This window comes from Dactylosporangium cerinum (assembly GCF_042653625.1).
GTDB lineage: Bacteria > Actinomycetota > Actinomycetes > Mycobacteriales > Micromonosporaceae > Dactylosporangium > Dactylosporangium cerinum.
This window is the reverse complement of sequence record NZ_JBHSIU010000130.1, coordinates 305,067-762,504: the sequence shown is the minus strand read 5'-3', so window position 1 is coordinate 762,504 and position 457,438 is coordinate 305,067. Positions and strand designations below refer to the sequence as shown.

General features: G+C 72.5%; 389 protein-coding genes, 4 pseudogenes and 2 riboswitches (1 of these 395 running past the window's edge). Of the genes and pseudogenes, 174 read left to right on the top strand and 219 right to left on the bottom strand.

Annotation, left to right across the window (positions count from 1 at the left end; genetic code table 11):
• Positions 1-24 carry the final stretch of a FadR/GntR family transcriptional regulator gene (locus ACFPIJ_RS61380; protein ID WP_380128806.1) on the top strand. 663 nt of this gene lie to the left of the window's left edge, so only the last 24 of its 687 coding nucleotides appear in the window; the start codon falls outside the window, past its left edge; the stop codon is at positions 22-24.
• Positions 21-1,217 (top strand): MFS transporter, encoded by a 1,197-nt coding sequence (locus ACFPIJ_RS61375; protein WP_380128805.1) that lies wholly within the window; start codon positions 21-23, stop codon positions 1,215-1,217. The genes ACFPIJ_RS61380 and ACFPIJ_RS61375 overlap by 4 nt, the downstream gene beginning before the upstream one ends.
• Before the next feature lie 127 nt (positions 1,218-1,344).
• Here ACFPIJ_RS61375 and ACFPIJ_RS61370 read toward each other — a convergent pair whose 3' ends face one another.
• The 13 genes from ACFPIJ_RS61370 to ACFPIJ_RS61310 form a co-directional block, all read right to left on the bottom strand.
• Entirely contained in the window at positions 1,345-2,742 is a 1,398-nt protein-coding gene (locus ACFPIJ_RS61370) for a TY-Chap domain-containing protein (RefSeq protein WP_380128804.1), read from the bottom strand.
• Positions 2,743-2,746: 4 nt separating this feature from the next.
• Complete coding sequence (locus ACFPIJ_RS61365) at positions 2,747-3,172, bottom strand: hypothetical protein (RefSeq protein ID WP_380128803.1); 426 nt, start codon at positions 3,170-3,172, stop codon at positions 2,747-2,749.
• A gap of 215 nt (positions 3,173-3,387) precedes the next feature.
• The gene (locus ACFPIJ_RS61360; protein ID WP_380128802.1) at positions 3,388-4,956 is read right to left on the bottom strand and encodes a TerD family protein; all 1,569 of its coding nucleotides are present in this window, start codon (positions 4,954-4,956) and stop codon (positions 3,388-3,390) included.
• A gap of 138 nt (positions 4,957-5,094) precedes the next feature.
• Positions 5,095-6,021: a sortase domain-containing protein gene (locus tag ACFPIJ_RS61355; protein ID WP_380128801.1), complete on the bottom strand. Its 927-nt coding sequence runs from the start codon at positions 6,019-6,021 to the stop codon at positions 5,095-5,097.
• A complete protein-coding gene (locus ACFPIJ_RS61350; protein ID WP_380128800.1) occupies positions 6,018-8,780 on the bottom strand; it encodes a hypothetical protein in 2,763 nt (920 codons plus the stop codon). Before ACFPIJ_RS61350 ends, ACFPIJ_RS61355 begins: the two co-directional genes overlap by 4 nt.
• The gene (locus tag ACFPIJ_RS61345) at positions 8,777-10,417 is read right to left on the bottom strand and encodes a substrate-binding domain-containing protein (RefSeq protein WP_380128799.1); all 1,641 of its coding nucleotides are present in this window, start codon (positions 10,415-10,417) and stop codon (positions 8,777-8,779) included. The genes ACFPIJ_RS61350 and ACFPIJ_RS61345 overlap by 4 nt, the downstream gene beginning before the upstream one ends.
• A gap of 41 nt (positions 10,418-10,458) precedes the next feature.
• A complete protein-coding gene (gene pstA / locus ACFPIJ_RS61340; protein ID WP_380128798.1) occupies positions 10,459-11,553 on the bottom strand; it encodes a phosphate ABC transporter permease PstA in 1,095 nt (364 codons plus the stop codon).
• A gap of 21 nt (positions 11,554-11,574) precedes the next feature.
• Positions 11,575-12,636 carry a phosphate ABC transporter permease subunit PstC gene (gene pstC, locus ACFPIJ_RS61335; RefSeq protein ID WP_380128797.1) on the bottom strand — a complete coding sequence of 354 codons (1,062 nt, stop codon included), beginning with the start codon at positions 12,634-12,636 and terminating at the stop codon, positions 11,575-11,577.
• Complete coding sequence (locus tag ACFPIJ_RS61330; RefSeq protein WP_380128994.1) at positions 12,633-13,424, bottom strand: phosphate ABC transporter ATP-binding protein; 792 nt, start codon at positions 13,422-13,424, stop codon at positions 12,633-12,635. Before ACFPIJ_RS61330 ends, pstC begins: the two co-directional genes overlap by 4 nt.
• A 344-nt stretch (positions 13,425-13,768) precedes the next feature.
• Positions 13,769-14,581 (bottom strand): LPXTG cell wall anchor domain-containing protein, encoded by an 813-nt coding sequence (locus tag ACFPIJ_RS61325; protein WP_380128796.1) that lies wholly within the window; start codon positions 14,579-14,581, stop codon positions 13,769-13,771.
• The gene (locus ACFPIJ_RS61320) at positions 14,578-15,618 is read right to left on the bottom strand and encodes a WxL protein peptidoglycan domain-containing protein (protein WP_380128794.1); all 1,041 of its coding nucleotides are present in this window, start codon (positions 15,616-15,618) and stop codon (positions 14,578-14,580) included. The genes ACFPIJ_RS61325 and ACFPIJ_RS61320 overlap by 4 nt, the downstream gene beginning before the upstream one ends.
• 95 nt (positions 15,619-15,713) lie before the next feature.
• A complete protein-coding gene (locus ACFPIJ_RS61315) occupies positions 15,714-17,432 on the bottom strand; it encodes an Ig-like domain repeat protein (protein WP_380128793.1) in 1,719 nt (572 codons plus the stop codon).
• A 34-nt stretch (positions 17,433-17,466) separates the two neighbouring features.
• Complete coding sequence (locus tag ACFPIJ_RS61310; protein ID WP_380128792.1) at positions 17,467-18,519, bottom strand: PstS family phosphate ABC transporter substrate-binding protein; 1,053 nt, start codon at positions 18,517-18,519, stop codon at positions 17,467-17,469.
• 415 nt (positions 18,520-18,934) lie between these two features.
• On the opposite strand from ACFPIJ_RS61310, the gene ACFPIJ_RS61305 reads away from it, so the two are divergent.
• The 7 genes from ACFPIJ_RS61305 to ACFPIJ_RS61275 all read left to right on the top strand — a co-directional run bounded on the left by ACFPIJ_RS61305 (position 18,935) and on the right by ACFPIJ_RS61275 (position 27,160).
• Positions 18,935-20,752 (top strand): serine/threonine-protein kinase, encoded by a 1,818-nt coding sequence (locus ACFPIJ_RS61305; protein ID WP_380128791.1) that lies wholly within the window; start codon positions 18,935-18,937, stop codon positions 20,750-20,752.
• Between the two features lie 207 nt (positions 20,753-20,959).
• A complete protein-coding gene (locus tag ACFPIJ_RS61300) occupies positions 20,960-21,370 on the top strand; it encodes an RrF2 family transcriptional regulator (RefSeq protein WP_380128790.1) in 411 nt (136 codons plus the stop codon).
• Positions 21,371-21,433: 63 nt separating this feature from the next.
• Positions 21,434-22,471, top strand: a complete 1,038-nt coding sequence (locus ACFPIJ_RS61295; protein WP_380128789.1) for a sulfate ABC transporter substrate-binding protein — start codon at positions 21,434-21,436, stop codon at positions 22,469-22,471.
• The gene (gene cysT, locus ACFPIJ_RS61290; protein WP_380128788.1) at positions 22,468-23,325 is read left to right on the top strand and encodes a sulfate ABC transporter permease subunit CysT; all 858 of its coding nucleotides are present in this window, start codon (positions 22,468-22,470) and stop codon (positions 23,323-23,325) included. Before ACFPIJ_RS61295 ends, cysT begins: the two co-directional genes overlap by 4 nt.
• Complete coding sequence (locus ACFPIJ_RS61285) at positions 23,318-24,196, top strand: sulfate ABC transporter permease (protein WP_380128787.1); 879 nt, start codon at positions 23,318-23,320, stop codon at positions 24,194-24,196. The genes cysT and ACFPIJ_RS61285 overlap by 8 nt, the downstream gene beginning before the upstream one ends.
• Positions 24,193-25,203: a sulfate/molybdate ABC transporter ATP-binding protein gene (locus ACFPIJ_RS61280; RefSeq protein ID WP_380128786.1), complete on the top strand. Its 1,011-nt coding sequence runs from the start codon at positions 24,193-24,195 to the stop codon at positions 25,201-25,203. The genes ACFPIJ_RS61285 and ACFPIJ_RS61280 overlap by 4 nt, the downstream gene beginning before the upstream one ends.
• A gap of 118 nt (positions 25,204-25,321) precedes the next feature.
• Positions 25,322-27,160, top strand: coding sequence for an NACHT domain-containing protein (locus ACFPIJ_RS61275; RefSeq protein WP_380128785.1), 1,839 nt, complete (start codon positions 25,322-25,324; stop codon positions 27,158-27,160).
• A 55-nt stretch (positions 27,161-27,215) separates the two neighbouring features.
• Here ACFPIJ_RS61275 and ACFPIJ_RS61270 read toward each other — a convergent pair whose 3' ends face one another.
• The 5 genes from ACFPIJ_RS61270 to ACFPIJ_RS61250 all read right to left on the bottom strand — a co-directional run bounded on the left by ACFPIJ_RS61270 (position 27,216) and on the right by ACFPIJ_RS61250 (position 33,466).
• A complete protein-coding gene (locus ACFPIJ_RS61270) occupies positions 27,216-29,513 on the bottom strand; it encodes a fibronectin type III domain-containing protein (protein WP_380128784.1) in 2,298 nt (765 codons plus the stop codon).
• Positions 29,514-29,588: 75 nt separating this feature from the next.
• Positions 29,589-30,620: a hypothetical protein gene (locus tag ACFPIJ_RS61265; protein WP_380128783.1), complete on the bottom strand. Its 1,032-nt coding sequence runs from the start codon at positions 30,618-30,620 to the stop codon at positions 29,589-29,591.
• The gene (locus ACFPIJ_RS61260) at positions 30,617-31,123 is read right to left on the bottom strand and encodes a SigE family RNA polymerase sigma factor (protein ID WP_380128992.1); all 507 of its coding nucleotides are present in this window, start codon (positions 31,121-31,123) and stop codon (positions 30,617-30,619) included. Before ACFPIJ_RS61260 ends, ACFPIJ_RS61265 begins: the two co-directional genes overlap by 4 nt.
• Before the next feature lie 57 nt (positions 31,124-31,180).
• Entirely contained in the window at positions 31,181-33,037 is a 1,857-nt protein-coding gene (locus tag ACFPIJ_RS61255; protein WP_380128781.1) for a M14 family zinc carboxypeptidase, read from the bottom strand.
• Between the two features lie 96 nt (positions 33,038-33,133).
• Positions 33,134-33,466 (bottom strand): VOC family protein, encoded by a 333-nt coding sequence (locus ACFPIJ_RS61250; RefSeq protein ID WP_380128780.1) that lies wholly within the window; start codon positions 33,464-33,466, stop codon positions 33,134-33,136.
• Between the two features lie 127 nt (positions 33,467-33,593).
• Between ACFPIJ_RS61250 and ACFPIJ_RS61245 the strand changes: the two genes are divergently transcribed.
• From ACFPIJ_RS61245 to ACFPIJ_RS61235, 3 genes are all read left to right on the top strand, one after another.
• Complete coding sequence (locus ACFPIJ_RS61245) at positions 33,594-34,382, top strand: ceramidase domain-containing protein (protein ID WP_380128779.1); 789 nt, start codon at positions 33,594-33,596, stop codon at positions 34,380-34,382.
• A 75-nt stretch (positions 34,383-34,457) separates the two neighbouring features.
• Positions 34,458-35,852 (top strand): MFS transporter, encoded by a 1,395-nt coding sequence (locus tag ACFPIJ_RS61240; protein ID WP_380128778.1) that lies wholly within the window; start codon positions 34,458-34,460, stop codon positions 35,850-35,852.
• A 112-nt stretch (positions 35,853-35,964) separates the two neighbouring features.
• Positions 35,965-36,312, top strand: a complete 348-nt coding sequence (locus ACFPIJ_RS61235) for a hypothetical protein (protein WP_380128777.1) — start codon at positions 35,965-35,967, stop codon at positions 36,310-36,312.
• 94 nt (positions 36,313-36,406) lie between these two features.
• Here the strand turns inward: ACFPIJ_RS61235 and ACFPIJ_RS61230 are convergent, their stop codons facing one another.
• Together ACFPIJ_RS61230 and eda are read right to left on the bottom strand one after the other, a co-directional pair.
• The gene (locus ACFPIJ_RS61230) at positions 36,407-37,507 is read right to left on the bottom strand and encodes a sugar kinase (protein WP_380128776.1); all 1,101 of its coding nucleotides are present in this window, start codon (positions 37,505-37,507) and stop codon (positions 36,407-36,409) included.
• Positions 37,504-38,136 carry a bifunctional 4-hydroxy-2-oxoglutarate aldolase/2-dehydro-3-deoxy-phosphogluconate aldolase gene (gene eda, locus ACFPIJ_RS61225; protein ID WP_380128775.1) on the bottom strand — a complete coding sequence of 211 codons (633 nt, stop codon included), beginning with the start codon at positions 38,134-38,136 and terminating at the stop codon, positions 37,504-37,506. Before eda ends, ACFPIJ_RS61230 begins: the two co-directional genes overlap by 4 nt.
• 46 nt (positions 38,137-38,182) lie before the next feature.
• Here eda and ACFPIJ_RS61220 point away from each other — a divergent pair, with 46 nt between their 5' ends.
• Positions 38,183-38,959: an IclR family transcriptional regulator gene (locus ACFPIJ_RS61220; protein ID WP_380128774.1), complete on the top strand. Its 777-nt coding sequence runs from the start codon at positions 38,183-38,185 to the stop codon at positions 38,957-38,959.
• Positions 38,960-39,025: 66 nt separating this feature from the next.
• Positions 39,026-39,454: an ATP-binding protein gene (locus ACFPIJ_RS61215; protein ID WP_380128773.1), complete on the top strand. Its 429-nt coding sequence runs from the start codon at positions 39,026-39,028 to the stop codon at positions 39,452-39,454.
• A gap of 51 nt (positions 39,455-39,505) precedes the next feature.
• On the opposite strand, the gene ACFPIJ_RS61210 is transcribed toward ACFPIJ_RS61215, so the two are convergent.
• The 5 genes from ACFPIJ_RS61210 to pdhA all read right to left on the bottom strand — a co-directional run bounded on the left by ACFPIJ_RS61210 (position 39,506) and on the right by pdhA (position 44,057).
• Positions 39,506-39,847: an STAS domain-containing protein gene (locus ACFPIJ_RS61210; protein WP_380128772.1), complete on the bottom strand. Its 342-nt coding sequence runs from the start codon at positions 39,845-39,847 to the stop codon at positions 39,506-39,508.
• A 97-nt stretch (positions 39,848-39,944) separates the two neighbouring features.
• Complete coding sequence (locus ACFPIJ_RS61205) at positions 39,945-40,652, bottom strand: lipoyl protein ligase domain-containing protein (RefSeq protein ID WP_380128771.1); 708 nt, start codon at positions 40,650-40,652, stop codon at positions 39,945-39,947.
• Positions 40,649-41,875 carry a dihydrolipoamide acetyltransferase family protein gene (locus tag ACFPIJ_RS61200; protein WP_380128770.1) on the bottom strand — a complete coding sequence of 409 codons (1,227 nt, stop codon included), beginning with the start codon at positions 41,873-41,875 and terminating at the stop codon, positions 40,649-40,651. Before ACFPIJ_RS61200 ends, ACFPIJ_RS61205 begins: the two co-directional genes overlap by 4 nt.
• Positions 41,875-42,888: an alpha-ketoacid dehydrogenase subunit beta gene (locus tag ACFPIJ_RS61195; RefSeq protein ID WP_380128991.1), complete on the bottom strand. Its 1,014-nt coding sequence runs from the start codon at positions 42,886-42,888 to the stop codon at positions 41,875-41,877. The genes ACFPIJ_RS61200 and ACFPIJ_RS61195 overlap by 1 nt, the downstream gene beginning before the upstream one ends.
• 20 nt (positions 42,889-42,908) lie before the next feature.
• Positions 42,909-44,057: a pyruvate dehydrogenase (acetyl-transferring) E1 component subunit alpha gene (pdhA, locus tag ACFPIJ_RS61190; protein ID WP_380128769.1), complete on the bottom strand. Its 1,149-nt coding sequence runs from the start codon at positions 44,055-44,057 to the stop codon at positions 42,909-42,911.
• Positions 44,058-44,188: 131 nt separating this feature from the next.
• Here pdhA and ACFPIJ_RS61185 point away from each other — a divergent pair, with 131 nt between their 5' ends.
• A complete protein-coding gene (locus ACFPIJ_RS61185) occupies positions 44,189-44,656 on the top strand; it encodes an Lrp/AsnC family transcriptional regulator (protein ID WP_380128768.1) in 468 nt (155 codons plus the stop codon).
• 8 nt (positions 44,657-44,664) lie between these two features.
• On the opposite strand, the gene ACFPIJ_RS61180 is transcribed toward ACFPIJ_RS61185, so the two are convergent.
• A complete protein-coding gene (locus tag ACFPIJ_RS61180) occupies positions 44,665-45,462 on the bottom strand; it encodes a leucine-rich repeat domain-containing protein (protein ID WP_380128767.1) in 798 nt (265 codons plus the stop codon).
• 319 nt (positions 45,463-45,781) lie between these two features.
• On the opposite strand from ACFPIJ_RS61180, the gene ACFPIJ_RS61175 reads away from it, so the two are divergent.
• The 3 genes from ACFPIJ_RS61175 to ACFPIJ_RS61165 all read left to right on the top strand — a co-directional run bounded on the left by ACFPIJ_RS61175 (position 45,782) and on the right by ACFPIJ_RS61165 (position 53,701).
• Positions 45,782-46,435 (top strand): FMN-dependent NADH-azoreductase, encoded by a 654-nt coding sequence (locus ACFPIJ_RS61175; protein ID WP_380128766.1) that lies wholly within the window; start codon positions 45,782-45,784, stop codon positions 46,433-46,435.
• 250 nt (positions 46,436-46,685) lie between these two features.
• On the top strand, positions 46,686-52,157 hold the full coding sequence (locus tag ACFPIJ_RS61170; protein WP_380128765.1) for an ATP-binding protein: 5,472 nt from the start codon (positions 46,686-46,688) through the stop codon (positions 52,155-52,157).
• A 446-nt stretch (positions 52,158-52,603) separates the two neighbouring features.
• Entirely contained in the window at positions 52,604-53,701 is a 1,098-nt protein-coding gene (locus ACFPIJ_RS61165; protein WP_380128764.1) for a DNA glycosylase AlkZ-like family protein, read from the top strand.
• A gap of 147 nt (positions 53,702-53,848) precedes the next feature.
• Here the strand turns inward: ACFPIJ_RS61165 and ACFPIJ_RS61160 are convergent, their stop codons facing one another.
• On the bottom strand, positions 53,849-55,462 hold the full coding sequence (locus tag ACFPIJ_RS61160) for a TerD family protein (RefSeq protein WP_380128763.1): 1,614 nt from the start codon (positions 55,460-55,462) through the stop codon (positions 53,849-53,851).
• 130 nt (positions 55,463-55,592) lie between these two features.
• Positions 55,593-55,922: a putative quinol monooxygenase gene (locus ACFPIJ_RS61155; RefSeq protein ID WP_380128762.1), complete on the bottom strand. Its 330-nt coding sequence runs from the start codon at positions 55,920-55,922 to the stop codon at positions 55,593-55,595.
• A gap of 42 nt (positions 55,923-55,964) precedes the next feature.
• Here ACFPIJ_RS61155 and ACFPIJ_RS61150 point away from each other — a divergent pair, with 42 nt between their 5' ends.
• Together ACFPIJ_RS61150 and ACFPIJ_RS61145 are read left to right on the top strand one after the other, a co-directional pair.
• Positions 55,965-56,882 carry a hypothetical protein gene (locus ACFPIJ_RS61150; RefSeq protein ID WP_380128761.1) on the top strand — a complete coding sequence of 306 codons (918 nt, stop codon included), beginning with the start codon at positions 55,965-55,967 and terminating at the stop codon, positions 56,880-56,882.
• Positions 56,883-57,056: 174 nt separating this feature from the next.
• Positions 57,057-59,651, top strand: a complete 2,595-nt coding sequence (locus tag ACFPIJ_RS61145; RefSeq protein WP_380128760.1) for a chitinase C-terminal domain-containing protein — start codon at positions 57,057-57,059, stop codon at positions 59,649-59,651.
• Between the two features lie 51 nt (positions 59,652-59,702).
• On the opposite strand, the gene ACFPIJ_RS61140 is transcribed toward ACFPIJ_RS61145, so the two are convergent.
• The 5 genes from ACFPIJ_RS61140 to ACFPIJ_RS61120 form a co-directional block, all read right to left on the bottom strand.
• Positions 59,703-60,851 carry an oxalate decarboxylase family bicupin gene (locus tag ACFPIJ_RS61140; RefSeq protein ID WP_380128759.1) on the bottom strand — a complete coding sequence of 383 codons (1,149 nt, stop codon included), beginning with the start codon at positions 60,849-60,851 and terminating at the stop codon, positions 59,703-59,705.
• Positions 60,805-61,077 (bottom strand): hypothetical protein, encoded by a 273-nt coding sequence (locus ACFPIJ_RS61135; RefSeq protein ID WP_380128758.1) that lies wholly within the window; start codon positions 61,075-61,077, stop codon positions 60,805-60,807. Before ACFPIJ_RS61135 ends, ACFPIJ_RS61140 begins: the two co-directional genes overlap by 47 nt.
• Positions 61,078-61,081: 4 nt before the next feature.
• On the bottom strand, positions 61,082-62,338 hold the full coding sequence (locus tag ACFPIJ_RS61130) for an Nramp family divalent metal transporter (protein ID WP_380128757.1): 1,257 nt from the start codon (positions 62,336-62,338) through the stop codon (positions 61,082-61,084).
• Between the two features lie 146 nt (positions 62,339-62,484).
• On the bottom strand, positions 62,485-63,336 hold the full coding sequence (locus tag ACFPIJ_RS61125; RefSeq protein ID WP_380128756.1) for an alpha/beta fold hydrolase: 852 nt from the start codon (positions 63,334-63,336) through the stop codon (positions 62,485-62,487).
• A 64-nt stretch (positions 63,337-63,400) separates the two neighbouring features.
• A complete protein-coding gene (locus ACFPIJ_RS61120; protein WP_380128755.1) occupies positions 63,401-63,913 on the bottom strand; it encodes a hypothetical protein in 513 nt (170 codons plus the stop codon).
• 117 nt (positions 63,914-64,030) lie between these two features.
• On the opposite strand from ACFPIJ_RS61120, the gene ACFPIJ_RS61115 reads away from it, so the two are divergent.
• Complete coding sequence (locus tag ACFPIJ_RS61115; protein WP_380128754.1) at positions 64,031-64,648, top strand: hypothetical protein; 618 nt, start codon at positions 64,031-64,033, stop codon at positions 64,646-64,648.
• Here ACFPIJ_RS61115 and ACFPIJ_RS61110 read toward each other — a convergent pair.
• Positions 64,602-65,501: a glycosyltransferase family 2 protein gene (locus tag ACFPIJ_RS61110; RefSeq protein WP_380128753.1), complete on the bottom strand. Its 900-nt coding sequence runs from the start codon at positions 65,499-65,501 to the stop codon at positions 64,602-64,604. The two genes, ACFPIJ_RS61115 and ACFPIJ_RS61110, sit on opposite strands and share 47 nt — an antisense overlap.
• 46 nt (positions 65,502-65,547) lie before the next feature.
• Here ACFPIJ_RS61110 and ACFPIJ_RS61105 point away from each other — a divergent pair, with 46 nt between their 5' ends.
• Entirely contained in the window at positions 65,548-66,813 is a 1,266-nt protein-coding gene (locus ACFPIJ_RS61105) for an MFS transporter (RefSeq protein WP_380128752.1), read from the top strand.
• Here ACFPIJ_RS61105 and ACFPIJ_RS61100 read toward each other — a convergent pair.
• From ACFPIJ_RS61100 to ACFPIJ_RS61090, 3 genes are read right to left on the bottom strand one after another with little or no spacing between them, the layout of a single operon-like run.
• Positions 66,770-67,792 carry a glycosyltransferase family 2 protein gene (locus tag ACFPIJ_RS61100; RefSeq protein ID WP_380128751.1) on the bottom strand — a complete coding sequence of 341 codons (1,023 nt, stop codon included), beginning with the start codon at positions 67,790-67,792 and terminating at the stop codon, positions 66,770-66,772. The two genes, ACFPIJ_RS61105 and ACFPIJ_RS61100, sit on opposite strands and share 44 nt — an antisense overlap.
• A gap of 13 nt (positions 67,793-67,805) precedes the next feature.
• On the bottom strand, positions 67,806-68,906 hold the full coding sequence (locus tag ACFPIJ_RS61095) for a hypothetical protein (protein ID WP_380128750.1): 1,101 nt from the start codon (positions 68,904-68,906) through the stop codon (positions 67,806-67,808).
• Positions 68,907-68,966: 60 nt separating this feature from the next.
• Positions 68,967-70,553 (bottom strand): mucoidy inhibitor MuiA family protein, encoded by a 1,587-nt coding sequence (locus ACFPIJ_RS61090; protein WP_380128749.1) that lies wholly within the window; start codon positions 70,551-70,553, stop codon positions 68,967-68,969.
• Positions 70,554-70,686: 133 nt separating this feature from the next.
• Here ACFPIJ_RS61090 and ACFPIJ_RS61085 point away from each other — a divergent pair, with 133 nt between their 5' ends.
• The 3 genes from ACFPIJ_RS61085 (at position 70,687) to ACFPIJ_RS61075 (ending at position 73,775) form a co-directional block, all read left to right on the top strand.
• Positions 70,687-72,477, top strand: coding sequence for a TerD family protein (locus ACFPIJ_RS61085; protein ID WP_380128748.1), 1,791 nt, complete (start codon positions 70,687-70,689; stop codon positions 72,475-72,477).
• A gap of 98 nt (positions 72,478-72,575) precedes the next feature.
• Complete coding sequence (locus ACFPIJ_RS61080; RefSeq protein ID WP_380128989.1) at positions 72,576-73,361, top strand: sterol desaturase family protein; 786 nt, start codon at positions 72,576-72,578, stop codon at positions 73,359-73,361.
• A 54-nt stretch (positions 73,362-73,415) separates the two neighbouring features.
• On the top strand, positions 73,416-73,775 hold the full coding sequence (locus ACFPIJ_RS61075) for a hypothetical protein (RefSeq protein WP_380128747.1): 360 nt from the start codon (positions 73,416-73,418) through the stop codon (positions 73,773-73,775).
• On the opposite strand, the gene ACFPIJ_RS61070 is transcribed toward ACFPIJ_RS61075, so the two are convergent.
• From ACFPIJ_RS61070 to ACFPIJ_RS61045, 6 genes and pseudogenes are all read right to left on the bottom strand, one after another.
• Positions 73,765-74,928, bottom strand: coding sequence for an RNA ligase RtcB family protein (locus tag ACFPIJ_RS61070; protein WP_380128746.1), 1,164 nt, complete (start codon positions 74,926-74,928; stop codon positions 73,765-73,767). The genes ACFPIJ_RS61075 and ACFPIJ_RS61070 overlap by 11 nt on opposite strands.
• Before the next feature lie 107 nt (positions 74,929-75,035).
• A complete protein-coding gene (locus tag ACFPIJ_RS61065; protein ID WP_380128745.1) occupies positions 75,036-75,428 on the bottom strand; it encodes a potassium channel family protein in 393 nt (130 codons plus the stop codon).
• Positions 75,429-75,515: 87 nt separating this feature from the next.
• Positions 75,516-75,671, bottom strand: a complete 156-nt coding sequence (locus ACFPIJ_RS61060) for an AbfB domain-containing protein (protein ID WP_380128988.1) — start codon at positions 75,669-75,671, stop codon at positions 75,516-75,518.
• 48 nt (positions 75,672-75,719) lie between these two features.
• Positions 75,720-75,989 (bottom strand): annotated as a pseudogene (locus ACFPIJ_RS61055) (family 43 glycosylhydrolase); the annotation flags it as partial.
• 110 nt (positions 75,990-76,099) lie between these two features.
• Positions 76,100-76,507 (bottom strand): membrane protein insertion efficiency factor YidD, encoded by a 408-nt coding sequence (yidD, locus tag ACFPIJ_RS61050; RefSeq protein WP_380128744.1) that lies wholly within the window; start codon positions 76,505-76,507, stop codon positions 76,100-76,102.
• Between the two features lie 744 nt (positions 76,508-77,251).
• Positions 77,252-78,739: an MFS transporter gene (locus tag ACFPIJ_RS61045; RefSeq protein ID WP_380128743.1), complete on the bottom strand. Its 1,488-nt coding sequence runs from the start codon at positions 78,737-78,739 to the stop codon at positions 77,252-77,254.
• A gap of 101 nt (positions 78,740-78,840) precedes the next feature.
• Between ACFPIJ_RS61045 and ACFPIJ_RS61040 the strand changes: the two genes are divergently transcribed.
• Positions 78,841-79,437 carry a TetR/AcrR family transcriptional regulator gene (locus tag ACFPIJ_RS61040; RefSeq protein ID WP_380128742.1) on the top strand — a complete coding sequence of 199 codons (597 nt, stop codon included), beginning with the start codon at positions 78,841-78,843 and terminating at the stop codon, positions 79,435-79,437.
• Here ACFPIJ_RS61040 and ACFPIJ_RS61035 read toward each other — a convergent pair whose 3' ends face one another.
• From ACFPIJ_RS61035 to ACFPIJ_RS61025, 3 genes are read right to left on the bottom strand one after another with little or no spacing between them, the layout of a single operon-like run.
• Complete coding sequence (locus ACFPIJ_RS61035) at positions 79,438-80,277, bottom strand: SDR family NAD(P)-dependent oxidoreductase (protein WP_380128741.1); 840 nt, start codon at positions 80,275-80,277, stop codon at positions 79,438-79,440. It lies immediately after the preceding gene.
• Entirely contained in the window at positions 80,274-81,173 is a 900-nt protein-coding gene (locus ACFPIJ_RS61030) for an alpha/beta fold hydrolase (protein ID WP_380128740.1), read from the bottom strand. Before ACFPIJ_RS61030 ends, ACFPIJ_RS61035 begins: the two co-directional genes overlap by 4 nt.
• Positions 81,170-82,648, bottom strand: a complete 1,479-nt coding sequence (locus tag ACFPIJ_RS61025) for a flavin-containing monooxygenase (RefSeq protein WP_380128739.1) — start codon at positions 82,646-82,648, stop codon at positions 81,170-81,172. The genes ACFPIJ_RS61030 and ACFPIJ_RS61025 overlap by 4 nt, the downstream gene beginning before the upstream one ends.
• A 65-nt stretch (positions 82,649-82,713) precedes the next feature.
• Between ACFPIJ_RS61025 and ACFPIJ_RS61020 the strand changes: the two genes are divergently transcribed.
• Positions 82,714-83,943: a PucR family transcriptional regulator gene (locus ACFPIJ_RS61020; RefSeq protein ID WP_380128738.1), complete on the top strand. Its 1,230-nt coding sequence runs from the start codon at positions 82,714-82,716 to the stop codon at positions 83,941-83,943.
• Positions 83,944-83,967: 24 nt separating this feature from the next.
• On the opposite strand, the gene ACFPIJ_RS61015 is transcribed toward ACFPIJ_RS61020, so the two are convergent.
• From ACFPIJ_RS61015 to ACFPIJ_RS61000, 4 genes are all read right to left on the bottom strand, one after another.
• Positions 83,968-85,218, bottom strand: coding sequence for a ricin-type beta-trefoil lectin domain protein (locus ACFPIJ_RS61015; RefSeq protein WP_380128737.1), 1,251 nt, complete (start codon positions 85,216-85,218; stop codon positions 83,968-83,970).
• 111 nt (positions 85,219-85,329) lie between these two features.
• Positions 85,330-86,238, bottom strand: a complete 909-nt coding sequence (locus ACFPIJ_RS61010) for a hypothetical protein (RefSeq protein WP_380128736.1) — start codon at positions 86,236-86,238, stop codon at positions 85,330-85,332.
• Positions 86,228-86,575: a PadR family transcriptional regulator gene (locus ACFPIJ_RS61005; RefSeq protein ID WP_380128735.1), complete on the bottom strand. Its 348-nt coding sequence runs from the start codon at positions 86,573-86,575 to the stop codon at positions 86,228-86,230. Before ACFPIJ_RS61005 ends, ACFPIJ_RS61010 begins: the two co-directional genes overlap by 11 nt.
• Positions 86,576-86,675: 100 nt before the next feature.
• Positions 86,676-88,328 carry a methyl-accepting chemotaxis protein gene (locus tag ACFPIJ_RS61000; protein WP_380128734.1) on the bottom strand — a complete coding sequence of 551 codons (1,653 nt, stop codon included), beginning with the start codon at positions 88,326-88,328 and terminating at the stop codon, positions 86,676-86,678.
• 158 nt (positions 88,329-88,486) lie between these two features.
• On the opposite strand from ACFPIJ_RS61000, the gene ACFPIJ_RS60995 reads away from it, so the two are divergent.
• Positions 88,487-90,151 carry a hypothetical protein gene (locus ACFPIJ_RS60995; RefSeq protein WP_380128733.1) on the top strand — a complete coding sequence of 555 codons (1,665 nt, stop codon included), beginning with the start codon at positions 88,487-88,489 and terminating at the stop codon, positions 90,149-90,151.
• Between the two features lie 90 nt (positions 90,152-90,241).
• Positions 90,242-91,345: a LacI family DNA-binding transcriptional regulator gene (locus tag ACFPIJ_RS60990; protein WP_380128732.1), complete on the top strand. Its 1,104-nt coding sequence runs from the start codon at positions 90,242-90,244 to the stop codon at positions 91,343-91,345.
• Here the strand turns inward: ACFPIJ_RS60990 and yicI are convergent.
• Positions 91,296-93,632, bottom strand: a complete 2,337-nt coding sequence (gene yicI, locus ACFPIJ_RS60985) for an alpha-xylosidase (RefSeq protein WP_380128730.1) — start codon at positions 93,630-93,632, stop codon at positions 91,296-91,298. The genes ACFPIJ_RS60990 and yicI overlap by 50 nt on opposite strands.
• A 138-nt stretch (positions 93,633-93,770) precedes the next feature.
• On the opposite strand from yicI, the gene ACFPIJ_RS60980 reads away from it, so the two are divergent.
• Positions 93,771-94,115, top strand: coding sequence for an MmcQ/YjbR family DNA-binding protein (locus ACFPIJ_RS60980; RefSeq protein ID WP_380128729.1), 345 nt, complete (start codon positions 93,771-93,773; stop codon positions 94,113-94,115).
• Positions 94,116-94,124: 9 nt separating this feature from the next.
• A complete protein-coding gene (locus tag ACFPIJ_RS60975) occupies positions 94,125-94,379 on the top strand; it encodes an acyl-CoA-binding protein (RefSeq protein WP_380128728.1) in 255 nt (84 codons plus the stop codon).
• On the opposite strand, the gene ACFPIJ_RS60970 is transcribed toward ACFPIJ_RS60975, so the two are convergent.
• Positions 94,376-95,620, bottom strand: a complete 1,245-nt coding sequence (locus ACFPIJ_RS60970) for a serine hydrolase domain-containing protein (protein WP_380128727.1) — start codon at positions 95,618-95,620, stop codon at positions 94,376-94,378. The genes ACFPIJ_RS60975 and ACFPIJ_RS60970 overlap by 4 nt on opposite strands.
• A gap of 283 nt (positions 95,621-95,903) precedes the next feature.
• On the opposite strand from ACFPIJ_RS60970, the gene ACFPIJ_RS60965 reads away from it, so the two are divergent.
• Positions 95,904-96,662 (top strand): LPXTG cell wall anchor domain-containing protein, encoded by a 759-nt coding sequence (locus ACFPIJ_RS60965; protein ID WP_380128726.1) that lies wholly within the window; start codon positions 95,904-95,906, stop codon positions 96,660-96,662.
• 123 nt (positions 96,663-96,785) lie between these two features.
• Here the strand turns inward: ACFPIJ_RS60965 and ACFPIJ_RS60960 are convergent, their stop codons facing one another.
• Both ACFPIJ_RS60960 and ACFPIJ_RS60955 read right to left on the bottom strand, forming a co-directional pair.
• Positions 96,786-97,106 carry a hypothetical protein gene (locus ACFPIJ_RS60960; RefSeq protein WP_380128725.1) on the bottom strand — a complete coding sequence of 107 codons (321 nt, stop codon included), beginning with the start codon at positions 97,104-97,106 and terminating at the stop codon, positions 96,786-96,788.
• Between the two features lie 53 nt (positions 97,107-97,159).
• Entirely contained in the window at positions 97,160-97,888 is a 729-nt protein-coding gene (locus ACFPIJ_RS60955) for a hypothetical protein (protein ID WP_380128724.1), read from the bottom strand.
• A gap of 138 nt (positions 97,889-98,026) precedes the next feature.
• On the opposite strand from ACFPIJ_RS60955, the gene ACFPIJ_RS60950 reads away from it, so the two are divergent.
• On the top strand, positions 98,027-98,866 hold the full coding sequence (locus ACFPIJ_RS60950) for an alpha/beta hydrolase family protein (protein ID WP_380128723.1): 840 nt from the start codon (positions 98,027-98,029) through the stop codon (positions 98,864-98,866).
• 168 nt (positions 98,867-99,034) lie between these two features.
• Entirely contained in the window at positions 99,035-99,400 is a 366-nt protein-coding gene (locus ACFPIJ_RS60945; protein ID WP_380128722.1) for a DUF2267 domain-containing protein, read from the top strand.
• Between the two features lie 21 nt (positions 99,401-99,421).
• On the opposite strand, the gene ACFPIJ_RS60940 is transcribed toward ACFPIJ_RS60945, so the two are convergent.
• On the bottom strand, positions 99,422-100,402 hold the full coding sequence (locus tag ACFPIJ_RS60940; protein WP_380128721.1) for a hypothetical protein: 981 nt from the start codon (positions 100,400-100,402) through the stop codon (positions 99,422-99,424).
• A 212-nt stretch (positions 100,403-100,614) separates the two neighbouring features.
• On the opposite strand from ACFPIJ_RS60940, the gene ACFPIJ_RS60935 reads away from it, so the two are divergent.
• Positions 100,615-100,833 (top strand): hypothetical protein, encoded by a 219-nt coding sequence (locus ACFPIJ_RS60935; protein ID WP_380128720.1) that lies wholly within the window; start codon positions 100,615-100,617, stop codon positions 100,831-100,833.
• Positions 100,834-100,936: 103 nt separating this feature from the next.
• Here ACFPIJ_RS60935 and ACFPIJ_RS60930 read toward each other — a convergent pair whose 3' ends face one another.
• Positions 100,937-101,602, bottom strand: a complete 666-nt coding sequence (locus ACFPIJ_RS60930; protein WP_380128719.1) for an esterase/lipase family protein — start codon at positions 101,600-101,602, stop codon at positions 100,937-100,939.
• Positions 101,603-102,975: 1,373 nt separating this feature from the next.
• On the opposite strand from ACFPIJ_RS60930, the gene ACFPIJ_RS60925 reads away from it, so the two are divergent.
• The gene (locus ACFPIJ_RS60925; protein WP_380128718.1) at positions 102,976-103,725 is read left to right on the top strand and encodes a hypothetical protein; all 750 of its coding nucleotides are present in this window, start codon (positions 102,976-102,978) and stop codon (positions 103,723-103,725) included.
• A gap of 351 nt (positions 103,726-104,076) precedes the next feature.
• Positions 104,077-105,228: a serine hydrolase domain-containing protein gene (locus tag ACFPIJ_RS60920; RefSeq protein WP_380128717.1), complete on the top strand. Its 1,152-nt coding sequence runs from the start codon at positions 104,077-104,079 to the stop codon at positions 105,226-105,228.
• A gap of 138 nt (positions 105,229-105,366) precedes the next feature.
• Here ACFPIJ_RS60920 and ACFPIJ_RS60915 read toward each other — a convergent pair whose 3' ends face one another.
• The 3 genes from ACFPIJ_RS60915 to ACFPIJ_RS60905 all read right to left on the bottom strand — a co-directional run bounded on the left by ACFPIJ_RS60915 (position 105,367) and on the right by ACFPIJ_RS60905 (position 111,338).
• Entirely contained in the window at positions 105,367-108,543 is a 3,177-nt protein-coding gene (locus ACFPIJ_RS60915; protein ID WP_380128716.1) for a LuxR C-terminal-related transcriptional regulator, read from the bottom strand.
• A 10-nt stretch (positions 108,544-108,553) separates the two neighbouring features.
• Positions 108,554-110,077 carry a long-chain-fatty-acid--CoA ligase gene (locus ACFPIJ_RS60910; RefSeq protein WP_380128715.1) on the bottom strand — a complete coding sequence of 508 codons (1,524 nt, stop codon included), beginning with the start codon at positions 110,075-110,077 and terminating at the stop codon, positions 108,554-108,556.
• Positions 110,078-110,165: 88 nt separating this feature from the next.
• The gene (locus tag ACFPIJ_RS60905) at positions 110,166-111,338 is read right to left on the bottom strand and encodes an acyl-CoA dehydrogenase family protein (protein WP_380128714.1); all 1,173 of its coding nucleotides are present in this window, start codon (positions 111,336-111,338) and stop codon (positions 110,166-110,168) included.
• A 47-nt stretch (positions 111,339-111,385) separates the two neighbouring features.
• Here ACFPIJ_RS60905 and ACFPIJ_RS60900 point away from each other — a divergent pair, with 47 nt between their 5' ends.
• Positions 111,386-112,150 (top strand): alpha/beta fold hydrolase, encoded by a 765-nt coding sequence (locus ACFPIJ_RS60900; protein ID WP_380128713.1) that lies wholly within the window; start codon positions 111,386-111,388, stop codon positions 112,148-112,150.
• Here the strand turns inward: ACFPIJ_RS60900 and ACFPIJ_RS60895 are convergent.
• The 3 genes from ACFPIJ_RS60895 to ACFPIJ_RS60885 are packed head-to-tail and all read right to left on the bottom strand — an operon-like array spanning position 112,140 to position 114,858.
• Positions 112,140-113,306: an acyl-CoA dehydrogenase family protein gene (locus tag ACFPIJ_RS60895; RefSeq protein WP_380128712.1), complete on the bottom strand. Its 1,167-nt coding sequence runs from the start codon at positions 113,304-113,306 to the stop codon at positions 112,140-112,142. The two genes, ACFPIJ_RS60900 and ACFPIJ_RS60895, sit on opposite strands and share 11 nt — an antisense overlap.
• Complete coding sequence (locus ACFPIJ_RS60890) at positions 113,306-114,082, bottom strand: SDR family NAD(P)-dependent oxidoreductase (RefSeq protein ID WP_460494904.1); 777 nt, start codon at positions 114,080-114,082, stop codon at positions 113,306-113,308. Before ACFPIJ_RS60890 ends, ACFPIJ_RS60895 begins: the two co-directional genes overlap by 1 nt.
• 11 nt (positions 114,083-114,093) lie before the next feature.
• The gene (locus ACFPIJ_RS60885; protein WP_380128709.1) at positions 114,094-114,858 is read right to left on the bottom strand and encodes an SDR family oxidoreductase; all 765 of its coding nucleotides are present in this window, start codon (positions 114,856-114,858) and stop codon (positions 114,094-114,096) included.
• 83 nt (positions 114,859-114,941) lie between these two features.
• Between ACFPIJ_RS60885 and ACFPIJ_RS60880 the strand changes: the two genes are divergently transcribed.
• The 3 genes from ACFPIJ_RS60880 (at position 114,942) to ACFPIJ_RS60870 (ending at position 117,619) form a co-directional block, all read left to right on the top strand.
• The gene (locus ACFPIJ_RS60880; protein ID WP_380128708.1) at positions 114,942-115,931 is read left to right on the top strand and encodes a glycosyltransferase; all 990 of its coding nucleotides are present in this window, start codon (positions 114,942-114,944) and stop codon (positions 115,929-115,931) included.
• A gap of 157 nt (positions 115,932-116,088) precedes the next feature.
• On the top strand, positions 116,089-117,024 hold the full coding sequence (locus ACFPIJ_RS60875) for a S41 family peptidase (protein ID WP_380128706.1): 936 nt from the start codon (positions 116,089-116,091) through the stop codon (positions 117,022-117,024).
• Positions 117,025-117,130: 106 nt separating this feature from the next.
• Complete coding sequence (locus tag ACFPIJ_RS60870) at positions 117,131-117,619, top strand: hypothetical protein (protein ID WP_380128705.1); 489 nt, start codon at positions 117,131-117,133, stop codon at positions 117,617-117,619.
• A 59-nt stretch (positions 117,620-117,678) separates the two neighbouring features.
• Here the strand turns inward: ACFPIJ_RS60870 and ACFPIJ_RS60865 are convergent, their stop codons facing one another.
• Positions 117,679-119,085 (bottom strand): S28 family serine protease, encoded by a 1,407-nt coding sequence (locus ACFPIJ_RS60865; protein WP_380128704.1) that lies wholly within the window; start codon positions 119,083-119,085, stop codon positions 117,679-117,681.
• Between the two features lie 141 nt (positions 119,086-119,226).
• Between ACFPIJ_RS60865 and ACFPIJ_RS60860 the strand changes: the two genes are divergently transcribed.
• Positions 119,227-119,661 carry a hypothetical protein gene (locus ACFPIJ_RS60860; RefSeq protein ID WP_380128703.1) on the top strand — a complete coding sequence of 145 codons (435 nt, stop codon included), beginning with the start codon at positions 119,227-119,229 and terminating at the stop codon, positions 119,659-119,661.
• A gap of 45 nt (positions 119,662-119,706) precedes the next feature.
• Here the strand turns inward: ACFPIJ_RS60860 and ACFPIJ_RS60855 are convergent, their stop codons facing one another.
• The gene (locus ACFPIJ_RS60855; RefSeq protein WP_380128702.1) at positions 119,707-121,839 is read right to left on the bottom strand and encodes a carboxypeptidase regulatory-like domain-containing protein; all 2,133 of its coding nucleotides are present in this window, start codon (positions 121,837-121,839) and stop codon (positions 119,707-119,709) included.
• Between the two features lie 248 nt (positions 121,840-122,087).
• The gene (locus ACFPIJ_RS60850; RefSeq protein WP_380128701.1) at positions 122,088-122,279 is read right to left on the bottom strand and encodes a hypothetical protein; all 192 of its coding nucleotides are present in this window, start codon (positions 122,277-122,279) and stop codon (positions 122,088-122,090) included.
• Between the two features lie 59 nt (positions 122,280-122,338).
• On the opposite strand from ACFPIJ_RS60850, the gene ACFPIJ_RS60845 reads away from it, so the two are divergent.
• Positions 122,339-122,800 carry a MarR family winged helix-turn-helix transcriptional regulator gene (locus ACFPIJ_RS60845; protein WP_380128700.1) on the top strand — a complete coding sequence of 154 codons (462 nt, stop codon included), beginning with the start codon at positions 122,339-122,341 and terminating at the stop codon, positions 122,798-122,800.
• 32 nt (positions 122,801-122,832) lie between these two features.
• Here ACFPIJ_RS60845 and ACFPIJ_RS60840 read toward each other — a convergent pair whose 3' ends face one another.
• Genes ACFPIJ_RS60840 through ACFPIJ_RS60820 form a run of 5 tightly spaced genes read right to left on the bottom strand, consistent with a single transcriptional unit; the run spans position 122,833 to position 128,007 of the window.
• Entirely contained in the window at positions 122,833-124,665 is a 1,833-nt protein-coding gene (locus tag ACFPIJ_RS60840; RefSeq protein WP_380128699.1) for a carbohydrate-binding domain-containing protein, read from the bottom strand.
• Position 124,666: 1 nt separating this feature from the next.
• Entirely contained in the window at positions 124,667-125,407 is a 741-nt protein-coding gene (locus ACFPIJ_RS60835) for a polyphosphate polymerase domain-containing protein (RefSeq protein WP_380128698.1), read from the bottom strand.
• Positions 125,404-125,994, bottom strand: a complete 591-nt coding sequence (locus ACFPIJ_RS60830; RefSeq protein ID WP_380128697.1) for a DUF4956 domain-containing protein — start codon at positions 125,992-125,994, stop codon at positions 125,404-125,406. The genes ACFPIJ_RS60835 and ACFPIJ_RS60830 overlap by 4 nt, the downstream gene beginning before the upstream one ends.
• 10 nt (positions 125,995-126,004) lie before the next feature.
• Positions 126,005-127,063 (bottom strand): glycosyltransferase, encoded by a 1,059-nt coding sequence (locus ACFPIJ_RS60825; RefSeq protein ID WP_380128695.1) that lies wholly within the window; start codon positions 127,061-127,063, stop codon positions 126,005-126,007.
• The gene (locus tag ACFPIJ_RS60820; RefSeq protein WP_380128693.1) at positions 127,060-128,007 is read right to left on the bottom strand and encodes a phosphodiester glycosidase family protein; all 948 of its coding nucleotides are present in this window, start codon (positions 128,005-128,007) and stop codon (positions 127,060-127,062) included. Before ACFPIJ_RS60820 ends, ACFPIJ_RS60825 begins: the two co-directional genes overlap by 4 nt.
• 491 nt (positions 128,008-128,498) lie before the next feature.
• Here ACFPIJ_RS60820 and ACFPIJ_RS60815 point away from each other — a divergent pair, with 491 nt between their 5' ends.
• Positions 128,499-129,899, top strand: a complete 1,401-nt coding sequence (locus ACFPIJ_RS60815) for a DUF1996 domain-containing protein (protein ID WP_380128692.1) — start codon at positions 128,499-128,501, stop codon at positions 129,897-129,899.
• Between the two features lie 85 nt (positions 129,900-129,984).
• Here the strand turns inward: ACFPIJ_RS60815 and ACFPIJ_RS60810 are convergent, their stop codons facing one another.
• From ACFPIJ_RS60810 to ACFPIJ_RS60800, 3 genes are all read right to left on the bottom strand, one after another.
• On the bottom strand, positions 129,985-131,574 hold the full coding sequence (locus tag ACFPIJ_RS60810) for a beta-1,3-glucanase family protein (protein WP_380128691.1): 1,590 nt from the start codon (positions 131,572-131,574) through the stop codon (positions 129,985-129,987).
• Positions 131,575-131,760: 186 nt separating this feature from the next.
• Positions 131,761-132,813 (bottom strand): GGDEF domain-containing protein, encoded by a 1,053-nt coding sequence (locus ACFPIJ_RS60805; RefSeq protein WP_380128690.1) that lies wholly within the window; start codon positions 132,811-132,813, stop codon positions 131,761-131,763.
• 210 nt (positions 132,814-133,023) lie between these two features.
• On the bottom strand, positions 133,024-133,833 hold the full coding sequence (locus tag ACFPIJ_RS60800; protein WP_380128689.1) for a PIG-L deacetylase family protein: 810 nt from the start codon (positions 133,831-133,833) through the stop codon (positions 133,024-133,026).
• A gap of 59 nt (positions 133,834-133,892) precedes the next feature.
• Here ACFPIJ_RS60800 and ACFPIJ_RS60795 point away from each other — a divergent pair, with 59 nt between their 5' ends.
• Both ACFPIJ_RS60795 and ACFPIJ_RS60790 read left to right on the top strand, forming a co-directional pair.
• Positions 133,893-135,011: a glycosyltransferase family 4 protein gene (locus ACFPIJ_RS60795; RefSeq protein WP_380128688.1), complete on the top strand. Its 1,119-nt coding sequence runs from the start codon at positions 133,893-133,895 to the stop codon at positions 135,009-135,011.
• A pseudogene (locus tag ACFPIJ_RS60790) lies at positions 134,930-135,712 on the top strand (phosphatase PAP2 family protein); the annotation flags it as partial. The gene ACFPIJ_RS60795 and the pseudogene ACFPIJ_RS60790, both read left to right, overlap by 82 nt.
• 66 nt (positions 135,713-135,778) lie before the next feature.
• Here the strand turns inward: ACFPIJ_RS60790 and ACFPIJ_RS60785 are convergent.
• From ACFPIJ_RS60785 to ACFPIJ_RS60775, 3 genes are all read right to left on the bottom strand, one after another.
• A complete protein-coding gene (locus tag ACFPIJ_RS60785) occupies positions 135,779-136,819 on the bottom strand; it encodes a lysylphosphatidylglycerol synthase transmembrane domain-containing protein (RefSeq protein ID WP_380128687.1) in 1,041 nt (346 codons plus the stop codon).
• Positions 136,820-137,011: 192 nt separating this feature from the next.
• Positions 137,012-138,067 carry a serine hydrolase domain-containing protein gene (locus ACFPIJ_RS60780; RefSeq protein ID WP_380128686.1) on the bottom strand — a complete coding sequence of 352 codons (1,056 nt, stop codon included), beginning with the start codon at positions 138,065-138,067 and terminating at the stop codon, positions 137,012-137,014.
• A 46-nt stretch (positions 138,068-138,113) separates the two neighbouring features.
• Complete coding sequence (locus tag ACFPIJ_RS60775) at positions 138,114-139,382, bottom strand: FAD-dependent oxidoreductase (protein WP_380128685.1); 1,269 nt, start codon at positions 139,380-139,382, stop codon at positions 138,114-138,116.
• 73 nt (positions 139,383-139,455) lie between these two features.
• Here ACFPIJ_RS60775 and ACFPIJ_RS60770 point away from each other — a divergent pair, with 73 nt between their 5' ends.
• A complete protein-coding gene (locus ACFPIJ_RS60770; protein ID WP_380128684.1) occupies positions 139,456-139,917 on the top strand; it encodes a MarR family winged helix-turn-helix transcriptional regulator in 462 nt (153 codons plus the stop codon).
• A 64-nt stretch (positions 139,918-139,981) separates the two neighbouring features.
• Positions 139,982-140,821, top strand: coding sequence for an EcsC family protein (locus ACFPIJ_RS60765; RefSeq protein ID WP_380128683.1), 840 nt, complete (start codon positions 139,982-139,984; stop codon positions 140,819-140,821).
• Here the strand turns inward: ACFPIJ_RS60765 and ACFPIJ_RS60760 are convergent.
• From ACFPIJ_RS60760 to ACFPIJ_RS60745, 4 genes are all read right to left on the bottom strand, one after another.
• Positions 140,818-141,045, bottom strand: a complete 228-nt coding sequence (locus tag ACFPIJ_RS60760; protein ID WP_380128681.1) for a hypothetical protein — start codon at positions 141,043-141,045, stop codon at positions 140,818-140,820. The two genes, ACFPIJ_RS60765 and ACFPIJ_RS60760, sit on opposite strands and share 4 nt — an antisense overlap.
• Before the next feature lie 23 nt (positions 141,046-141,068).
• On the bottom strand, positions 141,069-141,815 hold the full coding sequence (locus tag ACFPIJ_RS60755) for a class F sortase (protein WP_380128680.1): 747 nt from the start codon (positions 141,813-141,815) through the stop codon (positions 141,069-141,071).
• A gap of 56 nt (positions 141,816-141,871) precedes the next feature.
• Entirely contained in the window at positions 141,872-142,474 is a 603-nt protein-coding gene (locus ACFPIJ_RS60750) for a hypothetical protein (protein ID WP_380128678.1), read from the bottom strand.
• Between the two features lie 277 nt (positions 142,475-142,751).
• A complete protein-coding gene (locus ACFPIJ_RS60745; protein ID WP_380128677.1) occupies positions 142,752-143,003 on the bottom strand; it encodes a DUF6343 family protein in 252 nt (83 codons plus the stop codon).
• Positions 143,004-143,121: 118 nt separating this feature from the next.
• Between ACFPIJ_RS60745 and ACFPIJ_RS60740 the strand changes: the two genes are divergently transcribed.
• Positions 143,122-143,928 (top strand): TIGR02452 family protein, encoded by an 807-nt coding sequence (locus ACFPIJ_RS60740; RefSeq protein WP_380128676.1) that lies wholly within the window; start codon positions 143,122-143,124, stop codon positions 143,926-143,928.
• Positions 143,929-143,932: 4 nt separating this feature from the next.
• Here the strand turns inward: ACFPIJ_RS60740 and ACFPIJ_RS60735 are convergent, their stop codons facing one another.
• Positions 143,933-144,505 carry a TetR/AcrR family transcriptional regulator gene (locus tag ACFPIJ_RS60735; RefSeq protein WP_380128675.1) on the bottom strand — a complete coding sequence of 191 codons (573 nt, stop codon included), beginning with the start codon at positions 144,503-144,505 and terminating at the stop codon, positions 143,933-143,935.
• A 73-nt stretch (positions 144,506-144,578) separates the two neighbouring features.
• Here ACFPIJ_RS60735 and ACFPIJ_RS60730 point away from each other — a divergent pair, with 73 nt between their 5' ends.
• The 3 genes from ACFPIJ_RS60730 to ACFPIJ_RS60720 are packed head-to-tail and all read left to right on the top strand — an operon-like array spanning position 144,579 to position 146,946.
• Positions 144,579-145,277: an SDR family oxidoreductase gene (locus tag ACFPIJ_RS60730; protein ID WP_380128674.1), complete on the top strand. Its 699-nt coding sequence runs from the start codon at positions 144,579-144,581 to the stop codon at positions 145,275-145,277.
• Positions 145,278-145,282: 5 nt separating this feature from the next.
• Entirely contained in the window at positions 145,283-146,212 is a 930-nt protein-coding gene (locus ACFPIJ_RS60725) for a glutathione S-transferase family protein (RefSeq protein WP_380128673.1), read from the top strand.
• 2 nt (positions 146,213-146,214) lie between these two features.
• Positions 146,215-146,946: an SDR family oxidoreductase gene (locus tag ACFPIJ_RS60720; RefSeq protein WP_380128672.1), complete on the top strand. Its 732-nt coding sequence runs from the start codon at positions 146,215-146,217 to the stop codon at positions 146,944-146,946.
• A gap of 35 nt (positions 146,947-146,981) precedes the next feature.
• Here ACFPIJ_RS60720 and ACFPIJ_RS60715 read toward each other — a convergent pair whose 3' ends face one another.
• Together ACFPIJ_RS60715 and ACFPIJ_RS60710 are read right to left on the bottom strand one after the other, a co-directional pair.
• On the bottom strand, positions 146,982-147,188 hold the full coding sequence (locus ACFPIJ_RS60715; RefSeq protein WP_380128671.1) for a hypothetical protein: 207 nt from the start codon (positions 147,186-147,188) through the stop codon (positions 146,982-146,984).
• A gap of 57 nt (positions 147,189-147,245) precedes the next feature.
• The gene (locus ACFPIJ_RS60710) at positions 147,246-148,136 is read right to left on the bottom strand and encodes an ROK family protein (RefSeq protein WP_380128670.1); all 891 of its coding nucleotides are present in this window, start codon (positions 148,134-148,136) and stop codon (positions 147,246-147,248) included.
• A 65-nt stretch (positions 148,137-148,201) separates the two neighbouring features.
• Here ACFPIJ_RS60710 and ACFPIJ_RS60705 point away from each other — a divergent pair, with 65 nt between their 5' ends.
• Positions 148,202-149,491 (top strand): enolase C-terminal domain-like protein, encoded by a 1,290-nt coding sequence (locus ACFPIJ_RS60705; RefSeq protein WP_380128669.1) that lies wholly within the window; start codon positions 148,202-148,204, stop codon positions 149,489-149,491.
• Positions 149,488-150,333, top strand: a complete 846-nt coding sequence (locus ACFPIJ_RS60700; protein WP_380128668.1) for an NAD-dependent epimerase/dehydratase family protein — start codon at positions 149,488-149,490, stop codon at positions 150,331-150,333. The genes ACFPIJ_RS60705 and ACFPIJ_RS60700 overlap by 4 nt, the downstream gene beginning before the upstream one ends.
• Here ACFPIJ_RS60700 and ACFPIJ_RS60695 read toward each other — a convergent pair.
• From ACFPIJ_RS60695 to ACFPIJ_RS60665, 7 genes are read right to left on the bottom strand one after another with little or no spacing between them, the layout of a single operon-like run.
• Positions 150,306-151,274, bottom strand: coding sequence for a BUD32 family EKC/KEOPS complex subunit (locus ACFPIJ_RS60695; RefSeq protein WP_380128666.1), 969 nt, complete (start codon positions 151,272-151,274; stop codon positions 150,306-150,308). The genes ACFPIJ_RS60700 and ACFPIJ_RS60695 overlap by 28 nt on opposite strands.
• Positions 151,271-152,335 carry a TFIIB-type zinc ribbon-containing protein gene (locus ACFPIJ_RS60690; RefSeq protein WP_380128664.1) on the bottom strand — a complete coding sequence of 355 codons (1,065 nt, stop codon included), beginning with the start codon at positions 152,333-152,335 and terminating at the stop codon, positions 151,271-151,273. Before ACFPIJ_RS60690 ends, ACFPIJ_RS60695 begins: the two co-directional genes overlap by 4 nt.
• Before the next feature lie 6 nt (positions 152,336-152,341).
• A complete protein-coding gene (locus ACFPIJ_RS60685; RefSeq protein WP_380128663.1) occupies positions 152,342-153,439 on the bottom strand; it encodes an SPFH domain-containing protein in 1,098 nt (365 codons plus the stop codon).
• A 21-nt stretch (positions 153,440-153,460) separates the two neighbouring features.
• Positions 153,461-154,378, bottom strand: coding sequence for an alpha/beta hydrolase (locus ACFPIJ_RS60680; protein WP_380128662.1), 918 nt, complete (start codon positions 154,376-154,378; stop codon positions 153,461-153,463).
• Complete coding sequence (locus tag ACFPIJ_RS60675; RefSeq protein WP_380128660.1) at positions 154,378-155,046, bottom strand: VOC family protein; 669 nt, start codon at positions 155,044-155,046, stop codon at positions 154,378-154,380. The genes ACFPIJ_RS60680 and ACFPIJ_RS60675 overlap by 1 nt, the downstream gene beginning before the upstream one ends.
• Positions 155,047-155,076: 30 nt before the next feature.
• A complete protein-coding gene (locus tag ACFPIJ_RS60670) occupies positions 155,077-155,268 on the bottom strand; it encodes a hypothetical protein (RefSeq protein ID WP_380128658.1) in 192 nt (63 codons plus the stop codon).
• A gap of 54 nt (positions 155,269-155,322) precedes the next feature.
• The gene (locus ACFPIJ_RS60665; RefSeq protein ID WP_380128657.1) at positions 155,323-156,525 is read right to left on the bottom strand and encodes an MFS transporter; all 1,203 of its coding nucleotides are present in this window, start codon (positions 156,523-156,525) and stop codon (positions 155,323-155,325) included.
• Positions 156,526-156,618: 93 nt separating this feature from the next.
• Between ACFPIJ_RS60665 and ACFPIJ_RS60660 the strand changes: the two genes are divergently transcribed.
• The 3 genes from ACFPIJ_RS60660 (at position 156,619) to ACFPIJ_RS60650 (ending at position 158,884) form a co-directional block, all read left to right on the top strand.
• Positions 156,619-157,173, top strand: a complete 555-nt coding sequence (locus ACFPIJ_RS60660; protein ID WP_380128656.1) for a TetR/AcrR family transcriptional regulator — start codon at positions 156,619-156,621, stop codon at positions 157,171-157,173.
• Positions 157,170-157,526 (top strand): DUF427 domain-containing protein, encoded by a 357-nt coding sequence (locus ACFPIJ_RS60655; RefSeq protein ID WP_380128655.1) that lies wholly within the window; start codon positions 157,170-157,172, stop codon positions 157,524-157,526. The genes ACFPIJ_RS60660 and ACFPIJ_RS60655 overlap by 4 nt, the downstream gene beginning before the upstream one ends.
• A gap of 119 nt (positions 157,527-157,645) precedes the next feature.
• Positions 157,646-158,884: a L,D-transpeptidase gene (locus ACFPIJ_RS60650; protein WP_380128653.1), complete on the top strand. Its 1,239-nt coding sequence runs from the start codon at positions 157,646-157,648 to the stop codon at positions 158,882-158,884.
• A gap of 124 nt (positions 158,885-159,008) precedes the next feature.
• Here ACFPIJ_RS60650 and ACFPIJ_RS60645 read toward each other — a convergent pair whose 3' ends face one another.
• Positions 159,009-159,494 carry a carboxymuconolactone decarboxylase family protein gene (locus ACFPIJ_RS60645; RefSeq protein WP_380128652.1) on the bottom strand — a complete coding sequence of 162 codons (486 nt, stop codon included), beginning with the start codon at positions 159,492-159,494 and terminating at the stop codon, positions 159,009-159,011.
• 167 nt (positions 159,495-159,661) lie between these two features.
• On the opposite strand from ACFPIJ_RS60645, the gene ACFPIJ_RS60640 reads away from it, so the two are divergent.
• The 4 genes from ACFPIJ_RS60640 to ACFPIJ_RS60625 all read left to right on the top strand — a co-directional run bounded on the left by ACFPIJ_RS60640 (position 159,662) and on the right by ACFPIJ_RS60625 (position 164,757).
• Positions 159,662-160,600 carry an RNA polymerase sigma-70 factor gene (locus ACFPIJ_RS60640; protein ID WP_380128651.1) on the top strand — a complete coding sequence of 313 codons (939 nt, stop codon included), beginning with the start codon at positions 159,662-159,664 and terminating at the stop codon, positions 160,598-160,600.
• Between the two features lie 105 nt (positions 160,601-160,705).
• Positions 160,706-161,311: an ArsR/SmtB family transcription factor gene (locus tag ACFPIJ_RS60635; RefSeq protein ID WP_380128987.1), complete on the top strand. Its 606-nt coding sequence runs from the start codon at positions 160,706-160,708 to the stop codon at positions 161,309-161,311.
• Between the two features lie 60 nt (positions 161,312-161,371).
• A complete protein-coding gene (locus tag ACFPIJ_RS60630) occupies positions 161,372-162,685 on the top strand; it encodes an MFS transporter (RefSeq protein ID WP_380128650.1) in 1,314 nt (437 codons plus the stop codon).
• Positions 162,664-164,757, top strand: coding sequence for an alpha-galactosidase (locus ACFPIJ_RS60625; protein ID WP_380128649.1), 2,094 nt, complete (start codon positions 162,664-162,666; stop codon positions 164,755-164,757). Before ACFPIJ_RS60630 ends, ACFPIJ_RS60625 begins: the two co-directional genes overlap by 22 nt.
• Here ACFPIJ_RS60625 and ACFPIJ_RS60620 read toward each other — a convergent pair.
• The 7 genes from ACFPIJ_RS60620 to ACFPIJ_RS60590 are packed head-to-tail and all read right to left on the bottom strand — an operon-like array spanning position 164,732 to position 171,319.
• Entirely contained in the window at positions 164,732-165,718 is a 987-nt protein-coding gene (locus ACFPIJ_RS60620) for a hypothetical protein (protein ID WP_380128648.1), read from the bottom strand. The two genes, ACFPIJ_RS60625 and ACFPIJ_RS60620, sit on opposite strands and share 26 nt — an antisense overlap.
• Complete coding sequence (locus ACFPIJ_RS60615) at positions 165,715-166,224, bottom strand: RNA polymerase sigma factor (RefSeq protein ID WP_380128647.1); 510 nt, start codon at positions 166,222-166,224, stop codon at positions 165,715-165,717. The genes ACFPIJ_RS60620 and ACFPIJ_RS60615 overlap by 4 nt, the downstream gene beginning before the upstream one ends.
• A gap of 31 nt (positions 166,225-166,255) precedes the next feature.
• Entirely contained in the window at positions 166,256-167,092 is an 837-nt protein-coding gene (locus tag ACFPIJ_RS60610) for a sugar phosphate isomerase/epimerase family protein (RefSeq protein ID WP_380128646.1), read from the bottom strand.
• Positions 167,089-168,207 (bottom strand): Gfo/Idh/MocA family protein, encoded by a 1,119-nt coding sequence (locus ACFPIJ_RS60605; RefSeq protein WP_380128645.1) that lies wholly within the window; start codon positions 168,205-168,207, stop codon positions 167,089-167,091. The genes ACFPIJ_RS60610 and ACFPIJ_RS60605 overlap by 4 nt, the downstream gene beginning before the upstream one ends.
• Positions 168,204-169,061, bottom strand: a complete 858-nt coding sequence (locus ACFPIJ_RS60600; protein WP_380128644.1) for a carbohydrate ABC transporter permease — start codon at positions 169,059-169,061, stop codon at positions 168,204-168,206. The genes ACFPIJ_RS60605 and ACFPIJ_RS60600 overlap by 4 nt, the downstream gene beginning before the upstream one ends.
• On the bottom strand, positions 169,051-169,974 hold the full coding sequence (locus ACFPIJ_RS60595; RefSeq protein ID WP_380128643.1) for a carbohydrate ABC transporter permease: 924 nt from the start codon (positions 169,972-169,974) through the stop codon (positions 169,051-169,053). Before ACFPIJ_RS60595 ends, ACFPIJ_RS60600 begins: the two co-directional genes overlap by 11 nt.
• Positions 169,975-169,978: 4 nt before the next feature.
• Positions 169,979-171,319, bottom strand: a complete 1,341-nt coding sequence (locus ACFPIJ_RS60590; protein ID WP_380128642.1) for an ABC transporter substrate-binding protein — start codon at positions 171,317-171,319, stop codon at positions 169,979-169,981.
• A 166-nt stretch (positions 171,320-171,485) separates the two neighbouring features.
• Here ACFPIJ_RS60590 and ACFPIJ_RS60585 point away from each other — a divergent pair, with 166 nt between their 5' ends.
• Positions 171,486-172,502, top strand: a complete 1,017-nt coding sequence (locus ACFPIJ_RS60585; protein WP_380128641.1) for a LacI family DNA-binding transcriptional regulator — start codon at positions 171,486-171,488, stop codon at positions 172,500-172,502.
• Between the two features lie 25 nt (positions 172,503-172,527).
• On the opposite strand, the gene ACFPIJ_RS60580 is transcribed toward ACFPIJ_RS60585, so the two are convergent.
• The 3 genes from ACFPIJ_RS60580 to ACFPIJ_RS60570 all read right to left on the bottom strand — a co-directional run bounded on the left by ACFPIJ_RS60580 (position 172,528) and on the right by ACFPIJ_RS60570 (position 174,485).
• Positions 172,528-173,322 (bottom strand): ABC transporter permease, encoded by a 795-nt coding sequence (locus ACFPIJ_RS60580; protein ID WP_380128640.1) that lies wholly within the window; start codon positions 173,320-173,322, stop codon positions 172,528-172,530.
• On the bottom strand, positions 173,294-174,088 hold the full coding sequence (locus ACFPIJ_RS60575) for an ABC transporter ATP-binding protein (RefSeq protein WP_380128639.1): 795 nt from the start codon (positions 174,086-174,088) through the stop codon (positions 173,294-173,296). The genes ACFPIJ_RS60580 and ACFPIJ_RS60575 overlap by 29 nt, the downstream gene beginning before the upstream one ends.
• Positions 174,089-174,158: 70 nt before the next feature.
• A complete protein-coding gene (locus ACFPIJ_RS60570; protein ID WP_380128638.1) occupies positions 174,159-174,485 on the bottom strand; it encodes a MazG nucleotide pyrophosphohydrolase domain-containing protein in 327 nt (108 codons plus the stop codon).
• A 25-nt stretch (positions 174,486-174,510) separates the two neighbouring features.
• On the opposite strand from ACFPIJ_RS60570, the gene ACFPIJ_RS60565 reads away from it, so the two are divergent.
• Entirely contained in the window at positions 174,511-175,086 is a 576-nt protein-coding gene (locus tag ACFPIJ_RS60565) for a DUF4291 domain-containing protein (protein WP_380128637.1), read from the top strand.
• Here ACFPIJ_RS60565 and ACFPIJ_RS60560 read toward each other — a convergent pair.
• From ACFPIJ_RS60560 to ACFPIJ_RS60550, 3 genes are all read right to left on the bottom strand, one after another.
• Positions 175,062-175,853 (bottom strand): class I SAM-dependent methyltransferase, encoded by a 792-nt coding sequence (locus ACFPIJ_RS60560; RefSeq protein WP_380128636.1) that lies wholly within the window; start codon positions 175,851-175,853, stop codon positions 175,062-175,064. The two genes, ACFPIJ_RS60565 and ACFPIJ_RS60560, sit on opposite strands and share 25 nt — an antisense overlap.
• A gap of 81 nt (positions 175,854-175,934) precedes the next feature.
• Positions 175,935-176,609, bottom strand: coding sequence for a copper homeostasis protein CutC (locus ACFPIJ_RS60555; RefSeq protein ID WP_380128635.1), 675 nt, complete (start codon positions 176,607-176,609; stop codon positions 175,935-175,937).
• A 94-nt stretch (positions 176,610-176,703) separates the two neighbouring features.
• The gene (locus ACFPIJ_RS60550) at positions 176,704-177,249 is read right to left on the bottom strand and encodes a CGNR zinc finger domain-containing protein (protein WP_380128633.1); all 546 of its coding nucleotides are present in this window, start codon (positions 177,247-177,249) and stop codon (positions 176,704-176,706) included.
• A 46-nt stretch (positions 177,250-177,295) separates the two neighbouring features.
• Here ACFPIJ_RS60550 and ACFPIJ_RS60545 point away from each other — a divergent pair, with 46 nt between their 5' ends.
• From ACFPIJ_RS60545 to ACFPIJ_RS60535, 3 genes are read left to right on the top strand one after another with little or no spacing between them, the layout of a single operon-like run.
• A complete protein-coding gene (locus ACFPIJ_RS60545) occupies positions 177,296-178,408 on the top strand; it encodes an epoxide hydrolase family protein (protein WP_380128632.1) in 1,113 nt (370 codons plus the stop codon).
• On the top strand, positions 178,408-179,397 hold the full coding sequence (locus tag ACFPIJ_RS60540) for a LacI family DNA-binding transcriptional regulator (RefSeq protein WP_380128631.1): 990 nt from the start codon (positions 178,408-178,410) through the stop codon (positions 179,395-179,397). Before ACFPIJ_RS60545 ends, ACFPIJ_RS60540 begins: the two co-directional genes overlap by 1 nt.
• Before the next feature lie 39 nt (positions 179,398-179,436).
• The gene (locus ACFPIJ_RS60535) at positions 179,437-180,369 is read left to right on the top strand and encodes a fatty acid desaturase (RefSeq protein ID WP_380128630.1); all 933 of its coding nucleotides are present in this window, start codon (positions 179,437-179,439) and stop codon (positions 180,367-180,369) included.
• Here the strand turns inward: ACFPIJ_RS60535 and ACFPIJ_RS60530 are convergent.
• Positions 180,353-180,613 carry a DUF7336 domain-containing protein gene (locus ACFPIJ_RS60530; RefSeq protein WP_380128629.1) on the bottom strand — a complete coding sequence of 87 codons (261 nt, stop codon included), beginning with the start codon at positions 180,611-180,613 and terminating at the stop codon, positions 180,353-180,355. The genes ACFPIJ_RS60535 and ACFPIJ_RS60530 overlap by 17 nt on opposite strands.
• 89 nt (positions 180,614-180,702) lie before the next feature.
• Complete coding sequence (locus tag ACFPIJ_RS60525) at positions 180,703-181,257, bottom strand: hypothetical protein (RefSeq protein WP_380128628.1); 555 nt, start codon at positions 181,255-181,257, stop codon at positions 180,703-180,705.
• A gap of 235 nt (positions 181,258-181,492) precedes the next feature.
• Here ACFPIJ_RS60525 and ACFPIJ_RS60520 point away from each other — a divergent pair, with 235 nt between their 5' ends.
• Together ACFPIJ_RS60520 and ACFPIJ_RS60515 are read left to right on the top strand one after the other, a co-directional pair.
• Positions 181,493-182,203, top strand: coding sequence for a peptidylprolyl isomerase (locus tag ACFPIJ_RS60520; protein WP_380128627.1), 711 nt, complete (start codon positions 181,493-181,495; stop codon positions 182,201-182,203).
• A 20-nt stretch (positions 182,204-182,223) separates the two neighbouring features.
• A complete protein-coding gene (locus ACFPIJ_RS60515; RefSeq protein WP_380128626.1) occupies positions 182,224-182,607 on the top strand; it encodes a VOC family protein in 384 nt (127 codons plus the stop codon).
• A gap of 164 nt (positions 182,608-182,771) precedes the next feature.
• Here ACFPIJ_RS60515 and zwf read toward each other — a convergent pair whose 3' ends face one another.
• Complete coding sequence (gene zwf / locus ACFPIJ_RS60510; RefSeq protein ID WP_380128625.1) at positions 182,772-184,298, bottom strand: glucose-6-phosphate dehydrogenase; 1,527 nt, start codon at positions 184,296-184,298, stop codon at positions 182,772-182,774.
• Positions 184,299-184,559: 261 nt separating this feature from the next.
• On the opposite strand from zwf, the gene ACFPIJ_RS60505 reads away from it, so the two are divergent.
• On the top strand, positions 184,560-185,006 hold the full coding sequence (locus ACFPIJ_RS60505; protein WP_380128624.1) for a hypothetical protein: 447 nt from the start codon (positions 184,560-184,562) through the stop codon (positions 185,004-185,006).
• Here ACFPIJ_RS60505 and ACFPIJ_RS60500 read toward each other — a convergent pair.
• From ACFPIJ_RS60500 to ACFPIJ_RS60490, 3 genes are all read right to left on the bottom strand, one after another.
• Positions 185,003-185,896 carry an acyl-CoA desaturase gene (locus ACFPIJ_RS60500; protein ID WP_380128986.1) on the bottom strand — a complete coding sequence of 298 codons (894 nt, stop codon included), beginning with the start codon at positions 185,894-185,896 and terminating at the stop codon, positions 185,003-185,005. The two genes, ACFPIJ_RS60505 and ACFPIJ_RS60500, sit on opposite strands and share 4 nt — an antisense overlap.
• Before the next feature lie 74 nt (positions 185,897-185,970).
• Positions 185,971-187,317 (bottom strand): FAD-binding oxidoreductase, encoded by a 1,347-nt coding sequence (locus tag ACFPIJ_RS60495; RefSeq protein ID WP_380128623.1) that lies wholly within the window; start codon positions 187,315-187,317, stop codon positions 185,971-185,973.
• Positions 187,318-187,368: 51 nt separating this feature from the next.
• The gene (locus ACFPIJ_RS60490; protein ID WP_380128621.1) at positions 187,369-191,049 is read right to left on the bottom strand and encodes a BTAD domain-containing putative transcriptional regulator; all 3,681 of its coding nucleotides are present in this window, start codon (positions 191,047-191,049) and stop codon (positions 187,369-187,371) included.
• Positions 191,050-191,186: 137 nt separating this feature from the next.
• On the opposite strand from ACFPIJ_RS60490, the gene ACFPIJ_RS60485 reads away from it, so the two are divergent.
• From ACFPIJ_RS60485 to ACFPIJ_RS60475, 3 genes are all read left to right on the top strand, one after another.
• Positions 191,187-191,555, top strand: coding sequence for an Mth938-like domain-containing protein (locus ACFPIJ_RS60485; protein ID WP_380128620.1), 369 nt, complete (start codon positions 191,187-191,189; stop codon positions 191,553-191,555).
• 38 nt (positions 191,556-191,593) lie between these two features.
• Entirely contained in the window at positions 191,594-192,106 is a 513-nt protein-coding gene (locus ACFPIJ_RS60480; RefSeq protein ID WP_380128619.1) for a shikimate kinase, read from the top strand.
• Positions 192,107-192,205: 99 nt separating this feature from the next.
• The gene (locus ACFPIJ_RS60475; protein WP_380128618.1) at positions 192,206-193,336 is read left to right on the top strand and encodes a glycoside hydrolase family 12 protein; all 1,131 of its coding nucleotides are present in this window, start codon (positions 192,206-192,208) and stop codon (positions 193,334-193,336) included.
• Between the two features lie 131 nt (positions 193,337-193,467).
• Here ACFPIJ_RS60475 and pdxR read toward each other — a convergent pair whose 3' ends face one another.
• The gene (gene pdxR, locus ACFPIJ_RS60470; protein ID WP_380128617.1) at positions 193,468-194,862 is read right to left on the bottom strand and encodes a MocR-like pyridoxine biosynthesis transcription factor PdxR; all 1,395 of its coding nucleotides are present in this window, start codon (positions 194,860-194,862) and stop codon (positions 193,468-193,470) included.
• Positions 194,863-194,909: 47 nt separating this feature from the next.
• Here pdxR and ACFPIJ_RS60465 point away from each other — a divergent pair, with 47 nt between their 5' ends.
• The 6 genes from ACFPIJ_RS60465 to ACFPIJ_RS60440 all read left to right on the top strand — a co-directional run bounded on the left by ACFPIJ_RS60465 (position 194,910) and on the right by ACFPIJ_RS60440 (position 200,704).
• The gene (locus ACFPIJ_RS60465; protein ID WP_380128616.1) at positions 194,910-196,199 is read left to right on the top strand and encodes an FAD-binding oxidoreductase; all 1,290 of its coding nucleotides are present in this window, start codon (positions 194,910-194,912) and stop codon (positions 196,197-196,199) included.
• A gap of 98 nt (positions 196,200-196,297) precedes the next feature.
• Positions 196,298-197,302, top strand: coding sequence for an ABC transporter ATP-binding protein (locus tag ACFPIJ_RS60460; RefSeq protein WP_380128615.1), 1,005 nt, complete (start codon positions 196,298-196,300; stop codon positions 197,300-197,302).
• Positions 197,299-198,084: an ABC transporter permease gene (locus tag ACFPIJ_RS60455; protein WP_380128614.1), complete on the top strand. Its 786-nt coding sequence runs from the start codon at positions 197,299-197,301 to the stop codon at positions 198,082-198,084. Before ACFPIJ_RS60460 ends, ACFPIJ_RS60455 begins: the two co-directional genes overlap by 4 nt.
• 1 nt (position 198,085) lies before the next feature.
• Positions 198,086-198,871, top strand: coding sequence for an ABC transporter permease (locus ACFPIJ_RS60450; protein WP_380128613.1), 786 nt, complete (start codon positions 198,086-198,088; stop codon positions 198,869-198,871).
• A gap of 121 nt (positions 198,872-198,992) precedes the next feature.
• A complete protein-coding gene (locus ACFPIJ_RS60445) occupies positions 198,993-200,081 on the top strand; it encodes an LLM class flavin-dependent oxidoreductase (protein WP_380128612.1) in 1,089 nt (362 codons plus the stop codon).
• Positions 200,078-200,704 carry an FMN reductase gene (locus ACFPIJ_RS60440; RefSeq protein ID WP_380128611.1) on the top strand — a complete coding sequence of 209 codons (627 nt, stop codon included), beginning with the start codon at positions 200,078-200,080 and terminating at the stop codon, positions 200,702-200,704. Before ACFPIJ_RS60445 ends, ACFPIJ_RS60440 begins: the two co-directional genes overlap by 4 nt.
• On the opposite strand, the gene ACFPIJ_RS60435 is transcribed toward ACFPIJ_RS60440, so the two are convergent.
• A complete protein-coding gene (locus ACFPIJ_RS60435; RefSeq protein ID WP_380128610.1) occupies positions 200,701-201,363 on the bottom strand; it encodes an NUDIX hydrolase in 663 nt (220 codons plus the stop codon). The two genes, ACFPIJ_RS60440 and ACFPIJ_RS60435, sit on opposite strands and share 4 nt — an antisense overlap.
• Before the next feature lie 77 nt (positions 201,364-201,440).
• Between ACFPIJ_RS60435 and ACFPIJ_RS60430 the strand changes: the two genes are divergently transcribed.
• From ACFPIJ_RS60430 to ACFPIJ_RS60420, 3 genes are all read left to right on the top strand, one after another.
• Positions 201,441-202,532, top strand: a complete 1,092-nt coding sequence (locus ACFPIJ_RS60430; protein WP_380128609.1) for an SPFH domain-containing protein — start codon at positions 201,441-201,443, stop codon at positions 202,530-202,532.
• 178 nt (positions 202,533-202,710) lie between these two features.
• Entirely contained in the window at positions 202,711-203,601 is an 891-nt protein-coding gene (locus tag ACFPIJ_RS60425) for an NAD(+)/NADH kinase (RefSeq protein ID WP_380128608.1), read from the top strand.
• Positions 203,602-203,627: 26 nt separating this feature from the next.
• Entirely contained in the window at positions 203,628-204,683 is a 1,056-nt protein-coding gene (locus tag ACFPIJ_RS60420; RefSeq protein WP_380128607.1) for a hypothetical protein, read from the top strand.
• A gap of 138 nt (positions 204,684-204,821) precedes the next feature.
• Here the strand turns inward: ACFPIJ_RS60420 and ACFPIJ_RS60415 are convergent, their stop codons facing one another.
• Entirely contained in the window at positions 204,822-205,169 is a 348-nt protein-coding gene (locus ACFPIJ_RS60415; protein ID WP_380128606.1) for a hypothetical protein, read from the bottom strand.
• A gap of 35 nt (positions 205,170-205,204) precedes the next feature.
• Here ACFPIJ_RS60415 and ACFPIJ_RS60410 point away from each other — a divergent pair, with 35 nt between their 5' ends.
• The gene (locus tag ACFPIJ_RS60410; RefSeq protein WP_380128605.1) at positions 205,205-207,463 is read left to right on the top strand and encodes a sensor histidine kinase; all 2,259 of its coding nucleotides are present in this window, start codon (positions 205,205-205,207) and stop codon (positions 207,461-207,463) included.
• On the top strand, positions 207,460-208,107 hold the full coding sequence (locus ACFPIJ_RS60405; protein WP_380128604.1) for a response regulator: 648 nt from the start codon (positions 207,460-207,462) through the stop codon (positions 208,105-208,107). The genes ACFPIJ_RS60410 and ACFPIJ_RS60405 overlap by 4 nt, the downstream gene beginning before the upstream one ends.
• A 7-nt stretch (positions 208,108-208,114) precedes the next feature.
• On the opposite strand, the gene ACFPIJ_RS60400 is transcribed toward ACFPIJ_RS60405, so the two are convergent.
• From ACFPIJ_RS60400 to ACFPIJ_RS60370, 7 genes are all read right to left on the bottom strand, one after another.
• The gene (locus tag ACFPIJ_RS60400) at positions 208,115-209,155 is read right to left on the bottom strand and encodes a LacI family DNA-binding transcriptional regulator (RefSeq protein WP_380128603.1); all 1,041 of its coding nucleotides are present in this window, start codon (positions 209,153-209,155) and stop codon (positions 208,115-208,117) included.
• Positions 209,156-209,252: 97 nt separating this feature from the next.
• Entirely contained in the window at positions 209,253-210,551 is a 1,299-nt protein-coding gene (locus ACFPIJ_RS60395; protein ID WP_380128602.1) for a DUF1996 domain-containing protein, read from the bottom strand.
• Positions 210,548-212,620, bottom strand: coding sequence for a discoidin domain-containing protein (locus ACFPIJ_RS60390; protein ID WP_380128601.1), 2,073 nt, complete (start codon positions 212,618-212,620; stop codon positions 210,548-210,550). The genes ACFPIJ_RS60395 and ACFPIJ_RS60390 overlap by 4 nt, the downstream gene beginning before the upstream one ends.
• Before the next feature lie 348 nt (positions 212,621-212,968).
• On the bottom strand, positions 212,969-213,523 hold the full coding sequence (locus ACFPIJ_RS60385; protein ID WP_380128600.1) for a GNAT family N-acetyltransferase: 555 nt from the start codon (positions 213,521-213,523) through the stop codon (positions 212,969-212,971).
• Positions 213,520-214,383, bottom strand: coding sequence for a hypothetical protein (locus ACFPIJ_RS60380; RefSeq protein WP_380128599.1), 864 nt, complete (start codon positions 214,381-214,383; stop codon positions 213,520-213,522). The genes ACFPIJ_RS60385 and ACFPIJ_RS60380 overlap by 4 nt, the downstream gene beginning before the upstream one ends.
• Positions 214,380-214,880, bottom strand: a complete 501-nt coding sequence (locus ACFPIJ_RS60375; RefSeq protein ID WP_380128597.1) for a SigE family RNA polymerase sigma factor — start codon at positions 214,878-214,880, stop codon at positions 214,380-214,382. Before ACFPIJ_RS60375 ends, ACFPIJ_RS60380 begins: the two co-directional genes overlap by 4 nt.
• Positions 214,881-214,929: 49 nt before the next feature.
• Positions 214,930-215,298 carry a MerR family transcriptional regulator gene (locus tag ACFPIJ_RS60370; RefSeq protein WP_203844729.1) on the bottom strand — a complete coding sequence of 123 codons (369 nt, stop codon included), beginning with the start codon at positions 215,296-215,298 and terminating at the stop codon, positions 214,930-214,932.
• A gap of 67 nt (positions 215,299-215,365) precedes the next feature.
• Here ACFPIJ_RS60370 and ACFPIJ_RS60365 point away from each other — a divergent pair, with 67 nt between their 5' ends.
• Positions 215,366-216,691, top strand: coding sequence for an MFS transporter (locus ACFPIJ_RS60365; protein WP_380128596.1), 1,326 nt, complete (start codon positions 215,366-215,368; stop codon positions 216,689-216,691).
• Positions 216,692-216,830: 139 nt separating this feature from the next.
• Here ACFPIJ_RS60365 and gndA read toward each other — a convergent pair whose 3' ends face one another.
• The gene (gene gndA / locus ACFPIJ_RS60360) at positions 216,831-218,267 is read right to left on the bottom strand and encodes an NADP-dependent phosphogluconate dehydrogenase (RefSeq protein ID WP_380128595.1); all 1,437 of its coding nucleotides are present in this window, start codon (positions 218,265-218,267) and stop codon (positions 216,831-216,833) included.
• 208 nt (positions 218,268-218,475) lie between these two features.
• On the opposite strand from gndA, the gene ACFPIJ_RS60355 reads away from it, so the two are divergent.
• From ACFPIJ_RS60355 to ACFPIJ_RS60345, 3 genes are all read left to right on the top strand, one after another.
• Positions 218,476-219,420 (top strand): sulfotransferase, encoded by a 945-nt coding sequence (locus ACFPIJ_RS60355; RefSeq protein WP_380128594.1) that lies wholly within the window; start codon positions 218,476-218,478, stop codon positions 219,418-219,420.
• 64 nt (positions 219,421-219,484) lie between these two features.
• Complete coding sequence (locus ACFPIJ_RS60350; protein WP_380128593.1) at positions 219,485-220,621, top strand: LCP family protein; 1,137 nt, start codon at positions 219,485-219,487, stop codon at positions 220,619-220,621.
• A 269-nt stretch (positions 220,622-220,890) separates the two neighbouring features.
• The gene (locus ACFPIJ_RS60345; RefSeq protein ID WP_380128592.1) at positions 220,891-222,204 is read left to right on the top strand and encodes a pectate lyase family protein; all 1,314 of its coding nucleotides are present in this window, start codon (positions 220,891-220,893) and stop codon (positions 222,202-222,204) included.
• Here the strand turns inward: ACFPIJ_RS60345 and ACFPIJ_RS60340 are convergent.
• Positions 222,201-222,998 (bottom strand): transglutaminase-like domain-containing protein, encoded by a 798-nt coding sequence (locus ACFPIJ_RS60340; RefSeq protein ID WP_380128591.1) that lies wholly within the window; start codon positions 222,996-222,998, stop codon positions 222,201-222,203. The genes ACFPIJ_RS60345 and ACFPIJ_RS60340 overlap by 4 nt on opposite strands.
• A gap of 201 nt (positions 222,999-223,199) precedes the next feature.
• Here ACFPIJ_RS60340 and ACFPIJ_RS60335 point away from each other — a divergent pair, with 201 nt between their 5' ends.
• From ACFPIJ_RS60335 to ACFPIJ_RS60270, 14 genes are all read left to right on the top strand, one after another.
• Entirely contained in the window at positions 223,200-223,637 is a 438-nt protein-coding gene (locus ACFPIJ_RS60335; protein WP_380128590.1) for a DUF3307 domain-containing protein, read from the top strand.
• 40 nt (positions 223,638-223,677) lie between these two features.
• A complete protein-coding gene (locus tag ACFPIJ_RS60330; RefSeq protein ID WP_380128589.1) occupies positions 223,678-224,169 on the top strand; it encodes an RNA polymerase sigma factor in 492 nt (163 codons plus the stop codon).
• Complete coding sequence (locus ACFPIJ_RS60325) at positions 224,162-225,343, top strand: hypothetical protein (RefSeq protein WP_380128588.1); 1,182 nt, start codon at positions 224,162-224,164, stop codon at positions 225,341-225,343. The genes ACFPIJ_RS60330 and ACFPIJ_RS60325 overlap by 8 nt, the downstream gene beginning before the upstream one ends.
• 80 nt (positions 225,344-225,423) lie before the next feature.
• Positions 225,424-225,927 (top strand): hypothetical protein, encoded by a 504-nt coding sequence (locus tag ACFPIJ_RS60320; protein ID WP_380128587.1) that lies wholly within the window; start codon positions 225,424-225,426, stop codon positions 225,925-225,927.
• Positions 225,924-226,358: a thiol-disulfide oxidoreductase DCC family protein gene (locus tag ACFPIJ_RS60315; RefSeq protein WP_380128586.1), complete on the top strand. Its 435-nt coding sequence runs from the start codon at positions 225,924-225,926 to the stop codon at positions 226,356-226,358. Before ACFPIJ_RS60320 ends, ACFPIJ_RS60315 begins: the two co-directional genes overlap by 4 nt.
• Positions 226,336-227,028 carry a TetR/AcrR family transcriptional regulator gene (locus ACFPIJ_RS60310; protein WP_380128585.1) on the top strand — a complete coding sequence of 231 codons (693 nt, stop codon included), beginning with the start codon at positions 226,336-226,338 and terminating at the stop codon, positions 227,026-227,028. The genes ACFPIJ_RS60315 and ACFPIJ_RS60310 overlap by 23 nt, the downstream gene beginning before the upstream one ends.
• Positions 227,029-227,184: 156 nt before the next feature.
• Positions 227,185-228,378, top strand: coding sequence for a glutamate-cysteine ligase family protein (locus ACFPIJ_RS60305; protein ID WP_380128584.1), 1,194 nt, complete (start codon positions 227,185-227,187; stop codon positions 228,376-228,378).
• On the top strand, positions 228,368-229,678 hold the full coding sequence (gene egtB / locus ACFPIJ_RS60300) for an ergothioneine biosynthesis protein EgtB (protein WP_380128583.1): 1,311 nt from the start codon (positions 228,368-228,370) through the stop codon (positions 229,676-229,678). Before ACFPIJ_RS60305 ends, egtB begins: the two co-directional genes overlap by 11 nt.
• A complete protein-coding gene (gene egtC, locus ACFPIJ_RS60295) occupies positions 229,678-230,415 on the top strand; it encodes an ergothioneine biosynthesis protein EgtC (protein ID WP_380128582.1) in 738 nt (245 codons plus the stop codon). Before egtB ends, egtC begins: the two co-directional genes overlap by 1 nt.
• A 2-nt stretch (positions 230,416-230,417) precedes the next feature.
• Positions 230,418-231,389 (top strand): L-histidine N(alpha)-methyltransferase, encoded by a 972-nt coding sequence (gene egtD, locus ACFPIJ_RS60290; protein WP_380128985.1) that lies wholly within the window; start codon positions 230,418-230,420, stop codon positions 231,387-231,389.
• A gap of 116 nt (positions 231,390-231,505) precedes the next feature.
• Positions 231,506-232,303 (top strand): hypothetical protein, encoded by a 798-nt coding sequence (locus ACFPIJ_RS60285; RefSeq protein WP_380128581.1) that lies wholly within the window; start codon positions 231,506-231,508, stop codon positions 232,301-232,303.
• Between the two features lie 20 nt (positions 232,304-232,323).
• A complete protein-coding gene (locus tag ACFPIJ_RS60280) occupies positions 232,324-232,485 on the top strand; it encodes a hypothetical protein (RefSeq protein ID WP_380128580.1) in 162 nt (53 codons plus the stop codon).
• Positions 232,482-232,955, top strand: coding sequence for a hypothetical protein (locus ACFPIJ_RS60275; RefSeq protein WP_380128579.1), 474 nt, complete (start codon positions 232,482-232,484; stop codon positions 232,953-232,955). Before ACFPIJ_RS60280 ends, ACFPIJ_RS60275 begins: the two co-directional genes overlap by 4 nt.
• Positions 232,956-232,997: 42 nt before the next feature.
• Positions 232,998-233,312 carry a hypothetical protein gene (locus ACFPIJ_RS60270; RefSeq protein ID WP_380128578.1) on the top strand — a complete coding sequence of 105 codons (315 nt, stop codon included), beginning with the start codon at positions 232,998-233,000 and terminating at the stop codon, positions 233,310-233,312.
• A 304-nt stretch (positions 233,313-233,616) separates the two neighbouring features.
• On the opposite strand, the gene ACFPIJ_RS60265 is transcribed toward ACFPIJ_RS60270, so the two are convergent.
• Entirely contained in the window at positions 233,617-234,915 is a 1,299-nt protein-coding gene (locus tag ACFPIJ_RS60265; RefSeq protein ID WP_380128577.1) for a collagen-like triple helix repeat-containing protein, read from the bottom strand.
• The gene (locus ACFPIJ_RS60260; RefSeq protein WP_380128576.1) at positions 234,912-235,496 is read right to left on the bottom strand and encodes a dihydrofolate reductase family protein; all 585 of its coding nucleotides are present in this window, start codon (positions 235,494-235,496) and stop codon (positions 234,912-234,914) included. Before ACFPIJ_RS60260 ends, ACFPIJ_RS60265 begins: the two co-directional genes overlap by 4 nt.
• A 101-nt stretch (positions 235,497-235,597) precedes the next feature.
• On the opposite strand from ACFPIJ_RS60260, the gene ACFPIJ_RS60255 reads away from it, so the two are divergent.
• The gene (locus tag ACFPIJ_RS60255; RefSeq protein WP_380128575.1) at positions 235,598-236,206 is read left to right on the top strand and encodes a TetR/AcrR family transcriptional regulator; all 609 of its coding nucleotides are present in this window, start codon (positions 235,598-235,600) and stop codon (positions 236,204-236,206) included.
• Positions 236,207-236,230: 24 nt separating this feature from the next.
• Here the strand turns inward: ACFPIJ_RS60255 and ACFPIJ_RS60250 are convergent, their stop codons facing one another.
• Positions 236,231-237,610 (bottom strand): hypothetical protein, encoded by a 1,380-nt coding sequence (locus tag ACFPIJ_RS60250; RefSeq protein WP_380128574.1) that lies wholly within the window; start codon positions 237,608-237,610, stop codon positions 236,231-236,233.
• Positions 237,611-237,814: 204 nt separating this feature from the next.
• Here ACFPIJ_RS60250 and ACFPIJ_RS60245 point away from each other — a divergent pair, with 204 nt between their 5' ends.
• Positions 237,815-240,130, top strand: a complete 2,316-nt coding sequence (locus ACFPIJ_RS60245; protein ID WP_380128573.1) for a serine/threonine-protein kinase — start codon at positions 237,815-237,817, stop codon at positions 240,128-240,130.
• Between the two features lie 28 nt (positions 240,131-240,158).
• The gene (locus tag ACFPIJ_RS60240; protein WP_380128572.1) at positions 240,159-240,587 is read left to right on the top strand and encodes a protein-tyrosine phosphatase family protein; all 429 of its coding nucleotides are present in this window, start codon (positions 240,159-240,161) and stop codon (positions 240,585-240,587) included.
• Here the strand turns inward: ACFPIJ_RS60240 and ACFPIJ_RS60235 are convergent.
• Positions 240,580-242,754, bottom strand: coding sequence for a glycoside hydrolase family 3 C-terminal domain-containing protein (locus tag ACFPIJ_RS60235; protein ID WP_380128571.1), 2,175 nt, complete (start codon positions 242,752-242,754; stop codon positions 240,580-240,582). The genes ACFPIJ_RS60240 and ACFPIJ_RS60235 overlap by 8 nt on opposite strands.
• 110 nt (positions 242,755-242,864) lie before the next feature.
• Between ACFPIJ_RS60235 and ACFPIJ_RS60230 the strand changes: the two genes are divergently transcribed.
• Positions 242,865-243,425, top strand: coding sequence for a TetR/AcrR family transcriptional regulator (locus tag ACFPIJ_RS60230; RefSeq protein WP_380128570.1), 561 nt, complete (start codon positions 242,865-242,867; stop codon positions 243,423-243,425).
• A 301-nt stretch (positions 243,426-243,726) separates the two neighbouring features.
• Here ACFPIJ_RS60230 and ACFPIJ_RS60225 read toward each other — a convergent pair whose 3' ends face one another.
• Entirely contained in the window at positions 243,727-245,187 is a 1,461-nt protein-coding gene (locus tag ACFPIJ_RS60225) for a bis-aminopropyl spermidine synthase family protein (protein ID WP_380128569.1), read from the bottom strand.
• Positions 245,188-245,768: 581 nt separating this feature from the next.
• On the opposite strand from ACFPIJ_RS60225, the gene ACFPIJ_RS60220 reads away from it, so the two are divergent.
• From ACFPIJ_RS60220 to ACFPIJ_RS60205, 4 genes are all read left to right on the top strand, one after another.
• A complete protein-coding gene (locus ACFPIJ_RS60220; RefSeq protein ID WP_380128568.1) occupies positions 245,769-247,841 on the top strand; it encodes a M4 family metallopeptidase in 2,073 nt (690 codons plus the stop codon).
• A 174-nt stretch (positions 247,842-248,015) separates the two neighbouring features.
• Entirely contained in the window at positions 248,016-248,528 is a 513-nt protein-coding gene (locus ACFPIJ_RS60215) for a hypothetical protein (protein ID WP_380128567.1), read from the top strand.
• A gap of 20 nt (positions 248,529-248,548) precedes the next feature.
• A complete protein-coding gene (locus ACFPIJ_RS60210) occupies positions 248,549-249,634 on the top strand; it encodes a sensor histidine kinase (protein WP_380128566.1) in 1,086 nt (361 codons plus the stop codon).
• On the top strand, positions 249,631-250,320 hold the full coding sequence (locus tag ACFPIJ_RS60205; protein ID WP_380128565.1) for a response regulator: 690 nt from the start codon (positions 249,631-249,633) through the stop codon (positions 250,318-250,320). The genes ACFPIJ_RS60210 and ACFPIJ_RS60205 overlap by 4 nt, the downstream gene beginning before the upstream one ends.
• 53 nt (positions 250,321-250,373) lie before the next feature.
• Here ACFPIJ_RS60205 and ACFPIJ_RS60200 read toward each other — a convergent pair whose 3' ends face one another.
• From ACFPIJ_RS60200 to ACFPIJ_RS60180, 5 genes are all read right to left on the bottom strand, one after another.
• Positions 250,374-251,057 carry a class I SAM-dependent methyltransferase gene (locus ACFPIJ_RS60200; protein ID WP_380128564.1) on the bottom strand — a complete coding sequence of 228 codons (684 nt, stop codon included), beginning with the start codon at positions 251,055-251,057 and terminating at the stop codon, positions 250,374-250,376.
• Positions 251,032-251,850, bottom strand: coding sequence for an alpha/beta hydrolase (locus ACFPIJ_RS60195; protein WP_380128562.1), 819 nt, complete (start codon positions 251,848-251,850; stop codon positions 251,032-251,034). The genes ACFPIJ_RS60200 and ACFPIJ_RS60195 overlap by 26 nt, the downstream gene beginning before the upstream one ends.
• Positions 251,851-251,924: 74 nt before the next feature.
• Entirely contained in the window at positions 251,925-252,590 is a 666-nt protein-coding gene (locus ACFPIJ_RS60190; RefSeq protein WP_203844694.1) for a response regulator, read from the bottom strand.
• Positions 252,587-253,771, bottom strand: a complete 1,185-nt coding sequence (locus tag ACFPIJ_RS60185) for a sensor histidine kinase (protein WP_380128984.1) — start codon at positions 253,769-253,771, stop codon at positions 252,587-252,589. The genes ACFPIJ_RS60190 and ACFPIJ_RS60185 overlap by 4 nt, the downstream gene beginning before the upstream one ends.
• Positions 253,772-253,802: 31 nt before the next feature.
• On the bottom strand, positions 253,803-258,068 hold the full coding sequence (locus ACFPIJ_RS60180; protein ID WP_380128561.1) for an ATP-binding protein: 4,266 nt from the start codon (positions 258,066-258,068) through the stop codon (positions 253,803-253,805).
• A gap of 105 nt (positions 258,069-258,173) precedes the next feature.
• On the opposite strand from ACFPIJ_RS60180, the gene ACFPIJ_RS60175 reads away from it, so the two are divergent.
• Positions 258,174-258,689 carry a GNAT family N-acetyltransferase gene (locus ACFPIJ_RS60175; protein ID WP_380128560.1) on the top strand — a complete coding sequence of 172 codons (516 nt, stop codon included), beginning with the start codon at positions 258,174-258,176 and terminating at the stop codon, positions 258,687-258,689.
• A gap of 41 nt (positions 258,690-258,730) precedes the next feature.
• Positions 258,731-261,388 carry an RNA repair domain-containing protein gene (locus ACFPIJ_RS60170; RefSeq protein WP_380128559.1) on the top strand — a complete coding sequence of 886 codons (2,658 nt, stop codon included), beginning with the start codon at positions 258,731-258,733 and terminating at the stop codon, positions 261,386-261,388.
• A 9-nt stretch (positions 261,389-261,397) separates the two neighbouring features.
• Here ACFPIJ_RS60170 and ACFPIJ_RS60165 read toward each other — a convergent pair whose 3' ends face one another.
• On the bottom strand, positions 261,398-262,411 hold the full coding sequence (locus ACFPIJ_RS60165; RefSeq protein WP_380128558.1) for a hypothetical protein: 1,014 nt from the start codon (positions 262,409-262,411) through the stop codon (positions 261,398-261,400).
• A gap of 132 nt (positions 262,412-262,543) precedes the next feature.
• Positions 262,544-263,575 carry a nitronate monooxygenase gene (locus tag ACFPIJ_RS60160; protein WP_380128557.1) on the bottom strand — a complete coding sequence of 344 codons (1,032 nt, stop codon included), beginning with the start codon at positions 263,573-263,575 and terminating at the stop codon, positions 262,544-262,546.
• 95 nt (positions 263,576-263,670) lie between these two features.
• Here ACFPIJ_RS60160 and ACFPIJ_RS60155 point away from each other — a divergent pair, with 95 nt between their 5' ends.
• From ACFPIJ_RS60155 to ACFPIJ_RS60125, 7 genes are all read left to right on the top strand, one after another.
• A complete protein-coding gene (locus ACFPIJ_RS60155) occupies positions 263,671-264,666 on the top strand; it encodes a LacI family DNA-binding transcriptional regulator (protein ID WP_380128556.1) in 996 nt (331 codons plus the stop codon).
• Between the two features lie 212 nt (positions 264,667-264,878).
• A complete protein-coding gene (locus ACFPIJ_RS60150) occupies positions 264,879-266,228 on the top strand; it encodes an ABC transporter substrate-binding protein (RefSeq protein WP_380128555.1) in 1,350 nt (449 codons plus the stop codon).
• A gap of 2 nt (positions 266,229-266,230) precedes the next feature.
• Complete coding sequence (locus ACFPIJ_RS60145) at positions 266,231-267,160, top strand: carbohydrate ABC transporter permease (protein ID WP_380128554.1); 930 nt, start codon at positions 266,231-266,233, stop codon at positions 267,158-267,160.
• Positions 267,157-268,032 (top strand): carbohydrate ABC transporter permease, encoded by an 876-nt coding sequence (locus ACFPIJ_RS60140; protein ID WP_380128553.1) that lies wholly within the window; start codon positions 267,157-267,159, stop codon positions 268,030-268,032. Before ACFPIJ_RS60145 ends, ACFPIJ_RS60140 begins: the two co-directional genes overlap by 4 nt.
• Positions 268,033-268,067: 35 nt before the next feature.
• Complete coding sequence (locus tag ACFPIJ_RS60135; protein WP_380128552.1) at positions 268,068-270,980, top strand: CBM35 domain-containing protein; 2,913 nt, start codon at positions 268,068-268,070, stop codon at positions 270,978-270,980.
• Positions 270,981-271,013: 33 nt separating this feature from the next.
• A complete protein-coding gene (locus tag ACFPIJ_RS60130; protein WP_380128551.1) occupies positions 271,014-272,600 on the top strand; it encodes a glycoside hydrolase family 13 protein in 1,587 nt (528 codons plus the stop codon).
• 299 nt (positions 272,601-272,899) lie between these two features.
• Positions 272,900-274,237: an FAD-dependent oxidoreductase gene (locus ACFPIJ_RS60125; RefSeq protein WP_380128550.1), complete on the top strand. Its 1,338-nt coding sequence runs from the start codon at positions 272,900-272,902 to the stop codon at positions 274,235-274,237.
• 56 nt (positions 274,238-274,293) lie between these two features.
• On the opposite strand, the gene ACFPIJ_RS60120 is transcribed toward ACFPIJ_RS60125, so the two are convergent.
• The 5 genes from ACFPIJ_RS60120 to ACFPIJ_RS60100 are packed head-to-tail and all read right to left on the bottom strand — an operon-like array spanning position 274,294 to position 278,983.
• Complete coding sequence (locus ACFPIJ_RS60120) at positions 274,294-274,878, bottom strand: hypothetical protein (RefSeq protein ID WP_380128549.1); 585 nt, start codon at positions 274,876-274,878, stop codon at positions 274,294-274,296.
• A gap of 7 nt (positions 274,879-274,885) precedes the next feature.
• Positions 274,886-275,716 (bottom strand): carbohydrate ABC transporter permease, encoded by an 831-nt coding sequence (locus ACFPIJ_RS60115; RefSeq protein ID WP_380128548.1) that lies wholly within the window; start codon positions 275,714-275,716, stop codon positions 274,886-274,888.
• Positions 275,713-276,672, bottom strand: coding sequence for a carbohydrate ABC transporter permease (locus tag ACFPIJ_RS60110; RefSeq protein WP_373318724.1), 960 nt, complete (start codon positions 276,670-276,672; stop codon positions 275,713-275,715). The genes ACFPIJ_RS60115 and ACFPIJ_RS60110 overlap by 4 nt, the downstream gene beginning before the upstream one ends.
• Before the next feature lie 10 nt (positions 276,673-276,682).
• Positions 276,683-277,978 (bottom strand): ABC transporter substrate-binding protein, encoded by a 1,296-nt coding sequence (locus tag ACFPIJ_RS60105; RefSeq protein WP_380128547.1) that lies wholly within the window; start codon positions 277,976-277,978, stop codon positions 276,683-276,685.
• A 24-nt stretch (positions 277,979-278,002) separates the two neighbouring features.
• The gene (locus ACFPIJ_RS60100; protein WP_380128546.1) at positions 278,003-278,983 is read right to left on the bottom strand and encodes a LacI family DNA-binding transcriptional regulator; all 981 of its coding nucleotides are present in this window, start codon (positions 278,981-278,983) and stop codon (positions 278,003-278,005) included.
• Positions 278,984-279,140: 157 nt separating this feature from the next.
• Between ACFPIJ_RS60100 and ACFPIJ_RS60095 the strand changes: the two genes are divergently transcribed.
• The 6 genes from ACFPIJ_RS60095 (at position 279,141) to ACFPIJ_RS60070 (ending at position 285,769) form a co-directional block, all read left to right on the top strand.
• Positions 279,141-280,349, top strand: a complete 1,209-nt coding sequence (locus tag ACFPIJ_RS60095; RefSeq protein ID WP_380128545.1) for a Gfo/Idh/MocA family protein — start codon at positions 279,141-279,143, stop codon at positions 280,347-280,349.
• On the top strand, positions 280,342-281,754 hold the full coding sequence (uxaC, locus tag ACFPIJ_RS60090; RefSeq protein ID WP_380128544.1) for a glucuronate isomerase: 1,413 nt from the start codon (positions 280,342-280,344) through the stop codon (positions 281,752-281,754). The genes ACFPIJ_RS60095 and uxaC overlap by 8 nt, the downstream gene beginning before the upstream one ends.
• Positions 281,751-283,043: an enolase C-terminal domain-like protein gene (locus ACFPIJ_RS60085; protein WP_380128543.1), complete on the top strand. Its 1,293-nt coding sequence runs from the start codon at positions 281,751-281,753 to the stop codon at positions 283,041-283,043. The genes uxaC and ACFPIJ_RS60085 overlap by 4 nt, the downstream gene beginning before the upstream one ends.
• Positions 283,031-284,338: a mannitol dehydrogenase family protein gene (locus tag ACFPIJ_RS60080; RefSeq protein WP_380128542.1), complete on the top strand. Its 1,308-nt coding sequence runs from the start codon at positions 283,031-283,033 to the stop codon at positions 284,336-284,338. The genes ACFPIJ_RS60085 and ACFPIJ_RS60080 overlap by 13 nt, the downstream gene beginning before the upstream one ends.
• Positions 284,339-284,426: 88 nt before the next feature.
• Positions 284,427-285,437, top strand: coding sequence for a Gfo/Idh/MocA family protein (locus ACFPIJ_RS60075; RefSeq protein ID WP_380128541.1), 1,011 nt, complete (start codon positions 284,427-284,429; stop codon positions 285,435-285,437).
• On the top strand, positions 285,425-285,769 hold the full coding sequence (locus ACFPIJ_RS60070) for a cupin domain-containing protein (protein ID WP_380128540.1): 345 nt from the start codon (positions 285,425-285,427) through the stop codon (positions 285,767-285,769). The genes ACFPIJ_RS60075 and ACFPIJ_RS60070 overlap by 13 nt, the downstream gene beginning before the upstream one ends.
• Before the next feature lie 102 nt (positions 285,770-285,871).
• Here ACFPIJ_RS60070 and ACFPIJ_RS60065 read toward each other — a convergent pair whose 3' ends face one another.
• The 4 genes from ACFPIJ_RS60065 to ACFPIJ_RS60050 are packed head-to-tail and all read right to left on the bottom strand — an operon-like array spanning position 285,872 to position 289,032.
• Positions 285,872-286,453, bottom strand: a complete 582-nt coding sequence (locus ACFPIJ_RS60065) for a TerD family protein (protein ID WP_380128539.1) — start codon at positions 286,451-286,453, stop codon at positions 285,872-285,874.
• Positions 286,454-286,484: 31 nt separating this feature from the next.
• The gene (locus ACFPIJ_RS60060; protein WP_203844669.1) at positions 286,485-287,120 is read right to left on the bottom strand and encodes a TerD family protein; all 636 of its coding nucleotides are present in this window, start codon (positions 287,118-287,120) and stop codon (positions 286,485-286,487) included.
• 44 nt (positions 287,121-287,164) lie between these two features.
• On the bottom strand, positions 287,165-288,328 hold the full coding sequence (locus ACFPIJ_RS60055) for a DUF475 domain-containing protein (protein WP_380128538.1): 1,164 nt from the start codon (positions 288,326-288,328) through the stop codon (positions 287,165-287,167).
• A gap of 50 nt (positions 288,329-288,378) precedes the next feature.
• A complete protein-coding gene (locus tag ACFPIJ_RS60050; RefSeq protein ID WP_460493482.1) occupies positions 288,379-289,032 on the bottom strand; it encodes a TerD family protein in 654 nt (217 codons plus the stop codon).
• 242 nt (positions 289,033-289,274) lie between these two features.
• Between ACFPIJ_RS60050 and ACFPIJ_RS60045 the strand changes: the two genes are divergently transcribed.
• From ACFPIJ_RS60045 to ACFPIJ_RS60025, 5 genes are all read left to right on the top strand, one after another.
• Positions 289,275-289,853 (top strand): TerD family protein, encoded by a 579-nt coding sequence (locus tag ACFPIJ_RS60045; protein ID WP_203844666.1) that lies wholly within the window; start codon positions 289,275-289,277, stop codon positions 289,851-289,853.
• 27 nt (positions 289,854-289,880) lie between these two features.
• Positions 289,881-291,077: a toxic anion resistance protein gene (locus tag ACFPIJ_RS60040; protein WP_380128537.1), complete on the top strand. Its 1,197-nt coding sequence runs from the start codon at positions 289,881-289,883 to the stop codon at positions 291,075-291,077.
• 7 nt (positions 291,078-291,084) lie between these two features.
• A complete protein-coding gene (locus ACFPIJ_RS60035; protein ID WP_380128536.1) occupies positions 291,085-291,567 on the top strand; it encodes a hypothetical protein in 483 nt (160 codons plus the stop codon).
• Entirely contained in the window at positions 291,564-292,136 is a 573-nt protein-coding gene (locus tag ACFPIJ_RS60030; RefSeq protein ID WP_380128534.1) for a TerD family protein, read from the top strand. The genes ACFPIJ_RS60035 and ACFPIJ_RS60030 overlap by 4 nt, the downstream gene beginning before the upstream one ends.
• A gap of 148 nt (positions 292,137-292,284) precedes the next feature.
• The gene (locus ACFPIJ_RS60025; RefSeq protein ID WP_380128533.1) at positions 292,285-293,388 is read left to right on the top strand and encodes a hypothetical protein; all 1,104 of its coding nucleotides are present in this window, start codon (positions 292,285-292,287) and stop codon (positions 293,386-293,388) included.
• On the opposite strand, the gene ACFPIJ_RS60020 is transcribed toward ACFPIJ_RS60025, so the two are convergent.
• Entirely contained in the window at positions 293,337-293,984 is a 648-nt protein-coding gene (locus tag ACFPIJ_RS60020) for a CGNR zinc finger domain-containing protein (protein ID WP_380128532.1), read from the bottom strand. The genes ACFPIJ_RS60025 and ACFPIJ_RS60020 overlap by 52 nt on opposite strands.
• A 79-nt stretch (positions 293,985-294,063) precedes the next feature.
• Between ACFPIJ_RS60020 and ACFPIJ_RS60015 the strand changes: the two genes are divergently transcribed.
• Positions 294,064-295,638 (top strand): aminotransferase class I/II-fold pyridoxal phosphate-dependent enzyme, encoded by a 1,575-nt coding sequence (locus tag ACFPIJ_RS60015; protein ID WP_380128531.1) that lies wholly within the window; start codon positions 294,064-294,066, stop codon positions 295,636-295,638.
• Here the strand turns inward: ACFPIJ_RS60015 and ACFPIJ_RS60010 are convergent.
• Positions 295,616-296,011 carry a hypothetical protein gene (locus ACFPIJ_RS60010; protein ID WP_380128529.1) on the bottom strand — a complete coding sequence of 132 codons (396 nt, stop codon included), beginning with the start codon at positions 296,009-296,011 and terminating at the stop codon, positions 295,616-295,618. The genes ACFPIJ_RS60015 and ACFPIJ_RS60010 overlap by 23 nt on opposite strands.
• Positions 296,012-296,040: 29 nt before the next feature.
• Here ACFPIJ_RS60010 and ACFPIJ_RS60005 point away from each other — a divergent pair, with 29 nt between their 5' ends.
• On the top strand, positions 296,041-296,898 hold the full coding sequence (locus tag ACFPIJ_RS60005) for an oxygenase MpaB family protein (protein WP_380128528.1): 858 nt from the start codon (positions 296,041-296,043) through the stop codon (positions 296,896-296,898).
• Here the strand turns inward: ACFPIJ_RS60005 and ACFPIJ_RS60000 are convergent.
• The 4 genes from ACFPIJ_RS60000 to ACFPIJ_RS59985 form a co-directional block, all read right to left on the bottom strand.
• Entirely contained in the window at positions 296,840-297,475 is a 636-nt protein-coding gene (locus tag ACFPIJ_RS60000) for a hypothetical protein (protein ID WP_380128527.1), read from the bottom strand. The two genes, ACFPIJ_RS60005 and ACFPIJ_RS60000, sit on opposite strands and share 59 nt — an antisense overlap.
• Positions 297,472-298,710 carry a sugar efflux transporter gene (locus tag ACFPIJ_RS59995; protein ID WP_380128526.1) on the bottom strand — a complete coding sequence of 413 codons (1,239 nt, stop codon included), beginning with the start codon at positions 298,708-298,710 and terminating at the stop codon, positions 297,472-297,474. Before ACFPIJ_RS59995 ends, ACFPIJ_RS60000 begins: the two co-directional genes overlap by 4 nt.
• Before the next feature lie 49 nt (positions 298,711-298,759).
• On the bottom strand, positions 298,760-299,968 hold the full coding sequence (locus tag ACFPIJ_RS59990) for an ROK family transcriptional regulator (protein WP_380128525.1): 1,209 nt from the start codon (positions 299,966-299,968) through the stop codon (positions 298,760-298,762).
• 126 nt (positions 299,969-300,094) lie between these two features.
• A complete protein-coding gene (locus ACFPIJ_RS59985) occupies positions 300,095-301,165 on the bottom strand; it encodes a hypothetical protein (protein WP_380128524.1) in 1,071 nt (356 codons plus the stop codon).
• Between the two features lie 146 nt (positions 301,166-301,311).
• Between ACFPIJ_RS59985 and ACFPIJ_RS59980 the strand changes: the two genes are divergently transcribed.
• From ACFPIJ_RS59980 to ACFPIJ_RS59955, 6 genes and pseudogenes are all read left to right on the top strand, one after another.
• Positions 301,312-302,196, top strand: a complete 885-nt coding sequence (locus tag ACFPIJ_RS59980; protein ID WP_380128523.1) for a DUF4132 domain-containing protein — start codon at positions 301,312-301,314, stop codon at positions 302,194-302,196.
• A gap of 85 nt (positions 302,197-302,281) precedes the next feature.
• Entirely contained in the window at positions 302,282-307,078 is a 4,797-nt protein-coding gene (locus tag ACFPIJ_RS59975; protein ID WP_380128521.1) for a hypothetical protein, read from the top strand.
• Entirely contained in the window at positions 307,075-308,262 is a 1,188-nt protein-coding gene (locus ACFPIJ_RS59970) for an ATP-binding protein (RefSeq protein WP_380128520.1), read from the top strand. Before ACFPIJ_RS59975 ends, ACFPIJ_RS59970 begins: the two co-directional genes overlap by 4 nt.
• Positions 308,246-308,995 (top strand): annotated as a pseudogene (locus tag ACFPIJ_RS59965) (DUF5682 family protein); the annotation flags it as partial. The gene ACFPIJ_RS59970 and the pseudogene ACFPIJ_RS59965, both read left to right, overlap by 17 nt.
• 693 nt (positions 308,996-309,688) lie before the next feature.
• Positions 309,689-312,790, top strand: coding sequence for a DUF5682 family protein (locus ACFPIJ_RS59960; RefSeq protein WP_380128982.1), 3,102 nt, complete (start codon positions 309,689-309,691; stop codon positions 312,788-312,790).
• Between the two features lie 31 nt (positions 312,791-312,821).
• Entirely contained in the window at positions 312,822-314,906 is a 2,085-nt protein-coding gene (locus ACFPIJ_RS59955) for a hypothetical protein (RefSeq protein ID WP_380128519.1), read from the top strand.
• Positions 314,907-315,204: 298 nt separating this feature from the next.
• On the opposite strand, the gene ACFPIJ_RS59950 is transcribed toward ACFPIJ_RS59955, so the two are convergent.
• The gene (locus ACFPIJ_RS59950) at positions 315,205-315,456 is read right to left on the bottom strand and encodes a hypothetical protein (protein WP_380128518.1); all 252 of its coding nucleotides are present in this window, start codon (positions 315,454-315,456) and stop codon (positions 315,205-315,207) included.
• Between the two features lie 54 nt (positions 315,457-315,510).
• Here ACFPIJ_RS59950 and ACFPIJ_RS59945 point away from each other — a divergent pair, with 54 nt between their 5' ends.
• Together ACFPIJ_RS59945 and ACFPIJ_RS59940 are read left to right on the top strand one after the other, a co-directional pair.
• Positions 315,511-316,005, top strand: coding sequence for a SigE family RNA polymerase sigma factor (locus ACFPIJ_RS59945; RefSeq protein ID WP_380128517.1), 495 nt, complete (start codon positions 315,511-315,513; stop codon positions 316,003-316,005).
• Entirely contained in the window at positions 315,998-316,876 is an 879-nt protein-coding gene (locus tag ACFPIJ_RS59940) for a hypothetical protein (protein ID WP_380128516.1), read from the top strand. The genes ACFPIJ_RS59945 and ACFPIJ_RS59940 overlap by 8 nt, the downstream gene beginning before the upstream one ends.
• Before the next feature lie 66 nt (positions 316,877-316,942).
• Here ACFPIJ_RS59940 and ACFPIJ_RS59935 read toward each other — a convergent pair whose 3' ends face one another.
• Entirely contained in the window at positions 316,943-320,509 is a 3,567-nt protein-coding gene (locus ACFPIJ_RS59935; protein ID WP_380128515.1) for a choice-of-anchor D domain-containing protein, read from the bottom strand.
• Positions 320,510-320,952: 443 nt separating this feature from the next.
• Here ACFPIJ_RS59935 and ACFPIJ_RS59930 point away from each other — a divergent pair, with 443 nt between their 5' ends.
• On the top strand, positions 320,953-322,062 hold the full coding sequence (locus tag ACFPIJ_RS59930; RefSeq protein ID WP_380128514.1) for an RICIN domain-containing protein: 1,110 nt from the start codon (positions 320,953-320,955) through the stop codon (positions 322,060-322,062).
• A 501-nt stretch (positions 322,063-322,563) separates the two neighbouring features.
• On the opposite strand, the gene ACFPIJ_RS59925 is transcribed toward ACFPIJ_RS59930, so the two are convergent.
• Genes ACFPIJ_RS59925 through ACFPIJ_RS59910 form a run of 4 tightly spaced genes read right to left on the bottom strand, consistent with a single transcriptional unit; the run spans position 322,564 to position 328,338 of the window.
• A complete protein-coding gene (locus tag ACFPIJ_RS59925) occupies positions 322,564-323,247 on the bottom strand; it encodes a response regulator (RefSeq protein WP_380128513.1) in 684 nt (227 codons plus the stop codon).
• Positions 323,244-325,085 carry a sensor histidine kinase gene (locus ACFPIJ_RS59920; RefSeq protein WP_380128512.1) on the bottom strand — a complete coding sequence of 614 codons (1,842 nt, stop codon included), beginning with the start codon at positions 325,083-325,085 and terminating at the stop codon, positions 323,244-323,246. Before ACFPIJ_RS59920 ends, ACFPIJ_RS59925 begins: the two co-directional genes overlap by 4 nt.
• A 9-nt stretch (positions 325,086-325,094) precedes the next feature.
• Complete coding sequence (locus tag ACFPIJ_RS59915; RefSeq protein WP_380128511.1) at positions 325,095-327,605, bottom strand: FtsX-like permease family protein; 2,511 nt, start codon at positions 327,603-327,605, stop codon at positions 325,095-325,097.
• Between the two features lies 1 nt (position 327,606).
• Positions 327,607-328,338 carry an ABC transporter ATP-binding protein gene (locus ACFPIJ_RS59910; RefSeq protein WP_380128510.1) on the bottom strand — a complete coding sequence of 244 codons (732 nt, stop codon included), beginning with the start codon at positions 328,336-328,338 and terminating at the stop codon, positions 327,607-327,609.
• A gap of 164 nt (positions 328,339-328,502) precedes the next feature.
• On the opposite strand from ACFPIJ_RS59910, the gene ACFPIJ_RS59905 reads away from it, so the two are divergent.
• On the top strand, positions 328,503-329,738 hold the full coding sequence (locus ACFPIJ_RS59905; RefSeq protein WP_380128509.1) for an alpha/beta hydrolase family protein: 1,236 nt from the start codon (positions 328,503-328,505) through the stop codon (positions 329,736-329,738).
• Entirely contained in the window at positions 329,735-330,625 is an 891-nt protein-coding gene (locus ACFPIJ_RS59900; RefSeq protein WP_380128508.1) for a hypothetical protein, read from the top strand. Before ACFPIJ_RS59905 ends, ACFPIJ_RS59900 begins: the two co-directional genes overlap by 4 nt.
• 531 nt (positions 330,626-331,156) lie before the next feature.
• Here the strand turns inward: ACFPIJ_RS59900 and ACFPIJ_RS59895 are convergent.
• The 12 genes from ACFPIJ_RS59895 to ACFPIJ_RS59840 all read right to left on the bottom strand — a co-directional run bounded on the left by ACFPIJ_RS59895 (position 331,157) and on the right by ACFPIJ_RS59840 (position 347,247).
• Positions 331,157-332,062 carry a carbohydrate ABC transporter permease gene (locus tag ACFPIJ_RS59895; RefSeq protein WP_380128506.1) on the bottom strand — a complete coding sequence of 302 codons (906 nt, stop codon included), beginning with the start codon at positions 332,060-332,062 and terminating at the stop codon, positions 331,157-331,159.
• 114 nt (positions 332,063-332,176) lie between these two features.
• Positions 332,177-333,145 carry a carbohydrate ABC transporter permease gene (locus ACFPIJ_RS59890; RefSeq protein WP_380128505.1) on the bottom strand — a complete coding sequence of 323 codons (969 nt, stop codon included), beginning with the start codon at positions 333,143-333,145 and terminating at the stop codon, positions 332,177-332,179.
• Entirely contained in the window at positions 333,142-334,404 is a 1,263-nt protein-coding gene (locus tag ACFPIJ_RS59885; protein ID WP_380128504.1) for an ABC transporter substrate-binding protein, read from the bottom strand. The genes ACFPIJ_RS59890 and ACFPIJ_RS59885 overlap by 4 nt, the downstream gene beginning before the upstream one ends.
• A 248-nt stretch (positions 334,405-334,652) precedes the next feature.
• Entirely contained in the window at positions 334,653-338,582 is a 3,930-nt protein-coding gene (locus ACFPIJ_RS59880; protein ID WP_380128503.1) for a choice-of-anchor D domain-containing protein, read from the bottom strand.
• A 102-nt stretch (positions 338,583-338,684) separates the two neighbouring features.
• A complete protein-coding gene (locus ACFPIJ_RS59875; protein ID WP_380128502.1) occupies positions 338,685-339,077 on the bottom strand; it encodes a hypothetical protein in 393 nt (130 codons plus the stop codon).
• A gap of 36 nt (positions 339,078-339,113) precedes the next feature.
• Positions 339,114-340,148, bottom strand: a complete 1,035-nt coding sequence (locus ACFPIJ_RS59870; RefSeq protein ID WP_380128501.1) for a hypothetical protein — start codon at positions 340,146-340,148, stop codon at positions 339,114-339,116.
• Between the two features lie 6 nt (positions 340,149-340,154).
• Positions 340,155-340,430 carry a DUF2277 domain-containing protein gene (locus tag ACFPIJ_RS59865; RefSeq protein ID WP_380128500.1) on the bottom strand — a complete coding sequence of 92 codons (276 nt, stop codon included), beginning with the start codon at positions 340,428-340,430 and terminating at the stop codon, positions 340,155-340,157.
• On the bottom strand, positions 340,406-341,506 hold the full coding sequence (locus tag ACFPIJ_RS59860) for a nucleotide disphospho-sugar-binding domain-containing protein (protein WP_380128499.1): 1,101 nt from the start codon (positions 341,504-341,506) through the stop codon (positions 340,406-340,408). Before ACFPIJ_RS59860 ends, ACFPIJ_RS59865 begins: the two co-directional genes overlap by 25 nt.
• Positions 341,493-341,621: a hypothetical protein gene (locus ACFPIJ_RS59855; protein ID WP_380128498.1), complete on the bottom strand. Its 129-nt coding sequence runs from the start codon at positions 341,619-341,621 to the stop codon at positions 341,493-341,495. The genes ACFPIJ_RS59860 and ACFPIJ_RS59855 overlap by 14 nt, the downstream gene beginning before the upstream one ends.
• 36 nt (positions 341,622-341,657) lie before the next feature.
• Positions 341,658-342,398, bottom strand: a complete 741-nt coding sequence (locus tag ACFPIJ_RS59850) for an ROK family protein (RefSeq protein WP_380128497.1) — start codon at positions 342,396-342,398, stop codon at positions 341,658-341,660.
• 44 nt (positions 342,399-342,442) lie between these two features.
• Positions 342,443-342,763, bottom strand: coding sequence for a hypothetical protein (locus ACFPIJ_RS59845; RefSeq protein ID WP_380128496.1), 321 nt, complete (start codon positions 342,761-342,763; stop codon positions 342,443-342,445).
• 11 nt (positions 342,764-342,774) lie between these two features.
• Positions 342,775-347,247, bottom strand: coding sequence for a protein kinase domain-containing protein (locus tag ACFPIJ_RS59840; protein WP_380128495.1), 4,473 nt, complete (start codon positions 347,245-347,247; stop codon positions 342,775-342,777).
• A gap of 71 nt (positions 347,248-347,318) precedes the next feature.
• On the opposite strand from ACFPIJ_RS59840, the gene ACFPIJ_RS59835 reads away from it, so the two are divergent.
• Positions 347,319-347,987, top strand: coding sequence for a hypothetical protein (locus tag ACFPIJ_RS59835; protein WP_380128494.1), 669 nt, complete (start codon positions 347,319-347,321; stop codon positions 347,985-347,987).
• A 57-nt stretch (positions 347,988-348,044) separates the two neighbouring features.
• Positions 348,045-348,326, top strand: a complete 282-nt coding sequence (locus tag ACFPIJ_RS59830) for a hypothetical protein (RefSeq protein WP_380128493.1) — start codon at positions 348,045-348,047, stop codon at positions 348,324-348,326.
• A 14-nt stretch (positions 348,327-348,340) separates the two neighbouring features.
• On the opposite strand, the gene ACFPIJ_RS59825 is transcribed toward ACFPIJ_RS59830, so the two are convergent.
• The 8 genes and pseudogenes from ACFPIJ_RS59825 to ACFPIJ_RS59790 all read right to left on the bottom strand — a co-directional run bounded on the left by ACFPIJ_RS59825 (position 348,341) and on the right by ACFPIJ_RS59790 (position 360,012).
• Positions 348,341-349,837, bottom strand: coding sequence for an IMP dehydrogenase (locus ACFPIJ_RS59825; RefSeq protein WP_380128492.1), 1,497 nt, complete (start codon positions 349,835-349,837; stop codon positions 348,341-348,343).
• Positions 349,838-349,948: 111 nt separating this feature from the next.
• The gene (locus tag ACFPIJ_RS59820) at positions 349,949-350,665 is read right to left on the bottom strand and encodes an aspartate/glutamate racemase family protein (RefSeq protein ID WP_380128490.1); all 717 of its coding nucleotides are present in this window, start codon (positions 350,663-350,665) and stop codon (positions 349,949-349,951) included.
• A 4-nt stretch (positions 350,666-350,669) separates the two neighbouring features.
• Positions 350,670-352,193, bottom strand: coding sequence for an NCS1 family nucleobase:cation symporter-1 (locus ACFPIJ_RS59815; protein WP_380128489.1), 1,524 nt, complete (start codon positions 352,191-352,193; stop codon positions 350,670-350,672).
• An 88-nt stretch (positions 352,194-352,281) separates the two neighbouring features.
• Positions 352,282-352,995 (bottom strand): GntR family transcriptional regulator, encoded by a 714-nt coding sequence (locus ACFPIJ_RS59810; RefSeq protein ID WP_380128488.1) that lies wholly within the window; start codon positions 352,993-352,995, stop codon positions 352,282-352,284.
• A gap of 136 nt (positions 352,996-353,131) precedes the next feature.
• Positions 353,132-354,223 carry a cellulose binding domain-containing protein gene (locus ACFPIJ_RS59805; protein ID WP_380128487.1) on the bottom strand — a complete coding sequence of 364 codons (1,092 nt, stop codon included), beginning with the start codon at positions 354,221-354,223 and terminating at the stop codon, positions 353,132-353,134.
• Positions 354,224-354,306: 83 nt separating this feature from the next.
• Positions 354,307-355,898 (bottom strand): annotated as a pseudogene (locus ACFPIJ_RS59800) (ThuA domain-containing protein).
• Entirely contained in the window at positions 355,895-359,146 is a 3,252-nt protein-coding gene (locus ACFPIJ_RS59795) for a carbohydrate-binding protein (protein ID WP_380128486.1), read from the bottom strand. Before ACFPIJ_RS59795 ends, ACFPIJ_RS59800 begins: the two are co-directional and overlap by 4 nt.
• Before the next feature lie 227 nt (positions 359,147-359,373).
• Positions 359,374-360,012, bottom strand: a complete 639-nt coding sequence (locus tag ACFPIJ_RS59790; RefSeq protein ID WP_380128485.1) for a DUF4328 domain-containing protein — start codon at positions 360,010-360,012, stop codon at positions 359,374-359,376.
• 97 nt (positions 360,013-360,109) lie between these two features.
• Here ACFPIJ_RS59790 and ACFPIJ_RS59785 point away from each other — a divergent pair, with 97 nt between their 5' ends.
• The 5 genes from ACFPIJ_RS59785 (at position 360,110) to ACFPIJ_RS59765 (ending at position 366,712) form a co-directional block, all read left to right on the top strand.
• The gene (locus ACFPIJ_RS59785) at positions 360,110-362,383 is read left to right on the top strand and encodes a glycosyl hydrolase family 18 protein (RefSeq protein ID WP_380128483.1); all 2,274 of its coding nucleotides are present in this window, start codon (positions 360,110-360,112) and stop codon (positions 362,381-362,383) included.
• A gap of 110 nt (positions 362,384-362,493) precedes the next feature.
• The gene (locus ACFPIJ_RS59780; protein WP_203844629.1) at positions 362,494-363,021 is read left to right on the top strand and encodes a hypothetical protein; all 528 of its coding nucleotides are present in this window, start codon (positions 362,494-362,496) and stop codon (positions 363,019-363,021) included.
• Positions 363,011-364,216, top strand: coding sequence for an MAB_1171c family putative transporter (locus ACFPIJ_RS59775; RefSeq protein ID WP_380128482.1), 1,206 nt, complete (start codon positions 363,011-363,013; stop codon positions 364,214-364,216). The genes ACFPIJ_RS59780 and ACFPIJ_RS59775 overlap by 11 nt, the downstream gene beginning before the upstream one ends.
• 108 nt (positions 364,217-364,324) lie before the next feature.
• Positions 364,325-364,747: a helix-turn-helix domain-containing protein gene (locus ACFPIJ_RS59770; protein WP_380128481.1), complete on the top strand. Its 423-nt coding sequence runs from the start codon at positions 364,325-364,327 to the stop codon at positions 364,745-364,747.
• A gap of 84 nt (positions 364,748-364,831) precedes the next feature.
• Entirely contained in the window at positions 364,832-366,712 is a 1,881-nt protein-coding gene (locus ACFPIJ_RS59765) for a DivIVA domain-containing protein (protein WP_380128480.1), read from the top strand.
• A gap of 336 nt (positions 366,713-367,048) precedes the next feature.
• Here ACFPIJ_RS59765 and ACFPIJ_RS59760 read toward each other — a convergent pair whose 3' ends face one another.
• Both ACFPIJ_RS59760 and ACFPIJ_RS59755 read right to left on the bottom strand, forming a co-directional pair.
• On the bottom strand, positions 367,049-368,002 hold the full coding sequence (locus tag ACFPIJ_RS59760) for an ARPP-1 family domain-containing protein (protein ID WP_380128478.1): 954 nt from the start codon (positions 368,000-368,002) through the stop codon (positions 367,049-367,051).
• Positions 368,002-369,315, bottom strand: coding sequence for a hypothetical protein (locus tag ACFPIJ_RS59755; protein WP_380128477.1), 1,314 nt, complete (start codon positions 369,313-369,315; stop codon positions 368,002-368,004). Before ACFPIJ_RS59755 ends, ACFPIJ_RS59760 begins: the two co-directional genes overlap by 1 nt.
• 107 nt (positions 369,316-369,422) lie before the next feature.
• On the opposite strand from ACFPIJ_RS59755, the gene ACFPIJ_RS59750 reads away from it, so the two are divergent.
• From ACFPIJ_RS59750 to ACFPIJ_RS59740, 3 genes are all read left to right on the top strand, one after another.
• Positions 369,423-369,908, top strand: coding sequence for an RNA polymerase sigma factor (locus tag ACFPIJ_RS59750; protein ID WP_380128476.1), 486 nt, complete (start codon positions 369,423-369,425; stop codon positions 369,906-369,908).
• Positions 369,905-370,963 carry a hypothetical protein gene (locus ACFPIJ_RS59745; protein ID WP_380128475.1) on the top strand — a complete coding sequence of 353 codons (1,059 nt, stop codon included), beginning with the start codon at positions 369,905-369,907 and terminating at the stop codon, positions 370,961-370,963. The genes ACFPIJ_RS59750 and ACFPIJ_RS59745 overlap by 4 nt, the downstream gene beginning before the upstream one ends.
• Before the next feature lie 113 nt (positions 370,964-371,076).
• A complete protein-coding gene (locus tag ACFPIJ_RS59740; RefSeq protein ID WP_380128474.1) occupies positions 371,077-372,417 on the top strand; it encodes a condensation domain-containing protein in 1,341 nt (446 codons plus the stop codon).
• 64 nt (positions 372,418-372,481) lie between these two features.
• On the opposite strand, the gene ACFPIJ_RS59735 is transcribed toward ACFPIJ_RS59740, so the two are convergent.
• Positions 372,482-374,314 carry a DUF6311 domain-containing protein gene (locus ACFPIJ_RS59735; protein ID WP_380128473.1) on the bottom strand — a complete coding sequence of 611 codons (1,833 nt, stop codon included), beginning with the start codon at positions 374,312-374,314 and terminating at the stop codon, positions 372,482-372,484.
• 214 nt (positions 374,315-374,528) lie between these two features.
• Here ACFPIJ_RS59735 and ACFPIJ_RS59730 point away from each other — a divergent pair, with 214 nt between their 5' ends.
• The gene (locus ACFPIJ_RS59730) at positions 374,529-375,182 is read left to right on the top strand and encodes a class I SAM-dependent methyltransferase (protein WP_380128980.1); all 654 of its coding nucleotides are present in this window, start codon (positions 374,529-374,531) and stop codon (positions 375,180-375,182) included.
• Positions 375,183-375,185: 3 nt separating this feature from the next.
• Here the strand turns inward: ACFPIJ_RS59730 and ACFPIJ_RS59725 are convergent, their stop codons facing one another.
• From ACFPIJ_RS59725 to gcvT, 4 genes are read right to left on the bottom strand one after another with little or no spacing between them, the layout of a single operon-like run.
• The gene (locus tag ACFPIJ_RS59725) at positions 375,186-376,079 is read right to left on the bottom strand and encodes a hypothetical protein (protein WP_380128472.1); all 894 of its coding nucleotides are present in this window, start codon (positions 376,077-376,079) and stop codon (positions 375,186-375,188) included.
• 24 nt (positions 376,080-376,103) lie between these two features.
• On the bottom strand, positions 376,104-377,456 hold the full coding sequence (locus ACFPIJ_RS59720) for an L-serine ammonia-lyase (RefSeq protein ID WP_380128471.1): 1,353 nt from the start codon (positions 377,454-377,456) through the stop codon (positions 376,104-376,106).
• 5 nt (positions 377,457-377,461) lie between these two features.
• Entirely contained in the window at positions 377,462-377,821 is a 360-nt protein-coding gene (gene gcvH, locus ACFPIJ_RS59715) for a glycine cleavage system protein GcvH (RefSeq protein ID WP_380128470.1), read from the bottom strand.
• Between the two features lie 5 nt (positions 377,822-377,826).
• The gene (gene gcvT / locus ACFPIJ_RS59710; RefSeq protein ID WP_380128469.1) at positions 377,827-378,879 is read right to left on the bottom strand and encodes a glycine cleavage system aminomethyltransferase GcvT; all 1,053 of its coding nucleotides are present in this window, start codon (positions 378,877-378,879) and stop codon (positions 377,827-377,829) included.
• 52 nt (positions 378,880-378,931) lie between these two features.
• A riboswitch (glycine riboswitch) is annotated at positions 378,932-379,042 on the bottom strand.
• Positions 379,043-379,137, bottom strand: a riboswitch (glycine riboswitch).
• Between the two features lie 144 nt (positions 379,138-379,281).
• On the opposite strand from gcvT, the gene ACFPIJ_RS59705 reads away from it, so the two are divergent.
• From ACFPIJ_RS59705 to ACFPIJ_RS59695, 3 genes are all read left to right on the top strand, one after another.
• Positions 379,282-380,223: a sigma-70 family RNA polymerase sigma factor gene (locus ACFPIJ_RS59705; RefSeq protein WP_380128468.1), complete on the top strand. Its 942-nt coding sequence runs from the start codon at positions 379,282-379,284 to the stop codon at positions 380,221-380,223.
• Between the two features lie 319 nt (positions 380,224-380,542).
• The gene (locus tag ACFPIJ_RS59700; RefSeq protein ID WP_380128979.1) at positions 380,543-381,595 is read left to right on the top strand and encodes a lytic polysaccharide monooxygenase auxiliary activity family 9 protein; all 1,053 of its coding nucleotides are present in this window, start codon (positions 380,543-380,545) and stop codon (positions 381,593-381,595) included.
• A 57-nt stretch (positions 381,596-381,652) separates the two neighbouring features.
• Positions 381,653-382,813, top strand: coding sequence for an amidohydrolase family protein (locus ACFPIJ_RS59695; protein WP_380128466.1), 1,161 nt, complete (start codon positions 381,653-381,655; stop codon positions 382,811-382,813).
• Positions 382,814-382,832: 19 nt separating this feature from the next.
• On the opposite strand, the gene ACFPIJ_RS59690 is transcribed toward ACFPIJ_RS59695, so the two are convergent.
• Positions 382,833-384,260 carry a cellulase family glycosylhydrolase gene (locus ACFPIJ_RS59690; RefSeq protein WP_380128465.1) on the bottom strand — a complete coding sequence of 476 codons (1,428 nt, stop codon included), beginning with the start codon at positions 384,258-384,260 and terminating at the stop codon, positions 382,833-382,835.
• Between the two features lie 145 nt (positions 384,261-384,405).
• On the opposite strand from ACFPIJ_RS59690, the gene ACFPIJ_RS59685 reads away from it, so the two are divergent.
• Complete coding sequence (locus tag ACFPIJ_RS59685; protein WP_380128464.1) at positions 384,406-385,092, top strand: FhaA domain-containing protein; 687 nt, start codon at positions 384,406-384,408, stop codon at positions 385,090-385,092.
• A gap of 669 nt (positions 385,093-385,761) precedes the next feature.
• On the opposite strand, the gene ACFPIJ_RS59680 is transcribed toward ACFPIJ_RS59685, so the two are convergent.
• A complete protein-coding gene (locus ACFPIJ_RS59680; protein WP_380128463.1) occupies positions 385,762-389,373 on the bottom strand; it encodes a CARDB domain-containing protein in 3,612 nt (1,203 codons plus the stop codon).
• A gap of 368 nt (positions 389,374-389,741) precedes the next feature.
• On the opposite strand from ACFPIJ_RS59680, the gene ACFPIJ_RS59675 reads away from it, so the two are divergent.
• Entirely contained in the window at positions 389,742-390,950 is a 1,209-nt protein-coding gene (locus tag ACFPIJ_RS59675) for a polysaccharide lyase family 7 protein (protein ID WP_380128462.1), read from the top strand.
• Positions 390,951-391,001: 51 nt separating this feature from the next.
• Here ACFPIJ_RS59675 and ACFPIJ_RS59670 read toward each other — a convergent pair whose 3' ends face one another.
• Positions 391,002-393,665, bottom strand: coding sequence for a discoidin domain-containing protein (locus tag ACFPIJ_RS59670; RefSeq protein WP_380128461.1), 2,664 nt, complete (start codon positions 393,663-393,665; stop codon positions 391,002-391,004).
• A 269-nt stretch (positions 393,666-393,934) separates the two neighbouring features.
• Entirely contained in the window at positions 393,935-396,115 is a 2,181-nt protein-coding gene (locus ACFPIJ_RS59665; RefSeq protein ID WP_380128460.1) for a putative bifunctional diguanylate cyclase/phosphodiesterase, read from the bottom strand.
• Between the two features lie 149 nt (positions 396,116-396,264).
• Between ACFPIJ_RS59665 and ACFPIJ_RS59660 the strand changes: the two genes are divergently transcribed.
• Entirely contained in the window at positions 396,265-397,680 is a 1,416-nt protein-coding gene (locus tag ACFPIJ_RS59660; RefSeq protein ID WP_380128459.1) for a diguanylate cyclase domain-containing protein, read from the top strand.
• On the opposite strand, the gene ACFPIJ_RS59655 is transcribed toward ACFPIJ_RS59660, so the two are convergent.
• The 4 genes from ACFPIJ_RS59655 to ACFPIJ_RS59640 all read right to left on the bottom strand — a co-directional run bounded on the left by ACFPIJ_RS59655 (position 397,667) and on the right by ACFPIJ_RS59640 (position 402,957).
• The gene (locus ACFPIJ_RS59655) at positions 397,667-398,314 is read right to left on the bottom strand and encodes a response regulator transcription factor (protein ID WP_380128458.1); all 648 of its coding nucleotides are present in this window, start codon (positions 398,312-398,314) and stop codon (positions 397,667-397,669) included. The genes ACFPIJ_RS59660 and ACFPIJ_RS59655 overlap by 14 nt on opposite strands.
• A complete protein-coding gene (locus ACFPIJ_RS59650; RefSeq protein ID WP_380128457.1) occupies positions 398,302-399,534 on the bottom strand; it encodes a sensor histidine kinase in 1,233 nt (410 codons plus the stop codon). Before ACFPIJ_RS59650 ends, ACFPIJ_RS59655 begins: the two co-directional genes overlap by 13 nt.
• A 124-nt stretch (positions 399,535-399,658) precedes the next feature.
• Entirely contained in the window at positions 399,659-402,235 is a 2,577-nt protein-coding gene (locus ACFPIJ_RS59645; protein ID WP_380128456.1) for an ABC transporter permease, read from the bottom strand.
• A complete protein-coding gene (locus ACFPIJ_RS59640; protein WP_380128455.1) occupies positions 402,232-402,957 on the bottom strand; it encodes an ABC transporter ATP-binding protein in 726 nt (241 codons plus the stop codon). Before ACFPIJ_RS59640 ends, ACFPIJ_RS59645 begins: the two co-directional genes overlap by 4 nt.
• Positions 402,958-403,129: 172 nt before the next feature.
• Between ACFPIJ_RS59640 and ACFPIJ_RS59635 the strand changes: the two genes are divergently transcribed.
• Together ACFPIJ_RS59635 and ACFPIJ_RS59630 are read left to right on the top strand one after the other, a co-directional pair.
• Positions 403,130-404,536, top strand: coding sequence for a ricin-type beta-trefoil lectin domain protein (locus ACFPIJ_RS59635; RefSeq protein ID WP_380128454.1), 1,407 nt, complete (start codon positions 403,130-403,132; stop codon positions 404,534-404,536).
• A 199-nt stretch (positions 404,537-404,735) separates the two neighbouring features.
• Complete coding sequence (locus tag ACFPIJ_RS59630; protein WP_380128453.1) at positions 404,736-405,782, top strand: pectinesterase family protein; 1,047 nt, start codon at positions 404,736-404,738, stop codon at positions 405,780-405,782.
• A 224-nt stretch (positions 405,783-406,006) separates the two neighbouring features.
• Here the strand turns inward: ACFPIJ_RS59630 and ACFPIJ_RS59625 are convergent, their stop codons facing one another.
• Positions 406,007-407,206 (bottom strand): PucR family transcriptional regulator, encoded by a 1,200-nt coding sequence (locus tag ACFPIJ_RS59625; RefSeq protein ID WP_380128452.1) that lies wholly within the window; start codon positions 407,204-407,206, stop codon positions 406,007-406,009.
• A gap of 66 nt (positions 407,207-407,272) precedes the next feature.
• Here ACFPIJ_RS59625 and ACFPIJ_RS59620 point away from each other — a divergent pair, with 66 nt between their 5' ends.
• Positions 407,273-408,343, top strand: a complete 1,071-nt coding sequence (locus ACFPIJ_RS59620) for a ferredoxin reductase (protein ID WP_380128451.1) — start codon at positions 407,273-407,275, stop codon at positions 408,341-408,343.
• A gap of 18 nt (positions 408,344-408,361) precedes the next feature.
• Entirely contained in the window at positions 408,362-409,501 is a 1,140-nt protein-coding gene (locus ACFPIJ_RS59615; protein ID WP_380128450.1) for a fatty acid desaturase family protein, read from the top strand.
• Here ACFPIJ_RS59615 and ACFPIJ_RS59610 read toward each other — a convergent pair whose 3' ends face one another.
• Positions 409,502-409,738, bottom strand: a complete 237-nt coding sequence (locus ACFPIJ_RS59610; RefSeq protein WP_380128449.1) for a DivIVA domain-containing protein — start codon at positions 409,736-409,738, stop codon at positions 409,502-409,504.
• A gap of 50 nt (positions 409,739-409,788) precedes the next feature.
• On the opposite strand from ACFPIJ_RS59610, the gene ACFPIJ_RS59605 reads away from it, so the two are divergent.
• Positions 409,789-410,505: a polyamine aminopropyltransferase gene (locus ACFPIJ_RS59605; protein ID WP_380128447.1), complete on the top strand. Its 717-nt coding sequence runs from the start codon at positions 409,789-409,791 to the stop codon at positions 410,503-410,505.
• On the opposite strand, the gene ACFPIJ_RS59600 is transcribed toward ACFPIJ_RS59605, so the two are convergent.
• From ACFPIJ_RS59600 to ACFPIJ_RS59580, 5 genes are all read right to left on the bottom strand, one after another.
• Positions 410,498-412,474 carry an endo-1,4-beta-xylanase gene (locus ACFPIJ_RS59600; RefSeq protein ID WP_380128446.1) on the bottom strand — a complete coding sequence of 659 codons (1,977 nt, stop codon included), beginning with the start codon at positions 412,472-412,474 and terminating at the stop codon, positions 410,498-410,500. The two genes, ACFPIJ_RS59605 and ACFPIJ_RS59600, sit on opposite strands and share 8 nt — an antisense overlap.
• Positions 412,475-412,731: 257 nt before the next feature.
• Positions 412,732-413,643 carry a carbohydrate kinase family protein gene (locus ACFPIJ_RS59595; RefSeq protein WP_380128445.1) on the bottom strand — a complete coding sequence of 304 codons (912 nt, stop codon included), beginning with the start codon at positions 413,641-413,643 and terminating at the stop codon, positions 412,732-412,734.
• Positions 413,640-414,452: an ATP-binding cassette domain-containing protein gene (locus ACFPIJ_RS59590; protein WP_380128444.1), complete on the bottom strand. Its 813-nt coding sequence runs from the start codon at positions 414,450-414,452 to the stop codon at positions 413,640-413,642. The genes ACFPIJ_RS59595 and ACFPIJ_RS59590 overlap by 4 nt, the downstream gene beginning before the upstream one ends.
• Positions 414,449-415,480 carry an ABC transporter permease gene (locus tag ACFPIJ_RS59585; protein WP_380128443.1) on the bottom strand — a complete coding sequence of 344 codons (1,032 nt, stop codon included), beginning with the start codon at positions 415,478-415,480 and terminating at the stop codon, positions 414,449-414,451. Before ACFPIJ_RS59585 ends, ACFPIJ_RS59590 begins: the two co-directional genes overlap by 4 nt.
• On the bottom strand, positions 415,462-416,526 hold the full coding sequence (locus tag ACFPIJ_RS59580) for a substrate-binding domain-containing protein (protein ID WP_380128441.1): 1,065 nt from the start codon (positions 416,524-416,526) through the stop codon (positions 415,462-415,464). The genes ACFPIJ_RS59585 and ACFPIJ_RS59580 overlap by 19 nt, the downstream gene beginning before the upstream one ends.
• A 193-nt stretch (positions 416,527-416,719) precedes the next feature.
• On the opposite strand from ACFPIJ_RS59580, the gene ACFPIJ_RS59575 reads away from it, so the two are divergent.
• Positions 416,720-417,757 (top strand): LacI family DNA-binding transcriptional regulator, encoded by a 1,038-nt coding sequence (locus ACFPIJ_RS59575; protein WP_380128440.1) that lies wholly within the window; start codon positions 416,720-416,722, stop codon positions 417,755-417,757.
• A 172-nt stretch (positions 417,758-417,929) separates the two neighbouring features.
• Here the strand turns inward: ACFPIJ_RS59575 and ACFPIJ_RS59570 are convergent, their stop codons facing one another.
• The 11 genes from ACFPIJ_RS59570 to ACFPIJ_RS59520 form a co-directional block, all read right to left on the bottom strand.
• On the bottom strand, positions 417,930-418,697 hold the full coding sequence (locus tag ACFPIJ_RS59570; protein ID WP_380128439.1) for an AIM24 family protein: 768 nt from the start codon (positions 418,695-418,697) through the stop codon (positions 417,930-417,932).
• Between the two features lie 10 nt (positions 418,698-418,707).
• Positions 418,708-419,385, bottom strand: a complete 678-nt coding sequence (locus tag ACFPIJ_RS59565; RefSeq protein ID WP_380128438.1) for an AIM24 family protein — start codon at positions 419,383-419,385, stop codon at positions 418,708-418,710.
• A gap of 11 nt (positions 419,386-419,396) precedes the next feature.
• Positions 419,397-420,977 (bottom strand): TerD family protein, encoded by a 1,581-nt coding sequence (locus ACFPIJ_RS59560; RefSeq protein WP_380128437.1) that lies wholly within the window; start codon positions 420,975-420,977, stop codon positions 419,397-419,399.
• Between the two features lie 81 nt (positions 420,978-421,058).
• Positions 421,059-422,762 carry a TerD family protein gene (locus tag ACFPIJ_RS59555; protein WP_380128435.1) on the bottom strand — a complete coding sequence of 568 codons (1,704 nt, stop codon included), beginning with the start codon at positions 422,760-422,762 and terminating at the stop codon, positions 421,059-421,061.
• A 47-nt stretch (positions 422,763-422,809) separates the two neighbouring features.
• Positions 422,810-424,261 carry a TerD family protein gene (locus ACFPIJ_RS59550; protein ID WP_380128434.1) on the bottom strand — a complete coding sequence of 484 codons (1,452 nt, stop codon included), beginning with the start codon at positions 424,259-424,261 and terminating at the stop codon, positions 422,810-422,812.
• A gap of 62 nt (positions 424,262-424,323) precedes the next feature.
• Entirely contained in the window at positions 424,324-425,142 is an 819-nt protein-coding gene (locus ACFPIJ_RS59545) for a Cof-type HAD-IIB family hydrolase (RefSeq protein WP_380128433.1), read from the bottom strand.
• Complete coding sequence (locus tag ACFPIJ_RS59540; RefSeq protein ID WP_380128432.1) at positions 425,139-426,275, bottom strand: cysteine protease StiP family protein; 1,137 nt, start codon at positions 426,273-426,275, stop codon at positions 425,139-425,141. Before ACFPIJ_RS59540 ends, ACFPIJ_RS59545 begins: the two co-directional genes overlap by 4 nt.
• Complete coding sequence (locus ACFPIJ_RS59535) at positions 426,272-427,606, bottom strand: phosphoribosyltransferase family protein (RefSeq protein ID WP_380128978.1); 1,335 nt, start codon at positions 427,604-427,606, stop codon at positions 426,272-426,274. The genes ACFPIJ_RS59540 and ACFPIJ_RS59535 overlap by 4 nt, the downstream gene beginning before the upstream one ends.
• 2 nt (positions 427,607-427,608) lie before the next feature.
• Positions 427,609-428,787 carry an HpcH/HpaI aldolase/citrate lyase family protein gene (locus tag ACFPIJ_RS59530; RefSeq protein WP_380128431.1) on the bottom strand — a complete coding sequence of 393 codons (1,179 nt, stop codon included), beginning with the start codon at positions 428,785-428,787 and terminating at the stop codon, positions 427,609-427,611.
• A gap of 252 nt (positions 428,788-429,039) precedes the next feature.
• Positions 429,040-429,615 carry a TerD family protein gene (locus ACFPIJ_RS59525; RefSeq protein ID WP_380128430.1) on the bottom strand — a complete coding sequence of 192 codons (576 nt, stop codon included), beginning with the start codon at positions 429,613-429,615 and terminating at the stop codon, positions 429,040-429,042.
• Positions 429,616-429,983: 368 nt separating this feature from the next.
• Positions 429,984-430,235: a hypothetical protein gene (locus ACFPIJ_RS59520; protein ID WP_380128429.1), complete on the bottom strand. Its 252-nt coding sequence runs from the start codon at positions 430,233-430,235 to the stop codon at positions 429,984-429,986.
• A gap of 435 nt (positions 430,236-430,670) precedes the next feature.
• Between ACFPIJ_RS59520 and ACFPIJ_RS59515 the strand changes: the two genes are divergently transcribed.
• The gene (locus ACFPIJ_RS59515) at positions 430,671-431,672 is read left to right on the top strand and encodes a hypothetical protein (protein ID WP_380128428.1); all 1,002 of its coding nucleotides are present in this window, start codon (positions 430,671-430,673) and stop codon (positions 431,670-431,672) included.
• Between the two features lie 156 nt (positions 431,673-431,828).
• Positions 431,829-434,123: a GTPase-associated protein 1-related protein gene (locus tag ACFPIJ_RS59510; protein WP_380128427.1), complete on the top strand. Its 2,295-nt coding sequence runs from the start codon at positions 431,829-431,831 to the stop codon at positions 434,121-434,123.
• On the opposite strand, the gene ACFPIJ_RS59505 is transcribed toward ACFPIJ_RS59510, so the two are convergent.
• The 3 genes from ACFPIJ_RS59505 to ACFPIJ_RS59495 form a co-directional block, all read right to left on the bottom strand.
• Positions 434,092-436,152 (bottom strand): Hsp70 family protein, encoded by a 2,061-nt coding sequence (locus ACFPIJ_RS59505; RefSeq protein ID WP_380128426.1) that lies wholly within the window; start codon positions 436,150-436,152, stop codon positions 434,092-434,094. The genes ACFPIJ_RS59510 and ACFPIJ_RS59505 overlap by 32 nt on opposite strands.
• 78 nt (positions 436,153-436,230) lie before the next feature.
• Positions 436,231-437,331, bottom strand: coding sequence for a nucleotide disphospho-sugar-binding domain-containing protein (locus ACFPIJ_RS59500; RefSeq protein ID WP_380128425.1), 1,101 nt, complete (start codon positions 437,329-437,331; stop codon positions 436,231-436,233).
• Between the two features lie 10 nt (positions 437,332-437,341).
• The gene (locus tag ACFPIJ_RS59495) at positions 437,342-437,599 is read right to left on the bottom strand and encodes a helix-turn-helix domain-containing protein (RefSeq protein ID WP_380128977.1); all 258 of its coding nucleotides are present in this window, start codon (positions 437,597-437,599) and stop codon (positions 437,342-437,344) included.
• A gap of 543 nt (positions 437,600-438,142) precedes the next feature.
• Between ACFPIJ_RS59495 and ACFPIJ_RS59490 the strand changes: the two genes are divergently transcribed.
• On the top strand, positions 438,143-439,000 hold the full coding sequence (locus ACFPIJ_RS59490; protein WP_380128424.1) for a S41 family peptidase: 858 nt from the start codon (positions 438,143-438,145) through the stop codon (positions 438,998-439,000).
• A 36-nt stretch (positions 439,001-439,036) separates the two neighbouring features.
• On the opposite strand, the gene ACFPIJ_RS59485 is transcribed toward ACFPIJ_RS59490, so the two are convergent.
• From ACFPIJ_RS59485 to ACFPIJ_RS59470, 4 genes are all read right to left on the bottom strand, one after another.
• On the bottom strand, positions 439,037-440,311 hold the full coding sequence (locus ACFPIJ_RS59485; RefSeq protein ID WP_380128423.1) for a glycoside hydrolase family protein: 1,275 nt from the start codon (positions 440,309-440,311) through the stop codon (positions 439,037-439,039).
• A gap of 133 nt (positions 440,312-440,444) precedes the next feature.
• Entirely contained in the window at positions 440,445-441,671 is a 1,227-nt protein-coding gene (locus tag ACFPIJ_RS59480) for an endo-1,4-beta-xylanase (protein ID WP_380128422.1), read from the bottom strand.
• A 101-nt stretch (positions 441,672-441,772) separates the two neighbouring features.
• Positions 441,773-443,941, bottom strand: coding sequence for an Hsp70 family protein (locus ACFPIJ_RS59475; RefSeq protein ID WP_380128421.1), 2,169 nt, complete (start codon positions 443,939-443,941; stop codon positions 441,773-441,775).
• A gap of 115 nt (positions 443,942-444,056) precedes the next feature.
• Complete coding sequence (locus tag ACFPIJ_RS59470; protein ID WP_380128420.1) at positions 444,057-444,956, bottom strand: adenosine kinase; 900 nt, start codon at positions 444,954-444,956, stop codon at positions 444,057-444,059.
• Positions 444,957-445,016: 60 nt separating this feature from the next.
• Between ACFPIJ_RS59470 and ACFPIJ_RS59465 the strand changes: the two genes are divergently transcribed.
• The 3 genes from ACFPIJ_RS59465 (at position 445,017) to ACFPIJ_RS59455 (ending at position 447,538) form a co-directional block, all read left to right on the top strand.
• Positions 445,017-445,757 (top strand): MerR family transcriptional regulator, encoded by a 741-nt coding sequence (locus ACFPIJ_RS59465; RefSeq protein ID WP_380128419.1) that lies wholly within the window; start codon positions 445,017-445,019, stop codon positions 445,755-445,757.
• Complete coding sequence (locus ACFPIJ_RS59460; protein WP_380128976.1) at positions 445,757-446,638, top strand: hypothetical protein; 882 nt, start codon at positions 445,757-445,759, stop codon at positions 446,636-446,638. Before ACFPIJ_RS59465 ends, ACFPIJ_RS59460 begins: the two co-directional genes overlap by 1 nt.
• 78 nt (positions 446,639-446,716) lie before the next feature.
• Positions 446,717-447,538, top strand: a complete 822-nt coding sequence (locus ACFPIJ_RS59455; RefSeq protein WP_380128417.1) for an SAM-dependent methyltransferase — start codon at positions 446,717-446,719, stop codon at positions 447,536-447,538.
• 2 nt (positions 447,539-447,540) lie between these two features.
• Here ACFPIJ_RS59455 and ACFPIJ_RS59450 read toward each other — a convergent pair whose 3' ends face one another.
• The 3 genes from ACFPIJ_RS59450 to ACFPIJ_RS59440 all read right to left on the bottom strand — a co-directional run bounded on the left by ACFPIJ_RS59450 (position 447,541) and on the right by ACFPIJ_RS59440 (position 451,543).
• On the bottom strand, positions 447,541-448,347 hold the full coding sequence (locus ACFPIJ_RS59450; RefSeq protein WP_380128416.1) for a class I SAM-dependent methyltransferase: 807 nt from the start codon (positions 448,345-448,347) through the stop codon (positions 447,541-447,543).
• Positions 448,348-448,435: 88 nt separating this feature from the next.
• A complete protein-coding gene (locus ACFPIJ_RS59445; protein ID WP_380128415.1) occupies positions 448,436-451,090 on the bottom strand; it encodes a helix-turn-helix transcriptional regulator in 2,655 nt (884 codons plus the stop codon).
• Positions 451,091-451,177: 87 nt separating this feature from the next.
• Positions 451,178-451,543: a hypothetical protein gene (locus ACFPIJ_RS59440; protein WP_380128414.1), complete on the bottom strand. Its 366-nt coding sequence runs from the start codon at positions 451,541-451,543 to the stop codon at positions 451,178-451,180.
• A 98-nt stretch (positions 451,544-451,641) separates the two neighbouring features.
• Here ACFPIJ_RS59440 and ACFPIJ_RS59435 point away from each other — a divergent pair, with 98 nt between their 5' ends.
• The 3 genes from ACFPIJ_RS59435 to ACFPIJ_RS59425 are packed head-to-tail and all read left to right on the top strand — an operon-like array spanning position 451,642 to position 456,190.
• A complete protein-coding gene (locus ACFPIJ_RS59435) occupies positions 451,642-452,319 on the top strand; it encodes a superoxide dismutase (RefSeq protein ID WP_380128412.1) in 678 nt (225 codons plus the stop codon).
• Positions 452,316-455,378, top strand: coding sequence for a phosphatidylglycerol lysyltransferase domain-containing protein (locus tag ACFPIJ_RS59430; RefSeq protein WP_380128411.1), 3,063 nt, complete (start codon positions 452,316-452,318; stop codon positions 455,376-455,378). Before ACFPIJ_RS59435 ends, ACFPIJ_RS59430 begins: the two co-directional genes overlap by 4 nt.
• Positions 455,375-456,190 (top strand): hypothetical protein, encoded by an 816-nt coding sequence (locus tag ACFPIJ_RS59425; protein ID WP_380128410.1) that lies wholly within the window; start codon positions 455,375-455,377, stop codon positions 456,188-456,190. Before ACFPIJ_RS59430 ends, ACFPIJ_RS59425 begins: the two co-directional genes overlap by 4 nt.
• A 4-nt stretch (positions 456,191-456,194) precedes the next feature.
• On the opposite strand, the gene ACFPIJ_RS59420 is transcribed toward ACFPIJ_RS59425, so the two are convergent.
• Positions 456,195-456,437, bottom strand: a complete 243-nt coding sequence (locus ACFPIJ_RS59420; protein WP_380128409.1) for a hypothetical protein — start codon at positions 456,435-456,437, stop codon at positions 456,195-456,197.
• Between the last annotated feature and the right edge of the window lie 1,001 nt (positions 456,438-457,438).

Sequence of the window (457,438 nt, the reverse complement as noted above, 5' to 3'; positions counted from 1 at the left end):
ATCCTGCACGGGAGCCCCTCATGACCGTCTCTGTTGCCCCGCCCTCTGCCGGGACCCGCCCCCGGGTCGGCCTGCTCGTGGTGGGCATCCTGCTCATCGCCACGAACCTGCGGGCCGCGCTGACCTCGGTCGGCCCGGTGCTCGACGACGTCCGCGCCGACCTGGGCCTGACCGCCACCGCCGCGGGCGTGCTGACCGCGCTGCCGCTGCTCGCCTTCGCGGGCTTCTCCCCGCTCGCGCCGCTGGTCGCGCGCCGGCTCGGGCTGGAACGCACCATCGGCCTCGCCCTGGCGGTGCTCGCCGCCGGCATCGTGCTGCGCTCCGTGCCGGTCACCGGCGCGATCTGGGTCGGCACCGTCGCGCTCGGCGCGGCGATCGCCGGCTTCAACGTGCTGCTGCCCAGCCTGGTCAAGCGCGACTTCCCGGACCGGGTGGCGCAGCTGTCCGGCTCCTACTCCGCCACCCAGAGCATCGTCGCGGCCGTCGCCTCCGGCGTGGCGGTGCCGATCGCGGGCGACTCCCCCGGCGGCTGGCGGATCGCCCTGGGCTGCTGGGTCGGCCTGACCGTCGTCGCGGCGGCGTTCTGGCTGCCGCAGCTGCGCGCCCACCGGTCCTTCGCCGCGGCGTCCCTGGCCGGGGCCGCGCACCGTTCACCGTGGCGCAGCGCCATCGGCTGGCAGGTCACCCTGTTCATGGGCCTGCAGTCACTCGTCTTCTACGTGATGGTCGCGTGGCTGCCCACCATCGAGCAGTCCCACGGCGTGACCGCGACGACCGCCGGCTGGCACCTGTTCGGCTACCTCATCGCCGCGGTCGCGGCGAACCTGGCCGCACCACACCTCATGCGCCGCCTGTCCGACCATCGACTGGTCGCCCTCCTGTGCGCCGCGCTCATCCTGATCGGCGTCGGCGGCCTGCTCCTGGCGCCCGGCGCCGCCGTGGTCTGGCTGATCAGCGCCGGCTTCGGGGCGGGCCTGTCACTCGTGCTGTGCCTGTCACTGTTCAGCCTGCGCGCCGTCGACCACCAGCAGGCCGCGGCGCTGTCCGGGATGGCCCAGTCGATCGGCTACCTGCTCGCCGCGTCCGGCCCGGTGCTCATCGGTGCACTGCGCGACGCCAGCGGCGGCTGGACCCTGCCGCTGACGGTGCTGTGCGTGGTGATCGCGGTGATGGGCGGCTTCGCGTTCCAGTCCGGCCGGGACCGGGTGATCGGCTGACGGCCCTCGCGTTCCGGCCCGCTTCTCATGATCCGGTAGGCCTTGTGTACCCCTGGGTGTACAGGCTCTACCGGATCATGGGGTAGCTACGACCGCGTAGCCACGATCGTGTGCCTGGCCGGGCTGGTCAGCCGTGTTCGAGGGTGAGGCGGCTGGCGTAGAGGCGTTCGGCGGGGGTGTCGGACCAGGCGGCCCCGCTCAGTTCTTCCGGGGTGGTGACGCCGGCCAGGTCCAGGGCGGCCCGCACCCGCTCGACCAGGTCGGCCGTGACGTCGGCGCCCGGCGCGGCGGCCACCCGGGCACCGTACTGGTCGGACCAGCCGAACCGGGCGGTCACCCGCTCCCGCGAGAACCGGCCCTCGACGACCATGTCACCGTCACGACGGGTCAGCCGGAAGCGGGCGGTGCGGGCGTACGGGTACAGCAGCGGCAGTGCCGAACTCCAGGACGCGAACAGCGTGCGCAGCTCATCGATCGTCCCGTCGAGGGTGGTCGACGGGGAGTGCGGGTAGGACATCATCCCGAGCAGCGTCTCGGCCTGCGGCGCTTCCACGTCCGGTTCGGTGATCCACAGCTCGTCCGGGCTCCAGTCGTCCGGCGACATCATCCACTTCTGGTCGTTGTAGATGACGGTCTCCCGGGGTTCGGTCGGCTCGACCAGGAGCTGGACCTCCCCGCTGAGGCGGGCGGACAGGGTCAGCGTCGTGCGGGCGCCGCGCCAGCGGGCGAACGGCTCCCGGTCCATGTCGCCGACGAGCGGCGGGTGGCCGAGCGCGGCGACCGCCCCGGCGAGGGCCTGCCGGAACACCTGTGGCACCTCGGCCGCGGCGACCGGCAGGGCCACGCTCACCGCGTTGACCTCGCCGTGCCCACGGTGGCCGGCGTGATAGGTCAGGGCGCTGACCCGCTCGCCGCCGCCCGCGGTGAGCCGCCGGCCGGTGGACGACTCCTGCCAGCCCTGCTCGGCCACGAGACGGTCGAACGCGGCCTGCGACCAGTCGTCGATCCCGTCGGCGAGCAGCGTGCACCATTGCCGCCACGCGGGTGAGGGCGACGGCAGGAGGGTGGCCGGGTCCGGGTCCGGCGCCGCCTGCTTGGCATCGGCCGTGACGGTGCTCAGCCGCGGTGCGCGCAGCCCGTTGTTGTTGAACGAGCTGTACGTCAGCGCGGCCGGATCCGCGATCCCGCGCACCTCCCGCAAGGTCCGCACGATCACGTCGGCCAGCCGGGTCGCGGTGGCCGGGTCCAGCGGCGCGGACGCCTCCGGCTGGGCCATGGTTTCGGTCTCGTCGGACGACGCCCAGCCCAGCGCCGTCAGCGCCGCCTCGGTCTCCGAACCCGGCTCGCCGGGCGTGGTGTGGACCAGCACCGACGGCCCCTTGACGGTGATGCCGGTGCCGAACCGGATGAACTGCACGAAGGCGCCCGCGCCGTCGAGCGCGATCGCGTCCTCGGGCCGCAACCGCACCAGCGCGTCGGCGAGCTCATCCCCCACCGCGGCCCATCCATGGTGATCCTGGGACATCGATCTACTCCTGTCTCAACCGTTGTCGATGAAGACGACGACCGACCCGGCCGGCGCCGGGCGCCGCCACTGCGCGGCCTCGTCGGAGAACCAAAGCTTGTGCTCCCGCCAGGGCAGGATGCCGCCGGCGGCGGAACCGGCCGTGGGCCCCGGAGTCGGTCTCCATGTGCCAGCCGAGCGTGCTCAGATGGTCGGCCAGGCGCTCGATCATCACGGCCGGCGCGGCGCCGTCGGTGGCCGTCACCACGAACTCGGCCGTGCAGTTGCCGCTGGTGCCACCGGAGGCGCAGTCATCGCCCCAGGCCAGCCGGAACGTCGGCGGCAGCGGCAGGATCTCCTGGGCGCGCGCCCTGCATCGCCAGGAGTCGTCCCCGTCGCGAGGACCGACCCGACGGTGGTGCCGATCGCGGGCCCGCAGCCGGTTCCCCACGCCCAGACCCCGGTGATGAGCTGTCCGAGGACGGCGGCCACCAGCGCGGTCCGCCACTCGCCGTGCACCAGCGGGAGCAGGCCGACTCCGATCCCGGCGACCGACAGCCCCTGGCGCCGGCGCGACGACAGCCGCTCGTGCACCGCACCTCCCCCGTCCCGGTGAACGGGTGCGAGCTTAGGCGGTGCGCCGCCCGGCGGCTGCCCCGGTGCGGGTCAGATGCGGGCGCCCTTGGCGAGGTTGCAGCGGCGGCACAGCAGCTGGAGGTTGCCGACGCTGGTCGCGCCGCCGCGGCTCCACGGGATGACGTGGTCGAACTCGAGGTACTCCGTGGCCCTGCACTCCACGCAGGCGCCGCCGTCGCGCCGCCACACCTCGGACTTGATGGCGGGGGCGATGCTGCGGGAGTCGCGCTGGGAGGGGACGCTGGCGGTCCGATTGGCGATCCGGAGCACGCCGGTGAGCACTGCGGCGACATGTTCGGCGTCGTCGACCTTGTAGTTACCGCCCTTGGGGATCGCCGTCACCACGACACGACCGTTCTCCGGGCGGATCTCCATGACCTTGGCCCAGCCAACCTGGAATCCGCCGCCCGCGTCGCCGAGGAATCGCAGCTTCGTGTTGGTTGCGATCAGACGCCCGGGATTGGGGCGCGGGCCGGCGGCCAGGAACTTGATGTTGGCGGCGGGCATTTCCAGATGGAGGACCTCGCCGGCCTGTAGCTGCAGGGTCGTCTGCGTGACCGTGGGGACGTCGCCGTCGGCGATGCGGGCCAGGTCGAGGCCGCGTTGCAGCCGGCGGCGCATGTCGGCGATCGCGGTGTCGGTGATGCCGATGCGGCGGACCGCGTCCTCGAACTCGTCGACCTCGTGCTGCTCGATCAGGTCGTCGGCGAACGCGAACGCCACCATCTGCTCCAGGTACTGCAACGCGACCGGCCGCAGCGCCCGGCGGCCGGCGGCTTCCCCCACCCGGTGGAAGCGCAGCTCGTGGGTCAGGGCATCCCATTCGGAGCCCTGCGGACCGGAGGCGGCGAGAACGCCGGCCGCCTTGGTGCTCCACACGTTGAGCACGTTCGAGATCTCCGTCGCGCACCGGGCGCACGAGGGCGGCTGGTCAGCCTGCGGACGGGTCTTGGTGCCGCCGCACCGTCCGCAGCCGGTCGCCGTCTCAGGGAAGAGCCGGATGGTCCGCACGCTCCACTCGGTGCCGTTCCACCAGCGCTGGGATCCCGGGTCGGTGGGCACCGGGTACCAGCCGGGTTCGCGCTCCTCCTCGTCGACGGTGACCCCGTAGTGGGTGGCGAGGCCGGCCAGGCCGGAGTCCCAGCCCTGCCCGATGGCCCGGAACTTCCACTGGCCGTCGCGGCGGTAGAACTCGCCGAACACCATCGCGGTGACCCGTTCAACCCCGGCGATCGGGAACCGGGCCAGGATCCGCCCGTTCCGGGTCGCGACGGTGACCTCCAGGCCGGGAACGGCGTCGAAGGTCCCGCCGTCCATCGAACCGGCCACGACGACCTTGCTGACCTGCGCCGGGATCCGGTGCAGCTGCACCTCGAGGCTCGCGCCGCGCGGACCGTCCCCGGTCAGCTCGACGGTGCCGGCGGCATCGCGCGGCTGGTTGAAGAACACGAAGTCCGCGTCGCTGCTGACCTTGTCGTCCGCGGCGAGCAGCAGCGCACACGGATCCACGGACGAGCCCGCACCCCACGCGATCGACGCGCGGACGGCCGGTTCGTCGATGGCGGTGTTCGCACCGCGGGCGAGCGCGATGGTTGTCATGGCGGGGCCACCTCCGGCGCGATCGTATCGAGCCGGGTTCACCATCAGCGATCATTCGGTCACGAATATGGACATCCGTCTGTCAAAGCCTCCCGACGTCGCGCTGGTGCTGACTGAACGGGCGATGGCCGGCAGGTGTCAGGAGAGGTTGGGCAGGAACTCGGCGAGGGTCTCCACAGTGCCCCACAGGCAGGCGAGCAGGATCGGCGCGCCGACGAACCAGGTCTGCAGGCCGCCCCAGCGTTGCCGGGCCCAGGTCGTGGCGAGGGCCGCGACCACGAACACCTGGAGCCAGAACACCAGCGGCACCAGGGCGTCCGGGTCGGCCTGCAGCGCCTTCTCGGCCACCGCCACCGACGTCGGCCGGCCCGGGCGGCCGGGCTGGACGTCGCCGGACTTGAGGACCGCGTCGACGTACACGACCTGGTTCGGCGCCCAGCCGCTGCGCCAGCCGTCGGCCTCGGCGGTGACCAGGGTCAGCCGGGCGCCGCCCGCGGGCAGGGGTGCGGGCAGCGGGTCGCTCTCGCGGCGGACGCCGGTCACCTCGTACTGCATGATGCCCAGGCCGCTGGTGGCGGTGATGGTGTCGCCGGGCTGCAGCCGGGCGACCCGGTGGAAGGGGCCGCCGAACGCGGCCGCGTGGCCGTAGACGACGGAGGTGCCGGGCTGGCCGGGCAGCGCGGTGTCGCGGCGGTGTCCGGGGCCGTCGCGCATGACGCCGGAGCTGGTGCCCTCCACCACGATCTGGCGCAGGCCGATGCCGGGTGCCTCGATCAGGGCGACCGGGGTGCCGGGCGCGATCTCGCCGCCGATGGGCACGGTCGCGAGGGCCAGCTTCTCGCGGAAGTCGTTGTACAGCTGCTGCTGGGTGCGGGCCTGTTGCACGGCGCTGACGCCGAGGGCGTACGCGACGAGCCAGCCCGACAGCACGGCGAGGGTCAGCAGCGACCGGACGACGACGGTCACCGCGGCCGGCGGGGGCAGCCTGGTCAGGGCCACCGGCTCGGGCAGGAGATCGTCGAAGTCGTCGTCAGCCGGAGATTCGAGCACGGCAGTCGCGGTCATGTCGCCTTCCACCAGGTCACGACGAACGTCACGGCGCGGGTGACCGAGCCGATCAGGAAGGTTGCCAGCGCGATGATCACGGCGACCGGCAGCGCCCAGGCGGCCAGGGCCGAGGACAGCCCGGCGGTGAACCCGGCCGGCCGCTGTGCCGCCGGCGGCGGCGCCGACGCGGAGGCGGACGGCACGGCGCCGGAAGGGCGCGAGCCGGGCGCCGGCACCGTGCTGGCGCTGGTCGGTGTGCCGGTGCCGCCCGTGGTGCCGCCGGTCGTGGGCGCCGGGGTGGTGGGGGCGTTGCCGCCCTGCACCAGCGGCACCGTGCCGGTCTGCGCCGCGACGGCGTCGGCGGCGCGCAGGGTGTAGGCGACGAGGTCACCGAGCCCGTTCGCGGCGGTCAGCGGCAGGTAGCCGGGCGGGAGCTGGCCGTTGCCCAGCCCCGGGGTCTGCCCCTCACCGGCCGCGAACTTCAGGAACTGGGCCAGCTTCGCGCCGTCGGTGCCGAGGTTCCGCGTCGGGATGGTGGCGTACACCGGCAGGGTGCCCGGGTAGGCGGCGGCACCCGCGGCGCTGACGAGCTTGTCGTACTGCAGGACCCAGGTGTTCGCGGTGGTGTCCTGCTTGATGAACTTCATCGCCTCCTGCATCGAGTCGTCGGTCGGCTCGACGAAGGTGCGGCCGGTGCGGTCGGTGAACCTTCCGGTCGTGGACGTGGTCGAGTGTGACTGCAGGGCCGCGGTGTTGAGCTGGAGGAATTCGGCGTCCGCGAGGCTCGTCACGCCGAGCATGAAGCGGCCGCGGAACTCCTGCCGGCCGATGGCGCCCATGTTGACGCCGATCGGCTGGCCCGCCTCATCGCGCAGCAGGACGCAGTTGACGTGGGCGTTGGCCAGGGCGTACTGGACCCGCTGCGCGATGTTGGCCAGGTTCGCCACCGGGGAGGCGACCAGCGGCAGGTACGGGATCTGGGCCAGGCCGGCGGTGAACTCGGGCTCGGAACAGCCGGTGTAGGGCGTGAAGTGCTCCGAGACGAATGCGTCCAGCAGGGGCCAGCTGGTCCGCGGCAGCGAGATGCCCTTGTAGTTCGGGTTGACGACCATGTCCCACGGGTCGGGCGTGCCGTTGAGGAACGCCCGCGCCTCGGGGTCGGCGTTGAGGTAGGCCGACAGCGCGTACATCACGTCGGAGTTGCCGGACAGGGCGAGCAGCGTCGAGGAGCTCAGGACGCTGGCGAACGCGTCACCGACGGTGGGGTTGAGAGCCTTGAACTCCGGGTCGAGCGTGACGGTGAGCGGATTCTTCGCCATCGCCCGGTACGGGTCGGCCTCGGCCGCCTTGCCGTAGGCGCCCTTCAGGTCGCTCTTCGTCGGGTACGACTCGCTGAGCAGCTTCGCCAGCAACCGCGCGTTGAGCTTCAGGTCCTTGTACTCGTTGCCGTTCGCGTCGTCGACGATGTAGCTGATCGCGAAGCCGGTGACCGCGATCGGCGCGCTCACCGTCGGCATCGGGTACTTCTGCTGCGGCGGGACGCTGGCGAGGGCCGCCTTCGCGCTGCCGGCCGCCACCGCGGACTTGGCCTGCGGCTCGCCGAGCCGCACGTGCCGGAACTTGAAGCGGGTGGGGTCGGTGCAGAACGCCGTGGCCCACTGGTCGGTCGCCTGGACCATCAGTTCGGAGCCGACGAGGTCCACCTGCTCGTCGGAGTTGGCGAGGTCGCACAGGTTGCCGGGCGGGCCGAAGGTGATCGGCACCGCGATACGGTTCTGCCAGTTCGAGGCGCTCCACCAGAACTTGCCGGTGACCGCGACGTCGACCTGGTCGGGGTCGTTGTTGTCGTAGAACTCGCCGACGCCCTTGCGCCCGGTCTTCTTGCACATGGGTCCGGCGAACCTGAGGTCGCTCGCGGTCGGCCGGTCGGCGGCGGGCAGTCCCGCGCCCTGCAGGTCACAGCTGATGCCCATGATCGGCAACACGACGAGGCTGCACGCGACGGTCATCGAGCAGCCGAGCGACTGGTTGTACTCCTCGGTCGTCACCACGAACTTGATGCTGCCGGCGCCGTCGCGGTTGCTGGCCGCGAAGGTGGTGTTGGTGGGGGTCGCGTCCTTGTCCTCGACGTTGACCATGTCCGGTGCCAGGACCGGGCCGCAGGTCTTGTTCTCGCGCCGGTTGAGCGGGTAGTAGGTGATGTTCGTCGGCGCGGGCCCCACGTAGGGCACGAACCGCGACGGCGGCGTGACGTCCGTCAGGTCGCAGCCGGCCGGCACCGCTGTCGGGACGCCGACGGTGGCCTGGCGGTTGGCCGGGCTCTCGTGCCGGTCGAGCCGCCACGGCGGGAAGGCGAGCGTCGGGTCGGTGTACCGGCGCTCCTCGACGCTCTGGGTCCAGCAGGTGCTCGGGTCGAGCGGTCTGGTCGGGGTGTCCACGCCCCGGCACTGCATGACGACGACCGGGTACTCCTGCAGCGGCGCCTGCACACTGTTGGGATTGCTCGACGTGGCCAAGGTCGGGTGCGCCCCGGTCCAGCTCACCTTGATCTGCTGCCGGTTGCGCAGGTTGCTGACCTGGCTGACCGACGCGGTGACGGTGCGGGTGTCGACGGCGGTCTGCGCGCCGTCCGCCTCGACGTGCACTCTGCTCATCGTCTGGGTCCTGGTGACCTCCGGCGGCGCCTCGTCCGACGGCGCGGAGTAGCCCGACCCGGGCAGGAGCACGCCGACGCAGGCGAGGAGCACGGCAACGCTCACGATGCGCCGGCGCTTCATGAACCCTCCCGGCGGCGGCGCAGCCAGCGACCGAGCAGGGCCGGGCCGAACACGACGAGCAGCAGCAGCACGGCCGCGGTCGGGCCGAGCACCTGCATGTGCTTGCCGGTCTTGAATGCCGCGAGGTCGTTCGGCACGCCGACCGCGTTGACGTCCCCGCCGCCGCTGCCGCCGCCACCGCCGCTGATGACCTCGCCGGTGTCGGGGTCGATCTGGGCGGCCGCCGATGCGGCACCCGACGCGGACGGGTTGGTGGTGGTGCCGCCGGACCCGTTGCCGCCACCGCCGTTACCGTTGCCGTTGCCGCCGGTGCTGCCCGTCGGCGATCCGGCGACGGTGCACGGGCCCTTGCCGCGCTTGGCGCAGTCCGGGGGGTTCGGCGCGATCACCGCCAGGTGGTTCTCGTTCGGCTTGCCGGCGATGAACGTCGGATTGTTGCAGGTGTTGACCGGCTGCGCGGCGACGGTGACGGTCGGGTCGATGTCATGCAACTTCTGCAACTGTTCGAAGCCCGCCTGGACCAGGTTGATCGGCAGCGGCGAGTAGCCGGAGATGCCCATCGAGCTCTGCCCGGTACAGATCGAGTAGGCCATGAAGTCGACCAGTGTCTGGCGTTTCTCGCTGTTCATCCTGGCGTCGTTGCCGGTCGGCAGGATCAGGTACGAGTAGGACGACAGCGCATACGTGCGGATGTCCGGGTTGACGTAGACCCTGTCCAGTTTCTGCAGCAGATACGTCAACGGGTTCGTCTTGTCCATGTTGATGTCGGCGGCCCGCAGCGCCACGGCGACGTTGAAGTCGGTCGGCTTGGTGAAGTACCCGGCGGCGTTCTCCAGGTCCACGACCGGGTAGTCGGCGCCCAACGCGTAGGAGTACTCGTCGTAGCCGATCGCGCCGTTGCTCGACCCGGCCGTGACGGTGTTGATCACCAGGTCGGAGCCGCTGACCGCGATGGGCGGCTTGCGGGTCCCGGTCTTGGGCTTGGTCGGGAAGTACTCGGTGAACTCCGTCATGCCGCTGTACGCCCGCCACAGCGCCGGGTACTGCTTCGCCAGGTACGAGGTGAACTGCGCGGTCGAGCCGGAACCCTCGGAGTGCACGACGACGATGATCGGCAGCGACGGCAGCTTCGTGCCGTTGTTGTCGGCGGTGATCTGCGCGTCGTTCCAGTTGGTGATCTGCCCGAAGAAGATCTTGGCGAGGGTCTCGCCGGACAACCGGATGTTGCGCACGAGCTGGCCGCCGACCCGGACCTGGTAGACGAACGCGGTGCCGCCGGCGACGATCGGCAGGTACGCGAACGCCCGCCCCTGCGCGTCGTCGCGCGTCCCGGTCGTCGGGTCCTTGCCGCGGAAGCCGATGTCGGAGATGCCGAAGTCGGTGGCGACCGCCGCGAAGTCCTTGCGGCCGCTCGCGGAGCCGGTCGCGGTGAAGTCGACCTGCAGATCCCGCTTCGCCACGTCCGCGACCCACTGGTTGAGCGCGTTGGCGCTCCAGGACGAACCGGTGCCGGTGATCCGGGCGTGGCCGGCCGCTGCGGCCGGGGTGGCCGGCGCGACCAGGGCGGCGACCAGGCCCAGGACCATCGCCAGCACGGGCGCGATGGCGGGCCGCGAGCGGGCGGCGGAAGTCTGCACGATGATTCCTCGTCTGTGGATGATGGGGCGGGACATCGCGGTCACACCTTCGGCCGGGCGAGCCAGCGGGCCACCGCGAACAGCAGCAGGACCAGCAGGAGCAGGACGGCGCCGGCGCCGAAGCCCCGGGCGATGAACTCCGGCTGTCCACTTCGGACGGCAGTGAAGATGAACAGCGGCAGCGAGTTCATCGTGTCCTCGAGCGGGTCCCGGTTGAGGAACGTCGAGGCGCCCGAGACGATCAGGACCGGCGCGGTCTCGCCGATGCCGCGGGCGATGCCCAGGATCAGCGCGGTCGCCAGGCCCGGCCGGGCGGTCGGCACCACGACGTGGCGGACCACCTGCCATTGCGACGCGCCGAGCGCCAGCCCGGCCTCCCGCAGCCCGCCGGGCACGACCCGCAGCACCACGTCGGAGGCCCGCGCGATGATCGGCACCATCGTCACGGCGATCGCCAGCCCGGCGGCCAGGCCGGATTTCGGCAACCCGACGGCGACGACGAGCGTGGTGTAGATGAACAGCCCGGCGAGGATGTCCGGCACGGCCGTCATCGCCTCCACGACGGTCCGCACGATCATCGACAGCCGGCCGCCGACCTCGACCATGTACACCGCGGTCACCACACCGAGCGGCAACGAGATCAGGACCCCGATGCCGACCTCGATGAGCGAGCCGACGATGGCGTGCAGGATGCCGCCGTCGGTGAGCGGTGCCGTCGGGCGCACACCCTTCATGTCCTCGGTGAAGAAGTTCCAGTGCATGGTGACAGGCCCGCCGCGGAACAGGATGTAGAGGATCGTCGACAGCAGCGCGAAGCCGATGAGGCCCGCACCGGCGTGGACGACGGCCGTGGCCACCCGGTCGACCACGACCGGCCGCGGGCTGGACAGGCTCGTCACCGTCGCGTACATCAGCAGGAACACGACGTACCAGACGATGACGAAGCCGATCAGGCCGGAGAACGGCAGGATCTTGCCATAGCCGACCCAGGTCAGCGCGAGCGATCCGGCGGCGGCGCCGGCGAGGCTCAGCTTGTCGTCGAGCGTGCGGGCGCGCAGCCGCCGGGGCCGCTCGGGAGCCGCTGGGTCCGCCTTCGTAGCGGTGGTGGCGCTGGTGCTGGTGCTGAGGCTCGACATGCTCCGTTCCTCCCTCCGGTCTCAGATCTCGGTGGACGCGCCGCTGCGGCCGCGGCTGACGATGATGGCGGCGATCGTGTTCACGAGCACCGTGATGACGAAGAGCACGAACCCGGCGGTCAGCAGGGCGGACAGCTGCCCCGCCGTCGCCTCGCTGAAGCGGTTGGCGATCAGCGACGACACGGTGATCGTGCCGACCTCGAGCACCCGCAGCTTGATGTCGAAGGCGACGCCGATGATGAGCAGCACCGCGACGGTCTCGCCGAGCGCGCGGCCCAGCCCGAGCATCGTGCCGCCGACGATGCCGCCGCGGCCGAACGGCAGCACAACGGTGCGGATCATGCCCCAGCGGGTCGCGCCGAGGGCGAGGGCCGCCTCGCGCTCGCCGACCGGCGCCTGCCCGAACACGTCCTGCATCACGGCGCAGGCGATGGGGATGACCATCATCGCCACGACCAGCCCGGCCATGAAGGCGGATCCGGTGTACTGCGACTGCGCCCAGACCGGCTCGTTCGGGTCAGTCTCAACCTTGAAGAACGGGATGAAGCCGAGGTTCTGGTGCAGCCAGTGCGCGACCGGGATCAGCTGCGGCTGGAGCAGGAAGAAGCCCCACAGCCCGTAGATGATGCTCGGCACGGCCGCCATCAGGTCGACCATCGCCACCAGCAACCTGCGCAGCCCCGGTCCGCAGTATTCGCTGATGAACAGCGCGCAGGCCAGCGAGAGCGGAAACGCGGTCAGCATTGCGATGAGCCCGACCAGGAAGGTGCCGAGCAGCACGGCGGACATGCCGACCGCGTCCTGCTCCGGCTGCCAGTCGCTCTCGGTGAAGAAGCTCCAGCCGTACCGCGACAGCGTGGGGATCGACTGCAGCGCCAGGAAGAAGCCGATCGAGCCGAAGATGACCATGACCAGGACACCGACGCCCAGCGACCCGCCCCGGAAGATCTGGTCCTGCAGCGACCGCGCCGCGGCGAGCCGGCGCGGCTGGTCCTCCACGCCGTCCGGCACAACGTCATGCATCTGGTCCGGCACCGGGTCCGGCACCGGGTCCTGCTGCTTGTCCAGCGACACGACGCTCATCCGAACCGGCCGTTGACGTAGTCGGAGGTCCGCCGGTCGACGGGGGCGCCGAACATCTGCTCGGTCTCGCCGCTCTCCACGATCGCGCCCGGCGTGCCGTGCTCGGCGAGGAAGAACGCGCACTGCTGCGAGACCCGGTGCGCCTGCTGCATGTTGTGCGTGACGATGACGATGGTGACCTCGGCGGCGAGCTCGGCGATCGTCTCCTCGATGACCCGGGTCGAGGTCGGGTCGAGCGCCGAGCAGGGCTCGTCCATCAGCAGCACCCGGGGCCGGATCGCGAGGGACCGGGCGATGCACAGCCGCTGCTGCTGGCCGCCGGACAGCGCGCCGCCGGGCGAGCGCAGCCGGTCGCTGACCTCCCGCCACAGGCCTGCCTTGATGAGGCACTCCTCGACCAGGGCGTCCTTCTCCGAGCGGCGGACCTTCAGGCCGGTCAGCTTGAGCCCGGCGACCACGTTGTCGTAGATGCTCATCGTCGGGAACGGGTTCGGCTTCTGGAACACCATGCCGATCTGGCGCCGCGCGTCGGTGATCCGGCGGCCGGTGTCGTAGATGTCGGCGCCGTCGAGCAGCACCTCGCCGGCCAGCTGCGCCGACGGCACCAGCTCGTGCATCCGGTTGAGGATCCGCAGGAACGTCGACTTGCCGCAGCCGGACGGGCCGATGAGCGCGGTGACCCGGCCCGGCTGCATCGTCAGCGACACCCGGTCGAGCACCTTGCGGCTGCCGAACCAGGCCGAGATCGCCCGGGCGTCGAGCGTCGCGAGGGGCGCCGCCGGCGGCATGAGCGGCCGCGCCGGATAGCCCAGCGGCGACGCCGGGTGGCCCGGCAGCGGCGGCACGGGACCGAACGGCAGTGTCGCCTGCGGCCCGGAGGACCACGGACCCGGCTGCGGCGGCCCGGGGTACTGCGGACCTGGATGCTGCGGCCCGGGGTGCTGCGGACCCGCGTACTGCGGACTGGAGTACTGCGGGCTCGCGTACTGCGGGCTCGTGTACAGCGGGCTCGCGTACTGCGGACCCGCGTGCTCCGGGCCGGGTTCCTCCGGCGCGGCGTGGCGCGCGGCGCCGTCCGGTGGCGCGAACGGCGACGGCTCGTGCGGGTATGACTCCTCGGTCGGCGCGGTCGTCATCGGTGGGCCTCCTCGCGGGCGACGGTGGCGGTGGCCCGGCGGCGCCGGCCGAGCAGGACCGCGGCGACGCCCGCGACGACCAGCAGCAGGCCGCCGCCGGCGAGGGTCATCACGTCGGAGCCGGTGCGCGGCAACGGGCCGCCGCCACCGGCCGGGGTCGGGCTGGGGCTGGTGGAGCCGCCGTCGACGCGGACCTCGATCGGCACGCCCGTCCCGCCGTCCATCACGGCCGCGCCCGCCACCGCGGCGGCGAGCCGGCCGGCGGCGTTGGCGGACCCGGCGCGCACCACGGTCCAGGTGCCGCCGCTGACCCGGATGTCGGCGGTCGCGTAGCTCGTGGTGAGCGTCTCCTCGCCGGGCACCCCGAGGTAGATGCGGAGCTGGACGAGCCCGTCCCACTGGGTCGGGTACACGTCCAGGAACTCGGCCAGGGAACCGGCCTCCGCGGGTGCGACGACCGTCGGGTGCGCCACGTCGGGGTACGCGCTGGCGCCGGTCAGGAACCGGCCGTGCCACTGCGTCGGGTCGGCGTCCTTGCGGGGCAGGAACGCGAGCAGGGTCGCCTTGCGGCCCTCCCGGTCATAGGGTTCGGGCGCCTTCGCCTGGGCGATCGCCTTCGCGACGAACGGCTTGTCGGCCGTCCGGCCGGACGTGGCGGGCTTGCCGTCCTTGCCGTAGAGCACGATGCCGCCGGCTGAGCGGCTGTCGGTGTAGGGCACGCCGTCCGGCTTGTCCGCCGAGCAGCCGGTGGTGGCCAGGGCGGCCGTCGCCGCCAGCACCGCCGCCGCAAACGTCAACCGCGAGGTCATGCGGCCGCTCCGGCCTTGCTCTCCTTGCGGGCCCGGCGGCGCTGCAGCGCGGCGGCGTCGGCGCGGGCCTGCCGGCGGCGGATCAGCCAGCGGCGCACCAGGAAGCCGGCGCCGGTGCCGAGGATCAGCAGCGCGATCAGCAGCAGCCACGGCCACGCCCAGATGGTCGTGTGCCCCTCCGCCTTCGGCACGGCCTGGCCGACGGGCTGCTCCGGGTCGCCGAACGGCTCCAGCTCGACCCGCACGGTCAGCGGGCCGGCCGGGAAGACGCCGCCGATCTCAGCCTCGTGCGGCACCCGCTGGCCAGGCAGCAGCTCCGGCAGGTCGGGCAGCTTCTTCTCGGCCAGGGTGATGCCGGTGAGCGCGGACTTGACGATCAGCTTCGCGCGGCTCTGCAGCCGGATGTTGCCGGTGTTCTCCGCCGTGTACGACACGGTCACCGTGCCCGAGCCGAACGGGTTGCCGACCCCTTCGTAGTGCGCCTCCACCTTTTGGGCCGCGAGCACGGGGCGCAGCAGCCCGGCAATCCTGAGGTAGAGCCGGACCGCGACCCGGGTGTCGACCTTCACGTCGGTGCCGGTGGCGAGGGAGACCACGACCCCACCGGCGTGGTCGCCCGGGGTCGCGTTGGCCGGCACGACGACCTTGAACGGCACCACGACGGTCGCGCCGGCGTCGATGGTGATCGTCGGTGCCTGGAACTGCATCCATGAGCCGATGTCGGTGGGCTTCTGCGCGGCCGGCAGCAGGTCGAAGGCGCCGGTCGAGGTGTTGAACGCGTCGGTGCCGTAGATGACGAACGAGGCGGGGACCTTGCTGCTGTTGGTGACCAGCACCTTCTCCTCCACCGCCGCGCCGGGGATGCCCTGCAGCGTGTAGTGGGTGCGCTTGTCGGGCTTGCCCTCCGGCGTGCCGGGCCGCAGCGACCAGGCGCGGTTGCCGTCGTCGGCGGGCACGCCGGGCTCGGCGTGCGCGGCCGCGGGGGTCAGCACCGCGGCCACGGCGGCGGCCGCGACCAGTGCGAAAAGGCGTCTCATAGCAGGTTTCCCGTCCGTCGGATGTGCAGCAGATGGGCGCAGGCCGGCCCGGGGTCGTCCCGGGCCGACCTGGCGTTATTTCGTTACGTCACCCGTCAGGGGCTGACCAGGGTCAGCGTGAGGGTGCTGGTGTAGAGACCGGTCGGGGAGGTGTCCGGGATCCGCAGCTCCAGGGCGGAGGTGAGGTCCTTGGTGCCGAGCCCGTTGCCCGGGGCGGCCTTCGCGAACTGGCTGCTGGTCTGCAGACCGTTGCTGGTGGCCGTCTTGAGCTTCGAGTCGACCGCCGAGCCGGCGGCCACGGTGCCTTCGGCGTCGCCGCCGCTGGCAGCCGGCACCCAGCCGAGGTTGGTGGCCGGCACGACGGTCTGGCCGTTGCGGAAGTCCGCGGCCTGCCCGTTGAGCGTCCAGCCATCCTGGGTGGGCCGGGTGTCGTTGACCGAAACGCCGGTCAAGTTGCCCGTGAACACCCAGGCGTGACGGTGACCCGTGGGGTCGGTCGCCTGCGCCGGGTGGCCGTTCGGGTCGTTCACCGGGATCTGGGTCAGGTGCACGGCGGTGCCCGCCGCGACCTGGAGCACCAGCGCACCCGCGAACGGCTCGCTGTTGTTCTGCGCGTCGAGCGGCACCGCCGCACCGTTCGCGCCGACCACCGCGTAGTTCAGGATCGCCGAGGACGACGACTGGAAGCCGCCGACGCTCGGGGTGAACGTCGCGATGAGCAGGTGGTTGCCCGTGGCGAGGGCCTTCACGAGCGTCGCCGTGCCGGTGGCGACGTCGTAGGTGCCCGCGCCCAGGTCCGTGGCGCCGTCGAAGAAGTGGACCGAGCCGGCGGTGCCGGCGGGGGCCACGACCGCGGAGAGCGTCGCGTCGAGCGTGCCACCGGTGCCGGCCGCGGTCCCGCTGGGCGGGGTGACGGTCAGCGTGGTGGTGGTCGGCGTGCCCGGAGCGTTCACGGTGAAGGGCAGCGCCGTGGAGGTGGAACCGTTGAAGGCGGAGGTGTCACTCGGAGTGAACTGCGCGGTGAGCGAGTGACTGCCGACCGACGGCGTGACGCTGAGCGTCGCGTTGCCCGTGGCCGGGTTGTACGTGCCCGCACCGAGATCCGTCGCACCGTCGAAGAAGTGCACCGAACCGGCGGTGTTGGCCGGCGTGACCTTCGCGGTCAGGGTGACCGCGGTCCCGCTGTTGACCGGGCTGGCCGGGCTGGCGGTCAGCGTGGTCGTGGTCGCCGTCGCCGACGCCGGGTACGCGATGCTCCACGTGCCGGCCGCGGTGTCGACCTGGAGGTCCAGGCGGAAGTAGTTCACGTCGGGGGACTGGCCCGGGGCGGTCGTGATCAGGCGAAGCTGGTAGATGTTCGCCAGGTTCGCGGCCGTCTCGGTGTTCGGCTTGGACGCGATGTACGCGCCCAGGGAGGTGCCGGCCGTGGCGCTGACGAGCGGGGTCGTCAGCGCGTTGAGCGGCGCCGGGGCAGCCGTGTTCGGGAAATTGGTGGTGTTGGTGACGACGGCCGACTCGAACTGGTCGGTCGGCGTGGCCGCCTTCGGGGTGGCCACCCGGAGGAAGGCCCTCACGTCCCCGGTGCGGCCCGCGCCGGACGCCGCCGCGTATGCCGCAATCGGGCTGTCGCTGAGGCTACCGCCGGTGATGACAGCGCCGCTGGCGTTGTACAGGGTGATGCTGCCGATCGCGTTGGGGTCCGGCTCGAAGGCCGGGGTCACCGCCGCGTAGGCGACACCTCCCCCGACCAGGACACTGGCCGCGACAGCCAGGGCTGCCGCCCCGACCATCAGGGACCTGGAGCGAATCTTCACTGGGACTCCGTTTCGAAGGTTGGTGTGCGCCTGCTCAGGCGGTGTGGCAGAGGCCCGCGTCGGCGTACTGGTACGTGAAGCCGGCCGCGTCCTCGATCAGGGGCTGAGCGAGGAACGACTGGGACAGGAACCCACCCGGCGCGAAGAGCGCCTTGTTCCACGAGGTGTTGATCTCGCTGTTCCGGACGATGAAGTACACCGGCCGGGTCACGTCGAACGCGGCGCCGCCGGACTGCAGCGTCACCGGGTCCTGCGCGGCACCAGCGTTGAAGTACCCGTTGTGGATCATGACCTGACGGGCGGTCGAGAACGGCGCGATGGCATTCGCGTTGGTCTGGATCGGCGTCGGGTCGTGCTCCTCGGCCCGGACCAGGCCTTCGGTCGTGGTGCGGACCTGAGCCTCGGTGAGGCCGATCTGCGCGATGAAGAACTGCTCCGTGCCGGAGGTCGCGGGCGGCAGGATCGGGACGATCGTGGCGCCCGGGTTCGGCCCGTTGTAACCGGTGACCTGGCCCCACGTGGTGATCTGCGGGGGGCTGCTGTAGATCTTCTTCAGGTCCGCGGCGCTGATGCCGGCGGTGCCGGCGTTCGTCGCCACGGTCTTCGACACGGCGATCCGCAGACCGTCGAGGCCGAGCTGGTAGCAGCGCAGGCCGCCCCAGCCGTTGGCGACCGCGCGGTCGTCCTCGGCCTTGCTCGGCTTGCGCGAGCTGCGGACGAACTGGACCTTCTTCGTGGCGCCGATGTCGGTCTGGGTGAAGTACGTCAGACCGCCGCCGGAGCCGTTCGGGCGGGTGACCGGGAAGTTGCCGCCCCGCAGCACGACGGTGGCACCCGCCGTGAGCTTGCCGCTGGCGTCGCCGGTCGCGTCGAAGTTGAACACCCGGCCGCCCGCGGCGTTGAAGCCGGGGTTGCCCTGGTAGTCGCCGTCGGCCAGGAAGTCGGCGGCGTACTGGATGGTGTCGGACCCGATGCCGACGATGTCGTTGCCCTGTGCCGCGACATCGGCGTGAGCCGCGGTGGCCTGGGTGAGCAGGAGCACCGCTACCCCCGCCACCCCCAGCCCGACCTTACTGATGTGTCGCATTCCATGACCTTTCCGCCTTGCACTCAAAGTTGAATGCGACGCCGACCTTCGCAGCGGATAACCACTGCCGAGTGCTCCAACAATGAACGACGGATGAATCGTGCCGGCGAAATACACAATGTGCGATCCGAGGCTGGCCATTCGGCCCATTGTGCGTTCACAAATAGACGATATGCACCGCTTGAACTGCACCTTCCGCAAAAGAGTCAGCATTTTCCAGGCGCGTGAAGAAATGCATTGTCCAAAGCCTGCGCCGGACATGCACCAGATGAACAGGAGCGGAGGTCCGGGCTAATCAACACATCCGCGCGAAAGGGACTTGGGTGACAGATCGGGTGGGGAAACCCGGCGGACGGGCGGATTCCGGGCGCGGCGGCGGTTAGAATCGCCGCGGCCCTGCCATCCGGGAGGCTTCATGGTCACTGTGCCGCAGATCCACGGCTACCGTGACCTCACGCTGATCAGCGCCAAGGGCGGCCAGGCGCAGGTATATCGGGCGCACAAGACGACGCTGGACAAGTCCGCCGTCGCGATCAAGGTGTACAAACGGGATCTCGACGACGCCGACCGGCGGCGGTTCCTGCGCGAGGTCCAGGCGTTGCAGGCGCTGCGCGGGCGGCCGCACGTGGTGCGGCTGCTGGAGGCGGACTTCACCGCCGAGGGCACCGGATACGTGGTGATGGACCTCTACGCCGCGTCGGTCGCCGACCGGCTCGTGGTCGAGCGGACGCTGCCCGTCGCCGACGTGCTGCGCATCGGCGCGCAGGTGGCCGAGGCGCTCATCCACACACATGAGGCCGCGTCGCGCATCCTGCACCGCGACATCAAACCCAACAACATCCTGCTCACCGACGACGGCACCGCGGTGCTGTCCGACTTCGGCATCTCCGCGATCCACCGCGACGACGGCAGGTACACCGCGACGGCCAGGATCGGCACGAAGGGGTACATGGCGCCCGAGGTCCAGGCCGGACAGCCGGACAGCGTCGCCTCCGACCTGTACTCGCTCGGCGCGACCCTGCACACGCTGCTGCTCGGCGAGCCGCCGTCGGCGCTCGATCCGCACGCGGCGCTGTCCGCCGTCTCGAAGCCGGTCGCCTCGGCCCTGCGGCAGGCACTGTCGCCGGACCCGGCGGACCGGCCGGAGTCGGCCCGGCGACTGCGCGAGGAACTGCTCCGGGTGGCGGAGCTGGCGCCACAGGAGACCGGCGCGTTCGCCACGACGCCGCCCGCCGCGACCAAGGTCCTGCCGGACGAGGCACCGACGGCCGTCCCCGGGGCGGACGTCCGGCCGCGCCTGCTCGACGTGCCGGCCGCCGACCCGGATCTGGGCCGCAACATCGCCGTGGGCGGGCTCGCCGGGCTCGGCGGCCTGGCTGTGCTGACCCTGCTCGACTGGACCTGGTGGTCGAGCGCACTGCTGGTGACCCTGCCGCTGGGCGCGGCGGTCGTCCTGCGGCGGGCGCTGGACCTGCGGCGGCTGGCCGGGCCGGCGGCCACGGCGACACTGGCCTGCTACGCGGTGCCGCTGGTGACCTACCTGTCCCGCCTCGGCGAGCACCCGTTCATCAACCTGGTGATGGTCCTGTTCACGCTGATCGCCGCCGGTGGCCAGGTCGTCGCGGTGCACGAGGTCGAGCGGTACGTCCGGCAGGACCTGGCACAGGCCGAGACCGTCCGGGCCAACCACGAGCGCGGGCAGCTGTTCCAGGGCATGCGCGACCGGTACTGGCTGGCCGACACCCACCCGCCGGACTGGCTCGACGACGTCCTCGGCCCGCTGCCCGCGGCGCGGGCCATGCCGTGGCGGGACGGCACGGTCCGGTCCGCGGTGGTGTGCGACCGCAGCGTGGTGTTCCTGGCGGTGCTCGACGGCGTGCGGCCCGGCACGTATGACCTCAACCCGACGCATGGGCACGCCTGCCGGGTGTACGCAAATGGGCGCCCCAACACCTCGGTCGACACCCGGCTGAAGGAGCTCGCGCGCCGCGTCGAACCCCTCGGCTGGGGCACGGCCGGGGTCGCCGCCGGCTGCGTGGTGGTGCTCACCACAGACGGCGCGCGGTCCGACGGCATCCGGCTCGCGCCGACCCAGTTCGAGTCGACGGGCCTGACGGTCGTGGTCGCCCGGGACGCCGGGCCGGCCGTCGTGCGCCTCCTCGCCGGCGCCGATCCCCTGGTCATCGACCCGGTGCTGCTGCGGATGGTGCACGAGCGGGCGGCGCGGCCCTGACCGGCGGAACCTCCCCCGATCGACCGATGTAACGCAACCCACACGGGCCGACTGCGGTGCGCAACCTTGACAGCAGCCGTTCCGCAACTATTCTATTCCTACCTACTAACTAGACTTGCTAGACAATCGCGACAAGCGGGAACGGAGACAGGCAGCGTGCGCAGTTGTTGTCGCCGACCCCGGGCGATCTGATCGGAGCACAGCGACGTGCACATCTCTGTCCGCGCCGACTACGCGATCAGGGCAATGCTCGCCATCGCCGCGGCGGATCCGGGCCGCGTCACGGCGGCGCAACTGGCACAGAGCGAGCAGATGTCCATCGGTTCGCTGCAGACGGTCCTTCTCGAACTGCGCCGCGTGGGGCTCGTGCACAGCCACCGCGGCACGGAGCGGGGATACGGTCTCGCCCGGCCGGCCGGCGCCATCACGGTCGGTGAGGTCCTCCGCGCCATGAACGGGGCGCTGACCACGGTGCGTGGCCTGCCCACCGGGCAGGCGACGTACGACGGGGTCGGCCGCGGGTTGCGGAAGGTGTGGCTGTCCGTCGACAACGCCGTCAACGCGATCGTCGACCAGACCAGCCTCGCCGACCTGCTGGCCGAGGAACGCACCGCGTAACACCGCAGAGCCACCGCACGACCCCCATATGAGTACTGCCGACCCAGGAGGACAAGGTTCCCCATGAAGCACCCGATCAGAGCGACCGCCGCTCTCATGCTCGCCGCCGGCTTACTGCTGTCGGCGTGCGCGGGGACCACCAAGAAGGACGACACCGGCGCCGGCGGCGAGTCCACCACGCTCAACATCGTCGGCTTCGCGGTGCCTGAGGCCGCGAACAAGGCCATCGCCGCGGAGTGGAACAAGACCCCGGCGGGCAAGGGCGTCAAGTTCCAGACCTCCTACGGCGCCTCCGGCGACCAGAGCCGCGCGGTCGTCGCCGGCCTGAAGGCCGACTACGTGCACTTCTCGGTGTCCAGCGACGTGACCCGCCTGGTCGACGCCAAGCTGGTCGACCCGAGCTGGAACCAGGGCCCCACCAAGGGCATCGTGTCCTCCTCGGTCGTGGTCCTCGCGGTGCGCCCCGGCAACCCGAAGAACATCAAGGGCTGGGACGACCTGATCAAGCCCGGCATCGGCATCGTCACGCCGAACCCGGCCTCCTCCGGCGCGGCCCGCTGGAACGCTCTGGCCGCCTGGGGTCACATCACCGCCAACGGTGGCACCGACGCGCAGGCCGGCGAGTTCCTCACCAAGCTCTTCGGCAACGTCGTCGCGCTGCCCGGCAGTGGCCGCGACGCCACCACCGCCTTCATCGGCGGCACCGGTGACGTCCTGCTCGCCTACGAGAACGAGGCGATCCTGGCCCGGCAGAGCGGCGAGAAGCTCGACTGGGTCTACCCGGACACCACGATCCTGATCGAGAACCCGGGCGCGATCCTCACCAACGCCAACCCGAAGGCGAAGGAGTGGCTCGACTTCGTGCTGAGCGTCCCCGGTCAGCGCCAGTTCGCGCTCAAGGGCTTCCGCCCGATCATCTCCGGCGTCGACACCAAGGGCGTCGAGGGCGCCATCGACCCGAACAGCCCGTTCCCGACGCCGAAGAAGCTGCTCACCGTCGACAAGGACTTCGAGAGCTGGTCGAAGCTCTCCAAGAAGTTCTTCGACGAGAAAGAGGGCCTGATCGTCAAGATCATCGCCGCGTCGGGCAAAGCCAAGTGACATCCGCGACCTCGATCCCGGGCCGGCCGGCGGGCAACCGCCGGTCGGCCCGGTCGGGCACGTCAGGGCACCCCCTCACACGCGTCTCCGGGCTCGGGCTCGGGGTCGCGATGTTGTGGTTCAGCCTCCTGGTGCTCATCCCGCTCGCCGCGGTCATCGCGGTCGCCGGCTCCGAAGGGTGGAGCGGCTTCTGGGAGGCGATCACCGCCGAGCAGACCCTCGCCTCGATCGAGCTCACCATCTTCACCTCGATCGGCGTCACGCTGGTCAACGTCGTGATGGGCACGCTCATCGCCTGGGTGCTGGTCCGGGACCGGTTCTTCGGCAAGCGGGTCCTCGAGGTGCTCGTCGACATCCCGTTCGCGCTGCCGACGATCGTCGCCGGCCTGGTGCTGCTGTCGCTGTACGGGCCGAACAGCCCGCTCGGCATCGACATCGCCAACACCCGGATCGCGGTCTTCGTCGCGTTCCTGTTCGTGACGCTGCCGTTCATCGTGCGGACCGTGCAGCCGGTGCTCGCCGAGATCGACCAGGACGTCGAGGAGGCCGCCGCCTCGCTCGGCGCCAGCCGGTTCACGATCTTCTGGAAGATCATCCTGCCCAGCCTCACCCCGGCGATCACCGCCGGGGCCGCGCTGTCCTTCGCCCGCGGCGTCAGCGAGTACGGCTCGCTGGTCCTGCTGTCGGGCAACCTCCCGATGCGCACCGAGGTCACCTCGGTGCGCATCTTCAGCAGCATCGAGAACGACCACCTGGAGAACGCGGCGGCCGTCGCCACCGTCCTGCTGGTGATCTCGTTCACCGTCATCGTGATCCTCGACGTGATCCAGCGAAGGACGGTGCGCCGTGGCTGACACCCTGGTGAAGCCCACACCCCCGGCCGCGCGGTCGTCGAAGAAGGCCACCGGCAAGGCCTGGACCCGCAAGCGCGGCCCGGTCACCTACCTGATCCGGCTCGTCGTCATCACGTACCTGTTCTTCCTGGTGGCCTGGCCGGTGTACCTCGTCGGCCAGAACACCTTCAAGAAGGGCTTCGACGACCTGCAGGCGATCCTCACCGACCCCGACATCGTGCACGCGCTGCACCTGTCGGTCGAGATCGCCATCATCTCCGTCATCATCAACACGGTCTTCGGCGTCACCATCTCGATCCTGCTCGTGCGGTACCGCTTCCCCGGCAAGCGCCTGCTCAACGCGCTGCTCGACGTGCCGCTGTCGGTGTCGCCCGTGGTCGTTGGGCTCTCCCTCGTGCTGGTCTACGGCGGCCGCAACGGCTGGTTCGGCCCGACCCTGGAGAGCTGGGGCCTGCAGATCATCTTCGCCGAGGCCGGCATGGTGATGGCCACCGTCTTCGTGGCCCTGCCGCTGGTCATCCGCGAGGTCGTGCCGGTGCTCGAGGAGGTCGGCGAGGAGCAGGAGCAGGCCGCCCGCAGCCTCGGCGCCAACGCCTGGCAGACCTTCCGCCGCATCACCCTGCCCTCGATCAAGTGGGGCATCATCTACGGCGTCGTGCTGAGCCTCGCCCGGTCGCTCGGCGAGTTCGGCGCCGTGAAGATCGTGTCGGGCAACGTGCTGGGCGCCACCCGCACCGCACCGCTGGTGGTCGAGGAGAAGTACCTGAACTTCGACAAGGGCGGCGCCTACGCCACCGCGTTCCTGCTCGCCCTCGTCGCCGTGGCCAGCATCATCGTCGTATCCGTCCTCCGGCCGAAGGAAGACCGTTGAGCATCGAAATCGCAGGAGTCGGCAAGCGCTTCGGGGACTTCGTCGCGCTCGACAACGTCTCGGTGAGCATCCCCTCGGGCCGGCTCACGGCACTGCTCGGCCCGTCCGGCGGCGGCAAGTCCACGCTGCTGCGCATCATCGCGGGCCTCGAACGCGCCGACACCGGCCGGGTCGAGATCGAGGGCATCGACGCCACCGATCTGCCGCCGCAGAAGCGCAACGTCGGCTTCGTGTTCCAGCACTACGCCGCGTTCAAGCACATGTCGGTGCGCCGCAACGTCGCCTTCGGCCTGCAGATCCGCAAGCGGCCCAAGGCCGAGATCGCGGAGCGCGTCGACGAGCTGCTCAAGCTCGTGCACCTGCAGCAGTTCGCCGACCGGCTGCCCGCGCAGCTGTCCGGCGGCCAGCGCCAGCGCATGGCCCTGGCCCGGGCCCTCGCCATCAAGCCGACGGTCCTGCTGCTCGACGAGCCGTTCGGTGCCCTGGACGCCAAGGTCCGCAAGGAGCTGCGCGACTGGCTGCGCCGCCTGCACGACGAGGTCGAGGTCACCACCGTCTTCGTCACCCACGACCAGGAGGAGGCCCTGGAGGTCGCCGACGAGATCGTGGTCATCAACGACGGGCGCATCGAGCAGATCGGCTCCCCCGACGACCTGTACGACCGCCCGGCCAACGACTTCGTCATGCGGTTCCTCGGCCCGGTCACGCAGCTCGGCGACCACCTGGTGCGCCCGCACGACCTGCAGATCAGCACCACCCCCGCCGGCCCCGACGACGTCGCCGGCCAGGTCTCGCGCATCACCCGGATCGGCTTCGAGATCCGCATCGACGTGACCACCGCGGCCGGCCAGGCCGTCATCGTCACGCTGACCCGCAACGAGTTCCTCGCGCTCGGCCTCGACGTCGGCACGACGGTGCACCTGCGGATCACCCCGGGCAGCCCCACCACCCCCGCCGTCCCGGTCCCGGCCGAGGTCCCCCTCGAGGTGGCCGCCTCCAGCCACTGAGACTCCCGACAGCGGTGACAGCCCGGTGGGCGGGCCGGGCCCGTCACCGCACCGCGCCGCCCGTCACCCACCGTGCGCGGCGCTCGCTTCCACAATGAGCGTGTCCGATGATAGGGCGATGCGAATCGGCTGGCGGATGATCGGCCTCTGCGGGCTGGTGCTGACCTTGGTCGCTGTTTCGACCGTGTCCTGGCTGCTGAAGGCGGACCAGGGCCTCGGCCTGATCTGGACGGTCGTTCCCGGCGCCGTCGCCGTCATCACGCCCGCGATCGCCTGGGTCGTCCGGGCGCGCCTGGACGCCGGCAGCGAACAGGAGCGGATCGAGCGGGCGATCGCGGAGGTCGCCCAGCTGTCGGCGCAGCGGTTGCGGGTGCAGGAGGCGAGCAGGGGCGCGCTGACCCCCTGGCCGCTGCCCGTCCGGTGGAACACCACCGAGCGGGCGCAGGCGGTCATGGCAAGCTGGTCCGCGATCCGTGGCGCACCCACCAACAACGATGCGATCGACCTCGCCGGCGAGTACGTCGACATCGCCGAGGTGTACGCGAGGCTCGACGCGCCACGGCGGCTGGTCGTGCTCGGTGAGCCGGGCGCCGGGAAGACCACCCTCGCGCTCCGGCTCGTGCTCGACCTCCTGGGCCGGCGCGATCCTGACGATCCGGTCCCGGTGCTGCTGTCGATCGCGTCCTGGGACCCGTCGAGCGAGCACATCCGGGGTTGGACCGCCCGGCAACTCGCCGCCGACTACCCGGCGCTGGCCGAGATCGTCGGCCGCCACGACCACCGCACCACGATCGCGCAGCTCGCCGTGGACCAGGGACGGTTCCTACCGGTGCTCGACGGCCTCGACGAACTCGCCGAGGACACCGAGCACCGGATCGGCCCGCCCGGCGGGAGCCGGCACGGCCAGGCGCTGGCCGCCATCGGCGGCCTGCTCCAGCGCAACGACCAGTTCGTGCTCACCTGCCGCACCCGGACGTACGAGGCCGCCGTGGCCCTGGAAGGGCCACTCGCCAGCGTGCCGGTCGTCGAGCTGACGCCGCTCCTCGCGGACGACGTCCAACGATTGCTGTCGGCGACGGCTCCCAGCACCGCGGCCTGGCAGCCGGTGCTGGCGCACCTGCGCGACCATCCGCACGGCCCGCTCGCTCAGGCGTTGTCGACCCCGTTGATGGTCTGGCTGGCGCGGACCATCTACCGCTCCCCCCGCAGCGATCCCGCCGAGTTGCTCACCGACCGGATCGGCAGCAGCAGCGCCGCCATCGAGACGCACCTGCTGGACCATCTGGTGCCGGCGTTGTACCCGGCCGCACCGGCACCGGACCACCGACGGACCCGGTGGCCGGCGGCGAAGGTCGCGCCCTGGTTCCGTGCCCTGGCCCGCCTGATGATCGCCCGCGACGCGGTGAGCTTCGCGTGGTGGTCGCCGGCCTGGATCTACCGGCCGTGGCGGGAGGTGATCAGGTTCGCCGGTGCATTCGTCACGCTGTGCCTGCTCTTCGCGGCCAGCTTCCTCGTCGGCACCGGTCAGGCCGGGCGGGGACTGCTCGTCGCGGGGCTGATCCCGCTGACGATCTACGGCGTCGTGGTGACCCTCGCCTCGCCGGTGCGGACACATCATCGGATCGCGGCGCTCGCCGAGGCCGCGGTGGTGGGCATGCTGGTGGGGCTCGGCGCCCAGGCGCAACCGATCTCCGGCACGGTGTACCCGTGGCCCGAGGCGCTGGCGCACGCCGCGCTCCCGGCGGCGGTCACCGCGTTCGCCTGGCTGATGGTGTGCACGCTCTGGGGCCGGGCGACCGCCGGGCGGATCATCCTCGCCGCGACGGGCCGGATGCCGTGGCGGATGTGGGCCTTCCTCGAGGACGCCTACCAGCGTGGCGTGCTGCGCCGGGCCGGCGTGCACTACCAGTTCCGCCACGCCCGGCTCCAGGAGCGGCTCGCCGCCCGGTCGGTGTGACGCCCGCGCGACCGATGGTCGCGCCCCGCAGTCCTCGAACGGTGTCCCGGCGCCGTCAGTTGTACGCGACGCCGGCCGGCAGCAGGGGGCTGCCGGGGCGGCGGGTGTGGCCGGTGCGCAGCAGGGCCAGGCCGGCGGTGAGGGCCAGCAGGCCGGTCAGCAGCAGGCGGGGCGTGGCGGGGCCGGTCACCGCGAGCGCGGTGGTCACGGTGACGTCCAGGCGCATCGCGTGCTGGTGGCCGTCCGGGTCGACGCCCTGGGCGACGACGGCGTGGCCGCCGGCGGCGAGACCGGCCGGAATGGTGACCGGCTTGGTGAAGTTGCCGTGCTCGTCGGTGACCACGGTGCCGAGGTTGACCGGGTCGGAGTAGATGGTGATGGTCGCGGTGGAGTTGGCGGCGAACCCGCTGCCGATGACGACGAGCTGCTCCCCCGGCGCGGCGGTGTCGATGCGGCCCTTGTCGGTGGTCAGCTCCAGGGTGGTCTGCGGTGGGGTCGGCGGGGCGACCGGGGCCGCGACGGTTGCCGGGCCCGACGGTGCGCTCGGGTCCGACGGGCCGCTGGCGGAGTCGGCGACGACCGTGAACGTGTACGTGGTGCCGGCGACCCCGCCGAGGACGCAGCGGGTCGGGTTCGGGTCGGTGACGCGGGTCGTGCAGGTGGACGGTCCCGGCGCGGCGGTGACCGTGTAGCCGGTGACGGCGGCCCCGGCGGAGGACGCTGACGCGGTCCAGTCGACGGTGATGGACGAGGTGCCGCCGGTGGCCGTGACCCCGCCCGGGACGGCCGGCGGGGCGAGCGGGACGACGGTCGCCGGGGCGCTGTCGGTCGACGTGCCGGCGAGGTTGGTGGCGCGGACCCGGATCTGATACGTGGTGCCGTTCGTCAGGCCCGTGATGGTGCACGTCAGCGGCGGCGACGCGGCGATGGTGCAGGCCGCGCCCGGCACCGGCTGGTCGTTGCGGTAGGCCTGCGCCGTGTACGTGGTGACCGGCGACCCGCCGTCGGACGGCGGCGCGGTCCACGTGGCGGTCGCGGCACCGTTGCCCGGCACGGCGGCCGCCGCGACGGGTGCGCCCGGGGCGGTCGTGTCGGCCCGCGGCGTGACGGGTGCCGAGTCGCCGGAGGCGGGCCCGGAGCCGGCGGCGTTGGTCGCGGTGACCCGGAACGTGTACGCGGTGCCGTTGGTGAGCGACCCGACCGTGCACCGCAGCGGCGCCGTGAACGGGGCGCCGAGCGTGCACGTCCTGCCCGTGACCGGGCTGCCGTCGTGGAAGGCCCGCACGGTGTACGAGGTGACCGCCGACCCGCCGGTGGACGCCGGCGCGGTCCAGGTGACGGTCGCCTCGGCCGGGCCGGCGGTGGCCGTCGGCGCGGCCGGTGCGACCGGGACGGTCACGGCGGGAGCTGGCGGCGAGGGCGGTGTCGGGGTGCCCACGGTCAGGGTCGGCGAGCCGCACAGCACCACGTCGGAGCACGACACGTCGGCGTCGAGGTCGGCGACGAGGGTGGCCCGCTCGGTCGAGGCGAACCCGAGGTCGTCGACGTCGAACAGCTGCGCGGATGCCGCCGTCACCGGGACCTGCACGGCGCAGCTGTTCGACAGGGTGACCACGGTGCCGGTCAGTGAGATCGTGCTGCCCGCGGCCGTCAGCACCGGGCTGTTGCCGCAGTCGGCGGTCACCGGCGTGCCGGCGCCCACGGTCAGGCCGGCGGGCAGGGTGAGCGTGTAGTTGGCGTTCTGGAACCCCGGCAGGCTCGGCATCGTGTTGTCGGTGCGGTCGATGCGGACGTTCAGCATCGTGGTGCCGCCGAGGTTGATGGTGGCGTCGGCGAAGCTCGCGGTCAGCTCCGGCGGCGACAGGAAGAAGATGCCCTGGTCGCCGAACCAGTGCCACAGGCCGGCGGTCGGCGCGCTGATGGTCTCGTCGGCGAAGAGGGTGTACTTGGCGACGCTGCTGGTGATGTCGACCTTCACGTCGCAGGCGTCCCCGTTGGCCACGCCCGCCCCGCCGACGACGACCTTGGTGACGGCGCCGACGACCTGCTTCGCCACGGTCACCGGCCCGGTGCAGGTGGTCTGCCACCAGTTGACGTGCCCGTCGTCGACCTCGATGTCCACCGGCACGGTGAACGTCGCGCCGTTGCCCTCCGAGACCGCGGGGTTGCCCGGGGCGTCGTGGTAGAAGTTGAACACCAGCGACTGCAGGTCGCCGATCCCCGCCCACCCGGGTGTGACCGTGACGCCGAGCTCGGTGTTGACGCCGGTGGCCGCGGTCGCGGGCGCCACGACCGCCACCGGCCCGCACGCACCCGCCATCAGCACCGCCGCCAGCAGCCTTCTGAACACCATCCGACCCCCCCGCTCCTCTTCGGGCAATCTAGAAGAAATCACCCGAAAATGAGGAGGGAAACCGGGGATTGGGCGTCACCAGGTGTCCGGGTTGTCCAGATCGAGGGCGGGCCGGTAGCCGCCGAGGACGGCGAGCGCGTCCTGCTCGGTGAAGTCGTTGCCGCGGTCGGTGAGGAACGCGCCGACGAGGCACGGCTGGACCAGCATCTCGAGCTGGCCCTCGACGACGCGCCGCGCCCGGTACGGCCCCGCCACCAGGTCACCGCCGCTGTCCCCCACGCCGGGTGGCCGGCGCTCCGCCCGGACCGCCAGCCAGCGGTCACCGTCGCCGTCGACGACGAGGGCGCCCGAGACGAAGCCGCCCAGGCCGAAGCTGACCGAGCACTCGCCGATCCGGGCGCCCACCGGCAGCAGCTCCAGGCGGAACGGCACCACGCACCGGTGGGCGGCGTCGAACCGCACCCGTGCCGCGGCGGCGGTCGCCTCGCCGCGCTTGCCGGTGTACAGGTCGAGCTGCGCCCACAGGCCGCCGGCCGGTTGCCAGCGGACGGTCCACAGGGTGCCGCCGCCGGTCGGCGCCGCGTCCGACCACGCGGTCCCGGGACGGTCACCGACCAGCACGTCGACCGGTGGCCGCGGCTGCCCCGCCGACGGCAGGTGCAGCCCTGCCGCGTCGAGCGCCGCGACGTCGGTGGCGAGCAGGACCCGGGCCTTGTCCGGGATCTCGAGGCTCTCGGTGCCCCGACCGGCCCGCCACGTGGCGTACTCGGCGTCGCCGATCACCTGGTCGGCGGAGAAGTGCACGACGCCGGGGTCGGCGCCGACCGCGCCGGGGCGTTGCAGCGCACTGGGCAGGCCGGGGGCCACGGGCAGCGCGAGCGTGGTGGGTGGCACGGCCGGGGTGTGCGACCGGGGCTCCACCCGTACCAACGCCACCGCCGCAAGCACCACAGCGCACCCGGCGGCGGTCCCGGCCAGCACCCGGCGCCGGATCCGCAGCCGGCCGCCACGGTGGCGGGCCCGCGCCACGATCGGCGCCGGATCCACGTCACCGCCGGCGCGGTCCCGCAGCGTCGCGGCGAGCCGCCGGTCGAGATCGGTGGTCATCGGAACCCTCCGGTAGGTGTGGTCACCGGCACGCCCGCGCCCTGCCGCTCGCGCAGCGCCGTCAGCGCCCGTTTCGCGTGGGTGCGCACCGTGCCGGTCGAGCAGTCCAGAATCTCCGCGATCCGCGCGTCGTCCAAGTCCTCGTAGTAGCGCAGGACGATCACGGTGCGCTGCCGTGCGGGCAGCGCGCGCACCAGCCGCCACAGGGCGTCGCGCTCGGCGACCTCGGCCGCCTCGTCCGTGGTGGTGGGCCGCTCCCCCGGCGCCGCCACGGACACCTCCCCGCTGCTGCGCCGCCGCCACCACGAGTGGTGGGCGTTGACCAGCATCCGGCGGACGTAGACGTCCGGGCGGTCGGTGCGCGAGATCCGGCCCCAACGGGCGTACGCCCTGGCGAGGACGTCCTGCACCAGATCCTCGGCGCGGTGCTCGTCACCGGTGAGCAGCCGGGCGAAGCGCACCAGCGCCGCGGTGCGGGCGAACGCGTACTCCTCGAACGTCACGCCCTTGTAGACGCGGTGAGCCGCCCGTGCCGTAGACACGGGCGGCCCACTGATGTTTCAGGACTGGCGGACGGCGACGTTGTCGACGCCGGCCTCGACCAGGCTCGCGGTGGAGGCGTCCGCGGCCTCGATCAGGATCCGGACGCTCTGCCCCGCGTACGGGGTCAGGTTGACGCTGCCGGTCGCCCAGGACGCGTCCCGGTCGGTGGCGGCGCCGGCGGCCGTGAACAGCACCGTGGTGCCGCTGCCCGTGACCACGCTGATCCGGAGGAAGTCGGCCGACGAGGCGTTGCTGCCGTGGCCGAGATACCACGAGTAGCTCAACGTCAGCGTCCCGCTCGCCGGCAGCGTGATGCTCGGCGAGCGCACGCTGGTCGTGCCGTCGTCGACGTCGTTGGCGCCGGCGCTGGCGCCGGCCAGGCGGGCCGTCACCAGGTCGTTGCTGCCGCTGACCGTGGTGCCGAGCTGCTTGGGGCCGCTGGAGTCGGTGGCCTCGGGGTCACCACGCTCCCAGGCGCCGCTGGTCGCCGTGTCCGTGCCGGACGGGTTGACCGTCCAGCCCAGGTTGGTCTCGAAGTCGTCGGACCAGACGGTGGTGCCCGGGCTCGCCCCGCAGTACTGGGCCTCCTTGCCGATCACCCGGTACGGGCAGTCGGCGTACTCGGCGATCTGCAGGCTCGACTCGCGGTTGAGTGCCGTCTGCGCCGCGATCACCTCGTCGGGCGGGTAGAAGCCGCCGCCGCCGGAGTTGCCCGGATACATCTCGAACGTGTAGGACCAGATGCGCTGGTCGCCCCACATCCAGTCGTCGATCGACCCGTCGGTGATGTACAGGTCGCTGGCCTGCTCCGGGGTGTAGCCGTTGGTGCCGGCCATCTGGATGCCGAGGGTGCGGAAGGTGGCCTCCTGGTCGGCGTCCAGGCCGGGCGCGGTGTTGGCGGTGGTGTAGCCGAACGGCCAGAGCACCAGCTTGCCGTAGGTGTGGAAGTCGATGTGTGTCTTGATCTGCTGCACCCCTCCGATCCGCCGGCTGAGCACGAAGTCCCGCACCCGCTGGGTCTCCGGCGCGGAGAACGCCGACGGCCCGCGGTAGGTCTCCGAGCTGGTGGTGCCCGACGAGCCGCCGCAGCAGCCGAAGTTGTAGGACCAGTTGCGGTTCAGGTCGGTGCCGACGTTGCTGCTGCCGCTGTTCGGCTGGCGGTTCTTGCGCCAGGAGCGGTAGGCGCCGGTCGCGATGTCGTACTCGCCGCCGTCGGGGTTCATGTCCGGCACGATCCAGATCTCGCGCGAGTTGACGATGTCCGTGATCCGCGCGTCCGTGCCGTAGCTGTCGGTCAGCTGGCGGATCAGGTACAGCGCCATCTCGACGGTGAGGTGCTCCCGGGCGTGCTGGTGCGCGGTGTAGATCACCTCGGGCTCGTTCTCGTCGACGCCGACGTTGTCCGAGATCTTGATGACGGGGATGGACCGGCCCTCGTAGGAGTTGCCGAGGCTGGTCCGGCTCAGGATCGCCGGGTGGTCGGCGACGGCCTGGTTGAGCTCGGCGGTCATCTCCGCGTAATTGTGGTAGCCGGAGTCCGCCGACGGGAAGTCGAGGATCGTGGCCGGGCCGGACGGGGTGACGGGTCGCAGCGCCCGGGTGACGGTGAAGCCCTGCTGCCGCAGCTTCGCCACCTCCGACGGGGTCGCGCTGATGTCGACGACGCCGTGGTCGATGCCGTCGATCGCCGCGCCGGTGGCCGCGATCTGGTTGCGCTGGTCGAGGGTGGTGACGCCACTCACCAGGTAAGGGGCGGAGGTCTCGGCGGGTGCCGCGTCGGTCGGCGCGGCACCCGCTGGGCTGATGGCGGCGACCACGAGGGCACCGGCAAGGGCGATGGTGAGCGGGATGGAGAGCCTACGGGTGTGGCTCATCAAGCCTCCTTGGGTGTGGAGGTGCACGAGAGCTACCAGATGACCACCCAAGGCAAGGTCATATCAACATACGTCTTTTCAATAACGTCGAGGTCCTTACTTGCCGCGCAGGCCCACCGGGTTGCCGTCGGGGTCCGCCAGGACGCACACCCGGGCGCCGGGGGCGACCTCCCGCGGCGCGCTGCGCTCGGTCGCACCGGCCGCGAGCAGCGCGGCCCGGGTCGCGTCGAGGTCGTCGACGTCGGCGTAGGCGACCGGCCCACCGGCGACGTCACCCTGCGGCGCGAGGCTGATCTCGAAGCCGTCGGCGGCATAGCCGACGTAGTAGGGCTGGTCGGTGTGCGGTGCGCCGTACAGGGCGGTGTAGATCGCCTTCGCGGCGGCCAGGTCGGTCACGGGCACGACCACACTGCGGATCGTCGGGCTCATCTGTGGTTCCTCTCGACTGCGGGCGGCCGCCCGGCACATCCACGGCCACCGGTTCGCCGACGACGTTACGGATCCGCCGGGCCACGGGTGGGCACAACGCGGGACTCACCGGCTTATCGTGACGCGCATGGACCGTGATCTCAGGCCGGCCTGCGTCGCCGGTGCGACGGCGGTCCTGTCCTGCGGTCTGCTGGCGGCGGCGGTACTGCGGCGCTGGCTGGGCGCCGACGTCGGGCGCGGCGCGGGGTTCTGCGAGGCCGGCCGGGACTGGGTCGTCCGGCAGCCGGCCAACACCTTCAGCAACGCCGGGTTCGTGCTCGCCGGGCTGCTCATCGCCTGGCACGCCGGGACCCGGCCCGACCTCGGTGCGGACGCCGGCCCGCGCCGGGGCCTCCCGCGCCGGGCCACCGCCATGGCCTGCATCGTGGTGCTGCTCGGGCCGGGCAGCGCGGCGATGCACGCGACCCAGTCGGCGCTCGGCGGGCACCTGGACCTGCTGAGCATGTACCTGATCGCCGCGTTCGCCGCCGCCTACGCGGTGATGCGCTGGCGGCGCGCCGGCACCCGCCTCCTCGCCGGGGTGTTCCTGGCCGCGCTCGCGGGCTGCGAGGTCGCCGGGGCGTGGGACGTGACGGTCCCCGTGGTGATGCACCCGGGCAACGCCGCGTTCGGGCTGCTGCTGCTCACCGCCGCGACCCTCGAGGTCGCCGTCATCCGCCGGCGGGAGACGACCGTCAGGAGCGGCTACGCGTACGCGTCCTTCGCGGCGATCCTGACCGCGTTCGCCATCTGGAACGCCACGAAGACCTGGCTGTGCGACCCGCACTCGCTGCTGCAGGGCCACGCGGCCTGGCACCTGCTGTGCGCGGTGTCGGCGTACCTGCTCTACCGGTACTACGCCAGCGAGCGACGCTGACGGATCTTGTGGTCGGGCCGGGCGGGCACATATCGTGGCGCTCTAGGGAAACGCTGTTTCCATAAGGAGGCCGCCATGGTCGCGCCCGTTCCAGGCACCGACGCCGACCGTGGAAAGACGGTGCTGGTGGACGCCTTCGCCGGACGGCCACCGGTAGCGGTCCGGCCCGCGGCGACCGCGCCGCTGGGGTGGTGGCCGGCGATCTGCGTGGCCCTCGTCGCGTTCGTCGACCGGGTCGAGTACAACCTCCTCGCCGGGGTGGTGCCGCAGATCCAGGCCGAGTTCGGCCTCAGCGACAAGGCGGTCGGGGCGATCCCGACGGCCGGGGCCATCGCCGGGGTGGTGCTGCTGCTGCCCGCGGGCCGGCTCGCCGACACCGGCCGGCGCAACTGGATCATCGCCGCGGTCGTCGGCGTCTGGGCGGTGCTGACCCTCGGCACCGGCCTGGCCGGCTCGTACGCGCTGCTGTTCGGCATCCGGGTGCTGCTCGGCGCGGCCGGCCAGCTGTACAACCCGCCGGCCTCGAGCCTGCTCGCCGACTACTTCCCGCCCGGCGGCCGGGCCCGGGCCTTCGGGCTGGAGCGGCTCGGTTACTTCGTCGGGCTGCCGGTCGGGGTGCTGGTCGGCGGGTCCCTCGCGCAGGCGGTCGGCTGGCGGGACGCGTTCCTGGTCGTCGCGGTGCCCGGGGCCGTCATCGCCCTGCTCTGCCTCACGGTCCGCGAGCCGGTCCGGGGCCTCGGCGACCGCATCGGCGCGCTGGCCGCCGGCGCGGCCGAACCCGCCGCCGCCCAGGCACCGGCGGCGCCGCTGCCGATGCTGCAGCAGCTGCGGGAGCTCGTCCGGATTCCGACGCTGCGCTCCGTGGTGGCCGGGCTGACCATCATGTTCTTCGGCCTCGGCGGCCTGTTCTTCTGGATGCCGACGTTCTACCAGCGCCAGTTCGGGCTGGAGGAGGCCGCGGCTACCGGGATCGCCGGCGGGGTCGGCGGCATGGGCATCGTGCTCGGCGTCATCGTCGGGGGCCGGTACGGCGACCGTTACCACGGGCGGCGCAAGGGCTGGCGGATGGTCCTCGCCGGCACGGCGCTGTTCATCGGCGCGCTGGGCCTGGCGGTGGCCGCGCTGGTGCCGGTCCTGCCGGTGCAGATCGCCGGCTACTTCGTCGCCAACGCCGGCTTCTCCGCGGCGATCCCGAACCTGACCGCCGCCAACGCCGACGTGGTCCCCGCGTTCCGGCGCGGCCTCGGCTTCGCCGTCCTCAACGCGGTCGTCACCCTGGGCGGCGCGGCCGGCCCGTTCCTGGTCGGGGTCGCCTCCGACGCCCTCGGCGGCAGCACCGGGGCGGGGTCGCTGCGCGGCGCGTTCACGGTGCTGCTGCTCCCGCTGGGCGTCGGCGCGTGGATCATCCGGCGTGGCGGGCGCACCTTCGACGCCGACGTCCAGCGGGCCACCGCCCCCGACGCCACCTGACGGGCGCGGCGCGTCGGGGGATCCGGGCCCGGTCCTGCCCGGCGGGCGGACGCGGACCGGCCCCGGGGTCGGCGACAGTTGGCTGGCAACACCAACGGGAGGTCGTCAGATCGTGTCGCACCAGCAGCTGTACCAGCCGGCGCCCGGGCCCGGCGCGCCCACCTACGGCACCGCGCAAGGGTCCGGCGCCGTGCCGGCGTACGGGTCGTCGCCGGCCACGCTGGTGCACTGGGTGGTGCCGTCCGGGCGGTCGTGGCAGTCCATCACCGCCGGTTACGTGGCGCTGTTCGCGATCTTCATCTGGCCGCTGGGGCCGGTGGCCCTGGGCCTCGGTGCGTGGGCGTTCGCCCGGGCCCGGCACGGCGGCCACGGCCGCGGGCGGGCCACGTTCGCCGTCATCGTCGGCGCGGTCACGACCCTGCTGCTGCTCCTCGTCCTGGCCTACACCGTCAAGGGGTAGGCCACCACGGGCACCCGGCCCCGGCAGGCGGCTGTGCGAGGCACGCCTGCCGGAGGCCGGGGTTCAGCACTGCACGCAGCGCCGCCGCCGGGGTTCAGCGCTGCACGCGGGCGCCGCCGCCGCGGACCAGGGCCTCGACCTCTTTCAGGCTCGCCATCGACGTGTCGCCCGGGGTCGTCATGGCCAGGGCGCCGTGGGCCGCGCCGTACTCGACCGCGGTGGCGATGCCGCCGTCGCGTTCGAGCAGGCCGAAGATGAGGCCGGACGCGAAGCTGTCGCCGCCGCCGACCCGGTCGAGGATCTCCAGGCCCGGCCGGTGGGTCGCCTCGGCGAAGTCGCCGTCGGCCCAGGCCACCGCGCCCCAGTCGTTGATGGTGGCGCTGTGCACGGCGCGCAGGGTCGTCGCGACCACCTGGAAGTTCGGGTACTCCTCGACGACCGACTTGATCATCGACTTGAAGTTGCCGGCGTCGAGGGCGCCGGCGTGGATGTCGGTGTCGGGCACCGCGAACCCGAGGCAGGCCGTGAAGTCCTCCTCGTTGCCGATCATGACGTCGACCAGGCCGGCGAGGCGGCGGTTGACCTCCTGCGCGCGGGCCTGCCCGCCGACCGCCTTCCACAGGCTGGGCCGGTAGTTGAGGTCGTAGGAGATGATCGTGCCGTGCCGGCGCGCGGCGGTCATCGCCGCCTCGACGGTCTCCGGCGCCGTCTCGGACAGCGCGGCGTAGATGCCGCCGGTGTGCAGCCAACGGACCCCGAGCGTGCCGAACAGGTGGTCCCAGTCGACGTCGCCGGCGCGCAGCTGGCTGGCCGCGGTGTGACCGCGGTCGGAGGTGCCGACGGCGCCGCGGACACCGAAGCCGCGCTCGGTGAAGTTGAGGCCGTTGCGGGCGGCCCGGCCGATGCCGTCATAGGGGACCCAGCGGATCAGCGAGGTGTCGACGCCGCCCTGCAGGATGAGGTCCTCCAGGAGCCGCCCGACCTCGTTGTCGGCGAAGGCGGTGACGACCGCGGTCCGCAGGCCGAAGCAGCGGCGCAGGCCACGGGCCACGTTGTACTCACCGCCGCCCTCCCACGCCTGGAAGGTGCGGGCGGTGCGCACCCGGCCGATGCCCGGGTCCAGCCGCAGCATCACCTCGCCGAGCGAGACGAGGTCGTAGCGGCACTCCCCCTTCGGGCGCAGTCGCAGCGTCATGCGGCCGCCACCTCCACCGCGGCGGCGGCGCGGCTGGTCACTTCGTCCCAGCGCTGCGCGGCCAGGAGGTCGGGGGCGACGATCCAGCTCGCGCCGACCGCGTGCACGGCGGGCAGCGCGAGGTAGTCCGGCATCACGGCGGGGGTGATGCCGCCGGTGGGGATGAACCGGACCCCACGGAACGGCGCGGCGAGGGCCTTGATCGTCGCGGCCCCGCCGAGCTGCTCGGCCGGGAAGAACTTCACCATGTCCAGCCCCGCGTCCAGGGCCATCTGGATCTCCGTGGCGGTGGCGACGCCGGGCACGACGAGGACCCCGGCGTCCTGGCACGCGGCGACGACCTTGGGCGCGAAGCCCGGCGTCACCACGAACCGGGCACCGGCGGCGATGGCGCGCTCGGCCTGCTGCGCGGTGAGCACCGTGCCGGCGCCGACGATCAGGTCGTCGCGGCCGGCGAGGGCCTCGATCGCGTCCAGGCCGGCGGCGGTGCGCAGGGTGATCTCGGCCGCCTGCAGGCCGCCCTTCGCGAGGGCGTCACCGAGTGCGTCGGCGTGCCGGGCGTCCTCCAGGACGACCACCGGCAGGACCCGACCAAGGGCAAGCTGTTCATTATTTTGAACGTCAGTCACGAGTGTGAACATAGTGGAAGCTCCGGCCGTTCGCTACAGTGACGCCGTGCAGCAGGACCTCCAGGATTTCCAGCCGGTCAAGTCCGCCGGGCGCACGCTCGACGTGCTCGAGGTCCTCGCCGACGAGCCACGGTCCTGGACCCTGGTCGAGCTCGCCCGCGCGCTGGGCATCCCCAAGAGCAGCCTGCACGGGCTGATGCGGACCTTGACCGCCCGCGGCTGGGTGCGCGCCGACGAGACCGGCACCCGGTTCCGGCTGGGCATGCGCTCGCTGCAGGTCGGCGCCGCCTATCTCGACGGCGACGACAGCGTCGCGGTGATCGCCGGCGTCCTGGACGAGCTGTCCCGGCGGCTCGGCGAGACCGTGCACCTCGGCCGCATCGACGGCAACCAGATCGTGTATCTCGCCAAACGCGACTCCACCCACCGGCTGCGGCTCTACAGCGCCGTCGGCCGGCGGCTGCCCGCGCACGCGACGGCCCTCGGCAAGGCCCTGCTGGCCCAGCACGCCGACGGCGACGTCGACCAGATGCTCACCTGGCCCCTCGAGCGGCTCACCCCGGGCACCGTCACCGAACGCGGCGACCTGCACCGGGCCCTGGCCGAGGTCCGCGACGCCGGCTACGCGGTGGACCGCGAGGAGAACGCCGAGGGCATCATGTGCTTCGCGATGGCGGTGCCGCTGACCGACCCCGCCACCGACGCCGTCTCCGTGTCGGTGCCGACCACCCGGATGAGCGCCGACGTCGAGCGGCGCATCGTCGCCGCGCTGACCGACCTGATCCGGCCGCTGGGCCAGGCCCGCAGCATGCTGTCCGCCTGACGGCCCACGTGACACGGACGGGTGCATGGGTTGCCTGGACCTTGCGGGCGGCGGGACACTTCGAACATGAGCGATGCCACGGCGCCGCCTGAGCTCGGGTCCACGCTGCTGACCGACCGGGCGGAGGCCGCGTCGGTCGCCGCGCTGCGGGAGCGGGTCGGCCACGTCGCGCGGGGCCACGGCCTCGCCGACCTCGAGGTGACCACGTTCGTGCTGGTGGTGCACGAGCTGGTGGTCAACGCGATCCGGCACGGCGGCGGCAGCGCGCGGGTCGCGATCTGGGCGGACCCGCCGGGGCTGCGCTGCCGGGTGACCGACGCGGGCCGCGGCATGCCGCCGCACCGGGTCAACCCGCAGCGGGCGCAGCCGGCCGACCGGATCCGCGGCTGGGGGCTGCGGCTGGTGCACCGCATGTGCGCCGAGGTCGACGTGGTCACCGGCGACGGGGGCACCCGGATCGACATCCTGTTCCCGATCGACGACCACCGGTTCTGACCCCCGGCACTGGCAAGCCGCCGACACCGGAAAAGCGGCGGGGCCGACCCGTCAGTCTTCCGGCGCCGGGAAGCGCTCGGCCAGCCCCAATGACCCGAACAGCCACCAGGTCGCCTCGTTCGCGGCGTCGATCGTCAGCGCGCAGCCGGCCGCCGCGGCGACACCATGGAAGCGCGTGAGCTCGCCGGCGGTGGTGTCGACGAACGACACCGCGGACAGGTCGAGCTGGATCGCCACGGGGTGCTGCGCGACGAGCAGGGCACGCAGCCGCCGGACGAGGTCGGCGACGGTGAACGCGTCGAGGTCACCCGCGACGGCCACCCGGATCCGCCGGGTCCCCCCGGACGTGACGGCAAGGCCCAGCGGCGATCGCGAGGACACCGGATGGCTCATGATCAGCAATCCCTCCACCGGACGGTACCGTTCGACGCCAGACATGTTCCCCAGCCGCACCCGCGGTGAAACACCCGCCACGATCGGGTGACACCCGTCAGCGGCGCGGGGTCGGCAGCGCCGGGCCGGTCACGCCGTAGGCGTCCAGCAGGGCCGCGGTGACGGCCTCGACCGTCACCCCCGCAGTGGTGTCCTCGATGGTGCCGACGGTGGCCGGGTCGAAGTCGTAGCCGAGATCACCGTAGGCGACGGTCAGCGGCGCGCGGAGCACCGCCGCGCCGGTGACCTGGACGATCGAGCTGAACAGCCAGCCGTCGCGGGTCACCCGCTGGGCGGAGCCGACGAGCTTGCGGACGCCGCCGCTGTTGACGCTGTACTCACCGGGGCAGTACTCGCCGGGGACGGCCCCGATCCGGGCGTCGACGCCGAGGCCGGTGAGCACCTCGGCGTGCAGGGCGGCGAACCGGCGGAACCGGGCCAGGGTGCCGCTGGACGCGTCCGGTGTCCGGCACACGTGGTCGATGACGACGCTGCCGCGGTGGTAGGTGGCCAGGCTGCCGCCCTGCGGCCGGACCACGGGGGTGAAGCCGAGCCGCCGGACCGCCTCGGCCGCGGCCGGATACCCGGGGCGCAGGGTGTCCCGGCGGCTGAACGCCGCGGTCGGCTCGGGCGAGTGGATCCGCAGCATCTCCCGCACCTCACCGAACCCGCCGCCCAGCCCGTCGCGCAGCAGCAACGGGCCGAGCGCGACGTCGTCCGCCGGGCCGCCGGGCAGCGGGTCCCCGGCGAGCAGCACGACGGTCACAGCCTGGCGATGGCCGAGGCCGGGTCCTCGATCGCGTCCGCGACGCTGCGCATGAACCCGGCGGCGGTGCCACCGTCGCAGACGCGGTGGTCGAACACGAAGCTCATCTGCGTGATCTTACGGACGCACAGCTGGCCGTCCACGACCCAGGGCCGGTCGATGATCCGGCCGAGGCCGAGGATCGCGACCTGCGGGTGGTTGATGATCGCGGCGCTGCCGTCGACCCGGAACGCGCCGTAGTTGTTGAGAGTGAACGTCCCCGCCGACAGCTCCGCCGGGCTCGTGCGCCCCTCGCGGGCGGTCGCGGTGAGCCGGCGGATCTCGGTGTCGAGCTGCGCGGTGGTCATGGTGTCCGCGCCGATGACGGCGGGGACGACGAGCCCGCGCTCGCCCTGCACGGCGATGCCGAGGTCGACCCGGTCGAACTCGACGATCTCCTGCCGTGCGGTGTCGAGCCGCGCGTTGAACACCGGGTACTGCCGCAGGCCCGCGACGACGAACCGGGCGATGTACGCCATCAGCCCCGGCCCCGCCGGCGCGCTCTCACGCAGCTGCCACAGCCTGGTGGCGTCGACGTCGACCCAGACGGTCGCCTCGGGGATCTCGGCCCGGCTGCGGCTCAGCGCCGCCGACACGGCCTTGCGGAACCCGTTGAGCGGCACCCGCCGCTCCCCCGAGGCGATGGGGACGGCGACGGCGCGCTGCACGTCGGCGCGGGTGATGACGCCGCCGTCGCCGGTCCCGTCGACGGTGCGCAGGTCCACGCCGCTCTCCCGGGCGAGGTTGCGCACCAGCGGCGAGACGACCAGGGGCACCCGCCGCGCCACCGGCTCCGGGAAGGCGGGCGCGGCGGGGCGAACGGTGCCGCGCGGCCGGCGGCGACGACCACCGGTGGCGGCGCCGCCGGAGGTGCCGTACCCGATGAGCACGTTGCCGGACCCGGCCTGTTCCTCCTCGCGGTAGGTCGCGACGGCCACGGGCTCGCGGTCCACGGCCGCCACCGTCACCAGCGGCCTGCCGACCTGGACGGTGGCGCCGGGCGCGGCGTGCAGCGTCTCGACCCGGCCGGCGTACGGCGACGGCACCTCGACGAGGGACTTCGCGGTCTCCACCTCGACGATGCTCTGGTCCACGGCGACGACGTCACCCTCGGCGACCAGCCACCGCACGATCTCCGCCTCGGTGAGGCCCTCGCCGAGGTCCGGCAGCAGGAACGTCGCCATCACTGCTCCCACTGCAGGTCGTCGACCGCGTCGAGGATCCGGTCCACGCCCGGCAGCTGGAAGTGCTCGAGCTTCGGCGGCGGATACGGGATGTCGAACCCGCCGACCCGCCGGATCGGTGCGGCGAGGGCGTTGAAGCAGCGCTCCGTGACCCGGGCGACGATCTCGGCGGAGACCCCGGCGAACCCGGCGGCCTCGGCGACGACCACGGCCCGGCCGGTGGAGCGCACCGCGGCACACACGGTCTCGTCGTCGAACGGCACGATCGAGCGCAGGTCGACCACCTGGAGGCTGCGCCCTTCGCGGGCCGCGGCCTCGGCGGCGTCGAGGGCGACCGGAACGGCCGGTCCGTAGGCGATCAGCGTGGCATCCGTGCCGTGGCGGCGAACGACGGCCGAGCCGATGCCGGGGGCCCGGGACGGCATCTCGACCTCACCCTTGCTCCAGTAGAGCTTCTTCGGCTCCAGGAACACGACCGGGTCCGGTGACGCGATCGCCGCGCGCAGCAACGTGTACGCGTCCGCCGGGGTGGCCGGGGCGAGCACGTGCAGGCCCGGGGTGTGGGCGTAGTAGGCCTCCGAGGAGTCGCAGTGGTGCTCGACGCCGCCGATGCCGCCCGCGTACGGGACGCGGATCACCATCGGCAGCGCGACCCGCCCGCGGGTACGGTTGCGCATCTTCGCGACGTGGCTGACGATCTGCTCGAACGCCGGGTACGCGAACGCGTCGAACTGCATCTCCACGACGGGACGCATGCCGTTCATGGCCATGCCCACGGCCATGCCGACGATGCCGGACTCGGCCAGGGGCGTGTCGAAGCAGCGGGCCTCGCCGAAGGCGGCGGTGAGGCCGTCGGTGACGCGGAAGACACCGCCGAGCGCGCCGACGTCCTCGCCGAACACGACCACCGCCGGGTCCTCGGCCATGGCGTCGCGCAGGGCCCGGTTGAGCGCCTGCGCCATCGACAGCGTGCCGCGCTCCGGTTCGGCCCGCTTCGCGGGCGACGCGGTCATGGGCTCTGCGACGGCGGTCATCAGCGGGCTCCTTCTCGGCTGCGCTCATCGGCCGCTTCTCGGCTGCGCTCGTCGGCCGCTTCCCGGCTGAGCTCGTCGGCGACGAGCGCCGCCTGCTCCCGCAGCTGCGGTGTGGGGGTCGCGTAGACGTGCGCGAACAGGTCGGCGGGGTCCGGTTCGATGTCGCGGTTGAGGCCGTCGCGCAGGTGGGTGGCGACGCGTTCGGCCTCGGCGGCGAAGTCCTGCAACTGCTCGGCGCCGATCAGGCCGCGGTCGAGCAGGTGGGTCCGCAGCCGGGTGATCGGGTCCCGGTCGACCCACGCGGCGACCTCGGCGTCGTCGCGGTAGCGGGTGGCGTCGTCGGCGTTGGTGTGCGCCTGCATCCGGTACGTGTGCGCCTCGACCAGCTGCGGGCCGCCGCCGGCGCGGGCCCGGTCGACGGCGGCGCCGAGGACGGCGAGCAGCGCGGCCATGTCGTTGCCGTCGACGCGTTCACCGGGCACGCCGTAGCCGACGCCCTTGTGCGCCAGGGACGGCGCCGCGGTCTGCCGGGACAGCGGGACGCTGATGGCGTAGCCGTTGTTCTGGATGAAGAACACGACCGGGGCGTGGAAGACGGCGGCGAAGTTCAGCGCCTCGTGGAAGTCGCCCTCGCTGGTGCCGCCGTCGCCGCACATGGCCATGACGACCGTCGGCTCACCCCGCAGGGTGGCCGCGTGCGCGACCCCGACCGCGTGCGGCAGCTGGGTGGCCAGGGGCGTGGCGTGCGGCGCGACGTGGTGCTCGTAGGGGTCGTAGCCGCAGTGCCAGTCGCCCTTGAGCAGGCTCAGCGCCTCGACGGGGTCGACGCCCCGGCCGACGGCGGCGACCGTGTCGCGGTAGGTCGGAAACAGCCAGTCGCCCTCGTCGAGGACCTGGGCCGCGGCGACCTGGCAGGCCTCCTGCCCGTGCGAGGACGGGTACACCGCCAGCCGTCCCTGCCGCACGAGCGCGTACGCCTGGTCGTTGAGCCGCCGCGCGGTGATCAGCGCCCCGAGCGCCTTGACGAGGGCCGCGTCGTCCGGCGCGGGGTACGCCGCGCCGTCGGCGCCCTTGATGGCCCGCCCGTCGGCGTCGATCAGGGCAACGGGCTCCGCGGCCGGCAGCAGGTGACTCGGGTCACGCGTCATGCCGCAATCCTGGGCCTCGCGCCATTCGCGTTCCAGTTCCCGGCGAAGAACGAGAAGATGGAGGCCCGGAGCCCGCCGTACGATGCCAAACGTCCAAACCTAGGGCTCGTTCAGGAAGGGGGCCGAGACAGGTGGCCGCCCCGCTCGACGACATCGACCGCCGGATCCTCGTGGAGCTCAGCCGGGACGGCCGGATGTCGATGCGCACCCTGGCCGAACTGCTGCACATCTCCCGCGCCAACGCCTACGCCCGCGTGCAGCGCCTGCGGGACACGGACGTCATCCGCGGCTTCCGCGCCGACGTCGACCACGTCGCCGCCGGGATGGGCACGTCGGCGTACGTGACGGTCAACCTGCGCCAGGCCGAGTGGCGGGTGGTCGGCGAGCAGCTGCGTGCCCTGCCGGGGGTCGTGCACATCGCCCTCGTCGGCGGCGAGTTCGACGTGATCCTGCTGGTGCGCGCCAAGGACAACGCCGACCTGCGCCGGCTCGTCCTGGACGTCATCCAGGGCATGCCGGGCGTGGTGAGCACCCGCACCCTGCTGGTCTTCGAGGAGTTCGAACCCCCGACGTCCGCGACACTGTGGGAGGCCCGCTGACCCGCGGGCTACCAGCCGGGCGCCGGCTGCATGATCTCCGGACCGCCGGTGTGCGGCGGCAGATATCTGGGGTACGGGTCGGGCAACGCCGCCACGCACGCCCGCGAGCAGGCGTTGACGAGCAGTGGCAGCACGTCGGTGCCGACCGCACGGGAGATCCACACCTGGTGCAGCTCCCGGTCGACCGGCCGGTCGCACACGCTGCACGACCGCACCGCGTCGGCGCCCCACACCCCCGGGTCGAGCGCGGCGAAGTCGGCGTCCCCGGCGTGGGTCACCGGCCGCAGTCGCGGGAACGGCGGCCGGAACTTGAAGTTGCCGTAGAGGACGCGGGTGCTGACCGTGCTGTCGGCGATCCCGGTGCACCGGCTCAGCTCGTACGGGTACCAGTGCAGCCGGTGCGACGTGTACGGGTGGAAGGACTCGAGGTTCGTCATCGCCCCGATCTCGGGTGGGAGGCGGACCAGGTTCGTGCCGTACAGCACCAGCCGCCGCACCTCGGTCAGCTGCCCGATCTGCGCGGGCAGGGTGACGACCTGCCGCCGCTCGGCCGCGCTGAGCCGCACGAACGGCGTGAACTCCGGGCGCCGGTCCGCGGCCGCCTCCTCGATGAGGTCCAGCAGCCGCAGCCACCCCGGCGCCGTGGTGTCCTGCCGGTCGCCGTGGAAGTCGACGGAGATGGGCCGCGTCGCGACACTGTGCCCCACGCACCGGCAGCGGTCCCGGTCCGGCTCGGTCCCGCCGGGTCCGACCGCGTCGGCGAACAGGTTGGGAAACGTCCTCGGCGTGCTGTCCTGCGCACCCACCGGGCCAGCATATCGACGGCGGCCCCGCCGCGGTTGCCCCGTGCGGGCGCCGGCCGGCGGGATCAGCGGTAGGCGAGGATGAGGCTCTTCGATACATGCACGACCATGGGTGGCGCAAGGACCCCTGCGGCGGCGCCGGCTTCCGGTTGGCCGTTGCGCGGCGGGCGGTCACTCAACGGACAGGTAGGGGTGGCCGACCGGCGGCCCGCGGCACCGACCGGACGATCTTGCTGCAGCGACTGTCGACTGTCGACAATTGAGCGGCGGCATACCTTCCGTCGACGTGGCGGTGGCTGCGCGTGCCCGGAAGAGGGAGACCATGAAGGTCCTGCACGTCATCGCCTCACCCCGCAACGACAAGTCGAACACCCTGCAGGTCTCCCAGCAGTTCCTCACCGAACTCGGCAGGCACGCGCCGGACCTCGAGGTCGAGGTGGTCGACCTGTTCAACCAGGACCTGCCGGCGCTCGCCGGGAACAACATCGAGACCAAGTACACGCTCAACCACGGGCAGCCGATCGGGCGCGACCACGTCGAGTCATGGCGGCAGATCGAGCAGCTCATCGCCCGGTTCCTCGCGGCGGACGCCTACCTGATCTCCACCCCGATGTGGAACCTCAGCATCCCGTACACGCTGAAGTACTACATCGACTGCATCGTGCAGCCCGGCTACCTGTTCCGGTTCAACGACCTCGGCTACCCGGAGCCGCTCGTGCACGGCAAGCGGATGGTCTGCGTCACCGCGCGGGGCAGCGACTACTCGCCCGCCGGGCCGCTGCACGCGCTCGACTTCCAGGAGCCCTACCTCCGGTCCATCTTCGGGTTCGTCGGGATCACCGACATCGACTTCATCTGCGCGCAGCCGACCGACATCTCGGCGCTGCGCGAGTCGGCGATGACCACCGCGATCAGCCGGGCCCAGCACCTGGCACCGGCGTTCGCGGCACTACCCGTACCCCAGCCGCAGAAATGACAGGTGAACCTTAAGTAACTCTAGGGTGATACCAGTCACTACTGGGGTGGCGGATAGCGCAGACCCCAGTTGTAGGATCCCCACAACTGAGTGGCACGGGGATACGTGATCGGCACAGTGGCGTACTCGGCGGTAATCACGCAGGGTGGAGCAAGGTGCAGGCGACGCTCCGGGACCCGGGACGTCGCCTGCTGTTTGTCGGCGACGCCGCTCCGCGGCGCGGGCCGCTGGTTCTTGGGAGGCTCAACCGGTGTTCAGTCGTGTCGCCATCGTCAACCGCGGAGAGGCCGCGATGCGGCTCATCCATGCCGTGCGGGATCTTTCGGCCGAGACCGGGACACGGATCGAGACGGTCGCGCTGTTCACGGACGCCGACCGGACCGCCACCTTCGTCCGCGAGGCGGACATCGCCTACCCGCTGGGGCCCGCCTCGGCCCGTCCGTATCTCGACCACGCCGTCCTGGAGCGGGCCCTGGTGCAGACCGGCGCGGACGCCGCCTGGGTCGGCTGGGGGTTCGTCGCGGAGGACCCGACGTTCGCGGAGCTGTGCGAGAAACTCGGCGTGACGTTCGTCGGGCCGAGCGCGGACGCGATGCGCAAGCTCGGTGACAAGATCGGCTCGAAGTTGATGGCCGAGGAGGTCGGGGTACCCGTAGCGCCGTGGAGCCGGGGCGCGGTCGCCACCCTCGACGACGCCCTGCGGGCCGGCAAGGAGATCGGCTACCCGCTGATGCTCAAGGCGACCGCCGGCGGCGGCGGGCGCGGCATCCGCATGGTGGCCTCCGCCGAGGACCTCACCGACGCCTACGAGCGCACCAGCCAGGAGGCGCTGCGCGCCTTCGGCTCCGGCGTCGTGTTCCTGGAGCGCCTCGTCACCGGCGCCCGGCACGTCGAGGTCCAGGTCATCGCCGACGGGCAGGGCACCGCGTGGGCGCTCGGCGTGCGCGACTGCTCCGTGCAGCGGCGCAACCAGAAGATCATCGAGGAGTCCGCCTCCCCGGTCCTGGAGCCGGCGCAGACCGCCGAACTCAAGGCCTCCGCCGAGCGGCTCGCCGTCGCCGTCGGCTACCGCGGCGCCTGCACCGTGGAGTTCCTCTACCACCCCGGCGAGCGGCTGTTCGCGTTCCTCGAGGTCAACACCCGGCTGCAGGTCGAGCACCCGATCACCGAGATCACCACCGGCACCGACCTGGTCAAGCTGCAGCTGCACGTCGCCGGCGGCGGCCGCCTCGAAGGCCCGCAGCCGGTCGAGATCGGGCACGCCGTCGAGGCGCGGCTCAACGCCGAGGACCCCGACCGCGACTTCGCGCCGTCCCCCGGCCGCATCACCCGCCTCGCCCTGCCCGCCGGGCCCGGCATCCGCGTCGACACCGGCGTCAGCGAGGGCGACACCATCCCCGCCGACTTCGACTCGATGATCGCGAAGATCATCGCGTACGGCCGCGACCGCGACGAGGCCCTGGGCCGGCTGCGCCGGGCAATGGCCGAGACGACCGTCATCATCGAGGGCGGCACGACCAACAAGAGCTTCGTGCTCGACCTGCTCGACCAGCCCGAGGTGATCGACGCCAGCGCCGACACCGGCTGGATCGACCGGGTCCGCGCCGAGGGCCGCCTCGTCAGCCACCGCCACTCCGCGATCGCCCTGGCCGCCGCCGCGATCGAGGCCTACCAGGACGAGGAGGAGATCAGCCGGCACCGGCTGCTGTCCACCGCGCACGGCGGGCGCCCCCAGGTCCAGCACGAGACCGGCCGCCCCCTCGACCTGAAGCTGCGCGGCGTCGGCTACCGGGTCAGCGTCGCCCGCACCGGGCAGAAGCGCTACCGCGTCGGCGTCTCCGGCGGCGGCGACGTGCACCCCGTCGACGTCGAGATCGAACGGTTCGACGAGCACAGCGGCCGGATCATGGTCAACGGGCACCGCTTCCGCCTCGTCACGGCCACGCACGGCCCGATCCACCTGGTCGAGGTCGACGGCACCACCCACCGGATCAGCCGCGACGAGGGCGGCGTCGTGCGCTCCCCCGCACCGGCCCTGGTCGTGGCGACGCCCCTCGCCGTCGGCGACGAGGTCGAGTCCGGCGCGCCGATCCTGGTCCTGGAGAGCATGAAGATGGAGACGGTGCTGCGCGCGCCGTTCCGCGCCCGGGTCCGGGAGTGCCCGGTGTCGGTGGGCAGCCAGGTCGAGACCGGCACCCCGCTGATTCGCCTGGAGCCCATCGCCGACGACGCCGCCGCCGTGGATGAGGCCGCCGTCGCCGAGGTCGCCGAGATCGAGCTGCCGCCGGAGCCGGTCGACGTGTCCGCGGCCGAGCGGGTCGAGCGCGGCCTGCAGGACCTGTGCAGCCTGCTGCTCGGCTTCGACGTCGACCCGCAGGACGGCCGGCGCCTGCTGTCGGGCTACCTGGCCGCCCGGGCCGAGCTCGGCGGCCGGCCCCTGGAAGGCGAGCTGAACCTGCTGACCGTGTTCGCGGACCTGTCGGAGCTGAGCCGCAACAAGCCCGGCGGCGAGTTCGACGACGAGCCCGGCAGCCCGGTGCACAGCCCGCGCGAGTTCTTCCACAGCTACCTGCAGAGCCTCGACGTGGAGCGGGCCGGCCTGCCCGAAGGGTTCCAGGCCAAGCTGCGCAAGGCGCTGCGGCACTACGGCGTCACCGAGCTGGACCGCACCCCGGAGCTGGAATCCGCGGTGTTCCGCATCTTCCTGGCCCAACAGCGGATGTCCACCGACGTCGCGGTCGTGTCGGAGCTGCTGCGCCAGTGGCTGGCCGGGCTGCCGCCCCTCGAGTCGCTCAACGAACGCGCCGGCCTCACCCTCGAGCACCTCGTCGAGGCCACCCAGGTGCGCTTCCCCGCGGTGTCGGACCTGTCCCGCGGCGTGGTGTTCCGCTGGTTCGCCCAGCCGCTGCTGCGCCGCAACCGGGCGAAGGTCTACGCCGCGGTCCGCGAGGACCTGCACCACCTGGACCACAACCCGGACGCGCCGGACCGGGCCGAGCGGATCCAGGCGATGGTGGCCAGCGCCGAGCCCCTGGTCCGGCTGATCGGCCAGCGGATCGGCCGGCCCGGTCGCGACCACGCGCCGCTGCTGGAGGTCCTGACCCGGCGGTACTACGGCAACCGCGCGCTGTCCGACGTGCAGCTGCGGGAGGTGGCCGGCTGCCGGTTCGTCACCGCCGACCGCACCGACTCCTCCGGCGTGGTCCGGATCGTCACCACCGCCGTCGACATCGCCGCCCTGCCGCACGCCCTCGACGCGGTCACCTCCCTGGCCGCGGGCGTGGCCGACGACGGGCTCGTCGCCGACCTGTATGTCACGTGGGAGGACCAGCCGGACGCCGACGCGATGTCGGTGCGGCTCGGCGAGCTGCTCGCCGGGCAGGCGCTGCCGGCGGCCGTCCGCCGGATCACCACCACCGTCGCCGGCACCAGCGGCGCCGTGATGCACCACCACTTCACCTTCCGGCCGTCCGAGTCCGGCTTCGTCGAGGACCGGCTCATCCGCGGGCTGCACCCGCAGATCGCGCAGCGGCTGCAGCTGCACCGGCTGCGCGAGTTCGACCTCACCCGGCTGCCGTCCGCGGACGAGGAGGTCTACCTGTTCAAGGCCGTCGCGCGCAGCAACCCGTCCGACGAGCGGCTCATCGCGATGGGCCAGGTCCGCGACCTGACCCCGCTGCGCGAGGCCGACGGCCGGCTCGTCGCGCTGCCCGCCGTCGAGGACGCGATCACCGCCGGCCTCGACGCGATCCGCAACATCCAGGCGCAGCGCCCGCAGAACAAGCGGTTCGACACGAACCGGATCCTCATGTACGTCTGGCCGTCCACCGAACTGACCGGCGAGGAGCTCAACGCCCTCGTCCAGCGCATCCTGCCGACGACCGCGGGCGCCGGCCTCGAAGAGGTCCAGTTCATCGCCCGGCAGCGCAACTCGGCCGGCGACCTCAGTGAGGTCGCCGTGCGGATCACCTTCGACCCCGGCCACGGCGTGCAGCTGTTCGTCGACAAGCCGTCGACGGAGCCGCTGCAGCCCCTGGACGACTACCGGCAGAAGGTGCTGCGCGCGGCCCGCCGCGGCAACGTGTACCCCTACGAGCTGACCGACCTCCTCGGCACGTTCGTCGAGCACGACCTGGTCGACGGCGTCCTCGTGCCCGTCGACCGGCCGAAGGGCCGCAACACCGCCGCGATCGTCGCCGGCGTCGTCACCACCCCCACCGAGCGGCACCCCGAGGGCATCACCCGCGTCGTGCTCCTCGGCGACCCGACGAAGGCCCTCGGCGCCCTCGCCGAGCCCGAGTGCTCCCGCGTGATCGCCGCGCTCGACCTCGCCGCTTCCATGCGGGTGCCACTGGAGTGGTTCGCCCTGTCCGCGGGCGCGAAGATCTCGATGAGCTCCGGCACCGAGAACATGGACTGGGTCGCCGCCGCCCTCAAGCGGATCGTCACCTTCACCCAGGACGGCGGCGAGATCAACATCGTGGTCGCCGGGATCAACGTCGGCGCCCAGCCGTACTGGAACGCCGAGGCGACGATGCTCATGCACACCAAGGGCATCCTCGTCATGACCCCGGACTCGGCGATGGTGCTCACCGGCAAGCAGTCCCTGGACTTCTCCGGCGGCGTGTCCGCCGAGGACAACTACGGCATCGGCGGCTACGACCGCGTCATGGGCCCCAACGGCCAGGCGCAGTACTGGGCGCCGCACCTGCCGGCCGCCCGCGACGTGCTGATGGCGCACTACGACCACACGTACGTCGTCCCGGGCGAGACCGGCCCGCGCCGGGCGGCTTCGGTCGATCCGGTCGACCGCGACGTCTCCGACTTCCCGCACGCCATCGTCGGCAGCGACTTCACCACCGTCGGCCAGATCTTCTCCACGACGCACAACCCCGACCGCAAGAAGCCCTTCGACATCCGCACCGTGATGCGCGCCCTGTCCGACCAGGATCACCCGGTCCTGGAACGCTGGGCCGGCATGGCCGACGCCGAGACGTCCGCCGTGCAGGACGTGCACATCGGCGGCTGGCCCGTCTGCCTCATCGGGATCGAGTCCCGCTCGGTGCCGCGGCGCGGTTTCCCGCCCACCGACGGGCCCGACACGTACACCGCCGGCACCCTCTTCCCGCGCTCCTCGAAGAAGACCGCGCGGGCCATCAACGCCGCATCCGGCAACCGTCCCCTCGTCGTCCTGGCGAACCTGTCCGGGTTCGACGGCTCCCCCGAGTCGATGCGCAAACTGCAGCTGGAGTACGGCGCGGAGATCGGCCGGGCGATCGTCAACTTCGACGGCCCGATCGTCTTCTGCGTCATCTCCCGGTATCACGGCGGCGCGTTCGTGGTCTTCTCCAAGGCGCTGAACCCGAACATGACGGTCCTCGCCCTCGAAGGCTCGTTCGCCTCCGTGCTCGGCGGCGCCCCGGCCGCGGCCGTGGTGTTCACCGGCGACGTGAACAACCGCACCGCCACCGACCCGCGCGTGACGGACCTGCAGGCCCGCATCACCTCGGCCAGCGGCGCCGAGCGGGCCGCGCTGAACGCGCAGCTGGCCGAGGTGCACTCCGCCGTGCGCGCGGAGAAACTCGGCGAGGTGGCCGCCGAGTTCGACCGCGTCCACAACATCCAGCGGGCCGTCACCGTCGGCTCCGTGGACGCGATCATCAGCGCCGCCGAGCTGCGACCCCGCATCATCGAGGCGATCGAACACGGCCTGAAGCGCTGACCCCGCTCATGGGGCAATGCCGGCCCGTCGCGGACGGGCCGGCATGCTCCTGGTCACCCGGTGGATCGCTGTCTCCCGGTGGATCGCTGTCTGTGGATCGCTGTCACCCGGTGGATCGCTGGAACGGCTCCTGGGCAACCCGGTGGATCGCCGGAACGCGGTGGATCGCCGGTGCCGGAACACCAGCTGCACACCGGGTTCCAGCAATCCACCGCTTTGTGGGGGGCGCTGGGCCCGGATCTTTTGTGGAGCGCCGGGCCCGGGTCGCGCCGTCCCGCCAGGGGGCCGGCCCGGGCGGAACCACTGAGGGTGCGTGGCCGGTGACGGCATCGGAGATCAATTAGGTGGGCTGGGGTACCGTGCAAGTGAAGCGGTCGCCGGACGGGGTGATCAGACGCGGCACCACCCGGTGCACAGCAGCGCCGGTCGCGTCATAGCCTCGGGCGGTGACCACACACCGGCTCTCACTCGTTGACGCGCGCCGGATCGCGGTGCGCGCGCAGCTGCTCGACCACCAGCGGCCCACCGGGCTCCTCGACGTGGTGCGGCACCTGACGCTGCTGCAGATCGACCCGACCGCGGCGATCGCGCCGACGGCTGACCTCGTGGCGTGGAGCCGGCTCGGCAAGACGTACGCACCGGCCGACCTCGTCGACGCGCTCAAGCGGCGCGAGCTCGTCGAGCTGGCCGCGACCATCCGGCCGGCCGAGGACCTGGCGCTGTACCGGGCGGAGATGGCGCTGCGCCGGGACCACGCGCCCGGGGCGTTCAAGTACTCACGGCATCCCGAGTGGATCCGGTCCAACGACGCCTGCCGGCAGGACATCCTCGCCCGGCTGACGGCGGACGGGCCGCTGCCGTCGCGGGCGCTGCCGGACACGTGTGCGGTGCCGTGGGCGTCGACCGGGTGGACGAACGACCAGAACGTGATCCGGCTCCTCGACCTGATGGCCGCGATGGGTGAGGTCGCGGTCGCCGGGCGGCAGGGGCGGGACCGGCTGTGGGACCTGGCCGAGCGGGTGTACCCGGACGGTCCGCCGGTCCCCGCGGACGAGGCGCCGGGCCGGCGGGGCGAGCGGCGGCTGCGGGCGCTCGGGATCGCGCGGGCGAAGACGACCGAGGTGCCGATCGAGCCGTGGGGCGTCGGTGAGGTCGGCGAGCCCGTGGTGGTCGAGGGCGTCAAGGGCACCTGGCGGGTCGATCCCGGGCAGCTGGACCGGCTCGGGGAACCGTTCGTCGGCCGGGCGGCGCTGCTGTCGCCGTTCGACCGGCTGATCCATGACCGGAAGCGGACCCTGGAGCTGTTCGGCTTCGACTATGGGCTGGAGATGTACAAGCCGGTCGCGAACCGCCGGTGGGGCTACTACGCGCTGCCGATCCTGCTCGGTGACCGGCTCGTCGGCAAGCTCGACGCGACCGCGGACCGCAAGGCGGGCGTCTTGCGGGTCACCGCGGTCCACGAGGACGAGCCGTTCGACCGGAGCGCCGTCGACGCCGAGATCGCGGAGCTGGCCGCATGGCTGGGTCTCGACCTGCAGCGATAGGGCAGCGGCAAACAGCGATCAACCGTGGCTGTCGACAGCACGGCGCCGCGGTCGACCTGGAGCTCGGCACCCGCCGCGCCCGGGCCGCCGCGGACAGCGATCAACGGTGGCGGGCGGACAGCGGGCAACGACGGCGGTGCGGCGGCGTCAGATGCGGGCGCCCTTGGCGAGGTTGCAGCGGCGGCACAGCAGCTGCAGGTTGCCGACGCTGGTCGCGCCGCCGCGGCTCCACGGGATGACGTGGTCGAACTCGAGGTACTCCGTGGCCTGGCACTCCACGCAGGCACCGCCGTCGCGGCGCCACACCTCGGCCCTGACCGCGGGCGGGACGGACCGGGAGTCGCGCTGGCCCGGCGCGGTCACGATCCGCTTGGCGATCTTCACGACGCCGGTGAGGACCGCGGCCACGTACTCGGGGTCGCCGACCTCGTAGGTGCCGCCGCCGCGGGAGGTGGTGGCTGCGACGACGACGGTGCCGTACTCGGGGCGGGCCTCGAGGACCTTCGCCCAGGCTAGGTCGGAGCCGGCGCTGTCACCGACGAAGCGCAGCTTGGCGTTCGTCACGATCAGGCGGCCGCTGCTGCGTTTGGTGCCCCTCGCCTGCTGCTGCACCCGCGCCGCCGGCACCTCCAGGTGCAGGATCTCGTCCGCGTCGAGGTGCAGGGTGCTGGAGGTGACCCGGGGCACCTCGCCGTTGCTGATCAGCCCGAGTTCGAGGCCGCGGCGCAGCCGGCGGCGCATCTCGCTGATCGCCGGGTCGATGACGCCGAGCGCCCGGACCGCGTCGTCGAACGCGTCCATCTCGTGCTGCTCGATGATCCCGTCGGCGAACGCGAACGTCAGCAGCTGATGGAGGTGGTGCAGCGCCACGTGGCGCAGCGCCTCCCGGCCGGCGTCCTCCCGCACCCGCTGGTGGCGCAGCTCGGCCCATAGCTGTGACCAGGCCGGCTCGGCCGTGCCGGACGTGGCGAGGACCCGGGCCGCCCGGCCCCGCCACACGTTCAGGACGTTGGCGATCTCCGGCTCGCACCGGCGGCAGGTGGACAGCCCGCCGCTGTGGCTGCGGTACTTCGGGCCGCCGCACCGCCCGCAGACGGTGGGCGTGTCGTGGATGAGCGGCACCGTCTGCACGCTCCACTCGGTGCCGTTCCACCAGCGCAGCTGGGACGGGTTTCCGTGCGCCGGATACCAGTCAGGCCGGGGCGAGGCGGGCGCCGCAGACGGGGCCGGCGCCGCAGACGGCGCGGGCGAGGCGGTGACCGTCACGCCATAGGCCGTCACCAGGCCGTCGAGCCCAGTGTCCCAGCCCTGCCCGATGGCGCGGAACTTCCACCGGCCCTGCCGCCGGTAGAACTCGCCGAACACCATCGCGGTGACCGGCTCGACGTCGCGCACCGGGAAGCTCGCGAGGGCCCGCCCGCCCGGGCCCCGGACGGTGACCTCCAGGCCCGGCACCGCGTCGAACGTGCCGGTGTCCATCGAGCCGGCGATGACGACACCGGCGACGTCCGCGGGCACGCGCGCGAGGTCGACGGCGAGGGTCGCCGCGTTGGATCCGTCGGTGCGCAACGACACCGCGCCCGACGCGTCCCGCGGCTGGTTGTAGAACACGAGGTCGGCGTCGCCGCGCACCTTGCCGCCCTCGCCGATGAGCAGCGCGCACGCGTCGACGGTCGGGCCGGCGCGCCAGGCCACATGGGCCTCGACCGCCGTCTCGTCGATCGCGGTGTTCGCGCCGCGGGCGAGTGCTGCGGTCGTCATGCGGGTCACCTCCGGCGTGAGCGTATCGACACCGTATCTCGGAGTCGATCAACGCCGCACACCCCCGAACGTCCACTATGGACCCGACCCGCGGCCGACCGGCCACTATGGACCGGAGGGCACCGCCGGCTCATGGACCGGAGGGCACCGCCAGCTCGCCGAGCTCGGACCAGTCGTCCTGCTCGACCGTGGCGTTGATGATGCGCGGCGTCGCGGCCAGATACTGCGGCAGCGTCCGCTGCATCTCCTTGAAGTGCGCGGACTCCACATGCGCCGCGCTGGCGTCGTCGCGGAAGGCCTCGACCAGCACGTACTCGTTCGGGTCGTCGAGGCTGCGGGACCAGTCGAACCACAGGCAGCCCGGCTCCGCCCGGGTCGCCCTGGTGAAATCACCCGTCAGCTCGCCCCACCGGTCGGCGTGCTCGGCCTTGACCTGGAACTTTGCCGTGATGAAGATCATCGTTCCAGGGTACCGCCGCGGCCTGCGGTAGGCTCCTGATCCGTGTCGGAACCACTGCCCCCGTGCGAGCCCGGCGGCGTGGACCCGGCCGCCGTGACCGCCTCGATCGAGGCGTGGATCACCTCGCCGGCCATGCGCGACCTGGTGCGCCGGTTCGGCAGCGAGGTGCCCGGCGGCCCGGCCCTGGACCACGTCGCGGACTTCTCCGCGGTGTGGGACTTCCGCGGCGGGACGAAGGAGCGCTTCGACACCGCCCGCGTCGGCTACGGCGCCGCGGACGAGCAGATCCGGGCCCTGATCCACGCCCTCGGCCTCGGCGGCGCCCCGCGCCCCGCGCACGACCGCTACGACCATGTGGTCATCCTCGGTGGCGGCATCCGGGTCACCCTCGGCCGGGTCGACTACACCGCCCGCCTCCTGAGCGAGCACGTGAAAGCCGGCACCGTCGCCGGGCTGGGCAGCCTCCGGCACCGCGACGACCGGGAGCACCGCGAAGGCATCCGCCTGGGCCTCGGCGCCCTGGACACCGAGGCCGACATGATGACGGCGGCGCTCCGGCGCTTCCTGGACCTGCCCGAGCCGGTGCAGACGCGCAGCGGCGACGGCTGGTGGCACCAGATCTGGCCGCACGACAACGTCCACGTCCTCGCCGCCGCGTCGACCCGGCCGCCGCTGCGGGCGAGCACCGCCTGCACCCTGCTGGGCTGGGCGGAGCACATCCACACCCCCACCCCGGCCGACCGGGTGCTCGTGGTGACCAACGACCCGTACGTGCGGCATCAGCACTGCGACGCGGTCCGGCTCCTGGGGCAGACCTACGGCTGCGGCATCGAGACCATCGGCATGGACGACCTCGCGACGGCCGAGTGGGGCCGGCCCCTGGCGACCACCGAACTGCTGCAGGAAGTGCGGTCCTCGATCCTCGCGATGCGCAACCTGCACCACGCCTTCCAAAACTGAAGCCTTCCAAAACTGAAGCCTTCCAAAACCTAGGCCTTCCAGAACGAAGAGCCTTCCAGAAATAAGTCGCGTACTAAGGCGCCGTTAAGCCTGGCTCTTGCGCACCCTCGTCGATGGCCGCTATACATCTAGGACACTTTACTGTTAACTTTATTAACGGTTGGCGAGGGTTCTATGCGACGACGTACCCTGCACCTCCTGTCCGCCGCCACGGCCGCCCTCGTGGCCGCCTCCGCGGCATTCTTCGTGACCACCGCCAGCGCGGAGGTCGACCAGGCCGCCTGTCGCCCGGACGGGCTCTACCCGACCCCGGGTGTCACGGTGCCGTACTGCAACGTCTACGACACCAACGGCCGGGAGAACCTCGGCGCCGACCACGGCCGCCGGATCATCGGGTACTTCACCAGCTGGCGCACCGGCAAGAACGGCGCTCCCGCGTACCTCGCCAGCCAGATCCCGTGGGACAAGGTCACCCACGTCAACTACGCCTTCGCGCACGTCGACGGCACGAACAAGATCTCCGTCGGCACGCCCACCGCGGCGAACAACGCGGCGACGAACATGACCTGGCCCGGGACCGCCGGCGCGGAGATGGACCCGGCGTATTCCTACACCGGCCACTTCAACCTGCTCAACAAGTTCAAGAAGCAGCACCCGCAGGTCAAGACGCTGATCAGCGTCGGCGGCTGGGCCGAGACCGGCGGCTACTTCGCCGACAACGGCGACCGGATCGACTCCGGCGGCTTCTACCGGATGACCACGAACAGCGACAACAGCATCAACGTCGCCGGCATCAACACCTTCGCCGACTCGGTCGTGACGTTCCTGCGCACCTACGGCTTCGACGGCGTCGACATCGACTACGAGTACCCGACGTCGAACGCGAAGGCCGGCAACCCGCTCGACTTCGCCCAGGCGGACGCGAAGCGGGCCGGGCTCAACGCCTCCTACCACCTGCTGATGAAGACGCTGCGGGAGAAGCTCGACGCGGCCGCGGCCAGCGACGGCAAGTACTACATGGTGACCGTCGCCGCGCCCGCGTCCGGCTGGCTGCTGCGCGGCCTGGAGTCCTACCAGGCGCTGCAGTACCTCGACTACGTCAACATCATGTCCTACGACCTGCACGGATCCTGGAACCACTTCGTCGGGCCGAATGCGGCGCTGTACGACAACGGCGACGACGCCGAGCTGTCCCAGGGCGGTGTGTACGGGGCGTACTCGAACATCGGGTACCTCAACACCGACTGGGCGTACCACTACTTCCGCGGCGCGATGCAGTCCGGCCGGATCAACATCGGCGTGCCGTACTACACCCGCGGCTGGCGCGGCGTCACCGGCGGCACCAACGGCCTGTGGGGCAGGGCGGCGCTGCCGGATCAGACGAAGTGCCCGGCCGGCACCGGCGGGGCGATCGGCTCGACCACCCCGTGCGGCAACGGCGCGGTCGGCATCGACAACCTGTGGCACGACGTCGAACTCAACGCGGAGGTCCCGGCGGGCGCCAACCCGATGTGGCACGCCAAGAACCTGCAGGAGGGCCGCACCGGTGACTACCTGGAGGCATACGGGCTGACCCCGGCGACCGACCCGGAGGACCGGATCACCGGCACCTACGCCCGCAACTACTCCAGCGCGCTGGTCGCGCCGTGGCTGTGGAACGCGCAGAAGCAGGTGTTCCTGTCCACCGAGGACGACCAGTCGCTCGGCACCAAGGCCGACTACGTGGTGAACAAGGGCATCGGCGGCGTCATGATCTGGGAGCTGGCCGGCGACTACGCGTGGGACGCGACCCGCAACGAGTACTACATCGGCAACACGCTGACGAACCTGCTGTACGACAAGTTCAAGACGGCCGCGCCGTACGGGGCCAAGAAGGCCAACATCACGCTGCCGACGCAGACCCTCAACGTCGGGGTGTCGGTCGGCGGGTTCGCGCTCGGCGACAACAACTACCCGATCAACCCGGAGCTGCGGCTGACCAACAACACCGGCGCGGCGATCCCGGCCGGCTCGACGCTGGAGTTCGACTACCCGACCACCGCGCCGGGCAACCTCAGCCAGCAGTCCGGTTGGGCGCTGACCACCGTGTCGACCGGGCACACCGGCAGCAACGTCGGCGGCCTCAAGGGCGACTTCAACCGGGTCCGGCTGACGGTGCCGGCGATCGCGGCGGGCGCCTACGCCGAGGTCACCCTCAACTACCAGCTGCCGATCTCCGGCCCGTCGAACTTCACGCTCACCATCGGCGGGCAGACCTACGCCCTCGCGGCCGACTACGCCCGCGGCGGCACCGCACCGACCGTCTCCCCCACGGTGTCCGGCAACCCGTCCACCGGCACCTGCACGGCACCGGCGTGGTCGGCGTCCACTGTGTACACCGGCGGCAACCTGGTGTCCCACAACGGCCACACGTGGAAGGCACAGTGGTGGACGCAGGGTGACACCCCGGGCGGCAACGCGGTCTGGGTCGACCAGGGCGTCTGCTCCGGCACGTCGCCGAGCCCGAGCGCGAGCGCGTCACCCAGCAAGAGCCCGAGCACGAGCCCGAGCACGAGCACGTCCCCGAGTCGGAGCCCGAGCACGTCGCCCAGCACGTCGACCGGCACCGGTTGCTCGACGCTGCCGGTGTGGAACTCGACCACCGCCTACACCGGCAACACGGTCGTGCAGTACAGCGGCCGCAAGTACCGGGCGAAGTGGTGGACGCAGGGCGAGAACCCGTCGACGAGCGGGCAGTGGGGGGCCTGGGAGGACCAGGGCGCCTGCTGAGAGAACACAGCTCCGTGCCGGGCCCTTCGGTAAGGCCCGGCACGGCCGTTCTCAGCGGGTGATGCGCGGCTTCGTGTGCGGCAGCGCCTCGATCGTCGCCCGGTCCTGGTTGAGGGTGGCGGCGGCGACCTCCGGCGGGGTGTTCGCCATCCACTGGCTGAGGGAGATGTCCTCGAACCGCGGGTTGCGGAACATCTCCAGGAACACCAGGGGTTCCTTGCCGGTGTTCTCGATGTAGTGCCCGTAGGCGAACGGCACGTACCCGACGTCGCCGGCCTGGTAGTTGAACGTCCGGTTCATGCCGGAGCCGGCGAAGACCCCCATCCGGCCCGTGCCGGAGATGTAGTACTGCCACTCGTCGTCGGTCGTGTGCCAGTGCAGCTCACGCATCCCGCCCGGGTCGATCTCCACGAGCGCGGCGCTGATCGCGTTGGACGCCGCGAACCTGGTCGAGTCGACGACCCGCGCCGAGCCGCCCTCGAACCGTTCCGGGGTCTCGGCGAGCATGCGGTGCTTGAACGTGCGCGGCACGTCACCGGTGGGGCTGACCAGCTTGTCGGACTCCAGCGCCGGCGGGACCTGCCCGTCGAAGATGTACTTCTCCCGCTCCGGCAGCTTCGCCAGCAGCTCCGGCGACCAGCCGAAGTTCTTCGCCAGGACGCTCCGCGGCGTGTGGGCGAAGTAGTCGCTGATCATGAACGTCGAGTTCTCCGAGAACATGCCGTCGTCGAAGACGAGCAGGAACTCCACGCCCTCGTCGAGCGCCTGGATGTGGTGCGGCACGCCCTTGGGGAAGAACCACAGGTCGCCGCGCTGCACGTCGTCGAGGAAGGTGCGCCCCTCCTGGTCCACGGCGCCGATGCGGCAGCTGCCCTCCAGGACGTACGCCCACTCGGACTGCTTGTGCCAGTGCATCTCCCGGTACGCGCCCGGATTGAGCTTCATGTCGACGCCCGCCAGCTGGGTGGCGACCGGCAGCTCCCGCTGGGTGACCTCCCGGGTCCAGCCGCCCTCCTCCATGCGGGTGTGTGCCATGGACATGGAGAACTTCAGGTTCGGGATCGTCCCGTAGTCCGTCGCCGGCGGCGCGAGCAGGTCCGGGTTCTGCAGGTCCAGTTCGAGGTTCCGCGGGCCGGTGTCGATACCGCCCCGGTTACCGCGCTTCGGCTGCGGCATCGCCCGCTGGGTCGTCTGAGCCATTCTGCGTCGACCTTCCTGAGGAGTTGGTACGTGGAAGCTCTGCCCCGAGCACGGCCCGGAGCAATCCGGCACCGCCGAGGAGACCGGCGGCGAGTGGGATCGCGGCGCAGGTCGCGGCGAGCGCCACGACGGTCACCGCGGGCGCGCCGGTGAGGACGGCCGCGACCGTCAGCGCGCAGGACCCGAGCAGCTTGGCCCGGATCCGGGCGGGCACCGGCACTGTCACCGGGTCAGGCCAGCAGCAGGAACGGCAGCGCGCAGCCGACGCCCGCGACGACCGCCGCCGCGACGGCCGCCACCGCCGTGGTGACCCGGGCGTTGACGAGCTGGCCCATCAGCGCCCGGTCCCGGCAGAAGTGGATGAGCAGGAACAGCGCGACCGGCACGCCGAAGGAGATGACGACCTGGCTCGCCACCAGCAGCGTGGTCAGCGACGTGCCGATCGTCAGCAGGACCACCGCCGGCAGCATGGTGACGATCCGGCGCAGGTACACCGGGATCCGCCGGCCCAGGAAGCCACCCATGACCACGTCACCGGCGAGGGTGCCGACGCCGGAGGACGCGAGCCCGGAGGACAGCAGCGCCACCGCGAAGGCGAGGGCCGCGGCGCCGCCGACGCGTTCGGCCAGGACGCTGTGCGCGTCGAGCAGGTCCCCGGTCCACGCGCCGCCGGTCAGCGCGCCCAGCCCGGCGCCGAGCGCGATCATCGACACGTTGACGGTCGCGGCGGCGCTCAGCGCGATCCCGCAGTCGTAGCGCAGCGCCCGCCGCACGTCCCGGGGGCGCGCACCGGCGCGGGCGCCGGGCTTGGCGAGCGCCGAGTGCAGGTAGACGGCGTGCGGCATGACGGTCGCGCCGACGATGCCCATCGCCAGGACGATCTGGTCGCTGCCGCCGAGGTGCGGCACGAGCCCGCCGGCGAAGCCCGACCCGGACTGGTGCCCGACGGTGACCAGGTCATACGCCATGCCGGCGCCGATCAGCAGCAGCGCCGCCGCGGTCGCGGACTCGAACCGGCGGGTCCGGCCGCGCCGGCGCAGCGCGAGCAGCAGCAGCGAGACACCGGCGGTGACGAGCGCCGACAGGGCGACCGGCATGCCGAACAGCAGCCGCAGGCCGATCGCCGCACCGACGAACTCGGCGAGGTCGGTGGCCAGGACGACCAGTTCCGCCTGCAGCCACAGGACCCGCCGGCCCCAGCGCGGGAACCGGTCCCGGCACAGCTCCGGCAGGCTCCGGCCGGTCGCCACGCCGAGCTTCGCGGCCTGGTACTGCACCAGGATCGCGACGAGGCTGGCGGCGACGACGACCCAGACGAGCCGGTAGCCGGAGGTGGCGCCGGCGGTCAGGTTGGTGGCGACGTTGCCGGGGTCAACGTAGGCGATGGCGGCGACGAGGGCCGGTCCCATCAAAGGGGTCAGCCGCGCCGGCCGGCCCGGCACGGTCTGCGGCCGCTCGGTGGTCACGACGCGCGTGGTTTCCGCCATGAGGTCGAGCGTGCTGCCGGCCGCGACGAGCCGGCCTCACGCCACCGGCATGATTCACCGGACACGGCAGGCGCCGGGCCGCTGGGCCCGGCCCCTTTCGGACGAAAGGGGCCGGGCCCAGCGGCCCGGCGTTGCTGGACGAAGGGTCAGGCGTGCGACATCGCCTTCGCGCCGATGAACTCCGCGGTCGCCTGGGCCACCTCGCGCGGGTGCGTCCACGGGATGCCGTGCGGCGCGCCCTTCAGGGTGACCAGCCGGGCGTCGGGCAGCATCGGCTGCAGGCGCTGCCCGGTCTTCGCGTAGGGCAGCACGTTGTCCTGGTCGCCCTGCACGATGAGCACCGGCACGTCGATGCGCGGCAGGTCGGGCCGGAAGTCGGTGAGCCAGGCCGCCACGCAGTCGTGGGTGCCCTTCGCGGAGCCGCGCGCGCCGATGTCCCAGTGCCCGCGGAACGCCTCCTCGCTCACCCGGGTGCCCTTGTTCTCGTCCCAGTTGAAGAACGCCTTGCAGAACTGGGTGAGGTACGCGAACCGGTCCTCGATGATCGCCGACTGGAAGCCCTCGAACAGGCTCTTGTCGACCCCTTCGGGGTTGTCGGCGGTCTTGAGCAGGAACGGCGCGAGCGGCGCGAGGAGCACCGCCCGGGAGACCCGGCGCGAGCCATACTTGCCCAGGTACCGGGTCACCTCGCCGGTGCCCATCGAGTGCCCGACCAGGATCGTGTCGCGCAGGTCGAGCTTCGTCATCAGCGCGTCGAGGTCGGCGGACAACGTGTCGTAGTCGTAGCCGGTCGACGGCTGCGACGAGTTGCCGAAGCCGCGCCGGTCGTAGGTGATCACCCGGTATCCGGCGGCGAGCAGCGGTGTGGACAGCTTCTCCCAGGTGGCGCCGTTGAACGGGAACCCGTGGATCAGCACGATCGGCTGACCCGAGCCGTGGTCCTCGTAGTACACGTCGATCGGGCCGGAGTTCTCTTTACCCACGGTGATGTACGGCATGGTTGGCCTCCTTCGGCCGAGCTCGGGAGTCCTTCGCCCGCCCAGGTGCCCGCCATGCCGGTGATTACGCCCCGCCCCCCAGGCTTTCACGCTCCGGCTCCAGGGTTTCGCGCTCCGCCTGGGCGATGAGCTCGAGGGAGTCCTCGCGGCCGAGCCGCTGCTCGCACAGGTAGCCGAACACCGTCCAGGTGGTGTCGATCACCACCTGCGGCGGGAACGGCGTCAGCAGCCGCTCCAGCGCGTCGTCCGGCCCGAGGTGGGCCCGGATGACCGCCACCGCCGCCTCCTGGTCGACCTCGACGTCGCGGGCCATCAGCGCGACGTCCTCGGCGATCGCCTCCGCCGGGGTGTCCTCGTCGAACAGGCTCCGGACAGCGAGCCGGATCGCCGCCGCCAGGACCAGCGGTTCCTTGTCATCCTGCGGCTCATCCGCGGCCTGCTCCGGCTCGTCCTGCGGCTCGGCGGCGACCTGCTCGGCGGCGTCCTGATCCCCCACGAGCAACGCCGCCACCACCGCACCGACCCGCGACCGCGGCTGCCAGTCGTCGTGCTCGCCCGTCCCCACGTCCGTCCCCATGGTCACGACTGTATCCAGCCGCCGCTCGCCGGACCGCCCCCGCGACGGGGGCTGCGCGGCCGGGCGCTCATGATCTACGGTTGCCCGGCGCCGAGCGGCGCGTGATCGGGAGGCGTGATGGGGACCAGCTACGAGACCATCCTGGTGGCGGCCGGGTTCGCGGCGGTGGTCGAGGCGGTCACCGCGGGCGGGCTGCCCGCGGTCGTGATCCCGATCGTCGAGGACCGGGTGGCGGTCCTGCCGCACACGGACCGCTACGGTGTCGCCGAGGTGCGGCCGATCGCGGTGGCGGTCAGCGAGCGGCTGCGCTGCCCGGTGCTGACCTCGATGGTGTTCGACTCGGACGTGATCACCTGCTGGGTGTACCACGACGGACGCCCCACCCACCGGTACGTGAGCGACCTCGCCATGATCATCGAGCCCTTCGAGGACGACGACGGCGTGTTCAGGTCGCAGCTCGACGGTCGCGTCATCCCCGACGGCGAGCCGCTGCCGAGCGGCCCGCTGGGTGCGGACCCCACCGCGTTCACGCCGTTCGCGGTCGGTGCGCCGGACCTGGACCGGATCGTGGCGGCGCTGCTGGGCAGCCGGGACCGCGACGGCCACGTGTGGGCGGAGTGGCAGCACCAGGCGATCATCGAGAGCCTGGGCCTGCCGCCGGCGGCGCTCGCCGAGGGCTACGGGGGCTTCAGCCCGAGGCAGTTCCCGGACGCGGTCGACGTGCCGGCGCGGTGAGCGCGCGGACGGCGTGCTCGAACTGCGCGTAGCGGCCGATGCCGTCCTCGACGGTGACGTCCGGGTTGAACGTGTCGTCGAGCAGCCGGATCTGGGCGACATCCGCGCCGGGGTGCACGGCGGTGAAGTGGGCCAGGTTGCGCCGCCAGTCCGCGTACCGGCGGGCCGTCATGCCGCCGCGCTCCCAGGTGTACAGCACCGCGGCCGGCTCGAAGGCGAACGCGAGCCCGTGGCGGCGCAGCCGGTACCCCAGCTCGGAGTCCTCGAGGCCCCAGCCGGTGAAGCCCTCGTCGAACCCGCCGACCGCGAGCAGGTGCTCCCGGCGCACGGACAGGTTGCAGCTGAACGCGTAGTACCAGCAGGTCGCGAGGTCGCCGAAGGGCAGCCCGAGCCGGGCCAGGACCATCACGCGCACGTCCCGCGGCGGCGGCAGCGCCTCGAACGACCAGTCGCGCGTGAAGTCCGCAACGGTGCCGCCCATGCGGTGCCGTGGGCCGGCGACGACCAGGTCGGTCCGCTGCTCGTGATGGCGGACGTGCCGGGCGAGGAAGTCACCCGGGAACACGTGATCCGGGTCGATCATGACGATCAGGTCGCCGGTGGCGTGGCGGATCCCGGTGTTGCGCGCGGCCGACCGGCCCGAGGTGGCAGTGCGCGGCAGGTGGACGTACACCGGGCGCAGGCCGGGATCGAAGGCCTCGACCAGCGACGCCGTGCCGTCGGTCGACCCGTCGTCGACGACGATGACCTCGAGCGGGTGCGCGCCACCGAGGTCCTGGCGGCGCAGCGCGGTCAGGCACCGCCCGAGCGCCGGGCCCGCGTTGTAGCACGGCAGGATGACGCTCACCTTCATCGACATTCCTCCACTTCGATACAGCCCCAGGCCTTACAGTGGCGCCATGGCTGTGACGAGCCGTCGCGTGCGACGCATCTATCTCAGCCTCGTGCTGCTGAACACCCTCGCCGTCACGTTCATCTGGGGCATCAACTCGCTGCTGCTGTTCGAGGCCGGGCTGAGCAACACCGAGGCCCTGGCCGCCAACGCCTGCTTCACGCTCGGCTACGCCGTGTTCGAGATCCCGACCGGGTCGATCGCCGACACGTGGGGGCGGCGGGCGTCCTACCTGCTCGGCGGGGTCACGCTGACGGTGACGACGCTGCTGTACTGGCTGGCGTGGCGCCTGCACGCGGGCGTGTGGGCGTGGGCGGCGGTGTCGGTGGTGCTCGCCGTCGGCTTCACGTTCTTCTCCGGCGCCACCGAGGCGTGGCTGGTCGACGCCCTGCACTTCCTGCAGTACGACGGCCGGCTCGAGCAGGTGTTCGCGCGGGCGCAGATCGTCACCGGGATCGGCACCCTCGCCGGCTCGCTCGGCGGCGCCTACGTGGCGCAGGCGACGAACGTGGGCGTGCCGTTCCTCATCCGGGCCGCGCTGCTGCTGACGCTCACCGTCGTCGCGTGGCGGGTCATGCACGACATCGGGTTCAGCCGCCGCCAGAGCGCCGGGCCGCTGCGGGAGATGCGGCGGGTCGTCACGGAGTCGGTGCGGCACGGCTGGGGGCTTCCGGCGGTGCGCTGGGTGATGCTGGGCGCGGTGTTCGCCGCCGGGGTCAGCTACTACGTCGCGTTCACCATGAAGCCCTACCTGCTGCAACTGGCCCACGACCCGCACGCCTACGGGCTGCTCGGCATCGCGGCCGCGGCCAACGCCGCGGCGCAGACGGTCGGCGGGCTGCTCGCCATGGCGTTCCAGCGGCTGTTCCGCCGGCGCGTGTCGGTCATCATCACCGGCGTGCTGCTCAACGGCCTGCTGCTGGTCGGGTTCGGGCTGGCCGGTTCGGTGCCGGTCGCCATCGCGCTGCTGGCCGGCGTCAGCATGGTGTCCGCGGCGATCCTGCCGTCGCGGCAGGCGTACCTCAACAGCCTCCTGCCGTCCGGGAAACGGGCGACGGTGCTGTCCTTCGACTCGCTCATCTCCTCCAGCGGTGGCGTGGTGACGCAGCCGGGCCTGGGCCGGGTCGCCGACGAGTGGGGCTACCCGACCTCGTTCGTCCTCGGCGGGGCGCTGCAGGCCCTCGCCCTGCCGGTGCTGTTCCTGGCCCGCCGCCACGAGGTCGCCGCGGCTACCCGGGAGGAGCCGGCGGCGGTGGTGCCGCAACGGTCGTGAAGGGCCGTTTGGTGCCCTCGACGACCGGCCACACCTCGCAGGGGCGCACCGGCACGCCGAGCCGCAGCAGCGTGAGACCCGCCGCCAGGCGGGCCGCGGCGAGCCGCCCGAGCAGGGCGTACAGCAGCACGTAGAGCCGGCACTGCAGGCGCTGGACCGGTCGCAGCCGCGCGTAGCCGGCCGGGTCGATCCGGCGGCGGAAGTGCCGTCCCCGCACCCCGCGGTACTCCGGGAACAGCAGGTCCAGCCGCCGCGCCTCGTAGGTCTTGCGGCGCTGCGCGCGGGCGAAGTCGCGCAGCCGCGGGATCGGATGGAAGTAGACGCGGGCCGCCACCGCGTGCTGGATGGCGCCGGGCCCGTGCCGGTCGACGATGGCCCGGGACAGGTACGAGTCGTCGCTGACCGGCCCCCGCTGCAGGCTGAGGTACGCGGCGACCCGCGGGTCGACGTCCGGCTGCCGGCGCGGCACCCGCCACGCGACGTCATAGCGCCGGATGGCGAACGCCCGGCCGCACAGGTGCCGGCCGCGGTGCACGACGTCGGGATGATAGTCGGCGAAGTTGTAGACGACCCGCCAGAAGCCGGTGCCGGTGCCGGTGCCGGCCGGGACCATGCTCGCCCAGGCCGCCTCCGCCTCCGGGTGCTCGGCCATCACCCGGACCAGTTCCCGCAGGCAGCCGGGGTCCAGGACGCAGTCGGCGTCCACGAGGATCAGGTGCTCCGCGGAGCGGGCCAGCCGGGCGATCGCCCGCTGCGCCTCGATCAGGCCCGGTGCGGTCTCGATGACCTGGACCGTGACGCCGCCGCCGGCCGCGTAGTGTTCGACGACGTCACGGGTGCGGTCGGTGCACCCGTTGAGCGCGACGATGATCTCCGCCGGGACCGGTCCCGGCACCGCCGCGACGGCGGTCTCGATCGACCGCAGGGTCTGCGCGATCGTCGCCTCCTCGTTGCGGGCGGCGACCCCGATGCTCAACATCCCCTGCCTCCCGTCAGCCGCCGGGCACGACGACGCGGTGGACGAACTCCTCGAACTGCGCGACCGAGTCGCCCGTCCACACCATGCCGTGCTCGCGGATGATGAACCAGTCCGTCTGCTTCTGGCACAGCTCCCGGTAGAAGAGCCGCCCGGCGGAGAACCGGCCGCCTTCGATCCGCGCGTCGGTGACGAGCTCCCGGTAGCGCGCGCCGCGGGTCAGCTCCCGGTGGTGGAAGTGCACGATGAGCCGCGGCCTGCGCCCGTGCATGCCCAGCACGCTGCTGAGCATCAGGAACTCCGGCGCGTCGGAGCTCGGCAGCCGCGGGCCCGTGTACGTCAAGCCGGCGGTCCCCTCGTCGAACGAGGTGATCAGGTCGAAGTCGTCGGCGGTCATCCGGGACTTGTCGGTGACGGTCTGCGACGCGAACCAGTGCCCGTCGTGGGTGAACATGATGGAGCCGTCGGTGTAGGGCTTGCGCTGCCACAGGTGGTGGTCGCGGTGCACCCGGGCCAGCTCGACGATCTCGGCGTCGTGCTCCTGGCGCAGCCGGTGCAGCACCGCCCGGTCGCCGGGGTCGACGCTCTGCGTCGGCTGGTACTTGACCCGGATCGTCTCGCCGATCGCGTTGACGTAGACGTCCTGCCAGGTGTTGGTGCGGATGCCCCGCGACAGGTCGACCTCGTCCGGGAAGATCGCGTTGACGTCGAGCAGGTCGCACAGCTCCGGCACCCAGGTCGCCGCCATGGCGTAGTCGGGCCGGTCCTCGTTGGTCTCGCTCAGCGGATACGCCGAGATGATGTTCGTCCTGGCGCCGGTCGCCGCGAGGGCGGCGAGATAACCCTGCTCGTCGACCGGCATCGTGAGCGGGTTCGTCGGCCCGTAGATGACGTAGGTGACGCCGTCCGGCCGGGGCTCGGGCACGGCACCGTACGCAAGCGGCTGGACCGTCACCCCGTATTCGGCGTGCAGGGCCCGGAACGCCGGCTGGATGAGCTCACGCAGGGCCCACCCGCGATGCGGCGACGCCGGGTTCAGGACGTAGAAGTAGCGGAGTTCGGTGACGTCGCGCTTGTAGCGGTAGTCGTTGGCCTGCAGGTTCCCCGTGGAAGTCATCGAAGTGACCACCCAGGGGACTGTACATCGACTGCCCTCGACTCGCGCGCCCGTCGCGGGCTACTCCCGCCAGCCGGACAGCTCGATGCCCTTGCCCGTCTCGACCCGATACCCCAGCCGCACCGTCTGCGTCTGCCCCTCCGGGATCACCAGACGCCAGGTCAGGACGCCGAGGTCGGTGCGCTCGGCCGGCTGCGGCTCCAGCACGGTCTCCTTGACCGTGATCTGGTCGTGCCGGCTGACCGGCAGCTGGTCGAGCACGGTGATCCGCACCGGCCGGCCGGTGTAGTTGCCGACGTTGGTGCGGTACTCCACCTCGCGGCGCCGGGTGGAGCCCAGCGTCGCCTTCGTCGCGGTGCGGCGGGTCAGCTCCCGCTCGACCCGGACCCGGTCGTCCAGGCCCAGCGCCAGCTCCAGCTCCTCACCGGGGGCCCAGGTCGACAGGGTGGTCTTGCTGACGAAGTCGGCCTCGTGGAACACCGCCGCCAACCCGGGCGGCAGCGTGTGCTGCGACGAGTTCGTCACCACGGCCCGCAGGTGCACGTCCGTCGAGCGGGCCGGCGCGGCGACGTGGTCCAGCTGGCTGGCCAGCTCCAGCACCAGCACTGTGGCCCGCGACGTGGTGCCGTCGGCGGGGACCGCGACCACGCGGGCCGGCCGGTAGGTCGCGGCGACCGGGCCCTCCTCGACCCGCGCCTGCGCCAGCTGCACCGGCGCGGCCTCGTCGGACTGCTCCAGCATGAGCTTCGCCGCGCGGGGCGCAGGGGCCATCGCGGGGGCCGGCATCGCCGCACCGGGCGCGCCGCCGTAGCCGAAGGACTGCATCGGCGGCGCGGGCGGCGGTGGCAGCAGCGGGTCCAGGTACCACGGCTGCAGTTCGGGGATCGCCACGACGCCGGACGGGCGGGCCGTCGACAGCGCCAGCTCGCACTCCGGCCAGTCCTCGCCGGTGCGCTGCTCGACCAGGCCGAACCAGGTGAGGCTCAGCGTCTCGCCGGTGAGCCGCACGTCATAGGTGGAGCGCCAGCCCGCGTCCGGCACCTGGTAGGACACGTCCAGCTCGACCGGGCCCGGCGCCGACACGGCGAGGGCGACGACGGCATACCGCGCGTCGGGCTCCCGCTTGCCGGACAGGTCCAGCAGCTGCCGGTCCAGCGCCGCGATACGTTCCGTGACCCGGGTGCGGCGGTGCTGCAGCTCGCGGATGTCGGCGAGGACCGAGGTCAGCTCGCCGCCCACCGTGGCCGTGAACGCGGTGACCGTGTCCGGTGCCGTGTCGCCGCTGGCGAGGGCCCGCGCGTACGCGCCGCTGGCCCGCTCGCCGAGCGTGGTCAGAAACGTCTGCCGCTGGCGCAGCACGGTCTCGGTGTCGGCGATCTCCGCCAGCTCGTCCTCGAGCCCGCGGCGCTCCTCGGTCACCTTCGTCACCGTGCCGTCGGACGGCGTGGCCTGCCGGCGCAGCACCACGTCCACGCCGAGGACCGTGGCGGCGCCCCGCCCGCTGACCCGGATCGAGTCGCCGTCCATGCTCAGCGGCAGCGGCCCGACCTCGACGACCTGCTCGCCCGCCTCGAGCGTGGTCCGGCCACGGCGGGTGACCCGCGCCTGCTTGGGATAGACGGTGACGGCGACGATCGAGTTCTCCACGATCCGCACCGTAACGCATGCCGTCACCCCCGCCACCGCCGTTCGGGCACGCCGCGTGCCCGTTCGGCGCTTTGTCGGCGCACGCCGCGTTTCGCGTGCCGGTTTCCGTGGCGGCGGCCCGAGAATCGCGCGGATGAAGACACTGCCCTTGCGGGTTTCGACGCGGTACCCGCTGCGGTACGCCGTCGTGGACGTGGAGACCACCGGCCTGCACGCGCCCAGCGACCGGGTGCTGCAGATCGCCGTCGCGCAGATGGAGGCCGACGGGTCGGTGGGCCGGACCTGGTCGACGCTCGTCGACCCCGGCTGCGACCCGGGGCCCGTGCACATCCACGGCATCACCCGCGAGCGGCTGGCCGGTGCGCCCCGCTTCGACACCGTGGTGGGTCACCTGGCGGAGCTGCTGGCCGGGCGCGTCCTGGTGGCGCACAACGCGGCGTTCGACTGGCGGTTCCTGGCCGCGGAGGCACACCGGGCCGTGCACCGCCTCCCGGTCAGCACCCGGCTGTGCACCCTGGCACTGAGCCGCCGCCTCGACCTGCCGACCCCGAGCCTCTCCCTCGCCTCGCTCGCCGCACACTGGGGCGTCGCCCAGGCCCGCCCGCACGACGCGGAGGACGACACCCGGGTCCTCACCGAGATCCTCCGGCACAGCCTCGCCTTCGCCGACACCCTCGCCGTCGACCTGCCGCTCAGCGCCTGCGACGCCGCCGAAACCGACCGCGTCTACCCGGCCCGTCTCCCCCGGCCCGACTGCCCGTGGGCCTGGCCGGGCCGGTGGACCCCGGGCCGGCGCCTGGTCCAGGGCGCGAAGGTCGCCATCACCGGCAGCACCGCCACCGCCCGGGACGCGCTCGCCGCCCGCGCGACCGACGCGGGCCTCGACGTGATGAACACGGTCAGCGGCCGGACCGGCCTGCTCGTCACCAACGACCCGGCCGCCGCGACCTCGAAGCTGCGCGCCGCCGCCAGGTACGCCGTCCCCGTCGTCGACGAGGCCACCTTCGCCGGGCTCCTCGCCGACGTCGAACCCGGCACGCCGAAGGAGGCCGCGCCGTCCCGACCGGCGGTGCCGTCCCAGCGCACCGCCGCCGTTGCCGCCGTTGCCGTCGTCGCCGGCCCGCTGACCGGGCGATGCCTGCTCGTCCTCGGCGGCACCCACGGCGAGGCGGCCGAGGTCCGCACCCTGATCGGCGAGCTCGGCGGCATCGCCGCGGTCAACCTCACCGCCCGCGTCACCGACGTCGTCGCCCTCCCGGGCGCGTCCGCCGACCGCCGCTGGGCCACCGTCACCGCGCTCGCGCTGCCCGTCTGCACCCCGGAAGCCCTGCAACCCGCCGCCGTCCCGGTCGCCGCGGTCGCCGCGGTCGCCCCCGTTGCGCCTGTCGCCCTCGTCGCGCCGGTCGCGGTGCTGTCCCGCGGCGCGGTGATCGACCTGCCCGAGGGCGTCGGCGACTGGACCGTCTCCGTCACGTGGCCGACGGGCACCGACGCGGAGGTCGACGTCGTCGCGTTCCTCACCGACGCCGACGAGCAGGTCCGCGCCGACGCCGACTTCGTCTTCTACAACCAGCCCGCCTCGGCCGACGGATCCGTGGAGCTCACCCTCGACATCCGGCACGAGGCCCTCGTCGACGTCCGGCTCGACCGCATCCCCGACGACGTCAGCCGGATCATCATCGCCGCCGCCCTGCCGGACACCCACACGTTCGGCGACCTCGGACCGGTCGAGTTCGTCGCCCGCACCGGCGACGGCACCACCCGCGTGCGGGCCACCCTCGACGCTGCCACCACCGAGCGCAGCCTGCTCCTCGCCCACGTCTACCGACGCGACGGCCGCTGGCGGTTGCGCGCCGTCGGGCAGGGCTACGACCACGGCCTCGCCGAGCTCGCCACCCTCCACGGCGTCACCGTCGACGACTGACCCCGTGATCCGGAAGACCTTGGGTACCCACGGGTGCACGAGGTCTCCCGGATCACGGGAACTTGCCGTGGGGTGACACAGTGCTGGGCGTGCACGAGATGGTCACCTGGCTGCGGGAGCTGCCCGTGGGGTGGGTCGTGGTCCTCGCCCTGGTCGAGAACGCGGCGCTGGTCGGGGTCACCGCGGTGCTCGGGCACTGGGTGCTGCGGCTGCCCGGGGCGCACCGGGTCACCGCGCCGCCCGGGCCGGTGAGCCGGCTGGAGCTGGCGTTGGTGGCGGTTGCGACGGTCCTCAACGCGGGCGTCACCGTGGCCGGCTGGTGGCTGTGGCGGGCCGGGGTCATCAGCCTGACACTGCCGTTCGGCTGGCGGGCCCTGGTCGACTTCGCCGTGCTGATCGTGGTGATGGACGTGCTGCTGTACGCCGGGCACGCCCTCGCGCACGTGCGCCCGCTGTTCCCGCTCGCGCACCGGCTGCACCACGTCTTCGCCGACGCCCGGCCGATCACGCTGTTCGCGCTGCACCCGGTCGAGGTGCTCGGGTTCGGCGGGGCGTGGCTGGTCGTGCTCGCCGTCCATCCGTTCTCGGCGTGGGCGCTCGGCGGGTACACCGTGCTGAACCTGCTCTTCGGGATCCTCGGCCACCTGGGGGTGGAGCCGTTGCCGCAGCGGGTGCGTGCCGCCGCGGTCTTCCGCTGGGTGGCGACGCCCGCCATGCACGCCGGGCATCACGCGGCGCCGCGGTACAACCTCGGCTTCTACACGACGGTGTGGGACCGGCTGTTCGGCACGCTGGATCCCGACTACGACGCCCGTCGCACCGGCACCATGCCGTTTGCCGACACAACGGGCATCGGCATCCCGACAGCGTCGCCCACTGGATGATCCAGAATGGTGCGCACCCCCGAAACCCCAGACGGAAAGAAGCGCGGATACCCCATGCGAGCCACCCGAATCATCGTTGCCGCCACGACCATGCTGCTGCTCGGCGCTGGGCTCGCCGGTTGCTCCTCGCAGGTGGACGACCTGGAGAAGCAGCTGACCAAGGCCGGATACACGAACGTGAACGCCGAGGCCGACTACGACCAGGTGTACGACAAGAAAAAGAAGAAGAACGTGAAGAAGCTCGATGACTACGAGGCCGACGCGAAGGCCGGCAACTGCGCCGTGGAGATCGAGCAGGACTCCGGCGACAACGACTACGTCATCGAGACCGCCAACGGCAAGGACGTCAACTTCACCAACCTCACCGCCACCGCCCTGATCGCCGAGCTCGCCAAGCAGGGCATCACCTGCTGAACCGGCGCTCCCGGCGCTCCCGCCGCTCCCGGCGCTCCTTGTGCGGCGGCGGGGCGGCGTCCGGCGTCTTGTACGTGACGAGCGGCACCGTGGTCAGCACCGGCGTGGCCAGCCGGTGCTCCACCAGGTCGCCGATCACCTGCTCGATGCGCTTGTAGGCGGTCGGCGCCTCCTCGAACAGCAGCTGGCGGTCGCCGCAGACGACCAGCGAACCGACCGGCGTGCGACGCAGCTCCTCGACGGTGTGCTTGGCCTTGCCGCGGCGCAGCGCGTCGGCGCGGGACATCTTGCGGCCCGCGCCGTGCGCCACCGAGTGGTTGGCGTCCGGCCCGGCGTGGGCGGCGACGAGGTAGGACGGGGTGCCCCGGGTGCCGGCGACCAGGACGTCCTGGCCGTCGCCGGGCGCGGCGCCCTTGCGGTGCAGGTAGACCCCGTCGCGGACCTCGACCAGGTTGTGGCACTGGTCGACGACCGGCTCGGTGGGTTCGGCGCCGAGGGCGTGGGCGACCCGGGCGGCCATGAGCCGCCGGTTGAGCGACCCCCAGCGCACGGCGTCGTCGTGGGCGGCCAGGTACGCGGCGGGATCGGCGGCCGGCCCCGCGCCGTGCACCTCGGTGTGCGCCCGCAGGATCCGCTCGCCGAGTCCCCGGGAGCCGCTGTGGACGACGAGGACGAGGTCGCCGGCGGCGAGCCCGACCCGGCCCGCGTGGGCGTCGTCCAGGACGGTGCCGACCCGGGCCAGTTCCACGAAGTGGTTGCCCCGCCCGACGGTGCCGAGCCCTTCGGTGTGCCCGGCGGGGATGTCGCCGGGCAGGACCGCCCAGGCGGGGTCGTCGGCGTCCTTCTCGGGGTCGAGGGCCGTGTCGAGGTCGGGGAACTTCGCCGCGAGTCTTTCCGGCACGGCGCGCTTGAGGCTGATCGGGAACACGGCGATGCCGCAGCCGATGTCGGAGCCGACGAGGAACGGGTACAGCACGGTCGAGGACATCGCGGCGCCGATCGGGGCGCCCTTGCCGGGGTGCAGGTCGGGCATGCCGGCGACGTGGATCATGCCGTCGAGCGCGGCCACCTGGTGGCACTGCGCGACGGCGTCGGACTCGATCCAGCTGGTGGGGCCGGCGAACACACGGACGGAAGCCTTGTTTTCAGGCACGGACGCTCGCTTCGCGATTCGAAGTCAACAGGGGCGGGCCGGGGTCGTCCGTCAGAGCGTCATGCGGTCCACGATCGCGGATCCGCCCCGCGCACCGCAAAGGGTTTTCAGGGCGCCTCCCGCTCCCGCTCCATCCGCTCCAGGGTGGCCCGGATCGCCCTGAGGCTCTCCTTGATCTCTTCCTGCTCCTCGTGCCGGAACGCGTCGTTGTCGACGATGAGCTTGCTGGCGAAATGGGCGGTGATGAGCGGGATGACGACCAGCACCATGATCGAGATGAGGAAGCCGGCGACGATCCGCCCCGGTGTCGTCGTCGGGTACGTGTCGCCGTAGCCGACCGTCGAGGCCGTGACGACCGCCCACCAGAACGAGTCGCCGAAGCTCTTGTGCTCGAAGAGGCTGTACAGCGTCCCGCCGATGAGCATGAGCACGAGGTAGGTCGCCACGGTTGCCTTGACCGAGTTGGCGATCCAGATGAATCCGCTGATGAGGGCCTTCATGGCAGGGGCTCCCGTCCGCCGCCGGTGCTGGTAGCGGCAGAGTATGGCATCCGGGCGACCGTCCGGCCAGATCCCGCCCGGGGCGCCTCAGTCGAGCGTGAACGTCGCGTCGGCCCGGCCGGTGGCGTCGCTGACCGCCTGGACGTAGAGCAGGCCGTTGCTGTGCCGCACGTACCGGCCGGGGAAGTTCTGCGACTCGAACGACACCGCCGTGCCGCCGGCCAGGCCCGCCCGCAGCCGCACCGGGCTGACGCCGTCCGGCACGGGGATGCCGAAGTTGGGGGTGCCGTCGGCGTTCCAGTACAGCTTCTGCACGCGGGTGCGGCGGTTCGGGTCGTTCAGCGGGTCACCGCTGATGTCGCGGTAGTTGCGGTCGTGGTAGACGAGGATGTCGCTCTGGCCGTCCTCGGACGTGGTGAACGAGTTGTGGCCGGGGCCGTACTGGCCGGTCGCGGCGTTGCTCACGAACACCGGGTTGGGGCTCTTCACCCACGACGAGGCGCTGAGCAGGTTCGCCGACGCGGACGCGGTGAGCAGGCCGAGGCAGTAGTTCGCGTCGGTGGCACTGGCGGCGGGGGTGCGTCATGTTTGCGCTCACATAAGCTCTTGTCAACAGCTTGACTCCTCTTCAGGAGTCATATGTGAGCGCAAACAAGCGCACCTCCGGCCGGCTACGGGACCAGGTCGCGGGTGCCCCTCGGGGTCGACGGGTTGCACCGGCGGATCCGGGCCGCGGCCAGCCGGGAGCCGACGACCAGCCCGTAGCGGCGGACCGCCTCGAGGCCGTAGTTGCTGCAGGTCGGGATCTGCCGGCAGCGGGTCGGCAGGTGCGGCGACAGCCACCGCTGATACCCGCGGATCGCCACCATCCCGGCCCGGCCCGGCCCGCTGGCAGTGGCCCGCGGCTTCTTCGTCGGCGCGCTGATCGCCATCGTGCCGAGCAGCATCGTGCCCAGCATGAAATTGCAGTCACAGCCGGGGATGTCACATCCGTCGCAGCCGGGGAGGTCACAACCACCGAGGTCGCAGTTGTCCCACCATCGCGACCGCCGCTGCTGCCCTTCGCTCTCTGTCTCCACGGCGGGCATTGTCGCCGCGCACCGGCAATGTGATCAAGAGTGCTGTCCATTGTCCGTCGCCCAGCCCCACTTCGATCATGGGCGGGGGCGGTTGATCGCCGTTCGGGGCCCTGGGTTGCGGTCCGCGGGTTCTGGTCAGCATGACCTTCAAATATTCGCCCAACGTTGCGGGGACTTGATGGCACCGCCCGGCCGCTGGCGCGTCCGTGCGACAGGGTGGCGTGGTCCCGGTCCGTGCCGTCTTGCGGTGATCCCAAGCCAGGCCCGCACTCACACGATCCAGCACCGTCGAGGTCATCATTCGGTGGTCCCACACCGTCGCCGGCTTCAAGAACTCCGAACAACCCGGTGGATCCTCGCTACCCGGTGGATCGCTGTTGTCCCACGGGGGGTAATCCACCGGGTAGTTCAAGATTTCCGTTCCGGAGCGCTGGTACCACCCAGTCCAGTGATCGATGGTTTTCGTTTTTTGGCTGAAAGCGGTGTTGTAGCACCGAATGATGACCTCGACGGACCTGGACCATGTGAGTGCGGACCTGGCTTGGCATCACCGCGAGACGGCTATCAGGGTGACCACGCAACCCTGTCGCACGGACGCGCCAGCGGCCGGGCGGTGCCATCAAGTCCCCGCAACTCTGGGCGAATATTTGAAGGTCTGGATGACCAGAAACGCGAACCGCAACCCCCGACCCCACGGGGCGCGGGCCGCGCCGCGCCCCGATCCGGGTGGGTGTGCGCCGGGATTCAGTTGTGGTGGCGCAGCGGCAGGTGCAGCTCGGCGGGCTCCGGCGGCAGGTCCTGCACGCCGGCGGCGACGGCCTCCTCGTGGCGGCGGTGCGCCGAGGGCAGGGCGAGTGAGGCGAGCACCGCCAGGACCGCGACGCCGGCGCATACCCAGAAGCCGGCCGTGAACGCGGTGTCGGTCGGCAGGCCCCGCGGGGTGCTGTTGGCGGTGATCACGGCGGCGACGACGGCGGTGCCGATGCTGCTGCCGATGGTGCGGGCGATGGTGTTGACGCTGCTGGCCTCGCCGGTCTGGGTGGCCGGGACGCTCTCGATGATGGCGTTGGACATGGCCGCGAAGGACAGGCCGATGCCGGCGCCGGTGAGCAGGCCGGAGGCGAGCACCTGCCAGACCGCGCCGTGGGCGATCGCGGGCAGCGTGAACGCGGCGACGACCGCGACGGCGCCGAGGAACAGCGGGAGCTTCGGGCCGTAGCGGCGGTTCAGCAGGCCGGCGATGGGGCCGAACACGACCATCATGAGGACCGTGGGCAGCAGGAACAGGCCGGACTCCGACACGGACTTGCCGAAGCCGTAGCCGGTCGCGGCGGGCAGCTGCAGCAGGGTCGGGACGAGCAGGAACGTGCCGAACATCGCGAAGCCCAGGATCAGGGCGACGAGGTCGGTGGCCCACACGCCGCGGATCGACATCAGGCGCATGTCGACGAGCGGCTCCTTCACGCGCCGCTCGACCAGCACGAACGCGACCATGGCGGCGACGCCGAGGGCGAGCAGGGCGACGGTCTTGGTGTCGCCCCAGCCCCAGGACTGGCCCTTGCTGATCGCCAGCAGCAGCGACACCAGCGACACGGACAGGATCGACGCGCCGAGCACGTCGAGGCGGCCGGGGGTGCGCACCGGTGACTCGGGCATCCCGAACACGGCGCCGAGCAGGGCGATGACGACGAGGACGAGCGGCAGCCAGAACAGCCAGTGCCAGGACAGGTGCTCGACGATCGGGCCGGCGCCGACGATGCCGACACCGGCGCCGACGCCGAAGATCGCCGACAGCAGGCCGACGGTCACCGCGACCTTCTCGCGGGGCAGTTCGTCGCGCACGATGCCGATCGACAGCGGCAGGATCGCGCCGGCCGCGCCCTGCATCGCCCGGGCGACGATGAGCACCGCCAGGTTGGGGGCGAGGGCGGCCAGGAGCGTGCCGGCGGCCAGGACGGCCAGGACGGCGATGAGGACCCGGCGCTTGCCGACCATGTCGCCGAGCCGGCCGAGGATCGGCGTGAGGACCGACGCCGACAGCAGGTATGCGGTGAGGATCCAGCTGATGTCCGCGGTGGAGGCGTTCAGGTCGCGGGCGATCGTCGACATCGCCGGGGCGACCAGGGACTGCAGCACCGCGAAGGCCAGGCCGCCGAGCGACAGGTACACCACCAGCAGGGTGCTGTTGACATGGCGGCTGGTGGCCACCGGCGGTTCGATGGTTCGCGTCATGAGGATCCCCGGGCGATATGTAAACGATTGCTGACTTAGTTAGTATTGACCCGGTCAGGGATAAGTCAACAATCGTTTACGTCACACCCCTAAGGACAGCCATGACCGACACCGCCGCCGCGCCGCGGCGCCGGGACGCGGCCGCGACGCGCCTGCTGCTGCTGGACGCCGCCCGGCGCCGGTTCGCCGCCGACGGCTACTCCGCGACCACGGTGCGGGACATCGCCGAGGACGCCGGGGTCAACGTGGCGCTGATCCACCGGTACTTCACGTCGAAGGAAGGCCTGTTCGAGGCCTGCCTGACGGGCGTCAGCGACGAGCTCGGCCGGACCGTCGGCGAGGACCTGACCCTGGACCGGATCGCGCACGACATCGCCGCCCGGCTGGTCGGCCCGCACACCGCCAAGCACCCCAACCAGATCCTGCTGCTGCTGCGGTCCTCCGGCGACGAGCGGGCGGAACGGATCCGCCAGGACATCCTCGGCACGTTCGCCGTGCGCCTGGCCATGGCCGGCGGGTGGCGGGCCGACCTGCCCGACGCGGATCAGCGGCTGCTCAGCGCCCAGATCACCCTGGCGACCGCGTTCGGGCTGGCGGTGCTGCGCTCCTCGACGACCCTGGAGCCCCTCGCGTCCGCCGGCCACGACGACCTCGTCGCGCCGCTCACCAAGCTGGTCAACGCGCTCCTGAAACCGTGATCACGCCGCAGGAAACAGCGCCCGCTCCAGGCGGACCGCCAGCTTGGGGTACCACCGCGGCAGCAACCGCACCAACAGGTCGACGGTCTTCGCGTCCCGCCCCACGAGGATCCGCGGCCGGCCGGCCTCGACCCCGTCCACCACGATGCGGGCCGCCCGCGACGCCGGCATCTTCAGCAGCTTCTCGTTGTAGAGCCGGGTCCGCGCCTCGTCCCGGGCCGTCACGAGCGCGCCGGTCTTTCGCGCGTGCTCGAGCGCGGCGGTAGCGATGTTGGTGCGCACCCCGCCCGGATGCACGACACTCACCCGCACCGGGTGCCGGTCCGTCAGCAGCTCCCCGCGCAACGCCTCGCTGAAGCCGCGCACGCCGAACTTCGCCGCGCAGTAGTCGCTCAGCGCCGGCTGGGCCATGATCCCGTTGAGGCTGGACACGTTGACGACGTGCCCGTCGCCGGACGCGATGAGGTGCGGCAGGAACGCCTTCGTGCCGTGGATGACGCCGAAGAGGTTGACCGCGAGGGTCCGCTCGTACGCCGCCCAGTCGTTGTCCAGCACGCTGCGCCCGCCGCCGGCGACCCCGGCGTTGTTGTACACCTGGTGCACCACGCCGAAGTGCCCGGCGACCGCGGCCGCGTAGGCCTCGACGGCCGGCCGGTCGCTGACGTCCAGGAAACTGACATGGGCACCCCCGGCCAGCTCGGCGGTTTCCGCGAGGCCGGCCTCGTCCACGTCACTCAGCGCGAGCCGGGCCCCGCGCCGGGCCAGCTCCAGCGCGAGCTCCCGCCCGATGCCGGACGCGGCGCCCGTGACCACCGCGACCTTGCCCCGCACCGGGCTCACTCGGGGACCCCCGCGGACAGGTGCGCCGCGGTGAGGGCCACGATGCGGTCCTGGACGCCTGGCGCCAGGTGGTGGCGCATGCCGGCGATCTCGACGTGCCGGGCGGCCGGGATCGCGGCGGCGGTGGCCCGACCGCCGCTGGGGTGCACCATGCGGTCGACGTCGCCGTGGATGACCAGGGTCGGTGCGGTGATCGTGCGCAGCTGCGCGGTGCGGTCCCCCGACGCCTGGATGGCGCCGATCTGGCGGGCGACGCCGGCGTGGTTGGGCCGGCCCGACCCGCGCTCCCACAGCTGCGTGATCCACTCGCGTTCGAGCGCCTCGTCCGGCGGGAACTCGGTCGAGCCGATGTGCCGCAGCAGCGCCAGGTGCCGGGCGGCGGACTCCTCCACGGTGCGGGCGGGTCGTTTCGCCATGCGGACCATCGTCGAGCGGGCCGGCTGTCCCACCCGTCGGTCGCCGGTGGTGGAGAAGATCGAGGTGAGCGTGGCGACCCGGTCGGGGTGGCGGGCCGCGAGGGTCTGCGCGATCATGCCGCCCATCGACATCCCGGCCAGGTGGACCCGGCCGATCCCGAGGTGCTCGAGCAGCCCGTGCGCGTCCTCGGCCATGTCGGCGAGGTCGTAGGCGCCGGGCACGGGCCGGGCGAACAGCTGCCGCAGCAGGCCCGGCGGCCGGGCCGCGACCCGGGTCGAGCGGCCGGCGTCGCGGTTGTCCAGGCGGATCACCCGCAGGCCCTGGCCGGTGAACCCGTCCAGCATCCGCTGCGGCCACGAGGTCAGGTCCAGGCCGAGGCCGGCGATGAGCAGCAGCGGCGCGCCGTCCGCCGGACCGTCGACGCGGTAGCAGATCCGCGGCCGCCCGTCGGGCAGCTGCACGAACAGGTCCGCGGTCACGCCGGGACCTCCGCCGCCGCGAGCGAGAACCGCAGCGCGGGGTCGTCGACGCGACCGTTGCGCAGCAGTTTGACGTCGGAGTGGTAGTCCATCGACGTGAGCCAGGGCATGCGGTCTCCTTGCCGGGGCAGCTGGTCGACGACGCGCTGGACGTAGCCGGCGGCGAAGTCGAGGAACGGGCGGGTCGGCATGTCCGGGTCGCCGACCTCGGGGCGGCAGACGGTGGTGCCGGTGGCGTCCATGTGGGCCAGGAGCCGGCAGAAATGTTCGCACAGCAGCCCGATCTTGAGGGTCCAGGACGAGTTGGTGTACCCGATCGCGAAGGCGAAGTTCGGCACGCCGGAGAGCATCATGCCCTTGTACGCGACCGTCTCCGGCAGGCGCACCGGGGTGCCGTCGACGGTGAGGGCCAGCCCGGCAAGGGCCTGGACGTTGAGGCCGGTGGCGGTGACGATGACGTCCGCGGCCAGTTCCGCGCCGGAGGCGAGCAGCACCCCCCGTTCGGTGAAGGTCGCGATGCGGTCGGTGACGACGGATGCGTCGCCCCGGCGGATCGCCTTGAACAGGTCACCGTCGGGCACCGCGCACAGCCGCTGGTCCCACGGGCCGTAGGGCGGGTTGAAGTGCTCGTCGACGGGATACCCGGCCGGCAGCTGTTTCGTGTTGACCCACCGGATGAGCCGGCGGGCCGCCTTCGGGAACCGCTGGCAGAACCGCCAGACCGCGCGCTGCTGGGCGATGTTCTTGCGCCGGGTCGCCCGGTAGCCGCGCTCCTCGCCGAGCCACCGGCGCAGCAGGTTCGCGACCGGGTCCCGCTTCGCCACCGGCATCACGTAGGACGGGGTGCGCTGCAGCATGGTCACGTGCGCGGCGGTGCGGGCGAGGGCCGGCACGAGGGTGACCGCGGTGGCGCCGCTGCCGATGACCAGGACCCGCTTGCCGGCGCAGTCGAGGTCCTCGGGCCACTGCTGCGGGTGCACGATCCGGCCGGCGAAGCGGTCCCGGCCCTCGAAGCGCGGGGTGAAGCCCTCGTCGTAGCGATAGTAGCCGCCGGCGCAGAACAGCCAGGCGGCGGTGAGCCGGGTCCGCTCGCCGGTGTCGCCGCGTTCGACCTCGACGCTCCAGCGGGCCTCGGCGCTCGACCAGGCCGCCGCGACGACCTTGTGGTGGTAGCGGATGTGGGCGTCGAGGCCGTTCTCGGTCGCCGTCTCCCGCAGGTACGCGAGGATCCGGTCGGCGGAGGCGATGGACTCCTGGTCCCGCCACGGTTTGAACTCGTAGCCGAACGTGTGCAGGTCCGAGTCGGACCGGATGCCGGGATACCGGAACAGGTCCCAGGTGCCGCCGGACGCGGCGCGCGCCTCGAGGATCGCGAACGACCTGCCCGGCAGCTCGGTGCGCAGGTAGCGGCCGGCCCCGATGCCGGAGATGCCGGCCCCGACGATCAGGACGTCGAGGTGCTCCACAGGGCTCATAGTCACGACGATGCGCCACCACCCGCGCCTTGCGCTAGCGCGATCTGCACCGAAATACTCGCCGCATGGTGCACAGTGCTGCACAGCTGCCCTGGCCGCGGCTGTCGCCCCCGGTCGCCGAGCTGTTCCGGCGCGGCGCGGAGATCGCGCTCGACCCGCGCGCGGAGTGGATCGAGGAGCTGCACGCGGCCGCGCTCGGCGGGGACCGGATGCGCCCGGTCGCCGCGGACCCGGTCCTCGCGGAGGCGACGAAACGGGCCAACCTCGCCAACCTGCTGCACTGGGCGGCGCAGAACGTGCGCCACCCCGGCCGGCGGGTGCCGGCCAACACCGGCGCGGAGGCGCTCGACGCGGCCCGGGACATGGTGCGCCGGGGGCTCGACGAGCGGGGCCTCGACGCGTACCGGACCGCGCAGAGCGTCGCGTGGCGCCGGTGGATGGAGATCTGCTTCGACCTGACGACGGACCCGGTGCTGCTGCGCGAGCTGCTCGACGCGTCGGCGCTGTCGATCGCGACGTTCATCGACGACACCGTCGCCGCCGTGTCGCAGCGGATGGAGGCGGAGCGCGCCGAGCTGACCCGGGGCGCTTCGGCGGAGCGCCGGGCGGCGGTGACGCTGCTGCTGGAGGGCGCGCCGATCGGCCGGGCCCGGGCGGAGGCGCAGCTCGGCTACGGCCTGGCCGGCCCGCACACGGCCGCGATCCTGTGGAGCGCGTCCGGCGGCGGGTCCGGGCAGCTGGAGGGCGCCGCCGAGACGGTCATGCGTGCGGCCGGCGCCACCCACCGGCTCACGGTCGTGGCGAGCGCCGCGGCGCTGTGGGTGTGGTTCCCGGCCGGTGCCGCGCCGCGGGCCGGTGACCTGGCGGAGCTGCATCCGGACGTGCGGGTCGCGCTGGGCCGGCCCGGGGCCGACGTGGACGGCTTCCGTCGCAGCCACCTCGACGCCGCGGAGGCGCAGCGGATGCTCACCAGGCTGACGTCACCGCAGCAGGTCGCCCGGTACGAGGACGTCCAGCTGGTCGCGTTGCTGACCGCCGAGCCGACGCAGGCGGACGAGTTCCTCGCCGACACGCTCGGTGACCTGCTGCACGCCGACCCGGCGACCCGCTTCACCGTGCTGACGTACGTGCGCGAGCAGTGCAGCACCACCCGCACCGCGGAGCGGCTCTACACGCATCGCAACACGGTCCTGCGCCGGCTGGCCCGCGCCGACGAACTGCTCCCGCGCCCCCTGGAGGAGAACGTGGTCAGCGTCGGCGCGGCCCTGGAGGTGCTGCGGTGGCGCCATCCCTGACGCCACCGCAGTCCCGTCACGAATCTAGCGGTGCCACTTCTGGTTGCTGCCGCCGCTGCACGTCCACAGCTGCAGCTTCGAGCCGTTGCCGGTGCCCGCGTTCTGCACGTCGACGCACTTGTTGGCCTGGATGTTCACCAGGTCACCGGCGCCGCTGAGGGTGAACTTCTGGGCGCCCGAGCCGTTGCAGGTCCACAGCTGCACGACCGCGCCGTCGGCGGTGGAGCCACCGGACACGTCCATGCACTTGCCGAGCGCCCGCACTGAGCCGTCGGAGTTGAACGTCCACTGCTGCGCGCCGGTGCCGTTGCAGTCCCAGATCTGCAGCCGGTTGCCGTCGGCCGCGTTGGAGCTGGGCACGTCGATGCAGCGGTTGCTCCCGTTGCCGATGATCGGTCCGGCACTGCCTCCGCCGCCGCCGCTGGTGTACGCGTACACCCGCACGTAGTCGACCGTCAGCGTCTGCGGGAACTGGGTGGTGCCGTCCGGGTAGCCGGGCCAGTAGCCGCCGACCGCGAGGTTCAGCAGCATGAAGAACGGGTGGTCGAAGACCCAGCGGTCGCCGCCCAGGTCGGCGGGGGTCCGGGTCTGGTAGAGGTTGCCGTCGACGTACCAGCGCAGCACGTTGGGCTCCCACTCGACCGCGAACGTGTGGAACGCGTCGGCGAACGGCGCGCCGATGGTGTAGCCGGCGCCGATGCCCTCGGCGCCGGAGTAGCCCGGGCCGTGGATGGTGCCGTGGACCTGGTTGGGCTCACGGCCGATGTTCTCCATGATGTCGATCTCGCCGCTGTTGGGCCACGGGTTGGTGCCGATGTCGGCGCCGAGCATCCAGAACGCCGGCCAGATGCCCTGCCCCCGCGGGATCTTCATGCGGGACTCGAAGCGCCCGTAGGCCTGGGTGAACTTGTCGGCGGTGAGCAGCCGGGCCGAGGTGTACTGGCAGGTGCCGTAGTGGCACTGGTAGTTGGCCGGGTTCTCCCGGCGCGCGGTGATCACGAGCTGACCGGCGCCGTTGAGCGAGGCGTTGCTGGTGCTGTTGGTGTAGTACTGCTGCTCGTTGTTGCCCCACCCGCCCCCGCCGATGTCGCGCTTCCACTTGCTGGCGTTGGGCGCGCTGCCGGCCGCGCCGTCGAACTCGTCGGACCACGTGAGCCCGCCGATGGCGGCCTGGGCCGAGGTGCTGCCGGCGTCGCGCACCGCGATCGCGGTGAGGAACGTGAGAACGGTCGCGCCCAGCATGAGCAGGGAACGAGCCTTGAGATGGACGTGCATGGGCGACCTCCCGAGGACATGGCGGTGTCCGTACGGATACGGTAAGCAATCTTCACAGATTGACTTCCGTCGAACCTACAAATTCGCAGGCCACCCGTCAAGAGAGCGCTCTCAATGGTGGACGGCTCGCCGCACGTGGTGCTTCCTGGCCCGCACCGCGAGGTCGATCAGCGAGCCGAGCACGATCAGCCCGACGATCTCCTTGGCGGTCTGGTCGGTCTGGACCGCCGTGAAGACCGGCCCCGCGCCGATGACCCAGGTGAGCACCGCGCACATGACCAGGCCGAGCCCGAGGGTGACATGGTGCAGCAGCGGGAACCACCGCCCCTTGACCACCAGCACCGCCTCGACGACCAGGCTGGCGACCAGCAGCGTGAGCAGGACCGGGCCGCGCACCCGCAGGAAGTCCGCGTCATACGCGAACGCCTCCCGGATCGCGGGCTCGGCCGCCTCGCCGGCGAGCGCCGCGATCACCCGGGCGGGATCCAGCAGCACCACCGTGCCGAGGATGAAGAACGCGAGCCCGGCCGCCCGGCCCGGCCGGCTGATCCGGTCGGTGGGCACCGGCCGCGGCCGCCAGCCGGCGTCCGGGCGGCGCCGGCGGGCCCACGCGGCGCCGGCGAACCCCGCCAGGAGCAGGCCGAGCCACGCGAACACGATGGGGAGCGCCTGCTGTGTGGCCCGCTCCAGGTCGCGCTGCGGGGCGGCCCGCTCGATCAGCTCGTGCAGCACCGCGGCGAACAGGATCAGCCCGGCGCCGCCCGCGGCCAGGGTGAGGAACCGGCGGGTGTCGGCCGGGTCGACGAGGGTCACCGGCGTGCCGTAGCGCGCCGCCACCTCGGCCGGGCGGCCGAACCCCCGCAGCAGCTCGCGGGCCGCCTGGTCCCGCGGCGTTCCGGCCGCGTCCACCTCCTCGGCCAGCAGCGCCCGCAGCTCCATCGCCACGTCGCGGCGCTGGGCGCGGGGCAGGAGACCGACCACCTCGGCCACGTAGCCGTCGATCAGCTCGTCAGCGGTCATCGCACCGTTCGCCTTCCAGGAGAAGATCCATGGCCGTGTTGAGGCCCCGCCAGGTGGCGGTCAGCCCTTCGAGGAGCTCCGCGCCGTCGGCGCTGAGCTCGTAGTAGCGCCGGGGCGGGCCCTCGGCGGTGCGCCACTCGCTGCGCAGCACGCCCTGCGCCTCGAGCCGGCGCAGCAACGGGTAGAGGGTGCCCTCCTCGATCGGCAGCCCCCGGTCGACCAGGGACTGCCGCAGCTCGTAGCCGTAGCGCAGCGTCCGCAGCTGCGACAGCACCGCGAGCACAAGGACCCCGCGGCGCAGCTCCTGCTCGAGCTTGTCCCCGGCACCGCTTACCATGCGGCACACAGTACTGTATGTCGCACAGTGCTTCAAGCCAATGATCCGGAAGACCTTGTGCAGTCAGGAGTGCACAAGGTCTTCCGGATCACGGCGGGAATCAGATGCGGAACCTGCCGACGGCCTGCTGCAGGTCGGCGGCGAGGCCGTTGAGCTCGGCGACGGTCGCGTCGACCTCGCTCAGCGTCGCCGTCGTGGTGTCCGCTGCGTCGGCGACCCCGGCGATGTTCCCGGCGATGTTCGCCGCACCGTGGGCGGCGTCGCCGACGCTGCGGCTCATCTCGCTCGTCGTCGCGGTCTGCTCCTCGACCGCCGAGGCGATGGTGAGCTGGTAGTCGTTGATCCGCGCGATGATCCGGCTGATCTCGCCGATCGCGCCGACCGCGTTGGCGGTGTCGGACTGGATCGCCTCGACCCGGCGGGAGATGTCCTCGGTCGCCCGGGCGGTCTCCTGGGCGAGGTCCTTCACTTCGCTCGCGACGACCGCGAAGCCCTTGCCCGCCGCACCCGCGCGGGCCGCCTCGATGGTGGCGTTGAGCGCCAGGAGGTTCGTCTGCTCGGCGATCGAGGTGATCACCTTGACCACGTTGCCGATCTCGGCAGAGGAGTCGCCGAGCTTCGACACGGTCCGGTTCGTCGACTCGGCCACGCCGACCGCATCCGAGGCGACCCGGGCGGCGTCGTTGGCGTTCTGCGCGATCTCGCGGATCGACGCGCCCATCTCCTCGGAGCCGGCCGCGACCGTCTGCACGTTGTGCGACACGGTGCCGGCGTCGCCGGCCACCACGTTCGCCCGGGACGCCGCGGCCTTGGCGCTGTCCGCGATGCGGGTGGTGACGCTGGTCAGCCGGCCGGTGCTGGCGCCGAGGGTGCCCGCGGCGGCGGCCAGGGTCTGCACGGTGCGCCCGACGCTCTCGTTGGCACGGTTCATCGCGGCCGCCATCGAGCCGAGCTCGTCGCGGGCGTACACCTCGGCGCGCAGCGTCAGGTCGCCGTCGGCGACGCCGCGCAGGGTGTCGGAGACCGACCGCAGCTGCTGGTTCATCCGCCGCGCGATGCCGAGCGCCAGGAGCAGCGCCAGGCCCAGCCCGGCCACGAGCGAGCCGATGGTCCAGTTCCGCGCGGTCGCGTAGTCGTCGGCGGCCGCCTCCGCCATGGCCGCGGACTCAACGGTCTCCTGCTGCTGCAGCTTCGCCAGGGCGGCGTTCATCTGCGCCTCCAGGCTCTGCCACAGCGTGTTCGTTTCGGCCGGGTCCTTCGGGACGGTGACGCCGGCCGCGGGCGTCTTCCCCAGCGCCACGACGTCGCGCAGGTTGCTGTAGTCGGTCCACGCCTTCGCGAAGTCGTTCAGCGCGGCCTCGCGGGTCGCCGAGCCGGCCAGCCGGGTCCGGTACTTCGCCAGCGCGCCGTCGATCATCGCGTCGCCGCCGTCGACCGCCTGCATGGCCCGCGGGACGAGCGTCGGGTCGTAGCTCGACCACGCGAACAGCGACTGGCCCCGGTAGTTCTCGCTGACGCCCTGCCGGATCACCACGAGCTGCTCGACGCTCTCCAGGTGCCGGGACTTGAGCTGCCCGAGCCGGTCGTTGAGCTGCGACATGCTCGAGATCGACAGGACACCGACGCCGACCGCGACCAGCGCGACGAGGGCGATGCCGATCAGGTTCTTCGTCCCGACGGACCGGTCGGCCACCCAGCCGACCAGGGCGCCACGACGGACCGTCACCTCGATGGGGTTCGTACCTGTGCTCATGTGCCGTCCTTGCCGCGCGGGCCGGAAAAACAGGGATCCGACCGCACCATCGGCCCGGCCACGTCGCCGTTGAGGGAATCCGCCCGGGACGAAATGTTTCACCCCGGCTCATGCGGGGAATCCCCCGCGACCCGCGCCGGTCCGGGTAGAGCGGCCCGGTGTCAGACGACCTGCGCCTCCTCACCCGCTACGAGCCCGTGTTCCGATACACGGCGGGCGAACTGTTCCTGCCGACGCCCGTGGAAGGGTTCCTGCGCGCGGCCTCGCTGTGGCGCGGCGGCGGGTGTCTCGTGCCGGCCGGTGACCTGGATCCCGACCGGCTCGCCGAACACGGCCGCCGGCTGCGGGGTGAGCCGCTGCACCTGCGGTTCGTGGATCGTCCGCTGCGCGGGCAGGAGTACCGGCGCTGGCGGCGCGAACTGGGCACGGCGGCGTTCCGTCCAGGTGACCGCCTCGCCGCGGTCGGCCTGGCGTCCCGGCTGGTCGACGCGGCGCTGCGCCTGTCGTTGCTCGTGCGTGGCACGGTGCCCGGCGGCACGCGGGCCGCGGCCCAGGTCCGCCACGCGGCGCGGCCGTCGCCCGAGGTCCACCCGTACTACGGCCGGGTCTCCCGCGACGGCGGCTACCTGGTCATGCAGTACTGGTACTTCTACGCCATGAACGACTGGCGCTCCACCTTCGGCGGCGTCAACGACCACGAGGCGGACTGGGAGCAGGTCACGGTCTTCGTCGCGGAGCCCGGCGGACCGCCCGCGTGGGTGGTGTTCTCCTCGCACGACAAGCTGGGCCCCGAACTGCGCCGCCGCTGGGACGACCCGGACCTCGAGCGCGTCGGCGAGCATCCGGTCGTCTACGCGGGCGGCGGCTCGCACGCGGGTGCGTACGGGCCCGGCGACTACGTCACGACCGTGAGCCTGCCGTGGCTGGAGCGGGCCGGCGCCTGGTGGCACGCGGCGCGGCGGCTGGTCACCCCGCACCCGGCGGCGCCCGGGCCGGGGTTCGGCCTGCCGTTCCTGGACTACCACCGCGGCGACGGCCCGGGCATCGGCGCCGGCGAACGGCACGCGTGGACGCCGGTCCTGATCGGCGACGACACGCCCTGGGTCCGCGACTACCGGGGGCTGTGGGGCCTGGACACCGAGGACCGCTTCGGCGGCGAGCGGGCGCCGGCCGGCCCCCGGTACGAGCGGGACGGCACCGTGCGGGCGTCCTGGGGGTACCCGGTCACCTGGGCCGGCCTGGACGCCGAGGGGCCGGACCCGGGCGCCGCCGCCGGCGCCCGGCTGCGCGAGGTCACCGCCCTCATCGCCCGGCGCCGCGGGCAGCTGCGGCGGCGGCGGGCCGCGGCGGCGGCCGCCGGGCGCGACGCCGACCCGCGCGACGACCCGGAGCTGGAGGCGCTGCAGGCGGAGCGGGTGGCCCTGCGCGACGGCGACCCGCCACCGCCGCCGGCGGCGCGGCCCGTCCACCGGCTGGCCGCGCGGCCCGACGCCCGGCGGCGCCGGTTCCTGGTGCTGTGGTCGGCGGCGTCGGCGTCGGTGGTGCTCGGCGGCGCCGCGCTGATCGTGCTGAACCCGCCGCTCGGCGTGTTCTGGTCCGTCGCCGCGCTGCTGGCCATGCTGATCGCGGTGGAGGCCGCGGCGCGGTCCAGGCTGCTGCGCCTCCTGCGCCACGGCGCCATGACGGCGGTGGTCCTGCTCGCCGGCTGGACCCTGGTCGAGACCGCCGCCCGGCACTGGCGCGTCACCGTCGCCGCGCTGCTGGCGGCGGGCGCGGTCGCCCTGTGGATCGCCAACCTCCGCGCCTGGTTCGCCCGCCGCTGACCACCTGCCCAGGCGGCGGCGTCGCGTTCCTGCACCACGGGGGCGCGGCGCCGCTGCCGCATACTGTCGGGACCATGGAAGGGCAGGGGCATGGCGACGATCGGTGACGTGGCACGGCAGGCGGGGGTGTCTCCGAGCACCGTGTCGTATGTCCTGAGCGGCAAGCGGACGATCTCGGAGGAGACCCGGCAGCGGGTGCTCGCCGCGGTCGAGGTGCTCGGTTACCACCCGCACGCCGGCGCCCGCGCCCTGGCCAGCAACCGGTCCAACGTCATCGCGCTGATCATGCCGCTATACACCGGCCTGTACGTGCCGGTCCTGATGCAGTTCGTGATCTCGGTCGTGACGGCGGCGCGGCGCTTCGACCATGACGTGCTGCTGCTCACCCAGGACGAGGGCGAGCAGGGCCTGGAGCGGGTCGCCGCCAGCTCGCTCGCCGACGCGCTCATCGTGATGGACGTCGAGCTGCACGACCGGCGGCTGCCACGGCTGCGCAGCCTCGGCCGGCCGTCGGTGCTCATCGGCTTCCCCGCCGACGCCAGTGGGCTGACCTGCATCGACCTGGACTTCGCCGCGGCCGGCGCGGCCTGCGTGGATCACCTCGCGGACCTCGGCCACGCGTGTGTCGCGCTGGTCGGCTCGCCGCCGGAGGTGTATGAGCGGGAGCTGGGCTTCGCCAGCCGCACCGCCGCCGGGTTCGACGAGGCGCTGCGCCGGCGGGGGCTGCGCGGCACCACCGTGCCGTGCGAGCCGACCCCGGACGCGGTCCTGGAGACGGTCACCGGGCTGCTGCGCCGCCATCCCGACCTGACGGGTGTGGTGGTGCACAACGAGCCGACGGTGCCGCCGCTGCTGGACGCGTTCGCCGCGCTCGGGCTGCGGGTGCCGCGGGACGTGTCGGTGGTGGCGATCTGCCCCGACGAGGTCGCCGAGCGCGGCAAGCCGCGGCTCACGTCGGTGAGCATCCCGGCCGAGGAGGTCGGGCGGCGCGCGGTCGACCTGCTCATGGCGAAGCTCGACGGCCGGCCGGTGCCGGAGGCGACGCTGCTGCCGCCGGCGTTGACGGTGCGCGACAGCGCCGCCGCGGCCCGCAACACCCGGACCGGGCCGAGGCGGGGCCGATCTCACACCCCGGACAACGCCCTCAGGTCAGCTGCACGGTCACCTGGTCGACGCCCGCGTCGACCTCGATGAGCACGCCGGCGGGGTCGGCGCCCGATGCAGGAGTGAGCCGGCCGGCGTCGACGGCCGCCACCGTCGTGACGCCGGCCAGCTGCACCCGCCAGCGCGCCGATGAACTGCCGCGTCGGCGCGCCTCGACGGTCGTCCCGGCCCGGCGCACCGTGAAGGTGGTGTCGGGCCGGCCCCGCGGTGAAGGGATGTCCACGGTCGTGCCCGCGCCGTCGGGCAGCTCGTAGATCCGCAGGGTGACGCCGTCGGCGTATGGGTAGTCGGGGCGGTCGTCGCACGCGCCGAGCGGCACGACCGAACCGGGCCGGACGAGCACCGGCAGGTCGCCGATTCCGTACCGGCGGCGGATCCAGCCCGGCCCGGCCAGCACCTCCCCGCTGCGCAGGTCGGTCCACCGCCCCGCCGGCAGGTAGAAGGTGACGTCGCCGGTGGCGCTGAACACCGGCGCGACGAGGATGCTGCCGCCGAGCAGGTACTGGCGGTCCAGGTGGGCGCAGGCAGGGTCGTCGGGGAACTCCAGCGCGAGGGGCCGCAGCACCGGCAGGCCCTCGCGGTGCGCGGTGACTGCGGCGCCGTACAGGTACGGCATCAGCCGCGCCTTGAGCCGGGTGTACTCGCGCAGCACGGCGACCGCCTCGGCGCCGAAGTGCCACGGCACCCGGTAGGACTCGTTGCCGTGCAGGCGGCTGTGCGAGGACAGCAGCCCGAACGGGATCCACCTGGTGAACACCGCCGGATCCGGGGTGCCCTCGAACCCGCCGATGTCGTGGCTCCAGAACCCGAAACCGGACCAGGCCAGGGACAGCCCGCCGCGCAGGCTCTCCGCCATCGACTCGAACGTGGCGGCGCAGTCGCCGCCCCAGTGCACCGGGAACTGCTGCCCGCCGGCGGTCGCCGACCGGGCGAACAGGACCGCCTCGCCGTCGCCGCGGTGCTCCCGCAGCACCTCGAAGACCGCCTCGTTGTACAGGTGCGTGTAGTAGTTGTGCATCCGCAGCGGGTCGGCGCCGTCGGCCCAGACCACGTCGGTCGGGATCCGCTCGCCGAAGTCGGACTTGAAGCAGTCGACGCCGAGGTCGAGCAGGTGTTGCAGTTTGCCCTGAAACCAGGCCCGCGCCGCCGGGTCGGTGAAGTCGACCAGGCCCATCCCGGCCTGCCACTGGTCCCACTGCCAGACGTCGCCGTCGTCCCGGCGGACCAGGTAGCCCGCCGCGGCGCCCTCGTCGAACAGCGCGGAGCGCTGCGCGATGTAGGGGTTGATCCACACGCAGATCCGCAGCCCCTTCGCCTTGAGCCGGGCGAGCATGCCGGCCGGGTCGGGGAACGTCACCGGGTCCCACTCGAAGTCGCACCAGTGGAACTCGCGCATCCAGAACGTGTCGAAGTGGAACACCGACAGCGGCAGCCCGCGCTCCGCCATACCGTCCACGATGGACGTCACGGTCGCCTCGTCGTAGGACGTGGTGAACGACGTGGACAGCCACAGCCCGAACGACCAGGCGGGCGGCAGCGCCGGGCGGCCGGTCAGCGCCGTGTACTTGCGCAGCACGTCGCGCGGCGTCGGGCCGTAGATGACGAGGTACGACAGGACCTGGCCGGGGACGCTGAACTGGACCCGCGACACGGCCTCGGAGCCGACCTCGAACGACACCGGGCCCGGGTCGTCGACGAAGACCCCGTAGCCGGCGCTGGTCAGGTAGAACGGCACGTTCTTGTACGCCTGCTCGCTGCTGGTGCCACCGTCGGCGTTCCACACGTCGACCGTCTGGCCGTTCTTGACCACCGGTCCGAAGCGCTCGCCCAGGCCGTACACCACCTCACCGACGCCGAGGTTGAGCTGCTCGCGCAGGAAGTGCCCGTCCGGGGTGCGCAGCGCGGCGAGGGCCTTGGGCGCGCTGGTGGTGAGGATCCGCCCCTCGGCGAGGAAGTCGAGGCGCCACTGCCCGCCGAGCGCGAACCGGGCGCTCAGGGCACCGGCGGTGAACGTGACGGTGTCGTCGTCGCGGGTCACCTTGCCGTCGGCGGCCGGGTCGGCGTCGATGCGGAACCGGGGGCCGCGGGCCCGCCCGCCGGTGTGCCGGCTGACCCGCACCGCGACGACGTCGGGCGCGGGGGTGGTGCAGTCGACCGTGATCAGGGGCGTGTTGAGCGTGTCGCCCCGGCCGGTGACCCGCCGGGTCGGCGCGTACACCGACAGGCTGTTCGCGCCGACGGCCACGTCCCGGACGTGCACGGGGTACAGGGCGTGCACCCCGTCGCGCAGCTGCCAGTACCCGTCGCTGAACTTCATGCACTGCCCCATCGTGTCGAAGCGCTTCGACAGTGGACGCTACGAACCGCTCCCTGGCGTGTCAACCGGGCCCGGCCGCCTCCCAGGCGGGGCGATGAAACTTCTGAAACTTCCATGGCACCTGCCACAATGCTTGTCGTGGCTGTTCCGGATGCGCAGTTCCTGGCGATGGTGGACGAGCTCGCCGAGGTCGAGCGGGCGCACGCCGCGGACTACACGTCGTTCAGCGTGCGCGGCAAACGCTTCGGCTACTACTGGCCCCGCACCCACACCGCCGGGTTGAAGCAGACCATTTCCGAGCAGATCGCCCTCGTCGCCGAGCGCCCCGACGTGTTCGAGATCCAGTTCACGTCCGGCGGTTTCGGCTGGGTGGTCGTGTACCTGCAGAAGATCGACGCCGACGAGCTCACCGAGCTGCTCTACGAGGCGTGGCAGCTGTCGGCACCCGAGTCGCTCGCCGAGGATCACCCGCTGAGGCGCTAGTCTGCGGGCATGTCACTCAGCGCGGAGTTCGACCAGGCCCAGATCGACGTCAAGCAGCTCGACCAGCGCCCCGCCAACGACGTGCTGCTGCGGCTGTACGCGCTGTACAAGCAGGGCACCCACGGCGACGCCGACGGCAAGCGGCCGGGCGTCTTCGACCTGGTGGGCCGGGCCAAGTACGACGCCTGGAAGGCCCTCGCGGGCACCACCCAGGAGGACGCGCAGCGCCAGTACGTCGCCCTCGTGACCGAGCTGCGCGGCTAGTCCTGGTCGGGGCGCTGGCTCCGCTCGCCCAGGACGGTGCGGTAGAGCGACTCGCGCAGGGCCAGCTCGCGCGGGTCGTCCCACAGGTGGAACCCGGCGCGGTTCATAGCGTAGGCGAAGCCGATCCCGGTCTCCGGGTCGGCGAACCCGAACGACCCGCCCGCGCCGGGCGTGCCGAACGCCTGGTCGCCGGCGGCGCCGAAGCGCAGGCGCGGGAACGGTTTGACGTAGCCCAGCGAGAAGATCGTCGGCACCCGCAGCACCACGTCGCGCAGCCCGCCGCTCGGCGGCTCGGCCGGTCGGCGCAGCGCCTCGAGGGTGGCCGGCGTGAGCCCCAGCGTGCCGCCGCCGGTGGCCGCGTCGCCGTAGACGCGGGCGATGGCGCGGACCTCGCCGGTGCCGTTGGCGGCGGGCAGCTCGAGCCGGCGCACCTCGGGCAGGTTGTAGTTGCCGGTCTTCGACAGCACCTTCGGGTTGGCGAACGAGCGGGCGGTGACGCTGCGCGGGTTGAGGAACCCGAACACGAAGCCGCGCGGCATGGTGCCCAGGTGCAGCAGCAGCTCGGCCGGTTGGTACCCGTGGATGAACGCGATCCGCTCGGGGTCCACGGTGTCCGGCACGCCGACGTGGAACTCGGCGTTCAGCGGCGCGGCGATCTCCTCGGCGAAGAACCGGCCGAGGGACCGCTTGGCCGGGTCGACGCGGCGCAGGAGCTCGCCCTCGTACCAGCCGAGCGAGATCGCGTGATACCCGTGCCGGGTTCCCGGCTCCCACGCCGGGCGCTGGTCGGCGAGGGCGTCGGCGACCACGTCGAGGTCGGCGAGGTCGGTGACGGTGAGCGGCCGGTCGATCGCGGCGAGCCCCGCCTGGTGGGCGAGGAGCTGCCGGACGGTCACCGTCTCCTTGCCGTTGCGGGCGAACTCGGGCCAGTACGTGGCGACGGTCGCGTCGTAGTCGATCCAGCCGCGTGCGTGGGCGACCGCGATCGCCAGCCCGGAGACCCCTTTGGTCGTGGAGAACACGGTGACCAGCGTGTCGGGCCGCCACGGTGTGCGGGTGCGGCCGTCGCGGTAGCCGCCCCACAGGTCGACCACCTTGCGGCCGTCGCGGTACACGGCGCAGGCCGCCCCGATCTCGCCGCGCTCGGCGAAGTTGCGGCGGAACGCGTCGGCGACCGGCCCGTAGCCCTCGTCGACGTCACCCTGGACGAGATCGGGCGGGACGTCCACCTTGAACACCATGACGGCCTCCTGCGACACGCCCCGTGGTGCGCCGACCCTACACCATCTTTTGGCACTCTGTGTGCATGATGATCGGGTCGGGTGCCGCCACAGATCCGGGCCGGGATCGTCACGCTGCGATGAACCCGCGATCGTCCTTTCGGCCAGATCTGCCAGGTGACGGCTGCGTCCTGCGCTTGTATGCGGTGATTGGGTCCGAAACGCGCGCGTTGCCGAACTGGGAGTTAGCTGGGAGATTCCCCGAGTCCATCGAGGAACCTTTCGCTGACCTGAAGAGGACTGCATGCAATCACGGGGAATCATCCGGCTCGCCGCGGCGGCCGCCGCCACCGCACTGCTCGTCGGCGGGCTCGGCGCCCCGGCGCACGCGGCCGACCCCTTCCCGGGCGCGCTCCTGCTGCTCGAGGAGCCCGTCTGGGCCGCCGACGCGCCGACCAAGGGCTGCGCGGGCATCGACACCGGCACCGCCGTCGTGGGCAAGGACGGCTGGCTGTTCAGCAAGCCCGAGGGCCGGTACACCGACCTGCAGTACGTCTTCCTGTTCGTCAAGGACGACGGTGAGGACGAGGACGACTTCATCGAGCTGCTCCTCAACGCCGACGGCGTCGCCACGCTGGACGTGAGCGGGATCCCGACGGACCCGGAGAACCCGGAGGCACTGGCCAAGGCCCTCGGCGCCAAGGTCCTGGCGAACAAGAGCGCGGACAAGCTCGAGTTCCCGACCAACCCGGCGCCGGCCGGCGTCACCGGCGCCCTCACCGATGACGGCGGTTGGCTCAGGACCCCGGCCGGCTGGGCCCTGGTCATCGGCGGCGCCTTCACCGACCCGCCGCTCAAGGACGCGACCTTCAACCTGGTCCGGGCCTGCGCCGCGGCCGCCGCGCCGACCTCGAACGCGCCGAGCACCCCCGCCGGCCCCCAGCTGCCGATCACCGGCACCAACGTGTGGGTGCTCAGCGGCGCGGGCGTCGCCCTGATCGCCGTCGGTGCGGTGCTGTTCCTGGCCTACCGCCGCCGGCAGAGCATCAAGTTCGTCGCGTAACCGTTCCCGTTGCAGGGCCGTCGTGCGGGTCTTCCGCGCGGCGGCCCTGCGCCATTCGGGGGCCGAGGCCCGTGCCCGGCTGCGGTGAGCGCAGCAGGACGTCCGTGCCGGCGCACACGGCGGTCACGGTGGTGAGGAACAGCGCCGCCGCCAGCGCAGGATCCGCACCTCCGGGTAGGTCGGCGGCGGGAGCAGGGCGGCGCTCGCGGCGGCCAGGCCGGCGACCGTGGCCACCGACACCTGCGCCAGCCACCGGCTGACGGCGCGGCGGGTCCACCCGAGGGTCACGTCGCGCACGGTCAGCACAACGGCGGTCCCGGCCACGACCGCGGCGGCGGCGACCGTCAGCCACATGGTGCCGAGGTCGAGGGCGTACCGGATGGGCAGCGCCGGCACGAAGAACAGCGTCGCGAACCAGGCGAGGCCGGTCGAGACGGTCCGCACCCCGGGGCCTGCCCCGCGGGGCGCCTTTGTTCTGCGACGGGCGGCGATCCGGGTCACCGCCAGGACGGCTCCGCCACCACCGCGACCGGTAGCAGCCGCGGGACGTGGCCGAAGTTGTAGAGCAGCGCGGTGTCGTACACCACCAGCACCAGCACTCCGAGCGCGGCGGCGGATCCGACGGCCAGCAGCAGGTCCACCGCCGACTCGCGGCGTTGCGGCGGTTCGCGCCACCGGCCGGCGAGCAGGGCGGTGCCGACCCCCGAGAGGCCCCGCAGGATCAGGTCGTCGGTGGTGTACGGGTTGCGCAGTCCCCACTCGACCAGGCCGAACACGACCGAGTACGCGACGCACGCGGCCCACAGCACGGCGGGCGCGGTCAGGGCCCGGGCGCGGACCGGGTCGAGCCAGCGGCACACGCACAGGTAGGCGAGGATCACGAACGGCAGCTCGAGCGCGGCCTGTATCCGCAGCACGCTCGCGGCCAGGAGCTCCGGCGCGGGGAATGCGGCCGCCACCGCCCGCATCACGTCGCCGTCGGCGAGGTCGAACCAGCCGGGCGGGAGGTACCGCGCGATGAAGGCCGGGTCACCGTCGTGGACGCGCAGGACGTACACCGTGAACAGCAGCTGATTGCAGGAGATGGCGGCGACCATGACGGCGAGCCAGCGCCCCGGGCTGCCGCCGGCTTCCGCGTGCCGCGGCCGGGCCCGCAGGGTGAGCGCGATGCCGGCGAGGACGGACCCGACGACCAACCCGTCGACGGCGGCCCCGACGTTGATCATGCCGGAACGATACCGGCGGCCTTCTTGAACGTGCGCTCAATTCCGAACACCGGTGATTTCGCCGATACGGCATGGGCCGCGACCTGCACACACTGACACCCATCGAAGTTACGAAGGTGTTTCGAGAGGAGTGCAGCGTTGCGAACAATCCTGCTCAGGCTGGCCGTCGTCCTCACGCTCATGGGCGGCGGAGTCGCCGCGGTCGCCACCCCGGCGCTCGCTGACGAGATCGGCCAGGCACCCACCGCCTCCAACATCACCGGCAACGGCAGCTTCGCGACCACGTCCGCCAGCATCTCCAGCACGGTCGCCGGCTTCGGCGGCGGCCGCGTGTACTACCCGACGGCCACCGGCACCTACCCGGTGATCGCCATCTCGCCCGGCTTCACCGCCACCTGGTCGAGCCTCTCCTGGATCGGCCCGCGCCTGTCCTCCTGGGGCTTCGTGGTCGTCGGCATCGAGACGAACAGCATCTACGACCAGCCCGGCAGCCGCGGCAACCAGCTGCTCGCCGCGCTGAACTGGGCGGTCAGCTCCTCCCCCACCGCCGTGCGGTCCCGCGTCGACGGCAGCCGCCGCGGCGTGGCCGGCCACTCGATGGGCGGCGGTGGCACCCTGGAGGCGCTCGCCGCCGACACCAGCGGGCTGGTCAAGGCCGGGGTGCCGCTCGCGCCCTGGAACAGCGACAAGACGTGGAACAACGTCAGCGAGCCGGTCCTGATCGTGGGCGGGCAGTCCGACACCATCGCGCCGGTCTCCTCGCACTCGGTGCCGTTCTACAACACCCTGGCGGGGCCGAAGACGTACGTCGAACTGACCGGGGCGAGCCACTTCTTCCCGCAGTCGTCGAACGCCACCACGTCGCGTGCCCTGGTCTCGTGGTTCAAGCGCTGGCTGAACCAGGACTCCCGCTTCACGCCCTTCACCTGCGGCTTCTCCGGTGCCGCGGTGTCGAGCTTCCGCACCAACGCCTGCTGATCGCCCGCGCCGTCCTGTGTCCCCGTCGCTCGTGCGGTCACCCCGTGCGAGCGACGGGGACACGCCCTGAGCGCCGCTACGTTTTCCTTGCACGTCGTTCCTTTGGCTTTGCTGGACTTCTTCCTTATGGCCTTGTTGGCCTTCTTCCTTCGGCTTTGGGGGACTTTGATGGAGGAACGCGCGTTCGCCGCGGCGGTCGCGGAGCAGGCCGGCCTGGGCAAGGAAGAGGCCGCCGACCTCACCCGCGCGACCCTGGAGGCGCTGGGCCACCAGCTCAGCGGCGGCGAGGTGCGCGACCTGGCACTCGACCTGCCCGGCGGGCTCGCGGACAGCCTGCCGCAGCACTCCGGCGGGGCGCACCCGGTGCCGCTGCGGGACTTCGTCCGTCAGGTCAGCGAACGCACCGGCCTCAACGAGGCCGAGGCCAGGCGCGGCGCGCGGGCGGTCCTGACCACCCTGCGGCGGTCCGTGTCCAGCACCCACGTCCAGCACGCGCTCGCCCAGTTGCCGGCGGAGTACCGGCAGTTCGCCTAGCAGGGCTGTAGCCGCCGCAGTTCAGTCGACGCGGTTTGCCCAGCGCCAGTTGGCCAGGAAACCGCCGGCCTGCGAGCCGTAGAAGTAGGCCCACGTGTGGGTGGCGGCGTACGGGCCGATCCGGTCGAAGACGGCCTTGCAGTCCCGGCGGCGGGCGCCGAGGGAGTATGCGATCGCCAGCCAGTTGTCGCACAGGATCGCGTTCGGGTGGCTCGGCGGGCCGAGGGCGCGCCACTTCGCGGCGCACGCGTCGATCTCGCGCTGCACGTCGGGGTCGCGGAAGTACGCGTGGGTCTGCGCGAGGCCCTGCGTCGTCACCTCGCCCCAGGTGTACTCGCGCATCGCATACTCGAAGTGCGCGAACAGCGGCAGCATGGCAACACCCGCGCCGGGTGGGGCGGCGGTGGCGGCGGCCCGGGCGACGGCGAACATGGCGTCGTGGGAGCCGTACCACTTCGCGCAATGGAAATTGACGGCCATGACGTTGAGGCCGAACTCGAACGGGTCCCGGCGCCGGCCCTCCTCCAGCGCCTCGTGAAACCCGTGCTGGTCGCCGCGGGAGAACATGGCGCGGCAGAGGATCGTGCAGGGCGTCGGGTCGGCGCGGTCCAGCTCGACGGCCCGCCGGGCCTGCACCATCGCCAGCTCCGACAGCTCGTCGAAGCGCCGGAACTGCGCCGCGCTGGTGCGGGAGGCCGCGGCGGTGCCACGGGCGTTCTTGGCCCGGGCCGTGAGGGTGGAGGCGCTGACGGTGACGGCGGTCGGGTCGTCGGAGGCCGCGGCCTGCCACGCGTCGAGCCAGGCGCTGTCGGTGGCGGCGTTCGCGCCGAGGACCGCGATGCGGTGCCCGCGCCGCTCCCAGTCGGTGCCGGCGGCCGCGATGACGGCCTGGGCGGGCAGCCAGTAGCCGGCCGCGGCACGGCCCCGCGCGGCGCGCAGCTCGTGGTCGTCGAGGGCGTCGTCCTTGTCAGGTACCGGCGGGACGGGCCCGTGGAAGAACATGCCAAGATCCTATGCGGCTCGGGCCCATCGGCCGCCCGGCTCTCACCCATCTCGCACCGGCTCCGCGTTGCCGTGCCTGCGGGCGTTGCCGTGCCCGCGGGCGTTGCTGTGCCCGCGGGCGTTGCTGTGCCCGCGGGCGTCGCCGGGCCGGTGTGAGACGGGTGAGGGCGGGTAGGGGCACGGCAGCCAGCACGCGAGAGGGAGTACGCATCATGAGCGAGGACCCGATCATCTCCGGTGTACCCGCGGCGGCCCGGACCGTCGAGCCGGGCGGGCGGCCGGTCAAGGTCCGCACGGGGGCGGATCAGCAGTGGGACCCTGAGGACCTGGCCGTGGCCGAGGGCAGGGACCCGACCCCGGCGAACGTCGAGCGCAGCCGGCGCAAGCTGGAGGAACTGGGGCCGGCAGCGATCGAGCGGACGGTGCCCTAGCGCCGGGCCAGGCACCGCGACCGTCACCCCGGCAGGGACGCACAGTCCGGGCACGCACCTCGATGTGCGCACCCGGACCGTGGACTGTGCGGCGGGACGGTCGTCAGCTCGACACGAATGCCCGCACCTGGGAAAGAATCGACGTGTCGGTCAGGTAGGTGAGATGGTTCTCGCAGGCCACGTACGTGTTCGTGGCCCCGCTGAGGACCGTGCTCGTGTAGGGCAGGATCACCCCGTCGCACGGTGAGTACCAGGTCCGGTAGACGACGCTGCCGGGCGTCTCGTCACCGGCGGACAGGGTCGCGATGAACAGCGACCCCGGGTACATCTGCTGGCACGTCACGAAGACCAGACACGCCCCGGCCGCCGTCGTGCCATGGTTGGCACCGGCAAGCGACGCGAGGTGCGCGACGTTGGCCGTGCCGCCCAGCTGCTTCAGGTACCACAGACTGACCAGCCCACCCATCGAGTGGTTGACGATGTCGACCTTTGACGCCCCGGTCTGCGCCTTGACCCGCGCCACGAACGTGGCAAGCCCCTGCGCGTTGGTGACGTTGCTGCCGTAGGAGTTGTACTCGTACGCGAACAGCTCACTGCTGCTGTACCCGGCAGCCCTGAACACCGACTGGGCAGTCACCCAGTTCGACGCACTACCGGTATAACCATGAACGAACACCACCGGCCGCCGCGCGGCGGCGTGAGCACCGGCAACCGGCCCAGCAACGACGAACGCCGCGCAGGCCAGCAGAAGCACGAGAATCCGACGCATGGAATCTCCGATCAGCGTTTCAACGGGGGTACGACCCGGCGGAGGCCGCACCCCGAAGCCTGCCGACCCACCCACCCATCACGCATCGGTGGAATCGCCTGCGTCACGACTCCGTCACCACCGTCACCGGCCCCGAACCACCGATCGACCGCCAACCACCTCACCTCCCCCCACCATCCAGGCACCGCCCCCGCAGCCCACTCACGCCAAACCCCAGACCCACACCACCGCCCCCGGCGCAACGGCAGGCCCGACCGTCCCAACCGGCCACGCCCAAACCGCCAGCGCACCACCCACCAGGCACAACCAGCACCGCCCAGTCAGCCGCGCACAGTCAGCCGCGCACAGTCAGCCGCGCACAGTCAGCCGCGCACAGTCAGCCGCGCACAGTCAGCCGCGCACAGTCAGCCGCGCACAGTCAGCCGCGCACAGTCAGCCGCGCACAGTCGGCACCGCACAGTCGGCACCGCACAACCAGCAGCCAACAGTCAGCCGCGCACAACCGCGACGCACAACCCGTCAGGCACAATCGGCACTGCGCAGCTGGCCCGCATAACCGGCCAGACATAGCCGGCCAGACATAGCCGGCACCGCACAGCCGGCCGCGCACAAACCGCACCGCGCAGTCAGCCGCGCACAACCACGACGCACAACCCGCCAGGCACAATCAGCACCACGCAGCTGGCCCCCGCACAACCAGCCGGACATAGCCGGCCAGCCATAGCCGACACCGCACAGCCGGCCGCGCACAACCGCACCGCGCACAACCACGACGCACAACCCGCCAGGCACAACCGGCACCGCACAGCTGGCCAGGCACAACCGGGCAGTGTGCAACCGCAGCACGGCACCACCGGACGGACCGCCGCCGTGGACGTGACCTGCCCATGACCGACCTCGACGGCACGGAGGCCCTCTCGGCCACCCGCCGATGAGCCGGGCCAAGCAAGGACACACACGTGCCACGCAGGCGGTCAAACGCCGTTCACGTCGTGAGGCACCTGCCGCTGGACGCTGCCACGCAGATCCGTGACGGACGGGACCTCGCTGGCTCGGATCTCGTCGCCGCTGCGGCCGCGTCCGCAGGTTGCCACAGCGACCGGACTCCACGTGCGCGGACACGGGCACCGGGTCCGTCAACACCCAAAGCGCAGACGCCGCCGCAGGCTCGGATCCTGCTGCCCCGCACGCGGACGTCACTGCCCCGGGTGCCGACGCCACCCCAGACGGAGGTATCGAACCTGCCCGGCGCCGCGAAGCCAGTCGCAGGCTCAGTTGCCGCTGCGGCGATATACGGCGCGGAATGGGGCGCGTCGTCCGGCACCTGCTGGCACACACCCGGCGACGATCGGGCGGACCGAGCCCAGGCCGCCGTGGACATCGGCGCCCAACCCGTTGGCGCGGCGGGCACCGGCACGGCCAGCCCCAGTTCAGCGGGCCTTGGCCGCCATGGCGTCGCCCGTGCCACAACAGTCAGCTCCGGTGGCGGCAGTGGCGTTGGGGACATCACTGGCGGCGGCAGCAACGGCGGCTGTGTCGACGACATCGGCGGCGGCGACAGCGACGGCCGTGGCGGCGACAGTGGCGGCGGCGACAGCGACGACAGCGACGACAGCGACGACAGCGACGACAGCGACGACAGCGACGACAGCGACGACGGCGACGACAGCGGCGACAGTGGCGGCGGCGACAGCGACGACGGCGGTGGTGGTGACGGTGACGGTGACGGTGGTGCCGACAACGACACTGGCGAGGGCGGTGGCGATAACGACGGCGGCGGTGACAGCGGCGGTGGCGACAGCGACGGCCGTGGCGGCGACAGTGGCGGCGGCGGTGCCGACGACGACGGCGGCGGCGACAGTGGCGGTGGCGACAGCGACGACGGCGGCGACAGTGGTGGCGGCAGCGGCAGCGGTGCCGACACCGACGCTGACGACGGCGCCGGTGGTGGTGACACTGGCGGTGCCGGTGTCGACGACGGCTGCGACCGCACCGAAGGCGGCGACGCCGCCAACGACGACCGCGACGGTGTGGGTGCCGGCTCGCGTGTGGGCATCAGCTCAGGCGAGTCCAGCTCCGCCAACAACCGGGCCGACTTCAGCCGCGCCAGTTTCGTCGCGTGACGGGCCGCCAGCCCGTGCCGGCGGGCCTCCGCGAACTCCGCCCTGGCCCGCAGCTTCTCCTCACGATGGCGCTGTCGCTCGGCCCGCGCTGCGGCGAAACGCGCGTCCCAATCGATCGATTCGAACGACACGAACGAGCCGGAATCCGGTGCGTCCAAAGAAAAGCAGGGCCGTGGCACGTGCCGCCTCCCCCCGGTAGGCGCTACCCCTCCATCCTCAAGCCCGCACACCCCCGTGTCCAGCCCGACCGTAGGGTCAGCACCACCAGTGACAGGCACGTTACCGGGCTGGTTGAGGGATCGGCGCGCTTCGTAGCGTGGGGATTCGTTGGTACTGCTACTGGGGGGTGTCGTGAACAGAAGAGGGTACGGGGCGGTGGTGGTCGCCGTGGCGGTGCTGCTGTCCACTGTGGGCAGTGGGGTGGCGCACGCGGGCAGGGGCGGGGATCGGTGGCGGTTGCAGGGCGCGCTGGACGATCTGCGGGAGCTGGGGGTGGTGGGCGCGCAGGGGCAGGTGTCGGCCGGGGCGGGCAGCGTGACGGCGCGCAGCGGGGTTGCCGACCGGGCGACCGGGGTGCCGATGCCGAGGGTGGGGGCGTTCCGGATCGGTAGCGACACCAAGACGTTCGTGTCGGTGGTGGTGTTGCAGCTGGTCGGCGAGCGCAGGTTGGCGCTGGACGACACGGTCGAGCGGTGGCTGCCGGGGGTGGTGGCCGGCAACGGCAACGATGGCCGGCGGGTCACGGTGCGGCAGCTGCTGCAGCACACCAGCGGCATCGCCAACTACACCGATGACATGGTGGCGCTGGCGACCGAGGAGGGGTTCCTGGCGCACCGGTTCGACCACTACGAGCCGGCGGACCTCGTCGCGATGGCGATGCGGCATGAGCCGGTGCCGCACTGGCACTACAGCAACACCAACTATGTACTGGCCGGCATGATCGTCAAGGCGGTGACCGGGCAGTCGTGGGCGGAGCAGGTGCGGCGGCGGATCCTGGGGCCGCTCGGGATGCGGGACACGTTCTTCCCCGGCGACGAGGCGAGCCTGCCGCCGCGGGCGGCGCGCGCGTATCAGCAGTTCGGGGCCGGTGCGGCGCTTGTGGACGTCACCGAGTTCAACGCTACCGCGGCCGACGCGTCCGGTGGGCTGGTGAGCACGACCGCTGACCTGGACCGGTTCTGGCGGGCGATGCAACAGGGGCGGCTGTTGCGGCCGGCCCAGCAGGCCGACCTGCACCGCACCGTGCTCGCCGAGGGCTATCAGGACATCCGGCATGGCATCGGGTACGGGCTGGGCATCTTCCACGTGCCGAACCGCTGCGGCGGGTACTGGGGGCACCCCGGCGACGTACCCGGCACCAGCACGTTCACCGCGGTGCGGGATGACGGCATGAAGGCGGTCGTGGTGTACCGGACGACCGCGCTGGCCGACGGTGCGGCGAGCGATGCCCGGGTCATGGGACTGGTCGACGACGTCATGTGCGACCCGGCGGCAAGCGGCTGAAGCGCAAACGGCTGAGGCGAAAGCGGCTGAGGCGAAAGCGGCTGAGGCGAAAGCGGCTGAGGCGAAAGCGGCTGAGGCGAAAGCGGCTGAGGCGAAAGCGGCTGAGGCGAAAGCGGCTGAGGCGAAAGCGGCTGAGGCTCAGGACACCACCTTCGCCAGTTCGGTCCGGGAGCGGACGCCGAGGCGGGTGAAGATGTTGCGCAGGTGGTGGTCGACGGTGCGGGGGCTGAGAAACAGCACCTCGGCGACCTCGCGGTTGGTCGCGCCGCCGGCCACCAGCTCCGCGATGCGGGCCTGCTGCGCGGTCAGGGCCGCCCGGGCCTCCTCGACCGGGGTCACGTGGTCGCCGGCGGCGCGCAGTTCCGCGGCGGTGCGCTGGGCCCACGGCGCCGCGCCGAACTGTTCGAAGGTGGCCAGGGCGCGGCGCAGGTGTTCGCGGGCCGCGGCCGGGTGGCGGCGGCGGCGCAGTTCCTCGCCGTAGAGCAGCTCGGTGCGGGCCCGCGCGAACGGCGAGTCGCCGGCAAGGTGCAGGCGGATCGCAGAACGGAACCGCTCGTCGGCCTCGTCCTCGGTGTCGGCGAGCAGTGCGTGGCAGCGGGCCGACAGTGCCAGCCAGGTCGGGTTCGCCGTGCTGGAGGCCCACAGGTCGTAGGCCCACAGGATGTCGCGGGCCGGGGCGCGGTCGCCGCAGCGGGCGACGGCCTCGACCAGCGTCGGGGTCGCGGGGATCTGCACGCCGAGGTGCCCGCGGCCGCCGGCGGTGCGCATGACGCCCCACAGGCGGCCGGCGGCGTCGGCGTACCGGCCCTCGGCGACGTCGAGCAGGGCCGCGGCCCAGACGCACATCGCGCGGGCCTGGCTGTCGACGTCGACGCCGGCCCTGGCCCGGCAGCGGCGCGCCCACGCCTGGCTGGCGGGGCCGTCGCCGAGCATGCCGAGCACCACGGCGAGGATGCCGCGGCAGTTGTCGGCGACGGCGTCCTGCCCGGTGGCGGCGGCGAGCCGCTGGCCCTCGGTGGCGGTCGCCACGGCGAGGTCGAGGTCGCCGAGCGCGAACGCGGCCGTGGCGGCCAGGTCGAGGGCGTGCGGCACGCTGGCCCGGTCACCGGCGCCGCCGGCCAGTCTGGCGGCGCGCACGGCCAGCCGGTACGCCTGCTGGTCCTCGCCGATGAGAATGCCGGCGGCGGCGGCGCGTACCAACGTCGGAGGGTCATCGACGGCGGCCGCGAGGTGCAGGACCCGCCGGAGTGGTTCGACCCCGCGGGACGGGTCGCCGGAGAAGAGCGCGGACACCCCCGTGAGGTGTTCGAAGAGCAGCACGGCGGCGACCGGGTCGTCGGGGCGCCGCAGCCGCAGCGCCCGTCCGGCCAGCGCGGTGAACTGGTCGTGCCGGCCGGTCGCGAGGAGCGCCTCGCCGGCCAGCATGAGCGCGCCGAGGCTGCGCTGCCGGTCCCGGGCGATCAGTCGGCCCGCCGCGGCGATGAGGGTGTGCTGCTCGCCGCCGCTCGCGCCGGTCCGCAGGTCGATCTCGCCGAGCAGCAACTCCCGTTCCGCTTGCAGATGCTCCGGTACGCCCGGCGCAAACACCGACCGCAACAGCATCCGCGCCTGGTGTGGCTCACCGCCCCGCCACGCCAGCCGGGCCGCGGCGAGCGTCCGGGATGCGGCCAGGACGGGTGCGCTGGTGAGGGCGGCGGCGTGCCGCAGCGCGGTCGCGGCCAGGGCGGGTGGCACCGCGGCGGCGGCCCCGGCCAGGACGCCGGCGAGGGCGTCGTCGGGGCCGTCGGCGACCGCGGCCAGATGCAGCGCCGCGGTCAGCACCGCGCCAGGATCCCCAGAAGCCGGCACGCCCGGCATCACGGAAGGCACCGCGGGAGGCACCGCGGGAGGCACCGCGCCGGGCATCACGCCGGACTCTCCGGAAGCAGGCGCCGCGGAAGGCACCGCGCCAGGCACCGCGCCAGGCACCGCGCCAGGCACCGCGGGAGGCATCACGGAAGGCACCGCGGGAGGCACCGCGCCAGGCATCACGGAAGGCACCGCGGGAGGCACCGCGGGAGGCACCACGCCGGGCATCACGCCGGGCATCACGCCGGGCATCACGCCGGGCATCACGCCGGGCATCACGCCGGACTCTCCGGAAGCAGGCGCCCCGGAAGGTACCGCGGAAGGTGTCTCCGAATGCAGCACGGCCGGCGCCCCAGGAGGCCGCGCGGCCGGCACACAGAAAGACAGGCCGGAAGACAGGCCGGACGGCGGACCGGACGGCAGGCCGGCGAGGAGGCGGTGGGCGGCGTGCCGTTCGGCGAGGGCTGCCTCGGCGTACAGGATCGGGGCGAACAGCGGCGGCACGAACCGGACCCGGCCGGCGTCGACGTGCACCAGGTCGGCCCGTTCGGCGGCGGACAGGTCGGCGGGGCGGTGGCCGGCCGCGAGGAGCACAGACACGTCGCAGCCCGGCCGGCCGCCCGGTGACCGGGGCGCGGTCAGCGCGGCCGCCGCCGCCAGCAGCAGCACCCGGCGGGTCGGGTCGGGCAGCGCGCGCAGCACGGCCCGGTACTCCCGGCGCAGCGGGCTGTCGCGCGGCAGTGTGTCCGGCGGTGCGGCCTGGCCGTGGCGTTGCTCGGCGTCCAGCGCGGCGGCCAGCTCCACCAGGGCGCGCGGGTTCCCGCCGGCCATGCCCGCCAGAACCCCGGCGACGTCGCCGGCGAGGTCCGGCACCGCGTCGGTGAGCAGGTCGCGGCTGTCGCGCAGGTCGAGGGGGGCGAGCCGGCGATACGGCAGGCCGGCCAGCGCCGCCTCGCTGCCCGCGCCCGACGGGGTGTCGCGCAGCGCGAACAGCAGCGCGACCCGGTCGCCGCCGGCGCGCCGGGCGGCCAGGGCGAGGGCGTCCAGCGACGGGCGGTCCAGCCACTGGGCGTCGTCGATGCGGCACACCACCGGGCCGCGGGCCTTGCCGCCCAGGCCACGCAGGGCGGCAAGGGTGGCAAGACCCACGGCCAGCCGGTCCGGCATCGCGCCGTCATGACGAGCGGCCCCGTCACAGCCAAAGCCAGGAACCCGGCCGGCGAGCAGCCGGTGCAGCCCCGCGTACGGCAGCAAGGTCTCCGCCGGGCACCCCGAGACGGTCAGCTCGACCGCCGGCGCGAGGACCGCACCGGCGAGCAGCGCGGTCCGGCCGATCCCGACCGGACCGGCGACGACCAGCGCTCCCCCACGCCCGTCGGCGGTGGCGGCGAGCAGGGTCGCGATGGCGGCACGGTCGGCGTCGCGGCCTCGCAACGAAACTTTCTGCACGGTCGATGCACTAACCATGTCGCCAGTGTTACGTGTCAGTAACACCAATGGAAGAGGCTCGTTGTGACACGACGGAACGCCGCAGCTCCCGCTTCAGCACCTTGTGGCTCGGCCCGAGCGGCAGGGAGTCCACGAACCGGACCTCGCGCGGGTACTTGTGCCGCCCAAGCCGCGACCGGGACCACGCGATGAGCTCATCAGCAACAAGCGGCGACGACGCGACGACCACCGCGCAGATCTCCTCGCCGTGCACCGGGTCCGGCACGCCGATCACCGCGACCTGCGCGACCGCGGGATGCCGGGCCAGGACCTCCTCGACCTCGCGTGGGTACACGTTGAAGCCGCCCCGGATGACGATGTCCTTCTTGCGATCCACGATCGTGACGCGCCCGGACGGATCACGGGTGCCGAGGTCGCCGGTGCGGAACCACCCGTCGACGACCGCGAGGGCCGTGTCCGACGGGCGGTTCAGGTACCCGGCGAACACGTTGTGCCCCCGGACGACGATCTCACCCAGCGACCCCGGCGGGAGCAGCTCGATGCGGTCGTCGACCTCGGCGCGGGCCACCTCGACCTCGACCCCCCAGATGGCGTGCCCGACCGTCCCGGCCAGGGTGCCGAAGCCGGGCTGGTTGGTGGTGGCGGTCGGGGAGGTCTCCGACAGCCCGTACCCCTCGTAGATCGACGTCGAGAACGCGGCGTTGAACCGCTCCAGGACCGGCACGGGCAGGGAGGCTCCGCCGGAGATGCACAACCGCAGGCGCGGCAGCTCACCGAAGGCCGGGGCCGCGTCGAGCAGCGCCAGGTACATGGTGGGCACGCCGTGGAACACGTCGACCCCCTCCCGGACCATCACCTCCAGGGCCGCCGCACCGGTGAAGCGGGCCAGCATGACCAGGGTCGCGCCGAGCCGGAAGGTGCCGTTCATCCCGACCGTCTGCCCGAAGGTGTGGAACAGCGGCAGGCAGCCGAGCACCACGTCGGTGGACCGGGCGTCGTTGGCGTCGAAGACGTTGACGGTCGCGTTCATCACCAGGTTCAGGTGCGTCAGCACGGCACCCTTGGGTTGTCCGGTGGTGCCGCTGGTGTACAGCACGACCGCCGGATCTGCCGGGTCCCGCGACGCGTAGGACCGCAGCGGCGCGGCCCCCGTGAGGTCCGACGGCGCGACGACCGGGATGCCGGCGAGCGCGGCGGCCTCGGTCCCGGTCGCGGCCACGGCGGCGTGGCAGATCAGCACCCGGGCGCCGCTGTCGCGCAGGGTGTAGGCGACCTCCGGGGCGGTCAGCAGCAGGTGCACGGGCACGACGACGGCGCCGAGTGCGAGGGCCCCGTAGTACGCGCGCGGGAAGTCGACCGTGTTCGGGCACTGCAGCGCGACCCGGTCGCCGGGGCGCACCCCGAGGTCGCGCAGGGCGCCCGCGACCTCCAGGGCCTCGCGCCACAGTGAGTCATAGCTGACCCGCGAAGCGCCGTCCACGACGGCGATGCGCTGGGGGTACCGCCGCGCAGACTCGGCCAGCACGGCCGCCAGCGACAAGGTGGCGCTCATGCCGCCATCTCCGCTGCGCTCCGACGACGGCCTGAGCCCCAAAGCACTGTGCCCCTGGATCGCGGGTCCTCGCTCCGCTGCGGCCCGCTCATGCGAGGTGCCCGCCGATCTGGGTGAAGCCGCGCAACAGGTCCCGCGCGATGATCATGCGCTGCATCTCGTCGGTGCCCTCGAAGATCCGCAGCAGCCGGACGGATCGGTACCAGCGCTCGATCGGCAGTTCGCGGGTGTACCCCATGCCGCCGTGGATCTGCATGACCCGGTCGACGACGTTGTTGACCATGTTCGCGCCGTAGAGCTTCGCCATCGACGAGGCGTGCCGGGGGTCGATGCCCTGATCGACGGTCCAGGCGGCGCGGAGCACGAGCCAGCGGGCCGCCTCCAGCTCCACCTCGGAGTCCGCGATCATCCACTGGATGGCCTGGTTCTGCCCGATCGGCCGGCCGAACGTGTGCCGGGTGTTGGCGTGCTCGATCGCCATGCGCAGCGCGCGTTCGGCGATGCCCAGGGCGTGCGAGGGGATGATGTAGCGACCCTTGCCGATCCAGCGCATCGCGAGGTCGAAGCCCTGGCCGAGCTCCCCGAGGATGTTGCGGGCGGGCACGCGGACGTCGTCGAAGACCAGCGCCGCGGGACCGCCCTCACCCATCGTCTGGATGTGCGACGAGCGCCAGCCCATCGCCCGGTCGACGAGGAACGCGGTGGCGCCGCCCGCGCGGACGTCCCGGTCCTTGTCGGTGACCGCGATGACGATGGTGAAGTCGGCGTCGTTGCCGTTGGTGATGAACGTCTTCTCGCCGGACAGCAGCCAGTCGTCGCCGTCGCGGCGGGCGCTGAACGTGATGTTCGCCGCGTCGGAGCCCGCGCCCGGTTCGGTGATCGCGAAGCAGGAGACGCGTTCGCCCTCGATCGTCGGCACCAGATATTCGCGGCGCTGCGACTCGTCGGCGAAGTACAGGATGTTGTCGGCCTCGCCGCCGAAGCGGAACGGCACGAACGACCGGCCGACCTCGGTCCACACCAGGGACTGCAGCACCGCGGGGAGGTCCATCCCGCCGTACTCCTCGGGGGTGGACAGGCCCCAGAACCCGAACTGTTTCGCCTTGAGCTGCAGCTCGCGCAGCTCGCTGCGGTCCAGCCCGGGCTGGTGCCGGCGCTCGCGGCGCAGCACCTCCTGTTCGAGGGGCTCGACCTCCTTGTGGATGAAGGCCCGGGCGGTGTCCCGGATCGCCTTCTCCTCGTCGCTGAGCGAGAAATCCATCGCAACCCTCTCCTATTTGCACTTCGAGTGCACTAATCTTCGCCGACATGGATCGGTTCATCTCGTTCGACGGCGCCGGCATCGCGTACCAGGTGTGGGGCGGGCCCTCCCCGTTACCGCCGGTGGTGCTGCATCACGGGTTCGTGGTCGACGCCACCACCAACTTCGTCGCCCCCGGCGTGGTGGCCGCCCTGGTCGCGGCCGGCCGGCGGGTGATCGCACCGGACGCACGCGGGCACGGCGCCTCCGACAAGCCGCACGACCCCGACCGGTACGGCGAGGCCGTCATGGCCCGCGACCTGGCCGGCCTCCTCGACACCCTGGGCCTGGACACGGTCGACCTGGTCGGGTACTCGATGGGCGCGGTGGTGGCCGCCGTCTTCGCCTCGACCGACGACCGGGTGCGGCGGCTGGTGCTGTCCGGGGTCGGCGCGGGGGTCGTCGAGCTCGGCGGCCTGGACACCCGCGCGATGCCCCCCGCAGAGGTCGCCGCGGTGCTGCTCACCTCGTCGGAGGCGGCGATCGAGGCGTCGCCGGCCGCACCGTTCCGCCGGCTCGCCGATGCCGTCGGTGCCGACCGGGCCGCCCTGGCGGCGCAGGTGCACGCGGCGCACCGGACCCCGATCGCCCTGGACCGGATCACCGCGCCCACGCTCGTCCTCACCGGGCAGGACGACCCCCTCGCCGCCCGTCCCGAGGTCCTCGCCGGCGCGATCCCCGGCGCACGGTGGCGCGTGGTGAGCGGCGACCACCTGACCGCGCTGCGCTCCCCCGCGTACACCCCGGCGCTGGTGGAGTTTCTCACTGGCTGAACCGGCGCAGTTCGCGCCGGGCGAGGGAGCGGCGGTGCACCTCGTCCGGCCCGTCGGCGATGCGGATCGTGCGGGCCCGCGACCACAGCGCCGCGAGGGGCGTGTCCTGGCTGACCCCGGCGGCGCCGTGCGCCTGGATCGCCCTGTCGAGGATCCATTCCACTGTGGACGGCACGGCTATCTTGATCGCCTGGATCTCGGTGTGGGCGCCCTGGTTGCCCACGGTGTCCATCAGCCATGCGGTCTTGAGCACCAGCAGCCGGGCCTGCTCGATGCGCACCCGCGACCCGGCGATCCAGTCCTGCACGACGCCCTGCTCGGCGAGGGGCCGGCCGAACGCGACCCGGGCCGTCACCCGCCGGCACATGAGCTCCAGGGCCCGTTCCGCCATCCCGATCAGCCGCATGCAGTGGTGGATGCGGCCCGGACCGAGCCGCGCCTGCGCGATCGCGAACCCGTCGCCCTCACCGCCGATGAGGTGCTCCGCCGGGACCCGCACGTCGGCGAACTCGATCTCGGCGTGCCCGCCGTGGTCGCCGTCGTCGTAGCCGAAGCTGTGCAGGCCACGCACGACGGTCACGCCGGGGGTGTCGCGCGGCACCAGCACCATGCTCTGCTGCCGGTGCCGCGGGCCGCCCGGATCGGACCTGCCCATCACGACGAAGATCTCGCAGCGCGGGCTCATCCCGCCGGTGGCGAACCATTTCCGGCCGTTGATGACGTACTGGTCGCCGTCACGCTCGATGCGGGTGGCAATGTTGGTGGCGTCCGACGAGGCGACCTCGGGCTCCGTCATGCAGAACGCCGAGCGGATCCGCCCGTCCAGCAACGGTTTCAGCCACCGGTCCTGCTGCCACGGGGTGCCGAACCCGGCGAGGAGCTCCATGTTGCCGGTGTCGGGGGCGGCGCAGTTGAGCGCGGCCGGGGCGATGGACGGGCTGCGCCCCATGATCTCCGCCAGGGGTGCGTACTGCAGGTTCGTGAGGCCCGCGCCGTGCTCGCCGGTCAGGAACAGGTTCCACAGGCCGAGCTCCCGCGCCGCCCGTTGCAGGGCGCCGAGGTCCGGTTGGTGTTCGGCCGGGTACACGTGCTCGTCCATGAACGCGAGGAGCCGCCGGCGGTACCCCTCGGTCACCGCGTCGAAGGCGAAGTCCATCACAGCCGTCCCTGGTCGATCTTCTGCTGGAGCCGGTTCATGCCGTTGAGCCACCGGTCCGGGTCCTCGGCGCGGCGGGTGTAGTAGGTCGCGACCTCCGGATGCGGCAGGATCAGGAACCGGTCGCCGGCGAGTCCGTCCACGACGTGGTCCGCGACCTGCTCCGGGGTGAGCGCGGTGCGGTCGAGCAGGCCGCGGCTCGGCCCGTTGCCCTGCTCGAGCATCGGCGTGCGCACCCCCTGCGGGCACACGGCCTGCACGATGATGCCGCGGTGCGCGTAGGTGACCCGCAGCCACTCGGCGTAGGCATACGCGGCGTGCTTGGTGACCGCGTACGGCGCCTTGCCCAGCAGGGTCAGCATGCCGGCCGCGGAGACCGTCGCCAGGAACCGGCCGTGGCCCTTGGCGAGCCACCGCGGCAGCAGCGCCCGGGACGCGTACACGTGCGCCATGACGTTGACCTGCCAGGCCTGCTGCCACATCGCGTCGGGTGCGGTCGCGTCGCCGCCGGGCGCGACCCCGGCGTTGGCGCAGAACAGGTCCAGCGCGCCGAGCTTGTCCCAGGTGAAGTCGACGAGCCGGTCGACCTCGTCCGGGTCGGCGACGTCGCCGGAGAAGGCGAGGCCGTCGATCTCGTAGGCGACCCGGCGGGCCGCGTCGGCGTTGCGGTCGTTGACGACGACCTGGGCGCCGAGCCCGGCGAAGCGGCGGGCCAGGGCCGCGCCGATCCCCGAGCCGCCGCCGGTGATGACGACCGCGGCGCCGTTGAGCTGCAGCGCGTTCGCCGTCATCCGGGCCGCCGGGCGAGCGTGATGCCGCCGTCGACGACGAGGGTCTGCCCGGTGATCCAGCTCGCCTCGTCGGAGGCCAGGAACGCCGCCGCGCCGGCCACGTCGTTCGGCACGCCGAGACGCCGCATCGGGTACTGCGCGGCGGCCTCCTCCTCGCGGCCCTCGTACAGGGCGGCCGCGAAGCGGGTCTTCACCACCGCCGGTGCGACCGCGTTGACCCGCACCGCCGGCGCCAGCTCGACCGCGAGGCAGGACGTGAGGTGGTTGAGCGCGGCCTTGGTCACGCCGTAGAAGGCGATGCCGGCCGGTGGGTGCACGGCGGACACCGACGAGACGTTGATGACGACCCCGGTGCGCTCCGGTGGTTTCCGGAACACCTCCTGCACCCAGCCGAGCGAGCTCAGCACGTTGACCTCGAAGATCTTGCGGGCGGCGGCGAGGTCGAGCTCCAGCAGCGAGCCGTACACCGGGTTGATGCCGGTGTTGTTGACCAGGATGTCGGGCGGGCCGAACAGGTCCGCCGTCTGCCGCACGGCCTCGGCGCGGTGGTCCGGGTCGTCGGCGCGGCCGGCCACGGCGACGGCGTTGACCGGCCCGCCGAGGGCGCCGACCGCCTCGGCCAGGGCGTCGGGCTTGCGGGCGGTGACGCAGACCTTGGCGCCCTCCTCGACGAACCGCCGGGCGATGGCGAAGCCGATGCCGCGGCTCGCACCGGTGACCACGGCGACCCGACCGGCGAGCCGTCCTTCCTGCACGCTCATGCCCCACTCCTCGCACGACGGCTGTGTATATGCACTTGGAGTGTATGTTTTTCGGGGCGGGCGTCAACTGGCAAGCTGGGCCGGTGCGCGTGCTCTTCGCCAGCCTCGGCTCCGTCGGCCACACCTATCCGCTGATCCCCCTGGCGATCGCCGCCCGCGACGCCGGGCACGAGGTGCACTGGGCCGCCGGCGAGGAGGTCCACCCGCCCCTCGCCACGCTCGGGCTGCGACCGTTCCGGCCCGCGGACGCCTTCTACGAGATCTACGCCGAGGACCTGGCACCCGAGCTGGACCGGCTGCGGCCCGACCTGGTCGTGCACGAGTGGGGGCTGCCGGGGGCCGCCGTCGCCGCGGCGCGGGCCGGCATCCCGGGCATCTGGCACGGCTTCGGCCGCATGATCCCGCCCGGGATCGGCCTGCAGCTGCCGTCATCGGTCGACGGTGCGGCCGGCCGGCCGCACCTGGACATCTGCCCGCCGTCGTTGCAGGACAAGGACTTCCTGGCGACCGGCGACCGGATCGAGCTTCGTCCCGTGCCGTTCTCCTTCCCCGCCGGCACCGCCGCCGTCCGGGGTTCACGCCCGCTGGTGTACCTGACGCTGGGCACCGCGTTCGGCACCGCCGCACTGCTCACCACCGCGATCAAGGGACTGGCCCGGCTCAACGTGACCGTGGTCGTCGCCGCCGGGCGGGTGCCGCCGGAGGAGATCGGTGCGGTCCCGGCCGGCATGACGGTCTCGCCGTGGGTGCCGCAGGCGCAGCTGCTCCCGCACGCCGACGTCGTGGTGCACCACGGCGGCAGCGGCACCACCCTCGGCGCGCTCGCCGCCGGCGTGCCGCAGCTGTTCCTGCCGCAGGGCGCCGACCAGTTCGCCAACGCCGACGCGGTCACGGCCGCCGGCGCCGGGCTCCAGCTGGGCTCCGCCTACGTGACCGCCGACGCCGTCGCCTCGCAGGTCCGGGCGCTGCTGGCCTGGGACGGACCCCGCGACGCGGCCCGCGCGGTCGCCGCCGAGATCGCCGGCATGCCCGCGCCGGACGAGGTGGCCCGCCGGCTGCCTGACTACGCCTGAACGCTGTGGCATACTGCTGCGGACCCGATCCTGAAAGCGAGGTGACCGCCATGGCCCGCACCTGTGACCGCCCGGGCGTCACCTCCCGCCACTGAGGCGGTCGCTCACGCCTGGGCCTTCGTGACCAGCGACCTGAGCTTGTGAAAGGGATCGACCCATGCAGCTTCTGAACAGTGCGCTCGCCCTCGTCCAGCAGCACTACATCTTCCCGGAGACGGCGGCCGAGGTGGTCGCCACGGTCGCGGCCCGCGCCGCCGCCGGGGACTACGACGACCTCGACGACGAGACCCTCGCGGCCCGCGTCACCGAGGTGTTCCTCGCCACCAGCGGCGACAAGCACCTGCGCCTGCTCGTGCGCTCGCCCGACCACCGCACCGCCACCACGGAGGAGGAGGCCGAGGCGGCCTGGGCCGAGACGCAGCGGCTCGGCAACCACCACATCGCCGCCGTCCAGCGCCTCGACGGCAACATCGGCTACATCGACCTGCGCGGCGTCGCCTCCCCCGGCGACGGCGGCACCGCGATCGCCGCAGCGATGGAGCTCGTCACCCACACCGGTGCGCTGATCTTCGACCTGCGCCGCAACCGGGGCGGCGACCCGGAGGGCGTCCAGCTGTGGAACAGCTACCTGTTCCCGGACTCCGACACCCACCTCAACGACATCTACGACGGCGGGACCAGGTCCACCCGGCAGTTCTGGACCCTGGCACACCTGCCGGGCCGCCGCTACCTGGACCGGCCGGTATACGTGCTGACCAGCTCGTTCACGTTCTCCGGCGGCGAGGAGTTCGCCTACAACCTCAAGGCGCTGGGCCGGGCCACCCTGATCGGCGAGGTGACCCGCGGCGGCGCCCACCCCACCCGCCGCTTCCCGGTCTCGGCGACCCTGGAGGTCGCGGTGCCCAACGCCCGCTCGATCAACCCCGTCACCGGCACCAACTGGGAGGGCACCGGCGTCGTCCCGGACGTCGCCACGCCCGCCGAGGAGGCGCTGCGGGTGGCGTACCGCGGGGCGCTGCAGCACGTGCTGTCCACCGCCACCTCACACGCCGTCCTGGCCGAGGCACAGGAGGCCCTGACCGCGGCGGGGTAACCGCGGTTTTCTCATCGAACTCTTATCCACGCGGAGCGGCCCTCTTAGGTGCGGGACCGATGCTGACGGTGCCGGCCTCCATCCCCCCGGCACCGGAGGACCACTGATGAGCGACACGAAGCCACTCCCGGACGACCCGGACCCGACCGTCGCCGCCCCGGCGACACCGGACCCGGCGCCCGCCGACCCGACTCCCGGCGAGCCCGTCTGGGCGGCGGAGCCGGCCCCGCAACCCGCTGTCTCCGCAGCTCCGGCCGGGCCGGGACCGCAGCGCCCGGCGGGTGGGCGGCTGCGGGACTCGCGGGTCCGGGTCCCGCTGCTGGTCGGCCTGGCCACGCTGGTGCTCGGCTGCTGCCTGGGCGCCGGCCTGGTCGCCGCCGGCGTCGCGGTGTTCGGCGACGGCCACCGCGGCGACGTGCGCCGCGGCGACGACCGCGGCCGCGTCACCCGTGACGACCGCGGCCCCCGCGGCCCGGTGGGCCGGGACGGCGACGGCCGCAACCGGCTGCGCCCTGGCCAGCCAGGCCAGCCCGGACAGCCCCAGCCCACCCCCGCCCGTCCGACGCAGGCCACGCCGACCCCGTCGGCGTCCTGACCCTTCGTTGACCTTGGAGACTTTGACACGTCAGGGCGTGCCAAAGTCTCCAAGGTCGACTAGCGGCGGTTGAACCTCCGGTCCAGGGCCGGATCGCGATCATCGAGGGACGGAAGGTAGGACGGTGCCGCCGCGGTCAGCGCCGCCGGCGCGGGCACGCCCGCCCAGCGCTGCAGTGCCGCGGTCGCCGTCGCCGCCTCCGGCGCGGTCAGCCGGCTGATGTTGGCGCCGTGGTTCCAGCCCGCGGCCGTGTAGGTCAGCGAGTCCTTCGTGCCGGGACCGAGGCGGAACGGTTCGGCGCCCCACGGGTCGTTCTGGCCGTACACGAACAGCAGCCGCCGCCCGAGGAGCTTCACCCAGGCGTCGACGTCGAGCATCGTCAGGGGCTGGAAGCGCGGCACGATCTCGCCCGGGATGTAGGACTGGGCCCGGTCCTGGCCCCGGTAGTGCTGCAGGCCGGCCAGGTGCGGCAGGCTCACGTCCGGGTAGCCCAGCTGGTAGGAGGCCTGGAAGTAGTACGGGATGTAGGGGCTCACGCCCTGGTCGGTGTTGGAGTCGAGGCCGTAGATGAGGTCCAGCCACGCCCAGATGTCGTCGCTGGACGCGGTCGCCGGCGGCACGTCCACGCAGTCGCTCTCCAGGCTGTACTGCCAGAACGCCCACGTCGTGCCGTTCACCATGAACTCGAACGCCTTGTCGGCGCTGCCGATGACGCTGAACGTGCGCGCGTTGGCCGCCGCCCAGTCCTGATACCGGGCGACCAGCTCGGTCCGCCGGCGCAGCGCCTCGACCTGGACGGCGTCGAGGGCCGCCCGGCACTGCGCGGTGCCGACCTTGGTGAAGAACCGGTCGTAGGCGGAGTCCTCGCCGTTGATGACGTCCTGCGGCGCGACGTAGGCGACGGTGCCGTCGACGTCGTCCGGGTAGAACCGCTGGTGGTAGATCGAGGTCATGCCGCCCTTGCTCGCCCCGGTCGAGATCCACTTCTGGGCGTAGATCGGCTTGAGCGCGGCGACGATGCGGTGGTGGTCGGTGGCGGCCTGCCAGATCGTGAGCTTCGACCAGTCCGCGGGTTCGGGCCGCGACGGGGTGAAGAACCGCTGCTCGACGGAGAGCTGGTTGCCGTCGATGAGGCGGGTCGGCTCGGACCGGAACGCGTAGGCCGGCACGTTGTAGCCGGTGGTGTGCAGCACCGTCGGCCGGTCGGTGCCCCGGTGCAGGACGGTGAACCGCTGCTGGAAGGTGCCGGCCGAGGGGCGCAGGTGGTCGACCGGCTGGGTGATGCTCAGGACGAAGAACCGGTAGGGCGCGGCGACCGGCTGCTCCTCCAGGACGGTCACGCCCGGCGCCGCCTCGAGCTGGTCGCGGATGTCGGTCGCGGCGGCCGCCGGGCTGCCGACCCCGACGGCACCGGCCAGCCCGAGCAGCAACGCCATCGACAACAGCGCACGTCTCACCCGTGTCATACCGTGACTCCCATCGACGATTTCGAGTACATCGATGCACGCTATCGGGAGTCCGGCCCCTTCCCGCCCTCGTCGGCGCCCTCGCATGTCTGGTAGTTCTACGGATCCAACGCCCGTGGGGCGGCGCTGATGATGAGCGCCATGACCACACACACCACGCGGCGCGTCGCGCTGCTGACCACGCTCGTCGCCGCCGCCGGACTCCTCGCCGGGTCGCCCGCGGCCGCGCAGATGGAGGTGACCTGCTCGCTGAACGCGGCGGCGGTGCGGGTCTGCGCCTCGCCGGAGGACGTCCGGGCCGGGCGGGTGCAGGAACGCTTCCCGCTGCACGAGATCTTCCACGCCGACGGCACGAAGGTCGGTGAGATCTACGTGGCGCGCAAGCCGGGCGCCGCGATCTACGTGGAGCACTGGGTGATGTACCCGGGCTACGAGTACCCGGACCGGATCCGCCCGGCCGCGGTGCAGCGGTTCCGCAGCGAGCAGGACTTCCTGGACCATGTCGCGTTCGGCGCCGGTTACCGGTACGTGCGGTGGGACGTGGTGGAGCAGGGCACGATCCCCGGCCGGCGCTGACCGGTGCGTGCCGGGGCCACCGCGCGGCGGCCCCGGCACGGGTTGTTACGGGATGACGATGTTCACGGTCAGCGTGCGGTTGTTCCGGACGTCGTACGTGGTGGCGTGCGCCAGGTCGGCGCCGCCGAGCCAGCCGGTGCGGCCGTCGTTCGTGCGGTAGGAGATCTTCACCTGCTGCGGCGCGATGTTGGCGATGGTGTAGGTCGCCGGCGGCTGGCCCTCGGGCGTGATGCCGCCGGCGAACTGGACCGCCTCACCGCTCACCGGGTCGTGGGCGACCACGAACGCGTCGAGCGGCTGGCCGGACGCGTCGCGGATGATGCCGGTCAGGGTGCCGCCGCCGGTGCGCAGCTTGATGTTGGCGGTGACCGTCTTGCCGGCCTTCACCGTGACCGGCGTCGCCGTGCGGCGGTTCACCGCGTTGCCGGACCAGCGCCACTGGTACCCGTAGGCGACGAACTCCACCGGCCATGCGTACGGCCCGACGCCGGGGATGCTGTACGTGCCGTCGGTGCCGGCGGTGGCTGGGCAGTCACCGGAGCCGTTGACGCCCTCCGAGATGGCGGCGACCCACACGCAGGCGTAGGGGACCGGAGCGCCGGTGGCGACGTCGGTGACCGTGCCCTTGATCGTGCCGGCCTTGTCGAAGCGGATCTTCGGCGCGGTGATCTGGTCACCGGCCGCGACCGCGAACTGCAGCGCCCCCTCGCGGTTGCCGGTGCCGCCCGCCGCGCCGAGCCACTGGAGTCCCAGCGCGTCACTGCGCGGTTTGGCGAGCAGCTGGTAGGTGCCCGGCTCCAGCGGGCCGACCACGACCGAACCCGGCACGGGACCTGGCGTCCAGTCCGAGCAGAAGCCGTAGGGGGTGTACTGGTAGTCGGCGTTGAGCCGCGCGACGCTGACGCAGCCCTCGGCGGCGGCACCGCCGTCCCGGGCAACCATCGTCGCGGTGATCGTCGCACCCGGGCGCAGCGCCACGTCGACGGTCACGGTCTGCCCGGCGGCAACCACCGCGGGACCGGCGCGGGTGCCGAGGTGGCGGTGGTCGTCGATGGTGATGTCGAGCAGGTACGAGCCGACGAAGACGTCGGTCAGCAACAGCTCGGTGCCGGTGGCGCAGCCGCCGAAGCCGGAGGCCGTGAACGCCCAGGCGCAGAAGTCCGACAGCGGTGCGCCGGTGACGGCGTCGTGCGCGATCAGCCGGATCGTGCCCGTCGGCAGGAACGCCTCGTCGACGGTGGTCAGCTGCCCGTCGGTGACGGCGAAGCTGTCCGCGGCGTCGGGGTCGAGCTTGCCGTGCGCATACTGCGGCACCCCGTGGGGGCCGTAGAACCCCACGGTGTAGTTGCCGAGCAGCAGGTCGCCGAACCGGTAGCGGCCGTCCGCGTCGGTGGTCGCCGTGCCCCAGCTGCCGTTGACGCCCGGCTGGCTGGTGGTGACCTGGACGTTGCCGGCGGGGGTGCCGTCGGCGTTGGTCAGCCTGCCCCCGAGCGACCCGGTCGGCAGGACCGTCTCGTCGACCTGCACCGGCTGCCCGGCGGTCACCACGACCGGCGTCGCGGTCTCGAAGGACTGCTGCCCGCCGGTCCACTGGTCGAACGCGTTGCGGACCCGGAAGTTCAGCTTGTAGGAGCCGACCGGAAGCTCCGTGGTGAACGAGCCGTCGGACTGCACGTTCACGTAGGTGACGGAGAGCTGCGCGTCGGCCTGGTAGACGGTGAGCGACGCCTGGGCCGGGGTGCCGTCGCGGTTGAGCAGCCGGCCCTGGATCGTGCCGGTCGGCAGCAGCTGGTCGTCGACGACCACCGTGGCTCCCGCGCCCACGGTGATGTGATCGGCGTCCGAGAAGGACAGCTTCTGGTGTGCCCACTGGGCGAAGCCGCCGCCGGCCGCCCGGAAGCTGACGACGTATTCGCCGTCGGGCAGGTTCGGCAGGGTGTAGGAGCCGTCCGCGCCGGTGTAGGCCGAGGCGGTGGCGCCCATGTCCGGCTTCTGCGTCCAGACGAAGGCGTTGGCGGCGGGGTTGCCGCTCGCGTCGGTCAGGTGACCGGTGATGGTGCCGACGCCGGCTGCGGACGCCGGCGTGGCGGCGAGGGTGACGGCCACCGCGGTGGCTGCGAGGGTGGTGGCCGTCACCGCTGCGAACGTGACGGTGCGGCCGAGGACATTGCTGCGCATGCGCCCTCCAGGAGGGTTGGGGTGGCGGGGAACCCCGGGCACGAGGCAGCTCACCGCCGCACTCCATCGGAGTCCCCGTTCGGCGTTGCGTGCGCATCGTGTCACGGACGCTTCCGTTGCGCTGCCCCGTATCGGCGGTGTAAGGCAGGGACGCGGGCCGATGCCCCGGGCCGGTCAGATCCCGGGGTGGCGCACGGCCTGCCGCCGGTCGGGCCCCAGCAGTCGTCAGGACGCACCCGATCGCGGCATCACCAGCCGCGGCCCTCGTCCCGGCGGGCGGCGGCGGCCTGCTCCTTCTGCCGGGCGCGGAGGCGCTTGTACTGCTCGCGCGCCTCCGGCTGCCAGCCCTGGATGGCGCCCTCCACGGTGGCCGGACCGAAGATCTTGAAGAAGAACTCGCCGAACCGGTCCTTCTTCTGGCCGCTGGCCCGTCGGAACATCGCGCACATCCTTGGTGGTCCAATAGTTGGTGTACAAAGTATCAGCGTACACTGGTGCCGTGGACACCGCACCCCCCGACGATCCCCTCGCCCTGGAGCGCCAGGTGTGCTTCGCCCTGGCCGTCGCCTCGCGCAACGTCATCGCGCTCTACCGGCCGCTGCTGGAGCCGATGGGCCTGACCCACCCGCAGTATCTGGTGATGCTGGCACTGTGGCAGCGGGCACCACTGTCGGTGAAGGAGCTCAGCGGCCTGCTCCAGCTCGACCCGGGCACGCTGTCGCCGCTGCTCAAACGCCTCGAGTCGGCGGGCCTGATCAGCCGCCGGCGGGCCCGCGACGACGAGCGGGTCCTCGCGGTCACGCTGACCCCGCAGGGCCAGGATCTGCGGCGGCAGGCGGAGCTGATCCCGGCGGCCGTGTTCGCCGAGCTGGGCATGCCGATGGACGAGCTGCTCCAGTTGCACGCCGCGCTGACCAGGGTCATCGAGGTCACCCAGAAGGCCGGGCCGGACGCACTCTGAGGTGTGCCCGGCCCGGCCCGGCCGGCCGGGGGCTACCGGCCGCCCATGCCACCGCCCGCCGGTGCCTGGCCGGCGGTGACCGTCACCGCGAGGGTCGCCGAGCCGAGCGTGCCGCCCTGGGCGAGGCCGCCCGTGCTCGTGCCGCTCGCCGAACCACCCGTGTAGACCTTGTACTGGCTGCCGGCCGTGATCGCCGACGACGAGTACACGATGTTCTGGATCGCCTTGGACGTCACGAACGTGGCGACCACCTTCCCGTCGCCGCCGACGATCTGGACGGTGCTGCCGGCGGCGACGGTGCCGGTGAAGGTCGCCGACAGCCAGCCCTGCGCCGAGTCGGTGCCCGGGGCGACCACCATGCCGGAGCTGCCGGCGGCGACGAGCGTGCCGCCGCTGACGGTGAAGCTGCCGTTGACGTCGAGGGCGCCGTTGCCGCGCTGGGTGGGGCCGTTGACCACGACGGTGCCGCCGGTCATCGAGGCGGTGCCGTTGGAGTCGAAGCCGTCGCCGCCCGCGTCGATGACCAGGGTCCCGCCGGTGATCGTGGCGGTGAAGTCCCCGACGGTCTCGCCGCCGCCACCGCCGAAGCCCCGCCCGCCGCCGCCCTGACCCGGCTGCCCACCGCCCTGCGCGGTCGTGCCGTTGGAGGAGCCGGCGGTGGCGCTGCCGCCGGCGGCGTTGAGGCCGTCGTCGCTGGACACGACGTGGACGTCACCGCCGTTGACGGTGATGTGCGCGGACTCGAGGCCCTCGTAGGACGTGCTGACGTTCACCGTTCCTTTGTCGATGACCAGGGCGGTCTCGCCGTGCACGCCGTCGCCGCCGGCGGCGAGGGTGAGCGCGGTGCCGTCGAGGTGCACGGCCCCGTCGCTGTGGACCGCGTCGTCGGCGGCGTCGACCGTCGCGGTGCCGCCCTCCAGGACGCTGATCACGCCGGACTTGAGGCCCTTGACCGACGTGTCGCCGGCCTTGGTGCCGCTGCCACCGCCGGCGCTGACGGTCATCGTGCCGCCGGTGACCACCAGGTCGGTGACCGCGTCAGCGCCGTCCCCGCCGGCCTTGACGGTGACCGTACCCCCGCTGACCGCGATGAATCCGGCGTCTGCCTTCTCCGCGTTGTCGGCCTTCAGCCCGTCGCCGCCGGCCGTGACGCTGATCGTGCCGCCGGTGACGACGAGGTAGTCCTTGCCGCGGATGCCGTCGTCGACCGCGTCGACGGTGATCGCGCCGCCGGCGATGACGAGCCCGTCCTTGCCGGTGATGGCGTCGTTGCCGAGGCCGTGCACGGTCAGCTTGCCGTTCCCGGCGATGGTGAGGTCCGCGGCGCTGTAGAGGGCGGCGTTGACGTCCGCGTCCGCGGCATACGAGCGGGTGTCCGACAGGGTGTTGCTGCTGCCGCCGGCGAGGATGACGACGACCTGCTCCGCCTCCGTCGCCGCGATCGCCGCGCCGGTGGAATTGCTGATCGTCGCGCCGTCGAGGACGAGCTGCACGGTGGCGTCGCCGGCGACGACCAGGATCTGGCCGTCGGCGAGTGTCCCGGTGATCCGGTACGTGCCACCGGCGGTGATCGTGATCTTCGAGCCGTCGACGGTGACGCCCTTGCCGGCGGTCGCCGACGAGCCGGTGAGGGTGATCGCGACCGCGTCGGACGCGCTCCAGGTGGTGTCGGACTCGTGGACGGCGGTGTCGGCGGCCAGGACGGCGGCGGCGCTCTGGGTGGCGTCGGCGGTCGCCGCGGCGGTCGCGGCGCTGGTGGTCGACGCGGTGCTCGATGACGAGCCGGAGGACGAGCAGCCGGCGAGCGCGGCGGTGGCGAGGACGACGGACGTGATGGCGGCGACGGCGCGGGAACGGATGCGCATCTCAGAACTCCCTGTTGGAGGGGGCGGACGGGAAGTGCCGGCGCAGCGTCGACCGCCAGCGGTTCGCGGGGAGGTCCGGCCGCAGCGCGGCGAGACCGGTGCCGTACTTCGACACGGAGCAGGGCCGGTGGCCGAGGGACCACAGCAGCCGGTCGGCCTCGCAGGCACCGCCCGCGGCCTTGGTCTCGACGATCACCCGGTCCGGCACCCGCAGCGTGGTGCCGTCGTCGAGGTGCCAGGACAGCGCGGCGTCGACCGTGACGCGGCCACCGCTGGCGGGCAGGTAGAGGGTCGTGCGCTCGTACCGGGTGATCAGCACCGGCCGGAGCAGTTCCGGGTCCCACGGGACGTGGATGCTGTCCAGCGCGCCGGCACTGAGGTGATCGATGCCGCCGCGGTACTGGACGCGCTCCTTCACGGTGGTGCCGCGCGGGCCGCGGGTCTTCACCTCGACGTAGCGACCGCCGGTGTCCAGGTAGGTGCGGACCCGCACCTTGCACCGGCGGCGCCGGCGGTGCGCGGCGGCGAGGTAGCTGTCCAGGCCGGGCGTGTCGAAGTAGTCGGACCGGTAGCCGAACCGGCGACGGCCGTCGATGTCGAGGACCCGGGCGGCGCCGGCCAGCCCGTGCAGCACCCGTGGGAGCCGGTCGGCGGGCAGGAGGTACTTGCGGTCGACCCGGGTCAGCAGTGCGGCCTGCGCCACGAGTTCGTCGAGGCCGATGGGTTCGAGCCCGGCCGTCATACCGGGACCCGCTCGATGCTCGGTCCCAGGGGTGCCCGGAGGCCGGTGCCGAGCACGTAGCGGACCTCGACCAGCGTCGTGTCGTTGACCAGGTCGACGTGGCGGATGCTCAGGTTGACCACCTTGCCGCCGAGCCGCGTCTCCAGGTGCGCCCGCAGCGCCGCCTCGTCCGTGTGCGCGGCGTCCAGCTGCATGGTCTGCTGCCGGTACCGGCCGAACAGCCGCGGGTGGTCGGCGACGAAGAGCCCGCCGGTGACGAGCGCCATCAGCCCGACGGTCAGCCAGCCGACGGTGGGGCTGAGCCCGCTGAGCAGGCCGAGCGCGAGCGCCGCGAAGTAGTACGCGATCTCGTGCTGGGCGATCTCGTTGGACCGCAGCCGGATGATCGACAGCACGCCGAACAGGCCGAGGCCGAGACCCGCCCCGACGGAGGAGGAGCCGAGCACCATCGAGGTGGCGAGCACGCCCAGGTTCACCCCGAGGAACGCGACGACCAGGTCCCGCCGGTGGTGGCGGGGGAAGTACACCCCGAAGGTCAAAACGGCGATGGCGACCAGGTCGACACCGATGATCATCAACTCGTCCACAGGAGATCCTTCAGCTGGAGTTCGTTACCCGTTCATCAAGCCGGGCCGGGCTGTACGCCACCTGTGAGGGCGCTGTGCCAGGACTGCCGAACACGAACCGGTGCTGGGTGAGGTAGCTCACCGCGAACAGCACGGCGTCGGTCGCCAGCTTGGCGGGCAGCAGCGGTAGACCCGCTGCGGTCAGCCCCGCGAGCACGAGGTAGTTGACCAGGGCCAAGGTGACGACCAGGGCCCAGTACCGCCGCGCCGACGTCGCAAGGGTTGCCGTTCGTTCCTTGAACACCAGGTGCCGGTTGACCGCGAAGTTCGTCGTTGAACTGACCGCCCGAGCGGCGAGCACCGACGGCAGCAGTGCACCGGTCGCCGCGTACACCGCGAACAGGGCCACCGCGTCCACGGCCCCGGCCAGCATCGACGAGGCGGAGAAGCGCAGCAGCGGCGCGTACACGCGGGCCGAGTCGATCAGGGGACGGAAGTGCGACGACGCGTTGTGTTCCAGGTACACGGTCGCGATCGGCACCTGGTCGATCGAATGTCCGTGGCGGGTCGCGAGCAGCAGGGCGCGCATCTCGTACTCGAACCGGTCCCCCGGCACGTCCAGCAACCAGGCGAGCTCGCTCGCCGGGTACCCCCGCAACCCCGTCTGCGTGTCCTGGATCCGGCTGCCGGTGACCGCCGCGAAGACGACCCGGGTCAGCGCGTTGCCGGCGCTGCTGCGCAACGGGACGGGCCCGGTGAACCGCCGCACGCCGAGCGTCGTCCGGCCGGTGCGCCGCACGTGGTCCGCGACCCGCAGGATGTCCTCGACCCGATGCTGGCCGTCGGCGTCGGCGCAGACCACGTCCTCGCGGGTGGATCGGAACCCCGTCTTCAACGCCGCGCCCTTGCCCCGGTTCACCGGATGCGTGAGCACCGTCCCGCCCAGGTCGCGCACCGCCTGGAACACCGGCGCGTAGGCGGGTCCGCTGCCGTCGTCGACCACCACGACGGCCTGCCCCGCGCCGCGCAGGCCGTCCACCAGGTCGACGAGGCGCTGGTCCGGCTCGTACGCCGGAATCAGCACGATCATCGTTCGATGTAGAGGATGTCGGAGGTGCCCCGCTCGGCGCCCTTGCCGAGGGGGTTGTTGACCAGCGCACCGTTGAACACCATCGTCGAGGAGCCGCCGCCGTCGAGGTTGTACGCCGTCGTCGCGCCCAGCCCTTGCATCAGCGTCGCGAGCTCGGTCATGGTGACGCCCGCGCTGTAGCCGCTGCTGCGCCCGTCGACGACGACGAACACGAGATGGTTGGCGTCGACCACCCCGACCGCCGTGCGCGGCTGGTCCCCCTGGATCGAGTGGTTGCCGAAGTTCGTGTCGACCTCGACGTTCTCGATGCCGGCGACGACCTGCCCGTCCTGCAGCACCGCCGGCCCGAACGACAGCGTGTTCCACACCCCGGCGTCGAGCAGTTCCTGTGCGGTGGTGGCGGTCTCGTCGTACACCTTCACCGTGCCGTCCCGGTAGAACGCGAGGCCCTGGCGGGCGCCCTTGTCGCGGTACACCACGCCGTTGCGGATCACGATCCCGGTGTCCCGGAACCCGTAGTAGTCGCCGTTGATCGCGAACACGGCGCCGTTGTCCGCGGCGATCTGCGACGTGTTCTCCACGATGTTCGTGCCGAACCGGTTGTCCGCGAACGCCGACCGCAGCCGCGTCGCGTCGGTGAGCACCACGTCGGCGACGAAGTACGTGACGGTGGCACTGCCAGTGCCGGTGACATGCTTGGAGATCGTGACGGTCGCGTCGTCCGACTCGTACGTGGTGCCGGTGACGGTCGTCTCGGCGTCGCTGCGGTCCTCGGCGCTGCCGGCGTGCGCGGCCTCGTACGCGTCGACGTCGGCGATCTGCACGTGATCCACGACGTACCGGTCGAGGGCCCACGCGGTGCCACCGCCCGCCGCCAGCACCAGCGCCGTGATGCCACCGACGACGGCCCGGCGCACCCGGCTGCTCCTGTTCGATGCGTTCATGTCACCTGGGTACGCACCGAACCCGTGCCGCCCTTGCGAACCGCCTGTGACCCAGCTGTGCTGTCGCCCGTCCGGCCGGCCCGCAACCAGTTGGGACCCGTTCCAGCTGGAATACGGCGAGCGCCCCGAGACCGCGGCGCCCCGCATGCGCTTCGCCCGCGAGCTGGCCGACGCGCTTGCCCTCGCCCCCGGCCCTGGCCGCCTGACCCACCTGGCGGCAGGAAAGCGCTCCTCCCAGAGAGCGCTCCCCCGCCTGAGGGATCGATGGGGCCGATTGCGGCATGTGATCGCTGGCAGGTGTGCGGCCTGCGGGAAAACGGATTCTTGGAGAGCGCTCTCCCATTTGTCCGGATCCATTGACATCGGTCGAGTGAGGGGTTCAGTGTGAGACGACAGAGAGCGCTCTCTGGCAAGATCACCGGCCCGCTGCCACGGGTTCGGTGCCGGTCGGACCCCGCCCCCGACCGTTCCCGCAGAACCGGAGGACCCTCATGTCCCGCTACGCCCTCGCGGGCAGAATGCGGCTGCGCACCCTGGTGCTCGGTGCCGCGCTCACCGCGTTGCTCGGCACGTTCCTCACCGCTCAGGCCCTGCAGTCCGCCGACGCCGCCGAGACCCCGCTCTCACAGGGCAAGCCGGCCACGGCGTCGTCGACCGAGAACGGGGGCACCCCAGCCTCCAACGCCGTCGACGGCAACGCCGGCACCCGCTGGTCGAGCGCGTTCAGCGACCCGCAGTGGCTGCAGGTCGACCTGGGCTCGACCGCCACGATCACCAAGGTCGTGCTCAACTGGGAGGCCGCGTACGCCAAGAACTTCACCATCCAGACGTCGGCCGACGGCACCTCGTGGACGACGATCAACACCACCGTCAACGGCACGGGTGGCGTGCAGACGCTGAACGTGACGGGTTCCGGCCGGTACGTGCGGCTGAACACCACCGCGCGCGCCACGCAGTACGGGGCGTCGTTGTGGGAGTTCCAGGTGTTCGGCACCGGCGGGGTCCAGCCGACCCCGACGACCAGCGCGCCGTCCGGCACCGGCTGGGTGAAGATGGACCAGGCGAAGTGGGCCGCGCAGCTCGCGCAGTTCAACGCGCTGCCCATGCACCCGGCGCCCGCCAACGCCGTTCGCGTCTCGGAGTTCAACGCGGCGTGCACCTACAGCCACTCGTTCAAGGACGACCCGATCGTCTTCCCCGGGCTGCCCGGCGCGTCGCACATGCACAGCTTCCTGGGCAACCGCAGCACCAACGCCAACACCACGACCGAGTCGCTCCTGGCCAACACGTCGTCGAGCTGCGGCCCGGCGCTGGACCACTCCGCCTACTGGATTCCGACGCTCTACCAGAACGGCGTGGCGATCGAGCCCCGCGGCGTGACCGTGTACTACGGCTCGCGCCTGCAGGACCCGACCAAGACGGTGCCGTTCCCGCAGGGCTTCCGGATGATCGCCGGTGACGCCAAGCGGCAGGTCGCGACCCCGTCCGGCGCACCCGGCCAGTTCTGGTGCGCGGGCCCCGGCGGCGAGATCGGCCGCAGCGCGGACGGTAACTGGCCGATCTGCGCGCAGACCGCCAACCTCACGTTCCAGCTCGTCTTCCAGGACTGCTGGGACGGGGTGAACCTGGACAGCCCCGACCACAAGTCGCACGTGTCGACCAACCTGGTCAACGGGCAGTGCGGCGGGGCGTTCCCGGTCGCGATCCCGAACGTGTCCTTCGTCATCGACTACGACACGCACGGCAGCGCGGCCGGCTACACCCTCGCGTCGGGCCTGGCGTCGTCGATGCACGGCGACAACTTCTTCGCCTGGGACAACGTGGCCCTCGGCCAGCGGGTGAAGGACTGCATCGTCCAGAAGGCCAAGTGCAACACCGCCGGCACGTTCTGACGAAGCACGAACAGTGACACGAACGTTCCACGATGGATGACGTGGTCCTGGCTGGCGGGCCAGGACCACGTTCCCTCAAAGAGGATCAGCCGCGGTGCCACTTCTGGTTGGAGCTACCGGTGCAGGTCCACTGGATGAGCTTGGCCCCGTCGTTGGCGTTGAAGGACTGGATGTCCAGGCACTTGCCGGACTGCAGGTTCACGATGTCGCCGGCGCCGTTGAGCGTGAAGCGCTGGGCGCCGGAGCCGTTGCACGTCCAGATCTGGATCTTCGCGTCGTTGGCCAGGGAGCCGGCCGCGACGTCCATGCACTTGCCGCCGGCCTGGATCGTGTCGCCGCTGAACGTCCAGTTCTGCGCGCCGGTGCCGTTGCAGTTCCACATCTGCAGCTGGTTGCCGTCGGTGAAGTTCGACGACGGCACGTCGACGCACTTGGAGTTCATGTTGCTGATGATGCGGTTGCCGGTCGGCTGCGGGTTGCCGCCGCCGGTGAACGAGGTGAGCACGATGCCGGCGGCACGGGGGTCGCCGTCGTGCACCAGGGACTCGAACGCGCCCACGTCGTCGAAGGGGAAGGCGTACGCCTTGCCGTCGACCATGTTCGCGTGAATGATCTTGGCGTACTGGTTGGTCGGGTTGTTCTTGTAGAAGTCCGCCGCGTTGGTGCTCGGCTGGGTGTCGATGGTGCCCAGCGTGCCGCGGTTGAGGGCGGCGCACAGGGTGCGCGAGATGGGCCCGACGACCAGGTCGTTCGGCGCGGCGAGGCGGCCGGCGCAGCCCCACACGTCGGCGCTGGTCGGCCGCTGGAACGACGCGACCTGCTGGCCGGCGGAGTTGGTGAAGTTCATCGTCGTGCCGGAGGTGCGCCCGAAGTACCTGGTGTTCGGCTGGTCGCCGAAGGGCACCACGGTCAGCGTCTTGGACGCGTAGGCGCCCCAGGCCGAGTTGATGTACGAGTCGAGGTACGTGCTGCTGAGCCCGCCCGCCTCGGCCGCCTTGCCGGGTGCGAGGACACGCAGCACGGTGCCGTCGCCGCGGGTGTAGATCGAGCCGCCCCAGCCGGCCTGGTTGCGGATGCCGTTGATGACCGCGTCGCGGCCGCCGGAGACGAGGTCGCCGGTGCGCTTCGTCGCGCCCGTGGCACCCGTGACGGTCACCGCGTGCGGCACCGCGAACATGTCGACCTGGGAGCTGTTGAGCCACAGCCCGGCGTCGTTGTAGGTGAACTCGCTCCAGTCGAACAGGATGTCGCGGTTGGAGTCACCGCCGGCCCACGGCGCGGGCTGGACCAGGCCGTCCGGGGTGAGGAAGAAGTTGAGCCGCTGGCCGAGGGAGAAGTAGACCCGGCCGGACAGCCCGCGCGGGATCTGGATGGTCTTCGTGCCGCCGTTGCCGGGGCCGGCGATCGACACGTCCGGCGCCGGGGTGGGCGGCAGCCCGCCGGCCGGCCAGTTGTTGAAGGTGCCGGCGGCGTTGACGTAGCCGAGCCGGCCGGTGCTCAGGTTGACGCCGAGCACGTAGAGGTACACGGCGTCGCCGCGGCCGGTCGAGTTGGTGACGGTCAGGGGCAGCAGGCTCGGCCCGATGGCGTGGGCGGCGGTGCCCGCCGCGAGGGCGATCGGGACTGCCAGGACGAGGGTCGCGGCCGCGCGTAGCAGCCTGGTCAAGGTGCGCAAGATGGCTCCTCGGTTCCGCAGGACAGCCGGGATTGCCTCCGGTGGCGGCCGGACCGGCTGTCGCCGACGTTGGTGTGATCCGCCGGTGCACTCAACTGTGAAGAATCTTTAGTGAGAGCGCTCTCACAGCATCGAGGCGAGATCGGAGCATGTCAATAGGGTGCGAATAGGCCGGACGACTACCTGTTACGGCTGCGGCACGGTCCGGGGCCGCCGCCGCGGCGCGGTCTCCATCACCGAGACACGGTCCCGGCCGCGGACCTTCGCGTCGTACAGGGCCCGGTCGGCGGCGGCCAGCAGCGCCTCGGGCTCCACGGCCACCGAGCGGGTGGACGCCAGGCCGATGCTGAGGGTCGGCAGCCCGTCGGGCAGATCCGTCATCCGGGCGACCGAGGCCCGCACCACCGCGGCGATGCGCCGCGCGGCCGCGGCGTCACCCGCCACCACCACCGCGAACTCGTCCCCACCGAGGCGGGCGACGGTGGCGCTGCCGGCATCGCCCGCGGCGGACCGCAGCGCGGCCGCGACCTGCACCAGGACCCGGTCACCGGCCGCGTGGCCCCAGGTGTCGTTGATCGTCTTGAAGTGGTCGACGTCGATGATGAGCAGGCAGCGCTCGGCGGCCGTGCGCCGCCCGGCCGCCAGCGCGTCGGCGAGGTCCCGGTCGAACGCGCGCCGGTTGGGCAGGCCGGTGAGCGGGTCGCTCAAGGCCTGCAGCTCCAGCGCCGCGACCAGCGCCTCGGCCCGCCCGCGCAGCGTGCTGACCACGACGGTCAGCACGCAGTACGCGGTGATCAGGGCTGCGACGTCGGTCACCCCGACGCTGACCGGCTGCAGCGTGAACGTCACCGCGGCGTCGGTCGCGCTGGCGGCGGCGAGCAGCCAGTAGGCGACGTCCCGCCGCAGAAACGTCGCCGCGTACAGCAACGGCCACAGATAGTAGAGGTGTGCGCTGACGCTCACATCCTCCGTGGCGAGGTTCAACCCGCCGATGATCACCACGCCGAGCACCGGCACGCCGACCCAGAACGGCTCGGGCACCCGCTCCGGCATGACCCGGCAGCACGCGCCGGCGAGGACCGACGCGCCGCCGGTCACGACGGTGGCGAACACACCCCCGGTGGTGCCGCCGGCGAACCCGGGCACGAGCAGGGCGCAGGTGCCGACGACCGCGCCGCCGGCCATGAGGAAGTACGCGACGGCACGCGTCGCGGCCACCCGGTCCCGGGCGAGGATCATCGACCGTCGCAGCGACGCCACCCTGCTGCAATCGGCACACAGCAGGCGTACCTGAGCAGAACCGCGGGTGTGCCTCCCCCCTACGCAGGAAAAGGACCACCTACAATTCCCCGACGGTTCGCGCAAGATTGGTTGCCGGCGCAACGATCCAGGTGGGCCGCACCGGCATGATCGACGATCGGGGGCGCATTGCCTGCTCGGGGAGACGGCTTACGGCAGTCCGGCGAAGACGTCGTCGATCAGGGGACGGCCCGGAGCGCGGCCGTGCTGGACGAACCACTCGCGCCCCATCAGCACCCGGAACAGCGGCCGCGGCAGTTTCAGCAGGACCGCGAGGGTGCGCCGGCCCGTGTCGGCCCCGGCCTGGCTGGCGTGCGCGGCCATCGCGGCCCGCTTGGCCCCGGCGTAGGCCCGCACGTCGACCCGGTGGGTGAGCCGCTCCGGCGCGGCGAACGCACCGGCGAACCGGGCCGGGTGGAAGTCCGCCGGCACGCCCGGCAGCCAGTGCACGGCCCGCAGGACCCGCTGCAGCAGCCGCCGGTCGACGGTCGCCTCCAGCACCACCGCGGTCCCGGCCAGCTCCGCGGCCCGGGTGCCCACCTGGTGCACCCGCACGTGGTCGGGGTGCCCGTAGCCGCCGGCCGGGTCGTAGATCGTGAGCACGTCGGCCTGCTCCTGCCGCAGCAGCTCGGCGAGCCGCCGCGCCGCTTCCTCCGGGTCGGTGCCGGCAAACGCGTCCGCGGCGCCGGACGGGGCATCCGCCATCCCGGAGTCCCCGTAGCCGAGGCACTCGACCCGGGCGCACCCGAGCGCCTCCGCGGAGCGGTGCAGCTCGGCCAGCCGGCGCCGCGCGAGGGGCCCCTCGGCCAGGACCTCGGAGGACGCCAGCCCCGCCCCACCGGCGGTGGCCACGACCAGGACGACGCGGTGCCCCTCGGCGGCCGCACGGGCGAGAGTCCCGGCGGTCAGCAACGCCTCGTCGTCCGGATGAGCATGAAACGACACCATCGTGTACGGCACCGGCCAATGCTCCCACCTTCCCCCGGGCGCCGGCCGCCACCGCTTCGGAGCCCCTGTTCATGAGAATCGCGCACGTCACCGACTTCTTCCTCCCCCGCCTCGGCGGCATCGAGATGCAGGTGCACGACCTGGCCGTCCGGCAGCAGGCGGCCGGCCACGAGGTCGAGATCATCACCACCACCCCCGGCGGTCCCGCCGACGACGGCGAGTTGCGGGTGCACCGGCTCTCCGAGCGGCTGTGGCTGCTGCCCGCCGAGGTGCGCCCCGGCGTGCTGCGGGCCGGCCGTGAGCTGCTGCTGAACGGGCGGTACGACGTGCTGCACGTGCACGCCGGGCCGGCCTCGCCGCTCGCCTTCGCCGCCGCGGCCCTCGCCGACCGGGTCCCGACGGTGGTGACGATCCACTCCCTGCTGTCGCACCTGGAGCACGCGTTCCGGGCGCTGGACACCGCCTCCGGCTGGACCCGCTGGCCGGCGGTGTGGACCGCGGTCAGCGACGTCGCGGCGGCACCCCTGCAGCGCCTCGTCTGGCCGATGGAGGTGCACGTGCTGCCGAACGGGATCGACACCGACCGCTGGCGGGTCGACCCGCACCCGGCGGACCCGTCCGGCGTGCTGGTCGCCGCGGTGATGCGCCTCGCCGCCCGGAAACGTCCGATGCAGCTGCTGCGGCTGCTGCGCCAGGCCCGCGCGACCCTGCCGGCGGCGGCCGGCCTGCGGGTGGTCATCGCCGGTGAGGGCCCCCGGCGCCCGGCGATGGAGCGCTACCTGCGCCGGCACGGGATGACCGGATGGGTGAGCCTGCCGGGTAGGCTGTCCCGACCGCAGATCAGGTCCCTGTTCGCGCAGAGTGACCTGTTCGTCGCGCCGGCGATCCTGGAGTCCTTCGGGATCGCCGCGCTGGAGGCACGGTGCGCCGGGCTTCCGGTGGTCGCGCGGGCCGAGGGCGGGATCGGCCAGCTCATCGCCGACGGCAGGGAGGGTGTTTTGGTCGACAGCGACGCCGCGATGGCCGACGCGATCGCCGCACTCGCCATGGATCCGGCGCTGCGCGGGCGGATCGCCGCGCACAACCTGGCGACGTCGCCGCCGGTGGCGTGGCCGGACGTCCTCGCCAGGACCGCCGGGCTCTACGAGCTCGCCGCGGCGCACCGTGCACCGATCGGCGCCGGAGCGTGACCCTGCGCCCCGTCACGGACCGCCCAGTCACGACCACCCCACCCACCCGCCGCCGGCGCCCCAACATCCTCGGCGAACTGCTGATCGTGGTGCTGCTGGTCAAGGTGTACGACCTGATCCGCTCCCTCGCCGCGGTGCGGGAGGCGCCCGCCCACCGGCACGGCGCCGAGGTGCTGTCCATCGAGCGGCTGCTGCACCTGGACTGGGAGCTGGCCGCCAACCGGTGGCTGACCGACCATCCCCCGCTCGCCCTGGCCGCGGTGTACTGGTATCAGTTCGCCCACATCGGGGTGTCCCTGGCCGTGCTGGTCTGGTGCTACATCGCCGGGCCGCAGCTGTACCGGCCGATGCGCAACGCCCTGGTCATCACCAATGTGACCGGGATGACCGTCTTCTACCTGCTGCCGGTGATGCCGCCGAGGCTGATGCCGGGCGGCGGCTACGTCGACACGATCGCGGCCGCGGGGTTCAGCCTGGACCACGGCGGCCAGGTGCCCGCCGACCAGTACGCGGCGATGCCGTCGCTGCACCTGGCCTGGGCCGTGTGGACGGCGTGCGTCGCGGCGGCGCTGCTGGCCGGCCGGCGCGGGCGGGCGCTGTGCTACCTGTACCCCACCACCACCGGGATCGTCGTGGTCGTCACGGCGAACCACTGGGTCCTCGACGTCGTCGCCGGGGTCGTCGTCGGGCTCGCCGCGGTCGCGCTGGCCCCGGCGCTGCCGCCGTTGCCGGCCCGCCTGACCACCCCGCCGTGGCGGTGGGCGGCCCTAAATGATGCGGCGGCGCAGGAGCACCGCGAGGACGAACGCGCTGGGCAGCAGCGGCAGCCACACGGTGATCAGCCGATACCCCACCACCGCACCGAGCGCCACCGCGGAGGTGACGCCGATCGCGGCGAGCCCGGCCAGCATGGCGACGTCCAGCGCGCCGATGCCACCGGGTGACGGCACGAACGCCGACAGGGTCGACACGACCAGGTAGACCACGACGGCCGTGCCGACCGTCACCGCGACGCCGAGGCTGCGCAGCACCGCGTAGAGGATGACCGAGTGCAGCAGCGGCGTGGACAGCGACCCGAGCCACAGCGCCGCCGCCCGGTACGGGTCGCGCAGCACACCCCACAGGCCCCGCAGGTCCTCCGTCACCCGCCGGCCCACGGCGGCGACCCTGCCCGCGAGCCGGTGCCGCCACGCGGGCCGCACCGAGGCAACCAGCACCCCGGCCAGCAGCGCGGCGCACAGGCCCAGCAGCACCCAGCCGATCGGCCCGGCCGCGCGCGACGCCGCGTCCCGCCAGGAGCCGGGCACGTGGATGCCGCGGGCCAGGGACGGGCTGACCGCGACGGCCACCACCAGCAGCAGCGTGTGCGTCAGCATGCCGACGAGGGTGTTGAGCCCGACCGACCCGACCGCGGCACCCGTGCCGAGGCCGTGCCGGCGCAGGAACCGGATGTTGATCCCCATCCCGCCCGAACCGGCCGGCAGGACGTGATTGGCGAAGGACGCGGCGACCTGCACCGCGAGGAGCTTGCCGACCGGGGGCCGCAGCGACATCGACCCGATCTGCGTGATCGTCCCGGCGACCCAGATGGAGGCGGTGCCGAGCGCGGCGACGACCAGCCAGGCGCTGTTGGCCCGGGCCAGCCCGGCGGCACCGGCGCTGACCGTCGACCAGTGCGTCACGGCGAGGACGACGACGGTGACCGCCACGGCGATCGCGAGCAGTGCCCGGGGCAACGACGATCCCCACACCGACTCGGTCGTGCCGCTGTCAGGCGGCGCGTCGACCGCGGCCTCGTTCACAGTCATTGCGCTCCTACCGCTCCTGGGTCCATGGCGGACCGACGCGCCGGATGCATGCGAAAGCGAGCGGGCCGCAGGGGGGATATCGATATCAATCAGTCGAAATCCTGCAACTCGCTCAATCCGGGCGCCAATTCTACAGGTGGCGGGCGGTGTGCCGACCAGGGACCAAGCGGTGAACAGAGGGTGATGCGACGGCTACGACGCAAGGGCCGCTTCGAGGGCGTCGTACATGGCGTTGCTGCGGTCGTGGTCGCCGAGGCGGCGGGTGACGTACGCCAGGCTGTAGCCGGACGACTCGTCGCTGCCGGCCGAGGAGCCGCCGATGCCGCCCATGCCGAACCAGGCATCCTCGCGCCGCCAGCCGAGCGTCCAGGTGGCGTCCTCCTGCAGCAGCAGGTCGAACCCCACCACCTGCGGGCCGATCGCCTCGGCGAGCACGGCCGGCGGCAGCAGGTCGGGCAGGGTGGCGTAGAAGCCGGCGAGGCCGCGGGCGGTCGCGTGGCAGTTGACCGCGGGGAGCTCGCCGCCGCGCCACAGCGGCCCGTTGACGACGTCGGTGGCGAGCAGGGCAGCCGGGCCCAGCGCGCGGGCCCACAGGTCGCCGTGGCCGCGCAGCTGCCGCTCGGGCCAGTCGGGGGTGGCGTGCTCGACCTCGGCGCAGCGCGCCGCATCGGCCGGGGACAGCCCGAAGTGGACGTCGAGGCCGAGGGTGCGCACGACGTCGCCGACGCTCTCGCCGGTGGCGCCGCGCAGGATCTGGCCGAGAATCGTGCCGTAGGTGAGGGCGTGCTCACCGACGGCCGTGCCGGGCTCCCACTCGAAGGGGGTCGCCGCGATCGCCGCGGCGAACCGCGTCTCATCCAGCACCTCGGAAATATCCGAGACCACCGCTGCCGGCAGGCCCGCCGCATGGGACAGCGCGTGCCGCACCGTGGCGGCCGGGTGCGGGAACGCCTTCCAGTACGCCGCGATCGGCGCGTCGAGCTCGATCCGCCCGTCCGCGACCCGGCGCAGCACCGCCATGGCGGCGACCGGCTTGCCCGCGGAGAACACCGTCGACAGCGTGTCCGCCTGCCACGGCCGGGTCCGGGCGGCGTCGGCCCAACCGCCCCACAGGTCCACCACCAGGGCCCCACCGGCGTACGCGGCGACGGAAGCCCCTGTCTCCGCCCCGTCGACGAACAGCTGCTCGAACGTCGCACTGACCGCCTCGAACCCGGGTGCCACGGTGCCCCGCACGATGTCTGTCACGCGCCGCACCCTACCGGCGGGGTTCGCGGCCCGCCGCGCAATTCCGTCAGTCCTCGCGATCGCCGCCGCGGGTGGTGTACAGCGATGCCTCGAACTTTCGTTTGAGCGCCGGCACCCGGTCGGTGGCCCGCAGGAACGCCCGCTGACCAGCGAGGGCGAGCCGCCCGATCACCGGCCGGTGGACCAGCTGGTCGCCGCCCGTGCGGGCCTTGGAGGCGGCCACCGCGGCGAAGCCGTAGTCGCGCATCCGACGCTCGTACCCCTCGATCCGGCCGGACAGCGGACCCTCGCCGGATGTGAGCGCCCGCACGAGGTTGCGCGCGTCGCGCAGCGCGGTGTTGGCACCGACGCCCTGGCCGGGGGTCATGGTGTGGATCGCGTCGCCCAGCAGCGTGACGTTGCCGGCCGGCCAGGCCGGGACCGGCACCGAGGTGCGGATGGTGATCGGGAAGCAGCTGGCCGGGTCGGTGGCCGCGAACAGCCGCCGCAGCCCCGGATCCCACCGCGGGGTCATGGCGAGGGTCTGCTCGACGAGCCGGGGCCCGGCGAAGCCGGTGACGCCCTCGGGAAAGCGGTCCCGGTGGGCGGAGATGCCCCAGTTGACGTGGTCGCGGGTCGGGTCGTCCGGCAGCGGCGACGCACCGCCCGGTCCCCACGGGAACTCCATCACGTGCAGGATGCAGGCCAGCCCGTGCGGGGCGAGGATCAGCCCGATGCCCGGGAACACGCCCTCGGGCAGCAGGGCGCGGGTCTGCGCGGTGAGAGCCACCTTCCCGCCGATCGCGACGACGCCGGAGTCCTCGACCCGGGCGTGCGGCAGCAGCTGGGCGCGCACCCGGGAGTTCGTGCCGTCGGCGCCGACGAGCAGGTCGCCGGTCGCGGTGGAGCCGTCGGCGAAGTGCGCGGTGACGGTGCCGTCGTGCTGCTCGTAGTGCGTGAACTCGCGGCCGAACCGGACCTCGATCCCGGTGTACAGGACCTGCCGCAGCGTCATCCGGCTCACCGACTTCTCGTCGTTGACGTCGTCGGCCGGTGGCCGCAGCGGGACGGTCAGGGTGTGGCGCAGCCGCTCGTCGAGGAACGCAAACGTCTCCGGCGGGGCCGCACAGGTGCGCCGGAACAGGTCGTACACCTCCGGCGGCAGGCAGGCCTTCAGCGCGCGGCTGCCGTCCGGGTCGATGCCGACCCGGTAGCCGTGCAGGCCGTCCGTGCGGGTCCGGTGCCGCTCGAAGACCTGGACGTCGATGCCCGCGCGGCGCAGGCCGTGCGCGAGGCACATACCGCCGGTGCCGCCGCCGATGACGATCACGCGCATGACTTCTCCTAGAAATTCTGATTACTTGACTTTCTAATTACTTAGCCTACGAGGGGTCCCGTACGATCGGCAAGTGGGAACGACCGCACGCGCCGACCTGCTCGCCGAGCTCGGCCAGGTCATGCAGGCCTATCAGCGCGCCATCGACGTGCTCGACCAGCGCGTCGCCGACCGGCTCGGGCTCAACCGCACCGACATGCGGTGCCTGGAGCTGCTGTTCGCGCCCTCGCCGCTCAGCCCCGGCGAGCTCGCCACCGCCGCCGGGCTCACCACCGGGGGCGTGACGACGGCGATCGACCGCCTGGAACGCGCCGGCTACGTGACCCGCGAGCGGGACTCCGCCGACCGCCGCCGGGTCACGGTGCACCCGACCGACCAGGCCCGGCGGGTGGTCGAGGAGATCTACGGGCCGATCGTGGCCGAGGGCGACGCGCATCTCGCGCGATACGACGACGCCACCCTCCGCCACATGGTCGAGTTCCTGACGTTCGCCACCGACCAGCAGCACCGCCACGCGGAGCGCCTGACCAGGTAGCACCACGGGAGCGCATGGCGCGTCGCTCTGTCGCGGGGTTGCGCGGATCTCCTACAGTCCTCGTGTGACCGACGCGCCGCCGCCCTCGCCCGACCATCTCGACCAGGGTCCCCCGCAGGCTCCCTACGCGGCGCCGTTCATCCCGCCGATCGACACCGACGGCGCTCCTTCCGAGCCCGGGCACACGCCGCCGCCCTCGCCCGACGGCGTCGACGACGGGCCGCCGCCCGGGCTGTGGCAGAAGATGCGCGCCGACCCCGAGTACGCCCCGGAGCACCTCGCGATCGAGGCGGTCACGCGGATCGGCCCGAAGATGGTCATCGAACTGCAGAAGCTGCGCGCCATGAACCCGGGCGCGCCGCCGGACGCGCTCGCCAGCATGGTCGTCTACCGGTACACCAACCACGCCCGCCTCTCCGGCGCGGTCTCCGGTGCCGTCGGCCTCGCCGGCGCGGTCCTCGACGTCGGCGTCCTCGCCTGGACCCAGGCGAAGATGGTGCTGCTCATCGCCGTCATCTACGGCCGCGACCCGGCCGACCCCGAGCGCGCCATCGAGCTGCTCGTGCTGCAGGGCGTGCACAAGTACACCGACACGGCCCGCGCCGCGCTGCAGGTCGCCCGGGGCCGCCAGGGCATCGAGACGCTGCTGCCGGACAAGCGCCGGCCGTTGAACCAGATGCTGATGAGCCTCGGCCTGAAGCTCGCCCAGATGGCCGGGATCAAGGCCGCGAAGCGCATCTTCGCGAAGCTCGTCCCGGGCGCGGCGATCATCCTCGGCAGCTTCGCCAACGCGGGCGCCACGAAGGCCCTCGCGAAGAAGGCGATGGCGCTCTACAGCCGGCCCCAGCTCCCCGCCCAGCGCCCGCCGCTGCAGCTGCCCTCCGCCGAGCCGCGCAAGCCCTAGGGCATCCGCAGCAGGTGTCCGGCCCGCCGCGCGACGGACTCCATGGTCGCGCGGTAGGCGGCCCTGGTCGTCGTGCCGTCCAGCAGGCCGCGCACCGCCGCGACCTCCACGTCGTCCGGCGCCTCGCGGGCCCTGCGTTGCTGGTGTGCCCGGGCCAGATGCCGGGCGATCAGGACGCAGTAGATCACCACGAGCAGCGCGGCAACGGACATCGTCGCGAACATCCTGAAGACCCTACGGGCCGCCCTCACCCGGTCCGGCGCAGCGTCGCAAAGACGACGACGTTGCCACGGTAGGAGCGGCGCAACCGGTCGAACGTCCCGCCGCACGTGATCAGCCGCAGCACGGGGCGGTCGACCGCGCCGTACACCTCGTCGGACGGGAACCGCTCCTTCGGGTACTCCTCGACCCGGTCGACGCCGAACACCGCGATCGTGCCGTCGGCCCGGCGCACGCTGACCTCGTCGCCCGGGCGCAGGTCGCGCAGCTGGTAGAACACCGCCGGCCCGTCCCTGGCCGTGTCGACGTGCCCGAGGATCACCGCCGGCCCGGCCTCGCCCGGGGTCGCGAGGTTGCGGTACCACCCCGCGGGCGCACCGGCCCGCAGCGGCGGCACCGCGATCGTGCCGTCGGGGTTGAGCCCCAGCTCCATGATCGCGGTGCTGACGCCGATCGCCGGGATGTCGAGGTGCACGGGCACCGAGGCCCCCATCCCCACCGCGGCCGTGCCCACCCCGCTCGTGCCGCTCGGTGTGGTCGCGGGCGCTGTGGGGGTGCCGGTGGCGGGGCTGGGGCCGGGCGGTCCGAGTGGCTCCTGCCCGGCGGCGACCTGCTGCTCGGCCCGGCGCTGCGGGTCGGCCCGGCGCTGCGGCTCCCCGGCCGGCGCCGCGCCGATCACCACGAGCGCGAGACCCGCGACCGCGCAGACGGCCGTCACCGCGTCGACCACCCGGCGGCGCCGCCGGGGCTCCATCGCCTCGACCCGATCCCGCATCCTGCGCACCACACGACCGCGCCGCTGCGGACCGGACCGCGGCGGGCCGGGGTGCATCAGCGCCAGCCGGTGGCCGGTCGCAGCCGGAACACGACGAGCGCCGCGGCGGCCAGCAGCAGGGCGATGCCGGTGCCGGCGAGCAACGGGGAACGCATGCCGAGACCACCACCGCCGCCCGTGCCGGGGGCGCCGCTCGGTGTCGCCGGGCCGGCCGTGGTCGTCGCCCCGCCGCCCGCCACGCCCGCGGAACTGCCGCCCGTCGCGCCGCCCGCCGTTGCGCCGCCATTGGCCGTTGCGCCGCCGTTGGCCGTTGCGCCGCCGCTGTTTGCTGTTGCGCCGCCGCCGGCCGCGCCCGCGGAGCTGCCGCCGGCGCCGGTCGAGGAGCCGCCGCCCGTCGCGCCACTGCCGGCTCCGGTCGAGCCGCCGGTGGCGGCGCCCGAGGTGCGGGCGGCGCTGCCGGACGGTCCCGGGGTGGTGCGGGTGGCGGTCGGGGATGCCGTGCCGGTCGCGCCGGGGGCGGCGCCGTTGCGGCGGATCGCGGCGCAGTACGACAGCAGCAGCACCAGCAACACCAGCAGCGCGACCGCGAGGACCGCGGCCACCATTCGGCGCTCGGCCGGCGTGCGCCTCGCGTGTGCTCGCCTCACGGGTTCGGACATCGAGCCATCCCTCCGTGAAGTCGGGGGTCACGGGTGTCTGGAGGTGATACCCAGCCGTCAGCCTGGCATAACCCGCGGTCGATAGCACCTGTCGCCCGGACGTGGGCGGGGCGCGCCGCTCAGCGGGGCGCGCCCGACACCTGCCGCGCCGCCCCCGGTCGCCGGTCCCACAACACCAGCAACCCGATTCCGGCCCGCAGCGACACGGCCACCACCAGCACCCATACGACCCACGGCATGGCTGATACATGCCCCGCGGATCGATGCTCCAACCCGCCTACTCGAACAGCGAGTGGTGGCCGCCGCGGGCGTGGCGGCGGCGCTGGATCACGACGAGGTCGACTGCGGCGACGGCCGCCAGGGCCACGAACAGCCAGGCCGGCAGGGGCAGGTCGGCGCGGAACAGCAGCACCGCGAACACGACGGAGGAGACGAGTCCGAACGTGGCCAGGACCAGCCGCAGGTTCAGGGGGCTGTACGGGTGCCCGACGGTCCCCCGCCGCCCCGGCGGTTGCGCGTCGATGGGCATACCGGTCCCGTACCCGCTGGGCCCGGCGCGAACCCTGGCACCGACGAAACTCGATGGTCGGTGGCGGCGGTGGTCGGTACCGTGGCGGCGTGTCTGCACGTGATCTTCGGTGGGAACCGTGAGCGGGCGGCTGCGGGAGATCGCCCGGCAGAGCGTCGCGATCGCGGCCGCCGGCGAGTACCGCAACCAGGCCGGCGACCTGGTCCGCATCGGCGCCGCGGTGACCGCGGCCGTCGCCGGGACGAGGCTGTACCTGCCGGAGGACCCGCTGCCGCCGCCCCCCGGCCCGGCCGCCGTGCCCGCCGTCGAGGTCACCGGCGAGTCGACCCTGGCCGCGGCCCGCCGCCTCGCGCAGACGCCGGGCGGTGTCGCGTGCCTCGTGTTCGCCTCCGCGAAGAACCCGGGCGGCGGCTTCCTCGGCGGCGCCGAGGCGCAGGAGGAGAGCCTGGCCCGCGCGTCCGCGCTGTACCCGTGCCTGCGCGCGGCACCGGAGTTCTACGCGTTCCACCGCGAGCACCACGACCTGCGGTACAGCGACCGGGTCATCCACTCCCCCGGCGTGCCGGTGTTCCGCGACGACAAAGGGCGGCTCCTCGACGCGGCGCACCACGCCACGTTCCTGACCGCCGCCGCGCCGAACCTCGGCGCGATCCTGCGCAACCAGCCGCAGGACGCCGCCGACGTCCCCGCCGTGCTGCACCGCCGGGCCCGCCGCGTGCTGGCCGTCGCCGCCGCACACGGGCACCGCACCCTGGTCCTCGGCGGCTGGGGCTGCGGCGTGTTCCGCAACGTGCCCGCCGACGTGGCCACCGCGTTCGCCGCCGCCCTCGCCGACGTCCAGCACTTCGACCAGGTCGTGTTCGCGGTGTACGACCGACTCAAGGGCACCCCGGTCCAAGCGGCCTTCGCCGCCGTCTTCCCCTGACGCGTCAGGGGAGCGACTGGCGGGAAACAGTCACATCCAGCAGCATCTCGGCGGTGCGGGTGGCGACGCCGTCGAGGCCGCCGCCGCGCATCACGGCGCGGACCGAGGCGCCGTCGAACAGCATCAGCAGTTGCGTGCCGAGTTGCCGTGGATCCGGGGCGCCGAGCAGTGCGGCCTGGCGCTGGAAGTACACCTCCAATTGCAGTTTGAACTCCCAGGCGACGCGGCTGGCCTGGTGCGACGCGTCGTGCAGCTCGATGGTGGTGTTGGCGAACGGGCAGCCGTGGAAGCCCGGCGCGCCGGCCTGGTCCTCGAGGACGCCGAACACGTGCAGGATCCGCTCGCGCGGGGTGAGGTCGGCGTCCTCGGGCGGGAAATAGTGCGCGACGACACCCGGCCCGTGCACCCGCAGCGCCTCGGCGACCAGGTCGTCCTTGGTCGCGAACAGCTGATACATCGACCGTTTCGACACGCCCGCGGTCTGGCACAGGCGCTCGACGCCCACCGCGCCGACACCTTCGGCGTAGAACAGGTCGGCGGCGGCGCGCAAGAGGCGTTCACGTGTCGGTGATGTCACATGACAAGTGTAAACCGATCGGTTTATGGTTGCCGTGTTCATCGGAAACCGATCGGTTTTTTAGGAGCCCGGCATGGATCTCAAGACGGCAGTTGTACTGGTCACCGGCGGCAACCGCGGCATCGGCAAGGCCCTGGCGGCCGAGGCCGTCGCCCGTGGCGCACGGAAGGTCTACGCCGCCGCCCGCGACCCGCGCACCGTCACCACCCCGGGCGTCGAGGCCGTCGCCCTCGACGTCACCGACCCCGCGTCGGTCCTGCGGGCCGCCTCGCAGACCGGGGACGTCACCGTTCTGATCAACAACGCCGGCATCTACGTCGGCGCCAGCCTCGTCACCGGCGACCTCGACGAGGTGCGGCGCGAGTTCGAGACCAACTTCTACGGCCCGATCCACGTGACCCGCGCCTTCCTGCCGCAGCTGCTGGCCAACGGCGGCGGGCGGATCGTCAACGTGCACTCGGCGCTGTCGTGGGTCGCGTTCGGGCAGTCGTACAGCGCCACCAAGGCCGCCCTCTGGTCCGCCAGCGACGCGCTGCGCCTGGAGCTCGCCCCGCAGGGCGTCGGCGTCACCGGCCTGCACGTCGGCTACGTCGACACCGACATGGCCGCGTCCGTCGACGCCCCGAAGATCAGCCCCTCGTCCGTCGCGGAGCAGGTGTTCGACGCGGTCGAGCAGGACCGCGACGAGGTCCTCGCCGACGACACGTCCCGTGGCGCCAAGGCCTCGCTGACCGCCGAACCGGCCGACCGGTACGCGGCAATGGCAGGATAGGACGTATGGGTGCCTACCGGTCGACCGGCGAATTCAAGCGGGACCAGAACTACATCACGTCCCGCATCACCGCCGACGGCCGCGACGGCTACCCGGTCGAGCCCGGCCGCTACCGACTGGTGGTGAGCCGGGCCTGCCCGTGGGCCAGCCGCGCGATCATCGTGCGGGAGCTGCTCGGGCTGCAGGACGTCCTGTCGATGGGCGTCTGCGGGCCGACCCACGACCAGCGCAGCTGGACCTTCGACCTCGACCCGGGCGGCCGCGACCCGGTGCTCGGCATCGAGCGCATCCAGGACGCGTATTTCGCCCGCTTCCCCGGCTACGAGCGCGGCATCACCGTGCCCTGCATCGTCGACGTCACCACCGGGCAGGTCGTCACCAACGACTACGCCCAGATCACCCTCGACCTGTCCACCGAGTGGACGGCGTTTCATGCGCCGGGCGCGCCGCAGCTGTACCCCGCTGCCCTGCGTGCCGAGATCGACGAGGTCAACGACCTGGTCTTCCGCGACGTCAACAACGGCGTCTACCGCGCCGGTTTCGCCGGCTCGCAGGAGGCCTACGCCGCCGCCTATGAGCGGTTGTTCGCCCGCCTGGACTGGCTCTCGGAGCGGCTGTCGACCCGCCGCTACCTCGTCGGCGACCAGATCACCGAGGCCGACATCCGCCTCTTCACCACCCTGGTCAGGTTCGACGCGGTCTACCACGGCCACTTCAAGTGCAACCGCAACAAGCTCACCGAGCTGCCCGTCCTGTGGAACTACGCCCGGGACCTCTTCCAGACCCCGCACTTCGGCGACACGGTGAACTTCGACCACATCAAACGGCACTACTACGAGGTCCACCGCGACATCAACCCATCCGGCATCGTCCCGCTCGGCCCCGACCTGTCCGGCTGGGACCTCCCCGCGCGACCCGTCGGGCCTAGGATCTGACCATGGACCGGGTCACCATCATCACCGGCGGCAGCCGGGGCATCGGCGCGGCGACCGCCGTGCGCCTCGCCGGCGACGGTCACCGCGTCGCCGTCGGCTACCAGCACTCCGCGGACGCGGCGGCCGCGGTCGTCGCCGCGGTCGGATCGGCCGGCGGGACGGCCGTCGCCGTGCAGGTCGACACGTCCGTCGAGGACGACGTGGCGCGGCTCTTCGCGACCGCCGCCGCCGCACTCGGCCCGGTCACCGGACTGGTCAACAACGCCGGCACGACCTCCGCGATCGGCCCGTTCGCCGACCTCGACGCCGCCGACCTGCGCCGCGTCGTCGACGTCAACATCGTCGGCGCCTTCCTGTGCGCCCGCGAGGCCACCCGCGTCCTGCCCCACGGCGGCGCCATCGTCAACGTCTCCTCGGCCGCCGCGACCCTGGGCAGCCCCGGCGAATACATCCACTACGCCGCGAGCAAGGCCGCCCTCGACACCCTCACGATCGGCCTGTCGAAGGAGCTCGGCCCCGCGGGCATCCGCGTCAACGGCGTGGCCCCGGGCATCATCCGCACCGAGATCCACGCCGTCTCCGGCGACCCCGACCGCGCCGAACGGGCCGGCCCGGGCGCCCCGCTCGGCCGCCCCGGCGAGCCGGCCGAGGTCGCCGAGGCGATCGCCTGGCTGCTGAGCCCCGCCGCGTCCTACGTCACCGGCACGACCCTGCGAGTGGCCGGCGGCCGCTGACCCCCGGGCACTGACCGGGACGGTCGCGGGGGCGGTCAGCGCTCGCGCAGCGTCTCGATGTCGGCGCCCTGGTCGAGCAGGAACCGCACGGCGCGGTCGAGGTCCGCCTGGCGCAGCACCAGCGCGCCGACCCGGGTCCGGCGGGTGTCCTGGGAGCCGCGGTCATACACGTCGACGCCCCGCGCCCACACCTCGAGCCGCCACCGGCCGTCCCCGGTGACGAGCACCCGCATCCCCCGCACCGCATGATTCTCGGCGCCGAGGCACCCGACATATCGGAAATATCCGAAAACCCCGGCTCAGTACACGGCGGCCGTCGGGTGGGCGGCGGCCCAGGCGGCGCCGAGCAGGGCGGCGTGCTCCGTGTCCGACACCGGGCGGGCCGGCAGGGTCAGTGCCAGGGCGGGCTCGATCAGGTCCCAGGCGCCGGTCATCGAGCCGCCGAAGACCACGACCTCGGCCTTGAAGCGGGTGAGCCAGTCCGTGAGCAGCAGGCCCAGCGCGCCGAACGCGGTGTCGATCACCGTCTGCGCGGCGGCGTCGAGTTCGCGGGCGCGGGTGGCGAGGCCGCGCATGCCGTCGACGTCGACGCCGGTCAGCGAGCGGTACGCCCGGATCAGCGCGCGGTCGGACACGACCTCCTCGAGCTCGACGCCGTCGATGGTCAAGAAGTGCACCTCGCCGTCGGGCGGCACGTCGGGGCCGGTGGTGACCACGCTGCCGTCGGCGAGCCAGGCGGAGCCGATGCCGGTGCCGAGGGTGATGGCGACGCAGCGGGGCGCGCCCTTCGCGGCGCCGTCGACCCATTCGCCGAGGAGGAAGGCGTCGGCGTCGTTGACGAAGGTGAACGCGTCCGGGGCGGCCGGAATCGCCTGTGCGAGCGCGGCGCGCAGGTCGACGCCGCGGAGGCTGTCGAACTTGCCGACGCCGGCGTGCAACGAGACGCCGGTGCGGTAGTCGAAGGGGCCCGGCATCGCGACGGCCCAGCGGTCCCCCGGGTGCGGATCGAGGAGCTTCGCGGCGCCGGCGAGGGCGTCCACGATGCCGTCGGCCGCGAGGCCGGGGTCCAAGGGGTGGCGTTGCCGCTGGATCACCTTGCGGTCGTCCAGCAACACGCCGGCGGCCGTGACGTGGCTGCCCCCGATCTCGAGGACCCACACCGGCCGGGAGTCTGCTTCGGGCGCGTGCACGGGCGTAACGTTATCGCACGCATGATCGTCGGATTCATGAGCGACCGCTGCCGGGAGGTTTCCACGTGCACGACCCGAACCAGTTGCTGGGCCCTGACGGTGGTCTGCCCGAGTCTGTCCCGCCGTGGCCGGCCCGTGATGCGCTCAGGATCACCGCGGTCCGGCCGATCGTCACCGCACCGGAGGGCCTCCCGCTCGTCGTGGTGAAGGTCGAGACGACCGAGCCGGGGCTGTACGGGCTGGGCTGCGCGACCTTCACGCAGCGCTACGCGGCCGTGGCGGCGGCGGTGACGGAGCACGTCGGGCCCCTGGCGGTCGGACGGCACCCGGCGGACATCGAGGACATCACCCGCACGGTGCACTACTCGTCGTACTGGCGCAACGGGCCGGTCCTCAACAACGCGCTGTCGGGGCTGGACCAGGCGCTGTGGGACATCGCCGGGAAGCGGGCCGGCCTGCCGGTGCACGAGCTGCTCGGCGGGCGGGTCCGCGGCGGGGTCGAGGTGTACACGCACGCCTCCGGCAACGACACCGGCGAGGTGCTCGACGAGGCCGAGCGGCTCATCGCGCAGGGGTACCGCTGCATCCGCCTGCAACGCGCGGAGCCGGGTCTGGGCAGCTACGGCGCGGCCGGCACCGGCGGGCACTACCCGGACTCGCCGAACCCGGACGGCTGGGACCCGGAGCGCTACCTGCGGGGCACGCCGTCGCTGTTCGCGGCCGCCCGGGAGCGGCTCGGCACGGGCGTCAACCTCATGCACGACGTGCACAGCCGGCTCACCCCGAAGCAGGCGGTGGTCCTGGCGCGGGCCCTGGAGCCGTTCGGGCTGTCGTTCCTGGAGGACCCGATCCCGTCGGAGCTGTACGACCGCCTGCCGGAGATCAGGGCCGCCTCACCGGTGCCCCTCGCGGTCGGTGAGCAGATCAGCTCGGTCGCGGACGCGGCGCGGCTCATCCGCGACGGCGGGGTCGACCTCATCCGGTTGCACACGTCGGCGGTCGGCGGGCTCACCCCGACGCGGAAGCTGGCCGCGCTCGCCGAGCTGTGCGGCGTCCGGACCGCGTTCCACTCCCCCGCCGACGTGTCGCCGGTCGGGGTCGCGGCGAACCTGGCCGTCGACATCTCCAGCCACGCATTCGGGTTCCAGGAGTCGCACGAGTACAACGAGGCCACCCACGACGTGTTCCCCGGCTGCCCGGACGTGGTCAAGGGGTACATGTACCCGTCGGAGCGGCCCGGCTGGGGCGTCGACGTGGACGAGGTGGAGGCGGCGAAGTATCCGCCGACGAAGTTCCTGTTCGACCGGTGGGCCGCCGTCGTGCGCCGCCCCGACGGCGCCCTGGAGGCACCGTGAGGGTCGTCGTCACCGGCGCCGGCGGCAACATCGGGCGGGCCGTCGTCGCCCGCCTCGAGAACGAGGGCGTCGAGGTCGTCGCGCTGACCCTGGAGCCGGCCACGTTCGACAAGGCCACGGTCGTGGTCGGGTCGGCCGGCGACCCGGACGTCGTCGCCGAGGCGTTCACCGAGGAAACCGACGCCGTCATCCATCTGGCCGCGATCCCGGCACCCACGCTCGGCACCGCCCTGGACGTGTTCGCCGGCAACACCCGGGCCACGTTCGTGGTGCTCGACGAGGCCGCCCGCCGGGGCGTGCCACGGGCCGTGCTTGCCAGCAGCTACGCGCTGCTCGGCATGCCGTTCTCGCCGCACGACCTGCACCCGCCGTACTACCCCCTCGACGAGCAGGCACCGCCGCAGATCGAGGATCCGTACGCGCTGTCGAAGCTGGTCGACGAGCTGACCGGCGAGATGGTCCACCGCCGGCACGGCATGGACGTGGTCGCGCTGCGGTTCCCGTTCACCGGCGACACGCCGAGGCTCGAGAAGGCCGCTGCGGACGTGCGCACCGACCCGGTCGCGGCCGCCCGGAACTCGTGGGCGTATCTGCACGTCGAGGACGCCGCCGAGGCCGCGTGGCTGGCCGCCTCGGCACCGCTGCGCGGGTTCCACCGGGTGTTCCTGGCCGCGCCGGAGACGCTGGCGGACCGGCCGACCGAGGAGCTGATCGCCGAGTATCACCCGGGGGTGCCGGTCCGGACGGCAATCCCGGGGCGCCGGGTCCCGATCGACACCACCGCGGCCGAGCGGCTGCTCGGCTTCCGCTCGAGCTACCGGCTCCCCGAACAGGACGGGTAGGGCGTCGTCTTCGCCCCGGTGACGAGCGCGTCGAAGAACGCGTCCGTCACCAGGGCCCGCTCCCCGTATCGGCGGACGAGCTCCGCGGCCACCGCGGGCCCGAGGAACGGCGCCTCGCCGCGTAACACCGCCGCGCGTGACGACGGGCCGCGGAACTCCTCGGCGAGCCAGGTCGCCAGGTGCCCGGTGGTGTGCCGCAGGTCGTAGTCAGCGTGCTCGCGCAGCCACGCGCGTTCCGGCGCGGTCAGGTCGAACCCGGAGTGCAGCGCGAGGCCGTAGTCGGCGAAGTACACCTCATCGCCGTCGGTGAGGACGTTGTTGAAGTGCCCGTCGAAGTGCCACAGCCCGGCGGCGTTCATGAACGTGATCGCGTCCCGCAGCCGCGCGTCGACCCGGCCGGCCGCCGACGGGTCGGCCCGCAGCAGGTCGTGCACGGTCCGCGGGAGGTGCTCGAGGAACAGCACGAGCCGCGCCGGGGCGTCCCGGAGCTGGGTCAGCCGGTGCCGCACGGACGGCGCCCCGCCCCAGTACGCCACCCGCTCCTCGATGTCGACGGGCTGCCATGCGAACCCGGCGGGCAGGACCCGCCAGTGGTGCAGCAGCGGGAACGCGGCGTGCCGCCCGGAGAGGACCCAGCCGGTCGTGATCCGGTGCGCGGCGAGCTCGCGCCACGCGCCGAAGCCGGTCGAGCCGACCCCGTACTGGTAGTACATGGGCAGGCCGAACAGGTTCGCCGTCGAGTGCGGGTGTTGCAGGTCCAGGGCGGTGACCGGGACCTGTTTGACGAACACCGGCGAACCGGCCACGGCGAGGGTCGCGGTGCACCCGCCGATGCCGACCGCGTCGGGCCGGGCGTGCTCGTCGAGCAGCGCGGCCACGCCGGCGTCGCTGAGCAGGGTCAGGGCCGCCGACACCCGCTCGTGCCGGAGCACGCGGGTCATTGCCGCCCGCGCCAGATGAGGAACACGACGAGGGCGACCAGCAGGACGCCACCCGTGACCGCCGCAGCGATCTTCGGCACGCTGTAGGGGCGTTCGCCGGCCACCTCGCCGGTGCGGCCGTTGACCTGGATGTTGTAGGTCCTCCCGGCGTACACGTAGCAGGCCAGCCACACCGGCAGCAGCATCAGCTTGAACGTCAGCCCGTTGTACGCGGTGTCGACATGCGAGACGCGCTGCTCGTCGCCGCCGATGTCGGCGCGGCATTCCTCCTCGATGACCACCGCCATGAGGGCCTTCGCGGCGTCGAGGGCCTGCTCCGGCTCGACGTCGTAGCGCAGCGTCTCGTGCCCGGCGAGATACTCGGGGCGGAACGGCGCGGCGTCGGTCAGCGGCCACGGCTCGAGCGCGTCGAGGTGCTCCCGGGTGACCTTCGTGGTGCCGGCGACGAGCACGTCGTCGAAGTCGCTGGCGACGGTGCCGGACGCGCCGCTCCACCGGGTCCGCCGGACCTGCCGGGTGCGGGTCTCGCCGTTGGCCCGATACGTCTCCGTGTCCCAGTAGTGGTCGCCGCGCTGCCCCTGGTACTGCGACACGGTGCGGCTGTCGTAGGTCCAGTGCGGCAGGTACGTGCTCTTCGCCGACTCGGCCTCGCTGACCTTCTTCAGCCCCGACGGCGCGAACCAGCGCGACGCGGCCCAGGCGCCGAGGGCGGCTCGCAGCGCCGGACGGTCGACGGTGAACGGCAGCACCGCCTCCGGGACGACCTGGTCGGCGGGGTCGACCTGGGCGACGACGGCGGCGCCGCAGAACCGGCAGCGGTCGGAGACGGTGTCGCTCTCCGTCTGCGCGCCGCAGCCGCCGCACACATAGACGTTGGCGGCCAGCAGCGCGATCGGTTTGCGGGGCAGCGCCTCGAACTCGGCCCAGTCGTGTTCGCGCACGGCGCGGCCCGGCTGCTGTTCGATGACGGTGGTGTGTCCGCAGTACGGGCAGCGCAGCGTGTTCGTGCCCGGGGCGAACTCGACGGTGGCGCCGCAGCCGGCGCACGGATACTGCCGCATCGGCGGCTACGCCTGCGGGGGCAGCGGCGGGGGGACGGCGGCGAACAGGGCGCCGAGCTCCGGCACCTGGCCCGCCGGGGTCCACTGCGCCATCCCGTTGCGCCAGACCAGGGTCTCGCGGGTGACGGTGCCGCCGCGGACCTGCGCGCCGAGCGCGGCGAGATCATACGGCCCCTGCTGGGCACCGCCGACCCCGGCGAACCACTGGTCCTGCTGGGGCAGCGGCGGCGGACCACCCGACGGCGGGGCGCCCTGGGTCGCGGCGTTCGTCATCCGCTGCCCGGCGGCCATGCCGAGGCCGAACCCGAACGCCTCCCCCGCCCCGCCGGAGTTGTTCGCGGCGTCCTCGATCGCGTTCGCGGTCTGGAACTTCGTATACGTGTCCAGGTTCCCGACGACCCCCATCGAGGTGCGCTTGTCGATGGCCTCCTCGACCTCCGGCGGCACCGAGATGTTCTCGATGACGAACTTCGGGATCTGGATGCCATACCCGGCGAGCTCGGTGGTGAGGACGCCGGCAAGCTGCTGGCCGATCTCCAGCTGCCGCGCGGCGAGGTCCAGGACCGGCACCCCCGCGGTTGCCAGGGCGCTGCCGAGGTGCCCGACGATGAGCTGCCGGACGAACTCCGAGACCTCCTCGGTGCGGAACTGCGGGTCGGTGCCGACCAGCTCGCGCAGCAGCTTGTCCGGTTCGGTGACGCGCAACGCATACGCGCCGAACGCCCGCAGCCGCACCATGCCGAACTCGGCGTCGCGGAGCATGACCGGGTTCTGGGTGCCCCATTTGAGGTCGGTGAACTGGCGGGTGTTGACGAAGTAGACCTCCGCCTTCCACGGCGAGTCGAACCCGTACTTCCAGCCCTTCAACGTCGACAGGATCGGCAGGTTCTGCGTCTGCAGCGTGTGGGTGCCGGGCTTGAAGACGTCGGCGACCTGGCCCTCGTTGACGAACACGGCGGTCTGCGACTCGCGCACGATCAGTTGCGCGCCCATCTTGATCTCGTTCTGGTAGCGGGGGAACCGCCAGACGATGGTGTCCCGGCTGTCGTCGAGCCACTCGATGATGTCGACGAACTCGCCCTGGATCTTGTCCCACAGTCCCACGTCGTGGCCCCCTGCCGATCGTCAGACGTCCGGTCGGGACGCCGGCACCCAGTCTGCACCGCCTCCGCCAGTGGCGTCCCAGCCCGACCCGGAAAGTAACTGGGCAGCGTCGCGAAGCCACTGAGCGTCAACTTCGGCGCAGGCGGTTGACACATGGACGGACTGGGCGAAGTTGTGCACGTGTCCCGCCGCGGTCCGGTGTACGACCGGCACGCCGGCCGCGGTGAGCCGTTGCGCGTACTGGCTGCCGCCGTCGCGCAGCGGGTCGTGTTCGGCGACGGCGACCAGGGCCGGCGGCATGCCCGTGAGGTCCTCGGCCAGCGGATCCGGTGCCTTGTCCGGCGCCCACCAACCGATCCACTCGCGCAGCTGCGCGACGTCCAGGGTGTAACCGGTGCCCTTCTCCGCGACGCTCGGCTGGGTCGCGGCCGGCAGGGTGACGTCGATCAGCGGGCAGACGAGCAGTTGCGCGTCGATCCGCTCCCGCCTGGCCAGGGCGGCCTGGATGACGAGGAACCCGCCGGCGGAGTCCCCGGCCACCGCCACCCTCGCGGCGGTCTGCGCGTCCAGGACGGTGAGGACGTCGTCGACCGCGGCCGGGAACGGGTCCTCCGGCGCCCGCCGGTAGTCGACGGCGACGACGGTCCGGCCGGTCGCGTGGGCGAGCCTGCGGACGAACGCGTCGTGTGTCTCGAGGTCGCCCAGCACGAAGCCGCCGCCGTGGGCGAAGACGATGACGTCGGCGCCGCTCTGGTGGTACACCCGGATCCCGACGCCGCCGACGGTGCGGTCCTCGACGGGCATCGCCGGGCCCGGTGTGCGCAGTGCGGCGCGGGCCTTCCCGCCCCGGCGCAGCTCGGCGACGCTCACGGCCGGCTGGGGTTCGCGGGATGCCGCGACCATGGCCGCGACGGCCTCGTCGGCGAAGACGTCGGCCATCAGTCGCGGCCCTGCCAGGTCGTGACGCAGACCTCGTTGCCCTCGACGTCGGCGAGGATCCAGAACGCGGGTGCCGCCGCCTCCGACACGAGGATGCCGCCGGCGGCGAGGGCTGCGGCGATCCGGCCTTCGGCCGCGTCGTGCGGGACGCTGATGTCGAAGTGGATCCGGTTGCGCTCGACCCTGGGCTCGGCCATCTGCTGGAACCAGACGGTGGGTCCGAGCCGGTGCGGGTCGGCGACGGCGGCGCCGGCGTCGCCCTCGACGCCTTCCTCGTCCTCGTAACCGAGGACGGCCTTCCAGAACGGGCGGACCGCGGGGATGTCGATGGCGTCGACGGCGATCTCGAGGAGCTGCACCGGCCGACCGGCCGCGGGGACGGTCGCCAGGCCGATCTCCCGCAGCGAGCCGGTGAGGGCCCGGGCCAGCTCGATGTCGCGCCCGGTGACCCGGCCGTTGTCTCTCGTCTGCAGGTTCAGCAGGACGTGATCGGCGCGCAGGTCGAGCCACAGGTGCCGGTCGGCGTCGTCACCGGCGACGGCGGTGCACCGGGCCGCGACCTCGGCGGCCTGCCCGATCGAGCCCACCGGCACCGTGGTCATGATGGTGCTCAGGATGTACCGCCATCCGACGTCGATGACCGCGTCGCTGATCTCCTGCCGGTTCATGCCGTCGAATCTAACGTGCGGGTCCGGCGCCTACAGGTACACGTCGACGCCCTGGCCGTCGGTGATGTTGTTGGCGACGGCGGTGTTGTGCCTGGTGCCCATGAGGGCGCTGAGCGTGTCTGCCTGGGCGTTGACCTGGGCCTGCGCGGTCTCGGGGTCGAGGCCGCGACCGGCGGACGGGACGCTCCACGTGATGGACGAGGCGATCTGGGCGACGTTCATGCTGTGCTCCTCTCGGTCGTGTCCCCATCGGCGGCGCGCCGCCGACCTGAAGGGTTATGCGGTCCGGGTCAGCCGCCACTGGCTGAGCAGGCCGGCCCCGGCCGCGGCGAGGATCGCGGTGCCGTACAGCACCACGGTGGTCAGCAGGCCGAGCGGGGCGACGAGCTGGCCGGCGACGATCGCGGGGATGCCGAAGGACAGGTAGGCGACGAGGAACACCGCGGCGAACAGCCCGGCCCGCTGGTGGGTCTCCGCCAGGGGCCCGACGGCGCGCAGCGCCCCGGAGAACGTGGCGCCGAACCCGGCGCCGCCGATGATCCCGCCGACCCAGACCAGGGGCAGCAGCACGGCGACGATGCCGGTGAGCACGACCGCGGCGCCGAGCAGGACCGCGGCGCCGCCGAGCAGGATGGTGCGGCGCGGGTGCAGGCGGCCCAGGACGTATCCGGCGACCGCGGCGGACGCGGGCGGCAGGAACGCGGTCGCGCCGTTGAGCAGGCCGCTGTCGAGGTGGAAGATGTCCCGCACGATCGTCGGGGCGAGGCCCATGAACAGCCCGGCGAACATCCAGCTGGCCAGGTGCACGGGGATCGCGGCGCCGAACTCGCGGCGGGCGGCGCGCGGCACCGTGACCCGGGGCTTGAGCGAGTCGAGGGCGCCGGCCCGGCGGGTGACGGTCTCGCCGGAGAACGCGGCGGTGAGCGTACCGATGACCATGATGACGGCGAGAGCACCGAAGACGATCAGGTTCGCCGAGTGGGTGAACTGCACGGCGGCGCCGGTCAGCAGGGCGCCGAGGCCGAGCCCACCGGCGGGGGCGGCGCCCGCGACGATCGTGCCGAGGCGTTTGCGGTGCGGCGGCGCCAGCTCGACCAGCGCCGCGGTGAACGCGCTGCTGGCGGCGCCGGTGGCGATGCCCTGCACGACGCGGGCGGCGATGACCCAGCCGATGTTCGGCGCGAACACGAACATGAGCATCGCGGCGACCTCGACGCTGAGCGCGCCGACCAGGACGGGCCGCCGGCCGATGTGGTCGGACAGCGACCCGACCACGAGCAGCGCGGCGAGCAGCCCGAACGCGTAGGCGGCGAACGCGACGGTCAGCACCCACGGCGCGAAGCCCCACTCCCGTTCGAACAGCACGAGCAGTGGCGTCGGTGCGCCCGCGGCCAGGTACAGCGACGCGAACGCCAGGCCGGCGCCGGCGAACGCGGCCCCGGCGGGCAGTGTGACGGGTCGGACCAGTGCGGTGGTCATGCCGTACCCCCTAAAGCAATTTCCGTTGCGTTAAGCTGAAGCTACTCGCTTGCTGTTTGCTTAAAGCAATTTTCGTTGCGTTAGGAGCGTCACATGCCTGAGAAACGGACCGGCGGTCGCAGCGCCGTCGTGGTGGCGCAGGTCAGGAGCGCGGTCGAGGACCTCGTGCGGGAGCGCGGCGCCGAGCGGGTCACCATCCCCCTGATCGCGGAGCGCGCCGGGGTCAACCCGACCTCGATCTACCGGCGCTGGGGTGACCTGCCGACGATGCTCAACGACATCGCCACGTATCGGCTCGACCCCGACCGGCCGCTGCCCGACACCGGTTCGCTGCGTGACGATCTCATCGCCTGGGCCGGCGAGATCGTCGCGCACTACGCCAAGCCGGTGAACGCGGCGCTGCTGCGCGGCGGGGCGGCCTCGGCGGGCGACACCGAGTCCGACTGCCTGCGCAACCGGCGGGCGGAGGCGCAGGTGCTGGCCGACCGGTCCTCGTCCGCGTTCGCCGCCGACGACCTCATCGAGCTGGTCATCGCGCCGATCATCTACCGCGTGATCTTCCTGCCGTGGACGCTGACGCCGGAGCTTGCCGCGCGCTGCGTCGACCGGCTTTTGTGTCACACCCCCGAGGTAGCGTCGGAGGCATGAAGATTCCAGGGCCTGACCACCCGATCACCGTGACCCCGACCGGGCGGCGCGTCACGGTCCGCGTCGATGGCGTCACGGTCGCCGACACCACGGACGCACTGACGCTGCAGGAGTCGACGTATCCACCGGTGTACTACCTGCCGCTGGACGACGTCGACCAGACGCTGCTGCGGCGGACCGAGCACTCGACGTACTGCCCGTACAAGGGCAACGCCTCCTACTACAGCGTCGTCACCGCCGACCGCGAGCTCACCAACGTGATCTGGACCTACGAGACGCCCTATCCGGCGGTCGAGCCGATCACGAAGCGGGTCGCCTTCTACACCAATCAGGTCGACCTGACCGTGTCGTGAGCGTTTCGCACGTTTTGTCGGACGGGCCCGCGCGAAATGATCGTCATCGCATGCAACGCGAGGGGTTTTGCGAGACGTCTTCGTGTGGGTACCGTTCGCGAACGGGGAGGGTGCGAATCATGCTGAGTCGTCGCAAGATGCTGGTCACCGGTGCGGGAGTCGCTGGTGCTGTGGTTGCCGGGTCCGTCCTGGCCGGCTGTTCCGACGGGGCCAAGAAGACCGGCGGCGCCGCCACCGGCACGACCGGGGGTCCGGGTGGGGGCGCCGCGCAGCCGGCGAAGCTCACCATCACGCCCGCCGCGGACACCAAGGACGTCCCGCCGGGCAGCCCGGTCACCGTCGCGATCGAGAACGGCACGCTGGACACCGTCACGGTCGCCGCCGGCGGCAAGTCCGTGGCCGGCACCCTCGCCGACGACAAGCACAACTGGCAGTCCACCGGCGCCCTCGCCTACGGCCAGACGTATACCGTCACGGTCACCGGCGTCGACGCGACCGGCACCGCCGTGAACCAGACGGCGACGTTCACCACGCTGAAGCCGGCCAGCACTGTGTCGATCACGTTCCAGGCCAACCCGATGCTCGCACTGAAGAACGGCAACACCTACGGCGTCGGCCAGCCTGTCATCGTCTTCTTCAACAAGGCCGTCACCAACAAGGACGCCGTCGTGCAGGCGATGAAGGTCACCACGTCCCCCGAGGTCGAGGGCAAGTGGCACTGGGTGAGCGGCCAGAGCGCGCACTGGCGCCCCGAGAAGTACTGGGCGCCCGGCACCACGGTCAAGGTCGACGCCAACCTGCTCGGCGTCGACATCGGCAACGGCGTCTACGGCGGCACCAACGCCTCGGCGAACTTCTCCATCGGCAAGTCCCGCATCGCCATCGCCGACTCCAACACCAAGCAGATGGAGTGCTACGTCGACGGCCAGATGGTCCGCAAGATCCCCTGCAGCATGGGCCGCGGCGGCAAGGGCACGATCGGCTCCAAGGGCGAGAAGATCGACTACCTGACCGCCAGCGGCGTGCACGTCCTCATGACGAAGGAACCCCTCGTCACGATGAGCTCCGCCAGCTACGGCGTGACCAACAAGAACGACCCGAACTACTACGAGGAGAAGATCCGGCTCGCCTGCCGCATCTCCCTGTCGGGTGAATACGTCCACCTCGCCGACTGGAACATCCCCAAGCACGGCAAGGAGAACACCTCGCACGGCTGCATCAACGTCGCCCCGGACCACGCCAAGTGGTTCTACGACAACTTCGACGTGGGCGACGTCGTCGAGGTCCGCAACACCCCGAAGAACCTCCCCCTCACCGACGGCCTCGGCGACTGGAACGTCCCGTACGCCCAGTGGTGACCCGCGCAGTCCCTGCGCGTCCATCCAGGCCCGTGGCGCACCATGCCGAGCCGGACCATGCCGACGCGCGGGCGGGTGCGGGCCCGGCCGGGGTGTATGACACGTGAGCCGGGCCCGCATGCGATCAGTTCGCCGAGCTGTCGAACGTGCCGGGCTGGTAGGCGCCACCCTTCAGGTGGAGGATCACGCCGAGCCGGTTGGCGGCGTTGATCATGGCGACCAGGTACACCAGTGCGGCGATCTGATCGTCGTCGTAGTGCTCGCGTACCTGGGCCCAGGTCTCGTCCGGCACGCCCCGGTGGGCGTCGGCGAGCCTGGTGCCCTGCTCCGCGAGTGCCAGCGCCGCCTGTTCGGCCTCGGTGAACACCGTGGACTCGCGCCAGGCGGCCACCAGGTTGATCCGGACCGCGGGCTCGCCTGCCGCCGCGAGCTCCTTGGTGTGGGAGTCGGTGCAGAAGCCGCAGCCGTTGATCTGGCTGGCACGCAGCGCCACGAGTTCGATCGTGGATTTCGGCAATGACGACTGCATGATCGCCAGGCTCGTGTTGGCGAACCGTTTACCGATCTTGGCGCCGAGCTCGTTGTCGTTCAGGTTGAATCGAGGTCCCATGACGTTGTCCTCACTCGTGATGCGGCGTCGAACGACCACAAGACGGCAGCGACCTGCTGGGCATAACGAGGCGTTTCCGTGACGCACACCACGACCGCCCCGGTGTTACAGAACGGCGGACCTCGGCGTCTGGTGGGCGACCCAGTCGAGCGTCAACAGGAGTCACCATGGCCGGCACGGCGCACACCACAGCGGACGATCGCCACCTCGGCGAGCATCGGGACCGTCGGCCGGATCCCGCTACCGAGGCGTTCGTCGCCCACCGCAACCTGCTGTTCACCGTCGCCTACGAGATGCTCGGTTCGGCGGCCGACGCCGAAGACGTCCTGCAGGAGACCTGGCTGCGATGGGCGGGCGTCGATCTCAGCACGGTGCGGGATCAGCGTGCGTACCTGATCCGGATCACCACCCGCCAGTCGCTCGACCGGCTGCGTGCGCTCGGGCGCCGCAAGGAGTCCTACGTCGGCCCCTGGCTGCCCGAGCCGCTGCTGACCGCACCCGACGTTGCCGATGACGTCGCGTTGGCCGACAGCGTCTCGATGGCGATGCTGCTGGTGATGGAGACGCTCGCGCCGATCGAGCGGGCGGTGTTCGTGCTGCGCGAGGTGTTCGAGCTGGAATACGAGGAGATCGCCGAGGCCGTCGGCAAGAGCCCCGCGGCGGTCCGCCAGCTCGCGTACCGGGCGCGGGCACATGTCGCGGCGCGCCGCCCGCGCGGAGTCGTTTCCGCTGCGGAGACCCGCAACGCGCTCGAGGCGTTCCAGCGGGCGGTCGAGACCGGTGAGCTGCAGAGCCTGCTCGACATCCTCGCACCGGACGTCGTCTTCCTGGGCGACGGCGGCGGGATCGCCCAGGCCGCGCCGGCACCCGTTGTCGGAGCCGACGCAGTGGCCGGCGTGCTGGCCGCCGGACTGGCGAACCTGGCCACGAGGTCGCCGCGAATGGCACAGGTCAACGGCTGCCCGGCGCTGATCCTGCGGCTCGGCGGCGAGATCGACACCGTCCTGGCGCTCCGCGTCGACGAAGGTCTCATCACCGGGCTCTACTCCGTGCGCAATCCCCAGAAGTTGTCGCGTCTGCAGCGGGAGACCGTGCTCCTGCGCTGAGACGGGTCCACAACGACCGGTCACCTAGTTGTTGCAAGATCGCCGGTTCCGCCCCCGTGGCCGTCGCGGTCAATGGGCGAAACGATGCACAATAGGTCTTGTGCAATGATTCTTGTGCGTGACAGAGTGGCGGACATGGCGGGACGAGGTGTTACCCAGGTTCGGGATTCACGGGTGCTGGCTGCTGCATCGCATCCGTTGCGGCGGCGGTTGATGGATGTGCTCAGGGTTGAGGGGCCGGCTACCGCGAGCATCCTGGCGGCCCGCACCGAGCAGGCCGTCGGGAACGTCAGCCACCACCTCAAGGTTCTCGCGGCGGCCGAGCTGATCGTCGAGGTGCCGGAGCGGGCGCGGGACAAGCGTGAGCGGTGGTGGAACCTCGCCTCGACCGCCCTGCGCTGGTCCGATTCGGACTTCGCCGACGACCCGGTCGGGCAGGCGGTCGCCAGTGCCGCCATGTCGATCAACCTGGACCGGCAGTTCGGTCTCGTGCGGGCCTGGCACGGCGCGCCCGATGAGCAGCGTGCGGAGTGGGGCGACGCGCCGTTCTCCACGGACAAGTGGCTCTCGATGTCCGCCGAGGAACTCGCGGCCTTCGAAGGGGAGCTGCAGGGCCTGATCGACAAATGGGCGAGCCGGGCGATCCCCGACGACGGCGCCCGGCGGGCGTCGGTGTTCTTCTTCGCGCACGGCGTTCCGGCGAAGCCGTGACCACGGCAATGCGCCACGGCAGGCAGCCGTGACCACGGCAATGCGCCACGGCAGGCAGCCGTGACCACGGCGGTGCGCCACGGCGCGCAGCCCGTCCGCGACGGGGGTCGTGCGTTCCGGCTGTTGTGGGCGGGTCAGGCGACCAGCAACCTCGGCACCAGCGTGACCTCGGTCGCGCTGCCGCTGGTGGCGATCACCGTGCTGGACGCCTCGGCGTTTCAGGTCGCCGCGCTGGCGGCGGCCACCTGGGTGCCGTGGCTCCTGATCGGGTTGCCGGCCGGGGCGTGGGTGGACCGGTTGCCGCCCCGGGCGTTGATGATGTGCTGCGACGCGGTGTCGCTGGTGCTGTACCTGAGCGTGCCGCTGGCCGCCATGGCCGGCGCACTGTCCACTGTGCACCTGTTCGCGGTGGCGTTCGGGACCGGCACCGCGAGTGTCTTCTTCAAGACCGCATACCAGGTGTTGCTGCCCTCCCTGCTCCGCCCGGCCGATCTGCCGGCCGGCAACGCCAGGCTGCAGGGCACGGAGGCGATCACCCAGATCGGCGGGCCCGGGCTGGCCGGGGTGATCGCCGGGGCGTTCGGTGCCGTGTGGGCGTTGCTGTTCGACGCGGGAACGTTCCTCGTCTCCGGACTGTGCTTGCTGGCGATCCGCCCCCCGGCCATAACAACCACAGCAAAGACCGCGAAAAAACCGCTGCGACAGCAGGTCGCCGACGGGATCCGGTTCGTGGGACGGGACCCGTATCTTCGGGTGTTCGCGGTGTACGGGGCGGCCAGCAACCTCGGGCTCGTCGCGTACCAGTCGATCCTCGTCGTGTTCCTGGTCCACGACATCGGCCTGGGGTCCGTGGCCGTCGGCGCGGTCGTCGCGGCGATGAGCGCCGGCGGCGCCCTCGGCGCGTTCGTGGCGCCCGCGCTCGGCCGGCGCCTCGGCACCGCGCGGGCGACCCTGCTGTGCCAGCTCGTGGCGATGCCGGCGGCGTTGCTCATCCCGTTGACCGGGCCCGGCCCCGGGTTGGCGGCGGTCGTGGCCGGCGGGGTCCTGATCGGCACGGGCGTGGTCGCCGGCAACGTCATCAAGGCCAGCTGGCGGCAGGTGTACACGCCGCGACAGCTGCTCGGGCGGGTCGTGGCGAGCATGCACCTGCTCAACTTCGGGACGATGCCGCTCGGGGCGCTGATCGGCGGGGCGCTGGCGAGCTGGCTGAGCGTGCGCGCCGCGATCTGGTGCGCGGCCGCGTGGCTGGCGCTGACCTGCGTGCTGCTGCTGGCCAGCCCGATCCGCAGACGCCGCGACCTTCCATCGAAGCCGGAAGAGCAGAACACGAAAAGAAGTGCTACGAACGTGGGATGCCCGAAGCAGATCAGGTGACCCGTCCCGCTCCAGGAATCTGGGTGTTGCGGACCCCCGGCAGTGCCTACGTGGTGAGCACCGGCGGCGAGGACGTGCCGGTGGCCGTGCACTGGGGGGCCGGCGTCGACGACGCGACCGCGGTCGCCCTGGCCGCGGTGCCGCCGGACCCGCAGCGGGCCAGCTGGGAGAGCCCGCTGGACGGGCGGGAGGAGTACCCGTCGGACAGTGGCCTGCGGTTCGCGGAGCCGGCGCTGGCCGTGCGGTTCCCCGACGGGCAGCGCACGGTGCGGTGGCAGCCGCCGGTGGACGAGGTCGTCGCCGGGGACGGGTGGAGCGAGCTGCGGCTGCGGTTCCACGAGCTGACCCGGCAGCTGCGGCTGACGTTGCACTACCGGGTGCTGGACGGGCTTGACGTCGTGGAGCGGTGGGCGACCCTCGACGCCGGCGAACCCCTTGAGGTCCGCCGGGCGGACAGCGCCGCGTGGTGCCTGCCGCGGCGGGACGGGCAACGGCTGTCGAGCCTGCACGGGCGGTGGGGGGCGGAGACCCAGGTGCAGCGCACGACGCTGCCGGCCGGCCGGACCGGGCTCGGGTCGCGGCGCACGACGACCGGGCCGGCGCACAACCCGTGGTTCGCGGTCGACGACGGCGCCGCGTCGGAAACGGCGGGTGAGGTGTGGAGCGTGGCCCTGGCGTGGTCGGGGACGTGGCATGCGGACCTGGAGGTGCTGCCGAACCACCGGGTCACCGCGCGGGTCGGCGCCGGGCACGAGGAACCCCTGGCGCACCTGGACGCGGGCGGGTCGTTCACCACGCCGGTCAGCGTCGGTGTCTTCAGCGACGGCGGATTCGGGGGCGCGAGCCGGGCCTGGCACCGGTACGCGCACCACGTCATGCCCAGCGGGGGCGAGACCCGGCCCGTGTTGTACAACTCGTGGGAGGCGACCGGGTTCCAGCTCGACGAGGCCAACCAGCTGGCGCTCGCCGAGCGGGCCGCGGCGATCGGCTGCGAGCTGTTCGTGATGGACGACGGCTGGTTCGGCAAGCGGGTCGACGACCACGCGGGGCTCGGGGACTGGACGCCCAACCCGGACCGGTTCCCCGACGGGCTGGGTCCGCTGATCAAACACGTCACAAGGCTGGGGATGCGGTTCGGCATCTGGGTCGAGCCGGAGATGGTCAACCCCGACAGCGACCTGTACCGCGCGCACCCCGACTGGGTCTACGCGACGCCCGGGTATCCGCGCCACGAACTGCGCAACCAGCTGGTGCTCGACGTCGGGCGGCCCGAGGTGGCCGAGTGGCTGCACGGGTGGCTCGACGCGCTGCTGAGCGGGCACGACATCGCGTTCGTGAAGTGGGACATGAACCGGCCGGTGACGGACCCGGGGCCGGGTCCGCAGTGGGCGCAGCGGCACGCGGAGGGGGTGTACACCATCCTGGACCGGCTGCGCCGGGACCATCCGGGGGTGCGGTTCGAGTCGTGCGCGTCCGGTGGGAGCCGGGTCGACCTGGGCATCCTCGCCCGGACCGACCAGGTGTGGCCGAGCGACAACACCGACGCCGCGGACCGGCTGCACATCCAGGAGGGGTTCAGCCTGGCGTACCCGGCGCGGGCGATGACGGCGTGGGTCACCGACGCGCCGAACTTCCTGACCGGGCACCGGCTACCGCTGCGGTTCCGGTTCCACGTCGCGATGTCCGGGGTCCTCGGCGTGGGCGGCGACCTGAACGCGTGGACGGCCGACGAGCGGGCCGAGGCGGCGCAGCTGATCGCGCTGTACAAGCAGATCCGGCCGGTCGTGCAGCACGGCGAGCTGCACCGGCTGCGCTCCCCAAGGACGAGCACCGCGCCGGCCCTGGCCTATGCCCGCGGCGACGAGGTGGTGGTGTTCCAGTGGCTGCACAGGCACCGGTTCGGCGAGCCGGCCCCGCCCGCCCGGCTGGCGTTCCTGCCGCCGGACGGGACCTGGGTCGACGCGGAGACCGGTGCGACGTTCCCGGCCGGCTACCTCAGGGTGCACGGCGTGGACGCGGGGCTGTCCCGCGACCACGACAGCGCCGTCACGGTGCTCCGGCGACGCTCGTGAAGTACTGGTCCAGGAACACCGTGTGCCAGGTGGTGCCGGTGGCGTCGGTGTAGCCGGCGGCGAGGACGACGCCGGTGTTCGGCGAGACCAGGATGCTGCGGCCGCCGTGCTCGCCGGGGCTGGGCCGCGGGCCGGCGCCCTCCGGGCCGGTCACCACGACACCGACGCGGCCGGACGGGTCGGTCGCCTCGGTGCCGCAGAGGATCCCGTCGGTGCGGGCCAGGAAGCGCAGCACCGCGATCCGGTGCTCGCGGTCGAGGATCCGCTGGCCGACCAGTTCCTCGACGCCGGTGATTGCCTGGGACGGGCCGTTCTCCCTCGGCTGGTAGAGCGCCTCGGCCATCGCCGCCGGGTCCGCGGCCGGGACCTGCTTGCGCGGGGTGCCGGCCGGCAGGTCCTCCTCGCGGGTGCCGGTGTGCGGCAGCCACGACGGGTTGTTGCGGAAGAAGGTCCGGGACGCCGCGTCGGCGTACTCGGGCGGCTGGTTGATGGTGCGGCGGTGCACCGATCCGTCCTCGGCGGTCCACGTCCGGGTCTCCACCTGGTACGTGAACCGGGCGAAGTTCCCGTTCGGCATCTGCACGGTCCTGCCGCTGGTCCCGGCCGTCCGCAGGTACTCGTACGGACCGCCGACCCCGTCGCGCATCGCGGTCATCGCGCTGTCGGCGAGCCGGTCCAGGCAGCTGGGCGTGCCGCTCGGCGCCGGCACCACCGGGGGCCCCGCGGGCGGTTGACCACCACCACGCACCAGGACGGCGGCGGTCGTGCCGGTCACCGCGACGACGGCGGCGGCGGCCACCGCCGCGACCAGGAACCGGCGGCGGCGCACCGGGGGGCGCAGGTCGTAGCCGGTGACGTCGTGGGACGCCCGGTGCAGCAGGGCCTCGACGTCGCCGGGGGCGACGGGCACGTCCCGCGCCGGGTCGGCGGCGGTCAGCAGGTTCATGATCTGCTCGTTCATCGGGTGCCTCCCACCGGCGAAGGGGTCTCGGCGACCAGCGCGGTGAGTCGGCGGCGGGCGCGGTGCAGCCGCACCTTGGCCGCGGTCGCGCCGCAGCCGAGGACCAGGGCGGCCTCGGCGACCGTGAGCTGCTCCCACGCGACGAGCCGGAGGATCTCCTGATCGTCGTCGGAGAGGCGGGTCAGTGCCGCCCGCACGTCGAGGAGGTCGGTGACCCCGTCGTGCCGGTCGGCGGCCGCGGGATGCTCCCCCAGCTCTGTGTGGAACGGCAGCGCACGCTGGGCCCGCCAATGGTTGGCGAGGAGGCGCCGGGCGACGCCGTACAGCCACGGCAGGGCGAGTGCGGGCACGTCCCAGCGGCGGCGCCAGGCGACCAGGAACACCTCCTGGGCCAGCTCCTCCGCCGCTGGGCTGCCGTCGAGCCGGCGCAGTCCGTAGCGCACGACGTCGGCGTAGTGCCGGGCGTACACGCTCCGGAACCAGCCGGTGTCACGGTCGTCGTCCATACCCCGTTCTATGTCGCCGGGGCGGTGCGGGTTACAGCAGGCTCCGCAGATATTCGAGATTGTCCGCGGTCCGCTGCTCCAGGGGCAGGGCGGTGGAGAAGTCCTCGACGGTGACCCAGCCGTCGTAGCCGTGCGCGACGAGCGCGGCGAGGTACCGGCCGACGTGCGCCTGCCCGGTGCGCAGCGGTGCCCAGTCGTGGACCCAGGTGACGGTGCCGTCCGGGGCGGTGTCCGCCGGTAGCCAGGCGACGTTCTTCACGTGGACGTGCTGCAGGTACGGGCCGAGCAGCTCGAACGCGGCGCGGTGGTCCTCGTGCCCCTCGATGACGAGGTTGCCCAGGTCGTGGATGACGCCGATGTGGCGCGGGTCGAGGCCGTCGACGAGGCGCATCGCCGCGGACGCCGAGGACACGATCGTCTCGTGGTGCAGCTCGACCAGGATCGTGACGCCGTGCCGGGCGGCCAGCCCGGTGGCCCATTCGAGGTCCTTGCGGGTGGCGTCGAACAGGTCCGGGTAGCGGCCGGTCGACAGCAGCGGCACGGTGACCCGGACCCGGCCGGCGCCGAGGGTCGCGGTCGCGGCGAGGAGCCGGGCGACGTCGTCGTGCTCGAAGCTGCGGGCGTAGCCGCCGATGCCGGAGTACTCGAGGCCGGCGCCCCGGGTGAGCGCCGCGACCTCCGGCAGGGCCGCCTCCAGGCCGGTGAGGGGCCAGGTGGCGCGGTTGCCCTTCCAGAATCCGGGCTCGGGGGCGTCGTCCTGGTCGACGACGCGCCATTCGACGCCGTCCCAGCCCTGCCCGGCGAGGTGCCGCACGGCCTCCTCCGGGGTCCAGTCCGGGGTCGACGCGGTGAAGACCGAGAACCTCACGCCTGCTCCTCCTTGATCACGTCGGTCACCGCGGGGCGCACGTCGTCGTGCACCCCGTCGAGGACCTGGTCGAACAGCACCGGACGGCCGAGGGTGGCCGCCACGTACACGGCCCGCACCGTGGCGAGGGCGAGGAGGCCGTCGGCGACCCGCACGCCCGGTAGGCGCCGCTCGTCGATCGCCTCGACGAGGTCCTGGTACTGGCGCAGGTGCCCGAGCACGAAGCCGTCGGCGGGTTTCGGCGCCCCGTAGACGTCCCCGGCGCCGACGAGGTCCGTGGCCGTTTCCCCGGAGCCGACGCAGGAGAAGTACTCCAGCTGGTCGTCGTGCAGGACGGCGGATCCGCGGGTGCCGTGCACCTGGAGCCGCACCGGCAGCCCGGGGTGCGCGCTGGTGCTGGCGTGCAGGACGGCGAGGGCGCCGCCGGCGAAGCGGAGCGTGGCCACGGCGAGGTCCTCGACCTCGATCCGCTCGTGGGCGATGCGGGCGGTGCGGGCGGTGACCTCGACCGGCGGGCCGAGCAGGGCGAGCATCTGGTCGACGAGGTGGATGCCCTGGTTGGCCACGGCGCCGCCGCCGTCGAACTCCCAGGTGCCGCGCCAGTCGGCGGAGTCGTAGTACGCCTGGTCGCGCCACCACGGCATGGACACGACCGCCGACGTGAGCCGGCCCAGGCGACCCTCCCGCACGGCGCGCTGCACGGCGACCATCGCCGGGTCGAACCGGTGCTGGCTGACGACGGCGCAGACGAGCCCCCGGTTCTCGGCCTCCTGGGCGACCTTGGCGAACGCGCGGGCCTTCGGCAGCGACACGTCGAGGGGCTTCTCCACGAGCAGGTGCGCGCCGGCTCGCAGGGTCTGCTCGGCGGCCTCGACGTGCAGCCCGCTGGGGGTGCAGATGGCGACGAGGTCCACCTGCTCCGCGGCCAGGGCGTCGCCGAGCGTGCGGTGGCAGGAGGGGGGCGGGTCGATGCGGGCGGCGAGGGCGGCGTTGGCGGTGTCGACGGCGTCGACGAGGGCCACGATCCGCAGACGGGGATGGCGCAGGATGGCGTCGGCGTGGTTGCCGCCGATGATGCCGCTGCCGACGATCGCCACGTTGATCAGGTCTGTCATTTCACTCCCCCGGCGGTCAGACCGCCGACCAGGAACCGCTGGAACACGAGGTACAACACCACCACCGGCAGCGCGCAGATGAGCGCGGAGGCCATCAGCTGCCCGTAGATCGGGATGGCGCCACCTTCCTGGGTGGCGCCGAACACCTGCAGCGCGACCGCGACGGTGCGGCTGTCGGGGTTGGTCATGACGGAGGCGAACAGCACGTCGTTCCAGCCGAGGAGGAACGCGAAGATGCTCGCCACGACGAGGCCGGGCCAGCTGAGCGGGATGATGATCGAGCGCAGGATCCGCCAGGACGAGGCCCCGTCGAGGCGGGCGGCCTCGTCCAGCTCGGCGGGCAGGCCGCGCAGGTAGGTGACCATCACCCAGGTGGAGAACGGCAGCGCGAACGTGAGGTACGTGACGAACAGCGCCCAGCGGGTGCCGATGACCTGCATGCCGAGGACCGCGGACAGGTTCGCGAACAGCACGAACACCGGCAGCAGCATGAGCGTGCCGGGGATGGACTGCAGCGCCAGGAGGCCGCGCAGGATGAGGCCGCGGCCGAGGAACTGGAACCGGACCAGGACGTAGGCGGTGGCGACGGCGACCAGCGCGGACACGAGCGCGACGCTGCCCGCGACGACGACGCTGTTGCCGAGGCCGGCGCCGAGCTCGACCGTCGACCAGATCTTGCTGTAGTTGTCGAGGTGGAGGCTGGTGGGCCAGAACGCGCCGCGGGCCACCTCGAGGTCGTCGTTGACGGACGCGAACAGCATGTACAGCACCGGCGTCATGACGAACACGAGCAGCGCCGCGATCACGCCGACCTGGACACTGCGTGGCAGGAGACGTTGGACGTCAGTTTTCATGCTGGTTCAGCCTCACCGCGCGCAGGTACACCGACAGCGGGATCGCGACCAGGACCAGCGACAGCACGGCCATGGCGGCGCTGAGCCCGAACCGGAAGTTCTGGAAGCTCTCCACATACGTGAGCACCGGCAGCACCTCGACGTCGTGCGGGGCGGGCACCCCGAACAGCACATACGGCAGCGTGAAGCTGTTGAGGTTGTGCAGGAACGCGATGATGAGCGCGAGGGCCAGGACGCCGCGCAGGTGCGGGAAGATCACGTAGCGCAGCTTCGCCCACCAGGCGGCGCCGTCCAGCGCGGCCGCCTCGTGCACCTCCTCGCTGATGCTCTGCAGGCCGGACGCGGCCAGGAGGTACAGCAGCGGCCAGGACGTCCACAGCTGCACGACAACGAGCGTCCAGTAGCTGTTGGGGCCGTTGAGCCACAGGTGCTGCTCGCCGAGGACGCTGTTGGCGGGGCCGGCCGGCATGAGGATCGTGCGCCACACCGTGCCGACGACGAAGGCCGGCAGCACGTACGGGATGAGGAACGCCGACCGGACCAGCGCCCGGCCCTTGAACCGTTGCTGGGTCGCCAGGGCGGCGGCGAGCCCGACGGGCAGGGTCGCGACGGTGACGAGGGCCGAGTAGCCGACGGACACCCAGATGGCGTGCGGCAGCGCGGTGTCGGTGACCGCCTCGACGTAGTTGTCGAACGCGATGAACGGCGCGCCGGTCCACTCGCGCAGCGTGTACTGGTCCAGGTCCAGCAGCGACACGGTGAGCGCGACCCCGAGCGGCACCAGGATGACCAGGACGAGCAGGATGCCGCCCGGCGCCAGCATCCACAGTGGACGGTTCCGGTTCCGGCGGCGGGGCGGCGGCCCGGGCTTGGAGCCCCGGGCCGCCGGCGGTGCGACAGTTTCGATCGCCATGAATCTATTTACTCTTGTCCAGCGCGTCCTGCGCGGCCTTCTGGCCGTCGGCGATGAGCGCCTTGAGCTTCGTCTCGTCGAGCTTGCCGTCCTTCAGCGCCGGGATCGACTGGACGACCACGTTGACCAGGGCCAGCTGGACCTGGCTCCAGGCGCCGTTGAACGGGGTGCCGCTGGCCTTCGACGCCGAGTCGATGATCGGCGCGAGCGCCGGGTCGGACTGCAGCTTCTTGGCGGCGGTCGCGTTGGTCGGCAGCTCGCCGAACGTCTTGTAGTACGACTCCTGCTGCTCGGGGCTGGTCAGCAGCTTCACCAGCGCGAGGGCGAGGTCCTTGTTCTTGGTGTACTTCGCCACGACGAGGTTGTCGCCGGACAGGATGCTGGTCGCGCCGACCCCGTTGCCGGGCTTGCTGGTCTGCCCCGGCGGGATCGTCGGCATGATGGCGTAGGCGTACTTGCCGGCGACCGCGGACTTGTCGAGGGTGACCTTGGAGGTCGCCGACACCATCGGCAGGAACGCGGCCTTGCCGGCGCCGAAGTCGGCGATCGCCTGGGCGTTCTTCCAGCCGACGGCGGCCGGGTTGACGACCTTGTCGGTGGCGAGCCAGCCGAGGTAGGTCTGGTACGCCTTCAGGGTCGTCGGGTCGTTGAGCGACGCCTTCTTGTCCTTGACCAGGGGGTTGCCCGCCTGGACGCTCATCGCCCAGATGAACTTCCACGGGTCGAACCCGTCGGCGTAGGCGACCGCGAGGCCGTAGGTGCCGCCGCTCGTGAGCTTCTTCGCCTGCTCGAGCAGGCCGTCCCAGCTGTCCGCCGGCTTGTCGATGCCGGCGGCCTTGAGCAGGTCGGTGTTGTACGCCATGACGAACGGGCGGCTGGTGAACGGGATGCCCACCTGGTGCTCCGCGTCGGGGCCGGAGATGCCGAGGGTCGCCGGCAGGAACGCGTCCTTGCCGCCGAGCTTCTTCCAGTCGTCGTCCTTGAGCTCCAGGAACGCGCCGGTCGCGTAGGCGGTCGGGGTGAACGTGGTGCCGAGGGAGTAGATGTCGGGGCCCTGACCGGACAGCACCGACGTCTGGATCTTCGTCAGCTCGTCGTTGGCCGAGGCGAACGTCTCGAACTTCACCTCGGCGCCGGTCTGCGCCTTGAACTTGTCGTTGATCTCGGTGAACCAGGCGCGCTGCTGGTCCGGGTAGATGGTGTTGGCCTGGACGAGGACGTTGAGCGTCTTGCCGGCGCCGTTGAGGCCGGTCTCGCCCGTCTTCGGGCTGTCGTCGCCGTCGCCGCAGGCGGCTAAGACGAGCGCGGTGGCGGTAACGGCGGCGATGAAGGACATGCGTCTCATAGGGGTGTCCACTCCTCGTGAGCGGTGCGCCTTCGCCATGGTTCTGGGGGTGTGGCCTGGGCGCATCGATGCTGCTTGACGGCGGATTGAGCCGGACGCTATCAGCGGCGCATTCATGGCGGCAACCGCTTGCCATCGTTTGCCATCGTCTGCTCTGCTGTTGGTCATGCCCCGTGCACACCAGTTCGGATCCGGTGACCGGCCGGTCACCATCAACGACATCGCCGCGGCCACGGGGGTCGCCGCGTCGACGGTGTCGCGCGCGTTGAACAACCCGGGCCGGGTCAACCCGGCGACCCGGGAGCGGATCGAGGCCGCCGCCCGCGAGCTGCGCTACGTGCCCAACTCGCAGGCGCGCGCGCTGAGCTCCGGGCGGACCGGTGCGATCGCGGTGCTGGTCTCCGACGTGACCAACCCGTTCTACTTCGGCGTGCTGCGCGGCACCCAGATGCAGCTGAAGGCGGCCGGCTACGCGCAGTTGCTGATCGACACCGAGGACTCCGGGGACCTGGAGGTGGAGCTGCTGCACAAGATGCGCCGCTCCCTCGACGGCGCGATCCTCGCCGCGTCCCGCCTGCCGGACCGGGCGCTCGCCGCGCTCGCCGAGGACATCCCGCTCGTCACCATCAACCGCAACGTCCGCGGGGTGCCGAGCGCGATCATCGACACGCCCGCCGGGATGGGCCAGGCGGCGGAGCACCTCATCTCCCTCGGCCACCGGTCCATCGCCTACGTGTCCGGGCCCGAACGGTCCTGGCCGAACGAGGCCCGCTGGCACGCGGTCAAGGCCGTCGCGGCCCGGCACCGCCTGACGTTCACCCGGGTCGGGCCGTTCCCGTCGGGGCGCCGCTCCGGCTCCGCGGCCGCCGACGCGGTGCTCAACACCGGGGCGACCGCCTGCATCGTGTTCAACGACCTGCTGGCGATCGGCGTCCTGCAGCGGCTGCGGGAGCGGGAGATCCGGGTGCCGGAGGACATCAGCGTCGTGGGCTGCGACGACATCTTCGGCGCCGACTTCTGCCACCCGCCGCTGACCACCCTCACCGCCCCGATCGAGCAGGCCGGGCGGGTCGCGGTGTCGATGCTGCTGTCCCGCCTCGACCCGAGCGCGCCGGCGATGCGGCAGTCGGTGATGCTGCCCGTGCACCTGACCGTGCGGGGATCCACCGGACCCAGGCTCTGACGGGCCCGCTGCGGCGGGCTTCGCTTCAGCGGGTCAGCCGGCCCAGGATCGCCGAGGCCACGACGATCGCGACGGCGGCGGAGCCGACGAGGACGCCGTAGTCGAGCAGCAGCCGGGCGTGCGTGCCGATGAGCAGGCCGCGCAGCGCCTCGACCTCGTAGCTGAGCGGGTTGACGTGGTTGAGGACCTGCAGCCAGCCCGGCATGACGGTGACCGGGTAGAGCGCGTTGGAGGCGAAGAACAGCGGCATGATGATCGCCTGACCGATGCCCATCATCCGGTCGCGTTTCAGGACGAGGCCGGCGAGGGTGATCGACAGGCAGCAGAAGAACGCCGAGCCGAGGACGAGGACGCCGGCGACGCCGAGCAGGTGCAGCGGGTTCAGGTCGAAGGAGACGCCGAGCAGCGCGGCGAGCACGACGACCACCAGGGCCTGGGTCAGGGCCCGCACGCTCGCGGCGAACGCCTTCCCGGTCACCAGCGCGGCCCGCGGGGTGGGTGTCACCATGAGCTTCGCGAGCACCCCGGCGTCGCGTTCCCAGATGATGTGGATGCCGTAGAAGATCGACACGAACAGCGCCGACTGGGCCAGGATGCCGGGGGCCAGGAAGTCGAGATACGGCACGTCCCCGGTGGGCACGACGCGCAGCCGGGTGAACGTCTGCCCGAAGATGATCAGCCACAGGGCCGGCTGGATCGCCCTGGTGACGACCTCGGTGCGGTCCCGGCGCAGCTTCTGCAGCTCCACCAGGCACAGCGCGAACGTGCGGGACGCGAGCAGCCGGACCGGTTCAACGGGCGCGGCGAGCGACACGGACATCTTTGAACCCTCCCCCGTCGAGGTCGTCGCCGGTGTACTCACGGAACACGTCGTCCAGGTTCGCGGCCTCCCCCTCCAGCGACGCGACCAGCGCCGCGGGGGTGTCCAGGGCACGGATCCGGCCGCGGTGCATGAGGGCGACCCGGTCGCAGTTGGCCGCGGCCTCCTCCATGTAGTGGGTGGTGACCAGGACCGTCATGCCGGTGCGGGCGCGGGTCTCGTGGATGCGCTCCCAGACCCCGGCCCGGGCGACCGGGTCGAGGCCGATCGTCGGCTCGTCGAGCACGAGCAACCGCGGCGCGCTCACCAGTGCCTGCGCCAGCTCCAGTCGGCGGACCATGCCGCCGGAGTAGGTGCCGGCGGGCCGGTCGGCGGCGTCGGCGAGGCCCATCGCGTCGATGACCTCCGCGGTGCGGTCCCGGCGCTGCGCCCGCGGCACGTCGAACAGCCGGGCGAACAGCGCGACGTTCTCCCGGCCGCTGAGCGCGGGATCCGCGGACAGCGCCTGCGGCACGTAGCCGATCAGCCGGCGCACCGCCATCCTGCGGCGGCGCACGTCGAGGCCGAACACCTCGACCGTGCCGGTCTGCGGCGGCAGCAGGGTCGTCAGCACCCGGATGGTGGTCGTCTTGCCGGCGCCGTTGGGTCCGAGCAGGCCGAAGATCTCCGCCTGGTGGACGACCAGGTCGAGGCCGTCGACCGCGACGGTCTCCTTGAACCGGTGCCGAAGCCCATCGATGCGCACGGCCGGTTCATCAGGTTCCACACCGCCAATATAGCTCGTTAGCCGGGCTAATGATCCTTCCGGTTCCGGGACGCCTGGTTCCGGAACCGCGCTACTGCGCGCTGTCGGTCTGCCGCCAGCCCCGGGTGTAGACGACGGCCAGCTTGTCCTCGATGGCCTGGCGCAGGTCGATGCCCATGGTGTGCGCCGTGACGAACGCGGTCAGCACCACGTCCGCGAGCTCCGCCTCGACGTCGCTGAACGGCCCCGGCCGCCGCGCCATCCCCGCGTGCCGGCGCACCGCCCCGACGAACTCCCCGACCTCCTCCGCCAGCGCGAGGGTCTGCCGCAGCTGCGCCGACTCGGTGAACCCGGCCGCCTCCAGGTGCTTGGCGATGTCCGCCGCCGTGTCGGGCAGTTCGCTCAAATCAAATGGCATCCCGGCACCCTAGCCTTCTAGGCTTTTGTCCGTGCCGCCCCACGAGATCCGCGCCGTCTACGACGACGAGACGATCACCGTCTACCAGGCCTACTCCCCCGCGATCGCGGTGCCGGCCGTCGCCGCGCAGCGGTTCGTGCCGCCGTTCAAACGGGACCGGATGACCTGGGTCAAGCCGTCGTTCCTGTGGATGATGTACCGCAGCGGCTGGGCCATGAAGGAAGGCCAGGAACACGTGCTCGCGGTCCGGCTGCGCCGCGCCGGGTTCGACGCCGCGGTCGCCGGCGCGTGCCTCAGCCACTATTCCCCCGCCGTGCACGCCAGCCGGGCCGACTGGTCCCGGCAGTTGCGCACCAGCCCGGTCCGCGTCCAGTGGGACCCGGAGCGCTCGCTGCAGCTGCAGCCCCTGGCGCACCGGTCGCTGCAGCTGGGGCTCAGCGGTGACGCCGTGCACCGGTACGTGGACGACTGGACCGTCTCCATCAGCGACGTCACGCCCCTCGCCCACGAGATCCACGCCCTGGTGCGGGCCCGGTCGCTGGACGAGGCACGGGCGCTGCTGCCGGCCGAACGCCCCTACCAGCCGGTGACGATCACGTAGCCCTTCGGGTCCCGGACCGTCCCGCCGTCGTCGAACCACCGGGCGGCCTCCGCCGCGATCCACGCCACGACGGCCGGTCGCGCCGGGTCGTCGTCGCGGACGCCGAATCCGGTGAGCATCGACACCGCGTAGGCCACGAGCGGCGCCGGCTCGTGGAACACCAGGGCGTTGTCGTGCCGCTCCACCCGCGTCTCCCCGAACACCGCCGCCACCAGGCCCGGCAGGTTGTCGCCGTGCACGGCAACGGTGTAGACGCCGGGGTCGAACCCGTGCGCCGCGACCGCGTCCCGGATGAGTCCGTGGATTGCGGGATACGCGTCCCGGATGTTGACCACGGCCGCGAACCGCCCGCCGGGCCGCAGCACCCGCCGCGCCTCCCGGATCGCTTCGACGGGTTCGCCGACGTGATACAGCATGTGCCGGGCGGTGACGACGTCGAACGTGCCGTCGGGCCACGGCAGCGCGGCCGCGTCGCCGAGGCGCACCTCCACCCCGGGTGTGCCGTCGAGCGCGGCGACGGCGGCCGGCGAGGTGTCGACCCCGGTGGCTTTCGCAGTCGCTCCCGGGGGCGCTCCCAGGTTCGCTCCTGGGGTCGCCAGCCGGCGCAGGAACGCTCCGGTGCCGCAGCCGACGTCGAGCACCGCATCGGCGGCGGTGTGCCCGACGGCCGTGAGGACGGCGGCGTCCACGTCGTCGTCGCGTTCGCTGTGCCGCAGGTGCGTCTCGATGCGCACCCGCAGCGGGTCGAGCGTCCGGTACTCCAGCATGCCTCCGAACCTAGCGTTTGTTGCACAAGGGATGGCCGGGCTACGGCGGGCCCACGCACCGGCCCCCTTGTGCAACAGACGCTAGCCCGTGAGGCTGGCCCGGAGCCGGTGCACGAGGCCCGGGTCGACGGGGTTGTCCCAGTCCCGGTCCCGCCGGACGGCGGCGCCCGAGTGGAAGGCGGTCACCCCGGCCGCACGCAACGGCGCGATGTGTTCGTCGCGCAGCCCACCCCCGACCAGCAGTTGCGGCCCGCCCGCCGACGCCTCGCCGAGGACCGTGGCAAGCCCTTCGGAAAGCCCGGCCGGAGCACCCGCGGTGAGCACCGTGTCGAGCCCGGGCAGCCCGGCGATCGCGGCCCACACGGCGGCCCGGTCGCCGGCGTGGTCGATCGCACGGTGGAACGTCCAGGGCGCGCCGTCCAGGGCGTCGACCACCGTGCGGACCGCCGGCAGGTCGACGTCGCCGTTGCGGTCCAGGAACCCGAGGACGAACTGGTCACCCCCGGCGGACCGCAGCTCCTTCGCGGTGCGCCGCAGGGCGTCGAGGTCGCCCGCCGCGAAGTCCGCCCGGGATCGCAGCATCACCCGCACCGGCAGGTCGACCGCCGCGCGCACGGCGGCGACGGTCGAGGGCGCCGGGCTCAGCCCCGCGGCGGCCATGTCACTGACCAGCTCCACCCGGTCCGCACCACCGTCCCACGCATTCCGGGCATCTGCGGCATCAAGGGCGATGACCTCCAGCAGCGGCATGATCATGACCCAATCCTGCCAGCGCCATCCGCCTACGGCCCGTTTCCCGCCTGTGATCCGGAAGACCTCGGGCACCCAGGGGTGCACAAGGTCTACCGGATCACGGGGGCGGGGTGCGGCGGGTGCGGTACGCGCGCATGCGGGTGTTGACGCCGCAGCCGGCGACGTCGCACCAGCGGGCCGAGCGGTTGCGGGTGTGGTCATAGAAGGCGTAGCGGCAGTCGTCGGCGGCGCAGGTCTTGAACCTCGGCCAGGTGCCGTCCGCGATCGCCGTCACCACGCCACCCAGGATCGTGGCGAGCGCCGCGGCAAGGGCGTCGGTGGTGCCGGCCGAGCGCCAACGGACCCCGGGCGACGCCGGGTCACCGGTGAGGGCCGGGGTCACCCGGTGCTCGAGGAGAAGGGCGTCGAGGGCTTCGGCCGCGAAGCGCGACGGCGGCAACCCGGTATTGGCGTCAGCCAGGTCGCGGATGGCTTCCCGTACCCCTGCAGCAGCCGAAAACGCGTCGGCGGTGAGGAGACCACAGCGGAACCCGTGCGCCCGCAGCCACGTCGCCAGGGTCTCCGGGGAGGTGGCCTCGTTACGGGTACGCAGGAACGCCTCGACGAGGGCGAGCCCGCCCGGGGCCGGTGGCCGGTGATCCATGCCCACCAGGTTACAGTCAAAGCCGGTTAGGGCGTAACATGCGGGGATGCGATTCCCCGAGGAGCGGCTCGACGACCTGCGCCGGCGGCTTGCGGCAGCGCGCCTTCCGGCGGCGCCGATCCGTGGCGGCGGCGAGACACCCGAGACCGTGGCGCGGCTGGACGAGCTCATCGCCTACTGGCGCGACGGCTACGACTGGCCGGCGCAGGCCGAGCGGATCGCCGCGCTGCCGCACCGGTTCGTGACGGTCGACGGCGTCCGCCTGCACGTGCTCGTGGCGGAGGGCAAAGGACCGAGCCCGAGGCCGCTGCTGCTGGTCAACGGGTGGCCGAGCAGCTTCGTGGAGTACCTGGACGTGCTCGGGCCGCTGACCGACCCGGCGGCGCACGGCGGCGACCCCGCGGACGCGTTCACCGTGGTGATCCCGGCCCTGCCGGGCTACGGGCTGTCGGACCGGGCGCTGCACCTGGACCTGGACCGGGAGGCGATCGCCCGGCTGTTCGACCGGCTGATGGTGCAGCATCTCGGGTTCGGCAGCTACGTGGCGCACGGCGACGACATCGGCGGCGGGGTGGTCAACCGGCTCGGCATCCACCACGCGGACACGGTCACCGCGATCCAGACCGCGAACTGGCTGGACGCGCACGTGCCGCCGGGTGCGGCGCTGACCGCGGCGGAGGAGCACTACCTGGTCGCGTCGCGGGAGTGGGACCGGACCGAGGGCGCCTACGCGCACGTGCAGCAGACCCGGCCGCACACCCTGGCCTTCGCGCTGACCGACTCGCCGGTCGGGCTCGCGGCCTGGATCCTGGAGAAGTGGCTCACCTGGAGCGACCCCGCGTCCACGCCGGGCGCCGACCTGATGCTGACCAACGTGATGCTGTACTGGCTGACCGACACCATCGCCAGTTCGACCCGTCTCTATGCACTGTCGTCACCGCCGGGGCCGCGGGACGTGATCCAGGTGCCCGCGTCGGTGCTGGTGACCAACGAGCCGCGGCTGCCGGTGCCGCCGGAGGAGTGGCTGCGGCGGGCGTATCCGCGGCTGACCCGGGTCGCGCACGCGGGCACCGGCGGGCACTTCCTGGCGGCGGAGCAGCCTGCATTGTTCGTGAGCGAGATTCGCAATGCCTTCCGATCAGACCATAAACTCACGTGATGCAACACAAACGGCCAACCCTTGACGACGTCGCGCAGGTCGCCGGGTTCTCCCGGGCCACGGTCTCGCGGGTCATCAACGGCAACTCGCGCGTCGCGGAGGAGGTCCGCGAGCAGGTGCGGCGGGCTGTCGAGCAGCTCGGCTACCGGCCCGACCCGGTCGCCCGGGCCCTGGCCCGCGGGCACGGCGACGTCGTCGAGCTGATCGTCGTCGACGACCAGCCGACGAGCTTCGGCACCAACCCCTACTACGGGCGGGTCGTCGCCGGGATCGTCGAGGGGCTGCGGCACTCCGAGGCGCAGATGCGGGTCCACGTCGTCGGGCTGCCCGACGCGCCCCGGCTGCTCGACCGGGTCGCGCACTCCGCCAGCGTGGGCGCGATCCTCGTCAACGTGCCGCCCGCGCTCGCCGCGGACTTCCACGCCGTCTGCCCGCGGGTCGTGTCGATGGGCCGGACCACCGAGCCGGTGCCGTCGATCGTGCCGGACAACACCACGGGGGCGTATGAGGCGGTCCGGCTCCTGCACCGCAACGGGCGCAAGCGGATCGCGGCCGTCCCGGGGCCGGCGCACATCAGCGACGCCGTCGACCGCCGGGCCGGATATCTGGCCGCGGTCCGCGACGCCGGCCTCGACCCGATCACCGGCGAGGGCGGCGAGTTCACCCGGGAGACCGGCGCCGCCACCACCCGGCAGCTGCTGGCGGAGCACCCGGACCTCGACGCGCTGTTCGTCGCCTGCGACCTGATGGCCTCCGGGGCGCTGCAGGCCCTCGCCGCGGCCGGCCGGCGGGTGCCGGAGGACGTCGCGGTCATCGCCTTCGACGACAGCCTCATCGCCGCGTGCACCACCCCGCCGCTGACGTCGGTGCGCCAGCCCGTCGAGGAGATGGCGGCGGCCGCGACCCGGGCCCTGCTCGCCGGCGAGGTCGGCTCCGGCTGGCACGGCACCTTCCCGACCTCGCTGACCGTCCGCCGCAGTTCAGGCTGAGTTCTCCCAGGCGACCTGCGCGCGGGTTACCTTGCGGGCATGGCTGCCCGTCAGACATTGATCTCGGGGGTACTGACCACCGCCGCCGCCGGCACGCTCGTGCTGCAACTGCTGATCCTGCCGGTGTGGCTGTTGCCCGCCGACCCGCGCTGGGGCTGGCTGCTGGTGCCGGTCGTGCTCACCACCGTCCCGCTGTGGTCGCTCATCCACGAGGGGATCCACGGCACCCTGCTGCGCGACCGCCGCTGGAACGACCGCCTCGCCCGGGTCCTGGCCACCGGCTACGGCGCGCCGTTCGCGCTGCTGAAGGCCGGGCACCTGCTGCACCACCGCTACAGCCGGACCCGCCGCGAGCGGACCGAGGTCTACGACCCGGCCGTCACCACCTGGCTCGCCGCGGCGCGCGGCTACTACCCGCGCCTGCTCGGCGGGCTCTACCTCCTGGAGGCCGCGTCGGTGGTCCTCGCCGTCGTGCCCGCTGCCGGGTGGCGGTGGCTGGTGCGCCGCACGGACTCCCTGGACTCCGTCACCGGCCTGCTCCTCGACCGGGTCTCCCGGCGCGACACGCTGCGCCGGTTTCGGATCGAGGCCCTCGCCGTCGTGGCGACCTACGCCGCCGCGGTGGCCGGCTACGGGCGGCACGCGTGGATGCTCGCCGCCGCCGTCGGCGGCCGGGCGCTGCTGGTGTCCCTCGCCGACAACGCCTACCACTACCGCACCCGGCTCGAGCGCCCCCTGGACGCGATGAACCTGCGGCTGCCGCGCCCGCTGGAGCTGTTCGTCCTCGCGTTCAACCTGCACAGCGTGCACCACCGGCACCCGGGGCTGCACTGGTTCGAGCTGCGGGCCGCCTTCCACGCCGACGCCGACGAGTGGCACCTCGGCTGGGCCACGGCCGTCGCCCGCCAGCTGCGCGGGCCGGTCCCCGAACCGGCCCTGCTGGGGCTGGAGCCACTCACTCCGTCACGGTGACGAACCCCTCCGTCCACTGGTCGTCGTCGACGACGGAGGCGGCGATCAGGAAGCAGTCCGGCTCGTCGAAGAACCCCGGAAGCTCGCGCGCCCGCGCGATGCGCTCCCGGGCCCGCTCCTCGGTCGAATAGACCCCGAGGATCTTCACGTCGTCGCCGTCCGCCTCGTCCCAGCTCAGCTCGCCGTCGGTGTCACGGTGGTCAGGGCCCGCATGGTGCACGTGCCACAGCAGGAACACGTCCATGCCCGGTAACCTACATCGATACAAGGCACCCCCGCCGGGTGAGATTCACCGAGTGCAGAGGCGATGTACCCACGGTGACCGTGCGGCCGTCACACCGGTGGGCGGCCGGGTGCGGGGGCCGGCGCCAATGGGTGGGCGCCCCAGGCCCGCGCGCCGCGCTCCCCGTGGCGAGGGCGGTCGGCGTGCGGGCCCCGGGCGCCCCACGGTGCCGGGCTGGGCGGCAGCGCCGCCAGGCCGCCGGTGGCGTCGAACGCCATGCGGTGACCGCCTCGGACACTGCGGGTGCCGGCCACCACGAGCGCCGCCGGCACGGCTTCCAGGAAGCGTTCCAGGTTGTAGTGGCATTCCCTGGCGCGCAGGTAGGAGCGGCTGGACATGCCGACGGTCGTGCCGCCGACCTCCGCCCGCCAGACCCACTGCCCGTTGGACTCCACGGCGGCGACGGTGCTGCGCACCGCGGCGAACCCGGCCTGCAGGTGCAGCACCGCGTCCCGGCACGCCCCGTAGGTGTCGAACGTCCGCGCCGCTCTGCCCAGCGGCCGGTTGTTCGGCGACACCAGCATCCAGGTCGTGGCCGCGGCGACCGTGCCGTCATCGGCGGCCGCCCCGGCCAATGCTAAGAAGACGAACCTCGATTGGTGCACCCGCTGCCCCCTCGCCCGCCAGGAACGCCCACCCACTGGGACACACGTTCGGGACGGCGCATGACCAACAGGCGCGGCCACACGCGCACGCCGGACATGCAAGAGGTGAACAACAGGAAGGGGCAGGACCGTTGCTATACCACCGTTCCACCGCAAACCCGGAAAGGGGCCTTGACGCCAGACATCGACATCCGTTAGACCTCTTGGAGATTCCTAATCTTCGATGGAGGACATCGTGGTCCGAACTCGTGTCGCCGTGGCCGTGCTCGCCCTGATCGCCACCTCGGCGTTCGCCGCCACGCCCGCGCAGGCGTCCGGCGAGCCCGTTCCCACCGGCGGGCCGTGCGCATACACGCCGACACCGGACGATCCGGCGGTCCGGCCGGTGCCGCTGCCCAGGGATCCGCGGCACACCCCGTCGCGGGGCACGGTCACCGTCACGCTGGTCACCAACCTCGGCCTCATCCCGCTGACCCTGGACCGGGCCCAGGCACCGTGCACGGTGCAGAGCTTCCTGCACCTGACCCGGCACGGCTTCTACCACCGCACCGTGTGCCACCGGCTGACGACGTACCCGACGCTGAAGGTCCTGCAGTGCGGTGACCCGTCCGGCACCGGTGAGGGCGGCCCGGGGTACCGCTACAAGGACGAACTGCCCACCAACCTGCCGCCGGCGCCGACCGACCCGACCGGCGCGCGCAAGGTGTACGCCCGCGGCGTCCTCGCCATGGCCAACGCCGGCCCGGACACCAACGGCAGCCAGTTCTTCCTCGTCTTCGCCGACTCGGCGCTGCGGCCCAACTACACCATCTTCGGCAGCGTCCGGCCGCTGGGCCTGCACACCCTGGACCGGATCGCCGCCGGCGGGGTCGCCCCGACACCCGAGGACCCGGCCCCGGTCGACGGCGCCCCGGCGCTGCGCACATCGATCATCCTGGCCGTGTAGCGGCCGGTACATTCTGCGGCGTGGCTCATTACAGCAGGCTGTACACGATCGTCCTGGACGTGCCCGCCGCCGACCACGACGCGACGGTGACCTTCTGGCGGGGTGCCCTCGGCGCCCCGCTGGAACAGGTCGGAAAGTATCCGGAGTTCCACGGGGCGCTGATCCCGCACCACGACCTGGTGCTGCTCGCCCAGCAACTCCGCGACGGCGGCCCACGCGTGCACGTCGACATCCACACCGACGACCTCGACGCCGAGGTGGCCCGCCTGGAGGCGCTCGGCGCGACCCGGGTCGAGCGTCAGGACCGCTGGTGGGTGATGCGCGACCCGGCCGGCGTCACCTTCTGCGTCGTCCTGGACCGCCCCGGCATCCTCACCGATGCGAACGCCACCCGCTGGCCCTGAGCACGTCGTTCACGACGAGTTCCACGCATGGGCATGGGCGGCACGGCAGCCGATGGACATCGACTGATGCGGCCCATTCGCCCGGCCCATCCGGACGAGCATGGTCGCTTCGATCTCGAACCGCGGTGAGGGACCGCGGAATGTGGTCCCTCAGCCGGGGCAGGTCAGGCGACCGTGTTGCGCCAGGCGCGGCCGCTGCGCTCGATGAGGCGGTTGGCCTCCGTCGGGCCCCAGGAGGCCGCCTCGTAGGTCGGGATCGGGCCGGTGTCCTCGGCCCAGCGCTCCAGGATCGGGTCGACGATCCGCCAGCACTGCTCGACCTCGTCGGAGCGGATGAACAGGGTCGTGTCGCCGATGAGGGCGTCGAGCAGGAGGCGCTCGTAGGCCTCGGGGGACTCCTCGCGGAAGGTCTTGTCGTAGGAGAAGTCCATGCTCGCGGAGCGGACCCGGAACGAGTGGCCCGGGACCTTCGCGCCGAAGCGCAGGGCGATGCCCTCGTCGGGCTGGATGCGCAGGATGAGGGCGTCCGGCTGCAGCTCGGTCAGCTGCCGGTTGGGGATCGGCAGGTGCGGCGGGCGCTGGAACTGCAGGGCCACCTCGGTGACCCGGCTCGGCAGGCGCTTGCCGGTGCGGACGTAGAACGGCACGCCGGCCCAGCGCCAGTTGTCGACGTCCAGGCGCAGCGCCGCGTAGGTCTCGGTGCGCGACAGGGGGTCGACACCGGGCTCCTCGCGGTAGCCGGCCATGAGCTCGGAGCGGGAGCCGCCACGGGTGTACTGCCCGCGCACCGCGATGTCGTCGATCGCGCGGCCGCTGGGCAGGCGGATCGCCTGGAGGAGCTTGACCTTCTCGTTGCGGACCGCCTCGGCGCTGAACGACGCGGGCGGCTCCATCAGCGCGAGGGCGAGGACCTGCAGCACGTGGTTCTGCACGATGTCGCGCATGGCGCCGGCGTGCTCGTAGAAGCTGCCGCGGGTGCCGACGCCGAGGGTCTCCGCAACGGTGATCTGCACGTGGTCGACCCAGGTGCGGTCCCAGATCGGCTGGAAGATGGCGTTGGCGAAGCGCAGCGCGAGCACGTTCTGGACGGTGTCCTTGCCCAGGTAGTGGTCGATGCGGAAGACCTGCGACTCGTCGAAGGCGGCGTGCACGGTGGCGTCGAGCTGCTTGGCGCTGGCCTCGTCGTGCCCGTAGGGCTTCTCGATCACGAGACGGGCGAAGGAGTCCTCGCGGGACTGGTGCAGCCCGGCGCCGGCGAGGCCGTTGATGACGAGCGGGAACGCCTCGGCCGGGGTCGACAGGTAGAAGATCCGGTTGCCCGCGGTGCCGCGCTGGTGGTCCAGCTCGTCGAGCACGGTGGCCAGGCGCTTGTAGGTCTCCGGGTCGTCGTAGCCGCCGGAGATGTACCGCACGGCGCCGGCCAGCTGCGGCATGCCGGACAGGCCCCGGTCGCCGAGCACGGCGTGGATGAACTGGTCGTCGTCCATCGGGGTCCGGGCTACGCCGACGACGGCGAACCGCTCGGTGAGCCGGTTGTGCCGGGCCAGGCTCTCGATCGCGGGGATCAGCTTGCGCCGCGTCAGGTCTCCGGAGGCACCGAAGATGACGACCGTCGCCGGTGGGGCCTGCCGGTCGTCGGACTCCTGCGGGATGGTGACGTGCTCGCCGATCGTGCCGTGCTCGCTGGGCATGGATGCGCGCCTCTCCTCGGACTGCCGCCGTGACACTACGAGTCAACCGCCACGCACAGCAACGATTCCAGAACGTGACCGGCGTCTCGCGTATTCAAGCCTACGGTCAGGCAAGCGGTTGCACGGCCCTCGATCCCGTCGCCCCTCATGGAACACATGGGTAACACTGGGCACCGGGCTGGTGAGTGGCGATCATGGCGAGTAACGTAGAGTCGTCAGGAGCAAGCGGAGAGTAATCGGGTCGCAGGACGGGGATGCGCGATGTCGATCACACCGGTAGCAGCCACCACCACGGGTCTCACGGCCACCCAGGTGCAGCAGCAGCGCCAGGTCGATCTGGTGGACCAGCAGCGCCTGGACGACCAGCGGACCCAGGACCGGCACCAGGACCAGCGCCTGCAGGACCAGCGCAGGGTCGAGGACCAGCAGTCGGTCCGCCAGGATCTGGTGCGCCAGGATCAGCGCCGCGCCGACGACGTGCAGCAGTACCAGGACGACCAGTACCGCATCCAGCAGCAGCGGGTGCAGGACCAGCAGCGCCTCGACGACCAGCAGCGCATCCAGGACCAGCTGCGCCTGGAGGACCAGCTGCGGCAGCGGGCCGAGGAGAACCGGCTGCAGCTCGAGCGGACCGCCGACGCCGCCGCCCAGGCGCGGCTCGCCCAGGGCAACGGCATGTTCAGCGGCCGCATCGACGTGTACCTCTAAGAAGCTGCCAGCCGGGCCAGCCGCTCCGGGGTGGGCCAGCGCACGTCCCACGCCCAGCCGGCCCGTTCGAAACGCCGGATCAGCCACGCCGAGATGTCGATCTGCCCGGGCAGGACGCCGTGCCGGGCACTGGTCGGGTCGGCGTGGTGCAGGTTGTGCCACGACTCGCCCATGCTGAGCACGGCGAGGGGCCAGAAGTTCGCGGACCGGTCCCGGGCCGCGAACGGCCGTTCGCCGATCATGTGGCAGACGCTGTTCACCGACCAGGTGACGTGGTGCAGGGCGGTGACCCTGACCAGACCGGCCCAGAAGAACGCGGTCGCCGCGCCCCACCAGGTCCAGGTGACCAGCCCGCCGATGACGGCCGGCAGCAGCAGTGTCAGCACCGTCAGCGGCCCGAAGAGCCGGTGCACCAGGCGGATGTCACGGTCCGCGAGGAGGTCCGGGGCGAAGCGCTGCTGGTTGGTCAGACCCCGGTCGAGCACCCAGCCGAGGTGGGCGTGCCAGAACCCGCGGGCGAGCGCGGCGGGACCCGTGCCGAACAGCCACGGGGAATGCGGGTCGCCGTCCTTGTCGGCGAACGCGTGGTGCCGGCGGTGGTCGGCCACCCAGTGCAGGATCGGCCCCTGCACCGCCATGCTGCCCACGACGGCGAGGCCGATCCGCAGCGACCGGCGGGCCTTGAACGCGCCGTGGGTGAAGTACCGGTGGAAGCCGACCGTCGTGCCGAGGCACGTCGCGGTGTAGAAGGCCGCCGCGAGGGCGGCGTCGAGCCAGGTAAGGCCCCAGCCCCAGGCGAACGGGACGGCGGTGACGAGGGCCAGGAACGGCACCGTCACGAACGCGTACACCGCCACCTGGGCGGGCAGAGGCCGCTTCGCGGCCAGCATCGGAAGTGCCACGCCGGCACGCTAGCCCGCCGCGATGACCGGCACCCCGCGCGCAGGATGCCGGTCCGCGACGTTCAGATGACGTGGTTGGCGACGAACAGCCCCGACGGGTCCACCGCGGCCCGGACCGCCCGCAGCCGCCGCAGCGCGGCCGGCTCGAACGCGCTGTCGGCGGCGACCGGTTCCTCGGCGAAGTTGAGATACTGCGACCCGGTCGCCCACGGCGCCAGCGCCGACACGACCCGGCCGCCGTCGGCGGCGGCCGCCGCGCCCAGCTCCGGCGTGGCCGCGATCCCGCACGAGAACAGCGCGAACGCGCCGTTCAACGAGCTGAGCGCGCCGCCGCCCGGGGCGGGCCGGCCGAGCGCGCCGCCGAGTTGCCGCAGTTCGGCGGGGACAAGCAGCGACGTCCCGGAGTCCGGGCCGGCCGCCGCGAGCAGCGCGTCGACGGCCGCGGCGGGCAGGTCGCCGAGCAGCGACGTCCTGGACACCGTCGGGGTCGGGCCCTCCGGGTCCAGGTGCAGCCGGATCAGCGACGCGGCCGGCGCGTCGGCGAACGTGTCCAGGAACGGCGAGAGCGCCCGCAGCGGCGCGACGACGTCCGGGCCGGCGGCACCGAGGACGGCGCCGTCGACGACGAGGAGCCGGCGGCCCTGCAGGTCCGGCGGGAGCTGCGGCAGCGGCGGCAGTTGCAGCAGCCGCAGGGCGGTGGTGACCTCGTCGGGCGCGGTCGCGGCCCAGTCGAGCCAGGCCGGCAGGACCCGGGCGGCCTCCTGCCAGTCCCAGGCGAGCAGGCCGGCGTATGCGGTCCTGATCGGGAACAGGTCGAACTCGACGGCGGTGACGACGCCGAAGTTGCCGCCGCCGCCGCGCAGGGCCCAGAACAGCTCCGGCTCGTGCTCGGCGTCGACGCGCACCAGCGTGCCGTCGGCGGTGACGAGTTCGGCGGCGGTGAGGGCGTTCGACTGCAGGCCCAGGGCGCGGGAGTACCAGCCCATGCCGCCGCCGAGGGAGTACCCGACGACGCCGACGTCCGGCGACGAGCCGTGCAGTGCCGCGAGCCCGTGCGGCGTGGCCTGCTCGACCACGTCGATCCAGAGCGCGCCGGCCTCGACCCGGGCGGTGCGGCCGGTGACGGTGACGCCGGTCATCGCGGACGTGCGCAGCAGGATCACGTCGTCGAGGGGCCCCAGCGGGCCCGCGTTGTGGCCGGTGCCCTGCGCCGCGACCCGCAGCCCGGCGCCGGCTGCGGCGCGGACGACGGCGGCGACCTCGGCGGCGTCGGCGGGGTACGCGACGGCCGCCGGCCGCTGGTCGACCGCGACGTTCCACGGGGTCCGTGCGGTGTCGTAGCCCGGGTCACCGGGAAGGTGGAGCGCGCCGCCGCAGAGGCCGCGCAGTGCGTTCGAAACAGTGGTCATGCGGTACAAGCTGCGGCAACGCCCTTGGAGCCAACTTGCGAGAGACCTGAGTCAGACGTGCGCCCGCAGTTCGGCGAGGGTGGTGACGCCGAGTTTGCGGCGGATCGCGGCGAGGGTGTCGCTCACCATGTGCGGGGTCAGGAACAGCGCCTGGGCGATGTCGCGGTCGTCGGCGCCGCCCACGGCGAGGGAGGCGATGCGGCGCTCGCCGGTGGTCAGCGACGCCGACGGCTGCGCCGGGACCGGTTCGCCGAGGCCGGCGAGGGCGGCGGCGACCCGGGACCGCAGCGGCGCCGCCCCGCATTCCTCGGCGAGCCGCAGCGCGTCGCGGAGCATCGGTGCGTCGCGGTCGAGGTCGCCGAGGGCGAACAGCGCCCGCGCGTGCTCGAGCCGGGCCTGCGTGCCGGCCAGGGTCTCGACGGCGGCGGCGAGATCGGCCCGGTCCTGGCGCAGCTCGCCCAGGACCCGCAGGGCACGCCCGACCCCGCGCGGCGTACCCCAACGCCGTACATCCGAAATATCGGACAACGCCAGTGACACCGCCTCATCGGTGCGCCCCAGCGCCGCCAGCGCCGAGGCGCGCAGGCCACGCTCCTCGAACCACATCGGATTGCCCGAGTGGCCGGTGCCCAGCAGGGCCAGGGCCCGCTCATGCTGCCCCTCCGCCATCAGCAACGTCGCCGAGGCCTGGTTGAACAGCCGGATGCCGTCGCCGACGCGCGGGCGGCTGCCGTGCTCCTCGACGAACGCCCGGGCCTCGCCCACCTCGCCCCGGTCGACGAGAGCCCGCACGAGGTACGCCTCGCCGTAGGAGATGCCGATCGCGGGCACGCCACCCCAGCGCAGGCTCTGCTCGTTGGCGGCGACGAGGGACGTGCACGCCTCCGGCAGGTCGCCGCGCTGCCATTCCCGCCACCCGCGCCACAGGTGCGTGGCGAGGACGGTGAACAGCGACCCGCGGGTGTGCCCGAGCTTCAGCGCGTCGTCCCACAGCGTGCCGGCGTCCTCGTCGGCCTCCTCGAGCACCACGCCCGCGATGACCCAGAAGAGCCCGGGATCGCCGCGCAGCAGGATCCCGTCGGCGAGCGCGAAGCGGGCCAGCCGCACCGCCTCGGCGCGCCGCTCGCCGTTGACGAAGGCCTGCCAGGCGTGGCACACGGCGAGCATCCGGGCGCCGAGCCCGTCGCCGGAGATCGCCGGCGTCTGCGCCGGGAACGCGTCGGGGGCGCCGCTGTACATGTATCCGGCGATGCGCTCCAGGGCCTGCATGCCCTGCCGCTCGTCGGTGAACGACGCGTCCAGGCGCGCCGACGCCCGGCGCGCGAACTCCGGCGCGTTGCCCTCCGGCCCGGTGAAGATCAGCGTGTGGATGAGCATCCGGGACACCGCCGCGAACGTCGCCGGGTCGGTGATCGGGTCGTCGTACGCGGCCCGCAGGTGCGCGATCGCCGCCGGGCCGTCGTTGAGCGTCTCGACCTGCCCCAGCTGCAGCAGCACCGCCGGGCGCTGCTGCGGCACGGGCGGCTCGGCCAGGGCGCGGCGCAGGTAGGCGGCGGCGCCGTCGGGTGCGCCGCGGTGCAGCGCCGTGTCGGCCGCGGCCCCCAGCACGCCCACGACCCACGGGTCGGCGCGTTCGGGCATCTGCAGCAGGTGCGCGGCGACCTGCTCCGGCGCCGCCGACAGCCCGCTGAGGACCCGGGCGGCCCGCTCGTGGTGCAGCTGCCGCTCGCCGGGCGGCAGGTCCTGGTAGACCGCGTCGCGCACGAGCGGGTGGACGAACCCGACCGGGTACTCGTGCCGCACCACCTCCGCCCGGGCGAGCGCGGCGACCGCCGCCGCCGCGGCCGGCTCGTCCACGCCGGCGAGGGCCGCGATCGTCGGCAGGCCCGCGCCGTCGCCGAGGACCGCGATCGCCCGGGCGACGGCGGTGCTCGCCGCCGGCATCCGCCGCAGCCGGATGAGGACCATGCTGGACACGGCCCGCGAGCCGATCGCGGTCACCGTGCCGACGTGCGCGTCGGTGGGCCGGACCCCGTTGGTCTCCAGGGCCCGCAGCAGTTGCCGCAGCAGCAGCGGGTTGCCGGACGTGGTCCGGTGGCAGGCGGCGACGAACCGGGGCTCGGCCCCGTCGCCGAGCCGCTCCCGCACGAGGTCGGCGACGCCGCCGGCGCTCAACGGCCCGGGCCGCACCGGGGTGGTCGCCGGGTCGAGCTGCAGCTCCGAGATCAGCGCGTCGTCGTCGTACTGCTCCCCGGTGCGCAGCGTCGCCACGAGCAGCACCGGCAGCCCGTCGAGCCGGCGCACCAGGTACGCCAGGAACCGCAGCGAACCCGTGTCGCACCACTGCAGGTCGTCCACCACGATGGTCAGGGGACGCGTCGCAGCGACGTTCGCGGTCAGCCAGTAGAGCCCGTGCAGCGCCGCGAACGTGTGATCGCCCCGCTCGGTGTGCTCGCCCGCGGCGAGCCCGATGTCGAACACGGACGCGGCCGACGCGGCGGCGCCGGCCAGGAGCCGTTCCCGCGCCGCCGGGTCGGTGAGCAGCGCCTCGAACAGCTGCCGCACCACACCGAAGCCGAACTCCTTCTCCAACTGGCTGCCCCGCGCGGTGAGCGTCACCGCCCCGTGACCGTCCGCGATCCGCCGGGCCTCGGTCAGCAGCCGGCTCTTGCCGATCCCGGCCGGCCCCTCGATCATCGCCAGCCGCGGCACCCCACCGAACGCATCGCCGGCCGCGAGCCGCAGGTCCGCAACCTCCTGATCGCGATCCACCAGGTGCTCGTCAGTCATTTTTCGCGGGGGTACCGGCACCCCCTCCGACGGCACGGAAGAGGGCAGACCGGTCGCCGCCTCCGGCGAGGACGTTCCCCCGGAGGTGCGATCCGCTGCCTCGTGGTCCTCTCCCCCGACCGCCGGCCCCGGTGGGACGGCCGCCTCCGGCCGCGGTGGCGCGTCCAGCGTCTCGGCCTGCGCGAGGACCTCGGCCTCCAGCGCCCGCAGCGCCGGCCCGGGATCCACGCCGAGCTGCTCGGACAGCGTCTGCCGGGCCCGCCGCAGCGCGCCCAGGGCGTCGCCCTGCCGGTGGGCCCGGTACAACGCGAGCACCAGCAACCGCCAGCGCTGCTCCCGCAGCGGTTCCTCGGCGACCAGCTGCTCCAGCTCGGGCACCAGCAGCGCGCTGTCGCCCAGCGCGAGCCGGGCCGCGAGCAGCTGCTCCCGGGCGACCTCGCGCAGCTCCGCCAGGCGCGCCACCTCGGCCTGCGCCCACGCCTCGTCGGCGTACTCCGCGTAGGCCGGCCCCTGCCACAGCCGCAGCGCCCCCTCGAGCAGGTCCCGCTGCGTGCCGTGGTCGCCGGTGCCGAGCGCCGCGGTGATGGACCGGTCGAAGCGCCACGCGTCGACCGCCTCCGGGTCCAGCGTCAGCGCATACCCGGGCGGCCGCGACGCGATCACGTTGCCGCGCGCCCGCGCCGTCGCGCCGGGCTCCAGCCTGCGGCGCAGGTGCGACACGTACGCCTGCAGCGCCCCGGCCGCGTTCGCCGGCGACCGGCCGCTCCAGACGCAGTCGATCAGCCGGTCGGTGGGCACCACGTCGCCCCGGTGGAGCACGAGCACCGCGAGCACGGCCCGCTGGCGCCGCCCGCCGAGGTCGACGAACGCGCCGTCGACGGTCGCGGTCATGTCCCCGAGCACACTGACCCAAAGCCTGCCGGACAGCGGCGTGACCTGCACCGATCCTCCCTGACCGCACGACCCGAGCGATCAAGGTACACCGGCCGCCCCGGACGTCTCCTCAGCCGTTCAACCGGATCTGCGCGATCGGCGTACCTTCGAGGGTCGGATCATCACTTGATGAGAGGGTTTCCGCCATGGAGGCACGGTCGCCGCGGATCATCGACGCGAGCTGGGGCCGGCTCGAGGTCGAGGGGCTGGGCGTGGTCAAGGACCTCAAGGTGTGGCCGGGCGGCGGGCGGGCGTGGGACTGGAGCGAGACCGGGACGCGGCACTCCCCCGGCATCCAGGTCGCCGACGCCGAGGAGCTCCTCGAGCACGGCGCCACGGTCGTGGTGCTGTCGCTGGGCATGGACGAGCAGCTCGGCGTGCCGGACGAGACCGTGGACGCGCTCGAGGCGCGCGGGATCGAGGTGCACGTCGCGGAAACCCGCGAAGCCATCGACCTGTATAACAGCCTGATCGGGTCCGCGGCGGTCGGTGGGTTGTTCCACAGCACCTGCTGACGCTTGCAGGCACAGGACGGGGGCGGCAGGTGCAGCGGGTGTCGGTGGTGGGCAACTCCGGCTCGGGCAAGTCCACGCTCGGCCGGGCCCTGGCGGCCCGGCTCGGGGTGCCGTTCGTGGAGCTGGACTCGATCCATCACCTCCCGGACTGGGAGCCGATCGGCGTCGACGAGTTCCGAAAGACGGTCGGTGGGATCGTCGACGGCGACGGCTGGGTGATCGACGGCAACTACAGCGCCGTCCGCGACCTGGTGTGGGCGCGGGCCGACACCGTCATCTGGTTCGACCTGCCCCGGCGCACCGTCATCCGGCAGGTCCTGTGGCGCACGATCCGGCGGGCCGTCACCCGCGAGGAGCTGTGGAACGGCAACCGGGAGCGGCTCAGCAGCCTGTTCCGGCTCGACCCGCAGGAGTCGTTGCTGCGCTGGGCGTGGACCCGGCACCGCGTCTGCCGGGAGCGCTACTCGCGGGCCGCGGCCGAACGCACGGACCTCGAGTTCATCCGGATCCGCTCCCACAAGGACGCGGCCCGCCTCCTGACCGCCGACTGAAAGTTTCGCCCGCTTTTCGGAACAAACCCGCCTCAACGCGGCACGAACCGCTCTCCCGCACCGGACAGCACTCATGGTGCTCGATGGAAGGGAGAGAACATGAGCAGACACCTGCGCTCCGTGCTCGTCACGGGGCTCGCCGCCGTCGGGCTCGTCGCCGCCGCCGGGACCGCCATCCTGGCCGCCGCGACCAGCGCCCACGCCGACACCACGATCTGTGAGAAGTACGGCTCCACGACCATCCAGGGCGGACGGTACGTGGTGCAGAACAACGTCTGGGGCACCGACCAGACCCAGTGCATCAACGTCACGAGCACCGGCTTCAGCATCTCGCAGGCGAACCACAACGTGCCGACCAACGGCGCGCCGGCCTCGTACCCGTCGGTGTTCTACGGCTGCCACTACACCAACTGCAGCAGCGGCACGATCCTGCCGCTGCGGGTCAGCGACTCCCGGTTCGCCACCATCCGCACCAGCGTCAGCATGAGCTACCCCGGCTCCGGCCAGTGGGACGCCGCGTACGACATCTGGTTCGACCCGACCCCACGCACCGACGGCCAGAACACCGGCGCCGAGATCATGGTGTGGGTGAACCACGCCGGCGCGCCGCAGCCCGTCGGCAGCAAGGTCGCGACCGTGAGCCTCGCGAACGGCACGTGGGACGTGTGGTTCGGCAACATCGGCTGGAACGTCATCTCCTACGTGCGGACCCAGGGCACCGGCTCGGTCAGCTTCGCCCCCGCGACGTTCCTCACCGACGCCGTCAGCCGCGGCTACGCCCAGACGAGCTGGTACCTCACCAGCATCCAGGCCGGCTTCGAGCCGTGGACCGGCGGCCAGGGCCTGGCCGTCAACAGCTTCTCGGTGACCACCGACGGCACCCCGCCGACGTCCCAGCCGCCGACCTCGTCCTCCCCGCCACCCAACCCCGGCAACGGCAGGTGCGCCGTCACGTACACGAAGAACGACTGGGGCACCGGCTTCACCGCCGACGTGAAGGTGACCAACACCGGCACCGCGGCCCTGACCGGCTGGACGGTGGCCTGGACGTTCAGCGGCAACCAACGCGTCACCAGCTCCTGGAACGCGACGGTGACCCAGTCGGGCACGTCGGTGACGGCGCGGAACCTGTCCTACAACGGGACGATCCCGCCGGGCGGGTCGACCACGTTCGGCTTCCAGGGCACATATACGGGGTCCAACCCGGCGCCCGCGCTTGCCTGCAGCTGAGCACTCCACGGGGCGGCGCCGCCGGGTCTTCCGGTGGCGCCACCCTCCCGTTGCGGTTCGCGCGTTCCGGTCTTCATGACCTTCAATTTGAAGGTCATGAAGACCGGAAACCGCGGACCGCAACCACCAGCTCAGGAGACATCAGCGACTGCCGCAGCGAGCAACGCCACGCCTTCCTCGATGGCGCGCTCCGACAGCGACCCGTATCCGAACAGCAGCCCCGGCTCCCCCGCCGGATCGATGCGATACCGCCCGACCCCCAGCACCGCCACCCCCCGCGCCAGCGCCGCCGACTCCACCGCGGCCTCGGACCAGCCGGCCGGAAGCCACGCGACCAGATGCTGCCCCGCCGCCACCCCCACCGGCCGCAGCTGCGGCAGGTGCCGTGCCAGCGCGGCGAGCAGCACGTCGCGGCGGCGGCGGTACAGCGGCCGCATCCGGCGCAGGTGCCGGTCGAACTCGCCGCGGGTCAGGAAGTCGGCGAACGTGAGCTGGTCGATGGCCGGTGAGCCGCGGTCGGCGAGGAGCTTCGCCGCGACCACCGGGGCGACCAGCCGGGGCGGCAGGACCATCCAGCCGAGCCGCAGTCCCGGCGCCAGGGTCTTGCTGGCCGAGCCGACGTACGCGACCCGGTCCGGGGCCAGCCCCTGCATCGCACCGACGGCGGCCCGGTCGTAGCGGTACTCGGCGTCGTAGTCGTCCTCGACGACGAGCGCGTCGCGGGCCGCGGCCCAGCGGATCACGGCGGCGCGGGCCGGGGCCGGCAGCACCCCGCCCGTCGGCCACTGGTGCGACGGGGTCAGCACGAGCGCGTCGGCGTCCACGGTGGACAGTGCGGTGACGTCGACGCCGTCGGGGCCGACCGGCACGCCGATGATCGACATGCCGGCCGCGGCGGCCAGGGTGCGGGCGTCGTCGTCCGCGGACGGGTCCTCGACCGCGAGGCGGGTTCCCCCCAGGACCTGGATCAGCAGGTTCGCCGCCTGGGCGTAGCCGGCGCAGATCACGATCGTGTCGGGGTGGGCGTCGGTGCCGCGGACCCGGTTGAGATACCCGGCGAGGGCGGCCCGCAGCTCCGGCGCGCCCTGCCCGCTGGTGTAGCCGAACCGGTCCGTCGGAGCGGTCGTCAGGACCCGGCGGACCGAGCGGAGCCAGGCGGCGCGCGGGAACTGTGAGACGTCGGTCCGTCCGTAGCCGAAGGTGACGGTCACCGCGGGTGCGGCGGGCGGCGCCGGGGCCGGGACCTGGCCGGCCGCACCGGTGGCGATCGTGGTGTACCCGCCGGAGCGGCTGGTCAGGTACCCCTCTGCGGTCAGCTGCTCGTACGCGGTGACCACCACGCCGCGGGAGACGCCGAGGGACGCGGCCAGGGCGCGGCTGGGCGGCAGGGCGCTGCCGGGGGCGAGCCGCCCGCTGCGGATGCCGGCCCGGATCGACGCCTCGAGCTGGCGGTGCAGCGGCCCGCCGCCGGTCCGGTCGAGCTCCACGAGGAGGTCCGCGGCTGAATTGGTCTTCTCCCCCGCCATGGAAACGGACCTTATCGCAGGGACCAATCGGCGGGGAAGCTCGACGCATGACGATGACAGGGACAGCAGAGGTGCTCCGCCCCGGCGACCGCGGCTACGACGAGGCCCGGCAGGTGTGGAACGCGATGTTCGACCGCCGCCCGGCGATGATCGTGCGGTGCCGGACGGTCCAGGACGTGGTCGGCGCCGTCCGCGACGCCCGCGAGCGGGACCTGGAGGTGTCGGTGCGGTGCGGCGGGCACAGCGCGGCCGGGTTCGGCGTCACCGACGGCGGGCTGATGATCGATCTGACCCCGATGGGGCTGGCGAGCGTCGACCCGGCGCGGCGGCGGGCATACGTCCAGGGCGGCGCGCTGCTCGGCGCCCTCGACGACGCCGCCCAGCGGCACGGCCTCGCGACCACCGCGGGCAACGTGTCGCACACCGGCGTCGGCGGCCTCACGCTGGGCGGCGGCATGGGCTGGCTGGCCCGCCAATACGGCCTGGCCTGCGACAACGTCATCTCCTACGAGCTCGTCACGGCCGCCGGGGAGGTCATCCGGGTCAGCGCCGACGAGCACCCGGACCTGTTCTGGGGGCTGCGGGGCGGCGGCGGCAACTTCGGCATCGTGACGGAGTTCGAGTTCGCGCTGCACGACACCGGCACCGAGGCGCTGGTCGTCGAGTCCACGTTCACCGGCGACCGGCGGCACGCGGCGATGCGGCGCTGGCGCGACGAGCACCTGACCGCGCCCCGGCAGGCGACGTTCACCGCGTCGGCGGCCCCGGGCACGCTCACCCTCGGCTACGTGTGGACCGGTCCCGACACCGGCTACCGGCCCACCTTCAACAAAGGTGGCGATGAGCGGCGGATGCCGATGTCGTACCTGCAGCTGCAGCGACGCGACGACACCGACGGGCGGCACGCACTGCGCCGGTACGGCCGCTCCCACTACCTGAAGTCGATGCCCGACGCGGCCGTCGACGCGTTCATCGCCGCCGGTGAGCACTGCGGCGCCGGCCTGCAGGGGTACGGCGGCGCGATCGCCGACGTGGCCGAGGACGCGACGGCGTTCGGGCACCGCGACACGATGTTCGAGTTCGGCGCCGGCTCCTCATGGACCGACCCGGCCGACGACGACGCCCGCCGGGACCGCGCGCGGGCCGCGGCGGCGCTGCTCGAGCCGTTCACCGCCGGCGTCTACGTCAACTCCCTGGGCGACGAGGGTGCCGCCGGGGTGCGCCGCGCGTACCCGCCCGCGAAGCTGGCCCGGCTGACCGCGCTCAAGGACCGCTACGACCCGGCGAACGTCTTCCACCTGAACCAGAACATCGCGCCGACCCGGAGCCTGTCGTGATCACCATGTCCGACACCATCTGGGACTCGCGGTCACGAATCTCCCGCGGACGGAAAACGGGTTAATACGGATCGCGAAGAAATACTAGGCTCGCGGCGATGGCACTCGTGGAGGCTCGACAACTGACCAAGGTGTTCCGCAGGCCGGACAAGGATCCGGGGATGCGGGGGGCCGTCAAACATCTCTTCGTGCGGCGGTTCGTGGACAAGACCGCCGTCGACCACGTCGATCTGTCGATCGAGGCCGGTGAGGCCGTGGCGTACGTGGGGCCCAACGGTGCTGGCAAGTCGACGACCGTGAAACTGCTCAGCGGCATCCTGGAGCCGACCTCCGGTGAGGTCCGCATCGACGGGCTGTCGCCGCAGAAGGACCGCATCGCGGTGTCGCACCGGATCGGGGTGCTGTTCGGGCAGCGGACCCAGCTGTGGTGGGACCTGCCGGTGTCGGAGTCGCTGGCCGTCCTGCGCGACGTCTACGGCATCGACCACGGCACGTACCGCAACCGCATGGCCAGGTTCGAGGAGGTCCTGGAACTCGGCGAGGTGCTGCCGGTCCTCGGCCGGAAACTGTCGCTCGGCCAGCGGATGCGGGCCGACCTCGCCGCAGCGCTGCTGCACGCCCCGCCGGTGGTCTACCTGGACGAGCCGACGATCGGGCTCGACCTCGCGGTCAAGGACCGGGTCCGGGAGTTCTTCCGCACCGTCCGCGACGAGGGCACCACGGTCATGCTGACCAGCCACGACCTCGGCGACATCGAGGGCTTCTGCCGGCGGCTCGTCATCATCGACGAGGGCCGGATCATCTTCGACGGCGACCTGGAGGCGGTGAAGGACGCGTTCGCCCGCGAGCGGATCCTCAACGTGCAGACCGAGACGGCGGTGCCGCTGGACGACGTGCGGACCGCGCTGCCGGGTGCCGTGATCGAGGCCGGGGAGACGCCGCTGCACTTCGGGGTCCGTTTCGACCGGTTCACGATGACCGCCGGGCACGTCGTGTCGGCGCTCGCGCCGCTGGCCAACCTCGTCGACTTCAACGTCGACGAGCCGTCCATCGAGGACGTCATCCGGCGGGTGTACAGCGGCGAACTGGTGCTCCAGCCGTGAGGCCCTACACCGCGCACGCCCGGGCCGCGGCGCTCAGCGCACTGGCGTACCGGGGCAACTTCCTGCTGTCCCTCGGCGGGGCCGCGGTCCAGCTGATCGCGCTGCTGGCGGTGTGGCAGGTCCTGCTCGCCGACGGTCAGGTCGGCGGGTTCGACTGGCCGCACATGCGGGCCTACCTGGTCGTCGCGTTCGCGTCGGCCACGCTCGTCGGCACGTTCGTGGACTTCCGGATGTCGCACCGGATCCGCTCCGGGCTCGTCTCGCTGGACCTGGTGAAGCCGGTGGACTACCAGCGGGCCCGGTTCGCCGAGACGGCCGGCGGGGTGTGGATCGAGGCCGTCGCCGTGGTCGTCGTCGTGGCGATCACCGTCGCGGTCGGCGGGGCCCTCGACACGCCGCCGGGGCCGATGCTGGGCCTGTTCGCCGCCAGCATCGTGCTGCTCGTGCCGTTGAAGTTCTCCGTGTCGTACCTGAGCACCCTCGTCTGCTTCTGGACGGAGAACTTCGTCGGCGTGCTGTGGGCCAGGCAGGCGCTGACCGGGCTGCTGTCCGGGGCGCTGGTGCCGCTGGCGTTCTTCCCGGGCTGGCTGGCGACCACGGCGCAGTGGTCGCCGTTCGCGGGGTTGACCTCGACGCCGGCACTGATCTTCATCGGGCAGGCGTCGGGCACGCACGCGGTGCTCCTGGTCGCCACGCAGCTCGGTTGGGTGCTCGTGATGTGGTACGGCGCCCGCCTGCTGTTCCGGCGGGGGCTCCGCCGGCTGACCGTGAACGGGGGATGAGATGCGCACCATCCGGCTGTACGTGCGGCTGCTCGGCGCGCACCTGCGCTCCCTGCTGGAGTACGAGAGCGACTTCTGGATCATGATGGTCGGGACCGCCATCATGCAGGTCGTCAACGTGGTGTTCCTGGCGGCGATCTTCGCGAAGGTGCCGCACATCAACGGCTGGTCGTTCTGGGCGGTCGTGGCCATGTTCGCGCTGGTGGCGATCGCCGAGGGCGTCGGCTCGCTGTTCTTCGAGGGCATGTGGAACCTGGCCTGGCAGATCAACCAGGGCGACCTCGACTACATGATGGTCCGCCCGTACCCGATCGTGCTGCAGGTCAGCAGCATGCAGATCGGCGTCAACGGCATCTCCAACATCGTCACCGGCGGGCTCATGCTCGGCTTCGCGATCGCCAACCTCGGCATCGACTGGACCGTCGGCAGGATCGCCGGCGGCGTCATCGTGCTGCTGTCGGCGATCGCCGTGAAGGTCGCGATCAACCTCGCCACCAACTCGGTGTCGTTCTGGATGCAGAGCCCGAGCCCGCTGTTCGCATTCGCCGTGCACCAGGTCGGCGACCTGGCCCGGTTCCCGCTGTCGATCTACCCCCTCGCCCTGAAGGCGGCGCTGGGCTTCGCCCTGCCGTTCGCGTTCGTCAGCTTCTTCCCCGTCACGTTCGTGCTCGACACGGGCGACGCGTGGGTTGGCCTGCTGACCCCGGTGGTCGCCGCCTACTGCCTGGCCGTGGCCTGGTTCGTCTTCTCGCGAGGCCTGCGCCGCTACGAGAGCGCCGGCAACTGACCAGTGGAGACCTGCGCCACATCGCGGAGAGGAGCGCCCGTGCGATAGTTCACCGGCGGAATGTTTGACTCGGCAGCTATGTTCTACTGCCCGTCAGACCTGAGAGCTTGGAGCGTGCGAGATGCAGTTCGGAGTGTTCACCGTCGGTGACGTCACGCAGGACCCGACCACCGGCCGGGTGCCGACCGACGCGGAGCGGGTCAAGGCGATGGTGACGATCGCGCTCAAGGCCGAGGAGGTCGGCCTGGACGTGTTCGCGCTCGGCGAGCACCACAACCCGCCGTTCGTGCCGTCGTCGCCGACCACCATGCTGGGCTGGATCGCGGCGAAGACCAGCCGGCTGCAGCTGTCGACCGCGACCACGCTGATCACGACGAACGACCCGGTCAAGATCGCCGAGGACTACGCGATGCTGCAGCACCTGGCCGACGGCCGGGTGGACCTCATGATGGGCCGCGGCAACACCGGGCCCGTGTATCCGTGGTTCGGCCAGGACATCCGCAACGGCATCGCGCTCGCGGTGGAGAACTACGCGCTGCTGCGCCGGCTGTGGCGCGAGGACGTGGTGGACTGGGAGGGCCAGTTCCGCACCCCGCTGCAGGGCTTCACGGCGACCCCGCGCCCGCTCGACGGTGTCCCGCCGTTCGTGTGGCACGGCTCGATCCGCAGCCCCGAGATCGCCGAGCAGGCGGCCTACTACGGCGACGGGTTCTTCGCCAACCACATCTTCTGGCCCAAGGAGCACACCCAGCGCATGATCGGGCTGTACCGCCAGCGCTTCGAGCACTACGGGCACGGCGCCGCCGACCAGGCGATCGTCGGGCTCGGCGGGCAGGTGTTCATGCGTAAGAACTCGCAGGACGCCAAGCGGGAGTTCCGGCCGTACTTCGACAACGCCCCGGTCTACGGGCACGGCCCGTCGATGGAGGACTTCACCGCGCAGACCCCGCTGACCGTGGGCAGCCCGCAGGAGGTCATCGACCGGACGCTGTCGTTCCGGGAGTACGTCGGTGACTACCAGCGCCAGCTGTTCCTGCTCGACCACGCCGGGCTGCCGCTGAAGACGGTCCTGGAGCAGCTCGACATCCTCGGCGAGGAGGTCGTGCCGGTGCTGCGCAAGGAGTTCGCGGTCGGCCGCCCCGCGCACGTGCCGGACGCCCCTACCCACGAGTCGCTGAAGGCGGCCCAGGCCGAGAAGGTGGACGCATGAAACGCCTCGTCGTCATCGCCGCGGGGTTGAGCCAGCCGTCGTCGACCCGGCTCCTCGCGGACCGGCTCGCCGCCGCGGCCGCCCGGGAGATCGGCACCGGCACCGAGGTGCGGGTGGTGGAGCTGCGCGACCACGCGCACGACATCACCGACCACCTGCTGACCGGCTTCCCGGCGCCCGCACTGAAGGACGTCCTGGACGCGGTCGCGGCGGCCGACGGGGTGATCGCCGTGTCGCCGATCTTCAACGCCTCCTACAGCGGCCTGTTCAAGTCGTTCTTCGACGTGCTCGGCGACGACGTGCTCACCGACAAGCCGGTGCTGCTCGGCGCGACCGGCGGCACCGCCCGGCACTCGCTGGCCCTGGAGCACGCGCTTCGGCCGATGTTCACGTACCTGCACGCGGTGGTGGCGCCGACGTCGGTGTTCGCCGCGACGGAGGACTGGGCCGGCGGCGGCGACGCGACCCTGCACCGGCGCATCGACCGGGCCGGGCGCGAGCTCGCGGACCTCGTCGGCCGGCGGGAGTCGCCGGTGGTCGCGGACCCGTTCGCGCTCACGACCACGTTCGACGCCCTGCTGTCCGGTCAGGGCCGTGCGGTGACCAACGACCTGCGCCTCTAGCTCTTCCGCAACAACGGCGGATACAGCACCGGGGCCGCCCCGCGCACGAACAGCTGCGCGGGGCGGCCCCGTTCGCCTGCGGTGGAGCGGCCGGTCGCCACGACGAAGCCGTCGGTGGACGTCACCTTGCGGTGGAAGTTGCGCGGGTCGAGCCGGGTGCCCCAGACGGACTCGTACACCTGGCGCAGCTCGGCGATCGTGAACTCCGGCGGGCAGAAGGCGGCCGCGAGGGGCGTGTATTCCAGTTTCGCCCTGGCCCGCTCGATCCCGTCGGCGAGGATGCGCCCGTGGTCGAACGCGAGGGGTGGCAACGCGGCGACCGGCACCCAGTCCGCCGCGGCGGCGTCGCTGCCGGCCCGCGGTGCCGGCGCGTCCGGCACCAGGGCCAGGTAGGCGATCGTGACGACCCGCCCGCGCGGGTCCCGGCCGGGCGCGCCGTAGCTGCCGAGCTGCTCCAGGTGGCCGGCACCCCGCAGCCCGGTCTCCTCGACCAGCTCGCGCTCCGCGGCGTCGTCGAGGTCCTCCTCCGGCAGCACGAATCCCCCTGGTAGCGCGCTGCCGCCCTGGTACGGCGGGATCGCCCGGCGGATCAGCAGCGCGCTGAGGGCACCCTCGCGGATCGTCAGCATCACCAGGTCGACGGTCACGGCGAACGACATGTATTTATCACCACATTGACGAGAAACGGCGACGACTTATATCGTCAGGACGACGATAACTCATTGGGAGGGCCACCATGGCTGACGTGACAACGCGCTTCTTCCTGCGCCACCTGCGCGGCGCGCCGACCTCCTGGGTCCGCCACCACGTCAAGGGCAAGGTCCGGCACGAGGGCATCGGCCAGTCGTTCTACTACCGGCCGCTGACCGCCGTGCTGTCCGAGGTGCCCGTCGACGACCGGGAGCTGCCGCTGCTGTTCCACGCCCGGACCGCAGACTTCGCCGACGTCACGGTGCAGGCGACGGTCACCTACCGGATCAGCGCCCCCGACGTGGCCGCCTCCCGCCTCGACTTCTCCGTCGACCCGCAGGCCGGCGCCTGGCGGGGCCAGCCCCTGGACCAGGTCGCGACCCTGCTCGCCGAGCTCGCCCAGCAGCCCGCCCTGGATCTCCTCGCGCGGCTGACCCTGACCGACGCGCTGACCGCCGGCATCGCCCCGGTCCGCGAGGCGGTGGCGGAGGCGCTCAGCGGCGACCCGCGCCTCACCGACACCGGCGTCAGCGTCGTCAGCGCCCGCGTCGTGGCGATCCGCCCCGAGCCGGACCTGGAGCGGGCCCTGCAGACCCCGACCCGCGAGGCGGTGCAGCAGGAGGCCGACCGGGCCACGTATGCCCGCCGCGCCCGCGCCGTCGAGCAGGAACGCGCGATCGCCGAGAACGAGCTGCAGAGCAAGATCGAGCTGGCCCGCCGCGAGCAGCAGCTGGTCGAGCAGCACGGCGCCAACGCCCGCCGCAAGGCCGAGGTCGACGCCGCCGCGGCCCTCGTCGCGGCCCAGGCCGTGGCCGAGCGCGAGCAGGTCGCGGCGACCGCCGCCGCCGAACGGTCGAAGGTGACCGCGCTGGCCGACGCCGAGCGCGCCCGGCTCACCGCCGCCGCCGAGGCCGACGCCGACCGGGCCCGCACCGAGGCGCGCGCCGAGGGGGTCCGGGCCGTCGGTCTCGCCGAGGCCGAGGCGGAGACCGCGCGCCTGGCCGCATACCGGGACCTGGCGCCCGGCGTCCTGCAGGCCCTGGCGCTGCGTGAGCTCGCCGGCAACCTGCCCGAGATCGGCCAGCTGACGGTCACCCCGGACGTGCTGACCGGCCTCGTCGACCGCCTCGGCCGCTGACCCACCTTCCGTGATCCGGTAAACCTCATGCACCCCTGGCAGCACAAGGCCTTCCGGATCACGGAGACGACTCACGTCCGTGATCCGGTAAACCTCGTGCACCCCTGGCAGCACAAGGTCTTCCGGATCACAGAGATGTCCGAAGGGAGCACGTCATGAACACGTGGGCAGGGCCGTCATGAGCACGCTCGCGCCACGGGTGGTGCTGGTGTCGCGGCGCAGCGAGCTCGACGAGCTGCTCGCCCGGCACGGCACCCGCGCCGCCGCCGCGTATTTCCTGCGCCAGCGCGGCCGCGACCTCGACGAGGTCGCGGCCCGGCACACGGCCCAGCAGGCCGCGCTCACCACGGCCGGCGCGGCCGTGCCCGCCGACTGGCGCCGCGGCCACCTCGACCGGGCCGACCTGTCGCGGTTCCTGTTCGCGCCGGAGGACGTCGTCGTGGCGGTCGGGCAGGACGGCCTGGTCGCCAACGTCGCCAAGTATCTCGACGGGCAGCCGGTCATCGGGGTCAACCCGGCGCCCGAGCGGAACCCGGGCGTGCTCGTCCGTCATGCTCCGAAGGCGCTGCGGCGCCTGCTGCGCGACCTGCCCGGCCTGCCGGTCCAGGACCGGACGATGGTGTCCGCCGCGCTCGACGACGGTCAGGAGCTGCTCGGCCTCAACGAGATCTACGTCGGGCACGTCACGCACCAGTCGGCCCGGTACACACTGTCCACATCGGACGGTGCACGGGAGCGGCACTCGTCCTCCGGGGTCGTCGTCGGCACCGGGACCGGCGCGACCGGCTGGTGCTCCTCGATCGCCCGGCAGCGCGCCGACGCCCCCGACCGGCCCGCGCCCGGCGAGCCGGCGCTGACCTGGTTCGTCCGCGAGGCGTGGCCGTCGCCCGCGACCGGTGTCACACTGACCAGCGGCCGCCTCGAGGGCACCGCAACCCTGGAGCTGGCGAGCGAGGGCGAGGGCCTCGTCGTGTTCGCCGACGGCCTGGAGGCCGACCGCCTGGAGCTGTCGTGGGGGCAGCGCGTCACGATCGGCGTCGCCGCCAGAAAACTGCGTCTCGTCATGTGACCTGCGGTGTGACACCATCACTGGCCATGATCCGTGAACGGCTCCACGACCACGCGGTGCTGCTGCACCGCCAGGGCAAGGACGACCCACTGCCCGCCGGTGGTTCGCCGTATCCAGACGATCAGCGCCCCCGCACCGGCATCGGCAGCGACGCCCGGCGGGTCGGCGCGGACGTCGCGAAGATCCTCGACAAGCACTTCGCCTCGCCGGCCGCCGCACCCAGGGCGCTCGTCGGCGCGTTCGACGAGGTGTACGTCCCCGTCCACGACAACGAACACGTCGCCGCCGCGGCGCTGCGGGCGGGCCGCAAACGGGTCCGGCGCACCGGCCGGTGGCTCGTGCGCTACGGCGTCGACCGGCGCGAGGTCGCCGTCGGGCTGGCGCTGCTCGGCACCGAGGCCACCACCTCCGACAAGGACATCGAGCTCATCCGCACGATCGGGCTGCTGTCCGCCGAGTTCGGCGCCCTCGCCGTCGAGTCGCTGCGCCACCGCGGCGACGCCGGCATCGAGGCGCTGCTGTGGCTCGCCGCGCGGACCCGCGGCTGGGGCCGGGTGCACGCCATCGAGGCGCTGTGCACCGTCGCGGTCCTGCCCGAGGTGCGCGACTGGCTGCTGCGGCACGCCTGCGCCGGCGACGACCTCGACGCGGTGACCGCCGGCGCCGTCGCCACCGCCGCGCACCTGCACGCCGCGATCATCGACCCGGCCGCCGACGACGAGCTCGTCGACCACGCCGCGGCGCTGCTGCGGGCCATGGCCGACGGCTCCGGCCAGGGCATGAGCCTCGCCGACTACCCACCGGCCCGGCACGTGCTCGCCGCCCATGTCCGCCGCCTGGCCCGGCAGAAGCCGACCTGGGCCCGCTTCGCCGCCGCCGCCGTCATCGCCGACCGGATCGCCCGCATGGAACCCGAGCAGCTCGGCTGCACGAAGAAGCAGCGCGAGCGGCTGGTCGAGCGCTACGAGAAGATCCTGCGCCAGCGGCGCTGGCAGGCCGTCGTCCCCCGCCGCAAGGCCAAGAGCCGCAGCAAGGCCAAGCCCGTGGCCCGCCGCCGCACGAACCGCCGGACCGCCCGCTGACCCCGGCTGCCTGACCCGGCTGCCTGACCCCGCCGCCCGACCCCGCCGCCCGACCCCGGACCTCGCTCGGTGCCGCGCGGCCGCGTGCCGGGCACCCTGGCACGCGGCCGTCGTTCAGGTGCCCGGCGCCACCGGGGATCAGGCGGCCCGCGGTGCGGCGCGGCCCTGCAGCACCAGCGCCGCCACCGCCAGGGCGGTCATGACCAGGCTCACCGTGAGCCCGATCAGGCCGCCCTCCATGCCCGCCGCGACGCTCACCACCGCGCCGACCAGGTTCACGGCGCCCACCGCGGCGACCGCGGCCGCGCCCCACGAGGCCTTGGCGAGCAGCGCGACCGCGGCGGCGAGCCCGAGCAGCCCGAGCATGCTGACCAGGATCCGCACGGGCATGGCCAGACCGGCCCCGCCGTCGTCGAACACGAACGGCAGGTTCATCAGTGACATGACGACGGCGGCGACCGCGGCCGTGTACCGGATGGTCCTCATGACATCTCCTCAATGGTTGTCGAAGTCCACCGAGCGTGCGGGCACGGCCGTACCCCGGCCCAGGGCTGCCGTTCCCGACCCGCCGGGAGGAACTCCCGGTCCCACGGGAACGCCGGCCATTGCCGCACCGGCCGGCGGGGCGCGATGCTCATCGCATCGACACCGCCCGCGAACCCAGCCCCGCCGCCGCCCGATGCGCCGCGGCGACCCTGGCCGTCGTCATCGTCGGCGTCGTCTTCCTGCTCGCCTGGTTGGCCGAGGGGCACCGGGGGCCCGACGACCAGGGATGGCTGGAGTCCCTCGCCACGATGGTGTCCTACGGCGTCGCCGGGGCCGTGCTCATCCACCGGCGGCCGGACCTGCCGTTCGGCTGGCTGCTCGCCGGCGCCGCCGTCCTGGTCGTCGTGCAGGTCGCGGCGGTGCTGCCGGCGTATGAGGCGGCGAGCCGCGGCGCCGACGGCTTCCTCATCCGGTGCGGCCTGGCCGCCGCCAGCTTCGGTTTCCTGCCGATCGCCGTGCAGGGTCTGATCAACGTCCGGTTCCCGGCCGGCCGCCCGGCGACGTGGCGCGGTCGGGTCCTGGAGATCGCGCTGATCACCGGCACGGTCCTCGTCGTCGCGGGCGGCATCGTGGTGGCGGTCACGGCGGAGAAGCTGGACGGCCTCGAACCGCAGGGTGCCGCCGGCGAGGCCCTCCTGGTGCTCGCGCCGGGCGTCGTGCTGCTCGGCCTGGTCGCCGGGCTCGGCGTCGTCGTGCGATACCTGCGGGCCCGCGGCGTCGAACGCCAGCAGCTCAAGTGGCGCGCCGTCGGCGTCCTGGGCGCCCTGGCCCTCTTCCCGCTCGCCGTCACCGACCACTTCGGCGAGTTCAACGCCCTCGACCCGGTGCTGTTCGTGCTCACGCTCGCCGTGCCGGTGCTGCGGTACCGGCTCTGGGCGATCGACACGATCGTGGCGCGGTCAGCCGTCTACGCGTCGGTCACGGTGCTGCTCGTCTGCGCGTACCTCGGCGTCTCCGCCCTCCTCGTGCGGCTCGCCGGCGACCGGCTGGCCGCCCCGGTCGCGGCCGCGGCCGTCGCGCTGCTGTTCGCGCCGGTGCGGGCCCGGGTGCAGCGGCTCGTGGAGCGGCTGTTCTACGGCGACCGCAGCGATCCGTACCGCACGCTGCGGGAGCTCGGCCGCCAGCTGAACGCCGTCCCGCAGCGCGACGTCCTGGCCTCCCTCGTGGAGTCGGCGGCGACGTCGCTGCGCCTGCCCTACGTCGCGATCGAACGCGCCGACGGCGCCGTCCTCGCCGGCACCGGATCCCCCGGCCCGCTGGTCCGGCGTTGGCCGCTGCGGTTCGAGCAGCGCGTCGAAGGCTTCCTCGCGGCCGGACCGCGCCGTGGGGAGGACGGCTTCGACGACCGCGACGCGGCGCTCCTCGACGACGTCGCCAGCCAGCTCGGCGTCGCCGTGCACGCCGCCGGCCTCACCGCCGAGCTGCTGCGCTCCCGCGAACGGCTGGTCACCGCCCGCGAGGAGGAACGCCGCCGGCTGCGCCGCGACCTGCACGACGGCATCGGCCCGGTGCTCACCGCGGTCGGGCTCACCCTCGACGCCGCCGCCGCGCGGCTCGACGCCGACCCGGCCGGTGCCGCCCGATACGTCGGCGAGGCGCGCGAGGCGACCACCCAGGCCCTGGCCGAGCTGCGGCGCCTCGTGCACGGGCTGCGCCCGCCCGCGCTGGACGAGCTCGGCCTGGTCGGCGCGCTCCGGTCCCAGGCGGACCGGCTCCGGGCCGGCGCCGGCACCACGGTCACCGTCACCGCCGGTGACCTGCCGGAACTGCCCGCGGCCGTCGAGGTGGCGGTGTTCCGCATCGCGGTGGAAGCTGTCACCAACACCGTCCGGCACAGCGACGCCGCCCACTGCCGGGTCCGGGTCGCCGTGCGGGAGCGCGACCTGGTCCTGGAGGTCGGCGACGACGGCACCGCCGGCCGGCCGTGGCAGCCGGGCGTCGGCCTGACCGCGATGCGCGAGCGCGCCGAGGAGCTCGGCGGCACGCTGCACGCCGGCCCCGCCCCGGCGGGCGGCGCGACCGTGACGGCCCGCTTCCCGCTCTCCAACGACGCGCCCCCGGCCCTGTCCCTGCTTTCCAGCGACCCGGCCGCAGTCCAGCCTGGCGACCCGGCCGCTGATCAGCCCGGCGGCGCGGTCCTGGTCAGCGCCAGTGGTGCCGCGCCGGGCCCACGTCCGGGCCCGGCACCGGTGGACGTGGCGGGGACCGGATCCGCCTCGGCGGTGGCATCGTGACGCGGGTCCTGCTCGCCGACGACCATCCGCTGGTCCGCCAGGGGCTGCGGGCGGTGTTCGGCACCGTCGAGGACATCGAGGTCGTCGGCGAGGTCAGCGACGGCCGGGAGACCGTCCGGCGCACCGTCGAGCTCGCCCCCGACGTCGTCCTCATGGACCTGCAGATGCCCGGCCTGCACGGCATCGAGGCGACCCGGGAGATCCTCGCCCGCCGCCCCGCGACCGCGGTGCTCGTGCTGACCATGTTCGAGGACGACGACACGGTCTTCGCCGCGGTCCGCGCCGGCGCGCTCGGCTACCTGGTCAAGGGCGCCGAGGGCCGCGACATCATCGCCGCCGTCCGCGCCGCCGCGTCCGGCCAGCCGGTCTTCGGCGCCGCCCTGGCCGGGCGGCTCCGCGAGTGGTTCGCGACCCCTCCGGCGAGGGACCGCCCCTTCCCGCAGCTGACCGCGCGGGAGCTGGAGATCCTCGACCGGCTCGCGTCGGGCCTGTCCAACGCCGAGATCGGCCGGACGCTGCACCTGTCCGGCAAGACGGTTGCCAACAACGTCTCGACGATCCTCACGAAGCTGCAGGTCCCGACCCGGACCCAGGCAATCGTCCAGGCCCGCGAGGCAGGCCTGGGCCGCACCCCGGGGTCCTGAACACCGGTCAGGCGGAGGCGCGCAGGATCAGCTCCGGGTTGAAGATGACGGACCGCGGGGAGCGGCCGGGTTCGCGGATGCGGGTCAGCAGCAGCTGCGCCATCTCCCCCGCCATCTCCTCGACCGGCTGGCGGACGGTGCTCAGCGGTGGGTGGCACTCCAGGGCGGCGGTGCTGTCGTCGAAGCCGATGACGGCGACGTCGTCGGGGACGCGCCGGCCGGCTTCCTGGATGACGCGCAGGGCACCGTCGGCCATGAGGTCGTTGGCGACGAAGACGCCGTCGACGTCGGGATGCGAGGCGAGCAGTGCGCGGGCGGCCCGTTCGCCGCCGCCGCGGGTGAAGTCACCCTCGACGTAGGGGGCGTGGGTCTGGCCGTGGGCGGCGACGGCGGCGCGGAAGCCGGCGAGGCGGTCCTGGGCGGCCGGCATGTCGAGGGGGCCGGTGATGGTGGCGATGCAGCGGCGGCCGAGGCCGGCCAGGCGGTCGACGGCCATGCGGACGCCGGCGCGCTGGTCGACGTCGACGTAGCTGGTGTGCACCGGCTGGCCGGGGCGGCAGGACAGCACGCACGGCACGCCGAGGTCGACGAGCTGGCCGGGCAACGGGTCGTCGACGTGGCTGGAGATGAGCAGGGCGCCGTCGACGTGGCCCTGCCGCAGGTAGCGCATGACGTGCTCGCGGGCCGGCGGGTCGGCCAGGAAGATGACCAGGTGGATGCCGAGCGGGCGGAGCACCTCCTGCGCGCCGGCGGTGACCCGGCCCAGGTAGGGATCGGTGAACGTGCGGGTGAGGAACGGCGTCTCGTAGCCGCGGTTCTCCGGCTCGGACACCACGAGGGCGATCGAGTCGGTGCGGCGGGTGACGAGCGACCGGGCGGCGAGGTTGGGCACGTAGCCCGTCGCGGCGATCGCCCGCTCGACGGTGCGCCGCAGTTCGGGGTCGACGGTCTGCACCCCATTGATCACCCTGGAGACCGTGGCGCGGGACACCCCGGCGTAGTTGGCGACCTGTTCCAGGGTGGGTGGTCGCGTCTCGCTGCCCGTCATGGTTCTCACGGTAGATCGTGCCCCCGCGCGGTGAGAAAAGGGAGCCGTGGATGGACGGCAACTGAGGCACGTCCATCCACGGCCGGTTCCTAAATAACTACGCTTGCCCGTTCGCGCCGCACTTGACCTTCAGGCGGATGCAGTACGCGACCCGGCGGTCCATCTCGGCCTGCGGCCAGGCGTTGAAGAAGTCGCCGTGCATGGTGAACCCGGCACCCGAGCTGAGCCGGATCCGTGACGGGTCACCGTTCACCGGGTACCGCAGCACCTGCCGCAGCTTCGGCACCGGCACCGGGTGGGTGGCGGGGCAGGCCCCGTTGACCGGGTAGGCCATGTGGCTCTTGTGGTCGGCCGAGTCCAGGTCACGCCCGTTCCAGCACTGCGGGAAGTCCAGGTAGGACTCCAGCATCGAGTCGGCCGGGCAGTTGATGAAGTCCTTCCCCGCGCCTGACTCGTTGTGGTGCAGGCAGGACCAGCGGGAGATGGTGGTCGCGTCGGGTGCGGTCGCCTTGGCGTTGCCGGCGACGATCCGCAGCCCGAAGGGCAGCGACTGGGTCTGCTCGCGCACGGCGTCGCTGACCCCTTCACCGAGGTAATAGAACGTGGTGATCACGGGCTCCTTCGCGACCCCGTCCTGATACAGGGTGGGCACCCAGTACGAGGACTTGTCGACGGCCGGGTTGCAGTTGCTCGGGCCGTTGGCAAGGTCGGTGACCGTGCTGTTGCCGTTGGTCACGGTGCTGCCGAAGAAGCTGTGCATGTGCGACGCCCCGGGCAGGCCCGGGAACACGATCGGGTCGTCCGGCAGCCGGTGGCTGAACGGGCAGTCGGCAAGGAACTCCGCGACCCGGACCGCGCCCGGCGGGATGGTGGTGGGACCACCCGTGGGTGTCGACCCACCGGTCCCGAACACCTGGAACTCCCACAGCGAGACGCCGTACTGGGTGGCCCGGCGGGTGGTGTTGAGCTTCACGTACCGGCCGGAGCCGGACACGTTCAGCGTCTGCACCCCGCCGGTGCCGTTGACGGTGGTGTTGATCGTCGTCCACGAGGTGCCGTTGGCCGACGTCTGGATGGTGAAGTCGCGGGCGTACGCGGCCTCCCAGTTCAACACCACCTGGGTGATCGTGGCGGGCGCGCCCAGGTCGACCTGCAGCCACTGCGGGTCACTGAACGCGCTCGACCACCGGGTGCCCCCGTTGCCGTCGACCGCGTTGGCGGCCGCCGACCCTCCGTTCTCAACCGACGAGGCGGTGACCGCTTTGCCCTGCGAGATGGGGATCTCGGCGGCGTCCGCGGAGCCCTGCAAAAATGCGTACGTACCAACCAGTGCGGTGAGCGCCAGCCCGATCAGTGCTTTCCTGGTCAGGCCCCTCCCCAGGACCCGGGCGCTCACTTGTAGACCCGCACGTAGTCGACGTACATCCGGGACGGGAACGGCGTGGTGGCGTCGATCGGGCCCGGGAAGTCACCGCCGACCGCGAGGTTGAGGATCAGGTAGAACTGGTGGTCGTAGACCCACGGGCCACGGGTCGTCTCGACGGTGTCCTTGTTGGCGACCAGGATGACCTGGTTGTCGACGCGGAACGTCATGTGCTTGCTGTCCCACTCGGTCGAGTAGACGTGGTAGTCCAGCGACAGGTCGACCGTGCCGATCTTCTGGCCGTAGCCGCCACCGCCGTTGTAGGCCGGCGCGTGCAGCGTCGAGTAGATCTCGCTGGTGTTCTTGCCGAGGATCTCCATGATGTCGATCTCGCCGTTGTACGGCCAGGGCCGGCCCTGCAGGAAGTCGGTGCCCATCATCCAGAAGGCGGGCCAGAGGCCGTTGCCCTTCGGGACCTTGATCCGGGCCTCGATGCGGCCGTACTGGGTGGAGAACTTGTTGCTGGTGTTGATCCGGCCGGAGGTGTAGTCGCGGCCGCCGAGGGTCTGCTTGCGGGCCTCGATGACCAGCGAGCCGCCGGAGACGGACGTGTTCTCCAGGTTGGTGTAGTACTGGATCTCACCGTTCTGGCCGGTGCCGGGGTCGACCGTCCACTTGGACGTGTCGACGTTGGTGCCGGTGTTGAACTCGTCGGCCCACACCAGGTTCGACGCCGGGAACACCGGGTCGGCCGGGAACGCGGGCGGCTGCACGGGGTTGCCGCCGGTGCCGTACACCTTGAACTCCCACAGCGAGTAGCCGTAGCCGTTGGAGCGGGCGGTGCCGTACATCCGGACGTAGCGGCCGGTGCCGTTGACCGTCAGGGTCTCCTTGAAGCCCTTACCGGTCGTGGTGGTGTAGATCGGCGTCCAGTTGTTCGCGTCCGGCGAGGTCTGGATCTGGTACGACACGGCGTAGGCCGGGTCCCACTGCAGCACGACCTGCTTGATCTGCGCGGTCGCGCCGAGGTCGACGTAGATCCAGCCCGGGTCGACCCAGCCGTTCGTCGGGCTCGTCGCCCAGCGGCTCGCGGGGTCGTTGTCGAACGCCTTGTCCGGCGTGCACGGGTTGCAGTTGCTGTCGTTCTGCGACGTCGAGGCGACGGCCGGCTTGTTGTACGACAGCAGGACCGTGTTCCCGGGCTGCTGGCTCGGCGAGCTGCTCGGGCTGCTCGGCGTGTCACTGGTGGTCGACGGCACACCCTGGGTACGGACCTGGAACTCCCACAGCGAGTAGCCCCACTGGGTGGCCCGGGCGGTGCCGTTCATCCGCACGTACCGGCCGGTGCCGGTGACCGTGAGCGTCTGCACGCCGCCGGTCGCGCCGGTGGCGGTGTGGATGGTCGTCCAGGTCGTGCCGTTGGTGGAGACCTGGATCGTGTACGCGGTCGCGTACGCCGCTTCCCAGTTCAGCGTGACGCCGCAGACGACCTGGGTGGAGCCGAGGTCGACCTGGACCCACTGCGGGTCGCTCGCGGCGCTGGACCAGCGGGTGCCGTTGTTGCCGTCGAACGCGGACGCGGCGGGCGTGCCGGCGTTCTCCGTCGAGGAGGCGCTGTAGGTCTTGCCGAGCGCGGCATTGGCGGTGCCGCAGGTGCCGGGCGTGGTGTCGCCACCGTAGACCTGGAACTCCCAGAGCGACACGCCGTACTGCGTGGCGCGGGCGGTCGTGTTGATCCGCACGTACCGGCCGGAGCCGGAGACGGGCAGGCTCTGGTTGCCGCCCGTGCTGGTGGTCGTGCTGTAGATGTTGGTCCAGGTGGTGCCGTTGGCGGAGGTCTGGATCTGGTACGCCGTCGCGTACGCGGTCTCCCAGTTCAGGGCGACCCGGGTGATGGTCTGCGTGGAGCCGAGGTCGACCTGGATCCACTGGGGGTCGCTGTACGCGCTGGACCAGCGGGTCCCGGCGTTGCCGTCGGTGGCGCTGGCAGCGGGGGTGCCGACGTTCTCGATCGAGGACGCGGTGGTGGGCCTACCCTGCGACAGCAGGGTCTCCGCGGCGTCGGCGCGGGTCACGACCACGACGATGTAGGTGCACAGCATCGCAGCCACCGCGGTGGCGATGGCACCGGCGCGCAGCGCACGCCGGCCGGTCGTAAATCGTGAGAGACGTCGATGGCCGGGGGCGGGTGCCGACCAACTCATAAGGAGCTCCATTCGTGTCGCTCGGGTGACCAGTGTGTTGCAGAGGGATGAGAGAGCGCTCTCTCATCCGGTCACTGTGAACCCTTGCTCGAATCGTGTCAATGCTTCGGCCCGAATGGGAGAGCGCTCTCCAAACATCGACTACCAGCAGCTCACGGGCGATTGACGCTGCGTCGCACAGTGACAAAGCCTGATGTGATGCCTGCGGGAGCGCTCTCCCCAGGTCAGCGCGCCGGGGCCGCCGTGTTACGGCCGGCGCATGATCCAGACCGGCAGGTCGGCATCGACGGTCAGGTGTTCGAGGATGTCGAAGCCGACGCTGCGGTACACCTCGACGTTGCCGGGATTGGAGGTCTCCAGCAGCGCCGGCAGCCCGGCACCGGCGGCCCGGCGCAGGCCCGGCGCCATCACGGCACGGCCGAGCCGCTGTCCACGGCGCTGCGGGTGGCAGGCGAGGACGCCGAGGTACCAGCGCGGATACGTCGGCATCACGGCGGCGACGGCATGCTCGTACACCGCGAACCGCCCGATCGGCTGGTGACTCGACGGCGGCGCGTCCGGCCCGTCCCACATGGCGACGGCCGCCCCGCCGTCGGCGACCCAGACGGTGCCGTGCCCGACCCGCGAGTCGAACAGGCCGCCGGCGATCGCCGCCGCGTCGCTCGGGTACGTCTCGTCGTCGGGGCAGAAGAACCGGAACGCCGGGTCGGCGGCGAACGCCGCAACGACGGTGGCGACCGCCGCGGCACGATGCGCGGGGGTCGCCACCTCGATGACTGGTTCGGTAAGGGGTGTGGTCACGCCCAGGTCATACCACGCAGCATCGCGTCGAACTCGGATTTTCCGATCGGTCCGCCGGACACCTCCAGCGTGAAGCGCACGTCCTGGTTGGGCGACCACCAGCCGGCGGCCAGGCTGCCGGCCCGGTCGTACACGTCGATCCGGCGGTTGCCCACCTGCAGGGTGTGATCGGGCGGCGCGATCCGGCCGTCGGGCTCCGGCTGCCAGCGGATCGGCGAGATGACCAGGTCCGGGCCGCCGGCCCGGGTGAAGACGAGCTCGAGGACGGCGGCGCCGGAGCCGAGCCAGACCGACTGCACCTCGCTCCAGCCGCCCGCCGCCAGGTCCGGCAGATCCTTGTCGGAGAAGACGAACGGCTGGCCGGACGGGCTCCGCCGGTCCACCAGGAACCGGTCGCCGATCGCCTGGGGCAGCTCGAACGTCCGGGCGGCCACCTGCGTGTCGTCGCCGCAGCCGGTGTACACGCCGTCGAGGAGAATCCAGGCGCGGTCGTCGTCCAGCACCAGTTCGTCGCGGGCGGGGTCCCGGTCGATGCACTTGCCGAGCAGCGGCGCCGCGAAGACCGTGATCCTGGTGCCGGTCCGGTCGATCCGCGCGCCGATCCATGGCACGCCCGGCGCCACCTGCATCGACGGGGCCGGGGACGCGGCCGGCTCCTGGAGCTCGACCCCCGGTTCCGGCCGCGCGACCGCGAACCCGGCGACGATCAGCAGGGCGGCGGCCACGGCGGCGCCCCACCCGGCCGCGCGACGGCGCCGAACCCGGCGGCGGATCTGCGCGTGCGGCGCCGGCAGCAGCGCCGGCGGCACCTCGGCCACCGCCCGTTCGAGCAGGTCGATGACCTGTTCCTCGTCGCTCATCGACCCACTCCCTCGCTCAGTAAGGCCCGCAGTTGCGGGTCGTGGCGCAACGCCGTCAGGGCGCGCGACGTGTGCGACTTGACGGTGCCGATCCGCAGGCCCAGGGCCCGCGCGGTGTCGGCCTCGGTGAAGTCGCCGTGATACCGCAGCATCAGCACCGCCCGCTGCTGCCGCGGCAGCCGGGCGAGGGCACCGGCGAGCAGGTGGCGCAGCTCGACCCCCTCGAGCTCGCCCCCGCCCGCCGGCCGTTCCGGCAGCTGCTCCGTCGGCAGTTCCCCCCGCCACCGTCGCCGCCACCAGCTCAGGTACGTGCTGGCGAGCATCGCCCGCAGATACGCGTCCGGTGCGCCGTCCCTGATCCGCGGCCAGCGGCCGTACGCACGGGCCAGCACCGTCTGGACCAGGTCCTCCGCCCGGTGCCAGTCGTGCGTCAGCAGCCACGCCGAGCGAAGCAGCCGTGGCCACGCCGCGCTGACGTACGCCTCGAAGTCCTCCATCGGTCACCCTCCCCTGGCCGGTCAACAACACCGGCCCGGGAAATGGTTGTCACCGTTTTCTGGCCGCCTCCACCTGGCGCAGGTACGCGGCGATGGCGTCGCGGTTGCGGGCCAGGCACTCGATCCGCGCGTCCATCTTGTCGCGCTCCGCCTCCAGCAGCCCGACGAGCTCGTCACTGGCGTCGGTGACCGTGATGGTGCACGGGTTGTCGGTGCAGGGCAGCACCTCCCGGATCACCCGAGTCGGCAGCCCCGCGTCGAGCAGCCCGCGGATCTGCTCGACCCGGTCGACGAGCCGGTCGGCGTAGTCGCGGTATCCGTTGGCCAGCCGCACGGGCGTGAGCAGCCCCTGCTCCTCGTAGTACCGCAGCAGGCGGGTGGGGATACCGGTCCGGCGGGACAGCTCGCCTATGCGCATGCTCACTCCTGCACTTTGGTAGTGCACTTGACGTTCACATCAGTGTGAACCTTCGATGATCCTAGGCATGCCGTTGCTCCTGCTGTCCCTCGCCCAGTTCCTCCTGGCCCTGGACTACTCGATCGTCTATGTTGCGCTGCCCGGCATGGCCGCCGACCTGGGCCTGGACCTGGCGGCCGCGCAGTGGGTGGTGAGCGCCTACGCGGTGCCCTTCGCCGGTTTCCTGCTCGTCGGCGGCCGGCTCGCCGACCGGGTCGGCGCCGGCCGGCTGTTCGTCGCCGCGATGGTCATCTTCGGCGTGGCCAGCATCGGCGGGGGGCTCGCGTCGTCCGGCGGGGTGCTGCTCGGCGCCCGGTTCGCCCAGGGCCTCGCCGCCGCGCTGCTGCAACCGGCGATCCTGGGGCTGCTCGGCACGATGTTCCCGGCCCGGTCCCGGGCCCTGTCGGTGTGGGGTGCGGTCGGCGCGTCCGGCCTGGCCGCCGGCGTCGTCCTCGGCGGCGTGCTGACCCGCGTGTCGTGGCGCTGGACGTTCTTCGTCAACGTGCCCGTGACGCTGCTGTGCCTGGCCGGCGGCCTCGTCTGGCTGCGGTCCGCGGCCGCGGGCGGCACCCGCGTCCCGCTGCCCGGCGCGCTGCTCGGCACCGGCGCCGCCCTCGGCGCGGTCCTCGGCCTCACCCTCGCCGGCACGGCCGGCTGGACCGCCCCGGCCACCCTCGCCACCCTCGCCGCCTCCGCCCTGCTGACCGCCGGGTTCGTCGCGCACGAACGCGCCGGTCGCGCACCGCTGGTGGAGCCGTCGCTGCGGCGCATCCGGAGCCTGCGGGTGGGCGTTGCGGCGACGGCGCTGTACATGGCCAGCGTCGGCTCCGAGTTCTACGTGGTGACCCTGCTGCTGCAGACGTCGCGCGGCTACGCCCCGCTGCGGGCCGGGCTGGCCTTCCTGCCACTCGCCGCGCTCGTCACCGTGGGCAGCGCGGTCACCGGCCGGGCGGTGCGCCGCTTCGGCACCCCCGCGGTCCTCTCGGGCGGCTTCGCCCTGGCGGCGCTCGGACTCGGCTGGCTCGCGGTGTTCGGCGGCGGGCCCTATGCCGCCGGCCTGCTGCCGGGGCTCCTGCTGAGCGGCTTCGCGCACGGGATGATCTACACGGCGATGTTCCTGCTCGGCGGCCGGGACGTGCCGGCGGCGCAGCAGTCCTCGGCGGGGGCGGTGCTGACGACGTCGCAGTACCTGGCGGGGGCGGTCACGGTTGCCGTGCTGACGCTGGTGCTCGGGGGTGGCGGGTCGTTCGGGGCGGCGTTCGGGGTGACGGCTTGTGCGGCGTTGGCCGGCTCGCTGCTGGTCGGTATCGGGGTTCCAGCGGTCCGCCGGGAACCTGTGGCGGCTTCCCGCTGAGGTTCGCGGTCCTTTGTCGTCCAGACCTTCAAATATTCGCCCAGAAGTTGCGGGGACTTGAAGGTCATGTCGACCAGAAACGCGAACCGCAACCACGCCCCCCGGGGGCAGGCCAAACCCACCCCCGAGGGACACGACGTCAGGCCGAGTATTCCTTCTTGTCGCCGGCCCACTGCGTGTGGAACGTGCCGTCGCGGTCCGTCCGGCGGTACGTGTGCGCACCGAAGTTGTCCCGCAGCCCCTGGATCAGCGCCGCCGGCAGGCGCTCGGCGCGCAGACCGTCGAAGTACGCAAGCGACGACGAGAACGCCGGCGTCGGGATGCCCGCCTCCGCGGCCGCCACGACCACGCGGCGCCAGGACGGGACGCCGGAGTTGACGGCGTCGGCGAAGTACGGCGCGACCATGAGGCTCTTCAGCCCCGGGTTCTCGTCGTACGCCTCACGGATGCGGTTGAGGAACCGGGCCCGGATGATGCAGCCGCCGCGCCAGATGGTGGAGACGGCGCCACGGTCGATGTCCCAGCCGTACTCCAGGCTGCCGGCCTCGATGTGGTCGAAGCCCTGGGCGTACGCGACGATCTTCGAGGCGTAGAGCGCGAGCCGCACGTCCTCGATGAACTGGTCGCGGTCGGCCACGGACAGCCCGCCCGAGGTGGACGGGAAGGCGACCCGGGCGGCCGCACGCTGGTCGGCGTGGCCGGACAGGGAGCGGGCGAAGGTCGCCTCGGCGATGCCGGTGATGGGCACGCCCAGGTCGAGGGCGCTCTGCACGGTCCAGCGGCCGGTGCCCTTCTGCTCGGCCTGGTCCAGGACGATGTCCACGAACGCCTTGCCGGTGTCGGCGTCGACGTGGCCGAGGACGTCGGCGGTGATCTCGATGAGGAAGGACTCGAGGTCGCCGGTGTTCCAGGTGCGGAAGATGTCGGCGATCTCCGCCGGGGTGGCGCCGATGCCGGCCCGGAGCAGGTCGTACGCCTCGGCGATGAGCTGCATGTCGGCGTACTCGATGCCGTTGTGGACCATCTTCACGAAGTGGCCGGCGCCGTCGGGGCCGATGTGCACGCAGCAGGGCGTGCCGTCGACGACGGCGGCGATCTTCTCGAACATCGGGCCGAGGGTCTGGTACGACTCGGGCGAGCCGCCGGGCATGATCGACGGGCCGAGCAGGGCGCCCTCCTCGCCGCCGGAGACGCCGGTGCCGACGAAGTGCAGGTTCTGCGCCCGCAGGGCCTGCTCGCGGCGGCGGGTGTCGGCGAAGTGGGCGTTGCCGGCGTCGACGATCATGTCGCCGGGCTCCAGCAGGGGGACCAGTTCGTCGATGACGGCGTCGGTGGGGCCGCCGGCCTTCACCATGATGATGACGGCGCGGGGACGGGCCAGGGACGCGACGAAGTCGGCCATCGACTCGCTCGGCACGAAGGTGCCCTCGTGCCCGAACTCGTCCACGAGGCGTCGGGTGCGCTCGTAGGAGCGGTTGTGCACGGCGACGGCGTAACCGTTGCGGGCCAGGTTGCGGGCCAGGTTACGTCCCATCACCGCGAGACCGGTAACGCCGATCTGAGCAAGGTCGGACATCTGAACCTCTCCAGTCAAAATCTCGCCTCGACCGGCGATCACTACCCCGGGATCACGGTTCGAAGCGCGCGTCGGACCAGGCTACCCGCCTGCTGTCACGCCCCGGCACGGCACGGGCGAGGGTTCCCAGGATCCGCGGGCCGAACACTTCGGTTCAATCGGGCTAATCTGGTCGTAACCCGCGGAGCGGGCGAAACGTTGAGCCAAGGTGCACACCGACTCGCCACCGACCACCCGCGTGCTGTACCTCGCCGGGTGGGGGCGCAGCGGCAGCACCCTCGCCGAGGGGATGCTCGACCAGGTGCCGGGCCTCGTCGGCGTCGGTGAGATCAAGTTCCTGTGGGAGCGCGGGCTGCTGCAGAACCGGCGGTGCAGCTGCGGCACGCCGCTGCGCTCGTGCGAGTTCTGGGTCGAGGTGCTGCACGAGGCGTACGGGCGCATCCCGGACGACGACGAGCTGCGCGAGCTCGACGAGGCGTCCCGCCGGTTCCGCACCCGGCACCTGCCGGGGCTGCTGCTGCGCCCGGCCGGCCACACCAGCAGGGCCGAGCTGCGCTGGTATCACGAGGCGCTGTCGCAGCTGTACCGGGCGGTGGCGAAGGTCAGCGGCGCCGACGTCGTCGTCGACTCCTCGAAGTTCCCGTCCTACCTGACCGCACTTCTGCAGGCGCCGGGGCTGGACGTGAAGGTGGCGCACATCGTGCGGGATCCGCGGGCCGTCGCGTACTCGTGGCAGCGGCACAAGGAGGACCCGGACGCCCCGAACGGCGAGCTGATGCCCCGCATGCATCCCGGTTGCACGGCGCTGTACTGGTCGGCATGGAACCTCGCGACGGAGCGGATCGCGCACCGGGCGGGGCTGCCGTACCTGCGGTTCCGCTACGAGGACCTGATCGCCGAGCCGGACGCGACCCTGCGCGCGGTGACCCGGCTCAGCGGCGTGCCGGCCACCGCCGTGCGGGTCGGCGAGCGGGGTGAACTGTTCGTGCGCCGGACGCATCAGGTGTCGGGCAACCCGGTCCGGTTCCGTTCCGGGGCGGTGCCGTTGCGCCTGGACGACGAGTGGACCACGGGCATGGCACCCCGCCACCGGCAACTGACCGCCGCTGTGACGTTCCCGCTGCGGCGTCGGTACGGCTACCGCGACTCCTAAGCTGCACCCTTCCGCCGCCGATCAGGACCGTGGGGACCGGTTCGCTCGGCGTGGAGGTGGCGCGGTGTGGCGCTGGCTGGTGGTCACCGTCACCGCCCTGGCCGTGCTCGCCGGCGGCGGGACCGTGGCATGGCGGCACTACACGGGCACCATCGACCAGATGGACCTGCTCGGCGAGGCGGCCCGGGACAGCCCGCCGCGGGAGATCACCATCGAGACGGCGCCGCGGCTGCCGGGTGGCCCGATCGTCTCCCAGCCGGCCGCCGACGCCGGTGCCGCCGACGCCCAGCCGGGGCGCAACATCCTGCTCGTCGGGATCGACGCCCGGCCCGGCGAGGACGAGGCCGGCGCGCGGGCCGACTCGATCATCGTGGTGCACGTGTCCGCCGGCGGGGACCGGGCCTGGCTGGTGTCGCTGCCGCGGGACACGAAGGTGGAGATCCCGGGGTACGGCACCGACAAGCTCAACGCCGCGTTCTCGGCCGGCTCGAAACAGGGCGGGCGGGCCGGCGGGTTCGCGCTGCTCGCCACGACCGTGCGGCGGCTCACCGGCCTCGCGTTCGACGCCGGCGCGATCATCGACTTCACCGGGCTGCGGCGCATCGTCGACGCGGTCGGCGGGGTCGACCTGTGCGTGGACGTGGAGACCGTGTCCGTGCACATCGGGTGGGACGCGAAGGGCCGGCAGACCCCGCCGTTCCGGCTCATCCCGCCGACGTTCCGGCCGGAGCGCATCGCCGGGGTCCGGCCGCAGGTGTACCCGGTCGGCTGCCGGCACTTCGCCGGCTGGGAGGCCCTGGACTACGTGCGGCAGCGGGAGCTGCTGCCCGACGGCGACTACGGCCGGCAGCGCCACCAGCAGCAGCTGATCACCGCGCTCGCCGCGCGGATCACCTCGGCCGGCGTGCTCGGCAACCCCCTGGCGCTGAACCGGACGCTGACCGCGGTCGGCGAGTCGCTCACGTTCGACGGCAACGGGCGGTCCGTGACCGACTGGGTGCTGCTGCTGCGCGGGTTGCGGCCGGACGCGGTGACGATGCTGCGGACCAACGGCGGGAAGTTCAACGCGGCGGTCCGCAACGGCACGGCCTTCGAGCAGCTCGACCCGACGACCTCGACCTGTTCTCGTTCGCGCGCTCCGATCGTCTGGACGCGTTCGCCGAGGAGCACCCGGACTGGATCATCGCACCCTAAGGTTTGAGTGGGAGCGCAGCGACCATGGGGGGTGTGGGGAGGCGCAGCCCCCCACGGAACCGCCGGCGAAGCCGACGGAGCCAGGAACAGCTTGAGTGGGAGCGCAGCGACCATGGGGGGTGTGGGGAGGCGCAGCCCCCCACGGAACCGCCGGCGAAGCTCCGGAGCTAGGAACAGCCTGCAACTTTCCTGCAAACGCAGAGCATTGACTCCGTTCGGTCCCGAGTGGGACTTTGGCGCTAGGAATGCGCTTTCCTCGCCTCTTTTGGAGTCTGCATGCGCAAGACCACCGTCGTGGCCGCCGCTCTCGCCGGCGCGGCCCTGCTCGCCGGCGCGGCCGTCAGCGCCTCCGCGGCCGGCACGCCCCCGGCCGCCCTTGCATTGGCCCGCCAGACGCTGCCCGCCGGTGACGGCTGGGCGTCGGACACCACCGGCACCACCGGCGGGTCCGCCGCCGACGCCGGGCACGTCTTCACCGTCCGCACCCGCGACGAACTGGCCGCCGCGGTCGCCGGCGACACCCCGAAGATCGTCTTCGTGTCCGGCGGGATCGACGCCAACGCCGGATACAGCTGCGCCGACTACGCCGACCCCGCGTACAGCCTGGACGCGTTCCTCGCCGCCTACGACCCCGCCGTCTGGGGCCGCGCCACGAAGCCCACCGGTCCCCTCGAGGACGCCCGGGTGCGGTCGGCGAAGAACCAGGGCCTGCGGGTCAACATCAAGGTCGGCGGCAACACCACGATCGTCGGCCTCGGCGGCTCGAAGATCACCGGCGCCAACCTGCTCATCGACAAGGTCGACAACGTCATCCTGCGCAACCTGCGCCTCGAGGACGCCCACGACTGCTTCCCCGCCTGGGACCCGACCGACGGCGCGCTGGGCAACTGGAACTCCCTCTACGACACCGTGACCGTCACCGGCGCCACCCACGTCTGGGCCGACCACAACAACTTCAGCGACGGCAACAACACCGACGACACCCAGCCGCAGTACTTCGGCCGCCCCTACCAGGTGCACGACGGCGCCCTGGACGTCATCCGCGCCGCGGACCTCGTCACGATCTCGTGGAACAATTTCTTCGACCACGACAAGACGATGCTCATCGGCTCGTCCAACACCGTCGGCGCCGACGTCGGCAAGCTGCGGGTCACCATCCACCACAACCGGTTCGCCAACGTCGGCCAGCGCGTGCCGCGGGTCCGCTTCGGCCAGGTCGACGTGTACTCCAACTACTTCTACGCGACCGACGAGGACAGCTACAGCTACTCGTGGGGCGTCGGCGTCTACGCCTCGGTCCACGCCGAGAACAACTTCCTGTTGCGCAGCGCCGACCTTCCGCTCGATGCCGTCGTGTACGACTGGCGCGGCACCGCGCCGGGCGCCATCACCGAGCTCGGCACGGCCACCCGGATCGGCACCGGCCCGGTGTCATCGGTGAACCTGGTCGCGGAGTACAACGCCACCCACGAGCCGGACCTGCCGGCCACGACCTGGGTCCCCACCCTGCGCGCCGCCGCACCCGACCCGGCCACCGCGGTCCCGGCCCTGGTCACCGCCAAGGCGGGCGCCGGCAAGCTGGGATTCTAAGGCAGGTGCACGACACCGTGACCGTCGTCGGTCGGAAGGTCGCCGGCGGTCACGGCGCGCACCTCCAGGAACGTGAGGTCCGCCGCGCCGGTCAGGACGCTGGCGAACGCGGTCTCCGCGGCGTCGGCGCCGGTCGCGATGCGGATCAGGCTCTGCCGCGGCGCGAGACCGGTCGCGTCGACGACCCGCCATTCGCCGTCGACGGCGACCTCGACGACGGCGTGGAAGTCCATCGGTGACAGGCCCGGCGCGTAGACCGCGGCGGCGCGCGCCGGGATGTTGACGGACCTGGCGAGGGTCGCCACCAGGTGGGCGAAGTCGCGGCAGACCCCGGCGCCGGACAGCAGCGTCTCCGTCGCGTCCGTCGTGCCGGTCGACGTGCCGGCCTCGTAGCGGGTGTGCCGGTGCACGTAGTCGACGATCCCGGCGACGGTGTCGGCGTGCGACGGCGCGAACCGCTGGAACTCCCGCGCGGCGAACCCGGCCAGCCGGTCGGACGGGCAGTAGCGGCTGGGCCGGGTCGCGGCGATGCGCTGGCCCAGGTCCAGCCGCTCCGGCGCGCCGCGGCGCACGGTGACCGCGGCGGTGTAGTCGACCCGCAGCAGGCCCGGCCCGGCGATCAGGTAGTGCCCGCCCGCGACCGGCCTGACCTCGATGGGGACGCCGTCGAGCCGGACGTCGAACGTCTCGTCGACCGTCACGCCGGGGCGTGGGCAGACGGCGATCATCAGCTGTACCTCAGCGGTCTCCTGCACCTGGAACTCCAGGGTGCTGCCGACGTGCGCGTCTACCATGCACCGTTCATACCCACCCGGGCCCCCGCGCGCATCACGTGGGGCACGCGACTCACGACACATGTGTTCTGCAACGTTCGACGTAGAACTCGGCGCCGAACCGTGCGCATGATGGCGGCTCCATCAATGTCGATGCGGCGGGACGGTCCCATCCTCCAAGACCGAACCGTCCCGCTGCTCCCCGTGAGGAGCGCTTCTATCATGTCCTATGACACGCTGACCCGGTCTGTCGTTTTCGTGGTGACCCTGGCGGTCCTGCTCGTCGGGCACTCCCTCGGTGATCACGTGGCGCAGACGGACCGGCAGGCCACCCACAAGGCCACCCCCGGCCGGGCCGGCTGGCGTGCCCTCGCCGGGCACCTCCTGACCTACCACCTGACGATCACCGTGGCGCTGCTGCTGACCTGCGCGGTGCTGCGGCTGCCGCTGTCCGTGGCCGGGGTCACCGCCGGGGTGGCGTTCTCCGCGGTGACGCACGGGCTGCTGGACCGCCGCTGGCCGGTGCGGGCGGTGCTGCGGGCGACCGGATCCCCGCAGTTCGCCGACACGACCAGCCCGGTCTGCGGCATGTACGTCGCCGACCAGGCCCTGCACCAGGCGTCGCTGCTGGTCTCGGCGCTGCTCATCGCCGGCCTGTAACGGCGTGCAACACTCCGGCGGGGCCGCGCGTGATACCGGCATGCCAGCCCCACCGGACGATTTCGCGGAGCTGTACCGGACCCGGTTCGCCAGGGTCGCGGTGCAGCTCTACGCCTACCTCGGCGACCACGCCGAGGCGCAGGACCTGACGCAGGAGGCGTTCTGCCGCGCCCTGGAACGGTGGCCGGCGGTGTCGCGGTACGCCGACCCGGCCGCGTGGGTGCGGCACGTGGCGTGGAACCTCGCCACCAGCCGGCTGCGCCGGTTGCGCAGCGCGACGCGGTTCCTGCAGCGCCAGCGGATCCCGGACCCGGTGCAGGGCCCGACCCCGGACCGCGTCGTGCTGCTCGACGCCCTGGCGAAGCTGCCGCCGGCGCAGCGGCGCGCGCTGGTCCTGCGTCACCTCGGGCAGTTGACCGCGGTCGAGATCGCCGAGCAGGAGGGCGTCGCCGAGGGCACCGTGCGCTCGTGGCTGAGCCGTGGCCGGGCGGCGCTCGCCGCCGAACTGGACCGGGAGGTGTGGCATGCGTGAATCGCGGGTCGAGGAGGAGTTCGCCCGGTTCGCCGAGAGCGCGGCCGGCACGTTCCGGCCGCTGCCGCTGCACGCGTTGCCACGGCGACCGCGGCGCCGGCGACTGCGGGTGTGGCTGGTCGGGGCGGTGGTGGCGGTCCTCACCGTCTCCGGCGGCGCTGCGCTGCGCACCGCCGGGCGGCACGACGCGACGCCGGTCCCGACCCCGGCGCCCACGCCTTCGCCCACGCCGGCCGGGTTCTCGTTCGTCGAGCGGCCGGTGGTGCTCGCCGGCGCGAGCGGCCCGCACCACGTCCGCTTCGCCGACCAGCAGCACGGCTGGGTGTTCTACCGCAACTGCACCGCCGCCGGCAGCTGCGACCCGCGGCTGGGCCGCACCGCCGACGGGGGCCGGACCTGGCAGGCGCGGCCGCTGCCGGACATGCGCGACCCCGATGGCACGACCCCGGAGTGGGGCCTGGTCGCGTCCGACTTCGAGCGGATCACGCTGTACAGCTTCTCGAAGATCTACTGGACCACCGCCGACGCGGGCGCCACCTGGACCCGCGAGGACGTCGCGGGGTACGCGGCCAGGAACCCGGCCCCGGAGCTGGCCCCGGCGGCGACGGACCGGTTCACCACGGCCGGCGGCCGGCTGATGGTGGACGGGGTCGGGGACGTCGGGGTCGCGCCGGTCCGGGCGGGCACCCGCATCCGGGATGTGGTCCGGACCCCGACCCGGTCCCTGTGGGCGCTGCTGGAGCGGGAGCAGGTCAGCGGCCGGGCCCTGCTCGTGTACTCCGCCGACGGCACGAGCTGGCAGGACGTGCGGGAGGAGCCGGGCTGGACGTACCTGTTGCCGTCGGCGGACCGCGGCGACATCTGGTACACGGGATTCCTGGACGGCCACCTGGCGCTGCTGTCGGCCGGCAAGGTGATCGCCCAGGCCGCGCCACCGCCCCTGGGACTGCCGCACGGGATCGTCCCGGTCGGTGGCGGCCGGTTGCTGGTCCTCACGCGCGACGGGCTGCTGGTCTGGTCCGCCGGGGGCGTCGAACCGCTCGCGGTGCCGGCGCCCGTCCAGTCCTGGATCGGGCGGCTCGCCGACGGGTCGGTGCTCATCTACGACCCGCGACACAAGGACGGTCCGGTGACGGTGGGGACGGTCGGCGGCGGCTGGGTCCGGTACACCTGAGACCCGGAGCACAATTGAACATGTTCAAGAACGGGTCTACCGTGGGTCGTAGTTGAACACGTTCAAGAAGGGCGCCGGTCATGGACCTCAAGCTCGGCACGTATCTGATCTACCTGGCGGTGAGCATCGTCCTCACCGTCTGGGTGGCGCGGACGCTGCTCAAGAACGGGCAGGTGTTCCTCGACGACGCGTTCGCCGACGAACGCCTCGCCAAGTCCGTCAACCATCTCCTCGTCGTCGGCTTCTACCTGCTCAACCTCGGCTATGTCGCGGTGGCACTGAAGATCGGCCAGGCGCTGCCGGACGGCAGCTCGGCGATGGAGGCCCTCGCCTGGAAGCTCGGCCTGGTGCTGCTCGTCCTCGGCGGGGTGCACTTCTTCAACCTGTTCGTGCTGAGCCGGTTCCGCCGGCGGCGGCTGCTCGACCAGCTGCCGCCGCCGGTGCCGCCCGCGCGGATGATCCCCGCCGGCTACCCGCCGTATCCGATGCCGCCGATGCCGCCGCGGCCCGCACCGCACGGGTACCCGAAGCCGGCGCCGCCCGCCCCCGCCCAGCCCGACGGCGAACCCCAGCCGCCGCAGTGATCACCCGGCTCACCGTGCTCTACGACGCGGGCTGCGGGCTGTGCCGCACGGCACGGACGTGGCTCGCGTCGCGGGCCCAGCTCGTCCCGCTGGAGTTCGTGCCGGCGGGTTCGGACGAGGCGCGCCGCCGGTATCCGGCGCTCGATCCGGCCGAGACCCTCGCGGACATCACCGTGGTCGCCGACGACGGCGGCGTCTACACCGGTGACGGCGCCTGGATCATCTGCCTGTGGGCGCTGGACGGCTATCGGGGGCTGGCGGCGCGCCTGTCCCGCCCGGAGCTGCGCCCGACGGCGCGGCGGATGGTCGCGGCGGCGGCGGCCGTGCGCCGCGCCGGGTTGTCCGCCGGGCCGGTCACGGCTGAGCCGGGATCTGGGCCGGGATCTGAGCAGGGATATGGTTCGGACTGTGGTGGAACCTGCGACGTCTGAGACCACGGCCGGCGAGTCGACTGCGAAAGGCGAGCAGACCCGGCGGCTGATCGTGGACACCGCGGTCCGGCTGTTCGGCGAGCAGGGCTACGACAAGACCACGATGCGGGCGATCGCCGCGGCCGCCGGGGTGTCCGTCGGCAACGCCTACTACTACTTCCCGTCCAAGGGTCACCTGGTCCAGGCGTTCTACACGACCGTGCAGGACGCCCACGCCGACGCCTGCCAGCAGGCGCTCGCGTCCCCGGGGACGTTCGTGGACCGGCTGCGCGCCGCGATGCTCACCGGGGTCGACGTGATGGCGCCCTACCACGGCTTCGCCGGGTCGTTCTTCAAGACGGCCGCCGAGCCGGGCTCGCCGCTGAGCCCGTTCAGCGCCGACTCGGCACCGGCCCGGGAGCGCTCGGTGCGGATGTTCCGCTCCGTGGTGGACGGCGCCACCACGAAGATCGACCCCGAGCTGCGGGCCGAGCTGCCGGAGCTGCTGTGGCTCGCGCAGATGGGCGTGACGCTGTACTGGGTGCACGACACCTCACCCGGTCAGGCGAAAACCCGCCTGCTGGTCGAGCGGGCCGTGCCACTCATCGACCGCCTGGCCGGAATGTCCCGTTTCAGGGTATTCAAGCCCGTCATGCGGGAGATCCTCAGCCTGTACCGGCTGCTGCGCTGAGATCGCAGGTGTGGACCGTCACCCGGCCGGGTATTTCCACAGCTCGTGACCAGGAACCGTTCGCCCAGTTCGAACGGGTGTTCGTAATGGATCGGTAATCGTTTGTTCACTGTGAACATTCGCCGACCGCCAGATCCTCGGGTAGCGTCGGCTCGCATGGCGACCTTGCGCATCGACCGCACGGCCGTCGACCCCGATGCGGTGATCTCTGGAATCGAGCAGGCCGAGGGCTACATTGCATCGATCTGCTTCAAAACCGGTCCACCGGAAACGGTCGGCGTCGAGCTTGAGTACACCGTCCACGCCAGTGTCGATCCAACGACATATATCGATCCCGATCGAATGTGTCAGGCGCTCGGCGACCACGCACCGCCCACCCTGCGCACCGGCTCGGCGAACCTGCCGCTGCGGCGCGGGTCGGCCGTCACCCTCGAGCCGGGTGGCCAGGTGGAGTTATCCACCGTCCCGCAGCGGTCCCTGACGGACCTGCACGACGCCGTCGGCGCGGACCTCGCGGAGCTCACCGAGCGGCTCGGCCGGGTCGGCCTGGAGCTCGGCGGCACCGGCATCGACCCGCACCGGTCACCGCGGCGGATGCTCTCCACCCCCCGCTACGACGCGATGGCGTCCGCGTTCGCGCGGCGCAACGGCGCCGGCCGCACCATGATGTGCAGCACCGCCGGCCTGCAGGTCTGCCTCGACGCGGGCCCGCCGTCGCGCTGGGCGGCCCTGCACGACCTCGGACCGCCGCTGATCGCCCTGTTCGCCAACTCGCGGCAGCACGCCGGGCACGACACCGGCTGGGCGTCGGCCCGCATGCGCACCTGGCTGGCGATGGACCCGTCCCGGACCCGGCAGGTCCCGCTCGGCGACGACCCGGCGCTGGAGTGGGCCCGCTACGCACTGGACGCGCAACTGCTGTGCGTCCGCCGCGACGACGGCCCGTGGACCGCACCGGCCGGCGTCACGTTCGCCGACTGGATCGACGGGGTCCTGGCCGATCCGCCCACCTACGCGGATCTGGACTACCACCTGAGCACGCTGTTCCCGCCGGTGCGGCCCCGCGGCTACCTCGAGGTGCGCTACCTCGACACGCTGCGCGGCCCGGACTGGTTCGCGCCGGCGGCGGTCCTCACCGCGCTGGTCGCCGACGAGCCGACCATCGACCGGGTGCGTGAGCTGTGCGCGCCGGTCGCCGGTCAGTGGGCCCTCGCGGCCCGCCTCGGCATGGCCGATCCCGCCCTCGCCAAGGCCGCGACCGCGGTCCGTGATCTGGCCCTGGACCGGCTCGACCTGCCCGCCGCACTGCTGCAGGACGTCATCGAAGGGAGCACCCGCAATGGGTATTAGGGAGCAGGTAGCGACCGAACTGGAGCGGACCCGGCGCCGCTCCGCAGTCCTCACCGACGCCGTCGACGACGCCGACCTCGTCCGGCAGCACTCACCGCTGATGTCGCCCCTGGTGTGGGACCTGGCGCACATCGGCAACCAGGAGGAGCTGTGGCTCGTCCGGGACGTCGGCGGCCGCGAACCGGTCCGGCAGGACATCGACCATCTCTACGACGCGTTCCAGCACGCCCGCCGGGACCGGCCGCAGCTGCCGTTGCTCAACCCGGCGGAGGCCCGCGCCTACGTGGCGACCGTCCGGGACAAGGTCCTCGACGTCGTCGACCGCCTGCCCGCCGCGCCGGATCCTTCCCGCCGGCTCGTCCAGGACGGGTTCGCGTTCGGGATGATCGTGCAGCACGAGCAGCAGCACGACGAGACGATGCTGGCCACCCACCAGCTGCGGGCCGGGCTGCCGGTCCTGTCCGCGGACCCGCCGCCGGCGTCGCTGACCCCGGTCGGCGGTGAGGTGCTCATCCCCGCCGGCCCGTTCGACATGGGCACGTCGACCGAGGCGTGGGCCCTGGACAACGAGCGCCCGGCGCACCGGGTCGACGTGCCCGCGTACTCCATCGACGCCGCCCCCGTCACCAACGCCCAGTACGCGGCGTTCATCGACGCCGGCGGCTACGACGACGAGCGCTTCTGGACCCCGGCGGGCTGGCAGCACCGCGTCTCCGCCGGCCTCGAGGCGCCACTGCACTGGACCCGTGACGGCGGCGAGTGGCACGCCACCACCTTCGGCCGCACCGCGCCGATCGTGCCCGACGCGCCGGTCGTGCACGTCTGCTTCCACGAGGCGAAGGCCTACGCCACCTGGGCCGGCCGGCGCCTGCCCACCGAGGCCGAGTGGGAGAAAGCGGCCCGGCACGACCCGGCGACGGGCCGTTCCCGCCGGTACCCCTGGGGCGACGACGATCCCACGTCGCGGCACGCCAACCTCGGCCAGCGGCATCTGACCCCGGCACCCGTCGGCGCCTACCCGGCCGGGGCCTCCCCGCTCGGCGTCCACCAGCTCATCGGTGACGTCTGGGAATGGATCGACAGCGACTTCCTGCCCTACCCCGGGTTCAGCGCGTTCCCCTACCGGGAGTACTCCGAGGTGTTCTTCGGCGGCGACTACAAGATGCTGCGCGGCGGGTCGTTCGGCACCGACCGGGCCGCGTGCCGGGGCACGTTCCGCAACTGGGACCACCCGATCCGCCGGCAGATCTTCAGCGGCTTCCGCACCGCCCGCTCGGTGTCGCCGTCGGAGCTCGCCTAGTGTGCCGTCACCTGGCGTACCTGGGGCCGCCGGTCCCGCTGTCGCGGCTGCTGTTCGACGCACCGCACGGCCTGGCCCACCAGTCGTGGGCACCTCGCGACATGCGGGGCGGCGGCACCATCAACGCCGACGGCTTCGGGCTGGGCTGGTTCCCGGTTCCGGTGGTGTACCGGTCCGCGCGTCCACTGTGGAGCGACCCGTCGCTGCCGTTGCTGGCGGCGGCGACGTCCTCGGGTGCGGTCCTGGCCGCGGTGCGCTCCGCCACCGTCGGCATGCCCGTCACCGAGTCCGCCGCGGCGCCGTTCCACGACGGCCCGTGGCTGTTCTCCCACAACGGCCGCGTCGACGGGTGGCCCGACAGCGTGGCCGGGGTCGCCGCCGAGCTGCCGGTCCGCGACCTGATCACCCTGGACGCGCCGACGGACAGCGCGCTGCTGTGGGCGCTCGTGCGGGCGCGGCTGCGCACCGGAGCCTCCCTCGCCGACGCGTTGTCCTCGGTCGTGTCCCTGGTGGCCGCCGCTGCCCCCGGGTCCCGGCTCAACCTGCTGCTCACCGACGGCCATTCGATCGCCGCCACCGTGCACGGCCACGCGCTGTCCGTGCTGTCCACCGCCGACAGCGTGCTGGTCGCGTCCGAACCGATCGACGACGACCCCGGCTGGCGACCCGTCCCTGAACGTTCGCTGCTCGTCGCGGACCCGTCCGCGGTGCACATCTCGGAAGGTGTTTTCTCGTGACACTGTCGGATCCCGACCTCGACGTGTTCCTGCTCGACACCGATCTCACCGCCGCGCTGGAGCTGGATGCCCGCGCCGGACTCACCGCCACCCCGAAGACCCTGCCGCCGAAGTACTTCTACGACGCCCGCGGCAGCGAACTGTTCGAGGAGATCACCCGCCTGCCCGAGTACTACCCGACCCGCGCCGAACGGGAGATCCTGGTTTCACAGGCCGCGGTCATCGCCCGGATCACCGGCGCGAAGACCCTCGTCGAGCTCGGCTCCGGCTCCTCGGAGAAGACCCGGCTGCTGCTCGACGCCCTCCGCGACGCCGGCACCCTCGGCTCCTTCGCCCCGCTCGACGTGTCCGCCTCCGCGCTGCGCGACGCCGTCGCCACGCTGCGGGTGGAGTACCCGGACCTGCACGTGCGCGGCATCGTCGCCGACTTCGTCAACCACCTGGAGGCCCTGCCCGACAACGGCGACCGGCTCGTCGCGTTCCTCGGCGGCACCATCGGCAACTTCACCCCGTCGGAACGGGCGCCCTTCCTCGCCGCGCTGCGCGACCGCCTCTCCACCGGCGAATGGTTCCTGCTCGGCGCCGACCTGGTGAAGTCGCCGTCGGTGCTGGTCCCCGCATACGACGACGCCGCCGGCGTCACGGCCGAGTTCAACCGCAACGTCCTGCACGTGCTCAACCGCACCCTCGACGCCGACTTCGACGTCTCCGCCTTCGAGCACGTCGCCGTCTGGGACCCGGCCAACGAATGGATCGAGATGCGGCTGCGGGCCCGCACCGCGCAACGGGTCCGGGTCGGCGACCTGGACCTGACGGTCGACTTCGCCGCCGGCGAGGAACTGCGCACCGAGGTCTCGGCCAAGTTCCGCCAGGACGGGCTGACCGCGGAACTGGCGGCGGCCGGCTTCGGGCTGCGCCACTGGTGGACCGACCAGGCGGGCCGGTTCGCGCTGGCACTGGCGGTCGCGGCGTAGATTTTCGGGGTTTCTTGTTTTTCGGGGTTCCTTGCCTTTTCGGGGTTCTTGCTTTTCGGGTGCGGCGTCAGGGGCGCGTCAGCGTCGTTTCAGCCTGCCGCCGCACCCTGTTCCACATGACCCGGACCGTCTTCGTCGGCACGCCGGCGTTCCTCGCCAGGATCGACGGCGTGACCCGCTGCGCGTTCTGGACCAGCGAACCGGTCGAACACGACTTCGACCCGGCCAGACTGATCAGCGTGGACCTCGCCCGTGCCCCGGCCGCCGCCGCAGCCAACGAGATCAGCTGGACGGACGTCGACGTCGATGACTGCTTCAGCGGCCCCGGCGGCGACACCGGCGGCTCGACCCTCGGCCCGGCGTGGCCTGAACTGCACCTCACCGGCGCCGTGTACCTGGCCACGGCGTTCATCGACCGCCTGCCGCCGTCACTCCGCCCGGCCGTCCTTGCCGGCTCTGACGACTCCGGCGGCTCTGCCGGCTCCGGCGGCTCCGGCGGCTCTGCCGGCTCCGGCGGCTCCGGCGGCTCTGCCGGCTCCGGCGGCTCTGCGGGCTCCGGCGGCTCTGACGACTCCGGCGGCTCTGCCGGCTCTGCTGGCTCCGGCGGCTTCGCCGGCGCACTGTACGAACGGCAGTCTGTCGTCTACTGGCCCGGCACCGATGACCCTCGGGCCGGAAACCGGTACGCCGGCCACTGCGCCGAGATCCTCGACCAGCGGGGATCCCTCGCCCGGGTGGCGGTGTACCCGCCGGGCCGCTCCACCGACCCTGCGGCATCACCGGTCACGATGTGGCTCGACCTCGCCTCACCGGAGCATTGCGACGCGGGCCCGGAAAGCCTCACCACGGTCGGCGGGGACGTCACCCGGGGAGCCCTGTTCCTGATCGCCGGCCATGTCCCTTCGTATTCGTAGCACTCGTAAAGGGGTTCCACATGTCACTGCACCGTTCGCTGCACACGACCGTTCCCGTCGGCGCGATCACCCCGAAACTCCCGCCGTGGGCCGGCCCGGGCCGCATCGCCGGCTCCCTCACCACCTCGGCCCGCTCAGGTTCGCTGGGCGTCATCAAGTACCCGGTTGCGCTGGGCGATTGACGACCCCCTCCCTGAACGTCGCATCCCCCGACTGCGCCGGCTCGTTCTTCGCCGGCCGGATCCCACGGTGCGTGACGTTGCACCACGCGGCCTCGCTCAGCGACCTGCGTGCCGTCCTGACCACCGCCGCCTGGCCGCCGGGCCCCGTGTACCTGGACCTGATCGGCCACTCGACCCGCGGGCACCGTCTGCTGCGGCTCGGCCGCACCCCGATCGACATGCTCGACCGCAACGTGGCCCGCTTCTTCGCCGGCCTCGCCACCGACGGGATCCTGGACCGCCACGACGTGGTGGCGGTCCGGCTCCTCGGCTGCCAGACCGCGGTCACGGACCCGGCCCGCCGCACCCTGCGGATGCTGTCCCGGACGCTGGGCCTGCCCACGTACGGCACCCTCGTCCCCCTCCTGAAGAGCCACTCCGACGCGGCGGGACTGTCACCCCGCTTCGCCCACGTGCTGGCTCCCGGCTGACCTGTCCCCACTGCCTGTTCCCTCTCGTTGAAGGAGTCCTCGATGCACCCGTTCCGCTCGCTGCGCCCGGCCACCCAGGTCGCCGCACTCATCGTCCCCGCCGTTCCCGCCGCCCCCGCCGCCCCCGCCGTTCCCGCCGCCCCCGCCGTTCCCGCCGGGCTGCTTCGTCCCGCCGGGCTGCTTCGTCCCACCGGGCTGCTTCCTGCCGCCCCACGGACCGGCGCCGGCGCCCCGCTCCCACCGACCGGCCTGGCCGGCACCACGGGCGTCGGCACCACGGGCGTCGGCACCATGGGCGTCGGCACCACGGGCGTCGTCGCGTGCCCGATCAAGTGGCCCGACGCGCTGGGCGACTGATGGTCACGTCGCGCCACCCACGCCGGCACGGCGCTCACCGCCGGCCATGGTGCCTCCGCGCCAGGCTGCACCGCACCTGGCGCGCCCGGGCCTGGCTCCGCAGAACCTGACCCCGCGCACCCACCACGTCCCGGATGTCTTCCTGGTCCCTGCGACTTGCTGACGCCCCATTGCATCCGGTGCCGCCGCCGCGACCACGGAACTGCCGTGGCGCCCCGCACCTATCAGTCGTTTCCGTGATCACGACCGAGCGGCCGGCGGCGATGCGAGGACCTCGGCGGATTCCACCTCTCACGGTTGGCGATCAGCTGTCTGCCACCACCACGGGTGGGGCGGTGTAGACCATCCGGATCTCGGTGGTGCGATACCCGGCCCGGCTGAACGCCGCGGCCATCGGTGCGTTGGCCGCGTCCGTGGTTGCGGTGATCACCTGCGCCCCGTCGGCGGCGTGGAACCGGGTGATCTCGGCGAGGATCTCGTCGACATGGCCGCGCCCCCGCATCTCGGGCACCACGCCGAGGTAGCCCACGTTGCGGTGGTACGGCGTCGCCGACGGCACCACGAGACCCACGAGCTCCCCGTCCGGTGTCGTCGCGATCCGCCACCACGACCGCTCCCCCGGACACCCGAGATAGAAGTCCATCTCGGCCCGGGCGGTCGCTTCGACACCGTCCAATGCCACGTTCCGCCGCGTCTGCGCGTCGAGGCTGCCCTGCGCGACCCGGCGGAACACCTCGAGAAACTCCTCGTCGGCCGCCTCCTCGAACACCAGACGCCCGCCCACGTCGGACTCCCCCACGACACCGGCCGCCACCATCGAACCCGCCGAGTCCCCCGACGTCTCGGCATCAGACGACGCGACCGGGTCCGGCATCCCGGCCAAGCCAGGCGTCCCCACTGAGCCAGGCGTCCCCACTGAGCCAGGCATCCCCACTGAGCCAGGCATCCCCACTGAGCCAGGCATCCCCACTGAGCCAGGCATCCCCACTGAGCCAGGCATCCCCACTGAGCCAGGCATCCCCGCCGAGCCAGGCATCCCCGCCGAGCCAGGCATCCCCGCCGAGCCAGGCATCCCCGCCGAGCCAGGCATCCCCGCCGAGCCAGGCATCCCCGCCGAGCCAGGCATCCCCGCCGAGCCAGGCATCCCGACTGAGCCAGGCGTCCACTCGAACCGCAGGCGCTCCACCTCGTCGGTCAGCCCGACGGCGTGCGCCGCTGCCCGCCGCCATCCGATCGCGGCAACCGTCGCGGGGTCGTCCCGCCAGCCCGCGGTCAACGACACGTTGTACTGCGGGGGCACCGGCGCGCCGAACGCCGACATGCCCGCCGCGAGCAGTTCGGTCGCGAGTGCCACCCGGTCCGGCACGGACGGGTCGACGCTGAGGCAGTCGAGTGCGAGCGGATGCATGCCGTCGGACAGGCCCCACCACAGGGCACGGGCGACGATCCGGCCGTCGTGCTCGGCGATCCAGGTCCACTCCGGGCGGTACATCCGCTCGGCGTAGTCGGCCCGGAAGCGCTCGGCACCGATCCAGCCGATCGGCTCATCGACGTCGACCGCTGCGACCCGGTCGATGTCGTCGTGTGTCGTGGCACGGATCACGCTGCCTCCACTCGCTCGTACGTCACGATCGAAACGCCCGTGTCGAACGTACGCGTGTCGGCCCGGCGGAACGGTGTCGGCCGGAACGGGCCGGCGAACAGCGGCACCCCGGCGCCGATGACCATCGGGTTGACCTTGAGGACGAGCTCGTCGATCTCGTCGACCAGTTGCGCGGCGAGTTGTCCGCCGCCGCACAGCCAGATGTCGAGGCCGTCGCGCCGCTTGAGGTCATGGACGAACGCGGCGGGGTCGGTGTCCCCGCCCACGAACGTGACGCCTGGGTCGAGGTCGGCGAGCGTCCTGGAGAACACGAACTGCTCCATATGTCGATACGGACTGGTGATGCCCACGGCCATCGCCGGCTCATAGGTGCCACGGCCCATCACGACCGTGTCGAACCGCCGGTTGGCGACGCCTTCCAGGCCCAGCGGGCCCCGCAGGTGCGTGGGCATGGTCTCCGGCCAGTCGGCGAGCACGGCCGCCGCCGAGTCACCGTCGAAGCCGAAGAAGTCGGCCTGCGCGTCAGGTCCGGCGATGAAACCGTCCAGCGTGACGGCCACGAGGTAGATCAGCTTTCGCATGGCTTTGCCACTCATTTCATTTGAGGTACTGTGAATGGAGTGGTTTGAACGTAGTACTGTGATTGCAGTGGTGTCAACCGGGCCGCCCACGAAGGAGTGCCATGCGTCAGAACCCCGCCAGGCGGACCGCACTGCTCGACGCCGCGATCGAGGTCCTTGCCGACGAGGGATCACGGGGCCTGACGCTGCGCGCGGTGGACCAGCAGGCCGGCGTGCCGACCGGCACGACGTCCAACTACTTCAGCAACCGCGCCGACCTGCTCGAGCAGCTCATGCGCCGGGTGCGCGAACGGCTCACACCCGACCCGGCGGCACTGGCTGAAACAATGAGGGCGACACCGTCCCGCGACCTCGTGAAGACGCTCATGCACCAGCTGGTCGACCGGACCCGCAGGGAGCGCAGCAGCCATCTGGCCCTGCTGGAGTTACGGCTGGAGGCGACCCGGCGGCCCGAGCTCGACCCCAGTCTGACCAGGTTCTTCACCTCGGACCTGGACGCGAACGTGGCATTCCACCTCGACGCCGGCCTGCCCGGCGACCGCAGCTCGGTGCTGCTGCTCTACCTGGGCATGCTCGGGCTGATCGTCGACGACCTCACCGTGCCGGAGGTGCTGCGGCCGCACGGGGTGGACGCCCTCGTCGACAGCCTGGTCGACCGGGTGTTCCCGCCGGTAGAAAGTGGCGGCAAAGAGGTGGTCGACCAGGGCTGACACGACCAGGGAGACGGCGCGAGGTCAGCCGGCCGCCCCGGACGCGCGGTGACGGGCACGGACCGCCGACGGCTGCAGCGGGGAAGGATCGGTCACTGGGGCAAGGGGCATCCGCACCGGGGGCGCGACAGCAGGCGCAGGCGTCATAGGTGTGACGTTTTGCCGCGGTACGCCACCACGCTCCCCCTCGCCCGGACCCCGCGACCACGACGAGTCGGGCGGCCACGTCAGGCTCGGTTGCCATGTGGGGCCTTCAGCGGGCGCCTGAGCTTGCGTATGGGTCGAGACGTGACCGTGCGACGAAGCCTGAGCATGCGACGGGACCTGGGCGCGCGACGGGACCTGGGCATGCGGCGAGACCTGGGCATGCGCAGGGAACTCCGCGTGCGCTGGGAATTCCGCCCTGGTCGTCATCTCCGCGTGGGTCGAGGGCTGCGACGTAGGCATCGAGTGCGGCGCGTGGTGCGACGGTGAGGACTGGAGGTGGCTCGCGGGGTACTGCGCGTGCACGGTGACGTAGCCATCCGGCGCGGGGCGAGGCGAGGGGACGTTGTGCAGGGGCTGTGGTGCGAACCTCGGCGGTGTCGGGAACGCGGGCGGCGGGGCGATCGCATTGCCGTGGAACCGCGCCTGCGTGGTGCCCGTCGGCACCGCGTGCGTCGCCGCGGAGACGGAGTCGGCGAACGGCGGCACCGCGTGAGAGGGCGCAGGGACCGACTCGGCGAACGCCGGAACTGCATGCGTCGACGCCAGGACCGAGTCGGCGAACGGCGACGCCGCGTGAGACGACACCGCATGAGACGGCACTGGGACCGAGTCGGCGAACGGCGACGGCAGGTGGGACGACGCCGCATGAGACGGCACCGGGACCGAGTCGGCGAACGGCGACGGCAGGTGGGACGACGCCGCATGAGACGACGCCGCGTGAGACGGCACCGGGACCGCGCTGTCGAACTGCGGCACCGCGTGAGATGACGCCGGGATCGCGTTGGCGAACGGCGGCACCGCGTGGGACGGCGCCGGGACGGCGTCGGTGAATGCTGGGACCGGGGGGAACGACGGTCGCTCGGTGTACGTCCTGGTCGCCGGGTGCGGGCGGAGCGGCGGGATGTGCAGCGAGTTGTGCCGTGCGCGGTAGTAGCGGTACGTGCCGACGATCGCGGTCACCGTCAAGATCAGCGGCAGCACCAGCATGCCCAGGCCGATGAGGATGAAGCCGCCGAAGAAGAAGACCTTGGTTGCCCAGCCGGCCAGGCCCAGGCCGACGGCGATGGTCAAGAGGCGGAACTTTGCCACGTGACCGGGCAGGAGCCCGGCGCCGGCGGTGATGAGGCCGACGATCACGTACAGGGCCAGGAACAGGATTCCCGCTGTGCCGTCGAGGTGGACAACGTTCTGGTGCACAAATTCCTCCGAGCCGTACAAACCCGCCGTCCTCTCACGGTAGGTGACCGGGCGCAGGCTGGTTGTCAGCAGTTCAGCCGGGGCAAATCCCCACGGGGGCGACAAGGTTGCACGGGTGGGGCACAGGTGATCCTCGCGACGGTAGGGCGGCGGTCCGGTGTGCCGATTGCGTGCTTGGGTGATCGATCGGGTACACCTTTGTGCATGACCGCCGCGCCCGCCTTCGTCGCCGACCGATATCGCCTTTTTGAGCCACTCGGGGCGGGCGGAATGGGCAGGGTGTGGCGCGCCCGCGACGAGACGCTCGGGCGTGACGTCGCCGTGAAGCAGATCATCCTGCCGCAGGAGCTGCTCGACAGCGCGCGGGACGTCGCGATGGAGCGCACCCTGCGGGAGGCGCGGGCGGCCGCGAGGCTGACGCATCCGAATGTGGTCCGGGTGTACGACGTGCTCGCGTTCGACGGGCAGCCGTGGCTCGTCATGGAGTACGTGCCGTCCCGCTCCCTCGACCAGACGCTGCGCGCCGACGGGCCGCTGCCGCCGCGGCGGGTCGCCGAGATCGGCCTCGCCGTGCTCGCCGCGCTGCAGGCGGCGCACCGGGTCGGGGTCCACCACCGCGACATCAAGCCGGGCAACGTCCTGCTCGCCGACGACGGGCGGGTCGTGCTCACCGACTTCGGCATCGCCCGGATCGAGGGTGACGGTCACGTCACGCGCACCGGCCTGGTGCTCGGCTCCCCCGAGTACATCGCCCCCGAACGCGCGCGGGACGGCACCGCCGGCGCCGCCGGGGACCTGTGGTCGCTGGGCGCCACGCTGTACGCCGCCGTGGAGGGCCGCTCGCCGTACGGCCGTGGCTCCGCCATGGAGACCCTCATGGCCCTCGCGTCCGATGAGCTGGACACCCCGCAGCGGGCCGGACCGCTCACGCCGGCGCTGCGCGGGCTGCTGCGCAAGGACCCTCGGGCGCGGGCCGGATTCGCCGAGACCGAGGAGCGGCTCCGCGCCGCCCTCACCGCGCCCACCGAACGCCGCCGCCGGTCGTGGCTGAGCGGCTGGGGCCGTTCGACCCCCGCGCCCGCCCCGGCCGCACCCGCCCCGGCCCCGGCGAAGCCCGCGGCACCTCCGGCCGTCCCGGCACAGCGCCCCGCTCCGGCGGAACCCCCGACGGTCGTGCAGCCCCGGCCCCGACAGGACCCGGCAACGGTGGTGCAGCCGGTTGCCGCCGTCGAGGCCGCTGCCACGGTACGACCAGTGCCCGCCGAACCGGTCCCCGCCCAGAAGGTTGCGCCGGACGAGCCACCCGCGACCGAGCAGCCCCCGCCACCGGCCATCGACCCCGTCGACGCCCAGACCGCGATCACGGAACCCGAGCCCGAACCGGAGCCGGAACCGGAGCCCGAACCCGAGCCGGAACCTGAGCCCGAGCCCGAGCCGGAGCCCGAGCCCGAACCCGAGCCGGAGCCGGAACCGGAGCCGGAGCCAGAGCCGGAGCCAGAGCCGGAGCCCGAACCTGAGCCGGAGCCGGAGCCCGAACCTGAGCCGGAGCCGGAGCCGGAGCCCGAGCCCGAGCCCGAGCCTGAACCTGAGCCGGAGCCGGAGCCCGAGCCTGAACCTGAGCCGGAGCCCGAGCCGGAGCCGGAGCCCGAACCCGAACTGGTGCCTGCCCCGGCATTCGCGAAGGCATCGGCGTTCGAGCACGCGTCGGCCACCGAGCCGGCGCCGGCGTCCGAGCTGACGGCGGAACCGGAACCGGAGACCGTCGCGGCGCCCGTGCAGCCCCGTGTGCCCGTGGCGGCACCCGTCGGGGTGGTGGGCGGCGTCGGTGGCGGTGGGCGTACACCGGGATCCCAGGCGAAAATCCTCGCTGTCGCTGCTGGCGTGCTCGTCGTGGTCGTCGTCGTCGCGCTGCTCGCGTTCTGGCCGGACGGGGACGAGAACAGGACCGCCGCGCCCGCTGTCTCCGCGCAGTCGACGACGGCCGCGGCGACGAGCGCGCCGGCCGGGTCACCGAGCGCGGCGCCGTCCAGCGAGCCGGCCGGTCCGGGGCCGTCGGTGGCGCCGAGCGCGACCGGTCAGCTGCCGCCGCTGCCCCCGGGGTGGGTCGACTACCAGGACCCGAGCGGGTTTTCGGTGTACGTGCCGGCGAGCTGGCGGCGCTCGAAGGAAGGTACGATCGTGTACTTCCGGGGCGACGGGCGGGTGCTCGGCATCGACCAGACGAACCAGCCGAAGTCGGACCCGGTGAAGGACTGGCAGGCGCAGCGTGACGCGCGGGTCGGCGGCGGGGACTTCCCCAACTATGCGGAGATCCACATCCAGGCGGTGCCGTACTTCGTGACGGCGGCCGACTGGGAGTTCACGTTCACCCGCAACGGCCGGCAGCACGTCAACAACCGTGGGGTGGTCACGTCGCCGAAGCAGGCGTACGGCTTCTACTGGCAGACCAGCGACGCCGACTGGGCCGCAGCCCGGCCGAGCCTGGATCTCGTGTTCGCGAGTTTCCGGCCGAAGGTGTGACGGGCCCGAACGTGTGACGAGGGGGGACATGTCTGAGCTGTGGCCGGCGGACACGCCGGGGCTGCTGCGGTTGCCGTCGGGCCGGACCGTGCGCGGGCGGCCGCTGTCCAAGCCGGTGCCGGACGGGGCGGTGCCGACGCTCGGCGTGTACCTGCTCGGCCGCGAACCGGCGGCGACGGCGTGGCCGGCGCATTGGGTGCGGTGGCCCGACTTCGGCCTGCCCCGGGACCGGGACGCGCTGCGGGACGCCCTCCAGGCCGCACTCGTGGAGTGCGGCACCGGCCGGGTCGAGTTCGGGTGCGGCGGCGGGCGCGGCCGCACCGGGACCGCCCTGGCGTGCCTGGCGGTCCTCGACGGCGTGCCGGCGGCCGAGGCCGTCGCGTATGTCCGGCAGCACTACTCCCGGCACGCCGTCGAAACCCCGTGGCAGCGTGGTTTCGTCAAACGGTTCAGTTGACGGTGCTGGACAGCTTCTCGATCGCGGCGGGGCTGAACGCCTCACCCGCGAACACCGCGAGCCGCGACAGCGGCAGGCTGCCCATCAGCGTCAGCATCTCGGGGTTGCTGGCGGTGGCGGCCATCGCGCCGGCCTCACCGCCGGCGGCCAGGGACGCGAACACCTCGCCGAGCGCCTGAGCGCCGCGCGGGTCGCTCAGCCACTCCGCGATCGTCGACTCACCGGTCAGCGGCACCCGGGCGTCGTCGCCGTCGACCGCGGCCGTGGCGGTGACCCGTAGGTCACGTGAGGAGGCGCCGATCTCCACCTGGTACGTGCCGCCCTCCACGATCCAGCGGGACACGCGGGTGTCCCAGTAGGCGAGGTCGTCGCGGGCGATCGCCAGCTCCACCTCGACGGTCGCGCCGGCCGGGACCGCCACGTTCGCGAACGCCTTGAGCTCGCGCGGCGCGCGGCGGACCGCGGAGCCGGGCAGCGACACGTACGCCTGGACCACCTCGCGGCCGTCGCGCTCGCCGGTGTTGGTGACGCTGAGCCGCACCAGGAGCCCGTCGGCGGTGGCCGTGGCGGTTGCCTCGCCGTAGGCGAACGTGGTGTAGGACAGGCCGTGGCCGAACGGGTACGCGACCTGCTGCCGGCGGGCGTCGAAGCCGCGGTACCCGACGAAGACACCCTCGCCGTAGCGCACGTGCCCGGCCTCGCCCGGGAAGTCCAGGTAGGACGGGTGGTCGGGCAGCTGCAGCGGGATGGTCTCGGTGAGCCGGCCCGACGGGTTGACCCGGCCGAAGAGGACGTCGGCGATCGCGCCGCCGCCGGCCTGACCGAGCAGCCAGCCCTCGACAACCGCGGGCACCGCCGCGTCCCACGGGCCGGTGCGCAGGACCGCGCCGTTGGACAGCACGACGACGGTGCGCGGGTTGGCGGCCGCGACCCGCTCGATGAGCTCGACGTGCGCCGGTGGCAGGTCGATCGAGTCGCGGTCGGCGCCCTCGGTCTCGCGGTCGGTGCCGGCGAACACGATCGCGACGGCGGCGTCCCGGGCGAGGGCGACCGCGGCGTCGACGTCGTCGTAGCCGGGCGCGAACGTGACCGGCCCGTCCGCGAGTGCGGTGATCTCGTCGAGCGCGTTGTCGAGCCTGGTCGGGTTGATCTGCGAGCTGCCGCCGCCCTGGTAGCGGGGGGTCCGCGCGTATTCGCCCAGCACCGCGATCGGCCCGCAACCGGCTTGCAGCGGCAGCGTGGTGTTGTCGTTCTTCAGCAGGACGATGCCCCGGCCGGCCACCTCCCGGGCAAGCGCGTGATGGGCGTTCGCGTCGAACGTCGCGCCGGGGTCACGGGCGGCGAGCGCTACGCGTACCAACTCCGCAACCCGGGAAACGGCGGTGTCCAATGTGGACTCATCCAGCGCACCACTGCGGACCGCTTCCACGAGCCGCCGGTCGCCGTCAGGGTCGGGACCGGGCATGGTGAGGTCGAGGCCGGCGCGGACCGCCTCGACCCGGTCGGCGACCGCGCCCCAGTCGGACACGACGAGACCCTCGTAGCCCCACTCGCCGCGCAGCACCTCGGTCAGCAGCCAGTGGTGCTGGGAGGCGAGGACCCCGTTGACGCGGTTGTACGCGCACATGACCGTCCACGGTTTCGCCCGCGTGACAACCCGCTGGAACGCGCGCAGGTAGATCTCGCGCAGCGTGCGCTCGTCGACGTCGGCGGAGACCCGCATCCGGTCGGTCTCCTGGCTGTTGACCGCGTAGTGCTTCAGGGACGCACCGACGCCGCGGCTCTGCAGGCCGTTGACCCACTCGACCGCGAGGACGCCGGTGAGCAGCGGGTCCTCGGCGAAGTACTCGAAGTTGCGGCCGCCGAGCGGGCTGCGCTTGAGGTTGATGCCGGGGCCGAGCAGGACCTGGACGTCCATGGCTCTGGCCTCGTCACCGAGGGCTTCGCCGACCCGGCGGGCGAGCGCCGGGTCCCAGGTCGAGCCGAGCGCGACCGCCGGCGGGAAGCACGTCGACGGCTCGCTGGCGAGCAGCTCCGTGGTGTCGGGCAGCGCCTTGCGCACCCCGTGCGGGCCGTCGGTGAGCATGATGTCGGGCACGCCGGTGACGGCGGTGCTGCGCCAGAAGCTGCTGCCGCTGGTGACGGCTGCCTTTTCCCCAAGGTCCATGGCGGTGTCCCTGCCTCGCGCTACCTAGTACTTATAAAGTACTAGGTACGGTAGCCTCAGTTCGCCGGGCCGACAAGGTTCGCCGGACCGACAGGAGGGGGCGCTCACGGATGGCACGTCATGACCGGACCCGCCTGCCGGCGGCCGAACGGCGCCGGCAGATCATCACCGCCGCCACCCGGCTCGTCGCCGAACGCGGCTTCTGGGGCCTGTCGATGCAGGACGTCGCCGCCGAGTGCGGCCTCACCGTGCCGGGCCTGCTGCACCACGTCGGGTCGAAGGACGGCCTGCTCATCGCGATCCTCGAACACCGCGACGCGGAGGACGCCCGGGCGTTGAGCTCACTGCTGTCGGGCGACCGCACCCTCTCGGCGCTGTGCACGGCGCTGGTGCGGCGCAACGCCGGCCAGCCGGAGATCGTGCGGCTGTTCGCGGTGCTGGAGGCGGAGTCGCTCGCCCCGGACCATCCCGCGCACGACTACTTCGTGGCCCGGCAGCAGCGGATCCTGGATGACCTCACCGCGCTCGCCAAGGACGTGACCGACGCGCCGGAGATCTTGGCGCGGCGGATCATCGCCTTGATGGACGGGCTGCAGCTGCAGTGGCTCCGGTCTCCGGGGCTGGACCTGCCGGAGTTGTGGGCGTCGACGGCCGGGGATCTGCTGCCCTGATCGCCGGTTTGCGGCGCCTGATCGCCGGTTGCCTTGCCGCGCGCGTCGCTCCGCCGTTTTTGCCCCGCGCCGTTTGCCCCGCGCCGTTTGCCCCGCGCCGTTTGCCCCGCCGTTTTGCCCCGCTGCGGGCTTCGCTCTGCGGTTCCGGCGGCGTCCGGGCCAGATTCCGCGACAAGCCGAAGGACTTCCGGTGCCCTGACCCCGGGGATCCTTCCGCTCGTGGGATTCCAGCCGCGGGGCGACTTCCGTGTCGTCGCCAATATCGTCGTTCCGGGGCGGCGGCTCGGGTTGTATCGATCGTTTACGCGGTCGGCGTATTTGTGAGGGCTTGGACGAGGTCGGCGATCGCGTACCGGGGTAGGTCGAGCAGCCGGGCGTCGAGCCACGACGGCGCGACGAGCTCCGCGACCCTGGCCCTGGCCTCGTTCTTTGTCATGCCGTGCTCGCGGACGAGCCCCTCACGCAGCACGTTACCGAGCTTCCCGTGCGCGTGCGCGAGCAGCCACCCCACCGCCGTCTTCGTCCCGCCCTCGACGGCCGTAGCCTCCACGATCGCCAGTTTCGGCGAGGGGGTGCTGCGGCGGTACCGTAATGTGTACTTTGCCGCTATGACAGCGCGTAGCGATGCCTGACTCTTCGCATCGATGAGGTCCGGGGATTTGTTGGGGAGTTGTAAGCTCAGGGAAGAAGCATTGAGCGCCAGCAGCACCCGCAACAGCCATGGCCCGGGATCGCCGGTGAGGTCGATCTGGTCCGGCACCGACCGCACCGGCGCCGCCAGCAGCTCCGCGGGCCCGCGCGAAACCGCGGCCCCCTCCAGTGAGTGCTCACCGTGGGTGTACATGTTGACGGCCGCCCCGCTCAGCCGCTTCTCCAGCACCTGCCAGGTCCGCGACGTCGGCCGGCACACGTAGAGGTCGCTGGCGGACCCGACCGCCTGCGCACCGTGGTACCGGTTGAACGCCGGCAGGATCGCCTCGACGGCCAGGTCCAGGTCGAGCACCGCCCGCTGGACCTTCACCCCGAGCGCCGGCGTGAGCGGGCTGAAGCCGTAGGCCATGACCAGGCGCCCGTTGACCCGGTCCCGTAGCGCCTGCGCGCCACGGCCGAGGAACAGCTGGACCCCCTCGGGCGTGTACGGCGGATCGGTGAACACCAGGTCCGCGGACTCGGCGACGATCGGCGGCAGCCCGAACCGCAGGTCCGCGTGCCAGCAGTCGACGGCATACCCCCGCTGCGCCGCCGCGCCCGCGATGAACTCCAGCAGCCGTTCGTCGACGTCCACGACCGTCACCCGCAGGTCGGGGCGGACGGCGAGGACGGCGAGCGAGGTCAGGTCGTGATCGCCGACGCAGACGAGGTGCGCGCCGGCCAGGTCGAACGTCTCGTCCAGCCAGCGGGCCCGCCGGGCGGCGGTGTGGGCGGTCGCGGACACGTGGTCGAGGGCGCGGTCGGTCGGGACATCCGCGATGAGCCGCGCCAGGTCGGCGATCAGGTCAGCGTCGGCGAGCGGCTTCGGCTGCGGGGCGGCGAACCGGGCCCGGTACGCGCCCGGCAGGCGCAGGGTGCCGTCGCGTGCGGTGTGCACGTCGGGGCCTGCGGCGCGGAGCAGTTGCTCGATCGTCCGGCGGGGCACGGCGTGCTCGCGGATGAGGTCGTCGAGTGTGGTCGGTGTCGTCGCCAGCTGGGTCAGGGCCTGCCGGAGCCGCCGGCCGCCGATCCCGGCCGCTGCCACGACCTCGGCCACCGCCTCCAGCGGCACCACTCCACCGCCGAGCGAAGCCCCATCACCGCGCGAAGCCCCGCCGCCGCCATCCGAAGCTCCATCACCGCGCGGAGCCCCGTCACGCAAGACACCGTCACCGCCGTGCGAGGGAACATCACCGCCGCGAGAGGCACCATCATCGCCACTTGAGGCAACGGCAGCGGCGGGTGGCGGTGGACTGTCCAAAGGTTCGGGACTGGCTGGCGGCGTCATCGCCACCAACCCTACGGCCCGGGCAAATCCGCGCGAGACCGGTAAAGGTCATCGATGAGTTAAAAGTTAATGACCTGCAGTTATTCAGCGACGGAAGGGTGAATTCAGTTAAACGGTTTCGGCGGTGTTTCACGGTCGAAGTACAGGGTGGCGGCAAGGGTGGGCAGAGGGTGCGAAGTCTTGTCCCGGCGATTCCGGCTGTGTGATCGTCCTGAAATCGCCATGAGTCGATGGAGCACGCGGTTGGCCGATCGGCGCGCGCACGCCGGCCGTTGCATCTGACTCTTGCGTGTCTCGATTGGTTCCGGCGCACACCCGAACGTTGAACCCCCGGCAACGTGCGTCGCCCTGGAAAGAAGGCACCCTTGAAGCTGTCCCCACGGTTCGCTACAGCGGCCGGAGTGCTCGCGGTCGGGCTGGTAACAGCCGGCACCGCCGCAGCCGTTCAAGCCTCGCCCCCGTTGCCAGCGCCCACAGGCGTCGAGGCAGCCAACGCCGTCGCGGCCAAGTCCGCGGAGTCGTTCGTGTCCAGCCGTCCGAGCGTGCTGCAGCCGAGCACCGACGACGCGTACGTGCAGAAGTCCCTGGTCGCCTCGGGCAGCGCGAAGTACATCTCCTACGAGCGGACCTGGAAGGGTCTGCCCGTCGTCGGTGGTGACTTCGTGGTCGTCACGGACGCGGCGGGTGCGACGAAGTACACGTCGGTGGCGCAGACCCAAGCGATCGGGAACCTGTCCACCACGGCGAAGATCAGCTCCGCGGACGCCGAGGCGACCGCGAGCAAGCTGCTGACGAGCCTCAACGCCGTCGAGGGTACCCGGCTCGTCGTCTACACCCTGGACGGCGCGGCGAAGCTCGCGTACGAGACGACCGTCAACGGCACCGGCGCGGAGGGCGCGAGCCGCCTCACCGTCAGCGTCGACGCCACGACCGGCGCGGTGCTCAACAAGCGTGAGCGGGTCATGCACGGCACCGGCACGGGCTGGATCGTCGGCAACGTGTCCCTCAACACGTCGCTGTCCGGCAGCACGTACAGCATGAAGGACCCGACCTACCCGACCGTCGTGTGCCAGAACGCCACCGGCAACGCGACGTTCACCGGCTCCGACGACGTCTGGGGCAACGGCGACGGCACCAACCGGGAGACCGGCTGCGTCGACGCCCTGTACGCGGCGCAGAAGGAACTCGGCATGCTGTCGTCGTGGCTGGGCCGCAACGGCTTCAACGGCAGCGGCGGCGGCTGGCCGATCCGGGTCGGCCTGAACGACCAGAACGCCTACTACGACGGCTCGCAGATCCAGATCGGCAAGAACACCGCCGGCAAGTGGATCAGCTCGCTGGACGTCCTCGGCCACGAGGTCGGCCACGGCATCGACGACACCACCCCGGGCGGCATCTCGGGCAACGGCACCCAGGAGTTCGTGGGTGACGTGTTCGGCGCGGCCACCGAGGCGTTCGCCGCCAACGCGAACGACCCGGCCGACTACCAGGTCGGCGAGGAGGTCAACCTGGTCGGCAGCGGCCCGATCCGGTACATGTACAACCCGTCGCTCGCCGGGGACGACAACTGCTACTCCAGCAGCACCCCGGGCCAGGAGGTGCACGCGGCCGCCGGTCCCGGTAACCACTGGTTCTACCTGCTCGCCGAGGGCACCAACCCGACCAACGGCCAGCCGAGCAGCACCACCTGCAACGGCAGCACCGGCCTCGTCGGCATCGGCATCCAGAAGGCCACCAAGATCTTCTACAACGCGATGCTGATGAAGACCTCGTCGTCGTCGTACCTGAAGTACCGCACCTGGACGCTGACCGCGGCCAAGAACCTGTACCCGGGCTCCTGCACCGAGTTCAACGCGGTCAAGAACGCCTGGACCGCCGTCAGCGTGCCGGCCCAGTCCGGCGACCCGACGTGCACCGGTGGCACCACCCCGCCGCCCACCACGACGAACCCGCCGACCTCGAACCCGCCGACCGGCAGCTGCTCCGGCCAGAAGCTGCTCAACCCGGGCTTCGAGTCGGGCGCGACCTCGTGGACCGGCACCACCGGCTCCATCGGCCAGTGGGCCAGCCAGGGCCAGGCCGCCCACGGCGGCACGTACAGCTCGTGGCTCGACGGCTACGGCACGACCCACACCGAGGCGATCCAGCAGTCGGTGACCATCCCAGCCGGGTGCAAGGCCACGCTGACGGCCTACATCCACATCGACTCGGCTGAGACGACCACCACGGTGCAGTACGACAAGCTGACCATCACGGCCGGCTCGACCACGCTGGGCACCCTGTCGAACCTGAACAAGGCGTCCGGGTACGCCCTGCGCACGTACAGCCTGAACGCGCTCGCCGGCCAGACCGTCGTGATCAAGTTCAGCGGTACGGAAGACTCGTCCCTGCAGACGTCGTTCGTCCTCGACGATCTCGCGGTGACGCTCAGCAACTGACCCGCTGAGCAAGGAGCAAGGAGCAAGGAGCAAGGAGCAAGGAGCAAGGAGCAACACCAGCACAGCCCACACAGGGGCCCGGGTCGCGCGCCGACCCGGGCCCCGCTGGTTTCCACCCGGGCTCCACCCGTGGGTGGCGGCGCTCCACCCGGTCCCGCACCTAGCGTCATCGGCATGGATCTCACCACCGCACTGCTGGTCGCCGCCGCCGTCCTGTACCTGCTGGTCCGCCGCTTCGCCGGGGAACCCCTCGAGGCCCGCCGGCTGGTGCTGCCGCCGGTGCTGCTGGTCGCCTGGGGCGGCTACGCGGTGTCGCAGACATTCACCGGGACGACGCTGCCGCACGCGCTCCTCGACGGTGCCGTCCTCGGCGCCGGTGCCGTGCTCGCGGTCGCCGGCGGGCTCCTGCGGGGGCTGACGGTGCGGGTGTTCGTCCGCAACGGGCATCTCTGGTACCGGTACACCGCGATGACCGTCGTCGTCTGGGTCGCGCTCATCGGGGCGCGGTTCGCCGAGGGCGCCGCCGGCGGGGCGCTCGGCGCGGACGCCGCCGTGACCACTGCCGCGCTGCCGTTCATGCTCGGGCTCAGCCTCCTCGGCGAGGCCGCCGTCGTCGGCCGCCGCGGCATCGCCACCGGCGTCCCGTTCGCGCCCAGGGACGCCCGCCGTGGCCTGATCCCGCGGTGACGATGGCGGAGACTGGTCCGGTGTTCACGATCACCGACGCCGCCGTCGCCGGCTGGCGCAAGGCCCGGAGCCTGGTCTTCCTGGTGCTGCTGACCGCCGCGATGCTGCACAACAGCCCCCGCCCGGAGCTCACCGGGCGGGGGCTCGCCGTCGTCGCCGTCGTCGCGCTCGCCGGCGCCGCCTGGCTCGTGATGACCGCGACGGCCGGGCCCCGGCAGCAGGCGGCGATCGGGGTGTGCGCGGCCGCCGGGCTGGCGCTGTGCGTCCTGGACCCCCGCGGCCTCGCGCCCTGTTACCTCATCGCCGCCGGCACCATGGCCGCGGCCGTCCTGCCGTTCGCCGTCGCCGCCGCCGGCACCGCGCTCGCCGCCGGTGGGCTCACCGTGGTGCTGTGGGCGCAGGGCAGCGGCTGGACCGAGCCGCTGATCTGGGCCGGCTCGCTGGCCCTGGTGCTGCTGCTCGGCGTCGTGCGGCGGCAACGTGAGGAGCAGGCCCGGCAGGCGAAGACGGTCGCGGCCCTGGACGAGCGGGCCAGGGTCGCCCGGGAGATCCACGACGTCCTCGCGCACTCGCTGTCGGCGCTGTCGGTGCAGCTGGAGACGGCGGCGGCGCTGCTGGAGAAGCACCGGGCGGCGGACGCGGCGGTGCTCGTCGAGCGGGCCGGGCAGCTCGCCCGCGACGGGCTCACCGAGACCCGCCGGGCCGTGGGGGCGTTGCGCGGCGACCCGGTGCCGCTCGGCGAGCTCGTCGCGGCGCTCGCCGACGGGTACCGCACCGACCTGGCCGCGACCGCCGACGTGACCGTGTCCGGGACCCCGCGATCCCTCGCCGCCGAACCCGGCCTGGCGCTGTTCCGCACCGCGCAGGAGGCGCTGACCAACGTGCGCAAGCACGCGCCCGGCAGTCCCGTGGCCGTGCACCTCGACTTTCAGGCGGATGCGGTGCGGCTCACCGTCCGCAACGCCGCCCCGCAGGCGCCCGGGTCGGCGCCGCCGGGTGGGCACGGCCTCGCCGGGCTCCGCGAACGGGTCGGGCTGGCCGGCGGCACCGTCACCGCCGCGCCGGACGGCGACGGGTGGCGGGTCGATGCGAGGATCCCCGGATGATCACGGTGGTGGTGGCCGACGACCAGACGGTGGTCCGGGAGGGCCTCGTGGTGCTGCTCGGGCTGCTCGACGACGTCGAGGTGGTCGGCGCGGCCGGCGACGGCGAGGAGGCCGTCGCGCTGGTCGCCGCGCACTCCCCCGACGTGGTGCTGATGGACCTGCGGATGCCGCGCTGCGACGGGGTCACCGCGACCGCGCGGATCCGGGCCGCGCATCCGGGGACGCGGGTGGTGGTGCTGACGACGTACGCCGACGACACGGACATCCTCGGCGCGATGCGGGCCGGCGCGCTGGGCTACCTGACGAAGGACGCGGGGCGGGTGCAGATCGCGCAGGCGGTGCGGGCCGCCGCGTCCGGCCAGTCCGTCCTCGACCCGGTCGTCCACGAACGCCTCGTCGCCGCCGCCACCGCCGGACCCGACAGCAAGAAGCCGGAGCCGCCCGACAGCCAGAAGCCGGCGATGCCCGACGGCCAGAAGCCGGAGCCGCCGGACGGGCTGACCGCGCGGGAGACCGAGGTGCTGCGCCTCATCGCCGCGGGACTGTCCAACCGGGACATCGCCAAGCGCCTGTTCGTCACCGAGGTCACCGTGAAGTCACACATCAACCGGCTCTTCGCGAAGACCGGCGTCCGCGACCGGGCGCAGGCGGTGCGCTACGCGTACGAGCACGGCCTCACCACCTGAACGATACCCACGCCGGCGGCCCGCAAGAGATTGACTGGCGTCAACCGCCAGGGCTACAAGTAGGCGAACAGCATCGGGTTGCCCGATGCGGTGGCGTGGACGGGCGCGGCGAGGCGCAGCTTCTGTTTGAGGCCGACGAGCCGGTCGTGGGTGTCGGGGTCCGCGGCCGGTGACGCGGTCAGGTGGCCGATGCCGTGGCGGCGCAGCCAGCCGAGCACGACCGCGCCCTCGCTGACCGGCCATGGGCGGCGGCCGTGGAAGACGTCGTGGACGGCGACGGCAGCACCCGGGCGCAGCCGTTCGAAGAGCTCGGTGGTGTACCAGCGGGCGAACCGCGCCGTGTGTGCCGCGTCGACGAGCACGAACCCGGGGTCGTCGGGGAGCGGGCCGCGCCGCGCGTCACCGCGGGTGAACCGCCACCGGCCGGCGGACAGGGCGGCCGGGACGGTCTGCTCGGCGTCGCCGGTCAGGTCGAAGGTGTGCAGCACCCCGGCGGTGTCGTTGTCCCGCAGGGCGCGCAGCAGCCAGGTCGTCGACCAGCCGCGGGCGGAGCCGATCTCCAGGACCGTGCCGGGGCGCAGTGCCCGGATCGTCAGGTAGCTGATCTCGGCTTCGACGTCGTCGAGCCGGGGCCGCATCGGGCGCTGGGCGAGCAGTTCGCGTTGCTCGTCGCGGGCGGTCCGCAGGTCGTCGGCGTAGGTGCGGTACCAGCTAATGAGCGTGTCGAGCGGCAGCATCGAGGTCTCCGATCGCGATGGCGGCGAGGGCGTCGAGAGAGGCGGTGCCGGGCACGAAGTAGCCGTCGTGGCCGGTGACCCCGTCGACGGGCAGTGGCAGCGCCCCGAACGCGGGGTCCGTGGGGTGGGTGCCGTGGCCGGCGCCGAGGATGCGCGCCCCGGGCAGGCGGCGGGTCCAGTCGCCGGCCGCGGACCCGGCCCAGATCCGGGCGCTGGTGTGCAGGTCGGCGGCCCGGTCGACGCCCATGCCGGGGCTGCCGAGCGCGACCACGTCGGTGACCCGGCCGGCGAGTCCGGTGTCGAGGCGGGCGGCGGCGCGGCCGATGACGGTCGAGCCGTAGCTGTGCCCGACGAGCACGACCCGGGGGGCGGTGACGGCACGCAGGAACCGCAGCAGCGCGGCGGCGCCGGACGCGGCGGCGTCCTCCCGGACGGCGGCGAGTTTGATCCCGCGCGGCGGGTGGTAGCCGAGCCACGCGACGACGGCCACCGACCCCGAGGTGGGCGTCGCGAGCGCGGCGACCCGGGCGGCGAGCTGCCGGGCCTGCCAGGCGGGGGCGCGGCGCTGCACGCCGCCGAGGCCCCGGTCGAAGTTGGCGGCGGTGGTGTCGACGCCCGGGACCAGGACGACGACCGTCGCGGCCGTGGCCGGGTCGCCGACGACCTCGACCGCCCGGCCGTCGGTGAACCGGGCGCTGTGGACGGCGACGTCCGGCACGGCGGCGACCTGGGCCGGGCCGAACACCGACCAGAGCACCGCGATCAGCGGGAGGACGAACAGCCTGCGAAGCATGGGGCCGAAGGTAGGTGCGCGGCCGGGCCGGGATCGTCACTCCGCGGGGCTATCTGTGCCGTACCCCTGCGGTACTACGCCCCGGCGCTGACGACCCCGGTCTCGTACGCGAAGACGACGGCCTGCGCCCGGTCCCGCAGGTCGAGTTTCGTCAGGACCCGGCTCACGTGGGTCTTGACCGTCTGCTCCGCCACGACGAGGTCCTCGGCGATCTCCGCGTTGGACCGGCCGCGGGCGATGAGCCGCAGCACCTCCGTCTCGCGTGGGGTGAGCGCGGCGAGGCGGGCCGGCTGGTGGTCGGCGGCCTTCGGCCGGGCCGCGAACTGTTCGATGAGCCGCCGCGTCACGGACGGGGCGAGCAGGCCGTCGCCGGCGGCGACGACCCGGACGGCGGTGATGAGTTCGGCGGCCGGGGCGTCCTTGAGCAGGAACCCGGAGGCGCCGGCGCGCAGCGCCTCGAACACGTAGTCGTCGAGGTCGAACGTGGTGAGGATGACGACCTTCGGCCGGTGCAGGCCCGGGGCGACGTCGAGGATCCGCCGGGTCGCCTGGATGCCGTCGAGGACCGGCATGCGCACGTCCATGAGGACGACGTCGGGGGCGTGCTCGCGGGCCATGGTGACGCCCTGGGCGCCGTCGGGGGCGTCGCCGACGACGAGGATGTCGGGCTGGGCGGCGAGGAGCGCCGCGAAGCCCTGCCGGACCATCGCCTGGTCGTCGACGATGAGGACCCGGATCACGCGGCGACCTCGAGGGGCAGGGTGGCGTGCACCGTGTATCCGCCGGTGTCGTCGGGGCCGGCGGTGAAGGTGCCGCCGATCGCGGTGGCCCGTTCCCGCATGCCGAGCAGGCCGTGCCGTTCACCCGTGGTGGCGGTGGCGTCGGCGGTCAGCGTGTTGTGCACGTACAGCTCCAATGTGGATGGTCCGAGGCTGAGGGTGATGCGCACGGGGGCGCCGGCGGCGTGGCGGCGGGCGTTGCTCAGCGCCTCCTGCACGATGCGGAACGCGGCCAGCCCGACGGCCGGCGGCACCCTCGTGCCGGGCAGCGGGTCGAAGGTGACGTCGACACCGGCCGCGCGGGCGTCGCGGACGAGCCCGGCGAGGTCGTCGAGGACCGGCTGCGGCTCGACGAGGGCGGTCTCGGTGCTGCGCAGCACCCCGAGGAGGCGGCGCATCTCGACCAGCGCCTCCCGGGACGTGCCGGCGATCGCGGCGAGTTCCTCGGCGACGGCGGGCGGCACGCCGTCGATGCGGTACACGGCGGTCTCGGCGCGCACGGCGATGAGCGACATGTGGTGGGCGACGACGTCGTGCATCTCGCGGGCGATCCGGTTGCGTTCCTCGGCGACGGCGCGGCGGGCCTGGGCGAGCTCGGTGCGCTCCTCCTCCTCGGCCAGCGCGGCCTGGACCTCGCGGCGGCGGCGGACCTGGTCGCCGATGATGAGGATGGCGGCGACGGCGAGCAGGAGCCCGGAGAGGTTGCCGGGGTTGACGAACATGACGAGCAGCAGCGTCGCGGACAGCCCGGTCCAGACCAGGACGCCGCGGCGGTGCCGGACCGCGACGACGGCGAGCAGCAGCGGGAACATCAGCATCTGCGTCGGTGTCCACGGCCACGGCGTGTTCTGCTGGATCGGGACGGTCGACCCGGCGAACCCGGCGACGACCCACGCGATCCGCCAGGCGAGCAGCGGCCGGGTCGCGACGAGCCCGAGGGGTGCGGCGATGAGGACCGCGTCGATGACGAGGAACCCGGTGGAGACCTTCGGCCCGTTGTCGATGAGGTACGCGAGGGTGATGAGCCCGATCGCGATCGCGGCGATCACGCCGATCGTCGGCAGTGCCCGGCCGAGCCGGGTCCGGGGACGCACCTGCGGGTCGGGGCCGACGAGGAACGCCCGCAGGTCCCGCAGCCACATCCTCACCACCCCGAAACCGTAACAGCGGGCCTCACGGTGGCGGCTGGGTGACGCCGTGCAGCAGCGCGATCAGCTCGCGGCGGGACCGGATGCCGAGCTTGCGGTACACGTTGCCGAGGTGGTAGTCGACGGTGCGCACCGACAGCACGATCCGGTCGGCGATCTCGCGGCTGGTGCGGCCCTCCGCGGCGGCGTAGGCGATGCGCCACTCGTGCGGGGTGAGGTGCTCCACGGCCGAGCCGGCCGGCCCGGTGCGGGTGCTCGACGGGGCGAGCTCGGCCCGGGCCAGTTCCGCGAACGCGTCGGCGCCGGCGGCGGTGAAGAGGTTGAGGGCCTCGGTCAGGTGTTCGCGGGCCGGGCCGCGCCGGCGGGTCCGGCGCAGCCACTGGCCGTAGGCGAGGTGGGTGCGGCCGAGCTCGACCGGCAGGGGCACGGCGGCGGTGAACGCGGCCACGGCCGTCTCGTACGCGGCGCCGTCGTCGGCGAGCAGCGCCCGCACCCGGGCCGTGGTGGCGCCCAGCCCGGCCAGGCCGGTCGCGGTGACGGCGGCGGCGAGCCGGTCCGCGACCGTGTGCGCGGCCCGGGTCTGCCCGGTCTTCACCAGGGCCTCCGCGAGGTCCGCGGCGACCGGGACGAACGCGGGTTCGACGACGCCGCCGGCGCGCAGCAGGTCGTCGGCGCGGCCGAGTTCGGCGACCGCGTCGTCGTGGCGGCCGGCGGTGAGGGCGGCGACGCCGAGCGCGGACCGGGCGTAGACCTCCACGCCGAGGTGCCCGGACGCGAGGCCGAGCGCGGCGGCGGCGTGGGCGGCGCAGCCGTCGTGCCGGCCGAGGACCGCCTCGACCTGGGCGAGGGCGGTGTACGCCTCGGCGGTGTTCACCGCCAGTCCCATCGTCTCGGCCAGTTCGACGCCTTCGAGGGCGTCGGCGTACGCGGCGGCGACCCGGCCGGTCCGCAGCCGCAGCCGGGCCCGCAGCGGCAGCGTGTACGCCAGCAGCGACACGTCGTCGAGGCGGCGGGCCCCGTCGACGTCGTGGTCGAAGAGCCGTCCCGCGGTGTCGTGCTCCTCGATCCAGTGCAGGACGTCGCCGAGTTCGGCGGCGGCCCCGTCGGCGTCGCGCCCGGTCGCCACGTCGCCGAGGCAGACGGCGACGCTGCGCCGGGCCAGCAGCGCACCCTCGGGCCGGGCCGCGAGGACCGCGGCGTGCGCCAGCCGGATAGCGATCTTCGGCAGGTCCGGATGGGGTACGACGTCGCCGGCGAGCTCGGCCGCGCGGGTGCAGATGCGCAGCATCCCTTCGACGTCGAGCCGGCGCATCGGGCCGTTCACGGCGAGGCTCAGGCTGCGGGCGGCCTGGAGCGGCTCCTCCTCGCCGCAGCGGTCGACCTCGGCGACGATCGCGGCGAGCGCGTCGTCGGGGTCGTCGCGCAGCATGGCGAGGTAGCCGCGCTGCGCGAGGGCCCGCAGCCGGCCGCGGGCGCCGGTGACCAGGCGCAACGCGTCGTCGAGCAGCGCGTCCGCGTGCTCGACCGCGCCGGCGCTGGTCCAGGTGTGCGCGGCCCGGGCCAGCCGCTCGCCGCGCGGCTCGGGCGCGACGGTGAACGCGGCGGCCCGTTCGAGGGCGGTGGCCTCGGCGACGAGCCCGCCGCGGCGGCGGGCCCGGCCGGCGGTCTGGTCGAGGGCGTCGGCGACGGCGTCGTCGGGGCCGACCAGCGACAGCGACAGGTGCCAGGCGCGCCGGTCGGCGTCGTCGGCGGTCACGCACGCGCCGGCGAGCGCCGCGTGGGCGGCGCGCCGCTGGGCGGGCAGCGCCCGGTGGTAGACGGCGGAGCGGACCAGGGGATGCCGGAACCGGACCGTCTCGCCGTCCTCCAGCAGCAGCCCGGCGCGGATCGCCGGGTCCAGCGCCGACGGGGACAGCCACAGCGCGGTGAGGGCCCGGGCGAGCAGCGCCGGGGTGCCCGTCCCGGCCGCCGCGCACACCAGCAGCGCCGCCTGCTCGTCGCCGGTGAGGGCGGCGACCCGGTCGGTGAACGCGCGCTCGATGCGGTCCGTCGTCGGCAGCGGCTCGGCCAGGGGCTGTATCGAAGTGGGGGTCGGAGCGAGGCGAGGCTCAGGGGTCGGCTGGGGCCGCGCCGGGATACCGGGGTTGTGTCCAGGTGTGACCGGCGTGGTTTCAGCGCCCGGGCCGGGCCGGTCCGGCGCAGCGCGCCGGGCCGGCCTGGGCGAGGCGTTGAGTCCGCCGCTGCCGGCCATCCACTTCGATACAGCCCCTGTCTGACTGCGTCCGGCCCGCTGCTCGCCGGTCAACGCGCCGGCGAGTTCCCGCAGCGCGAGTGGGTTGCCCTCGGTCGCGGCGAGGAGCCGTTCGGCGACGGCGGCGGAGCCGATCCCGCACCGGCGCAGCAGCGCCGCGCCGGCGGCGCCGTCGAGGCCGCCGACGTCCACGGTGGACGTGCCGGGCGCGGCGAACCCGGTGCCGGGTCGGGTCGCGAACACGACGAGGACCGGCTCCGCGAGGAGCCTGCGGGTGGCGAACAGCAGCGCCTCGGCGGACGCCCGGTCCAGCCAGTGCGCGTCGTCGACGAGGCACAGCAGCGGGCGGTCGTCGGCGGCCGCGGCGAGCAGCGACAGCGTGGCCGCGCCGACCGCGAACCGTTCCACGGGCGCCGCGGCGAGGTCGTCGGTGAGGCCGAACGCGCCGCGCAGCGCGGCCGCCTGCGCGGCGGGCAGCTGCTCCAGCAGCGGCAGCAGCGGCCGGGTGAGCGCGGCGAGGGCGGCGAACGGCAGGTCGGCCTCGAACTCGACGCCGGCGGCGCGGACCACCCGGAACCCGTGCGCGGCGGTGGCCAGGTCGTCCAGGAGGGTGGTCTTGCCGATGCCGGGCGCGCCGCTGACGACAACGGCGCGGCTGTGTCCCTCGCGGGCGTCCGCGGCGAGGTGCAGCAGGCGGGCGCGTTCCGCGTCGCGGCCGACGATCTCCTCCGCCCCGGCGGCGACGTCCAGGCCGGCCGCCTCCACCCCGGCGGTGTCCAGTTCGTGGCGGGCCGCCTCGGCGTCGCCGGGCTGGTCCCGGCGCTGCAGCGCCTCGGCGAGCCGGCGCCGCGAGTGCAGGGCGGCGGGCCGGTGCCCGAGCGTCTGGTTGTCGCGGACCGCGGCGCGGAAATGCGCGACGGCGGCGTCGAGGTCGCCGGTGGTGAGCGCGGCGACGCCGAGGGCGTGTTCGGCGGCGCCGAAGCAGGCGATGCCGAGGCTCGCCGTCATCGGCAGCCGGGCGTGCGGGGCGAGCAGCGCGGCCGCCTCCGCGGCGAGGCCGGCGTCGCCGAGCAGGTGCGCGGCCTCCACCACGCCGTACAGGGTGACCAGCCAGCTGCTGCCGGTGGGCAGGTGGGCGAGGCCGGCGCCGCGGATGCGGGCCAGGACGGCGGCGGCGCGGGCCCGGTCACCGGCGGCGGCCGCGGCGACGGCGAGACCGGCCAGGGGCGAGCGGTCCACGACGCTGAGCGTCGCGGCGTGCGCGAGGTCGTCGAACATCGGCAGCAGCTCGGTGATCCGGCCCTGGAACCAGCGGATCGCCATGAGCTGCCCGCCGTGCCAGCCGTCGGTGTCCTCGTCGCCGGCCTGCCGGCCGCGGTCGGCGCACCCGGCGGCGAGCCACTCGGCGTGGTCGAGCCGGCCGGCGCGGATGCTGAGCATCACCCGCATCGCGGCGGCGACGTAACCGACGGCGAGATGGTCACGCTCGGCGAGGGCGTCGGTGAGCGCCGCGAGGCGCCGCTCGGCGAGCAGGTCACCGGCGAGGAACAGGTCCGCGGTGTGCCACAGCATGCCCATGAGCAGGTCACCGCGGCGGCCGGTGCCGGCGGCGACGCCGAGCAGCTCCCGGGCCAGCCGGTGCCGCAGGCCGGCCTGGGCGGGGCCGAGGAGGCAGTGGTGGGCGAGGCTGAGCGCCTCGGCGAGCGCGACCGGGTCGCCGCCGGCCCGGGCCTCCTCCACGACGGCGAGGACGGCGTCGGGGCTGCCGTCCCGGTATCCGGCCTCCGCCGCGAGCCGGGCCCGCAGCCGGGTCCGCAGCGGTCCGGGCGGGTCCGCGGCGAGGGCCTGGGTGAGCCGGAGCTCCAGCAGGGCGGCCGCGGCCGCGTCGCGGTGCTCGTGCACCCACAGCCCGGCCAGGCCGAGCGCGGCCTGCGGGTCGCCCGGCGACTCCTGCCAGGCCTGCTCGAACAGGACCCGGGCGGCGCGCAGGTCACCGTCGTCGTGCAGGGTTGCGACGGCCCTCGCCAGCACCGAGTCCACGGCGGATGCTAACTCGGCCAGGCGGCTTTCCGACACCTGGTTACCGGCACCCGCCGGTAGTTCTACGGATCCAGGTGCCGGGCCGCGGCGGCGATGCTCGACGGCATGAACGACGTGTGTGCTCCAGTGTCTGCTCAGCCCACGGGGAAACGGTTACGGGTGCGGCCCCTCGCCCGCGGCGAGGACGACATCCTGCAGGACGTGTTCGACGGCATGTCGGTGTGGTCCCGCTACCAGCGCTATCACACCGCGATGCCCCGGCTGACCCCGGCGAACCGGGCCGCACTGTCCGCTGTGGACGGCCGGCGCCGGGTCGCGCTCGTCGCCGAGCGGATCGGCCCGGCCGGCTGGGTCGCCGAGGGGCTCGGTCACCTCGTCGCGACCGGGGCCGGGCGGGCCGAGGTCGCGGTCGAGGTGATCGACGCGGCGCAGGGCCGCGGCGTCGGCAAGACCCTGTTGCGGCACCTGATGACGGTCGCGGAGGCCCTCGGCTACGACGTGGTCGAGGCGGCCGTGCTCACCTCCAACACGACGATGCTGGGGCTGCTGCATCGGCTGTTCCCCGACGCGCGGACCACCGTGGAGGGCGAGACGGTCGCCGTCGAGGTCCGGATCGGATAACGGCTGGAATGCCCGGACCTCATCGGCCTACCATCCGGGGCATGGTCAAGGGACTGCGGCCCGTGCAGGACGTCGTGTCCCGGATCCGGTTCGACGCGAAGCTCGACGCCGCCCGGTTCGTCATCGGTTACGAGGAGCGGGGCGCCGGGATCCGCGAGTCGCCGCTGCCGCTGTTCGTCGCCGGCGGGGACGTGCCGTGGCACCGGGTCCGCTACGTGAAGGCCGGCGATCTCACCGTCTGGGACCGGCAGGCCCGGGTGGATCTGGTCTTCGGCACCGGCGACACCCCCGCCGTCGACCTGTCCACGGTGCCACCACCCGCACCGCAGCCCTCCACACCGCAGCCCTCCACACCGCGGCCCGCCGCGCAGCGGCCGGTCGCGTTCGACCCGGCGGCGTGCCGGCGCTTCGACCGGACCGCCGGTGCGTGGGTGCCCGCGGACCCGCCCACCGCCGTGCGGGCCGACGCGGTGCAGGTGGCTACGTTCAACGTGCTGTCCGACGCGTACGACCGCGACCAGACCTACCCGGACCTGCGGGTCCCCGCCTGCGTCGAGGTCCTCGCCGGGCTCGGCGCCGATGTCGTCGCGCTGCACGAGGCGACGCCCGCGTTGTGGGACGCGCTGCTTGACGCCGCGTGGGTCCGCGACGGGTATCACGTGTCCGGCGGACCGGACCCGGCGGCGGGCTACGGCACCGTCCTGCTCACCCGCTGGCCGATGACGCTGGAGGTGCACCGGCTCAGCACGTACAAGCGGACCGTCCTGGGGATCGTCGAGCTCAACGGGCGCCGGGTCGGGTTCGCCGCCGCGCACCTCACCAGCGACCACACCGCCGGCGCCGAACAACGCCGGGAGCACCAGCTGCGCATCATCGACGAGCGGCTCGGCCGCGGCGACCTCGACGCCGCCGTCGTCCTGGCCGACCTCAACTTCGGCGACGACACCCGCCCCGACGTCGACGGCTACACCGACCCGTGGCGGCTGCTGCACCCGCACGACGCCGGGTTCACGTTCGACCCGGCGGTCAACCCCCTCGCCGCCCTCGCCTCGGTGACCGGGCGGCCCCGCCGGCTGGACCGGATCCTGGTCCGGTCCGGCACCCCCGGCGGGCTCGTCCCGCTCGCCGTGGAACGCTTCGCGGTGGAACCGTTCGACGGGGACCGGTTCGTGTCCGACCACTTCGGCGTCACCGCGCTGCTGCAGGACGCGGCACCGGCCGCCGTCGTCACCGCGGCTTCCGTGCACACGTCGGCCCTGGTGCTGCGGCCACCACCGGCGGTGTGGGCGCCGCTGCAGGCGATCCGCGCGGCGCACGACCCGTCGTTCCGGCGCTGGATGCCGCACCTGAACCTGGTGTACGGCTTCGTCCCCGAAACCGACTTCCCGGCCGCCGCGGCGGCGGTGCGCGAGGCCCTTGAAGGGCTTGCCGGGCTCGGGCCGCTGCAGATCCGGCTCGAGACGTTCCGCACGTTCGAGCATCGCGGCAGCACCACCGTCTGGCTGGAACCCACCCCCGGCGAGCCGCTGCGCGCACTGCAGGCGGCCCTGGCGCAACGGTTCCCCGGTTGCGTGGAGCAGGACAGCCGCGGCGGGTTCACCCCGCACCTGACGGTCGCCAAGGTCCCCGGTCATGCCGCCGCCGCGCTGGTGCGGCAATGGCAGGCCGACTGGGTCCCCCTCGAGTTCGCCGTGTCCACTGTGGACCTCATCAGCCGCCGGGCCGGCGAGCCCTTCGCCGTCCGGGACAGCGTGCCCCTCGGTGACGTCCCGCCGCATCCGGTGGTGGCGGCGCTGCCCGCCTGGAGCCGGCTGCCCTCACCGGCGCACGACGCCGCGCTGCACGCCGTCGCGGACGCCTGCGCCGCCGTCGACCCGGCCTCCCGGCTGCACGTGGCCGGATCCGTGCGGCTCGGCGTCGCAGGTCCGGCCACGGACCTGGACCTGGTGTGGGCGACGACCTCGCCCGAAGCCCTCGAAGGCCTGGCCGGGGTCCTCGACGGGGCCCGGCTCGCCGGGACCGTCGTGCCGGTCGTGCGGGCCACCGTCGGCGGGATCGGCGTCGACGTGCAGCAGGTCCGCGCCGACCCCACGGACCCGGCCCTGGACCTCGGCGCCCTCGACGACGCCGACCTGCGGGCGGTGCTCGCCGTCCGCGACGCCGACGCGCTGCCCGCCGCCGACCCCGGATTCCGGGCGCTGCTCGGCGAGGTCCGCGCGTGGTCGCGGGCCCGGCAGCTCGACGGCGCCGCGTGGGGCCTCGTCGGCGGGTTCAGCTGGGCGGTGCTCGTCGCCGAGGCCCGCGCGCACCACGTCACCGACCTGGCCGGGTTCCTGCGGCACTGCGCCGGGCATCCCCGCCGTCCGCGCCACGGCGAACGGCACGCCTACTGGCCCGTCTACTCCCCCACCCCGCCGGGCGTCAACACGACCCGCTCGATGACCCGGTCGACCGTGGCGGTGCTGCAGGAGGCCCTCGCCGGCGCCGGCGGCTCCCAGTCGCACGAGCACCGTGTCCTGCTCACCGGCGACGTGGAGGGCCGGGTGCTGGGCCTGATCCTGGCCCTCGAAGACGCGGGGGCGCGGGTCCGGCCGTACCCACGGGCCGCCGCCCTCGGCCTCGACGGTGGTGACCCGTCCCTGCTGCGGGCCACGGTCGCGGACTCGGAGCTGACCGCGACCCTGGTCCGCCCCGCGTGACCGGGCCCGTCAGAGCAGGCGTCGCACGGCCGGGGCGAGGGCGCGGGCCATGGGCAGGTCGTCGGGCTGGTACATGGCCCAGTTCATCGCGCCGAGCAGCCGGTGTGGCGACGGGTCGGCGGCCGCCGCGGCGATGACGTCCCCGGCCGGGTACGCCGCGAGCAGCCGGCGCCCCTGCACCCCGGCGCCGCGCAGCGAGTCGCGCGGCACCCGGAGCGAGCCGAGCCAGTCGAGGAGCGCGGCGGGACCGGCGCCGGTCGGCGGCGGGCTGCCGGCCTCGCCGCGCAAGGGCAGCTCGGGGCGCATGACATCGGCCAGCATGAAGTACCACAGGCGGATCTGCCCGCGGACCCCCCACCGCATCAGGCGCAGCAGGACCGCGAACGGGTCGTCGAGGCGCCCGGGGTTGTGGAACCGGTCCGGCTCCCAGGAGACGCTGCCGTGACCGTGCAGGTGGCCCGCGCCGAGCAGGTGCCCGCCGGCGTCGCGCAACTCCAGGGTCAGGTCGGCCAAGCAGCGGCAGTCGTCACCGGTGAAGGTGCCCGTCATGGTGTCGAGGCGCATGGCGGCGAGCTCGGCGGGGTCGGTGACGACGGCGAGGACCGCCGGCTCGGCCGGCTCCTCCGGGAAGAGCAGGCCCAACGGGGTGTCCAGGTCGCGCAGGTCGTCCAGGGGGAACCCCGGCGTCACGACGGCCGGGCCCTCCACGACATGGACGGCGGCGGCCGCGTTCCAGGCGGTGTCGAGCCATCCGGTGACCGCCGCGATCCGCTCGGGCGGGATGACGGTGCCGAACAGGTACGTGCCGTCGGGCACGTCCGGGCCGGGGCGCCAGTACAGGCGCGTCCGGTCACCGACGGCGGTCGCCGCGACCGTCCACAGCTCGGGCCCGACGGCGCGCGACTGGGGCTCCAGCGCGAGCCGTTGCCGGGCCGCGGCGGCGTCCAGGGCGCCGGAGCGCACGACGGCACCGATCGCGGCGAGGGCCTCGGCGGGTGTGCCATCGAACCAGATCTGTTCCATGCCGCCATCCTCGCAGCGGACCATCGGCGGCGGCGCCCCTCGTGCGCGCCGGTGCGCATTCCGGCGTCGAGGGTCCCGGCGGGTGTTCCGTGCCAGGCCGGCCACACCGGACCGGCATGCCGCCCGGGACGGTCACAGCGCCGCGGTGACGGCGGCGATGACGGCGGCGGCGGGGCCCGTCGTCGCGTGGCGGTGGCCGGTGCCGGCCCACAGGTGGACGCGGTCGGCGTCCCCGGCCGCCGCGGCGGCCCGGCGCAGCGGCGCGGTCAGGTGATGGATCTGCGGGTAACCGAGCGGCGCGGTCGCGTCGTGCCGGTCGATGAAGCCGTTGCGCAGCGCCCGCGCCGGCCGTCCCGTGAACGCGCGCGTCACCATCGTGGCGTGCCCGGACCCGCCGCCGGCGCCCGCAACGGCGGCGGAGGAGGCGGCGGCGGCCAGGGCGGCGCGGTGCGGGGTCGAGGTGCCGGCCTCGTCGCTGCGCAGCAGGGCGGTGCCCACCATGGTGGCCGCGGCCCCGGCATGCAGCGCGGCGGCCACGTCCGCCGGGGTCGCCAGGCCACCGGCGGCGACGACCGGCAGGGAAACCACGGCACGGACCGCCCCGACCAGCTCCGGCAACGGCAGCGCGGCGAGGGGCCGGGACGGATCCAGGGTGGCCGAATGGCCGCCCGCCGAGGCCGCCTGCACGACGAGCGCGTCGACGCCCGCCCCGGCCGCGGCGAGCGCCTCCTCGGGGGTGGTGACGGTCTGCAGGACGAGCGTCCCCACCCGGCGCAGCGCGGCGACCGTGGCGGCGGGCGGGATCCCGAACGTGCAGCTGACCGCCGGGACCGGGTCGGACAGCAGCAGGTCGAGCTTCGCCGCCCAGTGGTCGTCGTCGGCGGTCGGCGGCAGCGCCGGCGTCAGGCCGTACACGGTGAACTCGGGTCTGAGCTCTTCCAGGTAGCGGTGCAGCGCCGCCGCGTCGACCGGGGTGGGTGACGGGGCGAAGACGTTGACCCCGAACCACGTGCCGCCGGCGCGGGCCTCGGCGATCCGCGCGGCGAGGGCGTCCGGCGTCAGGTAGCCGGCAGCGAGGAAGCCGCCGCCGCACGCGGCGAGAAGCGCGGGGGTGCCGGCGCCGCCGGCCATGGGTGCGGCGAGGACCGGGCCGGGAAAGGTCACGACCCAATGTAACAACTTTCGTGACTACCCTGAGTTATGCAAGTCGTTGCACAGCCGGATAGCGTTTTTGCAGAGACATTGGTTAGACTGCCGGCGTGGTCACGAGACTGTCGAAGGTCGCCAAGTACGCCGGTGTGAGCGAGGCGACGGTCAGCCGGGTGCTGCACGACCGGCCCGGCATCGCCGCTGCGACCAGGGATTCCGTGCTCACCGCGCTGGACGTGATGGGCTACCAGCGGCCGTTCCGGCACCGCAGTGAGATGGCCCGGCTGGTCGGCATGGTCCTGCCCGACTTGCACAACCCGATCTTCCCCGCCTACGCGGAGGCGATGGCGGGCGCGCTGTTTCGGCAGGGCCTGGTGCCGGTGCTGTGCACCCGCACGTCCGACGGCGTCTCCGAGGCGCACTACATCGAGATGCTCCTGGCCAGGCAGGTCGCGGGCATCGTGTTCGTCGCGGCCAGCTACGCCGACGCCGGCCCCGAGCAGGCCGCCGCGCTGCAGCGGCGCAAGCTGCCGGTCATCCTGATCAACCCGGCGGACGAGAACCGGGACGTGCCACGGGTCGGCGTCGACGACGCGATGGCCGTCGACCTGGCGCTGAGCCACCTGCAGAGCCTCGGCCACCAGCACATCGGCGTGGTCGTCGGGCCCGCCGGGCACGTGCCGTCCGACCGCAAGGTGGCCGAGTTCCTGGCCCGCGTGAAGGGCCCGGCGCGCAAGCTCGTCGCGCGCACCCTGTTCTCGATGGAGGGCGGCCAGGCAGCGGCGAACCGGCTGCTCACGCAGGGTGCGACGGCGGTCGTGTGCGCCAGCGACGCCCTGGCCCTCGGCGCCATCCGGGCGGCCCGCAAGCAGGGCCTGGACGTGCCCGGCGACCTGTCGGTGATCGGCTTCGACGACTCGACCTACATGGCCTACACCGACCCGCCGCTGACCACGCTGCGGCAGCCGATCGAGACCATCGGCGCGGCCGCGGTCGCGTCCCTCGTCGCCCAGATCGACGGGCGCAAGGTCGCCCTCGAGGAGCGGCTCTACGACCCGGAGCTCATCGTCCGGGACTCCACGGGACCGGTGAAACACCGCCACTGACCTGCGGAAACAACTACATTTGCAAGGCTACGCAAGCGAAGTAGCGACTTCTTGCATTGGATTGCAAGAAGCTATGGACTTTCTGATGTCGATGGTCCTACTCTCGTCTCCACGCGCCGCTGACAGCGGTGCGGCCCTCACACGTCGTGAGCAAGAAGCCACACCCCTCGGGCACGCCACCCGAACTTTTGGCTCGTGGAGAGAGAGGCACCATGAAGCGCACCCTGCGCGGCGCCCTGGGCGTCACGCTGGCGGCCGGCCTGCTGCTGGCCGCCTGCGGCGATAATTCCGATAAGTCGGACGCGGCCGACGGGCCGGTCACGATCACCGTCAACGGCATGCCGGCCGCCACCGACGAGTACAACCGGGCCAACTTCGAGAAGGACATCAAGGACTTCGAGGCGAAGCACCCCAACGTCAAGATCGACGCCAAAGAGGGTCAGATGGACCCGAAGACGTTCAGCGCGAAACTGGCCGGCGGCCAGCTCGAAGACGTCTTCTACGTGTACTTCACCGACCCGCAGAACCTCATCGCGAAGAAGCAGGTCTCCGACATCTCGCCCTACCTCGGCGAGGTCCCGGCGATCAAGGACGTCCGCCCGGTGCTGATGCAGGTGTTCAGCGACAGCAAGGGCAAGGTGTACGGGCTGCCGTCGGCCAACTACTCCCTCGGCCTGATCTACAACCGCAGCCTGTTCAAGCAGGCCGGCCTCGACCCCGACAAGCCGCCGACGACGTGGTCCGACGTCCGCGAGGCCGCGAAGAAGATCACCGCGCTCGGCAACGGCATCACCGGCTACGGCGACTTCAGCAAGAACAACACCGGCGGCTGGCACTTCACCGCCGAGCTGTACTCGATCGGCGGCGAGGTCGCGGTCAAGGACGGCGAGACTTGGAAGGCCGGCTTCAACAACGCGCAGGGCAAGCAGGTCCTCCAGCAGCTCAAGGACATGCGCTTCACCGACAAGTCGATGGCCGAGAAGCAGGCTCTCGAATACGCCGACCTGCTGACCCAGATGGCCTCCGGCAAGCTCGGCATGATGGTCGGCGGCACCGGCGACCTGCCCAACATCGTCAACCAGTACAAGGGCAAGTACGAGGAATACGGCCTCGGCGTCATCCCCGACGGCAAGGCCACCCTCGGCGGCGGCGACGGCTACATGTTCAAGGCCGGGCTGTCCCCCGCGAAGATCAAGGCCGGGCTGCAGTGGCTCGCGTTCCGCAAGCTCGACCCCGACCGGGTCGACGCCGACAAGGCGCTCGACAAGGAGAAGAACCAGCCGGTCGGCATCCCGGAGCCCAACATCTGGACCGGCGCGTCGGAGCAGAAGCTCATCGCCGCCAACACCAAGTACGCCAACGTGCCCGCCGCGAACTACAAGCCGTTCAACGCGGCCAGCTCCGGTGTCCCGCTGAAGGTCGAACCGCCGAACGCGCAGCAGCTGTACGCCGTGCTCGACACCGCGATGCTGAAGGTCCTCACCGACCCGAACGCCAACATCGACCAGCTGCTCAAGGATGCCGAGACCCAGGCCAACCAGATCCTGTCGACAGTCAAGTAACGATGGCGACCCTCACTCCGATCCGTCCCGCGCGGCCCGTCACCACGGCCGCCGCGCGGGACAGGACCAAACGCCGGATCGCCGACAACGTGCACGCCTACCTGTTCCTGGCCGCGGGGCTGCTCTGCTTCGGCCTGTTCAGCTGGTGGCCCCTCGTCAAAGGCATCATGCTGGCGTTCCAGCAGGACAACTTCGTCACGGAGCCGGAGTGGGTCGGGTTCACCAACTTCCAGGCGGTCCTCGACGACCCGCTGTTCTGGACCGCATGGAAGAACACCCTCGAGTTCACCGGCCTGGCGCTGGTCTTCGGCTACCTGGTGCCGTTCGGGGTCGCGATCGTCATCCACGAGCTGCGGCACCTGAAGGGGTTCTTCCGGTTCGCCGTGTACCTGCCGGTGATGCTGCCGCCGATCGTCACGGTCATCCTCTGGCAGTACTTCTACGACCCCGGCAACGGGCTGTTCAACGCGGTCCTGTCCGCGCTGCACCTGCCGGAGTCCGGGTGGACGCAGTCGCCGAAGATGGTGATGATCTCGCTGGTCCTGGTGAGCACGTGGGCCAACATGGGCGGCGCGACCATCATGTACCTGGCCGGACTGGCCAGCATCCCCGGTGAGCTGTACGAGGCCGCGGAGCTGGACGGGGCGAGCGTGTGGCGGCGGATCCGGCACGTGACGCTGCCGCAGATGCGGTTCATCCTGCTCGTGCTGCTCCTGCTGCAGATCGTGGCGACGATGCAGGTGTTCATCGAGCCCTACCAGCTGACCGGCACCACGAACCCGGACTCGATCACGGTGATGGTGCTCATCTACCGCTACGCGTTCACCGTCAACAACGACTTCGGGATGGCCGCCGCGATGAGCGTGCTGCTGTTCCTCGTGCTGGGCGCGTTCTCCGCCGTGTACCTGCGACTGACCCGGAGGGCGTCATGAGCCAACGCTCGCTCATCTCCGACAGCGAGCTGCAGCGCCGGCCGGTGCTGTACCGGGTCGTTCTGACGGTCCTCGCGCTGCTGTTCGTCGCGCTGTTCGTGTTCCCGCTGTACTGGATGGTCACCGGCGCGGTGAAGACGCCGGTCGAGCTGGCGCAGCCGGTGCCGACGCTGGTCCCGCACAGCTGGCACCCGGAGACGTACGTCGACGCGTGGCGCAAGCTCGACATCGGCCGGTACCTGTTCAACACCGCCTTCTACGCGATCGGCGGCTGGCTGTTCCAGCTCACCGTCGACGTCGCCGCCGCGTATGCCCTGTCGAAGCTGCGACCCAGGTTCGGCAACCTGGTCCTCGGCGGGATGCTCGCCAGCCTCATGCTGCCCGCCGCGGCGCTGCTGGTGCCGAGCTACCTGACGGTCGCCGACGTGCCGCTGCTGCACGTGAACCTGCTCAACACCCCGTGGGCGCTGTGGCTGCCGGGCGCCGCGAACGCCTTCAACATCTACGTCCTGAAACGGTTCTTCGACCAGATCCCGGACGAGCTGCTCGACTCGGCCGGTATCGACGGCGCCGGCCGGCTGCGGATGCTGTGGCACGTGGTGCTGCCGCTGTCCCGCCCGGTCCTCGCCGTGGTGTCGATCTTCGCGATCATCGGCGCCTGGAAGGACTTCCTGTGGCCGCTGCTCGTGCTGCAGGACCCCTCCACCCAGACGGTCAGCGTCGCGCTGAGCCGGCTGGCGTTCAACGGCTACGTGACCCCCAACGAGATGTTCGCCGGGCTCGCCATCGCCAGCATCCCGATGGTGGTCGTGTTCGCCGTCTTCCAACGCAGCATCTTGAGCGGCCTGTCCGCGGGCGCGCTCAAAGGCTGATAACACCCATCCCTTTTCGCAAGGAGATCTTCACGATGCTCCGACGATCCCGCCTGCTCGCGATCGGGGCCGCCACCCTGGTCGCGGCAACCTCCATCACCTTGGCAGCGACGCTGCGTGCCGAGGCCGCCACCACCACCTACCAGGCCGAGTCGGCCGCACTGAGCGGTGGCGCCGCCACGGCCACCGACCACAGTGGATACACCGGCTCCGGCTTCGTCGGCGGCTATGTCGACGGCAACAAGGGCAACGCCGCCACCACGTTCAGCGTCGGTGTCTCCGGCACGGCGTCCCGCACGCTGACGCTGCGCTACGCCAACGGCACGGGCTCCGCCAAGACCCTGTCGTTGTACGTCAACGGTTCCCGCGTCACCCAGGTCACCTTGAACGCGACCGCGAACTGGGACTCGTGGGGCACCCGGGTCGACACCGTGGCACTGAACAACGGGACGAACAGCGTCGCGTACCGCTTCGACACCGCCGACTCCGGCAACGTCAACCTCGACAGTCTGGTCGTCGCGGACGTCCCGGCGCCGCCCGCCGGCACGTATGAGGCCGAGTCCGCCACGCTGTCCGGCGGCACGGTCGTCGCGACCGACCACAGCGGCTTCACCGGAACTGGCTTCGTCGGCGGGTACACAGACGAGCTCCGGGGCAACGCGGCCACGACGTTCAGCGTCAGCCGCTCCGGTGCGGGCTCGTCGTCGCTGACCCTGCGCTACGCCAACGGCACAGGGTCGGCGATGACGTTGTCCTTGTACGTCAACGGTTCCCGGGTCACCCAGGTGTCGCTGCCGGCGACCGCGAACTGGGACTCGTGGGGCACCCGGGTCGACACGGTGTCGTTGAACAACGGGACGAACAGCGTCGCGTACCGCTTCGACACCGCCGACTCCGGCAACGTCAACCTCGACAACCTGGTCGTCGCCTCGGTGGCGACGTCGCCGACCCCGTCCCCGTCCCAGTCCACCCCGCCCGCGTCCGGCGGCGCTGAGCTGGAGACGGCGTTCCTGTCCGGCGGCCCCACCGTTGCCACCTCGATCGGCGGGTACACCGGCAGCGGCTACGCGACCGGCTTCACCGCCGTCGGGGCCCGCGCGATCCGTACCGTCAACGTCGGCGCCGCAGGCAATGCGGCCACCACCCTGCGGTACACCAACAGCACCGGCAGCGCGAAGACCCTGTCGACCTATGCCAACGGGGTCAAGGTCGGGCAGCTGGCACTGCCCGCCGGCGGCGGCTGGCTCACCGTGGCGCAGACGCTGCCGCTGCGGGCCGGGCTCAACCTGATCGGCTACCAGTACGACAGCGGCGACAGCGGCAACGTCGCCCTCGACAACGTCGCGGTCGCCGGCTCCGCGGCCCTCGCCGCGCGCGGTGCGACGGTGCCCTACACCGAGTACGAGGCGGAGAGCGGCACCACCAACGGCGTCGCGATCGGCCCCGACCGCGCCTACCTGACCGTCGCCGCCGAGGCGTCCGGCCGCCGCGCGGTCCGCCTCGACAACGCCGGCAAGTACGTCCAGTTCACCCTGTCGAAGCCCACCAACTCCCTCGTCGTGCGGGCGTCCGTGCCCGACAACGCGGCCGGCACCGGGACCAGCGCCAACCTCGCCGTCTACGCCGGCGGCGCGAAGGTGAAGGACCTGCCGGTCAGTTCCACCTACAGCTGGGTGTACGGCGCGTACCCGTACAACAACAACCCCGCCGGCGGCGAGGCGCACCGGTTCTTCGACGAGTTCCGCACCACGCTGCCCAGCTACCCGGCCGGCACGGTGCTGAAGCTGCAGAACGACGGCGGCACCCCGATCACCGTCGACCTCATCGACACCGAGGTCGTCGCGCCGGCCCTGTCCGCGCCCGCGAACTCGCTGTCCATCGTGGACTACGGCGCCGTTTCGGGCTCCGGCGACGACACCGGCGCGTTCAACACTGCCGTCGCGGCCGCCCGGTCGCAGGGCAGGACGCTGTGGCTGCCGGCCGGCACCTGGGACATCACCAGCCGGATCAACGTCGACAACGTGACCGTCCGCGGTGCCGGCATGTGGCACACCACGGTCCGCGGCGCGAACGGCAAGGGCGGCTTCTTCGCCACCGGGCCGCGCGTCCAGCTCGCCGACTTCACCATCGCCGGGGACGTCCGGTACCGCGACGACGCCAACTTCGACGCGGCCCTCGAAGGCAACTTCGGCACCGGCTCGCTGCTGCACAACCTGTGGATCGAGCACACCAAGGTCGGGCTGTGGGCGTCCAGCGGCACCGACGGCCTGTACGTCGCCGGGGTCCGCATCCGGGACACGTTCGCCGACGGCGTCAACCTCAACGGCGACCTGCGCAACACCCGCGTCGACCAGAGCGTCCTGCGCAACACCGGCGACGACGCCCTCGCCATGTGGTCGAACTCGGCGCCGGTGACGAACACCGCGTTCACGTTCAACACCGCGCAGCTGCCGATGCTCGCCAACACGGCGGCCATCTACGGCGGCAGCGGTAACCGGATCGAGGACAACCTGTTCTCCGACACGGTGTACGCGTCCTCCGGCATCGCGATCAGCACCTGGCACGGCGCGCAGCCGTTCGCCGGGACCACGAGCGTGCAGCGCAACACGCTGACCCGCACCGGTGGCTACGAACGCAACTGGGGCTCGTCCATCGGTGGGCTGTGGTTCTACGCCGAGGCCCGCGACATCACCAGCACCGTGCTGGTGAAGGACGTCGACATCCTCGACAGCTCGTATCAGGGCCTGCTCATGACGTGGCAGCGCACCATCTCCGGCGTCACGTTCGACCACGTGCGGATCGCGGGTGCCGGCACCTACGGCATCGAGATCTCGGCGGCGGGCTCGTCCACCTTCAACTACGTCACCGTCTCAGGGGCCGCCTCGGGTGGCTTGTTGAACAACACCGGATACACGCTCGTGCGTGGCCCCGGCAACAGCGGCTTCTAACCCTTCACAACCAGCAGAAAGCGGGGACCTCCAGTGTCCACAGCAGATACCCGTTGGTGGCGCGACGCGGCCATCTACCAGATCTACCCCCGGTCCTTCGCCGACCACAACGGCGACGGCGTGGGCGACCTGGCCGGGGTCCGGGCCCGCCTCGGGTATCTGCGGGACCTGGGGGTCGACGCGATCTGGTTCAGCCCGTGGTTCCCGTCGCCGATGGCGGACGCCGGCTACGACGTCGCCGACTACCGCGACATCGACCCGTCGTTCGGCACCCTCGACGAGGCCACGGCGCTGATCGCCGAGGCGCACGCCCTCGGCATCCGGATCATCATCGACGTCGTGCCGAACCACACGTCGGTCGCGCACGCCTGGTTCCAGCGGGCCCTCGTCGACCAGGCCTACCGGGACCGGTTCTGGTTCCGCGACGGCCGCGGGGATCTTCCCCCGAATGACTGGGGTTCCATCTTCGGCGGACCGGCCTGGACGCAGGTCGCCGACGGGCAGTGGTACCTGCACATGTTCGACGCCGGCCAGCCCGACTTCAACTGGGACAACCCGGTCGTCCGCGAGGAGTTCGAGGACATCCTGCGGTTCTGGTTCGACCGGGGCGTCGACGGCATCCGCATCGACTCCGCCGCGATGGTCGTCAAGGACCCGGCGCTGCCCGACTTCGACCCGGCGTCGCCGCCGGACCCGCACCCGTGGAACGACCGCGACGAGATCCACGACGTCTACCGGGGCTGGCGCCGGGTCGCCGACAGCTACCCCGGCGAACGCGCCCTCATCGGCGAGGTCTGGCTCGCCGACCAGCAACGCTTCGCGCTGTACCTGCGCCCCGACGAGCTGCACGCCGCCTTCAACTTCGACTTCCTCGGCTGCCCCTGGGACGCAAAGGCGCTGCGCCGTTGCGTCGACGAGACCCTCGACGCACACGCCGCGGTCGGCGCGCCCGCCACCTGGGTGCTGTCCAACCACGACGTGACCCGGCACGTCACCCGCTACGGCCGGGTCGAGACCGGCTTCGAACACGACCTGCGCCAGACCCGGCACCTCGCCCCGACCGACCTGGCCCTCGGCACCCGCCGGGCCCGCGCCGCCGCGCTGCTCACCATGGCCCTGCCCGGCTCGGTCTACGTGTACCAGGGCGAGGAACTCGGCCTGCCCGAGGTCGAGGACCTGCCGGCGGCGGCGCGACAGGACCCGTTCTTCGCCCGCACCGGCGGCGCCGACCCAGGCCGCGACGGCTGCCGGGTGCCGCTGCCCTGGTCCGGAACGGCACCGCCCTACGGCTTCGGCGGCGACGGCTGGCTCCCCCAGCCGGCGGACTGGGCACAGTGGGCGGTCGAGGCGGAGTCCGCCGACCCGTCCTCGATGCTCAACCTGTACCGCCGGGCCCTCGCCCTGCGCCACGCCGAACCCGGCCTCGGCGACGGCCCCATGGCGTGGCTCGACGCACCCGCCGACGTCCTCGCCTTCACCCGCGACGGCGGCTTCGCGTGCGTCGTCAACCTGTCCGGCGCCCCGGTCGACCTGCCCGCCGGCGTGGTCCTGCTCACCAGCGGCGACCTCGACGACGGCCGGCTGCCCGTGGACACCTCGGCCTGGCTGCGCCTGCCCTGACCCCCGGCGGGGCGGGGCGCCGCCCCCGCCCCGCCGGCACCGGTCAGACCGTCAGCCAGGACCCGGTTGTGGTCGGGTCGGCGACTGTCGAGGGCATCGGATCACGGTAGAGACGCCGTCCGGGTCCGGGTCTCCCCTGTTCGGACGGTTTCCGGCGGTCCTGATACAGCTCGGTCGGCGAGCTGACAGTCTCGTTGGAGACGGCACGGCAAAGGCCCGGTGGCTACGGTTTGCGCACAGCTAGCCACCCCAAACGGAGGATTCCCTTGTCACCCAAGGAAAAATCCGGCCATGCCGTCGTGCTCGGTGCCAGTATGGCCGGGCTGCTCGCCGCGCGTGTCCTGAGCGAATCATTTGCGAACGTCACCATATTCGACCGCGACACCCTGCCCGCCGGCGCCGCCAACCGCAAGGGCGTGCCGCAGGGCGAGCACTCCCACGGGCTGCTCGCCCGCGGGCGGCAGGTGCTCGAGGAGCTCTTCCCCGGCCTGGTCGCCGAGCTGACGGCGCAGGGCGGGATCCCCGTCGACATCATGCGCGACTGCGTCTGGATCCAGGGCGACCGGCCGATGCCGCGGGTCGCGTCCGGGCTGGCCGGCCTGTGCGTGAGCCGGCCGGCCATCGAGGCCGGGGTCCGCCGGCGGGTCCTCGCCCTGCCCAACGTCGTCGTGCTCGACGGGCACGAGGCGACCGGCCTGCTGTTCGACGGCGTGCGGGTCACCGGCGCGCAGGTGCTGCCGGCCGGCGGCACCGTGCACGACGTCGCGGCCGACCTCGTCGTCGACGCGACCGGCCGCGGCAACCGGGGCCCGACGTGGCTCGCCGCGATCGGGTTCGACCGTCCCGCCGAGGACCGCGTCGACCCGCTCACCGTCTACGTGTCCCGCGACTACCGGCGGGTGCCGGGCCAGGAGGACTTCGCCGCGATCATCACCTCGCCGAACCCGGCCCGCCCGTTCGGCGCCGTCGCCATCGCCGCCGAGGGCGACCGCTGGATGGTGACCCTCCTCGGGGTCGGATCGGGCCAGGCCCCGCCGAGCGACCCGGACACCTACGCCGACTTCACCGCGAACCTGCCCGACCCCCGGCTGCACGAGCTGCTGAGCACCGCCGAGCCGCTGGGCCCGCCGATGCGGATGCGGCTGCCGGCGAGCGTGCGGCGCCGGTACGAGCGGATGACCCGGCTGCCGGACGGTCTGGTCTCGATCGGCGACGCGATCTGCAGCTTCAACCCCGCCTACGGCCAGGGCATGACGGTCGCGGCGGCGGAGGCGATGGAACTGCGCGACGCGCTGCGGGCCGGCCGGGCCGGGCTCCCCCGCCGGTTCTACGCGAAGGCGGCGAAGGTCGTCGACGTGCCGTGGGACATCGCGGTCGGCGCCGACCTGGCCAACCCGGAGATCCAGGGCGAGCGGACCGGCAAGACCCGCTTCCTCAACGCCTACGTGGCGAAGATCCAGGTCGCGTCGTCGCGCAGCGCGGCGGTCGGGCGGCGGTTCCTGGAGGTGGCGAACCTGATGAAGGCGCCGCCGAGCCTGTTCGCCCCGGGCGTCGTGGCCCGGGCCCTGTGGTTCAGCCGCAAACCGTCGCCGGCCCCGGCCACCGCAGTGCCGACCCCGGACCGCCTGCCGGTGTGACGTGTTCCGTGATCCGGAAGACCTTGGGTGCCCAGGAGTACACAAGGTCTTCCGGATCATGAGACGCGGACGGGCGCCGGAGCGAGGCGGCGGGACACCACGACGTGGACGGCGAACAGCAGGTATCCGACCAGCAGCGGCAGCGTCACCGGAATCAGCGCGCCGATCACGGCGGCGATGGATGACACCCCGGCCACCATCGCCGCCGTGAGCGGTTGCCGCCACACCGTGCCCGCCGCCCAGTGCAGTGCACCCGCCCACGAGTGGTGATGGGCCAGGTGCACGACGCCGAACGCGCAGGCGGCGAGCAGTGCGGCGGCGACGGCACCGGTGCCGAGGAGCACGGGCAACCCGCCCGGGACCCGGCCTGAGGCGACGGCGCCGAGATTGAACAGCAGGAGCCACCCGAGGACGAGCACCGCGGCCGTGGCGAGCGCGCCGGGCAGCAGCGAGCGCAGGAACACCCGCCACAGCGCCGACGGTCGCACCGCGGAGCCGTCGATGATGTCGCGCACGGCGACGGAGCCGGCGTGCACCGCCGCGCCGGCGGTGAGGACCGGCAGGCTGGCCACGGTGACGGCGATGCCCACGAGGGCAAGGTCGGCCGCCACCGTGACCGTTTCCCGGAAGTCGCGGCTCATCGCAAGCTCACCCCTTCAGGCCGGAGGTGTTGATGCCCTCGACGAGCATCTTCTGGAAGGCGAGGAAGAACAGGAACACCGGCAGCAGCGACAGCACCGACATCGCGAACATCGGGCCGATCTCGGACTGGCCCTGCGAGTCGATGAACAGCCGCAGCGCGACCGGCACCGTGTACTTGGGCAGGTCCGACACGTAGACGAGCTGGCGGAAGAAGTCGTTCCAGGTCCAGATGAACGAGAAGATCGCCGTCGTCACGAGGGCCGGGCGGCTCAGCGGCAGGATGATGGTGCGGAAGACGCCGAACGTGGTGCAGCCGTCGATCTTCGCGGCCTCGTCGAGCTCGCGGGGGATGCCGCGCATGAACTGGACCATGAGGAACACGAAGAACGCCTCGGTGGCCAGGAAGTGCGGCAGGATCAGCGGCAGGTACGGGAACTCGCCGCCGACCAGGTCGAGCTGCCGGAACACGATGAACTGCGGGATGATGAGCACGTGCCCGGGCAGCAGCAGGGTGCCGACCATGATGGCGAACCAGGCGGCCCGCCCGCGGAACCGCAGCCGGGCGAAGGCGTAGGCGGCGAGCAGGCAGGACAGCGCGTTGCCGACGACGACGAGCAGCGAGACGACCGTGCTGTTGATGAAGAACCGGCCGAAGGTCGTGTCGAGGTGCGACCAGCCCTTGGGGTAGTTGCCCGGGGTGAAGACCTCCGGCAGGACGCCGTGGTTGCTGAGCATCTCCGGCTGGCTCTTGAGCGAGCTGCCGAGCACCCAGAACAGCGGGTAGAGGATGATCCCGAGCAGAGCGAGGATCACCACCGTGCGCAGGATCGACTTCATCGCTCATCCCCGTAGTGCACCCAGAACCGGCCCGTGCTGAACAGCACGACGGTGAGCAGGCCGACGGCGAGCAGGAACACCCACGCGAGCGCGGAGGCGTAGCCCATCTCGTAGTCGGTGAAGCCCTTGATGTACAGGTAGAGCGTGTACATCAGGGTCGAGTCGACGGGACCGCCGGTGCCGCCGCTGATGACGAACGCCGACGTGAAGCCCTGGAAGCCGTGGATCGTCTCCAGCACGAGGTTGAAGAAGATGACCGGCGACAGGATCGGCAGCGTGATCGACCGGAACTTGCGGAAGGCGCCCGCGCCGTCGACGGAGGCGGCCTCGTAGAGCTCGACCGGGACCTGCTTGAGCCCGGCCAGGAAGATGACCATCGGCGCGCCGAACTGCCAGATCGCGAGCAGGATCAGCGTGCTCAGGGCGTAGTCGGGGTCGTTGACCCAGCCGGGGCCGGAGATGCCGAACAGCGCCAGGAACGCGTTGAACGAGCCGTCCCGGCTGAACATCGACACCCAGACGATGGCCAGGGCCACGCTCCCGCCGAGCAGTGACGGCAGGTAGAACAGGCTGCGGTACAGGCCGACGCCGCGGACCGCCTTGTTGAGCAGCAGCGCCACGCCGAGCGCGGCGGCGAGCTTCAGCGGCGTCGCGATGACCGCGAACAGCACCGTGACCTGCACGGCGTGCCAGAACGTCGGGTCCTCGGTGAACATCCGCTGGTAGTTGTCGAACCCGACCCAGTTGAGTTCGGACCAGTCCGACAGGATGTCGTAGTCGGTGAAGCTCAGCACCAGCGACATGAGCATCGGGATGGCCGTGATGGTGGCCAGCCCGATGAGCCACGGTGTCAGGAAGAGGTAGCCGGCGAGCCCTTCGCGACGGGGGCCCCGCGGTTCGACGCGGGGCCCCTTCGCCGCTCGGTGCAAAGGTGCCGGCGCGGTGGTCAGCGCCACTGGAAGAGCCTCACTTCGAGATTGCGGACTTCGCGGCCGTGACGAAGGCCTCGGCGGCCTGCGCGGGGGTGGCCTTGCCGGCCTGCACCGATTCGGCGGCCTTGATGAGTTCGGAGCGCAGCGTGCTGTGCCCCTTCAGCGGGACCTGCGGGGACGGCCCGAACGTCTTGCCGAGCGTGTTCTCGACCTCGATGGAGGTCTTCATGGCGGCGTCGGTGACGCTGCTCTGCACGGAGGCGCGGATGTCCATGTTCGGCGGCAGGCCGCGGTCGGTGCCGAGGACCTTGCCGACCTCGGGGTCGTTGGCCAGGAAGTTGATGACGTCGACCGCCACGTCCTTCTTGTCGCTGCCCCGGTAGACGGAGAAGTACAGCGCCGCGCGGGCCCACTGTGCCTTGGGGTCGCCCGGGTACGCCACGACGCCGAGCTCGTCCTTGGTGTTCTTCTGCAGCTCGGGTAGCTGGTTCACCCAGACCCACGAGGTAAGCGCTTTCCCGGTCACGACAAGTTGCTTGGTGATGTCGGTGGCGTTGCCTTCGCGGATCACGTCGGCGGTCGGGGTGGCCTTGCGGTCCCGGGCGCCCTTCCACAGGTCGAACCAGGCGGTCACGTCCTGCGCCGTGAAGCCGAGCTCCTTGTCCTTGTACAGGTCCTTGTTCTGCTGGCGCAGCCAGATCCAGAACGCCTTGTAGTCCGCGCTCGGGTCCTGGGTGCCGGGGACCTTCGTGGCCGTGGTCGCGGTCGCGGCCCAGTCGATGAACGCCTCCCACGTCATGCCGGTGGTCGGCAGCGGCTGGTTGGCCGCGGCGAGCTTGGTCTTGTTGAACACCAGGCCCTGGGTGTTCTCCCCGAAGGCGACGCCGGCCAGCTTGCCGTCCACGACGCCGTACTTCCACAGGCTCTCGGGGAACTTCGAGGTGTCGAGCTTGTTCGACTTCTGATACGACGTCAGGTCGAGCGTGACGTTGCGCGACGCGTACTCCGTCAGGAAGTTGTCGTCGATCTGGAAGATGTCCGGCGCGTCGTTGCCGGCCGTCAGCGTGGCGAGCTTGTCGAAATACCCCTGGTTGGCCTGCCACGTCTTCTTGAACGTGACGTTGGGGTGCTTCTTCGTGTAGAGGGCGAGCGCCTCTTCGGTGAGCTTGGCACGGGCGTCGCCGCCCCACCAGAAGATGCTCAGCTCGACGGGCTTCGTTGAGTCGACCGCTGGTGCCTCGCCGCCGTCGTCGCCGCAGGCGGCAAGCGGAGCGAGCAGCACTGCGGCGAGGGCGGTTGCCAGAAGTCTACGGCGGGGTGTTCCGGACATGGCGTGTCACTCCCTGGCAGGGGATCAATGAGGGTTGGGTCCGGTGGAGTCGCGCACGATGAGCTCCGTCTGGAGCGTCACCAGTGCGTTCGTGCGGCGTTCGTCGTCGTGCTGCAGGAGCATGTCGACGGCCGCCCGCCCGGCGGCCGCGGTCGGGGTGGAGACCGTGGTCAGCTTGGGGCGGATCAAGCGGCTGAGCATGATGTCGTCGATCCCGACGACACTGAGCTCGCCCGGGACGTTCACGCCCCGGTCGTGCAGTGCTTCGAGCAGTCCGATCGCCATGAGGTCGTTGTAGGCCAGCACGGCGGTCGCTCCGGTGGCCCGCACGGCGTCGCACGCGGCGGCTCCGGCGGCCTCGGTCGGTTGGTGCGGTCCGAGCACGGTCAGGTTGGCACCGGCGAGCTTCGCCGCGGCCATCGCCGACCGCCGGATCTCCCGGTTGGTCCACGAGCCGCGCGGCCCGCCGAGCAGGGCGAGGTCGTGGTGGCCGAGACCGACGAGGTGCTCGATCGCGGCCTTCGCGCCGTTCGCGACGTCCATGACCACCGCGGGGAGCCCGTCGACGGCCCGGTTGACCACGACGAGCGGCACCTCGCGGCGCAGCTTCTCGATCAGGTCGTTGCTCATGCGCGGGCTGCACAGCAGCACGCCGTCGACCTGCTTCGCGAGGGCCTGGACGAGCTGCTCCTCCATGATCGGGTCTTCGTTGGTGTCGGCGACGAAGAGGTGGTAGTCCCGCTGCCGGGCCTGCGACTCCGCCGCCTTGATGAGTGGTGGGAAGAACGGGTTGGCGATGTCGGCGACGATCAGGCCGATGTTGTGGGTCCGCCCGGTGATGAGCGCGCGGGCCGCACGGTTGGGCCGGTAGCCGAGGCTCTCCGCGGTGGACAGCACCCGGCTCCGGGTGTCCGGGTTGACCAGATGCGGTGCTGAAAACGTGCGCGACACGGTGGAGACATGGACGCCGGAAGCGCGGGCTACATCTCGAATAGTGGCGGGCACGGAGTCATTAATGCAAACGGTTGCTGTCATGTCAACGCCCATGGATGCAGAAAATCCAGGGGTATTGACCCGGCGCACGGTCATGGAGCATGGTGTCGCTGCAACCCTTTGCAGTCGCCGCAGCAGTCGCGGCAGCAGTTCCAGGGAGCGACAACCGATGCACACCCGCTACGCGATCGTCGGCACCGGATCGCGCGCTGAGATGTTCACGCGCGCACTCACCGGGCCGCATCGCGACACCTGCGCGCTCGTCGCGCTCGCCGATCCGGAGCCGCACCGCCTCGCCGTGCACAACGCACGGCTGCCGGCCCCGGTCCCCACCTACCCCGCCACCGAGTTCCGCCGCATGCTGCACGAAGAGAAGGTCGACGTCGCGATCGTCACCACCGTGGACCGGGTCCACGACGAGTACATCGTGGCAGCCCTCGAGGCAGGGTGCGACGTGCTCACCGAGAAGCCGATGACCGTCGACGCGCAGCGCTGCGCGCGGATCCTCGACGCGGTGCGGCGTACCGGCCGCCGGGTGCGGGTCACCTTCAACTACCGGTACAACCCCTTCCATGAAACTTTCAAGCGACTGATCGCCGACGGTGAGATCGGCGAGGTCGGCTCCGTGCACTTCGAGTGGCTCCTCGACGTGCGCCACGGGGCCGACTACTTCCGCCGCTGGCACCGCGCCAAGGCCAACTCCGGCGGCCTGCTGGTGCACAAGTCCGGGCACCACTTCGACCTGGTCAACTGGTGGCTCGACGACGATCCCGCCGAGGTCTACGCGCAGGGCCGGCTGTTCTTCTACGGTTCGCAGGGAGCCGGCGCCACCGCGCCGAAGGAGCGGTTCGCGCTGGGCAGGGACCCGCACCGCGACGTGCTGTACACCGGCACCACCGACGGATACCGGCGCGACCAGGACGTCTTCGCGCCCGGGATCACCATCGAGGACGACCTCGCCGTCCTCGTCCGCTACTCCCGCGGCGCCACGATGACCTATCACCTGACCGCCTACGCCCCCTGGGAGGGCTACCGGGTGATGGTCAACGGCAGCAAGGGCCGCCTCGAGCTGGAGGTGGTCGAGACCGACCACGTCGCACCCGGGGCGACCGGGCTCATCAAGGGCGACGAGCCGGGCCGGGCCACGCTGCGCGTCCATCCACATTGGAGCGAGCCGCGCGAGATCCCCATCCCCTACGAGCGGGAGGGCCACGGCGGCGGCGACGCCCGCATGCTGGCCGACCTGCTCGGCGCCGGCCCGCCCAGCGGCGTCGCCGCCGCGGAGGCCGAGGACGGCGCCCGCGCGCTGCGCATCGGCCTGGCCGCCAACGAATCCATCGCCTCAGGGCTGCCCGTCAGGATCCGACACGATGCATGAAGACCAGTTGCTGCCCGCCGAACCCGGGATCAGAACCATCGCACGGGAGCTGTACCGGCACGCCAAGGACCTCCCGCTGATCAGCCCGCACGGCCACGTCGACCCGGCGATCGTCGCCGACGACCGGCCCTTCCCCGACCCGGCCAGGCTCATCGTCGTGCCCGACCACTACGTCACCCGGATGCTCGCCAGCCAGGGCATCGCCCAGCACGAGCTCGGGGTGCCCACCGTCGACGGCAGCCCGACCCAGACCGACGGGCGCACCATCTGGCGGCTCCTGGCCGCCAACTGGCACCTGTTCCGGGGCACCCCGTCGCGGCTGTGGACCGAGCGGGTCCTCACCGACGTCTTCGACGTCACCGTGCCGCTGCGCGTCGACACCGCCGACCTCGTCTACGACCTGCTGTCCGAGCGCCTCGCCGACCCCGCGTTCCGCCCGCGGGCGCTGTTCGACCGGTTCAACCTCGAGGTCCTCGCCACCACCGAGTCGCCGCTGTCGGACCTGACCGCGCACGCCAAGCTCGAGGCCGACGGCTGGGGCGGGCCGGGCGGGCGGGTCATCACCACGTTCCGCCCCGACGACGTCGTCGACTTCGAGTGGCCCGGCTGGTCCGGGCGGATCGAGCAGCTCGGCGTGACCTCGTTCCCGCAGTTCCTGGAGCGGCTGCGGGACCGGCGGCAGGCGTTCATCGCCGCCGGTGCCACCTCCAGCGACCACGGCCACCCGACCGCCGCGACCCTGGCCCTGTCCCCCGCACACGCCGCCGCGCTGTTCAACAAAGCGCTCACCGGCAAGGCGGACAGCCGGGACGCCGAGCGGTTCCGGGCGCACATGCTGGTCGAGTTCGCCCGGATGTCCGTCGACGACGGCCTGGTCATGCAGCTGCACCCGGGCGCGGTCCGCAACCACAACACGGCCCTGTTCGCCCGGCACGGCCGCGACGTCGGCGGCGACATCCCCTCGCCGACGGAATACGTGCGCTCGCTGAAGCCGCTGCTGGACGCGTTCGGCACCGACCCGCGGTTCCGGATCGTGCTGTACACCCTGGACGAGACCGTGTTCACCCGGGAGCTGGCACCGCTCGCCGGCGGCTACCCGGCGGTGTTCCTCGGCGCGCCCTGGTGGTTCCTGGACAGCCCCGAGGGACTGCGCCGGTTCCGGGAGACGGTCACCGAGACCGCCGGGTTCGCCAACACCGCCGGCTTCGTCGACGACACCCGCGCGTTCTGCTCCATCCCGGTCCGGCACGACGTCGCCCGCCGCATCGACGCCGGGTTCCTGGCCCGGCTCGTCGCCGAGCACCGCCTGCCCCTCGACGAGGCCGCCGAGACGATCGCGGACCTCGCCTACCACCTGCCCAAACGCGTCTACGCACGCACCGTCCTCGCTCAAGGAGCACGATGATCACCGGGTTGACCGTCCACGACGTCCGGTTCCCCACCGCCGCGGCGGGTGACGGGTCCGACGCGATCAACCGCGGCGACTACTCCGCCACCTACGTCGAGCTGACCGGCGACGACGGCGTCACCGGCGCCGGCCTCACCTTCACCAACGGCCGCGGCAACGAGATCACCTGCGCCGCCGTCGAGGCCCTCGCCCATCACGTCGTCGGGCACACCGTCGAGGAACTGTGCACGGTGGAGGGGTCCCGGACCCTGACCGCCGACGTGCAGCTGCGCTGGCTCGGCCCGGAGAAGGGCGTCATCGCCCTGGCCGCCGGCGCGATCCTCAACGCCGCGTGGGACCTACGGGCCCGCCGGGCTGGCAAGCCGATGTGGCAGCTGCTCGCCGAGCTGCCGACCGCCGACCTGCTCGCCGCCGTGGACTTCCAGCACATCACCGACGCGCTCACCCGTGACGAGGCCGCCGCGATGCTCGACAAAGGGCTCCCGGTGTACGAGGAGCGCCTGGCCCACGCACGTGCCGTCGGCCTGCCCTCGTACACGACGTCGGTCGGCTGGCTCGGCTACCCGGACGACAAGGTCCGGGCGTTGACCCGCCAGGCCGTCGCCGACGGCTGGACCGCGGTGAAGATGAAGGTCGGCGGCGCCATCGACGACGACGTCCGGCGGGCCCGGATCATCCGCGAGGAGATCGGCCCCGACGCGCTGCTCATGCTCGACGCCAACCAGGTGTGGGACGTCGACGAGGCGATCGCCAACCTGGGCCGCCTCGCCGAGGTCGACCCGTACTGGATGGAGGAGCCGACCCACGCCGACGACGTCCTCGGCCACGCCCGCATCCAGCGGGCCCTCGACACGATCACCGGCGGCCGGTGCCGGGTCGCGACCGGTGAGGTCGCCGCCAACCGCGTCATCTTCAAGCAGCTGCTGCAGGCCGACGCGATCCGCGTCATGCAGATCGACGCGTGCCGGGTCGCGGGCGTCGGCGAGGTCCTCGCCGAGCTGCTGCTCGCCGCGAAGTTCGGGGTGCCGGTCTGCCCGCACGCCGGCGGCGTCGGTCTCTGCGAATACGTGCAGCACCTCGCGTTCTTCGACTACCTGCGCATCACCGGCAGCATGGAGGGGCGGATGGTGGAATACGTCGACCACCTGCACGAGCACTTCACCGACCCGGTCACCGTCGTGGACGGCCGCTACCGGCTGCCGTCGCGTCCGGGGTACAGCGTCGAACTGCGCCCCGCCTCGATCGCGGAGTTCTCCTTCCCGGACGGCCCGGCATGGCGCGGCTGAACCGCTCCGCGCCCGTGAAGGTCGAGCCGCTGATCCGGCCGGGCGACGCGGGCGCCGGGATCCTGCACTTCGGGCTGAGCGCGTTCCACCGGGCGCACCAGGCGGTGTTCACCGAGGACGCGATCGCCAAGGGCGGCGGCGACTGGGCGATCGTCGGCGTCGCACCCAGCTCCCACGCCGTCCTGGACGCGCTGCGGGCGCAGGAGATGCTGTACAGCGTGCTCACCGTCGACGGGCCGGACGCCGACGCCCGGGTCGTCGGCGCGTTCGACAGCGTCCTGCACGCCGGGTCCGAGCCGGGCGCGGTGCTGCGGCGGCTCGCCGACCCGGCGATCCGGGTCGTCACGCTCACCGTCACCGAGAAGGCCTACGCGCCGGGCTCGGCGGTGCTCGACCTGATCGTGCGGGGCCTGCGGCTGCGCGAGACGCCCCTCGCACTGGTCAGCTGCGACAACCTGCACGGCAACGGTTCGCGGCTGCGGGGGCTCGTCGGCGACGCGCTGGACGACCCGGACATCATGGCGCTGCTGAGCTTCCCCGGCACCATGGTCGACCGGATCGTGCCCGCCACGACCCCGGCCACCCTCGACCGGGTCGAGTCGCTGGTCGGCGCCCGCGACGAGGCCGCCGTCGCCGCCGAGCCGTTCAGCCAGTGGGTCATGCAGGACGACTTCCCCGGCGGCCGGCCCGCCTGGGACCTCGCCGGTGCCGTGCTCACCGCCGACACCGCCCCCTACGAGCTGCGCAAGCTGCGGGTGCTCAACGGCGTGCACTCGGCGCTGGCCTACCTCGGCGCGCTCGCCGGCGCGCCCACCGTCGACGCCGCCCTGGCGCTGCCCGGCTACCACGCCACCATGGAGCGGTTCATCGCGTCCGACATCGCGCCGACCCTGACCGAGCTGCCCGTCATCCCGTACGGCGAGCAGGTGCTGCAACGGTTCGCCAACAGCGCCCTGCGCTACCGCACGCTGCAGGTCGCCGGGGACGGCAGCCAGAAGCTCCCGCAGCGGCTGCTGGGGACCGTCGCCGACCGGCGCGCCGCCGGCGCGGTGCCCAGCTACGCCGCGCTCGTCCTCGCCGCCTGGATCCGGTTCGTGGGCGGCCGCGCCGACGACGGCACGTCACTCCCCCTCGACGACCCCCTCGCGGGCTCATTGCGCGACGCGTCGCCGTCGCAGGCCCTCGAGCTGCTGTCGCCCGGGCTCGCCGACGATGCACCGCTGCGCGCCGAGATCGACCGGTGGCTGCGGGACCTGGAGCGGCACGGCGCCGCGGGCGTGCTGGCGGCGCTGTGAGCGGCCAGCGAAGCGGCTCGGGCCGCTCACCATCGGCGCAGGTGTGCTCGGACCGGCACCGGAGCGCAGCGGAGGGGACGGTGTGAGCGTGACGCCCACGATCGCGCTCATCGGGGCCTCCGGGCACGGCCGCCGGCACCGGCAGCACATCGAGGACCTCGGCGACCGGGTCCGCCTCGTCGCCCTCGGCGACGTGCAGGGCCTGCCCGGCGAGGAGCTGCCGGTCTACACCGACCACCGGCGGCTGCTCGCCGAGCACAAGCCGGACTACGTCGTCATCTGCACCCCGCCGCACACGCACCTGCCGATCGCGCTCGACGCCGTGCACGCCGGCGCGGACCTGCTCCTGGAGAAGCCGCCGGTGCTCGACCTCGACGCGCACGAGCAGCTGTCCGCGGCGCTCGCCGCGACCGGGCGGCGCTGCCAGGTCGGCTTCCAGGCGCTCGGCTCGCCGACGCTGCCGGCGCTCGCCGCGCTCGACCTGGGCCGGCTGACGCACATCGCGGTCGCCGGCGCGTGGTGGCGGCCCGCGACGTACTGGACCCGGTCGCCGTGGTCGGGCCGGCGCGCCGTCGACGGAGCGCTCGTCAACCCGTTCGCGCACGCCCTCATGCAGGCGCTCGCGATCGGCGCCGTCCGTCCACCGTGGACACTCGAACTGGAACGGTTCCGCACCAGGGACATCGAGGTCGAGGACACCGCCGCGCTGCGCCTCACCCCCGTGGACGGTCCCGTCATCACGGTCGCGGTCACCCTGGCGTCGACGGAGTTCATCGCCGGCGACATCACGGTCACGGGTACCCACGGTGCGGCGCACGTGGTGTACCCACAGGACCGCCTCGACGGCGTCGAACTGCCGGGCCGCATCGGGCTGCTGGAGAACCTGCTGTCCGGCGACCCGCTGCTCGTGCCGCTGTCGCGGACCGCGCCGTTCACCGCCCTGGCCGCCCAGATCATGGCCGCACCCGACCCCGTGCCGTTGACCGGCGTCGCACACGACGACGGCGTCGCCATCCCCGGCATCGCCGACCTCGTCCGCACCGCGGCCGCCCGGCACGCGCTGCTCAGTGAAGTGGGAGACCTGCCATGCGCAAGCTGACCGTCGCCGACCTGCCCGACGGCGGCACCCCCGCCACCCTCGCCGCGCTCGGCACCGGCTGGGGACCCGTCATCCGCGGCGGCATCAGCCGCTACGACGACCCCGGCCACCGCACCCACGACGAGTCGAACCCGCACACCCACGACGTGCCCGAGATCTTCACGATCGTGCAGGGCAGCGGGCACCTGGAGAGCGACGGCGCCCAGGTCACCCGGTTCCAGGCCGGCGACCTGCTCATCATCCCGCCCGGCGAGGACCACCACCTGGTCAGCGACGGCGACGTCCCGCTCGTCTTCACCTGGATGCACCTCGGATCCCTGCCCCGCCCGTGATCCGGTAGACCCTGTGCACCCGGGGGTGCACAGGGTCTACCGGGTCACGAAACGAAACCGCGCCCGACCCCGAACAGGGGACGGGCGCGGCGGGACAAACCGTCAGAGGTGCGTGGCAACGGCCGGCAGCAGGTCGCGGAACGTGCGTCCCGAGGCCTGGGTGCCGATCGCGGTCATCGTCCAGCCCTGCTGGTCACGGGTCAGCTTGGCCATGACCTGGGCCGTGTGCGGGCCCGAGCCGCTGAGGTCGAACCGGGCCAGCTCGGCGCCGTTGGTCTCGTCGACCAGGCGGCAGTACGCGTTCTCGATCTGGGCGAAGCTCTGCCCGGTGAACGAGTTGACCACGAACACCAGCGTGCGGACGTTGAGCGACAGGCCGACCAGGTCGACGATGATGCTCTCGTCGTCGCCCTCGCCCGCGCCGGTCACGTTGTCGCCGGTGTGCACGACCGCGCCGTCGGTGCTGCGCAGCTGGCGGAACCACACCTGGTCGACGAGCGCGTTGCCGCTGTCGAACAGCAGGCAGGACGCGTCCAGGTCGATCGACTGGGTCTTCAGGCCGCCGAACAGGCCCTTCTTCTTCATCGCGTCCCAGCCGAGGCCCATGCGGACCTTGGTGAGCGTGCCCCCGCCGCCGCCCTTGACGAGCGAGACGGACTGGCCCTTGCTCAGACTCACACCCATATGTACGCCTTCCGGAAAGTCGACAACGCTGTCATTTGCGGCCGGCCGCCCAGCGCATACCCCAACCGTACGTCTCGTCGAGCAGGCGCTGGCCACCGCGCACGTAGCGGACCTCGCGGCGCACGGACACGTCGGTGCCGTTGCCCTCGATCATCGCGATCGCGCACATCATGGCCGACGGGTCCGGCTCGTCGAGGTGGATCTCCAGCTGGGGCCCGGCGACCGGGAAGAGGGTCACCACGGCCTGGGCCGCGGCCCAGTTCGGGGTGCCCTCGTAGATGAACGCGAACACCAGGATCCGGCGGATGTTCGCGGCGTACCGCAGGTCGACGAAAAGGTTCTCGCCGCCGGTGTTCGTGCCGCTGCGGTCGTCGCCGTCGAGGCGGCAGATCGGGTCGCGGCCCAGGGTGTGCACGTCGCGCAGCGAGTCGCCGAGCGCCTGCACGACACCCTTGGAGCCGTCGGTGTACTCGTAGAGGCAGCCGAGGTCCAGGTCGATGCCCTTGGGCTTGCGGCTGAACAGCCCGCCCTTGGCGGCGGGCTGCGCCCAGTTGAGGTTGACCCGGAGGATTCCCGCGGCCCCGCCCTGTTTGGCGAGCGAGACCGCCGGCGCCGCCTTGGTCAGCGTGACCTTGGACAGCGAGACCGGGTTGTTCGGGTTCGTCATGGCGTTGCCTACCTTCCCGGGACGGGGGACGCGGGGGGATGGACCTAGGACCGGCTGGCGAGGCTCTCGGCGGGCTCCTCGGCGGCCGGCTCACCGCCGCCGTTGCGGCGGTTGAGCACCACCGACGACAGGAACGCGGCGAGGATGAAGCCGACACCGATCAGGCCGGTGATGACCTCGGGCACCTCGTACTTGATCCCGACCAGCAGGATCCCGGCGAGGGCGCCGATGGCCCAGTGCGCGCCGTGCTCGAGGAACACGTACTCGCTCAGGGTGCCCTTGCGGACCAGGTACACCGTCAGCGACCGGATGTACATCGCACCGACGCCGAGGCCGGCGGCGATGACGAAGATGTCCTGGCTGATGGCGAACGCGCCGATGACGCCGTCGAAGGAGAACGACGCGTCGAGCACCTCGAGGTAGAGGAACAGGAAGAACGCGGCCTTGCCGGCCACCTGGACGACGGCGTTCGGGCCGGACTTGCCCTTGTCGATGTCGCCGGCGTCGCCGTGGATGCCGGCGCCCTTCGCCTTCTCGTCCTCGTCCTCGTCTTCGTCGTCGCCGAGACCGCCGGCGTTCTCGAAGAGCTCACCGAGGCTGTTGACCAGGATGTAGACGGCGATGCCGAGCACGCCGGAGACCATGACCGTGCCGACGTCCTTGGCCAGGGTCTCGGCCGCGACGACCAGGATGGCCAGAGAGATCACGACCGACAGCTGGTCCAGCTTGCCGATCTTGGCGAGCGGCTTCTCCAGCCAGGTCAGCCAGGTGTGCTCACGGGTCTCGAAGATGAAGTCGAGGAAGAGCACGAGCAGGAACATGCCACCGAAGGCGGCGATGCTCGGGTGCGCCTCGTGCAGCAGCGCCGCATACGTGCCCGGCGTGTCGACCGACCCGCCCTCGAGGGCGAGCCGGACGACGTCGACCGGGTTGAGCGATGCGGTGATGCCGACCAGGAGCAGCGGGAAGATCAGGCGCATGCCGAACACGGCGATCAGGACGCCCACGGTGAGGAACAGCCGCTGCCACCAAGGGTTCATCCGCCCGAGCACGGTCGCGTTGACCACGGCGTTGTCGAACGAGACCGAGATCTCCAGGATGCACAGGATGGCGACGATCAGGAAAGCTTGTGGCCCACCGAGGAAGAAGGCCGCGGCGAGTGTCACTGCGGTTACCCCCAGCGACCAGCCGAATGTCTTCAGGAACATCTGTCACACCGTTTCGGGCTCATCGGGGATGTTGCGGTGCGCCGACCTTACTATCCGACGTTGACGCCGAAGTCCCCGGCGATGCCGCGCAGGCCGGATGCGTATCCCTGACCGACCGCGCGGAACTTCCATTCGGCGCCATTTCGGTACAATTCGCCGAACACCATCGCGGTTTCGGTGGAAGCGTCCTCGCTCAGATCGTACCGCGCGAGCTCGACGCCGTCGGCGCTGTTGAAGACGCGGATGAAGGCGTTACGGACCTGGCCGAACGACTGCGAGCGGGTGTCGGCGTCGTAGATGGACACCGGGAAGACGATCTTGTCGATCTCGGCCGGCAGCGCGGCCAGGTTGACCTTGATCTGCTCGTCGTCGCCGCTGCCCTCACCGGTGAGGCTGTCGCCGGTGTGCTGGATCGAGTTGTCCGGCGTCGCCAGGTTGCCATAGAAGATGAAGTGCTTGTCGGAGAAGACCTTGCCCTCGGCGTTGGTCGCGATGGCCGAGGCGTCCAGGTCGAACTCGGTGCCGGTGGTCGTGCGGACATCCCAGCCGAGGCCGACGGTCACTGCCGTCAGACCGGCGGGACCCGCCTGCTTGGTCAGTGAGACGTTGCCACCTTTGGTCAGGCTGATGCCCATACCGATCTCCAGTCTTTCGATGTTTGCCCTTTGTTCCCCCGGCGTCAGGCGGCGCCGACGGCTGATCATGATGGTGCCTGCCCGAGAGTATCGTCCGGCCGCCAGGGACAGCCGACGTTCCCTCGTTCGTGCGGGCGGCTCCGCTTGAAGCGTTGGGGTAGGCTCCGGCTTGTTCGATCAATGTTCGACACTAACCGGAAGCGCGTTAGCTTTGAAGGCGGCTCCGGTGTCGTCGATCAGCCGGATGAATATATCCGACAGGCCGATCGGACATGGTTGACGACCACAACGAGAGCGCGAGGAGAGTTCCCATGTCCGTCACCCTCACCAAGGGCGGCAATGTCTCGCTCACCAAGCAGGCGCCGAACCTTCGCGCGGTGATGATCGGCCTCGGCTGGGACGAGCGGTCCACGAGCGGCGCCGAGTTCGACCTCGACGCGAGCGCGCTCATGCTCGGCGAGAACGGCAAGATCCTGTCCGACCAGCACTTCGTCTTCTTCAACAACCTGAAGAGCCCCGAGGGTTCGGTGGAGCACACCGGCGACAACCTCACCGGTGGCGGCGACGGTGACGACGAGAAGATCCTGGTGCAGCTCGCCCAGGTGCCGGCCCAGTGCCACAAGATCGTGTTCCCCGTCTCGATCTACGAGGCCCCTCAGCGCGGCCAGAACTTCGGTCAGGTCCGTAACGCCTTCATCCGGGTGGTCAACCAGGACGGTGGCGCCGAGCTGACCCGCTACGACCTCACCGAGGACGCCTCGTCGGAGACGGCGATGATCTTCGGCGAGCTCTACCGGCACGGCGGAGAATGGAAGTTCCGCGCCGTCGGCCAAGGGTATGCCTCCGGGCTGGCCGGGATCGCCCGCGACTTCGGCGTCAACGTCGGCTGACCCGCACCAACTCTGAAAGGCCCTGGGATGTCCGAACTCGATCTCGGCGGCGCACCGCAGCAGGGCGCGCTCGTGCTGACCCCTCCCGCACCGGTCGTGGTCGTGGAGCCGACACAGGCCGCCGGCGCCGTGCCGGTGCAGTCGGAGAAGCAGCTCGAACTGCGCCGCAAGGCCGCGGCCTTCGTCGAGGAGCTCGCCGCCATCGACACCAACTCGCCGGCCTTCACCCAGAAGGTCGCGTCGATCACGTCGATGGGCGAGACGGACATGCGCGCGGCGGCCGGGATGTCCAACCGCATGTTGGAGCGTCCCGCCGCCGCCCTGGGCCGGGGGCGCAACGCCGCCGCCGACCCGCAGGTGAGGGTCGCCAACACCCTCGTCGACCTGCGCTCGACGATCACCGAGCTGGACCCCAACCGGGCCGACCTGACCGGCGTGCAGAAGGTCCTGAAGTGGCTGCCGGGCGGCGACAAGATCGACCGGTACTTCGCCAAGTACAAGTCGGCGCAGTCGCACCTCAACGCGATCATCGGGGCACTGGAGTCCGGACAGAACGACCTGCGCAAGGACAACGCGGCCATTGAGACCGAAAAGGTCAACATGTGGACCACGATGGGCCGGCTCGCCGAGTACAACGAGCTCGCCGCGGCCCTCGACGCCGCGATCGAGGCGAAGGTCAACGCCCTCGAGCAGTCCGGCCAGACCGAGGCCGCGTCGACGCTGCGCTCCGACGCGCTGTTCCCGGTCCGGCAGCGCCGGCAGGACATCATGACCCAGATGGCGGTCAACGTGCAGGGCTACATGGCCCTCGACCTGGTCCGCCGCAACAACCTGGAGCTCATCCGCGGCGTCGACCGGGCGCAGACGACGACCATCGCCGCGCTGCGGATCGCGGTCATCGTGTCGCAGGCCCTGGCCCGGCAGAAGCTGGTCCTCGACCAGATCACCCAGCTCAACACCGTCACCTCGAACCTCATCGAGGCGACGTCGCAGCAGCTCAAGACGCAGGGCGCGGCCATCAACCAGCAGGCCGCCGCGTCGACCATCGACATCAACAAGCTCCAGGCGGCGTTCGACAACGTCTTCGCCACCATGGACGCGGTCGACACCTTCCGGGCGCAGGCGGTCGACTCGATGGCCCAGACGGTGCACGCCCTGGAGGGCCAGATCGAGCGCGCCAGGCCGTATCTGGAGCGCACGCGGCGCGGCGAGCAGACCGGCTGAGCTACCTGTGCGCTGGCTACGATGGTGGGGGGACGACGACGAGTCGCCGCCCCCCGCCGATCCCCAGGCCGACCAGCTCACCGATCCCGAGCAGATCCGCAAGCGGATCGTCGACGCCGAGCACTTCGTCAACCAGCACGCGTCCCGGCTGCCGGCCGCCGGAGTGGTCAAGGCCCGCTGGCTCACCGACACGCTCCGGGAGATCCTGGACACGTCGGCGAACCGGCCGCTCGACATCCACGCCGTGCTGCTGGTCCGCAACACCGTCGACGACTTCCTGCCGACCACCCTTCGCAGCTACCTGACTCTGGAGGCGTCGATGCGCGACCGGCCTGCCCCGGTCCCCGAGCTGTTGTCCCAGCTCGATCTGCTGCAGGAGGCCGCGTCCAACATCCTGGTCGCCGTGCGCGGCCAGGACCGTGACGCCCTCGCCACCCAGGGCAACTTCCTGCGCACCAAGTTCACCCGCTCCGACCTGGACCTGTCATGAGTGTCCCCAAGGAGATGAAGCGGGGGGCCAACGTCACCCTCACCCGGGAGATCCCCGACCTGCGGGGGGTCGTGCTCGGCGTGCAGTTCGACGCCGGCCTGGAGCGGGTGCTCACCGACAACATCGTCGTCGCCGCGATCCTCTGCCGCGGTGACGGCGAGGCCTTGTCCGACCGCCACTTCGTGTACTTCAACCAGCTCGCCTCGCCCGACCTGTCGGTGCAGCAGCTGCGCGAGGTCGTCGGCGAGGACCACGACCAGATCGAGGTCGACCTGACCGCCGCGCCGGCCGAGGTCACGCGGATCGTCATCGTGATGTATGTCAACGAGGGCACCGCGGTCCGCCGCACCCTCGGCCGGCTCAAGACCTGCGTCATCCGGGTCCTCAACCTCGACGGCAACGCGGAGCTGATCCGCTCGGAGAACCTGGCGCCGGCCCTGAACCTGGAGACCGGCCTGGCGCTCGGCGAGCTCTACCGGCACAGCGGTGGATGGAAGTTCAAGGTCATCGGCGACGGTTACGCCAATGGCGTCACCGCCCTCGCGGCCGACTACGGGATCCGGTTGTGAGTGGCAGGCGCAGCGGCTCGGGCCGCGAACCAGCACCGCAGGATCGGCTCGCGCTGACGCCGAAGGCGGCAGTGAGCGGCCAGCGCAGCGGCTCGGGCCGCGAACCAGCACCGCAGGATCGGCTCGCGCTGACGCCGAAGGCGGCAGCGTGAGCGGCACGGACGACCTGTCCTGGCTGCGGCACCGCGGCCCGGTCCGCTCGGCCCCCGCCGCCGCCGACGACCTGTCGTGGATCCGGCACCGGCGCCGGCCCGCCGACGCGACCACCCCGGCGACCCGGACCGCCCCGGCACCGGCACTGCCGGCCACCTCTCTGGACCTCTCCAGCGACAGCACCTCGCTGGATCTGTCCGCCGGCCCGGCACCCACGGTTTCCGACGGCGGCTCGTCCCCCGACCTGGGCCGCAGCGGCACCTCACTCAACCTGCCCGCCGGCCCGCCGGCGCACGGCGACACGTCCCTCGACCTGTCCCCCGGCGGCCCGCCGCCACCCCCTCACGGCGGCACGTCCCTCGATCTGTCCCCCGGCGGCCCGCCGCCACCCTCGCGCGGGGGCACCTCCCTCGGCCTGTCCGCCGCCCCGGACGTGCCCGGCGCCTCGCTGGACGTGCCCGGCACCTCCCTCGACCTGTCCGCCCAGGCGTCACCCCCTGCACGGGCCGTGCCCGCGCCGCCCGGTCCGGCGGCGCCCCCGCCCGCGTTCACCCCGCCACGGACGCAGGGCGCCGCGCCGACCGTGCTGTCGCCGCGCCAGCCGTCGGTGCAGCTGACCCGGCTCCAGTCCGGCATCGGCACGCTGACGTTCGAGGCCGCCTGGTCACCCGACGAGGGGTTCGTGCTCGGCTGCGCGTACCAGATGGACTCGGGCTGGTCGTCGGTCCTGCGTCAGGGCGAGACGTTCGGGCCCCTCGTGCTGGACCGGCGCGCCGGGCACCAGCGGCTGCGCCTGGACCTGCTGCACGGCCGGCACCTGCAGCGGCTCATCGTGTTCGGGGTGCCCGCGGTCGACCCCGGGCCGCACTGGGCCGGGACGCTGCTCATCGGCACCCACGGTCAGGCCCGCATCGAGGTGCCGGTGCAGCCCCCGCCGCCGGGTCCGACGGTGCTGCTGTCGCTGTACAACGTCGACGGCGAGCTCGTCCTGCGCGCCGAGGCCCAGACGGTGCCCGGCCGGATCCGCGACGCCTGCCTGGCCTTCGGCTACGACCGCATCGCCTGGCGCGACGCCGACACCGCGATCCCGCCGGCCTGACCCACGCCGGTCTGACCCACACCGGTCTGATCCACGCCGGACCGACCCACACCGGACCGACCCGCGCCGCGGCGGGCCCGGTAGGCGGCCGCCTTGACGCGATTGCCGCACTCCTCCATGCCGCACCACGCGCGGTTGCCGGCCCGTGAGCGGTCCACGAACAGGCGCGTGCACTCCTCCAGGGCGCACTCCCGGACCGAGGTGATCTCGGGCCCGCCCAGCAGCTCGACCGCGGCGATCGCCACCGCGGCTCCGATCGCCGTCGCATCGCCTGCCCGGCGGATCCCGCCGGCCGTCAACGTCACCCGAGGTGGCGCCGCCGCAGCCGCTGCGTTCAACGCCCGCAGATCCCGCGCCGGCAGGGTGTGGCCGGCCAGGGCGGCGGTGGTCAGCCCGTACACCTGCTCACGCAGCACCAACAGCGCCGTCAGGTCCGACACGGACAGCGCGGGGGGCGCCGTCAACACGCCCGCCGCCACGGCCCAGCGGGCAGCGTCCGCGGGGGTGCCCAGAAGCTCCTCCGGGGCGCTGCGGCGCCACTTGCGCGTGCCGGCGAAGTCGAGGGCGAGGTCACCGCTGACGAACACGAACGTCACGTCACCACCTTGACAGGTGACGCGGTTCCGGCGCAAGGTTGGCGTCACCGGTCAGACAGGTGACGCGAGAGGGATGGGCATGATCAGCGCCGAGGAGTACCTCTACTACACCGACCGCGCGCTGGACGGCATGGTGCGCATCGTCACCGAGCTCGGCGACGAGCGGGCCGGCCGGCGGCCGCTGCCGGGCGCGAACTCACCGTTCGCGCTGCTGACGCACTGCCTCGGCGTGGTCGAGTTCTGGGGAGGCACCCTCGTCGCGGGGCGGCCGGTCGAGCGCGACCGGGACGCCGAGTTCACCGCCGAGGGCCGGGTCGAGGATCTCGTGGCGCGGGTCGCCGAGGTCCGGACCCGGTTCGCCGCCGACGTGCGCGGCGCCGCGCCGCAGGACCCGCTGCGCGGCACGCCCCCGCCCGGGTTCCAGGGCCCCGACCGGGTCGACACCCAGGGCGGTGCGCTGCAACACGTCTTCGAGGAACTCGCCCAGCACCACGGCCAGATGGAGATCCTGCGCGACTGCATCGCACCGCGCCGGGGCGACGACACCGCGCGGCTGCGCGCCGGGCACGGGGTCAAATGGGGCATGACGGCGCCGGACACGATCGGCGCCTGGGTCGCCGACATGGACCTCGGCGTCTCCCCCGCGATCCGTGACCGCCTCCTCGACCTGGTGCACCGCGAGGACTTCGGCTACCCGTTCTGGCGCGGCGACGACCCGGTCGTCACCGCGTTCGAGGACTGGATGCGGCAGCGGCACGGCTGGAGCCCCTCGGCGGGGCACACCAGGATCTTCACCGACCTGCTGCAGATCCTGCAGGTGATGGTCGAGCACACCACCGCGCCCGGCGACGGGGTGGCGATCCACGTCCCGGCGTATCCGCCGTTCCTGGCCAGCATCGCCCGCGCCGGCCGGCGGATCGTGCCGCTGCCGATGCTGGCGGACGGCACCCGCTGGACGTTCGACACCGACCGGCTCGCGGAGCGGCTCACCGGGTGCCGGCTGCTGGTCGTCGTCAACCCGCAGAACCCGACCGGCCGGATCTTCGACCGGGCCGAACTGGCCGCCCTCGCCGAGGTCGCCGAGCGCCTGGACCTGGTCGTGCTCGCCGACGAGGTGCACGCCGATCTCACGTACGGCGCGCGCCCGCACACCCCGTTCGCCTCCCTCGACCCGGCGACGGCGGCGCGGACCGTCACCGCGACCTCCGCGACGAAGGCGTTCAACCTGGCCGCGCTGCGCCTCGCCGTCGCGCACGTCGGCCCCGCCGCGGTGCGGGCGGCCCTGGACGCGCAGCCCATCGACCTGCACGGCACGCCGAGCATCATGGGCCGGGTCGCGACCGTCGCCGCGTGGCGGGAGTCGACCGGCTGGCTGGAGCAGACCCGGGCGCTGCTGCGGGCCAACCGGGACGCGGTCGCCGCCCGGCTGCCGCACCGGCCGCCGGAGGCCACCTACCTGAGCTGGATCCCTTGGGGCGGCACGGATCCGGCCGGGGACCTGGAGCGCACGGCGAGGGTGAAGCTCAGCCCCGGCGCGGAGTTCTCCGCCGGGACCACGGTGGACACCAGCGGGTTCGTCCGGCTCAACTTCGCCACCGGCCCCGCGGTCCTCGCCGAGATGCTGGACCGGCTCAGCGCCGGTGGTCCGAGGTGACCTCCTGCGGCACCTGCAGCACGTCGGCCAGCCAGGGGGCGCCGGCGACGTCGCTGGAGTCGACGATCACCGACCAGCGCCCGTAGTCGATGGAATAGCCGAAATTGACACCGCCCCGGTGGTGCGGCGAGTGGGCGAAGTCGGCGGCGTCGAGGGCGGCCCGCAGCCGCCGGAGCTGTCCCGGGGTCAGCTGGGACCGGGCCGGCTCCCGCTCGCCGACCAGCACCCGGCCGGACTCCCAGATCACCACCAGGTCATACCGACCGGCGAAACCGCCGCCGCTGCGCACCCTGATCAGCACCTGATCGACGCCGACCCACAGGACCGCGACGGCGAGCACCACCGCTGCCGCCAGTTGCGCTGATTTCACCATGAGCCACCGGATCCGTAGACTGCACAGCCATGCGGGGGATCAGAAGGGGTCGATATGACAATCTGCGACGCATCCGGGGCAGCGACCCCGGCACCGACTACCTGCTGATCCACCAGCTGACGCTGCGCGAGGAGTTCCCCTGGGACATGCGTATGGCGTTCAACCTAGCGTTCAACCGGTCGTTCGCGCTGCCCCGCGTCGCCGAAGGCCTGGTCGGGACCGGCCGGGTGCTGACCGAGCCGCGCCGGCGCGCCGACGACACCGGCATCATCATGTACGAGATCCTCCTGCACGGCTTCGAACATCCCCGTGGGCGGCTGGCGCTGCGCCTGCTGAACGAGGCGCACCGGCACGTCACCGCCGACAACGGCGACAGCGTCTACGTCCTGGCAGCCCTGGCGGTCGTGCCGATGCGGTGGTTGCAGCGGTACGGCTGGCGCTCCCCCGACGAGCACGAACGTGAGGCGGCCGCCCGCTACTACCGAGAGGTCGGCCTGCGGATGGGGATCCGCGACATCCCCTCCGGATATGCGGCGTTCGAGGCGTGGTTCGACACGTACGAGGCGGCGCACCTGCGGCACAGCCCGGAGGCGGAGCGGATCGAGCGGGTCACCCGCGACCTGCTGCGCAGCCGCGTCCCGAAACCGTTGCGCGGCGTGGCCGACGCGCTCATCGCCACCCTGTACGACCCGCCGCTGCGCCGCGCCTACGCGGTGCCGGACCCGCCGGCCTGGGCCCGCACCGGGCTCCACGCGGCGCTGCGGGCGCGGGCACTGCTGCTGCGGCTGGCCCGGCCGCGCACCACGCCGCTGTTCGCGGACGGGATCGTCACGAAGTCCTACCCCGACGGCTACGACCTGGCGAAACTGGGGCAACGGTCGTCGTGACCCGGGCCAGGGACGGTGTGCGCGGCGTCGAGCCGAAGCCGAAGCGCACCGGCGGGTCGACGTCGGCCAGGGGCCCGAGGTCGGCGCCGGCCCAGGTCGCGGTCGCCGCGGTGATCCGGTGGAGGTCCTGCACGCCGTACCACTCGTGCCGGTCGTTGCCGGCGCTGCCGTGGGTGCGCACGCCGGGCAGCAGCAGGCGGGCCGGGCCGCCGATCGCGGCGATCCAGCGGGGGTGCCGGGCCACGACGGGCGGCACGCACCGCAGCAGCCCACCCAGCGGCCCGCGCCCTCCGGTGGTGAACCGCAGGAGGAGCGGACCGGCGGTGACGGCCCAGGTCGTACCGCCGCGGAAAACGTCGACGACGGCAACGTGGACCTCGTCGAAGCGATAGGTCGAGGCGACGAAATCGGCGAGCTCCGCGCTGCCGGCGAGCAGGACGCGGTGGCCGTCCGGACGTTCGAGCATGACGTCGCTGACCGGGCCGAACGGCGAGCGGGGCCAGTGTCCCAGGACGATCCTGGTCCCGCCGCCGGTCCCGAGCCCGGCGATCCAGCCGTCGAACCGCGCCTTGGTCATGATCGTTTTGAGGTGAGCAACCGTTTTGAGGTGAATGATCGTTTTGAGGTGAATGATCGTTTTGAGGTGAGCAGGAGTGTCACGCCTGCGGCGCACAGCAGCGCGGCGGCGGCGTAGGCGTAGCGGTAGCCGAAGTGCTGGGCGAGGCCGAACAGCGGCCCGGCGAGGATCGCGGCGACCGGGTAGGCGTTGCCGGCGAGGGTGGCGGCGCGGCCCGGCTCGCCCGGCAGCATCTCCTGCACGTAGGAGATGCCGAGGCCCTGCACGGCGGCGATGAAGCTCGCGTTGACCAGCTGCGCGGCGGCCACCTGCCAGGTGTGCGCGGAGGCGGCGACGAGCACGTAGTAGAGCACGCCGAGGCCCGCGCCGATGACGACGAGGCGGTGCAGCGGCCAGCGGGTGGACAGCGCGCCGAAGCCGAGCATCAGCGGGATCTCCAGTGCGGCGCACAGGCCGAGCACCAGGCCGGCGTCGCGCACGGAGCCACGCAGGTCGTGGCTGAGGAACAGCGACATCGCCTGCACGCCCAGCGTCCCGGCCGCCTGCAGCAGGGTGAGCGCGGCGACGACCTGCAGCACGCTTCCCGGCGCGTGCCCGCTGTCGGCCTTGACCTGCTTCGGGGCCTTTTCGACGTCCTCCAGGATGAACACGGCGACGAGCACGGCGACGGCGTACATCACGGCGGCGGTCAGGTACAGCACCCGGAACCCGCCGGCCTCCAACAGGATCGCCGCGAGCGGCGGCCCGGCCACCCAGGCGATCGAGAACAGCATCCGCAGCGTGCTGATCGTCATCGCGGCGCGGGTCGAGCCGCGCCGTTCCAGGATCTCCCGGGCATAGGCGAACGCCTGCGGGAACAGCGAGCCGCTGATCGCGGTCACCGTCACCGTCAGGGCGAGCAGCACCCAGTAGTCGCGCACGAACGCGGTGGCGGTCGCGCCGAGGCCACCGGCGGCGGCCGCGGCGGCGAGGATCTGCCGGCGGACCGGGCGCCGGTCCGACAGCCGGCCGATGAGGGTCGATGACACGACCATCGACACCGGCCCGGCGACGAGGAACGCGGCGACGTGCACCGGGTCCGCCTTGACGGCGGTGCTGAGGAACAGCGACACGAACGGGCCGACGACCGCGGTCGACAGGCCGACGAACAGGAACATCGCGCCGAGCGGCACGAGGAGCCGGCCTTTTGGAGCGGTGACGCTGACAGGAGTGCTGACCGGTGCGCTCGTTACCACGAGCCGTTACATTACCGCTAAAGACGATGCGGTTGCGGGATTATGTTCGTCACAGCGTGGGGGAGGCGGCCGCGAACGGGACCGTGTCGACGCCCAGCGCGAGCGCGACCCCGCCGAGAGCGGCGGCCCGCAGCGACAGGGCGCTCTGCACGACCTCGACCGACGCCGCGGCGGCGGTGAACGCCGTCTCGGCCAGGCCCCGCTGCAACGGCTCGCGCAGGATGTCCGTCGCCGCGCCGAGCTCGTCGCCGAGCAGGACCCGCTGCGGGTTGATCAGGTTGACGAGGTTGCCGAGCGCGTAGCCGAGCTGGGTGCCGGCGTCGGCGAGGAGCCGCCGGCAGCCGGGGTCACCGGCCTGCGCGAGCGTGATGAGCCCGGCCAGGTCGGTGAGGTCGGGGTGGGACAGCCGCGCGTGGCTGAGCAGGGCCCGCCCGCCCACGGACAGCTCGACGCAGCCCCGGTTGCCGCACCGGCAGACCGGGCCGCGGGCGTCGAGGGTCACGTGGCCGAGCTCGCCCGCGGTGCCGGCGGCGCCCCGGTAGAGCCGGCCGTCCAGGACGATCCCGGCGCCGATGCCGGTGGCGAGCTTGACGTAGACCAGGTCGGCGCAGCCCCGGCCGGCGCCCCACACGTACTCGCCGAGGGCGGCCAGGTTGGCGTCGTTGTCGACCCGGACGGGCAGCGACAACCGGGCGGTGAGCTCGTCGGCCGGCAGCACGTCCGCCCAGCCGGGCAGCATCCCCGGTGACCCTATGCGCCAGTCCCGGGTGATCGGCGCCGGCACCCCGAGCCCGACGCCGACGACGTCGGCACGGCTGGCGCCGATGCCGTGCAGCGCGGCGTCGACGAGGGTCGTGCCGAGGTCCAGGGCCTCACGTGGCCGGTCGTCGATGTCGAAGTCGGTGCGGGACTGCCGCTCGGTCAGCACGGCGTGGCCGAGGTCGGCGAGGGCGACCCGCACGTGCCGGCGGCCGACGTCGACGCCGACCGCGATCCCGGCCCGCCGGGTCAGCCGCACCACGGACGCCGGGCGGCCGCCGACCGGCTTGGCGGCGGCACCCACCTGCTCGCTCACGAGGTCGGCGCCGCCGAGGTCGGCGAGGGCCGAGGACACCGTCGGGCGGGACAGGCCGCTGAGGTGCACCAACTCGGCGCGGGTGCGCGGACCGTACAGGCGCAGCGTCTCGGCCACCCGCCGGCCCGCACCACCGGTCTCGGGGTGCCAGAGGGTGTGAGGATCGATGCGCTGGGCCGCCACGGCGCGATCCTCACGGGACAGGCGTGTTCTGTCAAGGACTTACCGAAACTATCGCCCCAAACCGGAATGTGGCGAGGGCATCTGTCAGGAGTTGACAGAACCGCGTTCAGCTGTCCCGGGGCAATCCTAGTCGCTGTTCATCCAGTTCCAGTTCGTCTGCTCGGCGGGCACGCCGGCCTCGGCGAACAGTTCCTGGACCCGGTCGCGGGCCTGCCGCAGCGGCAGCCCGTCGCCGATCCTCCCGCGGGCGATCAGGTCCCGGAAGCACCGCGTCAGGCGGGCCTCCTCGCCGCCGCCGGGGGTCGCGCCGAGAAACTCGTTGAGGCGGCGGATCGAGGTGTACGGGGTGCGCACGCCGTACGCGTACTCACGCCCGGGGTCGCCGGGGCGGGGCAGGTAGTCGTACTGCTCGCGGAAGGTGATCGTGCCCTCCTGCGGGTCGGTGGTGAGCGTCAGGGCGAAGACGCAGTCGGTGTCGGTGCGGTGCACCTGCAGCAGGCGTTCGGTGTGGGCCAGCCCGGTCTGCCTGGCCGCCGTGCCGGCGTCCGCGAACCAGCCCGCCACGATGTCCCGGGCACCCATGGCGGGAAGGTCACCGGCCTCGACGGCCGCCGCGAAGCAGGCGGCGAGCCGGTCATCCGTCCGGTGCCGGCCGGTCGGCGGGTAGCGGCGCTCCAGGAAGGTCACCAGTCGTTCCAGGTCGTCCATCGGCGCCGACACGGCATCCACGTTGGCCGGATCGCGGCGCCCGTCGGCGCGTCGCTCCTCCTCGAAGCAGAAGGTCTGCGGGCGTGGGCCGACCCAGAACCGCAGGGTGAGGTGCCGGTCACCGGCGCGCATGACCTCGTGGACCCGCTCGCGGCCGCCGACCTTGCGGGGCAGGCCGGCGTCGAGGATCCAGCGCTCGACGAGGTCGCGGTTGCCGCCGGGCGGCAGGTGCGGGCCCAGCTCGCCGGCCGCGATCCGCTGCCGGAACACCTCGACGACGCTGCGTTCGCTGTCCACAGTGGACTTCGCTAGCAGGACGATGGCGCGGCGGCCGGTGTCGACCTCGAAGGTGTGCCGGCCGCCGTCCGGTTCGTCGTACACCTCGGCGAAACGGAACCCGAAGAGGTCCGACGTCGAGTCCCAGAACTGCAGCAGCAGGGTCCTGCGACGGTCGCCCTCCTCGGTGGCGAGCAGCTCGACGGTGGCCATGCCGACACGGTAACGGGTGAAGGATGTTTCCCCCATCTATCCGGACGTCCCGGTCATCGCGGACCTGGCGCATGCAAAAAATGTCGCACCCGGTGACTAACGTGCCGGGGGTCAAAGAAGTCCGACCCCGATGAGGCAGGGATCGCATGACGTGGCTGACCGCCGGCGGTGGCTATGAGGTCACTCTTTCCGAGGGGCGCATAGCGTGCCGCAATGCCAAGGGCAAGCTGCTCAAATCCGTGCCGCCGGCGTTGAAGGACGACGCGGTGGTGTTCGGGCTCAAGCAGCTGCAGGAGTGGCTGGGCCGGCACGAGGCGCAGGTGCGCGAGCAGGTCGACCGGTGGATGGTCCGGTCACTGCCTGTGCCCGCCGAGGTCCTCGCCCGGGTCTGGGCCGACGAGGTGTGGCGGGCCGCGCTGACCGACCTGGTCGTCGCCGTCCTTGACGACGACGGCCGGTGGGACCCCGAGGAGGTCGGGTTCCTGCGGGACGCGTCCGGTGACGGCGGCGGCACGATCGGCATCGTCAACCTCGACGGCGAGACGGTCCGCCTGCCCGCGACGCGCGTCGCGATCCCGCACCCGGTGCAGCTGGCCGACCTCGACGACCTGCGGGAGTTCGCCGCCGACCTGGGCGTGAAGCAGTCCGTCGACCAGCTGTTCCGCCAGACGTGGACCCGCGGCGCCGACGTCGAGCCGACCGCGACCCGCGTCGCCGACTATGCCGGCGGGAAGTTCGCCGAGCTGCGGCACCTGACCGCGCGGTCCTCGTCGCTGGGCTATCCGGTGAAGGGCGGCTCCGCGATCTGCCGTGTCTTCGAGGGCGGCCGCACCGTCGAGGCCCGCAGCTGGGTCGGTTCCGACGATCCCTACTACGAGACCGAGACCGGCGACCTGGTGTTCGTCCGCGAGGACGGCACGTCGGTGCCGCTCGGCGAGGTCGGGCCGGTCGCCTGGTCCGAAGGCATGCGCATGGCTGCGGCGCTCTACGCGGGCCGGGTCGTCGAGGAGAGCAAGGAGGAGCAGGCATGACCGGATCGGAGCGCAGCGGAGAGGCCGGGCATCAGGGGCTCAGCATTGGGTCAGGCCGACGCCGGAGCGCAGCGGAGGTGGCGGCATGACCGCGGAAGCTCTGCTGGACGCCGGCGCGGTGCTGCCGAGCGGTGCGGGCGTGGCCCAGGACACCATCGACACGCTGACCACCCGGGCCTACCGGCACCCCGTCCTCGGCGAGCGCACCGTGGTGCGGCTCGTGCCGGGCACCCTCGGCCCGGCCGAGGACCTCACCATGGAGTTCCTCGGGTTCGCGGCCCCCGACACCGTCACCGAGGTCGGCGTCGTGCGGCAGCAGGCGCTGGGGTTCCCGGCGTGGGCGCTCGTGCACGACCCCGCCAACGGCCACCACGCCCTCGCGCTCGTCAAGGACATCGAGCGGCTCGTGCGGATCGCGAAGTCGCGGATCGGCCCGGCCCGCGACGGGTTCGTCGAGCTCGGTGAGCGCCTGGCGCGTTCCGTGCCGCACTTCCTGCCGACGTTCTACGAGGAGGCCGCCCGGGCGTTCCTCGCCGCGGACAGCCCGACCTATGCGGCGTCGATGTTCGGCAAGGCCCGCGACGCCGAGCGGGCGTTCGCGTTGAAGATCGACGAGGACCGGCAGCACACGGTCTTCCTGGAGTTCGCGCTCGCCGGCGCGCTGACCGCCAAGGCGCTGTCGGCGTATGCCCGCGACCTCGCCGCCCGCGCCGACGCAGCGACGGCATATGAGCGGTTCCGCCGGCTGTGCGTGGAGCGGACCCTCGGCGGGATGCCCCCGTATGCGTCGATGCACACCGACCTGCGCCGGCTGGCGAAGGCGGCGAAGCTCGGCCAGGACGAGGAGGAGGCGCTGCTGCGGATCCTGCTCACCGCCACGTCGATCGTCCGGGCGCCCGGCGGGTTCTGGACCGCCTACCGTGCGGTGCTGGTCTCCGTCGCCCGGCAGGACCCCGCGGTCCGCGGCCAGCTGCTGACCATGTTCCCCGGCAACTGCCCCGACGAGACCTGGCTGGAGATCCTCGACGAGTCCGGTGCGACCGCGGCGCTGACCGAGCCGGCCGGCAGGGTGCCTGCCGAGGCCGAGTCGCCCGACGGGGCCGCCGGCTGGCTGACCCGCTTCGACCGGCACCGCTCCGGCTGGCGCCGGACCCGGCTGGCGGCGCAGGCCGCGCTGGTGACCCGGATGGCGCAGCGGCTCAAGGCCGACGGCGCGCCGGCCGAGCTGTGCCCCTCCCGGGGATATCTGGACCTCGACGTCGTCGACCTGTGCCTCGAGCTCGGGATCCCCCTGGGCGAGGTCGCCACCGACGCCAGCTGCAGCGTCGAGCAGTGGCTCAAGGACGACAAGCCGGGCCGCCGCGACCTCGTCCACGTCGTGGCGCACCCGCGGCTGCTGCCGCGGCTCGCGGACAGCATCGAGGACCACCTGCGTCCCGGCTGGCGCAGCACCAAGGTGTCACCCGAGGACGTGGCCGCGGTCGTCGCCGTGCCGGGTCTGCGCACGGCGTTGCACTGGTGGGTCGACCAGCTCGCCGGCAGCGTGGTCGAGCAGGGCCTGCCCGGCATCGACGACCAGCTCCGCCGGCTCGCGCTCATCGCCTGCCCGGACGGTCTCGCGGTCAACCCGGAGGCGGTGCGCCGCATCACCGGGCACGACCTCGGCCCGGCCCTCGCCGCCACGCTGCGCGCCGGGGTCTTCGACGAGTTCGGCTGGCCGGCCCTGGAGGCCGCGGTCGACACCCTCGTCGGCGACGCCGACATCGAGTCCGACGACGACACCTATGACGCGAAGGTGCGCCTGCAGCGGCAGTGGCCGCAGCTGGTGGTCCGCGCCGGTGACCTGGTCGCGGTCGTCGGCGCCGACGAGGTGGAGCTGGAGCACACCCTGCGCATCCCCACCGGCCAGCGGCACTACGACTGGAGCACGGTGCTGCGCTACGTCGACGGGCAGCTGCTGGTCAGCTGGGACATCGGCGAGGAGCGCGCCAGCTACTGGAGCGGCACCGCCGACGACGTGTTCACCACCCCCGGCGAGGCGTTCAGCGTCAACGGTCACATGTCGATCGCCCTGCCGGGCGGCGGGCGCACCATCGGCGGCCGGCCGCTGCACGTCGGCGACCGGTCCTCCCACGAGCGGGCCCGGGTCAGCAGCGACGGCCAGCACTACTGGACCCTGGCGCAGTCCGGGGCCGACGAGACATGGCGCTGGCACGAATACGACGTGGCCACCGGCGTGCTCGGCCGGCCGTCGCTGCCGGCGTTCTTCGAGGCCGGCGCCGTCGACGGGCAGACCCTCGTGGTGGACAGCTCCCAGCTGCTGCCGGCCCCGCCGCAGGCCGCGACCAGCCCGCTCGGGCACCACGACGGCCTCGTCGGCTGGCGGGTCCGCACCACCGAGGGCGGCACGGAGACCGGCACCGGCGTGGACGGCCGCACGTTCACGATGCCGGAGCAGTTCGAGCTGAGCGGCCGCGGACACGGGCGGCTGGTGGGCGCGGTCCGGTTCCCGGGCGCCGACGCCGTCTACGGCATGGTGTTCCAGGACGCGTGGCGGGACAACAAGATCATCCTGTGCGCCGAGGACGGCACGAAGATCGCCGTGCTCCGGACCAACCTGAAGAAGGACCCGTTCCGCGAGGGCACCCGCATGCTCCCCCCGGCGACCTACTGGCACTACCTGCGGGTCCGCGACGAGGCCGGCTCGGCGGCGCTGCGGGCCGTCACCGACGAGCAGGCGGCGCGGCTGCTCGCCGCCGTCGTCGACCTCGTCGGCCCGGACGCCAAGATCGACGGTGACACCGCGCGCAAGCTCGTCGCCGAGGCGTTCCCCGACGTGAGCGCCGCGCCGCTCGTCGCCGGGATCGCCGGGATCGTCAAGCAGGCGGCCCGTTCCACGGCGCGGCTGGCCGAGCTGACCACCGCGACCGCGACCATGGCGGCCGAGCCCGTGCAGGTCGACCCGGACGCCCACCTGCCCGCCGACCGCATCCTCAACGCGGCGCTGTCCGGGCTCATCCCGAGCTGCTACGACTACAGCCACGTCGGGGCCAACCTCTTCATCCACGTCGGCGCGGCGCTGCTCGGCCGGGAGCCCGGGCGCCCGATCGCGCCGCTCGCCGGCGGCGCCGACCCCGACTGGTTCGACGTGGTCGGGGCGCTGCCCGCCGTGATCTACCGCACCGTGTCGCCGCTGATCTCGGCCCAGCACCACGCGCACCTGCTCGGCCTGCTCGAGGTCATCGCCAGCTCGGGCCTGCTCGCGCCCGGCGGCCGGCTGCGGCGGCTCTGGCTGCAGGCCGACGACCTGACCGCGCTGCCTGCGCCCGGCGACGTCATCAGCACCGGGGAGCGACGGCTCGTCGTGCTGCGCGTCGACCACTCCGACGGTGAGGTCAAGGCGGTCGAATACTCCCCCGACGGCACGTTCGGCGCGGTCGCCGGCCACGCCATCACCCGGCACACCGTGCTGGACCCGGGCGGGTGGGACAGTGACCGGCTCGCCGCGTTCGTCGTGGCGGCCCTGGAGGGGGGCCCGCTGCCGTGGCGCCCGGAGCTCGTCCCGGCGCTGTCCGCGGCGGCCGGCATCACCCTCGCCGACGCGACGGTGCTGCTCGCCGACCCGGTCACGGTCAAGGACTGGGAGGAGCGCCGGCCGGACGGCTGGCACCTCGGCGAGGTCCTCACCGAGGCGGCGATCGAGGGCGCGCTCAACGACCGCGACTCGCTGCAACGCTCGGAGCGCCGCACCCTCGGCGCGGCGCTGCTGCCCGACGACCCGGCGGGCCTGTGGGCCGGCGGGCCGGACGTCGAGCGGGCCGCCGCCTGGCACGTGCAGCGTTACGGGGTGCGGACCCCGCTGTCCGACGACCTTGTCGTCGAGGTGCGCAAGGCCGGGATCACGTCGGGCCTGCAGGCCTCGGCGTTCGTGCACGGCCTGGCCAATCCCGAGACGTGCCGCTGGCTGCACGGCACCGTCCCGGGCATCGGCATCCCAGACCTGCTCAGGGCCGTCACCCGCAGCATCCCGTGGCTGGTGCGGCGCCTCCCGGCCGGGCACGCGGCCCGCGTCAGCCTGCCGCGGGTGCTCGACCTGGTCCGGCAGCGGCTGGCCGACCCGCAGCTCGAGGTCCAGATCGGGACCCTCTACGTGGAGGACCTGACGGAGTTCATCGCGAAGATCGGCCTGCCGGTCACCGTCGACGGCACCACCCAGGACGCCGGCGTCTACAAGATCGTCTATGAGCGCAACTGGCCCAGCATCATGATCCGCCCGGCGCTGCTGGCGGGCCCCGACGACCCGCGGCTGGCCGTGCTGCTCACCGAGCTCGACAGCTCGCCGCGCTTCCTCGTCGCGATGCGCGCGATCCTCAACGGCCAGCTCGACGCCTGGGTGGAGGCGGCGGCCTCCACGGACGGCGCCGACGAGGACCACGACCCGTCCCGCTCCGCACCGGACCTGGTCGCCGAGGTCGCCGCGAAGCACGGACTCGGCGCCGACGCGGCCACGCTCTACCTGCAGCTGCTCGCCCTGCCCGACCCGACCGACCGCAACGTCGCGGCCTGGACGGGCTGGAAGCCGGCCCGGCTGAAGCAGGCCCGCGCCGAGCTCGCGGCCACCGACCTGGTCGTGGAGGCCAAGCGGGCGCGGGCCGGGCGGAGCCTGTTCCTGCCCGGTGGCTGGGTCGCGCTGTCCAGCCCCCACCTGCCGTTCGAGCTGTGGAAGCTGCCATTGTTCATCCGCGACGGCGACAACGTGACCGGCCTCGGCGCCGTCATCCCCGTCGCACCCGCGCCGGCGCTGTTCACGGTGACCTGGGCCAGGATCACCGGCGGCGACCACCCCCGCTTCGAAGAACTGACCACGAGAGGGCGTCGATGAGCACCACGTTGTCTGCCGCCGGACCGGCCGCGGTTGCTGCCGCCGAGCCGGCCCGGCAGGTCGATCCGGCCGAGCACGCGCACGCGGGCGAGCTGGCGTTCCTGGCCGCCTATGACGACGGCGCCCGGCCGCCCGGCTGGCGGCTCACCCCGCGGGCCGTGGTGACGTTCATCGTCGGCAGCGACGAGCTGACGTTGCCCAAGGGCGCCCGCGGCGGCGAGCTGCCGGCGAAGCTGGCGATCACCCGCAAGTTCGTCGGCGACCGCGCGCTCGTCGAGCGCTGCGTCGTCACCCTCGCCGGCGAGCGCGGCCTGCTGCTCGTCGGCGAGCCCGGCACCGCCAAGTCGATGCTGTCGGAGCTGCTGTCGGCGGCGGTCTGCGGGACCAGCGAGCTGGTCGTGCAGGGCACCGCCGGCACCACCGAGGACCAGTTGCGCTACGGGTGGAACTACGCCCTGCTGCTCGCCGGCGGCCCCAGCCCGGAGGCCCTCGTGCCCTCGCCGGTCCTGACCGCGATGCGGTCCGGCGCCGTCGCCCGCGTCGAGGAGATCACCCGCTGCCTGCCCGAGGTCCAGGACGCGATGGTCTCGATCCTGTCCGACCGCCGCATCGCGGTGCCGGAGCTGTCCGGCACCGCCGGCGCCACGATCCACGCCGCTCCCGGCTTCACCCTCATCGCCACCGCCAACCTCCGCGACCGTGGCGTCTCGGAGATGTCCGCCGCCCTCAAGCGCCGCTTCAACTTCGAGACCGTCGGGCCGATCCCCGACCTGGCCGCGGAGACCGCGCTCGTCGGCCGGCAGGCGAAGGCCGCCCTCGACCGGGTGCGCACCCCCTTCGGCGTCGACGAGGCGGTCCTCGAGGCCCTCGTCACCGCCTTCCGGGACCTGCGCGCCGGGCGTTCCGTCGAGGGCTGGGAGGTGGAACGCCCCTCCACGGTGATGAGCACCGCCGAGGCGGTGGCCGTCGCCACCTCCCTCGGCCTCGCCGCCGCCTACTTCCCCGGCGACCGCGACGTCCTGTCCCTGCTCCCGGCCCACCTGCAGGGCGTCGTGTGCAAGGACGACCCAGCCGACGGCGCGAAGCTCCTCGGCTACTGGGACGGCGCCGTCCGCCGCCGCGCCGAGGAGGGGTCCCGGCTGTGGACCCAGCTGTGGGAGCTCCGCGATGTCCTCAAGTCCTGACCCCACCCCACCCACCCCCAGCCCCACCGCCGGCAACCACACCGGTGTGACTGCCAGCGGGGCCGCTGGCGGCCCCGCCGGTGGGGCTGCTGGCGGTCCCGCTGGCGGGCCTGCCCGTGGGGCTGCTAATGGTCCCGCTGCCAGCGCTGCTAGCGATCCCGCCGGTGGGGCTGCTGGCGGTCCCGCTGGCGGGGCTGCCCGTGGGGTTGCTGGCGGGGCTGCTGGCGGTCCCCCCGGCGGGCCTACCCGTGGGGCTGCTAGCGGCCACGCCGACAGGGCTACCCGTGGAGCTGCCGACGGCCACGCCGACGGGGCTGCCCGTCGGGTTGCTGGCGGGGCTGCCGGCGGTCACGGCGACGGGGGGCCTGACGGGGCGTTGCGGGCGCTGGCCGAGTCGACGGCGCCATACCTCATCGGGGTGCGGCACCATTCGCCGGCGCTGTCCGCGGTCATGGACGACCTCCTCGACGCGGCTCAGCCGGAGGTGCTCCTCCTGGAGCTCCCCGCGGAGTTCGCGGACTGGCTGCCGTGGCTGGCCGACCCTGCCACCACGGCGCCGGTCGCCCTCGCCGGTGTCGCCGGACCACGCGGCACCGCAGCGTTCTACCCGTTCGCGGACTTCTCCCCGGAGCTGGTCGCGGTGCGCTGGGCGGCCCGCAACGGCGTCGAGGTGATCCCGTGCGACCTGCCGCTCGCCGACCGCGCCTGGCACGAGGAACCCCACGAAGGACCGGCCGGCCCGCCCACCCCGGAGGCGCCGACCCTGGACGGCCCAGCTTCGCCCGCTCCTGGCAATCCCTCCCCGGACGCCCCGGCCCCTGCCGGACCTTCCTCATCTGCACAGACTCCTGCCGGTGCGTCCCTGGACAGGCCCAATTCGACCGCGCCGACCCCTGCCGGACCTCCCCCATCCACACACACTCCTGCCGGCGCTCCCCCGTCCGGACAGACCCCTGCCAGCGCTTCCCCAGACGAGCTCGCTCCTGCCGGGCCCGCTTCGAACGGACCAGCCCCTGCCGGACCCTCCCCATCCGCGCAAGCTCGTGCCGGCGCTCCCCCGTCCGGACAGACCCCTGCCGGCGCTTCCCCTGACGAGCTCGCTCCTGCCGGGCCCGCTTCGAACGGACCAGCCCCTGCCGGACCCTCCCTATCCGCGCAAGCTCCTGCCGGCGCTCCCCCGTCCGCACAGACCCCTGCCGGCGCTTCCCCAGACGAGCTCGCTCCTGCCGGGCCCGCTTCGAACGGACCAGCCCCTGCCGGACCCTCCCCATCCGCACACACTCCTGCCGACGGCGCCCCGAGCCAGCTCGCTCCTGCCGGGCCCGCCACAGCCGGACTCGTTTCGAACGGGCCGGCTTCGAACGGGCCGGCTTCGAACGGGCCGGCTTCGAACGGGCCGGCGTCCAGAGACGACGGTGGGGCTGTGATGGTCGCGCCGGAAGGGATGCGGCTGCTGGGTGACGCCCTGCGGCGGGCCGCGACCGGGCGTCCTGACGAGGACATGTGGGACCGGGTCGTCGAGGCACGGGCTCCCGGCGCCGTGCCGGACGCGGTCCGCCGGGCCGCGCTGCTCGTCGGCTGGGCGATGCGGCACGACACCGGCGACGACGTCACCCCGCTCGACCTGCGCCGCGAGGCGTGGATGCGCCGGCACCTCGCCGCGCTCGAAGGGCGGCGGGTCGCCGCGGTCGTCGGCTCGTTCCACGCGTGGGCGCTGCTCGACGTCGACAAACCCGGCACCGAGGCGGCGCCGCAGCGGGCCGGCAAGGCGGCCGAGGTCGTCACGTCGCTGGTGCCCTACGCGTTCTCGTTGCTGGACGCCAGGTCCGGCTACCCGGCCGGAATCCGTGACCCCCGCTGGCAGCAGGCGGTCGTCGCCGCCGGTGGACGGCCCGCGGACGTCGAACGGGCCGCACTCACCGCGATCGTCGACGTGTGCGCCCGGGTTCGCGCCGCCGGTCACCCGACCGGGCCCGCCGAGGCGCGGGAGGCGTTCCGGCTCGCGACCGACCTGGCCCGGTTGCGGGCCCTGCCGTCGCCCGGCCGGGGCGAGATCGTGGAGGCGTTGCAGAGCGTCGTCGCCCACGGCGAGGTCCTCGGTCGGGGGCGGGTCGTCGCGACGGCGATGGAGCAGGTGCTCGTCGGTGAGGAACGCGGCGTCCTCGCGCCGGGCACGCCCCGGTCCGGGCTGCGGCCCGCGGTCGAGGCGCTCGTCGCCGAGCTCCGCCTGCCGGTCGCCGGCGAGAAGGCCCGCGACATGCGGCTCGACTCGCTGCGCTCGGATCTGGACCGGCGGCGGGAGGTGGCGCTGCGGCAGCTCGAGGTGTGTCGCGTGCCGTACGGCGAACGCGTCGCCGTCGAAGGCACCGGCGGGGCCGACGCGCTCACCACCCGGTGGACCGTGCAGTGGGTGCCGGGCACCGAGGCGATGCTGGAGCTCGCCGGCATCCGTGGCGTCACCCTGGCCCAGGCGGCCGAGGGCACGTTGCGGCACCGCCGGCGCGGCGAGGAGGACGCCGAAGGCCCGACGTCGGCGCAGCTGATCGACGGTCTCGCCGTCGCCGCCGGCTGCGGGCTCGTCGCGCTGACCCGCGAACGGGTCGCGGAGGTCGCCGCGGAGGTGCCGGCCGCCGCGAGCCTGGACGAGCTGATGGCCGCGCTCGCCCTCGTCGACCGGCTGGACCGCGGGCATGTGCCCGGCATGCCCGCCGGGCTGCTCGGCGATCTGGCCCCGATGCTCGAGTCGCTCGAGTCCGCCGCCGTGCGTCAGGTCGACGGCCTGACGGGATCCGAGTCCGCCGACGACGTCCGGGCCCTCGTGGCCCTCGCCCAGCGCGCCGACGCGGCCGGGGTCGGGCTCCGGCTCGCCGGTGCCGTGGACCGGCTCGCCCGGGACGGCACCCCCGTCATGTCGGCGGCGGCGGGAGCCGTGCAGGTGATCCTCGGCCTCAGCGAGCCCGCGGCGCTCGGCACCCGGCTGGCGTCCTGGGTCGACGGCGCCCGCACCGACGACGGCCGGCGCCGGCTGCTCGGCCACCTCCGGGGGCTGCTCACCGCGGCGGAACCGCTCCTGCAGGCCGGCGACGACATCCTCGACGGGCTCCTCGACCGGGTGGAGTCCCTGCCCGACGACGACTTCCTGTCCCGGTTGCCGGCGCTGCGCGGCGGGTTCCAGGCGGTCAGCCCCGCCGGCCGGGACCGGCTGCTCGCCGTCGTCGAGCAACGCCTCGGCGACACGGCGTCGGCCCGCGACATCACCGACGTGTCGCCGGAGGAGCTGCTCGTCAGGCTGCTCGCCGACCGGGCGGGTGCCGCGGCGCTCACCGCGTACGGCCTGACCCCACCCAGCACGGACGCCACACCGCCGGCGTCGCCGGATGAGCCCGAGGAGAAGCCCAGCCGGCCCTCGGCGCTCGGCGCGGACCGGACACTGTCCACAGTGGACCGGTGGCGGCTTCTGCTGGGCCGGCGGTCCGACGAACTCGGGCCGGGAGCCGCGCGGTACGCCACCGCCCTCGACGAACTCTACGGCGCCGGCACCGGCGAGGGCGCCCGCGCCGACGCCGCTGGGCGGGCAGGCCGGGAAGCGCCGTTCCCCGGTGTGCGCGAGTGGGCCGAGGAGCTGTCCGCGCTGTTCGGGCCGGGCATCCGTGAGGAGGTCCTCGCCCGGGCCGCGGAGTCCGGCCGGCGGGAGGCGGCGCTGCTGCTGGACCCCGACGCGGTCACCCCGTCGGTGGAGCTGCTGCAGACGGTGCTGTCCCTCGCGGGCGCGATGCCCGAGTCGACCGTCGCGCGGCTGCGGCCGCTGGTCGCGAGGATCGTCGAGGAGCTCACCCGGCAGCTGGCGGCACGGCTGCGGCCGGCGCTCGCCGGGATCACGACGCCACGGCCGACCCGCCGGCCGGGCGGCCCCCTCGACCTGCCGCGGACCCTGCGGGCCAACCTGGCGACGACCCGCCGCGACGAGGCCGGCCGGGTCCAGGTCATCCCGGAGCGGCCGGTGTTCCGGACCAAGGCCCGCCGGGGCGTCGACTGGCGGCTCGTCCTCGTCGTCGACGTGTCCGGGTCGATGGAGGCGTCGGTCATCTGGTCGGCGCTGACCGGGGCGATCCTCGCCGGGGTGCCGGCGCTGACGACACATTTCGTGGCGTTCTCGACCGAGGTCGTCGACCTCACCGACCGGGTCAGCGACCCGTTGGGCCTGCTGCTGGAGGTCAAGGTCGGCGGCGGCACCCACATCGCGGCCGGGCTGCGGCACGCGCGGACGCTGGTGACCGTGCCGTCGCGGACGCTGGTCGTGGTCGTCAGCGACTTCGAGGAGGGGTACCCCCTGGGCGGGCTCCTCGCGGAGACCCGTTCGCTGGTCGAGTCGGGTGCGACCGTCCTGGGCTGCGCGAGCCTCGACGACGGGGGGCGCCCCCGGTACTCGGTGTCGGTGGCCTCGCAACTCGTCGCGTGCGGCATGCCGGTCGCCGCGTTGAGCCCGCTGGAGCTGGCCCGCTGGGTCGGAGAGAAGGTGCGCGCATGAGCGGTCCGAAGCGCAACCGGGCGGTGGCCCGGTGAGCGGGGTCGCGCTGCCGCCGGTGGCGGACACGGTGCTGGTGGCGGCCGTCGACGCGCTGCCGGCCCGGTTGCGCAAGAAGGTCGACGAGGCGGTGACCCGGTTCGCGGCGCTGCCGGTGACGGAGGCGGACGGCCGGTTCACCGTCGCCGTCGACGACACGACCGCTGTCACCCTGGTCACCGACGGCGGGGTGGTCCGCTCGCCGGACGCGGCGACGTGCACCTGCCTGCTCGCGCCGAACTGCCTGCACCGGGCTGCGGTGCTGGCGCTCGCCCCGGCGTACGCGGAAGGGGCCCCGACCGGCACGGCAGGGCCAACGCAGGACACCGCACCGGCCGACGCCGCGACGCCCGTCGCGGCGCAGGTCCCCAGCGCCCCGCAAACCACCGCCGCAACGGCCTCGGACCGCACGACCGCCGCAGCCTCAGGCAACGCGGCCGCCCCGACCGAAGGCAGCACGGCCGTCCCGGCTTCGGACAGCACGGCCGTCCCGGCTTCGGACAGCACGGCCGTCGCGACCGACGGCAGCACGGCCGTCCCGGCCGAGGGCAGCGCGGCCGTCCCGGCCGAGGCGGTCGCCGAGCCGTTGACGGTGCAGCAGCGGGCGGCGGTCGAGCACCTGTGGCGGGCCGCCGTCGACGTGCTCGCCGCGGGTGTCACCGGGTCGGGGACCGTCGCGCGCACCGCGCTGCTGCGGGCGGCGCATGAGGGGCAGGCGTGCAAGGTGTACCGCCCGGCCGCCGCCGCCCGGGTCGTCGCCGCGATGCTGCAGGCCGCCCGTTCCGGCGACCCGGACTTCCGGCTCGGGGACCTGACCGCCGCGTTGCAGGAGCTCATCGGGGTCCTGCAACGGCTGCGGGCGGCCGGTGGCGGCCCGGCGGAGGGGCTGCTGGGTGCGGCCCGCCGGGCGTACGAGCTGCAGGGCAGCCTCCGCCTGCACGGCCTGTGCACGACGGCGGTGCTCGCCGACTCCGGCTACGCGGGCGTGGTCACCTACGTCGCGGACCGGGACGGCGGGCTGTGGATGATCGCGGACCTGATGCCCGGCGACGCCCGGCGGGCCGCGAAGGCCGGCAACGCGACCGTCGCGCTCGGCGAGACCGCGCTCAGCCACCGCGCGCTGACCCGGGCGGGCCTGGTCGTGTCGGGTGCGACGGCCTCCGCGACCCGGCAGCTGGGGGCGGGCAGGTCGGTGCGCGCGGTCACGGCGGGCGGCTGCGGCTGGCACGAGGAGCCCCTGGCCGGGCTGTGGAGGGTGCCGCTCGGCGAACAGGTGCACCGGGCGTTCGGGGCGCTCGCCCTGCCGGTGACGGACCGGCGGGCCGGCGACGACCTGGTGTTCCTGTCGGTCCGGATCGACGGCACCGGCAGCGGCGACGCCGTCTCCGCGACCGCCTCCAGTGGTGCCGCGCTGACGCTGCGGGTCGCGGACGATTCGCCGGCGCTGGCGTACCGGGACAATCTCCGGTTTCTCGGCCGCGCGACCGGCCTGGAGCTGCTGATGGTCGCGCGCCCCGATCCGGCGCGGCCGGGCACCGTGTTCCCGCTGTCGGTCGCGCCGGTGGACGGCACGGGCTGGAACCTGCCGGCGGCCCAGGCCGGGCACGTGGACCTGGCGTTCGACCGGCTCCACCGCAGCCACCTGCCGCAGCCCGAGGGCATCGCGGCGCCGGGCGACGACGACACCGGCGATCACCCCGCGCAGGTCACGCCCGGGGAGGCCGGGTCGCCGCTCACGCCGGTGACCGGCCGGGCCGCCACGACCGGTGATCCGGTGCTCCGGCTGCTGGCGGCGCAGGTCGAGCGGACGGTGTCGGGCGGGCGGACTGTGCACACGTTCGCGGCGGGGCGGGGTCCGTCGGACGCCACCCGGCTGCGGCGGGGACGGCTCGACACCGGCGCGGTCCTGCTGGACCGGTTGACGGAGGCGGCGTGCACCCGGCCCCGGGACACGTTCGGGCGGCTCGCGGGGGACGACGGCAGCGCGTTCGCCCAGGCGTGGCTGGCCACGGCCGTCTACACGGACGCCGCGACCCGCGCCGTCGCCGAGGCGACCTGGTTACCGGCCGCCGCACCCTGACCGTCGCCGCACCGGCCCGCCCCAGGGCCGGTGCGCCCGGCAGTCCCAAGGCCGGTGCGCCGGGCAGTCCCAGTGCCGGTGCGCCGGGCAGCCACCGGCCCGCCACCACGACCAATGCGCCGGCCAGTCACCGACCCCCACCAGGGCCGGTGGGCCGGGGCAGCACCGACCCCGCCACCACGACCAGTGCGCCGGGCAGCCACCGACTCCCCACCAGGGCCGGTGGGCCGGGCAGCACCGACCCGCCACCAGTGCCGGCGCCCGAAACGGGCACCGGCGCGGAGCCGTACACCAGGTCCTAGCGGACCACCTCGGTGTTGGCGGCGATCCAGGCGAGGGCATCCTGTTCGCCGGCGAACGAGCGGCGGGTCGCGTACACCGACGCGGTGTCGCCGACCGTGACCACGAAGGTGACCGCCCACGTCTCCTGGTCCTTGCGCAGCACGCGGGCCCTCGTGTCCAGGTGCACCGGCGCGATCAGCGTCGCGTGGTCCAGGTTGAGGTACGTGGGCTGTGACGTCGCCATCTCCACGACCGGGACGAGCCTCATATCCGCACTGTAGGCGACCGCAACCTTCCCGAGGGGTTGGCCGTGTTCACTGGCATGAGCAGCGACGCCCGCGCGGCGTACGACGAGTTCTACCGGGGGACGTCGCGTCGCACGATGCGGTACGCCTTCGGGCTGACGGGTGACCTCGGCGACGCCCAGGACCTCACCCAGGAGGCGTACGTGCGGGCCTGGCAGCGCTGGTCCCGGCTGCGCGACTACGAGTCCGCCGAGGCGTGGCTCCGTACGGTCATCTACCGGCTGGCGACCGACCGGTGGCGGCACCTGGCGGTGCGGCGGCTCTTCACCGCGAAGGCACCGCCGGGCGGGGTGGCACCAGCGCCGAGCGAGGACACGCTGCTCGTCGTGGCGATGCTGCGCAAGCTGCCACCGGCACAACGGCGGGCGCTCGTCCTGCACTACCTGCTGGACCGGCCGGTGGAGGAGATCGCGGTGGAGACCGGGGTCGCCGTCGGCACGGTGAAGTCGTGGTTGTCACGGGGCCGCGCTGCCCTGGCCCTCGTCATGGAAGGCGGTGAGCGCGATGCGTGACCCGATCAGCGACCAGCTGGCCGCACTGGGTGCGGACGCCGACCGGGTGGTCCTCGCCGACCCGGCCGACCTGCGCCGTGCCGGCACCCGCCGCAACCGGATGCGACTCGCGGCCGCGGCGTTGGCCGTCCTCGCCGTGATCGGCGGCGCCGCGGTCGCGTTCCAGCCGTCGTGGCAGGCGCTCCCGCCCCCGCCTTCGACCACTCCGACCGTCACCCCGTCGCCGTCCTCCACGGCGGATCCCACGACTGGGCCCACAACCGAGCCCACGTCAGTTCCGTGGCCGTCGGTTGGGGCGTCGTCGTCCGTCAAAGGGCCGAAGGATCTCTGCGCCACCTCGGTGACCTACTGCTATCCACCGCGCGTGGGGTACCTGGACGAGCGGCTGCCCGCGCCGTGCGCGACGACGGCGCACCCGAGCGAGGCGAAGCTCCTGGCCCGCACCTCACATGAGATTCTCCTGCACCCCGGGCTGGACCCGACCACCTCCAGCACGTACGGCAGCACGATGTCGACCTACACGGCGGGCGGCGCGAGCGCCTACGTCGCCGAGGTCCGCTCGGCCCTCGCCCGCTGCCCGTCGGTGCAGCGCGCCGCGTCGGTGTTCGACACGGCCCAGGTCACGGTGCGGTACCGGCAGGTGTCGACCGGCACGCTCGGCGGCGACGAGTCGGTGCTCGCGTGCCGCACGTACGAGACCGAGGCCGGCGTGCAGGAGTTCTTCATCGCCGTGGAGCGGCGCGGCGACAGGGTCCTCGTCGTCATCGACTACGGCCGTGGCGGTGTCCCGTCGTTGCCGGCGGAGTTCGACGGATTCCGGGACTTCGACGAGAACGCCAGACTCAGCGACCTCTTCGCCGTCGTCGGCTGAGAACCCATGAACGAGGGGTGCCGCCGGTCCGCAAGACCGGCGGCACCCCGTGCCCTTACGGAGCGATCAGATGTTCCAGACCTGGAAGGTCGAGATCTGCCCCGCCGGCCAGCCCGTGTTGGCCGTGATGTTCAGCCGGACGTAGCGCTGGGTCTGCGCCGTGAACGTGATCGTGACGGTGTTGCCCGCCCCGCCGGTGAACGCGTAGGACGCCTGGTCCTTCAGCGTCGACCAGGTGGAGCCGTTGGTGCTGCCGACGACCTGGATGGTCTGGTTGCGGGCCCCCCAGGAGGTGGGGAGCTGCAGGACCACCTTGCTGATGCTCTGCGCGGAGCCGAGGTCGACCTGGACCCACTGCGGGAAGGCGTTGTTGTTGCTCTCCCAGTAGGAGTTCTGGTCGCCGTCGGTGACGTTGCCGGAGCCGTACACCTGGACGTGGCTGGACTCGCTGGTCGGCTTGCCCGCCGCCAGGTTGGTGGGCGTGGTGCCACCGGCGCCGGTGCCGGACAGCGAGACCGTGGTCGGGCTGTTCTGCGCGTTGCTGGTGACGGTGAGGGTGCCGGTGCGGGTCCCGGACGCCGTGGGCCGGAAGCTCACGTTGACGACGCAGGACGCGTTGACGGCGATCGAGGTGCAGTTGTTGGTCTGCTGGTAGTCACCGGTGACGGAGACCCCGGAGACGGTGGCCGCCGCGGTGCCGGTGTTGGTGATCGTGACCGCCTGCGAGCCGCTGGTGGTGTTCAGCGCCTGCGAGGCGTAGGTGAGGCTGGTCGGGTTGGCGCTGAGGACGGCCACGTTCGGCGTGGTGCCGCCGCTCGGGTAGACCTCCAGCTCCGCGACCTGGCCGGCCGGCCAGCCGGTGTTCGCGGTGATGTTGACGCGGACGTACCGGGTGTTGGTGGCCGAGAAGGTCAGGTTGACCGTGTTGCCCGTGGCCGGGTTGAAGGTCTGCTGGCCGGAGCCGACGATCGTGCTGAAGTTCGAGCCGTCGGTGCTGCCCTGGACCGACAGCGTCTGCTGGCGGGTCGCCCAGGCGGCGTCCGGCGGGAGCTTCAGGGTGACCTTGCCGATGCTGGTGGTCGCGCCGAGGTCGACCTGGATCCACTGCGGGAAGGCGTTGTTGTTGCTCTCCCAGTAGGTGGCGGCGTTGCCGTCGGTGGCCGTGGTCGCCGCCTGCGTGCCGTTGACCTGGCTGCTGGCGGTGGCGGTCTTGTTCAGGGCGATGTTGGTGTTGGTGCCGATGCCGCTGCCGGACAGCGCGACCGTGGCCGGGCTGTTGTTGGCGTTGCTGGCGACGGTGAGGGTGCCGGTGCGGGCGCCCGAGGTGGTCGGGGTGAACTTCACGGTGACCGTGCACGACGCGCCGACGGCCAGGGAGCCGCAGGTGTTGGTCTGGCTGTAGTCGCCGCTGGTGGTGACCCCGGAGACGGTGGCCGACGTGGTGCCCGAGTTGGTGAGCGTCACCGTCTGTGTGGGGGCGGAGGCGCCCACGACGGTGTCGGCGAAGGACAGCGTCGTCGGGTTGGCGTTGATGACCGGTCCGGGCGCGACACCCGTGCCGGACAGCGGGACGGTGCTGGTGACGCCGGCCGCGGTCACGGACAGGTTGCCGGTGCGGGTGCCCGCCGCCGTCGGGCTGAACGTGACGTTGACCGTGCAGGACGCGCCGGCGGCGATGCTGCTGCCGCAGGTGTTGGTCTGCGCGAAGTCACCGGAGACGGCGATCGTGCCGACCGGGGCCGACGCGGTGCCGCTGTTGGTGACCGTGACGGCCTGTGCGGCGCTGGTGCCGCCGGTCGCGACCGACCCGAAGCCCAGTGCGCTCGGGCTGACGTTGATGTTCGAGCCGTTGTCCGGCAGGTACGGCGGGAACGTCGGCACCGGCATCTGGCAGGCGGTCGAGCCGAAGATGCCCGAGTTGCCGCCGCCGTCGGTCAGGTTGAAGCCCACGCCGCAGCTGTAGATCGGCGCGGAGGCCTGGGTACCGGTGGCGGTGCTGTTCGTGATCGTCGCCGCGCCGGCGACCTGGAGCTGCACCACGAACGTGCCGGTGTTCTGGATCGTCGCGTTGTTGATCTTCACGTTGTTGATCTGCGAACCCGAGACGAACTGGATCGCCTCGTACGGGCTCTGCTGGATCAGGATGTTGTCGACGTTGGTCAGGCCGTTCATCACGCCGTCGCGGGCGTCGAACCACAGCGCGCCGACGCCGAACTGCCAGTTCGGGTCGAGGTTGCCGGACCGGATGATCGTGTTGCGCAGCACGTCGGTGCGGCCGATCGGGGTCGAGGCGAACCGCTGCCCGACGTGGATGCCGCCGCCCTGGCTCAGGCCGGCGTCGATGACCTTGTTGTCGGTCACGAAGTTGTCGTGGCCGCCGTAGATCGCGATGCCGTTGGCGAGGATCGGCAGCTCGACCGTGTTGTGGTCGAACGAGTTGTTCACGTCGGCGTTCTGCTCGGCCCACATGGCCAGGCCGTCGTCACCCGCGTTGCGGACGTGGCTGTTGGTGACCTTCGAGTTGGTCACGCCGTTGTGGAAGTTGATCGCGTCGGCGTTGTAGTTGCGCAGCCGCATCTGGTTGAACACCAGGTTGTCGAACGGCCCGTCCATCCAGGCGCCGACCTTGGTGTGCTCGATCCAGACCCGGTCGACGGTCGAGTTCGTCAGCGAGCCGCCGATGCCGTTGACCTGGTCGGCGTCGTTGCGCTCCTGCACGTTGCCGAAGATCGAGAAGTCCGACAGGTGCACGTTGGTGCTCGGCGACGGCGCGTAGTTGCCGTAGAAGCCGATCCGGTCACCGGTCGTCTTCGAGTGCCACATGCCGGCACCCTTGATCGTGATGTTGTTGACCGCGATGTGACCCTGGATCTTGAACGTGCCCGGCGGGATCCACACCGTGCCGCCCGCACCCGCGGAGGCGATCGCCTGGTTCATGGCGGAGGTCGAGTCGTTGACGCCGTTCGGGTCCGCGCCCTTGCTCGTGATCGACACGGAGCCGGCCGGCTGCGACAGCGGTCCCGCGACGTTCTCGAAGTCCGCGAGGTCGATGGTGTACGACGAAGCCGTGCTGTCCGAGTCGACCTGCAGGCGGAACTTGGTGCCCGCCGGGTAGCTCTGCGGGAAGAGCCGGTTGACCTCGTCGTAGTAGTGGTGGTGGTTGCTGCCCGGCTGATTGCTGAACGGGTAGCTGCTGTAGTAGTGGCTGTACGCGTTGGTCAGCGTGAAGTTGTTGGACCGCACGCCGTTGATGTACAGCGAGATCGGCGCCGTGTAGACCGAGCCGTTGCCGGTGTCCGGGATGCTGTACCGGAAGACCATCGAGTTCGTCTGCACCGGCGCGGTGAACTCAACGAACTTGCCACTGCCCTGCAGCGTGACCGCTTTGCGGTAGGACGCCTCACCGGCGAGGGTGTTGTAGGCGGCGCTGGGGCCGATGACGGTGCCGTTGGTGGAGGCGTTCTCCGCCTGCACCTCGACATAGGGCAGCGTCGCACCGACGCCGCCGGTCGCGGCCGCCGAGGCCGGCGACATCGTCATACCGACGACGACGCCCGCGGCGGCAAGCGTGGTGCCCGCGGTCAGGGCGACGAAGCGCCCCTTCCGTCTGGCACCTCGGGTGGACCGGAACATGTGTTGCTCGCTTTCGACGGGGGCCGTTACCGCGCGAGGCATCAGCCGGCCGGCCGCGAGTTGGCGGTGTCGGGCTGGTCGGCGCTGGTGGTGACGTCGAACGGCGGGGTGGGTTTCGGCGCACCGGTTGGCGGCGGTGCAAGAGGGACGGTAACCCCGCCGACACCACTACGCAATATCCAGACTCATCTTTGCTGGATTCGTACGCGTTCTTGCAAAGCACCGACGCGTCGGTTGACCGTCCTTCCCCGCTCCGGTGGGCGGCAACCGCTCGGCGCAGCGTCGGTGGCGTTCGACCGGTCCGGCGCGCCACTGGGCTCCCAGCTTCGGAGTACATCGCCAAAACTCGATGCGACCGTCCCCGCCGCAACGCCCGGGAACCCCGCCAGGACCCCGCGCCGAGCGGACCGCCCTCGGACGGCCCAGACGAGAGGAACCAGCACATGCGACGCAATCTCAGGCGGCTCGCCGCCGCCGGGCTCGGGCTCGCCCTCGCCGCGGGATTCACCTTCGCCACCGCGGCACCGGCACAGGCCGAGTCCAACGGCGGTGTCCGGGTCATGCCGCTCGGCGACTCGATCACCGACGGGTTCAACGTGCCCGGCGGCTACCGGATCAACCTGTGGCAACGCCTTGCGGCCGGCGGGTACACGGTGGACTTCGTCGGCTCCGGCTTCAACGGCCCTGCGTCACTGCCCGACCACGACCACGAGGGCCACTCCGGCTGGCGGATCGACCAGCTCGACGCCAACATCGTCGGCTGGCTCGCCGCGACCTCGCCGCGCACGATCCTGCTGCACATCGGCACCAACGACATGAACCAGAACTACGACGTCGCCAACGCCCCCGCGCGCCTGTCCGCCCTCATCGACAAGATCCGGGCGAACGCGCCGTCGGTGGAGCTGTTCGTCGCGCAGATCACCCCGGAGACCAACGCGACCCAGGAGGCGCGCGTCCAGGCGTACAACGCGGCGCTGCCCGGCATCGTCGCCGGCAAGGGCCCGCTCACGCACCTCGTCGACATGCACTCCGCGATCACGACCGCCGACCTCGCCGACGGCGTGCACCCCAACGCCACCGGCTACGACAAGATGGCGGCCCGCTGGTACAGCGCCCTGCAGTCCGTGCCGGGCAGCCTCACCCCGACGATCCCGCCCGTCGGCACCGCCGTGTCACTGGTCAACCCGCAGGCGAACCGCTGCATGGACGTCTCCGGCGCCAGCACCACCGCCGGCGCCCAGATCCACATCTGGGACTGCCACGGCGGCACCAACCAGAAGTGGACCAGGACCGCCGCAAACGAGCTCCGCGTCTACGGCAACCGCTGCCTCGACGTCAACGGCAACGGCACCGCCGACGGCACGAAGATCCAGATCTGGGAGTGCAACGGCACCAACGCACAGAAGTTCACGTTCAACGCCAACGGCTCCATCACCGGCACCGGCTCCGGCAAGTGCGTCGACGTGAACGCCTCCGGCACCGCCAACGGCACCAAGGTCCAGCTGTGGACCTGCAACGGCACCGGCGCCCAGCGCTGGGCCGCGCGTCCCTGACCAGTGTTTTCCGTCGCTCCTGCGGCGCCGCGGGGCCCCCTCCTGCCCCGCGGCGCCGCCCCGGTCGGTTTCGCCCCTGTACCAGCGGCTCGATTTCGGCCTTGTGGCTGCCGTCTTCGTGCCACCGAACGCCGTGGTCCTCAGCGCGATCCTGCGTGTCGGCACGAGCGTTCCCCCGTCGGTTGGCGTCCCTGACATGCAGCTTTCCGGCCAGCGGTCCGCGGCGACTCGTGCGGCAGGACGACCCGGTCCCCAACCTCCGGTCCGGCCGATCCCCTAGGGCCCCGCCCGCCGTCCCCCCGATACCGGCGTCGTCGTCGCCCCGCCTGACCTGCGCGGAGACACCCCTGAGCCGCGTCGCCTTGTCCCTGATCCGGAAGACTTTGCGATTCCGAGTCGGTGCACTGGTCCGCCCGGCTCCAGCGTGGATCTTCCTGATGATCGAAGGCCAGTGTGGGTCCGACGGACGTGCGGGCGGTTTCGGCAGGCTCTCACCCGCAATCAGTCGGTGCGGATCAGTCCGATCTGATACGCGAACACGACCGCCTGCACCCGGTCGCGCACCTCCAGCTTGGTCAGCACCCGCCCCACGTGCGTCTTGACCGTCGTCTCCGCCACGTTGAGCCGGTCCCCGATCTCCACGTTCGACAACCCCTCGGCGACGAGCAGCAGCACCTGCCGCTCCCGGTCCGTGAGGCTGGCAAGCCGCCGCAACGCGTCCGGATCGTCGACCACAGGCGGCGCCGCCACGAACTTCCCCGCGAACCTGTCCAGCAGGCTCCGCGTGGCCCTGGGCGCCACCATCGCCTCACCGCCGGCAACCGCCCGGATCGCCGCCAGCAGACTCGCCGGCGGCGCGTTCTTCAGCTGAAACCCGCTCGCCCCCGCCTGCAACGCCGCGAACGCGTCCTCGTCCGTGTCGAACGTGGTCAGGATCAACACCCGCGGCCCGCCCGGCCTCGCACACAACGCCTCGGTCGCCGCGATGCCGTCCATCACCGGCATCCGGATGTCCATCACCACCACGTCGGCCTCAACCCGGCGCAGCAGCCGCAACGCCTCCGCCCCGTCGCCCGCTTCCCCGACCACGACCATGTCGTCCTGCGCGGACAACACCATGCGGAAGCCCGCCCGGATCAGCTCCTGATCGTCGACGATCACGAGCCGGATCACCGATTCGCTCACCGGCGACCAGCCTCGACCACGCCAGACCCGCCGCTCCCGACACCGCCCAGCTCACCCCCACCGAGACAACCGGACCCAGCCGGACCTGGACCGGCCCGCTCACCCCCACCAGCGCCGCCCGGCCCGCTCACACCGAGACGACCAGACCCAGCCCGACCCGAACCCCCCGACCCACCCACACCAGCGCCACCCGGCCCACCCACACCGAGACGACCAGACCCAGCCCGACCCGAACCGCCCAGCCCACCCACACCAGCGCCGCCGAACCCGACCGCACCAGCGCCGCCCAGCCCACCCACACCAGCGCCGCCGAACCCGACCGCACCAGCGCCGCCCAGGTCACCCACACCGGCACCGCTCGGCGCAATCCTGCCGAAACGGCCGGGCTCAGCCGAGCCGAGACGACCGGACCCAGCCAGACCCAGACCACCCAGCTCACCCACACCGCCAGACCCGACCACACCAGCGCCACCCGGCCCACCCACACCGGCACCGCTCGGCGCAATCCTGCCGAAACGGCCGGGCTCAGCCGAGCCGAGATCTCCGGGCTCAACCACGTCGGCACCGTCGGGCTCGACCGCTCCGGCGCTGCCGGGCTCGACGGCGCCGGGCTCGACGGCGCCGACGTGCTCCGCAGGCGGCATCGGCTCCCCGGCCGTCCTGGCTCCGTGGTCTCCCCCCATGACCCGGGGTGCTCTGGGAATTGTGGCGGCGACGCTCCAACCCCCGTCGAACCGCGGACCTGCGTTCACGGTCCCGCCGTGCAGCGCAACCCGCTCCCGCATACCGACCAGGCCGTGACCGCCCCGCGTGGTGGCCGCGACGGTGGGACGGCTGCCGCCGTCGTCGGTGGCTTCGATCGCGATGAACCCGGACGCGTACTCCAGGCGCAGCGTGACCTTCGCGTCCGGTCCCGCATGCCGGAGGGTGTTGGTCAGCGATTCCTGGACGATCCGGTACGCCGTCAGCTCCTCCGCCACGCTCAACCCCGTCGGGGTGCCGACCGTGTCGAGGTCGACCCGCAGGCCGGCCCGCTCGACGAGCCGGTCGAGCTCGGCGAGACCGACCCGGCGCCTGGACGTGGTGTCCGTCCCTGGCGACGTGCCGCGCAGCACGCTCACGACGCGGCGCATGTCCTCGAGGGCGTCGCGGCCCGTAGCGGCGATCGTGTCGAGCGCCTGGCGGGCACGTGACGCGGACGGGTCCAGGGTGTACCCGGCGCCGTCCGCCTGCACGATCATCACGCTCAGGCTGTGCGCGACGACGTCGTGCAGCTCCCGCGCGATCGCGGCCCGCTCGTCGGCGACGGCGAGACGGGCCAGGTGGTCGCGCTCGCGCTCGAGTGTGGCGGCGCGCTCCTCGAGGCTCGCCACGTACAGCCGTCTGGTCCTCACGCCGTACGCCGAGAACCACACGGCGACGGTCAGCGCGCCGATGACCCAGGCGATGGTGCCGAAGTTGTCGGTCCGGCGGGCCTCGACAGCGGCGCCGATCACGACGCCGAGAGCCGCGCCGACACCCGCGAGGATGCCCCAGAAGAGCTGCGGCCGGTACTTGACGACGGCGAACATCGAGATCAGCACCGCCATGTCATAGAGCCGCATCGCGTCGTCGAACAGCAGGTGCAGCGGTGCCGCCGTGTAGACGACACAGGCGACGGTCACCGGATAGCGGCGGCGGCCCAGCATCGCGGCCGCCATGACCAGCCCGATGGCCACGACGGCAGGCTCCGGCCGACGCTCCAACAGCGTCACGTACAGCACGGATCCCGCGACGCCCCCGTCGAACAGCCAGGTCCTGATGCGCTGCAGGTGTTCGCCGTTCCACACGTCGTCCACGATAGGTCGTCAATCGGCCAAGGCGACGACGACCGCGGCGTTTGCCGCTCTGCGTGACGGCAGGACTGCGGCGAGTGCGCCTGCCAGTGCGGCGAGCCCCACGAATGCCGCCAACTGCCCGACCGGGATCGCGACCTTGGTTTCGACGTCGCCGAACCCGGCATCAACGGTCAGCAACCCGTAGACGAGGCCGAACGTGACGCCGACGACGGCACCGGCCGCCGCCATGAGTAACGCCTCGGCGAGCAGCGTCGCGCGCAGCTGACCACGGGTCAGGCCGAGCGCCCGGAGCAATGCTGACTCCCGGGTGCGTTCCAGCACCGACAGCGACAGCGTGTTGGCGATGCCGACGAGCGCGATGATCAGCGCGAGCGCGAGCAGGACCGCTATCACGGCGACGATCTGGTCGATCGCGGCGTTGCGTTCGTCGCGGAACTCGGCGAGATCGTCGACCTGGACGAGCGGATGCGTGGCGAGGACGGTGTCGAGCCGGTCGTGTGCCGTCACCGCGGACACACCGGCGGCGGTGCGGAGCATGACGAGCGAGTCGCCGGCCGCTGCCGGGAACAGCGCCCCGAAGTCCGCCCCCGTGATGACGACGTCACCGACGAGGGTCGCGCTCTGGACCGTCGCGGCGACCGTCACCGTTATCGTCCGGCCACCGCTGCCGGTCAGCCGGAGCTGGTCGCCGACGTGCCGGCCGACGATGACGTCGGAGCCGCTGGCCACGACGGCGGTCCCCTGCCTGAGGTCGGACAGTCGCCCGGTGGTGACCACGGGCCGGTACGCCGTGCCAATCGCCGCCTCGTCGATCGTCCCGACGCGCAGCGCCCCGCCGGACGTCTTGGCGGTGTCGTGCCTGACCGCCGCGACAAGATCGAACGTAGGATCGGTGCGCAGCCCGGCGGTGACCGACGGCGGGACCGTCGCCTCGCGGTCGCCGCTGGTGACCGCCGGAGTGAGCAGGTAGTCGACGGGAAACGCGAGGTTGAGCTGGGCCTCGGCGGTGCGGTTGACGGTGGCGGCGATGGTGCTGCCACCGGCCATCAACGCGACCCCGACGAGCAGCGCGGCCGTCGTCGCCGCCGTGCGGCCAGGGTTGCGCCGGGCGTTGGCGGCGGCCAGGCGGACCGGTACGCCGACGAGCAGGCCGGGCAGCCATCCCAACGCCGACACCAGCGGGCCGAGGAACAACGGCGACAGCAGCAGCACCGCCAGGAACACGCACGAGCCGCCGGCCATGACGATCGCCATCGCCGTCTGCGGATCGCCGGTGCGCAATCCGACCATGGTCAGGGCCGTCCCGCCGAGGACGAGCGCTGCCGCGACCGCGACGAGCACGACCCGTCCACGCCGGCCACCGCCGCCGCCGAGTGGAGTGACACGCAGCGCCGCGATCGGTGGCACCCGGGTCGCCCGGACCGCCGGCACCAGCGCCGACACGATCGTCAGGACGACACCGAGGAGCAACGCCACCAGCACCGGCGGGACGCCCACCACCAGCCGGCCGCTGGGCAGCCCGATCCCGGGCAGCGCCGCGCCGTGGGACAGTCCGGAACCGATCGCGACGCCGACGCCCGTTCCGAGTGTCGCGCCGGTGAACCCGACTGCGGCGGCCTCGGCGACGACCCGCCGGAACACCTGTGCGCGGGTCGCACCGACGCACCGCAGGAGCGCCGTCTCCCGTATGCGTTGCGCGAGCAGAATGTTGAACGTGTTGGCGATGACGAGCGCGGCGACCAGCACCGCGACCGCGGCGAACAGCTGCAGGCCGAGGAGCAGCCCGTCGATCTGCCCGAACGCTTCGCGGGCCAGGTCACGGCGCAGCTGGTCGCCGGTGCGCACCTTGCCCGTCGCGGTCACCCGGGACACCACGTCCGACGGCGCGGTGCCGTCGGCGACGGCCGCTACGACCTCCCGGTAACCGGTGGCCCCGGTGAGCCGCACGAGCGCCGGCCGGGTCAGCACGACCGTGGAGGTGTTGCCGCCGTCCACACCGGTGATGTCGACGATCCCGACGAGCCGGAACTCGTGCGGCTGCTCGTCCGCGCCGATGAGCGTGACGGTGTCGCCGACCTTGTAACCGGTCCGTCGGGCGGTGCGGGCGTCGAGCGCCGCTTCCCCCTCCGCCTGCGGCACCTGGCCGGTACGCAGGTCGAACGGGCGCAGCTCAGGGTGGTCGCCGACGTCGATGGCATGACCGGGGGCGCCGAACTCGGTGACGAGGCGTCCTTGACGGTCGACGAGCGGCGCCTGCTCCGCCATACGTCCCTCGGTGGACGTGACGCCGTCGACACGGCTGACCTCATCCACTGTGGACAGTGGCAGTCTGTTCCCCTCGGCCGCGGTCAGGGCGACGTCGACGTTGCGGGCCGCGCGCGCATACTCGTCCAGCAGCGCGGCACGGGTCGTGTCTCCGAAGATCATGATGCCGGCGACGAACCCGACGGCCAGCACGACGGCGATCGCGGTGGGCACGAGCCGTCTGGGACGCAGTCCCGCCAGTGCGGTGCGCCGCATGTCAGGCCCCCAGCCGCTTGAGCAGGTCCAGGACCGCCTCGGAGGTGGGGTGGCGCAGCTCGTCGACGATGCGTCCGTCGGCGAGCATCACCACCCGGTCCGCGTAGGAGGCCGCAACCGGATCATGTGTCACCATGACCACGGTCTGGCCCAGCTCCCGGACACTGCGCCGCAGGACGTCGAGGACGTCCGCCCCCGTGCGGGAGTCGAGGTTGCCGGTCGGCTCGTCGGCGAAGATCACGTCGGGGCGGCCGAGCAGCGCCCTGGCGCACGCCACCCGCTGCTGTTGCCCGCCGGAGAGGTGGCCCGGCGTGTGCCGCAGCCGCTCGCCGAGGCCCAGCACCGACACCACCTGCTCCAGCCGCCGGCGGTCGGGCTTTCGCCCGGCGAGGTCGAACGGCAGCAGGATGTTCTGCTCGGCGGTCAACGTCGGCAGCAGGTTGAAGGACTGGAACACGAACCCGACCCGCTGCCGGCGCAGCAGCGTCAGTGCTTTGTCCGACAGGCCGGTCAGCTCCGTGCCACCGAGCCGGACCGAGCCGGACGTGGCGAAGTCCAGCCCGGCGAGGCAGTGCATGAGCGTGGACTTGCCCGAGCCGGACGGCCCCATGATCGCGGTGAACTCGCCGACCGGGAACGCGACGCCGACGCCGTCCAGCGCGCGCACTGTGGTGTCGCCTGTTCCATACACCTTCACCAGGTCGGTCACTTCGACCGCGAGCGTCGTTGTCATGCGGGCAAGGTAGGCGGCGCGCGGGTGCCGTGTCGTCATCGTCAGGCACACCATGGGTGTCCTACTCAAGTCGGACACGGCCGGATCCGGGTCGGTCCTGGGGACGACGACACGACCACCGCGGCGGGGCTAACTTCGGCGGCACCCGAGCGAGAGGACCCGCGATGCGTCACCTGTCTTTGACCCGCCGCCGACTGCTGGGCGCCGCCGCCATCAGCGCCGGCCTCATCTTGTGCACCGCGCTGCCAGCCACTGCGTCACGGGGCGCCAGGCCCGCGTTCCGGTTGCCCGCGCCGACCGGTCCGCACCCGATCGGGTCTGTCCCGCTGCACCTGGTGGACCCGTCGCGGACCGATCCGTGGATGGCGCCCGCCCGGCCCAGGGAGCTCATGATCCAGTTGTGGTATCCCATCGCACATGCAGCCGGACCGCCCGTTCCCTGGCTGACTCCGGCGGAGGCGGGACCCGTCGGAAGGGATCTCGCCGAGACGGTCAGCGGCGTCCAGCGGGACCTGCCGGGGCTCGCCGAGGTCCGCACGCACGCGCACGCGGGCGCTCCGGTCGCCACTCGGCGTGGTGGCTGGCCGGTGGTGCTGTTCTCGCCCGGTTTCGGCGCCGAGCGCAACTCCAGCGCCGCACTCGTGGAGGAGCTCGCCAGCCGCGGACACGTGGTGGTCACCGTCGACCACACCCACGACCCGTTGGCGGTCGAGTTCCCCGGCGGGCGTGTGGAGCCCAACACGATCACCGCGCTGGTCGCGCAGATCCAGGATCCGGCGCAGTTCGACGCGTTCGCGGCGAAGATGGTCGCCGTCCGATCCGCCGACCTGCGGTTCGTGCTGGACCGGCTGGCGGTCCTCGACAGCGGCGGCAACCCCGACGCGCAGCGGCGCCGGCTCCCGGCCGGGACGTGCGGCTCCCTGCAGCTGTCCCGCATCGGTGTGCTCGGCCACTCGCTTGGCGGCGCCACGGCCGCCCAGGTGATGCACGACGACCGGCGCATCCGTGCCGGGCTCAACCTCGACGGCGCGCTCTACGGCGTGGACGCCGCCGCCGGGCTGGACCGGCCGTTCCTGCTGTTCGCCGCGGGTGACACCGACCGTGGCAACACCCCAGGCTGGGGCGCGTTCGCCGACCATCTCCGTGGCTGGCACCGCGAGCTGCGGATGCCCGCTGCCCGGCACCTGTCGTTCCACGACTCGGTGCTGATGGTGCCGGCGCTCGCCGCGCTGCCCGGCGCCCAGGTCACTGACGCCTACGGCACGATCGACGGTCCGCGGGTGGCGGCCGTGGCCAGGGCGTATGTCGGCGCGTTCTTCGACCTGCACCTGCGCGGCATCGGCTCGACGTTGCTCGACGCGCCGTCGGCCCGGTATCCGGAGATCGGGTTCGTGGCATGAGCGGTCAGTACCGTGGCACGGTGTTGGAGGACTTCACCGACGCCGCCGTGGCCCGGCTCATCGACGCCGACTGGGTCGGCTTCTGGCGGACGTCCGAGAGCGCCCCCGACGACGTCGTGGACCGGCTCGCCGACCGGATCGCCGCGTCGCCGCCCGCAGAGGTCCGGCGCTATGACGCACCTGCGGATCTCGACTCGGCCCGGGTCGACCTGCTGCTCGGCGTCGACACCGACCGCGCCGTCGGCCACCTCACGCGGCTGGCGCAGACATCCGAGGTGGTCAACGACATGTGCGGGGCGCGCGGCGTGTGGGTGCCGGCGGATGGCCCGGCCGAGCGGCGGTACGTGTCGCAGCCGCGCACGATCGTGACGGCACGGAAGGCGGACCCGAGATTGGCGGTGTTCGTGGATCCGGGCACGGTGTTCGAGGATCCGCGCGGACTGGGGTGCGCGCTGCCGCTCACGGTGCCGCTGCTGGTGGGTGACGCGTTGTTGCCGGTCGCAGTGCGGGGCGGCGGGCATCCGTTCGTGATGAGCTTCTGCTCCGAGTGCGACGCGGACGAGGACCTGCGTGGCGACTACGGCTGGCGGCTGGGAAGATTCGACGAGCAGCGCGCCGAGTCGTGTCCCGGCTACCCACCTGACGACGAACCGGAGCCGCTGCGGTTGCGGCTCGCCCCGGCCGGCGAACGTCGATGGGACGACGTGGGACGGCTCGGCGGGAGACCCGAGTGGTTGCAGGCGTATCCGCAGTGGCCCGGCTGTTGCGGGCGGCCGATGTGGTTCGTCGGGCAGGTGCGGACCGGCGAGTTCGGCGGCGTGGCCGGCTCGATCTACGGGTTCCGGTGCGAGTGCGGTTCTGCGGCTCAGCCTCGGCAGTTCACCTGAGCGGCTGACGACACCACCGGCCAGACCACCCCAGCGGCGGCACCGCAGCACGGCGGCACCGCAGCACGGCGGCACCGCAGCACGGCGCCACCGCAGCACGGCGCCACCGCAGCGCGGCAGCACGGCAGCTACGGCAGCTACGGCAGCGTTCCGGCTCCGCTTGAGGTCCGGACATCCGTCCAGACCCACACCCACCCCTTGACCAAAACCCTCACAGATCGAAGGAGCGCCGGGGTCGTCCACGCGACCAGGCCCTCCTTCGACCACGCCCGCAAGATCGTCCAGCAGGGCGTCGGGGCACCCGGCACCGGGCGCCCGGCCGGCGGCTGGCCGCGTCGTTGTGGGTCATCCAGGGCCGGTGAGGCTTGGACCCGCCCAGCCACGGAGGCTTGGACCCGCCCAGCCGCGCGTGATGTCGTTCATGACAGAACCTCCAAGGTCGGTAATCGATCGCAGGGAGGAGCATCTCGGCAAAGGCGGGTGCTGCGCATCGGTAATTGTGCCTAGGAAGGAATGGTGCGGGTACCTATCTCAGTCCTGCAGGGTGCCGGCGAGCAGGCCTCGCATGAAGAAGCGGCCCAACATGATGTAGAGGGCGAGTGTGGGGAGGCTCACCAGCAGGGCGCCGGCCATCGCCTGGCCGAAGGGGACGGACTGACCACCGGCGATGTTGTTCAGGGCGATCGTCACCGGCCACGAGTCGCGGCTGGTCATCATGGCGCCGAACATGAAGTCGTTCCATGAGGAGGTGAACTGCCAGATGATCGCGACCGCGAACGCCGGCTTGGCGAGGGGCACCGCGATGTCGACGAAGCTGCGCAGGATGCCGGCGCCGTCGAGGCGGGCCGACTCGAGGAGGGTGTTGGACATGGCCACGAAGTGGTTGCGGAAGATGAGGGTCGTGATCGGCAGGCCGTAGATGATGTGGATGAGCATCAGGCCGGCGAGACCGCCGGTCGGGTCGTTGCCGCCGCGCAGGCCGACCGCCGTCATGGTCTGTGAGACGGGGATGATGACGGCCTGGTAGGGCACGAAGATGCCGAACAGGATCAGCGGGAAGACCACGTTGGAGAACGGGAAGCGGATCTTCGACAGCACGAAGCCGTTGGCGCAGCCGAGCAGCGCGGAGAGGAAGCTGGCCGGGATCGCCAGGGAGAGGCTGTTGCGGAAGCCGGAGGAGAGCTTGGGCCAGACGAGGCCGAAGTTGTCCAGCGAGAAGCTGGTCGGCAGCTCCCAGATCCTGGTGACCGACACGTCGACGGGGTCTTTGAAGGAGGTCACGACGAGGACGTACACCGGCAGGAGGAAGAAGCACGCGAGGGCCCACAGCACGACGTAGCGCACGACGCTGCGGGCGCCGCCGGCGGCTTTCGACGTCGCGGGCGGGATGGGGTCGGAGACCACGTGCCGGGGCACCGTGGCGGTTGCGCGCACCATGACGACTACCCCCGTCCCGGAAGCGGGGCAGAGCAAAGCGGGGCACAGCAAAGCGGGGCAGAGCAAAGCGAGGCAGGACGGGACGACATACAGGCGAACCAGGGCACCATGCGTCTACCGCCGTTCCGTGCGCAGTGCGTACCAGACATAGGGGCCGACGACGAGGGCCACACCGATGAGCAGGACCGTTGCGATGGTCGCGCCGCGGTCGTAGAAGCCGCCGTCGAAGGTGGTGAACCACATGTAGAGCGAGGGGGTGTCGATGCGCAGGTTGCCCTGGTCCAGGGCGTAGAGAAGATCAAAGGTCTTCAGCGAGATGTGAATCATGATGAGCATGGCGCTGAAGGTGACGGGGCGTAGGGCGGGGCGGACCACGTGCCAGAAGACCTGGGTCTCGCTGGCGCCGTCGAGGCGGGCGGATTCGCGCAGGGCCTCGGGCACGCCGCGCATGCCGGCGAGGAAGAGAGCCATGACGTAGCCGGAGAGGGCCCAGCCGGCGGGGAGCGCGACGGCGGCGATCGCCCAGATCGAGTCGGACTTGTGCCAGTCGCTGCGCAGGAAGTCCAGGCCGACGACGGCGAAGAGCTTGTTCAGGCCGGCGGTGTTGTCGCCGGAGCCGTTGTCCAGCAGCCAGCGCCAGACGATGGCGGTGGCGATGAACGAGATGGCCATCGGGAAGAGGAAGACGCCGCGCAGGAAGCCTTCGCCGCGGACGCCCTTGTCCAGCAGCATGGCCATGAGGAAGCCGAGCAGGAGGGCGCCGCCGACGAAGACGAAGGTGAAGACGACGAGGTTGCGCACGTCAGCGTGCCAGCGTTCGTCGTGGAGGAGCCGCGTGTAGTTGTCGAGGCCCACGAAGTGGTAGGAGGGCGACAGGCCACGCCAGTTGGTGAAGGAGACGCGGACGTTCCAGCCGAGGAAGCCGTAGACGAAGACGCCGATGAGGATCAGCGACGGCGACACAAGGAGGAACCCGGCCAGCCACGCCGGGCCGCGGCGCTTACGGCGGCGGATCGGGGGTGGCGTGAACGGGACGGCCGGCGGGGCGTTGGAGTGCCGCGGCACGTGGACTGGCGCGCTCATCGTGTCTCCTGGAACTGCTGCTGCACGGTGCTGGCGAACTTGCCGAGGTCGCCGTGCTGGACGTACAGCCCGAGCGCCGAGTCGATCTCGGCGTTGTAGGCGTTGTTGGCCACGACGCCGTGCGCGAGGGAGCCGACGATGCGGGTCTTCGGGTCGCGCCACTGCTGCAGCGTCCAGCCGAGGTAGCCCTGGTAGAGATCGGCAGAAGCGTCGGTGCGGGCGGGGATCGAACCCTTCAGCGGGTTGAAGAGGTTCTGCCCGGCGGCGGAGCCGCACTCGATGAGCCACTTGCGCGACAGGTCGGGGCTGCGCACGCCGGTCGGCAGGGTGAAGGAGTCGGAGAGGAAGTCGTAGACGCCCTCTGTGCCCGGGGACACGGCGACGTCGTAGCCGTCCTTCCACTGCAGCTTCTTCGACTGCTCGAGGTAGGAGGAGCTCCAGTCGCCCATCACCGAGTACACCGCGGAGCCCTCGACGATCCGGTCGAGCTGCAGCTGCCACTCCCCCGCCGCGGACTTCACGTCGGAGGCGTCGAGCACCTTGCCGAACATGTCCAGCGCCGACTTCACCTCGGGCGAGGTCCAGCGCAGGTCGCCGGAGAAGAGCCGTTCGTAGCTGTCGGCGCCGAGCTCGCCGAGCAGGACGGTCTCCATGAGGTGCTTCTGCGTCCACTCCGGGCCGACGGCGAGGGGCACCTTGCCCTTGCCCTTGATGGTCGCGGCCTGGGTCAGGAACTCCGCCCACGTCTTCGGCGGTCCGGCGATGCCGAGCTCGCGAAGGGTGCGCGGGTTGTACCAGATGAGGTTCGCCCGGTGGATGTTCACGGGGACGGCGTAGATCTTGCCGTCGATGGTGAGGTTGTCCAGCAGGCCCTTCGGGAAGACCTTGCCCCAGCCCTGCTCCTCGTACAGCGACGTCAGGTCCTGGACCTTGCCGGAACGCACGTCGTCGAGCAGCTCCAGACCCGCATGCCGCTGGTAGGAGTCGGGCGGGTCGTTGGCGAGCAGCCGGCTGGCCAGGATCGCCTTGGCGTTCGAGCCGGCGCCGCCGGACACCGCGGCGTTGACGAAACGGATCCCGGGGTTGGCGGTCTCGAAGGCCTCGGCCATCGCGGCCAGGCCCTCCTCCTCACCGGGACCGGTCCACCAGGAGTAGACCTCGAGCTGGTCGTCGCTGGCGCCGCCGACGGTGAGCATCGACAGCCCCGACAACAGCGACACGACCAGCAGCGAGATGATGGCCAGGCGGCCCTTCCACACGTCGAACCTCCCGTGGCCTCGCTGGCGGGCGAATCCATCTGGCGCGGCACACTCATGTCGTCGAGTGAACCTAGTGCTCACGGAAGTCGTTTGGTGATGAACGTCCGGTTGATTCGAATACGTCGACCGGGTGATTACCCAAGACGCACGGATGACTTATATCACAACGTGAAGTATGGTTCGATCCCGCGCGGAAGCCCGGGGCCGATAGACCCCGGGCGACGCCACAGTGCCTGCAAGCAGGCAGCCTACATGCTGTATGCCTCCAGTTCGGACAGCTGCCCGGCAGGCCAGCCGCTGTTGGCGGTGAAGACCAGGCGCAGGTATCGCACGTTCGCCGCCGGGAACGACAGGATCGCCGTGTTGCCACTGGCCGGGTCGAACGTGACCGTGATCGATCCACGCAGCGTGGCGCCGGTCGCGCCGTCGGTGACCGCGACCGTCTGGGTGCGGGTCGCCCACGCCGTCGACGGGGGCAGCCGCAGCGTGACCCGGCCGACGGAGACGCTGGAACCGAGGTCGACCTGCACCCACTGCGGGAAGGCGTTGTTGGCGCTTTCCCAGTACGTGTTGGCGTTGCCGTCGACGACGTTGCCGGAGCCGTACGCCTGGGTCGACGACGACTGGCTGGTCGGCCGGCCCAGGGCGAGGTTCGGCCCGGACGCCGAGGCACCCTGCCCGGACAGGACCACGGTCAACGGCGCGGCGGTGGAAGCCACCGTCAGGGAACCGGTCCGCGTGCCGGTGGCGGTCGGCCGGAAGACGACGCTGACCGTGCAGCTGGCGCCCACCGCAAGCGCCGAGCCGCAGGTGTTCGTCTGCGTGTAGTCGCCGGCGACGGTGACCCCGGAGATCGTCGCCGCCGCGGTGCCGGTGTTGGTGACCGTGACCGTCTGCGCGCCGCTGAACGAGCCGACGGTGGTTGCGGCGAAGTTGAGCGACGTCGGGTTCGCGGTCAGCGTCGCCGAGCCCGTGGCCACGCCGGTGCCGGACAGCGCCACACCGACCGACGACCCGCCGTAGGAGACCGTCAGCGAGCCGGTCCGGTTGCCGGCGGCGGTCGGGTGGAACGTGACCGTGACGGTGCAGTTCGCACCCGCCGCGATGACGGTCCCGCAGGTCGTGACCCGCGTGAAGTCGCCGGTGGCGGTGATCCCGGAGATCGTGGCCGGCCCGGTGCCGGTGTTCGTGACGAGCACGGTCTGCCAGTCGCTGTTGTCGTTGACCGCGGTGTCCTCGAACGCCAACGAGGTGGGGCTCAGGGACAGCACGCCAGGACCGCTGCCGGAGCCGTACACCTCCAGGCTCGACAGCTGCCCGGCGGGCCACCCGGTGTTCCCGGTGATCTGCAGCCGCAGGTACCGCACGGAGCCGCTGACCGCGATGTCCGCGGTGTTCCCGGTCGCGGGGTCGAACGCCACGTCAGCAGCGGGGCGGAGCACGGCACCGGAGGCACCGTCGAGAACCGCGACCGTCTGCCGCCGCGCGGCCCAGGCGGTCGCAGGCGGCAGCCGCAGCGTGACCTTGCCGACGGCGACAACCGACCCGAGGTCGACCTGGATCCACTGCGGGAAGGCGTTGTTGGCGCTCTCCCAGTACGAATTGGCGTCGGCGTCGACGGCGTTGGACGCCGGGTAGCCGCCCTGTGCGCTGGAGGACGTGACCGGCCGGCCCGCCGCCAGGTTCCCGCCGGATCCGCCGCCGGTCACGCCGGTGCCGGTGAGCTGCACGAGGATCGCGCCCTGCCCGTCGTCGCCGGTGATCGAGTACACCGCCGACTGCGCGCCCGTGGCGGTCGGGGTGAACGTGACCGTCTGGTGGATGACGTCACCCGGTGACAGCTGCTGCCCCTCCGACACCGGCGTGGTGGTGTTGAACGCGCCGACCGGCGGCGCCGCCTTCGTCAGCGTCAACGCGATGTTGCCGGTGTTGGCGATGTCGAAGACCGCTGTCGCCGTCTGCCCGACCTGCACCTGCCCGAACGCGACCGGGTTCGGCGTGATGGTCAGGTGCGGCGCGCCGGTGACCGCGGTGCCGCTGACCGGCACGGTGACCGAGCCGGCGCTGCTGGTCACGATGAACGAACTGCTCTGCGTGCCGGCGGTGACCGGGGTGTACCGCACGGAGACCGACACCGACGCGCCCGCGGCCAGGGTCGTGCCGCTGGCGGGGAAGCCGGTGGCCGTGAACGGGGCGGCGGGCGCGGTGAACCCGGTGATGGTGACCGCGGTCGTGCCGGTGTTGGTGATGCTCACGCCGAGGGTCTTGTTCGCCCCGGTCGGGACGGTCCCGAACGACAGGGCCGACGGCGTCGCACCCAGCCCCGGTCGCGTACCGACGCCGTGCAGGTCGAACGGGACGGTGCCGCCGTTGGTGGTGAACGTGAGGCTGCCGGTGGCGCCGCCGGTCGCGGTGGGCGTGTAGCGCACCGGCACGGACAGGGTCTGCCCGGCGGTGAGGTTCACCGGCAGGGCGGGCGGGGTCGCGGCGAACGGCGCGGCGGTCGAGATCGCGGAGATGCTGACGGCGCGCGTCGCGGTCACGGTGACGGTGGCGTTGGCGGTGCTGCCGACCGCCACGCTGCCGAAGTCGGTGGGGCTGCTGGTCAGCGCCGCCGTGGTCGGCCGGCCGAAGCCGATGAGGTGGCCGTCGCGGGTGCCGACGAAGACCCGGCCGCCGTCGGTGGCGGGGGTGACGAACTTCGTCGCGATGCCGATCGGCGCGCTGTAGCGCAGGTTGAGCCGCCCGTTGACCGGCAGGGCGTCGTAGGCGCGGAGCTGGCCGTTGGCGCCGTTGGACCCGTCGCTGTAGACGGCCCATACGATCGCCGATCCGGACGTGGTGCCGGTGGAGGTCACGACCGGTGAGCCCGAGGTGTAGCCGAACGTCGACGCGCTCGTCCCGGCCGACGTGAGGACGGGCAGGCCGGCGCCGTTGACGCCGTACTTGAACGCGCGCAGGAAGCCCTGGTTCTCGATCTGGTACACGTAGCCGCCGTCGCCGCCCCAGAACGCCGGGTGTCCCCAGACGCCGTTGTAGGGCCCGGCGGGCGGTCCGACGGACGCGTCCCCGCCGCCCGCGCCCTGCGCGTTGCCGCCCAGGTTGTCGCGGTCCAGGAGGTACACGCGGCCGTCCTTGCCCGTCTGGACCAGCAGCCGCGGGTGGGCGGTGGTGCCGAAGCCGGCGGGCAGCGCCATCGGGCCGCCGGAGCCGAAGTCGGTGTCGTCCTGGTCGAGGCGGCTGTTGTTGAACGGGCTGAAGAAGTCCTTCGCGGTCAGCGAGCCGTCGCCGTTGACCTGCAGGCGGATCACGGACTCGGCGAGGGTGCCGGGCGGGCTGGTGCCGGGGCCGGGTGCGGGCGAGACGCCGTTGCCGGTGGCCACGATGATCCGGCCGGGCCCGTCGGAGACGAGACCGCCGCCGGACTGCCAGATCCCGGCCATGCCGTTGCTGCGGCCCGCCTCGGTCGACCACAACGTCGTCATCTGCGGCGACGTGGTGCGGACCCCGGCGACGTAGCCGACGTAGGGGCCGTAGTCGCAGTGGCTGGCGAACCCGGCGTAGACGACGCCGTCGAGCAGGAGCAGCCCGGGCCGCTGGGCGGCGGTCTTGGCGTTGAACGTGGTGCCGGGGTCGTTGGTCGGCGAGCCCTGGATCGTCACCGGCCAGCCGGCCCGCTCCGCGCCGGTCGCGGGGTTGATCGAGTGCAGGTAGAAGTGCGGGTGGTCGGCGTCCGGCCCGTCGTTGACCTTGGCCATGAAGAACACCGAGCCGGTCGCCGGGTCGTAGACCGGGGTGCTGGTGATGCCGATGTTCGGCACCAGGTCGCCGCAGCCGATCGCCGCGGCCGGCCACGCCGGTCCGACGCTGCGGGACCAGGCCACGGCGCCGGTCGCGGGGTTGAGGCCGTACACCCAGTTGTTCTCGGTGACGGTGATCAGGGTGCCGGCGGCGACGATCGGCTGGGCGTACACCTGGCCGTCGACGGTGGTCGAGAACAGCTGGCCGAAGTCGGAGGCGGAGACCGCCGAGGGCGCGAGGCCCGGCTCGGCGCTGTCCCAGCCGGTGCGCAGGTTGTCCACGGAGACGGTGGTGATGTCGGCGTTGGCCGACGGCAGGGCGATCACCATAAATGCGGCCAATGCGGCCGGCAGGAGAAGGAACAGGGCACGGCGCATGACACGCTCCTGGCGGGGAACGGCAACGATGAAGGATCGAACCGTAACTTGGTCGATGCTTCACCGCAAGATGCTGACCGAGCTTTGAAATTTTTTGACGAATCATGAGCGGGCGACGATCTGGATCTGATGACCGTCGATGACGACGTCGCCTGGGTTTTCGGCGGTGTAGATGTGGTACCGGTACCCGGACACGACCTTGCCGCAGCGCTCCCCGGTCGGTGCCGTCGTGGTACGGAGATACCGGGCGACGGACGCGTCGCCCTCGACCCGCGGGAGCCCGGCGGGCATGGGGTCCCGGTAGCCGCCGACGGCGAAGCCGTCACCGACCTGGGCGAAGTAGCGGCCCCGGACGAGCGGGACGTCCGGGCGCGGCATCTGCCCGTAGGCGGTGATCGTCTCCGGGCAGGCGAGCCGGTAGATCGGCCCGCGCAGAGCCACGGCCAGGCCGGCGAGCGCGGCGAGGAGGGCGAGCAGGACGGCGAGACGCTTCATGCCCGGTGCGACGCCACCGCCGGGCGGCGCGTTCCGTCAGCCGCCGAACCGTGACCCGAACCGGATCGACGCCAGGCGGGAGCTGCCGGCGAAGCGCCCCTCGGCGGTCAGGTACAGCACCGGGAACGGCCCGCCGTAGGAGGCGGTCAGCTCGGGCCCGACGAGCACCTCGATCTCGTGCCCGCCGAGGGTGGCCGTGCCGGGCACGGACGGGTGGACGCCGACGACGAGCACGTCGCCGGACCAGTCCGCGGCGGCCTGCGGCGACAGCTCGAAGGTGCCGGTCGAGGCACAGTCGACGAGGACCACCCCGGCGTGTCCCGCGGCCAGCGAGGCGAGCGGCTCCGCCGGCCCCGAGGACCGCCGCAGCGGCACCGTGTCGAACGCCAGGGGCGGGATCGTCCACGCGACCGGGACGCCCGCGGCGTAGTCGACGGTCGCCGCGGCGAGCCGCCCCGATCCCCGCAGCGGGTGGACGGTCCACCGGCCGGACGGCCACCCGTGCTCGTAGGCCCCCTCCTGGGTGGGCGCACCCGAGTCGTCGGTGAACCGGAACGGCCCGTGCGCGAAGCCGGCGGCGAACCCGCCCTCCCAGCCGCCGTGCTCGTACTCCTCGGCCGGGAACACCACGGCCCCGTCCGCCGTGGACAGGTCCCAGGAGGGTGCGGGCTGCGGCGGCCGGAGGTCGGCGGCGATCCGCGCCCACAGGTCGGGGTCCGGGGCGGCGTGCGGCAGGTGCTCGGCGAGCCAGTCCTCGACGGTGCCCCACTCCCCCTCGACGAGGAGGCCGCCCTCGCTGTACGCCCACACTGACAGCGCCGGCCGCCACTGGCTCGGCGAGAACGCGTAGCCGTTGACCCCGTTGATCCAGACGCCGGCGGCGAACAGCCGGAACGTGCGCCCGCCCCGGGTCTCGTTGTGCCGCAGCGCCTCCGGCAGCACCGCGAGACCCGCGGCGGGGATCAGCAGCGGCTCGTCGAGGTCCGGGAACGGCACGGCGGCGGTGGCCTTGCGGGCCCCGGGTGCCGCCGGCACGCTGCGGTTGCCGTCGTGCAGCGGGAACAGGTTCACCGGCGGTCAGTCGCGGGTGCCGTACCGCTCCGCGGCCCGGGCCTTCGCCTTCGCTGCCTCGATCTTGCGGTCGCGCGGCGGTGACTGGGTCACCAGGGACCCGAGCAGCTCACGCGTGGCGGCGGCGACGGCGGCGACGGCCGCGTCGAAGGCCGCCTGGTTCGCCTGCGAGGGGCGGGTCATCCCGCTGACCTTGCGCACGTACTGAATGGCGGCGGCCTCGATCTCGTCCTCGGTCGCCGGCGGCTCGAAGTTGTTCAGTACCCGGATGTTCCTGCACATGCCTCCACCTTGCCAGGTCGGGCCCGGTCCGTCAGTCCCGCCAGGGTCGTGGCGACCGAGTCCGGCGCCGGCATCGCGGCGATCTCGTCGCGGATCCGGCCGGCGCGGCGGGTGACGGCGGTGTCGGCGAGCAGCGCCCGCACGGCGGCGCGGACCGCGTCCGCGGAGCGCTCGGCGAAGGCGACACTGCGCGCGACGCCGGCGGCGGTGAGCCGCGCGGCGATGCTGAACTGGTCGCACATCTGCGGCAGGACCAGCTGCGGGCGGCCGGCGCCGAGCGCGGCCATCGAGCTGCCGGAGCCGCCGTGGTGCACGAACAGGTCGCAGGTCGGCAGCAGCAGGTGGTGCGGCAGCCAGCCGGCGCGGCGGGCGTTGGGCGGCAGGTCCTCGATGCCGTGGACGCCGGCGCCGCTGACGACGACCTCGACGTCCAGGTCGCGCATCCCCTCGACGGCGGCGGTGAGCCCGTCCACGCCCTCGGGGATCGGCACGGTGCCCATGGAGACGCAGACCCGGGGGCGCACGCGCGGCGCGAAGAGCCAGTCCGGCAGCGTGCTGGCGCTGTTGTACGGCACGTACCGCATCGGCAGGCCCACCCCCGGCACTGCGCCGGGCGGCCGCAGCGACGGCGGGCAGGTGTCGACCGTGGCGAGCGGCGCGTCGACGGGCTGGGAGACCCCCAGGGTGTCGGCGAGGCGCAGCAGCCGGTCGGTGACGTCGGCGAGGGCGGTGCGGTGCACGGCGTCGGGGACCGGCAGCCCCCAGTGGTGCAGCACCCACGGGATGCCCAGGAGCGTGGCGGCGAGCGGCGCGGCGTACTCGACGGGTTCGGTGACGATCAGGTCCGGCCGCCAGGTGCGGGCGAGCCCGACGACGTCGGCGCCGGTGCGCTCGGCGATGGCGGCGAACACAGCGAGGTCGAGGGTGTCGTTGCCGCCGAGCGGCAGGTGCGCGGGCCACAGCTCGAAGAACGACAGTGGCCGCGGTAGTCGTAGGCCTAGGCGCGGTACCCGGCGGCGGCGAGGGCGGGCAGCAGCGGCAGGAAGTCCTCCTTCGAGCCGATCAGCCCCGGGCACAGCACGACGGCACGCCGGTGTCGTCGGCGGGCGACGGCAGCGCGCGGAGGGTCGCCACGGCGCCCCTGGCCGTCTCCAGAGCCGTCTCCAGAACGTCGACACATACCGTGGTCACCCAACCACGATATGTTCTTTCTGGACAAAACGGGCGCTACACGCCGATGAGCGTCCAGGCGCGTGAGCCGCCGCGCACCCCGGCCTGGTTCGCGACCAGCCGCACGTCGTCCGGCATCGCCACCACCAGGCGTTCCGCGTTGCCGCCGCCGAGGTAGAGCCGGTCCCAGCGGAACACCGGCCGCAGCCCGTCCACGATCCGCAGCACCCGCCGCGACCAGCGCCGGTCGCCGAGCCGGCGGCGCTCCAGCTCGCCGAGGTGGTCGTCGTAGGTGCGGCCCTTCGAGTACGGCGCGTGCGACAGCTCCAGGTGCGGGGCGAGCCGCCCGTCGTCGAACAGGGCACTGCCCAGCCCGGTGCCGAGCGTCAGCACCAGCTCGAGGCCCCGCCCCTCGACCAGCGCCGCGCCGTGCACCTCGGCGTCGTTGAGCACGAGGACCGGCCGGCCGAAGGCGCGTTCCAGCTCGGCGCGGGCGTCGTACCCCTTCCACGACGCGAACAACTCGGGGTCGACCGGCGTGTGCGGCCCGGCCTCGTTGACGTAGTGCGGCGTCGCGACGACCACCCCGTGCCGGATCATCCCCGGCAGCCCCACCGTCACCCGGTCCGCGGCCGGCAACCCCGCCGCGATGCCCAGCAGCGTCTCCACCAGCCTGGACGGCGGCAGCGGGTACGGCGTCGGCACCCGCACCGGCTCGCAGCACAGCGTGTCGGCGTCGTCGACCACCGCGGCCTTGAGCCCGCCGCCACCGCAGTCGACCGTCAACGTCGTCACCATCCGCAGAATTCTGCCCCTTCACCGGACCGGGCGCGCACGGGACCTCAGGCGGGGACCTTCGGCAGTTGCGCCACTGCGGCGGCGAGCGCCTCGTCGGACAGCTCCCTGTCCTCCATCTCACCGGCGAGGAACCGGCCGTACGCCGGCAGGTCCAGGTGCCCGTGCCCGCACAGCGCGGTCAGGATCACCTTCTCCTCGCCGGTCCTCTTGCAGCGCAGCGCCTCCTCGACGCAGGCGGCGAGCGCGTGCGTCGGCTCCGGCGCGGGGATGACGCCCTCGGTGCGGGCGAAGCGCACCCCCGCCTCGAAGCACTCCCGCTGGGTCTTGGCGACCGCCTCGATCAGCCCGAGCTCGTAGGCTGCCACTTCCCCGGGCGTCACTCCGGAGGTTCAGGTCCCAGCCGGATCGGGCCGAGCGTCAGCCATGCCTGCGCCTTCTCCGGCAGCCGGTCCGGATGCCGGCTGACCGGCGCGCACAGCTCAACAATCACCTGCGGGTCCCGGATCGGCGGCGTGAACTGCTGCGTGGCGAGGACCAGCAGGTCGTCGAACTTGAGGTGCCGCGGGAAGGTCGCGGCCAAGGCTTCCACCGGGCCGGTGTCCTCCCCGCCGAGCCGCAGCAGTTCCAGGGATCCGTCGACGGTCTCGGGCACGGTCAGCCCGGCGAGCACCGAGTGCCGGATGATCCGCAACCGCCAGTCGACACCGAGCGCCGGGTCGATTCCGCTCAGCGCCTCGATCTCGTAGACGCCGAGCTCGATCGGCGACGGAGCCCGCTCCGCGACGGCATCGGGTAGCTCATCCGGCAGATGCCAGTGCATCACGAGGGGTCGGTACCGCGAGAGCCGCGCAAACGCCGAGCCGAGCGGAATCCTCTGATCCTGCGCCAGCGTGACGAGCGACCGCACGTCAACGGTCAACTCCGCGGTGAGACCGGGCATCACCGAGATGTCCTGCGACAACTCCCGCCGGGTCGGCCAGGCAGACGCGTCGACGTTTCCCATTGGAAGGTCGCGATGACTTCGCCCGGTATTGATTCCCAACGCATGGGAAAACGCCGCGAGGCTCACGGGCGGTAGTTCACCGGTCGTCCCCGACACTTCCCGACGGCGCATCCACTCCACGCAACTCCGGACGACGTCCCAGTCCGGGTCGCTGGGCCAGGTCTCGCCGCCGTCATACTGCAGAGTCTGGAGCACACCGGCGATGTCCTGATGACGTTCAACCGCGGTCCACATGATGTCGATTGCCGGCACCAGGCTTTCATAACTACCGATTCGTGCTGCCAGCTGGCCGTGGATCCGCCTGGATGACCGCCGCAAGCCTTTGGTTGCCAGCTTGCCCTGCCCGTCGATGCTCGGGTGGGTGATGTGCGCCGGCCCGGTGCCGCGCCGGTGAACCGCCGCCGCAGCGGGCGACAGTTCTCCGATCGCCCGCGCGTGATCAGATTCCCGGTGTTTCAGTCCTTCAGCGGCGCCTTCCAGTTCCCGTACATCCTTCGCAGCGACCGAGAACCAGGTTTCCCGCACCATGTCAGTCAGCTCGTTCGCGTATCGCGGGCCTGCCGCCGAGAAGAAGAACAGGGCATCCGGACGGTCGAAGAGTCGCAATGCCCAGAAATACGCCACTGTCGCACCGATCGGCACGCCTAACACTTCACCGGCTCGAGCCAGATGGTTGATCGACGACATTGCCTCATGGTCTTCCCGGCCCCGGCTGAGAATTTGCTGGCGGTGAGCGGTGATGAGAACTGCGAGACGCTGATCGAAATCTGGCAGGCCGGGAAGTTCGTCAAACGCAAGCGGGTCTGTGGCAATCCGCTTGCGCGCCGCACGAAGCGCGTTTCCCACCCGGGGCAAGGGCATCTGCAGATCGGTGTCGAGGTGGCTGAAACCGACCGAACGCAGATCTACGACCAACGGTTCCCGGCCGTCCTCGTGTGATCCGAACACGACGCTGCGTCGGGCGTCCTTCAGCGAGCGGTAGGCGATGCTGCCCGCAATGCCATCTGTCCCGAACAGGTCGGCGAGCCAACCAGTAGAAGCGTCCTCCCAGGCCGCGACCTGACGTGCACCGGCGCGGAGAAGCGCTCGCACCGCAGCGTCGTCATAGGTGAGCAGTCGCTCCCGGTTGATCGACAACACCGCGGCGCTGCGGGTATCGAGGGAGACCGTAACTCCGTCAGGGGCATCGTTGCTCGACTCGCCGAACCCAACCGGGATGCCGTTGGCGAGCACCCATCCCTGGCCTTCGTGGAAATAGACGCCGAGCTCCGGAAACGCGAGGCACGGTGTCACCTCATACCCACGACCGTCGTAGAGCAGGCCGGAACGCCAGTGCTGCACGTCGTCGGCGGTGTGCAACCTCGTCTCCACCAGCGGCGCCCGGATGATGTCCACCAGCACCACCAATGCGTTCAGTTCGTGGAACTGGGGTTTGAGGTGGAGGCGGAGAACGGTGCCGTCCTGAGGATTGCGTTGCTGGAGCGGGGTCACGTGGAAGAGGGCGCCGGAGCCGTGGATCTTCACGTGGAGGGACTGCTGGGTGTGGCCGTCGCGGGCGGTGCGGGTGGTCCAGAGCTCGATCGTCTCCGCGATCATGAAGTAGCTCAGCACCCCGATGCCGAACTGGGAGATCGGGCGGAACTCATGCTCGCCGGTGGGATCTTCGTCCATCTCCTGGCGGAACTCGGCGAGGTCGCGGAAGCGGCGGCCGATCTTCGCGAAGGCCTCGGTCAGCTCGTGGTGGGTCATGCCGACGCCGTTGTCGCGGCACTCCAGGTACGCGCCGGTGTCCGACCGGGTGAGGCGGAACTCGATGGCCGGCTGGTAGTCGGGGTTGCCGCGGCGGCGTTCGCGGTAGCGGCGGTACAGGCAGGCGTCGAGCGCGTTCTGGTACACCTCGCGGACGGCGTGCATCGGGTTGTCGTACAACTGGGTGCCCATGAGCAGTTCGTAGGTCTCGGCGGCGGAGATCTCGAACTTCAAGTGGGGCAGGCGATAGGCGTCCTTGGCCGCGACCAGGCGGGTGGTGACGACGGCGAGGGGTGCCTTGGTCTGGTGGAGCAGGCCGCCGGCCTGGTTGTGGGCCAGGAGGTCGGCGTTGACGGCGTCGACGAGGTCTCGGATGGCGTTGTCGATCGGGCCCGACGCGCAGGTGAGCTTCAGGTCCAGGACACCCTGGAACGGGGTCCACCTGGCCGCGTCCAGGTCGGCGAGGGCGGCGGTGATGTCCCCGTCGTCGTCCATGAGCTGCAGGCCCAGCTCGGGCGCCATGAGGCGGGTGTCCAGGGCCAGCTGCCAGAGCAGTTTGACGAGCACGGCGACGCGGTGCCCGGCCACGTCGACGAGCTCGCCGGTCATGGACTCGAACTCGCGGACGGCGACGACCTCGTGCATCGACTCGCCCCAGCGGAAGGCGCCGCGGAGGCATTCGGCGAGGTACCCGGCCGCCAGCGGCACCTCGCTGCCGTCCAGGTCGGGTGCGACGGCCGCGAGGATCGACGCGAGGTCGGCGGCGACGGCGGGTCCCTGCAGGTAGGCCTCGACCGCTTCGAGGTGGACGAACCAGGCGAGCAGGCGGTCCGCGTCGAGGCCGGTCTTCGCCGCGTGGATGCGGCCCAGCTCCGACGTCGGCTTCGGCAGCGGGCCGGACTTCACCCGCCCGAACAGCGTGTGCTCGGTCCGCTGGAAGCCGGCTTCGAGCACCGCGACGAGGCCCAGCACGAGCACCCGGTCGGTGGCCGGAACGGTCAGCCTGGGCAGGATGGCGGCGGCGCGGGCGAGGCGTTGCGCGAGGCCGGGCTGGTGCCAGGTTCCCTGGACGGGATGGCGGGCGAGGTCGGGGACGCCAGCGGCGGCGTGGTCCATCGCCGTGAGCAGGTGCGGCGGGAGTCCGTCGGTGACGGCCGTGCCGAGGGCCGCGGTCCACCAGCCCTCCCGGGCGACCGCCGCGGCGGCGTCGACCTGATCGATCAGGGTCTCCAGCCATCCGGCCAGGCGGGGCGGGCGGGCGTCCGGCTCGGCGCGCAGCGCGGTGAGCACGCAGGCCACCAGGTCCGGCAGGTGACCCGTGATCGGGCTCCCACGCAGCTCGGTCTCGATCAGGTCGAGGTCGGGCCCGTGGTCGTCGGCCGCCGGGGGCGTCGCACCGAGCAGGACGTGTGCCACGACGGCCGCGAAGCCGAAGCGGTCGGTGGCCGGGGAGGCGACCGCGTCATGGTCGCCGCGCAGCTCCGGCGCCGAGTACCGGCGGGTCCGGCCGGTGCGGCTGCCGTCCGCGGTCTGCAGCAGGCCGAAGTCGACGAGGACGGTGCCGCCGTCGGGGCGGCGGATGATGTTGGCGGGGGTGACGTCGCCGTGCGCGACGGGGGCCGGGCGGGCGTGCAGCGCGTCGAGGGCCTCGGCGACGGTGGCGAGCTGCCCGAGCCGTGCCCGCGCGTCGGTCTCCGGGTGCTGCTGGGTCCACTCGGCCAGCGTCATGCCGTCGACGTGGTCCATGACGATGTACCGGTGCATGCCGGACGGGTCCGGCTCGCGTTGGTGAGGCAGGCCCTCGGTGGGCTCCGCGGTGCCCGCCGGATGGGGCTTGTAGCCGCTGAAGGTGTCCCGGACCCGAACCAGTCCAGGGATGTTGAGGCCGGAGATCAGGTTCGCGTGGTGGCCCCAGGGGACGCCGTCGTCGTCGCCCGGACGGGGTGGCATCATCTTGATCGCGACGGTCTCCCAGCCGGTCGCCGAGACCTGCGCGCCGGCCGAGTAGACGATGCCCTCGCTGCCCCTTCGGATCACCTCGGCCAGGCGGTACCTGTCGGAGTCGTGGGGCGGACCGACCCACAGCGTGCTGTCCAACGGCCCTCCTCGTCACCGGTGCCGAGCAAGAGCGCCAGTCTATAATTTCGGCCACCGATGGGGCGGTGGCAGTGTCTACTCAACGACTCCGGGTAGCCGAGCGGATCGGCGGCGCCCTGCGCATCCTGCAGGATCTGCCGGTGCCGCGCGGGCGCACGCTGAGCGTCGGCCGCACCGCTGACGTCGATCTGGGCGCCGACCCGCCGGACCGCGGCGTGTCCAGGCACGCCGTCGTCGTCGCCACGGACGGCGCCGGCTGGCAGGTCGAGCCGCGCAACCGGGGCGCTGTGCTGCTCTACGAATGGGGGCTGCCGCCGCGGGAACTCGTCCGCGCCGAGACGGTGTACGCCTCCCGGGTCGCGTTGCAGGTGACCGGCGGCCCCGGTCGGGAGCACTGGGTGCTCCTGGAGGACGCGGTCCCGGCCACCGAGTCCGACCCGGCGGCCGTCCCCGGCAGCACCGACTTCGCCCAGCCCCGGGCATTGACGCCGGCGCAGCGGGCCGCTCTCGAAGCCGTGTTCGCGGACTTCCTGGAGTGGCCACCCAGGCGGGACCGGTCCGTGCGGCAGCTGAAGGTCGCCGCCGCGAGCCTGTACGTGAGCGCGACCTCGCTGCGGGAGCGGCTCACCTCGGTCGTGGAGAAGGCCAACCGGCTGGGCCTCGGGCAGCACGAGGACGTGCTCGATCCCGCGTATCTCCACCTGCTGGTGCGGCGGCGATACCTCGAACCGCCAGGGTGACGCAACCCGTTGCGCAACGGGTGATGCCGGGACGGTCGCGGCTGCGACGCTGACCGCATGACTTCGCTGGAACCGGTGCAGGGAAACGGATTCGGCCGGACGGTGGCCTGGATCCTCGGTGCGGGCGGCGCCATCGCGGCCCTCAAAACCGTCGGGTTGCCGCCGTGGCTCGTCGGCGGGCTCGCCGCCGGCTACGCGGGGCTGGTCGGGACGCTCGTCGCCGTCGGGTACCGCACCCACGACGACGAGCGGCAGCGACGTACGTACCGCCTCCTCCGGGTGATCACGCCGTGGTGGCCGGCACTCGCGGAGGCGGTCCGGCCCGACAGCGACCACTGAACAGCACGAGCGGGTTACTGGGTGCTGGAGCCGGTGCGCAGGCGGACCTCGGCGCCGTTCTGCTCGTAGCTCTGCTGCGACACCTGGACCAGGACGGCGTCGCGGTGGAACGCCGGCACGGTGACGGCGCCGCAGCTGACCATGGTGGCACGCAGCTTGGCGACGGTGCGGGCGATGTTGGGGTAGAGGCTGCCGGCGTACGGCACGTACCCGTCGACGCCCTCCTCGAACTGCAGCTCCGTCTCGCCCTGGTCGTAGCGGGCGACGTTGCGGGCCCGCTGGGAGCCTTCGCCCCAGTATTCCTTGAACAGCTGGCCGTCGAGGTTCACCAGGTTGGAGGGGCTCTCGTCGAAGCGGGCGAAGTACCGGCCCAGCATGATGAAGTCGGCGCCGAGGGCCAGGGCGATCGCCATGTGGTAGTCGGCGAGGAGGCCGCCGTCGCAGCAGACCGGCACGTACACGCCGGTTTCCTGGGCGTAGCGGTCGCGTTCGGCGACGACGTCGATGAGGGCGGAGGCCTGCCCGCGGCCGATGCCCTTCTGGTCGCGGGTGATGCAGATCGAGCCGCCGCCGATGCCGACCTTGACGAACGCGGCGCCGGCGTCGGCGAGGTACCGGAACCCGCGCCCGTCCACGACGTTGCCCGCGCCGACCGGCACCACGTCGCCGAGCTCGCCGACCGCGTACTGCAGGGTGTTGCGCTGCCAGGCGGAGTAGCCGTCGGAGGAGTCGATGCACAGCACGTCGGCGCCGGCCTCGACCAGTGCCGGGATGCGCTCGCGGTAGTCGCGGGTGTTGATGCCCGCGCCGACCCGGAAGCGCTTGTCGTCGTCGATGGATTCGGTGCGGAACTGCTTGTGCAGCTCGTAGTCGCGGCGCAGCACGATCGAGGCGAGGTGCCCGTCGGCGGTGACGATGGGCAGCAGGTCCAGCCGGTGGTCCCAGATGAGGGTGTTCGCGTCGGACAGCGAGATCGTCGGCGGTGCGGTGACCAGGCCCGCGGCCGGGCGCATCCGGGACTCGACGCTGTCGTTGAGGTCGTGCCGGTGCGGGTGGAAGTCCGCGGTGGAGATCAGCCCGACGAACAGCCCGCCCGGGCCGCCGTCGTCGGTGACCACGGCGATGTCCCGTTCGGCGGCCCGCAGCAGCCGGCTGACCTCGCCGAGGGTCGCGGACGGCTTCGTGTTGATGTCCGAGTGCCGGAACCCGGCCTTGTGCCGCTTGACCGCGCTGACCGACTCCGCCTGCTCGTCGATGCGCTGGTTCTGGTGGATGAAGCTCAGCCCGCCGGTCTGCGCGAGCGCGATGGCGAGCCGGGGCGAGGACACCGCCTGCATGATCGCGCTGACCAGCGGCACGGCGATGCGCAACGGTGACTCCCCGCCGACGGGGTGCCGCACGATCGGGGTCGACAGGTCGACGTTGTCCGGGGTGCAGTCCTCGGTGGTGAGGTTCGGCACCAGCAGGTATTCGTTGAGGGTGCGGGAGACCTCGGGGAGGATCACGACCACGTGCCTGCTCCTATACACTCCGCCGCCGCGAAGGCCCGACCGACGGCTTGGCTGGAATGCAGCCACACGCTACCAGCGCCGCCGCTGCCGCCGCGGGCGGACGGGCAAAGGTCACCCAGTGAGACCGGTGAACCCCGTGTACCGCTTGGGCGGCGGCGGGGCGAACTCGCCGTGCTTCGACGTGGACAGCCCGAGCGTGACGAGCGACTGCACGAGCACCGTCGCCGCCGCCACCCCGTCGACGACCGGCACACCGACGCGTTTCGACACGACCGCCGGCAGGTCCGCCATGCCGGCGCAGCCCAGCACGATGACGTCGGACCCGTCGGCGGCGAGCGCGGCCCGGGCGAGGGCGACCACCCGGTCGGTGACGGTCGGGTCCCGGTCCAGCTCCAGGACCGGGATGTCGCAGGCGTGCACGCCCCGGCAGACCCCGGCCGCGACGTACCGGGCGGCGAGGTCCCAGGCCCGGCCGCGGGTGCGGTCCAGCGTGGTGACGACGCTGAACCCGCGGCCGAGCAGCGCCGCGGCGTGCATGGCGGCCTCGGCGATCCCGACGACCGGCCCGTCGGCGACCTCCCGCGCGGCCTCCAGGCCGGGATCGCCGAAGCAGGCGATGACATATCCGTCGGCCGGATTCGCGTGGATGGCGGCGAGGAGGCCGGGGACGCTGAGCGCCTCGTCGTAATGGCTCTCGATGGACGCCGGGCCCATGGTGGACGTGACCGCCTCGACGTGGGTGCCCGGGCCGGCGACGGCCCGGGCACTCAGCTCGATCTTCGCGGTCATCTCCGCCGTGGTGTTCGGGTTGACGACCATGATCCGCATCGGGTCAGGCGGCCTTCGCGCGCTTGGTCAGGCCGAGGTGTACGACGAAGCCCAGGGCCATGCCGATGAACCAGCTGTACTGGGCGGTGGTGTGCATGCCCGGCCCGTGCGTCCACAGCACCGGCACGACCGCGATGACGGCGCCGACCGCCGTGGCGATGATGGCCGGCGGGTTGTAGCCCTTCTTGTAGAAGTACTTGCCGGCCGCGTCCATGGTGAACATGTCGTCGACCGACACGACCTGCTTGCGCACCAGGTAGTAGTCGGCGATGAGCACCCCGAACAGCGGGCCGATCGCGGCGCCGAGGACCTCGAGGGTGTAGTGGATGACGTCGGGGTTGTTGTACAGGTTCCACGGCGTGATGAGCACCGACCCGACGGCCGCGATCATGCCGCCCATCCGCCAGCTGATCCGCTGCGGGCTGACGTTGGAGAAGTCGAACGCCGGGGAGATGAAGTTCGCCACGATGTTGATGCCGATGGTGGCGATGGTGAACGTCAGCGCGCCGAGCACGATCGCGAACGTGCTGTCGATCTTCGCCACCGTCTGGACGGGGTCGGTGATGAGCTCCCCGAAGATCGGGATCGTCAGCGACGACGTGACGACCACGAGGATCGAGAACGCGAGGAAGTTCACCGGCAGGCCGAGGAGGTTACCCTTCTTCACGGCGCCGAAGGACTTGCCGTACCGCGAGAAGTCGCCGAAGTTGAGCATCGGCCCGGAGAAGTACGACACGACCAGCGCGATCGCCCCGAGCATGATCGGCACGGCGTCGAACCCGGTGTACTTGACCTCGCCGAGGTTCAGGTCGATCTCACCCCAGCCGGCCTTGTAGATCAGGTACCCGGCGAGCACGATCATCACCACGTACACCGCCGGCCCGCAGAAGTCGATGAACCTGCGGATCGTCTCCATGCCGGTCCAGAACACCGCCGCCTGCAGCACCCACAGCAGCGCGTAGGAGCACCAACCGAGCAGCGGCAGCCCGAGGAATCCCCACTGGTCGACGTCCGCGTAGGGCGCGAGTCCCGGGAAGAGCTTCAGCACCACCACGTCGAGCGCCGCGGACGCGAGGTAGGTCTGGATGCCGTACCAGGCGACCGCGATACCACCGCGGATGATGGCTGGCACGTTGGCGCCCAGTACACCGAACGCCACCCGGTTGATCACCGGATAGGGCACACCGGTGATCTGGCTGGGCTTGGCCACCAGGTTGCAGAAGAAGTAGACGATCGTGATGCCGACGACCAGCGAGACGAGGACCTGCCAGCTGGACAGCCCCAGCGCGAACAGGCTGCCGGCCGTGACGTACCCGCCGACGCTGTGCACGTCGGACATCCAGAACGCGAAGATGTTGTAGGAGCCCCACGACTGGTTCCGCAGCGGCGCCAGGTCCTCGTTGGTGAGCCGGGGGTCGTAGCCGGGTTTGATGACGCCGGAACCGACCGGCATGCCGGCGGCCTCGACCAGATCCTGCGGCCCGTCGTCGACGACGGGTTCCTGTGCGCGTGCCACTGTGTCGGCCATCCGGAACTCCCGAGGTAGTGCGGCTCGTTGCGCCCCACGCTAGGAATCCGGTGTTTCACACCGATGTTCGAAAACATATATCTGTTGTTCAGTCGGGCTCTGCGAACAGCCCCGTGTGCTGCGGCAACAGGGCGATGAACGTCTGCAGCCGCCGGTGGTGCTCGGTGCAGACCCGGATCAGCCCGTCGGCGTCCCGGGCGACGAACGCCTCCAGCATCCCCGCGTGGTCCCGGTGCAGCAGCTGCCGGTCCGCCCCGTCCAGGTGCGACATCGGCTGCAACGGCTCCGTCATGTTCCACGCCGTGCCGAGCATGTGCAGCAGCCGCCGCATCCGGCACGGCCGGATCAGCGCGAGGTGGAAGCGGCGGCTCTCCCGGTGATGCGCCCGCGGGTCGCCCTTGGCCACCGCGTCCTCGAGGGCCGCGTGCGCCGCCCGCGCCAGCTCGTCGTCCTCCGCCCGGGCGAACGCCACCGCGACCCGCATCGCCGCGGTCTCCAGGGCCTCCCGCACCAGGTAGATCTCCCCGAACTCCTGCGCCGTCATCTGCGCCACCCGGTATCCCAGATGCGGCCGATGGTCGACGAGCCCCTCCCCGATCAGCGTCATCAACGCCTCCCGCACCGGGATCCGGCTCACCCCGAACGCCGCCGCCACCCCGTCCACGGGGATCGGCGACCCGGGCGGCACCTCCCCGTGGAGAATGCACGCGCGCAGCTCGTCGAGGATCACACTCTGCGAACTGCCCAGCGGCTTCCCGGCAAGCCGCGAGATCAGCACCGATCGACGGCGTGGTCCAGCCATCCGCCACCTCCAGATACACCTCACGCTATCCCCGCCCGGTTATCGGCACGTTTCGCCGCCGTCCCCTGCCGCGTTCCGCGACAACCGGAAGGATCCCCGGCGCCCTGACCCCGGGGATCCTTCCGGTTGTCAGAAGTCAGCGGGCGGTGCAGGTCACGGGGGGAACCGTCGGGGTGCCGGTGGCGAGGAAGCCGAAGGTGGCGGTGGCGCCCGGGGCGAGGGTGCCGTTCCAGGGGGTGTTGTCCGCGGTCACGGCCGCACCCGACTGGGTGAAGGTGGCGCCCCAGGTCTGGGTGATCTGTTCGCCGCCGGTGTACGTCCAGCGCGCCGTCCACCCGCTGATTGCCGCGGTGGAGCCGTTGCGGACGGTCACCGAGCCCTGGAAGCCGCCGGGCCACTGGTTGACGACCGTGTAGGTGGCGGCGCAGCCGGGCACCGGCGGGACACTGTCGGAGGGCAGCACGGACCGCGACGGCGACGGGGAGACCGAGCGGGACGGCGACACGGACGGCGACGCCGACGGCTGGGTGCCGTCGAGGACCCGGACCAGCGCGGGCAGCCAGCGGGAGGCGATCTTGCGGTCGCCGGTGGCGTTGGGGTGCACGCCGTCGCCGGTGTCGGTGGCGGTGCTGAAGCCGGTCCACTGGTCCACGACCGTGACCGGGGACGCGGCGGTGGACTTGCCGGCCGCCCAGCCCGGGATGGCGGCGTTGAGCGCGACGACCCGGGCCGCGCACTCGGTGCAGCTGGACGGGTTCATCGGGATGATCTGCGCGACGAGGACCCGCATCGCCGGGTTGCTGGCCCGCATCTGGTCGACCAGCTTGGAGTACGCGGCGAGGATCACGTCGACGGAGCGGTTGCTCCACACGTCGTTGGTGCCGAAGTGCATGAGCACGACGTCGGGGCGGCTCGCGTACAGCCAGGCGGGCAGCTGGTTCTGGTCGGCGACCGCGGTGACGAGCGCGCCGCCGTGGCCTTCGCCGTCGCCGTCGTACGGCACCGAACAGCCCTGTGGTGCCTGGGTGCCGACGAAGTCGATGTTGGTGTGGCCGCCGGTCTGCAGGTCGTTCCAGAGCAGCGCCCGCCAGCAGCCGGGGCTGCCGGTGATCGAGTCGCCGAGCGGCATGATGCGCACCGCGGCCGCGGCGGCGGGGCCGGCCGGCAGCGTGAGGAGGACGGCGGCGCCGAGGACGGCGGCGGTGAGGAGCGCGAGAAGGGTCCGCATCGGCGCAGTACAGCGGACCCCAAGCAAGTATGTCGATGCCCGGGACCGCTCTGAGCAGGTCCCGGGCACGACGGTCGTGAAACCTACACGGCGTACGCCTCGACCTCGTAGAGGCGGGCGGCGGTGTCGGCGTTGTTCGTCGGTGCGATGACGTTGACCCGCAGGTAGCGGACGCCGGCCGGGCCGAACGTGGAGGTGGTGACGTTGGCGGTGTTGCCGCGCACCTGGGACACGGTCGTCCAGGTGTTCCCGTCGGTGCTGGTCTGCACGTCGAAGTCGCGGGTGTTGAACGCGGTGTTCTCCCCACCGGCGCCGGCGTGCCGGATCACGACCCGGCCGACGGACACCGTGGCGCCGAGGTCGACCCGCCACCACTTCGACGCGCCGAGTGAGCACCACTTGTCGGCGTTGCCGCCGTTGACGGTCCCGTTCACCGCCTTCGCCGGGCCCTCCGTCGACGCGCACTGGCTGTCAGCGGTCGCCGTCTTGTTCAGCGCCAGATTCGTGGCGGGAGGCGTCGTGCCGCCCGTCAGGGCGAAGTCGTCGACATCGAACAGGCCACCGGTGCCCGTACCCACGAAAACGAGGAACAACGAACCCGAGGATGCAGACAGCGAGGTGGTCACGTCGACGAACGTGCCGTAGCCGCCGGTGTTGGCCACCGGCAGCGTGCCCAGCAGCGGCCCGGTTGCGGAGCCCGAACGGATCTGGATGCTGCCGCCGGCGCCACCCGACGCGACGCGGGCGGTGAAGCCGGTCTTGCCGGAGACGTTCACACCCGAATACCCGACCCAGTCGCCGTTGTCGATGTAACCGACGCGATTGCCACCGTGGGCGGCACCGTCACCGACGATCTGGACGCCGGATTGGGAGGTGTACGACTCGGCCTCGACCCGGCCCGTCGGCACCACCGAGCCGGGGCTGCAGTCGGCCGCCACCTTGCCGCCGGCGTACCGGATCCCGCCGAGCAGGTGGGCCCGGAACGCACTGTCCGAATAGGACTCCTGGGTGTGGCCGGCGCCGGTGTAGAACGACCGTCCACTCTGGATCGTCTTGCACCAGGCGAAGGGGTGGTCGGCGCCCATGGTGCCGCCGCTGTACGTGGTCTCGTCGAGGGTGGCGAGCACATGCGCGGTGGCGCGCGGGTTGGTCCGGTAGTTGTACAGCTCGTCGGTGCGGACCCAGGTGGCGCCGAGGTGCGCGGTCGCCGGGTGGGTGCGGTCCTCGATCTTCATCGTGGCCTGCTGGATCGCCGGGTGGGAGGAGAACCAGGCGCCGACCAGGTCGCCGTAGAACGGCCAGTCGTACTCGGTGTCGGCGGCGGCGTGCACGCCGACGTATCCGCCGCCGCCGCGGATGTAGGACTCGAACGCGGTCTGCTGGGTGGCGTCGAGGACGTCGCCGGTGGTGCTGAGGAAGACGACGGCCTCGTACTGGGCGAGGTTCGCGGTGGTGAACGCGGCCGCGTCCTCGGTGGCGGTGACGGTGAAGCCGTTCGCCGCGCCGAGCTGCTGGATGGCGGTGATGCCGGCCGGGATGGCGTCGTGCCGGAACCCGGCGGTCTTGGAGAAGACGAGGACGTGAACGCGGTGTCAGCAAAGGCCGGCACGGCGGGCACGGCGGCGGCGGTCAAGAGGGCCGCGGTGGCCGTGGCGAGCGCGAGGAGCTTTCTCATGATGCGTAGACCTCTACCTCGTAGAGACGGGCGGCGGTGTCGGCGTTGCTCGTCGGTGCGATGACGTTGACCCGCACGTAGCGGGTGCCGGCGGCGGTGAACGTGGAGGTGGTGACGTTGCCGGTGTTGCCGCGCACCTGGGACACCGTCGTCCACGTGTTCCCGTCGGTGCTGGTCTGCACGTCGAAGTCGCGGGTGTTGAACGCGGTGTTCTCCCCACCGGCGCCGGCGTGCCGGATCACGACCCGGCCGACGGACACCGTGGCGCCGAGGTCGACCCGCCACCACTTCGACGCGCCGAGCGAGCACCACTTGTCGGCGTTGCCGCCGTTGACGGTCCCGTTCACCGCCTTCGCCGGGCCCTCCGTCGACGCGCACTGGCTGTCAGCGGTCGCCGTCTTGTTCAGCGCCAGATTCGTGGCGGGAGGCGTCGTGCCGCCCGTCAGGGCGAAGTCGTCGACATCGAACAGGCCGCCTGAACCCGTACCGACGAAAACGAGGAACAACGAACCCGAGGATGCAGACAGCGAGGTGGTCACGTCGACGAACGTGCCGTAGCCGCCGGTGTTGCCGACGTTGACGGAACCCAGCAGCGGCCCGGTCGCGGAGCCGGAGCGGACCTGGATGGTGCCGCCGGTGCCGCCGGAGGCGACGCGGGCGGTGAAGCCGGTCTTGCCGGACACGTCCACACCCGAATACCCGACCCAGTCGCCGCCGTCGATGTAACCGACGCGGCTCCCGCCGTGTGCGGTGCCGTCGGCGACGACCTGGACGCCGGACTGGGAGGTGTACGACTCCGCCTCGACCCGGCCCGTCGGGGGCTGGGTGGAGCCGGTGTCGAGGGTGAACGCGTCGACGTCGAACAGGGCGCCGGCGCCGCCGGTGAACACCAGGTACAGCTGCCCGGCGGTGGCGGGTGCGCCGGAGACGGTGCCGGTGACGTTGACGAACGTGTCCCAGCTGCCGGTCGCCGGCACGGTGGCGGACCCGATGAGCGTGCCGGTCGGCGAGCCGGCCCGCAGCGACAGGGTGCCGCCCGCGCCGCCGGAGGAGACCCGGGCGGTGAACGAGGTGGCGTTGTTCATCAGGTACGGGGTGAACGCGATCCAGTCGCCGTTCTCGATCTGCCCGACGGTCCTGCCACCCTCGGCGCCGGCCTTGTCGAACGTCTGCACCCCCTGCTGGGTGCTGAAGTGTTCGGCCTGGCGGTGCCGCGGCTGCAGGGTGTGCTGGGTGTGCGTGGTGAGGCCGCCGTTGTCGGTGTACTCGGCGTCGAACACGGCGAAGATGTTCGCGGCCGCGTCGTGCTCACCGTCGAGGGGGATGGTGATCGAGCCGGTGCAGCCGGTCTGGGACGTGATCTGGTGGCCGTGGGTGTCGTGGCCCAGGATGTACGTCATCCGGACCCGTCCACAGTCGACGGTTCCGTCCTCGGGGTCGGTGACGGTGATCTGGTAGGGCACGGTGTCGCCGAACGAGACGAGCGAGCCGTTCGCCGGGGTCACGATCCGCACCGTGGGCACGGTGTTGCCGGCGGAGATCCGGACGCTGGCGCTGCCCGTGGCCCCCTGCGGGTCGCGGACGGTCAGGGTCGCGGTGTAGGTCCCGGCGGTGGTGTAGGTCTTCGTCGGGTTCGCCGCCGTGGACGTGGTGCCGTCGCCGAACGCCCAGCTGTAGGTGATCGCCTGGCCCTCGGGGTCGTTGCTGCCGGCCGAGCTGAAGTTCACCGTGAGCGGCGCCGCCCCGGAGGTCGGGTTGCCGGCGGCCACGGCGACGGGGGCGCGGTTGCCGCCGCCGGTGTACTCGATGCGGTACAGGGCGGAGTTCGCGTCGCCGTTGCCGAACCCGGCGCCGTAGTCCAGGACGTACAGGGCGCCGTCCGGGCCGAACGCCTGATCCATGATCTGCATGCCGGACCAGGGGAAGTTCGCGATCGCGCCGGGTGAGCCGTCGCCGTTGACGTCGATGGCCTTGATCCAGCGGCGGCCGAACTCGCCGGCGAAGAAGTGCCCGTCGAGGTCGGCGGGGAACTTGACGGCGGACGGGTTGGCCGGGTCGTAGCGGTACACGGGGCCCGCCATCGGCGACTCGGAGCCGCTGCCGAACTCCGGTGGGCTGCCGGCGTCCCCGGCGTAGCGGATCCAGGCGGCCTTCGCGGCGGGCAGCGTGCCCTGGCCGGTGTTGCGGAACGAGTTGTTCGCCGGCCCGCCCGTGCAGTTGTACTTGGGTCCGGTGCTGTTCGTGGCGAAGTTCCACTCGTTGTAGGTCTCCGCCGACGTGTTCGTGCCGGTGCAGTACGGCCAGCCGTAGTTGCCGGGAGCGGTGACCCGGTCGAACTCGACCTGCCCGGACGGCCCGCGGTTCGGGTCGGTGGTGCCGGCGTCGGGGCCGTAGTCGCCGACGTAGATCGCGCCGGTCGCCTTGTCCACGCCCATCCGGAACGGGTTGCGGAAGCCCATCGCGTAGATCTCGGGCCGGGTGTTCGCCGTGCCCGGCGCGAACAGGTTGCCGCTGGGGACGGTGTACGACCCGTCGGTGTTCACCTTGATCCGCAGGATCTTGCCGCGCAGGTCGTTGGTGTTGCCGGCGGAGCGTTGCGCGTCGTAGGCGGGGTTGCGGTCGGTGCGTTCGTCGATCGGCGCGTAGCCGGCCGAGTCGAACGGGTTGGAGTCGTCGCCGGTGGACAGGTACAGGTTGCCGGCCGCGTCGAAGTCGATGTCGCCGCCGACGTGGCAGCACATGCCGCGGTCGGTGCCGACCTCCAGGACGGTGCGTTCGCTGGCGGTGTTGAGCGTGTTGTCGGTGTTCAGGGTGAACCGGGACAGCCGGTTGACGCCCTTCCACGGGGTCCAGTCGGCGCCGGCGGCGGGCGCGTCACCGCCGGGCGTGTTCAGCGGCGGCGCGTAGTACAGGTAGATCTGCCGGTTCGTGGCGAAGTTGGGGTCGGCGGCGACGCCCTGCAGGCCCTCCTCGTCGTGGGTGTAGACGGGCAGGTTGCCGATCACGGTGGTGGTGCCGGCGGCGTCGGTGCGGCGCAGCGTGCCGTTGCGGGCGGTGTGCAGCACGGACCGGTCGGGCAGCACGGCGATCGACATCGGCTCGCCGAGCTCGTTGATGCCCTTGGCGAGCTCGACCTGCTGGAAGAGGGCGGGGTTGATGGTGGTGTGCGCACTGGCGGGTGCGGGCAGTGCGACGGCGGCGCCGCTGATGAGCAACGCCGCCGCGGCGGCTCGGATTCCTGGGTGCATCGGCGGGAGTCCTTCCGGAGGGTCCGCGATGCCGGGCACGCTGTGCCGGCCGGCGCTGGCGGGCGCCGGACGGCGGGATCGGGTCTGGAGCGCGGCCGGCGGCGGTGCGCGGGCCGCCGAAGCCCCACACATCCACACGTCGCGATGGTTGGTGAGCCGACGTTACTAACTCAACCCCATCGATGCAAGAAATCAACTTCACCGGGCAGGATTCGGACAGACTTTTGTCAGGACGTCGGTTTGGCGTCCTGCCAGGCCGAGACCTTGCGGATGACCAGCGACAACAGGACGGCGGCGGCGATCCCGCCGACGGCAGAGACCGCGGTGAAGAACGGCGGGCTGTAGACGATGGTCTCGCCGCTGGCGTACTGCGTGGTCTCGGTGTAGCTGATGAAGCTGAACAGCAGCGCGACCCACCACGCGTTGACGATCCGGTCCGAGGGCCAGGAACCGTCCGGGGCGCTGCGGCGGTAGATCTCGGCGGTGACCCGGTTGGGGATGACGAGGTTGGCCAGGGGGACGAACCAGCCGCCGATCGTCCAGCCCTTCTTCCACTCGACACTGCCGTCGTTGCGCCGGTCGAAGTTGTCGCGGGCCAGGTACAGCCACAGGATGACGAGCGCCAGGGTGATCAGCCGGGCCACGCCGAGGGCGGTCAGGCCGGGGTTGCCGGCGATGTAGACGTTGAGGCCGAAGTTGCTGCCGTAGGCCACCTCCCGGCCCGCGTCCTCGGCGGCGGCGTCGGCACCCTTCAGGGACTCGGCCAGGGTGAAGGCGTGCGCCAGGCCCGCTAAGGCCAGGCCACCGACGGCGAGCCAGCCCGCGGTCGAAAGACGGTGAGGGGCGCCGATACGAATGTCACTCATAACTCGGGAAGCTTAAATTCCTTAAGCAAATAGACATCCTTGACTTTCTTGCCCTCTGGCGCAGACTATTAGGAAACTTTCCTAATAGGAGGCCCGAGTGCACCCCACCAGGCTCTTCGCCGCCGTCCTGCTCACCGTCAGCGCCGCCGTAGCGCTACCCGGCACCGCCCAGGCCGCCACCCCGGGGCTCAAAGCGACGTTCTCCGCCGCGAATTACGGCACCTACTGGGTCGACAAATATGTTGTCCAGAATCCGACCAGCGCCGCGATCACCGGCTGGACCCTCGAGTTCGACGTGCCCGCCGGGCTGACCGTCGGCACCGGCTACAACGGGACCGTCACCCGCACCGGCAACCACGTCACCGTCGTCAACGCGCACTACAACGGCACGGTCGCGGCCGGTGCCACCACCGAGCCGTACAGCTTCTGGTTCATCGCCACCGGCACCAACACCGAGCCGCTCAACTGCCGGATCAACGGCAACAAGTGCGACGGCAGCGCCGACCGCGCCCCCAACGCGCCCGCCGGCGTGGCGGTGGCCGGCCGCACCACCCGCACCGTGTCCCTGGCGTGGACCGCCCCCGCGCCGACCGACTTCCCGATCGCCGGTTATGACGTGTACCGGGGCGCGGCAGTTGTCGCATCGGTCACGACCCCCGCCGCGACCGTCACCGGGCTCACGCCGAACACCGCGTACAGCTTCACCGTGCGGGCCCGCGACACCAGGGGCAACGTCTCCGCCGACAGCGCCCCGGTCAGCGCCACCACGCTCAACCCCGCCGACGACACGACCGCGCCCGCCGCGCCGGGCAACCTGCGCAGCACCGCACGCAGTTCCGTGAGCGTGACCCTGGCCTGGAATGCGGTCACCGACCCGAGCGGCATCGCCGGCTACGACGTGTACCGTGGCGGCACCCTGGTCGCGTCGTCCACCACGACGACCGCGACCGTCACCGGGCTGGCGCCGCTCACCGCGTACACGTTCACGGTGAAGGCGCGCGACACGTACGACAACGCCTCCCCCGCCAGCGCCGCCGTCACCGTCACCACGGACGACGCCGTCGGCTCCGGCGCCTACGCCAAGGTCGGCTACTTCGTTCAGTGGGGCATCTACGGCCGGCAGTACTTCGTGAAGAACCTCGACACATCCGGCGCCGCGGCGAAGCTCACCCACGTCAACTACGCCTTCGCCAACCTCGACCCGGTCAACCTGACCTGCCTGCAGGGCGTCACGCGCGGCACGACGGCCAACCCGCAGGACCCCGACCAGGGCACCGGCGCCGGGGACGCCGACGCCGACTACGGCCGGCCGTTCAGCGCCGCGCAGTCCGTCGATGGCGTCGCCGACACCGGCTGGGAGGCGCTGCGCGGCAACTACAACCAGCTGCGCAAGCTCAAGGCGAAGTACCCGAACCTCAAGGTCCTCATCTCCCTGGGCGGCTGGACCTACTCGAAGTTCTTCTCCGACGCGGCCGCCACCCCGGCGTCCCGCGAGAAGCTCGTCCGCTCCTGCATCGACGTCTACATCAAGGGCAACCTGCCGCTGTACAACGGCGCCGGTGGGCCGGGCAGCGCCGCGGGCATCTTCGACGGCATCGACCTTGACTGGGAGTGGCCCGGCGCGGAGGGTCACCCCGGCAACCACTGGGGCGCCCAGGACAAGGCCAACAACACCCTGCTGCTGGCCGAGTTCCGCAAGCAGCTCGACGCGCTCGGCGGCAAGCGGTACCTGCTGACCGCGTTCACCCCCGCCGACCCGGCGAAGATCGCGGCCGGCTGGGACATCACCCACGCCGACGGCACCCCGAGCGTCTTCGACTCCCTGGACTTCGCCAACGTGCAGGGCTACGACTTCCACGGCGCCGGCAGCGACAACTCCTGGGAGCCCAACCGCACCGGCCACCAGGGCAACCTGTACGGCGACGCGCAGGACCCCTACTCCTTCACGTTCAGCGTGCAGAACGCCGTGGCCGCGTACACCACCGCCGGCGTCAATCCACGGCAGCTGACGGTCGGCTTCGCCTTCTACGGTCGCGGCTGGCAGGGCGTCACCGCCGGCCCGAACAACGGCGAGTGGCAGGCCGCGACCGGCGCCGCACCGGGACAGTTCGCGGAGGAGGCCGGCACCCGCGGCTACTCGAACCTCCTGGCGATGGTGCCGGGCTGCACGGTGTACCACGACGTGCAGTCGATCGCCACGTCCTGCTACACGGGGCCGGGCGGGCAGTGGTGGACGTTCGACGACACCTGGTCGATCCAGCAGAAGACCGCCTGGGCGAAGCAGCAGGGCCTGCTCGGCGGCATGATCTGGGAGATGTCCGGCGACACCACGTCGGGCACCCTGATGACCGCGCTCAACTCCGGCCTCTGATCTTCTGGTCGAGTCTTCCGGTCGAGGATCATGGTGGCGGCGGCTTCTGGCCGCCGCCACCCTGGGCATATCGTTGAGCCGAAATGCCCCGAAGGTCGGCTGGAGCACTGATGCGGCTGCGACAACTGGAGAAGCAGGTCAGGCGTCTGCTGGCCGGGCTGGACGTCCCGGACCCGTTCGACCTGCCGGCGTTCTGCGCGTCCGTCGCCGCCGCCCGCGGCCGCGACCTGCACCTGCACCAGCTGCCGCAGGCGGGGGTCGACGGCACCGCGTGCGGGCTGTGGCTCGCCACCGACAAGGCCGACCACGTCTTCTACGCCGCCGGCACCGGCTGGCTGCACCAGCAGCACATCATCCTGCACGAGATCGGGCACATCCTGTGCGACCACGTCGCGCCCGGGCCCTCGCCGTCGGACGTCACCGCGCTCCTGCTGCCTGACCTGGACCCGGCGACGGTGGCCCGGGTGCTGCGCCGCTCCTCCTACAGCGCGCCCCAGGAGCAGGTCGCGGAGATGATCGCGACGATGCTCAACGAGCGGGCCGGGTCCGCCGCCGCCCGCCCGCCCGCCGATCCCGCCCTGGGCAACCTGTACGACGCCCTCGCCGAACCGTTCCTGGTCGAGCGCCGTGGCCTTTGACCTTGTCGAAGTCCTGGAGATCGGCGTCCTGCTCGCGTTCTGGGCGTTCACGATCTGGCGGTTCGCGACGCCGCAGACCCCGCGCGGCAAGGCGGTGCGCCTGGTCGTGCTCCTTGCGACGCTCTCGTTCACGTTCAACCGGCGGGAGATCTCGTACGGGACCGACACGCTCCTGCACGTTCCGGACATCTCGGTGCCGCTGAAGAACCTGGCGACCGTCGCCGCGTCCGCCGGCATGGTCCACATCGTCGGGCTGCTGTCGCCGGACCCGGCGCGGTTCGCCTGGTTACGCCGCGCCGCGTACGTGCTGCTGAGCGTGACGTCGGTGGCGATGTGCGTGCTGTTCGTGCTGGCCCCGCGCCGGCCCGAGCGCTACGACTTCGTCTACGAGCACGCCGGCGAGCCGCTGGTCACCGCCTACGCGGTGCTCACCCAGCTGGGGCTCACCGTCGGGCTGGCCTGCGCGCTGGTGCTGTTCCGCCCCACCGGGCGCGGCGTCGCGCCGGGGGCACTGCGGACCGGGCTGTGGCTGCTGAGCGCCGCGGCCGTGGTCGGGCTGCTGTTCATGGCGAACCGGGTCGCGTATCAGATCAGCCACACCGCGGGCAGCACCGCCATGGACGGCACCGGCGCGCAGAACGTCTCCCGCGGGCTGCTGGCGATGATGCTGCTGCTCTTCGCTCTTGGCGGGGCGCTGCCGGCGCTCGGCGGACTGAGGCGCTGGACGTCACGGTATGTGGCGCTGCAGCGACTGCGGCCGCTGTGGCTGGAGCTGTCGGCGGCCGCGCCCGGGGTCGTGCTCGGCGACCCGCCGGGGCGCCCCGGTGAGCTGCTCAACCTGCGGAGCGTGCAGCTGCGCCTGTACCGCCGGGTCATCGAGATCCGCGACGCGCAGTGGCTCCTGGCGGGGCGGGCCGGCGACGGCGAGGACGACGCGGTGGCCCTGCGGGCAGCGGTGGCCACGGGTGAGCGCGGGTTGCCTGTTGCAGGTCTTGCGGGTCCGGCTTCCGGTTTTGAGCGTGAAGCTTCCGGCCCGCCGGGCGCCTCCCAGTCGGCCGGCGGGCCCGACGTCGACGCCGAGGTCCGGGCGCTGCTCGGCCTCGCGCGGCGATACCGCGCCGCAGCCGTGCCGGGCGTCGTGGCCACCCCCGTTGCTCTTGCCGGCCACAACGATCCGTCCCACCCGAACGAATGACGTCAACTTCAGTTTATGGGACGACATCCTCCATAAATCTGAGCTTATGATGGAGATTTCCATCGTGGGGGTGCGATTGTCAAGCGTCGCTACGTCGCAGGAGGCCAGGTGACCCTCGCCGAGAAGCTCGACCGGCTGTTCGGCACGGTGCACCCGCCGGGACGCGGTGAGTACAGCTACGAGGAGGTCGCGGCCGCCATCCGCGACCGGGGGGTGATGATCTCCCACACGTACATCTGGCAGCTGCGCAAGGGTGCCCGGGACAATCCGACCAAACGCCACCTCGAGGCACTCGCCGAGTTCTTCGGGGTCAATGCCGCATATTTCCTCGACGACGAGGCCGCCCGCCGCATCGACGAGCAACTCGAACTCCTGGCCGCGCTGCGGGACAACGCGGTCCGCACGATGGCGCTGCGCGCGGCCGGGCTGTCCGGCCCGAGCCTCGAGGCGATCCACGGCATGATCGAGCACGCCCGCCGGATCGAGGGCCTTCCGGACGATCCTCCACCGGCCGATGTGGTGCGAAACTGACACGCCGGGCGGGGTGTTGGCCCGGCGGCACGCGACGGTAGCGTTGCGCCAGATCGCGCGCGCGATGGTATGGAGGGTTGGCACATGTCCCAGGGCGGAGAGCTGTTGACGGCTCGCGAGGATTCCGGCGCTCGGCCGGCCTTCAAGGTCGCACTGCGGGGGTACGACCAGGGACAGGTCGACCAGTTCCTCGCCAAGAAGGACCGGGAGCTGGCGCAGCTCGCGCAGGAGCGCCGGCGGATCGAGGCGGACCGCCAGGATCTGGACACCCGGCTGCGCTCCATGCAGGCGCAGCGCCAGCAGCTGCAGCAGGAGCTGGCCGAGGTCCGCGACAAGCCGGCGCAGGTCGACAAGGCCTCGTTCCGGCACCTCGGGCCGATGGTCGACGACATCCTCGCGCTCGCGGAGAAGCAGGCCAACCAGATCACCAGCACCACCCAGGAGCGCGCCGCCAAGCACCAGGCCGAGGCCGAGAAGGTCCTCGCCGAGGCCCGCGAGCTGGCTGCCAAGACGCTGCAGGACCTCGAGGACGAGCTGGCCAAGCGCCGCGCCGAGGAGCAGCAGGCATACGAGGAACGCCGGGCGGCCGCGCAGGGCGAGCTCGCCGAGATCCGTGAGCTGGCCGAGCGGCTGCGGGCCAACAGTGAGGCCGCGCAGCAGCGGGCCGAGCAGGAGGCCACCCGGATCAACGAGCAGAGCGCCGCGCAGATCAAGCACACCCAGGCCCAGGCCAAGGCGCTCCTCGAGGCGGCCCACCTCAAGATCCAGCAGGAGATCGAGGCGGCCCGCAACCAGACCCAGCAGGAGCTGGCGCAGTGGAAGGCCCAGGCGGAGGAGGACATCGCCGGGGTCAAGTCCGCTGCCGAGCAGGAGATCGCGGCACACCGCGAGGCCGTCGAGGAGGAGCTGCAGCGCCAGCGCACCGGCGTCGAGGAGGAGCTCACCGACCAGCGCCGCCGCGCCGAGGAGCAGAACGCCGCGGCCCAGCACCAGCTCGCCGCCGTCCAGCGGGACATCCAGGCGCGCCGGCAGGCGCTGACCCAGCTGCAGGCCGAGCTGGAGAGCAACCAGCAGCGGCTGGCGCAGGTCCGCCGTGAGGGTGCGACCGCAGAGCGTGAGGTCGTGCAGTTCCAGCAGCGCCTGAAGGAGACCCGCCAGGACCTGGCCGAGGAGATGGGCCGCCTCGAGGAGGCCCGCTCCGCCGCCGAGTCCGCGGAGCGGCACGCCAAGGAGGTCCGTGCCCGCGTGCAGCGTGAGGCAAAGCGCGTCGCGGACCTGGCCGCCGCCGCCGTCATGGCGGCCGCCGCGGGCGGCGAGACCGGCGAATACACCAAGATCCCCGTGCGCACCCCGGCCGAGCGGGCCGCGGACCAGCAGCGCCTCGCCGAGCAGCAGCGCCTGGCCGAGCAGGAGCCGGCCGGCCAGCCCCAGCCGATCCAGCCCCAGCCGCAGCCGAGCCAGCCCGTCGCCGGTCAGCCGGTGGCGGTCAACCCCCTCACCGGCCAGCCGGTCGCGATCAACCCGCTCACCGGGCAGCCGCTCTCGGCCCGCCCGGGCGCGAACCAGCCGGCGGCCGCCAACGGCGCAACCGACCACGCCGGCCCCGACGACGACCAGGCCAGCGGCGAGCACGCGCCCCTCGACGCCCAGGGCCGCGACGACAGCGGCACCGGCGAGCACGGCTCACTCGGCGCGCAGCTGCGGAGCGCCGGCGACAACGGCCGGGGCGACAGCCGCACCGGCGAGCACGGTCCGCTCGGCGAGCAGGGCCGCGGCCGTGGCGAGCCGGCCCGGCCGGGCGAGGCGGCCCCGCGCAGCCTGTTCGAGCCCCGCACCGCCGCGCACGAGACGTCCGACGACGAGCGTCCGAGCACCGGCACCGGCCACGGCAACGGGTTCGCCCGCCACTCCTCGGAGCCCGCCGTCCCCACCCAGCGCGACACGAACGCCAACGCCAACCGCTGACGTCCCTCGACAACCCGAAGGATCCCCGGGCCCCACACCCCACGATCCTTCGGGTTGTCTGTTCTCCAGACTCCTCAGCCCCACACCGCGCCCGGGTCGGATCTCCGGACGGCGGGGCCGGTGGCGGCGGTGGCCGGGAACGCGGAAGGCGCCACCCCCGCCGGGGTGGCGCCTTCGTGGCGATCGCGGGTGGGTGGCCAGCGCCCTGTCGGCATAATGGCCGCTTTGAGTAGCGACTGTGCCCCGATCTGGAATCGGGGGGCCTGCCGGTGGGCCTGACGCAGTCCCGCAATACCTTGTATTCAAACGGTTCCCGCCCGCGGCGGCAACCGAATATCAGACCGCCGCCGCGAACAGCGACGCGTAGACGAGGCGCGAGCCGTCGGTGACGACCTGGCCGCCGGCCGTCTCGGCGACCACGGTGGACAGTCGCAGGTCGAGGTACCGTTCCTCCTCGACGAGGTCGCCCGGCTGCCACGCGGCGCGGGCCAGCCACTGCCCCACCTCGTCCGCCACCGAGCGACGGCGTTGTTGCAGCGCGGCCCGTACCTCATCCAGCGAGTCCGCCTCGAAGGCCTCGACGCTCTCCTCGGGTGCGCCGGTCTCGGCGAACCACGCGGCCGGGCCGTAGGCGAAGCAGACCAGCGCCATCCAGACCTCGGCGAAGTACACCGGGTCCGGCGCGATCTCGACCCCGGCGAGCCGGTCGCCGACGAAGAACAGCGCGCCGAGCTGCCCGTCGAGAAGCTCCAGACGGCTCTGGTACTGGGTGAGCACCGCCCGCTTGCGGGTCAGCACCTGCTCCAGGTGGCCGCGGGCCGGCAGCCCGTGCCGGGCGTTGAAGCTCGCGATGTCGCCCCAGAGCTTGCTGTACTGGCTGGTCCCCCGCAGTCGCAGCGCCGCCGGGCGCAGCTCGACCGGCAGGACGAAGAACCACTGGTCCCGCTCGGCCAGGTAGCCGCCCTGGCTCTCCTGGACGCAGCACGCGTCGTCGAAGCGCAGCGTCTGGCCCGCGGCGATGAACCCCGACCGGCACAGGGCGTGGTTCTGCGCGGAGTCCTGGATGTAGCCGACGTGCAGCGGCACGATCGCCACCCCGGCGGTGGCGGGGTTGGTCAGCTCGACCTGGCCGTACGTGACGACCCGGCTGAGCTTGAGCCCGCTGCGGGGCGGCGCGATACCCGGGTACGCCGGTCCGAAGACCGGCACCATGGTGAGCGCGCCGGCCCGCTGCGGCGGCCCGAGCCGGTAGCCGGTGGTGTCCACCCCGGCGGGAACTGGCAGGTTCATCACGATCCTCCTTCCAAAGCCGAAACGTCCGACGAAACGGCCGACACGGCCGATGCAGCCGACACGGCAGACGCAGCCAGCGAGCTTTCGACCCGAGCAAGGCGGCGGCGCAGTTCCGCGCCGATCCACGCGTCCGCCGCGGCACCGTCCACATGGGACAGCAGCCACAGCACCAGTGGCGCCAGGTCGTCGCTGTGCCAGAACGTCCGCTGCGGCAGCAGCGGCGCGGGCCGGCGCAGTGTCAGGTCGTCGGCGCGGCCGAACGTGGCCTGGCAGAACACGACCGGCGTGTGGACGCCGGCCCGGGGCAGGGTCGCGGTGACCCGGGCCAGGTCGCCCGGGTGGACGTTCTCGTATCCGTCGGAGGCGACGGCGACGACGTCCGGCCCGGCGGCGAGGGCGTCCAGGACGCCGGTCGCCAGGTCGGTGGCGCCGCCGGGACGGCCGCTCGCGCCGCCAACCGGGACCACGACGAGCCGCGCGCAGACCCGGTCCAGGACCCGCCGCAGCGCGGCGACCTGCGAGGCGACCGCCCATTCCCGCTCGCCGTAGCCGCGCATGGACGCGGAGTCGTCCAGCACGAGCGCGACCGTGCCGTCGTAGCGGGGCAGCCCGGCGACGACCTCGTCGGTGTACCGCGCGACCGCGGGCAGCAGCTCGTCGCTCGGCCCGCCGCGCCGCAGGTGCACGAGGGTGGCGGCGAGGTCGCCCCGGTTGGTGGCGGTGACCGTCTCCGGTCGCGCGGACGTCAGGTCGAGGTCGCCGGCCGCCGACGGCAGCGGGACGAGCGCGGTGCCCTCGCCGTGCCGGTACACCGCCGGGGCCCCGTGCGGCAGTGCACCGCGCGACAGCGCGCCGCGGGCGGTGGACCGGCCGAGGGCGTGCTCGAAGCAGTCCTGGGCGATGCCGCGCCGGGCCCGGATGAGCTCGTCGGCGTGCGGGTGCTCCAGCAGGACCGTCAGCACGGTCCGGGTGACGTGCTTGTGGTTGGCCCGGCGCCGGCGCACCGCCAGCAGCACCGTCAACACATCGGCCGGCGCGAGCCCGAGTGCGAGGACCCGGGTGACCCGCGCCAGGGTGTCCCGCACGGCGTCCGGCACGCCGGCGCGGGATGCGAGCAGCAGCTGCAGCAGCATCCGGGCGCGCTGCGGGGCGAGCACCCCGGGCGTGAGGGCGGTCAGCGCGAACCGCTGCGGGTCGGCGGCGTACGCCTCGGCGTGCACGGCCTCGTCGTCCCACAGCACGGCGCCGGCCCGCGGCACCCGCAGGGCCGTGTCGTGCCGTTGCAGATGGCGCACGAACTGCACGGTCATGGAAATCCCCCCTGGTGTGGTCGAGGCCAGGGTCGCACCGGAAAATTCGGTGGAGCGAATGCTTTTCCGCATGCAACCGCAGACCCGGCAGGGGCGTGTACCTCGTCATGGCAGACGCCGACACCTTCGCGGAGTTCTACCGCGACACCTACCGGGGCCTGGTAGCGCAGCTCGTCGCGTACACGGCTGACCTCGGCGAGGCGCAGGACGTGGCGCAGGAGGTCTACGTCCGGGCGTGGTCACGCTGGCGGCGGATCAGCACCTACGACGACCCGAGGGCGTGGGTGAGCCGCGTCGGGCACAACCTCGTCATCAGCAGGTGGCGCAAGGCCCGCACGGCCCTGGCCGGCCTGACCCGGCACGGCCCGCCGCCGGACACCCCCGAGCCCGACGCGACCACCCTGGACCTCGTCGCGGCGCTGCGCCGGCTGCCGGAGCCGCAGCGCCGGGCCCTCGTGCTGTTCCACCTCGGCGGCTTCGCGGTCGCGGAGATCGCCAAGATGGAGGGCGCGCCGGAGAACACCGTGAAGGCCCGGCTCGCCCGCGGCCGGCAGGCCCTCGCCCCGATGCTGACCACGGAGGTGACGTCATGACCGATCAGGACGCCGTCGACCGGGCGTTCCGCGCCCTGCGGGACCGGGTGGACACGGCCGCGGTCGCGCCGACCGCCGAACGGATCGAGGCGCGAGGGCGGCGCCGCCGCACCGGGCACGTGGCCCTCGCCGGGCTCACGGCCCTCGCGGTCATCGCCGGCGGCTGGGCGATCGCCCGCGACCCCGGCCGGGACGCGATCCCGAACCCGCCCGCCGCGACCGCGTCTGCGTCCGCGACCGGGTCCCCCGGGAAGACGCCGACCGGCACCCGGCCGGTGAAGGTCCCGCCCGGGTTCCTCGCCGGCGAAAGCACGGCCGACGAAGTCATCGACGACCACGACTACCAGGCCGACTGCCTCGGCCAGCCCGTCGCCCGCCGCGTCATGTCCGAGTTCGACGGCGAGCGGGAGCAGCGCCGGCACCTGACCCAGGCCCTGTACGTGTACCGCGACGAGGACGCGGCCAAGGCGGTCATGCGGGACCTGAAGCCGAAGCTGCAACGGTGCAGCGGCTTCGAGGGCGCGAGCGTGCTCAAGCCGGTGAGCACCCCGGCCCTCGGCAGCGAGGCGCTGTCGATCACGATCGCGCTGCCCCTCGACGGCGCCGGCGAGCACGCCGGGGAGCCGTTCCGGTTCCTGGTGGTCCGGGTCGGTTCGGCCGTCGCCGTGTTCGACGGCATCGCGCGCACCCCGGAGACCGTCGACCGCTCGACGGCGCTGATCCCCCGCATGTGCGTCTTCGGGTCGGGTTGCCCGCCGAAATACGCCACACCGGTGACGCCGACGGTGAACGGAGCGGAGGCCTGGGCCGCGGTCGTCGGCGTCCAGGAGACAGGCGTCCGGGAGAAGACCGCCGAGAAGGCCGGCGACCTTGCCCGGCTCGGCTACCGGGCGGTGGTGGTGCCCGTGAGCTGCGACGTCGGCGCGGTGGAGGCGCTCGGCGTGCCGGCGGAGAAGGCGGCGCACACGACCTACTCCGTCGTGTACTTCGGCTCACGGCAGGACGCGGAGACGCTCGGGTTGCAGGTGGTGCAGGTCCGGACGTACTGCCTGTGAGCGGTGCCCGCAACGGTCAGGCGCACTGCATATACAGCTTCGCCGCGCCGTCGACATCCGTGCGGTGGTGCACGAGACTCGGGCCGGGTGGTCGGCGATCAGGGGGAGCGGGCATGACGGTGGCGCACGCACAGGCCCAGGCAGCAACGGACCAGTGGTCGGAGCTGGCGTTCAGCGGTGGCAGGGCGGGGTCGGGCCCGGCGACGTGGGGGCAACAGGCGATCTGGGATGTCGTTCGCTCCCTCGGTACTGATGCCGCCCGCTACAACGTCTCCGGTGGCCTGCCGCTGCCGGCGGCGGTGCCCCCTGCCCGGGTCGAGGGCGCCGTCCGCGACCTGGTGCTGCTGCACGAGTCGCTGCGGACCCGGCTGCGCACCGCCGACGACGGCCGCCTCGACCAGGTCGTGCACGCGGCCGGCGGCATCCCGGTGGTGACCCGCGCGGCCGGCCCGGACACGGTCGAGGCAGCCGCGTACACGCTGCGCGACGAGCTCCTCGCGGTCCCGTTCGACGCCGAACGGGAGTGGCCGCTGCGGGTCGGTGTCGTGCGGGTCGGCGCCGACGTCCGCTACGTCGTGTTCTTCCTGTCCCACACCGCCTCCGACGGCTGGGGCCTGCGCAACCTCCTCGCCGACTTCGCGGCGCTGCTGCAGGGCCCGCTGCCGGCGCGGGACCTGCTGCAGCCGCTGGAGGAGGCCGCGTTCCAGGTCTCGGACCGGGGTCGCCGCCGCGACGCCGCCGCCCGCCGCTCCTGGCTGGACAAGCTGGGCCGCGGCCCGGCGCGGCAGTTCCCGGCCCGCCCGCCGGCGGCCACCTTTCCCAACGCGGTGCTCAACTCCCCCGCGCTGGGGCTGGCCCTGGACCGGGTCGCGGCCACCCTGTCCGTCAGCCCGGCCGCGGTCGTCCTCGCCGCGGCGGCCGCGTCCGCCGCCCGGCTCACCGGCGTCGGCGAGGCGGTCTTCCAGGTCGTGGTCAACAACCGGTTCCTGCCCGGCATGGCCGGCGGCGTGACCACGATCGCCCAGGAGGGGCTGTTCCACCTCACCGGCACCGCCGGCGGGGACTTCCCGGACCTGGTCCGCCGGACGTTCGGGGCCGCCCTGTCGGCGCAGCGGCACGCGTACTACGACAAGCTCGCCCTCGACCGGGACATCGCGGCCGTCGACGGCCCCTGCGACCACTCCTGCTTCGTCAACGACCAGCGGGGCCTGATGCCGGCGCTGAACTTCGCCGCGCCGGCCCCGGTGCCGCTGCGGGAGGCGCTGACCCGCACGACCCTGACCTGGCCGGTGGAGCACGAGCCGCGCCGGGGCGTGTCGTTCGCCCTCGACGCCCAGGACGCGCCGGGCGCCCTCGAGCTCGCGATGACCGCCGACAGCGCCGTCATGCCCCGATCGGACATGTCGACGTTCCTGTACACGATCGAGGACCTGATCGTCCGGGCGGCGAGTTGACCTTGGACAATCCGACTGCCTATGACCAGTCAGATCGTCCAAGGTCAACGATCACACGACCCCGTCAGGACACCTTCCAGACCCAGACGTCCTCGACGTGCTCGCCCGGGCCGAACAGCAGGTCGGCGGTCTGCCGGATGGCGTCGCTGTTGCCGTGACCGTCGGCGAGGATGATCCGGTCCGCCTTCCAGTACGCCAGGTCGGCCTTGGCCTGGGCCACGTACTCGGGGCCCAGCTGCGGCACGACGCCGTCGTTGCCGACCTGGCCGAGCAGGGACCAGGTCTGCGGATACAGCGGGCCGAACATCGCCTTGCGCTCCGGGTCGTTCGGGTCCGGCGCGAGGAAGTAGCCGCCGGCGATCTTGAAGTCGAGGTTGGAGTCGACGGCCCACCGCATCGCGTCGAGGCCCTCCCACCAGCCGCCGGGGATGACCACCACGGTCGCCTGGTCCGGGACGTGCTGCCGCCACACCCCGCTGCTGAAGAAGATCGGTGCGGCCGGGCGCTCGTTCGCCGGCTGCGGCGTCGGCACCAGCGGCACCAACGCCATCGCCAGCGCGGCCGCCCACAACCAGCGGCCCGCGACCGGCAGCGGCTCGTCGTCGGGGTCGGCGACCTCCCGGGCGGCGGGCGCCTCCGAGGCGAACGACCCCTCGGCGGGCGGCCCGGCCGGGGCGGTGGCCGCGACGGCCAGGGCCGGCCCGGCGCGGGTGACCGGCGGCACGACGATGAACCGGTCGACGAGGATCGCCAGGAGCACCCCGACGAGCGGCGTGACGACGAGCGCGACCCGGGTCGGCACCACGGAGTCGAACAGCGGCAGGTCGACCAGCCACCGCCACGGGCCGTGCCAGGTGGTCTCCTCGCCCTGGTAGCGCGCCACCGGGCCGAGCGACAGCAGCGCGAACACGACGGCGGTGACGAACACCGCCCGCGCGGCCCGCTCCCGCCACAGGGCGGCCGCGGCGGCCGGCAGGAGCAGCAGCAGGGGCCAGCCGAAGAACGTGTTCTCCTCCGTGGGCCCGCCGAGCTTGTCGATGAGGGTCGCGTCGCCGAGGATCGAGCGCCGGCTGAAGTTGTAGAACCCGGCGAGGTCGGCGCTGAAGCCGTGCACGTGGTCGGGCAGCCCGTGGTACGCCTGCGGGCCGGCGAACTGGTGCCACAGCGGATACGCCATGACGGCGCCGGCGGCGAGCGCGGTGACGCCGAGGGCCGGCAGCGCGGCGCGGGCGGCCGGCAGCATCTCGCCCGGCCGCAGGAACACCAGCAGGAACACCAGCAACGCGAACGCCGCGAGGAACAGGACCTCCTCGTTGATGAAGCACTGGTACACCACGAGCCCGGCCAGCACGAGACCCTTGCGGACCGGGTTGCCGGGTGTCCGCATCCGGAACACCGCCCACAGGATCAGCGGGATCATGAACTGACCGGCGATGTTCGGGTGCGCGGTCGTCTGCGACACCATCGCGGGGCCGAACCCGCAGAACAGCGCGCCCAGGTACGCTGCCGTCCGGGACCGCACCACCCCGCACCCCACCAGCATGAAGAACCACGCGATCGAGGTCGCCGCCGGCGCGATCGTGCTGATCAGCGCGAACGTCACCGGCGCGCCGAACAGCAGCGTGATGGGGGCGAGCGGAAGGGCGAGCCCGAGGATGGATGTGTTGGCCATCAGGTTCACGCCCAGCGGGGCGTTGAGCTGGTCGGTGAAGATCGGGGAGTCACCATGGGTGAAGAATCGCGCGGCGTGCGTGAGCACCCACTCGAAGAACACCTGGTCCTGATTGTTGTCCGCGAGCATCCGGGTCTGCGGTGCCGCCCACAGGTGCTGGAACAGCACGACGGAGAAGACCACGTAGCTCACGACGACAAGCGCGTTCTTTCCGCCGGTTTTCACGGGTGAGACCATAGCTGGACTGCTGCCCATGGCGCACGCTCTGGTCCTGGAGCATCGACGTCGATAAACTACGCCAATTCCGGATAACATGATCAGATCGTTGGATCGCCGAGCTACCGAGGAGAACGCCGTGCCGCCTGGAGGCGATCGGGATCGTAGTGCGGAGATCCTCGGTGACCAGCTCATCCAGTCCGAGGTCCTCGAGGGCCTCGCGATGGCGAAGAACCACCGCAAGTGGTTCGTCGCGTTCGCCACGCCGTTTCTCGGCGACGACCCGATCGAGGTCAGCGCGGGGCTCGGCGACTACGCGGCGGAGTGGCTGGAGCACGCCCCGCGGATGACGGTGACCGAGGCCGACCCGGACCGGTTGCTCGCCCTCAAGGAGCGGTTCTCCGCGAACCGCGAGGTCTCGATCCGGGAGCTGATGCTGCCGAGCGAGATCACCGCCGAGCACAGCGCCGCGGTCTCCTACAACGTCCTGGAGCACATCGAGGACGACCTCGGCGCGCTGCAGACGATGCGTTCGCTGGTCCGCCCCGGCGGCTACGTGATCATCGTCGTCCCGGCGTTCCCGTTCGCGATGGGACCCGCCGACATCGCGACCGGCCACGTGCGCCGGTACACCCGCAAGACCATGCGGGAGGTCCTGCTCGCGGCCGACCTGGAGATCGAGCGGCTGCACTACGCCAACTCGCTGGGCCTGATCGGCTACTACGTGTCGACCTGCCTGCTGCGGCAGAAGCCGGGCCCGGGCCTGATGGTGAAGTTCTACGACTCGACGGTCGCCCCGATGACCCGATTCGCCGAAAAGTTCGTCACCCCGCCCTTCGGGCAGTCGGTCATCGCGATCGCCCGCCGGCCGGCCTGAAAGTTACCGCAGTCTTCGTGAGTGGGCGGCAGCCAGCCACCCGGCCGGATCGGTTGTCGCGATCGGGTAGCCGTAGGTCAGATCCGCGTGGCCTGACGACACGGTGTCCTGCGCCCAGAGGCGTTCGCACCGTGAGCAGCGGTACACGGCCAGCCACCGCGCCGGGTCGCTGACCACCTCGTCGAGCAGCGGCAGGATCCGGGTCCAGTTGCCGGCCAGCCGCGCCGCCTCCCACCGTGCGCCCGGCGCCTCGAGCCGCTCGTGCCGGCACCCGCAGACCAGGGGCTCCGCCAGGTATCCGTGCCGCCGGCCCCACGCCAGGACCCGGTTCGTCTTGCGCCGCGACCGCCACCCTCTCCCCCGCCGCGTGTGCTGCCAGACGAGCGCGTCGGTGTCCACGTCCGGGTGAACCAGCGCGCAGGCGAGGGCCTCGTGCGCGTCGTAGGGCCCGCTGTACGCCCGCCGCGCCGCCTCGAGGACCACGCCGGCCGGGTACACCCGGTGCCGGGCGAGCGCCAGCCGGGAAAGTTTCGTCACGGTGCTCGGGAACAGCCCGTGCGCGACCGGCTCCCCGGGCGCCCCGAGCGCCAGCCCCCGCACCGCGTCGAGGAGGCGCGCCGGCACCGGCGGCACGTCACCCGCGGGAGGGAACCAGCCCCGCAGATACGTCAGGAACTCCTGCGCGCCGGGGTCATACCCGAGCGCCGCCCGCACCAGCTCCAGCAGTCCCGGCCCGGCCGCCACCCCGGCGAGCACCAGCCGGTCGAGCGGCAACTCCCGCACGACCGCCCAGGCCGCCCCGGGTTCGGCGACGTCGACCGTCCAGAAGCCGGTGTCCCGCGGCCGCAGCCCGGCGAGCCCCTGCTCCACCTCGCCCGGACCCAGGAGCCGCTCCACCGCCCCAGTCTCCCACCCCGGGCCTCAGCATTCGATCACCGTCACCGCGAGGCCGCCACGGGCGGTCTCCTTGTACTTCACGGACATGTCGCGGCCGGTGTCGCGCATGGTGCGGATGGCCTTGTCGAGGGTGACCTTGTGGTTGCCGTCGCCGTTGAGCGCGAGCCGCGCGGCGTTGATGGCCTTCACCGACGCGATGGCGTTGCGCTCGATGCACGGGATCTGGACGAGGCCGCCGACCGGGTCGCAGGTGAGGCCGAGGTTGTGTTCGAGGCCGATCTCGGCGGCGTTCTCGACCTGTTCCGGGGTGCCGCCGAGGACCTCGCACAGCCCGGCGGCGGCCATCGCGCACGCCGACCCCACCTCGCCCTGGCAGCCGACCTCCGCGCCGGAGATGGACGCGTTGCCCTTGATGAGCATGCCGACGGCGGCGGCGGTGAGCAGGAAGCGGGCGACGCCGTCGTCGGTGGCCCCGGGCACGAAGCGGGTGTAGTAGTGCAGGACGGCGGGGATGATGCCGGCGGCGCCGTTGGTGGGGGCGGTGACGATCCGGCCGCCGGAGGCGTTCTCCTCGTTGACCGCGAGCGCGTAGAGGTTCACCCAGTCGAGGACCTTCAGCGGGTCGACGCCTTCGGCGGAGGCCTTCAGGTCGCGGAACAGGGCCGGTGCGCGGCGCGGGACGCGCAGGCCGCCGGGCAGGACCCCGTCGAAGGACCGGGTGCAGCCGCGCTCGACGCAGGCCTGCATCACCGCCCACAGGTGCAGCAGGCCGGCGCGGGTGTCGGCGTCGGGGCGCCAGGCGCGTTCGTTGGCGTACATGACGTCGCTCACCGGCAGGGACAGTTCCCGGCACCGGGCGAGCAGCTCGCCGCCGGTGGCGAACGGGTGCGGCAGGACCGTGGTGTCGGCGACGACGCCGGTGTCGCCGACGACGAAGCCGCCGCCGACGGAGAAGTACGTGCGCTCCGAGATCACCGCACCCGACGGGTCCCACGCGTGGAAACGCATGCCGTTCGGGTGCTCGGGCAGCGACTTGCGGCGGTGCAGGACGACGTCGGCGTCCGGGTCGAACGCGATGTCGGCACCACCGGACAGGCGCAGCCGGCCGGCGTCGCGGACGGCGGCGACGCGTTCGTCGGCGGTGTCGGTGTCCACCGTCGCCGGGTCCTCGCCGAGCAGGCCGAGGACGACGGCCTTCGCGGAGCCGTGGCCGTGCCCGGTGGCGCCGAGCGAGCCGAACAGCTCCGCCCGCACCCGCCCGACCGCGAGAAGGTCCAATGTGGACGCGAAGCGGCGGGCGGCGCGCATCGGGCCGACGGTGTGTGACGAGGACGGGCCGATGCCGACGGAGTACAGGTCGAACGCGCTCAACGCCACCGGGCTCACCCGACCAGTGCGGCGTAGGCGGTCGCGTCGAGCAGGTCCGGGGTGCCGGCGACGCTGAGCCGGAACAGCCAGCCGCGCCCGTACGGGTCCTCGTTGACCAGCCCCGGCTCGGCGGCGAGGAGGGGGTTGACCTCGACCACGACGCCGCCGGCAGGGGCGACGAGGTCGCTGACGGACTTCGTGGACTCGATCTCGCCGCAGGGCACCCCGGCGGTGACGGCGGCGCCGACGTCGGGCAGCTGGACGTACACGATGTCGCCGAGGGACGACGCGGCGAACGCGGTGATCCCCACGACGCCGTCGAGCAGCCACTCGTGGTCGCGGGTGTAGGACAGGTGCGGCGGGATCTCGGACATGATGCTCACCTCTGCGAGGAGTAGAAGGGCAGCGTGACGACGTGGGCGTCGACGCCGGTGCCGCGGACGTCGACGGTGAGCCGGGTCCCGGGTGCGGACCAGCCGGTCGCGACGTAGGCCATCGCGACGGGGTGGCCGAGGGTCGGGGAGAGCGCGCCGCTGGTGACGGCCCCGACGGTGGTGCCCTCCGCCAGCACCGGGTAGCCCGCCCGGGGCGCCCGCCGGGTGCCGGTGACCAGGCCGACGAGCGTGGCGAAACCGCCCGTGGCGCGCTGGCGGCGCAGGGCGGCGGCGCCGACGAAGTCCCGTTTGTCGAAGGCGACGACCCGTTCGAGGCCGGCCTGTAGCGGGGTCACCCGGACGGACAGTTCGTGGCCGTACAACGCCATCCCGGCCTCCAGGCGCAGCGTGTCCCGGCAGGCGAGCCCCGCGGGAGACGGGCCGCGGTCGAGCAGGGACCGCCACACGGCCACGGCGTCGGCGGGGCGGCAGTACACCTCGAAGCCGTCCTCGCCGGTGTACCCGGTCCGGGCGAGCAGCACGTCCCGGCCCGCGACCGCGAAGGCCCGGATCCCGTAGTAGGGCAACGGCCCCGGGTCGAGCATCGCCGCGGCGGCCGGGCCCTGCACCGCGATCAGCGCCCAGTCGGCCGACGCGTCGCGGACGTCGACGCCGAAGCCGTCGGCGTGCTCGCGCAGCATCACGTGGACGACCGTGGTGTTGGCCGCGTTGGCCACGACCAGGTAGCGGAGCTCGGCGAGGCGGTAGACGACCAGGTCGTCCAGGACGCCGCCGTTGTCGTGGCAGAGCATGGTGTATCGGGCGCGCCCGACCGGCAGCGTCGACAGCCGGCCGACGAGCGCGTGGTCGAGGAACCGGCCCGCGTCGGCGCCGGTGACCTCGAGCTCGCCCATGTGGGACAGGTCGAACAACCCGGCGGCGCGGCGCACGGCGTGATGCTCGGCGAGCTCGCTCCGGTAGCGCAGCGGCATGCGCCGGCCGGCGAAGTCGGTGAAGGTGGCACCCAGATCGCGGTGCACGTCGAACAGCGGTGTCACGAGAGGCTCCCTGAGTCCGGGTGCCGTCGCGGACGGCACCCCTGCTGGGTGGCCTCCCCGCTCTGTCATCGGAGCCTGAGAGCTTCACCGCCCACGGGAGACACCGTGGGGCGGTTTGCACCGTGGGCGCAGGACAGCTGTCGTCCTGACTTTCCAGAGTCGCCTGACCGCGGCGGTACCTGTGCCTGAGAGATTCTGGGGAGAACGTTGCTCCTTCGGCGCCCCGGTGGTGTCCGGGGGCTCTCCCGTCGCGGGTCGTGCAGCGCGATATGTGGTTGTGATCCAGGACCGTAAGACCCGCCGCGGCGCCGCGTCAAGTCGCAGAAAGTGTTATGGCACGTGCCCGGCCAGGGTCTGCGGGATGGTACGAACCAGGTACCGCAGCGGCAGGAGCGATCGGCGATGGTGCAGACACAGACCGACGAGGTGCTCGTTGCGGCGGCCCGTGACGGGGACCGGGCCGCCGTCGAGGCGCTCGCCGCGCGCTACCTGCCGCTCGTCTACACCGTCGTCGGCCGCGGCGCGGACCGGGATCTCGACGTCGACGACATCGTCCAGGACACGATGATGCGGGTCGTGACGGGCGTGTCCGGGGTGCGGCAGGCGGAACGGTTCCGGTCGTGGGTGGTGACGATCGCGTTGCGGCAGCTCGCCGACGCCCGCGCCGAGGCCCGCCGGTCCCGGCTGAGCCGCGCCGACGACCCGGCCGGCGACGACCGGGAGGACCCGGCGGCGGACTTCGTCGGGCTCACCGTCCTGCGGCAGGTCCTCGACACCGAGCAGCGCGAGATCGCCGAGGCGGCCCGGTGGCTGGACCCGGCGTTCCGCGTGGTGCTGTCGCTGTGGTGGCTGGAGGCCGGCGGGCACCTGACCCGGGCCGAGGTCGCCGAGGCCCTGGAGCTGTCCGCGGCGCACGCCGGGGTCCGGGTGCAGCGGATGCGGGAGCAGCTGGACGTGGCCCGTTCGGTGGTCCGGGCGCTGGATGCGGCGCCGGGCTGCCCGGCGTTGCGGGACACCACATCCGGCTGGGACGGCGAACTGGATCCGTTGTGGCGCAAGCGGATCGCCCGGCACGTCCGGGACTGCCCACGGTGCTCGGAGCGGTCGCGGCGGCTCGCCGCGGCCGAGGGGCTCCTCGCCGGCCTGCCGCTGCTGGCCCCGCCGGCCCCGCACCAGCCCCGCCGGCGCCGCCCCGGTCAGCTTCGGTGTGGCGGGCAGGGTGGTGAAGAACGGCGGCACGCCTGCCGTCTTCGACGCGACGGGCTTCGAGGGCGCGGCCGATCCGAGCCCGCCGGAGCCGGCCGGTTGTTGCGCACCGGCCGGGCCGGCGCTGGGACTGCTTGAAGGCGCCGCGCCGGTCTGCGTGGTGGGGTCGCAGCCCGTCACGGCGAACAGCGCGACGACGGCGAGGCCCGTCGCGGACAGGTGTCGCAAGCTCACTGGATCTCCTTCGGAACACATCGGCTCTGCGCAGACAAGAGACCGGCGCGCCCCGCAGGCCGTAACACTTTCCCTGATGCATTCACCGTGATCCATGCCGCGGGTATCATGTCGGCGGGAGCCGCACAGCGCCGCGGACAGCCTCTGAGCTGCGCCGCAGGCGCCGCCATGCACGTAAACCCGCATCGACGTGACGGAGCTCCCTGTGCAACTTTCAGCCCACATGAAACGCCTCGCCATCGGCGCGGCAGCCGTCCTGACCGCGACCGCCGCCGCGGTCGTCGTCGCCCAGAGTCCCGCCGGCGCGCACGGCTCGGTCACCGACCCGCCGTCGCGCAACTACGGCTGCTGGGCCCGGTGGGGCAGCGACTTCCAGAACCCGAACATGTCCCAGACCGACCCGATGTGCGCCCAGGCCTGGCAGGCCAACCCGGACACCATGTGGAACTGGAACGGCCTCTACCGCGAGGGCGTCGCCGGCAACCACCAGGCCGCCATCCCCGACGGCCAGCCCTGCAGCGGCGGGCGCACCCAGAACGGCCGGTACGCCTCCATGGACACCGTCGGAGCGTGGGTCGCCGCGACGAAGCCGAACAACTTCACCCTCACCCTGACCGACGCCGCCCAGCACGGGGCCGACTACCTGCGCATCTACATCACGAAGCAGGGCTTCGACCCGACCACCCAGCCGTTGACGTGGGCGAGCCTCGAGCTGGTCAACAGCACCGGCCGGTACGCGCCGGCGCCGCAGTACCAGGCGCAGGTCAACGCCGGTTCCCGGACGGGCCGGCACGTCATGTACACCATCTGGCAGGCGAGCCACCTCGACCAGTCGTACTACTTCTGCAGCGACGTGATCTTCACCGGTGGCCCCGGTCCGTCCGGCAGCGCGTCCGCGTCGCCCTCGCGGTCCACCAGCCCGTCGGCATCCGCCTCGGCGTCGGCGTCACCGTCGCGGTCCACCAGCGTCCCGCCGGGTGGCTGCACGGCGTCCTACGCCAAGACCAGCGAGTGGGCCGGCGGCTTCGGCGCCAACGTCACCGTGACCGCCGGCGGCGCCGGCACGAACGGCTGGACGGTCAAGCTGACCTGGGCCAACGGGCAGACGATCACGTCGTTCTGGAACGCGACGATCACCTCGGCCGGGGGCGTCTCGACCGCCGTGAACGCGAGCTACAACGGCAAGCTGAGCGCCGGACAGTCCACGAGCTTCGGCTTCAACGGATCCTGGACCGGCACCAACACGGCACCCACGGTCACCTGCACCGCCACCTGACTTGCCACGCCTAGCCTTTCGAGATAGCTTTTTAAAAAGCTTTCTTGGGAGGTGTACGTGCAACGCCAGGTACTTGTTCAGCACGCCCACGTCGTGCCCGGCAGCGGTCCGGAGCTGCCGGGCACCGACGTCCTCTGCACCGACGGGGTCATCACCGCCGTCGGTGCGGGTCTCGCGGCGCGGGCCGCGCCCGGCTGCGAGGTCATCGACGCGACGGGACTCACGGTGACGGCCGGGTTCGTCGACGCGCACCGGCACGTGTGGCAGGCGCCGCTGCGCGGTGCCGGCGCCGACATGCCGATGTCGCGGTACTTCACGGAGATCCTCGGCGCCGCGCTGTCCTCGCTGTCGGCCGCGGACGCCGGCCGCGCGACGCGGCTCGGCGCGGATGCGGCCCTGAACGCCGGGATCACCACCGTCTTCGACTACAGCAACGCCACCCTGTCCCCCGCGCACACCGACGCGGTCGTGGACGCCTTCGCCGGATCCGGGATCCGCGCCGTGGTCGGTCACGGCCGCTTCGACGCCGACGACGTGCGGCGCCTCGCCGTGCGGACCGGGCGGGTCACCGGGGCTCTGGCTGTCCTCGGCCCGGAGTACGGCGACTGGGACGAGACGGTCGCGCAGCTCGCGTTCGGCCGCGACCTCGGGATGATGGTCTCCGCGCACGTGGGCGGCGCCTGCGTGCGGCGGCTGCACGACGCCGGGCTGCTCGGCCCGGACCTGCAGCTGGTGCATCTCAACGCGGTCACCCCGGAGGACGCGAAACTGCTCGCCGCGTCCGGCACGGCCGTGGTGGTGACCCCGACCGTGGAGGCGGTGATGGGCCACGGCGCGTCCGCATACGAGCGGCTCGCCGACGCCGGGGCCCGGCCCGCGTTCGGGGTGGACGTCGTCATCAACAACCCGCCGGACCTGTTCGAGCCGTTGCGCGACACGCTGCGCACGATGCGGCTGCGGTCGGGTTCGGCGTCGGCACCCGCGGCCGCGGACCTCCTACGGGCGGCAACGCTCGACGGTGCCCGGGCCGTGGGTCTCGCCGACGTGATCGGCACCGTGGAGGTCGGGAAGCGGGCCGACCTGCTGCTCCTCCACGGCCTCGGGCACCTGCGCGGCGACCGGGCCGGGGCGGTCGTGTCGTGCCTGACCGCGCTCGACGTGCGGACCGTGCTCGTCGACGGTCACGTGGTCAAGCGGGACGGCCGCTTGACCACGTGAACTCGCCGTTCCAGCGGGCCTAGAAGTTGTCGGCGGTGCGGATCCGGCCGCGCAGGAACGCGCCGGACTCGCTCAGCGAGGACGGGTTCGTCCAGCTGCCCGCGGCACAGGTGCCGGGGCGGAACGCGGCGCTGCTCTCGTTCGCGTCCGAGTAGGTCCAGTTCGCGTAGCTGATCTTCTTCGAGTCGAGCAGGTTCAGCCAGGTGGCACTGCTGGCCAGGTCCACCGCGCCGCCGCCGGTGTAGGTGACGGTGCCGAACTCGGTGACGAACAGCGGCAGCCGGCCCGCCGCCCGCGACACCACGTTGCGGTAGCTGTCCGTGTGCGACGCGGCGTAGAAGTGGAACGTGTACATGATGTTCGTCGCGTTCACCGGGTTGGCCACGATCTCGTTCTCGTCGGTGCCGTCGGACACGCCCAGCGACGACCAGCCGCGGGTGCCGACGATGACGACCGCGTCGGGGTCGTTGGCCCGGATGACCGGGATGACCTGCTCCGCGTAGGACTTGATGCCCTGCCACGACACGTTGTTGGGCTCGTTGGCGATCTCGTAGATGACGTTCTTCTTGTTCGCGTTGCGCTGCGACACGGCCGCGAAGAACGTCTTCGCCCGGTCCAGGTTGTAGTTCGGGTCACCCGGCGTCAGCGTGTGGAAGTCGATGATCGCGTACATGCCCTTGGACTCGGCGAGGTCCACGTACTGGTTCACCTGGTTCGTGAAGCCGGCCGGGTTCGTCTCGTAGCCCTGCTCCTGCACGTACATCGCGATCCGCAGCAGGTCGGCCTTCCAGTCGTCGGCGAGGGCGGCCACCGAGGCGTTGGTGACGCAGCTCGCGAACCACTGGATGCCGTGGGTGCTCATGCCCCGCAGCTGGATCGCCTTGTTGTTCTGGTTGCACAGGTTGACCCCGCACACGTGCAGCTGCCCGTTGGCCGCGAGGGGCGTGCCACCCTGGGGCGGCGTGCTCGGGCTGGTGCTCGTGCTCGGGCTGCTGCTCGGGGTCTTCGACGGCGTGGGGCTGTTCGTCACCGTGCCGGTGCAGGTCACGCCGTTGAGCGTGAACGCGGTCGGCGTCGGGTTGGCGCCGGTCCACGTGCCGTTGAAGCCGATGCCGGTGGAGGCGCCGGTCGCGAGCGCGCCGTTGTAGTCGAGACTGCGGGCCGTGACGGCGGCACCGCTCTGGCTGAACGTCGCCGACCAGCCCTGCCCGACCCGCTGCCCCGCGTCGGGGAACGTGAAGCCGAGCGTCCAGCCGTTCACGGCGTCGCCGAGGTTGGTGATCGTGATGTTGCCGGTGAATCCGCCCGGCCACTGGTTCACCGTGTACGCGACCCGGCAGCCGCTCGCCGCGGAGGCGTTGACGGCGGGCAGGACGATGATGCCGGTGACCGCGAGGGCGGCGGCGGCGCCCACCGCGAGGAGACCACGTCTGTGCAAGACCTTCATGACCGGCGATCCTGGGCTTCCTTGCACAGTGACGCCAATGACAGACTTGTCCCGGGACATCCCTGACCAGGTCCTTTTCGCAGGTCAGGGGTTATTGTCGCGACCACGACCGCGATGAAACGTTCATGGGCGCTACCGTTGAGGCGTGAGCGGACTGCAGCGGTTTGAGAAGCGTCTCGAAGGCCTGGTCGAGGGCGCCTTCGCCAAGGTGTTCAAGGGCGTCGTCCACCCCGTGGAGATCCTCAACGCGATGCAGGGCGAGGCCAACGCCGGCAAGACCAGCATCCCCGGCGGCCGGATCCTGGTGCCCAACCGCTACGTGATCGCCCTGTCCCCCGCCGACCACGAACGGCTCGCTCCGTATGCCGCCGCGCTCGCCACCGAGCTCGCCCAGTCCCAGGCGGAGTACATCGGCGAGCAGGGCTGGGCCGTCTACGGCGACATCCTCGTCGAGGTCTCCCGCGGCGAGAACCTGGCGTCCGGCCTGTTCCGCGTCGACGCCCAGGTCTACACCGGCGCCGACCAACGCACCCGCCGCGGCCCCGACAGCGGTGTCCGCCTGGTCACCGACGACGGCTACACCCACGCCGTCCAGCGCGGCAGCACCGTCATCGGCCGCGGCGACCAGGCCGACCTGCGCCTCGCCGACACCGGTGCGTCCCGCCAGCACGCCCGCCTCGACTTCGACGGCAACCAGCTCACCCTGACCGACCTCGGCTCCGCCAACGGCTCCCGGGTCAACGGCCACAAGGTGACCTCGGTGACCGTCAACCCCGGCGACGAGATCATCATCGGCACCACCCGCCTCCTGGTCCGCGTCGAGAGCAACTAACAGAAACTAGCTGCCCCACCGCTTCGCGGCGGGTCCCGCTGTTTCCCGCTGTTTCCCGCTGTTTCCCGCCTGTCGCTGCGCGAAAGCTCGCCGCCCCACCGCTTCGCGGCGGGTCCCGCCGGGGGATTCTCACCCCGGACCCCCAATGCTCGCTTCGCTCGCACGACCTGCGCCCTGAAGGGCGCGGTCGACTCGGACGCATGCGCGTGGCAGTTGAAGACCGGGGGCTCAGGTTTCAGGCACTCAAGGTCTGTCGTCTTCCTCGCCCGCCATGCGCGCGAGACGACGGGGGCGGGCCGTCCTCCCGAAAACCCCGTCGATCACCAATGTGCCCACAGTCCAGGAAGCACGGACAGCGCCCGCACCCATCGGACGGGCCCGCCTCCGTCGTCTCGCGCGCAAAGCGGGCGAGCCAGACGAAGGACCTTGAGTGCCTCCAAACCTGAACCCCCGGTCCTTCAACTGCCACGCGCTAGCGTGTGCGTCGACCGCGCCCGCCAGGGCGCAGGTCGTGCGAGCGAAGCGAGCATTGGGGGTCCGGGGTGAGAATCCCCCGGCGGGACCCGCCGCGAAGCGGTGGGGCAGCGAGCTTTCGCGCAGCGACAGGCGGGAAACAGCGAACATGCGGCCCGCGTTCGGAGAACGCGGGCCGCATGTTTTGCTGAACTGTCAGCCGCCGGTGATGACGAACTGTGAGCCGGGCTCCTTGACGATGTTGCCGTCGGCGGAGTTGGTGATGGTCACGTTCGTCAGGTTGGCGTTGCCGCGGGCGCCCGACATGGCGAGGATGCCCGCGCCGTTGTTGGACTTGTCGATGCGCACGTTGGTGATGGCGACGTTCGGCATGTTGCCGCCGCCGTTCTTGAACTGGATGCCGTCGTAGGTGGAGTCGTAGATGTCGGTGTCGCGGATGGTGACGCCGACGATGTCCAGTGAGGACGGGAAGAGCGTGATCGCCCCGAACTCCTGGTCCTCGTTCCAGAACACGCCGCCGCAGCGGTACAGGCCGTTGTTGGAGATGACCGTGGTGCCGCTGAAGGGCTGCGGCGAGTGGTCGGTGGCCAGCATGATGCCCGGGTAGTTCATCGTGTCGGAGACGAGGTTGTTCTCCGCGCCGTTGCCGTAGCCGCCGTAGATGGCGATGCCGTTGGCACGCCACGGCAGCTGGACGGTGTTGTTGGTGAAGTGGTTGTCGTGCGCGATGTCCAGCGTCGCGTCCTTCACCCGCGGGTTCGCCCAGATCGCCAGGGAGTCGTCGCCGGTGGTGCGGAACGAGGAGTTGAACACCTTCGAGTTGCGGCTGCCGTTGGAGAAGTTGATGCCGTCCGCGAACGTGTCACGGATGCGCATCCCGGTGAACTCGAGGCCGTCGGCCGGGTTCCAGTACGCCGGGGTGTCGCTGTAGTCGCGGCCGACCCAGGCGCCGACGTTGACGTGCTCGATCCAGACGTTGCTGATCTTCGTGTTCTTGCCGAAGCGCCCGTTGAGGCCGTGGCCCCGGTTGGCGCGGTTCTGGGTACCGCCGAAGATCGCGAGGTCGGAGATCTGGGTGCTGTCGTCGATGTCGAAGCCGACGTTGCCCTCGTGCGGGTGGTTGATGTTGCCCACCACGTTCTGCGGCTCGGTCAGCGTGTAGAGCTGCGAGTGCCACATGCCGGCACCGCGGATGGTGACGTTGCGGATGCCCTTCTGGTTGTACTGGCCGCGGGTCGGGTCGACGGACAGGATCTTCTGCTCCTGCCGCCACTGCCCGGCCGGGATCCACACGCAGCTGATGACGCCGTTCATGTCGTCGTTGACGGCCCGCTGGATGGCGGCGCTGTCGTCGACGCCGTCGTTCGGGACGGCACCGTACGTGGTGATCGACGTGCAACCGGCCGGCTGGCTGAGCGCCGGCGCGACCTGCTCCAGGTCGATCAGGTCGATGTAGTAGAAGGACGCGTTGTCACCGGCGTCGCGCTGGAGCTTGAACTTGGTGCCGGCCGGGTAGGACGACGCGAGCAGCGCGTGCGACTCGTCGAACAGGCGGCGGGCGTTGGCCTGCGGCGAGTTCGACAGCGACTCGGTGTCGTCCGTCGTGCCGTAGAGCCAGCTGTACTTCGACGACAGCGTGATCTTCTGGACGAAGACGTTGTTGGCGTAGAGGCTGATCGTGTAGTCCGCGCCGCCACCGGACGCGGAGTCCGGCACGGAGTTGCGCACCACGATGGAGTTCGCCTGGTTGGTCGAGGTGACCTCGACGTAGTTGCCCTGGCTGTTCAGGCGCACCGACGCGCGGCCCGAGGACTCGGTGCCGAAGTTGGTGTGCCCGAAGGTGCGCAGCGGGTCGGCGGTGACCAGGGTGCCCTGGTAGTTGCCGGCCTCGGCCTCGTAGGAGGTGTACGGCACCGCGGCGCCCCGGCCGACCACGATGGACTGGGTCAGCGAGTTGTTGCTCTCGTTGGTCTCCGTGACCACGTTCGTGGCGTCGGCGGTCGCGGTGATGGTCGCGCCGCCGCTGGTCGCCGTCCAGGTGCCGCTGACCGCGACGTTGACGGTGGCGCCGGCCGCGATCGAGGCGGTGGTGCCGTTGAGCGTGGTGCCGCCGACCGTCACCCGGGTGACGCTGGAGACGCCGCTGGCGGTGGTGCCGCGGTTGTTGACCGCGACGGTGAAGCTGACGGCCGCGCCGACCGCCGGGTTCGACGGGTTCGACGAGACGCTCAGCACCTGCAGGTCCGGGCCGGGCGCCTGCGAGACGACCAGCTGCGAGGTGGCGGTGAAGGCGTTGTTGGACTCGTCCTGCTCGGCGACCGTGTTGGCCGGGTCGACCGTCGCGGAGACGGGGTAGCTGCCCTGCGCGCGGGTGCCGGCGTTGACCGTGACGGTGGTGGACGCGCCGGCGGCCAGCGCACCGACGTTGGCGGTCCCGGCGGAGGTCCCGCCGACGTTCACGTTGACCGTGGTGGCGGCCGATGCCGCGGTACCGGCATTGCGTACCGTGGCGGAAACGGTGACCGCGTCGACCTCGGACGGGGCGGACGGCGACCAGGTGAGGCCGGTGACCACGAGGTCCGGGTTGGGCGCCGGGGTGCCGATGACCTGCAGCTCGGCGACCTGGCCGCCGGGTGCGCCGTTGTTGGTGAAGATCTGCAGCTGCACGTCGGCGACGCGGCCGCTGACGGGGATCGTCACCGTGTTCTGGTTCGCCGACGGGCTGAAGCCGTAGTCGGCGCGGGCCTTGAGCGAGGTGAAGCCGGTCGCGGACTGCTCCCGGCCGAGGACCTGGATGGCCTGGGTGCGCGGTCCCCACGCGGTGTCGGGGTTGAGCTTGACGACGACCGAGCTGACGTCGGCGTTCGAGCCGAGCTTCACCGTCAGGATGCCGGGGAAGCCGTTGGACTCCCAGTACGAGCCGACGTTGCCGTCGTTGGCGTTCGTGGCGACGAACGTGAACACCGACGAGTTGGCCTCGATGGCCTTGCCCTGGGCCAGGTTCTGCCCGTTCGGCGGGGTGGTGCCGGTCCGCGTCACGTGGTTGCTCTCCGCCGACGTGTTCCCGGCCGGGTCGGTCGCCTTCACGTAGTACTCGACGGTCGCGGTGTCCGGCTGCGTGTCGGTGTACACCAGGACGGTGCCGCCGACGGTCGCCCGCAGCGAGCCGTTGGCGAAGATCTGGTAGCTGGCGATGCCCGACGCGGACGTCGACGCCGTCCAGGTCAGCCGGATCTGCCCGGAGGCCGGCTGGGTGTACGCGAGGTTCCCCGGTGCCGTCGGCGGCTGCACGTTGCCGGCCGCGCCGTAGATCTCGAACTCCGACAGCTGCCCGGCGGGCCAGCCGTTGTTGGCGGTGATGGTGACCCGCACGTAGCGGACGCTGGCGGCGGTGAAGTTGATGGTGACGACGTTCGCGGAGGCCTGGTTGAACACCCGCCCCGCCGACGCCGACAGGTCGTTGAACGCGGTGCCGTTGACGCTGCCCTGCACGGCCAGGGTCTGGGTGCGGGTGCCCCAGTTGGTGGGCAGCTTCAGGACCACCTGGTCGATGGCGGTGTTGGCGCCGAGGTCGACCTGGATCCACTGCGGGAACGTGTTGTTGGTGCTCTCCCAGTACGACGCGGCGTTGCCGTCGTTGACGTTGCCGGTGCCGTACGGGCCGTTGGAGCTGCTGGCCTGGATCTGCTTGCCGAGGGCAAGGTTCGGTCCACCGGCGGCTTCGGCGGCCGTGGGCATCGTGGCGGCGATGACCGCGGTCGCCAGGACCGCGGCGAAGAGCCGCCACCTGGGCTTTCGTGTACTCATGACGTCTTGGCCTCTCATCGGGGCGAGGGCGCGACACACCGGGCCCGCGGGGTTGGACCCTGCGGGCATGGCGGCATGGCGCTCCGGGGGTGTCGGTGCGCCCTATGGGCTGTGTGGGCTCGGCGGTAACAGCGGGTGGGTGGGACGGAGCAGGCGGTGGCGGTCGACTGCTACGCGGCTTGCACAGCGACATTCAGAATCTTGACGGGTTCTGCAAAGTTCTTGCGTCGCTGGACATCCAAGATTTCAGATGGGTGCCGGTTCGTCAACATGCGCGACAAGGAACCGTTGACAACGTATAGACAGGGTTGTTTATTGTTAGCCGCTCTGCCTATTCGGGGCGGGCACATCCCACCCAAGGACAGCCCATGCAGCGACGCCCGAAAACGCTCATCATCGCCGCCGCCACCGTCACCGCCGTGACCGCGGCCGTCATCGCCGGCGTGCTCGGCGGTACCAACGCCAACGCCGCTACCGCAGGGCCCATCACGGGCCTCGGCGGGAAGTGTGTGGACGTGGCCGCGGCGAGCTCCGCCAACGGCACCGCGATCCAGCTCTACGACTGCAACGGCACCGCGGCGCAGACCTGGACGGTTGACGGCACGCGCATCCAGGCGCTCGGCAAGTGCCTCGACGTCACCGCCGCGTCGACCGCGAACGGCGCGAAGATCCAGCTGTACGACTGCAACGGCTCGGCGGCCCAGCAGTGGACCGCCTCGAACGGGTCCCTGGTGAACGCCGGCTCCGGCAAGTGTCTCGACGCGACCGGGCAGAGCTCGGCCAACGGCACCCGGCTGCAGATCTGGTCCTGCACCGGCACCGCCAACCAGGCCTGGACCCTGCCCGGCGGGAGCGCGCCGCCGACCACCCCGCCGGCGGGCGGGCTCAACCCGGCCGTCGCCCCCGGCGGCAACTTCGACCTGTCGATCTGGCAGCTGCAACTGCCGGTCGGCTCCCCCGGCGCGCCGACCACCATCCCGTCGTCACAGCTGCGGGGCGCCAACGGGTACACGAACCCGGCGTACTTCTTCACCGACAAGAACGACGGTTCGATGACGTTCTGGGCCCCGGAGAAGGGCGTGACGACGCCGAACTCCAACTACGCCCGCTCCGAGCTGCGCGAGATGAACGCCAGCGGCAGCGCCGCGGACTGGCGCCTGGCCGGCTCGCACCGTCTCTCCGCGACACTGCGCATCCCGAACGTGACGAAGAACGTCTGCGTCGGCCAGGTCCACCTGGGCACCGGCGGCCCGTCCACGAAGCCGCTGCTGGAGCTGTACTACCGCCCCAACGGCGACATCTACCTCGGCACCGAGAACTCCCCCGACGGCGGCCAGACCCTGCACCTGGTCGGCAACGTCCCACTCGGCGTGAAGTGGTCCTACGTCATCGCCATCTCCGGCGGCAACCGGATCAACCTGACCGTGAACGGCAGCACCACCAGCTACGCGATCCCGTCGTCCTTCAACCAGTACGGCATGTACTTCAAGGCCGGCTCCTACAACCAGTCCTCCTCCGACAGCACCACCAACGGCGCGAAGGTCAAGTTCTACTCCCTGACCGTCAACCACGGCTGAACGCGAAGGGCCGGTCCCCGAAAGGACCGGCCCTCACTCAGGCGACGTGGATCAGGGGTAGCTGACCACGTTGGACGGGACCACGGCGGAGGCTTGGGCGGCCGCGCCGGTGTCGTTGATGACGTGTGTGATCGAGCCCTTGCCGAGGGACACGGTCAGGATGTTGTGGAACTTGACGTTCGGGGTGTTGGGCACCTCGAAGGAGTGGTACGCGGCGATCGAGGCGTCCGTGGTGAACACGCAGTAGCTGCCCATCCCCCAGCCCTCGTGGGTGGTGACGTTGTTGCCCACCTTGTACGCGGCGTAGCCGACGATGCCGTCGTGCGACCAGGCGGCGGCCGACGGCGGGTCGTACGGCAGCTCGTTCTGGAAGAAGATCGTGCGGCCACCGTTGCCGTTCCACACCACGTTGTACTTGTTGAAGTGCTCGACGAACAGGCCGTAGGCGAGCACGTTCTGGCCGTTGACGATCAGGCCGTTGTCGGACGGGTTGGAGGTCCAGCCCGCGCCGTCGCCGTGGTCTGCGCGCCAGGCCCAGATGTGGTCGATGATCGTGTTGTTGTTGTTGACGATCAGGGCCGCGCTGGCCTTGGCGGCGCCCGCACCGCCGACGCGCAGGAACACGTCGGAGATGAGGTTCGGGGCGGCGGCGTGGTTGCCGCTGGCGCCGTTCGGGCCGACCTGGAGCAGGGCCGGGGAGTTCGTCGGGCCGGCGTCGAAGAGCAGGCTGGCGATCTTGACACCGTCGACGTCGCCGACGGCCATCGGCAGGGCGCCGTTGTCCGCGACGATGGTGGCGTACCCGAGGCCGAGGACCACGGTGTTGGCGCGGTTGATGTTCACGGTGCTGTTGAGGTGGTACACGCCGGGGGTGAAGAGCAGGTTGAGGCCCTGCGCGACGGCGGCGTTGAGGGTCGCGGCCGAGACGCCCGGCTTCGCGACGTAGAACTGGTTGATCGACAGCGAGGTGCCCGGGGTCTGGCCGTTGATCCAGGTGGCGCCGCTGCTGTTGGTGCGCAGCGACGGCACGAAGACGCGGTAGGCGCCGGAGCTGTCGGTGTAGAGGTACGGCTTCTCCTGCGTGATCGGGCTCGTCGGCAGGGTGGTGTACGGCGGGTTCGGGAAGCTGTTCGCCGGGGCGCCCTGCACGCCGGAGAACACCATGTTCCAGACCGAGCCGTTCCAGCTGCCGATGGTGCTGTCCCGGGTGAACCACTGCTGCTGCGAGCAGGGGTTGATGTTGCCGGTGACGCGGGAGTCGGCGATGTAGCCGCCGGAGGCCCAGCCGCAGTTCGGCGACGCGAGGGTCATGCCGCCGTGGATGTCCATGCGGCGGAACGGCGCGGCCTGGGCGACGGCCCAGCGGTCGACGCCGGAGACCGGGTAGACGGACAGGTTCTCCGCCGAGCGCCAGAAGTTCTGCGTGGCGTTGCCCTGGAACCAGCCGGCGTCGACGGTGACGTCACCGTTGATCCGGACGTCCTGCGGGTTCTGGCCGAGGCCGTTGATCGAGGTGTAGAACCCGATCTGGGCGTTGAGGCCGTTGTACGTGCCGGGCTTGAACAGGAACTGCACGCGGTCGGGACCGAACTGCGCGGTCTCCTGCTGGGCGAAGATCTGGTCGAGCTTCGTCTGGATGGTCGCGGTGGACTGCGACGGGTCGAAGACGATGACGTTGGAGCCGAGGTCACCGCCGCCCTGGATCGGGCCGGTGGAGGTCGACGTCGAAGGCGACGCGGACGGCGACGACGACGGGGTGGTCGAGGTCGAACCGGTGGGCCCGGTGCCGGTCCGGACGATGAACTCCCAGATCGAGTAGCCGTAGCCGGAGCCGCGGGCGGTGCCGTACACGCGGATGAAGCGGCCGGTGCCGGACACGTCGAGCGTCTGGTTGCCGCCGGTGCCGCCGGTCACGGTCTTGATCGTGGTGTAGGTCCCGCCGTCGGGCGAGGTCTGGATCTGGAAGTCCTTGCCGTAGGCGGCCTCCCAGTTGATCGTGACCTGGCAGATCGACTGGGACGAGCCCAGGTCGACGGCCAGCCACTGCGGGTCGCTGAAGGTGCTGGACCAGCGGGTGCCGGCGTTGCCGTCGACCGCTGCGCCGGCCCCGTTCGCACCGGCGTTCTCCGAGGAGGAGGCGGTGGCGGGCTTGCCCTGCGCGGCGTTGACGCCGGTGTTGCAGGTGCCGGGGGTGGTGGTGCCGCCGTAGGAGCCGTAGACCTGGAACTCCCACAGCGAGTAGCCGTAGCCGGTCGCCCGGGCGGTGCCGTAGACCCGCACGTAGCGGCCGGAGCCGGTCACGTCGTAGGTCTGCGCGCCGCCGGTCGCACCGGTCACCGACTTGATGTCGGTCCAGGTGTTGCCGTCCGCGGACGTCTGCAGCTTGAACGCCGTCGCGTACGCGGCCTCCCAGTACAGCTTGATCTGCGAGATCGTCGCGGTCTGGCCGAGGTCGACGCGCAGCCACTGCGGGTCGGCGGCGGCCGAGGACCAGCGGGTGCCGGTCGTGTTGCCGTCGAACGCGGCCGAGGCGGGGGTGCCACCGTTCTCGTCCGACGACGAGAGCGCGGGCTTGCCTTGCGAGAGGAGGGTGTCGGCGGCGGAGGCCGAGAAGGTCGTGGTCACCGCGTACGTGGCCACCATCAGGATGGCGGCGACGGACGCGAAGATCAGATTCCGGCGGCGGCGGTGCGCCGGTCGTGCGGCGGTCAGCATCAATTGCTCCCGGTTTCAGGGCGGGCGGCAGCCGGCAGCGCCACCGTAGGGGTACGGTGGTGCTCGGTCCGGCCATCCGGGGTGTGTGACTCCGCGGCCAAAGGGCGGGCGGCCGGGAGTCTGGGTGGGAGAGCGCTCTCCAAGGACGAGGGTTGTCCGATCGGGGCGCCCTGTCAAGAGCGGACCCACACTTATTCTTCGATCCGTAGGAAGTGCGCCGGGGCCACTACAGGAGAGCGCTCTCCCTTGTACGGTCGGTGACCAGCGGTTCAGCGGCTGGAGAGGCGCAGATCCTCCAACGCCGACAGCGCCGGGCCGGAGCCGAGCCCGAACCCGAGGTCCCGCAGCCGCGCCACCTGCCCCGGGTCGCGGACCCCGGCGACGACCGTTTCCACGCCGGTGGCCGCGACGAGCCGGGCCACGGCGTCGACCAGTGCCTCCCGACGGGGGTCTTCGCCGCCGGCCGGAAACAGGGTCGCGTCCAGCACCAGCCGCGTGAAGGGCAACGACACCAGCAGGTCGAGACGCGCGTGCGCCGTGCCGGTGTGGTCCAGGGCGAGCCCGACGCCGATCCCGCGCAGCTCCTGCAGCACCCCGCGGACCCCGGTGTCCTCGCCGGCGAGGGCGGCCGGCACGGCGAGGGTCAGGCAGGTCGGCGCGACGCCGGCCCCGGCGAGGATCCCGGCGACGTCGTGCGGGAACCCCGGCGCGAGCAGCGCCGAGCGGCTCACGTCGACCGTGAACCGGCGGCCCGGCGGCGTCACCCGGCACGCCTCCGCCAGGGACCAGCGCACCAGCGGCACCGTCAGGTCGGCGACGTCCACCGACGGCCAGCGGGCGCACAGGCGCCGCTCGACCTCGGTGCCGTCGGCGAGCCGGGCGATCGGCTCGCCGGTCAGCTCGACCTGCCCGGCGCCGATCGCGGCGCGCAGTTCGTCGGCGCGCTGCGCGGGCGTCGCCAGGAGCCCCTCGAGGTCGGGCGTGTACCGGGCGTGCCGGCCCTTGCCGCGCTGCTTCGCCGCGTACATGGCGATGTCGGCGTGCCGCAGCAGCGACTGCGGGTCGTCGTCGGCGAGCCGCTCCGCCACGCCGACGCTCGCGCCGACGCTCAGCAGGTGCCCGTGGGTTGTGACGGGGTTGGCGAGCTCGGCGAGGATGCGCTCGGCGACCTCCCCGGCGGCGTGGTCGCCGGCGCCGGGCAGCAGCACCGCGAACTCGTCGCCGCCGAGCCGGGCGACCAGGTCACCGGGGCGGACCGCGGCCCGCAGCCGGCGGCCGACCTCGACGAGCAGGCCGTCGCCGACGTGGTGGCCGAGGGTGTCGTTGACGGTCTTGAAGTCGTCGAGGTCGACGAGGATCGCCGCGCCGTGGAACGCCTCGTCCAGGGTGTCGTTGAACAGCGCCCGGTTGGGCAGGCCGGTCAGCGCGTCGTGGGTCGCCTGCTCGCGCAGCAGCCGCTGGTGGTCGCGGACGGTGCCGAGCAGCGCGTCGTTGTCGCGGAACGCGAGCAGCTGCCGCAGCACCACGGCCGCGCTCGCGGCGACCGCGCCGGCCAGGACGGGGCCGTCACCGTGGTTGGCGACCAGCAGCGCGAAGACGGCGGCGATCGCGAAGTAGGGCAGGATGCTGTACGGGCGGCGCGCCTTCGGTGTCACCGCGGCCGGACGGACCCGGTGCAGCTGCACGACCCCGGCGAGCCCGACCATCGTGCCCTCGAGGGTGGTGATGATGTCGGACACCCCGGCCAGGCGCGGGCTCTGCAGGACGGGCACGAGCGCCGAGCCGACCGCGCCGAGCAGGACCACGCCCGCCAGGGACTGCAGCGCGAGCATGTCGACGGCGTCGGTGCCGACCAGGATCAGTTTCACCACGGCGAGGACCGCGAGCAGGCACAGCAGGCTCAGCATCAGCAGGCCGAGGGCCCGGGGCAGGTCGGCGCGGGCGTCGGAAATGGGTTCGAGCACGAACTGCCACAGGAACGTCGCGGAGCACACGAGCACCGTGGCGGCGTCCAGCCCGAGCCGTAACCAGTCACCGCGGCTGCGGCTGCGGGTCGGCAGCCGCAGCAGCCCCCACAGCACCAGCAGCAACGCGACACTGAGCAGCAGCACCGCGCCGGCGAGGACGGGGCCCGACTTGCGGCCGCCGAGGCTCGCCTCGGTGAGGGGTTTCGTGGCCGGCGCGATGAGCAGCGCGGCGACCGCCATCAGCCGCCAGAAGCGGCGGCCGGCCGGGGCGAGCCGCTCCAGCCGCGACGCCTGGAACAGGAACCAGGAGGCGACCGCGAGGGACAGCGCGCCGGGCAGCCAGCCGAGGACCGTCGCACCGTCGAACCCGGCGCCGCGGACGACCGCCCAGCCGAGCGCGACGACGAAGAGCGGGGCATAGAGCAGCAGCAACCGACGGACGCCGTCGGCGAGCGCGCCCGGTTGCCGCTCCGGCTCGTCCAACGCCTGACCTCACCGCCTCGTCCTGTGCCGGTGTTCCCGGCCGACGTCTTGTTCGGCCGATGTGGTGCCGAGCTGAGCGGTATCGCGTGCGGACAGGGTAGCGCTCCGTCACTGCTCACGTCGACGCCGGATTTGCCGATGTACGGGGCATGATCCTGCTCCGCGCGGTCCGGCGCCTTGCGCCGCCGAAGCCGCTCGGCGGCCGTATCCGCTGGCTGTTCGTGATCTTCGGGGTGTTCAACCTCATCACCGTCCTGCCCCGGGTCCTGAGCCGCACCGACGTGTCGCCGGCCTCCCGGCTGCCGGCCGCCGTGGCCGCGCTCGCGCTCGCCGCGTGGTGGATCCGGCAGTACCGCAAGGGCACGTTCCCCGCCTGGATGATCCCGGTCGAGGCCCTGGCGATGCTCGCGATCGGGCTCGGCATGCACAGCTGGGTCGCGACGCTGGGCCTGCTGTTCGTGTTCATGTCCTTCCGCGGGCTGTACGGCACCTGGCGGCACGTCGTCGCGTTCGCGGTCCTGGTGTTCGCCGCGTCGGTCGGCGCGGTCGCGCTGACCGAGCCGGAGGCGGTCGGGCAGTTCCTCGGGCAGGCGCCGGGGGTCCCGCCCCTCGCGCTGTTCACGGCGGCGGTCGCGGAGTCGACCCGCCGCCAGGAGCGGGCCGCCGCCCGGGAGCGGGTGTTCGCCCGGCTCGGGTCGTCCCTCGCCACCACCGCCGACCGGGAGACGATCCTGCGGCACTGCGCCGAAGCGGCGGTGGACCTGCTGGACGGCCTTCCCGGCGGCTGGGCCGCCACCGTCGCCGACGGCCTCGTCGGCACCGCCGCCGGGCCGGTGCCGGTCGAACTGCTCGCCGGTCCCGTCCCGGCCGCCGCCGGCACCGTCATGCCGTTGCGCTCGGACAAGCAGCACTTCGGTGACCTGCTCGCCGGCGTCGCCTCGGGCGTGGTCCCGGCCGAGGTGGGCCCGTCGCTGGAGACCCTGGCCGCGCAGACGTCCCTCGGCCTGGTCAACGCCGAGCACGCCGCCGACCTGCACTACCAGGCGTTCCACGACAACCTCACGGGCCTGGCGAACCGGTCGCTGCTGCGCGAGCACCTGCAGCACGCCCTGGCCCGCGCCCGCCGCGGCAGCCCCGTCGCGGTCCTGCTCATCGACCTCGACGGGTTCAAACAGGTCAACGACACCCACGGCCACGCCGCCGGCGACCAGCTCCTCGTCGCCGTCGCCCAGCGGCTCCGCGACGGCATCCGCGGCGCCGACACCGCCGCCCGGCTCGGCGGTGACGAGTTCGCGGTCGTCCTGGACGGCATGGACTCCGCCGAGGACGCCGTCGTCGTCGCGGGCCGCCTGCTCACCGCGATCCAGGCGCCGCTGCTGTTCGCCGGGACCGAGCTGACCCCGCGGGCCAGCATCGGCGTCGCCGGCTGGCACGGCCACGCGAAGATCGACGAGCTGCTGCACGACGCCGACACCGCGATGTACGCGGCGAAGACCGCCGGCAAGGGCCGGGTCGCGTCGGTCGAGGACAGCGACGTGCGGCTGCAGCCCGTCAGCTCTCGTTGAGGTAGGTGAGCACGGCCCGGACCCGCCGGTTGGCGTCGTCGGCGGGCGGCAGGTCGAGTTTGCCGAAGATGCTGGTGATGTGTTTCTCCACCGACACCGGCGCGAGGACGAGGGTCGCGCAGATCGCGGAGTTCGACAGTCCCTGTGCCATCAGCCCGAGGACCTCGCGTTCACGTGGGGTGAGCCCGTCGATGCCGTGGTTGCGGCTGCCGCGGGCGAACAGCTGCCGGACGACCTCGGGGTCCATGGCGGTGCCGCCGGCGGCGACCCGTTCGACGGCGTCGAGGAAGTCGTCGAGGGCGGTGACCCGGTCCTTGAGCAGGTAGCCGACGCCGCCTCTGCCGTCGGCGAGCAGTTCGGCGGCGTACGCGCGTTCGACGTACTGGGAGACGATCAGCACCTTCGCCGCCGGGTCACCGGCACGCAGCCGCAGGGCCGCGCGGAGACCTTCGTCGCGGAAGCCCGGGGGCAGCCGGACGTCCACGACGCACAGGTCGGGCCGGTGTTCGGCGGCGGCGTCCAGCAGCGCCGGGGCGGTGTCGACCGCGGCGACGACGGTGTGCCCGGTGTCGGTGAGGAGCCGGACCATGCCTTCGCGGAGCAGCAGCAGGTCTTCGGCGATCACGATGCGCATGGGAACTCCGCTCGCAGGACGGTGGGGCCGCCGGGTGGGCTGGTGACGGTGAGGGCGCCGTCGAGGGCCTCGACGCGGCGGCGGAGGCCGTCGAGGCCGGATCCGGCCGGGTCGGCGCCGCCGCGGCCGTCGTCGGTGACGGTCACGGTCACGGTGGTGCCGCTGGTTGCCGTGGTCACGACGCAGGCGGTGGCGCCGGCGTGTTTGGCGGCGTTGGTGAGTCCTTCGGCGACGACGAAGTACGCGGCGGACTCGACGGCGGCCGGGTACCGGGCGGTGGGGTCGCCGTGGACGGCGACGGTGAGCGGGCTGTCGCCCGCGAGGGCGGCGAGGGCGGCGTGCAGGCCCCGGTCGCCGAGGATCGGCGGGTGGATACCGCGGACGAGGCGGCGCAGCTCGGCGAGGGCGTCGTCGAGCTGCCGCCGCGCGAGCTCGACGTCCGCGGCCGCGGCGCCGGCGGTGTCGCCGCCGCGGAGTTTGCGGGAGGCGAGTGCGAGGGTCATGCCGGCGGCGACGATCCGGGCCTGGGCGCCGTCGTGGAGATCACGTTCGATCCGGCGGAGTTCCGCGGCCTGGGCGTCCACGACGCGCCGGCGGGTTTCGGTGAGGCGGGTGGTCTCGTCGACGAGGCGCCGGTGGGTGCCTGGTGCGAGGAGCGCTCCGGCGGTGCCTGCCTGGAGCTGGGCGAGCCGGCGGACGAGCCAGGCGGCGGCGGGGAGGAGGAGCAGCCCGATGGGGACGAGGGCGAGCCGGCCGGCGGTGGTGGTCATGAGCGGGTCGGCGGGGAACGGTGCCCGTGGGTTCGGCACCGCCCACAGCCAGAGCGGGGCGATGGCGGCGCCCGCGGTCACCGCGGTGACGACGGTGCCGGCGATGCCGGCGGCGAGCCCGATCGGGAACAGGACGACGAGCCAGGCGAGGTCGCGCCAGGTGGCAGGTTGAGCGGCGACGGCGGTGACGCGGCGCCGGATGGTGTCGCCGGTGATCGGGACGTACGGCGTTTCGATGGGGGCGCCGAGCTGCCAGCCGGCCCGGTGCCGCTCGAGGCCGGCGAGGCGCCGGGTGACCCAGCTCGCGGCGAGGAACGTGGGGCCGCCGAGCTGGGTGACGGACAGGACGGCGACGACGGCGGTGGCGGCGAGGCTCCACAGCAGCCCGGCGACCCCGGCGACGAGGCCGGTGAGCAGGTAGGCCAGGGCCCGCAGGGTCGCTCGCAGCACCTGCTGGATGCTACCGGCGCCACGAACCATCAAGATCACCCCCGGTCTTCCTTCTGGTCCCACGCGCGTGATCGACCCGGCGACGGCCGGGTCGCCGGCCATGAAAGGCCGGCGACCGCCGTGCTCACTGGTCGTCGGCGAGGGCGGGCAGGGCCCGGCGGCGCAGCAGCACCCGGGCCGGGAGGACACCGGCGAGCAGGCCGAGCGCGGCGACACCGGCGGCCATGGTCGCGTACGTCGCCGGGTCGACGACCACCCGGAACACGCCGTCCTGCGCGACGCTGAACGCGCCGACGACGACCCCGGTGATGAGCGCCCCGAGGGCCAGCCCGGCGGTGACGACGATGAGCGCCTCGCGCGCCGCCAGCCGGTGCAGCTGCCCGGTGGTGGCGCCGGCGAGCCGGAGGTCGGCGAACTCGCGGCGCCGGCCGGTGGTGGCGATGGCGAACGTGTTGAGGATCGCGATCGCGGTGAACCCGAGCGTCACCACGACCATGAGCTCCCAGGCGCCCTGCTGCTCCTGCGCGTCGCCGGCGGCCTCGGTGGCGCTCGACGGGGTCACGACCACGCCCGGCACGGCGGCCCGGATCCGTTCGGCGGTGCCGGGGTCGTAGCGGACGCTGATGCCGCGCACCAGTCCGCGCGGGTCGTGGGCGGCGACGAGGGCGGCGGGCAGGACCGCGTCGCCGAACCCGCGGGACCGTTCGTAGACGCCGGTGAGCCGCAGCCGCACGCGATGACCGTCGGCGAGCCGGAGCTCGACGTCCTGCCCGACGGTCCAGCCATACAGGCCGGCCAGGTACCGGCTGGCCGCGAACGCGCCGTCGGAGAAGCCGCCGGCGGTGAACCCGAGGTCGAGCGCGGCCTGCGTCCCCGTGGTGAGCAGCCCCTGCGCGACGTGGTCCTCGGGCTTGCCGCCGGCCACGACCACGATCCGGGTCGGCACGGTCGCCGCCGCGCCGGTGACCCCCGGCACCGCCATGACGGCCTCCGCCGTGCCGAGGGCGAGCCCCTGCGGCGCGGTCACCTGGGCCGTCGCGGATGCGGTCCGGGCGGCCTGCTCGCCGGCCGTGATGCCGGTGAGCATCCGGCTGTTGAGCAGCATCGTGGCGTTGATCGCGAACATCAGCACGAGCGGCACGGCGACGGCCGCGACCCGGCGCGGTTCGGCCCTGGTGACCTGCGCCGCGAGCCGGCCGACCGGGCCGGCGCCGAGGAGCCGCGACACGACGGCCGTGAGGGGCCGCACCGCCAGGGGGCCGAGCGCGGCGACGGCGCACAGCAGCAGCGCGCTGGACACGAAGCTCATGCCCATCCCGAACGGCCCGCCGAGCGGCACGAACGTGAGCACGGCGACGGCGCCGCCGGCCGCGACGACGGCCGCGAGGACCCTGGTGAACCATCCGCCGGCGGGTGCCCCGGCGGTCTCGGTGAGCGCCTGGGTCGGTGCGATGCGGGCCGCGCGGCGCCCGGCGATGCGGGCCGCGACGGCGGTGACCAGCAGCCCGGCGGCCGCGGCGGCGATGAGGACGAGCGGGTTGATCTGGACGGTGAACTGCGGCGGGACGGCGCCGAGCCGGCGGAACCGGGCCGCGACGGCCTCGGCGGCGACGATGCCGAGCGGCGCGCCGGGGATCGCCGCGCACCCGGCCAGCAGCAGGCTCTCCAGGCTCAGCAGGCGGCGCAGCTGGCCCGGGGTGGCGCCGGCGGTCCGCAGCAGGGCGAGTTCCCGCAGCCGCTGCCGGACGCCGAGGGTCACGGTGCCGGTGAGCACGAACACGGCGGCGAACGCGGTGATGCCGATGAGGAACCCGAAGATCGAGATCGGGGCGATGTAGTCCGGCAGCGCGCCCGGCAGGTCGGCGCGGACCCGGTCATCGCCGGTCAGGACGGTGACCGCCCCGATGACGGTGCTCCCGCCGGTGACGGCTTGTCCGGTGACGGCTTGTCCAGCGACGGCCTGTTCGACGGCGGCGCGCAGATCGCCGGCGCCGGGCGCGGCGAGGATGCCGACAGCGGTCGGCCCGTCCAGCCCGGACAGCGCGGCGGCCTCGGCGTCGGCGACGAACAGCGCCCCCTGCGCGGGCAGCCCGTCGCGGCCGGCGGGTGCGGCGATCCCGGAGATCCGCAGGGTCCGCACGCCGGTGCGGCTGGTGACGGTGACCTCGGCGCCGGCGGTCAGCCCGGCCCGGGTGGCGAGGTCGGCGTCGAGGACCGCCTCCCCGGGTCCGGGTGGGTTGCCGTTGCGCATGGTGTACGGCGTGAGCCCGGCCGACGCCCAGCCGTGACCGACGACGGGGGCACCGTCGGCCCCGCGCAGCGCCCGGCCTTTCGCGGTGACCTCGACGGGGAACGCGAGGTCCGGCACCGCCGCGGCGACCCCGGGCAGTGCCGCGAGCCGGTCGGCCAGGCCGGCGGGCAGCGTGCCCGCCCCGGTGAGCCGCTCCGTCTTCACCTTCCGCTTGACCTTGTCCTTGTTCTTTTTCTTCTTGTGGGTGACCGTCTCGACGGTGACGGCGCGCTCGCCGGACACGACGACCGCCGCGGCGGCGAACCGGTCCGCCGGTGGTTTCGCGGTGAGGACCGACGCGAGCAGCAGCCCACCGCCGGACAGCAGGGCGACGGCGAGCACCGCGGCGAGGAACGTGCCCGCGTACGCGCCGCGGTGCCGGCGCAGCGTGCCGATGGCGAGGCGGATCATCGGGCGCTCACCGCCGTCATGCGCGCCGCGACCAGGTCCGCGGTGGGTGCGGCCAGTTCGCCCGCGACCTTGCCGTCGGCGAGGAAGACGACCCGGTCCGCCCACGCCGCGGCGGCCGGGTCGTGGGTCACCATGACGATCGTGGCGCCGAGCCCGTCGACCGCCTCCCGCAGCAGCTGCAGCACCTCCCGGCCGGTGGCGAGGTCCAGGGCGCCCGTCGGCTCGTCGGCGAAGATGACCTCGGGACGGCCGGCGAGGGCCCGGGCGAGGGCGACCCGCTGGCGCTGGCCGCCGGACAGCCGGGCGGGCCGGTCGTCTTCGCGGCCCGCGAGCCCGACCCTGCGGATGACGTCCTTCGCCCAGCCACGGTCTGGCCGTACCCCTGCCAACCGCTGTGGCAACAGCACGTTGTGCCATACGGAGAGCGAGTCCATCAGGTTGTAGCTCTGGAAGACGAAGCCGACCCGCCGGCGGCGGACCTGGGTCAACCGCGGCTCACGCAGCGCGCCGATCTCCTCGCCGGCGAGGACGACCCGTCCGGTGTCGGGCCGGTCCAGGCCCGCCGCGCAGTGCAGCAGGGTCGACTTGCCCGAGCCGGATGGTCCCATCACCGCGCAGAACGAGCCGGCGGTGAACGCCACCGACACCCCGTCCAGGGCGCGGGCGCCGCCGCCCGGGTAGGTCTTCGTCACGTCGAGCACCTCGACGACCGCGTTTCTCATGCCGTTCAGCCTGGTCGGGGCGGCCGGCGGGCAACACACGGCGGACCTTGCTCTTCAACGGTGGGGAAACCCCTACCAGCGATGTAACGCATTGACCGGCGTCATGGTCGGGGTGACACTGGCGGGACAGGGTGACAACGATGTCACCATCCGGCCGCCACCGGGAGTGTCCATGAAACGTGCCATCCCCCATCCGCCCCGCATCCTGCTCGCCGCCGCCGCACTCGTGCTGGCCGTGGCGGGCCTGAGCGCCCCGTCCTCCGCCGCCGTCCCATCCACCTCGCTGCCCGCCGACGACCCCGCCCGGGGCCTGCTCTACGGCGGCTTCAAGGCCGGCACCGGCCGCTGCGCCGGCCTCCTGGAGGTCAAGGCCGTCCCCGGCGCCTGCACCCACGGCCCCGACGCACCGTTCCCCGGCCTGGACGTGACGAAGTCCGTGCCGCCGCTGACCGGGCTCGCGGTCAACCCGCTCAGCGTCGTCTGCGACGGCGACGGCGTCAGCGGCAACCGGGTCCAGGTGCTGTACGTGCGCGGCTCCGGCAACGCCGACCGCTACAACCAGTACCTGGCGTCGATCCGCACCTGGTCCTCGCAGGTCGACGACATCTACAGCGCGTCCGCCGCGCAGACCGGCGGCACCCGGCACGTCCGGTTCGTCACCGACAGCGGCTGCAACATCGCGGTGTCGAACGTGGCGATCGCCAACAGCGCGCTGAGCGACTTCGGCAACTCCGTCAACGCGATCAAGGCACTCGGCTACAACCGCACCGACCGCAAGTACCTGATGTACGTGGACGCCACGGCGCTGTGCGGCGTCGCGTACGTGACGCTCGACGACCAGCCGGGCCAGAACAACGCCAACAACTCCGGCGCGTCCTTCAGCCGGGTCGACTCGGGCTGCTGGTCGGCGGGTCCCGCCGCGCACGAGCTGACCCACGCCATGGGTGCGGTGATGAGCTCGTCGCCGAACCACACGGCGTACGGGCACTGCACCGACGACTACGACATCATGTGTTACAACGACGGCCCGGGCACGGTGATCCGGATCGTCTGCACCGACCAGGCCCAGGACAACCGCCTGGACTGCAACAAGAACGACTACTTCAACACCAACCCGCCGGCCGGCTCCTACCTGGCCACCCACTGGAACACGGCCAACAACCGCTTCCTCATCAGCGGCGGGGGCGGCGGCACCGGCGGCCCGCTCACGTTGATCGGCGTGGGCAAGTGCGTCGACGTCAACGCGGCCGGCACCGCCAACGGGACCAAGGTCCAGGTCTGGTCGTGCAACGGCAGCACCGCGCAGCGGTGGACCCTGCCGGGTGACGGCACGGTCCGCGCGCTGGGCAAGTGCCTCGACGTCAGCGCCAGCGGCACCGCCAACGCCACCAAGGTCCAGCTGTGGGACTGCAACGGCACGGGCGCGCAGCAGTGGACGTACGTCGCCGCCAGCCAGGCGCTGCGCAACCCGCAGTCGGGCCGCTGCCTGGACGACCCCGCCGGCAGCACCACCGACGGCACCCAGCTGCAGATCTGGGACTGCAACGGCACCAACGCGCAGCGGGTGACGCTGCCGTAGCGCTCCGGCTTCTCCGGCTTCTCCGGCTTCTCCGGCTTCTCCGGCTTCGAGGACCCGCCGGGAATGTTTCCCCCCTCCCGGCGGGTCTGCAGTTGTACTGACGGACCGCTCCGGCCCCGCCATGAAAACCCTTATGAAAGCGCATTCCTGCAACTGTTGCAGTCTTGTCGCGGCTGCAAAGGTTTGCAAAGCTCGATGGATGAGCTCCCGCCGCACTCTCATCGCCGCCGCCGCGCTGTGCGCGGCCGCCGCCACGACCGGGCTGCCCGCGACCCCGGCCGCCGCCTGGCCGGGCCCCTCCGTGACCGTCGCCACCGACGGCTCGGGCGACTTCACCAGCGTCCAGGCCGCCGTGGACGCCGTGCCCCCGGGCAACCCGGGACCGTTCACGATCAAGCTCAAGCCGGGCGTCTACCGGGGCCAGGTGATCATCCCGGCGGACAAGCCGCACATCGTCATGCGAGGCCAGGGCGCCGACCCCGGCCAGGTCGTGATCACCGACAACCGCGCCAACGGCACCCCGAAGCCCGAGGGCGGCACCTGGGGCACCTCGGGCAGCGCCTCGGTCACCATCTCCGGCGACGACTTCTCCGCCCGCAACCTGACCTTCGCCAACGACTTCGACGAGGCCGCCCACCCGGAGATCACCTCGAAGCAGGCGGTCGCCGTGCTCACCCGCGCCGACCGGCTCGTCTTCGACAACGTGCGGTTCCTCGGCAACCAGGACACCCTGTACGTCAACAGCCCCGACGCCGCCACCGTCAGCCGCGTCTACTTCCGCAAGTGCTACGTCGAGGGCGACGTGGACTTCATCTTCGGCCGCGCCACCGCCGTCTTCGACCGCTGCGAGATCCGCTCACTCAACCGAGGGTCGGCCACCAACAACGGCTACGTGACCGCGGCGAGCACCTCGATCGCCAACCCGTTCGGCTTCCTCATCGTCGGCAGCAAGCTGACCAGCGACGCCCCCGCCGGCACCGTCTTCCTCGGCCGGCCCTGGCACCCGAGCAACGACCCGAACGCGATCGCGCAGACGGTGATCCGCGACTCGACGATCGGCGCCCACATCGGCGCGGCCCCGTGGACCGACTTCGGCACCTGGTCGTGGCGGGACGCCCGCTACGGCGAGTTCCACAACCGGGGCCCCGGCGCGGCGGTCACCACCGACCGGCCCCAGCTGACCACCGAGCAGGCCACCGGCGCCACCATCGACGCCTACCTGACCGGCTGGCACCCCCAACGTTGAGCGACACCGGCCGAACCATCCGACACGTCGGCCTGACCGGCTGACACCCACAACGTTGAACGACACCAGCCGAACAACCCCGCCACGTCAGGGCGGAAACCGCAGCACGGATGGCCCCCGGTGGCGGCGCTCCTCTTACCCGGACGGTACTCCAACCGACCTAATCAACATCCCGTCCCATCACCCACTGTAGTACCCCCTGGCTCTCCGCAGATGCCGTCGTTTCATTCCGTGCTGTCGCCGACACCGAGGGCGACCGTCAGCAGCAGCACCCACTTCGGGTCGCGGAGGCGGTCGCCGTACAGCTCGCGCAGCCGCGCGACCCGGTACCGCACCGTTTGCGGGTGGACGAACAGTTCGGCCGCCACCTCGTCGCGGCGGCCCTGGTGCAACAGCCAGCTGCGCAGGGTCTCCACGAGCTTGCCGACCGTGGAGACCCGCTCGGCGGCGAGCGGCGCCAAGGCCCGTTCGCGCAGGTCGGCCAGGGCCCGCGGGTCGGCCGAGACGACCAGCGCGACCAGGTGCTCCTCCGTGTCCAGGGAGCCGGCGCCGGGGAACAGCCGGGACACCCGCACGGCCCGGTCGAAGGAGTGCCGGGCCAGGGACCACGGCACCGGCGGGCCGGTGACCGCGTCGTGCCCGGCGAGCAGCCGCAGCAGGTGGCCGCGGGCCGGGCCGTGCGCGTCGGGCACGAGCAGCACCGACGTGTCCCGCAGGTGCTCCACCGTGGTCTGCAGGGTCCGGCGGTCGAGCAGGTCGACGACGGGGCGGGCGGCCCGGATGTCGCTGTCGGGCAGCAGGACGGCGGTCAGCGTCTGCGGCGGCGTCCAGTCGGCGGCCTCCGCGGCGGCCGCGGCCGCGGCGACGGTCTGGGCGGGCTCGCCCGCCAGGAGGCTCTGTGCGAGCCGGTCCAGCGCCCGGCGGCGGGCCCGGCCGGAGGTCGCGAGCTCGTCGAAGTGGCCGGTGACGCTCGCCGCGGACAGCTCGTCGATGTAGGCGAAGACCAGCTCGGCGAACCGGGCCACGGCCGGGGCGGCCATCCCGGCGGCGACGGTGACCGCGGCCAGTTCCCGCCAGGCGACCCGGGCACCGACCCGGTAGGCGGCGAGGAGCGCGTCGAGGCTGCGGCCGGAGCGGGCCTCGCCCCGGCCGAGCGCGTACGCACCTTCGAGGGACGCCGCGAGGGGTGAGGGGCCGGCCTTGCGCGACGCGAGGTTGAGGAAGCCGCCGAGGGCGCCGCGGACCGCCATTTCGATCTTGGTGCCCATCTCGCCGGTGAGGGCGCCGGCGTACGCTGGGACCTCGGCGACGATGGCGGCGACGGCGTGGCCGGCGACCTCCGGCAGGGCGTGGCGCAGCGACTCGGCGGCGCCGGCCGGGAGCCGGAAGGCATCCAGTGCGCTTGTTTTGTCTTCGACGAACAAGAACCACGCCTCGATTCACGCGTCCCGGTCATGATTTTATGCTCAGACCTCCATCATGCTGGACTCATGGCCGCTACCCAAGCCCTCCGCGCCGGTGCCTGGCGGGTCGTCGAGCTCCTGACGACGCCGCTGGTGCCGGCCGACTACCTCGACGTGGTCGCGCCGTTGCGCAACCGCGAGGTGCTGCGGGCCAAGGTCGTGGCGGTCCACCCGGAGACCGACCGGGCGGTCACCCTCACCCTGCGGCCGGGACGCGGCTGGCGGCGACACGAGCCCGGGCAGTACCTGCGGCTCGGCGTCGACGTCGACGGCGTCCGCCTGTGGCGGGCGTACTCGCTGACCAGCGCACCCCACCGGCCCGACGGGCTGCTCACGGTCACGGTCACCGCGGTCGACGGCGGCGCGGTCAGCCGGCACCTCCTGGCGAAGGCACGGCCTGGCATGCTCCTCGGCCTGGAGCGCGCCACGGGCGACTTCACCCTGCCCGCACAGGACCCGGGGAAGGTGCTGTTCGTGACGGCGGGCAGCGGCCTCACCCCGGTGATGGGCATCCTGCGGTCGCGAAGCCTCAGCGACGCGGTGCTCGTACACTCCGCACCCACCGAAAACGACGTCCTCTTCAGGGATGAACTGCGCGCCCTGGAACGCGACGGGGCACTGAAGGTGGTCGAACGGCACACCCGCACCGACGGCCGCCTCACCCCACAAGACCTGCAAACGCACGTCCCGGACCTCGCGGAGCGGCACACCTGGGCCTGCGGGCCCAACGCGATGCTCGACGAGCTCACCGAGCACTGGGCCGGCCTCGGCAAGGCCGGGCAGCTGCACGTCGAACGCTTCCGCCCGGCGATCGTCACCGGAGCCGCCGGCGACGGCGGCACCGTCACGTTCCTGCGCTCCGGCAAGGCCGTCGAGAGCACGGACGGCACGCCGCTGCTGGAGGCCGGGGAGGCCGCCGGCGTGCTCATGCCGTCCGGGTGCCGGATGGGCATCTGCTTCAGCTGCGTGCTCCCCCTGCGCGAGGGTGCCGTGCGCGACCTGCGCGACGGCCGCCTCACCACCGCCACCGAGGGCGACAACGTCCTGGTGCAGACGTGCATCTCCGCCGCGGCCGGCCCGTGCCGCCTCGAAATCTAAGAAGGGCCCAACAGAAAAGTGACCACACTCCAGCGCAAGCCTGTCAACCCGGTCGGCCATCTCACCGCCGGGGACATCGAGGCGATCGGCCGCGAGCTCGACGCCATCCGCGACGAGGTCATCAGCAGTCGCGGTGAACGCGACGCGGCCTACATCCGGCGGGTCATCAAGGTGCAGCGCTGGCTGGAGCTCGGCAGCCGGGGCGTGCTGCTGTTCTCGATCCTGCCGCCGGCGTGGCTGGTCGGGACCGCGGGCCTGTCGGTGGCGAAGATCCTCGAGAACATGGAGATCGGGCACAACGTCATGCACGGCCAGTGGGACTGGATGCGTGACCCGAAGATCCACTCGACGACGTGGGAGTGGGACAACGCCTCGCCGTCGGAGCAGTGGAAGCACTCGCACAACGAGCTGCACCACACGTACACCAACGTCATCGGGCGCGACAACGACCTCGGCTACGGCATCATGCGGGTCGACGAGGACCAGCGCTGGCACCCGATCCACCTGGGCCAGCCGCTGTGGAACTTCGTCAACGCGTGCTTCTTCGAATACGGCATCGCCGCCTACGACCTGGAACTCGGCAAGAACCTCGCGACGAAGAAGCGCCGGAAGAACCCGCAGTTCAAGGCAGGCGTCAAGCAGGTGCTGCGCAAGATCGGCCGCCAGGTGGCGAAGGACTACGTGCTGCACCCGCTGCTGTCGGGCCCGTCGTTCCTGCACACCATCGCGGCCAACGCGACCGCGAACCTGGTCCGCAACCTGTGGACGCACTCGGTCATCATGTGCGGGCACTTCCCGAAGGGCGTGGAGACGTTCGAGAGGACCTCGATCGAGGGTGAGACCCGCGGCGAGTGGTACCTGCGGCAGATGCTCGGCTCCGCCAACATCTCCGGCGGCCGGCTCATGCACATCATGACCGGCAACCTGTCGTACCAGATCGAGCACCATCTGTTCCCGGACCTGCCGAGCAACCGGTACCAGGAGATCGCGCCGAAGATCCAGGACCTCTTCCAGCGGTACGGGTTGAGCTACACCACCGGCCCGTTGCCCAAGCAGGTGGGCTCGGCATGGGCGAAGGTCTTCCGCCTCGCGCTGCCCAACCGCCGGACCGCGCTGCCGGCGGTGGCGCCGGAGCGCGAGCCGGTGGGCGTCGCGTAGTTAGGAAGACATCCTGTCGTCCGGCCGGCCCTTGCCGATCCGGCGCAGGTAGTGGTCGACGGCCGCCTTGTCGTAGCCCCGCCAGGCGGCCGAAGGGAAGCTGACGGCGTTCGCCGCGGCGAGTGCCTTGGCCCGCCGGGAAGGATCGCCGGACTCCAGTTCCGCCGTGTTGGTCGCGATGAAGGCGTCGACCCGCGCCCGGTCGTACCCACCGAACTTGACCGGAAATTCACTCATGTTCCCAGTCTCCTCCCCGCGGGCGCCCGGCGCCACGATACGGTGCCCCGATGACCCGGCGGTTCGAAGAGCTCGACTGGCAGCAGACCCCGATCGGCGAGGTCAGCCTCCGCCGTCGGCGGGATCCGTCCCTCGAGGTCGAGGTGTACGAGGTGAAGCTCGGCGACGAATACCTCATGTCCAGCCTCTTCACCGTCGCTGAGGTCGCCCTCGCGACGCTGGGACTGGCCGCGCTGCCCGGCGGTCCGCTCCAGGTCGTCGTCGGCGGGCTCGGCCTCGGCTACACCGCCCACGCCGCCCTCGAAGACCCGCGGGTCGAGTCGCTGCTGGTCGTCGACTACCTGGACGCGGTCATCGGCTGGCACCGGCGCGGCCTGCTGCCGCTGTCGAGCGCGCTGACGGACGACCCGCGCTGCCGGCTCGTGCACGGCGACTTCTTCGCCCTCACCGCCGGCGACGACGGCTACGACCCGGCCGCGCCGGGCCGCCGCTTCGACGCGGTGCTGCTCGACATCGACCACTCCCCCTCGCACCTGCTGCACCCCGGCAACGGCGGCTTCTACACCGTCGCCGGGCTGCGCCGCCTCGCCGGGCACCTGCGCCCCGGCGGGGTGTTCGGCCTGTGGTCCAACGACCCGCCGGACGACGCGTTCACCGCCACGCTCGGCGAGGTGTTCGCCGGTGCCCGCGCCGAGGTCGTCGCGTTCGACAATCCCCTGCAGCGCCGGCAGTCGACGAACACCGTCTACGTCGCGCACCTCAACTGACGGTGCAGGCCGTGCCGTTGAAGGTGAAGGCGGCCGGCCTGGCGTTGCCGCCGGTGTAGCCGGCCAGGAAGCCGAAGTTCACCGCGGCGCCGGTCGCGACGGTGCCGTTCCAGGCGGCGTTGGTGGCGCTCACCGCGGCGCCGGTCTGGGTGACCGTCGCTCCCCACGCCTGGTTGACGCGCTGGTCACCGGCGAACGTCCAGCGCAACGTCCAGCCGTTCACGGCGGCGCCGGTGTTGGTGACCGTGACGTCGCCGACGAACCCGCCGCCCCAGTCGTTGGTGGTGTACCGCACCGCGCACCCGGCCGGGCCACCCTGCGACGGTGACGCGGACGGCGACCCAGACGGCGACACGGAGCGCGACGCAGACGGCGACACGGACGGCGATCGGGACGGCGACACGGAGACGGACGCCGAGGCCGAGGCCGACGCGGACGACGACACCGGCGGGCCCTCGGTCTCGATCGTGACGTCGTCCAGGTACAGGTCGCCGGTCGTGTCCGTGGTCTCCAGGTACACCGACAGCGCCGTCGCGCCGGGCAGGAACAGGTAGTCGCCGCTGAGCCGGGTCCACGACGTGCCGATCGCCGTGTTGGCGCTGACGTTCTCGTAGCGGGTCGCGGTGCCGTTCTGCCGTTGCATGCTGAGCCGGGCGGTGCCCGTGCCGGACGCCGTGCGCGCCCAGGCGCTCACCGTGTAGAGCTTCCCCGGCGCCAGGAGGTCCAGCACGGGCCGGGTCGGGCCCTGCCACGTCGCGGTCCGCCCGGACGACAGCACGCTGCCGGTGCCGCCGTGCGCGACCGTCGTCACCTGCGTCGTGACCTCGCTGCCGCGGGAGCCCCAGCCGGCCAGCCCGCTCTCGAACGGGAACGACGCCACGCTCACCTGGCTCGGCACCGGCGGCGGCGCCGGGACGGTCGCGGTGCCGCCGAGCGCCTCGACCACTGCCGTGTACGCGGGCCTGGCCCGCCACTGCTCGTCGAACAGCAGGGCCGCGCCGTAGCCGGGGAAGAACGCGGGGATCCACGAGTCGACCTCGCCGACGCCCCACGTGGTCACGCCGGTGCAGCCGGCGACGGCGGCGCACGCCCCGACGACCGCCCGGTAGTCGGAGGCCTGCTGGGTCAGCTCGGCGGTGTCGGCGGGCAGCGGGATCCGCACGTCGAGCTCGGTGATCTCGACCTTCAGCCCGAGCGCGGTGAACCGTTCGATGTTCTGCCGCAGCGTCGACGGGACCTGCCCGACGATCAGGTGCGCCTGCAGGCCGACCCCGTCGATCGGGACGCCGGCCGCCTGCAGCCGCTGCACGAGGTTGTACAGGCCGGTGCTCTTGGCGTTGACGCCCTCGACGTTGTAGTCGTTGATGAACAGTTTCGCGGCCGGGTCGGCGGCGCGGGCGGCGGTGAGGGCGTCGGCGATGTAGGACTCGCCGAGCCGGGTGTACCAGACCGAGGAGCGCAGCGTCCCGTCCTCGTTGAACGGCTCGTTCACCACGTCCCACTGCGCGACGTCGCCGGCGAAGTGCCCGGCGACCCCGGTCACGTGGTCGATGAGCACCTGCCGTTGCGCGGCGGCGGTGCGGTCCGTGCTCACCCACGACGGCAGTTGGCTGTGCCACACGAGCGTGTGCCCGCGCAGCCGTTTGCCGGTCGCGGCGGCGTAGTCGGCGATGGCGTCGGCGGCGGCGAAGTCGAACTGGCCCTGCGTGGGCTCGGTGGCGTCCCACTTGCCCTCGTTGCCCATCGTCACCGAGTTGAACTGGGCGTCCGCGACCTGCCGCCACTGGCTCGACGCGAGGGTTCTGACCCCGGCCGCGGTGCCGATGTGGAAGCCGCGCGCAGTGGCGACCTGCGCGAGGGTCTGCCCCGCCGACGCGGCGAGCACGGGCAGCACGGCCGCGACCAGTGCGCCCGCGGCGGCGACGACCCCCACGGTCCGTGCGTGGCGGGTCCATGATCGATGGTTCATGCCGGTCGCTCCCAGGGGTCCGTCGGTACGGCGGCGCCCACGAGAGCACGTGCACCCGTCCCGGGACAACCCGCCGCCGCCCCGGGCCCAGCTCACCGCGCCGCAAGCAATGAAAGATGCACACCACCCGTGATCCGGAAGACCTCGCACACCCCTGAGTACACAAACCCTTCCGGATCACGAGACCCGGCAGCGCCGCGGCTGCTTCAGTGATCCGGAAGACCTTGGGTGCCGCGGGGTACGCAAGGTCTTCGGGATCATGAGGTTAGGTCGGTGAGGGTGGGTGGGTCGGCGCCGCGGCGGGCGCACGTGATGCCGGCGACCTGGGACGCGAAGGCGAGCATGGCGGTGAGGCCGGCGCCGTCGACGCCGGCCAGGCGGTCCCGGTTGGCGGCGCCGAGCAGGCCGGCGGCGCCGCAGGCGTGCAGCAGCCCGGCGGTGAACGCGTCCCCGGCGCCGACGGTGTCCACCACCCGCACCGGCATCGGCGGCACGGTCACCGCGACCCGGGCGGTGCCGCCCCAGGCACCGTCGGCGCCGAGGGTCACCACGACGAGCCGGGCGCCGAGCGCGAGCCAGGCCCGGCCGATCTCGTCGGGCCCGCGTCCCGGGTACAGCCAGGCGAGGTCCTCCTGGCTGACCTTCACGATGTCGCTGAGGGCGACGAGCCCCTCGACCCGCGCGACGGCGGCGACGGGGTCGCCCATCAGCGACGGCCGGCAGTTGGGGTCGTAGCTGACGGTCGCGGCGGCGGACCGCATCAGTGCGGCGACGTGCGCCGCGCCCGGCTCGAGGAACGTCGCGATCGAGCCCGTGTGCAGGCAGTCGACCGTTTCGTCCACAGTGGACGCCGCGGCCGGGAAGGACCGCCAGGTGATGTCGAACGTGTAGTCCGCCTGGCCGTCCGGGCGGAGCCTGGTGTGCGCGGTGCTCGTCGGGGTGGCGTCGAGCAGGGTGCCGGGCGCTGGTCGTACCCCATTGGAGGCGAGGAAATCGAGCACCAGCCGGCCGTGCGGGTCGGCGCCGAGCTGGGTGAGGAGGCGGACGTCGGCGCCGAGGCGGGCCAGGGCGACGGCGACGTTGGCCGGGCTCCCGCCGGGATACGCGAAAGGCCCGCCCGGTGGACCCTCGATCAGGTCCACCAGGGCCTCACCGACCACGGTGATCACGCACCGCCCCCATCCGAGGCAACGGTGCGGCCGGGCGTCTCTTCGAGGGTCGTGGCGCCGGTCATGATGGCCACCGCCTCCGACATGGTGTGCGACTGCGGGGTGATCAGCCCGCCGCGGCGGCCGAGGCGCTGGATGTGGATGCGGTCGGCGACCTCGAACACGTGCGGCATGTTGTGGCTGATCAGGATGACCGGCAACCCCCGGGCGCGGACCTCGCCGATCATCTTGAGCACCTGGTTGGACTCCCGGACGCCGAGCGCGGCGGTCGGCTCGTCCAGGACGATCACCTTGCTGCCGAACGCGGCGGCCCGCGCCACCGCGACCGCCTGGCGCTGGCCGCCGGACAGCGTCTCGACCGGCTGGGCCATGTTCTGCAGGGTGCCGATGCCGAGGTCGGCGAGGGCCTGGCCGGCGTCGCGGCGCATGCCCTTCTTGTCGAGCATCCGCAGGACCGAGCCGAGCGGCCCCGGCCGCCGCCGCTCCCGGCCGAGGTACAGGTTGCTGGCGATGTCGAGGGCCGGCGCGACCGCGAGGGTCTGGTACACGGTCTCGATCCCGGCCTCGCGGGCGTCCTGGGGGCGTTTGAACTGCACCGGCTGCCCGTCCAGGAGGATCTCGCCGGCGTCGGGGACGAGCGCGCCGGTGAGGCACTTGATGAGGGTCGACTTGCCGGCGCCGTTGTCGCCGATGATGGCGAGGACCTCACCGGGGAACAGGTCGATGTCGACGCCGTCGAGCCCGACGACCCGGCCGAACGTCTTCACCAGCCCCCGGGCGGACAGGATCGGTGTCATGCTCGTGGTCATCCGCGGACCCTCCGGATCCACTGGTCGACGGCCACGGCGAGCAGCACGAGCAGGCCGACGGCGAGGACGCGGTACTGGTCGTCGACGCCCGCCAGGGACAGGCCGCTGCGGAAGAAGCCGACGATGAGCGCGCCGAGCAGCGTGCCGAGGACCGCGCCCCGGCCGCCGAAGAGGCTGGTGCCGCCGATCACGACGGCGGTGATGCTCTCCAGGTTGGCGTCGGTGATCGCGTTGGGGCTGGCGGCGCCCGCCCGGCCGATGAGGATCCAGGCGGTGAGGCCGTAGATCGCGCCGGCGATGACGTACACGCTCACCAGGACCCGGTCGACCCGGATGCCGGCGAGCCGGGCGGCCTCCTTGTCGTCGCCGACGGCGTAGACGTGCCGGCCCCACGAGGTGTTGGCGAGGGCGAAGCCGACCACGACGTACAGGACGGCGACGAGCACCACACCGGCGGTGATGCGGAACCGGCCGACCGCGAACGTCTCCCCCGTCCAGTTGAGCAGCGCCGGCATGTCGACGGCCTGCACGCTCTGCCCCCGGGAGTAGAGCAGCCCGATGGCGGTGAAGACGCTGAGCGTGCCGAGCGTGACGATGAACGGCGGCAGCCCGATGCGGGTGACGAGGGTGCCGTTGAGCACGCCGGCGGCGACGCCGAGGGCGATCCCGACCAGCACCGCGAGGATCCCGGGCAGGCCGTTGCCCTCGGCGAGCTTGGCGGACAGCATCATCGCGAGGATCGTGATCGCGCCGACGGACAGGTCGATGCCGGCGGTCAGGATGACCAGCGTCTGCCCGACCGCGAGCGCGCCGATGACGGCGACCTGCTGCAGCACCAGCGACAGCGAGTTCGGCTGGGCGAAGCGCGGGTTGATCATCGAGAAGACCGCGAAGGAGATGACGAGCACGAGGAACGGGCTGATGGCGGGGTACGAGTGCAGCACGTGCTGGACGCGTTGCACCGGCGAGCGCCGGCGCAGCGCGAACTGTTCCGCGGCGGTGGTGGCTGTCACGACTTGCCCCAGCACCGGGTCGCACCCTCGGTGCTGTCGATGCTCTCCACGCCGGTGGCCGGCTTGTCGGTCACCAGGGTCACGCCGGTGTCGAAGAAGTCGAGGCCCGCGCTGGTCTTCGGCTTCTCGCCGCCGGTCGCGATCTGCTTGATGGCCTTGATGCCGAGCTCGGCCATCTTCAACGGGTACTGCTGGGAGGTGGCGTTGATGAGCCCGTCCTTGACCTGCTTGACGCCGTCGCAGCCGCCGTCGATCGAGACGACCAGGACGTCCTTGGTGCCGGCGGCCTTCAGTGCCTTCTGCGCACCGACCGCGGCCGGCTCGTTGATCGTGTAGACGACGTTGACCGACGGGTTCTTCGTCAGGCACCGCTCCATTGCGGTGCGGCCGCCGTCCTCGGCGCCGTTGGTCGGCTCGTTGCACACGATGCTGTAGGTGCCGCCGGAGTAGCTGCCGGTCTTCGCCTCGTCGCCGTTGCGCTTCTTGTCCTTGGCGTCGATCCCCATGCCGGTCAGGAAGCCCTGGTCCCGGTTGTAGTCGACGGACACGATCTTGTCGTTGAACAGGTCGAGCATGGCGATCGTGGCGGGCTTGCCGGCCAGCTGGGCGGCGGTCCACTTGCCGATGAGCTCACCGGCCTTGAAGTTGTCGGTGGCGAAGGTGATGTCGACGGTGTTCGCCGGGTCCGGCGGGGTGTCCAGGGCGATGACGTAGAGCCCGGCGTCGCGGGCCTTCTTGATCGCCGGGTTGACGCCCGGCCCGTTGGGGGTGATGAGGATGCCCTTGTCGCCGCGGGCGATGGCGTCCTCGATCGCCTGCACCTGACCCGCCTCGTCGCCGTCGGCCTTGCCGGCGGCGATGGTCAGCTTGACGCCCTCGGCCGTCGCGGCCTGCTTCGCGCCTTCCTGCATCGTGACGAAGAACGGGTTGGTCGAGTTCTTCGTGATCAGCGCGACCGACACCTGGTCGCTGCCGCTGTCGTCGCCGCATGCTGCGGTGAGCCCACCGGCCACCATCGCGACGGCGAGCAACCCCGCCGCCGTTCGGGTGCGTTCGATCATGTCAGCTCCTCAGACTCGTTTGACAACGATGTCAAGGAGTGTCAACCCGCCTCGTCATGATTGTCAATGTTGCCTAGGAAGTGCTCTCGGGTTCCGTGCGTGCATTCTTGACATCGTTGTCAAAACGGGCCGGTTCGGGGAGACTGGGCGGGCCTGGCGATAATGTGGATGCCGATCTTCGCGAGGGAGTGCCGTGGACCAGGTCGCCCGTGCCCGCCCGACCCTGCGCGACGTGGCGCAGCTGGCGGGGGTCAGCCCGAAGACCGTCTCCCGCGTCGTCAACGGCGAGCCCGGGGTCAGCCCGTCGAAGGCGGGCGCCGTCGAACGCGCGATCCGGCAGCTGGAGTACCGGCCCAACATCACCGCCAGCAGCCTGCGCCGCGCGGGCGGCCGCACCGCCGCCATCGCCGCCGTGCTCGAGGACGTGTCCAACCCGTTCTCCTCGGCCCTGTACCGCGCCCTCGAGGACGTCGCCCACGCCCGCGACGTGATGGTGTTCGCCGGCAGCGTCGAGGAGGACCCCGACCGGGAGCGCACCCTCGTCCGCGCGTTCGCGATGCGCCAGGCCGACGCGATGCTGATCGTGCCGGCCAGCGACAACCAGGCGTACCTGACCCGCGAGGTGGTCGGCGGCACCCCGCTCGTCTTCGTCGACCGCCCACCCGTCGGCCTGCACGCCGACGCGGTCCTCGTCGACAACGAGGCCGGCGCCGCCGCCGCCGTGCACCACCTCGTCGCCCACGGCCACCGCGACATCGCCTACCTCGGCGACCTGCGCACCATCGCCACCGCCCGGCGCCGCTTCCAGGGCTACAAGGAGGCCCTGAGCGACCACGGCATCCGCCCCGTGCACGTCGTGCACGACCTGCACACCTCGGAGGCGGCCTCGGCGGCGTTCGGCGCCCTGCTCGACGGGCCCTCCCCGCCGACGGCGTGCTTCAGCGCCCAGAACCTCATCACCATCGGCGCGATCCGCGCGCTGCGCTCGCGTGGGCTGCAGCACCGGGTCGCGATCGCCGGCTTCGACGACTTCCCGCTCGCCGACCTGCTGGAGCCGGCCGTCACCGTCGTCTCACAGGATCCGTACCGGATGGGCCGGGTCGCGGCGGACCTGCTCTTCCGCCGCCTCGACGGGGAGGACTGGGAGCCCACCACCCACCTGGTCGACACGCGGCTGATCGTCCGGGGCTCGGGCGAGATCGCCGGGCCGGGTGGGTTGCGGTCCGCGTAGGACTTCCCCATGATCCGGTGGAGTTTGGGCACCCCTGGGTACTCAGGCTCTACCGGATCATGGAAAAGCGCGCCGTGTGGCTGAATGTTGAAGGGCATGGCGACCGCAAAAGAAAGGTCCCGGGCAGCGCGATGGAAACGCTGCCCGGGACCCCCCAGGATGACACCTGCGGTCAGCGACCGCCGAAGAAGTTGTTGCCCTGCATGCCGCCCTGCTGGCCGAGACCGAAACGGCCGGCCAGGTTGGTGCCGGCGAGCGCGTCGTACGGCGGGACCAGCTCGGCCGGCTGCACCACGACGAAGCCCTCACCGGTGAACTGCATCTGCCAGCTCTCGCCGGTGTTGCCGCGCGGGCGCCAGACCGACGAGGACGTGACCGCCGCCTGCATGCTGACCTGCAGGCTCGAGGACCAGGCGATGACCGCGTCCGCGTCGGCGAAGTAGTAGTTGTTCGGGGTGACCCGCATGACCAGCGGCGCGCCGGTGGTGGTGACGGCGACCTTGCCGCGGCCGTTGAGGTCGATGTTGTAGCCGCCGGCGCCGGCGATCTGCACCTGCGAGTCGATGCGGACGATGTCCCAGCGCAGCGAGGTCTCGAAGGCGAGGACGTTGTTGCCGTCGACGGTGAGGCCGTCGCCGGTGAGGTCCAGCACGTGGATGTCCTGGGCCTGGTTGGCCAGGAACACCGTGCCGCTGCCGTGGACCTTCATCAGGTTCAGGCCCTCACCGGTGAAGTGCCGGGCGATGTGCGAGCCCCAGCCCTGATACTGCGAGTCGAAGTTGACGCCGCCCTGGTAGGCGACCATCGCGCCCTTGCGGGCGAAGAACTCGCGCATGCCGGTGGCCTGGCCGAGGGTGGCCTTCAGCATCTTGCCGTTCTGCAGCGCGAACCGCTCGGTGCTCTGCACTTCCTGGTTGGCCAGCAGTGAGCTCTGGTACATGTCGGCCTCCTCAGCCCCGGACCGCGAACGTGGGACGCGCGTCCTCGCTCGGCTGGACGATCACGAAACCCTGCCCGGAGAAGCCGAGCTGGAACGACTCGCCGGAGCCGCGGCCGATGAGGCTGCCGAAGCGGGCGGTGCGCTTGGGGCTGATGCTCAGCCCGTCGGTGAAGCCGACCAGCGCGTCGGTGTCCACATAGGTCGGTGCCTCGCGGGTGTCCAGGACCACGGGCGTGCCCTTGCTGGTCAGCGCGACCCAGCCGTTGCCGCGGATGACCACGTTGAACATGCCCATGCCGGACAGCATGCTGACGCCCTTGACCCGCTCGATGGTCCACTGGAGAGTGGAGTCGAAGGCGAGGATGTTCTTGCCGTTGACGGACAGGCCCTCGCCGGCGAGCTGCACGACGATGACCTCCTTGCCGTAGTCGGCGAGGTAGAGCTCGCCCTGGCCGGTCGCGGTCATCAGCGGCACGCCCTCGCCGGTCGCCCAGGACCGGGCCATCTGGCCGAGCTGCGGCGGGTTCGGGTTGAAGTCGATCAGGCCCTCGTAGGCGATCATCGAACCGGTGCGGGCCATCAGATCCTGACCCGGCCCCATGATGACCTTGGCGATCTTGCTGCCGTGAAGGCTCATCCGGTCCCGGACCTGCGTCTGGCCATAGTGTTGGAGCAGCGGACTCTGCACAGCGTCCCCTTTCAGACCTCGTAGGGCTGGACCACGACGAAGTGGCCCTGCATTCCCATGAACTGGAGCGCGACGGATTCGCCGCTGGCGCCGGCGTAGATCTGCCGGGACACCCTGACCTGCGTCGACACCGCGACCCGCATGCCCGCGGTCCAGGCGACCACGGCGTTCATGTCGCCGAACGTCGGGCCCTGGCACTGCAGCGTGACCGGCGTGCCCTTGGTCATGACGATCACGGTGCCCTGGCCCCGGACCTCCAGGTGGAACATGCCGCCGCCGGGGATGCCGGGACTCTCGATCCGCTTGACCTCGGTCTGCAGGCTCGCGTCGAAGGCCAGCACGTTGTTGGCGTTGATGCACAGCGCCTGGCCCTGCAGCTCGACGACGTGCAGGTCGCTGGCGTTCTCGGCGAGGAACACCTCGCCCTGGCCCTTCAGCGTCATGAGCTTCAGGCCCTGGCCGGTCATCGCGCCCTCGAACATCGCCTTCAGGCCGCCGGAGCCCTTGTACTCGAACTCGACGTTGCCCTGGTAGGCGACCATCGAGCCGCGGCGCGCGTGGGCGTCCGGGCCGAGGGTGACCTTGACCAGCTTGCTGTTCTGCTTGGTCCAGCGGCCGGTGGTCGGCGCCTCCCGGTACTTCTGGATGCTGTGCATGACGCCGGGCTGCACCCGCTCGGCCTGCGACGGCAGCAGCTCCCCCGGGTAACCGGGCTGCTGACCCGGCTGACCCTGCGGCGGGTAACCGGGCTGACCCTGCGGCGGGTAGCCAGGCTGCTGACCCGGCTGACCCTGCGGCGGGTAGCCAGGCTGGCCCTGAGGCGGGTAGCCGGGCTGCTGCTGCGGCGGGTACCCGGGCTGGCCCTGCGGCGCGAATCCGGGCTGGCCCTGCGGGGGGTACCCAGGCTGCTGCGGCGGGGGCGCGAACTGCTGCGGCGGGGGCGGCGGCGGCGCGAACTGCTGGGTGGGCGGCGGCGGGGGCGGCGCGAAACCCTGCTGGGGCGGCGGCCCGCCGGGCGGCGGCGCGAAGCCGGGTGCGGGACCGGCCGGCGCGGCGGCGGGCTCGTCGTCGACGTTGCCGCCGTAGGAGCGGATCAGGTCCGCGAGGCCACCGGCGAAGCCCTGGCCGACCGCGCCGAAGCGCCAGACGCCCTTGCGGTACAGGTCGCCGATGATGATCGCCCGTTCGGTGCCGAAGTCGGCGCCGGTGAAGGCGTAGCGCATGACCTCCTGGCCGCCGGCGACGATGCGCAGGTAGCCGGACTGCAGCTGGCTCGCGGTGCCGGACGTCTCGATCGCGGCGCAGAACGACAGCTTCGCGACCTTCTCCGGGACCGCGGTCAGGGTGGCCCGGAACGAGTCGGTGTCACCCGACTGCGGGCCGAGCTTCTGGATCGAGCCCTCGGGCGACTTCGGCTGGTTGAAGAAGATGAAGTAGTTGTCGTCCACGAGCTTGTCGTCGGCGTCCAGGCCGAAGCACGAGATGTCCCACGTGATCCCGGGAGCGTTCAACTGGATGCCTACATACAGATCATCTCCCGTGGTGAAGGACGAAATCGGGCTTTTCTGCCCCCGAGTGAATGTCTGAGACACGTGATCTCCTCGGCTACAACGACAGCGCGTCTGCGATCAACTTATAGCGGCACCGGACAAGTGGTGCCGGACAGTGCGGGATCATTGCCCGTTGGCCTGACGGGCGAGGCGGGCCAGGATCTCGTCGACGGCGGTGCTGCCCGTGGTCACGTCCGGCGTGAACGTCCAGGTCAGCCCCACCCATGGGTCGCCCATGTGGTCGCCGGACAGGACCGGCAGGCGCGCCATCGAGCGCCACACGGCCCCGACCATCGGACCGAGCGTCGAGGAGTCCTGCGGATCGGCGACCATCAGGACATGCACGCCGGCCTCGGGTCCCTCGTGCAGCAGGTACTGCAGCCGGTTGAAGGCGCTGTCGTCGAAACCGTACGGGAAGTCGTGCAGCACGAGCAGCCGCCGGCCGCCGTCGATGTCCTCGTAGGGCGAGCCCATCGCACCGGCCCGGATCGCCATCTGCACCAGGTCGACCCGCTCGACGAGCTGCTCCAGCATGTCGCCGAGCGCCTGCGGGGTCGCCGCGACCGGCACCGAGGTCATGCCGCCGGGCCCGCCGCCGAGGTCGTACGCCCGGGCGGCGGCGCCGCCTCCGGCGAGGTCCACGACGGAGACGTTGAGCTGGCCCGGCGGGTGCGCGGCGAGCAGCCGCACGACGACCGAGCGGGCCATGGCCTGCGCGGCGGCCTTGTCGGCGCCGGTCGTGTCGATCCACAGTGGCCGCATCAGCGGCAGCCGGAACAACAGCGGGATGCGCAGCTCCGGGCTCTCCGGGACGTGGACGTCACCGACCCGGATGCCGGCCGTCATCGTCGCCGGCAGGCGCCAGTCCCGCCACCGCGGGCTGTCCCAGCCGGCCATCGGCGCCGGCAGCGCGGCCGAGAGTTCCTTGAGCTCGGCGACGAGCTGGTCGGTGTCGCGGCGGCGGTCCGCCTCGGCGCGGCGCACGAGCTCGTCGTGCCGGCGGTCCGCCTCGGCGCGGGCCGTGGCCGTCTGCGGCGAGTTGCGCAGCCGCGGGTCGTTGAGCAGCTCGCCGACCTCGTTGTCGCGGCGCTGCTCGGCGTAGCCGATGGCGGAGCGCAGCGCGGACGTGGACCGGGCCGCGTCCTGGAAGATCGACCACACCTGCTGGTACTGGCGCTCCTCGAGCGGACCGCCGACCTCCGGCAGCGGCTGCTGCGGCTGCTGCGACGCGGCGGGGGCCGGCCCGCCGGTGCCCGGGAAGTGCGGCGACGGCGTGCCGGGGAAATGCGGCGAGGCGGTGACCGGCGCCGGGGCCGGCTCCTCCTGCTCGACCTCGACGCCGTGCGCCGCGATCAGCTGCGCGAGGCCACCGGAGTAGCCCTGGCCGATGGCGCGGACCTTCCAGGCGCCGGCCCGGCGGTACAGCTCCCAGGCGATGACGGCCCGTTCCTCGCTGAGGCCCTGCATGGTGAACGTCCCCACCTCGGCGCCGGTCGCCTCGACGAGCCGGGCGACCGGTGCGGGACCGGACCCGAACTTCGTCGTGCGGTCGTCGGGGCTGATCACCGCGATGACCCGGGCGACGTCGGCGGGGATCGCGGACAGGTCGATCTCGACCCGTTGCGCCCCGCCGGCGCCGCCGGTCAGCCACGTCAGCCCTGGCGCCGCCGGCTGGTTGTAGAAGACGAAGTCACCGTCGGACCGGACGCGTCCCGTCTCGGCGAGCAGCAACGCCGACAGGTCGACCGCGACGGCGGCGTCGACCATGATCCTGAGCTGCTGCGCCGCCAGGGGTGCGTTCTGCCCCTTGACGAAGACCAGCGTCATTAGCTTTTCCTCCTGATGCCGACGGACCTGGCTCCTGACTGCTGGGACTACAGGAAACGACCCAGCTGCGGGATCATCTCCAGCGGCTGCTTCGCGTTCTGCGGCTCGCCGATCGCCGTCATCTTCCAGCCGCCGCCGTCGCGGTGCAGCTTGGCCATGACCATGCCGGTGCTCGGCGTGCCGCCGGAGAGCGTATAGCGGGTCAGTTCCGCGCGGGTCGTCTCGTCCACCAGCCGACAGAACGCGGCCTCGATCTGCGCGAAGGTGTGCCCCTCGTACGAGGTCACCACGAAGATGATCGTGGTGACGTGGGCGGGCACCCGGTTGAGGTCCACGACGATCGACTCGTCGTCGCCGTCACCGGCACCGGTGCGGTTGTCGCCGGCGTGCTGGACGGAGCCGTCCTTGCTGCGCAGCTGGTTGAAGAACGCGATGTCGACCGGCTGGTGGTCGGCGAACAGGATCGCCGAGGCGTCCAGGTCGACCTCGGTCTCGCGGTTGCCGAACAGGCCCCGCTTCTTGATCGGGTCCCAGCCGAGGCCCATCCGGACCAGGCTGAGCGACGAGCCGTCCTGCTTGCGCAGCGAGACCCGCTGGCCCTTGCTGAGGTTGACCGGACCGCCGGGGCCGCCCACCGGGGCGTCCTGCGGCGGGGTGGCGGGCTGCGGCGGCGCGACCGGCGGCATCTGCTGGGTCGGCTGCCCGTACGCGGGCGGGCCGGTCGGGGGCGGCGGCTGCTGACCGTAGGCCGGCGCGGGCGTCGGCGGCTGGGCGTAGACGGGCGGGCCGGGCGGGGTCGGCGGCACCGGCGGGTAGCCCTGCGTCGGCGGGTTGTGCTGCGGGACCTGCTGCCCGTACGCCGGCGTCTCCTGCGGGGGCGCGACGTGCGTGGGCGCGGTCTGCGCGGGCATCGTGTAGACGGGCGGGGGCGGCGGGGTCACGGGCGGCGCGACCGGCGGGGCGGCCTGCGGCGCCGGGGTGGCGGCCGGGGCCGGGGAGTCGTCGACGGACACGCCGTGGTCGCGGATCAGGTCGGCGAGGCCACCCGCGTAGCCCTGGCCGACGGCCCGGACCTTCCACTCGGCGTTGCGCCGGTAGATCTCCAGCGCGATCACGATGCTTTCCTGGTCCAGCCCGCTCACCACGTACTGGATGAGCTCGGTGCCGGCCTGGTCGAGGACGCGGGCGACGGGCGGCGCGAACTGCCCGAACCGCTGCCCGGTGCCGTCGACGCTGACCACGACGCGGACCTTGTCGACGTCGGCCGGGATCCCGGCGGTGGAGACCGAGGCCTCCCACTTGCCGCCGCCGGTGTCGCGGACCGAGAGGCCGGGGCCGGACGGCTGGTTGTAGAAGACGAAGTCGGCGTCGGACCGCACCTTGCCGGCCGGCGTCACCAGCAGCGCGGACAGGTCGGTGGCAACGCCGACCTCCACGACGACGCGCACGTCGTTGGCGGGCAGTGCGGTGTTCTGGCCCTTCACCAGCACGGTGGCCATGCTCTGTTCTCCTCTTGTCAGATGTCCGTCAAGGCCGACCGTCGCCGGTCCGCGCCACGTTCCTAAGGCCGACCGTCGCCGGTCTGCGCCACATACCAGTCGACGATCTCGTCGCCGGCCGCCGCACCCGCGGCTGCCGTGGTCCGGCAGTGCGGTGAGGTGAAGCCGGTGAGGTGCAGCTCCCCGTGCGCCGGTCGGATCGCCGCGTGCGCCTCCCGGAGCATGTCGGCGTCGAGCAGGGAGTCCCCGCCGGCGACGACCCGGTCCGCGCCCAGCCGCTCGGCGGCATGCGCCACCGCGGCGGCCTTGTCCAGGCCGGTGGGCAGAAGATACAGCTTCCGGCCCTGAAGCGAGACCCGCCAGCCGTTGATCCGTCCCCACTCGGCGGCCTCGTCGGCGAACGCCTCCAGCCACGGCTCGCGCCGCACGACGGTCAGGTAGATGAAGAAGTCCTCGACCGAGCGGACCGCGTCGAAGCCGCGCTGGTCGCGCCAGCGCTGCGCCTCCTGCCACACGGTGTCGAAGGTCGCGCCGCCTTCGGCGAGGCGCCGCCGCACCTGCCGTTCCCAGCCGGCGTCGGACCCGCCGTCGACGAGGAGGCGGGCGCCGTTGCAGACGACCGCCGCGGCGGGCCGCTGCCCGGGCAGGCGCAGCCGTTGGTACTGCTCGACCGAGCGGGTCGTGGCGGGCACGACGACCCCGGCGTCCGCGAGGCCGGTCCACTGCCGGACCACCCGCGTCGTCATGTAGGCGTAGATCCGCTCGCCGTCGACGTCGACGGGCACCAGGTCCTCGTCCGCCGGCCGGACCGGGCCGTGCGACATCGCCTTCTCGGAGAAGATCACGGTCCCGTCGAGGTCGGTGGCAACGACGGTCGTCATTGCACGGCACCCCCCTTCGGCCGGATCAGGCCGACACAGGCATACGGCAGGTCGGCGATCTCGTCGACCGGCACGCCGGTGTCCTTGGCCAGCAGCAGGATGTGGCTGAGCTCGGCGCGGGCGTCGGGGCGGATCAGCACCCGCCACGGCGAGCGCCGCAGCAGCACCCTGGTCGTCTCGCCCACGCCGGGCTTGAGCAGGTTGATGTCGTCGAGGCCGTACTCCCCCGCGAGCCGGACCGCGATGTTCCAGCCGCTCCAGTCGGGGGTGCGGTCGGTGGCCGCGAGGACCGGCCAGTCGGCGGCGACCCGGGCGGCGACCGCCGGGAAACAGGCCTCGACCGTGTCCAGGAACAGCCCCGACACGTCGCCGGGGGAAAGCTCCCGGTAGAACTTCGCGCCGTGGAACTGGCCGGGGCCGATGTACCGGTCGTTGAGCACCGTGCGCGACACCAGGCCCGACACCGTCGAGTTGAGGCAGGCCGACGGGATGAGGAAGTCGTCGCGGGTGCCGAAGATCCCGGTGCAGCCGCCGGGGTCGGCGAGGACCGCCAGGGTCGGATCGAAGGGGGTCCCCGCGAGGGCCTCGGTCAGTTCGCGGCAGATCGCGCCCTTGCCGGTCCAGCCGTCGACGAACATGACCCGCGCCGGGTCGTGGTGGCGGGCCAGGTGCCGCATCGCCTCGCCGTCGATGCCGCGACCCCGGACAATCGACACAGCGTAATGCGGCAGCTGCAGGCCGTGCGCGAACTGCGCCCACCGGCGCATGAGGATCCCGACCGGCGTGCCGGCCCGCGCCAGGGAGACCAGCACCGGTGCCTCCCGGCTGGCCGACCTGGCTTCGAGCACCAGCTCGGTGACGACGCCGACGGCGTGCGCGACCCGCTCCGCCGACGCGGCGAGGGCCTCGTGGAACAGCTCGAGGTATTCCGGTGTCGGCTGATACTCGATCGGCAGGGACTCGGCGTAGTGGCCGGCCTTCGCCTGCATCATCGCCTCGCGCTCCGCCGCCGGCGCCTCCAGGGCGACGTGCGAGAGGTCGGTCAGCAGCCAGCTCACCTCGGCCGCGGCGTAGGAGGAAAACTCCGGGCCGTACAGCGGTGGTGGGGGTGCTGAGGGTGCTGCGGAGTTCACCGGCTTCCTTCCTGCGGATCCTGTTCCGGCCGGAGGTCCGGGACGACCACGACCGTGACACCTTCGCAGACTCCGCGCAGCGCCGCCACCAGCCCCCCGGCTCCCCACAGCGCGGGGGTGTCGCCGGCGCGGTCGACGACCAGCACGATCCGGTCGAAGCCTGGTCCGCTTCCGGGTGCGGCCACGTTGTACGCGAACCTGGGCTTGTCCGTGTCCACGCCGTCGTGCGCCGGGAACGTCAGCCTGGTGCGGATCGCGTAGCCGGGCGCGTCGACCGGCAGCACCGGCGAGCGGGTCGTGGAGGAGAATCGGACCGGGCCCGGCCGCAGCCCGGCCAGGGCACGGGCCAGCAGCAGCGGCGCGTACATCAGCTCCTCGCTGCCCAGGACCAGCACGCTCACGCCGCCCGGCAGCCCGCCGGCGACCGTCCCGGCGAGCCGGTCGGCGACCTCGAGGAGCTCCGGCCGGTGCGCGGCGGCGAACCCGTGCCGGCCACCCTCCGGCAGCCCCGCGGGCCAGTCCGCGTCGATCCTGGTCACCGGCGCAGATCCGGTGGTCCCGGTGGTCCCGGGTACGTCCAGCGACGCCACCAGGTCCCGGCTGCGCTCCAGGACGCCTTCCGGCAGTTCGACCTCCCCGGCGGCGAGGGACACCACGTCGATGCGGGCGCCCAGCTCCTCGCCGAGCGCCGCGAAGCCGGTCCGGTCGGCGGCGGTGCGCAGGTCGAGCAGCGCCGCGACGACGTACCGCTCGCGCGGCCGGACCGCGTGCAGCTCACGGATCGTGGCCTCGGCGGTGCGCCCGGTGGTCAGCTCGTCGTCGACGAGGATCAGCGGGCTGTCCCGGTCCAGCCAGGCCGGGTCGGCGGGCAGGAGCAGGTGCTCGGTGGCGTGGCTGTGCGCCTCGTCGAACCGGCCGAGCAGCGCCACGCCGGGCACGGAGCGCCGGGTGGAGTGCAGGTAGTCGGCGTCGGCGTAACTGTCGGCGACGACGTGCCCGAGGGAGGTGGCCGTCTCGGCGTACCCGACGACGAGGGGCGGCCCGGCGGGCAGCTTGACCTCCTGGAAGTCCAGGGTCTCCCAGTCGTCCTCGGGGACGTCGGCGCCGAGGACCGCGGCGGCCCGCAGGCCGAGCAGCCGGCCGGCGGCGTAGATGGTGCGCGGGTCGGCCGGCACGTGCTTGCCCAGGACCGGCGACACCACCAGGTGCGCGCGGCGCGGGTTGCGCCGGACCGCGAGCCCCGCCAGGTCGGCGACCCAGGGACCCCCGCCGGCGTCGACGAGGCGCACCCCGAGACGCTCGGTGACCCAGGTGCCCGGCCAGATCGGCATGCTCACGCGACCTGCTCCCTGCTGACGGAGGCGTCGAGGAAGTCCACGAACCCGAGGCCCTCCGCGGCCACCCCGAAGATCTCGGCGCGCACCAGGGTCCGCTCCGCCCAGGACAGGTGCGGCCGCACCTCGTTCATCTTGTTCATGTAGACGCTGCGCAGGACGCCGCCGCCCCCGTCGCCCGCGTAGTCCTCGCAGATCGCCTTGGCGTCGCAGTACTCCTCGTGGCTGACGACGCTGAGCGCGTGCACCGCCGCCGCGTGGCTGGGGTGGATGACGGTCTTGCCGACCATGCCGTTGGCCTTGTCCAGCACGATCTCGCGGATCAGGCCGTCGAGGGACTGGCGCACCAGCTTCGTGCGCAGCATGGGGTCGTGGTCCTCGAACGGCGTGACCCGCAGCTGGGGCTTGAGCACCCGCTCCCCGCCGGAGAAGTACTCCCACACCGGACCCGTCACCTCATACCCCTTACCGCCCCGTCGCAACACGTTGACGATGTCGGTCAGGATCCCGGCCACCACGTTGACGTCCCACGCGGTCAGCTCCGCTGTCCGGCGCAGGGCGTAGATGCTGCTCAGATCGGTCGCGCCGACCCTCACTGCCAGGACCCGGTCGCGGTTGCTGTCGAGCATGTCACGGACGGCGAGCAAGGTCGGCATCCGGGTCTCCGCGTACGCGATCTCCGGGGTCTCCAGCACCGGCATCACGTACAGTGGCAGCCCGCTGCCGTCGGCGATCTCCCGGACCGCCTTCAGCCCCGCCTGGCCGGACTCGTCGGGGCGGAACTTCGGCAGCACGAACCCGCTGAGGATCCGCAGGTCGTCGCCGAGCCGGTCAGCCAGCCGGTAGATCTGGTCGGGGTTGCGGACCCGCACGAAGACCAGCGGGCCGCCGGCCTCCATCCGCGCGAGCCGGCGCAGTTGATCGGCCAGGTTGAGCTCGGCCTCGTCGACCTCGCTGTCGCGGATCGAGTCCTCCAGGCAGCCGACCATGCTCATCACGCCCTCGGCGTGGCAGCGCACGATGTCCTCGGCCAGCCGCGGCCGCACGGCCGGCGAGTAGAGCGTCGCGCCGAGCGCCATCGCGAGGGTCTCGGCCGGACTGTCCTGGGAGAACTCCGTCGGCAGCCGATGGAACAGCGCGTCGACGGACATCCCGACCAGGTGGGAGAAGTAGCGCACTCGGTGTCCTTTCTTCTCTGACCCGGGCGGGGATGCGGTGTGCGGGAACACGGACTCCGCCAGTGTGCCCCGGTTCACCAGATAGACGGTGATCAACCTGGTTGAACATCGTGAGGCCGCGGTTGCGGCAGGTAGTTTCTGGGCGGGTACGGGACCGCGGGCCGTCCGTCCGGATGGATGGGCGACCCGCGGCGAGGATGCTCTGATCACAAAATACGAAGCGTTATCGCATAGTGTGATGAACAGCGTGTTTCAGACGTTCACCCCGAAGTCGCGGGCGATCCCGGCGAGGCCGGACGCGTAGCCCTGACCGACGGCGCGGAACTTCCACTCGCCGCCGTTGCGGTACAGCTCGCCGAACACCATGGCGGTCTCGGTCGACGCGTCCTCCGACAGGTCGTAGCGCGTGAGCTCCGCGCCGCTGGCCTGGTCCACGACCCGGATGTAGGCGTTGGACACCTGGCCGAAGGACTGGCTGCGGGTCTCGGCGTCGTAGATCGACACCAGGAAGGCAATCTTGGTCACGTCGGCGGCGGTGCCCGCCAGATCGACGTTGACCTGCTCGTCGTCGCCCTCGCCCTCGCCGGTCAGGTTGTCACCGAGGTGCTTGACCGTGCCGTCCGGCGACGTCAGGTTGTTGAAGAACACGAAGTGCTGGTCCGAGATGGCCTTGCCCGACTCGCCGCAGATGATCGCGCTCGCGTCCAGGTCGAACTCGGCCCCGGTCGTGGTCCGGACGTCCCAGCCCAGACCGACCGTGACGGCCGTCAGACCGGGCGCCTGCTTGGTCAGGCTGACGTTGCCGCCCTTGCTGAGGCTGACTCCCACGAACTCCTCCAACTCGCTCCGCGGGGATCTCCCGCTGCACAAATACGGTCCGGACGTTTCCAGCGGGCCGCCATGCACTGCGCCCACCGCGAAAAGGGTCGCAGATCAGCACAACCCCTGCCGACCACCGCCGCGGTTGCACCGGAAAATTCATGTGGAGTGTAGAGGCCGGTCCCAAGGTCTTGATCAAGGCTGGACCCGGTCCGGTTCTCCCCGGTCCCGGCATCGGCGACATCGTCGCAGGTCAGCGCCGGTCACACCGGCCGATGGCCGGGACTCGTGCGGGACCGCGGGCGTTTGCTCTGAATTCGCTGGGAACCAGGCCGGCGGCGGCCTGTCAGGATGCGGCCTGTCAGATGCGGGGCCGCTCAGGATGCGGCGGGGCCGCCAGGGCGGGTGTCGCCGGCGGCGTCGCGTGCCTCGCCGTCCGGCGGGGTGGTCCCGGGCCGCCAGCCGGCGTCGTTGAGGCGGCGCAGCCGGCGGACCCGCTCGGTCAGGTCCGCGGTGATCTCGTCGGGGCTGGTCCCCTCGTCCATCGCGGCCGACCGTGCGGTGCGCAGCTCCCGGTGCAGCAGCTCGGCGATCCGGTCAGCCGGCGGTTCCGTGGCAGGAGTGGCCATGCGCCTATGCTCCCAGACCCGCGCCCGGACGGTCGACCGTCGCCGGAAGCCGGCGCGCGGCGGCGTCAGGGCGGTCCGGTCTGGTGGGACTGCACATGACATCGACCTCCACGCTGTGGCCACGGGGCGTGGGCGCACGACCCGGAGGTATCTGACGGACGATGCCGCCGGGCCGGCGCGGCCCGCCCGTTCCCGAATGGGCCGCCGGCTCCATTCCACCTGCCGTCCCGGTACCGGATCGACGAAAGACTCAACCCGGAAAGTCGATCCACATCAGTACGATCGACCCGCAATTCGCCGGATAGTGCCGTGCTCTCCGGATTCGGCAATGCCAGACTGACGTGAGCGTTCAACAAGGCGATTCGACGCATCATCCGTGCCCGCGTCACGCAGCCGCTGCACGCAGCCGCAGAACATTGTCGAAAGGGAATCGTCATGCCTCGACGCAGTCCGACGGCGGCCGATGAGGTTCGCGGCCTGGCCAGGCTCGGGACGCTCGCGACGACCGTCGCCAACGCCGACGAACCGCAGCGGCTGCGGCTGACCGGCGGCGCCTATTCAGTGGTGTACCCGGTCGTCTACACCGGGCTGACCCAGGGGCTGGAGCGCCGCCGCGGCCACCCGGCCTGCGCCGTGTCCGTGCGGCACCTCGCCGACGACTGCCTGGACCGCTTCCACGACGACGTCGAGGCAGTCGTCCACGACGTCGTACGCCGGGCGACCGCCCCCATCGACAACCTCGACGCCTGGATCTGCGGCCTGATCAACTCCGCGACCGTCAACGGGCACCGCCGCCGGCGCGGCGAGATCGGCGCCCTGCAGCGGCCGCGCGCCCCGAAGTGGCTCGTCGACGGGCTCGGCGGCGACCGCTGGCTGGTCCACCTCGCCGTGCAGATGCTCAACTGGGTCGGCAACCCGGCGACCGCGGGCTCCCACGTGTGGCCGGTCGACAGCTGGACCGCGCTGCGCTGCCAGTTCACCGGCGACTGGGACCCGGCCGCAGACGTCGACGTCCGCCACGACATCGAGGCGGTCCTGCGGGTCATGCGAGCGAAGCGGGAGTGGTACGAGCGCTACGTCGAAGGTCCGCTCGGCCACAAGCACGTGCCGGTCCCCCGGTTCGCGCCGGAGCGCCCGGACACGTTCGGCCCCGCCCTGGACCTGGTCGACGTCGGCGAGCGCGACGACCTGTACATGCGGGAGCTGGCCCACCTGGCGATGACCGCGATGCGGACCCGGCTGCTCGCCGGGGAGGACCCGCGCACCGTGGTCACCGAGGTCATCAACGTCGCGTTCGGCGACGGCGCCGGGCTCACGCTGGACGGCACGCCGCACCTCAGCGACGCCGCCGGCGAGCACGTCGGGCGGCTCCTGCGCGACCAGGACCGGATCTCCCGGATCGTGGTCGCGGTCCTCGCCATCGTCGAGGACCGGTAGCCCCGCCGTCATCCCCGCTCTCCCCGCTCTCCCCGCGGCTGATCCGTCGCTCCGCGGCGGCCGATCCGTCGCTCCGCGGCGGCCGGTCCGTCGCTCCGCGGCGGCCGGTCCGTCAGAGAGCGCCGGACACGGTCCGGCCAGGATGGGAGCGGCGGCATGCACGACGACGAGCGGCCCACGGCGACGGGCACACCCCGGATCGAGACCCGCATCCACATCGCGCGGCCAGCCGCTGCGGCGCCGGTCGTGCGCACGTTCCTGCTGTACGAGCCGCCGGCACCGGCCGCCGGTGACCCGCCGCCGGCGTCGTTCGGGCACCTGGCCGCCGACGGCTCGTACGCGACCACGGTCGGCCGGCACACCGGCGGGGGCAGTCACGTCACCCACGGCATCGTCACCGCGGACCCGGCCGACTACGGGCCGCTGCGCCCGGCCCAGCTGTTCGGCGCCCCGTTCTGGGACTCGGCCGCCGGCGCCCCGGTGGCGCGTGATTCGCTGACGACCACGCTGACCCCGTCCCGGGTCCGGGAGTGCGTGCTCAGCCAACCCGGCGGCGGCGCGCTGCTGCTGGCGCTGGTGTCCGCCCTGGAACGCGCCGGGGCGCCGGACGGGCCTCTTGTAGTGCTCGTCGGCGCGGAGGTCCCGCGGATCGTCGAGTGGCTGGTCGCCGGGACGCTGCTGCTGCCCCGCCCGGCGGCCCTCGCCCTCGGCTTCAAGATCTTCGCCGGCGACCCCGCCACCGCGGGCGTGCCGGTCGTCGGCGTGCACCCGGACGACGCCGCCACCGTCACCGGCCCGGACGTGTTCGACCTGCGGACCGGCGCGTACCCCGACGCGCCTCCCTCCGCGCACGCCCTGCGGTGGGTCGGGCTGTTCCTCGAGCAGGACCCGGAAGCGGTCGTCGCGGCCCTCGACGTCGCCACCGCGTGCGGCCTGGCGGCGCCGGAGGCCGCCACCGCGCTCGGCCTCGCCGCCGTCCTGCACCGCGAACCGGACCTGCGGCACGCCGAGGCGGTCGCCGGGTGGCTGCGCAGCGGACCCGCGGACCTGCGCGACCGGTACGCCGCGCCCGTCGCCGCGACGTTCACCGGATCGGTCACGACGTGGCCGCTGCCGGTCCTGGAGCTGCTCGACGCGGCCGGCGGCGACGGCGCCGTCCCCGGGTCGGCGGCCGCGATCAGGCTGGCGCTCGTGCGCGGCGAGGCCGACTTCGCCGCGCTGCGCGCCGAGGTCCGCGACCGGCCGCTGCCCACCCTGCCCGCCGGCGAGTGGACGGCCGCGGACGCCGGCACGGCCAGGCGGATCGTGCTCGCCGCCCTCAACGCCGGGCCGGCGCCGGAGGGGTACGAGGCGCTGCTGCGGGTCGCGTCCCGTTTCGGCGTGGACGTCCAGCTGTCCGACCTCGCCGACCGGGGACGCGACCTCGTCGAGTTCTGGGCCGACCACCCGCGCGCCGGCTACGACCCGGACCGCTGGCCGTGCGGTGACCGGCTGGCGCAGGCCCTCGTCGACGAGCTGACCCGCCGGGTCAAGGCCGTCCCGGGGCGGCGCCGCGACGTCGGCGCCGGCTGGTGGCGGTGGCTGCTGCCCCGCATCGACTCCCTGGAGGCGCCGCTCGCCGAGGCGGTCCTGGCCGGCGCGGTCCTGCACGGCGAAGACCGGGCCGGTCTCGTCGAGCGGCACCTGACCGCGGTGGCCGGCGACCCCGACCGGTTCCTGTCGACCGCGGCGGCGCTGTGGGCGCTCGCCCTGCCGACCGCCGCCGAGCTGCGACTGGTCCGCAGCCTCGCGCCCGACGGGGTCGTGCTGCCGCCGGCGGTCCTGGACGGCCTGGTCGGGCGCCTCGTCGGCGACGCGCCGCTCATCGACGAGGACGTGGAGATCGGGCACCTGCTCGTCGACGCCCGGCTCGTGCCCCGGCACCGCCTGCTGTTCCAGCTGCTCGCCGACGACCGGGTGCTGCGCACCGTGGTGCAGCGGCTGACCGCCGGGCCGGCCGGTGGACCTGGCCCGACCGTCGCGCTGCTGCACGAGATCGAGGAGCTGCCGGCCCGCCTGGTGTGCCTGCACGCCGGTGGCGTGGTCGCGGCCCTGGCCCGCAGCGCCCCGCCCCGGGAGCTGATCGCGGTGCTGCGCCGGCACCCGGGCATCGTCGAGCACTGCGTCGCGCTGCTCAGTGAGCTGCTGCGCAAGGCGGGCGACGAGCGGCACGCGGCGGTCGCGTTCCACCTGATGCACGACGCCGGGAGCCCCGGCCTGCGGCCGGTGCTGACCGAGCCGGTGCTGCGGTGGGTGACCCGCGCGTCGGGCCGGCAGCTGCTGCGGGTCGGGAACCTCATCGCGGCGTTCGGCCCGGTGTGGTCCGCGTCGTGGGATGCCTACCTGGAGCACATCCGGTCACAGCGCCGGATGAACCGCCTCATCCACCCGTTCGGCGGCCGCTTCTCCTGAACCGGCGCCGCCACGGGTGCACCGCGCCGTCCGGGTCACGGGGTGCGCGGCGGGCGGCGAGGTTGGCGAGGGCGAGCACGGTCAGGAGCGTGACCGACAGCCAGAAGCCGGTGCCGGTGCCGACCACGTCGTCGACGGTCTTGCCGTCCGGCGGGCGGCTCTGCGCGAGCACGGCGGCCTTGAGCCGGTCGGTGACGGCGGCCTGCCCGGCGACGAGCGTGAGCGCGGCCAGGGCGGCAAGACCGGCGGTCACCGTCCGGCGGCGGCGGTCACTGCCGAGGCCGGCCACGGCGGCGATGGCGGCGAGCAGGAGCAGCGTGGCGGCGTACGCCGGCTGCGGGTCGAGCCGGTCCTCGCGCTGCTCCCCGGGCGGGCGGACCTGGTCGGCCGGCCCGACGTCCGGGGCGCCACCGGTCGCGAGGTCGAACCCCGTGTAGTCGGTCGCCCCACCGGTCTTCGCCCGGCCGTAGCCGCTGGGCAGCCCGCAGGACACGGTCGCGAACGGCAGCGCGAAGCACAGCAGCACCAGCAGCGCCGTCGCCGGGCTCCGCCACCGCCGCCGCAGCGGGGTGCGCGGGGCCGCGGGCGCCGATCCGCCCGCGGGCGGCGCGGCGGGCTCCGGGGCCGGCGGCACGGCCGTCGCGGCGTGCAGCGCGCCTTCGGCGACGACGGTCTCCGGGCGTTCGACGGTGGTGGGCGCGACCCCGAGCCGGGCGTGCAGGAGCCGGGCGAGCAACGGCAGGCGGCTGCCGCCACCGACCAGGAACACCGCGGCGAGCTCCCCGCCACCGGCGTTCACGGCGGCGTCCTGGGTGCCTGTGCTCGGGTCGCCGGAGCCCGGGACACCGGTGGTCAGGGCGGCGCTCGGGACACCGGTGGTCAGGGCGGCGCTCGGGGGTCCGGCGGTCAGGGCGGCGGCGGTCAGCGTTGCGGCGAGGTCGGCGACCGGAGCCAGCAGCGGCGCGGCGACGCTCTCGAGCTCCTCGCGGGTCAGGTGCGGATCGGAGGGGCAGCCCGGCACGTGCACCGGCGCCACGCTGAGCCGCGAGAGGCTCTCCTTGGCCGCCCTGACCTCCTGCCACAGCAGGAGCCGGTCCCGGCGGTCCGCGGCGGTGACCGGTGCGGCCAGCCGGTGCCACACGTCGGGGGCAGTCACGCCGACCAGGTCGCCGAGGACGCCGACCAGCGCGGCGTCCACGTCGAGCCCGCCGACGTCGAGGCCGCCCTGCGCCACGACCTGCCCGTCGCGGACCACGGCCAGATCGGCGGTGCCGGCCCCCAGGTCGACGACGAGCACCGCGCCGCCCGGCGGGACCGCGTGGCCGTGCACCCCGGTGAAGTACGCGGCGGCGGCGACCGGCTCGCTGACGAACTCGACCACGCCGAGCCCGGCCCGCGCGGCCGCCCCGGCAAGCACCTCGCGCCGCGGCGCTCCCCACCCGGCGGGAACGGTCAACACCACCGACCCCGGACCAGGCGCCGCAAACCCCGAACCAGGCGCTACGGACCTCGGACCCGGTGCCGCAAACTCCGAACCAGGCGTTACAGACCTCGGACCCGGCGCCGCAGCCCCCGGACCCGGCGCCACGGCGGCACCGCCGGCCACGTCGCCGTCCTCTGCGGCACGACCACCCGGGACGGCGACGCCACCGGAGCCCGCGACTCCACTCGCGGAACCGGCGGCACCACCACCGGAGGCGGTCAGGGCACCGCGACGGGCCACACCGGCGTGGTCGGCGACCGCGGTCAGCACGGCGGCGAGCGCGTCGGCGACGTCAACGGTGTACGCGCCGAGCAGCACCGTGCCGTCGTCGATCCGCCGCTTCGGGTTGGGTTCGAACGCCGCCGGGTCCGCCCGGGCGAGACGTTCCGCGTCGAGCCCGGCGACCAGGACCCCGCCGGTGCCGGCGTGAACCGCCGACGGCAACTGCTCCCGCCCGTCGAACAGCACCGGCCGCACCCGGCCGTCCGCGCCGCGCAGCACCGCGACCGTGTTCGAGGTGCCGAGGTCGATGGCGAGCCGGTCCACGACCGCAGCGTACGCCCCGCCCCGATCGACCGCCCCTGATGCGCCGCCCCAGCCGGGCTCAACGACCCGCCGGGCCGGCTACACCATGGCGGCCAGGTGGGCGGCGACCTCGTCGGGGTGGGGGCGGGCGGCCATGCCCGTGCGGAAGCGGCCGGCCGTCATCCGCAGGCCGTAGTCGGACAGCAGCCGGTGCAGCTGGTCGGCGGTGATCGCGGCGGCGGACATCGCCCAGCCGGCGCCGGAGCGCTCCACCACGCCGGCGTTGTGGCGGCGGTCGCCGGGGCCGGGGACGACGAGCTGGGGGACGCCGGCGGCGAGCGCGCCGAGGACGGTGCCAGCGCCGCCGTGGTGCACGACGGCGCCGACGGTCGGCAGCAGCGCGTCCAGCGGCACCCAACCGGCGGTGAACACGTTGCCGGGCAGGCGGGCCGGCAGGCCCCGCTCGGGCCGGACGAGCAGGATGTCGGCGTCCACGTCGCCGGCGACGGCCACGACGGCGCGCATCAGGCCGCCGCTGCCGGGGCCGTCGACGGTGCTGCGCGACACGGCGATCCGCGGCCGCCCCTCCCGCACGGGGAAGGGCGTGGCGGTCCCGCCGACCGTGACGGGCAGGTGCCGCATCGGCGTGCCGGTGCGCTCACCGACCAGCTCGGGCGGCGCGATCTGCACGGCGGTGACCGGCTCGGGCAGGGCCTCGACGCGGTGCCGGCGCAGCGCCGGGCCGGCCGTCACGGCCGCGAGGACGGCGCCGTCGAAGAGGTTGTTCTCGTGGCGGACGGCGGGGATGCCGCGCCGGGCGGCGGCCACCGCGCCGGCGACCGCGAGGGGCTCGTGGACCACGAGGTCGGGGCGGAACCGGTCGGTGACCGCCGCGACACCGTCGACGAGCCGCTCGTTGACGGCGCCGAACAGCAGTGCGACGCCGCGGGTTCCGGCCGCACCGGCAAGCTCCGCACGGGCGATCAACGGGTGGCGCAGCATCATCCGGCGGGCGATCCGGCCGAAGGAGAAGTCCGGCGCGACGTCGGTGACGGGGAGCTTCACCGCCCGCCCGGCGGTGAGCGCGTCGGCGGCGGTGGCCACGAGCACCTCGTGCCCGGCCCGCCGGAACGCCTCGGCGAGCGGGACGAGTGGAAGCACGTGGCCCAGCAGCGGCGCGGACACGAACAGCACACGCATGCGGTCGACCTTAGTCGATCTCCGTCAGCCGCTCCCGGTTGATGCGCAGGGCCTCCTCCAACTGGTCCTCGAGGCTGATGATGCGGCACGCGGCGTCGAGGGGGGTGCCGCGGTCACACAGTTCCCGGGCCCGGATCGCGAGCCGCAGCTGGTGCCTGGAATACCGCCGGTGCCCGCCGGGTGAGCGCAGCGGGGTGAACAGCTTGAGCTCACCGAGCCGGCGGAGAAAGTCGTGCGAGACGCCGATGATCGCGGCTGCCCGGCCCATGGTGTAGGCGGGGAAATCGTCGTCGTCCAAGGGGTGGTCTTCCTGTGCCACGTCACCTCCGCGTCGAGGGCCCCGGCGCTTGTGCGCCGGGGCCCAGGGTTTTGGGTCTAAACACCATCTACCAGCACAAGTGCCGGATTGTCATGTCCACATCGGGCGCCACGTTCAGCGCGGGACGTGGGGATCGCATCGACCAGACCGAAGACCACCTCTCGTTCGATGGACACTGCGGTGCTCGCTCGACCAGATGCAACGGCCGACAGCGGGCGATCCAACGGTGTGAGCCCTCCCCTTCCTCTCGCCGATTCCCTATCCGTGCTGAACGGAGTCGCAGCCAGTCGCGCGGCTCTGTCCCTTCGCCCTCGGAGGGGGCGGAATGCGTCAGCATGGTTTGCTGTCTCTCTTGACCTTTGAAACGCTACGCTGCTGAGCCACGAAAATCTAGCTTCGCCACACCAGATTTCCGGGGTTCACCCGCCTGGGTTCGCGAGCGGCGAAACCGCGCGGCCGAGAATCCGGCGGCGCAACGCCTACCGTCGGACCATGGCCACCGTCCGCGATGTCACCGTCCGGCTCGCCACCTGGCTGGACCGGCTCATGCCCGCCGGCGACCGGCGCGACTCTCTCGGCGCCGTGCTGGCCCGCTACGCCGCCGACGAACGGCCGGTCACCGCGGAGCTGTGCGCGGAGGTCGAACACGCCGCCTGGACGGTCTCCCGGCACGTGGCGCTGATCTTCGAGCCGGACGGCACCGCGCCGCCCGACGTCGAGGCCCGGCAGTGGCCGCCGCAGGACCCGGCGGCGGTGCAGGCCCGCGCGGGGTCGGTGTCGCAGGCGCGCCGCCTCGCGGACGGCACCGCCCTGATCCGGATCGACGGCCTGGACGAGGTGGGCCTGGCTCAGCCGTACGTCGACGCCGCGTTCACCCTCGCCCGCGGCGCCCGGCGGCTCGTGCTCGACCTGCGGGCCAACGGCGGTGGCGACCCGGCGACGGTCGCGCTGATCGCCGGCTGGCTCCTCGGCGACGAGGCGGTCCAGCTGTCCGAGGTCGTCGACCGGGAGCGGCGCCGGCAGTGGTGGACGCCCGACCGCCCGCCAGGCAGCGCGCTGCGGCAGGAGGCCTGCGTCCTGGTCAGCCGCGCCACGTTCTCCTCGGGCGAGGCCCTCGCCTATCACCTGCAGGCCCGCGAACGGGCCTACGTGGTGGGCGAGGTGACGCCGGGCGCGGCCGACCACGTGCTGCCGATCCGCCTCGCACCGACCGTCCTGGCACACGTGCCCCGGGCGCACGTCGTGGACGCCGTCACCGGGAAGAACTGGGAGGGCACCGGCGTGGTCCCCGACCTCCGGGTCGCGGCCGGGGACGCCCTCGAGGCGGCGCTCACTGCCATGGACAAGTGAGCGCCGTCCAAAAGCCGTCCCAAAGCCGTCAAAACGTCAGCCCGCGGCCCGGTACGCCTCACCGGCCGGCGTCGGTGTCGTGCCGTCCTTGTACAGCCCGTACGGCAGGGAGTCGCCGACGGCAGGCAGCGAGAACCACGCGTACCGCTCCACCCAGGCCGTCGACTGCATCGACGCCGTGGTCGCCGTGATGAACGCGGTGATCTGCGCGGTCGTCGGATACTTCGGCGTGCCGGTGAAGTTCATCAGGCCGTACTCGGTGACCCAGATCGGCAGGTTGTACCGGTCGTGCACGGCCTTGAGGTACCCGGCGAACTGCCCGGCCGCGGCGGCGCTGAAGTCGGAGCCGTACCAATGCAGCGTGATGAAGTCGACCCGCCGCTGCTGCTGCCGCGCCCCGGTCATGAACCGGTCGAGCCAGCCGCCGGGGGTGTTGCCGCCGTAGGCGACGGCCGGGCTGCCGAGGCGCATGCCGGTCGCCTCCAGTCGCGGCCACAGCGAGAGGGCCTGCTCGACGGTCATGTTGGCCTGCCCGGCGAGGTCGGGCTCGTTGAAGCCGAGCAGCACCGTGCCCTCGCTCTTCGCCTTGGCCAGGGTCGCGTCGGTGACCGAGGCGGCGCCCCAGATCATCGGCACGAACTCCGCGGCGGCGGGCATGCTGTCGTTGCTGGGCGACCAGTTGTAGTACCAACCGGCGCCGACGTTCGTGACGGCGGCGGACAGCCCCGGGAACGACCAGGTGCTGACGCCCTTCTTCTTCGCCCCGGCGGGCGGTGGCGAAGCGGGCGAGGAGGACGGCGACGCGGACGGTCCACCGGCGGGCAGTTTCCAGGCCTGGTTGGCGCCGCCGGTGCAGGCCCAGATCTGCAGCCGGGTGCCGTTGGCGGAGCTGTTGCCGCTCGCGTCGAGGCACTTGCCGGAGCCCGGGTTGACCAGCCGGCCGGCGCTCGCCGTCCACCGTTGCGCGCCGGTGCCGTTGCAGGCGTAGAGCTGGACCTTCGCCCCGTCGGCGGTGGACCCGCCGGTCACGTCCAGGCACTTGCCCAGCGCGCGGACGCTGCCGTCGGACTCGACCGTCCACTGCTGTGCGTTGGTGTTGTTGCAGGTGTACAGCTGGACCGCGGTCCCGTTGGCGGAGTTGGCGCCGGCCACGTCGACGCACTTGCCGCCGAGGCCGGTGATCGGGCCGGCGGTCGCGGCCATGGCGTTGGTGAGGCCGAGGACACCCAGCGCGGCGACGACGGCGGTCGTCACGATGATCGCGAGGGTGCGGCGGCGCGGGCGCCGGCGGGCGGTCGGGTGGGGCGTCATGCGCTCAAGCTCGCCGATGCGCCGCACGGCCGCAACCTCACGGCGGTGACTTCATCAAAGTCTAAGACAAACTTGAGAGAGCGCTCTCCGGACCGAGGGTGCCGCCGCGGAGCGGCACCCTCGACCGCGACGATCAGCGCCGCGGCACCTGCACCTGCGGCAGGCGGGTCTGCACGAGCGGCGGGCCGGCCGCCGCCAGGTCGCCCTGCACGGTGCGCAGCGCCTTCTTCGGCTGATACGCGGCGTCCCACAGGCAGCCCGAGCCCTCCGGCGGGTTCTTGAACCAGTTCGGGATCCACGAGTACTTGTCGGTGAAGCCCCACACCGTGAACGACAGGCAGCGCCGGTTCAGCAGGCACGCCTGCAGCAGCACGTGGTAGTTGTAGGCCGCCGCCTGGTCCCTGGCGTTGAGGTCGGCACCGTTCGCGGCCACGGCGGGGTCGTCGGCGTTCTTCGTGAGGCTGCGCGCGTCGACCTCGGTGAGCGCGACCGCGAGGCCCAGGTCGGTGAAGCGGCGCAGCGCGTCGGCCACCGCGAAGACGTCGTAGTTGCCGTACTGCGTGCTCAGGTGCCCCTGGCTGCCGACGCCGTCGACCGGCACCCCCTCCGCCCGCAGCCGCTTGACCAGGTCGTAGACGAACTGGGTCTTGTCGCCGGGGCCGCCGTCGCCGAACGCCTCGATGTTGTAGTCGTTGTAGAACAGCAGCGCCTTCGGGTCGGCGGCCCGGGCGGTGCGGAACGCGTCGGCGAGGTACCCGGGGCCGAGCAGGTCGGCGAACCGCTGCTTGAACGACCCGGCGTCGCCACCGAGGTGGATCGCACCGGGCGTTTCCCACGGGTCGCTGACCGCCTCGTTGACCACGTCCCACTGCCAGATCCGGCCCCGGAAGTGCGTGACCACGTCGGTGATGTGCCGCTTCAGCAACGCCCGCAGCTGCGGGCCGTCGATCGAGCCGTCGGTGATGCCGGCGGTGAGCCAGCCCGGCAGCTGGCTGTGCCAGCTCAGCACGTGGCCGCGCACCAGCTGCCGGTTGCGCACGGCGGCGTCGATCAGCGCGTCGGCCGGGGCCCAGTTGTACGTGCCGCGGGTCGGCTCGAGGCTCTCCCACTTCATCGCGTTCTCGGCGGTGACGGTCGAGAACTGCGCGTCGACCATCGTCTTGTAGGTCGGGTCGGCGGCGTACGCGGCGGCGTCGACCGCGGTGCCGATGTACAGCCCGTGCCGCGCGGCGAGGGACCGCAGGGTCTGCTCCTGCGGCTTCGGCGGCCGGGCGTCGTGCGCCGACGCCGCGACAGTGCTCAGCGCGCCGACCGCCACGACGGCCAGGACACTCGCGTTGATCAGTCTCCGGAAGCGCATCCGGGCTCCGTTTCGTCAGGGGTACGGGCGGGCGCTCTGTTGATAACCGCCGATCCCTGACGCGGGAACGAATTTCGGAAGCTTTCGAAAGGCATTGACAGCTATGTCACGGTGACCGTGCTCTGCTCGATCAGCGCGATGAGGTCGGTCCAGTCCTCGACCACCTGCGCCTGGTCGATTCGGGCGAGCTTGCGTTGCGCGGCGCGGCCGGCGGTGGCCTCGCCGAGGTGCCGGCGCAGGATGTCGTCGACCTGGTCGATCGTGGAGTGCTCGCCGAGCAGGTCCTCGGCGTCCAGCTCCAGGTACACGGTGAGCTGGGCGCACAGGTCGCGGCAGCGGCACACGAAGCTCGGCAGCCACCGCTGCGGCGGCCCGCTGAGGTGCTCGACCAGCAGCTCCAGGTCGAAGCGCAGCTCGTCGGCGCCGTCGGTGCGCACCTGCCACGGCGGTGTGGCGATGAGCCGGTCGGAGCCGTCCCGGGCCGCGTACCGGGCGAGCGCGGCCGTGTCGTCGAAGACGAGCAGCCGGCCGTCGGTGTCGGCGGCGAACACGTGCTCGAACGCGTCCCCGCCGTAGAGCTTCCCGCGCAGCGTGACGCCCTGCCGCTCCGGGGTGACGAGCTCGATCAGCTCGACGTCGAGCAGCACGGTGCCGTCCGAGCCGGGCGGTGCCGTCCAGACCGGACCGTCCGGCCGCGGCACCTGCCACGCCTGCTGCCCCTGCCAGTGCGCCGGCGGCGCCCACTGCTGCGGCGGCGGCCATCCGGCGGGCTGATGCGGTGGGAGGAACTGCTGCTGTGGTGGGACGGGCTGCTGCTGTGGTGGGACGGGCTGGTGCTGCCATCCGGGCTGCTGCCATCCGGGCGGCTGCCACGCCGGTGGCGGCGGCGCTCCCGGCGGAACCGGCGGCATGGGCTGCTGCTGCGCGGGCCACTGCGGCAAGGGCGGCTGCTGCGGCGGCGCGGACCACTGCCCCACCGGCGGCTGCCCCACCGGCGGCTGCTGGGCCGGATGCCAGACCGGCACCGGACCGGCCGGCTGCGGCGGGGTGAACGGCGCGGGCGGGAACTGCTGCGCGGCCGGGGAGAGCGGCACCGGCGAGAACGGCACGGCGCCGGACGTCCCGCCGCCGGAGATGGGCGCGGGGCCCGCCCAGCCGATCGGGCGCTGCCCGTCCGGCGGCGGACCGGCGGGCACGACACCGGTCACCATGGGGTCGATGCTGCCGGCGGCCACCACCAGCTCCGGCTGGTCGATGATCGTCGGCGGGATGCCGAGGGCCCGGTGCAGCATCGTCGCCACGAGCGGCATCCGGGTGGCCCCGCCCACGAGGACGACGGCGCCGAGTGGTCGCAGCGGCACCGGGCACTCGGCCAGGGTCGCGGCGACCGCGGCCACCGTGCGCTGGATGAGCGGCGCCGCGAGCGCCTCGAGGTCCTCCCGGGTGAGGATCTGGTCGGTGTCCAGCAGCGGCAGGTACAGCAGCGCCGAGCTCGCCCGGGACAGCATCTCCTTGGCGTTGCGCACGTCGTCCCACAGCTGCCGGCGGGCGGCCCGGTCGGCGACGGTGGCCGGGTTGTCCAGCCGCGCCCACAGCTCGGGCGCCCCGGACCGGCGGCGCAGCAGGTCCACGATCGCGGCGTCGACGTCCTGCCCGCCGGTCTCGTCCAGCCCGGCGCTGCACAGCACCTCCATCCGCCCGGCACCGGAGCCCGTGGCGGTGTCCGGGGCGTGCCGCACGACGGCGACGTCGAAGGTGCCGGCGCCCAGGTCGTACACCAGGAGATCGGCGAACCCGGGACCGTGCCGGCGCAGGTGGAACGCCGCGGCCGCGACCGGCTCGGGGACCAGCCGCACCGCCCCGTCCAGTCCGGCGCCGGCCGCGGCCCGCAGCAGCGTGGCCCGCCGCCCAGGACCCCACGCCGCCGGGTGGCAGATGGTGGCGCCGGTGATCGCCTGACCGCCGATGCGCCGCGCCTCGGTGACGACCCGGTGCAGCAGCGCGCCGAGCAGTGCCTCGACGCTCACCTCCATGCCGAGCAGCACGGACCCGTCGTCGATGCGGCGTTTCGGGTTGCCTTCGAAGCGTTCCGGCCGGGCGCGGGCGGCGTGCACGGCGTCGCGGCCGACGAGCAGGGTGCCGTCGTCGCCGGCGTAGACCGCCGACGGCAGCAGCGGCGCGCCGTCGAAGAGGACCGGCTCGGGCGGGCTCCCGTCGCGGCGCAGGAACGCCACGGTGCTGGACGTGCCGAGGTCGACGCCGAGCTCCACCGCTGCCCCGCCTCTCCCGGTCCGTCCGCCTATCGAAGTCGGGCCGTCCGGCCCTGTCAACCACTCCGTGATCCGGAAGACCTTGCGCACCCAGGGGTACCCGAGGTCTTCCGGATCACGGGAACTGGCCGGCGCGCTGGAGCAGGTCCGCGCGGCTGAGAGGGTCGACCCGGGTGCTGGGCACGGTGCAGGCGTGCGCCCCGGCAACCGCGCCGAACCGGGCGCAGGTGGGCGCGGCAGCGCCGGTCAGGAAGCCGAACAGGAAGCCGGAGACGAACGCGTCGCCGGCGCCGTTGGAGTCCACCGCGGGCGCGGGCAGCGCCGCGACGGGCACGGGCAGCACGTCCGGCGCGTCCCGGGTGAGCAGGTACGCGCCCTCGGCGCCGGCGGTGGCCACGGCGACGCGGGGGCGGCCCATCGCCAGGACCCGCCGCAGGGTCGCCGGCACGTCGGGCAGCGCCGCCGCGGACATGAACACCACGTCGGCGCCGCGGGCGAACTGCTCGTGGTAGGCGTTGACCCCGTCCCAGTCGTGCAGGTCGGTCGACACGGTCACCGGCAGGCCCGCGAGCACGTCGAGGGCGTGCTGGCACGGGTGGGTGATCGAGACGTGCACGTGCCGGGCCGGGCCGGCGAGGTCGCGCAGCAGCCGCTCCGGGAACAGGGTGGACTCGTCCTGGCGGCTGCCGTCGTACAGCGACAGCCGCCGGCCGAGCGGGTCGACGAGGTTCACCGCCCGCTTGGTGCCGGCGGGCGTCGGCACCGCGGTGAACGCGACCCCGTGCCGCTCGTGCAGGTCCCGGACGAGCTGCCCCTCCGGGTCGTCGCCGAGCACGTCGAGGTGGGAGGTGCGCAACCCGAGCGCGTGCAGGCCGAGGGCGACACCGTCGCCGGTCTGCCCGGCCCGGGTCAGGATCGCCGGCACCAGGTAGCTGTCGGCCGGTGGCAGGGGCAGGACCGGCACGGACACGACGGTGTCGACACCCGCACCGCCGAGCACCAGGACGTCGATCATGCGCTCGACAGTACAAGTTCCGCTTGACCTTGCCGCTGCGGCAACGTTTCTACTGGACCCATGCGGATCGGTGAGCTCGCCGCGCTGGTCGGGGTGTCCACCCGCACCGTGCGCCACTACCACCACCTGGGCCTGCTGCCCGAGCCGGCCAGGCGCGTCAACGGCTACCGGGAGTACCGGCTGCGCGACGCCGTCGCGCTCGCCCGGGTGCGCCGGCTCGCCGAGCTCGGCCTGTCCCTCGACGAGATCCGTGACGTGCTCGCCGACGACCAGGGCCGCGAGCTGCGGGAGGTGCTGGAGGACCTCGACGCGGACCTCGCCCGGCAGCAGGCGGCCATCGCCGCCCGGCGGGAGCGGCTCGCGGGGCTGCTCGCCGGCCCGGACCTGCACCCGGACTCGACGGTGTCCCCGGACCTCGCCGCGGTGCTGCGGGACCTGCCCACCGGCGACTCGCCGTTCGGCGCGCTGGACCGGGAGCTGCTCACGCTCGTCGACACCGGCGCCGACGGCGCGGCCCGGGCCGGCTTCGCGGAGCTGCTCCGGCCGCTGACCGAGCCGGCCGCCGTCGCCCGCGGGCGGGCGCTGTACGCCCGGCTCGACGACCTCGCCGACGCCGAGCCCGCCGACCCCCGGGTCGCCGGGCTCGCCGAGGACCTCGCGGCGCACCTGCCCGAGGGCATGGCGGCGGCGATGACCGGCGCCGGCAACGAGCACTGGATCGACACGATGGCCGGGGAGATGTCCGCCGCGCAGGCCGAGGTGTTCCGGCGGCTCGTCGACGTGCTGCGGGAGCGGTCGTGATGCTGCGAGCCGCCCGCGCCGCGCTGTTCGCCGCCGTCCCCGCCGAGTTGCTGCTCGTGGTGCTGCTGGTGGCGGGGGCGCCGCTGCCGCGCCCGTTGCTCGCGGCCGTCGAGGCGCTCGTGCTCGCGGTGTTCGCGCTGGAGGCGGTGACGCTGCTGCGGCTGTTCCGCGCCGGGCGCCGCCACGGCCTCGACCGGCGCGCCGCGGCCCGCGCCGCCTACGAGCACCTCGTGCCCGTCCAGGTCCGGCGGATCATGGGCTTCGACGCGAAGGGCATGGTGAGCCTGGCGCTGTGGCTCGCCCGCCGCCGCCACGGGGTCCCGCCGGGTGCCGTGCCGGTGCCGTACTTCGGCGCGCAGGCCCCGGCTCTGGTCGTCTTCCTGGGCGCGATGGTGGTCGAACTGATCGTGATCGAGATCGTGCTGCGGTCCGTCGGGGCACCGGTCGCCGTGCGCGCGGTGCTGATCGTGCTCGACGCGTACTCGATCCTCCTCGCCCTCGCGATCATCGCGGCCTGCGTCACCCGGCCGCACGTGGTGTCCGCGGCCGAGGTGCGCATCCGCTCGGGCGCCTTCTTCGACCTGCGGATCCCGCGGGAGCGGGTCGCGGCGGTGCGCCGGATCCGGGGGTACACCGAGAAGGGCACGATCCGCGTCGACGGTGACACGCTCACGGTCGCGGTGTCCTCGCAGGCGAACCTCCTGCTGGAGCTGACCGGACCGGTCACCGCCGTCCGCCCGCTGGGCGCCATCTGCGAGGTCCGCACGGTGCGCTGCTTCGCCGACGACCCGGCCGCGGCCCTCGAGGCACTGACCCGGACGTCCGTGCCGGCGGCGGGACCTGGCGGCCCCGCCGCCGGCGGCGGGCCGGACACGCAGTGACGGTGGCCGCTACGATGAGCGTCGCTGCGTCGACCCGCGGCGCCCCACCTGGATCCTGATTCGCCGGGAGGCTCCCCAGTGCCGACAAGCGACCTCGACCACCCGCAGCAGGACCCGCGGCTGGACATCACCACCGTGTCCCCGGCCCGCCGGTGGAACTACTGGCTCGGCGGCAAGGACCACTTCCAGGTCGACCGGGACTCCGGCGACCGCATCGCGGGCGCGTATCCCGCGATCCGGACCGCCGCGCAGGAGGGCCGCGCCTTCCACAACCGCACGATCCGGTATCTCACCCGCGAGGCCGGCATCCGGCAGTTCCTCGACATCGGCACCGGCCTGCCGGCGCCGGACAACACGCACGAGGTCGCGCAGGCGATCACCCCGCAGGCCAGGGTGGTGTACGTCGACAACGACCCGATGGTCCTCGCGCACGCCCGGGCGCTCATGATCGGCTCCCCGGAGGGCGTCACCAACTACGTCGACGCCGACCTCAACGACCCGTCGAGCATCCTCGGCGCGCCGGAGCTGGCCGCGACGCTCGACCTGCGCGAGCCGGTGGGCATCCTGCTCTACGCGGTGCTGCACTTCATCAAGGACGACGAGCGGGCCCGCGAGATCGTCGCCGACCTCCTCGCCGCCGTGCCCGCCGGCAGCTACCTGGTGGCCACGAACGGCACGAAGGACTTCGTCCCGCCGCACGTGGGCGCCATGTACGACGAGATGCTGGCGAAGGGCCTGGTCGACGCGTGGCCCCGGGACGGGGCGACGTTCACCCGCTTCTTCGACGGCCTCGAGCTCGTCGACCCGGGCGTCGTGCCGATCAGCGAGTGGCGCCCGTCCGCCGCCGAGCACCCCGCGCCGAACGAGGTCTCCATGTACGGCGCGGTCGGCCGCAAGTAGCGTCACCCGGCCGCGGGTTTGCGGATCACCGCCTCCAGGTAGTCCATCCGCAGCACGAGGGTGCCGTCGCCGGCCACGTTGTGCCGCTCCGCGATCTCGACCATCTCCGCCCGCAGCTCGGCCGCGTGCCGGTCGTCCAGGGCGGCGAGGGTACGGGTGACCGGCCCGTAGAACGTGGCGAAGAACGCTGCCTGGTGCGCCGCCGACGGGTACCGCCACAGGAACTCGCGCCGGGGTGCGGTGATGCCGACGGCCGGGCCGAACAGCTCGCGCAGCCGCGCCTCGTCGCCCCACTGCGCGGGCGGCCGCAGCCCGGCCGGCGGCGGCACCTGCCGGCCGATGGCCCGGAACAGCTCCGCGACGTAGCTGTCCGGGGTCCAGTTGACCATGCCGATCCGGCCGCCGGGACGGCAGACCCGCAGCAGCTCGGCGGCCGTGCGTTCCTGGTCGGGGGCGAACATGGCGCCGCAGGTGGACAGGACCGCGTCGAACGACGCGTCCGGGAACGGCAGGGCCTCCGCGTCGCCCTCCTGGAACGTCGCCTCGAGCCCCTCGGCCTCGGCCCGCCGCCGGGCGCGGTCCAGCAGCGCCGGGACGTAGTCGACGCCGACGACCTGGCAGAACCGGCGGGCGGCGGCGAGGCTCGCGTTGCCGTTGCCGCAGGCGACGTCGAGCACCTGTTCGCCGGCGCGCAGGTCGACGGCCTCGCAGAGCAGTTCGGCGGTGAGCAGCAGCCGCGTGCCGACGGCCGCGTAGTCCCCGGCGGCCCAGGCGGCCTGCTGGCGCTGTTTGACGGTGACGGTGTCCATGTGCCCTTCCCTTCCTCGCGCGGTCCGTGGGTGGACCGGTCAGCGAAAGGTAGGCCGGGGGCCGGGGCGCCGGGATCGGGATCGCTGCCTAGTTGTGGGCCTCGGACTGCCCATCTTTGGATTCGCCGCCGGGCCCGACGCCGAGCCTGCGGGCCGCCGAGACGGCCTGGTGGCGGGACCCGGCGCCGAGCTTCGCCAGCAGCGCCGACACGTGATGCCCGACGGTCCGCACCGACAGCGACAGCCGCGCGGCGATCTCGGCGTCGGTGAGCTCCTCGGCGAGCAGGCCGAGGACTTCGACCTGCCGGGCGGTGAGCCCGGCCGGGTTCGCGGCGGTGGCGCGGATCGGCCCGCGCGGGATCCTCGGGTTGCCGCCGGCCCGCAGCCGGCGCCGGACCCGCTGGGCCGCCTGCCGGGCGCCGAGCCCGTCCAGCAGCGCCAGCGCGGCCAGCCCGGCCCCGTCGCCGCCGGCCAGGGCCAGGGCCTCCTGATACGGGCAGCCCAGCGCCCGCCACGCCGCGGCGGCGCCCCGCCAGTCGCCGGTCAGCAGCAGCCGGTACGGCTCGGCCACCACGTCCGGCACGCTCGGCAGCGCACCGGCCTGCCACAGCCAGAACGCCAGCTCCCCGGCGAACCACGGGTGCCCGGCCCGCACGGCGAGCTCGTACTGACCGGCGGCCTCACCGGCGATCTCGCCGTCGGCGCCGCGCAGCCAGGCGTGCTCGGCCCGGGCCGCCGCGACCTGCGCGGTCCACTGCAGTTCGACGGTGGCGTAGCCGCGCTCGGCCGCCTCCCGCAACGTCGCGGTCGCGGCCGGGTCACCGCGGCGGGCCTGCAGCAGCCCGAGCGGCACCAGGGCGTCGACGAACCTGGCCCCACCGGCGACCCGCTCCGCCAGGGCCTCCCGGGCGTCGCGCTCCGCCCCGGTCCAGTCGCCCTGCTCGAGCCGGACCCGGGCGCGGTGGCCGAGGATGTGCTGGACGTACCCGGCGAGCTCGTGCGCCCGCACGAACACCAGCGCCCGGTCCAGGTCGGCGCGGGCGTGCCGGTAGTCGCGCATCTCCGCGCTGATCGTGCCGAGGTTGCACAACGCCCGGGCGGCGTCGTCCTCGAGCCCGGCGGCGACGGCGAACGCCTCCTCGAGGTCGGCGCGGCCGCCGGGGTCCCCGCCGAGGATCCGGGCCGAGCCGATGTTGGTCAGGGCGTGGCTCAGCGTCTGCCGGTCCTCGAGGCGCCGGGCGAGGTCGATCGCCCGCCCGGCCCAGCCGGCGGCGTCGTCGAGCCGGTTGGCGAGCATGTCGAGCTGCGCCTGGTTGCTGTACGCCATCGCCAGCCCGCGCCCGGCCGGCCCGGCCTCCAGGACGGTGACCGCCCGGGCCGCGGCGGCCTCCGCTTCGGGCCGGTTGCCGTCCCACCAGTACAGCCGGGACAGCCGGCGCAGACCGTCGCCGAGCTGTTCGAGGTCCCCGGCGGCCTCCCGCAGCGCGAGGGCCTCCCGGCCGGCGGTGACCGCCTCGGCGGACAGGCCCGAGAGGTAGCACTCGGCGGAGTACCCCTCGAGCAGTTCGGCCCGGTCCGGGATGCCGCCGGCGAGCGGCAGCACGGCCCGGTAGTGCTCGACGGCCTCGCGGTGGGCGGCGACCGCGGCCGCCTGCCGGGCCGCCTCGGGCGCGTACCGCAGCACGGCGGCGGTGTCGCCGGCCTCCCGCGCGTGGTGGACGAGGCGGGCCACGTCGACGCCCCGGTGCGTTCCGGCTCGGTGCAGGCCGCCCGCGCCGCCGGTTCCGGCGCCGGCCAGGATCCGCAGGATCCGGCGGTTGAGGTCGCGGCGGGCCATGGCGGACAGCGAGTCCTCGACGGCGCGGCGCAGCAGTTCGTGCCGGAACCGGACGGTGTCCTCCCCCGCGACCAGCAGCCCCGCCGCCAGCGCCGCCTCGACCGCCGCCGGCGGTGCCCCGTCGAGGAGCCACAGCTCCGTGCTCGTCGGCACGACCGCGACGAGCCGCACCACGTCGCGCGCGTCCGGCGCCAGCCCCGCGTAGCGGGCCAGGGCCAGGTCGCGGACCGTCAGCGGCACCCCGCCAGGGTCCCCGGCAGAGTCTGCGGCGAGGACCTCGGTGACCAGCAGCGGGTTCCCGCCGGTCAGCGCCCGCAGCCCGGCGGCGGGACGGCCCGCCCGCCGCGCCAGCTCCGCCACCGCCCCTTCCGACAGCGGCTCCACCTGGACCCGGCGCACCGCCGGCGCCGGCAGCAGCCCGATGACCGTCCTCAGTGGATGGTCGACGGGCAGTTCGTCGTCGCGGTAGGTGACGACGAGCAGCGCCTTCGTCTGCGCGATCCGCCGCCCGAGGAACACCAGCAGGTCCAGGGTCGCCTCGTCGGCCCAGTGGGCGTCCTCGACGACGACGACCGGCGGCCGGTCGCTGCGCTCCAGCTCGTCCAGCAGTGCCGCGAACAGCTGCTCACGCGGGCCGCCGGCGGCGAGCAGCCCGGCGAGGGTGCCGCCGGTGCGCCGCCCGACGTCGTGCAGCGGCCCCAGTGCCCGTGGGGTGAGCAGCGGGTCGCAGGCGCCGAACAGGAACCGGGCCCGGGTGGCGTGCCGTTCGCTGAACCGCCGCACGAGCGCCGACTTGCCGATGCCCGCCTCGCCCGCCACGAGCACCACGCGGCCCGCCGTCGCCGCCGCGGCGAGCGCGCCGGCGAGGTCGTCGAGCAGTGGATCACGTTCGAGCAGGTCCGTCACAGCGCGACGGTACCGCTGGTTCCCCGCTGACGGGTCTCCGTGATCCGGAAGACCTTGGGTGGTCAGGACTACACAAGGTCTTCCGGATCATGAGAAGCCGTGCAGGTGCTCCGCGACGGCGGCGGCGTAGACGCCCGGTGGCAGGGTCAGCGGGGCCGGGACCGGCACGGCCGGTGGCAGGGCTGCCGTCGCTGCGGCGAACGTGCCGCGGTGCGCCGGCGACGCGTGCCCGTCGGGGGTGAGCCAGAACCGGCCGGCGGCCACGTCGTAGCCGGCGAGACCGGCGGCGCTCAGCCGGTCGACGGCGCCGGTGAACTCCGGCTCGGTGGGGATCGCGTGGTTGAGGTAGTCGGCGGTGCCGATGACGCCGCGCAGCGTGGCGCCGGTCGTCGCGTCCCGGCCGGCGATCGACCGCAGCAGCCACACGTCCGACGTGGTCCACCCGGTGTCCATCCGTCGCAGCGTAGTGCCGTACCCCCTCGGGGCCGAAAATCGGGTGATGCGGCGCGGCCCGGACCCCGGCGGTCGGTGCCCGGGACCACGCTGGGCACATGCACCGCGTCACCAAGCTTCTGCTGCTCCTGTCCGTCGCCCCGCTGGTGGTCACGGCCGGCGGGTGCTCCCGGTCGGCCGGCAGCGTGGCACCCGCCCCGTCGCCCCGGGTGACGTCCGCGACCGGCACGTTCGCCGCGTACGCTCCCGGCGCGACCGCCGTCACCTACGACCAGGGGCTGGTCCCCGCGGGCGCGGTCGCCACGGTGAGCATCACCCAGACGTCCGCGGACAGCCGGGTCTGGTTCACCGTCGCCGGGCTGCTGCCGAACCGCGGCTATGGCGTCCACCTGCACATGAACCCGTGCGGCGCGACCGGCGCGGACGCGGGGCCGCACTACGAGCACCACCGCCCGCCGGTCCCGCCGTCCGCGCCGTCCCAGCCCGTGCCGACGCCCGCCGCCGCGCCGGCCTCCTCATCGGCGTCCGGGAAGGCGTCCGCTTCGGCGCCGCCGCCGCCGTCACCGGCGAACCCGTCCTACGTCAACCCGCAGAACGAGGTCTGGCTGGACATCACCACCCGTGCCGACGGGCGGGGGTCCGCGGTCGCCACCCACCCGTGGACGTTCGACCAGCCGCCGCGGTCGCTGGTGATCCACGCGACGCCGACGAAGACCGGACCGGCCGACGCCGGTGACGCCGGCGCCCGGGTCGCCTGCCTGACCCTGCCGGCGTGACCGCACCGGAACCCACGGCGGTCGAGGAGGACACGCTCGAGGACGACGCGGCCGAGGACGATGCGGCCGAGGACGATGCGGCCGAGGACGATGCGGCCCGGGCGCTCGAGGAGGAGGTGCCCGACCGCCTGGACGTGCCGCTGCCGACCGGTGCGCGCGTCCTGGTCTGCGGCGACCTGCACCTCGGCTCCCGCCCCACGGCCGCGTCCGCGCGCCTGGAACGCGACCTGGTCGACCGCCTCGCCCGGTGGGACGGGCCCGGCGCGGTCGTGCTCAACGGCGACGTCGTCGAGCTGTGGGGCGAGCCTGGCGGCACCGTCGAGGCCGCCCTCGACGCCCACCCGGACCTGACCCGGGCCCTGCGGGAGTTCGCCGCGGCACCCGGCCGGCACGTCGTCGTGGTCGTCGGCAACCACGACGCGCCGATCGCCTGGGACCGCGTATCCGCGGACACCTTCGCCCGCCGGATCGGCGCCCGGTGCGCGCTGTCGGTGGACCTGGACTTCGGCCTGCACCCGGACGCCCCCGCCGGCCGCCGGATCGTGCGGTGCGAGCACGGCCACGCGTTCGACCCGGCCAACGCGCTGCACGACCCGCGCAACCCCCTGGACTCGCCGCTGGGGCAGCACATCGTGCAGGAGGTGCTGCCGGAGGTGCGCCGCAGCCCCCTGCTGGCCGACCTGGCCGCCATCGCCGACCCGAACGCCGTCGGCCAGTTCGTCGCGTCCCGGCTCGTGTACCGGCGCCTCGGCGTGCACGCCTGGTGGCTGCTGCTGCCGCTGCTCGTCGCGGCGCTGCTGCGGCTGCCGGAGCTGGTCCACCTGCTGTCGGAGCACGCCGGGTTGCGCCGGCTGCCGCAGTGGACGGCCGTCGCCGGGATCGGGCTGCTCGTCGAGGCGGCGCTGCTGCTGGCCCTGGCCGTGCTGACGTCGCGCCTGGTGTACGCCGCGATGGCCGGCAGCCGGCTCGGCCCCCGGGGCATGCACCTCAACGGTCCGCCGCGGGCCGTCGCCGCGGCACTGTGCGCCGACGGGCTCGCCGGGCTGATCACCGGGCACACGCACCAGCCGGAGCTGGCGGCGGTGCCCGGCGGCTTCTACGCCAACAGCGGTTGCGGGGGGCGGTGCGTGGAGGCGCGGCCGGCCCGGTGGTTCCTGCCGCCGGTGTTCGCCGCGGTGCTGCGCCGCTCCTGGGTGGAGCTCGACGTCGACCGGGACGTCAGAGACGTCAGGGTGCGGCTCGTCGTCGCCGAGTCCCCGGCCGGCGGGACGACCCGCCTGGAGCGGCTCGCCGCCCGCCGCCGGCCCGCCGCCGCGCCGGACACCCCGGAGGTGGTGGCGACGATCCCCGGGGAGGCCGGGTGGCCGCTGCCGCAGGACGGGCTGCGGCAACGGGTCCGGGACGAGCGGGTCCGCCGGATCGCCGCGTGGGCGGTCGCCGCGGTGGCGGTCCTGAGCCTGCTGTCGGCGCTGACGACCCCGCTGCGGGGGCGGCTCGCCGCGCTGCTGGAGGCGCTGCCGGTGGAGGTGCCGCAGGCGGCCGCGGCGACGGTGGTGTTCGTGGGCACGGCGCTGCTGCTGCTCGCATGGGGGCTGCGCCGGGGGCGCCGCCTCGCCTGGACGCTCACGGTGCTGCTGCTGGCCGCGACCGCGGTCCTGCACGTGCTGAAGGGCATCGACGTGGAGGAGGCGGTCCTCGCCGCCGCCGTCGCCGGTTGGCTGCTGTGGCACCGGTCCGCGTTCCCGACCCGGCCCGACAGCCGGCAGGTCCGGCTCGCCGCGGTGACGCTGCTCGGCGGCGGGCTGCTGGTCGCCGCGGTGTCGGCGGTCCTGGTGCTCGTCGCCGGGGAGCGCGGCGTCGCCGGGGAGACCGCCCGCGCGGTCGCCGGGCGGCTCATCGGTGACCGGGTGACCCCGCTGCCGTCGACGATGCCGCTGCTGGCACCGGCGCTGTACGCGGCCGGGCTCAGCCTGCTGCTGCTCATCGGCTGGCTGCTGGTCCGCCCGCGGCTGCACCGCCCGCCGAGCCCCGCGGAGCACGCCGCCGACCTCGAGCGGGCCCGCCGGATCGTGGCGGAGCACGGCGGGGACACCCTGGCCTACTTCGCGCTGCGCGAGGACAAGTCGTGGTTCTTCACCGGTGACTGCGTCGTCGCCTACGCGGTCCGCGACGGCGTGTGCCTGGTCTCGCCCGACCCGATCGGCCCGGCCGAGCAGTGGGCGCCGGCGTGGGCGGAGTTCACCGCGTTCGCCGACCGGCACGGCTGGCCGATCAGCGTCGTCGGCGCCGCCGCCGGCTGGCTGCCGATCTACCGGGCGGCCGGACTGCGGCCGGTGTACCTCGGCGACGAGGCGATCGTCGACTGCGGCACGTTCACCCTCGACGGGCGGGCGATGAAGGGGCTGCGTGGCGCCTGGAACCGGGTCGGCCGCGCCGGCTACACGGTGCGCTTCTACGACCCGGCGGCGCTGCCCGACGACCTCGCCGGGCAGCTGCGGGAGCTGATGACGCAGAGCCGCCACGGCGACGTCGAACGCGGCTTCTCGATGACGCTGTCGCGGCTGTTCGACCCGCGCGACACCGGGCTGCTGCTCGCCGTCGCGCACGGGCCGGACGGGCGCCCCGGCGGCTTCTGCCACTGGACCCCGGCGGCGGACATCGCCGGCTGGTCCCTGGACGTGATGCGCCGCGGCACCGCCGAGGACCTGCCGAACGGGCTCACCGACTTCATCATCGTCGAGACGATCCAGCAGCTGCGCGAGTGGGGCTCGTGGGGGCTCGGGCTCAACTTCGCCGTGATGCGCGGGGTCCTGGCCGGGGAGCGCGGGGAGGGGCGGCTCAGCGACCTGCAACGCAAGCTGCTGCACCGGTTCTCCGACAGCATGCAGATCGAGTCGTTGTGGCGGTACAACGAGAAGTACCGGCCGATCTGGCGCCCGCGGTACATCGTGCTCAGCGGCAGCGAGCTCGCCCCGGTGCAGGGGCTCGCGGTCGCCGGCGCCGAGGGCGTGACCGAACTGCCGGTGATCGGCCGGCTGCTCGGGCACACCGAGCCGTGAGCTTCTCGCCGGCCGTCGCGCTCACCCTCGCCGTCTGCGCGGCGGTCGGCTACGGGATCTCCTCGGTGCTGCAGGCCGCCGGCGCCCGCCGCTCCCCCGGGGTGCTGCACACGTTGCGCCAGCCCGCGTACGTCGGCGGCGTCGGCCTCGACCTGCTCGCGTGGGCGCTGTCCCTGGCCGCGTTGCGGACGCTGCCGGTGTATCAGGTGCAGGCGGTCCTCGCCGGGTCCCTGGCCGTCACCGCCGTCACCGCGCGGCTCGCCCTCGACGTGCGGCTGCGCGCGGTGGACGGCGCCGCCGTGGCGGTCACCGTCGTCGCGCTGGTGGCCCTGGCCGCCGCGTCCGGCTCGCAGGACCCGGGGCCGCCCCCGGCCGCGATCCGGCTCGGCCTGGCCGTGGCCGCGGTGCCGGTCGCCGTCGCCGGGTGGGTCGCGGCCCGGTGGGCGTCCCCGAACGTCACCGGCGCCGTCGCCGGGCTGGCGTTCGGCGGTGGCGCCCTGTGCGCCAGCGCCGTCACCTGGCCGCGCGACCCGTGGCAGGTGGCCACCGAACCCCTCGTGTGGGCCCTGGTGGCGTTCGGCGTGACGGGGATGCTGCTCTACGCGCACGCCCTCGAACACGGCCAGGTGGGTCCGGTGACGGCGCTGCTGTGGATCGTCGAGGTCGTGGTGCCGTCGGTGGTCGGGGTCGCGCTGCTCGGCGACGGCGTGCGACCCGGCTGGGGCGCGGTCGCGGTGATCGCGGTCGCCGCGACCGTCGGCGCCGCGACCGTCCTCGCCCACGCCCCGGCGAACGCCGCCACCGCCGGGTGACCGGCTACTTCGCCCGGGCCCGCACGTGCGCGGCCAGGTCGGCGGCGACCGCGGCCCAGTCGGTGTGCAGCACGGACTGGGCCGCCTTCTCCGGTGGGTCGCCATCGCGGACCACGGCGGCGAAGAAGTCGAGCATCGCCGCCTCGCCGAACCGCTGCGCGAGGCGGGACACGGTGAGCAGCGCGATGCCGTACCGGGCCTGCCAGACGTCGTCGGAGGAGCCTTCCGGGATCGGGCCGAGCGTCACCGAGCCGTCCCAGCGGCCTGCTTCACGTACCGCCGCACGTACGGCAGCCGTCCCTTCGTGTACGAGCCGTCCCGGTCGGCGGCGTAGTCCGCGAGCCCCTCCACCAGCCACCAGTCCTGTTGCGCCCGGGACCGCCGGCCGAGGCTCACCACGTGCGTGAACTCGTGCGCGAACAGCTGCTTCTGCCCGTAGCTGCCGCGGTCCACCCGGGACACGACCTCACCGCCGCGGGCGAACGCGTCGGCGGCGTCGTCGTCGTGGCCGTTGAACCAGCCGGTCCACTCGGCCGGGCCGGCCAGGTACACGATGTAGTGCGCAGGCGGCGTCCCCCACTTCGAGAACCGGTCCGCGATGTCGGCGCCCTGGTCGGCGGCGGCGAGCGTCGAGGCGAGCTTGCCCGCGTACTTCGCCGGGGCCGCCACGACGACCCGCCGGCCGGTGGCGAACCGCAGCTCCGTCGCGTCCCACGGCGCGGTGGACGGTTTCGCCGCGGTCAGCACGGCCCGGCCCGCGCGGACCGTCCAGGTGGACTCCACGAAGATCTGCTGGGTGCGGCAGTCGGCGGCGCCGAAGCAGTACGCGGACTCCACCAGCATGCTCCACTGGCCTTCCGCCTGCGCCGCCGGCACGTCGGCGACCCTCGACGAGAACAGTGCCAGCCCGAGCGTCCGCAGCGCCGTGAACCTGGTCCGGTACCAGCCGTGCAACGCCGGGTCGACGGGCGCGAGGTAGCCGTCGAGGTCGCCGGCGAGCAGGGCCCGGTCCTGCGTGGCGAGGGTGGTGTCGATGGTCTCGCGGGTCGTCGGCGTCCGGGACGGCGTCGGTGACGGCGACGGGCTCGCCGATGCCGGCGCTGACGTCGCGGCGACCGGCGACTGCCCGCCGGAGGCGTTGGCGGCGACGAGCACCGCCGCCGCGACCGCACCGGCGAGGAGCGCGGCGACCGCGGCGCGGACCACCCGGCCACCCCGCCGGCGGGGTGGTGGTGGTGGCGGCGGCGG

What these genes read in the sequence shown, in the direction of transcription:
- ACFPIJ_RS59490 (WP_380128424.1), top strand. Translation starts at nt 438,143, where the DNA reads ATGGCCACCGTCCGCGATGTCACCGTCCGGCTCGCCACCTGGCTGGAC.
- ACFPIJ_RS59970 (WP_380128520.1), top strand. Translation starts at nt 307,075, where the DNA reads ATGAGCACCACGTTGTCTGCCGCCGGACCGGCCGCGGTTGCTGCCGCC.
- ACFPIJ_RS60280 (WP_380128580.1), top strand. Translation starts at nt 232,324, where the DNA reads ATGTCACTGCACCGTTCGCTGCACACGACCGTTCCCGTCGGCGCGATC.
- uxaC (WP_380128544.1), top strand. Translation starts at nt 280,342, where the DNA reads ATGCATGAAGACCAGTTGCTGCCCGCCGAACCCGGGATCAGAACCATC.
- ACFPIJ_RS60620 (WP_380128648.1), bottom strand. Translation starts at nt 165,718, where the DNA reads ATGAACGAGCAGATCATGAACCTGCTGACCGCCGCCGACCCGGCGCGG.
- ACFPIJ_RS60465 (WP_380128616.1), top strand. Translation starts at nt 194,910, where the DNA reads ATGACGATGACAGGGACAGCAGAGGTGCTCCGCCCCGGCGACCGCGGC.
- ACFPIJ_RS59520 (WP_380128429.1), bottom strand. Translation starts at nt 430,235, where the DNA reads ATGGCCACTCCTGCCACGGAACCGCCGGCTGACCGGATCGCCGAGCTG.
- ACFPIJ_RS61275 (WP_380128785.1), top strand. Translation starts at nt 25,322, where the DNA reads ATGCGAATCGGCTGGCGGATGATCGGCCTCTGCGGGCTGGTGCTGACC.
- ACFPIJ_RS60615 (WP_380128647.1), bottom strand. Translation starts at nt 166,224, where the DNA reads ATGGACGACGACCGTGACACCGGCTGGTTCCGGAGCGTGTACGCCCGG.
- ACFPIJ_RS60005 (WP_380128528.1), top strand. Translation starts at nt 296,041, where the DNA reads ATGCGGGGGATCAGAAGGGGTCGATATGACAATCTGCGACGCATCCGG.
- ACFPIJ_RS61250 (WP_380128780.1), bottom strand. Translation starts at nt 33,466, where the DNA reads ATGAGCCCGACGATCCGCAGTGTGGTCGTGCCCGTGACCGACCTGGCC.
- ACFPIJ_RS60690 (WP_380128664.1), bottom strand. Translation starts at nt 152,335, where the DNA reads ATGCGGCAGTATCCGTGCGCCGGCTGCGGCGCCACCGTCGAGTTCGCC.
- ACFPIJ_RS61025 (WP_380128739.1), bottom strand. Translation starts at nt 82,648, where the DNA reads ATGAGCCCTGTGGAGCACCTCGACGTCCTGATCGTCGGGGCCGGCATC.
- ACFPIJ_RS60435 (WP_380128610.1), bottom strand. Translation starts at nt 201,363, where the DNA reads ATGTCGTTCGCCGTGACCGTCGACCTGGTGATGCTGACGATCCGCGAG.
- ACFPIJ_RS60140 (WP_380128553.1), top strand. Translation starts at nt 267,157, where the DNA reads ATGAGCCAACGCTCGCTCATCTCCGACAGCGAGCTGCAGCGCCGGCCG.
- ACFPIJ_RS61075 (WP_380128747.1), top strand. Translation starts at nt 73,416, where the DNA reads ATGCGAGCCACCCGAATCATCGTTGCCGCCACGACCATGCTGCTGCTC.
- ACFPIJ_RS59705 (WP_380128468.1), top strand. Translation starts at nt 379,282, where the DNA reads ATGGTGCAGACACAGACCGACGAGGTGCTCGTTGCGGCGGCCCGTGAC.
- ACFPIJ_RS60795 (WP_380128688.1), top strand. Translation starts at nt 133,893, where the DNA reads ATGAGAATCGCGCACGTCACCGACTTCTTCCTCCCCCGCCTCGGCGGC.
- ACFPIJ_RS59890 (WP_380128505.1), bottom strand. Translation starts at nt 333,145, where the DNA reads ATGAGCGCGCCAGTCCACGTGCCGCGGCACTCCAACGCCCCGCCGGCC.
- ACFPIJ_RS60965 (WP_380128726.1), top strand. Translation starts at nt 95,904, where the DNA reads ATGCAATCACGGGGAATCATCCGGCTCGCCGCGGCGGCCGCCGCCACC.
- ACFPIJ_RS60870 (WP_380128705.1), top strand. Translation starts at nt 117,131, where the DNA reads ATGAGCGACACGAAGCCACTCCCGGACGACCCGGACCCGACCGTCGCC.
- ACFPIJ_RS59700 (WP_380128979.1), top strand. Translation starts at nt 380,543, where the DNA reads ATGAAACGCCTCGCCATCGGCGCGGCAGCCGTCCTGACCGCGACCGCC.
- ACFPIJ_RS59880 (WP_380128503.1), bottom strand. Translation starts at nt 338,582, where the DNA reads ATGCGCCGTGCCCTGTTCCTTCTCCTGCCGGCCGCATTGGCCGCATTT.
- ACFPIJ_RS60165 (WP_380128558.1), bottom strand. Translation starts at nt 262,411, where the DNA reads ATGGAACAGATCTGGTTCGATGGCACACCCGCCGAGGCCCTCGCCGCG.
- ACFPIJ_RS61215 (WP_380128773.1), top strand. Translation starts at nt 39,026, where the DNA reads ATGAGCGATGCCACGGCGCCGCCTGAGCTCGGGTCCACGCTGCTGACC.
- pdhA (WP_380128769.1), bottom strand. Translation starts at nt 44,057, where the DNA reads ATGACGCGTGACCCGAGTCACCTGCTGCCGGCCGCGGAGCCCGTTGCC.
- ACFPIJ_RS61085 (WP_380128748.1), top strand. Translation starts at nt 70,687, where the DNA reads ATGAAGACACTGCCCTTGCGGGTTTCGACGCGGTACCCGCTGCGGTAC.
- ACFPIJ_RS60085 (WP_380128543.1), top strand. Translation starts at nt 281,751, where the DNA reads ATGATCACCGGGTTGACCGTCCACGACGTCCGGTTCCCCACCGCCGCG.
- ACFPIJ_RS61370 (WP_380128804.1), bottom strand. Translation starts at nt 2,742, where the DNA reads ATGTCCCAGGATCACCATGGATGGGCCGCGGTGGGGGATGAGCTCGCC.
- ACFPIJ_RS61115 (WP_380128754.1), top strand. Translation starts at nt 64,031, where the DNA reads ATGGGGACCAGCTACGAGACCATCCTGGTGGCGGCCGGGTTCGCGGCG.
- ACFPIJ_RS59805 (WP_380128487.1), bottom strand. Translation starts at nt 354,223, where the DNA reads ATGCGGACCCTTCTCGCGCTCCTCACCGCCGCCGTCCTCGGCGCCGCC.
- ACFPIJ_RS59810 (WP_380128488.1), bottom strand. Translation starts at nt 352,995, where the DNA reads ATGGCTGGACCACGCCGTCGATCGGTGCTGATCTCGCGGCTTGCCGGG.
- ACFPIJ_RS59815 (WP_380128489.1), bottom strand. Translation starts at nt 352,193, where the DNA reads ATGGCCGACACAGTGGCACGCGCACAGGAACCCGTCGTCGACGACGGG.
- ACFPIJ_RS60440 (WP_380128611.1), top strand. Translation starts at nt 200,078, where the DNA reads ATGAAACGCCTCGTCGTCATCGCCGCGGGGTTGAGCCAGCCGTCGTCG.
- ACFPIJ_RS60640 (WP_380128651.1), top strand. Translation starts at nt 159,662, where the DNA reads ATGGCCGGCACGGCGCACACCACAGCGGACGATCGCCACCTCGGCGAG.
- ACFPIJ_RS60540 (WP_380128631.1), top strand. Translation starts at nt 178,408, where the DNA reads ATGCAACACAAACGGCCAACCCTTGACGACGTCGCGCAGGTCGCCGGG.
- ACFPIJ_RS60340 (WP_380128591.1), bottom strand. Translation starts at nt 222,998, where the DNA reads ATGGTAGACGCGCACGTCGGCAGCACCCTGGAGTTCCAGGTGCAGGAG.
- ACFPIJ_RS59780 (WP_203844629.1), top strand. Translation starts at nt 362,494, where the DNA reads ATGCGGCTGCGACAACTGGAGAAGCAGGTCAGGCGTCTGCTGGCCGGG.
- ACFPIJ_RS60345 (WP_380128592.1), top strand. Translation starts at nt 220,891, where the DNA reads ATGCGCAAGACCACCGTCGTGGCCGCCGCTCTCGCCGGCGCGGCCCTG.
- ACFPIJ_RS60145 (WP_380128554.1), top strand. Translation starts at nt 266,231, where the DNA reads ATGGCGACCCTCACTCCGATCCGTCCCGCGCGGCCCGTCACCACGGCC.
- ACFPIJ_RS59900 (WP_380128508.1), top strand. Translation starts at nt 329,735, where the DNA reads ATGAGCGGTCAGTACCGTGGCACGGTGTTGGAGGACTTCACCGACGCC.
- ACFPIJ_RS59755 (WP_380128477.1), bottom strand. Translation starts at nt 369,315, where the DNA reads ATGACCGTGCAGTTCGTGCGCCATCTGCAACGGCACGACACGGCCCTG.
- ACFPIJ_RS60635 (WP_380128987.1), top strand. Translation starts at nt 160,706, where the DNA reads ATGATTCTTGTGCGTGACAGAGTGGCGGACATGGCGGGACGAGGTGTT.
- ACFPIJ_RS60975 (WP_380128728.1), top strand. Translation starts at nt 94,125, where the DNA reads ATGTCACTCAGCGCGGAGTTCGACCAGGCCCAGATCGACGTCAAGCAG.
- ACFPIJ_RS60150 (WP_380128555.1), top strand. Translation starts at nt 264,879, where the DNA reads ATGAAGCGCACCCTGCGCGGCGCCCTGGGCGTCACGCTGGCGGCCGGC.
- ACFPIJ_RS60885 (WP_380128709.1), bottom strand. Translation starts at nt 114,858, where the DNA reads ATGAGCGTGCAGGAAGGACGGCTCGCCGGTCGGGTCGCCGTGGTCACC.
- ACFPIJ_RS60755 (WP_380128680.1), bottom strand. Translation starts at nt 141,815, where the DNA reads ATGCGGGATCGGGTCGAGGCGATGGAGCCCCGGCGGCGCCGCCGGGTG.
- ACFPIJ_RS60855 (WP_380128702.1), bottom strand. Translation starts at nt 121,839, where the DNA reads ATGCGCAGCAATGTCCTCGGCCGCACCGTCACGTTCGCAGCGGTGACG.
- ACFPIJ_RS60875 (WP_380128706.1), top strand. Translation starts at nt 116,089, where the DNA reads ATGCAGCTTCTGAACAGTGCGCTCGCCCTCGTCCAGCAGCACTACATC.
- ACFPIJ_RS60625 (WP_380128649.1), top strand. Translation starts at nt 162,664, where the DNA reads ATGCCCGAAGCAGATCAGGTGACCCGTCCCGCTCCAGGAATCTGGGTG.
- ACFPIJ_RS60900 (WP_380128713.1), top strand. Translation starts at nt 111,386, where the DNA reads ATGGATCGGTTCATCTCGTTCGACGGCGCCGGCATCGCGTACCAGGTG.
- ACFPIJ_RS59830 (WP_380128493.1), top strand. Translation starts at nt 348,045, where the DNA reads ATGACTTCGCTGGAACCGGTGCAGGGAAACGGATTCGGCCGGACGGTG.
- pstC (WP_380128797.1), bottom strand. Translation starts at nt 12,636, where the DNA reads ATGAGCGTCGTGTCGCTGGACAAGCAGCAGGACCCGGTGCCGGACCCG.
- ACFPIJ_RS59960 (WP_380128982.1), top strand. Translation starts at nt 309,689, where the DNA reads ATGGTCGCGCCGGAAGGGATGCGGCTGCTGGGTGACGCCCTGCGGCGG.
- ACFPIJ_RS59630 (WP_380128453.1), top strand. Translation starts at nt 404,736, where the DNA reads ATGAGCTCCCGCCGCACTCTCATCGCCGCCGCCGCGCTGTGCGCGGCC.
- ACFPIJ_RS60815 (WP_380128692.1), top strand. Translation starts at nt 128,499, where the DNA reads ATGTCCCGCTACGCCCTCGCGGGCAGAATGCGGCTGCGCACCCTGGTG.
- ACFPIJ_RS59945 (WP_380128517.1), top strand. Translation starts at nt 315,511, where the DNA reads ATGAGCAGCGACGCCCGCGCGGCGTACGACGAGTTCTACCGGGGGACG.
- ACFPIJ_RS60675 (WP_380128660.1), bottom strand. Translation starts at nt 155,046, where the DNA reads ATGAACCGGCAGGAGATCAGCGACGCGGTCATCGACGTCGGATGGCGG.
- ACFPIJ_RS59795 (WP_380128486.1), bottom strand. Translation starts at nt 359,146, where the DNA reads ATGCACCCAGGAATCCGAGCCGCCGCGGCGGCGTTGCTCATCAGCGGC.
- ACFPIJ_RS59500 (WP_380128425.1), bottom strand. Translation starts at nt 437,331, where the DNA reads ATGCGTGTGCTGTTCGTGTCCGCGCCGCTGCTGGGCCACGTGCTTCCA.
- ACFPIJ_RS59580 (WP_380128441.1), bottom strand. Translation starts at nt 416,526, where the DNA reads ATGATCGAACGCACCCGAACGGCGGCGGGGTTGCTCGCCGTCGCGATG.
- ACFPIJ_RS60990 (WP_380128732.1), top strand. Translation starts at nt 90,242, where the DNA reads ATGGCGACGATCGGTGACGTGGCACGGCAGGCGGGGGTGTCTCCGAGC.
- ACFPIJ_RS60560 (WP_380128636.1), bottom strand. Translation starts at nt 175,853, where the DNA reads ATGCTGGAGTACCGGACGCTCGACCCGCTGCGGGTGCGCATCGAGACG.
- ACFPIJ_RS60505 (WP_380128624.1), top strand. Translation starts at nt 184,560, where the DNA reads ATGTCGATCACACCGGTAGCAGCCACCACCACGGGTCTCACGGCCACC.
- ACFPIJ_RS60955 (WP_380128724.1), bottom strand. Translation starts at nt 97,888, where the DNA reads ATGATCAACGTCGGGGCCGCCGTCGACGGGTTGGTCGTCGGGTCCGTC.
- ACFPIJ_RS61020 (WP_380128738.1), top strand. Translation starts at nt 82,714, where the DNA reads ATGGTGCACAGTGCTGCACAGCTGCCCTGGCCGCGGCTGTCGCCCCCG.
- ACFPIJ_RS59690 (WP_380128465.1), bottom strand. Translation starts at nt 384,260, where the DNA reads ATGAAGGTCTTGCACAGACGTGGTCTCCTCGCGGTGGGCGCCGCCGCC.
- ACFPIJ_RS59670 (WP_380128461.1), bottom strand. Translation starts at nt 393,665, where the DNA reads ATGCTGACCGCCGCACGACCGGCGCACCGCCGCCGCCGGAATCTGATC.
- ACFPIJ_RS59940 (WP_380128516.1), top strand. Translation starts at nt 315,998, where the DNA reads ATGCGTGACCCGATCAGCGACCAGCTGGCCGCACTGGGTGCGGACGCC.
- ACFPIJ_RS59600 (WP_380128446.1), bottom strand. Translation starts at nt 412,474, where the DNA reads ATGAACCATCGATCATGGACCCGCCACGCACGGACCGTGGGGGTCGTC.
- ACFPIJ_RS60670 (WP_380128658.1), bottom strand. Translation starts at nt 155,268, where the DNA reads ATGAACGTCGCCCAGATCGCCTCGTCCATCACGTGGAGCGTCCCGTCC.
- ACFPIJ_RS59605 (WP_380128447.1), top strand. Translation starts at nt 409,789, where the DNA reads ATGACCCGGCGGTTCGAAGAGCTCGACTGGCAGCAGACCCCGATCGGC.
- ACFPIJ_RS61095 (WP_380128750.1), bottom strand. Translation starts at nt 68,906, where the DNA reads ATGACTTCCACGGGGAACCTGCAGGCCAACGACTACCGCTACAAGCGC.
- ACFPIJ_RS61105 (WP_380128752.1), top strand. Translation starts at nt 65,548, where the DNA reads ATGGCTGTGACGAGCCGTCGCGTGCGACGCATCTATCTCAGCCTCGTG.
- ACFPIJ_RS61375 (WP_380128805.1), top strand. Translation starts at nt 21, where the DNA reads ATGACCGTCTCTGTTGCCCCGCCCTCTGCCGGGACCCGCCCCCGGGTC.
- ACFPIJ_RS61265 (WP_380128783.1), bottom strand. Translation starts at nt 30,620, where the DNA reads ATGACCACCGATCTCGACCGGCGGCTCGCCGCGACGCTGCGGGACCGC.
- ACFPIJ_RS60245 (WP_380128573.1), top strand. Translation starts at nt 237,815, where the DNA reads ATGACCGCCGCGCCCGCCTTCGTCGCCGACCGATATCGCCTTTTTGAG.
- ACFPIJ_RS59740 (WP_380128474.1), top strand. Translation starts at nt 371,077, where the DNA reads ATGACGGTGGCGCACGCACAGGCCCAGGCAGCAACGGACCAGTGGTCG.
- ACFPIJ_RS61125 (WP_380128756.1), bottom strand. Translation starts at nt 63,336, where the DNA reads ATGCCGTACATCACCGTGGGTAAAGAGAACTCCGGCCCGATCGACGTG.
- ACFPIJ_RS60205 (WP_380128565.1), top strand. Translation starts at nt 249,631, where the DNA reads ATGATCACGGTGGTGGTGGCCGACGACCAGACGGTGGTCCGGGAGGGC.
- ACFPIJ_RS59820 (WP_380128490.1), bottom strand. Translation starts at nt 350,665, where the DNA reads ATGCGGATCATGGTCGTCAACCCGAACACCACGGCGGAGATGACCGCG.
- ACFPIJ_RS60660 (WP_380128656.1), top strand. Translation starts at nt 156,619, where the DNA reads ATGCCTGAGAAACGGACCGGCGGTCGCAGCGCCGTCGTGGTGGCGCAG.
- ACFPIJ_RS60070 (WP_380128540.1), top strand. Translation starts at nt 285,425, where the DNA reads ATGCGCAAGCTGACCGTCGCCGACCTGCCCGACGGCGGCACCCCCGCC.
- ACFPIJ_RS61005 (WP_380128735.1), bottom strand. Translation starts at nt 86,575, where the DNA reads ATGGTAAGCGGTGCCGGGGACAAGCTCGAGCAGGAGCTGCGCCGCGGG.
- ACFPIJ_RS60170 (WP_380128559.1), top strand. Translation starts at nt 258,731, where the DNA reads ATGGTCAAGGGACTGCGGCCCGTGCAGGACGTCGTGTCCCGGATCCGG.
- ACFPIJ_RS60260 (WP_380128576.1), bottom strand. Translation starts at nt 235,496, where the DNA reads ATGCGAAAGCTGATCTACCTCGTGGCCGTCACGCTGGACGGTTTCATC.
- ACFPIJ_RS59745 (WP_380128475.1), top strand. Translation starts at nt 369,905, where the DNA reads ATGACCGATCAGGACGCCGTCGACCGGGCGTTCCGCGCCCTGCGGGAC.
- ACFPIJ_RS59640 (WP_380128455.1), bottom strand. Translation starts at nt 402,957, where the DNA reads ATGAGAAACGCGGTCGTCGAGGTGCTCGACGTGACGAAGACCTACCCG.
- ACFPIJ_RS60060 (WP_203844669.1), bottom strand. Translation starts at nt 287,120, where the DNA reads ATGACGAACCCGAACAACCCGGTCTCGCTGTCCAAGGTCACGCTGACC.
- ACFPIJ_RS61360 (WP_380128802.1), bottom strand. Translation starts at nt 4,956, where the DNA reads ATGACAACCATCGCGCTCGCCCGCGGTGCGAACACCGCCATCGACGAA.
- ACFPIJ_RS60185 (WP_380128984.1), bottom strand. Translation starts at nt 253,771, where the DNA reads ATGTGGCTGCGGGACCTGCGGGCGTTCCTCGTCGGCCCCGACCCGCAG.
- ACFPIJ_RS60045 (WP_203844666.1), top strand. Translation starts at nt 289,275, where the DNA reads ATGTCCGTCACCCTCACCAAGGGCGGCAATGTCTCGCTCACCAAGCAG.
- ACFPIJ_RS60400 (WP_380128603.1), bottom strand. Translation starts at nt 209,155, where the DNA reads ATGACGGGCAGCGAGACGCGACCACCCACCCTGGAACAGGTCGCCAAC.
- ACFPIJ_RS59675 (WP_380128462.1), top strand. Translation starts at nt 389,742, where the DNA reads ATGCAGCGACGCCCGAAAACGCTCATCATCGCCGCCGCCACCGTCACC.
- ACFPIJ_RS60945 (WP_380128722.1), top strand. Translation starts at nt 99,035, where the DNA reads ATGGAGGAACGCGCGTTCGCCGCGGCGGTCGCGGAGCAGGCCGGCCTG.
- ACFPIJ_RS59760 (WP_380128478.1), bottom strand. Translation starts at nt 368,002, where the DNA reads ATGAACCTGCCAGTTCCCGCCGGGGTGGACACCACCGGCTACCGGCTC.
- ACFPIJ_RS59865 (WP_380128500.1), bottom strand. Translation starts at nt 340,430, where the DNA reads ATGTGCAGGAACATCCGGGTACTGAACAACTTCGAGCCGCCGGCGACC.
- ACFPIJ_RS60905 (WP_380128714.1), bottom strand. Translation starts at nt 111,338, where the DNA reads ATGGATTTCTCGCTCAGCGACGAGGAGAAGGCGATCCGGGACACCGCC.
- ACFPIJ_RS61355 (WP_380128801.1), bottom strand. Translation starts at nt 6,021, where the DNA reads ATGACCGCGACTGCCGTGCTCGAATCTCCGGCTGACGACGACTTCGAC.
- ACFPIJ_RS61140 (WP_380128759.1), bottom strand. Translation starts at nt 60,851, where the DNA reads ATGGCTCAGACGACCCAGCGGGCGATGCCGCAGCCGAAGCGCGGTAAC.
- gndA (WP_380128595.1), bottom strand. Translation starts at nt 218,267, where the DNA reads ATGTCCGACCTTGCTCAGATCGGCGTTACCGGTCTCGCGGTGATGGGA.
- ACFPIJ_RS60010 (WP_380128529.1), bottom strand. Translation starts at nt 296,011, where the DNA reads ATGGTGAAATCAGCGCAACTGGCGGCAGCGGTGGTGCTCGCCGTCGCG.
- ACFPIJ_RS60590 (WP_380128642.1), bottom strand. Translation starts at nt 171,319, where the DNA reads ATGAGACGCATGTCCTTCATCGCCGCCGTTACCGCCACCGCGCTCGTC.
- ACFPIJ_RS60840 (WP_380128699.1), bottom strand. Translation starts at nt 124,665, where the DNA reads ATGCGCATCCGTTCCCGCGCCGTCGCCGCCATCACGTCCGTCGTCCTC.
- ACFPIJ_RS59850 (WP_380128497.1), bottom strand. Translation starts at nt 342,398, where the DNA reads ATGGTGACGACGTTGACGGTCGACTGCGGTGGCGGCGGGCTCAAGGCC.
- ACFPIJ_RS59545 (WP_380128433.1), bottom strand. Translation starts at nt 425,142, where the DNA reads ATGACGACCGTCGTTGCCACCGACCTCGACGGGACCGTGATCTTCTCC.
- ACFPIJ_RS59750 (WP_380128476.1), top strand. Translation starts at nt 369,423, where the DNA reads ATGGCAGACGCCGACACCTTCGCGGAGTTCTACCGCGACACCTACCGG.
- ACFPIJ_RS60835 (WP_380128698.1), bottom strand. Translation starts at nt 125,407, where the DNA reads ATGACGGCCGGGCTCGAACCCATCGGCCTCGACGAACTCGTGGCGCAG.
- ACFPIJ_RS60550 (WP_380128633.1), bottom strand. Translation starts at nt 177,249, where the DNA reads ATGGATCACCGGCCACCGGCCCCGGGCGGGCTCGCCCTCGTCGAGGCG.
- ACFPIJ_RS60605 (WP_380128645.1), bottom strand. Translation starts at nt 168,207, where the DNA reads ATGACAGACCTGATCAACGTGGCGATCGTCGGCAGCGGCATCATCGGC.
- ACFPIJ_RS60745 (WP_380128677.1), bottom strand. Translation starts at nt 143,003, where the DNA reads ATGCCCATCGACGCGCAACCGCCGGGGCGGCGGGGGACCGTCGGGCAC.
- ACFPIJ_RS61155 (WP_380128762.1), bottom strand. Translation starts at nt 55,922, where the DNA reads ATGATCTTCATCACGGCAAAGTTCCAGGTCAAGGCCGAGCACGCCGAC.
- ACFPIJ_RS61045 (WP_380128743.1), bottom strand. Translation starts at nt 78,739, where the DNA reads ATGACGCGAACCATCGAACCGCCGGTGGCCACCAGCCGCCATGTCAAC.
- ACFPIJ_RS59905 (WP_380128509.1), top strand. Translation starts at nt 328,503, where the DNA reads ATGCGTCACCTGTCTTTGACCCGCCGCCGACTGCTGGGCGCCGCCGCC.
- ACFPIJ_RS59590 (WP_380128444.1), bottom strand. Translation starts at nt 414,452, where the DNA reads ATGACCACGAGCATGACACCGATCCTGTCCGCCCGGGGGCTGGTGAAG.
- ACFPIJ_RS59935 (WP_380128515.1), bottom strand. Translation starts at nt 320,509, where the DNA reads ATGTTCCGGTCCACCCGAGGTGCCAGACGGAAGGGGCGCTTCGTCGCC.
- ACFPIJ_RS60195 (WP_380128562.1), bottom strand. Translation starts at nt 251,850, where the DNA reads ATGCTTCGCAGGCTGTTCGTCCTCCCGCTGATCGCGGTGCTCTGGTCG.
- ACFPIJ_RS59985 (WP_380128524.1), bottom strand. Translation starts at nt 301,165, where the DNA reads ATGGCCACCGTCGAGCTGCTCGCCACCGAGGAGGGCGACCGTCGCAGG.
- ACFPIJ_RS61010 (WP_380128736.1), bottom strand. Translation starts at nt 86,238, where the DNA reads ATGACCGCTGACGAGCTGATCGACGGCTACGTGGCCGAGGTGGTCGGT.
- ACFPIJ_RS60135 (WP_380128552.1), top strand. Translation starts at nt 268,068, where the DNA reads ATGCTCCGACGATCCCGCCTGCTCGCGATCGGGGCCGCCACCCTGGTC.
- ACFPIJ_RS60105 (WP_380128547.1), bottom strand. Translation starts at nt 277,978, where the DNA reads ATGTCCGGAACACCCCGCCGTAGACTTCTGGCAACCGCCCTCGCCGCA.
- ACFPIJ_RS60430 (WP_380128609.1), top strand. Translation starts at nt 201,441, where the DNA reads ATGGCTGACGTGACAACGCGCTTCTTCCTGCGCCACCTGCGCGGCGCG.
- ACFPIJ_RS60450 (WP_380128613.1), top strand. Translation starts at nt 198,086, where the DNA reads ATGCGCACCATCCGGCTGTACGTGCGGCTGCTCGGCGCGCACCTGCGC.
- ACFPIJ_RS60080 (WP_380128542.1), top strand. Translation starts at nt 283,031, where the DNA reads ATGGCGCGGCTGAACCGCTCCGCGCCCGTGAAGGTCGAGCCGCTGATC.
- ACFPIJ_RS60535 (WP_380128630.1), top strand. Translation starts at nt 179,437, where the DNA reads ATGGCTGCCCGTCAGACATTGATCTCGGGGGTACTGACCACCGCCGCC.
- ACFPIJ_RS61320 (WP_380128794.1), bottom strand. Translation starts at nt 15,618, where the DNA reads ATGAGACGCCTTTTCGCACTGGTCGCGGCCGCCGCCGTGGCCGCGGTG.
- ACFPIJ_RS60270 (WP_380128578.1), top strand. Translation starts at nt 232,998, where the DNA reads ATGCACCCGTTCCGCTCGCTGCGCCCGGCCACCCAGGTCGCCGCACTC.
- ACFPIJ_RS59440 (WP_380128414.1), bottom strand. Translation starts at nt 451,543, where the DNA reads ATGGACACCGGGTGGACCACGTCGGACGTGTGGCTGCTGCGGTCGATC.
- ACFPIJ_RS60065 (WP_380128539.1), bottom strand. Translation starts at nt 286,453, where the DNA reads ATGGGTGTGAGTCTGAGCAAGGGCCAGTCCGTCTCGCTCGTCAAGGGC.
- ACFPIJ_RS61195 (WP_380128991.1), bottom strand. Translation starts at nt 42,888, where the DNA reads ATGACCGCGTCGCCCGCGAAGCGGGCCGAACCGGAGCGCGGCACGCTG.
- ACFPIJ_RS59660 (WP_380128459.1), top strand. Translation starts at nt 396,265, where the DNA reads ATGATCCTGCTCCGCGCGGTCCGGCGCCTTGCGCCGCCGAAGCCGCTC.
- ACFPIJ_RS61295 (WP_380128789.1), top strand. Translation starts at nt 21,434, where the DNA reads ATGAAGCACCCGATCAGAGCGACCGCCGCTCTCATGCTCGCCGCCGGC.
- ACFPIJ_RS59655 (WP_380128458.1), bottom strand. Translation starts at nt 398,314, where the DNA reads ATGCGCATCGTGATCGCCGAAGACCTGCTGCTGCTCCGCGAAGGCATG.
- ACFPIJ_RS60460 (WP_380128615.1), top strand. Translation starts at nt 196,298, where the DNA reads ATGGCACTCGTGGAGGCTCGACAACTGACCAAGGTGTTCCGCAGGCCG.
- ACFPIJ_RS60580 (WP_380128640.1), bottom strand. Translation starts at nt 173,322, where the DNA reads ATGTCCGTGTCGCTCGCCGCGCCCGTTGAACCGGTCCGGCTGCTCGCG.
- ACFPIJ_RS59570 (WP_380128439.1), bottom strand. Translation starts at nt 418,697, where the DNA reads ATGTACCAGAGCTCACTGCTGGCCAACCAGGAAGTGCAGAGCACCGAG.
- ACFPIJ_RS60015 (WP_380128531.1), top strand. Translation starts at nt 294,064, where the DNA reads ATGATCAGCGCCGAGGAGTACCTCTACTACACCGACCGCGCGCTGGAC.
- ACFPIJ_RS60485 (WP_380128620.1), top strand. Translation starts at nt 191,187, where the DNA reads ATGGAGGCACGGTCGCCGCGGATCATCGACGCGAGCTGGGGCCGGCTC.
- ACFPIJ_RS61015 (WP_380128737.1), bottom strand. Translation starts at nt 85,218, where the DNA reads ATGCACGTCCATCTCAAGGCTCGTTCCCTGCTCATGCTGGGCGCGACC.
- ACFPIJ_RS60860 (WP_380128703.1), top strand. Translation starts at nt 119,227, where the DNA reads ATGACCACACACACCACGCGGCGCGTCGCGCTGCTGACCACGCTCGTC.
- ACFPIJ_RS60120 (WP_380128549.1), bottom strand. Translation starts at nt 274,878, where the DNA reads ATGAGCCGCGACTTCCGGGAAACGGTCACGGTGGCGGCCGACCTTGCC.
- ACFPIJ_RS59930 (WP_380128514.1), top strand. Translation starts at nt 320,953, where the DNA reads ATGCGACGCAATCTCAGGCGGCTCGCCGCCGCCGGGCTCGGGCTCGCC.
- ACFPIJ_RS61305 (WP_380128791.1), top strand. Translation starts at nt 18,935, where the DNA reads ATGGTCACTGTGCCGCAGATCCACGGCTACCGTGACCTCACGCTGATC.
- ACFPIJ_RS61245 (WP_380128779.1), top strand. Translation starts at nt 33,594, where the DNA reads ATGGACCGTGATCTCAGGCCGGCCTGCGTCGCCGGTGCGACGGCGGTC.
- yicI (WP_380128730.1), bottom strand. Translation starts at nt 93,632, where the DNA reads ATGAAGTTCAGCGACGGGTACTGGCAGCTGCGCGACGGGGTGCACGCC.
- ACFPIJ_RS60335 (WP_380128590.1), top strand. Translation starts at nt 223,200, where the DNA reads ATGTCCTATGACACGCTGACCCGGTCTGTCGTTTTCGTGGTGACCCTG.
- ACFPIJ_RS60545 (WP_380128632.1), top strand. Translation starts at nt 177,296, where the DNA reads ATGCGATTCCCCGAGGAGCGGCTCGACGACCTGCGCCGGCGGCTTGCG.
- ACFPIJ_RS61255 (WP_380128781.1), bottom strand. Translation starts at nt 33,037, where the DNA reads ATGAGCCACACCCGTAGGCTCTCCATCCCGCTCACCATCGCCCTTGCC.
- ACFPIJ_RS59435 (WP_380128412.1), top strand. Translation starts at nt 451,642, where the DNA reads ATGCACCGCGTCACCAAGCTTCTGCTGCTCCTGTCCGTCGCCCCGCTG.
- ACFPIJ_RS59480 (WP_380128422.1), bottom strand. Translation starts at nt 441,671, where the DNA reads ATGCGCTTCCGGAGACTGATCAACGCGAGTGTCCTGGCCGTCGTGGCG.
- ACFPIJ_RS61080 (WP_380128989.1), top strand. Translation starts at nt 72,576, where the DNA reads ATGGTCACCTGGCTGCGGGAGCTGCCCGTGGGGTGGGTCGTGGTCCTC.
- ACFPIJ_RS60235 (WP_380128571.1), bottom strand. Translation starts at nt 242,754, where the DNA reads ATGGACCTTGGGGAAAAGGCAGCCGTCACCAGCGGCAGCAGCTTCTGG.
- ACFPIJ_RS60445 (WP_380128612.1), top strand. Translation starts at nt 198,993, where the DNA reads ATGCAGTTCGGAGTGTTCACCGTCGGTGACGTCACGCAGGACCCGACC.
- ACFPIJ_RS60910 (WP_380128715.1), bottom strand. Translation starts at nt 110,077, where the DNA reads ATGAGCGCCACCTTGTCGCTGGCGGCCGTGCTGGCCGAGTCTGCGCGG.
- ACFPIJ_RS60865 (WP_380128704.1), bottom strand. Translation starts at nt 119,085, where the DNA reads ATGACACGGGTGAGACGTGCGCTGTTGTCGATGGCGTTGCTGCTCGGG.
- ACFPIJ_RS60370 (WP_203844729.1), bottom strand. Translation starts at nt 215,298, where the DNA reads ATGCGCATAGGCGAGCTGTCCCGCCGGACCGGTATCCCCACCCGCCTG.
- egtB (WP_380128583.1), top strand. Translation starts at nt 228,368, where the DNA reads ATGGGTATTAGGGAGCAGGTAGCGACCGAACTGGAGCGGACCCGGCGC.
- ACFPIJ_RS60915 (WP_380128716.1), bottom strand. Translation starts at nt 108,543, where the DNA reads ATGGTTAGTGCATCGACCGTGCAGAAAGTTTCGTTGCGAGGCCGCGAC.
- ACFPIJ_RS60175 (WP_380128560.1), top strand. Translation starts at nt 258,174, where the DNA reads ATGAACGACGTGTGTGCTCCAGTGTCTGCTCAGCCCACGGGGAAACGG.
- ACFPIJ_RS60555 (WP_380128635.1), bottom strand. Translation starts at nt 176,609, where the DNA reads ATGATCATGCCGCTGCTGGAGGTCATCGCCCTTGATGCCGCAGATGCC.
- ACFPIJ_RS59460 (WP_380128976.1), top strand. Translation starts at nt 445,757, where the DNA reads ATGCTGCGAGCCGCCCGCGCCGCGCTGTTCGCCGCCGTCCCCGCCGAG.
- gcvH (WP_380128470.1), bottom strand. Translation starts at nt 377,821, where the DNA reads ATGTCCGAGATCCCGCCGCACCTGTCCTACACCCGCGACCACGAGTGG.
- ACFPIJ_RS61065 (WP_380128745.1), bottom strand. Translation starts at nt 75,428, where the DNA reads ATGAAGGCCCTCATCAGCGGATTCATCTGGATCGCCAACTCGGTCAAG.
- ACFPIJ_RS59980 (WP_380128523.1), top strand. Translation starts at nt 301,312, where the DNA reads ATGACGTGGCTGACCGCCGGCGGTGGCTATGAGGTCACTCTTTCCGAG.
- ACFPIJ_RS60230 (WP_380128570.1), top strand. Translation starts at nt 242,865, where the DNA reads ATGGCACGTCATGACCGGACCCGCCTGCCGGCGGCCGAACGGCGCCGG.
- ACFPIJ_RS60055 (WP_380128538.1), bottom strand. Translation starts at nt 288,328, where the DNA reads ATGTTCCTGAAGACATTCGGCTGGTCGCTGGGGGTAACCGCAGTGACA.
- ACFPIJ_RS59620 (WP_380128451.1), top strand. Translation starts at nt 407,273, where the DNA reads ATGGCCGCTACCCAAGCCCTCCGCGCCGGTGCCTGGCGGGTCGTCGAG.
- ACFPIJ_RS60325 (WP_380128588.1), top strand. Translation starts at nt 224,162, where the DNA reads ATGCGTGAATCGCGGGTCGAGGAGGAGTTCGCCCGGTTCGCCGAGAGC.
- ACFPIJ_RS59510 (WP_380128427.1), top strand. Translation starts at nt 431,829, where the DNA reads ATGCACGACGACGAGCGGCCCACGGCGACGGGCACACCCCGGATCGAG.
- ACFPIJ_RS60645 (WP_380128652.1), bottom strand. Translation starts at nt 159,494, where the DNA reads ATGGGACCTCGATTCAACCTGAACGACAACGAGCTCGGCGCCAAGATC.
- ACFPIJ_RS60570 (WP_380128638.1), bottom strand. Translation starts at nt 174,485, where the DNA reads ATGCCATTTGATTTGAGCGAACTGCCCGACACGGCGGCGGACATCGCC.
- ACFPIJ_RS59470 (WP_380128420.1), bottom strand. Translation starts at nt 444,956, where the DNA reads ATGATCGACGTCCTGGTGCTCGGCGGTGCGGGTGTCGACACCGTCGTG.
- ACFPIJ_RS59915 (WP_380128511.1), bottom strand. Translation starts at nt 327,605, where the DNA reads ATGCGGCGCACCGCACTGGCGGGACTGCGTCCCAGACGGCTCGTGCCC.
- ACFPIJ_RS60825 (WP_380128695.1), bottom strand. Translation starts at nt 127,063, where the DNA reads ATGATCGTGCTGATTCCGGCGTACGAGCCGGACCAGCGCCTCGTCGAC.
- pdxR (WP_380128617.1), bottom strand. Translation starts at nt 194,862, where the DNA reads ATGGCGGGGGAGAAGACCAATTCAGCCGCGGACCTCCTCGTGGAGCTC.
- ACFPIJ_RS61100 (WP_380128751.1), bottom strand. Translation starts at nt 67,792, where the DNA reads ATGTTGAGCATCGGGGTCGCCGCCCGCAACGAGGAGGCGACGATCGCG.
- ACFPIJ_RS61145 (WP_380128760.1), top strand. Translation starts at nt 57,057, where the DNA reads ATGCGACGACGTACCCTGCACCTCCTGTCCGCCGCCACGGCCGCCCTC.
- ACFPIJ_RS61110 (WP_380128753.1), bottom strand. Translation starts at nt 65,501, where the DNA reads ATGAAGGTGAGCGTCATCCTGCCGTGCTACAACGCGGGCCCGGCGCTC.
- ACFPIJ_RS60665 (WP_380128657.1), bottom strand. Translation starts at nt 156,525, where the DNA reads ATGACCACCGCACTGGTCCGACCCGTCACACTGCCCGCCGGGGCCGCG.
- ACFPIJ_RS61240 (WP_380128778.1), top strand. Translation starts at nt 34,458, where the DNA reads ATGGTCGCGCCCGTTCCAGGCACCGACGCCGACCGTGGAAAGACGGTG.
- ACFPIJ_RS60425 (WP_380128608.1), top strand. Translation starts at nt 202,711, where the DNA reads ATGAGCACGCTCGCGCCACGGGTGGTGCTGGTGTCGCGGCGCAGCGAG.
- ACFPIJ_RS60725 (WP_380128673.1), top strand. Translation starts at nt 145,283, where the DNA reads ATGGGTGCCTACCGGTCGACCGGCGAATTCAAGCGGGACCAGAACTAC.
- ACFPIJ_RS60970 (WP_380128727.1), bottom strand. Translation starts at nt 95,620, where the DNA reads ATGGTGTTCAAGGTGGACGTCCCGCCCGATCTCGTCCAGGGTGACGTC.
- ACFPIJ_RS61325 (WP_380128796.1), bottom strand. Translation starts at nt 14,581, where the DNA reads ATGACCTCGCGGTTGACGTTTGCGGCGGCGGTGCTGGCGGCGACGGCC.
- ACFPIJ_RS60820 (WP_380128693.1), bottom strand. Translation starts at nt 128,007, where the DNA reads ATGAACGCATCGAACAGGAGCAGCCGGGTGCGCCGGGCCGTCGTCGGT.
- ACFPIJ_RS61210 (WP_380128772.1), bottom strand. Translation starts at nt 39,847, where the DNA reads ATGAGCCATCCGGTGTCCTCGCGATCGCCGCTGGGCCTTGCCGTCACG.
- ACFPIJ_RS59610 (WP_380128449.1), bottom strand. Translation starts at nt 409,738, where the DNA reads ATGAGTGAATTTCCGGTCAAGTTCGGTGGGTACGACCGGGCGCGGGTC.
- ACFPIJ_RS60750 (WP_380128678.1), bottom strand. Translation starts at nt 142,474, where the DNA reads ATGTCCGAACCCGTGAGGCGAGCACACGCGAGGCGCACGCCGGCCGAG.
- ACFPIJ_RS61130 (WP_380128757.1), bottom strand. Translation starts at nt 62,338, where the DNA reads ATGGCGGAAACCACGCGCGTCGTGACCACCGAGCGGCCGCAGACCGTG.
- ACFPIJ_RS60200 (WP_380128564.1), bottom strand. Translation starts at nt 251,057, where the DNA reads ATGCTGCCGCTCGACACGCTCATTAGCTGGTACCGCACCTACGCCGAC.
- ACFPIJ_RS60680 (WP_380128662.1), bottom strand. Translation starts at nt 154,378, where the DNA reads ATGGCCGACGTCTTCGCCGACGAGGCCGTCGCGGCCATGGTCGCGGCA.
- ACFPIJ_RS60475 (WP_380128618.1), top strand. Translation starts at nt 192,206, where the DNA reads ATGAGCAGACACCTGCGCTCCGTGCTCGTCACGGGGCTCGCCGCCGTC.
- ACFPIJ_RS59680 (WP_380128463.1), bottom strand. Translation starts at nt 389,373, where the DNA reads ATGAGTACACGAAAGCCCAGGTGGCGGCTCTTCGCCGCGGTCCTGGCG.
- ACFPIJ_RS60530 (WP_380128629.1), bottom strand. Translation starts at nt 180,613, where the DNA reads ATGGACGTGTTCCTGCTGTGGCACGTGCACCATGCGGGCCCTGACCAC.
- ACFPIJ_RS59910 (WP_380128510.1), bottom strand. Translation starts at nt 328,338, where the DNA reads ATGACAACGACGCTCGCGGTCGAAGTGACCGACCTGGTGAAGGTGTAT.
- ACFPIJ_RS60930 (WP_380128719.1), bottom strand. Translation starts at nt 101,602, where the DNA reads ATGCGTCGGATTCTCGTGCTTCTGCTGGCCTGCGCGGCGTTCGTCGTT.
- ACFPIJ_RS60775 (WP_380128685.1), bottom strand. Translation starts at nt 139,382, where the DNA reads ATGCGCGTGATCGTCATCGGCGGCGGCACCGGCGGTATGTGCCTCGCG.
- ACFPIJ_RS59485 (WP_380128423.1), bottom strand. Translation starts at nt 440,311, where the DNA reads ATGACGCCCCACCCGACCGCCCGCCGGCGCCCGCGCCGCCGCACCCTC.
- ACFPIJ_RS59515 (WP_380128428.1), top strand. Translation starts at nt 430,671, where the DNA reads ATGCCTCGACGCAGTCCGACGGCGGCCGATGAGGTTCGCGGCCTGGCC.
- ACFPIJ_RS59555 (WP_380128435.1), bottom strand. Translation starts at nt 422,762, where the DNA reads ATGACGCTGGTCTTCGTCAAGGGGCAGAACGCACCCCTGGCGGCGCAG.
- ACFPIJ_RS60390 (WP_380128601.1), bottom strand. Translation starts at nt 212,620, where the DNA reads ATGCTGTGCACCTACATCGTCGTGGTCGTGACCCGCGCCGACGCCGCG.
- ACFPIJ_RS60850 (WP_380128701.1), bottom strand. Translation starts at nt 122,279, where the DNA reads ATGTTCCGACGGGCCAGCGGCCAGAAGAAGGACCGGTTCGGCGAGTTC.
- ACFPIJ_RS59635 (WP_380128454.1), top strand. Translation starts at nt 403,130, where the DNA reads ATGAAACGTGCCATCCCCCATCCGCCCCGCATCCTGCTCGCCGCCGCC.
- ACFPIJ_RS60375 (WP_380128597.1), bottom strand. Translation starts at nt 214,880, where the DNA reads ATGGAGGACTTCGAGGCGTACGTCAGCGCGGCGTGGCCACGGCTGCTT.
- ACFPIJ_RS59550 (WP_380128434.1), bottom strand. Translation starts at nt 424,261, where the DNA reads ATGGCCACCGTGCTGGTGAAGGGCCAGAACACCGCACTGCCCGCCAAC.
- ACFPIJ_RS61120 (WP_380128755.1), bottom strand. Translation starts at nt 63,913, where the DNA reads ATGGGGACGGACGTGGGGACGGGCGAGCACGACGACTGGCAGCCGCGG.
- ACFPIJ_RS60365 (WP_380128596.1), top strand. Translation starts at nt 215,366, where the DNA reads ATGCCGTTGCTCCTGCTGTCCCTCGCCCAGTTCCTCCTGGCCCTGGAC.
- ACFPIJ_RS61230 (WP_380128776.1), bottom strand. Translation starts at nt 37,507, where the DNA reads ATGACGCTGCGACTGCGCCCGAAGGGGGAGTGCCGCTACGACCTCGTC.
- ACFPIJ_RS60760 (WP_380128681.1), bottom strand. Translation starts at nt 141,045, where the DNA reads ATGTTCGCGACGATGTCCGTTGCCGCGCTGCTCGTGGTGATCTACTGC.
- ACFPIJ_RS61040 (WP_380128742.1), top strand. Translation starts at nt 78,841, where the DNA reads ATGACCGACACCGCCGCCGCGCCGCGGCGCCGGGACGCGGCCGCGACG.
- ACFPIJ_RS60255 (WP_380128575.1), top strand. Translation starts at nt 235,598, where the DNA reads ATGCGTCAGAACCCCGCCAGGCGGACCGCACTGCTCGACGCCGCGATC.
- ACFPIJ_RS60040 (WP_380128537.1), top strand. Translation starts at nt 289,881, where the DNA reads ATGTCCGAACTCGATCTCGGCGGCGCACCGCAGCAGGGCGCGCTCGTG.
- ACFPIJ_RS60305 (WP_380128584.1), top strand. Translation starts at nt 227,185, where the DNA reads ATGGCGACCTTGCGCATCGACCGCACGGCCGTCGACCCCGATGCGGTG.
- zwf (WP_380128625.1), bottom strand. Translation starts at nt 184,298, where the DNA reads ATGCCCAGCGAGCACGGCACGATCGGCGAGCACGTCACCATCCCGCAG.
- ACFPIJ_RS60695 (WP_380128666.1), bottom strand. Translation starts at nt 151,274, where the DNA reads ATGACCCGCGTGCTCCGGCACGAGCGGGTGTCGGCGGCCCTGACCCTG.
- ACFPIJ_RS61200 (WP_380128770.1), bottom strand. Translation starts at nt 41,875, where the DNA reads ATGGCGACGTTCCTGCTGCCGGACCTCGGCGAGGGCCTCACCGAGGCG.
- ACFPIJ_RS60330 (WP_380128589.1), top strand. Translation starts at nt 223,678, where the DNA reads ATGCCAGCCCCACCGGACGATTTCGCGGAGCTGTACCGGACCCGGTTC.
- ACFPIJ_RS60650 (WP_380128653.1), top strand. Translation starts at nt 157,646, where the DNA reads ATGCTGAGTCGTCGCAAGATGCTGGTCACCGGTGCGGGAGTCGCTGGT.
- ACFPIJ_RS60050 (WP_460493482.1), bottom strand. Translation starts at nt 289,032, where the DNA reads ATGATCAGCCGTCGGCGCCGCCTGACGCCGGGGGAACAAAGGGCAAAC.
- ACFPIJ_RS59895 (WP_380128506.1), bottom strand. Translation starts at nt 332,062, where the DNA reads ATGGTGCGCGCAACCGCCACGGTGCCCCGGCACGTGGTCTCCGACCCC.
- ACFPIJ_RS60585 (WP_380128641.1), top strand. Translation starts at nt 171,486, where the DNA reads ATGCCCCGTGCACACCAGTTCGGATCCGGTGACCGGCCGGTCACCATC.
- ACFPIJ_RS61160 (WP_380128763.1), bottom strand. Translation starts at nt 55,462, where the DNA reads ATGACGACCGCAGCACTCGCCCGCGGCGCGAACACCGCGATCGACGAG.
- ACFPIJ_RS59645 (WP_380128456.1), bottom strand. Translation starts at nt 402,235, where the DNA reads ATGATCCGCCTCGCCATCGGCACGCTGCGCCGGCACCGCGGCGCGTAC.
- ACFPIJ_RS59875 (WP_380128502.1), bottom strand. Translation starts at nt 339,077, where the DNA reads ATGAAGCGTCTCGCCGTCCTGCTCGCCCTCCTCGCCGCGCTCGCCGGC.
- ACFPIJ_RS60785 (WP_380128687.1), bottom strand. Translation starts at nt 136,819, where the DNA reads ATGACTGTGAACGAGGCCGCGGTCGACGCGCCGCCTGACAGCGGCACG.
- ACFPIJ_RS60095 (WP_380128545.1), top strand. Translation starts at nt 279,141, where the DNA reads ATGCACACCCGCTACGCGATCGTCGGCACCGGATCGCGCGCTGAGATG.
- ACFPIJ_RS60655 (WP_380128655.1), top strand. Translation starts at nt 157,170, where the DNA reads ATGAAGATTCCAGGGCCTGACCACCCGATCACCGTGACCCCGACCGGG.
- ACFPIJ_RS61175 (WP_380128766.1), top strand. Translation starts at nt 45,782, where the DNA reads ATGAAGGTCCTGCACGTCATCGCCTCACCCCGCAACGACAAGTCGAAC.
- ACFPIJ_RS60600 (WP_380128644.1), bottom strand. Translation starts at nt 169,061, where the DNA reads ATGAAAACTGACGTCCAACGTCTCCTGCCACGCAGTGTCCAGGTCGGC.
- ACFPIJ_RS60115 (WP_380128548.1), bottom strand. Translation starts at nt 275,716, where the DNA reads ATGAAGTCGATCCTGCGCACGGTGGTGATCCTCGCTCTGCTCGGGATC.
- ACFPIJ_RS59495 (WP_380128977.1), bottom strand. Translation starts at nt 437,599, where the DNA reads ATGGGCCGGGCAGCCGCGATCATCGGCGTCTCGCACGACTTTCTCCGC.
- ACFPIJ_RS59790 (WP_380128485.1), bottom strand. Translation starts at nt 360,012, where the DNA reads ATGAGTGACATTCGTATCGGCGCCCCTCACCGTCTTTCGACCGCGGGC.
- ACFPIJ_RS60805 (WP_380128690.1), bottom strand. Translation starts at nt 132,813, where the DNA reads ATGATCCTCGCCCGGGACCGGGTGGCCGCGACGCGTGCCGTCGCGTAC.
- ACFPIJ_RS60935 (WP_380128720.1), top strand. Translation starts at nt 100,615, where the DNA reads ATGAGCGAGGACCCGATCATCTCCGGTGTACCCGCGGCGGCCCGGACC.
- ACFPIJ_RS60730 (WP_380128674.1), top strand. Translation starts at nt 144,579, where the DNA reads ATGGATCTCAAGACGGCAGTTGTACTGGTCACCGGCGGCAACCGCGGC.
- ACFPIJ_RS60415 (WP_380128606.1), bottom strand. Translation starts at nt 205,169, where the DNA reads ATGAGGACCATCCGGTACACGGCCGCGGTCGCCGCCGTCGTCATGTCA.
- ACFPIJ_RS61000 (WP_380128734.1), bottom strand. Translation starts at nt 88,328, where the DNA reads ATGAGCACAGGTACGAACCCCATCGAGGTGACGGTCCGTCGTGGCGCC.
- ACFPIJ_RS60000 (WP_380128527.1), bottom strand. Translation starts at nt 297,475, where the DNA reads ATGACCAAGGCGCGGTTCGACGGCTGGATCGCCGGGCTCGGGACCGGC.
- pstA (WP_380128798.1), bottom strand. Translation starts at nt 11,553, where the DNA reads ATGTCGAGCCTCAGCACCAGCACCAGCGCCACCACCGCTACGAAGGCG.
- ACFPIJ_RS59535 (WP_380128978.1), bottom strand. Translation starts at nt 427,606, where the DNA reads ATGCCGATCTGGCCGGGCACCTGGGTCACCGAGCGTCTCGGGGTGCGC.
- ACFPIJ_RS60495 (WP_380128623.1), bottom strand. Translation starts at nt 187,317, where the DNA reads ATGACCACTGTTTCGAACGCACTGCGCGGCCTCTGCGGCGGCGCGCTC.
- ACFPIJ_RS59730 (WP_380128980.1), top strand. Translation starts at nt 374,529, where the DNA reads ATGGCGAAGAACCACCGCAAGTGGTTCGTCGCGTTCGCCACGCCGTTT.
- ACFPIJ_RS59950 (WP_380128518.1), bottom strand. Translation starts at nt 315,456, where the DNA reads ATGAGGCTCGTCCCGGTCGTGGAGATGGCGACGTCACAGCCCACGTAC.
- ACFPIJ_RS59465 (WP_380128419.1), top strand. Translation starts at nt 445,017, where the DNA reads ATGCGGATCGGTGAGCTCGCCGCGCTGGTCGGGGTGTCCACCCGCACC.
- ACFPIJ_RS61330 (WP_380128994.1), bottom strand. Translation starts at nt 13,424, where the DNA reads ATGCCGCCGGCGGCGCCCCTCGCGACGCTCGACGCCCGGGCGATCTCG.
- ACFPIJ_RS60240 (WP_380128572.1), top strand. Translation starts at nt 240,159, where the DNA reads ATGTCTGAGCTGTGGCCGGCGGACACGCCGGGGCTGCTGCGGTTGCCG.
- ACFPIJ_RS61270 (WP_380128784.1), bottom strand. Translation starts at nt 29,513, where the DNA reads ATGGTGTTCAGAAGGCTGCTGGCGGCGGTGCTGATGGCGGGTGCGTGC.
- ACFPIJ_RS59975 (WP_380128521.1), top strand. Translation starts at nt 302,282, where the DNA reads ATGACCGCGGAAGCTCTGCTGGACGCCGGCGCGGTGCTGCCGAGCGGT.
- ACFPIJ_RS60500 (WP_380128986.1), bottom strand. Translation starts at nt 185,896, where the DNA reads ATGCTGGCCGCGAAGCGGCCTCTGCCCGCCCAGGTGGCGGTGTACGCG.
- ACFPIJ_RS61310 (WP_380128792.1), bottom strand. Translation starts at nt 18,519, where the DNA reads ATGCGACACATCAGTAAGGTCGGGCTGGGGGTGGCGGGGGTAGCGGTG.
- ACFPIJ_RS60595 (WP_380128643.1), bottom strand. Translation starts at nt 169,974, where the DNA reads ATGGCGATCGAAACTGTCGCACCGCCGGCGGCCCGGGGCTCCAAGCCC.
- ACFPIJ_RS60030 (WP_380128534.1), top strand. Translation starts at nt 291,564, where the DNA reads ATGAGTGTCCCCAAGGAGATGAAGCGGGGGGCCAACGTCACCCTCACC.
- ACFPIJ_RS61350 (WP_380128800.1), bottom strand. Translation starts at nt 8,780, where the DNA reads ATGAAGCGCCGGCGCATCGTGAGCGTTGCCGTGCTCCTCGCCTGCGTC.
- ACFPIJ_RS60940 (WP_380128721.1), bottom strand. Translation starts at nt 100,402, where the DNA reads ATGTTCTTCCACGGGCCCGTCCCGCCGGTACCTGACAAGGACGACGCC.
- ACFPIJ_RS60720 (WP_380128672.1), top strand. Translation starts at nt 146,215, where the DNA reads ATGGACCGGGTCACCATCATCACCGGCGGCAGCCGGGGCATCGGCGCG.
- ACFPIJ_RS60380 (WP_380128599.1), bottom strand. Translation starts at nt 214,383, where the DNA reads ATGAGCGACGAGGAACAGGTCATCGACCTGCTCGAACGGGCGGTGGCC.
- ACFPIJ_RS59450 (WP_380128416.1), bottom strand. Translation starts at nt 448,347, where the DNA reads ATGGACACCGTCACCGTCAAACAGCGCCAGCAGGCCGCCTGGGCCGCC.
- ACFPIJ_RS60320 (WP_380128587.1), top strand. Translation starts at nt 225,424, where the DNA reads ATGGACCTCAAGCTCGGCACGTATCTGATCTACCTGGCGGTGAGCATC.
- ACFPIJ_RS59765 (WP_380128480.1), top strand. Translation starts at nt 364,832, where the DNA reads ATGTCCCAGGGCGGAGAGCTGTTGACGGCTCGCGAGGATTCCGGCGCT.
- ACFPIJ_RS60215 (WP_380128567.1), top strand. Translation starts at nt 248,016, where the DNA reads ATGGATCTCACCACCGCACTGCTGGTCGCCGCCGCCGTCCTGTACCTG.
- ACFPIJ_RS60420 (WP_380128607.1), top strand. Translation starts at nt 203,628, where the DNA reads ATGATCCGTGAACGGCTCCACGACCACGCGGTGCTGCTGCACCGCCAG.
- ACFPIJ_RS60895 (WP_380128712.1), bottom strand. Translation starts at nt 113,306, where the DNA reads ATGGACTTCGCCTTCGACGCGGTGACCGAGGGGTACCGCCGGCGGCTC.
- ACFPIJ_RS60285 (WP_380128581.1), top strand. Translation starts at nt 231,506, where the DNA reads ATGACCCGGACCGTCTTCGTCGGCACGCCGGCGTTCCTCGCCAGGATC.